Origin of the sequence: Chryseobacterium sp. GM_Chr_2, from assembly GCF_026540445.1 — a bacterium.
Taxonomy (GTDB): Bacteria; Bacteroidota; Bacteroidia; order Flavobacteriales; family Weeksellaceae; genus Chryseobacterium.
Genome location: NZ_JALNUD010000003.1, coordinates 1 through 451,439 on the forward strand (window position 1 = coordinate 1; position 451,439 = coordinate 451,439).

The following is a 451,439-nucleotide window of genomic DNA, read 5'->3' on the forward strand; positions in this document are numbered from 1 at the left end:
TCTATATCTATTTTTTTCTATTTGCAAACTTACCATAGAAATGGCATCCTTTTTTGTTGCGGCGGAGCGAAGCGGAGCCGTAACAAAAAAGATAAAATGGATAGCGGGAAAAAGCTCCTTATTAGGTTGGAGAGTTTGAGAATTGGAGAGTTTGAGGATTAAAAGAATCTCCATGACAAAGTAAAAATCATCCATTCTTTGGCTGCTGCTATTGCCACATCTTTGCAGTGTAAATAAAATTTTATGAAAAAAACAGCAATTATTATCCTTTCTGATCCAAAATCGGGTTCAGAAGAAGCAATGGGAAGAGTGTTCAACGCGTTGGCATCAGCTTACGAGTTTAAGCATGCGGGAGAAGAGGTGAAAATCATTTTTCAGGGAGCGGGAATCAGATGGCCAGAGCAACTTGAAAAGGCAGACCATCCTATTAATAGGCTTTACAGCGAGGTAAGAAATCACGTTCAGGGTCTTTCAAAAGGTTGTGTAGCGGTTTTCGGAACAGAGGTTTCGGGCTACGATCTTTTGAACGAAAATGAAGTACCTGGAACTCCGGGATTACCAAGCTTACTCAACCTTCGAAATGAAGGTTTTGATATTTTGATTTTCTAACAAAGCTCTCAACTGCTCTCCTGACTTTTAGGAGGGCAGTTTTAATGAAGAACAGTTTAAAAATATTAATTAAATTGCAGACATCATGTTGTCACAATCTGTATATACGCTTATCAATCAGCAAAATGGAAATCTTGCCTTCAAACTGTTTGAGTTTGATAACAATAGCTATTTTGATCATATTCAGCGTAATAATTATTTCACTTTAATATTAATTACTTCCGGTGAAGGAACTGCAACCGTTGATCTTTGTGATTTTCAGTTTCAGGAAAATACGATGTTTGCGTTTTATCCTTATCAGCCATTTATGCTGTGTTCTAAAAAACCAATTATGGGAATTTCTATACAGTTTCACCATGATTTTTTCTGTATTTATCGCCATCATAAGGAAATTGCATCAAACGGTATTTTGTTTAATAATGTTTACCAGCAACCTTTTATTTGCCTGAATGAATTCAGTAAAAGTTCTATTTTGAATCTCATCAACGGAATTGCAAATGAATTAAAAGCCGACGGTTTCCGAAAAGATGAAGTGTTGGTTTCTTATCTGAAAATTTTGCTCGTAACGGCAACGAGGATAAAGCTTGAACAACAATCGCTTCAGGATTCGCAGACAAAGAATATCAAGCAACAGTTTATTATTCAGAATCTTAAAAATGCTATTGAAGATAATTTCAGGATAAAACATTCGGCGAGTGATTATGCCGATCTTTTGAATCAAACTCCGGCTTCGCTGGCAAGAATTACGAAGAATCATTTTAATAAAACCCTTTCTGACCTGATTACCGAACGGATTATTATTGAAGCAAAAAGGGAATTGTACCTTACAGCTAAGACTATTAAAGAGATCGCCTATGAACTGGGATATGATGACGAATATTATTTCAGCAGGCTTTTTAAAAACAAGACCGATATTTCACCTCAAATTTATAGGAACACGATTGGTTTTAACAGAGGAAATGCCAATAATTAATATAACCTATTTTCTTTATTATCTGTAAAACATTAACAATGAACGACTACAATAATTATATGATTAAGTGTATTGAATTGGGCAAACAGGCATTAGAAAACGGAAATCCGCCCGTTGGTTCTTTATTGGTTTTTGAAGATAAAATTATCGGAAAAGGTATTGAATCTGGCAAATCTTCAGGAGATATTACACAACATGCAGAAATTTTAGCGGTAAAAGATGCTTTGGCAAATGGTTACAGAGACATTTTAAACCAAGCCATACTTTTCTCAACTCATGAACCTTGTATTATGTGTTCTTATTTCATCAGGCATTATCAAATTAAAAAAATAGTATTCGGTACTTCTGTTCCGCTTGTTGGCGGACAAACTTCTGAATTCAAAATTCTGGAAACGGAAACTATTCCGAAATGGGGCAAAAAACCAGAGATAGAATCAGGAATTCTTCAGCAGGAATGTGAAATGCTGAATGATCAATTTCAACAATATCTTGCTACTCAAAATAAATAAATTTTAAAATATTCTCTTTTTATGTAAAGCTGAAGATTTTTATTCAGTAACAATCTATTCAAACAAAAATTACACAAATCACGACTTTGAAATCATCATTTTTACAACAATGAACAATTAATGTTAGAGAATTGTTAATTTTTATTAAATAAAATTAAAATCTATTTGTTTAAACTGAGAAAATATATTTATTTTAGTGCTTTAAAAATTTCTCATGAAAAGATATAATTTATTGATTGTACTATTACTACTAATTTTTAACGTTACTACGGCTCAGAAGAAGTCTCCGGCAGCAGATTTGAGCATTTTGGGAGAAACGAAATCTAAAATAGAAAAAACGGTTCCGCTTGTTATTCAGCATTTGCAGACAATTGCATCTAAAGAAGGTGACAATAATATTGTTACCAACGGAAAATTTGCCTTAGGTAAAGAATATGGAATTATGGAATCTGAGTGGTTTTTGTACAGAAATAATATGAAAAACTGTATTCTGAACAACTCTTCGAAGAAGGCAAAAAAATGTATGCAATATCATAATGATATGTTTAGAGGTACAATGATCAATTACAACAATTATATTACAAACCTTACAAAAAAGAACGGATATTTAGGAGTTGAAGGCGATACGAAGTTTGATTTTAAACCTACTGAAATTTCTACTAAATTATCGGAAGCTTACTTCAATGCAAACGATGCTGCAGGAAGAATGAAAGGTCCTCAAAAAGTAGAATTTATGGATCAGTCGATGGCAGAAGGGAATAAGCTTACACCTTTCAACCAATTGGCGCAATAATTAAACAACAAAATAATATATAGAATCCTGCTTTTTAAGCGGGATTTTTTTTGATCTAAATTTTAATGTTAAACGGCTCTTTTTTTGATTTGAATTTACTATACCCAAAACATAATTTATCATGTTAAAAAAAGGAGACAGCGTAAAATGGCGGTTCAGCAATGGTGAAACCTACGGAATCATCATTAAAATTCATACCAAAGATTTCGTTTTTATGAATCGTCAACGCCGAGCATCAGAGGAAAATCCTCAGTATGAAGTTATGAGCGAAAAGACGGGAAAAACAGCCGTTCATAAAGCTTCAGCATTGAAAAAGAGATAAATTTTGCAGAGTGTCATTTTAAGCGAAACGGAGTGGAATCGAAAAATGTCAATTATCTGAATTTTAAAAGGTTCTTCATTTTTTAATGCTACACAAAATTTCATTTAGAATGACAAAGAAAGCTTTATATAAAATTTTAAACTGGTTCTAAATATTTGAAAATAAAAAAATCCCGAAGAAAAATCCTCGGGACTATATTTAAAAAGTTTTTGCTTTTAATTATTTCTGAACGGTAGGTAAATTTCCGTTGGCTTTCTGTACTTTTTTGTAAGTGTAGCCACACATCAAAATACTGAATTCGTACAGCAATAATAATGGGAATGCTGCCATCAACATGCTTAAAACGTCTGCCGGAGTAATAATTGCAGCAACAACCATAATTAAAACAATCGCGTGGCGACGGTACGTTCTCATGAACATAGGCGTTAAAATTCCTATCGATGTAAGGAAATAAATCAAGACAGGGAAAAGGAAAATTACTCCCATTCCTAAAACGACCTGTAAAAATAACGTCGTATAATCGCTCAAATCATATAACGGAACGATAATATCGGAAATTTTAAAGATAACTCCGAAATTAACTGCAAAAGGAAGAATTAAAAAATATCCGCATAAAACCCCGATCATGAACAACATCCAAACTGCATTGATGATAAAGATTGAATTTTTTCTTTCTTTCGGATGTAATGCCGGACTGATAAATCTCCATAGCTCCCAAACAATATAAGGAAATGCTGCAACCATTCCACCGAAGATGGAAACAGCCATCATCACATTAAATTGTTGGTATAATTTACTCGCACGCACCGGAAAATCTTTCGGAAGGTGAATACTTTCTTCGCCCAATACCATTTTTGAAAAGTGGTTGACCAATTCAAAAGTCGGAAAATCATTTCTCGTAGGACCAAAAAAGATGTGATCCATAATCCAGTTGATATTAAAGCCGACAATGAATGCAGCGACTACAATCGCAAGAATCGAGCGGATGAGGTGACCTCTTAGTTCTCCAATATGCCCAAGAAAGGACATGTCTTTACCTTCACTCACAGAATAAAATTTTTAAGGGTTCAAATTTATGAAAAAAGTTTCAGTAAAGCAGGAAGTTGGTCGTGGGAAGATGGAAGTTTAATTTTAATTTAAGATGCTTCCACCGCTTCAATATGATAATTCTTGTACCAACCGCTTTATTTAACAGTCAATTTGTAGTGTTGTCATGCTGAGCGAAGTCGAAGCATTTGAATGTCTTTACAATTTTCCAGCTTAATTTATTCCTTCATCCAACAACTTATGCAAATCGATGATTCCGAAATACTTTCCGTTTTCAGTAACAATCAGTTGCCCAATATTATTGTCCTTTAAAATTTTCATGGCTTCTTTGGCTAAAGCGGTTCTTTCTACCGTTTTTGGATTGGCAGACATAATATCTTTCGCCAAAACCTGAGCAATATCGTCGCCTTTCAACAACATTCTTCTTAAATCTCCATCAGTAATAACACCAATAATATTATCGTTTTCTGTAACCACCGTAATTCCGTGTCTTGAGCTGCTTATCGATATAATAACATCTTTTACCGTATCATTTTCTGTCACCTGAGGCTTTTGCGAAGAAAGGAAATCATCAACTTTTGAGATTAAATTTTTGCCTAAACTTCCGCCAGGATGAAATTTCGCGAAATCATTAGCTTTAAAATCATTCAGTTCCATTAAAGAAATGGCTAAAGCATCACCAAGTGCCATTTGTAAGGTTGTGGAACTTGTAGGAGCCAACTTGTTTGGGCAAGCTTCTTTATCAACATGCGTATCCAGAATAATATCAGAATATTCAGCGAGCTTGCTTGATTTATTTCCTGTCATTCCTATTAATGATGAAGAATAATCTTTTAAATAGGGAAGGAGGTTTACAATTTCAGGCGAATTTCCCGAAAGAGAAATGCATAAAACAACATCCTGCTTCTGAATCACGCCCAAATCTCCATGAATTGCCTCCGAAGCATGCAGGAATTGAGAAGGTGTTCCTGTAGAATTCAGCGTGGCAACGATTTTATTTCCAACGTGAGCCGATTTTCCGATTCCTACGACAATCAGTTTTCCTTTTGCCGAATGAATGGTTTCCACAGCTTTTACAAAATCATCATCAAGCCTGTTTTTAAGTTTTTCAAGTTCCGAAATCTCTATTTCTAAAGTCGTTTTCGCGATTGAAATGATGTTCGCTTTTTCCATTTTACTTTTATAGGTATACAATAAAATTCTTTATAACCGTTATATTTTAAAAAGAATATTTAATATAAATTTTATTTTTTATAAATTCGTTCGCTTTTATTTTAAGCAAAATTTTTATAACTTTGGGATACATGCAAATTTAGCAATAGAAAATTAGATGGGTGCAAAAAAAGCCAATTTATCAGGCGAATTGAAAAAATATTTCGGGTTTTCTACATTTAAAGGTCAACAAGAGCAAATTATAGAAAACCTGTTGGAAGGGAAGGATATATTTGTCTTAATGCCGACCGGAGGTGGTAAATCTTTATGTTATCAGCTTCCGGCACTTATTTCTGAGGGCACGGCAATTGTGGTTTCACCTTTAATTGCGTTGATGAAGAACCAGGTAGACGCTGTAAACGGTCTTTCATCAGAGGATGGGGTAGCCCATGTTTTGAATTCTTCATTGAACAAAACTCAGACCAAACAGGTTTTTGATGATATTAAAAGTGGCAGAACAAAACTCTTATATGTAGCTCCTGAATCATTAATTAAAGAAGATTATTTAGAGTTTTTAAAAGAAGTGAAAATTTCCTTCTTTGCTATTGACGAGGCGCACTGTATTTCAGAATGGGGACACGATTTCAGACCTGAGTATAGGAATTTAAAATCCATTATCGATAAAATTGCAGATGTTCCTGTGATTGCATTAACGGCAACGGCAACGCCTAAGGTTCAGGATGATATTCAGAAAACTTTAGGAATGATTAATGCTTTGGTTTTCAAGGAAAGTTTTAATAGACCGAATCTATATTACGAGGTACAGCCAAAAGTAAATGTAGATCGTGAAATTGTGAAATTTATCAATCAGCATAAAGGAAAATCAGGAATTGTTTATTGTTTAAGCCGAAGAAAGGTTGAAGAATTTGCTCAACTTTTACAGGTAAACGGGGTAAATGCATTACCTTACCACGCTGGTCTAGATCAAAAAGTAAGAGTAGCGAATCAGGATAAATTCTTGATGGAAGAGGTGGATGTGATTGTAGCAACCATCGCATTCGGAATGGGAATTGATAAACCGGATGTCCGTTTTGTTATTCATTATGATTTCCCAAAATCGTTGGAGAGTTATTATCAGGAAACCGGTCGTGCAGGTCGAGATGGTGGTGAAGGCCACTGTTTGGCATTCTATGATCCTAAAGACATTGAAAAATTAGAAAAATTCTTAGCTCAAAAACCTGTTTCCGAGAGAGAAATCGGATTACAGTTGTTGAATGAAGTAGTAGGTTACGCCGAAACTTCAATGAGCAGAAGACAATATATATTGTATTATTTTGGTGAAAACTTCGATCCAATTCATGGTGACGGCGCCAAAATGTGTGATAATTCATCGAATCCTCCAAAATTAAAGGATGCAACGGATGATTTGAAGAAAGCTTTAGAGCTAATTCGCGATACAGGTGAAAAATTTAAATCAAAAGATCTGATTTCTGTTATTGCAGGAAAAGAAAATGCGGTGACAAAATCATATAAATTGGAGCAGGCTTCGTATTTCGGATTTGGAAAAGAAGAAAAAGACAATCACTGGAAAACGATTTTAAGACAGGCAACGGTTCAGAATTTCCTTCAAAAGGATATTGAAACGTATGGTGTTTTAAAGATTACCGAAAAAGGAAGATTGGTTCTGGAAGGCAAACTTGAACATTCTTTCCTGATTGCTGAAGATCGAGAATTTGATTTAACACAAAGTAAGGCAGAAAGCGACCAGATTCAGCAGCAATCTGCAGGTGGATTAGATCAAAATTTATTCGCTTTATTAAAAGAATTAAGAAAGAAAGTTGCCAAAAAATACGGGATTCCGCCGTACACGGTTTTTATGGATCCGAGTTTGGAAGATATGACGGTTCAGTATCCGATTTCTGTTGAAGAAATTGCGAAAATTTATGGTGTTGGAGAAGGAAAAGCCAAAAAATACGGTAAAGAATTCGCAGATTTTATCAGTCAATATGTAGAAGAAAATAATATTGAACGTACTCAGGATATGGTGTTGAAACAGGTGGCAAATAAATCGAGCCATAAAGTTTTCATCATTCAAAGTACCGACAAAAAGATTGATCTTGAAGACATTGCAAGAGCGAAAAATCTTTCGATGGATGAATTGTTGAAGGAGATGGAACGTATTGTTTATCAGGGTACAAAATTAAATATTGATTATTATATCGAAGATAATTTTGATGAAGATATTGTAGACGGTTTCATGGAATTTATGAATGAATCTGAAAGCGACAGCATGAAAGTTTTATTGGATGAATTTGGCGATGAATTATCTGATGAAGAAGTACGAATGTTGAGGATAAAATTCATTAGCGACGTCGCGAACTAAAATGATGTTAAACGATAATGAAATAATATTAAAAGAAATTCTTCCTAGGAAGAATTTCTTTTTTATTTGAAATAAGTAAGACACTTTAACGTTTAGCTTGTCATTCCGTAGGAATCTAAGCTTGAATTTTCACATTTTATTTTTTCTAATACTATGTTTAGATTCCTACGGAATGACAAATTGGATTATAGAAAATTTTGAAGGTTATTTAATTTTAAGTTAAAAATCATTAATTACGGGTTGGGATTGATAGTTCCCAAAACTTTTTACTAATTTTACACTGATGAAAAAGATTTCTGTCATATTTATTCTGCCGGACCTTGAAACCGGAGGCGCAGAAAGGATCGTTACCACTATTGCGAATCATCTTTCCAGAGATCGATTTGAGCCTAAGATTATGCTTTTACGTAAGCAGGGCGGTTATCTGAATTTTTTAAAGGATGATGTGGATATTATTGATATTAATACCGAAAGGATTCGTCATTCTTTAAGACCAATTTTAAGGGAAATTTACAGAAGAAAACCGGATATTGTATTTTCAGGTTTTGGGGAAGTGAATGCTTATTTGTCTTTGTTTATCAAGCTTTTTCCGAGAACGAAATTTATTGCAAGAGAAACCAATGTGGTGACACAACATGTGACACGTAAAGAAATTAAATTTTTCTATAATTTTTATAATAACTATCAGAGAATCATTGCGCAAAGCGATGATATGCGGAAAGATCTGATCGATAATTTTAATATCAAGCAAGGGAAAATTGTGAAGATCAATAATCCTGTAGATTTTGATTTTATTGATGCTAAACTGGCAGTTTCCACAAAGCCTGAAAGTTTTAAATATAATTATAAAAATGTGGTGGCCATTGGTAATTTATCTGCCAGAAAAGGGTTTGATAATTTGCTGAAAGTATTTTCAAGATTAAAAAATGAAAATATTATTCTTCACATTTTAGGTGATGGTCACGACCGAGAAATTCTTCATCAGATGAAAGATTTTTTGGGATTAAAACAGGTTATTTTTCATGGTCGACAGGAAAATCCGTATCAATTTCTGAAGTATGCCGATTTGTTTATTCTTTCCTCAAGATATGAAGGTTTTCCCAATGTTTTATTGGAAGCCGGAGCTTGCGGAACCTATTCTTTAGCAAATAACTGTCCTGGTGGAATCAACGAAATTATTCAAGATAATACGAATGGCGAAATTGCAGATATTGAAAATCATGAGGATTTTTCCAGAAAAATACTTCAGATTCTTCACAGAGATCACGATAAAGATGCGATAAAAAATTCTATAAGATCCAGATTTTCAAAGAATATTATTTTAGATAAATATGAACAGGTCTTAATCGATCTCATGACCAAATAGTATTTATGGATACTTTCCGTACATTTGCGGCTGTTAATTTTATTTAAAATCAAGATTTCATCAATGAATAAAGTTCAGAAATTAGCCTGCGCGTGTGAAAAACCTACTTCAAATTATACGGAATACAGAACTTCTGAGTTGGGAACAGATCATACCCATGGAAGAAATGCAGAAGTAAGCATTCAGCAGTGTAAATTATGCCAAAGAATTTGGATTCATTATTCTATTAAATCCGAAAATTTACCGGAAACCGAAAAATGGTATAAAGGAATTGTTTCGAAAAAAGACCGTCCACAAATTACTCCCGAAAATGCAGTTGAATTTCTGGAAAGCCTTGAATGGTATGTTTTTGGGGGTTCTTATTTTGAAAATACTGTGGAATTTGGTCAGGGAAAATTGAATTTGGATTTTTAAAAATTAAAATTATTCCAATAAGAACAAATCACAATAATGAAAGATAAAAAAAGCGATTATGTCAAATGTAAATGCTGTGGTCTTCTTAAAGATAGATTGGATATTTCAATTTCTTTATCAATTTTAAAAAATAGAGATTTTGTAAAAAACTCTGATCACAAGTATGATTTGTTTGAATTGCTGATTGGCTCTGATTTTAAATGGGCATGTGACACGTGTATAAATGATCGAAGAGCTTTAATACCCAACTCTTTACAGCAAACTAATTTTTATACTCCCTATTTATCATATTACGACACGAATTTAAGATGTGAAAAATGCAAAAATGAATTTACTTTTACTAAAGATGAAAAGAAACTTTGGTATGAACAATTAAAGTTTCATATAAAGTCAATTCCATTGCATTGTCTTAAATGTCGAAAAGAAATAAGAAAATTAAAAATACAGAATAAAATACTTTCGCAACTTTTACAAAAAGATCAAAAAGATCTAACGATTGATGAACTTTCTCAAATTGTTCAGATTTACGATGAATGGAATATAAAAGATAAATTTAATTTTTACAAAAAAGTTATTCAAAAACGTATAAACTAAATTTAAGACAAATCTCACTTTCTCACGTGGTAATTAATCGTTAAATTTGTAAGAATTAAGATAGATAATAATAAACAAATTCATATAATAACATGAGTCAATTCGATGTTACCGTAATCGGTTCTGGTCCTGGTGGTTATGTTGCTGCAATTCGTGCTGCACAATTAGGTTTCACAGTAGCTATTATTGAAAAATATCCAACTTTAGGAGGAACTTGTCTTAACGTGGGATGTATTCCGTCAAAAGCGCTTTTAGACAGCTCTGAGCATTTTGAGAACGCAAAACACAATTTTGCAGGTCACGGAATCATTATCAACGAGCCTCAGGCAGATATCGCAAGAATGATCGAGCGTAAAAACGAGGTAATCAAACAAAATACAGACGGAATCAGCTATCTGATGAACAAAAACAAAATTACTGTTTTTGAAGGTGTTGGGAGCTTCGAATCTGCTACTCAGATCAAAGTAACGAAAAACGACGGTTCTACTGAAACGATCGATTCTAAATATACAATCATTGCAACGGGTTCTAAACCAACTTCTTTACCTTTCATTACTTTAGATAAAGAAAGAGTGATTACTTCTACGGAAGCTTTAAATCTTAAGGAAATTCCTAAGCATTTGGTAGTTATCGGTGGTGGAGTTATCGGTCTTGAGCTTGGTTCTGTTTATTTAAGATTAGGCGCTCAGGTAACTGTGGTTGAGTTTATGGATAAAATCATCCCTGGAATGGATGGAGCTTTAAGTAAAGAATTAACTAAAGTTCTTAAAAAACAAGGAATGAAGTTCATGCTTTCTACAGCGGTTTCTGCGGTTGAAAGAAATGGAGATACTGTAAAAATTACAGCTAAAGATAAAAAAGGAGAAGAGGTAGTTGTAGAAGGAGATTACTGTTTAGTTTCTGTAGGTAGAAAGCCTTACACAGACGGACTTGGATTGGAGAAAGCAGGTGTTGAGCTTGACGAAAGAGGAAGAGTAAAAACTAACGATCACCTTCAAACGAACGTTGCTAATATCTACGCAATCGGTGACGTTATCAAAGGAGCAATGTTGGCTCACAAAGCTGAAGAAGAAGGAGTTTTCGTTGCTGAAACATTGGCTGGACAAAAACCTCACGTTAATTATAACTTAATTCCTGGTGTTGTTTACACTTGGCCTGAAGTTGCCGGAGTTGGTAAAACTGAAGAGCAATTGAAGGAAGAAGGTGTTGCTTACAAAGTAGGATCTTTCCCAATGAGAGCATTAGGAAGAAGCCGTGCAAGTGGTGATGTTGATGGTTTGGTGAAAATTATCGCAGACGAAAAAACTGACGAAGTTTTGGGGATGCACATCGTAGGAGCAAGAGCTGCCGATTTGATCGCTGAAGGGGTAATTGCTATGGAATTCCGTGCAAGTGCTGAAGATATTGCAAGAAGTTCTCACGCTCACCCGACGTATGCAGAAGCTATTAAAGAAGCTGCATTGGATGCTACAGCTAAGAGACCGATTCATATGTAATATTTGATTAAAAGATTTAATCATTTTAAATATTTAAAAATTAAGGCTGTCAACAATATTATGACAGCCTTTTTTATGTTCAAACTAATTACTCTAAAAACCCTCAAATACTCTCACTCTCCAACTCTAGAACTCTAGAACTCTCCGACTCTAAAATTCCCTCACAAAAACTTGCCATTATTTTCCTTACCTTTGCAGACTAATTTTATCATACATGTTACTCGGAAAAACTCAAACTTTAAAAATTTCAGAAAAAATCAGCTCAGGATGGATTTTAACAGACGAATCCGGTGAAAAAGCCTTTTTGCCAAAAATCTTCATTCAGGATGAAAAAGAAATCGACGAAGAGGTGGATGTTTTTGTGTATCAGGATGATAATAAACTAAAAGCTACCACGGAAATTCCATTGGCTGAAGTTGGTGAATTTGCCGTGATGAGCTGTGTTCAAAGCCTTCCTAGTGGTGCTTTTATGGATTGGGGAATTATAAAAGATTTATTTATTCCTTACAAGCAACAGAAATCTAAAATTGTTGAAGGTAAAAGATATCTGGTTCATTTGTATGTAGATGATGAATTGGAATTAATTACGGGAACTACCAAATTCAAAAGAAATCCTCAATACCAGGATCTTCCTTTCCAAAAAGGGGATAAGGTAGGTTTGATTATGATGAATGAAAGTGAATTGGGCTGGAACGTCGTAATCAACAAAAAATACATCGGCTTGATCTATACTTCTGATGTTTTCAAGAAACTATATCCTTTGTCTGAAGAAAGCGGTTACATTAAAGAAATCCGTGAGGATGGAAAGATTGATGTTTCTCTGCAGCCACAAGGTTTTGAAAATATTGATGAGTTTAAAAAGAAAATTTTAGACAAATTAGAAGAAAATTACGGTTTGCTTTATCTTTCAGACAAATCTTCTCCTGAGGAAATTAAAGATGAGATCCAGATGAGTAAGAAGAATTTTAAGAAGGCAATTGGAGGGCTTTATAAGGATAAAATTATTGATATTTCAGACGATAAAATCAAATTATTATAAAAAAATATTATATAAAAAGCGGGTAGGAATTTATTTTCTACCCGCTTTTTTTATGCAATGAATTGAAATTGAACGTACATAACTGATGTATATCATACAATTTTGTTTAATTATTTTGTTTAACAATTTTGTCAAAAAATAAAATTGATTTAAATTTGCACAAATTTGTTTAACAAAAATGTCAAATCAAGCAAAAAAAGACCAAACACAGGAATTAATCAAAGAGACAGCAAAGAATTTATTCTTTGTGAAAGGGAAATTTGATGCTACAACGCAAGAAATTGCAGATGCAGCGGGAGTAAACAGAACGTTGATCAATTATTATTTTCGTTCCAGAGACAATCTTATTCAGATCATTTTTGATGAAGCGCAAAAGGTAGAACAGGATAAATCTAAAGTTATTCAAAACTCAGATCTTCCTTTTAAAGAGAAAATGGGGCAGTTTATTGAGCATAGTTTATCGACCAGCCTTAAATATCCATACTTAGAAACTTATATTGTTTCACAAATCAATAAAGGAAACTGTCATAAAAAAGACATCGAAGAAGATGAGCTTAAAAAGCTGTACAAAGACATCAAAAAAGAAATGGCTTTAGGAAATATCGAAACGATGGAACCTATTCAATTTGTGCTTAATATGGTTTCTTTATTGGTGTTCCCAAGTGCAATAAGACCATTATTAATGGAAAATTTAATGATTAGTGAGAAGAAATTCGACCAGATCATTGCGGCAAGAAAAGACATCATTCTGAATATTTTATTTAAAAATTAACAAAACTGTTAAAGTAATTTAAGAAATGATTCGTCCTTTAGAATTAAAAAATAGAGAAGACAAAGAAATTAAAAAAATAAACGAAGTATAAGATTATGAAAAGAAAACGTATAACTGCAAAAAAGCTAAAAATTGGGGTAGCTGCAGCATTTATGATTTTCGGTTTTTCATCAGTGTCTGCTCAACAGCAGGTTTCTTTACAGGAAGCGATAAAACAGGCACTTCAAAATAAAGCAGAAGCTAAAAAAGCTGCTTTACAGGTAAAAAAAGCCGAATATAAAATTGATGAAGCAAAAGCCGGAGCTTTACCACAAGTTACTGCTACAGCTGGTCTTACTTACAATCCCATTATTCAGGAGTCATTGCTTGAATTTGGTGGAGAGAAAATCAGAGCTCAGTTAGGGCAGCCGTGGAGTTCAACTGCTTCCGTTCAGCTTCAGCAGGCAATTTTTGACCAAAGAGTATTCACAGGGCTTAAGGCAGCGAAATCTACAAGAGAATTTTATGTGCTAAACGCTCAGTTAACCAATGAACAGATCATTGAAAATGTAGCAACAGCTTATTATCAGGTGTTTGTTCAGGAAGAAAACCTGAAAACGGTGGAGGCGAGCTATGCCAATACAGAAAAAACAAGAAATGTAATCAAAAGTTTGGTAGACAACGGTTTGGCAAAAGCTATTGATTTAGACAGAACGAATGTTCAGCTAACGAATATAGGCTCAAACAGACAGACTTTAATTAATTCTGTTCAGCTTTCGAAAAATGCTTTGAAGTTTTATATGGGAGTTCCGATTTCTACAGATATTGAATTGGAAGAAAAAACCATCGAGCCTAAACCTGAATTGATCGCAAGCAATGTAAATCTTGATGATCGTACAGAGATCAAAGTTTTAAATAAAAACAGAGAACTTTTAGTATTCAATAAAAAAGCAACGGAAGCTTATCTGTATCCAACGGTGAGTTTGGTTGCCAATTATGGTTGGGGTGCAACGGGAGCAAAGTTTCCTTTAACGAACGGTCTTCAAAACGGAGTACTTTGGAGTGATTATTCAGCGATTGGTTTAAATGTAAATATCCCGATTTTCACGGGAGGTGCTACAAAAGCAAAGATCAATGAGGCTGAAATCGACATTCAGGATCTTGATGTTGATATTGAAAATACACAGCTAAGCTTAAGTTTAGATTATAAAAATGCTATTACCAATATGGAAAATGCATTAATCAATATCGAAAGCATGAAAGATAATGTAGATTTGGCAGAAAGAGTTCAAAAAAATACGCAATCTAACTATCAATACGGCTTAGCAACATTAACGGAAGTTTTGGATGCTGAAAATGCACAAACTCAGGCTAAACAGAATTATGCCAATGCTTTATTGGATTATAAGCAAGCTGAAATAAAATTAATTAAAGCGAAAGGAGAGCTAAATACTTTACAAAACCCATAATAAACTATAATGAAAAAAACTTTAATATATATCATCGTAGCGGCTGTACTTATTGGTTTAGCAGCGTACAAGATTGCAGGTAACAAAGAGAAGCAGGAGACGGAAGTAAGAGAAGTTGCCAAGCAGGTAGACAAAATCAATGTGAACGTAATCACAGTAGCAAGAGAAAACATCAATACCGATTACTCAGCCAACGGAACTTTTATCCCGAAACAGGAATCTAATCAGTCTTCTGAAATTTCAGGACGCGTAGTAAGCGTTTTGGTGAAAGAAGGTTCAAAAGTAGGGGCTGGTCAGGTTTTAGCAACGATTAAAAAAGATGCGATTGAAGTAGACGTTACTCAGGCTCAGAACAACTTACAAAATGCAATTATCGATAATCAACGTTACGAAAATGCCTTCAAAACGGGAGGTGTTACTAAGCAACAGGTTGATAATTCAAGATTACAGCTGAAAAATGCTCAGGCAGCTGTAAAAGCTCAGGGAGTAAGAGTAAATGATGCAAGCATCAGAGCGGGAATCAGCGGAACGATCAACAAAAAAATGGTGGAACCGGGAATGGTGGTTGCTCCGGGAACTGCACTTTTCGAAATCGTAAATATCAATTCATTAAAACTTTCAGTTTTGGTGGATGAAAGCCAGATCGGAAAAATTGCATTAGGTCAGGAAGTGGCTATTAATGTAAATGTTTTACCAGACGATTCTTTCACAGGAAGAATTACATTTATTGCTCCTAAAAGTGATGCTTCTTTGAATTTCCCGGTTGAAGTTGAGGTTCAGAACAGAGGAAATCTAAAAGCAGGTATGTATGCAACCGCGACTTTCAAAACCAACAATGGTGCTGAAACTCAAAATATGCTGACAGTTCCTGCGGAAGCTTTCGTAAACGGAGTAAGCTCAGGACAATTATTTGTGGTAAGCAACGGAACAGCTAAATTAATTAAAGTTCAGACCGGAAAAGTTTACGGTGATAAAGTTCAGATCTTAAGCGGACTGAACGGTGGCGAACAGGTAATTACCAGCGGACAGATTAACCTTGATAACGGTTCAAAAATCAATATCGTAAAGTAAGAGAAGATGAAGTTAGCAGAAATATCCATTAAAAGACCGTCCTTGGTTATCGTATTATTTACGATACTTACGCTGGGTGGTTTATTAAGTTACTCCATGATGGGGTACGAGTTGATTCCGAAGTTTGAAACCAATATGGTAACCATTTCTACAGTATATCCGGGTGCTTCGCCTTCTGAGGTAGAAACATCGGTAACCCGAAAGATCGAGGATGCCGTGGGATCTTTGGAAAACGTAAAAAAAGTAGAATCTTCATCTTACGAAAGTTTATCGGTTATCATGGTTCAGTTGAATACAGGTGCCGATGTAAACTATGCATTGAATGATGCTCAGAGAAAGGTAAACGCTATTTTGGCAGACCTTCCGGACGATGCAGATCCGCCATCACTACAGAAATTCTCATTGGATGATTTACCGATCATGACGTTGAGTATTTCCAGTGATAAACTAAATAATAAAGAGCTTTACGATCTTTTAGATAAGAAAATTGAGCCTGTATTTTCCCGTGTAAACGGTGTGGCTCAGGTTGATCTTGTGGGTGGACAGGAGAGAGAAATTCAGGTAAATTTAGATGAAAAGAAATTGCAGGGGTACGGTCTTTCAATTGGAGACGTGCAACAGGCAATTCTTTCTTCCAACTTAGATTTCCCGACGGGAGCTTTGAAAACGAGAACTTCAAGATCTACGATCAGACTTTCAGGAAAATACAAAAGTGTTGCTGAAATGAACAATCTTGTGGTTTCCGATAAAAACGGTGCGCAGGTTCGTTTGTCAGACGTAGCAACGGTTTTTGACTCTCAGAAAGATGTTGAAAAAATTGCAAGATACAATCAGAATGCAACGATTTTACTTCAGGTAAAAAAACAGTCTGATGCCAATGCGGTAGCGGTTTCAGAATTAGTTCAGAAAACGATTGCTGATGTTCAGAATAATTATAAAACACAGGCGATTAAAATCAATATTGTAGATGATACAACAGATTTTACGCTTGAAGCAGCAGACCACGTAATCTTCGATTTATTCTTAGCGATTATTTTGGTGGCAGTGGTAATGTTATTATTCCTTCACAACATCAGAAACGCATTTATCGTAATGGTTTCGATCCCGATGTCTTTGATTGCAACAGTAATCGGAATGTATCTGATGGGATATACCCTAAACTTAATGAGTTTACTTGGACTTTCATTGGTAGTAGGTATTCTTGTGGATGACGCGATCGTAGTATTGGAAAACGTATACCGTCACATGGAGATGGGGAAAAGCAGAATTCGTGCAGCATACGACGGAGCTTCAGAAATCGGGTTTACGGTAACAGCTATTACGTTGGTAATTGTGGTGGTATTCTTACCTATTGCGATGAGTTCAGGTTTGGTATCTGATATCCTGGCACAGTTCTGTGTAACCGTGGTTATTGCGACAATGTTGTCGTTATTAGCTTCATTTACCATCATTCCTTGGTTATCTTCAAGATATGGTAAATTGGTACACCTTTCAGGTAAAAATGTTTTCGAAAGATTTATTCTTTGGTTTGAAAAGCAATTGGAGAAATTTACACACTGGATTACAGGAATCTTAGAATGGGCTTTGAAAACAACATTAAGAAGAATCATGACGGTAGTGATTACTTTCATCATTTTGATCTCTTCATTTATGTTGGTGGCATTCGGATTTATCGGAGGTGAATTCTTCCCTAAAATGGATAGAGGTCAGTTCCTTGTTCAGATGGAATTACCAAAAGATGCTTCGGTAGAAAAAACGAATCAGGTAACACTGGCAGTTGAAAAATACCTTAGAAACGATAAAGATGTAGTAGATATGATTACAACGGTTGGTCAGCAGTCATCAGGTTTTGGTGGGGCACAGGCAACGTTGTATCAATCAGAAATTCAGGTAATTTTGGTTGATAAATCTGAACGTAACGAAAGTACAGATATTAAATCTGCTAAAATCAAGAGAGCTTTAGAAGAGAAATTCACCGGAGTTGAGTTTAAAACCGCACCAATCGGATTAATGGGAGCAGATAATGCACCAATCGAAATGGTGGTAACGGCTCAAGATAACGAAACGGCAAATAAAGAAGCGAACAGAATTCTTGAATTGCTTAAAAAAGTTCCTGGATCTGTAGATGCTGAGTTATCAACCGATTCTGGAAACCCGGAAGTTCAGGTGAATATCGACAGAGATAAGATGGCAGCATTAGGTTTAAACCTTTCAAGTGTTGGACAAACGATGCAGACTGCATTCAGTGGAAATACAGACGGGAAGTTCAGAGCAGGAGAGTATGAATATGATATCAACATCCGTTTTGGAGATGCCAACAGACAATCTATTGATGATGTAAGAAACCTGATGTTTACGAATACTAAAGGAGAGCAGGTAAGATTGAGCCAGTTTGCTGACGTAAAAATGGGTTCAGGACCAAGTTTGCTTGAGCGTAGAGATAAAGCACCTTCGGTAAAAGTAAAATCTAAAGTGGTAGGTCGTCCGGTAGGAGACGTAGCAAGCGAATGGGCAGCAAAGTTCATGGATAACGAAAAAACAAAACCTGCAGGTGTAAGCTATATCTGGAGTGGTGATATGGAAAACCAAACCGAAGGTTTCGGTACGTTAGGAATCGCTTTATTAGCGGCTATCGTATTGGTTTATTTGGTAATGGTTTCATTATACGACTCGTTTGTTTATCCGTTTGTGGTATTATTCTCCATTCCGTTGGCATTGATCGGGGTAATGGTTATTTTGGCCATCACCGGAAATTCACTGAACATCTTTACGATGCTGGGGATGATCATGTTGATCGGTTTGGTAGCGAAAAACGCGATTATGATTGTCGATTTTGCTAATATGAGAAAAGCAGCGGGAGCAACAACACATGATGCTTTGATTCAGGCAAACCACGCGCGTCTTCGTCCGATCCTGATGACCACGATTGCGATGATATTCGGTATGATCCCGATTGCGATTGCAAAAGGTGCAGGAGCCGAGATGAACAACGGATTGGCTTGGGTAATCATCGGTGGTTTAACATCGTCATTATTCCTTACCTTGATTATCGTACCGGTAGTTTACTCTTTATTCGATTCAATTTTAAGGAGAATGGGTAAAGATGAAAAAATAGATTATGAAGCTGAAATGAAGGCTGATTACGATCATAGAGAACTAAGTGAAGACGGATTTACTCCGAAACACGTAGACTAATATAACAACCTTTAATTAACCAAAAACCGTATCAGCAATGATGCGGTTTTTTTCGTTATTGCGATAAGCAAAGCGAAGAAACAATCTCAAAAAATATCCATACAATTTGTCATCCTGTAAGGATCTAAACATAGTATTAGAAAGCAGTAAGAAAAGATTCGAGCTGCGACAAACTTTTATTCTTTGGGTTATAAAACAGTTAGTATTAGCACTGTCACGCTGAGGCTCTCGAAGCGCTTCCACAACAATAAAAAAAGCTTCCAGAATCTCTGAAAGCTTTTAATTATATCTAAAGTGACATACTATTCGCCAGCGGCAATTTTCTTGAATAATAAAGAATCCCCATAAAATAAAGTTAACAAACAAATCGATAAACAAGGCAATAAACCCGTTACAAAAGCCGTCGGAAATCCTACCGTAACAATTGCCAATACGATGTAAACTAAAAAGCCACTTCCAAATTTTAAAAGTCTTTGGGTTCTGCTTGTTTTTAAAGTGAAAAATACAATACAAATAGGAAGAAGAAAACTCAATAATAATCCTGCAAATCGGGAATTTAAATTAGCTTCAGAATCCAAGGTCATCCAACCAATAATTGCCATTAACGCAAGATTGATAATGATTAAAGAGAAATATTTAAAACCTATTTCAATAAAATTTAAAGGCTTTTCGACTGATGATGATTCAGCTTTCGGAATCGAAATTTCCAACGTATCGCAAATTAATTTCAGTGTATTTTCTCGTGGCATATTTTCGTTGTTTTCAATCCTTTGAATGGTTCTCAGATTTACTTTTGAAAGATCAGCAAGTTGCTCCTGAGTCAGGTTTTTATTCTTTCGGGATGCGATGATAATTTCGCCAATTGAGTTCATAGATTTTTTTTTCAAATGTAGTTTTTTATAAATAGTAATGATGAAAATTGATGCGACAAATGTACGACATTTGCTTTGTCAGGCTGTTTTATGAAATGTCAAGAAGTATTTTCAATAAAAAAGCTTCCGGAATTCCCGAAAGCTTTCAATATTTTTATAGATGAAAAATTAGTCTGCCATTGCCTCTCCGGACTTTCTGTAAACAAAACTTCCATAGATATGTCTTCTTGCAAAACGGCTCGGAGAATCTGCATTTACCATTTTAATATACGTATTTTTCGGAACCCCGATGTATTCGTACATATTTCCATTCAAGTGCTGAACCGTAAGAACCGATTTCTCCAGATAAAAATCCTGAATATTGGATTTGGTAATCGTTTCCGTATATTCTTCTTTGTATTTTTCCTGCGTTTCCGGATTAATGCTTACCAAAAAATGATAGGCTTCAATCACCGTCTTACTTTTTTCTTCTGCTTCCTGCTGTCCTGCTTCATCATTGATAAATTTATCAGGATGCGTATCTTTCATCACATTTCTGTAAATTGTTTTTAATTCCTTCAACGTAACGTTTTTATCTACTTCAAGAAGCTTTCTGTAATCGCCTATTTTTTTCATATATTCTAACCCTTATTTTCGGGGTGCAAAATTAAGGTTTTATTTTGGGATATTGTAAGTTTTTGAGTGTTAATTTGTTTTGATTTATTTCATGAAACTTAAAGTTAATTATCATCTTCCTCAAATATTTTAAAACTTTCTTGTGCGTTTCCAATACTTGCTGAGCCATCCAAGCCAAGTAAAATAGTGTATCGATTCCCTCGAAGCTTCCACATCATGAGTTCATAAAGTATATTAATAGGTTTTCTGGCTAATATTTGGTAAAACATTTTATTGCAGTTATTTCTAAAAGCAAATTATTCTTTAATTTTGAAAAACATAATCAAAAAAGAATATTATTCTGTGGAAAAGCTGGATGAAAAGGACTTGCAACTGCTAAGAATCCTTCAAAAAAATGCAAAACTGACCGTAAAAGAACTCGCAAAAGAGGTCAATCTATCTGCTTCTCCTGTTTTCGAACGAGTGAAAAGACTAGAACAGGAGGGGTATATCAAGCATTATGCTGCTGTTTTGGAAGCAGAAAAACTGAATCGTGGATTTACCATTTTTTGTCAGGTAAAGCTGAAAATTCACGATCGTTCTGTGGGAAACCAGTTTGTGAAAGATATTCTGCAAATCGATGAAGTGGCAGAATGTTATAATATCTCCGGTGATTTTGATTTCTTACTGAAAGTTCAGGTAAGAGATATGAAACATTATCAGGATTTTGTGTTCAATAAGTTAGGTTCTGTAGATTCTATCGGAAGTACACACAGTACTTTTGTAATGGCGGAAGTGAAAAATACCCATGGGGTGAGCATTTAGTATATTACCGCTAGTTTTGTCATGCTGAAAGCATCTAGATTCGAATTTTTCTAATACTGTGCTAAGATGCTTTAAGTACGACAAACTAAGTGTTTTCTATCAAGAGATTGCTTTACATCAATAATAATTACTCACCTCAATCAAATTTAAATCCGGATCTCGGAAATACACAGATTTTATTTTTCCTAAAGCTCCGGTTCTGTCAACAATTCCTTCGATAATTTCTATATTTTTATCTTGCAATTCTTTCAAAACCTCATGAATATCTGTTGTAGCAATAAAGCATAAATCGGCTGAACCTGATGTAGGATATTCAGCTTTGGGTTCAAATTCTTTTCCTTTTTGATGAAGATTGATTTTCTGATTTCCGAAAGTCAGCGCTTTTCGGTTATCTCCAAAAATTACGACTTCAAAACCCAGAATTTGAGTATAAAAGTCTATTGTTTTGTCGATATCCGCTACGGTTAAAACAAGATGGTCAATGTTTTGAATTTCCATAATTTTTTATTTGCTAATCAAATTTAGGAAGAAGTTTTCATTATGTAAAACATTTTTTTTTTTCGATGATACTGATCGGTTTATATAATGTGCCATTCAGAATATAGCGGAACGGCGTGAAGAATTTTAAATTATAGATTTCTCCTGCGTCGAAATGACAATAGGGCTAATTATAATTTTTCAAAAGGAATGATTTTATCTTTAATCAAAATCTTTTTTATTCGATCGGCATATTGATGGGCAAATTTTTCTTTCTCTACCTTTGGAAGGTTTATGTAATGATTATCTCTAGCTTCTTTCTCTTCATAATCTTCATCTTCGTTTCCTGGCCTTATCACAACTTCTAAATAATGAACATAATGTCCAAATTCATGTAGCAACGTTCTGTATAATTGAGTATTTCTTGAAGGTTCTAATTTTAATTCAGAAATAAATTCTCGCTTATTTTCAGTAAAAATATGTCCATCTTCTTTTAACCGGGCAAATTCTTTTTGATCTTCAATAGTTTGTTTTTTAGACCAAATTAATTTTTTATTCAAATCAATAGAATCTAAAATTATTGCAGGAAAATATTCGTTTTCAAAATCAAAACTATAAATTAATCTTCCCCAAACGGGAGAAATTATTTCTTCTTTTCTCTTAGGCTGGCGGAGAATAATAAATCTTAAATCACCATAATCGTCTTTAGGGATATGTTGAATTATCTTTGTTAAATCTTCTACAGAACAGGAATGAAAACAATTTTCTCGAGTTTCTTCAATAATAAATAAAAACTTATGATCGTTGATTACTTTAATTTCAGTCTGATATTTTTCAATTCTTTCGTAGAACGATTTTAATGTTCCGTAAGGCGTTGAAATCTTGAATTTATTATTTTGACCAAAACCTTGGTCTTCTGTTCCTATATTTTTATTTCGTCTGGTCGGATTATACATTTTATAACGTTGATTGTGTTAGTTTTTGAATTTTATTAGATATCATTATAATCAAACAGAAATTAATAAATACTAAATAAAATCCAATTTTAATCTGGCTAAAACTATCAATTGTATCTATTGCATAAAAAACGATCAAACAAATTATTAAAAGTGAAATATTAATTATTCCTAATGTTTTAACGAAATTAATTCGTTTGAAAAATGCTAAAATTAACATGAAAACGGTTGAGACAAATACAAGTAATAGACAGAGTAAAGGATAAAATGTAGAATCAGAAAATACAGAAGAATCTAATTCCTTACTATTATTTATAAACGTTTTGTCTAATAATTTATAAAAACTGAAAGTGTAATTTTCTTCGTACTGTTGAATATTTTTATTTCTCTCATCTAGCGCTTTTTGTAAAAGTGTTGAATCCACAGAACCTGCATTTTTAGAAAAAATTTCTTCTGGAACAGGGTTTTGTCTCTGTATCGATGCGTTGGAACACGTTCTCAAAAATGGCAAACAGAATAATAAAAAACTTATCGAAATTAAGGCTCTGAGTGTAAAAATACTTTCCATGGATGCTAGTTTTATAAAGAAATTTTTACAATTTCATAAAAAAATATTTCTACAAGATTAATCCAGTCTTTGTTGTTGCAAATACGTCAAACTCGCCCCTTTAATAAAGTCTTCCAACGAAGTATCTTTTGTTGCAGATTTATTGGTTAGTTCAATTAAATAAAGAATTGAATTATTTCCCAACTTGCTGTCCTTATAAAGAAATTTGAAAATCTTTGTTTTCGGATTTGAATTTTCAGAGGGAAATTCTGTTGTATTGCTTATGCTTACATTATTCACATCAAAACCGGCACGCGGATCTTTTTGCAGTTTAAGAAATCTTTTCTGAGTTTTATCCGTAGTTTCATCCAAAAATTTCTGCATTTGATAATCTGTTATCAACTGAGGATACAACAAACCCTCTTTTAATAATTCTGTGGTAAATTTATCAGATTTATTGTAGTAAAAAACTTTATCATCAAATTGCGCATGGCTGTCTGTGAGGGAGATTTTCCCTTCAAATTTTTTATAATTTTTTTTCTTATACTCATTTTTATACTGCTCAATCATGGCCTTTTCCTTCGGACCTAATTTTTCCGTTTTTTGCCCAAAAACACTGGCTGATAACAATAAAGAAAGACCGAACGTATATAATAATTTCATGAGATTTTTGTTTGATGATTTACTTTTCATTTTCCAGCAAAGCACTTGCCAATTCCTGATAAATAGATGGTTTTTAACAAAACTAATGAAAAATGATTGAAAAATTCATTATAAAATACCTTTTAAGCGAATATGTTGAATAAGCATAATTGTTTTTGCATCCTTTATTTCCCCAGAATCGATCATTTGTAAAGCAGTTTCAAAAGAGAATTCCAGCACTTCGATATTTTCACCCTCATGTTCCAGTCCGCCACCATCTGCCACTTTCATATCATTAGAATATTCAGCAATAAAAAAGTGAAGAATTTCCGTTACAGAACCTGGCGACATATAGGCTTCAAATACTTTTTCAACCTTAGAAATCTTATAACCTGTTTCTTCTTCGGTTTCTCTTTTGATGCAATCTTCGGGATTATCGTTATCTAAAAGTCCTGCACACGCTTCGATCAGCATTCCTGAGGGATTTCCGTTGAGGTAAGTAGGCATTCGGAATTGTCTCGTTAAAACTATATTTTTTGTAGTTGTGTTATACAACAAAATGACAGCACCATTCCCTCTGTCATAAGCTTCCCGGCTTTGAGTTTCGGTGGTCCCGTCTTTTCTTTGAATGTTGAAAGTTATTTTTTTCAACGTATACCAGTTGTCTGATAAAATTTCTGTCTTTTCAATATGTACGTTACTATTTTGCATCTATTTATTTTGTCTGAATTATAATTTCATGAATTCTTTTGTAATAAATTTTCCAAAGCCTTTTTCAAATCAGGAAATTTAAACTGAAAGCCGGCATCCTGAATTTTCTGTGATGAAGCTCTGGAACCTTCCAGCAAAGCATCGGCCAGTTCTCCGAAAATAAGTTTTAATACAAAGGTTGGAACATTCGGCATAAATAAAGGTTTATCTAATACTTCTGCAATTTTTTTGGTTAAATTTTCGTTAGTAGTATGCTGAGGTGAAGTCGCATTATAAGCTCCGTTAACATTTGAATTTTTTAAAGCAAATTCATAAATCGAGCAAATATCATCAATATGAATCCAGGGCATATACTGTTTTCCGCTTCCCAAAGGTGATCCTATATAATTTTTAATGGTGGGAGCCATTTTTTTCAACGCTCCATCTTGTTCTGAAAGTACCACCGCAGTGCGAACTTTCACAACTCTTTCCGCTAAATTCTGTTCTTTAAAATCATCGGCAGCTTTTTCCCACAAAACCACAACTTCACTTAGAAAATCATTTCCGGGATCATCTTCTTCTGTGAAAATTTTATCGGTTGTTTTTGTTCCGTAATAATTAATTCCAGAAGCAGAAATGAAAGATTTTAATTTGATTTTCTTTTTCTGTAAAGTGTTTAAAAGAAGTTGAGCAGAATCGACACGGCTGGAAATCAGCTCTTTTTTTCGTTCATCAGTCCAGCGTTTTTCAGAAATATTGGCTCCGGCCAAATGAATAATATGTGAAATATTATCGAATGCAGATTCATCAATTATTCCTTGCTTGATATCCCATTCATAATCGTTGTTTTGTCTTTTTTTTCGGGTTAAAAATCGAACCTCGTATTCGTTTTCAATTTTTTTTGCGAGTTCACGGGCTATCATTCCCCCAGCTCCGGTAATCAAAACAACTTCTTTCATATTGATAATTTTAAGTGTGATGGTGTTTTATAATTGATTTTTTACAATCAAAACAAAATCGTCTTCTAAAAGTTTATAGCCGTAATCGTAAATAAATTTGTATTCAGAACCGTTTTTATACACTTTAAGATTTGTGAAATAATCGAAATCAAAACCTAAGCCATCTAGCTTAGATTTTAGAATTTTTGCCTTTCCGTCAACATTTATTTCCTTCAGAATTCTGTAGTTTTTCCGAAGTTTATTATTGATATTCCGCATCAGATTGCTGGAATCCTTATTTTGCTTATTGTTGTAGGCGTTTCGGCAGGCATCATTACAGAATTTTTTATCTGATCTGCCAATAATTTTTTCGCCACATTCGAGACAATTCATAAATTTTTATTTTTTCATTTTGTGTGGATGTGCATGTTTCTTTTGTAATAATTTTTTAAACCGACTATGCGTTGGATAGCTTCTGTTTGGAGTAATATTATTAAAAAATAAGGCAATTAATAGTAAAATAATGCAGCCTGTAAGAACCGGAGAAACAACGTACCAATATCCTAATTCGGGGATTTTTCCTGTGGAACTTACCGCAATCAGTGCTGTAGCGCCTCCCGGCGGATGTAAAGTTTTCGTATATTGCATTAAAACAATTGAAAATGCAACGGCTAAGGGTGCAGAAAGCCAAATAATTTCTGGTACAAGTTTAAAAACTGTAACGCCGACCAATGCCGAAATAACATGTCCGCCAACCAAATTTCTCGGCTGAGCCAGCGGGCTTTGGATGGCTCCGTAAATCAAAACACTCGATGCTCCAAATGAACCAATCAAAAAAATATTTTCTGTAGCCGATATGCTGTGAGACTGTAGATATGCAATGATTCCTATCCCGAAAAAAGCACCTAAAAATGACCAAAAATGTTCTTTAAAATCAACCAGTGTTTCTTTATAAATTACATATTTGGATACTCTAAACGTCCTTTTTAAGGTCTTCTTCATTATGACTTTTATTTAATGCTAAAGGTACGTAATTATCCGTTTGCAAATGGCTTTTAGCATCAAATAAATCTTGTAAAAATCATCTCGATTGTTGTATCAAAATGATTGGTTACAAGGTGACCGGAATAATTTTTATCAATGTATAGTTTTTGATAAAACCACGTATTATTTTCATATATAATATTGTTTTTTGTAATAATAATTTTGTTTACATCAGCAAAAAAGCCTTTTCCTTCCGCTTTGATTAAAGACTCCTTTAATGTCCAGAAATCAAAGAATTTTTGAAAAGGGTTGGGTGAAGTATTAATTTTAAACCATTCTGACTGGCTCATAACATTTTCAAAATCATTAAAATCAACTGATTTTATTTCTTCAATATCAATTCCCAGCTTTATATTTTCGCCAATGGCGCAAAAAACATAATTTGCGGAATGGCTAATACTGAAATCGAGATTATTACACAAATATGGTTTAAGATAATTATTAAACTTCATATTTTCAAGAGAAATAGATTGGTGATTAGATTTTTTTAAGGCTTCTATTAGCAATAATTTTCCGAGTAAATTTCTTACTTTATCTTCCTTATTTATAAATTGATGATTGATATTCTGAAGCGCAATAGGAAGAAAAGACAGCCATTGATTTAAAATGACTGTCTCTTCACCGGAATTAAATCTGGTATAAAATATTTTAACTTTCATCTAGAGAATTCCTAAATATTTGCAGAACGCTTCTACGTTATTTTTATTGATTTTAGTATTGTCAATCTTGCTTCCACTAAGGAATTTTTTAGTATTACTAATATCAAAATCAGGTGTGTTCTGATGAATCTCAATAATCGCTTTATTGTCGTAAGCTTTAAATTTAAATAAATTCAGAAGAGGATATAATGGGCTGTTTTCATCATTTTCCCAAAGCTGCATCCATTCATGATACGGGATCGGTTTTAGCTCAAAATTCAATTCACTTCGTAAAAATTCAAAAAAATCCATAACTGTCATATTGTCTTCAGGTTCCGGACTTAGATGAAATATTTCGCCGATTGCTTGAGGGTTTCTTGAAATATAAGCAATAGATTTACTGACAAAATCTACCATTGTAAGCTCTTCTTTCTGGTCGATAAGGATTGGATAACATTTTAATTGAATGCAAGTTTTTATCAATGAACTCCACCACTGATATTTTGCAGTGGCTCCCGTTAAGCTATGACAAAAAACGTATCCTAACCTAAAAATAATAATAGGAACTCCCTGTTTTATAGCTTCTTTTGCAACCTGCTCCATCACCCACTTGCTTTGGATATAGCCCATATCTCGACTCAGATATTTTAACGCGGAAGTTGTATCTGTATTTTCTTTAATTAATGTAGGTTTTGTGAAATAATGTTCCCAGCTGAAAACGCCAACTGTTGATAAAAGAGACAATTGCTTTAATTTGTGAGTTGTTACAAAATTTATCATCGTGTGTAAAGCATCTACATTTGCAGATTTCATATAGGAGTAAGGCTGAATAAAATTTACAGAACTTCCCGCATGATAAACAATATCAATTTTTTGTGTGAGGATGGTGTAGATTCTTTGTTCTAAACCTAAATATGGTTTTGCCAAATCGCCCGCTAAAAATTTTACACGTTTCTCATCATAACTTGTTGAAATTATTTGATCTTCCATTGTTTCAAAGAGACGCCTTTTGGCATGGTTTTCATCTTCAGCGCGAATGAGCAAGTAAATATCAGCATCGTTTGATTGCAATAATTCCATTAATAAATTAACTCCAACAAAACCTGTAACGCCTGTTAAAAGAATAGCTTTTGGGTTTTCAAAGTCTCCTTTTTCTGTGACGTTAAATTGAAAGTAATTGGGATCTATAGTTGCATCTTTTTTTATTTCTTCAGTTAGAGAGTCGGCTCCCAAATCGTAATCTTGAATTTCAGGATTAAGATCTCTTTCCTGGATTAGTTGAGCTAATTTTCGGATGGAACTATTGATGTACAGTTCACTAAGAGAAAGTTTGTTGGGGAAATGCTTGTATAATCTATTATAAAGCTTTGTTAAAAGTAATGAATGACCTCCCAAATAGAAAAAATCATCTTCCATATTGGTGATATTGCGCTGAAGAACCTCAACCCAAACTTCTTTAATTATTCTTTCGTACTCATTGGCAGGCTCTTCCTGATTTTCCTGATTTTCCGATTTAAACTTTTCAGCAATCTCATTTAAAGATATAATATCTGTTTTACCATTTGATTTTAATGGAATATTTTCAGTGAAATATATTTCATTCGGAATCATATAGGATGGAAGTTTTTTACTTAGTTCATTTCTAATACTATTAATTTCAATATTACCAACAATAAAAGCACGTAAAGATTTTACAGATTCTGAATAGGAATGAACAAGAACAATAGCTTTTTCTACCCCTTTAATGTGGCAAATGGCATTTTCAACTTCTGAAAGCTCAATACGGTACCCTCTTATTTTTACCTGATGGTCTGCTCTTCCAACATATTCCAGCATGCCATCTGTAAGACTTCTGATTTGATCGCCAGTTTTATACATTTTGCTGAATATGCTGTTTTCATTATCAATAAAAGGGTTTTTAATGAATTTTTCTGCCGTTAATTCAGGTTCGTTTAAGTATCCTCTGGATAGCTGAATACCCGAAATATACAATTCACCAATCACTCCACTCGGAAGTTTTCGCTGATATTGATCTAAAACATATAATTGCATATTTTTTATGGCAGTTCCAATTGTATTTTCAGGATGAATATTATCAAAAATAAATTGATTTACTGCGACAGTACATTCTGTTGGTCCGTACATATTAATGAACTTTATTTTTGTTCTCCAATGGTTAATTACTTGTGTCGGGCATACTTCGGCTCCCGTTCCAATCGTTTTTAATGAAGGAAATTCTATGCATTGAGGAATGGTAGATAGTACAGAAGGAGATATAAAAGGGATCACTGATATTTCGTGTAACAAAAGAAAATCTGCCAAGTGCTTTCCCAATAATTTGTTGTTTGGATAAAGATGAACGGTCGATCCGTATGCTAGCGGAATCCAAAGGTCGATGACTGAACCATCAAAATTGTATGGTGAAAATTGCAATGTTCTATCTACTGTTGTAATGTTGATTAATTTACCGTATTCTGTTATGAAATTCCCTAAAGATTGATGTTCTATCAAAACTCCTTTGGGCGTTCCTGTGGTGCCCGAAGTATGAATAACATAAGCTAAATCATTTTCAGAATGGGTGTCTGAATAACTTTCGCGGATGTTTTCTAAAGATATTTTCATTAAGTCCTCAATAAATAAAACTGAAATATCTCCAGCAATTTCAGTGTTTTTAGATTTTTCCGAAGAGATAACTACTTTTGCTGCTGTATCATTTAAAATCGTATTGATTCTTTCGGACGGATAAGCAGTATCTAAGGGTATATAAGCCGCTCCTGCTTTTATAATTCCAAGCAAACTAATGATTCTTTCAATCGATTGATCCTGAAAGCATGCTACAAAGTCTCCTTTTTTTATTCCTTTTACGATCAGAATTTCTGCAATTTTGCTAGATTTTTCATTTAATTCATGATATGAAATTCCCATTCCTGAGAAAATTAAAGCGGTTTTGTCAGGATATTTTTTTACTTGATCTTCAAATAGCTGAATGAAGGTTTTGGGTGTTTCAAAAATCTCGATGAATTCATTTTTATCATTTTTGATAACAGAATAAATATCAATACTTCCAATATTTTGATCAGGAAATTCTGAGACGGATTCTAAAATATATTGAAAAGCTCTTGCCATCTCGGCAATTGTTTTTTGTTTAAATAAAACATCAGAATAGTCAATATTGAATATAAGCTTTTGATGAATTGGAAAGGCTTCAAATTGAAGATCAAATTTAGCTTTTCCATTAAAAATCCATTCAACCTCAGAAGAATTTATAGGATCTGAATTTTCTGTTTCTTCAACAGGATTTTGTAGCACAAAAACATGTTGAAATAACGGATTATGCCCTGTGAAACGATCTTTTACAACATGGCTGATAATCGTTTCCAAAGGAATGCTTTCATTTTGGAAAATATCGGAAATCATTTCTCTGTTCAGTTTTAATAAATCTAAAAATGTCGGATTTCCTTCAATTTTTAAACGAATCGGAAGCATATTGGCAAAATATCCGATGGTTTTATCAAACTGATGTGGGCGATTGGCGGAAGGACTGCCGATACAAATATCAGATTGGCCACTGTAATATTGTATTAGCAAACCAAAAGCAGAAAGTAGGGTAGTGTATAAAGTAGTTGAGTTTTCTGTTGAAATTTTTCGAAGTTTTGTTGTTAAATGTTCATCAAGTTCAAAACAAAACTGCTTTCCGGAATCTGAATGTGATTGTTGTTTTTTAAAATCTTGGGCAATCTGTAAAACCGGAACATTATCAAGATAATTTTTCCAAAAAATTATCCCGTTTTCTTGATTTTGCTGTGATTGCCATTGGATATATTTTTGATAATTTATAAGATTGAATGATTCACAGTTTTCTTGGCTTTGGCTGTAAATCGTATTTATTTCATCAATAATTAAAGGCATTGTCCAACCATCTGTAACGATATGATGAACTATTAAAAATAATGAGTGGGGCTGATTGTTTTCATAAATTACATAAGCCCGAAGCATATAATCTCTTCGCAGATCAAACGGAATCTGCAATATTTCCTGAAGATCTTCACTTTGATGAAGTGTTTGTAGCAGCCAGTTGTTTTCGCTAAGTTCAATAGTGGTTGGCTGAGGATTTTTATCATCAATAATAGTTCTTAAAACAACATGTTTTTTAAGAAGTTTCTGAATAGAAGATCCGAGTTTTGCTATATTGGTATGTTTGTTTAGCGGATATAATGCTCCTACATTGTAAGTTGTACTACCATGAAGTTGATCTAGAAACCAGAGGCTTTGCTGTTGGACTGAAAGTTGAGGTTGTTTGTCTTCCGAAAGGGAAAATTTTTCATTATTTGGAGTAAAATCATGATTGTGAATATAATTTTCTAGTTCATTAATTGTTGGATATAAAAAAAGGTCGGAAGTCTGTAAAGGGTACTGAAGCTCTTTTCTGATCTTTGAAATTAACTTATAAGCTAAAATAGAATTTCCTCCAAATTTGAAAAAATTATCATCAATTCCTATCACTTTCATTTTTAAAACTTCACTAAAAACAAGAGCTAATTGTTGTTGAGTTTCAGTTTTTGGTGCCGTGAAATTTTTTCGCTTTTCTTCTTGTATTTCTAAATTTTTTAAAATGTACTTATCTACTTTTCCGTTAGCAGTGAGCGGAAAATTATCAATTTCGATAAACTTTGATGGAATCATGTATGAAGGTAGTTTTTCAAACAAATAGCTTCGAAGATCTTCAGGAAACGTTTCTTTTTCTTTACTATTTTTATAAAAACAGATCATTTGTTTTTCATTACATTCTTCCTGAATAATTATCACACAGTTCTCAACGAGATAAGCGCGTTTTATAGTTTCCTCAATTTCTGCAGGCTCTACTCTAAATCCTCTTATTTTCACTTGCTGGTCGGCTCTTCCTACAAATTCTATGGTATCATCTTCCAGCCTTCGCACAAGATCTCCGGTTTTGTAAATTCTTGCAGGTTTGCCATCGGGATCTGTTGTTTGCAAAAACCTTTCTATTGTAAGTTCCGGTTGATTGTAGTATCCTCTGGAAACCTGAATTCCTCCGATATACAATTCACCAACTTCATTTACAGGTAAAATCTTCATTTCTTCATCTAAAACATAAAAATCTACGTTATTCAAAGGTTTTCCAATGGTATTTAAAGGGTGCTCTTCATCAAATTTAAAAGTGCAAGCTACAACCGTTGTTTCAGTAGGGCCATACATATTGATGAGTTCTACCTTTTTTTTCCAAGCTTCAATGACATTGGCAATTGGAGCTTCACCTCCCGTGAAAATTTTGCGTAGATTTCCGATAGATTGATCTGTAGGCAAAGTGGCCAAGATAGAAACAGGAAGATAGGGAAGAACAGAAATATTATTTTTTCGGATATAATCAAGAAGCGCTTCTCCCACAATTCTATTATCTGGATAGAGAAAGGTAGTAATTCCTAAAGATAAAGGAACCCATAGATCGAGAACGATTCCGTCAAAATTCGAAGAAGAAATATTCAGGGCGCTATCATTTTTTTGTGGAGCCAATATCTCGCCAAAATATCTCACAAAGTTTCCTAAGCCCTTATGTTCTGCCATTACCGCCTTAGGAATTCCGGTGCTTCCTGAGGTATATGCAAGATATGCCAGGCCATTGGAAATATCGGGATAAAAATTTTGGCTTGGCATTTTCTCAATTTCTTTTTGATGCTCATCGATAAGAATAATTTCGCCTTTATAAAATTTGAATTTTTCTGAATATTTTTTTGTGGTGATCAGAATGGGGCTGTCGGTATCATTCAAAATATGCTGCAATCGATGATCCGGATATAAAGGATCTATAGAAACGTAAGCTCCTCCGGCTTTCCAGATTGATAGCATGGCAATTACTCTGTCAATAGATTGATTCAGACAGAAACAAAGAGGAACATCTGTAAATACACCTCTCTTTTTCAAATAATTAGACAACTGATTAGATTTAATACCTAGCTGGGCGAATGTGATCGCTGAGTTTTCATACACTAATGCTGTTTTTTGGGGATTAAGTTCTACAGCATCCTCGATTAACGATAAAACGTCTGTGTCTTTTGTTAACATTTTGTTGCGATTTGGTTGGTTAGTTTTAAATTTTTTTAATGAAAGTAAATTTATATAAAAAAAATAATTAATTTCACATATTGTTGAATTTTTAGTATCAATAATTATTAATATGAAAAAACTACCGAAAAAACCAGAACTCTCATTTAAGATGTATGAATTGATCAGCGGCTATTGGATCGCCTGCTGTATTCATTCTGTTGCACAACTAGACATTGCTGAAAAATTACTTAGCGGTTCTAAAAGTTTAGAAGAATTGGCCAAGGAAACCAATTCTGATAAACAATCTCTTTACCGTTTGCTTCGTGCGGTTACCAGCGTCGGGATTTTTGAAGAAAAAAATGATGGTACTTTTGTACTGAATGATTTCGGGGGCACTTTACTGTCGGATGTCCCAGGATCAGTAAAACCTTGGGCACTCGCAAATTTAGGAGAGCATTACAAAGCTTTTGGAAATCTTACTTACGGTGTAAAAACCGGAAAGGTACCTTTTGACGATGCATATGGAATTCCGGTATGGGAATATTATAAGCAAAATCCTGAAGCTGGAGCTAATTTAGCAAAAGCAATGGCGGGAATGTCTGGTGCAGTTTTAAAAGCGATTATTGATGTTTATGATTTCAAGCCCCATAAGAAGATTACAGATATTGGCGGTGGAAATGGAGCGCTACTATTTGCCGTCTTGGACACAGCACCAGATAGCGTCGGGATTGTTTTTGATCAGCCTTATGTAGTGGAACAAACCGTTAATTTAATTCCACCCGACATAAAACACAGATGTAGGGTAATGGGAGGTAGTTTTTTCGAAGAACTTCCTGCTGATCAGGATCTTTATATGACAAAATGGGTAATACATGATTGGAACGATGAAGAATCAATCAGAATTTTAAAAAATATTTATAAAGCAATGCCTGTCGGAAGTAAATTATTAATCATAGATTCTGTAATTCCTGATGATTCTGAAAATAAACCTCATGCCGGTAAGTTGTTGGATATTAATATAATGGCTATGACAACCGGAAAAGAGAGAACTCTAAGTGAATTTAAATATCTTGTTGAGCAATCTGGGCTTACTTTTAAAAAGTTAATTCAAACTAATACAGAAATTTCTAGCATTGTAGAATGTGAAAAAGTATAGATATGTTTAAAATTACCATATTTTATCCTGTGAAACACAATGATTGGTTTGACATGGAATACTATACCGAAAAGCATTTAGCTTTATCAAAATCTGTTTTTGGAAATTATTTGAAAGGGATCGGAATTGAGAAATCCGAATCTTCCGATTCTGTTTACAAAGTTATTGGACATCTTTTTTTCGAAGAAATCGAGCATTTTTACAATTGTTTTTTGCCTAATAAAACAATCCTTGAAGAAGACGCTGTACACTATACGAATGTAAAAGCTGTCATTCAAATCAGTAAAGTAATAGTTTGGCAGAACTTCACTTAAATTTAAATTAACTTTATTACTCTAATGGCTTCTGAAATACAAATCTAAATATTTTCAGAAGCTATTTTTATTATTTCAGCTAAATTATGATCATTGATTTTTTATTCTCAGAAAAAAGCATCAACTTTGATCCCTCAATGGGGGGGTGCTTGTTTTAGCGGCTGAGATGATACCCGGGAACTGGCTTCCACACCTGATTCGGGTAATGCCGACGTAGGGATTTTGATTTATCATCTCATCATTTAATTTATATAAGTTAATTTGATGCAGGACATTTTACAACAAACAACCTGGGCAGAATGGTTCGGGGTTTTATTTTCGGTAGTGCAGGTTTTATTGGCTCGAAAAAACAATTCAAACAATTATCTTTTTGGGATCGCAGGAATTTTGCTGACACTTTATGTTATGATTGTGTCGAGATTGTATGCAGAATTTACTTTAAATCTCTATTACCTCGTAATGAGCATTTACGGATGGTTATATTGGAAATTTGGAAAACAGCATAAAGAAACTGCCATTTCCTCAACCACAAATTCGGAAAAACTGATTTCTGTAGGAATTGTAGTGGCAACTTTTGGAATTTTCTGGTTTTTTCTGACGCACTATACAGATTCTGATGTGCCGATTTGGGATTCATTAGTGAGCGCTTTTGCGTGGGCTGGAATGTGGCTGATGGCAAGACGAAAAATTGAAAACTGGATTTTACTGAATATCAGCAATATTATTTCAATTCCGTTGATGATTCACAAAGATTTGTATCTCTATGCGGTTTTGACGGCTTTTTTATTTATCGTCGCGGTTTCAGCTTATATGGAATGGAGAAAAATTTTAAATCAAAAGAAAGTTGATGCTTACAGTTAGTGAAATCAGAAGAGAAATGTTAGGAGTCACAAAAGTTTCGGATTCAATAATAAATTGTATCCACGAACAAAGGTTGCTTCAGGTTTGGGTTCCGAAAATATATGGCGGTTTAGGCTATCGTTTTGGGGAAGGTTTATCTTTATTATTTGAATGGGCAAAAACAGACGGAAGCTTAGGCTGGATGCTCACTTTATGCGCTGGAGCCAATTTTTTTTCAAGAAACTTAAAGCCAACTATTGCTAAAGAACTTTTCAGTAATTCTAAAACCTGCTTCGGAGGAAGCGGAATGATCGACGGAACCGCAGAAAAACAAGATGACGGAATTTATCTAATCAACGGACTTTGGCATTTTGCAACGGGCGCGCCACATTTAAGTCATTTTACTTTAAATGCAAAACTTACAGAAAACGGACAGTCAATTTTGGATGAAAATAGTGAAGAAATTATCCGATCATTTATTATTTCTAAAAATGATGCTGAAATTATTCCCACCTGGAAATCGATGGGGATGAAAGCTACCGGAACGTATTCTTTTAAGGTAAATAATGTGAAAGTTTCGGAAGAGTATAGTTTTATTTATGATGAATTTTTCACCAATGATGCTTTAGACAGGATTCCGTTTAGAATTTTTGCGGATCTTACTTTATTGGTTAATTATTTAGGTATAGCGTCACATTTTTTAGAAGAAGCGAATGTTATCAGACCAAATCTTAATTTAGATCCGTTTCATAATTTAATTAAAGAAAAACTACAGAAAACGTTGAATTTTGCTGATGATATTGAATTCACTTTAAACAATTCAGAGATAATTTCTTCTGAAAAGCAATCCGAAATTCATCAATTTGGAACTTTTGTAGTGGAAGATTTATCGCATAAAATTCTTCAAATCTATATTCAGTTAGGAATAAAAGCAACGCATACAGATTCTGCGATTTATCAGATTTTTAGTGATTTTTTTACCGCGACAATGCATTCTAATTTCAGACCTGCTTTGGAAGATGGTGAATTTCCTGTTTTAAACGGTTAAAAATTTACTTTTAATTCAGTAAAATTTATTCGACATATAATTTCAGTAAAAGCTTTCTATCAGGAAGCTTTTGTTATTTTGATGTGTTTTAAAATTCATTTACAAACGACTACAAATGGATTTAAATAGTTTACAACCGACTTTAATTTTACTGTTCAACAATCTTTGCATCAGAGATTTGAGAAAACGGTGAGCGTCTCTTATCTGAGTAATAATCTTAAAAAAACAGAAATTATGTCACTAAGAAATTCGGTATCCCTTATTGGGTTCACAGGTAAAGAAGTTGAAATGATCAGCTTTGAAAATGGTAATGTAAAGGCAAATGTATCTTTAGCAACCAACGATCATTATATCAATGCAAAAGGTGAAAAGGTTGAGGAAACGCAATGGCATTCGCTGGTTGCATTTGGTAAAACGGCGGAGATTTTTCAAAAATATGTCACAAAAGGAAAAGAAATTGCGATTGAAGGAAAATTGATGTATCGTTCATATGATGACAAAGATGGCGTAAAACGATATATAACAGAAATAAAAGTAGATGAAATTCTATTGTTAGGCGGAAAATAAAGGGTAAAAACACAAACCATGAAAGTACAAATTTTTAAAATTCGATTAGGTGAAGAATTTCTTCATCTTGATCAGAAAATGCTTGACGATTTTTTACAATCACACGAAATTCTGAATGTAGAAACAGCATTTGTAAATGATGAAAACTATTGGTCTGTAATTTTATACTTTGGAGAAACCAAATCACCTCAACATACGGTAAAAGATTCAAAAACAAATAAATACTCTGCCGAAAGTGAAGAATTGTCTTTTGATGAACTTAAAATTTTAGAAGCCTTAAAATCTTGGCGTTCAGATAGAGCGAAAGAGCAAAATTTGCCAATTTATTTTGTTGCAACCAATAAAGAGTTGATTTCCGTTGCAAAATATAAACCAGCCAAAAAAGAAGAATTATTAGATATAAAAGGATTTGGTAAACACAAAATAGAAAATTATGGTATGGAAATAATAAATATATTAGAAAATATTTGAATAGTTTAACAAAAATTAACTATATTCGTAAATATTTATAAAAACAACCAAGGACACAAGTGCTGAAAAACATACCGAAGCCATAGAATTAATTTTCTATGGTTTTTTTATTTAGATTAAAAGTCCTTTCAATTCACTATTTTTGCAGTCTTATCAATTATTAATTATCATTTATTACAATATAATGAAGCCAAGTTTAGCAAAAGGGACGAGAGATTTTACGGCATTAGAAGTTTCAAGAAGAAGATTTATTATCAATATTTTACAGAAAAATTTTGAACTATTCGGATTTCAACCATTAGAAACACCTAGTTTTGAAAATCTTTCAACATTAACAGGAAAATACGGAGAAGAAGGAGATCGATTGATCTTCAAAATCTTAAATTCAAGTATTAATGAAGCTAAAGAAGAGAAAAAAAATCAGATGCTCAATGATTTTCAAAAAGCTTTAGATAAGCCATTTAGCTCAGATAATTTAACAGATAAAGCTCTTCGTTACGACCTTACTGTGCCTTTTGCGAGGTTTGTGGCGATGAATCATGGTCAATTAACATTTCCATATAAACGTTATCAAATTCAACCGGTTTGGAGAGCAGATCGTCCTCAGAAAGGGAGATTCAGAGAGTTTTATCAATGTGATGCCGATGTTGTGGGTAGCGAAAGTCTTTTTCAGGAAATTGATTTGGTTCAGTTATATTTAAAATCATTTTCAGATTTAAAAGTTCCGGTTACGATTCATTTAAATAACAGAAAAATCCTTTCCGGATTGGCTGAATATGCTGGAATTACAGATAAATTAATTGATTTTACTGTTGCTCTTGACAAGCTTGATAAAATTGGCAAAGAAGGTGTTGTAAAAGAATTATTGGAAAGAGGGATTTCTCAGGATTCGATTGATAAGCTGGATTTCTTATTCACTCAGTCCAATGATGCGCTGGAAAATCTTCTTCAGTTGAAAGAGAAATTTGTTGGAAATGAAATTGGTTTAAAAGGCGTTGAAGAGCTTGAATTTGTTCTTACTCAATCATTAAATCTTGGAGTTGATATGAAAAATCTTGTTTTTGATATTACATTAGCAAGAGGTTTAGATTATTATACAGGTGCTATTTTCGAAGTGAAAGCAGATGAGGTTCAGATGGGATCTATCGGCGGTGGCGGAAGATATGATAACCTTACAGAAGTTTTCGGAGTGAAAAATATTCCGGGAATAGGTATTTCTTTCGGGCTTGACAGAATTTATCTTGTCATGGAAGAATTAGGACTTTTCCCTGAAGAAGCGACTTCTAAAATCGAATATTTGTTCGCTAATTTTGGAGGTGAAGAAACGGTGGAAGCTTTAAAATTAATCTTAAAATTAAGAGAAAAAGGAATTTCTGCAGAATTGTATCCTGAAAATGCAAAGCTTGGAAAACAATTTACGTATGCCGAGAAGAAAGGAATTAAGAATTTGGTTTTCTTAGGCGAAGAAGAATTGAAAAATAAAACGGTTACTTTTAAAAATCTGGAAGCTGGAGAACAGAAAACGGTTTCTTTAGAAGAGTTTCTGAAGTAATCTTTCATAAAATATAAAATTAAAAAGCATTATCTTCCCGATAGTGCTTTTTAGTTTAATTAAAAAAAATTATTAAATTGAGCACCAATTTGTATTAATAAAATACAGTATTAATTATTTAAACTAATAAAACATAAAAACCAGATGAGTACTATTTGTGCATTATGCGGAAATCCGTTAACGTCTATGGACACACTTTTGGGCGAAAACAAACTTTCCGATGGTCAGATTCTTTGTAATAAATGCCTTAACGAGGCTACGAATGTGAATAAAGAATTAATCAATAATCTAAGCGCCTACAACTTAGCGGAGATTAGGGGAATTCTTCTTCAGGGCAAATTAGGTATCTATGAAGAGCCCGAAGTTTCTCAGATTTCTTCTTTTCAACAAAATATAAATTTAGCTTCCAATTCAGGAGAAAGTGGTTATCAGTATAGGCCGGAAGCTCCTTCAAGATTGGATGAAATTAAAGATCAGATTGTAGGTTTAAATGCCCGATTAAGTATTTTTGTGAACAGTGAAGTTAAAGAACTGGTCAATATTTTAGATAAAGATGAAAGATTGATCGCTATTGCTGAAGGAAAATATTTGTATAACAATCTGGAAGGTGTGTTGGTTGCAACACAGCGAAGAGTGATTTTCTTTGATAAAAAATTCTTTGGTGGTGTTGATAAAAACGAATTTATCTTAGAAAGAATTTCATCTATTGACCATTCTTCAAGTTTGCTGACTTCAAGTTTAAAACTAAATGTTTCTGGTTCTGTAGCTGAATTTAAACTGTATAATAAAAGTGCTGCAAAAGATTTCGACGATGCGATAAGAAACGTTCGAAAGAAACCTCAAACACAAAATATACCACAAAATCAAGCTTCGGCAAATAGTTTTTATGGCACACAGAAATCACCTGAGCCACAAAGTTATCATAAACCTCAAACTGCTGCTTCAAATGTAAAAAAAGAATCTGCAGAAGTGATTTTCCAGCAATTGGAAAAGCTTGGCAAGCTAAGAGAAATGGGAGTTTTGACGGAAGAAGAATTTGCGGAACAGAAAAAGAAATTACTGGAAAGACTTTAATTTAAAACTAAAAACCAATGGAAAACTATCTCGAAATCAACAAAAATTCTTGGAATGCCAAAGTAGAGCCGCATTTGAAGTCTGATTTCTATTTTGTAGATGAATTTTTAAAAGGCAGAACTTCTCTAAATTCTATCGAGTTGGAGCTTTTGGGAGATATAAAAGGTAAAACAGTTCTTCATTTGCAATGCCATTTTGGTCAGGATTCTATTTCGCTATCGAGAATGGGAGCCAAAGTTACAGGAATTGATTTGTCTGATAAAGCTATTGAAACGGCAAAAGATTTAGCACAGAAAACTGGCAAAAATGTTGAATTTATCTGCACCGATTTGTACAATTTGCCAAATGTTTTAGATCAAAAGTTTGATATTGTATTCACAAGTTACGGAACAATTGGCTGGCTTCCGGATTTAGAAAAATGGGCGAAAATTATCAATCATTTTCTAAAACCTAACGGAAAATTTATAATGGCAGAATTTCATCCTGTCGTTTGGATGTTTGATGATGATTTCGAAGGTGTAAAGTATAATTATTTCAATGAAAAGGCTATTACAGAAACCTATGAAGGAACTTATGCAGATCAAAATGCCGATATTGTTCAGGATTATGTAATGTGGAATCATTCTTTGGCTGATGTAATTGATAATTTAATTCAAAATAATCTAGAAATAGAAAATTTTAAAGAATTTGACTGGTCACCCTATCCATGCTTCAAACATGTAAATGAATTCGAAAAAGGAAAATGGCGAATTCCTCAGTTTGGAAATAAAATTCCTTTAATATTTGCGATAAAAGCACAAAAAAAGTCATCGTAACTATAAAATTACGATGACTTTTAAATATATGAATGTTAAAATAAACTAGTCTTACCCGATGGTTTCCTGTGCTTTGTTCTTCACATCATCCACTTTATCCTGAACCTGGGAAGCAACGTTGTTAGCCTTATCCTTCAGATCATTTCCCCATTTGTTTAGATTGTCTTTTGCTGTATTTATTTTATCTTTTACAGCTTGTTTTTCTTCAGCAGAAGAGTTTTTATACTTCCAATATGCCAATGCTCCTAAACCTACTAGCGCTAATAAACCTTTTGTCTTGTTTCCCATGATTTCTATTTTTTTAAGTGATTAATATTAAAATTTGTTATTAGTAATCATGTAAAATGTGTGCCAAAAAATTAAATGGAATTATAAAATAATGTTAAAATTTACTGAATGCTTCAAAATTTACGAATTTAGAGAGATGAAAATTATGTATTCTTAAATTCATTATAATTGCTGTCGTTGGATCTTGCCCATTCGTTTTTTAGACTGTAATTTTCAAAGTTTTTATCGATAATTAATTTAAATTTAAAAATGTAACCTACTTTTACTCCGTAAAAATCGGCTGGTTGCCATTTGTCATATTCCTTACTTAAAACCATGTTTTTTACTTGCTTAAAAATCTTTTTATCAGCAGTCTTCTCAGAATAAAACTTAAGTATTTTTCCTTTTTTGTCGAGAACTAAGCAGAAAATATTTTCTCCAAATTTTGTTTTCGGCGAAATTTTCACATTTTCGATTAATTTATGTTTAAATCTACCCGTTATGCTATCAAATTTCGGATAATCAGCAATTCCACAAGATATAAAGGTGGAAGAAGTTCCGTTATTTAAGCTATTGATGCTGTCGCTTCTTCTTTGGGATTTTATAGCTTCAAAAGCTTTTTTTTTCTGAATTAAATAAGATTCTTTATTAAAAATAAATTTACCTCTTCCAATCACAAATTTGGTCTCAACTTTTTGGGCAAATAAAAGTGTGGTGAAAAGAAGTAAATAAAAACTGAAAATTTGGTTCATAAAATTATTCTTCCGTAAAAAAAGCATTAGAACTACCAATCCAAATTGCATCTTTTTTATTGAAATCTACATTTACCATAGCGGCTTTTGTCATTCTTGCGAGATTTTCCAATAGGATAGGACGTTCATCTTTTTCTTGCCAAATATACAACAAACGAACCTCGGCTTTTGAAAATTCACCGTTAATATCCTCGAATATTGGTTCGTAATTTACTTTTCTTTGTAAAATATAATTTTCTTTGTCTTCAATAGAATCTGTAATTTCTTTCGTCGGATTTAAATTTACTCCGCTTCCTGCAAATGAAAATAATGGTTTTAATACAAAATTTTCAAGATTTTCGGTTGCTGGAAATTCATGTAAAAAATAACTCTTAGGAACGTATTGATGATTCAATAAAGGCAAAAGATATTTTGAGATTTTAAAGAACCAGTTAGGATGCGTAATCCATTTTACATCAACATCTTCACGAAAATCGAATTCTAATTTTAAGTCAGGAATACGATCCAGTTCATCAAATATTACACGATTATAAATTCGTTTAATTTCTATTCGTTTTCCTTCATTTTCATAGAATAATTTCCTTCCTTCTTTCTGTACTTTTGTTAGACAAACAGTTTTGATACCCAATAATTTTTCAGTCAAAGCAAAATCAATCGCTGTTTTTTGTTTTTCGGGGTAAATTTCTAATAAAACTACGTTTTCAACATTTTCATTTCCTATAAAAACTTCTTGAAGATAGTTTTTAAACTCTTCATGAGGCATTTTATTCCTGATTTCAGACAGAAAAGGATATACTTCACAAAAGGTTTCTTCTAAAACTTTCTGAAAAGCATAAAGAGACGGAAATGCTTGTAATTCTATCAGTTGAGGAACAATTTCGCCTTCTTCATTTTTACAGATTCCAAAATCAATGGTGAAAAAATGAGGTTGTTTGGTGTCGTTGGGAACATAACAGTTTTCAGGAATCGCCTTTTGAAGGGTTTCTTCCGGCAAAGCCTTGATCTGATCAATAATGCTTTCACTCGCTTCTATCAGTTTATTTTTAAAATCATTTGAAAGAATCATGGGACTTTCTGAAATTCTAAAACCTGGCGGAATTCCACTTTTTTTATTTAAAATTTCTTTAAACTGTTCATATTTTTCCTGTGAAAATTCTTTATTAAACTGTTTTCTGTATTTTGAGATCATATTCTTTTTCTTTGTGATTTTAAAAAATCGGACAGTTTTTGCCCGATTCTGTGATTAATTATTTTTATGCTTCAACTACGCTCAGCATGATATTGCGATAATTTAATTCTAATAAAAACACTTAATATTAGTATTAGAAATATCATGCTGAACATGTCGAAGCATATATATTAATTTAAACTAAAGCTTCAGCTTGCTTCAACAAGTTTTTTTTACAAATTGCAAAAATCTTGGAAGAATTTGTGCCTGAGTTAAGACAATTTTGTCCTCGTCATCCATTCTGTCGACGGTTTCAAGATATTTTTCCATTCCGAAATTTTCGATCATGGCTTCTTTATTTTTCTCGTCTTTCAGGTTTTCAATCATACCTTCTGGATTAGCTTCCGGATGGAATTGTGTCCCGAAAATTTCTTCTGAAAAACGAACCGCCATAATAGCTCTTTCCAGATTAATATGCGGGCGTTCTTTCTCGATAGCAACGATTTTCATTCCTAATTCATCCATGCGCTCATGATCTGGTTCAATGAACTGAAATGCTCTTGAATCTACGGCATAGAAAGGATCTGGAAGATTTTTAAATAAAAATTCCTGTTCGCCTTCTTCAGTTTTATGAATCGGCATTACTCCGAAGGAATAAGATTTTCTCTTGCAGATATTTCCCAGTTTCCAGTGAATGCTCGCCAATTGAAACGAGTGACAAATCAAAAACAAATATTTTTTATCATCATGATTTTTATTGTGCTCAAAAACTGAATCTAAAAAATTAGCAAATTGATCTTCCCATTCAAGCCCTTCTCTGTGAGGATCTCCGGGACCTCCCGAAGAAATAAAGATATCAAAATCCTCAATATTGGGAATTTCATTCTTAAATCTTACATCAAAAGTTTTGATGCTTACATTTTCTTCAGAATTCTGCTGAAAAACTTCGGAAATTTCTCTTATATTTTTAAAGCCTTGATTGACCTGATTATTATTCATGTCTAGCAAAGCGATTCTAATATCATTCATACTGCTTCATATTTTCTGCAAAGTTACCAAAAAATTACGAAGCGGTTTCGCCATGTGTAATGCCATATTCTGTTTCAGAGATCATATAATCAACTACTTTCGTTAGATCGCCTGTCTCTCTGTAGATCTGAAGTTGTCTGTCGGCTCCCGTTCCATTTTCTAAAATTTTCCAGGCATATTCCACTTCCTCACGACATCCTAAATCATCCACAACATCATCGATAAACTCTAATAACTCTTTCAATAAATCAGGATAAGGCACAGATTCTTCTTTACCAAAATCGATCAAATGAGCTTCAATTCCGCTTTTGGAAGCACGCCATTTATTTTCATTCAATAATAATCTTCGGTAGCTTCTGAAACTTAAATTCTGCTGATGAAGTTTATAAATTTTAGCTACCAAAGCCTGCATAATCGCAGCCATACAAACAGTTTCATCGATTCTCAGCGGCATATCACAAATCCTGAATTCAATGGTAGGGTAGAACGGATGAACCCGCAAATCCCACCAGATTTTCTTGGCATTATCAATAGTTCCTGTTTTCACTAAAAGATCAACATAACTGTCGAATTCTGCTAATGAATTAAAGAAACTCGGAATCCCGGTTCTTGGAAATTTAACGAAAATTTCCTGTCTGTAAGATTTAAAACCAGTATTTCTTCCGATCCAAAATGGAGAATTCGTTGATAACGCATAAACGTGCGGCAGAAAATACCTCATCACATTCTGAATTCTTACCCCTTCTTCACGATTAGGAATCCCTATGTGAACGTGTAAGCCAAAAATAAGGTTTCCACGGGCAACATCGCCCATATCGTCTACGATTTTATTGTAACGTTCGCCGTTGGTAATGGTGTTGTGCTCCCAGTTTGAAAAAGGGTGTGTTCCGCCTCCGGAAACTCTAAGTCCTTGTTCGTGAGCAATTTTTATTAAATGCCTTCTTAAATTGGTGAGCTCCGCTCTTGCTTCCTGAATATTCTGGCAAATGCCTGTTTCCATTTCAATCATGGATTCGTGCATCTCGTGCTTTAAATTTTCACTTAAAACGGCTTTTCCCCCTTCAATTATTTTAGAAACATGAGATATTAAGTCTCTGCTTTCAACATCAATAATCTGATATTCTTCTTCGATTCCAATGGTAAATTGATGCATTTTCTTTGTGCTTTTATGTTTTTCTACGTTTTTATTTTTTTACGGAATCTTTTACAAAAGTTCCCCAAGAGATATTAGGTTTACCTTTTACATATTCCTTCGCTTTTTCAATCGCTAATTTTGCTGAATGTTCTACGATCCATGCGAAATTTTCTTCACCTACAGAGTTTCTGTCTGCATCAGGAGCTGGATTACAGAAGTCGATCGCATAAGGAATTCCGTCTCTTATGGCAAATTCAACCGTGTTGAAATCGTAACCAAGCGCCTTATTCATTTTAATCGTATAATCATGAATGGTCTTTAATAGCTTTTCCAATTCTTCACCTTGTGTCTGATGTGTTGTTGCATATCTCAAGTGGTGCGCATTTCTCGGTTCATAAGGCATGATATGAACGTATTTCTGACCTAAACAATATACTCTATAATAGTCATCAAACACGATTTCTTCCTGAACCATCATCACCAACTGGCCTGTTTCACTTAATTTGCTCCAAAGATCATCCGGACTTTCTACTCTGTAAACGTTTTTCCAACCACCGCCATCATGAGGCTTCATATAAGCAGGAAAGCCTACATATTCGAAAATATAATCCCAGTCATGCGGGAATTTTAAATTTCTGAAAGAAGTTTCTGAAGTGTCGGTAGGTCTTTCATGCGAAGGAAGCAAAACCGTTTTTGGAAGAGGGATTCCTAGTTTTGTCATTAAAGCATTGTTGAAGAACTTTTCGTCTGCACTCCACCAAAAAGGGTTGTTGATGACGTAAGTTCCGTTTAATGCTGCATTTTTAAGATAAGCTCTATAGAAAGGAACGTCCTGCGAAATTCTGTCGATAATTACTGCATACTCGTAATCTGCACCTTGCTCAAGCTTGTCGATGTTTACGGGTTCTGCGATGATTTCTCCTCCGCCTAATTCATTTACCTTGTCTATAAACGCCCAAGGAAATGTATCTTCCATACCGAATAGAATTCCAACTTTTTTTGCCATAATTGTATTTTTAAATGTTTTTATATTAATATTTGATTTTAATTAAAATTTTTAAGAGAAGAATGCTCCGATAAATGTTGGGAAAACCATTCTCCAAAGCGGCCAGTCATGATTGATCCACTTTCTTTCGTCATACCAGAAATCAATTCCTTTTGAACTTAAAATTTCTGCCATTTCGATATTTTTATCTTTACAAATATCCTGATCGGAAGTGCTTAAAACAATGTGCATGTGCTTATATTTCCAAGCTTCATCATTTTTCACAAATTCTCTGGGGCAGTTAAAATAAACCAGTTCGTCAGAATATCCATCCATAAAGTTTCTTATGCTGAATGCACCGGACAGGCAGAATAAATGCGAAACCACATCGGGAAATCTGAATGCAAAATTTGCCGCGTGATAACCGCCAAAACTAGCTCCAGCCACTGCCACACGGTGCACTTTATGAATTTTCTGAATGTAAGGAATAAACTCTTTGATCAAAAACTGAACATATTTTTCGTAATTTCTGATTCTTTGCTGTGGAGAAATATTGTCATCATAAAAACTCCAGCCGTCAATCGTTTGGATATTATAAAGTTTAACTTTTCCCTGTTCAACAAACCAATTGATGCTTCCATTTAAATGAAAATCATTGTTTTGGGTGTATTGACCTTGGGAAGTGGGAAACATAACAATTGGATAACCATAGTGTCCCGTAACCTCCACTTTAAGGCTTGTTCCTAATATATGTGAATAATAGTCTGTATGCTCTATGTGCGGCATTTTTCTTCTTATTTGGTTTTTAATTGATATTTTTTAACTCGTCGGTTTGCTTTTCGGAGGTAGAATATTCAGCATTTCAGCATGAATTTTTTCTGCTGCTTTATCTAATTTTTCCTGAACCACGGTAGAATCATTTGATTTGTAAACGATTCCAACATGGTAATCAATAGGTAAAAATTTTACGACTTCTTCGCTTTCAAACTCACTGTAATTAGGCTCTTTATCCTTAATTAAAGCAATAATTAATCCTGAATAATATTCTGTAGGTTTAGAAATTTCATAATTATTTCCTCTTAACAAAGCATCTTCTATTTTTGCCCATTCCCTCCAGATATTAATATTGCTTGAAGCTTCCACCAAATCAGGAATATGAGCGCCGCCAACTCGTGATGATGTTTCCAGAAAATAATATTTTCCATCTTCTTTGCTGCGGATAAACTCTGTGTGGGTTGCTCCGTTCATCAATCCGAAATTAGAAAGAACTTTTTCATTAGCATCTTCCAAAGCTTTAAATTCATCAGAATATCGTCCCAGCGTTTTGGTTCTGAAAACACCGCCTTCGTGCGAAACCTGCATCGGGGGAGCTAAATATTTTGAAGCAGAAGTAAAAACAATTTCTTTATTGAATGTTAAACTGTCAACATGATAAACATCGCCAGGTTTGAAGCTTTCCAAAAGGAACAAATGACGTTCTTCACCCAGCGCATTCAACGCTTCCCAAAGATCATATTTTGAGGTCAATTTTTTTATTCCTGATGCAGAAGCTTCCGAACGGGGTTTCAATACCCAAGGCGCGGGAACTTTTTCAACAAAATCATTAACCTCATCATTGTTAAATACGGCCGTAAATTCAGGAACATTAATACCCGAACTTTTTGCTTTCTGTCGCATGGCCAGTTTATCTCGGAAATATCTGTGCGTAGTTTGTCCCATCCCCGGAATTCTGAATGATTCGCGGATAAGAGCGGCTTTTTCCACATCGTAATCATCCAAAGCAATCACCGCATCAACCTTTCTGGTTTGCATTAAAAATGAAAATCCCTGAATAAGATGATCTAAATTCCAAACGGAAGGTTTTACCTCAGGCATGTAAAATACCTCATCAATGGCATGCCAAGGCCAGTCTTTTTCTTTAAGATTTTCGGATGTTACTAAGATTATTTTATTGCCAAGCTGCTTCATTTCGTCCATGAAGTCATAGCCCTTATAATAGCACGAAATACATACTATTGTTTTCTTCTCCATATAATGTTTTTTATGTTTTTATGAATTTTCAAAAATAAAATTAAATCTTTGTTAATTAGTTAATGTTAAAAACTTAATTATAATGTGTTTTTGAAAATTTCTATATCAATTATACAGAGAATTTTTGAAATAAACTAATTTTTAGTGATAATTTTCAATTAAATCTGCTAATAATTGCACTCCGAAGCCGGTTGCAGCCTTTTCTTTAGCATAACCCACACTTCCGAAAGCGACTCCCGCAATGTCCAAATGCGCCCATTTTGGATGATCTTCAATAAATTGTTCTAAAAATTTTGCAGCAACAATGCAATCTCCAATAGGTTTCATTGAAATATTTTTTAAATCAGCCACGTCCGATTGAATATCATTGCTCCAAACATCCCAAAGCGGAAGATTCCAAAGTCTTTGATTGGTCTTGTCGCCGGTTTTTATTAAAAGATTTTTTAATTCTTCATCATTCGAAAACATTGCACCACAAGTATCTCCGAACATTCTCACAGAACTTCCCGTTAAGGTTGCCAAGTCGATTATGAAATCTGTTTTGAAGTTTTTAGCCATATAAGAAAGCCCGTCTGCTAAGATCATTCTGCCCTCCGCATCGGTATTCAGAACTTCAATTGTTTTTCCGTTATAAGCTGTGATCACATCGCTTGGAAGAAAAGCGTTTTCAGAAATAGCATTATCCGTAATCGGCAAAATAGCGATAATATTTACCGGAAGTTCCATTTCTGCAGCATAAATTAAAGTTCCCAAAACAGCTGTTGCGCCACCCATATCCGATTTCATATAGTGCATATTATCAGGATTTTTCAATGAAATTCCGCCTGTGTCAAATAAAACACATTTTCCGACTAAGCCAAAAGTTTTAGCATTTTTTGCTGTTGTTTTATATTCTAAAATGGTGAAAGCCGCATCATAAGCACTTCCTTGATTTACCGATAGATAAGCTCCCAAGCCAAGTTCTTCGCATTTTTTTCTGTTGAAAGCAGTATATTTTAAATCGTATTTTTTAGCTAAATTTTTTAAATATAAGCTTAAAGTATCCGGCTTTTTAAGATTTGCTGGTTTGTTTAGCCATTCCTGACAGACAATTTGTCCATTGCTTAGCGCTTCAGCTTTTCGACTGATATTGTCTAATTTTTTCTGACTTAAATTCTCAAAATGAAGCTCAAATTTAGAATCCCAAACAGGATGATTTTTTTCAAAAGGGTAATGGTAAGTTCCAATCAACAAACCTTTTGCGAATTCTTCAAATTGTTTTTCATTCATAAAATCCGCAAAAAACAAAGTCGGAACCGCATGAATTTTTTCTTTTTGTGTTTGAGAAAATTTTACGGCAACCTGCTGAATTTCGAAATTTTGTAAAGTCGATTTTCCTAAACCTATAAAGTAAGTAATTCCTTCTTCATGGGCATTTACGAAAATTTCATGCTTTTTTCCCGTAAAGAAATTGGCAATGTTTTTATTGAAATTTTTACTTGTTTTTGACCACTCTTCTTCAGTAAAGATGTGAAAAACCTGAGTATAGTTTTTATTTTTTGTGTTAATTAGCTTCATAGTGTTAATTTTTAATGCTTTGTTGATGGGGTTTTACTTCTACAGGATTTTCTGTGTTGTTATAATACAGCCATTCGATGGCTCTTGGAAATTCCTGAGACCAGTAAAATTCGCTGTGTGTACCTTCCGGATTGATATTGGTTTTAAATTCAAAATCGAATAAATTTTTCTTTTCCCAACGTTTCAAATATTCTTCGAAAATATGAATTCTCTTTACCATTTTCGAGCCTTCCTGACCGCCTCCGTAAAGATAAATTTTTGTTTTGAATGGAACTCTGAAATTCATCATCGGGAAATTATTATTAGGCTCCACCCAAAGTGAAGGCGAAAAAATTAAGAGTTTGGAATAGACTTCAGGATACAAAAATCCACTATAAATGCTGATTAATGCACCTAATGAACTTCCGCCAATTCCTGTGTTATCCCTATCCCTTTTTGTGCGATAATTCTGATCTACGTAAGGTTTCAACGTGTCTGTGATAAAGCGAATGTATTTTTTGCCTTCAGAACCATTTGCAACGTTGTCATTATCAAATATATATTCCTTAATTCGTTCTTCGCTACCGTGTTCGATCGCGATGATAATTACGTCGCCACGACCATATTCGGAAAGAATGGACAGTTTTTTGTCGATTTCCCAATTTCCATAGCCACTTCCTTCGTTGAATAAATTTTGAGCGTCCTGAAGGTACAAAACAGGGTAGTTTTTATTGGAAACATAATAATCATAAGGCAAAAGAGCCCAAACTTTACGATAACGTTCCAACTGAGGAATGTAAAATTCCTCCGAAATAATTTCAGCGATCGGAAAATATTCATCTTTAAAAGGTCCCCAGTTAAACCTCCATTTCTCAACAATATCAGAAGTTATTCCCAGTGATTTTGCTGCTTTTTTGTTGGGGGTAATATTTCCGTATTTATCAAGTTCCACATTTTCCCAGCCGCCTTTTGTGAATTTATATTCAATAATTTCTGATAGAATCTGATCTTCAAGTTCTATAAAATAATGGTTGGGATCTGTTTGTGTAAGCTGAAATCTCCTGTCTTTCGGATTCCAACTATTGAAATTTCCTGTGATGTAGATTGTTCTCTCGTCACTTTCCTCGGTATAAAGTTCAAACCTCATCGTGTGTTTTTATTAATTTTCTAACTGATAAATTTATAAAAAATCTTTTATATCATTAATTTTAAAATCATAAAAAGGGGAATAAAAAATATCCTATATTTGATAGAACAAGCGATGGAAAGAGATTTGCATTATAATTATTCAACAATAGTTAACAGTTCTTGTTAATATTTTTTCGTAGTTTCAAAGAAAATAATAAATTAAATTAAAACCGTGATGAATTCGGTTAAAACGTATACACTTTTTACAGATCAGGATATTTATCTTTTTAAAGAAGGTAAACATTATAAGCTGTATGAGAAATTCGGTGCACATTCTGCAGAGAAAGATGGGGTAAAAGGTGTTTATTTTTCGGTTTGGGCTCCAAATGCGAAAAAAGTTTCAGTTATAGGTAACTTCAATAATTGGAATCATAAAGACCATATTTTATTTCCGCGCTGGGATGAATCCGGAATTTGGGAAGGATTTATTGCCGGTTTAACGTGGGGAACTTTATATAAATATGCCATTGAAACTCCCCGGGGAGAAATTTTGGAGAAAAGTGATCCTTATGCTTTAAGCTGGGAACAAAATATTCAGGCAGCGTCGATGGTTTCTACCAATTGGTATGAATGGAACGATAAAGAATGGCTTGAGAACCGTTGGAAAAAGAATAGCTTAAATGCTCCGATTTCTGTGTACGAAATGCATTTGGGCTCGTGGGTAAGGTATGAAAATGATCCCGACCGTTTTTTGAATTATCGGGATGTGGCAAAAAAACTGGTTCCTTATATAAAAGAGATGGGTTTTACGCACGTAGAATTTATGCCTTTGATGGAATACCCGTATGATCCGAGTTGGGGTTATCAGATCACAGGTTTTTTTGCGGCAAATTCACGTTTTGGATCGCCACAGGATTTAATGTTTCTGATTGATGAGCTTCACAGAAATGAAATTGGCGTTATTCTCGATTGGGTTCCGTCGCATTTTCCGGGTGACGCAAATGGTTTACATCGTTTCGACGGTTCTTATTTATATGAGCATGAAGATCCCAGAAAAGGTTTTCATCCCGATTGGAAGTCTTATATTTTCAATTACGGAAGAAATGAAGTGAAATCTTTCTTGATTTCAAACGCCATGTTTTGGCTGGAAAGGTATCATGCCGATGGATTGCGTGTAGATGCCGTAACTTCCATGTTGCACCTCGATTATTCAAGAAATGAAGGCGAGTGGGAACCAAATATTTATGGAGAAAATGTAAATCTGGAAGCCAAAGCTTTTTTACAGGATTTTAATACAGCGGTTTATAAAGAATTTGGGGATAATATCATAACGATTGCGGAAGAAAGTTCAGATTTTCCTATGTTAACGAAGCCTGTGCACGACGGTGGCGTGGGATTTGGTATGAAATGGATGATGGGCTGGATGCATGACACGTTGGATTATTTTAAAGAAGATCCCCTCAACAGAAAGTTTTTTCATCATAAGCTCACATTTGCTTCTATGTATATGTATAATGAAAATTATATGATGCCTTTGTCACACGATGAAGTGGTGCATGGAAAAGCGAGTTTAATTTATAAAATGCCGGGTGACGAATGGCAGAAATTTGCAAATCTTCGTGCTTTGTATGTCTATATGTTTACTCATCCGGGGGCAAAATTGCTGTTCATGGGTGATGAATTCGGGCAAACAGGCGAATGGAATTTTAAACAAAGTCTGGATTGGCATTTATTGCAGTATCCTGTTCATAAAGGTTTGCAGACTTTAGTGAAAGATTTAAATCATCTCTATCGTTATGAATCTGCTTTTTACGAAAATCAATTCAACAAAGATGGTTTTGAATGGGTAGAAGCAGACGATCTTGAAAATTCGATTTATGTGTATCTTAGAAAAGGGAAGAAGAAAGAAGATGTTTTTATGGTTGTTTTAAATCTTACGCCAAGAGTGATCGATTATAAAATAGGAGTGAATGCAGGCAGTCATTGGGAGATTATTTTTAATTCTGATGATGAAAGATATGCAGGAAGCGGAGTTCAGCCTGAAATTTTCAGCGAGCAGTTTGAAGATTATATGAGGCATCAGAAATCAATCAGTATAAAATTGCCTCCGCTTGCAGGAATTGTACTGAAAAGAAAAGACAAAAAGTACAAACAAAATAGATTCAAACAACACAAAAGATAAAAAGTAAAAATGGTAGTTTATCATCTCAGTACGGAGTGTTATCCGATAGCGAAAGTAGGAGGTTTGGCAGATGTAGTCGGCGCTTTACCGAAGTATCAGAACAAAATAAAAGGTGTTGATGCGAAAGTAGTTATGCCTTGGTACAACAAAAGTTTTGTTCACGAACATGAGTTTGACATAGTTTTTGATGGTTTCATTCACCAAGGGCCGAATATGCTTCAGGTTCAGGTTTTGAAAGAGAAAACCGATGTTTTGGGATTTGAACTTTTTATGGTGAAAATTCCCGGACTTTTAGATAGAGATAATCCTTACGGTTATCAGGATGAAAGTTTTCAGTTTTTGGCCTTTCAGCATGGCGTTTTGCATTGGCTGAGTGCGATGGAAATTCGTCCCAATATTCTGCATTGCCACGATTATCATACGGGCTTGGTTCCTTTTATGATCGAGAATTGTGATGAATTTTCGTTTTTGAGAGGTGTAAAGACTATCGGAACAATTCACAACGGTGAATATCAGGGAATGATGAGTTGGGAAATGGCAAACTATATGCCTTCTTTTGATTCTTATAAATGGGGATTGATGGACTGGAATGGTTTTATTAATCCTTTGGCAAGTATGATTAAATGCGCGACGGCTTTTACAACGGTTTCTCAAGGGTATCTTGAAGAACTTTTTGTGAGTTTCAGAGGGTTGGAAAGCTTGGTTCGCGATGAGTTTGGTAAAGCTTACGGAATTATCAACGGAATCGATTCTGATGTTTGGAATCCTGAAACCGATCCAATGCTTGATTTTAATTTTAATAGTAAAAATGCCATCGCTCAAAAGAAGAAGAATAAAGAAAAGCTTTGTAAAGAATATGGTTTAAAACCAGAACTTCCTTTGTTTGCTTTTATCGGAAGGTTTGCGACAGAAAAAGGAGCAGATTTCCTTCCGGATGTAGTCTGGAGAAGTATTAAACAAAGTTATGGTGCTTTAAATATCATGATTTTGGGCTCAGGAAATTCTTATATTGAAAATAAACTGAAAGAATATGATTATGTCTACAGCAATTTTGCGTTGGATTTAGGATATAAAGAACATCTTTCACATAAAATATATGCTTCGGCGGATTTTTTACTAATGCCTTCAAGGGTTGAACCTTGCGGTCTGAATCAAATGTATTCTATGCGATACGGAACAATTCCTATTGTGAGATATACAGGCGGTTTGAGAGATACCGTAGAAGATATTTCAACAGGCGGAGCGGGAATTAATTTTACATTTCCGGGAGTAGATGATATTATTCACGCGATAAACAGGGCTTTAAGTATTTATAATGAAAAGGAGGTGACGGAGAATTTAATCCATTCTAATATGAATTTTGATTTTTCATGGGAGAAATCCGCAGAGAAATACATAGCTTTATATAAAAACTAAAATATTGAAAAAGCTGTCTTTTTTATTTCTGTTGATAATGATGTTTTCTTGTAAGAAAAAGGAAGAAACTATGATACATGAAGATGGCTATTATCGAATTTTAAGTTTTGGCCTACCTAATTTTGATGTTGTAGAAGCAGAAGATGGAATAGCAGATAAATGGAAAATAAAACATGTTTCCGTGGCAGGATGTGTGGTAACTGAAAAACTGATGGACAGTATTAAAACTCAAAATCAAAAAACTTTTGCTGCAATCGAGAAAAAATATGGTCAAAACTGGAGACAAAAATACGACAAAGACATTGATGGCTTTATGATGAAGAAAGTAGATGTTATGGATGTTTTAATAACCAATAAATTATTCAGAGACGAACTAAAGAAATATTATATAGAAATTTACGACGTAGACAAAGAGGTAAAAGAGTTGGGAGATAATTTGTATAAAGTTGTAGTTTATAATCAAAATTTAAAAGCTGAAAATAAAGAATGTTTTTCAGTAAACGTGAACACCAAGGATAGAACAGTAAACTTAATAAAATAAAACGCAGATAATTTATGAATCACAATGTAATTTCCATTGTTTTAGGGGGAGGAAGAGGAACAAGACTTTTCCCGTTAACGTACACAAGATCAAAGCCGGCTGTACCCATCGCGGGGAAATACAGATTGGTAGATATTCCTATTTCAAATTGTTTAAACTCTGGATTGAATAAAATTTTGGTGTTGACTCAGTTTAATTCTGCTTCTTTGAATTCTCATATTAAAAACTCTTATCATTTTGATATTTTCAGCAAAGGTTTTGTTGATATTTTAGCAGCAGAACAAAATGTAGAAAACGAAAGTTGGTATCAGGGAACTGCCGATGCGGTTCGCCAGTCAATGAAACATTTAGAAAAGTATGATTATGAGTATATCTTGATTCTTTCCGGCGATCAGCTTTATCAGATGGATTTTAAGGAAATGCTGGATTTCCATATCGAAAAAGGAGGTGATGTAACGATTGCCACAATTCCGGTAAATGCCAAAGATGCCACAGGTTTCGGAATTTTAAGCTCAGACGATGAAGGAAATATTACTTCTTTCGTTGAAAAACCAACCAATGACCTGTTGGATGGTTTAAAATCTGAAGTTTCCGAAGAAAATAAACATGCGGGAAAAGAATATTTAGCTTCGATGGGAATTTATATTTTCACGAAAAGCATTCTTAAAAAAATGTTTGATGAAGGGGCAGGAGATGATTTCGGGAAAGATATCATTCCAAATTCCATCGGAAAATATACCACGTTGAGCTATCAATATGAAGGATATTGGACGGACATCGGAACCATCGAATCTTTTTACGAGGCTAACTTAGATCTTTGTCAGGATTTTCCTCAGTTTAATCTGTTTTCGTCATCGCCAATTTACACGAGAGCGAGAATGCTTCCACCATCGAAAATTAACGGCTCTTACGTAAGCAAAGCTGTTTTTGGAGACGGATGTATCATTATGGCTGATAAAATTGAAAATTCAGTGATAGGAAACAGAACCAGAATTGATAAAGGAAGTACCATTGTGAATTCGTATGTAATGGGTGCAGATTTCTATCAAAATACCACTGAAATTGTCATGAATGACAGAAGCGGTAAACCCAACATGGGAATAGGGAAATACTGCTATATTGAAAAAGCAATTTTGGATAAAAACTGCTACATTGGAGATAATGTAAGAATTATCGGTGGGAAACATCTTAAAGACGGTGATTTCGGAACACACTCCGTTCAGGACGGAATTGTTGTCGTGAAAAAAGGCGCCGTTTTACCTCCGGGAACTCATATAGGATAGAAGTAGGTAAGCAGGAAGTTTTGATGTTGAAAAAGATGAACTATTTAAATTTCATATATTAACTTCCATCATCCATTCCTCCAGCTTCCATCCAAAATAAAGAAACAAGAGTGATCAAGATATTGGTCACTTTTTTTATTTGTATTACTTTTGCGATATGCGTTTTTTCAAAGTCATAGCGGTATTTGTTATTTTACTAGCGGGAGCTTATGCAGCTTCTATGTATTATTTCGTGGATGAAAGCAAGAATTTTAAAATTGTAAAAGAGATCGATTATCCCGTGGATAAGGTTTTTTCGCAGTTCAATAATTTACAGCAGTTTACCCGTTGGAACAATTTCTTTACAAGCTCACCGACTATCGACATCGATTATTATACGCCATACGAAGGTCAGGGAAGCTCTATGAGCTATGTTGATAAGAAAAATGATACTGATGGTGAAATGTTCATCAGATATCAAAATATGAATAAAACTTTAAGATATCAGCTTTTTGAAGATGAAAATGAAAATCCGACTTTGGTTGATGTTAAATTTAAACCTGTTGCTCCCGAAAAAACACAGATTATATGGTATGTAAGTACGCCGAAATTATCCGTTTTCCGAAGAGTTGAAAATTTTTGGACTGAAGACCGTTTTGCTGAAAATATTGATAAAAGCATGACGAATCTGAAAAACGTTTTAGGCAACAAAGTAGAAAAGGATAACAAAATGGCTGCGATAAAATACGACAGCCTAATGGTGGAAAAAGAAGATTCGCAACTATTATTAGGAATCAACGTAAGTACATCTAATAAAAAAGATGCTTTATATAGGAATGTTGTGATGAATTATAATAAAGTTTATAATTACGTAACGATGGATCTTGGCAAAAAAGATGATGAATTCGGTTATCCGATGATGATTACAGATGCTGATAATTATAAAGATAAAGAAGTGTCTTATTTTATGGCTATTCCTTTGTCTAAAAAATTCGGGATTACAGATAATAACTTTAGTTTCAGAACGATAAATGCGACAGAGAATTACGTGATGTATTACAAAGGAACTTATGAAGGGAGAGTGAAAGCTATACAACAATTAATTCAGAAAGCCAAAAAAGACGAGATGCGTTTTGGTGATATATATCAGACTTTTGTAGAACGCCCAATGGAGGGGCAGGAGGTCAATATGAAGCTCTCATTATCAGTATTTAAGTAAATTTTTCAGAGATATTTATTTTATAGTTTTTTTAATACTTTAAAGGCTGTTTTAACTCGGTTTTTTTTATTAAATTTGAGGATTAATTCGACAAACAAATTTTAATAACAGATAAACTGTAATAATGGACAGATTTTCATTCCTAAACGCAGCTCATTCTCAGTTAATTGAGGATTTATACCAACAGTACTTAAAATACCCAGACTCTTTAGAACCATCATGGAAAGCCTTCTTTCAAGGCTTCGATTTTGCCTTGGAGACTTATGGTGACGACGAAAACATCCAATATATCCAGGTACCAGCCACTTCAGCTCCTGTGCAGCAAGCAACTCAGGCAGCAGCAAACGGTGAGGTTTCTGAGCACATTAAGAAAGAATTTAAGGTAGTCAACCTTATTGAAGCGTACAGGACAAGAGGGCATTTGTTTACCAAAACAAACCCTGTAAGAGAAAGAAGACATTATACGCCTACTTTAGACATTGAAAATTTCGGTCTTAGCAGTTCAGATTTAAATACAAAATTCAACGGTGCTGTAGAAATCGGGTTCAAAGAGCCTGCTACTTTAAAAGAAATCGTAACTCGTTTAGAAACTATTTACTGTGATTCTATCGGGGTTGAATACATGCACATCAACAATGTTGAAGAGAAAGATTTTATCAAAAGATGGTTACAGGTAAACGAAAACCATCCGAATCTTTCAGCAAACGAAAAAACAGAGATTTTATTAAAATTAAATCAGGCTGTTGCTTTTGAAAATTATCTTCACACAAAATTCGTAGGACAAAAAAGATTCTCACTGGAAGGTGGTGAAACTTTAATTCCGGCTTTAGATCAGTTGATCTCAAGATCTTCTCAATTGGGAGTAGACGAAGTGGTTTTGGGGATGGCTCACAGAGGTAGATTGAACGTGTTGACCAACATTTTCGGTAAATCTTATAAGCAGATTTTCTCGGAGTTTGAAGGAAAAGAATTTGAAGAAGATGTATTCTCTGGTGATGTTAAATATCACTTAGGCTCATCTAAAAAAATTAAAACAGCTTCAGGAGAAGAGGTTTCTATCAATTTGACTCCGAATCCATCTCACCTTGAAACGGTAGCTGCTCTTGTAGAAGGAATTTGCCGTGCAAAAGTAGATGATAAGTATAAAGATTATGCTAAAGTTTTGCCAATCATCATTCACGGTGACGGTGCAATTGCTGGACAAGGTATTGCTTACGAAGTGGCTCAGATGATGACTTTAGAGGGTTACAGAACGGGAGGTACAGTTCATATTGTGGTTAACAACCAGGTTTCGTTTACAACGAACTATATGGATGCAAGGTCTTCTACGTACTGTACAGACATTGCAAAAGTTACAGAATCTCCTGTAATGCACGTAAATGCTGACGATGCAGAAGCGGTAGTTCATGCGATTCACTTTGCTGCTGATTTCAGAGCTAAATTCGGAAAAGATGTTTACATCGATTTATTAGGATATAGAAAATATGGTCATAACGAAGGTGATGAACCAAGATTTACTCAGCCTAATTTATATAAATTAATTTCTAAGCATCCGAACCCAAGAGAGATTTATAAAGATAAATTGCTTAAGGACAGCATTACTTCAAACGACGTAATCGCTAAAATGGAGGCAGATTTCAAAGGTCTTTTAGATAAAGATTTTGATGCTTCTAAAGAAATTGAGAAAAACGTAATGGACGTTTTCATGGCGGAAGATTGGACGAACTATCCAATTGGAAAGAGAGGTGCCGTTCAGCAGCCTGTAGACACAACTTACGACTTGGCTAAGCTGAAAGAATTGGCTCTTAAAATGTCAACACTTCCTGCTGATAAAAAGTTCTTAAATAAAATTACAAGACTTTTCGAAAACAGAATTAAAGCGATCGAGGGTAACAATTTAGATTGGGCTCTTGGTGAGTGGTTGGCGTATGCTACACTTTTGGTGGAAGGTCATAATGTAAGAATTTCCGGTGAAGATGTAGAAAGAGGTACTTTCTCTCACAGACATGCGGTGGTAAAAACTGAAGATACGGAAGAAGAATATGTACCATTAAGAGAAGTTTCTGAAAGCAGATTTGATGTTTTCAACTCTCACCTTTCGGAGTACGGAGTTCTTGGTTTCGATTATGGTTATGCAATGGCATCTCCTAATACATTAACGATTTGGGAGGCTCAGTTTGGAGATTTCGTAAATGGTGCTCAGATTATCGTTGATCAATATTTGGCTGCTGCAGAAGAAAAATGGAAAATTCAGGACGGTTTGGTCATGTTATTGCCTCATGGTTCGGAAGGTCAGGGTGCAGAACACTCTTCAGCAAGATTGGAAAGATTCTTAACACTTTGTGCTAACGAAAATATGGTGGTTGCGAACATTACTTCGCCTGCAAACTATTTCCACTTGTTGAGAAGACAATTGAAATGGTCATTCAGAAAACCGTTAATCGTGATGAGTCCTAAATCATTGTTAAGACATCCAAGAGTGGTTTCTCCGCTTGAAGATTTCTCAAACAAAGGATTCCAGCCAATCTTAGACGATCCAACTGCTGATCCTAAAAAAGTTGAAAAATTAGTGCTTTGTTCAGGTAAATTATACTTCGAATTATTGGCTAAGAAAGAAGAATTAAATGCTGAAAATATTGCATTGGTAAGATTCGAACAGTTGTATCCGCTTCAAGTTGATGCAATCGACGCGATCTTCGAAAAATATTCAAACAGAAAAGAATTGGTATGGGCTCAGGAAGAACCTGAAAATATGGGCGCTTGGTCTTATATCTTGAGAAACTTCAGAGAAACGGGAATTCAGGTGATTTCTCCGGTACCAAGCGGTGCTCCGGCTCCAGGAAGCCACAAAATGTTTGAGAAAAACCAGAATGCAGTGATCAACAGAGTTTTCGACAGAGATGATGCTCCTGTAAAAAGACCTGTAACAGCTTAATTAAAAATAATAATCAATAAAAAAATAAAAAATACGATATGTCAGTTTTAGAAATGAAAGTTCCTTCACCGGGCGAATCAATTACAGAAGTTGAAATTGCAACTTGGCTTGTGAAAGATGGTGATTATGTAGAAAAAGATCAACCCATCGCTGAAGTAGATTCAGACAAAGCTACTCTTGAATTGCCTGCTGAGCAAAGTGGTGTTATTACTTTGAAAGCTGAAGAAGGTGACGTGGTACAAGTAGGACAAGTGGTTTGTTTAATCGATATGGATGCTGCTAAACCTGCGGGTAGCGCTGCTCCTGCTGCTGAAGCTCCAAAACAAGAGGAGGCTCCTAAAGCAGCTGAACCGGCTAAGCAAGAAGCTCCGAAACCTGCTGCTGCACCTCAAACGTATGCAACGGGAGCTCCATCTCCTGCGGCTAAGAAAATTCTTGACGAAAAAGGTATCGATGCTTCTCAGGTTTCAGGTTCCGGAAGAGACGGAAGAATCTCTAAATCTGATGCTGAATTGGCAGCTGTTCCTGCATTAGGAGGAAGCCCAATGACGGCTACAGGTTCAAGATCTACAACAACAACTAAACTTTCAGTTCTTAGAAGAAAAATCGCTCAGAGATTAGTTTCTGTAAAGAATGAAACAGCAATGTTAACGACTTTCAACGAAGTTGACATGTCTGAGATCTTTAGACTAAGAAAACAATATAAAGAAGAATTCGGTCAAAAGCACGGAGTAGGACTTGGTTTCATGTCTTTCTTCACAAAAGCGGTTACAAGAGCATTACAGATGTATCCGGATGTAAATGCATCTATCGACGGAGATTTCAAAGTAAACTATGATTTCTGCGATATTTCAATTGCAGTTTCTGGTCCTAAAGGATTAATGGTTCCTGTATTGAGAAATGCAGAAAACATGTCTTTTGCTAACGTTGAAGGAAATATCAAAGATCTTGCGATCAAAGTAAGAGACGGAAAAATCACAGTTGATGAAATGACTGGTGGTACTTTCACAATTACTAACGGTGGTACTTTCGGATCTATGCTTTCTACGCCGATCATTAACCCTCCTCAATCTGCAATCTTGGGGATGCACAACATTATCCAGAGACCGGTTGCTGTTGATGGGCAAGTTGTAATTCGTCCAATGATGTATGTTGCGATGTCTTATGACCACAGAATTATCGACGGTAAAGAATCTGTAGGATTCCTTGTTGCAGTAAAAGAAGGTATCGACAATCCTGTTGAAATCCTATTGGGTGGGGACGAAAGAAAAGGCCTTGGATTATAAGTTTTAATAAAATTATAATATATCTTTACAATCTCGCCTTAAAAAAGGCGAGATTTTTGTATATATTTAGAAAATACTTAAGATGATGTTTCAAAAAATAACTTCAAATATCAAAGTTTCAGTAATTCCTGAATATGATAGCAAGAATAGTTACCCATCTGAAAACCGTTATGTTTTCAAATACAATATTACGATCGAAAATGAGGGTGGTTTTCCTATCAAAGTTTTGAAAAGAAAATGGCTTATTTTTGATGTAGGTTTTGGGTATACAGAGATTATAGGAGATGGCGTAATAGGATTAACTCCTGAGATACAATCTGGCGAAAATTTTACTTATTTTTCGAATGTAATGCTTCGTTCCGGAGTAGGGAATATGAGCGGAAAATATCTGGTTAAAAACATGGAAACACAAGAAAATTTTGAAATAGATATTCCGAAATTTAATTTGTTATCTGAGGTTTTAAGTAATTGATTTAAAGAAAAAAGTTAAAAGTAAAAAGAGGCAAGTGTCGTATTGATCAAGAAACTAGAGCTTTTTAATCTTCAGTTTCATATATTCAGAAACCTCTTCATTGCTTGTGAGAAACAGCTTTTCAAAGGCTAAAAGAGATATTTTTGCACACACTTCAGCATCATCACCCGCTCTGTGATGGTTAAATTTTATTTGATGATAATCTGCCAATTGTTTTAGGCCATATTTAGGCAAATAATTCCAAGATTTTTTTGCTAATTGAATGCTACACAAATAATTTATGTTTGGTGTAAACATACCATAATGCTGTAAGCAACCACGCAATACTCCCGCATCAAAACCTGCATTATGGGCAATCATCAATGTTCCGTACATCATTTCCTGAACTTCATACCAAACTTCGTCGAATGTTGGAGCATCTTTTACATCTTCCGGACGAATGCCATGAACTTGAATATTAAATGGATTAAAATAAGGAAAACTAGGCGGTTTTATCAGCCATGTTTTAGTTTCCACAATCTTTGAATCCTGTACAATACAAACGCCAATTTCACACGCAGAACTTCTGTCGTGAGTCGCTGTTTCAAAATCTATTGCACAAAAATCCATTTAAATTATTTAAAGTTTAATGTTTAAAATTCAAAGCTAATTTCTAAATCCTATTTTATTTTTCGTCCCAAAAAATGCTTGAATATCAACCATTTTGTTTGATAAAAGTCTTCTTTCTGATGCTTTTGTCTACGTTTCCAAGTTCCGGAAGCCTGACCATAAAATGCGAAATGTGCTCTTGCCACTGCCCAAAGATGAGAAAATCCGTTTTTGAAAGCAAAATAAATAGAAGCAACTCCATCCAACCATAATCTGAAAAATATCAACCAAATGAGTTTCGGAAAAGGTAAATTTTTCAACATCATGGAAAGATTATTTCTGATGTTTAAATACGTTTTCTGAGCACTTTGTTTATTTAAAGTTCCTCCGCCAACGTGATATACTTTTGATTTTCCGGTATAAAAAATTTTCTTTCCGGAATTGACTAATCTCCAGCAAAGATCAATTTCTTCCTGATGGGCAAAAAATCTTTCGTCAAAACCTTTCTGTTCCCAAAAATCTTTAGAACGGATAAAAAAACAACATCCCGAAGCCCAGAAAATTTCTGTTTCATCATCGTATTGACCTTTATCTTCTTCTACATCATCAAAAACTCGTCCTCGACAATATGGATAACCCAGATTATCGATTAATCCACCAGCAGCTCCGGCAAATTCAAAATAATTTTTATTGTTGAATGATAAAATTTTAGGCTGAATAGCAGAAATCGATGAATCTTTTTCAAATAAATTTAAAACAGGTTCAATCCAGTTTTCGGTAACTTCGACATCGGAATTGAGTAAACAATAATATTCAGCTTCAATATGTTTTAAACCTTCATTATAACCTCCTGCAAAACCATAATTTTTATCGTTTTTAATAATTTTTACACTGGGAAAATTTGATTGTAAAAAATCAACTGAATCATCTGTTGAAAGATTATCAATCACATAAATATCAGCATTTTCAGAGTAGCGAATAACGCTTGGTATAAACTTTTCAAGCCAGCTTTTTCCATTCCAGTTTAATATGGCAACGGCAATTTTTTTTGACATTTACAGCTAAATTTTTTCAGAGTCATATTGTTTTATAGAATCCTGATATTTCCATTTTCGGTGTGACCAAAGATAATTATCAGGACGCTTGTGTAAAGTGTTTTCCAATAATTTATGAAATTTTTTCACCACTTCATGTTCCACGAATTTTTCACCGTCAGGATAAATTCTGTGATAGTTTACCTGATAAAATCCACGCTTCACCTTTTTCATTTCACAATAGATGAAAACAAGGTCAAGTCTGGTCGCCAATTTATCATATCCTAAAAAAACTGGGGTTCTTTGATTAAGAAACTCCAAACCATAGGTTACACTCGCTGAATGTGGAGTTTGGTCTGCCACAAACATATAGGCAGAACTCCCGTTGTTTTTGTTTCTCAAAATATTTCGGATGACTTCATTCGCTTCCAATGCTTCATTTCCGAATTTGTTTCGCACCTTCTTCATCTGATTTTCCCAAAAATCACTGTTTACTTTTCTGTAAACGGGATGACAATGATCCTGAGGGATAATTTTTGCAAAAGCATTGATCCACTCCCAGTTGAAAACATGGCCGGCAAGCATAATAATATTTTTACCTTCAGCTTTTGCTTCGTGAAAAACTTCTTGGTTAATATGTTGCATTCTTACCCTCGATTCCGTTTCAGAAATGCTAAAAGACTTCACGGTTTCCACTAAATAATCAGAGAAATTGCGATAGAATTTTTTCTTAATTTCTTCAAGTTCTTGTTCTGATTTTTCAGGAAAGGAATTTTTTAAATTTTGAGTGATTACATTTTTTCTGTAACCTACTAAGTAATAATTCAAAAAGAACATTATATCCGAAAAAATATATAATACTTTTAGCGGGAGCTTAGAGATTAGGTATAGTATTTTGATTAGGAAATTCATAAAACATGCAAATTTAGTGATAATAAAATTATGGTTCTATTTTTGCTTGTAATAAGTATTATTTTTTTACTTTTATGTTATGAAAAAATTGTCGTTGGTAGCTGTTTTGGCTCTAAGCACAATGGCTTGGGCTCAGACTACAAATAAACCTGCAGAAAGCAAAAATTCTGCGGATAAAGCATTATTGGTAAAATCGGATGCAGCAGAATTAGAAGCAAAGAAAAAATCTGCAGAAGAGAAGGCGAAATTACCAAAACCTTATGATCCGAAAGCAGATGCACAGGCAGATATTAAAAAGCTTGTTGTGCAGGCTCAAAAAGAAAATAAGAAAATTTTAATTCAAGCAGGTGGAAACTGGTGTATTTGGTGCTTGAGATTTAATAATTTTGTTCAGTCTACACCAGAATTAAAAGAAATTGTAGATAAAAATTATCTATATTATCATTTAAATTATTCTCCGGACAATAAAAATGAAAAGACTTTTGCTCAATATATCAATGTGAAAGAACAACAATTTTATCCTTTCTTTATTATATTGGATAAAAATGGAAAGAAGATTCATGTTCAACAAAGTGAAATTTTAGAAGAAGGGAAAGGATATAGTAAAGAAAAAGTAAAGGAGTTTTTACAGAATGGAAAAATTCTTTAAAAAATATCCGTTTGACATGTCAAACGGATATTTTTTTAGCTAAAGAAATCTTTTAATCCAGCTTAATTTTTTCTCAGAATAGGGAGGATATTTAATATTGGGTTCGCCCCAAGTTGCTCTATCAAGAATCGCTTTTTGATGTGAAAAGGTTTCAAAACCGAATTTACCGTGGTAATTTCCAATTCCTGAACTTCCAACACCTCCAAACGGAAGATTTTCATTTCCTAAATGCATCATGACATCATTGATACAACCTCCACCAAAAGAAATTTTCTGCTTGAAATTTTCTTTTTCTTCAGAGTTATTGGTGAATAAATAAGCGGCTAGAGGTTTTTCCAATTCTAAAATTTCATTTAAAATAGTATTAAAATTATTGAAGGAAATAACGGGCAAAATAGGTCCGAAAATCTCTTCCTGCATCACATCATCTTCCCAATTAATATTCATTAAAATGGTGGGTTCGATGAATAATTTTTCTCTATCAAAATTTCCTCCGAAGTAAATTTTATCTTTATTAATGAGCTTAGTAAGCCTTTCAAAATTCCTTTGATTGATAATTCTTGTGTAATGCTCTGAATTCGGTTCATATTTAAATTCCTGAATATATTTTCTCAGCATTTCCAAAAACTGCTCCTTAACGGATTCTTCAACTAATAAATAATCAGGAGCAACACAGGTTTGTCCGGCATTTAAAAATTTTCCCCAGACAATTCTTTTGGCAGCGACTTCAAGGTTTGCTTCTTTGGTAATAATTGCCGGAGATTTTCCACCTAATTCTAAAGTAACTGGAGTTAAATTTTTAGCAGCAGCTTCGTAAACGATTTTCCCGACCTTTGTACTTCCGGTGAAAAATATTTTGTCAAATTTAAGTTTTAATAATTCTGTGGTTTCATCAATTCCGCCTTCATAAGCATATAAATATTCAGGTGGGAAATTTTCACTGATGATTTTCACCATTGTTTTCATTGTATTTTCTGCAATTTCACTTGGTTTTAGAATACAGCAATTTCCGGCTGCTAATGCTGCAATAATAGGCGAAAGCGATAATTGATAAGGATAATTCCATGCTCCGATCACCAAGATATTTCCTAAAGGTTCGGAATGAATTCTGCTTTTTCCAATTTGGTTTACCAGATTAGTTCGTACTTTTTTAGGTTTTGAAAGTGACTTTAAATTTTTCAAATAATAGTTGATGTCATTTAAAATAAAGGAAATTTCAGTGGGGAAGGTATCAAATTTTGACTTCCCAAAATCTTTATAAATAGCTTCATATAAAAGATTTTCGTTTTGTAAAATCACATCCCGAAGTTTTTCAAGATACATTTTTCTGAACCGGATATTTTTCGTTTGCTGTGTTTTAAAAAAATCTTTTTGTTTTGATACAATTTCCTGAATTTCCATAAACCAAATTTCAGGAATTATAGCAAATTTTCTGCCTAAAACTTAGAGCCTGTTTAAAATCTTGGTTCAGTATTTATTTTAGATTATCATGATCTTTTTTTTAACGCAAAGATTGTATGTCTCTCTGCATATTTTTAGATAGCAAAGGCAAATGAATTTGCTTCGCGAAGCTTGAAAATACAGCTTCATCAAATCAACTTGTTGATTCTTCTTTGCTCACTAGAATATACCTTGCTGTATATTAAAACTTTGCGTAAGAAATAAGTTTTAGATAAAATCCTTATTAAAAGTAATAAAGGCAATACAAATAAAATTTAAACACGCTCTTACATAATATTTCTCACCGCAATTTTCACCGGATTATAAAGTAAGATCACCAATGCCGTAATTAACGCTAACCAGAATAATCCTGTGAAAATCTCCATATTAGAAAGCAAAATAGCCTGTGCATTGATTTTAGCTTTAAAAGCTCCAGCCGTCATCGATATCGATTCATTGATCGGAAGTTTAGCAATCTGACTTCCGAAAACCTGATTCCATTGTGAATAAAAAACTGGATTGGTATCTGTAAAATTTGAACTTATTGTATCCGAATGTTTCAACGTTAAAAATAACATTAAATTCTGCATCAAAGCATATCCAATGGCGGTTGTCCAGAATCTTGTTGCTGTTCCGACTGCCGTTGCGTTGGAGACGTATTGTTCCGGCATTCCTGCGATTAAAAAGAAAACCAAAGGGGTGAAAAGCAGTCCTTGTCCGACGCCCTGAAGAAACAGTGGCGGACAAATTGTTTGCAAAGTAGTGTCGGGATAAAAAGTGTAGGTAAACCAGGCACAATCAATCGCAAGAATCATAAATCCGGTAAAGAAAACCAACCGCGAAGATGCTCCTTTTGTAATACATAAAGCAGAAAGGAAAACTCCTAAAAGACTTCCCGCAACATTCCAGTACTGGATTTCTACGATATAATCCCACGGCCATTTCCAGACCGTTGCCATCACTGTATATACATTATTAATAGAGGCTCTCAGAATATAAAAAATAAAAAACAGAATCACTCCGGCAATCAGATTTTTTGAACTGAAAACTTCAAAATGAAAGAACGGGCGAGGCTGATTTCTCTGTTTTAACATAAATAAGCCTCCGAAAAGCAGAAAAATCAGGAAGCAGAAAATGATAATGTCAGATTCAAACCACATCAGTCTTTTCCCGTAAATTAAAGCATAACCGCCTGCCTGAAGACATCCCCAAAGCAAAAACCAGCTTGTAATATCCAGCTGATAGAGTGGTTTTTTAGGGAAAAATCTGTTTTTATTGAAGATCGCAAAAGCAATAATTAAAACAAATACATGAAAATAAACCATCATTAAAATCATGTGCTTAAAGTCATAATCTTCAATGCTCGATTTCATCAGAGAGGTCGTTAAAGTCCCACCAGTTAGAATAATCGTGTACATAAAAGTGTAGGCGATCTCTTTGGCATGCCTTGTTTTCAGCTCGGCGACAATCAGCGGAAGGAAAATGGCGCCTTCCATCACTCCGAAAACCCCTTCCAGAAAGCGGATCACCAAAATAATATGATAATCACTGGTAACCGAAAGTCCGTAGAGAATAAGAATGGAAACGGAAGACATGAGCAGCGTATAATATTTAACGCTGAAATACGCCATAAACCGCTGTATAACTAAAAGGGTAACCACAAATGTCCCGTACATCAAAATCATTAAGTATTGGATATCGTCTGAATCTACATCCATAAAAGAAGATGTGAAGGCGCTATTGGAATGCAAAAGCGACAACAACATCAAGTGGGGAAAAAGCGCCAAAATAAGAAGCGGCAGTTTCAGCCATTGTGGTACCCATTTATGATAAACTGTATTATGTTGCATGATTTTCTTTAAAAAGCGAATCTATGATGATTGCCAATGGTATTTTGTATTAAATCTGTTTAAATTTTTTAGGAGCTTTTTCCCGCTTTCCACTGTATCTTTTTTATTACGGGCTCCGCTTCGCTGCGCCCGCAACAAAAAAGGATGCCGTTTCAATCGGGGCTAGGGTTGTGGTCGTTTCTACCAATATTTATCATTAAAAAGAGCTTGTCATTCTACATAAATCTCGGCTTGAATCTTTCCGATAGAATTCAAATACAATGTTTAGATTCCTACGGAATGACAAACTTGCTGGAAATAGTTTCTTAAAAGTTTAAACTGAATCATTATAATAAAAAGCGAAAAGACAAAAAGGCAAGGTGTAAAAAAAGTAAAAGGTAAATGGCAAAAATGCAGAAGAAAAAATTTTGCAGATTCGCAATTTGCTATTTTGACTTTTCGCTAAAAAAATAATTTAATTTGAAAATTTGAAAATTCTTGGGTTGAAGATTACTCTAAAAACCTCCGACTCTCAAACTCTATATCTTCTTCGCACTCACCAGAACATTCATCCCGGAAAGTAGTTTTTCGTTGTTTTGGTTTTTATCAAGAAGAATTTTCACTGGAAATCTCTGCTCGATTTTTACAAAATTTCCTGTTGCATTATCAGGTTTTACCAATGAAAACTGTGAACCTGAAGCCGGAGAAACCGAAAGTATTTTTCCTTTAAATTCCACGTCTGGATAAGCGTCGGCGGTAATGATAACTTCTTTACTTTGGTCGATTTGTCCCAATTGCGTTTCTTTATAATTCGCAATAATCCATTTTTCTTTGCTCACGATCTGCACCAAAGCCTGACCTTCCTTGATCAACTGACCTTCCTGAATGGTTTTCTTACCAACCCAACCATCGTAAGGCGCGGTAACCACCGTATAAGAAAGAAAAAGTTTAGCATTATTCAGGCTTGCAGAACTTTGCTGAATCTGACTTTTTACAGGGGCAACTTTCGTTTCCTGTTCGTTCACACTTGCTCTCACTGCATTTTTTTGTTGTTCCAAAGCTAAAAGATTGGCTTTTGCCTGTTCATAAGATGCTTTTACATTTTCAAATTGTTGTTCGGTGGCAGCATCTTCGTCGACCAGGTTTCTGTATCTCTTAAAATCCTGTTCGGTTCTCCAGATATCAATCTTTGCTGAAGCAATTTTAGCATCAATAATCTTTGTATCGCTTGCTTTTGTATTTACACCGCTTTCAATAGTGCTGATATTTTCTGAATTGGCATGAAGATTTGCTTCGGCCATTTTTACCTGATTCACAAATTCGCGGTTGTCTATTACAATCAAAGTATCGCCTTTGTGAACAAACTGATTTTCGTTAAACTTAATGATTTTAATGAAACCTGAAACTTTACTTGAAACAGGCGTAATATATTGTTCGATCTGTGCGTCGTTGGTGGTTACATTTTTTCGGGAAAAAAGATAAAAGCTTACCATCCCTGTAATTCCGCTGATAATAAGGATCCACGCCAGTAAAGTAATCGTTTTGTTAATTCTTTTTTCTTTTCGTGTTAATTGCTTCTGTGCCATAGTTTTTATAAGTTTCCAATCGTGTATTGGAGTTGATAATATTTAAGTTGTCTGTTGATTTTTACGGAAATAAGATTAGATTGAGCTTCTAAATAAGCATTATCGGCATCGATCAGTTCGGTGATTAAGCTTAATTTGTTAGCGTATTTTGTTCTTACAATTCTATAGTTTTCTTTCGCTTGGGTAATCGCTTCTTCTGAAATTTTTACCTTTTGATCGGTTTCTTCAAACTTTTTGTAAGCTTCGTAAACATTGTGTCTAATATTTTCCTCATTTTCTTCGATCTGAAGTTTGGCTAGGTTAATATTTTCCTTTGATTCCTGCATTTTGTATTTATTTTTATACAAATTTTCGATAGGATAGGTAAGATTCACGCCTAACATTCCCAAACGGTAAGCATAAGGTTCGGGAGGGAAGAACATCATGTTTGGATATTTTAAAAAATATTCACCACCTGCGGTAATTTTCGGTAAATAATTCGCTTTTGTAATTTTCTGATCTAATTCTTTTAACGAAAGGTTTTTGTTTGCCATTTCAACCGATTCGTTTTTATGCAAGGCGGTTTCTGTTAATTCGTCTATATAAGGAATTTCTGCATTTTCTGAAATTAAATCTTCCGTATCCACGTGCATTTCCTGAGTTTCCGGAAGAGAAAGAATGGTTTTCAGTTTGTGTTCTGCGATTTGAATGTCATTATCCAGCTCTGTCCAGCTCATTTTATGATTGGAAAGCTGTAAAGATGTTCTCAACACTTCATTTACGGTTACCACACCGTTTGCTTTCAGTGATTTTACCTGTTTAATGTTGACCGAATCTTCTTTCATTTTATCATTAATTAAACTTTGTTGTTCTTTTAAATGATGAATCTGAAGGAAAGCGGTAATGATTTCCATTTTCAGCTGTCTTTCGTCTAAATGTGTTTTTAATGAAGAAATTTCAGTGTCAATGGCTGCTTTTTTCTCCGTATTTTTTATTTTCCCACCCATATAGACAGGAATTGAAGCTGATAGGGTGAAATCATACATCCCGTTGATGATGTTGTACTTTGTCGCTTTTGAAAAAACGCCGTCTTCATGCTGGAAAAGATTAGTAACCTGATTGTAGCTGGTATGAAATTCAATGTCCGGAAGTTTTTCCATTTTAAGATCTTTCTCTTTGGTTTCGGACATTTCGTTTTTTAAATGGCTTATTTTAATATTTTTATTATTCTTTAGGCCGATCTCTATAGCCTCTTGTAAGGCGAGATGCTGAAGATCTATCACTTGTGATTGTAAATTAAAGCTTATCAATAATAAGCACAACGCTATGCACTGATATTTGCATGCGTTAAATATCATATTCATAATTAAATTAAAGGTTTTTTGCTAAATTGATTTTGATAGTGCAAAGTTACGCGGTGTTATAGAAGACTCTATTTATTAAAACAGAAAAAGATTTTATCATTTACGCCAAAATGAAATTTTCTTATTATCTTTATTTTATGAATAACAGTCATTTTGGAGCCGTTGAAGAAGACGATGCCGAATTTTATATTTATAACGTCCTGAAAGGAGGGATTAAAACCGATGTTCATTATCACGGTTCTTCACAATTGGTGTATGCTGAAGGCGGCATTATCCATATTTTTACAGATTCCAAACACTGGTATCTGCCTGCCCGTTGCTTTATGTGGATTCCGGCACACACTCCTCATTATATTTTTTCTACCAGTCAGAACGTAGATCTTTTCAATTTATATTTTAAAGAAGAGGAATCTGAAGATGGCTTTTTTGATGAAATCAATATTTATTCGGTGAATCATCTTCTGAGGGAAATGATTTTACATACAAAAGACTGGGATGGGAAAATCACAAAGAATGATGTTAATAAATATTATTTTCTTAAAGCTTTAAAAGGAATTTTATTTGAAAAACGAGAAAAAAGAACCGCTTTTCCTGTGCAGCATCCTTTCCCAAAAGATGAAACTCTGTTAAAGATTGCCCAATACATTCATGCCAACTTAGAAAAGCCTCTAACAATCGAATCTACAGCGAAAGAGTTCGGTATGAGTACAAGAACGCTTTCAAGAAAGTTTAAAGAGATTTTAGGGATGAATTACGTTCGTTTTCTGCGTGCTTTGAGAATTACACGCTCTTTAGAATTGATGTTGGAAGGAAAATATAATATGTATGAAATTGCCATGATGGTGGGGTATAACAGCCTTTCATCCTTTAGTAATATCTTTAAAAAAGTGATTGGAATTCCGCCGACTGAGTATATGCATAAGCTGAAAGGGGAGGATTGAGTGGGTATGTTATAGGGTTGGAGTGGTTGAGAGTTTGAGGATTCTGTTTCTCTAAATGACACAAAAAAAACCACTTCAAACGAAGTGGTTTATATGTTGAGAAAATTCTCTTTTTGATTAAGCTTCTTCAGAAGACTCTTCAACTTTAGCAGCTTTAGGAGCAGCTGGTTTTGGAGCTTCTACCGGAGCGTCAGATACGATATCGAATTCGAAGTTATATTCAACGTTTCTGTGTAATCTGATGTTAGCAGTTACTTTACCAGTTCTCTTAATAGTGTTTCCTGGAATTTTGATGTATTTCTTCTCAACAGATACTCCAGCTTTTTCTAGAGCAGCAGAAAGATCTGCATTGTTGATAGATCCGAATAATTTGTCACCAGCACCTACTTTTGCAGGGATCGTAACAGAAGTTTTCTTCAATTTATCAACTACAGTGTTAGCAGCAGCGATTAATTTAGCTTCTTCTTCTTTTCTAGCTTCCAAAGTAGCTTCTAGAGCTGCAATGTTTTTAGGTGTAGCTAAAAGTGCAAATCCTTGAGGGATTAGGAAGTTTCTTGCATAACCAGGCTTTACGCTTACTGTGTCGAATTCAAGACCTAAGTTTTCTACGTCTTTTTTAAGAATAATGTTCATTGTTGTTGTCCGTTTTAAGATTGAAAAATTAAAAGATTGAAAAATTGAAAGATTAAGAAATTCCTAATCTAAAATCCAAAATTTAAAATCTCAATTCCGTTAGAATTTAATTATATATTCAGCAACAAAAAGCCAAAAGCATGAAGCTAATGGCTAATTGCAATTTTTTATTTCAATAAATCAGCTACGTATGGTAGTAAAGAAAGGTGTCTAGCTCTTTTGATTGCAGCAGAAACTTTTCTCTGATATTTCAAAGAAGTACCAGTGTATCTTCTTGGTAAGATTTTACCCTGCTCGTTTACGAACTGTAATAAGAAATCAGCATCTTTGTAATCAACGTGCTTAATTCCGTATTTTTTGAATCTACAATATTTCTTTTCAGATTTTGTATTGATATCAAGCGGAGTAAGGAATTTTACTTCTGATTCTCCTCCAGCTGAGGCTTGTTTAGCCATATCATCTATTGCCATGTCTTGTCTTTTTTAAAAATTGGGTTAATTAATTAAGCTTTAGCTGCTTTTACTTTAGCTCTTCTTGTTACAGCGTACTCTACAGCATGCTTGTCTAGTTTTGTAGTAAGGTAACGGATAACTCTCTCGTCACGCTTGAATGCTAATTCTAAATCAGCAACTACAGAACCTTCACCTTTAAATTCGATTAAAGTATAGAACCCATTCTTTTTCAATTGAATTGGGTACGCTAATTTTTTTAATCCCCAGTTTTCTTTAGCAACGATTTCGCAGTTCTTTTCTTTGATAAGATCTACATACTTGTTCACTGCTTCCTCCACCTGAGCTTCAGATAGAACGGGAGTTAAAATGAAAACAGTTTCGTAATTGTTCATAATGTTAAAAAATTTGTTAATTATTTCGAGGTGCAAAAGTAGAAAATATATTTGTAATATGCAATATGTCTGTGAAAATGATTAAACAAAAAAAGACCTGCAAAAGCAGATCTTTAAAAATTTTATGTTTAAAATGATTATTTTTTAATCACTTTTGCAGATTGCGAGCCGTTTTCTGTTTGCACCGTCACGATATATGATCCTGAAGTTAGTTTAGATAAATCTACATTAAATTTAGTCTGATTAATTTCAGAAGTCAATACATTTCTTCCTGTAGCATCAAACACGCTGATTGATTTTACTTTAGACTGAGACTCAATATTCAAAATATCAGTTACAGGATTTGGGTATACTTTTAATGAAGCATTTTTCTTAGCCAATTCATTGGTTGATAACGAAGATGCTACAACATTTACGGTGTAATCTTCTGCTTGCCCATAATCTCCTCCTAGACAAGGGTTTATGCCAGCAGGGCTTCCAACGCTGTTGTCGGTCTTTTTAACTCTCATTCTGGTATTTCCAGTTAAAGCATTTGCCGGAACTGCAATGGAGTGTACAGCTTGTAAAGCATCTAACCCTGTAGAGTTCTGAATGGTTTGTGTAACCTCATACACTTCACCTGGATCATTTAACGTTCCGTTTTGATTCCAGTCTATAAATACAACAAAAGAGTTTAGATAATTTCCTCCTGTATTTCCTTTTAATGTAATATTATAAGAATTTCCTTGTGTTACAGTTGCGATTTGGGATAAGAAATACTCATGGCTATTTCCTACATAAGCTTCGTCGGAAGATGGGTTATTGATACCTGCAAAATTTACGAGTGTTATCGGCTCATCACCATCAAATCCCCAATCAGAATCTGCAAAAGTTAATGGTCCACAATAATTGATTTGTTCTGTTGCTGTGCCTTCTACAGAAACGTCATCAAGGTACAATGCTGCTCCATCTGAACCTACATACTGAAATGCTATTTTTACATTTGGATTATTTTTATAGTTGCTTATATTTAAAGCAACAGAATTTAAACCAAACGAGGGAGCTATGGAGGGTAAATCTGTCTCTGTCCAAAGCTGCGTCCATGTTGCCCCGTTATCAGTAGAAATTTTCACAAAAACATCGTAATTGTTATTAGGAGTAATAGACCAGTATGCACTTAAACCAACTTTAAAGTTTAAATAATAATAGGTAGCATTACCTAAAGCAAAAGATGGAGAAACCAGCCATTCATTCTGTTGCCCCATATCTTCATCATAATCTACTGAAGCTGCGTTGGAGCCCGAGCTTAAAGATGTAATTCCCCAGGTTTCATTTACATTTGTTTGTTGTACAGTCCACGTCGACGGGAGTGTCGGAGCATCAAAGTTTTCACTTAAAACAACTTGTCCAAAGCCTAAAAACGGCAGGATCATTGCTCCTAGGTAGAGTAATTTTTTTCTCATGATTCTTAATATTTTCTGGTTTGAACCAAATATAATGAAAAAACATAGAAATATCAAATAATCAACACATTATATTTTTAATTTTAATCAAATTATAATGTTATTCTTACTCTTTTCTAATCTCGTTTAGAAAATTGACTTTTATTAAATCGTACAAAGAATGCCTGCTTACAAGAAGTGAAGCAATAGAAGAGACCATGCCGCCAAGCATCAAATGGAAAATTAAAGAATGCCTGTCCGTCATTTCCAAAACAATGATCGCGGATGTAAACGGAGCGCGTGTGATTCCTGTTAAAAAAGCAACCATTCCGGCTAAAACAACAACATTGGTTTCATTTTGAGTTAAATTGATAAACCCTGAAATTACAGAACCAATACTTGCCCCAGCCGTTAAAGCCGGTGCGAAAATTCCGCCTGCGCCACCAGAAGTAAAAGATAAGGCAGGACCCAACATTCTTAAAATAGGAACATACCATTCTTCGTGTTTATTTTTCGTGAAAAGTACGCGTTCCATAATCTCCTTTCCTGAACCCAAAATCTCCTGATTAATAAAATAAGCAATAGAAGCTATAATTAAAGCACTTACAATTAAAAAAGCGACATTTGCTTTATCGGTTTTAAGATTTCTTTTCTTCCAATCATTCATTTTCAGCATGGTTACGGAAAGCTGACTTGCCATAATTCCCGCAATTCCAGCCACTAAAATAATAGGAAACATTACCATTAGCGAAACGTCATTGGTTTTTGGATAACCTAAATATAAATATGAGCCCGCCAAAGTTTGTGCTGTTAAACCTGCAATAATAACCGCAGTAAACAATGCCGTTTTAAAGTAATTGATATGTGTTTTTGAAAGTTCTTCAACCGCAAATACAATTCCGCCTAAAGGAGTGTTGAAGGCTGCTGCCAATCCGGCTGCCGCACCCGTCATAATCATGTTTTTCTTAGATATTTTCGGCCACCATTCGGGAAGATATTCGTTTACTTTTCTGAAAACCGATCCTGCAATCTGAATGGTAGGTCCTTCACGACCCACCGCTCCTCCGCCAATCACTAAAACAACGGAAGAAATGATTTTAAAAACAATAATTTTTAAGCTTAATAAGCTTCGGATTTTTCTGTGTTCCTTCGGATTTGCCAATTCTACAGCCGCCATCACCTGCGGAATTCCGCTTCCTTTGGCGTTTGGGGCAAATTCTTTCACCAGCCACCACGAAAGCACGAAACCAATAGGAGCGATAATGAAAATCATCCATGCGTGCCAGTTTAAAATAAAATGTAACAGATTTTCGCCCCAAGCAAATATTTTAGCATACATCACGGCGACAAATCCTGTAATGACAGAACCGATCCAAAAAGGAATAGCCTGAAGCAAATTAAGCTTCAATTGTTCGTTGCGGATATTATCGAAGGATTTTTTAAGACTTCTTCGAATGAGGGTGAAAATTTTCAACATTTGCTAATTTTGAGGTGCGAAAATACGGTTAAATTATCAATCTTCTAATCTGTGTTCTGATTTATCATTCATCAAACTGATTTATAATTAGTTTAAAATTCAATTTTAAATATTCATCAGTTCTGTTTTAAAGATAAAATTATTTACTCAAAATCTGCAAATAAAAATCCCAACTTTTGTTGAGATTAATTTTATAGACTTTTTGAATTTTTTGGAAATCACAAAGACTCAAAGAAATAGTAAAAAGAATTGTTTTAAGGCATAAAGATTTTATCGAAGATAAAATTTTAAACTCCATATTTTGTAATAAACATTTAGTATTAGAAATGTCGCAATGAGCCTGGCGAAGTGCTTTAAACCTTTGTTTTCTAACAAAGCTTTAATTCTTTTTCATCAAATCCTGTATTTTAGTAATCATACTTGTCGCATTATTATTGTCAGGATTCAATTCTAAAGATTTTTTATAATTTTCTAACGCCAAATTATAGTTTTTGGTTGAAAAATAACCTTCACCCAAACTGTCAAAAGCGTTTGCCGATAGAGGATTTTCTTTAGTATTTAATGCAAAAACTTTTACCGCTTCATCAATTCTTGCATTCCTTAACAAGATATATCCGATGTTATTCAAAGTACCTTCAAAATTCCATTTTGGATCTTTTGATTTAATAGAGTAGTAATTCTTTTCTGCATTTGGATTGTTCGGTTTTGCAAATTCATTAATGATAGATTCTTCGGCTAAAGAATAATCATCGGTTAAATTTTTATTGATTATCGCCGCGATATGATTTACGATTTGATATTGCGCAGGGAAAAAATTATATCCGTTCGACATCATCACAATGGCCATATTATTTTGTGGAAAAATTCTGTAAGCGCTTACATTTCCGCCAGAAAAACCATAAGACGGAATATTATTCGCTTTGCTGATTTCCCAGCCGTATGCGAAAACATCTTTTTTATTTCCATATTCAAACGGTTGCCACATCATATCTTTTGTTTTTTGATTGAGGAAATCGTTTTTGCTTAAATGACTGCTCCATTTCAAAAATGCGGGTAGAGTAATGGCAATTCCGTTTCCCGGAAAAGCTTTTTTTCCTTCAACATCTTTAGATTTTTCATATTTTTTCGTTTCGGAATTGTAATTATACTTTATAACACGATTCGGAATTTTTTCAAGAGCATTTGATGAATAAACAACTTGATTTTTTGCATCAGAAAATTGATTATTTAGAATAAAATTTTCGAAAGATTGTCCCGTAATTTTTTCAATAATCATTGAAAGAAGCATATAATTCGTTTGATTATATCTGAATTCGTTTTCCGTTGTAAAATCCATTTTCTCTTTGCTCAAACGTTCAATGGTTTTAGAACTTGAATATTCAGGTAAAATATCATTGAAAGCCACAAAATCCGGCATTCCTGAAGAATGAGTCAGGAGATTCTTTACTTTCACATTTTGCCAGTCTTTTGGAAGATTTTCCACATACTTTGAAACATTGTCTTCTAAGGATAATTTTCCCTGTTCAATCAATTGAAAAATGCCAACATTAGTCATTAATTTTGAAGTAGAATAAATCCTAAACATTGAACTCTGACTTACTTTTTTGAAACCCTCCGAGTTTTCCGTTCCATAATATTGCTCAAAAATGATTTTGCCATCTTTTATAACGCCAATCGCCAAACCTGGAATTTGATTCGTTTTAATAGCTTCTTTCACATAATTATCAATTAATTTAAACTGATTGGTTTGTTGCGAAAAAGCAGTGGCAGAAATATGCAAAGCGAAAGCGGTAAGAAGAATTTGTTTCATATTTTGAGGATATTATTTCTTATTTTATTGTAAGACAGTTGAAAAACGTATTCTATTACATGGTTTGTTTGAATTTGGATAAAATGTTACAAATTTTTTCAAACAAAAAAAACCTCCGAAAAATTTCGAAGGTTTTGTATTGTAAAGATGTTTTGGCAAGCTCAACATGACAATTGTATCATTTATCGCTTATTATTCCATTCATCATTTATACAATCAGCAGTAAATAAAATTACTCATTGCTAATTAATTATTACTTATATTTCTGTGTTCAGATCCCAGTTTTCAAGGTAATCGTGAACGTGCTTCAACATCATTCCACCAAGAGAACCGTCTACCACTCTGTGATCGTAAGAGTGAGACATGAACATTAGGTTTCTGATCGCAATTACATCTCCGTCAGCTGTTTCAAGAACCGCCGGTTTTTTAACGATAGCTCCGATTGCTAAAATAGCAACCTGAGGTTGAGGAATAATCGGTGTTCCCATTAGGTTTCCGAAACTTCCTACGTTAGAAATTGTATATGTTGCACCCTGAGTATCTTCAGGTCTCAATTTTTTATTTCTTGCTCTGTATGCCAAATCGTTGATCGCTTTTGCCAATCCTGAAAGTGACAACTGATCTGCATTTTTAATTACAGGAACGATCAAATTTCCGTCTGGTAAAGCAGTTGCCATACCGATGTTGATATTTTTCTTTTTAATGATATTTTCTCCACTGATGGAAACATTAATCATTGGGAAATCTTGAATCGCTTTTACAACCGCTTTCACGAAAATAGGCATGAACGTTAGTTTTTCACCTTCACGTTTTTCAAAAACAGCTTTGTTTTTATTTCTCCATTTTACCACGTTGGTTACGTCTGTTTCAATGAAAGAAGTAACGTGCGGAGCAATTTGCTTAGCTTTCACCATGTTTTCAGCGATGATCTTTCTCATTCTGTCCATCGGAATGATCTCATCACCTGCAGCAGCGGTAATGGTAGCTGCCGGAGCCGAAGTAGCAACTGGTTTAGAAACTGCCGGAGCAGCTTGTGGAGCTGGCTGGTTTCCTCTGTTGCTTACGTAAGCTAAAATATCTTCTTTGGTAATTCTTCCTTCTAAACCGCTACCTTTGATAGATTTAAGTTCAGTTTCAGAAATATTTTCCTGTTGTGCGATTGATTTTACAAGCGGAGACAAATAAAGATCTCCCGAAAACTCTGTAGAAGCAGCAACTTGTAATGGCTGTTCAATTGTTTTCAATGTTTCAGCGTCTGGCGTAGTAACCGGAGTTTCAGCTTTTACTTCTTCTGTTGCTGTATTTCCACCTTCACCTTCAATTTCTAAAATAGCAATGGCTTCACCTACTTTTGCAACTTCGTCCTTCTGCTTCAAAATCTTTACAATTTTCCCCGAAACTGGTGTCGGAACGTCTGAATCTACCTTATCTGTTGCAATTTCTACTACGGAATCATCTTCCTTTACACTATCGCCTTCGTTGAACAACCAAGTGATAATTGTCGCTTCCATAACACCTTCTCCCATGGAAGGAAGCAATAATTTGTATTCTGCCATTTTTAATTTTTAGATTTTGACAAATATATAAAAAAAATCGATTTTTTTATGAAATATTAAATTTTACGAAAATTCAACGTAAATATTTTCTCCCACGTTCATTCCAAATAGAGATTTGGCGCCGTTCTTTTTACTTCCTTTATAGATCGTTAGCTCCAAAAGCTGACTGTCATTGAAGATTGCTGCCGATTGCCCGTGGAATTCGGTTTCCCGATCCCAATCTGAAACCACTTCGGTATGGCTAGAAAATACTTTTGAAACCGCCAGATTTCTAAATTTTATCGTGAAATTTTCATATCCTTTGTTTATTGTTTCAAAAAATTCTTTGCCAATATTTGATATTATATTTCCGAAATTATCAATATAAGTCACTTCCCCGATAATCATCTTTTCAGACTCATTATAAACGGGTTTAGGGAATAAAAGCTGTTTTGCGGAATCTATTTTTCTGCCGATCACTTCGGGAAGTCCGCCATTAGCCAAATGTACGGCAGCAGGTACGAAAACGTCCGTGGAAGTAAAGTTTACAATATCGTCGAATCTGTTGTTTAATGTAATTTCATAAATGGCTTCAGGTTTAATATCAAAAAAAATTAAACTTAAAAGTCCGTTGTCTGCCGAAATAAAGTAATGTCCGGCCGATTTATATACAATATTTTTCCTTGATTTATGTTGAAAACTATCAACGGAAAGGATATGAATGGTGCCTTTCGGAAAATGTTTATAGGCATTTCGTACGATGTACGACGTCTGTACAAGGTTGAAAGCCTGAATATCGTGAGTAATATCAACAATATTAACCTTCTGGTTTAGAGACAGAATGCTGCCCTTCAAAGCGGCCACTCTGTAGTCTAAATTTCCGAAATCTGAAGTAAGGGTAATAATTGACATTTGTAGTTTTAAGAATATTTAGAATAATCGAATACTGCAAATTTATCTAAAATAAAAAGAAAGCCCGAAATATTATGGAAAAGAATTTGATATAAATTTCAAAAAAAGCTTTAAATTTAAAATCTAAAAATAAAAATACTGCATGTTTGAATTAACATATGATTTGGAAGATATCGATGCGAAAATCTTCTATGGAGTTAATAACCAATATTTCAATTTAATAAAATCAAGCTTTCCGACGCTTAAAATTACCGGAAGAGATCACTACATCTTCGCGATGGGCAATCAGGAAGCTTTAGACATATTTAAAAATAAACTTGATGATATCGTAAAATTTATTTCTAAAAATAATTCTATCGACCTGAAAGACGTTGAAAATATTCTAAATCTTAAAGATGAGAATGAAAAACAGTTAGTTTTCGATCAGGATATTATCGTAAAAGGGGTAAATGGTAAAATTATTAAAGCTAAAACCACCAATCTTAAAAAATTAGTAAAAGAAACTGAGAAAAAAGATATGGTTTTTGCCATTGGACCTGCAGGAACGGGAAAAACATATACGAGTGTGGCATTGGCTGCAAAAGCTTTAAGGGACAAATCGGTAAAAAGGATTGTGCTTACCAGACCTGCGGTAGAAGCAGGGGAGAGTTTAGGATTTTTGCCGGGAGATTTGAAAGAGAAACTAGATCCGTATTTACAGCCTTTGTATGATGCGCTTCGTGATATGATTCCGCATGAAAAACTGGAAGGTTTTATCGAGAAAAAAGTAATTGAGGTAGCTCCGCTGGCTTTTATGAGAGGTAGAACCCTGGATGATGCTTTTGTAATTTTAGATGAAGCTCAAAATACGACACATTCTCAAATGAAAATGTTTTTAACGAGAATGGGAATGAATGCAAAATTTATCATTACGGGAGATCCAAGTCAGGTAGATTTACCGCCAAAACAACAATCCGGATTAAAAGAAGCGATGAGAATTTTGAAAGATGTAAAAGAGATAGGATTTGTTCACTTAACTGAAGAAGATGTTGTGAGACACCCTGTGGTAAGAAAAATTATTCTTGCTTACAACGATGAGGATAAGAGACAACGAAACGATTAGTAAATATACTTTTAACGAATAAAAAAACGGAATCAAATGATGTTTGATTCCGTTTTTGCTTTTATAGCGGTACTTTGAAGTGATAAATTAAATAAAATTAATTTTAACATTTTTATTTTGTTAAAATTTGTTAAATCTAAAATTAATGTTTAGATTTGCGCTCATTTTAATTAAAAACTAATACTATGAAGAAAATTTTACTAGTTGCAGCAGTTGCTGTTATGGGGATTTCGACACAGGCTCAGGAATTCAGATTCGGGCCAAAAGCTGGATATTCTTTTTCCACTTTAAAATATAAAGATACTGAAGACCCAATCAGCTCAGATCCAATGCATACTTTTTATGTTGGAGGTATGGCAGAATATAAAATCAGTGATAAATTCGGTGTTCAGGGAGAAGTTCTTTATTCGCCACTTGGAGGAAAGTCCAAATACAACGATGAGGAGGATTTCGGTGGTTTTAAAACAAAAACTACATTAGGAACAGTATTGGTTCCGGTTTCCGCAAAATATTTCATTACAGAAGGTTTTTCAATCTCTGCTGGTGCAAGTTTCGGTGTTATTTTGTCTGCTAAGGCAAAAGCTGTTTATGACGGTGGTTTAAACATTCCAGGTTTAGAATTGGAAGGTGATAATGATGAAGATGTGAAAGATCTTTATAAGAAACTGAATATCGCTCCATTTATCGGTGTAGAATATATGTTGGAAAACGGATTATTCTTCGACGCAAAATATAACTACGGTATTTCGGATCTTGCAAAAGAATCAGGATTTGGAAAAGTACACAATAGCTTTGCGCAAATTGGTGTAGGTTTCAAATTTGGTAATAACTAAAGTTTTACTGTTATAAAAAACATGAGCGAGGCAATATTTGCCTCGCTTTTTTATGAATCATATGAAAATTTTATATTAAGAAGAATTAATTTTAACATAATTTAAAGATAAAAGGCAATAGTTTTAACCAGAATTTAGCCTTAAATTAAGATTTAATAAAGTAAACGTTTTTCAACTACTGTTGAAAAATTGTAGTTTTTTTTATTAAAATATTGAGAAAAAGTCAAAGCGCTTTATTTAATACGCTTTATTGTCGAAAATTGCCAATATTCATCAATGATATTAATCACATTAACAAATTTTAATATTCGCGGGTACCACTGTAATTTTGTCCTCAGAAAGTATTAAAATTTTTTAAAAATGAAAAAAGTATTATTAGCGGGTGCTATTGCACTTTTCGGTTTATCAAACGCTCAAATCGCTAAAGGAACTACATATTTATCAGGTACTGTAAACTTTGCAGCTAGCGAAGATAACAATACAAACGTTAAAACAAACGATCTTAAATTAGTTCCTACTGTAGGATATTTCGTTGGTACTAACTTAGCAGTTGGTGTAGGTGTTGGTTATGCTTCTAATGTTGAAAAAACAGAAACAGCTATTGTAAACACTAAAAACACAATTTCTGCATTTGTAGTTGAGCCTTTCGTAAGAAAGTACTGGACTTTAGGTGAGAAATTCTACATCTTCGGTCAACTTTCTGTGCCTATGGCATTCGGAAGCGATAAAGGTGAGAACAATCTTACTAACACTTCAAACAAAGAAACTTTCAACTCTTTCGGAGTTTCTGTGAAGCCAGGTTTAGATTATTTCTTGAACAAAAACTGGACTCTTGAAGCTACTATCGGTGACTTCGGATACAGCAACTTCAAGTACAAAGATGCTAAAAGCGTAGATAACTATAACTTCGGTCTTGACTTAGCGTCAGTAGGAATTGGTGTTAAATATGTTTTTGCTAAATAATAAACAAAGCATATAAGCTGAAAAAGCTAAAAGTCCTGAGATTTTTTCTTGGGACTTTTCTCCATATAAAAACTAAATTTAAACCATGAAAATACATTTCTTATTATCTCACTTTTCTTGCTTTCGAAGATTCAAATTCACAGCGTTAAAATCTGTGTTTTCATAGAAAATTATCTATTTCATAGGTTGAAAATACGTTTTCGCTAAATAAATCAAAAAAAATACGAATGCTTTATTATTAAATTTTAAAGCATTCAATGACAAAAATATTTAAAACTAATACATGAAAAAGTTATTACTAGCAGGTGCTGTGGCATTGTTTGGTTTGTCAAACGCTCAGATCAACAGGGGAGCAGTTTATATTTCCGGACAGGTAAATTATTCTAAAAACGAAAATAAAAATACCAACGAAAGTACACAGGAATTTAAAGCATTACCAAGTGTAGGTGTTTTCGTAGCGCCTAATTTAGCTGTGGGGGCAAGCTGGGGATTTTCTCACAGTAAAAAAACATACAGTCAATTATATATGAATGGAAGCTATGTTTCAGAGTTTGAATTTATACGTAAAGAACCTGCTTTCACTATCGCTCCTTTTGTAAGAAAATACTGGACTTTATCTGATAAATTATATTTCTTCGGACAGTTGGAAATTCCTGTAAAATTGGGTAAAACAGAAATTGAGGCAAATTCTAAAACAACTGATGTGGCTTATGGTTATATGTATGAGGATACTCAGAATATGGAATATAAATTTGCTTCTGTCGGAGTGAATATCAAGCCTGGATTAGACTATTTTATCAATAAAAACTGGTCTATTGAAGCTACAATAGGAGAGTTTGGATATGATCGTTTTAAATATGAAGATTTTGATAACGCGACCAGCAATTATAAGTTCGGATTCAATCTTTCTTCAGTTTCTTTTGGGGTAAAATACATCATCAATAAAAAAGAAAATAAACAGTAAAATATAAACAAATTAATACTTTAAATTTTTTAACTATGAAAAAATTATTATTAGCTGGTGCTGTAGCGCTTTTCGGATTGTCAAACGCGCAAATGACTAAAGGAGATTGGGTAATCAGTGGAAACACAGGATTAGGATTTAATGCTCAAAGCTCTACAGTGAAAGCTAACGGAGAGTCTAATGATGGGCCTAAAATTTCTAACTTTTCTATTACGCCTTCTGTAGGGTATTTCGTAATCGACGGTTTGGCTGTAGGAATTGATTTAGGATTCAACAGTAATACAAACAAGTTCGACGGCGATAAATTAACAAATACTACATTTTCTGTAATGCCGACTGCAACGTATTATTTCAATACAGGAAGCAAACTTTTCCCATTCGTAGGAGCAGGTATCGGGTATGCTACTTATAAAGAAAAATACAGTCTTTCTTCTGGGGCTGCTTTTAATGCAGACTCTACAAACGATGGTTTAACGTGGAAGGCTAAAGCTGGTGTAACATATATGGCTACACAGTCTTTAGGAATCAATTTAGGACTTGGTTTTGATCAGTTCTACACTAAGAATACCGTTCTTAATACAGAGGTTAAAACAACAAGAAATAACTTCGGTGTAAACGTAGGTTTCTCTTATTTCATCAAAGCTAAAGCTCAGAAATCTGATAAATAATCTGATTATTTTAAAGATAAAAACGAAAAAACCGACTCAAAACTGAGTCGGTTTATTATTTTGAAATGACAATTAAATTAGCTTAAAACCATTCTTTTTGGTTTTGAACATAAGTTCTGTCGAATTCTTCATCAGATTTTGTTAAATAGATGATTCCTTCAATAAAGCCAACAATTCCGGCAGCTCCACACGTTACCACGCCTAGGATCAACTGAATAATTCCAGCTTTTGTGTAGCCAAGATAAAACTTGTGAATTGCTAGAGATCCTAATAAAATCCCTAAAATCCCTGCAGCCAACTTTTTTTCAGACCTGTAAGGCATTCCCTGATTATTGTTGTAATTGTAATTTTCCTGCTTCTCGTTAATTTCCATAGTGTAATATTTTAAAAATGTTTATTTGGTGTGTTGTGTTTGGGTTGCTTATTTGCCGAACATTCCGCCCATTCCAGGCATATTTGGCATTTTGCTCATCATTTGCATCATTTGTTTCCCTTGAGGGCCTTGCATCATCTTCATCATTTTACCCATCTGGTCGAATTGCTTCATCAATTGGTTTACGTCTTCAATTTTTCTTCCCGCACCTTTAGCAATTCTGTTTTTTCTTTGTGTATTGATAATCGAAGGTCTTCTTCTTTCATCCGGAGTCATAGAATGGATGATCGCTTCAATGTGTTTGAAGGCATCATCGCTGATTTCCACATCTTTAATGGCTTTTCCAACACCAGGAATCATTCCCATCAAATCCTTCATGTTACCCATCTTTTTGATTTGGTTGATTTGCTTTAAGAAATCATCAAAACCAAACTCGTTTTTAGCGATTTTCTTGTGAAGTTTTTTCGCTTCCTCTTCATCAAACTGCTCCTGAGCTCTTTCTACCAAGGAAACAACGTCTCCCATTCCCAAGATTCTGTCTGCCATTCTTTCAGGGTAGAAAAGGTCTAAAGCTTCCATTTTTTCCCCTGTAGAGATGAATTTAATTGGTTTTTCAACCACAGAACGAATCGTTAAAGCAGCTCCACCACGAGTATCACCGTCTAATTTCGTTAAAACAACCCCGTCAAAATTCAACGTATCATTGAACGCTTTTGCAGTATTCACCGCATCCTGTCCCGTCATTGAATCTACAACGAAAAGCGTTTCATTAGGCGTAATGACAGAGTGAACGGTTTTAATTTCCTTCATCATCTGCTCATCGATCGCCAAACGACCAGCTGTATCCACGATTACTACATCGTGACCGTTAGCTTTAGCAAAATTAATGGCATTTTGAGAGATGCTTGAAGGATCCATAGAACCTTCTTCTGTGAAAACAGGAACCCCGATTTGTCCACCCAAAACTTTTAGCTGATCGATCGCAGCCGGACGATAAACGTCACACGCTACTAAAAGAGGTTTTTTATTTCTTTTTGTCTTTAAATAATTCGCTAATTTTCCTGAGAAAGTAGTCTTACCAGAACCTTGAAGACCTGCAATTAAAATTACAGAAGGTTTTCCTGAAAGGTTGATTCCTTCCTGAGAACCACCCATTAAATCTACCAATTCGTCGTGAACGATTTTCGTCATCAACTGCCCTGGTGTAAGCGATGTAAGAACGTCTTGTCCTAATGCTTTATCCTGAACTCTTTTAGTAAGATCTTTGGCAACTTTATAGTTAACATCGGCGTCTACCAATGCTCTACGAATTTCTTTTACGGTTTCCGCAACGTTGATCTCGGTGATTTTTCCACGCCCGGAAATATTATGAAGTGCTTTGTCTAATTTATCCTGTAAACTATTAAACATACTATTATATATATTATATGGTTTGCAAAAGTAACAATTTTCTCTTTAATACGCCTAATGTGATTTGTTATTAAAAAGTTATATGTTAAAATAGTTGGAAGCAGGACGCTGGAGGCGGGAAGTTTTAGCATAGGTGAAATACTTCAAAGGTTGTAATTCTTCGATTTAATTACTGTAAAGGTTTTTTACCTCCATGAACCTACCGCTTTCAACCATCTCACACACTTGGCTCTTTTTACTTCTTACTTTTAATTTAAAATGCTTCCCCATTTTTATTTCCTACCATATATATAAGGATATTAATAAATTTTGGTAGTTTTGCAGCCAATGGAAAAGGCTACAATTGTTTTTAAAGGACTCGGATTATTTTTATTGTTGTCCGCGGTATTATTTGCTTCGCAATATCTGTTAATGGAGAATGGAATTTTAAATCTTAATTTCAAAATTCATTTTCTGATGTTTTTTATTACGTTCATCGGTTTGTTAACGATTTTAATCGTTTTTGCCCTAGAAAAAAAGAATATCATAGGATTTATTTTTCTTGGATTTGTTGTTTTTAAATTTTTTGCGATGGGATACATCGTACTTTTCCAGAAGGATTTTAGGCTAAATATCGTGCCCTACTTCATTATATACTGGATTTACCTTATAATAGAAGTTTTTTTTGTTCTTAGGCTGGTGAAAAAACAAGACTAATATCATGTCATAATAAATTAAAGAATTACTAATAATAGAATATAATTTTATATTTTTGCAAAAATTTTAGAAATAGAATCTAGTTATGAGTTTTAAAAAACTGTTAATCGTCCTGCATCTAATTGTTTTCTGCTTCGGCTTTGCGGAAACACATGAAGGAAGTACGGAAACCGTAAAAGAGGAAAAGTACAATCCTGTTCCATTTATTATGCACCATATTTCAGATGCACATAATTGGCATCTTTGGGGTGAAGGTCACAATTCTGTAGGAATTTCTTTGCCTGTCATTTTATGGGATAATGGGTTGAAAGTTTTCAGTTCAGAAAAATTCGGACACGAGGAGGAGAATGTTGCAGAAGTGGATGGTAAGTTTTACAAAGTATTCCACAACAAAATCTACTCGACAGATGCAAACGGAACGTTGGATATGCACGAAGGGCACCCAACAAATGATGTTCCTTTAGACTTCTCTATTACTAAAGTTGTTGCACAAATGTTATTGGCTGCAGTGATCTTATTAATTATTGGTCTTGCTTCAGCTTCAAGTTATAAAAAATCTCAGGTTCCTTCAGGAGTAGCTAAGTTTATCGAGCCGATCGTAGTTTTCGTAAGAGACGAGATTGCTCTTCAAAACATCGGATCTGTAAGATACCAGAAATATGTACCTTATTTGGTTACTTTATTTTTGTTCATCTGGGTTCTTAACATCTTAGGATTACTTCCAGGAGCAGCAAATACAACAGGTAATATTGCTTTCACAATGGTTTTAGCGGTATTCACTTTACTAATTGTGAATTTAAGCGGTAGAAAAACATATTGGATGCACATGTTTGATCCACTAGGGAGCAACATGCCTTTCGCAGGAAAGATCTTGGTTTACATTATCTTGGTTCCTGTAGAATTATTAGGAATTATTACTAAGCCTTTCGCATTGATGATTCGTCTTTTTGCTAACATGACGGCTGGGCACATCATCATCATGAGTTTGATCGCATTGATCTTCATCATGCAAACGTATGCTATTACTCCGGTATCATTAGGTTTATCATTATTCATCTATATATTAGAGGTATTGGTAGCAGCATTACAGGCTTATATCTTTACCATGTTAACAGCATTGTTTATCGGATCTGCGGTTGAGGAGCCTCACCACGATCACCACTAAAAAAGAGACAAAAAACAAATTAAGAAATAAAATAACTTTTTAAATATATAATATTATGACAGGTAGTATCGCAGCAATCGGAGCTGGTTTAGCAGTTCTTGGTGTAGGATTGGGAATTGGTAAAATTGGTGGTAGCGCAATGGAAGGTATTGCAAGACAACCAGAGCAATCAGGAAAAATCCAAACTGCAATGATTATCGCAGCGGCTCTTATCGAGGGTGCTGGTCTATTCGGTATCGTAGTAGCATTACTAGGAAACGGATAGTAAACAAACAGAATTCTACAAACGGTTGGTTTGTAGAATTCTTTTAAAAAAGTTAAAACAAATTAAAAATAATAATTGAATATAAAATGGACTTATTAACTCCTTCAATTGGTAATATTTTCTGGACAGCTGTAGTATTTTTATTACTAGTGGTTCTTCTTAAATCTTTAGCATGGAAGCCTATTCTTAGCGCTGTTAAAACAAGAGAAGACAATATTCAGGATGCTCTTAACCAGGCTAAATTGGCTAAAAAAGAAATGGAAGATCTTAAAGCTGACAACGAAAGAATTATGCGTGAGGCTAAGATCGAAAGAGATGCTATCCTAAAAGAAGCTAGAGAGATCAAAGACAGAATCGTAGGTGAAGCTAAAGATGCTGCAAAAGCTGAAGGAGAAAAATTGATCGAAGCGGCAAGACAATCTATCAATGCTGAGAAAAATGCTGCTATGGCAGACATCAAAACTACAATTGGTACTTTATCTGTAAACATCGCAGAATCTATCTTGAAGCAAAAGCTTGATAACAGCGAGGCTCAAAACGAATTAGTTCAAAATTATATAAACAAATCTAACCTTAACTAAGAATGCTTACATCTAAAGTAGCTAAAAGATACGCACAAGGTTTACTTGATTTTACAAACGAATCAGGGCAAACGGCTACTGTATTTTCTGAAATGAAAGATGTGGTGAAGATCATGAACGAATCTAAAGATTTGAACAGATTTTTTCTTACGCCTTACATCGATTCTAAAAAGAAAGTAGAAGTAGCAAACGAAATATTTAAAGGTTTATCTGTTTCTTCTCAGAATTTAATCACACTTGTTATTAAGCAAGGTCGTGAAAATCAACTGAAGAATATTGCTCAGGAATTCATCAATAAAGTGGAAGACATCAATGGTGTTAAAAGAATTACTTTAACAACTGCGACTGAACTGACAAAGGAGAATATCGAGCAGATTTTAAAATCTACTAGCTTAGTAAAAGCAGATGCTAATTTTGATCTTACAGTGAATGTAAACCCTTCGATTTTAGGAGGATACATTCTAAGAGTAGGAGACCAGCAGGTAGATGCTTCTGTGAAAGCGAAATTAAACCAAGTGAAAAAAGATTTTCAATTAAATTAAGAAAAAAACAACCATACAATGGCAGAAATAAATCCGGCAGAAGTATCTGCGATCTTAAAACAGCAATTGGCCAACTTCGATACTCAATCAAACGTTGAGGAAGTAGGTACAGTTTTAACCATCGGTGATGGTATTGCTCGTGTATACGGGTTAGAAAATGTACAATACGGTGAGTTGGTGAAGTTTGCTAGCGATGTAGAAGGTATTGTACTAAACCTTGAAGAAGACAACGTAGGTGTTGCTTTATTAGGTGAAAGTAAATTAGTAAAAGAAGGAGATACAGTAAGAAGAACAAACAGAATCTCTTCTATTAAAGTAGGAGAAGGAATGTTAGGTAGAGTAGTAGATACTCTTGGTAACCCTATCGATGGTAAAGGTCCTATTACTGGGGATTTATATGAAATGCCATTAGAAAGAAAAGCCCCCGGAGTTATCTTCAGACAACCTGTAACTGAACCTTTGCAAACAGGTATTGTTGCCATCGACGCGATGATTCCGGTAGGAAGAGGTCAGAGAGAGCTTATCATCGGTGACAGACAGACTGGTAAAACTACTGTTGCGATCGATACGATTATCAACCAGAAAGAATTCTTTGATGCAGGGAAGCCTGTATATTGTATATATGTTGCTATCGGTCAGAAGGCTTCTACTGTAGCACAAATCGTTAAAACGCTTTCTGATAAAGGAGCTTTGGCATATACTGTAATCGTTGCGGCTAACGCATCAGATCCAGTTCCAATGCAGGTATATTCTGCAATGGCAGGTGCTTCTATCGGTGAGTTCTTCAGAGACACTGGTAGACCAGCTTTGATCGTTTATGATGATTTATCTAAACAAGCGGTAGCTTACCGTGAGCTTTCTCTACTATTGAGAAGACCACCGGGACGTGAGGCTTATCCTGGAGACGTTTTCTATCTTCACTCAAGATTATTGGAAAGAGCGGCAAAAGTAATCGCTGATGATAAAATTGCTAGCCAAATGAATGATTTACCAGAATCTTTAAAGCCAATCGTAAAAGGTGGCGGTTCATTAACGGCACTTCCAATTATTGAAACTCAGGCGGGTGACGTTTCTGCGTATATCCCAACTAACGTAATCTCTATTACAGACGGACAGATATTCTTAGAGTCTGATCTATTCAACTCAGGGGTTCGTCCTGCGATCAACGTAGGTATCTCTGTATCGAGAGTAGGAGGTAATGCTCAGATCAAATCAATGAAAAAAGTATCTGGTACTCTTAAATTAGACCAGGCTCAGTATAAAGAACTAGAAGCGTTCGCGAAATTCGGTTCAGACCTTGATGCTTCTACTTTAGCAGTAATTTCTAAAGGAGAAAGAAACGTAGAAATCCTTAAGCAGCCGGTAAATGCACCACTTCCTGTAGACAGTCAGGTAGCAATGGTATATGCCGGAACAGAAAACTTAATGAGAAATGTTCCTATCAAAAAAGTAAAAGAATTCCAGGTAGAATATATCGAGTTCCTAAGATCTAAGCACCCAGAAACAATGGCTGCTATTAAAGCTGGAAAAATCGATAACGATATTACTAGCGTTCTTAAGCAGGCTGCTAACGATTTAGCTGCAAAATATAACTAAAAAATTCAATGTTTAAGGTTTAGAATTCAATGTTTTAAACCTTAAACTTTAGACCTTAAACCTTGAACCACAATTAATGGCAAACTTAAAAGAAATACGAGGTAGAATATCGTCAATTTCATCTACGATGCAGATTACACGTGCTATGAAAATGGTTTCCGCTGCGAAACTTAAAAAAGCACAGGATGCCATCGTCATGTTGAGACCTTATTCTGAAAAATTGCAGGAATTGATCGAGAATGTAAATTCTAGCTCAGATCCTGATCAGGTTTCTGTTTATGCTCAAAAAAGAGAGGTTAAAAGAGTACTTTTCATCGCTGTTACTTCAAACAGAGGTTTGGCGGGAGCTTTCAACTCATCGATTGTAAAAGAGCTTAATATCCAGTTTCAGAACAATGCTCAATACGAGGTAGAAGTTCTTCCAATTGGTAAAAAAGCTTTCGATGCAGTAAGAAAAACACGTACTGTATATGCTAACGCAAGTTCAGTTTTTGATAATTTGAACTTTGATGCAGTAGCACACGTTACAGAAGGTGTTATGAAAAGCTTTACTGAAGGTAAATTTGATGAAGTATATGTTATTTACAATAAATTCGTCAATGCTGCCACTCAGGAAGTAACTACAGAAAAACTTCTTCCTATTTCTATGGAAGAGGTAGATACTACAGAACCTCAAGTAGAGACAGATTATATTTTTGAGCCAAATAAAGCGGAAATCTTAGATAATTTGATTCCGAAATCTATTAAAACTCAGGTTTTCAAAGCGATCTTAGATTCAGTTGCATCTGAACACGGAGCGAGGATGACTGCAATGCACAAAGCAACAGACAACGCGCAGGCCTTGAAAAATGATCTTGTGATCTTCTACAACAAAGCAAGACAGGCTGCTATTACAAACGAGATCTTAGAGATCGTTTCCGGAGCAGAAGCCTTGAAAAATTCGTAAGAAATTACATTTTTAACAAAATATTAAAAGCATTGGGTATCTCAATGCTTTTTTTGTTATTTTTATTTTGTATATCTTTGTAAGAATAAATTATATAATTTCTAAATGGACTCGGACATAGTCAGGCTTTTGCTAGCCTTATTACTTGTTTTACTTAATGGCTTTTTCGTAGCCGCAGAATTTTCAATTGTTAAAGTTCGTTATTCTCAAATCCAATTAAAAGCAGCCGAAGGTAACTCTATGGCGAAGCAGGCAGAGCATATCATTAAGCATCTTGATGAATACCTGTCGGCAACGCAGTTGGGGATTACATTGGCTTCACTAGCCTTAGGTTGGGTAGGAGAAAGCGCCTTACACCACGTTGTGGAAAGTATTTTTCATTCTCTGAATGTAGAGATGGCTCAAACAACGATTACAACAATTTCAGTTGTTGTAAGTTTTGTATTAATTACAGTAATGCACATTGTTTTTGGGGAATTAATTCCAAAATCAATCGCAATCAGAAAATCAGAATCTACTACAATGGCTACAGCAGTGCCGTTGAGAGTTTTCTATACTGTTTTCAAACCATTTATCTGGTTGATGAACCTTATGTCGAACGGATTTTTAAGATTAATTAAAATTCACCCGGCTTCCGAACAGGAAATTCACTCTACTGAAGAATTGCAGTTGTTGGTAAAACAAAGTGCAGACAGTGGAGAAATTGAAGAGGAAAACTATGAGATCATTAAAAATGCCTTTGATTTTACGGATCATTCGGCAAAGCAGATCATGGTTCCTCGTCAGAATATTACGTCAATCGATTTTGAAGAAGATATCAACGAGATCATCAACAAAATCATGGAAAGTGGATATTCCCGTATTCCGGTATACGTAGATTCTATCGATAATGTGATTGGTATTTTATACACGAAAGAGATCATTAGAGAATTTGTAAAGAGAAAGGGTGAACTGAATCACGAAGATCTTAAAGAACTGATGCGTGATGCCTTTTTCGTAGTTGGAAGTAAAAAAATCTCGGATCTATTGAAGATTTTCCAGCAGAAGAAGCAGCATTTAGCGATTGTTATTGATGAATTTGGTGGAACGGAAGGGATCATTACTCTTGAAGATATTTTAGAGGAATTAGTAGGTGAAATTCAGGATGAAGAAGACGATGAAGAGAAAATTGTTGATAAGATTGCCGAAAATACCTATTGGGTGCAGGCAACTCAGCCTTTGGATGAGATCAACGAATTTTTACCTAAAAAATTACCGCTTTCAGAGGAAAGTGAGTACAATTCATTAGCCGGATTTATTCTTCACGCATTGGAAGATATTCCTGAAGAAAATCAGGAGTTTGACATGGAAAATTATCATTTCAAGATCTTGAAAATGAATAATAAAAGCGTTGAGCTTGTGGAATTGGTGTATGAAGCGCCAAATAATATCAATGATTTAGCCGAAAAAATAGGCGAAGTTTAAAAGAATTAAGAAAAATGATTTTTTATAACAGTATAAAAGATTACGACAATCCGAAACGTCAGTATGAAGAAGAAGTGTTGGTGCTTGACGATACGGATGAAGTGTATAAGTTGGTTTTGCATAATGATGATATTCATACTTTTGATTTTGTGATCGATTGTTTGATCGAAATTTGCAAGCATACATTAGAACAGGCCGAGCAATGTACCATGTTGGTGCATTACAAAGGCAAATGCACAGTAAAAACAGGCTCTTTAGATGTTTTGAAACCTATGCATGAAAGACTTATTTCAAGAGAATTAACAAGCGAAATAGTATAACAGAATCCGGCAGTAATGTCGGATTTTTTTATTAAAATTAAAATTTTTACCGTCTTTTATAAGTGAAACGGCTTAGTGAACCTAAAAAAATAATCATTTAAAACTCAGTAGACTTTGTGTTCAAAAAAATCATTGCTATCATTTGGTGAGCAAAGCGCCCTTGCGAACGAAAAATATTCACTGTGCTAAATGATTTTCTTAGCGATCTCAGCGTTAAAAAGAAAAATATAGGAGGCCTAACAGATGAAAATTTTAGTTTAAAAAAGTACGTATCTTACTGTATCCTTTTTCCAGCTTTTAAATAAAATAGTATATTTGTAAAAACTATAAAGAAACAAATAAGAATGCTTGTAATAGGAATTGCAGGAGGTACAGGATCCGGCAAAACTACGGTTGTTGACAAGATACTTCAACAGCTTGATATCGAAGGAATGAATATCCTTTCTCAGGATAATTATTATCATGATAATCATAATCTTACGCTTACAGAAAGAGAAGCTTTAAATTATGATCACCCAAAATCCATCGATTTTGATTTGTTGATACAGCATGTAAAAGCGTTGAAAAACAACGAACCCATTGAACAGCCTATTTACAGCTTTGTAACCCATGGTAGAACAGGAGATCACGTTACTGTAGAGCCAAGAAATGTATTGGTGGTAGAAGGAATTTTGGTTCTTACCAACAAAGAATTGCTAAAGGAATTTGATTTAAAAGTATTCGTACATGCCGATTCAGATGAGAGGTTAATCCGAAGGATCAGGCGAGATACACAAGACAGGGGAAGAGATTTGGGTGAAGTTTTACACCGTTATCAAACCACGTTGAAGCCTATGCATCAGGAATTTATCGAACCTTCTAAAAACGAAGCTGATTTAATTATTCCCAACATGCGACAAAATTCCGTAGCGATTGATTTTTTAACAACTGTTATTAAAAATTCGTTGAGAAAACATTAAAATGAAAGAAAACAAACTTATTAAAGACATCCAGCCAAAGTCTGAGACTTTCAAAATTATTCAGAAATACGTTTTGAATAAATACACCATTACTATCGGTATGTTTCTGGTCTGGATGATTTTCTTTGATAAAACTTCGTTTTTGGTAATCAATGAGCTGAATGGCGAGATTAACAAATACGAAGAACAACTTCAATATTATAAAACTGAATACGAAAAAAATGATACGTTTTATAAAAAATTGATGAACAATAAATCTGAAAAAGAAAAATACGCAAGAGAAAATTATTTCATGAAAAAGCCGGATGAGGAAATCTTTATTCTGGTAGTAGACAGTACGAAGGTGGCGAAAAAATAATTTGAAAGTGAAAAGTGAATAGTCAATTCGCTTCGCTTGTTAATTTTTTAAATGTAAATCATAAACGTAAAATGTCAATATTCAGTTAATTTAAAATTCACTTGTGAAACAAAATTGACGATTGACCATTCACATAATCCATATCCAATGTCAAATACAGCCTGGGAAAATCTAGTTAAAAAACAACTTAAAACTGATGATATTTATTCAGTTCTTTCAAAAGAAAATTTAGAAGGAATTGTAGTGAAACCTTTTTATGATTCGGTAGAAAAGCCTTTGGTAAACCTGCCAAAAATCGAAGAAAGCACGCATTTGGTGTCAAGATATCACGAAAGTTTAGAAGAGGATGTATTTGCCTTTATTTTGGATCAGAATGTAGAAAATCTTGAGCAGAAAACTATTTTCGTGAATAATATTGATTTGGCAGGACACATCAGCCCGAAAGAAGAAGATCAGTATTTTTCGTTAATTGATGTTTTTGATGAAGAAGAAGCTACAATTAATGATCAGTTGGTGAAAGAATTATTGGCAAAACAGTTTAGAAGAAACATTTGCGTAGATATTTCTCTTCATCAGAATGCCGGAGCAGCCATTTACCAACAATTAGGAATTGCTTTAGCAAAAACAAAAGAGCTGGTTGAAATGTATGGCTCTGAAATTTTAAATAAACTGATTTTTAGAATTGCTGTAGGAGGAAATTATTTCTTCGAAATGGCGAAATTGAGAGCGTTTAAAATAGTTTTCAATCAACTTTCAAAAGAATATAGCTTAGACGAAATTCCATACATTTTTGCAGAAACGTCTTTACGAAATAAAGCGGTTGCCGATAATGAAAATAACCTGATTCGTTCAACTTTAGAATTGGCTTCTGCCATGATTGGCGGAGCTGATGCGATTTTCAGTAATAATTATTTAGTTGATAGATCAACAGATAATTCGGAAGAAATTTCTTTCAAACAGCAGATTGTTTTGGCTTATGAAAGTATCATTAATGTCTTTGAAGATGCTTCGAACGGAAGTTATTATGTAGAAGATATTACGCAGCAAATTGCAGAAAAATCTTGGGCTTTATTTGTAGAAATGGAAAAAGCAGGAGGTTATCTTGAACTTTTAAAGCAAGGAATTATTCAAAAGAAAATCTATGATCATGCTGTTGAAGAGCAAAAATGGGTTGAAGAAGGCAAAATAAAGCTGATCGGAGTGAATTTATATCCAAAATTAGACATTAAAAAGTCTGCGGAAGAATTATACAACGAAAAGGAAATTAAGGCGGTTCGTTGGGCAGAGATGTTTGAATAATTTCTGTGAAAAAATAAAGATGCTTCGACTTCACTCAGCATGACATCGTTAAAAATTGATCTCTAATAAGACAGGTGGTATTAGAAGTGTCATGCTGAGCGACGTCGAAGCAATTTGCAATCGAGAAATCCGTGGGAAATAAAATACTAAATCAAGAAGTCCAAAAATACATCAATGCAAATCTAAGCACAGACTTGCACTCATTATTGTTAAAAAAATCCCCTTTTCCTGAAGTTTCCATGCAAGAAATCGTTCAGCAGATCAAAGGAAAGCAGGTGGCACAAAAAAAATTTCCGTTTTTATTAAAAGAAGGAATTATTTTCCCGCCACAATTAAGTTTAGAGCAATCTTCCTCCGAAAAAACAGCTTTGTACAAATCTGAACTTTTAAAAGGAGAGAAATTTATTGATTTAACCAGCGGTTTTGGGATTGATGCCTATTATTTATCCAAAAATTTCAGCAAAATAACTTTAGTTGAACAAAATCCTGAACTGTTAGAAATTGTTGAGCATAATTGGAATGTTTTAGAAAAAAAAGGAAAGTTTATCAATCAAAAACTGGAAGATTTTCTGACTCAAAATGAAGAAACTTTTGATGTAATTTACCTCGATCCGGCGCGAAGAGATAATAATAAAAATAAGGTTTTCCTTTTGGAAGATCTTTCTCCAAATATTCTTGAAATTCAGGAAAAATTGTTGTCGATTTCTAATCAAGTCGTGATAAAACTCTCGCCTTTAATCGATTTAAAATATTTGGTATCCGTTTTACCAGGCATTTTCAGGATTGATATTATTGCTTTGAAAAATGACGTAAAGGAAGTCGTTGTCTTTCTATCAAAGGAAAATTCAGGAGAAATTACCTGCAACTGCGTGAATCTTGAAAGTGAAGAATCTGTTTTTACCTTTAAGTTTGGAGAAGAGGAAAATGCCAAAGCAACATACGATGAACCTGAAAATTTGATCTATATCCCGAATAATTCAATACTAAAAGCCGGAGTTTTTAATTTAATTTCAGAAAAATTTGCCTTAAAAAAGCTTCACCCCAACACTCATATTTACACTTCTCATGAAAAAATAAATGATTTTCCGGGAAGAGTTTTGGAAGCTGAAGTTGTTGATGCTAAACAGATTAAAAAGAAAAGTCAGTTTAATATTATTTCAAAAAATTATCCTTTAAAACCCGAAGAAATCAAGAAAAAATATGGTTTAAAAGATGGTGGTGAAAATTACCTTATTTTTACACAATCCAAAAAAGGAAAAATAATCATAAAATCAGTATAAAAATGTTGCCGAAAAATGTAGGATTTCTTAATTTTGGGCAATCAAAAATTGAAATGGGAAATTGCCTGTGGTAAAGTTTAGCGAAACCGAAGCGATCCCGTAAAGACCTTTAAAAAATAAATTTTACATATGAAAAAATTAGTTCTATGTTTAGCCATCGCTACAGTTGCTGTTAGCTGCAAGAAAATTCAGGCGGGTGGAAATAAAAACATCATTAAGCTTGAAGAAGGCGCTGGAGCTGACAGATATTCTGAGGACGTACAAGGTGGCGGAGAAGGTCACGGTCATGAAGCTGCCGCTGCTCACAAAGAAGAGGCAACTTCAGAAAAACATGAGGCTGAGGCTCCAAAAGCTGACAGCGCAACGGCTGCAAAACCTGCTGAAGCAGAAGCTCCAAAAGCTGAACACTAATTATTAGTCAACAATATAAAGAATGTCCCGCAGATTTGTGGGACATTTTTTTTGAAGCTTATTCCCGCTTTCCACTATATCTTTTTGGTTACGGCTCCGCTTCGCTCCGCCGCAACCAAAAAGGATGTCGTTCCAATCGGGGCTAGGGACTTTCAGAGAAGGAAAATTTGTAATATTTATAACAATACAGGACAAACCCTTGCATCATAAAATCAAAGACATAACAAGCCTTCCATCTTCCAACTTCTAGCTTCCCTCCTCGTTGTAACTCAAAACCTGAGGAAAATTATACGTTTTTGTTTGTTGCTGCGAGTCAAATTTTTTAAATTTATCAAAATAAAATTTTAAAATGCAAGAGACATTAAATTACATCAACGAAAACAAACAGCGTTTCGTGGATGAATTATTTGAGTTACTGAGAATTCCTTCTATTTCTGCAGATCCGGCGTATAAAGATGATGTATTGAAGTGTGCAGACGTGGTGGCAGAACACCTTAAAAATGCAGGAGCAGATAATGTGGAAGTTTGCCAGACAAAAGGATATCCTATCGTTTTTGGAGAAAAAATTTTAAATAAAGACTTGCCGACAGTTTTGGTTTACGGACATTATGATGTTCAGCCAGCCGATCCTTTGGAATTATGGACAAGACCTCCTTTTGAACCTTATATCGAAAAAACAGAACTTCATCCTGATGGAGCAATCTTCGCAAGAGGTTCCGCGGATGATAAAGGACAGTTTTTCATGCATTTAAAAGCTTTTGAAGCGATGATGAAAACCAATGCTCTTCCTTGTAATGTTAAATTCATTTTAGAAGGTGAAGAAGAAGTTGGCTCTGTAAGCTTAGGCGATTTTGTAAATGAAAACAAAGAGAAATTATCTTGCGATTGTATCCTAATTTCTGACACACATATCTACAGCAACGAGCAACCGACGGTTACCACAGGTTTAAGAGGTTTAAGCTATGTAGAAGTTGAAATCGAAGGTCCAAACAGAGATTTGCACTCTGGGCTTTATGGAGGAGCGGTTCCCAACCCGATTCATGTACTTTCAAGAATGATTGCAAAGTTAATTGATGAAGACGGGCAGATCACTATTGATGGGTTCTACGATAATGTGGAAGATGTTTCAGACGAAGAAAGAGCTGAAATGAATAAATTGAAAGACAATCCTGAAGAATTCAAAAAATCAATCGGACTGAGCGGAGTAGAAGGCGAAGCAGGTTATACAACACTTGAAAGAACGTCTATCCGTCCGACTTTAGATTGCAACGGAATTTGGGGAGGTTACACAGGAGAAGGTGCTAAAACGGTGATTCCTTCTAAGGCTTATGCTAAAATTTCTATGCGTTTGGTTCCTTATCAGACTCCGGAAGAGATTACGGAAAAATTCACGAAATATTTCCACAAAATCGCTCCGGATAACGTAAAAGTAAAAGTTACGGCACACCACGGAGGAATGCCATATGTTTTACCAACGGATACGAAGGAATTTTTAGCAGCTAAAAAAGCAATGGAAGCATCATTTGGAAAAGAGGTTCTACCATTCAGAGGAGGAGGAAGTATTCCGATTACCTCAATGTTTGAGCAAGTTTTGGGTGCTAAATCTGTTTTAATGGGCTTTGGTTTGGATTCAGATGCAATTCACTCTCCAAACGAACATTACGGATTATTTAATTTCTATAAAGGAATTGAAAGTATTCCGTTGTTTTTTGAAAATTATGCTAAATAATAGCTGTTCATAAATCTATATCCCTGAGAATTTTCTTAGGGATATTTTATTTTTCATAATATTTAATTAAATGATTGAAAATAATTATTTTAATCAATTAATGGCGAATTTGTTTTTTATCAGGTAAAAAATATTTTTGAAAATCTATTGCAATATATTATTCCGCAATAGAATGATGATAAACAACATTTTTAATAAAAAAAACAGTTCATTATGAAAAAAACTTTACTATTGGCTTCTGCAATTTCAACGCGCAAACAACAATTTTTGAAGACAGTTTTGAAACGTACACCAATTTTGCAATTAGTGGAGTAGAAAGCTGGACACTAACAGATGTTGATTTGAAAACAACATATGGTTTTCAGCGGTAAGCTTTTTAAATAGCGGATCTGCAAAATCTTTTCAGGTTTTTAACTCAACAGCTACAACACGTCCTTTGACAAGTTCTGCTGATTCTAATTGGGAAGCTAAAACCGGAGCAAAAATGATGGTTGCTTTTGCCGCCACGTCCTCCCCTTGGAATAGCGATTGGATGATATCTCCACAAATACAATTACTGCAAACCGGAAATACACTTACTTTTTGGGCAAAATCTTGTGATTCTGATTATGGAGATGAAAAATTTACAGTGTATGTTTCAACAACCAATACGAATGTAAGTAGTTTTACGGCAATAAGTGCAACTCCTGTTTCTTCTCCCTCAGATTGAACTTGGCATCAGTATACCTATAATTTAAATGCTTATGCAGGACAAAATATTTATATTGCTATACGATGTACTTCACAAGCTCAGTTTGGTTTTGCTGTTGATGATTTTAAAGTGGTGGGAAATTCTGTATTATCCACAAATGATATTTCCTCGAGAGAAAAAACAATTTCATTATATCCAAATCCTACGACTGACTATTTAACAATTAATTCTGAAGAAAAGATTGATAAAGCTGATGTAAGAAACTTACAAAAAGAGGCTTATATTATTAATATTGAAACGAAAGCAGGAAAAACATCTAGCAAATTCATCAAGAAATAATTAAATTAACCATATTAGTTTAATAAAACGCTCCAATTGGTGCGTTTTTTTGTTTTTACAATATGCATTACAATATGCATTACAATATTTCGAAGCTAATTTAACATAATAAAAAAATAAAAATAGAAAAAGAGAGTGTTTTTTTGAGAATTATTGTAAATAAGAAGAAAAAAGAATTAAAATTTATTTTAAAGGTGTTTTTATTAAATAATATTTTATATTTTTAAAGGAATTATAAAAATGTTATAACTATGAAAAAGCTTTTACTCTCATGCCTCTTAGGGTTAGGATTAACCTTGAATGCTCAGTACTCTTATACAGGAAATTTCGAAAACCCTGGTTTTTCAACTACAATCTATAAGCAATTTGGTGGTGGTACCCAAGCTACAGCTGCTGCCTGCGCCGGAACTTATGGAGGGCAGCTTGCTATTAGTGCTACGTATGCTTCAACGGGGTATATGATTGATCTTAGTACAATAGGACAGACAGGAAATGGTCAAAAAGTTGACGTGTCCGTAAGCTATAAAAAAGGAGCTACCGTTGCTGGAACCTTAAACTTAGCCTATTTTGAATATGTTGCCGCTACCGATGCATGGAATATCACAACTTTCGGAACACCAACTACCTTATCTTCTGCTGCTACAACATCTTGTACTCCATTGAGCGGAACTATTCCTGCAGGAGCTATTCAACCTAATAAAATTTACGGAATAGGGGTATGGTTTGTAAGAAGTACAACGGGTTCAGGAAATATTTTTGTTGATGATATTGTAATTAATCAGGAGAATGTAACCACAATTCCAGCATGTACTACTATTTCCAGCCCAGCTAATGGAGCTACAGTATCTGCGGGAAATGTAGCGTTATCTTGGTCTAGTGTTGCTACTGCTGTAAACTATAAATTGAAAATTGGGACAACTTCAGGAGGTTCAGATGTCGTAAATTCTACTGTTGCAGGAACGAGTACAAATGTGAGTTTAGCACCAAGTACCACTTATTATGCTAGCGTTACACCTTCAAACTCAAATGGGGATGCTGTTGGATGTTCAGAAATAAGTTTCTCAACAAACAGTACAATAGGATATTGCGGACCATTAACGGCTACTTCTACAGTATATCCTATTTCTTCAGTTACCTTGAATGGAACGACTAAAACTTCTTCAGCAGCAACAGGATCTCCTGCCTATGAGGATAATACAGGTACAATAATAAATGTTTCAGCAGGTGATACTTATCCAATTACCATTGCGGGAACAGGGCTTTCTCCAAATAGATTTGGCGCTACTGTATTTATAGATTGGAATAACGATGGAGATTTTAACGACAGTGGAGAATCTTATTTTACAACATCAGGAAGCTATATTGGTGCGGCTCTTAATTCAAATGTTTTAACCGGAAATATTGTGGTTCCGACAGGAGTTACCAATGGAAACAAGAGAATGAGAGTGAAGTATAATTTTAATTCATCAACTACAGCATTAGGAACTGCTTTATCTGACCCTTGTGGAAATTTAACCAATGGTCAGGCTGAAGACTATACATTGCTTGTAGGATCAGTTTTAGCGGTGAATGACGTAAAAGCTAAAACGTTAGAATTCGCTGTATATCCAAATCCTGCGAAAGATTTCTTATCAATAAAATCTGATGTCAAAATCAATAAAGTAGAAGTTTATGATGCGGGAGGAAGAAAAATAAATGTAAACTTTACAGACAATAAAATAGATGTAAGAAACTTAGAAAAAGGAGCTTATATTGTTAGCTTTGAAACAAAAAATGGAAAAGCATCTAATAAGTTCATTAAAGAATAAGTAAACTGACAAATGTTAGCTTAATAAAAACGCTCCAATTGGGGCGTTTTTGTTATTTTTAGGAACTTTAATATTTAAATTATGATAAAAAATAAAGTAGCATATATAACAGGAGGAACAAAAGGTGTTGGTTTCGGAATTGCGAAAATTTTACTTGAAAATGGTGTTTCAGTAGCGTTTTCGGGAAGAAAACGAGATGATGTGGAAAAAGCCGAGCAAGATTTAAAACAATATTCAGAAAACGTTTTAGGAATTGTTTCAGACGTAAGAAGCCTTGAAAGTGAAGAGGAAGCTGTAAAATACATTACAGAGAAATTCGGAAGGTTAGATTTTGTCATCGCTAATGCAGGTTTAGGGATTTTCAAGCCAGTAGATCAGCTTTCTGCAGAAGAGTGGAATGACATGATCGAAACAAATTTAACTGGTGTTTTCTATACTTTAAAAGCTTCTGTGGAAGAACTAAAAAAGTCTGAAGGTTATTACATCACCATTTCAAGTTTAGCAGGCGCTAATTTCTTTGAAAATGGGACAGGATATAATGCTTCAAAATTTGGTGTGGTGGGCTTTACACAAGCTGCTATGATTGATTTGAGAAAATATAACATCAAATCAACGGTAATTATGCCAGGTTCTGTGGCAACAAATTTCAACGGAAATATTCCTTCAGAAAAAGACGCATGGAAGATTCAGCCTGAAGATATGGGGAATTTAGTTTTGGATATTCTTAAGATGAATCCGAGGGTTTTACCTAGCAAGATAGAGTTTAGAGCAACACAACCAGGCAAATAGAGACTTCTAATGCGCTGAATAATAAAATAATAAGTATTATGCATGCATAATATATTTTTTATTTATATTAGCAAAAATTAATTAAAACTAAAATCGCTTCCGAGATATTAAAAACAACGAAGCAAAACGAACAAATAAATAGTACACATGAAAATATTAGTTTGTATTAGTAGTGTTCCGGATACTACTTCCAAAATCAACTTTACAGCAGATAAGTCTGCATTCGACAAAAACGGAATCCAGTGGGTGATTAATCCTTTAGACGAATTTGCGCTAACAAAAGCTATCAAATTACAAGAGTCTCAAGGCGCTACTGTAACGGTAATCAACGTTGGTGATGCTGCTACAGAACCGGTAATCAGAAAAGCGTTGGCCATTGGTGCTAACGACGGAGTAAGAGTAAATCTTGATCCTAAAGACAGCTATTCTACAGCAAAAGAAATCGCTGCTGTTGCTCAAAACGGCGGTTATGATTTAATACTGTGTGGTAAAGAATCTATCGATTATAATGGTGGTTCTGTTCCGGGAATGGTTGCTCAGTTGTTGAATCAGCCTTTCGTAAACGCTTCTGTTGGTCTGGATGTAAACGGAAGTGAAGCTACTGCGGTAAGAGAAATTGAAGGCGGAAAAGAAACTATTTCTGTAAAATTACCTGCTGTAATCGCAGGTCAGAAAGGATTAGTAGACGAAAAAGATTTGATTATTCCAAACATGAGAGGGATTATGTCTGCAAGAACAAAACCTTTGCAGGTAGTAGAGCCTACTTCATCTGAAGTGAAAGTTCAGGGTGTTTCTTATGACAGTGTACCACCAAGAGCAGCAGTAAAATTGGTTTCTGCAGATAACTTGGACGAATTGGTAAGATTACTTCACGAAGAAGCGAAAGTGATCTAATATTGAGGCTGAGGCTAAGTTTAAGATTTAGATAATCTTAGCCTAAACCTAAACATTTAACCTTAAATAAAAAAATCATGGCAGTATTCGTATACGCAGAAAATATAAACGGAGTTTACAAAAAAGCGGCTTTTGAGGCAGTTTCTTATGCTAAAGCAGTGGCAGATCAGGCTGGAGATACAGTAACAGCAATCACAGTAAACCCTACAGATTCTTCAGATTTATTGTACAAATATGGAGCGTCTAATGTAATCAATATTAAAGACGAAGGTCTTAAGAATTTCTCGGCTAAAGCTTATGCCCAGGCTGTAAACGAGGTGGCAAACGGAAATATCATCGTTTTCCCTCACACAACAGATGCTTCTTCAGTAGCGCCAATGTTGGCAATAATGAACGGACATTCTTTAATTACAAACGTATTGGAGGCTCCTGAAAGTCTTTCTCCGTTCCAGGTGAAAAGAAAAGCATTCTCAGGAAAAGGTTTCATGCATGCAAAATCTGAAGGAGCAGCAGTTATTTTAACAGTTTCTCAAAATGCTTTCGGAGTTAAAGAAAATGCAGTTTCAGGTTCGGAAGAAGTAAAAAATCTTTCAGTTGCTAATGAAGATACTAAAGTGATTTCTCACGAGCAAAGTTCAGGAAAATTAGATTTGAAAGAAGCTGAGATCGTTGTTTCTGCAGGTAGAGGATTAAAAGGTCCTGAAAACTGGGGAATGATCGAAGATTTAGCAAACGTGTTAGGAGCAGCTACAGCTTGTTCTAAGCCGGTTTCAGATATCGGTTGGAGACCTCACAACGAGCACGTAGGGCAAACAGGTAAAGCAATTTCTCCAAATCTTTATATTGCGGTAGGTATTTCGGGAGCTATTCAGCATTTAGCTGGGGTTAACTCTTCTAAAACTATTGTGGTAATCAACAGTGATGCTGAAGCACCATTCTTCAAATCAGCAGATTACGGAGTGGTAGGAGATGCTTTCCAAATTATTCCTGCATTAACAGAGAAAATTAAAGCTCTTAAAGGATAAGATAAGTTAATTGTGAATCATCAATTCGCTGAGCTTGTCAATTTTAATTGAAAAAATTTACTTGTAAAGCAAAATTGATTTATAAAATAAATTCACAATTATCAATGGCACAATTCACATATAAAAGCCCTTTCCGGGCTTTTATTTTTGTTTAAAAAGTAAAAACTACTTTGAAAAATTAGTATATCTTTGTAGCTATGGATTATAAACAGCTAATCATTCGCGGAATATCGTACAGCCAGACCCAATCAGGGGCGTACGCATTGTTATTGGAACATGAAGAGACACATATAAAATTACCTGTTGTTATAGGAAACTTCGAGGCACAATCCATTTCTCTTGGTCTGGAGAAAGACATTCATCCGCCGCGTCCGCTTACTCACGACTTATTCACAAAATTTATAGTTTCTGCCAATTTCGAATTGGTTTCTGTTATCATTTATCAGATTGTAGATGGCGTTTTCTTTTCGAATATCAACTTCAAAAATAAAGCGACAGACGAAGAATTAATTCTTGATGCAAGAACTTCTGATGCTGTGGCAATGGCGGTGAGATTTGATGCTCCTATTTTCACAACTCAACAAGTACTAAACGAAGCAGGAATTCTTTTGGAATTGGAAGATGTGGCTAAAGAAGAGCAATCGTTTTCAGAAACAGTGCAGGCAGAAGATAGTTTAACTTCTATTTCTATGGAAGAGCTTCAGAAATTATTAGATGAAGCGGTGAAAGAAGAAGATTATGATACTGCTTTGGAAATTCAGGAAGAAATAAAAAGGAGAAAAAAGAAAATTGACTAAAAGAGATATTTTATACTAACTATGAATTTAAAACTACGACTTACCATCCTTAGTTTTCTTCAGTTTTTCGTTTGGGGAGCGTGGCTGATTACGATGGCTAATTTTTGGTTCGGTACAAAGCATTGGGACGGGGCTCAGTTTGGAGCCGTTTTCGGAACAATGGGAATTGCTTCCATTTTTATGCCAACCATCACTGGAATTATCGCTGACAGATGGGTGAATGCAGAACGAATTTTTGCAGCTTTACACGTTCTTTACGGAATTGTCCTTTTTATTTTACCAAATTCTGGCGAACCGGGTTCTTTCTTTACAGTGATGCTTATTGCGATGTGCTGCTATATGCCGACGATTGCGCTTTGTAACTCTATTTCTTACACGATTCTTAAAAACAGTAATCTGGATGTGGTGAAAGATTTCCCGCCGATTCGTGTTTGGGGAACCGTAGGATTTATCGTTGCGATGTGGATTACCAATCTTACAGGAAACAAAGCAACTGAAGGACAGTTTTATATTGCCGGAGCAGTAGCTGTTTGCTTAGGGATTTATGCTTTAACGTTGCCTAAATGTCCGCCACAAAAATTGATTGATAAAAGTGCGCCTTTATCAGAGCAATTAGGTTTAAATGCATTTAAACTATTCAAAGATTATAAAACGGCATTGTTCTTTTTATTCTCAATGCTTTTGGGAGCTGCATTACAGCTTACCAACGCTTACGGAGATGTATTTTTGAGTGAATTCGAGCATTTCCCAAAATACGCAGATTCTTTCGTAGTACAAAGATCAACGATCATCATGTCGATTTCTCAGGTTTCTGAAACATTATTTATTTTGGCGATTCCTTTCTTCTTAAAGAAATTCGGAATTAAGAAGGTAATGTTGATGTCTATGCTAGCTTGGGTTTTAAGATTCGGATTCTTCGCTTATGGAGTTCCTGATGGGTTTGGATTAAGCTTAATTATCCTTTCATGTATCGTTTACGGAATGGCTTTCGATTTCTTCAATATTTCGGGCTCGCTTTTCGTAGAAACTACTACTGACAAGAAAATTCGTTCTTCAGCACAAGGTTTATTTATGATGATGACCAACGGTTTTGGAGCAGTTTTCGGAAGTTATGCTGCGGGTTGGGCAATTGATAAATTCTTTACCCACACATTTACGACGGTAAATGATTTGTCTACCTATTTAGAGACAACTCCTAATAATCCAACTTTCCTGGAAATCCTTAAAAACGGATTCAATTCTGCGGTAAATCCAGACGGAACTTTATCACAAATTGTTCAGGTAAAAGACTGGCAAAATATATGGCTGACTTTCGCTGCCTATGCATTGGTCTTAGCTATTTTATTTGCTGTATTATTCAGACACAAACATAATCCTGAAGAGGTTTCTGCTGTAAAGCATTAATTGAGTTTCCTGATTAATAAAATATTAAGTTGCATTTTCGAAAGAAAGTGCAATTTTTTTATGTCTAAAAAGTAAAGATTTTCTTGAAAAAGATTAATTAAGATACAAAAATAGATTCCTAAAAAAGATTTTTCTTATTGCTTTAATTTTTAAATAAATGAATAAAAACGGTATTTATTATTAAATCATTAAATTAATATTAAATATTTTGAAACAAATAGATGTCGAAATGTATTTGAATTGATTTTGAAACACAATGATTACAGCTGTATTTTTTTTTGTATTTTGGCACTTTAAGAAATATGAAAAATATTCAGTTATTAGGTTTAGTATTGGTTGTTGTAGGCAGTTTTTTGCCGCTGGTTCACGTTCCTATTATCGGGAATTGGAATTACTGGAAACTCGACCATTATTTAGCAATCGCATGTTGGATTCTTTCTGCGTGTGCCTTATTCGGTATTGTGAATAATGGAAAAAATATCGTTCGCATTTTTGCTGCTTTATTAATCTTATTATTCATATTTACATTGGCTGCCGTTAAAATGCAGTCGATGCAGTATTTTAGCTTTTTACCCTTCAAATCATGGCAGGAAACCTTTGCCGGTGTTGTAAAACTAAGATGGGGTTGGTTCGTTGAATTTTTAGGAGCTTTTATTATGCTTTTGGTTACAAATAAAAATAAATAAACAGACACAGATATGAACATTTTTAAAGTATTCGCAGTTGCGGCATTGGTTTTAGGAACTACACAAATTAATGCTCAGAAAAAGAATAAAGAAAATACGCCTAAAAAAGAGGTGACACAACAGAAACCTTTAGATAATCCTGTGAAATGTAGCAATATCAAAGAAGGTACGTTTTTACGTATTAATTATCCTCAGAACCTTTGGTATATGACGATTAAAGATAATGTTCAGACAGAATATTACAACAACGGAAAAGATTATATAAAATCTACGATGGTTTTTGTAGACGATTGTAATTATAAGGTAATTGTATTAGAGAAAACTGAAAAGGAAAATCCTGTAAAAGTAGGAGATATTTATTCAAACAGAATATTTGCTACACAGGATAATTTTATAAGAATCGAAAGCGTATTGAACGGAGAAAAATACGATTTACCTTTAGAAAAGGTTGCAGAAATCAAAAAATAGAAAGAAAAATAAGCCCCAAAAGCTTACTACAAATAAAATTAAAATAGAATTATAAAAATGAAAGAAGTATTCATCGTTTCCGCAGTAAGAACTCCAATGGGAAGTTTCTTGGGAAGCTTATCAACCGTTCCGGCTACGAAGTTGGGTTCTGTTGCTGTAAAAGGAGCATTAGATAAAATTGGTTTAGACCCTAAAAACGTTCAGGAAATCTATATGGGAAACGTTCTACAGGCGGGTGAAGGACAAGCTCCGGCTCGTCAGGTTGCTTTAGGAGCAGGACTTTCCATCGAAACTCCATCTACTACGGTAAACAAAGTTTGTGCTTCAGGAATGAAAGCGGTTACTATGGCGGCACAGGCGATTAAAGCAGGTGATGCAGATGTAATTGTAGCTGGTGGTATGGAAAACATGTCTTCGGTTCCTCACTATTATAACGCAAGAAATGCGACCAAACTAGGCGATGTAAAAATGCAGGACGGAATGGTTTTAGACGGTCTTACAGACGTTTACAACAAAGTTCACATGGGAGTTTGTGCAGAAAAATGTGCTACAGACTATAATATTACAAGAGAAGATCAGGATAATTTTGCAATTGAATCTTACAAAAGATCAGCAAAAGCTTGGAGTGAAGGAAAATTCGCAGATGAGGTGATTCCTGTTTCAATTCCTCAGAGAAAAGGAGAACCTATTATTTTCGCTGAAGATGAAGAATATAAAGCGGTAAACTTCGACAGATTGCCGACATTACCAACTGTTTTCAAAAAAGAAGACGGAACGGTAACTGCTGCAAACGCTTCCACATTAAATGACGGTGCCTCTGCATTGATTCTTGTTTCTAAAGAAAAAATGGAAGAATTAGGATTAAAGCCATTAGCAAAAATCGTTTCTTATGCCGATGCCGCTCAGGAGCCTGAAAACTTCACAACAGCACCTGCAAAAGCGTTGCCTATCGCGCTTAAAAAAGCAAACTTAGAACTGTCAGACATCGATTTCTTCGAATTCAACGAGGCGTTTTCTGTGGTAGGTTTGGCAAATAACAAAATTTTAGAATTAGACGCTTCTAAAGTTAACGTGAACGGTGGAGCAGTTGCTCTTGGTCACCCGCTGGGAAGTTCAGGTTCAAGAATCATTGTTACTTTGATTAATGTATTGAAGCAAAACGGTGGAAAATATGGTGCAGCAGCAATCTGTAACGGCGGCGGTGGTGCATCTGCTATTGTTATTGAGAATATGTAATCGTTATTTCAAAATAATATATTAATCCGGAGGTTTTCACTTCCGGATTTTTTGTTTCACTTAAGATATAGTTAATTTTTTTGAGGAGCTTAATCCCGCTTTCCACTGTATCTTTTGGGTTACGGCTCCGCTTCGCTCCGCCGCAACCCAAAAGGATGCCGTTCCAATCGGGGCTAGTGAAGGCATCATTCAATTAAAACCTTGTCAATTTCAACAAAGAATTTCATAAAAAGACTTGCTTCTACAGCTCGGCAAGACCTATCTAATACTATGTATGTATAAAATTAATATACAATTTGTAAAATTTCAAAAGCAGTTAGTATTCGCAATGTCATGCTGAGCGAAGTCGAAGCATTTATATAAAGACCTATTGAAAATTTTATGAAAGATATATTTTAGATTATTATGATCTTTTTTTAAGGCAAATGAATTTGCTTCGCGAAGCTTGGAAATACAGCTTCATCAAATCAACTTGTTGATTCTTATTTGCTCACCTGAATATACCTTCCTTTTACATTAAAACTTTGCGTCAAAAAAAGTTTTAAATAAAATTCTTCTCAATCTCCAAAAATAGTTTCAAACCCATCAGAACTCCAGATGCTCGTACAAAAAAATTCCCAAAACCAAAAATACTTTAATCGTAATAACTTAGCTTTAAAGGACAAACTATAAGACTCATACCCCAAAGAAGGGGTTCAAGACCCGAATCCCGATCTTCATTAGTACGAATTTCCCGTTGCCAAGCCCGTGGATGAGGTTATTATACACCCTTTTCGAAGCTTCTTACTGCTCTGTCGGAGTTTTTAATAGCAACGGTGAGGTTATTCAACCTCTCTTTCGCGGTTTCAGAATGGTCTGTCGAAGTCTCAAAGGGGTCGCTCGGTATCTTAGACCGCATTTTCGGGGTTGGGAGACCCCAAAATCTACCCTCAGAACCCCGATCCCGACCTTAAAAACCACATACCCGCATTTCGAAACCTCACCATCGTAGTCTGTCAACCCCGATCTACCATTTCAACACCTCGACAGCGCATTTCAGAACGTGGAAAAGTCGGTCTTATAGTAGTTAGTATTTGTGATTTTATTCTGAGCTTAGTTTATTGAACTATCGAAGATTTTTCCAGTATAATAAATGCTTCGACTGCTTCGCGCTCAGCATGACACTGTGAGAATTATGCTGTTAATAAAAGCGGTTAGTAGTAGAAATATCATGCTGAACCTAACATTGTATTTATATAAGTTGGGTTTATGGTAACTATTTGGTATGTAGTGTTTTTTATTGCGGTGTCATGCTGAGCCTCGTCGAAGCATCAATGAAATTACACTATTATTTGATAATATAATAGTCCCTCGATAGTTCGCCAACTTACTATCAATTAAGCCGAAGAAGGCAATGCTACTCGAAGCATGTATTGAATTCACTTTGAGATCTTTTAGCATGACAAACTAAATGTAAAATAAGCATATATCCTTAGCTGAGTGAAACGCCTTTGCGAACAAAAAATCAGCAGTATAATTAGCAAAAAAAACTTCGTACCCTTTGCGTTTAAAACAAAAAAATCAACGACGAAAAGAGAAAAACGAAGTCTCAAACTTTAACCAAACAATAAAATTTAGCCGAAAGAAAATAAAAACCACCGAATATTCAATGGTTTTTATATTTTTGTGTATCTAATATTTATTTGAAATGTCTGAAATTGAGAATCAACAAACTCAACACATAAAGAATAATCCAAAAATCATGAAGGCATGGGCGGTTTACGACTGGGCCAACTCTGTGTATTCTTTGGTTATTACTTCTACTATTTTCCCGATTTACTATTCCATTCTTACTACAGCGTACGAGAAAAAAGAGTACGTGGAAGAAACAAAATCCTGGATTGATGTTCCGGTAAGACACCTGATCAAGATCTTCGGAAAAGAATATCAACCGGATGCGGTGTACGGATATTCATTAACCATTTCGTTCTTCATCGTGGTTTTATTATCGCCGTTTTTATCTTCGTTGGCAGATACCATCGGAAATAAAAAATCATTCTTACAGTTCTTCTGTTATTTAGGAGCAACTTCATGTATGGGATTGGCGATGTTTACAGGAATGCACAACGTTTTCTTAGGCTTATTATTCAGCATCACGGCAAGTGTCGGGTTCTGGGGTAGTTTGGTATTTTATAACTCTTTCTTACCAGATATTGCCACACGAGATAAGCAGGATGCACTTTCTGCAAAAGGATATGTTTACGGATATATCGGTTCTGTAGTTTTGGTGGTGATCTGTTTATTATTGATTCAGGTTTTCGCAAAAGGTGCGGCTCAACAGTTGTTGTTTACGAGAATAAGTTTCCTTTTAACAGGAGCTTGGTGGTTCGGATTTTCACAATATACGTTCAAACACCTTCCTCAATTTGGTGATGTGAAAGAAAAATTACCAAAAGATTTAGTATTATTAAACTATAAAAACATCTTCAAAAAGCACGAAGAACAAGGCGGATTTTTTGAAGTGTTGAAAGATAATTTAAGCTTCTATAAAGACATTGCGAAAGAAAGTTTTCACGAACTTTTCAGAGCAGGCAATTTATTATTTAAAGATAGAAATCTGAAGTTTTTCCTTTCGAGTTTCTTCTTTTACAGTGTGGGAATGCAGACTATTTTCCTGATGGCAACGTTATTCGGAAAAAGTGAGATCAATTTGGCTCAAGACAAATTAATTGGGACGCTTTTGGTGATTCAGATTGAAGCGATCATCGGAGCAGTTATTTTCTCAAGACTTTCAAGAAAAATAGGAAATAAAAATGTAATCTCCATCGCGATTGTTTTATGGATTGTTGCATGTTTATGGGCTTATTTCCTTAATAAAGAAAATCCAACAGTGGAATATCAATTCTACGGTGTGGCTGCGGTTGTCGGATTGGTAATGGGCGGGCTTCAAGCCATGTCGAGATCTACTTATTCCAAGCTTCTTCCAGAAAATTCTATGGAAAATACAACGTTTTTCAGTTTCTATGATGTGTTGGAAAAGATTGCTATTATTGTGGGAACATTCATTTTCGCAACATTAATCGAGCATTTCAATAATATGCGTTATGCCGCATTATCAATGACGATTTTCTTTGCAGTGGGGCTGGTTCTCATCCGATTTTTGAAAGTCAAAATATTGAAAGACAGAGATACTTTATAAATTAGAAGGCGTTAAGAAATTAACGTCTTTTTTATTTTCTGATTTTATGGGGATTCTAGGTAGTATTTAAATAAATTCAATAAAAATTGTAATGATTGCAGAGTGACTTACAAAAAAGAACGAAAATCATATTGTTTTGTCACAATTTGTTGATTTTTTTTGTTCTTTTGTAGATTGAAAATTTTAAATATGATAAAGAAAATTCTACTACTCTGTATCCTGCAATGTTCATTGTTAGGGTTTGCTCAACATTTGAGGCCTGTTGCCCAAAAAATTTCAGAATATCATAATCAGAAGAAAACTTTTACTCAATATGATTTGTTTGAAGTAAATAATGATGCTCAAAAGCTTGCTGAATTTAAAAGATCGGCTACAGATATTACAGTAATTAACTTAAAGTCTAAAGAATTAAAAAAACTGGTGTATGAAAAGCCAGATTTTTTGGAAGTATCTTTCCCTTTTGACGGAAAACAAATTACGGTTGAACTTTACAAAAATCAGATTTTCACAAACGAGTTTAAAGTGAAAACGAGCAAAGGAGAGACTGTAAATTATACTCCGGGAGTATATTACCAAGGAATTGTGAAAGGCGATGACAGTTCGATCGTTGCATTCAGTTTCTTTAATGATGATATTGTGGGAGTAGCTTCTACATTAGAATTAGGAAATATTGTATTGGGAAAGGCTAAAAATTCTGAGGATTTTGTAAGTTATTCAGACTCGAAATTAACAGGATTAAATCCATTCGTTTGTGGTGTTGATGAAATGAAGGAAAATCAAAAACAGAAGATATCTTTCGATCCTAACAGCAACGCTGCTAAAAAAGCAGCCACCCAAAATTGTGTAAGAATTTATTACGAAGTTTGCTATACGCCTTATACAAATAATGGCTCAAATACTACCACAACAACAAACTGGCTAACGGCAATTCATAATAATATTGCAACGCTGTATAATAATGATGAAGTAAGAGTTGCGCTTAATGAGATTTTTATCTGGACAGCTCAGGATCCTTATACAAGTACACCGAGTGCTAATCTTAATAGTTTTAGACAAAACAGACAAACATTCAACGGAGATTTAGCTCACCTGATCAATGCTCCGGCAACAACAAGTATTGCGTATTTAAATTCTCTGTGTTCAACTTTCAAACATGCGTATTCAGGAATTTCTCAAACGTATAATAATGTTCCGGTATATTCTTGGACGATTCAAGCGATGACGCACGAAATGGGGCACAGTTTGGGTTCTCCTCACACCCACGCGTGTGCTTGGAACGGAAATAATACAGCTATTGATGGTTGTGGTGCTCAGGCAGGATACAGCGAAGGTTGTACAGGGCCTATTCCTTCGAGTACTGTAAAAGGATCTATTATGAGCTATTGCCATTTGATTTCCGGTGTCGGAATTAGTTTTGCCAATGGTTTTGGTCCTCAGCCAGCTGCTTTAATCAGAAGTATAGTAGATTCTAAGCCTTGTTTAGGAATGAATTGTATTACAGCTTGTAATGAAACCATTACAGAAATGAATGTTTCTAACGTTACACAAAACTCTGCAAATGCAGCTTTTACAGATGCTACTTCAACATCTTGGAAGTATAAATTAGCGAAAATGGATGGCACGTTGGTGACATCAGGAAATACTACCAATACGAATTTTAGCTTTTCAAATCTTCAGCCGGCGACGTATTATTTATTATCTGTAGGTACAGATTGTTCTGCGGGTTATCAAAAAACACAGCTATTTATGACAGATGCAGATTGGTGTAGCGGAGTTTTATTTACAGATACAGGAGGTCAAACGGCTAATTATGGAGATAATGAAACGATTGTGAAAACATTTTATCCAAGCTCTGGAAACTCATTAACGATGTCGTTTACAGAATTTGCTTTGGAACAGGGGTATGACTTTATGTATATCTACAACGGGCCGTCTACAAGTTCACCATTGTTTGCCAACGGAAATAATTTAACAGGAACTACACTTCCGGGATCTTTCACTTCTACGAATCCTTCGGGAGCCATTACTGTGAAATTTGTTTCAGATCCGGCAGAAAACATGAGCGGCTGGAAGGCTAATTTTTCTTGTGCTGTTTTAGCTGTTGAAGATATCACCAAGAGTAATACAGTGGGGATTTATCCAAATCCTGCAAAAAATATGATTACTATTTCATCTAAAGAAAATTTAAAATCATATAAAATTTACGATGAAGCGGGAAGATTAATAAATTCAGTTTCTTCGTTAAAAGGAAGCAAGGTTGAGGTGAATATTTCATCGCTACAAACCGGAAATTATATGGTAACTGTTGAGACTGACAAACAAACGATCAACAAGAAACTAATTAAACAATAATTTTTGAATATATAATAATGAAAGCCTGATTTATTCAGGCTTTTTTGTTAACTTTAAAATAAGAAATGGTGTTTTTAAGATTTTATTAAAAGTTTTAAAAGCATAGAAGTTAAAATTTGTTAGAATTCGGCTTGAATTTTGCTTATATTCAGCGGAATAATTTTTAACTTTGCAAAAAGATTTATTAGTCAAATGACAAACCCTCTATTTTATGCTAAAATAATTCTGTTCGGAGAATACGGGATGATAGAAGACTCTCAGGGTCTTGTGGTTCCTTATAGCTTTTATAAAGGAACTTTAAAGTTTTCCGATTCCGACTCAGAATTCGAGAAAAAATCTAACGGACATTTGCAAAAATATTCGGATTTTCTGGCCAATTTAAATTTGCCTGAAGATTTTACTTTAGACGTACAAAAATTCAAACAGGATATTTCAGACGGACTTTTTTTTGATTCCAACATTCCGCAAGGATACGGGGTCGGAAGTTCTGGTGCTTTGGTAGCTGCAATTTTTGAAAAATATTCAGTAAAAAAACACAATCCTGAAGCTATTTCTAAAGATAATTTAAAGAATTTGAAGGCTGTTTTTGGCGAAATGGAAAGTTATTTCCATGGAAAAAGCTCAGGAATGGATCCCTTGATTTGTTATATGAACCTGCCGATTCTTATCGAAAACAGAGAAAATTTAGATAAGGTTTCAATTCCTGACGGTGAGGAAGGAAAAGGAGCAATTTTCCTGATCGATTCCGGAATTACAGGAGAAACAGGCCCGATGATTCAGATTTTCTTTGAAAAAATGAAGACAGAAGGTTTCAGAAAAACATTAAAAGAGGAATTTATCCGTTACAACAACGCGTGTATCGATGCTTTCCTTAAAAAAGATATGAATCCTTTCTTCAGAAACTTGAAAAAATTGTCTCACTGGGCGTACGAACATTTCAGTCCGATGATTCCTGAAAGTATTTTCAACATTTGGAAAAAAGGTCTGGATTCTAATGCTTATTATTTAAAACTTTGCGGAAGCGGAGGCGGAGGCTATATTTTAGGCTTTACCAAAGATTATGAAAAAGCTGAAAAAATGCTTGACGGCTTCCAAAAAGAGGTGATCTATAGATTCTAAACAAGCTGGAATGAATTCTGAAAAAGAAACCTTCCAACATAAAAATATTGCTAAAAAATCTCTATTTTACAGATTTTCACAATTTGTGGGCTTTCTTTTGGGAGCTCGCTTTTTCGTAGCAGCATTGCTAACTTTTGCGCTTTATGTTTCTACTTTTTTCCTGTTTAATCAGGAGGAAAGTTTAAGAAAATTTGTTTTCGATTTTAAAGTTCACGGGATTATTTTCTGCACCGTTTTAACCATTTTAGCGGGCGGAATTATCAATCAGTTTTATGATTTTGAGAAAGATCATATTATAAAACCTTTCAGAACGAGAATTCAAAGTTTTATTAAGCAGAAATATTTTCTTTATGCTTATGTGACGCTGAGTGTAATTTCATTAGGAGTGGCATGGTTTATTTCGCATAAAGTTTTTGTTTTCTTTGTTGTTTATCAGTTCTTTATGTGGTTTTACAGCCATAAACTAAGCCGAATTTTAATTCTGAATAATTTTACATTTGTTTGCCTTACCTTATATCCTTTTTTTGGAATGATGGTTTATTACGAAACATTTTCGTTAAAACTATTTTTAATGGCAATATTTCTTTTTTTAATTCTACTTTGTATTGATGTAGTGAAAGATACCTTAACAAGAAAAGTGGATGAAACTTTCGGATATACTACAATTCCCAATTTCTTTAGTAAAAAAACAACCAAGATCATCATTATTGCTTTATTGACCTTTACCATGGCAGTTTCGATGAAATTAATCCTTAGAACGGGGATTTCGGGATTCATGTCTTATTACTTTTCAGGTGGACTTTTTGTGATGGTACTTTGTATTTATTTACTTCTTAATTATTCAAGAAGGAGTAAGTTTTTGACGCTCAGTATTTTGAGGTTTTGGGTTTTCGTTGGAATTATCGCCATGCTTTTAAGTGGAATTGAAGGTAATTTGTAAAAAAAAATCTTTAAAAACCCTGAGGTTATTCTTACATTTGCGAAACCTAAATTTATATAAAAGTAATGCCCATTTTTAACGATACTAAAGTTGCATTCGCAGATAAATCTGATGCACAGTTAAAGAAAGCGTATTGGATGTTCAAAATGATCGAACAGCCTTCACTTACAAAAATTGGAACTTCTGTTCTTAATTTTACCGTTCATAATGATTTTCCTTTCGTTACAGGAATTGTAAAAAATACTTTGTTTGAACAGTTTTGCGGTGGCGAAACCCGTGAAGAAAGTATGAAAGTTGTTAAACAGCTTTTCAAAAGAGGAGTTGGAAGTATTTTCGACTATTCGATTGAAGGAAAGGAAGATGAAGCCACTTTTGATGCGGTTTGTAAAGAGATCAAAGATATCGTAAGATTTTCAGTGGGAAATCCTGCTATTCCGTTTATCGTTTTTAAACCTACAGCGTTTGGAAGAATTGATTTGTACGAAGCAGTTGGAAAGAATGCTGAACTTACTTCAAGCCAAAAAGAAGAGTGGGAAAGAGTGGTAAAAAGATTTGATGAGGTTTGCCAGCTTTGTCATGAAAATGATAAAAAAGTAATGGTAGATGCGGAAGAAACCTGGATGCAGGATGCGGCAGATCATCTTTGTGAAGTGATGATGGAGAAGTATAATCAGGAAAAACCTATTGTTTGGAACACCATCCAAATGTATAGAACTGGAAGATTGGAATATATGGAAGCGCATTTGCAGAGAGCCAGAGAAAAAGGGTATTTTATCGGCTACAAAATCGTTCGTGGTGCTTATATGGAAAAGGAACGTGCAAGAGCTACCGAAAAAGGATATGCAGATCCGATTCAGCCTAATAAAGATGCTTCGGATAAAAATTACAATGCAGGAATCGATTTTGTGATGAATCATTTAGACAAAGTGTCTGCCTTCTTCGGAACTCACAACGAGATCTCTTCTGAGCTGGTAATGGATAAAATGAAAGGTAAAAACCTTGAAAGTGGTAATCCTCATGTGTATTTCGGGCAGCTTTATGGGATGAGTGACAATATTACATTCTATTTGTCTGATAAAGGCTATAATGTGGCTAAATATCTTCCTTATGGGCCGGTAAAAGATGTTGTTCCTTATCTTACGAGAAGAGCGCAGGAAAATACTTCTGTGGCTGGGCAAACGGGTAGAGAATTAGGATTAATTAAAAAAGAATTGGAAAGAAGAAAATCTAATAGATAATTTTTCTTTCTTAAAAATATGGAGAGCCTTACAATTTTGTAAGGCTTTTTTCACGTTATAGCCCTAATAAATCACATGATATTGATAATATTTATTTAAATTATTAATTATGTTAATCATATATCAATAAAATGAAATTTATATTGCATAATTAATGTTAATTTTGTAATTTAGTTGTGTACCATGAAAGCAAATAGAATGAATATTCATTTTATATTAAATAGCTGAAAATAATAAAGCAATAGCTTTAGTTTTCTTCTCAAATATTTTTTGACCTGATCATTTTCCTTGATCAGGTTTTTTATGGCTCAAAACTCTCGAATTTTCCGTTTTCGTAAAAGAGTACGATACGTTTTATCTTATTTTGCTGATTTCCAATGGCTTGGCTAATAATTTCATCATTCGATTTTTCTAATCGCTGAGAATCTGATATTTTTTCCCGCGCTGTAGTTTGATGCGGTATAAACGATTCTCCAGTAGTCGATTTTGGAGCCTCAATTTCTGGCTGTTCCGCTCCGAAATCAAGATCGTTATTCATCATCGTAAAAAGATCGGGTAGAGAAGTGGTCTTCGTTTTTTCTGTTTCCGAAATTTCTTCAATCTCTTCTTTTATCGGAGTCGTTTCCGGTAATTCAGATTTCAACATTTCGCCTTCACCAGTAACGAGCCAATCCCAAAGCAGTTCGGGAAAGCGAGATTTTATTTTAATGATAAATTCCAAAGACGGTTTATTTCTTCCAGATGTAATATGAGAAATAGAAGATCGTTGTACATCAATCTCATCTGCAAATTCAGAAGGGGTGAGGTTAGAATACTCTATTACTTTTGAAATTCTCTCGTTTAGACTCATCTTGATAGGTTTTAAATCTTGTTACAAATGTAAATAATTTAATTTACAAATGCAAATCACGACAATAAACAAATGTAAACTAATATTAAATACAATTGTAAATTCAATATAATACTGATAAACAATTAATTATAAAGTAATAAACATTTGTTAATGATCTAAAATTCAGTTTTTACGGCTAAAATCATTAAAAAGTATATAAATTATGGATAAGTTTCTCACTAATCCACATTACTAATTAAATAATAGATTTATATTTGTCTTGTTAATTCCGTAAAGTTGTAAATAGCGGAAATTATTACTGATAAACCTCTATTTATAGGCGTTTGATAGGATTTACGTTTGTAAATAACCTCTAAATGGTTATTTTAAGAAGATATGCATCCTATTTGGATTAAATAAGATTAATGTTAATTTGAAATGATAATTAACTTGTTTACAAACTTAAATATTTAGATAAATTAGATATTTTTGATTATACAATAATTCAAATTAAACAAGATTTACAATTGTATATTGCTACTATCATGATAGTTTTCCACATCTAAAGTGTTTAATATTTTTATACCTAAATGCCTTAAAACAGTATATCTAGCACTTAAAGTAATCTTATGATATCTATTTAGATAAGTTTCATAATTATCTGATTTTATTTGCTTTATATAAAATTAAATAAATTATTATCAATCCACAATTTTATCAACAGACATTTTGGCAGTTCACAGTGTTTATGTGAGTTACAAATGTTAATTTTAATTTTTGATGAAAAATGGTTAAATTTGACTCTTGTAAACTATTACAGAATGAATTTTGAACAGCTTTATCAGCAAAATCCTGATTTCCCAAATCGCTATATTTCTCCTGAAAAATTATTTTCTTATCTACAGAACAATCTCAGCGATTACATTCAAGAGATCGGAAAATCGTATTTAGAAAAACCTATTTATAAATTAACAGTTGGAACTGGAGCGATACAAGTTCTAGCTTGGTCGCAAATGCACGGCAACGAATCGAACGCAACTCATGCGATGCTCGACTTGTTAATGACTTTAGATCAATCTCCGGAATTGAAGGAAGAGTTATTCAGCAAAATCAAACTTGATTTTATTTTTATGTTGAATCCGGATGGTTCAGAAAGATGGACGAGGCTGAATGCTTCCGATATTGATTTGAACAGAGATTTTCATAATGAAGCAAGTAAGGAGATTAAATTTCTTAAAAATATAGTCGCTTCTACAAAATATGATTATGCTCTGAACCTTCACGAGCAAAGAACGATTTTCACAACAGACGGAATTCATCCCGCTACTTTATCTTTTTTAGCACCTTCTGAAAATGTAGAGAGAACAGTAACTGAAAACCGTAAAAAATGTATGGCAGTTATTGCGAATATTTATCATCATTTAAAAGACTTAATTCCGAATCAGATTGGGAGATATTCCGATGAATTTTATCCGACTTCCACTGGGGATAATTTTATCAAAGCCGGAATGCCGACCATTTTATTTGAAGGCGGACATTTCGTAGACGACTATACAAGACAAGGCACAAGAAAATATTATACGATTGCTTTATATTATGCATTGAAGGCGATCAGTGAATTAAATTCAAATATCGACGGTTGGGAAATATATAATGATATTCCTGAAAATCAGGAAACGCATTATGATATTGTGTACCGAAATGTAAAGCTTAATACCGATCATGAATGTATTTTGGATATTGCCGTTCAGTATCGCGAAATAAAAGAAGATGGAAAAGACGAAATTTCTTTTATTCCTTTTGTGATGGAAGTAGGAGATGTGAAACAGAGAAAAGGCTGGATCGAAATCGACTGTACCAGAAAGAAATTTATTTCTGAAACCAAATATCCAAAATTGGATGCCGAAGTAAATTTTACAATAGAAGACTAAAATAGAAAAGCGGAACAATTTGTTCCGCTTTTCTATTTTATAATAGTTGTTTTTGTAAACTAAATTTAGTTCACAACTTTAATTCCGTTTGCTACAAATCTGATCTCCTCTTTCGGAGTTGTAATCGCATCGATTTCTGCTTGAGGTTTTTTAGCATCTTCAGCATAGTGCTTTTGTTCGTCGATAGAAGTCACTTTTCTTTCAGCAGTTCCATCTAAAACTACGTTTTTACCTTTCAAAGCGGTCGGAACGAAGAACGCATAATCTTTCATTTTCACAAAAAACTGAGAATTATCTTCAGTCTGGATCGTTAACCAACATCCTTTTTTCTCACAAACATCTGTTACTTTACCTTTTACCGCTACGTTTTCTACTTTCTTATTATCTTTTTTAAGCTTTTTGCTCAATTTATCTACAGATATTGCTTTCGACTCTACATTAGAAGCCACGCCGCCTCCATAAACGTCACCTACCAATGCATTTCCTGCCGGAGGTCCGAATTTCTTTGATTCCTGTGCAAAAGCTAAAGTAGAAACACTCACCGCTGCCGCGAATAATATTGCTTTGAATTTCATTTTTAATATTTTTTTCCAAAAGTACTAATAAAATTTTAATCATAAATCCTCAAAAACTTGATAAAAAACAGGTCGCCTCTTCCTCTCTTTACATTCATTTTAAATAATAAACGGTTTACATATTTTTATTTGAAGCTTTATCCCGCTTTCCATTGTATCTTTTTGGTTACGGCTTCCGCTTCGCTCCAGCCGCAACCAAAAAGGATGTCATTACAATCGGGGCTAGGTTGAAAGTCAACTACTTAAGTATAGGGAAATATTAACAAAATTTGTCATTCTGTAAGGATATTAGCATCCTAATTATAAAATAGTAAGGAAAAATTTGTTTGTAAATTCTTACGATAACAAACTCTATGTAAAAAATTCAGGAAAAAAGCAAAATCATTTATAACAATAAAACCTCGTAATCGTTGTATAAAAAATATCAAATACACTTTTGAATTTAATTTCAAACAAAATAAAAAACAAAACCTATATTTATTTATATTTGAAGCCTATATTTTAATATGCATAAAAAACTGAAACTTTGGGACGCCATTATGCTCGTGATGGGTTCTATGATTGGTAGCGGAATATTTATTGTAAGCGCCGATATGATGCGGAATCTGGGCTCAGGTTTCTGGATGATAGCCGTTTGGGTCATCACAGGAATCATGACAGTTGCGGCTGCGATCAGCTATGGAGAACTTTCGGCTTTATACCCAAAGGCCGGCGGACAATACACCTATCTCAAAGAGATCTTTGGCAAAAAAATGGGCTTTTTGTATGGTTGGGGATTGTTTACGGTAATTCAGACAGGTACGATTGCCGCAGTAGCGATGGCTTTTGGAAAGTTTACCGCTTATTTGGTTCCGGCATTAAACGATGCAGCGCCTATTATCCAAAGCGGAGAGTTTAAAATTACCTGGATCCAGATTTTAGCAATTGGAACCATTATTTTACTAACGTATTTAAATACCAGAGGAGTAGAAAGCGGAAAATTATTGCAAAATATTTTTACCGGTTCCAAAATCATTGCTTTATTGGGATTAATTGCTGCCGGATTTATTTTAGTTGATTTTTCACATTTGGCGGAAAATTTCAACTTTGGATATGATTCATTTAATAATCTTAAAAAAGATGCTTTAGGGAATTTCCTTAAAGAAGGCTGGCAACCCATCGGGGGAATGACCTTAATGGGAGGAATTGCCGCAGCGATGGTAGGTTCAGTATTCAGTTCTGTAGCTTGGGAAAGCGTAACTTTCATTTCAGGAGAAATTGAAAATCCGAAAAAAAATGTTGTAAAGTCGATGATCTACGGAACTTCTGCTGTAATGATCTTGTATATTGCTGTGAACTATGTTTATCTAAATGCGCTAGACAGAGACGCGATTGCCTTCGCGGAAAATGACAGGGTAGCGGTAGCAGCTTCTCATTTTATTTTCGGAAGTGCAGGAACGGTGATTATCGCTGTCTTGGTTATGATTTCGACATTTGGTTGTAATAATGGACTAATCCTTGCGGGTGCTAGGGTTTTCCAGACCATGGCAAAAGACGGAATGTTCTTCAAACAGGCAGAAAAGAACAATAAAAATGAGGTTCCTGCCAATGCACTCTGGATGCAGGGAGTCTGGGCTTCTCTTTTATGTCTGAGCGGGCAGTATGGAAACCTTTTAGACATGATTTCCTTTGTGATCGTATTATTTTACATGATTACCGTTTTTGGAGTTATCTATTTAAGATTCAAACAACCGGATTTAGAAAGACCTTATAAAACATGGCTGTATCCCATCACACCAATTATTTATTTATTGATCGGAACAGGATTTTGTATATTACTTCTAATTTACAAGCAACAATATACATGGCCGGGATTCCTAATGGTGTTGCTCGGTCTCCCCGTCTATTATTTTATTAATCGAAATAAAACAATTAAAGAATAAATTTCAAAAGCTGTTTGACCAAGTCGAGCAGCTTTTTTTTAAGTGTCATTGCGAGGAATGAAATGACGAAGCAATCTCTTTCTTTAAAACTGATATACTAATTTTCATAAATCGCTAATACTATATCTAGATTCCTCCGGAATGACAAATTTTGCGAAAATTGTTTCAAATGTTGAAAAGAATGACTTCCGCCTAGCCCCGATTGCCGCGGCATCCTTTTTTTGTAATGGAAAAAGCAAAGGTAAAAAAAGATAGAGCAGAAAGCGGGGAAAAGCTTCAAATAAAAAATAAAAACTGCTTTTCTATGTAATCAAAGCTTCTTAAAATAATTACATATTTGAACCAAAAGATTGCTTTATTCCTCGTAATGATAAAGCGGTACAAATTCCCCTCCATTGGAGGGGTGGCGAAAATTCAAAGAATTTTTGAAGGGGTGGTTAGAATGTGAATAGTAAATAGCCAATAAGTGAATTTTGCAGAAAGCTGGAAAAATTGACCATTCTCTATTGAATTTATATTATCCCGCAAATTTAAAATATTATCATATTCTATATTTCGTAGAAAATGTTTAATTTGGTATTCCTTTTCAAGTAAACGATAATTATGAAGTAAAAAATTAACGAAGTAGAATCATGGACACACCAAATTACAGAATGCCTTTTGTTCCATCAACATTAATGACGGAAGGGGGTAGCATAGACATCTGCGACATGGGGGAAAGCATTGCCCATAATATTATGTTGCTGATAACCACCAAAAAAGGCGAGAACAGATATGATGAAAATTACGGAAACGACGTTTGGAATCTGGAATTCGACAATGGCGTTACAAGTGCCGTCTGGGAAAACGTTTTCATTAAAAGTCTAAAAAAACAGATACAGGATTACGAACCCCGAATCGTGCAGCCCCAGATAGATGCGCACATCCTCATTGTAGAACACAGCTACGATACGAAAGAACATACGGAAATCAAAAAGAAAGTAAAAATTGCCATTAATGCAAAAATGGAAGAAACCGGAGAACGTTTCAGCTTTTCTACAGAACTTTTTCTGAGCCCGATGTCTATCGATTAACCGCCAACACCAAACACTATTTATGAATTTAGATCAAAATATATATTCCAAAGAGTCTGTAAAGGCAAGGATGCTTCAAAATGCCACGAAAGTATGGGGATTGAAAAGTCCACAATCTTTGGATCCTTTCGTTAAACTTTTGATTGATGCTTTCAGCACGGAAGTCTTTAAAGCTAACAACGAAATACAGACGGTAAATGCCCGAATTTTGGAAAGACTGGCAAAACTCCTCACACCGTCTATTTACACCCATCCGATTCCCGCTCATGCGATTGCCTTTACGCAGCCTTATGACTCGTCGGAAATTTTGCTGCAACATACTGAGTTTTTCTTTAGAAAACAGATGACTTCCACGATCAAATCAGAATCCGATAAACAGCTGAACATTCCTTTTACACCTATTGGCAATATAAGAATTAATAAAGCGCAGACTTCCATTATGTTTGTAGGAAATACATGCTACGGAATTGATGAGCGACTGAATAAAATTCCGATTGCCCGATTTTCGGGAAAGCCTGAAGATTACAGGAAAGTGACCATTGGAGTGGATGTTTCTAAATACGCTAACGAAAATTTTCCTAAATCCGTAAGTGTATTCTGCTCAAATCCTGCATTCGAACATCTGGATTATGTTTACAAGCTTTTGCCTTATATTACCGTTTCTAGCAACGGAAATCCTCTTTTTGTAAAGGAAGGAATTTCTTATCTTAAAAATAATCAGGCTGAAGGATATGAGCAGATGTTTCATGAGCAATCGATTCAGAATAAGATCATTGAAGATGTAAAAAGTATTTATCATCATAAATTCATTGAAATTTCAGGGCTTTCACGAAGTTTATTTTCTGAAGAAGGAAAACTTCCTCAAAATCTGGATTTCCTTGAAGGACGTGAAGAAATTGCAAAATACACAGATGGTAAACGTTATTTATGGCTGACGTTGGAATTTCCGCCACAGTTTACTGCTGAAATTCTGGATAATTTTTCCTTTGTGCTTAACGCATTTCCTATTTACAACCGAGGTTGGAAAAAAACGGAATACAGTTTAGATATTATGGGGAATAATATTCCGTTGGTGACTGATGATGGCGAACATTTTTTATATGTTGATGAGGTTCAGGATGGGGAAGGAAGAAGATACACGGAAATTCCTTTCACCCCGAATGATGATCTTAAAAAAGGGCTTTACACCGTACGAAAAGGCGGCATGGAACGTTTTAACAACCGTAATGCGGTAGATATGATCGCGAGCGTTTTGGAGCTCACAAGAGATGAAATTGCAGCATTTTCCCTCTTAAACAGAGACAATGTAAAAGGCGTACTGAGCGAAATGTCGGACAAAATGAAGTCGATGGTTCAGAAGGTAAATAATGCCAAAAGAAATATCAAACAGGAACTGAATTACGTGATCATGGAACCTGTGGAAAAAACGGATCATACGTATGCGTCATTCTGGGTTACCTACTGTACTTTGGCAAATCATATGCGTCCGGGAACGGAGCTTTCGAATCAGTTAAAGTCTCAGACTCTGGTTCTTTTAACGGAAACAATCGGCGGCGCGGAGGAACAGAAGGGAACCGACAGCATTCAGGCGTATAAATATGCTTTAACAACGAGAGATAAGATTATTTCTCTGGAAGATGTTAAAAATTATTGCCGAATGGTGCTGAAAGATGAACTTAAAGAAGTAAGGGTAACAAGAGGAACCATGATCAGCAATAAACCTAAAGAAGGTTTTGTAAGAACGGTTGAGGTAGAGATCATTCCGCAAAATTATGCTTTCTACGGAAGAGCGTATTGGGAAAATATGGCCAATATTCTTCGAAATCAAATTGTTTCTAAAGCAATCGACGGTATTGAATATCAGGTGAAAGTAACCAACGAAGACACTGAATTTTAATTAAATATATTCAACTTAAATATTAAAACTATGAAAAAAATTATTGTACTTGCAATGGCATTATCTTTAACCGTCGTCACGGTAAGCTGCAAAAAAGGAATTGAGAAGATTGGAAATGCAATGGCAAAGGGCGGACAGAACGGTGCGAATGCAATTATTGATTTTAATAATGATTTCCTAGATTCCTATAAAAGAACTTCAGATCGCATCGATAACATTCTGAAATATGCCGATGCCGCGGCTTCTAAGGCGAAAGGCGAAAATGTGAGCTATATTCCTTCTGTGATTGGAGGTACAGATTATTCTTTTTCTAAAATTAAAGGCGTTCCTTCCGGATTTGACAATAATCAGAAAGCCATTGAAGGTGATTTTCAGACTTATAAAGCTAAAAAGGAAAATATTGAAAAAAAGTTTGAGGAATTAAAATCATACATGCAGGCTGAAGATTTCAAAGATGATAAAGGTGTAAAAGCGGAAGCCATCAGAAAAGAAATTGAAACAGATGCGCAGGCACTTTTTGTAGCAGGAGAAGGGATTCTGGATAAAATAAAACCGGCAACCGATGCCGCGGAAGACGTAATTCTGAAAGATCACCCAATGAAAGAATTTATTATTTCTTCCAAGAATATGATGAATTCTTTAGATTCTGCTTACGGTGTATTGGGAAAACAATATGATGGAAAATTCAATGAAGCAGAAGCGCAGAAAAAATATGATGAATTTGCAAAAGCGGTTGAAACCAATTCAAAAATGGTATTTAACGTAAAAGATACACAGTATTCTTACAAAAAATCTCAGTTTGAAACGGTCAATAAAAACGCGAGCAGCTTCCTTGATGTTTTCAGAAAGCTAATCAGAGATTCAAAATCAACAGGACAAATTTCTGACAGCGATATTCAGCAAATTGACTCTGCTTACGATTCTGTGTTGAATTCTTACAATACATTTGTGAAGTAAACAATTAAAACAACTATAAAGAAAACCGATGAGAGTTTTTTTCGTCGGTTTTTTGTTGAATGATTTTAAAGTAGAAAGGCTGCGGCAGGCTCAGCCTGACAGTTACGGAATGACAATTATAATGTTAAATTTTAAGGGTATTTAAAGAAAGTAGAGTCGTAGAAGGCTGAAAAAGAATAGTGTTATTTTTTTATCCGAAAAAATCAGAAGGCTATCATCGATCCAATCAATAATTCCTAACACTTTTTAACATCAAAAATTCCTAAAAATTCCGTAATTTTGCACATCGTGATTTTCAGGTAAAGTCACCCCAAATTATGAGTAAATCAACAGAATATATAGAAGTTTACGGCGCACGTGAGCACAATCTTAAAAACATCAATGTAAAAATTCCACGCAACGAATTGGTCGTCATTACGGGGCTTTCGGGAAGCGGAAAATCGTCATTGGCTTTTGATACTATTTTTGCAGAAGGTCAGCGTCGTTATATCGAAACGTTTTCTGCGTATGCAAGACAGTTTTTGGGCGGTTTGGAACGTCCGGATGTCGATAAGATCGAAGGATTGTCCCCCGTAATTGCTATCGAGCAGAAAACAACCAATAAAAATCCACGTTCAACCGTCGGAACCGTTACAGAATTATACGATTTTCTTCGTCTTTTGTATGCAAGGGTTTCCGATGCCTATTCACAGACCACAGGGAAAAAATTGGTAAGTTACACCGAAGAGCAGATTCTTGAAACCATCAAAGAAAATTATAAAGGCGAAAAAATCATGTTGATGGCACCTGTGGTACGTTCTAGAAAAGGACATTATCACGAACTTTTCGTGCAGATGGCTAAAAAAGGGTACGGACAGGCAAGAATTGACGGCGAGCTGCAGGATATTGAATATGATCTGAAACTAGACCGTTACAAAACTCACGACATCGATATTGTAATCGACCGTTGGATTATTGGCGAAACTGCTTCCGAATCCAGAATGGAAAAATCGTTGCGTACCGCGATGGAAATGGGAGAGGGAATTATCGGAATTCAAAAATTAGGAAGCACGGAGATTGAATATTTCTCTAAAAATTTGATGGATGCTGAAACCGGTCATTCATTAGCTTTACCGGAACCGAATACGTTTTCTTTCAATTCACCAAAAGGAAGCTGCCCCAATTGTAAAGGGTTGGGAATGATCAAAAAGATCAACACCGATTATTTTGTTGAAAATCCGAAATTATCGATCAACCAAGGCGGTTTGTTACCTTTGGAAGATATCAAATCTAATAAATGGGTGCTTTCTCAGATCAAAAATATTTTAGAAATTTTCGGTTTGGGATTAACGACTCCTTTTCAGGACATTCCGGAAGAAGCATTGGATTATATCTACAACGGTTGTCATAAAGAGTTTAATAAAGATCTTAAATACGCAGGAATTACCAAAAAGATTAAAATCAGTTTTGATGGTTTGATTCCTTTTATGGAAGAGATTATCGAAGAAAGAGAATCGTACGAGGCGATTTTGTTGGAAAGACATTTTACCACAGAAGAAACCTGCCCAGAATGTAAAGGAACGCGTCTTCAGCCTTCAAGTTTAAGCTTTAAAATCGACGGTAAAAATATTGCTGAGGTTAACGGATTAAGTTTAATTGATCTTAAAGACTGGCTTCATGACGTTAAAGATAAATTTTCTGAGAAAAAATCAATCATTGCTCACGAAATTTTAAAGGAAATCGAAACCAGACTTCAGTTTTTGCTGGATGTTGGTTTGGATTATTTAAGTTTGAGCAGAAGTTCGAAAACGCTTTCAGGAGGAGAGTCTCAAAGAATTCGTCTTGCAACACAAATTGGTTCTCAGCTGGTAAATGTTTTGTATATTTTGGATGAACCAAGTATCGGATTGCACCAAAGAGATAATGAAAGGTTGATTAATTCTTTAAAAAATCTTCGAGACATCGGGAATTCTGTGTTGGTGGTAGAACATGATAAAGACATGATTCTGGAAGCCGATGAGGTGTTGGATATTGGCCCAAGAGCCGGAAAATTTGGGGGAGAAATTCTTTGGCAGGGAAAACCGAAAGATTTGTTGAAAGCCGATACGATCACCGCTCAATATATTAACGGGAAAAGAAAAATTGCCATTCCTGAAAAGAGAAGAGAAGGAAATGGCAAGCATATTATATTAAAAGGTGCAACAGGAAATAATCTTAAAAATGTTACCCTTGATATTCCTCTGGGAAAATTGGTCGTAGTTTCAGGAATTTCAGGAAGCGGAAAATCTTCTTTGATTAACGGAACTTTATATCCAATTCTGAATAAACATTTTTACAGAGCGGTTCAGGAGCCTTTGCCTTATAAAAAAATTGAAGGTCTTGAGCATATCGATAAAATTGTGGATGTAGATCAAACGCCAATCGGAAGAACACCGCGTTCGAATCCTGCAACCTATACGGCGATGTTTACGGACATCAGAAATCTTTTCTCAGAATTACCCGAAAGTAAAATTCGTGGTTATAAGCCGGGAAGATTCTCTTTCAACGTAAAAGGTGGAAGATGTGAAACTTGTCAGGGCGGTGGTTTGAAGGTTATTGAGATGAATTTTCTACCAGACGTTTACGTTCATTGTGAAACCTGCAACGGAAAACGTTTCAATAGAGAAACACTGGAAGTTCGCTACAAAGGAAAATCGATTTCCGATGTGTTGGATATGACGATTGATGAAGCGGTAGAATTTTTCCAGCCGATTCCTAAGATCTTTGCTAAAGTGAAAACTTTACAAGATGTTGGTTTGGGATATATCACGTTGGGACAGCAGTCGACAACACTTTCTGGAGGAGAAGCGCAGCGTATCAAGTTGGCAACGGAATTATCGAAAAGACAAACCGGAAACACCTTATACATTCTCGACGAACCAACAACCGGACTTCATTTTGAAGACGTGAAAATCCTGATGGATGCGATTAATCAATTGGTGGAATTAGGAAATTCGTTCATTATTATCGAACATAATATGGATGTGATAAAACTAGCCGATCATATTATCGATGTTGGTCCCGAAGGTGGAAAACACGGCGGACAGATCGTTGCGCAGGGAACGCCTGAGGAAATTGTGAAGTCGAAGAAGAGTTTGACGGGGAAGTTTTTAAAGAGGGAATTATAAAATTATACAGATATATTACGGGAAACCACAATGAAAATTGTGGTTTTTTTATTTATTTTTGGGAAAAACGAATATACATGAGCTTTAAACTTTTAGCGATTAGGCCTTTAGATGGTTGTAATCCGAAATTTCTTAAGAATTTAGAAGAAAGTAGAATTTATCAATTTTATAATGATTACAAATTTATTCAAGACAATGAAGGAAATATAAATTCTCTTGAATATAAAGAAACTGTACCTGAAGAGCTTTATTATCAAGAAGAAGGAGATTTCAAGACAAAAGTGAATATTTGTGCTATTGTAGGTAAAAATGGAAGTGGTAAAAGTGCTTTGGTTGAGTTGTTGGTGGCTTCTGTTGTAAAATTGTCTTTGGAAATAAAGAAAGATTTTGTTGAAGCTGAAAATCTGTACTATGATTCTAATGAAAATAGACAGAATGATTTGATTACCAAATTTAATAATAGCAAAATACAAGATTTGAAAGACATTAATGTTGAAATGTTTATTATACATAAAGCTGAACCATGTATAATTCATAATGAAGAGTTAAAATGTTTTGGAACTAACGCTAAAGAAAAAATTAGAAAAATTAGATTAGAAGACAATAAAATCACAATAACAGATTTTCAAAAAAGTAGTAATATATTTATAAAAGAAAATTTTGATATTTCGAAGGAAGTTTTAAAATCTGGGCAAGAAATAGAACATTTAAAAATTAGTCGTGAAGAACTACATTTTTTTCAAGATTTTTTCTATACTATGGTTATCAATTATTCACATTATGGATATAACGCTTTAGAATCAGGAGAGTGGTTAAAAGGTGTTTTTCATAAAAATGATGGTTATCAATTACCTGTGGTAATTAATCCTATGAGAGAAGAGGGAAATATCAACATCAATTCTGAAAAAGAACTTTCAAAATCAAGATTTTTAGTCAATATTTTACAAGAACCCTCTTTGCGTACAATTTCGCAAGGGAAAACGGTTACTCATGTGAGTATTGAGTTGAATGAGAATAAATTTATAGGTTTTAATCAAACCGTATCTGCAGAATGGCATGATTGGGATAAGGAAGAGAACCGTAATCAATGGTTAAATATTTCGGAAGAAGAAAAACAGGAAATTTTGAATTCGCTTTTTTCTATTTTCTATGAAAAAGAGACTATTGCAATAAGAACAAATCATTTTCTCTATCCTTTTGTTCGAGATTATATTATTTTTAAACTGATAAGAATGCGACATTATTCAGTTTATAAAGAGTTTTATGATTGTTTTGAAAGTAACGATATTGAAGTTCCATATTATGATTTTCCAATAACAAGAAGTAAATATTCTATTAAAAATAAAAAAAAATTAAAATACTATTTTAAAGCAATCAATCAGGATATTAGCCACAATACAGATAAACTTAGACAAGCTTTATTCTTTTTGAAATATTTATATTTAGATAAAAATGATTTATTTGAAAAAGATTCAAATGAAAAGCTTTTGGAAATTACAGAATTGTATGAAAAGATACATCACTCATGGAAACAATCAAGAATAGATTTACCTGCAATTTCACACTTTTCTAATGATGAATTTTCAATTAGAGAATCTTTACCCTCTATATTTAAGGTTAATTACTATTTTAATGAAGTACCATCTAATAATCATTTTGATAATTTTAGTTCAGGAGAGAAACAAAAATTATACAGTATTCATTCAGTAATCTATCATTTAAGAAATTTAAAATCAGTTCAAAATCATGATCAAGAAGATGAACATGGTGAAGAAAAAAGAAAGGAACTTATAAATTATAAAAATGTAAATATTATTTTCGATGAAATAGAATTATATGCACATCCTGAGTTCCAAAGAAAGTTTATTCATGATTTTTTGAAATCGTTGGAAGCGGTTTATAAAATATCGAGTACACACAATTTAAATATCATCTTTATCACCCATTCTCCTTTTATTCTATCAGATATACCAAGACAAAATGTTTTATTCTTAGAAGTTGATGAAGAAACAAAAAAATCTGTACCAAAAGTATATAAAGGAGATAACACTTTTGCCGAAAATATTCACGAAATGTTAACAGATGGTTTTTTTATAACAAGTACTAAAGGAGAATTTGCTATTTCGAAAATAAATGAATTTTTAAACGACTATAATGAATATTTATATTCTGAAGAAAAAAGTTTTGAAGAATTAAAAAATAAATTTATTAAAAGTAAAAGGGATTATACATTATTAATAAAAATGATAGGAGAGGAATATATTAGAAAGATTTTAGAAAGTCAGTTAGAGGAACTGAATCTGTATTTTCAAGCACCTCCATCAAAAGATGATTTAAAAAATCAAGAAATTTTATTAATAGAACAATTAAATTTAATCAGAAAACAGTTGAGAGATGAAGAAAATTAATTATTTATATAATAATGATAAGGAAAAAAAAGATTTTCATAATAAATTTTATAACATAATTCTAAAGGAAACTACGTTTGATGTAGATGCAATAAATGTAGAAATAGAGAAAATTGATAACGATTGGGATTATGAGAAACTTCTAACTTCTGGATTTTCAGATTTAGTAGATTTTTCAAAAAAAGCTGAATTGCAGAATACAGATGCTTTGAATGCAAACTTTAAATGGAAAAATACGAAAAATCAATATGAGTACTTTTATACTAAAGTCCAAAGAGACATTGCAGATTTTTTTATATCTAGCAAGTTGCCCATAAAAACCTGTCCATACTGTAGTATCGATTTTATAAATCCTTTTAACGTTTTTATTGAATATAAGACTGTTAAAGAGTTTATTGAAAACGCAACTTGCGAAGAATGGCAAGAATTGCTATCAAAAACTAAAGGGGATTTGGTTTATAACAAAATAAAAATCGAAAAACTTACTTCATTAAATAAAATCAAAGAAATTTTGGGAGTTGGTCCGAAAACTTGGCAAAAGATTACTATTAAAAATATTAATAGTATGAAAATGTTTAGAGATCATTTTACATTAGATCATTTTATCCCTAAAGGAGAGTTTCCATTTTTATCAATTTCACTATATAACCTTATCCCTTCTTGTTATTCTTGTAATTCAAAATTTAAAGGTCAAAAAGATTTTGATCTGTCTGATTTCATGAAATCTATTTCTCCTTCTTCAGAAAGTTTTTGTATAAATGATTATTTGAGTTTGAAACTTAACTTTGATACTAAAACAGATAAATTTGAGGAAAAATTACAAAACATAAAGCAGATTGAGGATTTGGAAGTCAAATTTAGAAATTTAAAATCTGAAAAAGATATTGATAAATATTTAGATATGTTCAAATTAAAAGGTAGATATGATTTTCATAAAAGTATTGGTTATGAACTCATAGAGAAAAGAAAAAGATATCCTGAAAAACAGATTGAAGCAATTATAAAATTATTCAGAGCCAATAAAATTACAGTGAGCAAAAGTGATCTTAAAAAAGATATTTTCGGTAAAGAATGTTTTGAGTCAAACAATGAACCTTTTGAAAAATATAAGCAAGATATTGCGAAACAATTAGGCATAATTTAGCTTCCAATATTAAATTTTCAATTATTTTAAAAATATATTCAATTGAAAATCAAATATTTAATCTTCAATGTTAACCCAATGTTAACTGTATGTGAATTTAATATGAATTATTTTAATTAACTTTGGTTAAGAGATACAAAAATAGTTTAGTATAATATTTTAAACCAGTGAGTTATGAGAAATAAAATTCAAATATTTGTGGCGTTACTTTTTGTGAGTGGTTTTTCAATGATAATGAATACTGCGAAAGCACAAACAACCAATGATAATATGATTGAAGAGATTCAGTTGAGTAAAAGTGAAACATTCAACGATATCAGAAGCCGACTGATGGAAAACTTTGATCTTACCAATACAGATTATAAGCAGGGAACTGTAAACTCCGTCGTGAAATTCGATATAGCAAAAAACGGAAAAATCGTGAATGTACATTCAAATGGTGATTGTAAAAGTGTAAGTAAAGAAATTGAAACGGTTCTAAGCGAATTAGATTATAAAGTAGACCGCAAAAAACTGAATGAAAATTTGGTTGCCTATACGTATGTAATGCCTGTGACCGTGGAAATCAACAATAGATAAACAGATAATTTTCATAAAATTTTTTTTAACGAAACCACGCAAATTTTGTGTGGTTTTGTTTTATAACTTTTTATGGCTGAGCTTGTTGAAGCTCTTAATAAATAGAAAGTTAATATGTAAATCGTAGAACGTTTGATTGTAAAATTGTAATATTTAAGAATAATTTTCGTTTTATATTTAATCCACAAAATTAAAACGATATGAAAAATTTAAAGAAACTAACAAAATCAGACTTAAAGTCAGTGTACGGAGGGCAACCGAAGCAATACTGTGTTTACTGCGAAAGATTAAACAAAACAGTTTGCAGCACCGTTCCTATTGCACAATGTCCTTAAAATTTTAAACCGCTTTTTATGAAGCGGTTTTTTTGTGCATCATATTATCAATTCAATCATAAAAATGTATACATTTGAGTATAAATAAATTCCTGTGAATCCGATTCTAGATGTGGTTGTCCGTTCCCTGTGTGTCTACCTTTTCATGGTGGTTGCCATACGTTTATTTGGTAAAAATCAGCTTTCTCAGTTGAATGCTGGAGACGTGGTTTTACTATTGTTGATCTCCAATGCGGTTCAGAATGCGATGGTAGGTCCGGATACTTCTCTTCAGGGCGGTTTGGTGGCTGCCTTGGTTCTTTTTGCAGCTAATTTTATTTTGAAAAGACTCATGTTTGCGAATCATAAATTTGAGAGCTTTATGGAGGAAGATCCTGTAATCTTGGTGAGAGATGGTAAAATTGATATAACTGCTTTAAACAAGGTGAAAATTACCAAAGATGAATTAGAGGAAGCGATTCGAGAACATGGAGTGGAAGGAATAGAAAATGTAAAACTGTCGATTTTGGAAGTAGACGGAAATATTAGCGTTATTTCTGAGGATGAAAAAAGTAAGCAGACACATTATTCCAGAATTAAAAGGAAAAATAAACGAAAATATCTTAGATAAATCATGAATTACGAACTGCGAGAAATGCTTCCCGGGGATGAGGTGAAGGTTTTAGAGATTTTCCGACAAGGCGTGGAAAGCGGAATCGCCACTTTTGAGACGACTATTCCCAGCGCCGAAGCCTGGAATATGGATTTTTATAACGACTGCCGCTGGGTGTTGGAGAATGAAACCAATGAAGTGATTGGCTGGTGCGCTTTGAAACCAATCAGTAAAAGAGAGAGTTTCAAAGGAGTTGCCGAAGTAAGCATTTATTTAGACAATAATCATCAGGGGTTAGGTCTAGGTTCAATTTTGCTTAAAAAGCTGATTTTGGATAGCGAAAGCCACGGATTCTGGACTTTACAGACCAATCTCTTCCCCGAAAATGTGAATGCATTAAAATTTCATCAGAAAAATGGTTTCCGAACAGTAGGCATTAGAAAAAAATTAGCCAAGATCAATGGCGAGTGGAAAGATGCAGTGATGCTGGAAAAGAGAAGCGATGCGATTGATTAATTTTGATAGTTGATAGTTGATAGTTGATAGTTGATAGTTGATAGTTAATGAGTCCTGAAAGGACGAATTACACCAGAATCGGATGCTAATCCGATTCGCAAACATACATGATGTAATTTCTAAATCCCCCAAATCTCCAAATTTTTAATCGATCAATAAAAATCTCAAAAACAACACTTTACATCAAATACTCATAAACACTTAAAACTCTCCAACCCATTTTGGCATTAACCTTGATATTTTTCATATCGAAATTTGAAAAAGAAAAATAATGAAAGGTTTGATTAAAATTGTCGGAGTTACGACAGTAATGTTGATGCTGACTTCATGCGTTGTTCATGAACACCACGGTAGAAGGGGAAGACCTCCTGGGCATGCAAGAAAAGTGTATATCTATGAGAAAAAAGGGCATGGGCACGGTCATGGACATCATAAAGGTCGCGGACGGGGACACCACAGATGATTCAATTGAGAAAAAATAAAAAAGCACTGAAATTTTTCAGTGCTTTTGCTTTTATAAAGAAAATGTAAATTTAATTACATTCTCGATTTCTTCGGATTCAGAAAAGTATTGAAGATCATCACTTCCTGTCCGAATTGTTTTTCCACTCGCTCGGCGATATTTTCTAGTTCGCTTTTTACGAAATCTTCTCGAAGATCATCATTATCAAAAATTAAAAGAAGGTTATAGTTTTTTCCTTCGTCGATATAGTCGCTGTGAACTTCCGAAAGAATATATTTATTGACATCCATTAAATTTTCTGTCATTAAAATCAATGTTTCATCAATATAATTTTCCCATTCTTCAAGATTATTTTTCGTGCAGTGGAAAGTTATACTCAATACGCTCATATTTTATGAATTTTTAAGATTTTTTGGATAAATTCTACCGCAAAAATCGGCAAATTTTTCGTAAATTAGCCCGTTAATAAAAATACAAAATAAATAATTTTCAAGCTCACAGCTAAAGGTTTGGAAATCATTATAATAAAATTTGTTTATGCAAAAAGAAGGAGAAAGACTAATTCCTATCAACATTGTTGATGAAATGAAGTCATCTTATATCGATTATTCGATGTCGGTTATCGTGTCAAGAGCGCTACCAGACGTAAGAGATGGCTTGAAACCCGTTCATAGAAGAGTGCTTTATGGTATGTATGGATTAGGGGTTTTTTCTAACAGAAAATATTTAAAATCTGCGAGAATTGTTGGAGACGTTTTAGGTAAGTATCACCCACACGGAGACTCTTCTGTATACGATGCAATGGTGAGAATGGCACAAGACTGGAGCTTGCGTTATCCTCAGGTAGACGGGCAGGGTAACTTTGGTTCAATGGATGGTGACCCGCCTGCAGCAATGCGTTATACCGAAGCTAGATTGAAAAAAATCTCTGATGAGGTTCTTTCAGACTTAGATAAAGAAACGGTAGATTTCCAGAATAACTTCGACGACAGCTTACAGGAACCAACAGTTTTGCCTTCAAAAATTCCTAACCTTTTGGTAAACGGAACTTCCGGTATCGCGGTAGGTATGGCAACCAACATGGCTCCTCATAATTTAACGGAATCTATCAACGCGATCTGTGCCTATATCGATAATAAAGAAATTACAATCGATGAATTAATGCAGCACATCATAGCGCCGGATTTCCCTACAGGAGGGATTATCTATGGTTATGACGGGGTAAGAGACGCTTTCCACACGGGTAGAGGTAGAGTTGTTTTAAGAGCTAAAGTTGCTTTTGAGGAAATCGGAAACAGAAATGCAATTATCGTAAACGAAGTTCCTTATCAAGTGAACAAAGCAGAGATGATCGCTAGAACTGCTGAATTGGTTAAAGATGAAAAAATTCCTGGAATTTACGAGATCAGAGACGAGTCCGACAGAAGAGGTCTTCGTATTGTTTATGAATTGAAACACGATGCGATTCCAAACGTTGTTTTAAACTTATTATATAAATATACGTCGCTTCAGACATCTTTCAGTGTTAATAATATTGCCTTGGTTCATGGTAGACCAGAGCAGTTAAACCTTAAAGATATCATCCACCATTTCGTTGAACACAGACATGAAGTAATTGTAAGAAGAACTCAGTACGAGCTTAGAAAAGCGAAGGAAAGAGCTCATATCTTAGAAGGTTTCATGAAAGTGATCGGTACCCAGGATGCTTTAGATAAAGCGATTTCAATTATCCGTCACTCTTCAAATCCACAGGCTGCGAAGGAAGGTTTGATTACAGAATTCGAACTTTCTGAAATTCAGGCTCAGGCGATTCTAGACCTACGTCTTGCTCGTTTGACGGGAATGGAGCTTGATAAGATCCGTGATGAATATGATGCAATTATGAAAGAAATTGCTGATTTGGAAGATATTTTGGCGAATGAACCAAGAAGATTCCAGATCATTAAGGATGAACTAGTTGAAATTAAAGAAAAATACGGCGACGAAAGAAGAACAGAAATCGATTATTCAGGAGGTGAAATGTCTATTGAAGATATTATACCGAACGAATCTGTGGTTCTTACAATTTCTCACGCAGGATATGTGAAGAGAACGTTGCTTTCGGAATATAAAATCCAAAGTAGAGGTGGTGTAGGAAACAAAGCAGCGACAACAAGAGATTCCGATTTCTTGGAGTACATTGTTTCGGCAACCAACCACCAATATATGTTGTTCTTTACAGAAAAAGGTAGATGTTATTGGTTAAGAGTATTTGAAATTCCTGAAGGGTCTAAAACGGCTAAAGGAAGAGCGGTACAGAACTTAATTAACATCGAACCGGACGATAAGATCAAAGCATATATCAGAACCAATAACTTGAAGGATGCCGAATATGTAAACCAAATGAGCGTTGTAATGGTAACCAAAAATGGTACGATTAAGAAAACGTCTCTTGAAGCATATTCAAGACCGAGAGTAAATGGTGTAAATGCTATTGAAATTAGAGATAATGACCAATTGTTAGGTGCTTATCTAACAAACGGAAGTTCTCAGATTATGATTGCTACCAAAAATGGTAAATGTATCCGTTTCCCTGAAGAAAAAGTAAGAGAGGTAGGTAGAGGTTCTATTGGGGTTCGTGGTATTGCGATGGAAGATAATGACGAAGCCATTGGTATGATTGTTGTGAATGATGTGGAGAACGAAACAGTGCTTGTGGTATCTGAAAAAGGATATGGTAAGAGAACTGCGGTAGAAGATTACAGAATTACCAACAGAGGAGGAAAAGGAGTTATTACCCTGAACATTACCGAAAAAACAGGAAATCTTATTGCAATCCAAAACGTTACAGACGAAGATGGTTTAATGATCATCAACAAGTCCGGAGTTGCTATTCGTATGAATATGGATGAGATGAGAGTAATGGGTAGAAATACGCAAGGGGTTAAAATGATTAACCTTAAAAAGAATGACGAAATTGCAGCCATTGCAAAAGTAGAAATGGATAAAGATGTAGAAGAGAATGAGGAAGAAGAAGGAGCGGAGGAAAATGGAGAAATTATAGGAACGCTATTTGATAACCAGGAAAACAATGCAGAAACACCTCAGGCAGAAAACGAAAACCCTGCGGAGGAAACTGAGAATTCTGATTCAGAAGAATAATATTGTACAATTAATATAAAATAGTGATTATGAAAAAGCTAATTTTAAGTTTGGCAATTGTAGCATCAGCTTTTGCTTTCGGACAAAAAGAGGATGTGAATGCTAAACTACAGAGCGCTAACAAAGCAGCTATGGATGCATATAATGCTAAAAACTACGCGGCATCGGCTCCTAAATTTGTAGAAGTTTATGACTTGCTAAAAGCAAACGGGCAGGATGACAAAACGTATATGTATTATGCTGGATTGAGTTATGCATTAGCTAACAACAGCGATGCTGCTATCAAAATTTATCAGGATTTAATTAATTCAGGATATACTGGGGTTCAGACAACGTATACAGCGAAAGACAAAGCTGGGAATGTTGCGACATACGATAAGCAAACTTGGGATCTTTTGAAGAAAAACTCTTCTAAAGACTATACAGATTTCAAAACTGAGCAAACGCCAAGCGTAGAGCCGGATTTGTATGAAACTTTATCTACTTTATTGCTAAATGCTAAAAAGAATGATGAAGCAGTAGCTCTTATCGAGAAAGGATTGGCTAAATTTCCAAACAATGCTAAGTTAAAAGAAGCTCAGGGAACTGCATTGTACGCTTCTGGTAACACAGAAAAATTCATGCAGAACTTAAAAGAGCAGTTGGCTAAAAACCCTAACGATGCTACCAATTGGTACAATTTAGGAGTTTTACAGGCTAAAGATCCTGCAAGTGTAGACGCTGCTATTGAGTCTTTCAAAAAAGCAACTGAACTGAAGCCAGATTTTGCAAACGCTTACCAAAACTTAGTATACACAACAATTGGTGACGATTCTAAAGCAGTTGAGGAAATCAATGCATTAAGAAAAACAAAGCCGGATGATGCGACTAAATTGATCGATGCAAGAAAAGCAAGATTTGAAAAGTCTTTACCTTTTGCTGAAAGTTGGTATAAAGCAATGCCTACAAGCTTAGAAGCAGTATCAACATTGAAAGATATTTACAGTATCACTAAAAATCAGGCTAAAGCTACTGAAATGAAAGCTAAAGAAGCTGAACTTCAGGCAAAACAGCCCGCTAAATAATTTTAACTATTTAGGATTAAATATAAAGCCGAAACATTTTTGTTTCGGCTTTTTTTTGTTCAATAGGAACGTTTTTTATTTTAGATTGTCATGCTCTTTTTTTAAACGCAAAGATTGTTTTGGCTCTCTGCTTATTTTTAGAAGGTAAAGGCAAATGAATTTGCTTCGTGAAGCTTGAAAATACAACTTCATCAAATCAACTTGTTGATTCTTCTTTGCTCACTCCAATATATTTTGCTTTTAAATTAAAACTTTGCGTCAAAAAAATAAGTTTTAGATAAAATCCTTTTCAAAATCAATCAATGCAACACTAATAAAATGGAAACAAGCTCTAAGTGAGATTAAAGGTTTGATGTAATCAAAAAGCTTTGTAAACTTTGCATTAAAATAATTTAAACATTAAAAATCGTCAATATTTATCTTAAAATTCACAACGATTATCATTAAAAATCAATGTTAAAATTCTCTCTAATTCCGTATCTTTGGGAAAAATTTTTACAAGATGATCGAGTGGAAAACCGTCAAAGAATACGATGATATTACTTACAAAAAATGTAACGGTGTAGCGAGAATCGCTTTCAACAGACCGGAAATTCGTAATGCCTTCAGACCAAAAACAACTTCAGAATTATACGATGCTTTTTATGATGCCTCAGAAGATCCTTCTATCGGGGTTGTTTTGCTTTCAGGAGAAGGGCCAAGTCCAAAAGACGGAGGTTGGGCTTTCTGCAGTGGTGGAGATCAAAAAGCAAGAGGTCATCAGGGATATGTTGGAGAAGACGGAAGACATCGTTTGAATATTTTGGAAGTTCAGCGTTTGATTCGTTTCATGCCTAAAGCGGTAATTGCCGTTGTTCCGGGATGGGCTGTTGGTGGAGGGCATTCTCTTCACGTGGTTTGCGATTTAACGTTGGCAAGTAAGGAGCACGCAATTTTCAAACAAACGGATGCTGATGTTACAAGTTTCGATGGTGGTTATGGTTCAGCTTATTTGGCTAAAATGGTCGGACAGAAAAAAGCTCGTGAAATTTTCTTTTTAGGGAGAAATTATTCAGCTCAGGAAGCTTTCGAAATGGGAATGGTAAATGCCGTAATTCCTCACGACGAATTAGAAGATACAGCTTACGAATGGGCTCAGGAAATTTTAGCAAAATCTCCGACATCAATCAGAATGCTGAAATTTGCGATGAACCTTACGGACGACGGAATGGTTGGTCAACAGGTTTTTGCAGGAGAAGCAACACGTTTGGCTTATATGACGGAAGAAGCAAAAGAAGGTAGAAATGCTTTCTTAGAAAAAAGAAAACCGGATTTCGGAAAAGATCAGTGGATATCATAACATAAGTAATTGATAATAAGTAATGAGCAATTTGAGCATTACTTATTACCCATTACTCATTACTTATAAACTATGAAAGATTGGATACAAGCCGCAAGGCTTAGAACATTACCGCTGTCCCTGAGCGGAATTATAATGGGAGCATTCATTGCAAAATGGAGGCTTTGGGGGGAAGGGGGAACCTGGGACTGGAAGATCTTTGCATTGGCATTGGTTGTTACGTTGTTGTATCAGGTTTTATCCAACTACGCGAACGATTATGGAGACGGGATAAAAGGAACGGATGCCAAAAGAGCAACAGAAGCTGAAGCGAGAGCAGTAGCATCTGGAAAAATTACAGCAAAGCAAATGAAAAATGCGGTGATTCTTTTTTCTGTTTTGTCTTTTGTGGCCACAATTGCGCTTTTATATGTCGCTTTTATTCCAAATTACGTAAATGAATTTTACATTTTTATAGGAATTGGAGTCGCAAGTATTTTAGCAGCTATTGGATATACTGTTGGTAAGAAACCGTATGGTTACATGGGGTTAGGTGATCTTTTTGTATTCGTGTTTTTCGGATTGGTTTCTGTTTGCGGAAGTTATTTTTTATTTACAAAAACTTTCAGCTGGGATATTTTATTACCGGGAACAGCCATCGGAATGATGAGTATGGCAGTATTGAACCTTAACAACATGAGAGATATTGAAAGCGATAAACTTTCAGGCAAAAATAGTTTTGCTTTAAGAATAGGATTTAAAAATGCAATGATCTACGAAATGATCCTTTTGCAATTACCTTTAATCTTAATTCTTATCTTTTTAGCGATGAACGGTTTCATTCAGACAAAAAATTATTATGTTTTTATCGTGATGATTCTTTTATTTCCGTTGGCAAAATTAAGAAGAAGCATCATGTCTGTAAAGCAACCGAAAGAATTAGATCCGTTTTTGAAGCAAGTCGGGATTATGACTTTCGTAATGGCGGTGCTTACGGCAATTGGACTTAATTTTTTTAATTAAAATATTTCTATCATAAATTCGAATGTTTACGTTGAAGCCCAAATGTTGATTAGAAAACCTATTAATGAGGTTTTTGAAGCATTCATCAATCCTGAAATTACCACGAATTTTTGGTTTACAAAATCAACCGGAAAATTAGAAGAAGGTAAAACAGTGACTTGGGAGTGGGGAATGTATGGCGTAAAGTCGGATGTGAAAGTTTTGCAGATCATTCAGAATCAATTAATAAAAATGGAGTGGGGAGAACCTTTAACCAACGTAGATTACGAATTCAAAGAAAAGGAAAAAAGGAACTTTAGTTGTCATTAAAAGTTACGGATATTCTCAAACTGGAGAAGATCTTTTAAAAGCAATTAATGATAATACAGGTGGTTTCACAACGGTTCTAGATGGTTGCAAAGCTTATCTTGAACACGGAATTAATTTGAGATTGATTGAGGATAAATTTCCAAAAAAATAATAATGATAAACGAAAAATTTCATAAAGTTATTTCTGGGATATCAGTAATCATAGCAATTAGCTTTTTTCTTTTATTGGCTAAAGAATTAATCTTTGAGGAATTATCTATACATGAAATTGCGATGACACCAATTGTTTTAGGAATAATTTTATTAATTGATTTTATTATTTCTTTTTCAATTTTAAAACAGAAAAGAAAGCCTCATTTTATCATTATAATATTTCAAATTTTAATAATTGTATTTTGTGTATACTTAATCTATTATTACAATAGTAGCATGTCGGTAAAGGTATAACGAACAAGTTATAAATCTATAAATAATTTTAAAATAAACTTACAATGAAAATACAATATTTAGGACAAAACTGTTTTTTGTTCACGTACAAAGACAAAACAATTTTAAGTGATCCTTTTTACAATTACAAAAAGGCAGAGTCGGGGTTTGATATTTCTGCTCAGAAAATCGATTATATCTTGCTGACTCACGCTCATGGAGATCACATTGCAGATGTAGAAGAAGTATTACAGTTTCACCCAGAAGCAACTATTATTGCGGTTCCTGAGATTTGCGGATATTTCAAAACTGCGAAAAATACAGACGATGTGAACTTAGGAGGATCGGCAAAAATCGATGATCTTAAGATTTCAATGGTTCCGGCTCACCACACGAGTTCATTCCCAGATGGAAGCTACGGAGGCGTTCCTGTAGGATATATTTTCAGACTTCCTGAAGGTAAAAACCTATACATGGCTGGAGATACGGGAGTAATGGCCGATATGGAGCTGTTTCCAAGGTTATACGGGCATTTAGACCTTTCTATCCTTCCGATAGGTAGCCATTATACAATGTGCCCTAGAAAGGCAGCTTTTGCGTCTGCGGAATTATTGAAGACTCCAAAAGTAATCGGATGTCACTTTGATACTTTCCCAGCAATTGAAATCAACCACGAAAGTGCATTGAAGCATTTTGCAGAAAAAAATGTAGAACTTGTTTTACCAAAATTAGGCGAGACGTTCGAATTTTAATAAAATTTGGAAAGGTAATTTGAAAATTAAAATAGAAATGTTGGAAAGTTTAGACATAAAAAAAGATAATCTTCAAATTACCTTACTTCACTTAAAACCAAAAAAAAATGGCAAGCTACCTAAATCACACCGCTACGACCGATTACCTTTGCTGCGTTCCCACCCTGGAGGATTCTCAGGAGCTGGTTGTTTAGGACTTGCCGTTGCAAAGGTAGGAAATAATTATAAACTTCAAAATAAAATTATAGAAAAATTACTCGAAAAATCCTTTATTAAAGCTAAATTGCTGAAATTTAGACCAATAATTTTTCAATTTTTTTATTAAAATTTAAATATGACGAAAAGTCCATCAACATTAGGAATTATACTTTTTATCGCTACAATGATTGTCTTTTTTGTAGTGTACACTTTTTTCTCAGGTATCAATTATTTTGATATTTCACTGAAAGCCAATGCTTTTGTGTTGCCGATTTTATATGCCCTTGGAGCATTTTGGTCGGTAAAATCGTATTGGAACAACCATAAAATGAATTTTAGAGAAGCTTTTAAAAGAGCTTTCGTTCCGATGTTCATTGGGGGAATACTTTCAGTTTTCAGTATTTATTTATTTTTAAATTTTGTAGATACAGATGCTAAAAAGTTGTTGAATTATCAATATGTGACAAGACAAAAAGCTGAATTAGACGCTGAATACACTTCTGCAAAGAAAATTTTAAAACATCAGAAAGATATTGATGAGCTGGAGCAGAAATATAAAGAAGGTCTTCAGAGATTTAATCCTGAGGCTATTAAAGGAAAAGATATGCTTACGGCAAGTCATTTTTCAGGATATTTCGCCGCAATTCTTATATTTTACGTAGTTTTGTCGGTGTTTTTCGGAGCGTTTTTCAGAACGAAAACCATTCATCCCGAATTAACAAATCAAGAATAATTTTATTAAAAATTAAATGAATTTATCTATAGTTATTCCGTTATTGAACGAAGAAGCCTCTTTGGAAGAGCTTTTTTCAAGGATTGATAATGTTTGTAAATCAAACAGTTTATCCTATGAAATCTGGTTTGTAGATGACGGAAGCACAGATTTATCGTGGAGTATTATTGAAAATCTGAAGGTTCAGCATCCTCAGATTCATGCAATTAAATTCTCAAAAAATTACGGAAAATCTCAGGCGCTTCATGCGGCTTTTGAAAGAACAAACGGAGATGTTATCATTACAATGGATGCTGATTTACAGGATTTTCCAGAAGAAATTCCGGAATTGTATGCGATGGTTGTGAATGAAAATTACGACATCGTTTCCGGTTGGAAAAAGAAGCGTTTTGATAATGTCATGACGAAAAATATTCCGTCAAAATTATTCAATGCCGCGGCTAGAAAAGTGTCCGGAGTAGAGCTTAATGATTTCAACTGCGGATTAAAAGCATATAAAAAGCAGGTCGTAAAATCGATTGATGTGTATGGAGATATGCACCGATATATTCCTGTTTTGGCTGCTAATGCGGGTTTCAGAAGAATTACGGAAAAAGAAGTTCAGCATCAGGCAAGACCTTACGGAACTTCAAAATTCGGAACCGAAAGATTTATCAGAGGTTTTCTGGATTTGGTAACGCTTTGGTTTGTAAGTCGTTTTGGCGGAAGACCAATGCATTTCTTCGGAGCTGTGGGAACCTTAATGTTTATCGTAGGTTTTCTTTCGGCGCTTTGGCTGGGAATTTCAAAATTAATTGATGTTGCCAGAGGAATTTACGGACATTTAATTACCAATAATCCGTGGTTTTATATTGCGTTAACGATGATGATTATGGGAACTTTGCTTTTTATAGCAGGATTTTTAGGCGAAATGATCATCAGAACGAATAGAGAACATAAGAATTATAATATTGATGAAGTGATTTAATGAAAAAGATTAATTTCACTATTATTTTTCTTTTATTATTAATTTTATCTTCATGTAAAACAAGAAAAATCATTGGTTCGTGGGAATTTATCGAGGTATATCAGGGGGTAACTATTACAAAAGTAGATTCATTAAAATCTAAGAAAAATACTTCTGTGAAAGGAGAGGGTATTTTAATTTTTAATGATGATTCTACCTTTAATTCTATGGATTCTAAAGGAAAATATAGAAGAAAGGGAATGATTTTGAAAATGAAATATCCCGAACTGAAAGATACAACTTCACTAAAAATTTCTTATATTGATAAAAATTATCTGCTGTTATCGGCGATAAAAAACGAACCTATGACTTGGTTTTATAAGAAAGTTAAAAAAGAGTAGAATGTGTTGATTAAGTTATGAATACAAAAAGTTGTTTGAACTGCGGTCATTCAATTTCCGGTGAGTATTGCTCTCATTGCGGACAGAAATCGGACACAGCAAGAATAACTCCACATTCATTAATCAAAAATGATATTCTAGGATCTATTTGGCACATTGAAGCTAAATTTTTCAAAACTTTAAAAAATATTTTATTCAGACCCGGAAAAACGGCAATGGATTATATTTCAGGAAAAAGAATCAGATACAACAATTTTATATCGTTGTTACTGATTCTTTTTAGTTTTAATCTAATTACGTATCATTTCTACGAAAAATATTCACCTGCGCAGATTCTTACCGATGATGTTGTGGAGATGAAAGATTTTTTCTCCAGATATTCTAAAACCATTTTATTTGTTATCATTCCGATGCTCGCGATCAATGCTTATTTTTTATTTAAAAGAATAAATTTGAATATTGCCGAGCATTTTATCATCGGAACAGTGAGTCTTTTAGGAATTTTAATCTTATTTTTGTTCGACGATATCGTAAGCTTGATTGGTTTGTGGAAACCGATTTCAAAGATTTTCGATTTCATCGACAAAATTATATCCGGTCTTTCTATTCTCTTCCCGGCAATTACTTATTGGAATGCTTTTAAAAATTCATACTCAAAACCAGGTTTATTATGGCGAGTATTGGTTTTTTATGGATTGATGGGAATAGAAATTACGATCATAAGTTTGATTTTATATGAAATATTTTAATTTAAATATGAAAAATATATTTTGCACATTCATGTTGGTGGCAGTGGTTTCGTGCGGAAAAATCTCTCCGGAAGGAAAAGATATCGAAACGAAAGATGTTGATGTTTCCGAATTTGTGAATCTTGATCTGAACGGAAAATTCAGAGTATTTTATGCAAGAGGTCCGAAAAACTTTGTTCAGATAGAAACATATCCGAATATTGCCGATAATCTTGATGTTGACGTAAAAGATAAAACACTTTCCATCAAAGAAAAACGCGGAACAAAAGGCGTTGATTTTTATAATGTAACGATTTATTCAAAATATAATCTTGAAAAAGTAGCGATTGCAGATTCTGTGGAAATGAATATTTCGAGCGAAATTAAGACCGATAATTTTAGGCTTAATTTAAAAAATAACGCTACATTTATGGGTTCGGTAAATACAAGAAGAGCAGAAGTTGAAATGCTGAACCGAAGCAGAGCCAACTTTTTAGGACAAACAAAAGATGCCGTAATAAAGATCTCTGATACAGCAAGTTTGATCTCTCCTTATTGGAAAATCGAAAATCTGAATATAGATTCTAAAAATGGAAATTACGCGGAAGTAAATGTAAAAGATTCATTAAAAGGACATATTCAGAATACAGCGAAATTTATTTACTATAATGACCCGATTCGTGCTTTTAAAATTGATAAAGATACAAGAGTAGAGAATAAAAAACTGGATTAAGAAAAGGCTGGATGCGGGAAGATGGAGGATGGAAGTTTAAATAGACACACAAACAAATGATGATAAAAGTATTAATTTATGAGTTTCAAATTTGAGAAACTGATTATTTGGCAGAAATCTATGGATTTTGGAGAAAGAATTTTTAAATTATCTCAAAACTTTCCAAAAGAGGAAGCCTTTAATTTAACTTCACAAATTAGAAGAGCTTCTGATTCTGTAGCACTCAATATTTCTGAAGGAAGTATTTTACAGTCAAGATTAGAGTTTAGAAAATTTTTAGGGTACTCAATTCGTTCTTTGGCTGAAGTGGTAACCTGTTTATATAAAGCAAAAAACAGAAAATATATTTCAGAAGAAGATTTTAATAAATTATATGATGAAAGTTATAGTCTTATGAATCAGATTATAGCATTTAGAAATCAAATAAAGGAATAATAAATTGGGCTGGAAGCCTGAAGCTGGAGGCTGGAAGATTCCAACAGCATTTAATCAAATAAGAAACTTAAAAAATAATAAGAAGTTTGGAGCGTAAAGGTGGAAACTTGCATCATTGATCTCCCCCGCTTCCAACCAACAAGTAAAGAAACTTAAAAAATAATAGGCAAGAAGCTAGGAGCATGAAGCTGGAAAACTTCCATCCTCGATCTCCCAACTTCCAGCCCAAGAATAACAAAATAGACACATATGACAACATTAGAAAAAGCGAAGCTTTGGTTAAGTGACACATTCGATAAGGAAACAAGAGATGCGGTTCAATTGTTAATTGATGGAAATTCTCCCGATTTGGAAGACTCTTTTTATAGAGAATTGGAGTTCGGAACAGGAGGAATGAGAGGAATTATGGGTGTCGGAACCAATCGTTTAAATAAATACACGTTAGGTCAAGCAACACAGGGACTTGCGAATTATATGTTAAAGCAATTTCAAGGTGAAGAAATCAGTGTAGCGATTGCTTATGACGTTAGAAATAATTCAAGAGAATTCGGAAAATTGGTGGCTGATGTTTTGACGGCAAACGGAATTAAAGTATTGCTTTTCAAGGATCACAGACCGACTCCGGAATTGTCTTTCACCGTTCGTGACAAAAAATGTAACGGAGGAATTGTGTTGACAGCTTCTCATAATCCGCCTGAATACAACGGTTACAAAGTATATTGGAATGACGGGGCGCAAATTGTTCCGCCACATGATGAAGCGATCATTAATGAAGTGTATTCTACAAAATTTGAAGATATCAAGTTCGATGGAAACGATGATTTAATCGAATGGATTGGAGAGGAGCAGGATGAAGTTTATATCGATGCTTGTATCGAAAACTCTACGTATCAGAATGTTGGAAAAGAAAATTTAAATATCGTTTTCACATCAATTCACGGAACAACGTATACAACAGTTCCTCAAGCCCTTAAAAAAGCTGGTTTCAAGAAAATCGATTTGGTTACAGAACAAATGATTCCTAGCGGAAATTTCCCAACCGTTGATTCTCCAAATCCGGAAGAACCTGCAGCGTTGGAAATGGCGATGGATTTGGCAAAAATTACCAATGCAGACATCGTTATCGGAACCGATCCGGATGGTGACAGATTAGGAATTGCTGTAAGAAATTTAGATGGAGAAATTCAATTATTGAATGGAAATCAGACGAATACAATTCTTACGTATTATATTTTAAATGAATGGAGAAAGCAAGAGAGAATCACAGGAAAAGAATTCATTGGTTCTACGATTGTAACTTCAGATATTTTCTTTGATATTGCTCAGAAATTTGGGGTTGACTGTAAAGTTGGCTTAACAGGCTTCAAATGGATTGGAAAAATGATTCGTGATTTTGAAGGACAGGAAAAATTTGTTTGTGGTGGCGAAGAAAGTTTTGGATTCATGACGGGAGATTTCGTTCGTGATAAAGATTCTTGCGGAAGTATCATCCTTGCTTGTGAAATTGCGGCTTGGTGTAAAGCGAACGGAAGAACAATGTATCAATATATGATCGAAATTTATCAGGAAACCGGAATGTATTACGAAGGTTTGGTGAATTTGGTGAGAAAAGGTAGAGACGGAGCCGAAGAGATTCAGAATATGATGAAGAATTTCCGTGAAAATCCTCCAAAAGAATTGGCTGGTTCATTGGTTGAAGAAGTGAAGGATTTCAAAGAACAAACCAATTTTGTTGTTTCTAAGAATGAAAAATTAGTAATGAACGACATTCCAAAATCGAATGTATTGATTTATTACACTCAGGACGGAACGAAAGTTTGCGTAAGACCTTCCGGAACAGAGCCCAAAATCAAATTCTATATTTCTGTAAAAGATTCAATTACTTCTGAAGCAGATTTCAGAGATAAACTGAAATCTTTGGATGAGAAAATTAATCAAGTTAAAAACGACTTACAATTAACTTAGAATAAATGTAACAATGTACCAGTCTAGTAATATACCAATATTGTTAAACTGGTACCTTGTTAAATTCTTACATTAAAATAATTAAATAAAAATAAAAGTGAAAGTTTCAAAATTAGCGGCGAACCTGATTGGTTCTGAAATTGTAAAAATTGGTAACGAAGTAAATGATTTAAAGGCAAAAGGAGCGGAGATTGCTAATCTTACGATTGGTGATTTAAATTCTAATATTTATCCGATTCCTGCAAAATTGAAGGAGGAAATTCAGAAGGCTTATCAGAATAATCTGACTAATTATCCGCCTGCTAACGGACTTTTATCTTTAAGAAAAGAGGTTTCTAAAGACCTTAAAACAAGATGGAATTTAGATTATTCTCCAAACGATATTTTGATAACAGCAGGTTCAAGACCATTGATCTATGCGGTTTATAAAACAATTGTTGACGAAGGTGATAAAGTAGTTTATCCAACACCTTCTTGGAACAACAATCACTATGCTTACCTTACTTCGGCTGATGCAATTGAAGTAAAAACAACACCGGAAAACAATTTCCTTCCAACTGCGGATGATTTAAGACCTCATTTGTCTGGAGCGGTTTTATTAGCGCTTTGTTCGCCTTTGAATCCAACAGGAACTATGTTCACTAAAGAGCAACTTTCTGAGATTTGTGAATTAATTTTAGAGGAAAACCAGAAAAGAGGTGAAGATGAAAAACCTTTATACTTAATGTATGACCAAATTTATTCTAACCTTACTTTTGGAGCAGAGCACGTAGATCCGGTATCTCTTTTCCCAGAAATGAGAGCGTATACAATTTATATTGACGGTATTTCAAAATGCCTTGCTGCAACGGGAGTTAGAGTAGGTTGGGGCTTCGGTCCGGCTCATATTTTGGATAAAATGAAGGCTCTTCTTACGCACGTTGGAGCTTGGGCACCAAAACCAGAGCAGGAAGCGACTGCAAAATATTACGAAAATCCGGAGGAAGTAAACGCTTTCGTGGAAGATTTCAAAAATAAATTAGAAGCTAGCTTAAAAGTTCTTCACGGTGGAATTCAGGATTTAAAAGGAAAAGGTCTTGCAGTTGACAGTATCGAACCGATGGGAGCTCTTTACCTTACCATTAAATTAGATTATATCGGAAAAACAAAACCGGATGGTTCTGTTATTGAAAATTCTTCTGATTTGGTATTTTATTTAATCAATGAAGCGGGTGTTGCTTTGGTTCCTTTCTCAGCGTTCGGAGAAGAAAAATCTGAGCCTTGGTTCAGAGCTTCTGTGGGTGGTTTGGCTACTGAAGAAATTGCTTCAATGATGCCAAAATTGGAGAATGCTTTGAATAATCTTAAATAATTTAACAATATATCAATCTAACAGTGTATCAATACCATGTTGCTGATTGTTACATGGATACATTGTTAGATTGTTACATTAATTTATTACTTATGAAAATAATCGCAGTCATTCCTGCACGTTACGAAGCGAGTCGTTTTCCTGCTAAATTAATGCAGATGTTAGGCGAGAAAACCGTTATCACAACAACGTATCAGAATGTTGTGGAAACAGGTTTATTTGAAGAAGTTTTTGTAGCGACAGATTCAGAAATTATTTTTGATGAAATTGTAAAAAATGGCGGAAAAGCAGTGATGACAGGTCAACATGAAACTGGAAGCGATCGAATTGCAGAAGCCGTACAAAATATTGATTGTGATATTGTTATAAACGTTCAGGGGGACGAACCATTTTTAAAATTAGAACCTTTAAAACAGCTTATTGAAGTTTTTCATAACGATGAAAAGCAAGAAATTTCTTTAGCTTCATTAAAAATAAAACTGACTGAAAAAGAAGAAGTTGAAAACCCTAATAACGTAAAAGTAATTACGGATAATAATGGTTTTGCTTTATATTTCAGTCGTTCTGTGATTCCTTTTCATAGAGAAATTTCTTTTGATGTTGAATATTTTAAACATATCGGAGTTTACGCTTTCAGAAAACATGCTTTAATTCAGTTTTCAAAATTGGAAATGAAACCGTTGGAAATTTCCGAAAAGATCGAATGCATCCGTTATTTGGAATATGGCATGAAAATCAAACTGATAGAAACCAATTTCGTCGGAGTTGGTATCGATACCCCGGAAGATTTAGAAAAAGCGAGGAAATTAATTTAAAATTTTTTAATTAAATATTTTGAAAATATGATGCTAACTTGTATTTTCAAATTACTGCATTCCAAATTTTCAAATTAAAAAAGCCTTATATTTGAATTTATAAATAAAATTAATGAAGAAGTTACTTTTAGTTTTCGTCCTGATATTTTCACAAACAATTTTTGCGCAGACTGCAAAAGAAATCATAGATAAAAACATCGAATTATCGGGAGGATTAACCAATTGGAAGTTGTTAAATTCAGTATTGCTGCAAGGAAAAGTAATTTTAGGAGTTAAAGACGAATATCCTATTAAAATATATCAGCAACGTCCGAATCTTACAAAAACTGTAATCACCATCGGCGGAAAAGATACTGCAATTGAAGGCTACGACGGAACGAAAGGATATGCAATGAACTATGCAACCAATAAACTTCAGGAATATGCTGAATATATCCCGGAAAGTTTTGATAATGACTTTATTGATTGGGAAAATAAGGGTTTTGAAGCTAAATATTTAGGCAAGGAAAAAGTAGGAGATATCTACTGTCATAAGGTTGAATTAACGAAAAATGTAAATAAAAACATGTACTATTTTGATACAAAAACATATATGCTTTTGAAGGAAGTTAAAAAAGAAGAAACTCTGATTTATTCTGATTATAAAAAAGTAGGAAACCTGTCAATGCCTTTCAGAATAGAATCTTCAAGTCCTAAAAAAGATGGCGATTATGTAATGCTTTTGAATAAAGTAGACATTAATAAAGTATTTCCAACGAATATTTTTAAATTTTAATTGAATAATTGCAGAAAATCTGCTTCTAAATAATCTTAAAAATGAAAAAGATTTTTTTACTGATGCTTTCATTTGTAGCGTTTTTACAAAGTTGCATGAATCAGAAAAGTGAAGTTTCTAAAGCTAAAACCAACGAACTTATGGGAAAATCAATATACGATTTCAAAGTGGAAAGCCTTGATGGGAAGGAAATTAACTTTGCAGATTTTAAAGGAAAGAAAATTCTTATTGTAAACACAGCGTCAGAATGTGGATTTACTCCGCAATATGCTGATCTTGAAAAGGTTTCTGAAGAGTATAAAGATAAAGTGGTTGTAGTAGGTTTCCCTGCCAACAATTTTGGAGGTCAGGAACCAGGAACAAATACCGAAATCGGAGCTTTCTGCCAAAAGAATTATGGCGTAACATTCCCTTTGGCTGCTAAAGTTTCTGTGAAAGGAGATGATACTGCGCCGATATTTAAATATTTAACTGAAAAAGATTTAAACGGAGTAAAAAATACAACCATCCTTTGGAATTTTACAAAATTCTTAGTTGATGAAAACGGAAAACTAATCGATTCTTTTGTAAGCACAACGAAGCCTACGAGCGACGCGATTACAAAGTATTTTAAATAAAAATAAAAAAATAATAACGCTTCGGCAGGCTCAGCGTGACATTTCTAATACTAACTTCTTTTTAAAAGAATAGTGGTAGCGATGTCACGCTGAGCTTGTCGAAGCGTTTATTCATTATGTAGCGTCAAATAGGGAAAAATTTACAGTTGACAATTCACCCTTCATTTTAAAATTACTCATTGCTTTTCTCCGCAAAACAAAAAATATTCCCCAGCTTAATACTGGAATATCCATTACTTTTTATCTTTGAAGAATTAATCATTGCTTTGGCCAAAACATCGGTTGGTAAAGGTTTTTGACTTTCCAATAAGCCCAATTTATTCGCAAATTTTATAATTCGGCTTCCCAAAACTTCTCCGGTTCTGTCGGAGTCTTTTCTTTCCAGCATTCCAGGTTTAAAAATGGTTATTTTATTGAAATGTAACTGTTTTACAGCTTCTTCCAATTCGCCTTTCATTTTAGAATAGAAAATTTTAGATTTTGGATTTGCTCCATAAGCAGAAACCAAAATATAATCTTCCACTTCATTTTCTTTGGCAGCTTTTGCAAATTCGTATTGATAATCATAATCGACTTTTCTTTGAGCTTCTTTGCTTCCCGCAGTTTTTAATGTAGTTCCAAGGCATGAAAAAGCGACATCACCTTTTACTTTATTTTTCCACTCATCAGGATTTTCAAAATTTACGATATGAGTTTTCAATTTATCATTTTGAATATCAACAAGTTTTCGTACAAAAATATGAACTTCCTCAAAATCTTTATCATTAAGTAACTGACTGACCAAATCTTTTCCTGTAGCGCCTGTAGCACCTATAACGAGAGCTTTCATATTATTTTTGATTTATGTTGATGATGTTTTCCTTCTTAAATTTACTAAATTTGGCGTAAATTTTAATATTTAAATTTAAGTATTGAAAAGAGGCTTCGGCTTTGCTCAGCATGACATCGCTGCAAATTAACTTCTAAAGCGTTAAGCTTATTATAAAATTAGTATTAGAAATGTCATGCTGAGCCTGTTGAAGCATCTGTAAATAATAAAAATTACTCATTACCCATTATTTATTACTTATAAAATCATGAATGCCAACGAAATTTTAGACTATTGCCTTGCGAAAAAAGGAGTTACAGAAAGTTTTCCTTTTGATAATGAAACATTGGTGATGAAAGTGGGAACCAAAATGTTTTTGCTGATGGCTCTTGAAAAACAACCTTTAAGTATCAATGTAAAAACAGATCCGGAATGGAGTGCAGAACTTCGTGAGCAATATCCGCAAATTACCGGAGCATTTCACATGAATAAAACACACTGGAATTCGGTAATGGCAGATGGTTTAAAAAGAGATTTGATATTTAAATTAATCGACCAGTCGTATGAGTTGGTATTTAAATCATTAACAAAGAAGGCTAAAGAGGAGATTTCAAGTTCTTAAAACTGAAACTCTTCAGTTAATCTTTTATCTTCATCCAACCTTTCAATTAATTTTTCCAGCCCTTCGAATTTTATTTCGTCGTGAAGGAAATCTCTGAACTTTACAGTAATTTTTTCGTCGTAAATATCTCCTTCAAAATCGAGAATGTAAACTTCAACGGTTAGCTTTTCTCCATTAACGGTCGGGTTTGTTCCAACACTTAGCATTCCTTTATATTGTTGACCTTTAACGAAAACTTCAACAATATAAGCACCTTTTTTAGGTAGAAGTTTAATGGTTTCTGTTTCGATATTAGCGGTAGGATAACCAATCGTTCTTCCGATTTTTTTGCCATGAACAATGGTTCCGGAAACAGAGTAGGAGTAGCCCAACATTTCATTGGCTTCTTTTATGTTTCCTGCTAAAAGAGCATTGCGAACTTTTGTGGAACTGATATTATTTTCATGAATATTGATGGCTTCCATTTGTTCGACTTCAAAATCCAATTCCTTTGAAAGTTTTTGAAGCAATTCAAAGTTTCCGCTTTTATTTTTTCCGAAAGAATGGTCATAACCGATAATTAAATACTTAACATTTAGCTTATCAATTAAAATCTGGCGAACAAATTCTTCTCCGGTAAGATTTCTGAATTCTTCATCAAACTCTTTTAAGAATAGATTGTCGATGCCATATTTTTCCATCAAAAATTTCTTCTCTTCCAGCGTATTAAGAAGTTTCAGATTTTCATTGGGGTTGAAAACAAATCTAGGATGTGGCCAAAAAGTAAGCACAGCAGTCTCCAAATGGTTTTCAGAACCAATGTTTAATAATTCATCGATAATACTTTTATGACCAAGATGTACCCCGTCGAACATTCCTAAAGACAATGCTAAAGGCTTCTGAGAAGAGTAATCTGTAAAATTCCTGAAAGCTTTCAAAACGGAAAAAAATTTGACTGCAAATATAAAGCCTTTAAAATTATCTGGTATTATATAATAAGAGTTATTTTCAATAGGACTGATTTAATTCAGTTTTAGAGTCAATGAATAAAGAAAAATTGAAAAATATTTTTAACTAAATACTAAAAAAACTGTTTATTATAAAAAGATATTTTAATGGATCGAAAAAATTACTTTTTCTCACATTTTCATCTACATCCTTCCTATTTGTTCATCTATGAAAGTGTCTTTACAATTGGAGTTTTTGCGAAATTTAACAAGAATTTCATGAATTTTTATCTTAACTAAAAAATATTTAAATTGAATTTTGATCATTAAATGTTTTTATTGTTTGGTGAATTATTAAAAATTGAAATATTAAAATAAAATATCTTTGTTTTATTATTCTAATTGTATTTAAATTCATAATCCTTTTTTGAGAAGAAAAAGCATGATAAAAATCTTTTTTTTACCAATTGCGGGTTTATGAAGAATCATTATATTTGCACCAAGAAAAAATTTAGCAATGGCAAACCAAATTAAAGGAAAAATTTCTCAAATTATTGGTCCGGTAATCGACGTAGTTTTTAATGATGTGGAGGCAGTTCCAAGCATTTATGACGCGTTGGAGATTACGAAAGAAAACGGTGAAAAAGTAGTCTTAGAGGTAGAACAACATATTGGTGAAGATACTGTAAGATGTATCGCAATGGATGCAACTGATGGTCTTAAAAGAGGTCAGGATGTAATCGGGTACGGAAATCCTATTGTAATGCCGATTGGTGAAGCTGTAAACGGAAGACTTTTCAACGTTGTTGGGGATGCTATCGACGGAATTCAGGAAATTTCTAAGGAAGGTGGTCTTCCAATTCACAGACCAGCTCCAAAATTTGATCAACTTTCAACTTCTGCAGAAGTTTTATTTACAGGTATTAAAGTAATCGACTTAGTTGAGCCTTACGCAAAAGGGGGTAAAATTGGTTTGTTCGGTGGTGCCGGTGTAGGTAAAACAGTATTGATCCAGGAGTTGATTAACAATATTGCAAAAGGACACGGAGGTCTTTCGGTTTTTGCCGGAGTAGGTGAAAGAACGAGAGAAGGAAATGACCTTTTGAGAGAGATGCTAGAATCAGGTATCATTAAGTATGGTGATGATTTCATGCACTCTATGGAAAACGGAGGTTGGGATCTTTCTAAAGTAGACCTAGAGGCTATGAAAGATTCTAAAGCTGCATTCGTTTTCGGACAGATGAACGAGCCACCTGGAGCAAGAGCGAGAGTAGCACTTTCTGGTCTTACATTAGCTGAGTATTACAGAGATGGAGGTGAAAGCGGACAAGGGAGAGACGTACTTTTCTTCGTAGACAACATTTTCCGTTTTACACAGGCTGGTTCTGAGGTATCTGCACTTCTTGGTCGTATGCCTTCTGCGGTAGGTTACCAACCAACGCTTGCTTCTGAAATGGGTGCGATGCAGGAAAGAATTACTTCAACTAAAAATGGTTCAATTACTTCAGTACAGGCGGTTTACGTACCTGCGGATGACTTAACTGACCCGGCTCCTGCAACTACGTTTGCTCACTTGGATGCAACTACGGTACTAGACAGAAAGATTGCTTCATTAGGTATCTATCCAGCGGTAGATCCATTGGCTTCTACTTCTAGAATCTTGGCTCCGGAAATCATCGGTGAAGAACATTATAACTGTGCTCAGAGAGTAAAAGAAATTCTTCAAAGATACAAAGCGCTTCAGGATATCATCGCGATCTTAGGTATGGAAGAACTTTCTGAAGAAGATAAATCAGTAGTTTACCGTGCTAGAAAAGTTCAGAGATTCCTTTCTCAGCCTTTCCACGTTGCAGAACAGTTTACAGGTATCCCAGGATCTTTGGTAGACATCAAAGATACCATCAAAGGATTTACTATGATTATGGATGGTGAATTAGATCACTTACCAGAAGCTGCTTTCAACTTGAAAGGAACTATCGAGGAGGCTATCGAAGCTGGACAAAAAATGTTAGCTGATAACGCATAATAATGCTAATTGCTGATAGCCAATAGCTATTAGCCAAAAGCCAAAAGCAATTAAAATGAATATAAAAATTTTAACACCAGAATACGTAGTTTTTGAAGGAGAAGTAGACTCTGTTCTTTTGCCTGGAAAAAATGGTGAATTTCACATCATGAAAAACCACGCAGGAATTGTTTCTTCTTTGGTAGGCGGCAAAGTAAAATTATTTGCTCAGTCTGTAGGTGAGGCATATGCTAAAAACCTTACTAAAGAAGGCGAAAACAACCAGGATTCTATTTTTTCATATATTATCAAAAGCGGTGTTGTAGAATTTAATAATAATAAAGGAATTATCCTTTGTGAATAATTAAATGAAAAGCTAAATATATTTTCAAGAAAGTGTAACTTTGGTTACACTTTTTTTATGCAATGTAGAAATCTGATTTTATGAAGAAAAGTTTAATCATTTTATTTACAATTTTAGGAGTTATCTTCAATGCCCAGCTCATCAAAACCAAAAGAGGAATTGTAAGTCTTGAAGGAATTCATGTGGCAAAAGTCTCTAATAAAGGCAATATTTACACCTTTATGGATTTGAAGGAAACGCCCATTTATACCATCGAATTTATTGATAAAAGCGTGGTAGATTCGGTAAGGGACAGCTATATAAAACTCAACAGGATCTATAATCAGGAGAAAACACTGGATTTGGATTATATCTCTCCGTCGGCATTTTCGGGAGATGAAAAATCGGCGGTTTATACCTGTATCAAAGGATTAAAGATCATTGATGAAAGAGGAATTAATGTTAAAAATTTAGATGATCTTTTTAAAGATATGCCTAAACGAAAATTGGATACAAAAACCAAAGAGGCATACACCACGAAAACTAAAATTGATAAACTGAATATTACCGTTAATAATGTAGGTGAAATATTAAGTAATGGTATTCCTGTCGGATATTTCACAAATTTACCGGTAAGCTTCGGTTCTGAAGATACAGTGAGTGATAAAACTTTTGTAGACATTGAAATTTACGACGCTAAAAGCAAATTCATAGGAAAGTATATCACAACAACCAAGCAGCTTAAAACAGCCGGAGGAAAGTCTTTTACGCTGTTCAGAGAAATGTCGGGAAGAGCTTCTATTTTAAAGTTTCCAACGTATAAAGCAATTGCGGAAAGAATGGCAATTATGGATCCTAATTTTATTAAAATTAAAGAAAAAGTAGAAGTGGGTGAAGTCGTAAAAGATGGTGTTCAAAAATAAATAACATTGCCTGCACTTTCAAAAAATGTGTTTTCTTGAAGATACAGGCAATGACCCTTTTATAAGGTTTTATTATTTGAATAAATTTTTTAAAATTTTTCTTAAACCATTACCACGAAGTTCATCTCCTGAGGCAATAATGGTTCCATTTTGTGTAATTAGAAACGTTGCAGGAATACTATTAACGCCATAAGAATTTGTTGAATTTCCTTTCATCCCTTTTACATCAACGAGATTGTACCAAGGGGTATTTTCTTTTTCTAAGGCTTTAAGCCAGCTTTTCATGGTATCATCTAGAGATACGGCATAGATCTCAAATCCTTTTTGATGATACTGTTCGTAAGCCTTTCGTTGATTAGGAAATTCTGCACGGCATGGCATGCACCAAGATGCCCAAAAATCCAGCATGGTATATTTATTTTTTTTGATAATTTCAGATAGTTTTATTTTTTTCCATCTGCTGTTATTGCCTCAATATCTTTAAAAGGATGGCCTTTGGATACTGATTTTGTATTTTTCTTCTGTTTTTGCTCGTCAAGATAGCGGTTTCGGATTTTTGTTATGCTTTCATCTTTTCCTATCTCTTTTTCATAAGTATCCAGTAAGGCAAGTCGGTTTTTGGTTGAATATTGTGCCGTAGTATCGTAATAGTTATTCAGAGTATATGCCTTTACTAGTGCGGGATAATCTTGGGTTAATATATTTTTCTGGTATTTATCCTGTATTGCAAACAGTTTATTTTGTATTTTTTTATAAAGTAATAAAACGGAGTCCTGCGATTTTTTCTTTTTTTTAGCTTCGAACATATCATATCGATCACCTAATTCTTTCATTTTCTTAAAATTTTCCTGAAAATCTTTTTCGTAAGTAAATCCATATACGATTTCATTCATTTTACCACCTTTTACCATAAATACCTGATCTCCAAGAATAGCTTCAAATGTTTCGTTTTCCAAAATAAGTTCCGCTCTGCTTTTCCCAGCCGATATTACAGCAATACAAGGATGATTTATATGCCCCTTAAATATGAATTTACCATTCTCAATATTGACACTATCCGCTGGCGCAGAGTCAATTTCATTGAAAAAATATACCTTTTTTGGTATTTCTTTCATTCCAATAATTTGTCCTTTTATAATGAATCCTTGTTTTTGCTTTTTACAGGAAATGACAAATAATAATAAAAGGGAAAATACTTTCCAAAAGCTCAATTTATTTTTCATTTTGTAAATATTTTTATTGAGTTATAGATGTAAGATCTTAGACAAACATACGGCTTTCTAGTCGCCATATTGAGATATTAATGACCAACGCTTTGATTTTGATGACAAAATGCCTTGGTCATTTCTTTTTGGCGTTAAAATTAAAATACTGTACTTTGTAACTGAAAAAAACGAGAATGAATGAAAAGATAAAATGGCAAATAGAAAAATACACCTATGAAATTGCTTTTTTCATCATGGTAGTATTACTGGTAGGTCTCTATGAATGGATTGCCTCAAACAGTTTTGGATATTTTTTCCCTTCTATATTCTTTTTTTTAATTATTTATTTGCAGGCTCAGCTGTATAAGTTTATCGTATTCCCTCTGTTTAAAAGCCATAAATACTTTCAAGTGATTACCATTACATTGGTTTATCTTACAATTTTGGTTTTGGTATTCTATATTCAGTATAGATTTTGGCTCAACCGTGAGTTTCATCTGGGCATAAGGAAATCAATCAAATTTATGATCTATCATGTGGCAACTTGCAGCATCACTACGATTATCCTCATGTGCCTTTCTCTTATTAAACAATTTTATCAGGAATTAGAAAAAAGAATCACAGCTCAGCAGCTGCTTGGAGAGATCAAAGTAAAATTACTTCATGCTCAGCTAAGCCCTCATTTTTTCTTTAATATGTTTAATAATTTGTACGGAGTGAGTCTTACAGATCCCAATAGAATCCCAAATTTAATATTAAAGCTCTCTAATTTAATGCGTTATCCACTTGAAAATGGTGATAAGCCGCTCGTCAGCATAAAAGAAGAAGTTGATTATATTGAGAGCTATATTGAGATGGAAAAAGTACGTATAGGAAGGTGTTGCCAAGTGATCGTAATTTTACCACAAAATAAAGAACTTTTTTCGCTCTATTATATTGCTCCGTTGATATTAATCACATTGGTTGAAAATGCTTTTAAACATAGCGCCGGAACAATAGGAAATTGTTTTATTAAGTTTCAGTTTGAGCTTAATGCAAAAGAATTTAGCTTAAAAATATGGAATTCGGTGCCAGAGACTATTGTTAATAAAGAATCTATGGGAATAGGGCTTTCAAATATCCGTAAGCGGCTAGACCTCCTGTATTTAGATAAGTATACTTTCGAAACCTTTCGATCTAAAAAAGTATTTAAAACGGAATTAACATTTAAATTAAATGCGCTATGACTCTTAGAAAACCTTTAAACTGTATCATTATTGATGATGAAGATGGCGCCCATCTTGTGATTGAATATCATCTGAAGGGATTGGAATGTCTGAAATTATGTGGTAATTTTTTTGGTGCAAAAGAAGCGATGGATTATATCTACAAAAATCCTGTAGATCTGATATTTTTAGACATCAATATGCCGGGAATCAGCGGTTTAGAAATGCTGGCAGCCATGACGCGACCGCCATTGGTAATTTTAACCACTGCTTATTGCGAGTTTGCCCTGGAAAGCTATGAATATCAGGTAGTAGATTATCTGGTGAAACCTATTGGGGTATCTAGATTTTTGGCTGCTATTGATAAGGTTATTGCGAGATTTCAACCTAAGGAAATTAATGCAGATGAAGAACTATTAACTTTAAAAGTTGAGGGTGAATATTTAAGAATAAATCCCCAAGATATTGATTATATACAAAGTTGGGGAAATTACGTTAAAGTATTTACGAAAGGGCATTTTGTTCTCGCTTCTACAAGCACGTGCGAATTAGAAAAAAAACTGGATCCTTCCAAATTTATCCGTATTCATAAGTCTTATATTGTTGCTTTAAATCACATTCAAAAAATAAAAGGCAGTCATGTGTATTTGTTAGACGAAATTATTCTTCCGATCGGTAATACACATCGCAAACAATTATTGGAAAGATTAAAATAATAATACTAAATTACAAACTCAAAATAACCCCATTTTCCTTCAACTGCTGTATAGGCTTCGAAAACCAGAATAATTCAAAATCATCAAAATGTTCTTCAAAATTGGTTTTTAATTGTTGAAGTGTAATTTTTTTAGCATTTTCTGTTGAATTTTCTTCCAACATTTTAACCAGCCATTCCGCCTGTTCCTGATCTAAATCTATTGAAACAATATTGGTCTTTAAATGAAAAGTAAGTCGGGTATACGAATAAGTTGCTTTCTTTTTAGTTTTTACACGATTCTCTGCGATTACATTTTTAGTTAAAAATACGATCCTGGAATTGCCCTTAAATGTAAAATTATCGTCATCCAATAAACAATCATGAATATAATCTGGATGGATCGTTGTTTTCGGAACTTTAAAATCAAACCATTCCTGAAGCGGAAGTTCAAAATTAATTCCGTGCATATAATTGAACAAGGATTTTTTTAATCCAAAACTGAATTTTCCGTGATCAATTCCTGTTTTGTCTGTAAAGTCAATGTCGTTATTGGCGAATAAAATGTCTTGCTTAACAGGTATTACGCCAAATTCTTCAGGAGCCATACCTACAGGCGAATGAGCAGTCATGGCAAACTGATGCCAAAAACCACTTTGCAGAATTCCCATTTCAAATAACTGACGAACCATTTCCAAGGAATCTACCGTTTCCTGAACGGTTTGAGTAGGGTAGCCGTACATCAAATAGGCATGAACCATAATTCCTGCTTCTGTAAAATTTCGGGTAACTTTTGCCACCTGATCTACTGAAACGCCTTTATCGATGAGTTTTAATAATCGGTCGCTTGCAACTTCTAATCCTCCGGAAACTGCCACGCAGCCTGAAAGTTTTAATAAAAAACAAAGATCTCGTGTGAAACTTTTTTCAAAACGAATATTCGTCCACCAGGTTACAACTAAGTTTCTTCTTAAAATCTCCAAAGCGACTTCCCGCATCAAGGCAGGTGGCGCAGCTTCGTCTACAAAATGGAAACCTGTTTCTCCCGTCGTTTGGATCAATTCTTCCATTCGGTCTACCAGAATTCTGGCGGAGACGGGTTCGTAAATTTTAATATAGTCTAAAGAAATATCGCAAAAAGTACATTTTCCCCAGTAGCAGCCGTGTGCCATGGTTAGTTTATTCCATCTTCCATCGCTCCACAAACTGTGCATCGGGTTGGCAATTTCAATAACAGATACATATTTATCCAGCTGCAAATCTGTATAATCGGGAGTTCCGACATCTACCTGCTTATAATCGTGCTTTTTAGCATTGTTTTTATAAACGACTTCTTGATTTTCAATTAAAAATGTTCTTTTAAACTGAAGTTCTTCCTCAGGATGCGGGTTGCATACATTTTCACACAGCAGTTCAAGAGGAACTTCTCCGTCGTCTAACGTGATAAAATCAAAAAAATCAAAAACTCTTTTATCTTTTACTTCTCTCAATTCAGTGTTGGGAAAACCTCCGCCCATTGCGGTTTTAATATGAGGATAATGCTTTTTAATGAATTGCGCACATCGAAATCCCGAGTATAAATTTCCAGGAAAAGGAACTGAAAAACAAACCAATTTCGGCTGAACTTTTTCTAGAGTTTCTTGAAGAATTTTTAAGGTAAAATCATCAATAAAAGTCTGTTCATCGGACAGTTTTGTGTGTAATTCATCAAAAGAATTGGCACTTTTTCCCAATCTCTCTGCATATCTGCTGAACCCAAAATCGGAATCTACATTTTCAACAATATAATCTGAAAGATCTTCTAAGTATAAAGTCGCCAAATGTTTGGCTTTATCCTGTAATCCCATATTACCGAAGGCAAATTCCATATCATCCAATTGATTGAATCGGGAAGCTTCCGGAAGAAAATTCATAGAGCAGATCTGTCTTGCCAACGTCGGGTTTTTACCCTGAAGAAAAGAAATTACCTGATCAATGGTCTTCAAATATTCCTGTCGTAAGGCAAAAATTCTTTGTGAATTTTCTGAAATAGTAGGAAGGTCAATTTCTTTATCAAAGACTTTCTGAAGTCCACTTTTTGAAAATAATTCTAAAATTACTTCAATTCCCAAATCGATTTGATAGCTTGAAATATTTTTGGTATTTAAAAAACCTTTAATATAAGCAGTCGCGGGATAAGGAGTATTCAGCTGGGTAAAAGGCGGTGTGATAAGAAGCAGATCTTTCAATAGAAAAATTTTTACAAATTTATTTTAAATAATTTAAATTTTTGTGAATTGGTATTTTTATAATATGCTATAAACTTTGGATTTGTCTTAATTTTCTACTGTCGGCAATAACATTTAAAATAACACCGATCAGAATTAAAGTAATTCCCCAGAAGAGATTGAGCGTAAACTTTTCATTAAAAATTAAAACACTGATCATTACTGCAATTACAGGTTCTAAAGCGCCTAAAATTGCTGCGGCTGTCGACCCAATCTCTTTAATGGAATACACTAAACATAAGCTGGAAATAACCGTTGTAAGAAAAGCAAATATTAAAAAATTGAAGAAAGTAGAAGTGGAAGGGATGGCAAATGAATGATGCCCAACCATCGCTTTGATCATAAAAAATCCTGCTGTAAAAAGCATAGAATAAAAAGAAAGCTTAAATCCTGAAACTTTTAAATTGGCTTTATTAACGATGATGATATAAAGTGCATAAAACAGTGAACTAAGCATAACAATTCCTAATCCGCTATAATTGATTTGTAAGCTGTTTCCTTTTAAACAAAGGATAATAACGCCTGCAAATGCTAAAAGCAATGATGAAACCGAAAGCTTTGTCAGCTTCTCTTTAAAAAAGAAAAACATCACTAAGGCCACAATAACAGGGTAAATGAATAAAACTGTTGATGCAATTCCCGGCGTGAGATAATCGTAACCTAAAAATAAAAATTCTGAGGAGAGTGCATAGCACATTCCGAGTATTGCAAATATTAATAATTCTTTTCTGTTGATAGAAAAACTTTCTTTAGAATAGAGTAAATATCCGCCAACCATTAAGGCAGAAAATAAAAACCTATAAAATAAAGTAACATCCAGTGAGAAATGCGCGTGCTTAATGGGCAAAATAAAAATGGGCAGTAACCCGTATGATACGGCTGATGTAATGCCCAACGCATAACCTTTCAATTTCATCTTTTCTTCAAACTAAAATTTTTATAGACCATTCATAAAAAACCACCGAATAAATTTCAGTGGTTTTTCAAATTTTATTATTAAATAGGTTTAAAGCTTAAACCTTGTTCCTGTAATAATTTTTGCTCCTGTTCTTTATAGTAGCCACTTACTAATTTGTCGTGAATGGCTTCAAACGCGGCAAGAGTTTCTGTAATTTCCGCATCGGTGTGTGATGCTGTCGGAATTAATCTTAATAAAATCATCCCTTTTGGAATCACAGGATAAACAACCACTGAGGTGAAAATTCCGTAGATCTCTCTTAAATCTTTTACCAAAAGAGTAGCTTCTACCGGAGTTCCCTGCATCATTACAGGCGTTACACAAGTATTGGTATCTCCGATATTGAATCCTCTTTCTTTAAGACCATTTTGTAGTTTATGAGTGTTTTCCCAAAGTTTAGCTTTGATCTCAGGTTTTGTTCTCAAAAGCTCCAATCTTTTCAAACCTCCGATTACCATTGGCATTGTTAAAGATTTAGCAAAGATTTGAGATCTTAAGTTAAACTTCAAATATCTGATAATTTCTTTATCCCCTGCGATGAAAGCTCCAAAACCAGCCATAGACTTGGCAAAAGTTGAGAAATAAACATCAATCTGATCTTGGCAACCTTGCTCTTCACCAGCTCCGGCACCTGTTTCCCCAAGTGTTCCGAACCCGTGAGCGTCATCTACTAATAATCTGAACTGATATTTAGACTTTAATTCACAAATTTCTTTCAGTTTACCTTGTTGTCCTCTCATTCCGAAAACCCCTTCAGTAATTACTAAAATACCGCCTCCTGTTTCTTCAGCTACTTTTGTTGCTCTCTGAAGATTTTTTTCAAGGCTTTCAATATTATTATGCTTATAGGTAAATCTTTTTCCAGCATGAAGTCTCACCCCGTCTACGATACAAGCATGAGAATCCATATCATAAACAATTACGTCATTTCTTCCTACCAAGGCATCGATGGTAGAAACCATCCCCTGATAACCGAAATTTAATAAATATGCAGATTCTTTCTGAACAAAATCAGCCAATTCTCTTTCCAACTGCAAGTGCTGTTCTGTTTCCCCCGACATTGCTCTTGCCCCCATCGGATAAAACATTCCGAATTCGGCAGCCGCTTTTGCATCCGCTTCTATTACTTCAGGATGGTTACACATTCCCAAATAATCATTAGCACTCCAGAAAATTACTTCTCTTCCCTGAAATTGCATTCTCGGGCCAATAGGGCCTTCCAATCTAGGGAAAATAAAATAACCTTCACCGTAATCTGCAAATTGTCCAAGAGGTCCTGGATTTTCTTTTATTCTTTCAAAAATATCCAACATTTTATATAGTACTTTTAAGAAAAAAAGCCTTTTGTAGTCTACAAAAAAGGCTTTATTTGTATCGTTATTTTTTTATTCTATTTAATGAATTCCGTTTTAAAAACTTCATCATAATTATGAACGCAGTTATTCACAAATCCTTGTTCAGCCATCCATTTATCACTGTATACTTTGGTGATATACCTTGAACCGTGATCAGGATAAATTAAAACAACCACATCATTTTCTGTAAATTCATGAGACTGAGCATACTGAATCAATCCCTGAGTAACAGCTCCTGTAGTGTAACCTCCCATAATAGCTTCTTTCAAAGCAATCTCGCGGGTTCTGTAGGCTGACATTTCGTCGTTTACTCTTACAAATTCATCTACTTTATCAAAAAGAAGGGCAGAAGGGATTAGATTTTTTCCCATTCCTTCGATTTGATAAGGGTGAACATCTTCTTTGTGAATTTCTCCTGTCTCGTGGTAACTTTTCAAGATAGAACCATCTGCATCTACACCGATGATCTTGATATCAGGATTTTGTTCCTTTAAAAATTTTGCTGATCCAGATAAAGTTCCACCAGTTCCAGTACATGCGAAAAGGTGAGTGATCTTTCCTTTCGTCTGCTCCCAAATTTCAGGACCCGTAGTCTGATAGTGCGCATCAATATTCAATTCATTGAAATACTGATTGATATACACTGAATTTGGTGTTTCTGCTGCTATTCTTTTTGCTACTTCGTAATAAGATCTGGGATCATCTGCCGCTACATTTGCCGGGCAAATATATACGGTTGCTCCCAATGCTTTAAGATAAGCTATTTTTTCTGGTTTTGTCTTGTCGCTCACGGCAAGAATACATTTATATCCTTTAATGATGCAAACCATTGCAATAGAGAATCCGGTGTTGCCGGACGTAGTTTCAACAACTACAGAGTCTTCTTTTAATAAACCTTTTTCTTCAGCGTTTTCTATAATATGAAGTGCAATTCTATCTTTAGTGGAATGTCCAGGATTATATGACTCTAACTTAGCATAAACGGTGGCAGGAATATCTTTTGTAACAGTATTTAGCTTCACCATAGGGGTATTTCCTATAAGGCCAAGTATATTATCGTAAACATTACTCATTAGTTCGTTATTTTTCAATAAAAATCTGACCGCAAAAATACAAAAAAATAAATAATTACTAAACTTTTGTTTGATTTCTAAGCAATGAGTAGATAAATTTTATTTTTTGGAGTGCGATCCAAAGATGAAAGTTTTCAAAAAACGCGCCAAATTCTTTAAATTTTGTTAAAAACAGTCTTAAATCATATAAAAGCCTTATTTTCGCGTAATTGATTTAATACTATGAAAAATTGGACTTTTAGGCAATGGAACACCGTCCTCGGATGGGTAGTTTTCGTCATTGCATTTTTCACGTACTTGTCCACCATAGAGCCCAATTTCAGTTTCTGGGATTGTGGAGAGTACATTTCCTCAGCAGTAAAATTAGAAGTAACGCACGCCCCCGGTGCTGCATTATTCCAGATTGTGGGTGCCGTGGCAGCCATTTTTGCTTTAGGAAAGGGCGAAAATTATTCTATCGTGATCAACGCGATGTCTGCATTGTTTAGTGCTTTTACGATTTTGTTTTTGTTCTGGACGATTACACATTTCGTAAGAAGACTTTTAAACAAAGACTTTGAAGACGTTACGAGACATCAGGAAATTTCTATTCTTTTTGCAGGTTTGGTAGGCGCTTTATGCTTTACCTTTTCAGATACGTTCTGGTTTTCTGCTGTGGAAGGAGAGGTTTATTCGATGGCTTCTATGTTTATCGCGCTTTTAGTATGGTTAATTACCAAATGGGAAAACGAATATCAGGCGGCAGACAGCGAAAGATGGATTATTCTTATTTTCTTCATTTTAGGACTTTCTGTAGGAGTTCACATGATGTGTATGTTGGCGATTCCTGCAATCTGTTTCGTGTATTATGCAAGAAACTATAAGTTTACGTGGAAGAACTTTTTGTGGGCAAACGTGATTACCTTAGTTATTTTAGCGATTGTTTTTAAAGGAATTTTCCCTTTCATCATGACGATGTTCGGAAAACTTGAAATTTTCTTTGTAAATGGTTTAGGCTTACCTTACCACTCAGGAACAATTGCCGGATTTGTTTTAACGGTTGCTATTTGCTATTTCATCATTAAATATGCAAAAAAAGCAAAGAAAAATATTTTTCAGACAGCAGCTTTATCAATTGTTTATATGATGATCGGGTTTTCTTGTTGGATGGTAATTCCTATTAGAGCGAATGCTAATCCTCCAATGAACCTTAACGATCCAGACAACGCGATCGGCATGTTAGATTATTATAACAGAGTACAGTATGGTGACTGGCCAACAGCTTATGGACAAAACTATACGGCATTTCTTGATGCGAACGGTATTCAGAAAAATGAAGACGGAAGTTTTAAAACTGAAAAAACCGGAGACATTTACGAAAAAGACGAAAAAACAGGAACCTACAGAAAAACCGGAGACCGTTTCAATTACGTTTTCAACAAGTCTCAGGTAAGCTTTATGCCGAGAATGTTCAACGAAGATAAAGATGTAATGGCGAATTACATTTCGATGTACGGAGCACCAGACTTTACCTTTAATTATGCCAATGAAGATGTGGCAGATAATCCTGAAGCAAAGCAGGTTTTCGATGAATTGAGAAAGAAATACGAAGATAAATCGATCACAGTTGCTGATTATTTAAAAGTAAAACCTTATAATTTAATTAATGTTCAGAGACCAACTTTCGGTCAGAATTTAGATTATTTCTTCACATTCCAGAACGGTTATTATTTTGTAAGATATCTGATGTGGAACTTCGTAGGAAGACAAAATGACCTTGAAGGAAACATGGAAAGTACAAAAGGAAACTGGATTTCCGGGATTCCTTTTATTGATAATGCATTGTGGGGAAATGCCGATAAAATGCCTTCAAAATTCAAAAATGAAAGTACGGTAAAATTCTTCTTCTTGCCTTTATTATTAGGATTGATAGGATTTTTCTTCCAAATGAATAGAGATTTCGGTAGATTTTATGCAATTCTTTCTTTATTCATCATTACAAGTGTCGGAATTATTTTCTACACAGGGGTGAAGCCTTTCGAACCGAGAGAAAGAGACTACGCAATGGTTGGCTCATTCTATGCTTTTGCGATTTGGATTGGTTTAGGTGCAGGTGCCATTCTTTGGTTCTTACAGTCTAAAGTAAAATCGAACGCTGCAAACATTGGTTTGGGAGTTGTTTTATTGGGTGTTCCTTTTATGATGGGCTTCCAGAACTACAACGTTCACGACAGAAGTGACAGATTTACAGCTTATGACTATGGATATTCTATTTTAAAAACATTACCGAAAAATGATATTTTATTTGTTTACGGTGATAATGATACGTATCCGGTTTGGGCAATTCAGGAAACTCAGCAGTTCAGAGATGATGTGAAAGTAGTTAACTTCACGCTTCTTTCAACACCTTGGAATATTGATCAGGTAAGAAGAAAAACTTATAATGCAGATGCGATACCTAGTGTATTAACGCATGATGATTACAGAGATGGCTCAAACGACCAGATTTATCTGATGAAGAAAAACGACTGGGAAGGAATTTTCGCTTCGTTAAAGGAACAAGGCGCTCCGGAAACAGAACTTCAGTCGTTCAGAAAATATTTAGTTCAGGATTCTATGACGTTGAAAGAAGCCGTAAACTTCATCAAACATAAATCTCCTGAAAAAGATGAAATCCTTAAAATGATCTTCGGTGAAGAGAAATATGAAAAGTATAATTTCTTACCGGTAAACAAATTTATTCTACCTGTAAATAAAGAGAATGCTTTGAAAGCAGGAATCATCAATCAGGCAGATCTTCCGAATACGGTAAACCAAATTATGGTTAAATATAGATCGAATACGCTGTATAAAAACAACTTAATGATGTTTGATATTTTAGCTAATTTCGATTGGAAAAGACCTATAAATTTCTCTTCTGGAGGGGTTTACGACAGCGAAAATATTTTCTATCTTGATGAATATCTTCAGTTTGACGGTTTCAGCTATCGATTAATTCCGATTCATACGCCACAAACTCCGGATGGTGAAATGGGAAGAGTAGATGCAAATTCTCTTTATAACACCGTGAAAAACTTCAAATGGGGGAACTTCAAAAACCTTAATAACCATTTTGATGAAACAGCTACTTCTAATATTATGAGCTACAGAAGTTCTGCAAGCAGAGCAGCGGCAGCATTAGCTATGAGCGGACAAAAAGCAAAAGCGCTTGAATTGTTAGATTTAGCAGCAAAAGAAATTCCGGCTCAGAAGTATAATGACCCTCGTTCTTTAAGCTCTTTGGTTTACGGATATATCGTTGCAGGACAAGAGAAAAAGGCGTTGGAACTGGCTGAAGTTCTTAAAAAAGGAATTTTTGAAGAATATGATTATTATGCAAGCCTTAAACCTTCTGAACAGAGATATTTAAGAAGAGCGATGGGAGTGAAGCCGATGGAATATTCGATGGTGGTGAAAGCTGTTACAGATGCTTATACTCAGATTGGTCAGAAAAATAAAGCGTATGATTATTTGGTAAGATCTATAGAGCCAATTGATAAGAAATTCAATACTTTTGTAGGTAATCTTAAAGAAATGGGTAAAGAAAAAGCCATAAAAGAATCTGAAAACGTGCAGAAAATAACGCCGTTCTATCAGTATTTATTCGATGTGATGGAGCCTTTTGATTCTACCTATTCTAAAGAAAAAGAAGAACAGATTACAACATCAATTATCAAAGCAACGCAATAACCAGAAACATTTTTTAAGATGATGAAATATTTAGGAAAAACTAATTTCCCTTTAAAAGTTTTTTCAATAGCCATTTTTATATGGATATTTTTAGCAGTAAGTATTTTTTTACTCAACAAATATGTGGTATTTACCGGGAACAATCTTGTATTTCCGTTCTCGGTAATCTATCCATCCTCATTTCTATTAGTAGGCAGTTTATTCTGCCTACTTTTTTTAGGTACGGGGCTCTTGGCTTTTTTACACTATGAAAAGCTGAATTTCTTTTGGATCTTCCTGATTTGTGTTGTATTAATTATTTTAGGGAATATGGGTCAGGGAAATGTAGATATAGCCTTTCTGCAGCCGTTTTATTACAAAGGAAGACAGTATTACACAGATGCTTTAAACATTACCGACTGGCAATTATGGATTCAGAATTTCAACAAAAATCTTGAATCTTTCCAGCTTCATACAAAAACGCATCCACCTTATACCACATTACTTCATTATGCGTTCATGGAATTGTTTAACGGTAGTATTTTAGGGATGAGCTTAGGCTTCTTAGCGATTTCTGTTTTAAGTTTTCCGTTGATGAATCTATTAATGAAAAATTTTAATATCGATGCTCAAAGAAGAAAATTATTACTACTTTTCTTCGCGGTAATTCCTTCGGTTAATATTTATCTTTTAGTTTCAATTGATGCTATTGTCCTTACTTCTATGTTACTTTTCCTTTGCGGAATTTCCCAGATTTATATTCAAAATAAACTAAATTTTGTTGGCGTTTTAATGGCTTCTGCCGGACTAATTATTACTAATATGCTTACTTTTTCAGGTTTATTTCTGCTTGCGTTTGTTGGAGTTTTATCGCTGATTACTTTGTATAAAAAGAATTTTGCCGTTTTCTTTGCTGCTGTTATCAGCTTTATTTTTACGGTCGGATTTTTTTATTTCAGCTACGAATATACAGGAAGCAATCATTTAACAACCTTTTTTGAAGCAAGCCATTCAGAAAACCCGAAAGGATTTATGCTATTGCATTCTCCGGTTATTTATTTCTTTACACGATTAGAAGACATTGGCGAAATATTGATTTTCCTTTCCTTCGCATATGTGGCTTATTTCTTTAGCTTTAAAAACAGAAATTTTTACCTCTTTAAAGACAAACAGGTGAATACTTTTTCTTTTTCAGGATTAATAGCGTTAGGATTAATGCTTTTAACCGGAGCTTACGGAACGGGCGAAACAGCAAGAGCTTGCTTGTATATCGTTCCGTTTTTTGTTTTGTTTTTAAAAGACTTGAGACAGGAAAAATTAAATGTTCTTTTCGTAATGTGTTTATTACAAACGTTTGGAATGCAGTTAATCGGAAATTATTATTGGTAAAAACTAGAAATTATGAAATATTGTGCATTTCTTCGCGGCGTAAATGTAAAAGGAACCAATATGAAAATGATAGATGTTTGTCAGGTTTTTAAAGAAGCCGGAATGAACGATGTTATTTCTATCTTAGCTTCCGGAAATATTATTTTTTCATCAGATAAAAAACCTGAAGATTTAAAGATCATCCTTGAAAAAGCCATGTCTGAACATTTTTCTTACGAAGCTTTTTTATTCATTAAATCTCATAAAGAAACAGAACATTTGTGGAACGGAAATCCGTTTCAAAAGAATAAAGATTTTCATACGTATGCTTTCGTAGGAATCGACGGAATTGAGAATATTTTGATGAATGAATTCGAATCTGCTGTAAAAACAGAAAATGAAGACGCAAAAATTGTAAATCATATTTTCTACTGGCAGGTTCCGAAAGGAAATACATTAGATTCGTCATTTGGAAAGGTGTTGGGCAAGAAAAGTTTAAAAGATCAATTCACCAGCCGAAACATCAATACATTTGAAAAAATTATAAAGAAAATGAACTAAGTCCTTTTTTAAGGGCTTTTTTTAATGAAAATTATCGCTGTGCTAGCTTTTTTCTTTTTAAATTCGCTTTCTGTTATAAAAAATTATTATTAATGATCTATTCAAAAGAATATACGGTAAAAGATGAACATATTGATGTTCAAGGCATTATGGACGGACTGTACTATCCGTTTTATATGGAATACTGCAGGCATGCTTTTATTGATGAAGTGTTGGGTTTTAACCTTGAAGAAGAAGCCCATAAAGGTAATAATATGGTGTTGTCCGAATATAAGATAAACTTTGTGAGATCTTTAAAAAAAGATGACACAATAAGCGTTACTTGTGAGTTGTATCGCGATAAAGACGGATTGCCAAGACTTCATTTTAAACAATCTATTATTTTAAACAAGAAAATTGTTACCAAGGCTGTTTTTACAGGAACCTGCGTTCCGGCAACCGGAGGAAGACCATTTATCCCTGAATCTCTGCAAGCGATTATAAAAAATGCTCCCGTTTTGGAATAAAATGGGATTTTTTTTGGGTTTAAAACTAAATTGAAAGATTTAAACTATATCTGGGATATCTATCAAACCTGCGAAATAATTTCTAATTCCCGAACTTTATCAGTATTTTTACTGAACTTTTTAATTAAAATAAAATGATTCAGTATTTAGATAATATTCAGCACAAAGATTCCAAAAACTTTTTCTTAATTGCAGGGCCGTGCATCATCGAAGGTGAAGATATGGCACTAAGAATCGCTGAGAAAGTCATTGAATTGACAAATAAATATAATATTCCCTACATTTTCAAAGGAAGTTTCAAAAAAGCTAATCGAAGCAGAGTAGATTCTTTTACGACCATTGGTGAAGAAAAATCTCTTGAAATCCTTAAAAAAGTAGGTGAAACATTCAATATTCCGACAACGACAGATATTCACGAAAATGAGCATGCAGCTTTGGCGGCTCAATATGTGGATGTTCTTCAGATTCCTGCATTTTTAGTGCGTCAAACAGACCTTTTGGTTGCTGCTGCGGAAACAGGAAAATGTGTTACCTTGAAAAAAGGACAGTTCCTTTCTCCGGAATCAATGAAATTTGCCGTTCAGAAAATTACAGATTCCAAAAATGAAAAAGTTGCCATCATTGAAAGAGGAAACTCTTTCGGATATACAGATTTAATTGTAGATTACAGAGGGATTCCGACTATGCAGCAATATGCACCTGTCATTCTGGATGTTACCCATTCTTTGCAACAGCCCAACCAGAGTTCTGGGGTTACGGGAGGACGTCCTGATCTTATAGAAACCGTAGCGAAAGCAGGTATTGCAGTGGGAGCAGACGGTATTTTTATCGAAACACATCCAACACCCGAAACGGCTTTATCAGACGGCGCCAATATGTTAAGATTAGACCTTTTGGAAGATCTTTTACAAAAATTAACCAGAGTAAGAGAAGCTATTTTATAATTCATCTTATTCATTTTTATTTGAAGCTTTTTCCCGCTTTCCGCACTCGCTATTTTTCAGTTTTGGTTTGTGCGGCTGGCCTTGCCAGCCGCACAAACCAAAACTGAAAAATGAGCTCAAACAAAGCTTCAATCGGGGCTAGGGAAGTTGTCATTTTAATAAATGTTAAAGAAAGTTTAAATAAGTTAAAATAAATTGTATATATTCACGTTTGAAATTTTAAAACATTTCTTTTGAAAAAACTAGTTTTACCGCTGAGCCTTATGGTTCCTGTATTAGTATTCTCTCAAACCAAGAAGAAGGATACGATGAAAACCACAGATATTGAGGAAGTCGTTTTCCAGAAAAAAGTAGCAGGAAATACGAAAGACATTACCAATGTGAAAATTTCCGCGAAAGATGCTAAAAATGTAGCCAGTATTTCCGGAGGTATTGAAGGGATTATCAAAACGTTACCTTCTGTTAACTCCAATACAGAACTTTCTTCACAATATATGGTTCGTGGTGGAAACTATGACGAAAACCTGATCTATATTAACGATATTGAAATCTACAGACCTTTCCTGATCAGAAATTCTCAGCAGGAAGGTTTAAGTATGATTAATCCCGACATGGTTTCTACCGTTAACTTCTCAGCCGGAGGTTTTGAAGCCAGATATGGTGATAAAATGTCTTCTGCGCTGAATATTTATTACAGAGAACCTCAAAAATTTGAACTTTCCGGAGAAGGAAGTTTAATGGGCGGAAGATTAACGGCTGGTTTTGCTTCAGGAAAAAAAGATGAAGACGGAAATAAAAAATTTACTGCTTTATTTTCAGGAAGATACAGGAATATGAATCTTATTCTTAATACGTTAAAAGAAGATACAGATTTCAATCCTGTCTATATGGATTTTCAGACGTATATGAATTACCATATCACTCCAAAATTATCATTGTCATTTATCGGATATTATTCTAAGAATGATTATGAAATGATCCCAAGAGAAAGGAGTGTAGATTTCGGAAGCTTACAGCGACCACTAAATCTTACCGTTTTCTACAATGGAAAGGAAGACGACAAGTATAAAAATATGATGGGAACGATTTCTGCGAACTATAAACCATCGGATAAGTGGAAATTTACTTTAGATGCATTTTCTTATCAAAACAGAGAAAGAGAATATTATTCTATTGGTTCTTCTTATATTTTACAGACATTCGATCCTGTGACGGGTGATCCGATCACCTCTTATGATGCGGGCGGACAAATAGAACATGCTCGAAATGATTTATTTGTAAGAACTTACGGTACACAGTTCAGGGCTCGTTTTTCACCCAATGTGAATACCGATTTTGAGGTTGGATTTAAATATGAAAAAGAAAACCTTAAAGATTTAACCAATGAATGGAAATTGATAGATTCTGCGGGATACAGCATGCCAAGACCTATTGATGATCCTAGAATTGGTGATTATTCTGATCTTGAACTGGCTTATAGAATTGCAGGAAATAATCATATCGAACCGACAAGAATGTCTGCTTACGCACAGTATTCTCAGAAATTTTTCTGGGGAGCAAGCAAAGTTTTCATCAATGCCGGGGCTAGAGTTTCCAACTGGAGCTTCAATAAAGAAACTATTTTCTCACCAAGAGTTCAGTTTGCCATCAAACCCGATTGGGATTCTGATATGTTGTTTAAACTTTCCGGAGGTATTTATTATCAGTCGCCTTTTTATAAGGAAATCAAGGATTTAGATGGGAATTTTAACAGCAATATCAAATCTCAACGTTCGATCCAGGCAATTTTAGCGAATGATTATGAATTTTATATGTATGACAGACCGTTTAAACTAACAACGGAAGCATATTATAAGAAAATGAATAACCTGATTCCTTATTATATGGATAATGTTAGGATTCGTTATTCGGGGCAAAACAATGCAACGGGTTATGCTTATGGTATTGATACCCGCTTATATGGAGAATTTGTTCCTGGAGTAGATTCTTGGTTATCCGCAAGTTACGCGAGAGTTTATGAAAATATAGACGGAAGAGGAGATATTCCGAGACCAACCGATCAAAGATTCAGGTTTGCCATGTTCTATCAGGATTATATGCCGCAGTTTCCGAAAATGAAAGTGAATCTGACGTTGACTTACGCCATGGGATTACCCACAGGAGCACCTGTTTTTACAGATCCTTACAGCTATCAGAAAACGTTGCCAGCCTATAAAAGAGTGGATTTAGGACTTTCTTATGCTTTCATAGAGCCTAAAGAAAAGAAATCAGCGTATGGATTTTGGGGAAATTTTGAAGAATTAACTTTAGGAGTTCAGGTCTTTAATGCCTTTAACATTAGAAATACGGTGGCTAATCAATGGATTTCGGATTCAGCGACAAATATGGCATATCCGGTTCCTGTACGCTTAACAGGACGTTTCTTTAATGTAAAGCTTGAATTTAAGATTAAATAAATTGTAGGAATTAGGGCATAGGATTTAGTAAAAAACTATCCTTAATCATCTGCGAAATCAAAAATAAAAAACCTCTTGAAATCTTCAGGAGGTTTTGTTTTTACCAAATTTTATAACAACAATACATAATTTTATAACATCAATCTCAAAGATATTTTTACCTTTGCTCTGTAATGAAAAAGATTCTTGCCATATTATTCTCTGTTTTCTACTTTGGATTCTCTTCCGGGGCAGTTTTCAGCGTTCATTATTGCATGAATGAATTGGCTTCTGTCAATAAGAAAGTTGACGATATTTGCAGCAAATGTGGGGTTAAAACAAAGAAAGACTGTTGTAAAACAGAAATTAAATTATTAAAAGTTGATGATTCTCAAAAATCAGATTTCTTAAAAATTGACTTTTTAAAACAAATTTCAGAGCTTCCAAAAAATGAATTTTTCTTTGTAGATCAATCTTTTTCAACTACAAAATTTACTCAGATTCAGATCAATGCGCCGCCGAAAAGTCGGTCGGTTCCGATCTTTATTCATCATTGTAATTTCAGAATTTAGAATTCGTCAGTCGTTTGATTTTAAAATCGTTACGAACGACAGGCTTTCTTGCTTTATGAGCAATACAATTAATAATTCTATCTTAACATTTGATTGTCTCAAAATAATTCATAACAAGAGTTATCTTCTTGGCTGGGTGAAACGCCTTTGCGAACAAAAATATTTTCAAACATTCAAGAAAATTATTGCGCTCTTTGTGTTAAAATTAAGACAATCAATACAATTAATTCTAAAATTTAAAACAATGAAAAAACATATCATCACAGCAGTATTCTCTTTATTTTCAGTTATTTCAATTGCGGCACAATCTAAAAAAGATGTGCAGGTTACTAAGCTTTATCAAAACTACATTGCGATAAAATCAGCTTTAGCTTCAGATGATGCAGACAAAACGTCAAAAGCGGCGACCGAATTCATCAAAACTGCTTCTGCAATCGATGTTAAGCAGGTTTCAGAAGGAAATTTAAATATTCTTCGAAAAGATGCAACAGCAATCTCAGAAGCAAGAACAATCAACACTCAAAGAGAAACGTTTATGAATCTTTCAGACAATATGATTGCTTTGGCAAAGGAATTTAAAGTTTCAGAAAATCCGGTGTATGTTCAGTATTGTCCAATGGCCGACGGAAGCTGGTTGAGCGATGAATCTAAAATCATAAATCCTTACTACGGAAAATCCATGCTTTCTTGTGGAAACGTGAAAACTACAATTAAATAATAATTGTATCTTATTTTAAAATAATGAGTTGTATAGCTTAAATTAAAATTTACTTTATATAAATTATTCAACAGATTCTTCACAAACTTTGAGATCTTATTTAAGTGAAACGCCTTTGCTAACTTAAAAATATTCTCAATAATCTAAAGAAAATCTTTGCGACCTTTGCGTTAAAAACTCAGAAGTATTAGGTAAATCAGTTAAACAATTGTTTTCAAAGTTTGTCATCCTGAAAGGATCTTGACATAGTATTAGAAAATAGAGTGAAAAGATTCTTGGTTAGATCCACTCAGGATGACACCTTAATGTATATTTCAAACGTTCAAGTAAATTCAATATTTAAAGTATTAAAATTCAAACTATACAACTTCAAAAAACTTCGAAATATTATGAAAAAACTCATACTATTTCTGATGCTTCTATTCTCCGTTTTCAGTTTTTCACAAACAACAAAGACCTATTTTACCTGTCCGATGGATCCCGAAGTTGTTTCTTCAAAACCGGGTGACTGCCCAAAATGTGGAATGACTTTAAGGAAAAAAACAGTTATCATAAAACCTAAAGTTGTTGCAAAACCAGAAGTGAAATCTGTACCGAAAACGAATATAAAATCAACAGAAATTAACAATAAAGTTAAAGCTAAGATTGAGAAAAAGAATGATGTGAAAAAGGTGAAGGATGTAAATATTTCTAAGCCTGTTTTAAACTCTAAAAATAAAAATTTAGCGCAATCAAAATCTCAACCTAAACTTCAATCTCAAAATCATTTCCAATCTCAAAAATATACTTGTCCAATGCACCCGGAAGTAATTTCCGATAATCCCGGAAAATGCCCAAAATGTGGAATGGATTTAGTAGAAATTGAAAAAAATTCTTCACATCAAGCTGAATCTGAGCAAGAGTCTCATAATTTTGTTTTAAAAAGAAATTCAGAAAATGGGAAAGTAAGTTTTGGAGGAAAAACGGTTCGTTATGATTTATATGTAAAAGATACGATCGTCAATTTTACAGGAAAAACCCGTCGCGCAATTGCTGTAAACGGAAAACTACAGGCTCCAACTTTATATTTTACAGAAGGCGATACCGCGGAAATTTATCTTCACAATATGCTGAAAGAAAACACAGGTTTTCACTGGCATGGCGTGATTTTGCCAAATGAACATGATGGAGTTCCATATTTAACGACAAAACCTGTAAAACCTGGCGAAACGCATTTATACAAGTTTAAAGTTTCCCAAAATGGAACCTATTGGTATCATTCTCACGAAGGTTTGCAGGAGCAGATCGGAATGAACGGAATTCTGGTTTTCAACAAAAGAGAAGGTGAACCAAAAGTGAATTATACCAAAGAAATTCCTGTATTGTTAGGAGATTGGAGTGATGAAGATCCGATGCAGATTGCAAGACGGCTTCACATGGCAAATACAGATTGGTATGCGATTAAGAAAAATGCGGTTCAAAGTTATTGGGAAGCTATAAAATCTGGAAATTTCGGAACAAAGGCGCTGAATGAATGGAAAAGAATGGAAGCAATGGACGTAAGTGATGTGTATTATGATAAATTCCTCATCAATGGACAGCCAAGTTCTGAATATTCTCAATTAAAAGCGGGAGATAAAGTTCGGTTGAGAATCGCAAATGGGGGTTCATCCACCTATTTCTGGTTGAATTTCGGCGGTGGAAAAATAAAAGTGGTTGGAAATGATGGAAACGATGTCGTTCCTGTAGAAGTCGATCGTTTGATTGTCGGAGTTTCGGAAACTTACGATATTGAAGTTACGATTCCTGAAAATAAAAGTTTTGAATTTCGAGCAACTTCGGAAGATAGAATTGGTCATGCTTCGCTTTGGTTGGGTTCGGGTGAGAAAGTAGAAGCTCCGAATTTACCAAGACTCAAGCTTTTCGAAGGCATGAAAATGATGAACGGAATGATGGAAATGAGCGGAAATATGAAACCGATGAACATGACGATGAGCAATCAAATGATGGATATGAATGAAGTGATGTATCCTGAACTTTCTGAAAGTCAGCGAAAAATGACGATGAAACATATAAACGAAATGATGGGAATTAAGACGAAGGAAAACGAAGATCATTCCAATCATTCAGAAATGAATATGCTGGAAGAAAAATCGATTAAAAGGCTATCTTACAATCTATTGAAGTCTCCAGAGAAAACAATTCTTCCTTCAGAAAATGTTCGAGAATTAAACTTCAGATTAGAAGGAAATATGAACCATTATCTGTGGACGTTGGATAATAAAACCGTCACAGAAACGGATAAAATTCTGGTTAAAAAAGGGGAGATTCTTAGAATTACGATGTATAATAATTCGATGATGCGCCATCCAATGCACCTTCATGGCCATGATTTTAGGTTGATTAATTCCAAAGGGGAATATTCCCCCATGAAAAATGTGGTTGATATCATGCCAATGGAAACCAATACAATTGAATTTGCTGCAAACCAAGATGGAGACTGGTTTTTTCATTGTCATATTTTGTACCACATGATGGCAGGAATGGGAAGGATTTTCAGTTATGAAAATTCAAAACCGAATCCTCAGCTTCCGAACAGAAAATTGGCTTGGAGAGATTTTATGAAGGATAATAGGATGGTAAGTTCGATGGCGATGGTTGATATTCAGTCAAATAAATTACATGCAGAAACAATGACGATGTTTGGACCGAGATGGGCGAACCTGAATGAATTTCATTCTAATTGGGATTTTAATCATTTTGACGGAAATTTTAAAGTCGGAAGATTTTTAGGAAAATTCCAATGGGCATTGCCTTATGCAGGTTTCAGAATTCAAAAAAATCATGAAATTATGGAACGGCAAATGGCGGAAGATATGGGAATGGATTTTCATGGAAAGAAAACCTGGTTCGGACAGCAAAAAGCATCAAAAACGAAAGCTGCTTTTATTGTCGGGATGCAATATGTTTTGCCCATGCTGATTACAGCAGATGCAAGTGTAGATCATAATGGAAAGGTTTTATTGGAATTGAGTAGGGAAGATATTCCGCTTTCGAGAAGATTGAGAGGAAATTTTACCGTTAATTCTGATGGAGAATTTAGTACAGGATTACGATATATTCTACAAAAATATATATCTGTTTCCGGAAATTATGATAATGAAATGGGCTGGGGAGCCGGAATAACTTTAACCTATTAAATAAAAAAACTGTTCCAATTTTGAAGCAGTTTTTTTTATTTTCTCCCACAGATTTCACAGATGATTGCGCATATTTTTGTAAAAATTAAAATAAACATCTGTGAACATCTGTGAAATCTGTGGGGAAATAAATCACATTTCCAATTGTATAACTTTCTCGACCATTTTCTGATTTACACTTTCAGGAACTAATCTTATCATTAAATTTCGCAAACGAGTTCCTTTTTCCCATTGAGAAAATTTTCCTAGTTTCCAGCTTGTATTCACAACATGATTAACTTTTTTTCTTCTAATTTGCTGGAATTGTTCGAAAATCACATTAAAATCTTTATTTTTTTCTAGTAATTTCCCGATAACGTAAGCATCTTCAATTGCCTGACAAGCTCCTTGTCCCAAATTGGGAGTGGTTGCATGTGCTGCATCGCCGATTAAACAAAGATTTTCAGCATGCCATTTGGGAATAGGATCTAAGTCGATGATATCATTAAGAATAATATTTTCCTGTAGTGTGGAATCAATAATTTCAATAATTAATGGATGAAAACCGTAGAAATTTTCAGATAAACTATGATAGCGTTTATGTTTTCCTTTATTAATGACCGCATACCAATATATTTTTCTATCAGTCATTCTTACGAAGCCAAAACGTTTTCCTTTTCCCCATGTTTCGATTGCTTCCTGATGAAATTCTTCAGGCAGATCAAACTCAACCAATCCACGCCAACACATTTGCTGTGTATTACGAATTTTACCCGTTTTAAAAATTTGATTTCTAATTTTTGAATGAATTCCGTCTGCTCCAAAAATGATTTTACTTTTAACTTCGATTCCATTTTCAAAATTTAAAAGATAATTTTCCTGTTTCTGAATTTCGTTTAAAGAATGATTTAATTTGATGTTTTCAAAACTAATATTTTCAGCTAGAATCCTTTGTAGATCAGCTCTGTGAATGGCTACATTACAAGAATTGTATTTCTTTTCCAACTCAAGAACATTTGTTTTTGAAATAAGTTTAAGATTTTCATCAGTAATCGAAATTCCATGAATTTTATTTCCAGCTTTTTCAATTTTTGCTTTTAAGTCTAATGCATCAAAAATCTGCATCGCATTGATGGCCATCATAATTCCTGAACCTACGGGTTTTATTTCAGGTGCAGATTCGTAAATTGTAAAATCAAGATTATTTTGCTTTAAAATATTTCCCAATGTTAAACCTCCGATTCCTGCTCCGATGATTGAAATTGAATTCATTATTTTAAATTTTTCAGTTCGTTCAATAACTGATTTTGCTTTTTGATAAAACTTTCTAAACTATCTGTGTCCAATGGATGAGAATCCTGATAATTTTCAATTTCAGGAAGGGTTTTTTTGATTTTATATGCGTCATAAAATGAAGAAAGCTGTATAAAATTAAGGTTAATCTGTACTTTCAACTCATTCAATTTATTAAGTTTAACATCATATTTCTCGGAACTGTTCTTTAAAAGATTCAGAACTTCTTTTTGTAATGCCGAATCCCTAATATTTTTTGCTCTTCTTTCTGCATCAGCATAATAATCTTCAGATGATTTTATCACATTATCATAAAGATCTTTCATAATTCTGCTGTCATTTTGAATTGCCTGAAATCTTTTATCTAATTCTAAAAGTTTGGAATCATCCTTAATTTTTTCAGAATAAATTCCATCCATAATTGATTGCGATTTGCTTAATCTCTTTATTGGGAAGCTAGATTCAGTATTTTCAGCTGCTTTTTCTACAATATTTCTATCTGTGTTGTTATTTTCTTTACATGAAATTATCAATAAAAATAGAGCAGAAGAGAGAAGTATTTTTTTCATGGTTTATTTTATTATTGTGGAAATCCTTTACTTTTTTTAGATGTCAAATATAACAGTCAATTCGTTTTAATGAGTTGAAGATAATTCAAAATTAGTTACAAAAAAAGCGGAACCTGAAAATCAAGTTCCGCCTATACATTATTCGTTAAAATTATTTACCTAAATAAGATTTCAAAATCTTACTTCTGGTATTGTGTTTCAATCTCTTGATCGCTTTTTCTTTGATCTGACGAACTCTCTCTCTCGTAAGATCGAAAGTTTCACCGATTTCTTCAAGAGTCATCGGATGTTTTCCGTTCAATCCGAAGTATAATCTTACCAAATCAGCCTCTCTTGGAGTCAAAGTATTTAATGCTCTTTCGATCTCGATTTGTAGAGATTCAAGCATCAAATCTTTATCAGGGCTTGGAGATTCTCCGGAACGCAATACGTCATAAAGATTAGAATCTTCACCTTCTACCAAAGGCGCATCCATAGACAAGTGTCTACCGGAGTTTTTCATCGATTCTTTGATATCTTCCTCGCTCATGTCAAGAACTTCAGCCAATTCTTCCGGAGAAGGTGGTCTTTCATTTTCCTGCTCAAGGTGAGCGTAAGCTTTGTTGATTTTGTTGATGGAACCGATTTTGTTCAATGGTAATCTTACAATTCTCGACTGTTCAGCCAATGCCTGTAAAATTGATTGACGAATCCACCATACCGCGTAAGAGATAAATTTGAAACCTCTTGTTTCATCATACCTTTTTGCTGCTTTCATCAGTCCCAAGTTACCTTCATTAATTAAATCGGGTAAAGAAAGACCTTGATTTTGGTACTGTTTAGATACTGAAACTACAAAACGAAGGTTGGCTTTAATTAATTTCTCAAGTGCTGCTCTGTCGCCCGCACGTATTCTCTGTGCCAAATCTACTTCCTCGTCTGCTGTAATTAGTTCTACTTTACCAATTTCCTGCAAATACTTGTCTAATGAAGCAGTTTCCCTGTTGGTTACCTGCTTAGTGATTTTTAATTGTCTCATCTATTTTTTCCTCAAAAAAGAGTTTGTATATATTATACGTTTGAGAAAGTAAAAAGGTTACACTTAGTGCAATTATTTTTTATTTATTTAAATTAAATCTGAAAAAATAGTTGTAAATTATGGCTCTCACGCCACACAACAGTGATTTTTAAATTTTATCAGCTTAAATTAGTTTTTGAAAAAATCGTATTGAGACGAATTTTATCTGTAATATTTTCTCAGGAGCTTAATCCCGCTTTCCACTGTATCTTTTGGGTTACGGCTCCGCTTCGCTCCGCCGCAACCCAAAAGGATGTCGTTCCAATCGGGGCTATGGTGGAAGTTATCCCTTTAAACATTTAGAAAATATCCGCAAAGTTTTTCATCCAGTCAAAGATTTAAATGTAGAATTAGAAATAATTATATAAATCTTTGAGTTTAGATGCTTTCAGCATGACAAAATGCAAAGAAAATTATAACTCATTTCAAAAAACAAAAAAGCGAAACCCAAAGGCTCCGCTTGTATTATAGTAAGATGTGATTAACGATCAACTAAAAACCGTCAACCATTAACCAAATTAAAACAAATCATTCAACAATTTCGCCAGTCTCAGACCTCCATAAAGAAGCTGTCTTTCCAAAGTATCATTAAATTTATACTGATAGTCGTAAGATAATTTAGAATCATTTGGAGTCTGTGCGTAGATTTTATTCGCAATTTTGTGAGAATCGTACAACCAGTCTTCCAAAGTTCCTGTCTGGATTTGTTTTACTTCATCATTAGATTTAATATCCAATAATTTAGCATATTCAGTATAGCTGTATTTTTGAGAATCTACTAATTTTCCATCCCAAACTGAGTGTAAATTTGTTTTATCTCCAAAATAAGTAACGTTAATTTTGTTTCCACCTAAATCTTCAGATCTTCCTACATGTAAAGGTTGCGCCAAATCTCCCATAATATGAATAAGGAAAATCAATGCAATTTTTCTATCTTTTTCAGATGTTTTAGGATCTTTAATTTGGCTCGATAAAGTTTTAACCTGTGTATACAAACTCGGACCAGCCTGAGCTTCCAGATTTTTCTCAAAAGCTTTAAAATCAGTTTGAGGATCGATATTTACATAATGCCAAGCCGAAGCTTGCTTCCAAACGCCTGTAGTGTCCGATTTGATGAAATCCGGCCAGTTTGCCCAATAAGCAAGACGCTCTTTCCCCATAATTTTCTTGATCTCTCTTCTTGCCTTTCCGGAAAGGTGGTTTTCTGCAATCTCTGCAATAACTCTGTGTCCCGTTAATCCCCACGCATAAGAATAAAGTGAAGATGCCATGAATGCTAAAACCAGCACTTTAGAATAAATACTTTTCATGATAAAAATAACATTTTCTGGATGCAAAGATACAGTTAATTTAAGGTTTAGATTAATATCAAAATAAGGATTTATAAATTTAACTAAATATTAAAATTAGATTTAAATATATCATTTCATGAGTTTTAAGCCGAAGTTCATATCTAAATTTCCGTATTTTTACGGATATTGATGAAAATTATTCTTTTTAATGCTGATAAATTAGTATTTTTAGAATAAAATTAATTGAAAAAATATTTTTTTCAATCATTTGAGATATATTATTTTTACAAGCCCAAAATCACAGCAAACACTATGTATGAGAATAATATTGTAGACATGCATTACAATAAGCTGCAGACAGACTTCAAAGCTGAAGCTGTAGCCGTAAACCTTTTAAAGTACCATCGTGCGGTAAGCAATATATTCATTGAAAGAATTGGCATCAACGATCGTGCTTATTTAAAGGATATCAAAAGTATTTCCAGTAATTATCTAGGTTTTGATGAAGAAGTTTTTACGCTAGAAACGTATCGAGAAGGTATTTACGATTATCTTCCGGAAGGGCTTTTCCATCCGCCATCATTAGGAACATCGCGGAAAAATGTGGAAACGGTTGTTCGTGAAATCCGTAAACAGAAAAAAGTAGAAGAAGACGCAAGAAAGTTTTTCAAGCCGTTTGAACTAGAAATATTTTTCACCGAAATTAGCGCTTTGCTTAAAGAATTTGATTTTGATATTGCCAGCGATACCGATGCTTTGCTGGAAACGGTAAGTGAACTTTGGCCTTTGGTTGATATGCTGGATAAACAGAATGCCTATATTTTTATCCATATTTTACCTTTTTTTCATCAGATAAGAGGTGATAAAAGATGGTTTGAAAGATGTATGGGCGCTTTTTTACAGGTTCCTGTAGAAGTTACTTTCGCTCCGAATGTGATTGATAATATTGAAGAGGAAGACGATTCTATGTTATTGGGAAATTCAAGATTGGGAGTAACCTATATTCCAAGTGGAAGACACATGGACGGACAAAGAAATTGGGTCGTGAATATAGGGCCGATTCCGTATCATGAAATGAAAAAATATATTCACGGAAACCCGTTCAGAAAAGTTTTACAAACTTTATATGATTATTTTTTACCCGTAAGTGTAGATGTGGAGGAAAATTTCATCACCGAAAAGCAAGAATATTCATTTGCATTAGAAGATGATGAAAGAAACGCCAACCGCCTTGGATACTCTACATTTCTGTAAAATATTTTAGTATATTTACAATCACCAACAAAATATTAATTTGAAAAGAAACAAATGGAAATTTCTTCAGTAAAAGGAATCTTTTTTAGGTATATTTTAATGCCTTTATTTGCAGTAATCATGATGGTAATTTTAGGAATTATCAGAAGAAATAAGCCTGCCATTAAAATTAAAACCATTATCATCTATTTTCTGCTTTGCAGTTTATGTTTGGCTATTCCCGGAATTTTTGGTTTTGCCGGTAATCTTTTTAATCCTTATTGGTATCTCATTTCGCAGATTATTTACCTTATTTTGGGGATTATTCATGTTAATTTATTGCATCGGTTTTTCAGAAAACATATTGATTCTCTGGGAATGAGTATTTTGTTTGAATCGATCCTTTCCATAACCTGTATTGCTTTCGGAGGCTATCTTTTCTACCTTATTTTTGAATGGATGAGCAGAGGAATGGGATATCCGATCATGGCAGCAACAAGCATGCTGATTTTTCTGGTTCCGATGTTTTTTTACTATTGCTATATTCAGTTTATCAGCATTCCGTTTGATATTTACAAAACTTGGAGATATTCTCCGGATCAGAAATTGCCCGATTTTGAAGGGGCAGATTTCGACCGTTTAATGGTTTTGAATGTTGAATTAAGCAAAAACCTTGAAGATGCAAACCGATTCAGAATTAAAGCCAAAACATTACCGACAGGCGTTACGTTCGGAGATTGGTTTTACAGAGTGGTAGACGATTATAATCATAAAAACCCCAATTCGGTAATTCATCTGTCTGATCAGGAAAGAGAACCCTATTACTGGATTTTTTATACCAAAAAATCATTTTTCAGCTTTAGGAAATATATAGATTTCGACCAGGATATTTCAACAAACGGCATTTCAGAAAATGAAGTGGTGATTTGTAAAAGAGTGATCCAGCACGAAGAAGAAGGAGTAAGAAAACCATAAAATCACACAACAAAAAATATTTACTATGATACAGCCCATTAAACATTTTGCCATCAATTGGGTAGACGGGATGAAGGTTTCCCAGCGACACCTGAACGATCAGGATAATTTTTTAATTGATACCATCAGAGATTCTAATTCATTAGGAATTACCACATACAATTACGGACTTTTACCTATTTCGCAAGAGTTTACAGATCGAACCATTTTTGATGTTCATAATACTGCAACCAATGATGTTCAGCTCGTTATAAAGCATTGCAGCGCAGTTACTCTGGCAGGGTACAGAATTGAACTGAACGATAGGAGAGTGAGTGTAAAGTCTTTGGCTAAATCGATGCATGAAGAACAGGCCGACGGGGATTATTATATTTTAATTTCGGTCAATCCGTTTGATAAAGTGCCTTTCGGAGATATCGATCCTGAAGAAATTCCGCCACGTCATCCGAATGCTCAGCCCAATCATCATATTGAATTGCTTCCCGTAACTTCTCTGAACAGCAGTTATTCTGGAGGTAATTATCTGATTATCGGAAAAGTAGATTTAAAAGGCAATATTGCTCAGGTAGATTCAAATTTTATTCCGCCGTGTACTTCGATTCAGAGCCATCCGGCATTGCTTGATTATTACAATAATTTTGCTAAATCGATTGGAAATTTACAGCAATATGCATTTAAAATCATTCAGAAGGCTTCGCATAAGAATCAGAATACGGCTTTGGCACAAAACGTTAAGTTTTTGTGTAATACATTGGTGACGACTTTTGGAGATATGTATTTCCAGTTCAGAAATATTACGCCTTATCAACCGCCTGTATTTTTGATCGAATCTTTTGCCAAACTGGCACTTCGTTTATACAATTCCACTCAAGTTTTGGTTCCCGCAGAATTGGAAGAAATGTTAAATTATAGTTTAGAATGGAGCGAGATTGCACCTCATACGTTACTGAATCAGCTTTCTATTGTCGCTGAAACCAATTACGATCATCATAATTGTGGCGAGCCACTTTTATATATTCAGCAGATGTTGAGAAGTTTAGAAATCATTTTCTCTAAACTGAGCGAATTGGATTATATCGGTCAGCGAAAAGAAAATATCATTGTTAATGAACAGGAAGTTTCAAACAATAACAATCCTAAGAGAGGTTGGAGTGTTTTAGACTAAAAAATAATTTTTGAAAAATATAAATCCCGATACAAAATATTCGGGATTTTTTGTATAAAATTGTTCGATTAAATTTTAATGCAAAAATGAACTTAGATAAAATAAGACAAGACATCAGAGGGTTGGAAGACGGGAAAATATTTCTAAACAATGCGGGTTCTTCATTAATGCCGAAAGTTGTGGTCGATTCAATGATTGATTATTTACAGCAGGAAGAGCAAACAGGAGGATATATTGTTGCGGCAAAAAACGAAGCCCTTTTAGAAGAGTTTTATGAAGAAACAGCAAAACTGATCAATGCTAAATCTTCAAATATTGCTTTTGCAACAAGCGCTACGGATGCTTATGCAAAGGCTTTGTCGAGCATCATTTTCAACGAAGGAGATGTTATTATTACTACTGTTGATGATTATATTTCTAACCAAATCACATTTATTTCTCTTCAGAAAAAATTAAATGTAAAAATCGTCAGAACGAAAAATCTTTCAGATAATGAACTGGATTTGGAAGATCTTGAAAATTTAATTAAAAAACATCAACCTACATTAGTCGCTGTTACACATATTCCTACCAATTCCGGATTGATTCAGAATGTGGAAGCGGTCGGGAAAATCTGTAAGCAATATGATATTTTATATTTGGTTGATGCTTGCCAATCTGTTGGTCAGATATTGGTTGACGTCGAAAAAATAGGCTGTGATTTCCTTACAGCAACTGGCCGAAAATTTATGAGAGGTCCTAGAGGAACGGGATTTTTATATGTTTCAGACAAAGTTTTGGAGCAAAATTATGCCCCTTTATTATTGGATATGAGAGGTGCTCATTGGTCAGAATTTGATGATTATGAATTGTTTAAAACTGCAAAAAGATTTGAACATTGGGAAATATCTTACGCTTCACTGTTTGGTTTTACGCAGGCGATAAAGTATGCAAACCAAATTGGTTTAGAACACATTGAAAATTATAATAAAAATCTATCCGGAATATTAAGAAATAACCTTAAAGAAAGTGGTTTCCAGATTTGGGATCAGGGAAATCATTTAAGCAGTATTATTACTTTTTCTGGACCCGACGGAAATTTAGAAAACATCCAAAAAGTGTTGAAAGAAAATAATATATTCTTTTCGGTAACTAATAAAAATTCTGCGTTAATTGATTTTACCAATAAAAATATTAATGGAATCGTACGATTGTCTCCACATTATTTTAATACGATAGACGAGATTGAAAAAGTTTCCGAAATTTTGAAGAATAGTTTAAAATAATTTAGATTAAACCATTAAGATTTGATTAAGAGATTAAGGCTATGATTCCAACTTAATATTTTTAATTTCTAAATCTTAATGGTTAAAAATTCATTTTTTTACCAATATTTTTTCTGTCGCTTTTTTGCTTAAAACTTCCTGTTTTCCATCAACTTCCACCGTAATAGATTTGTCGAAGTTTTCTATTTTAACGATTGTAATTTTCTTATTCAGCAGTAAATTTCTTTCCGTTAAATAATTTAAAAAAGCATCATCAGACAGCGTGACAGAAGCAAAAATAACGGTTTCATTCATTTCACAGGAACTTAATTTTTGAAGATCCTGGGCAATAATATTTCCATCTTTATCAGGAATAGGTTCGCCATGAGGGTCAAATTTCGGATGATCAAGAATTTCATCCATCTTATCAAAGAAAATAGTGGAGTGCACGTGTTCCAGTTGTTCCGCAATTTCATGTACATTTTCCCAGCCGAAATTCATTTTTTTCACCAAAAACATCTCGGTTAATCGGTGTTTTCTTACAACCAAAGCTGCTTCTCGCCTTCCTTTTTCGGTGACAATCAGAGGTTTATAGGTTTCGTAAACCACCCAGCCTTTGTCTGCAAATTTCTTCATCATATTATTAACGCTCGGCATTTTTACGGATAAAAATTTACTGAGTTCGTTAATTGTTACCTTACTTTCATTGTCTACCAAATGAAACAGAGCCTTAAGATAGTTTTCTTCTGTTAATGTTGTTTTCAAAATGTTAGATGATTTTCATTACAAATCTAACAAAATAATATGAATTATCTGCTCTTGTTATTTTAAGTTTTTTTAATTTTACAGTATGAAATTTTCATTCAAAAACGACTATTCAGAAGGTTGTCATCCAAATGTTTTACAGGCACTTTTGCAGCACAATCTTGATCAGCAGGCAGGTTACGGAGAAGATGAATATTCTCTAAAGGCTAAAGATTTGATCAAAGAAAAAATGAAAAACCCTCATTCTGAAATTTATTTTGTTTCAGGCGGAACTCAGGCTAATTTAATTGTAATTTCTTCTATCTTAAGACCTTATCAATGTGCAATTTCTGCGGCTACCGGACATATTTTGAATAATGAGACTGGAGCTATTGAAGCAACCGGGCATAAAATTTTAGGGATAGAAAAAGAAGACGGAAAACTAACTCCCGACGATATTATTCCCGTTTTGGAAAATCATCGAAATGTTCCTCATCAGGTAATGCCTAAACTGGTCTATATTTCTAATTCTACGGAGTTGGGAACAATTTATACTTTGAAAGAATTAGAAAAACTTTCTGCTTTTTGTAAAGAAAATAAGTTGTATTTATTTATGGATGGCGCGAGATTGGGACATGGTTTAAAGGCAGAAATCAGCGATCTTACCTTAGAAAAAGTAGCAGAACTTACGGATGTTTTCTATTTAGGCGGAACGAAAAACGGAGCATTGATCGGAGAAGCAATTATCATTAATAATCAGGTACTTCAACAGGATTTTGCTTTTAATATCAAACAAAAGGGAGCGCTTTTGGCAAAAGGAAGATTACTAGGAATTCAATTTTTAGAATTGATGAAAAATGATCTTTACTTCGATCTAGCAAAACATGCAAATCAGCAGGCCATGAAAATTAAAAATGCAATGAGGGAAAAAGGAATTCAGTTTCTTTCCGATACGTATACCAACCAGATTTTTCCGATTTTAAGTAATGATTTAATTCAAAAATTATCCGAAAAATTTGAATTTTATATTTGGAAAAAAATAGATTCAGAATTTTCAGCTATTCGTTTAATAACTTCCTGGAATACAGGTGATGAACCTATTAATGATTTTATTGAAATTATTAAAAATGAATTATAATAAATTAAAAAACAGCCTAAAAATAGGCTGTTTTTCTTTTTGAATATTTTAATTTTCCTGAAGAATTTTCTTAATTCCTTCAATCACTTCATTTTCAAATTTCTTTATTTTTTCCTTCTTCATGTACATATAAAGTCCAACCGGAAAACAAAAGATGAGATAAAGAATAGCAGAGTTCAGAGCGGTCTCTGTGCTCACTTTGCCAATTTCGGGAACTGTATTTAATTTCACATTTCCTGTTAAGGTAAATCCGCTGGTACGAACTTGAAGCGCGCCAAAGCTTGTTTGAATTTTATACTGTGGAAATGTTTTCCTTAGTTCTTCGATAAATTCATTCTTTGAAAATGGTTTAAAATTTAAAATTTGCATAGTTCTTAATAATATTTGTTATTGATAAGTGTGGAAACCTATTGCAACAAATATCATGCAAAATATATCTATATTTAGAGAATAATTTAAATTTTATTTTAATGCTTTTGCAACTATTTTGCAATCAGCTGATTTTAAATTATTTCCTCCGGCATATCTTATCTTTTTCTCGCTCACATATTTCGTTCCTGTTTCAGTATCTCTTTGTCCGATTCCTTCAACCAAACCGTCTTTTGTCTGAAGAAAATAGATGTCATTTTTATTTCCTGTAGTTCCTTCTGCTGCAAATTCGTAACTCAACTTGAGCGTATCGCCAGATTTAAATCCTGACAAATCGCCCTTATTGCTGTCTTTTTCACTATTTTTTGTTGCCATTTTTCCTGTAATTGTTCCTAGATTATCATCAATACTTACAAAAACAGTATCTTTTCCGGTTACTCCCATATAGCAGAAAGATTTTGCACCTAATGTATCAACCACTTTTTCAGTGGTTTCGCTGGTATCTGTGGATGGTGTTTCAGCCACTGGGACTTCCGGTTTTTTATTGCAGTTAAGCAATAACACAGAAAAAGAACTTAATAAGATCAGTTTTTTCATATCTAATTGTTATGTTAAATCATATTTCATTTGCTAAAATAATGAATGTATTTATATATGAAGATAAATTAATGTAAATAAAAATAATTTTTAAAATAAAATAAATTGTGACTTTAAATTTTAAAGAAAAAGTTTGTTTTTTAATAAAATTTTCTAATCGCTGAGAATCGCTTAAAAAATTTCTCCCCGAATATTTTCCAGTACAGCGGAAAAATAAAATGGGCATGAAAAATGATGGTAAGTAGTAAAAAGAGCAATTATGAAAAGAATATTGAAAGTTAGTGTTTTCATCCTTCTAATTTTAGGATTAAATTTTTCTAAAGCGCAAACTCCACAAAATTACATTTACACTTCATCCGGAGATTTGCAAAAAATAGAAAAGATGATCACAAGAAAAGATATTGGCGGAGTACAAATTGTTTACAACTGGCGAGCATTGGAAACCGCGAAAGATGTTTATGATTTTTCAAGAATTGAAAAAGATTTAGAATATTTAACTAAACTTAATAGAAAATTATTCATTCAACTACAAGATCGGTTTTTTGAACCAAAAGCGAGATATCTTCCTGACTATATATTAAATGATAAAGAATATGGAGGAGGACTGGTTGCCCAATATGATAATCCTGGAGAAAATAAACCAATCGGAAATGGTTGGGTAACAATACAATGGAATTCTGCTGTTCGACAAAGATATCAAAAATTAATAGGAGAGTTGGCAAAAAAGTTTGACGGGAAAATTCAAGGAATTAATTTACCAGAAACTGCAATTGATATTGACATGAAGCGAGACAAGACAGGTTTTAGCTGTGATAAATATTTTCAGGCTGAACTTGATAATTTGAAGTTTGCAAGAAATGCTTTTAAAAAATCTTATGTTTTACAATATGTGAATTTTTTTCCATGTGAATGGGAAAATGATCATCAATATATGTCAAGATTATTTGATTTTGCGAACAAAAATAATGTCGGATTAGGAGGGCCCGATATTGTTCCAAATAAAAATGCTCAGATGAAAAACTCTTATCCTTTCTTTAATAAATATAAAGGAAAATTATCTTTGGTAGCAATGGCCGTTCAGGAGCCAACTTTAACTTATAAAAATCCAAAAACGAAAATGCCTTTCACAAAAGAAGAATTTGTAAATTATGCTGAAAACTATCTTGGAGTTAACATCATATTTTGGAGTGTAGAATCTCCCTGGTTGAAAAATACTAAATAGAAGAAAAGTGAGTTACGAGTTTTTTTCGTAACTCCACATTTATAGTTTATAACTTTTTACACTTTCAAACATCCACGAAAACCGCGTGCTGCATAATAAGAATCAGCGCCATTGTGATAAGTGAAAACGGTATTGTAACGACGATCACAGAAAATTGCCCCACCTAATTCTCGGATATTTTCTGGAGTTTTTATCCAACTTGATGTTTTTAAATCAAACTTTCCTAATTCCTGAAGTCGGCGGTATTGTTCTTCATTTAAAATTTCAATGCCCATTTCAGATGCTTTGTCGATGGCATTACTTTCCGGTTTATTTGCCTTTCTGGCTTCCCATGCGGGATAATCGTAACATAAACTTCTACGTTTCGGACTTTCTGGAGAACAGTCGAAGAACAAATATTCATCTGTTTTTTTATCATGGGCTACAATATCAGGTTCGCCTTCGGTTTCTTCCATTTGAAATAATGACCAAAGTTTTTCCGGATTGTTTTCTAATTTTGATTGAATTTTTTTCCAATCTAAGTCTTTATGGCGATTTATATTTTTTTCAAAACGAGTTTTTAAAATTTTTAAAAGTTCTTCGGTTTGCTCTGAAGTTAGTTTCTTTTTCATAATGAATTTTGCAGAATGCTTGGAAGTAAATTTAATAATTTTCTATATATAAAAGTTTCCACAGATTCAAAATTTATAAGAATCTGTGGAATTTTTTATTTCTTTCTAATTGAAATCAAAGTCTGTAAAATAACAGAAGCTATTATAAATGAGAGCCCTATATAAAATGAAATATTTACTTCTTTACTTTCATTAAAGAATAAAAATGCCATAATAATCGCATAAATCGGTTCCAGATTAAATGTTAAATTTACAGTAAATGCCGGAATTTTTTTTAGTACTTCAGCGAATATAACATAAAGACCCACCGTGCAAAACGATGCCAGAAAAATTAAATAGCCAATATCTTTCACACTCGGAATAACAGTCTGAACAGGGAAGAAGTAAAGGTAAATCGGCATGAAAAGCCCAAGAACAATTGTTCCAGCGATCATTTGATAATAATTGATGACTTTAGAATCGAAATGTTGAACCAAACGGTTATTATAAATTGTGTACAATGCTCCCAACGCTGATGAAATAATTCCTAAACCGATTCCTAATTGATAAAAAGCATCAAAATGAAAAATCAAACTGATTCCTAAAAGGGTCAGTGCACTAAGAAATAATTCTGAAATTTTAAATTTTTCTTTGTCAATTAAAGGTTTAAATATTGCGGTAAAAAAACTGGTCAGGCAATAACAAACTACACCGATGGAAATATTTGAATATTTGATGCTTGCGTAAAAAAAGATCCAATGTAAGGTAATTAATAATCCAACTTTTGAAATTTGAATTTTTTCCTGAGTTGAAATTTTTGCTGAAATTTTCAACAATTTCAAAATAATAAATAAAATAATTGAAGAAAATAAAAGTCGGTACCAAACCAAAAGACCTTCATTAAGAGAAATCAGTTTTCCGAATACGCCCGTGAATCCGGCCAAGATCACGGCCAGATGCAATAATAAATATGATTTTTTCATTAGAAAATGAACTGTTTGTAAAAGTGAATAATTAATATTTTAGACTAATTTGAAGCGTAAAATATCTATTGACTAGAATTATTCTATCAACAAAAATACTTCAAATTGAACTTGAAAATATTAGATCACTGGAGGAGGCAAACAGCTTATACTATTCATATTTATTTTTTGAATATGACAAAAGTATGAAAAATTAAAATAAAAAATACCGCCTCAACTATTGAGGCGGCATTTTCTTTATGCATTCTGCTTTATTCTTTTTGCAGACATATTTAAAAATCGTTTGACGAGCATCACTGCAGAAACTGTTAATCCTAATCCTAGCGCAATCCACATTCCGAAAGCTCCCATTTTCAAGGTTACACAAAGGAAATAACCTAATGGAATTGTGATTATCCAATACGCGATAAAGGTATAAATAGAAGGGATTTTTACATCCTGCAAACCTCTCAGCATTCCCAAGGCTGTTACCTGAATTCCGTCTGAAAGCTGGAATAAAGCAGCGATAATCATTAACTTTGAAGCTAATGTAATTACTTCTACTTCCTCTTTTTTAGTAAAGAAAGTCGGAAGGATATTTCTTCCTAAAATAAATATGATACCACAAATACACATGAAAATGAATGCAATTTTCAAGTTGTTGATTCCTATTTGTCTTAGTTCGATGAAGTTTTGTTCGCCTAGTTTTCTTCCGATCATTACAGTTGATGCCACACTGAAACCAATACATAAATTAAAGGTGAATGAAGCCATACTCAACGCTATCTGGTGAGAAGCAATATCGTGCGCGGAAATTAAACCACAGATGAAAGCGGCTCCTGCAAATGCGGTTACTTCAAAGAACATCTGTAAAGCAGTTGGTAATCCCAATCTCAGCATTTTATCAAACATTTTTTTTGAAAAAACTTCCATTTTTAGAGAAAAATCTTTGATGTACTGCTTTGTTTTTTTTTCATTTAATAAAACAAAATATAGGAATATCACCATGAAAACTCTAGAAATCAAACTCGCCAAGGCAGAACCTTTTACACCCATTTCAGGGAAGATCCAAAGTCCTTTGATAAACACATAGTTTAAAACAATGTTGATGACATTCGCAATAATGGTTGCTTTTGTAACCCCGATCGTATACGATAATCCTTCGGAAACTTCTCGCAACGTCTGAAATGCCATGAAAGGCACTATGCTAATCAACATAATAGTTAGGAAATCTACTGTATCCGGGATGATCTTTGCCGGCTGCCCGGAATGATAGAGTAGTGGAATTGCCAATAATAATAACCCCATCAGTAAAATCCCGACCGACATATTGATGATAAATCCGTGGCCGAAAACAGAGTTAATCGTTTTATGATCATTCTGAGAGTGCGCCTGAGAAACCAATGGCGGAATGGCAAAAGAGAATCCCAATGCCAATACAAACACGGAGAAAAACACCGCGTTCCCCAACGAAACAGACGCCAGCGCATCTGCACCTAATAATTGTCCGACAATAATATTGTCGAATAAATTCACCGAGACTTGCCCCACCTGTGTTAACATCACAGGAAGAGCCAAAGTAAGGCATTCTTTTGTATATTTTTTATTTAAAAAGTTCATAATCGTTTATTCATATATAGTTTAGATCAAAAAAAAATTTGCAGTAATGTTACTGCAAATTTTTATAATTTATTTTAAATAATAATTAAATTATTTCCTTACAAAACTTGCAACGTCTTCGGCGGATACAGTGCTTCCCCCTAAAATAATTAACCTTTCTACAACGTTTCTCAATTCCCTGATATTTCCAGTCCACGACAATGCTTTTAATGCATCAATAGCCTTATCATCAAATTTTTTCGATGCATTACCATGCTCGTCAGCGATCATTCCTGAGAAATGCTCTACCAATAACTGAATGTCTTCTTTTCTGTCATCCAATGGCGGAACGTAGATCTCGATTACAGAAAGTCTGTGATAAAGATCTTCTCTGAATCTCCCTGCTTCAATTTCTTTCTGCATATTCTTGTTGGTTGCCGCAAGCACTCTTACATCAACTTTTATTTCCTTATCGCTTCCCACAGGTGAAACCTTGCTTTCCTGTAATGCTCTCAAAACCTTTGCCTGAGCGATTAAGCTCATATCTCCGATCTCATCTAAGAAAATAGTACCTCCGTTAGCCTGCTCAAATTTTCCCTGCTTATCTTTAATAGCTCCCGTAAACGATCCTTTTACGTGACCGAAAAGTTCAGACTCAATAAGCTCAGACGGAATAGCCGCACAGTTTACCTCTACCATTGGGCCTCTTGCTCTTTCACTCTGATTGTGAATTGCGTGTGCTACCAATTCTTTTCCGGCTCCGTTAGGTCCCGTGATCAAAACTCTGGCGTCAGAAGCAGCTACTTTTTCGATCATATCCTGAATTTTCTGTAATTCAGAAGACTGACCGATCATCTGGTATTTTTTATTGACTTTTTTCTTTAATGTTTTGTTTTCAGTCTGAAGATTTTTGTTTTCTTTCTTCAAAGTTTCCTTTGCCAAAGCATTTTTTACGCTTGTAATCAAACGGTTGATGTCAATAGGCTTGGAAATGAAATCATAAGCGCCTTCTTTCAAGCAAGAAACTGCAGAGTCAATATCTGCGTGTCCTGAAATCATAATAAAAGTGGTTTCAGGTTTTAAAGCCATGCTTTGCTTTAAAAGTTCGGTACCCGAAAGTTTAGGCATTTTAATATCAGAAATTACCAACGCGAAGTCTTCTTTTTCAATATGTTTGTAGCCTTCCAGCCCGTCTTCGGCGATTACAAATTCATAATCACTCAGTTCGTCTGAAAGAATACTGTGAAGTACTCCCGAGATTGCTTTTTCGTCTTCTACAATAAGGATTTTTTGCATAGGTGCAAATTTAGATTTTTTTGATTGAATTATTAGCAAAAACTATACCTAAATCTTTTATTTTGAATAATCTCTTCTACCAAAAATTGCCGAACCTACACGAACGGAATTAGCGCCCGCTTCAATGGCAATCGGGAAATCCTCACTCATTCCCATTGATAATGTTTGTAAAGATTTTAGTTGATTTAATTCATCAAAAATTCTTTTTAGTATTAAAAATTCCTTTTTAACCTGGTTTTTATCGTCTGTAAAGGTTGCCATTCCCATTAAACCTGTGATTTCCACATTTGAAAATTGTCCGTTGATGTATTTTTGAAACAAATTTCTCGCCTCTTCAATCTCCAAACCGAATTTTGTATCTTCTTCAGCAATTTTTACCTGAAGCAATACTTTAATCGTTCGGCTATGTTTTCCGGCTTCTTTATTAATTTCCAACAGCAATTTCTCAGAATCTACACTTTGGATAGTATCTACAAACTCCGCAATATATTTCACTTTATTCGTTTGTAAATGCCCAATCAGATGCCATTGAATATCTTTGGGAAGAAACGGATATTTTTCCACAACTTCCTGAACTTTATTTTCACCAAACACTCTTTGTCCAAGATCATACACTTCCTGAATCGCCGAAACCGGATGTGTTTTTGAAACCGCAACCAACTGAACATCGGAAGGAAGTTGGCTTTTTATATCGTTGTAATTTTCCTGAATACTCATAATTGCAAATTTCTGAATTTTAAAAGCAAAAAACGAATGAAATGTGAATTTAGTTGATGGTTTATGGTTCTTAGTTGTTTGATTATAGGATTTCACTAAAAAAAATGCTTCGATAAAGCCAGTAAGACATTGCTCTAAATTTTCCGCTAAAATATAACGGATAGTATTAGAAATGTCATGCTGGAGCAAAGTCGAAGCATCTGTATTTTAAATCAAGAAATTAATTTAAAATTTCATTAATCTCAGGATATTTTGAAATTTTTCTAAAGACAAATCGGTTGGTTTTCTGCAACTTTTCAATAAATAGGTCTAATTCATTAATAGAATCAGCATCGGTTAAATATTGATCGTGGGTAAGAAAAACAAGATGTCTTGATGTTTTTTCCAGATCATTGAAAAATATACTGTCGACCTTTTTTAGCATGGCTTCATGACTACCTTTTAAAGCCATTTTATTGGTAGGTTTCCATTCCAAATCCCAACCCACTACTTTGTATCCAGCTTGTTTTAATCTGTTGGCAGCCTGTGTTGAACTTTTAATATCGGTAACGTTAATATTTTTCAGTCTCCAGATATTTCTTCCGGGCGTTCTTGCAATTTTATCATACAGCTTTAAACTGTCTCTTGCTGCATCAAAATCTCGGACAACAGCTTCATAATTTTGATAAAAATCGCTGTATTTGTTGTGTGCGTGTGTAAAGCTATGATTAGCCAATTCGATCAATGGATCCTTCTTTAAAAGTTCCATATCGTCTTTTTGCTTTTTACTGCCATAAGCATGCTGTCCGACTACGAAAGCAGTGGCAACAACATTTCTTTTATTAAGGATTTTGAGAAGGTTTTCTGTTCCCTGATTTGGACCGTCATCAAATGTAAGATAAATCACTCTTTTATCAGTAACTACACTTTCATCATCAGCATTGGGGACAATTTTTGCGTCGGGATAATTATTTGAAATCAGGCTTTCTGAATCTTTTTTGTCGATTTGTCGGTTACAACCGTTAAGTATAATTGAAGTTGCACTCATCAATGCAATCATCCCAAGAAAAGTCTTGTTTCTAGACTTTTCCGCAAAAGTTTTTCTCATAAAATTTGAAAGGAATTTGTGTTGTTAAAATCTGTTAAATTTCCTGCTGAATTTTGATCAAATTATATGCCATGTTTTCATTAATTTTCACTTTTTAAGGATATTTTAATAACTTTATTTTGAGTGGTTTTTACCTGAAAAATGATTATGATTTATATAAACATTTTATGATTAAAAATTGATAAAAAGATCTTTAATAAAATGTTAAAAAAAAATCAAAATACCAGTTTATGATAATTGATTTGTAAAGGGTTTTATTTTAAAATTTTAATTTCTTTACTTTATCTAAAGGAGTTTGATTCGTATATTTGAGTCATTAGAAAATATTCAGATCCTGATGAGTGCAGAACTGCGAAAACATTTTGAAGAAATAGTACCTCTTACCGATGAAGAATTTGAATATGTAAATTCTTTTTTCAAGTTTAAAAAGCTTAAAAAACATCAATATTTAATACAGGAAAATGAACAGGTAACTCATATTTATTTTGTCATCAAAGGTCTTTTGAAAGCTTCTTTCATCGATCAGGAAGGCAAAGAGCATATTGCTCAGTTTGCGATGGAGGATTGGTGGGTTTCAGATTTTAATTCATTTTATAATAATATGCCGTCTGTAATGACGATTGATTGTCTAGAAGATGTGGAATTGGTTTATATTTCAAAAGAAAATTTAGAGAAAATATGTGCTGAAAATCATAAGATAGAGCATTTCTTCAGGCTAAAAAATAGTTTTGGTTATGTCGCGTTGCAGCAGAGAATTTTATCATTGCTTACCACTAATGCTAAAGAACGTTTTGAGCAGTTTTCTCTTCAGTATCCGCAGCTTCTTCAAAGAATTTCTAAAACGATTATTGCTTCTTATTTGGGTGTTTCAAGGGAAACTTTAAGTAGAATTTCGAATAAATTGTGACATTCATCACAGAAAATATGTGACTTTTGTCCTGTTTTAAATTCACGAATAGCACCAACTTTGTACTATTAATTAATAAAAATAGTAAAATGAACAAAAAAGTTTTATTTGTGCTTACGAGCCACGACGAATTAGGAAATACAGGATTAAAAACAGGATTTTGGACGGAAGAACTTGCCGCCCCTTATTATGCTTTATCAGACAAAGGCGTAGAAATTACGATTGCTTCTCCAAAAGGAGGTCTGCCGCCTATCGATCCTAAAAGTGAAGATCCTGCCTCTCAGACAGATGCTACGCGAAGAATGGATAATGATGCCGTTTTGAAGAATAAATTAGAAAACACGCTTGTGCTTTCCAGCGTTGACAGTAAAGATTATGATGCTGTATTTTATCCCGGAGGTCACGGGCCGTTATGGGATTTGGCTGAAGATCAGTTTTCTCAACAGTTAATCGTAGATTTTTACACGAGCAATAAACCTGTTGGATTTGTATGTCACGCTCCGGGTGTTCTGAAAGATGTAAAAATCGATGGAGAATATTTGGTGAAAGGTAAAAATGTAACCGGATTTACCAATACAGAGGAAGATGCTGTTCAATTGACGGATATTGTTCCTTTTTTGGTGGAAGATATGTTGAAAAATAATGGAGGAAATTATAGCAAAATAGCAGACTGGAATCCTTATGCTGTAGTAGACGGAACATTGGTGACAGGGCAAAATCCTGCTTCTTCAGAGAAAGTTGCAGAAGAATTATTAAAGCTTTTGTAATAACAAGAACATATTAAAAAAATTCCCCGAAAATTATCTTTCGGGGAATTTTTTGTATTTAATTTTTTACATTTAAATCTACAGAATTGAGTCGTAAAGAATTTAGAATCACAGATAAAGAACTGCAACTCATCGCCGCCGCGGCAATCATTGGTGATAAAAGAATTCCGAAGAAAGGATATAATAATCCTGCCGCAATCGGAACGCCTAAAATATTATAAATAAAAGCAAAAAACAGATTTTCCTTTATATTTTTCAGAAGTTTTTCGCTTAGTAACTTCGCTTTCGCAACACCTAAAATATCACCTTTTAGTAAAGTAATTTCGGCACTTTCAATAGCAACATCGGTTCCAGTTCCCATCGCGATTCCAATATTGGCTTGTGCAAGGGCAGGAGAGTCATTGATGCCATCGCCGGTCATTGCAACGATTTTTCCTTGTTGTTGCAGTTTTTTAACTTCATTTAATTTATCTTCGGGATGACAATTGGCTTTAAAATGTTTGATTCCCAACTCGTCTGCCACAGCTTTCGCGGTATGTTCATTATCTCCGGTCATCATGATTACATCGATTCCTTCGCTTAATAGTTGCTGAACCGCTTTTTTAGAACTTCCTTTGATTTTATCCGTAAAACTAATAAACCCCAACACTTCATTTTCCTTAGCAACATAAGAAATTGTATGTGCTTTTTCTTGAACTTTAATTGCCTTTTGCTTTAAATTTTCGGGAATTGTAATTTGATGAGAAGTCAATAAACTTTCGTTTCCAAGATAAACAGTTTTTCCATGTATATTTCCTTTTACGCCTTTTCCAGAAATATTTTCAAATTGCTCAACTTTTTCTGCTGAAATATTTTCGTCTTGAGCCTTTTTAATCACCGCATTTGACAACGGATGTTCTGAATTTTGATTTAAAGAATAGGCTAATTTTAAGATTGAATTCTGATCATTATTAATCATTTCAATATGTTCTACAGAAGGTTTTCCTTCCGTTAAAGTTCCTGTTTTATCGGTAATCAGAACATTCACTTTATTCATTTGTTCGAGAGCTTCGGCATTTTTAATTAAAATACCATTTTTTGCGCCTTTACCAATTCCGACCATCAAAGACATCGGCGTTGCCAAACCTAAAGCACACGGACAAGCCACAATTAAAACAGCCACGGCATTAATAAATGCAAATAATGTTTTTTGACCTTCGGGACCGAAAAATTGCCATAAAATAAAGGTAAGAATAGCAATTAAAATAACAGTGGGAACAAAAACTTTTGCCACTTTATCCGTCAGTTTCTGAATCGGCGCTTTGCTTCGGCTGGCTTCGTTTACCATTTTTATGATTTGTGAAAGTAAGGTTTCATCACCTACTTTTTCAGCTTTCATAATAAAAACCTGATTTCCGTTGATAGTTCCGGAAGAAACTTTATCGTCAATACTTTTCTCAACAGGAATCGGTTCGCCCGTGATCATGCTTTCGTCAACATAAGAATTTCCTTCTGTAATTTTTCCGTCAACCGGAATTTTTTCGCCGGGTTTTACTTTTAATAAATCACCAATTTTAACCTGGGAAAGCAATACTTTTTTTTCTTCTCCATTAATGATAAGATTAGCTTCATCGGGAGATAAATTCATCAGTTCACGAATGGCATTCCCTGTTTTCTTATGCGCAGCAGCTTCCATCAACTGACCTAAAATCACCAATGTTAAAATCACACAAACAGCTTCAAAATACAAAGGAATTTCATGATTATGACCACGAATTTCATGCGGAATAATATCTGGAAAAGCCAAAGCAACAATGCTGAAAATGAACGCGGCGGCAACTCCCAAAACAATTAAACTGAACATATTTAAGTTCCAAGTTTTGAAGGAAATCCAGCCTCTTTTCATCAAAAACCAACCTGAATAAAATAGAATAGGAAGTGTTAAAATCAATTCAAAAATTCCCTGAACTTGATAAGAAAAAGGAAAGTTAATAAACATTCCGCCCATCGAAAGAATGAAAACGGGAATGGTGAAACCTAAAGAAATGAAGAATTTTTTCTTTAAAATATTGTACGTTTCGTCCTCTTCATTGTCCTTGTCAGGCATTCTGACTAAATCCATCCCACAAATTGGGCAATCGCCTGGTTCATACTGAACAATTTCCGGATGCATTGGACAAGTGTATTTTGCAATTTTTTTCTCAGGATATTTCACCAAATCCATTCCGCAAACAGGGCATCCAACATTGCTGTCGTACACTTTGTCTCCTTCACAATACATCGGACAATAATACTTTCCTGCCATTTCATCCGTTACTTTTGATGCTTCGTGATGATGGTGACTATGATCACGAGAATGATTGTGTGAATGAGTTTCTGCATTTTTAACCAAATCTTCGGTTATTTCCTCTAAATGCATATGACAAACGGGGCAGCCCACATTGCTGTCGTAAACTTTATCGCTTTCACAAAACATCGGACAGTAATATTTTCCGATATTATCTTTAAAATTTTCGGGAAGATTTGTTTTAGAATAGGTAGGTTTAAAATTGGGGTCTTTGGCTAATTTTTCCTCAATCGGAACCAAAAACATATTACAGGTCGGACATCTTTTTCCTTGTTGAAAGTACACTTTATCGCCTTCACATTCCATCGGACAATAATAAACCGAAGAAGGTGAAACCCTGTCTTGTGGCTTGATGAAAGCTTTATCTGGATTATTCGGATCTTCTAATTTATAATTTCCGATTTCTTCTAACGCTTTATTTAAAGTATTTAATTCAAATTCTTTCTCGGAAGAAATGGTTGCGGTGTTGCTTTCCAAATTAATTTCCGCTTTTATACCTTCAATGCTGTTCAGTTTTTCAGAAATCTTTTTCTGACAACCAGAACAGGTCATTCCGAGGATTTTATATTGTTTGTTCATGATCCTTTTAATTTATACTACAAATTTCCAACATGCAAATGGAAACGTGTTATAAATATAAGGAATAAGTTTACAGAATTTTGTTTAGGCTTTGTGTGGGAGTGCTTTTAGGGTATTAGAATATGAGAGTTTGCGTGTATCTGGGTTAACTCAAAAACTCTAAAACCCTACAACACTCAAACTCAATTAAACTTGGTCAAGTGGTTTTCTATTGTGTACTTTAAGTTTTTTAAACTCAGTAGGAGTGAAGCCTGTGCTATTTCGGAATTGAGAAGATAAGTGCTGAACGCTTTTATAACCCAATTTTCCTGCGATTTCTGTTAAAGTGAATTCATTATAAAGAAGCAACTCTTTTACCTTTTCAATTTTTTGAAGAATAAAAAACTGCTCTAAAGTAATATTTTCGTTTTGTGAAAATGTTTTGGAAAGCGAACTGTAATCTTTGTGAAGTTTTGAACTTAAAAACTCGGATAAAAGAAAATTTTCATCAATATCCAATTCGCTGATTTTTACAATAATCAGATTTTTAATTTTCTCAATAAGTTGATGAGCAGAGTCTTTTATTCTTTCAAAACCACTTTTCTGTAAGCATTTTTCTAACACTTGCAAGTTCGTTTCTGAAATTTCTGACTCTGTTTCAACTTCACCAAGATTAATATTTTTAACCTTAATATTATTATCATTAAAAATATTTTCAACAGCAGAAATACATCTGCCGCAGACCATATTTTTTATAAAGATTTTCATATAGAATCTTTGTTGCTTAATCGGTCTTTCACAAATTCTACCTGTGTTTTTCCGTGTGGTGCCGGATTTCCATCCTGATCAAGATTTACCATTACAATTCTGTCGACCGTGATAATAGTCTGGTGTGTCATTTTATTTCGTACTTCACAAGCCAAAGTAAGCGATGTGGAACCGAATTTTGTCACTTCAATTCCGATTTCGATAATATCGCCTTGTTTTGCTGAACTTACAAAGTTGATTTCCGAAATAAATTTTGTTACCACTTTTTTATTTTCAAGCTGAATCACGGCATATAAAGCCGCTTCTTCATCAATCCATTGTAATAATCTTCCTCCAAAAAGTGATTGGTTTGGGTTTAAATCTTCTGGTTTTACCCATTTTCTAGTGTGATAGTTCATAATTTGAATTTTTCTGCTGCAAATTTAGCTTTAAAAACTGGCTTTATCAAAGGATTTGTATTTAGTTATTAAAAGAAAGTGATTTATTTTCTCAATGAGTTTTATTTTAACTAAAACCTGAACTAAAATACCATGAAAACTAGGTAAAAAGGATTTTTATTTAAATAAATATAGGAGAGAATTATTATAATTATATGCTGATTATTGATTTTTTAACGAATATTCATAAATATTTATTGATAAATTAATACTATTTAACAAAATAAAAAATAAGCTGAAAATTATATTGAAATTATTTTTAAAAATGTTTTGATTTGAAATTAATAATTGTATCTTGCAGCTGTTTATATTTGGAATCAATATTTGTTCATTAATTTATGTTGTTTTTCTTTTATATACCAAATTATTATTAATTATTTAATTTTTTTTTAAAATGAACATTTTTGTTTCAAACATCAATTACGCAACAAAAGAATATGAGTTGCACGATTTATTTGCAGAATTTGGCGATGTAGCATCAGCTAAAATTGTATTAGACAGAGAAACTGGTCGCTCAAGAGGATTTGGTTTTGTTGAAATGGGTGATGAAGAAGGAGCACAAGCTATTGACGCTCTTAACCAGAAAGAATTTAACGGAAAAACACTTAACGTATCTGAGGCTAAGCCAAGAGAAGAGAAGCCAAGAAGAAGTTTCGATAACAACAGAGGTGGTGGTTATGGAAACAACAGAGGCGGAAACGGAGGTGGAAGCTATGGCGGTGGAAACCGTGGTGGCGGAAACAACGGCGGAGGAAAACGTTGGTAAAAAATAGAAGCGGTCTTTTAAGATCGCTTTTTTAATTATTAAGAAGTTGTAGGTTTCTGCAGCTTCTTTTTGTATAATTCAAAAATGAGAAAATTTAATTCTACTAATAATCATTTAATTAATAATTAATTCTTGATACGTTATTATTTTTGGCATACTTTTAGAAAACTTTTGAGTTATAAAAAATTTATAAAATGAGAAAATATATATTTACGGCATTCTTTATGTCTTTAGGATTTTTTCTTAATGCACAAAGTATTTACAGAGGACAGAATATTGATCAAAATAGAAAATATTGGGCTGATGATAAGAGATCTTACCTAATTTTTCAAAATGATGGAAATTTAGTTTTTTATAATAGAGTTGGAAAAGCAATCTGGGATTCTAAAACGACGAACAGAGGTGCTAAAGCTGTATTCCAGGATGATGGAAACTTAGTAGTTTATACGAATCGAAATGGTGTGGCATTCTCATCGAATACTGGAGGAAGAAATGCAGATCGATTAGCGATACAAGATGATGGTAATCTTGTAATTTATAATAGAAATAACCCTTTATGGGCTTCTAATACCAATAAAAATAGTAATGGAAATGGTAACAAATGGGGTTTTAGGGGAGAAAGTGGAAGTGTAAATCCGGGATATGAGTTCAGAAGAAATAATAAAGTATATTCTTCTAATCGTAATTTTTATCTGGTATTCCAGAATGATGGAAATTTAGTATTGTCAAGAAATAACGGACAAGCGATTTGGTCTACACAGACAACGAATAAGGCAAGCAAAGCAGAATTTCAAGATGATGGAAATCTTGTAGTGTATGATTCTTATAATAAAGCCGTTTGGAGCTCCAATTCATCAAGACGAGGTGCCACTAGATTAGATATTCAGAATGATGGAAATTTAGTTATTTATCAAAACTCTTCTCCAATTTGGAGCTCAGGAACCGGTAGATAAGTTAATATACAAAACGCATTACAAAAAGTAATGCGTTTTTCTATTTTAAATCTTTTTTCTTCTTTTTCTTTTTGTCTTTATCTTTTTCCTTCTTTTTATCTTTTTTAGGATTTAAGATTTCGTTGGCGAATTCGAATTCAGGTTCTTTTGCTTTAACTTTTACAGGTTTTATCTCTATTTTAAGATCAAAGTACCCTTTAAGATCTTCCTGAGAAATCATTTTTTCATTAAATAAAAATTCCAAGATCTCTTTACCTGAATCATTAAAGAAATTTAGGGAAAGTTCTTTAATTAAGAATTTTTTATACTCTTCGAAAGGCACAACTACAGAATATTTGAAGATTCTTCCTTGTTTTTCAGTTGATAAATATCCCTTTTCAACCAATATTTTCACATAAGTAGAAACGGTATTTTGATGCGGTTTCGGCTCCGGATGCTGTTCCATAACGTCCTTTAAATAAAAGGAATCCAGCTTCCAAAGCAATTTCATTAAGTTTTCTTCCGCCGCTGTTAGATGATTTATTTTCATGTTAAATTCTTAATGTTGAAACTGTATATTGCAATAAAGGTAAAGAAAAGATACCATAAAAGCAATTGCAGCGCCCATAAATACTTCTTTCGGAGTGTGTCTTTTTAAAATAATTCGTGTAATGCCAACCAAAGCAGCAATTCCCAACCAGGCAGTTCCAAATGTTGTATTTAATGAAAAAAACAAAGCCGCAACAAATATATTAAAAGCTGTATGCATAGAGCTTTTGATGAAATAATTACTGATCTGTAATGCTAAAAGAAGTATTAAAATAAATAACATTACTAGATCAATGAGCCCGTTTTTAAAATAATTAAAGCCAATGTAAGCGATTACACAAATTCCTATAAAAATATACAGTGTCTTTCTCTGAACCCGATTAGAAACATCCATATTCGTGTATCTTCCTGTTTTTACATTCCACACCAACCAAACAATTACCGGAACAATAATCATCAGTAAAATTGGAAGAAAATAGGTGAGAGAATTGTGAAATGATGAATTTCTAAGGCTCGAATACAAGAAAAATATAAACAATGAAACCAAAGGATTGAAAAAATCTGAAATAATTTTTGAAATTTTATGTACTGCTGAAGGCTGTTTTTCTTCCATATTTAAGTTTGATGATGTAAATATAACACTATAAGCAAAAAAACAATTGGTATGTATACAATAAAAACAAAGTTTTTTTTATAATTTTGCTCTACTATTTCATAATAAATAAGCAAGAGCTCAACACATGAAAGAATTTTCTAAAGAGGTATACCTGAAGTGGTATGAAGATATGACAATGTGGAGAAGGTTTGAAGACAAATGCCGTTCTCTTTATCTAAAGCAAAAAATCAGAGGTTTTTTACATTTGTATAACGGTCAGGAGGCTATCCCTGCTGGTTTCGCGCATGCAATGGATTTAACTAAAGACAGTATGATCACTGCTTACAGATGCCACATTCACCCGATGGCAATGGGAGTAGATCCTAAAAGAATCATGGCAGAACTTTGTGGCAAGGCTACAGGTACGTCAGGAGGTATGGGGGGATCTATGCACATTTTCAGCAAGGAGCACCGTTTTTACGGAGGTCATGGTATTGTAGGAGGTCAGATTCCTTTGGGAGCAGGTATTGCTTTCGCAGATAAATATTATGACAGAAAAGCAGTAAACATCTGTTTCTTCGGAGACGGAGCTGCTAGACAGGGATCATTACATGAAACGTTTAACATGGCGATGAACTGGAAGCTTCCGGTAATCTTCGTTGTAGAAAACAACCAATATGCAATGGGAACTTCTGTAAAAAGAACAGCTAATCACGAAGATATCTACAAATTAGGATTAGGATACGAAATGCCTTGTCTTGCTGTAGATGCTATGGATCCTGAAAAAGTAGCTGAAGCTGCTTACGAAGCTATCGAAAGAGCGAGAAGAGGAGATGGGCCAACTTTCATCGAGGCTAGAACGTACCGTTATAGAGGTCACTCAATGTCCGATGCAGAGCCTTACAGATCTAAAGAAGAAGTGGCAGTTCATAAAAATGATGACCCTATCGAATTGATTAAACAAAGAATTTTATCAAACGGATGGGCTACTGAAGCAGAATTGGATACTACAGAAAATAAATCCAGAGATTTTGTTGAAGAGTGTGTAGAATTTATGGAAAATTCTCCTTACCCGGATGCAGAGAAAGTATATGAATATGTATACGCTCAGGAAGATTATCCATTCTTAGATAAATTTGAAAATCAATAATAATTTGCTGATACGATGATATGATAGGTTACAACAATCTTTCACTTTTCTTATCATCACATCATCCACATTAACAAATTAATACATATTAAATTATGGCAGAAGTTATTACAATGCCACGTCTTTCCGATACAATGACGGAAGGAAAAGTGGCTAAATGGCATAAAAAAGTAGGAGACAAGGTAAAGGAAGGAGATATTTTAGCTGAAATTGAAACGGATAAAGCGGTTCAGGATTTCGAATCTGAAGTTGAAGGAACTCTTTTATACGTTGGTGTAGAAGAAGGTAACGCGGCTGTTGTAGATTCAGTTTTAGCGATTATCGGTAAAGAAGGAGAAGATATTTCAGGATTAACAGGTGGTGCTGCTGCTCCCAGTGCTTCTGAAGATAAAAAAGAAGAGCCTAAAGCAGAAACTGCTGTTGCTGCTCCGGAAGCTTCGGCTGAAGTTCCTGCAGGAGTAGAAGTTATTACCATGCCAAGACTTTCTGATACTATGACAGAAGGTAAAGTGGCTAAATGGCACAAAAACGTTGGCGATACAGTAAAAGAAGGTGATCTTCTTGCTGAGATCGAAACAGATAAAGCGGTTCAGGATTTCGAATCTGAATTCAATGGAGTATTATTAAAGCAAGGTGTTGAAGAAGGAGGAGCTGCTCCTGTAGATTCAGTATTGGCAATTATCGGCCCTGCAGGAACAGATGTTTCTGGTGTACGGGCTGCAAAACCGGCTGCTGCTTCATCAGAGAAACCAGCTGAACAAAAAACGGAAGCTAAAGCAGAAGAAAAAGCGGCTCCGGCTGCAAGTGCGTCATCTTCAGACAGAGTTGCAATTTCTCCATTAGCGAAGAAAATGGCTCAGGATAAAGGTGTTGACATTAATTCTGTACAAGGTTCTGGTGAAAACGGAAGAATCGTTAAAAAAGATATTGAAAATTATCAGCCATCTGCGAAAACAGCGGCTTCAGCTCCGGCGGCAAGTGCTGCTGCTCAGGTTGCGGTAAGCTTCGTTCAGGGTGAAGATACAGAATCTCAGAATTCACAAGTAAGAAATATTATCGCTAAGCGTCTTTCTGAAAGTAAATTCTCTGCACCTCACTATTATCTGATGGTTGAAATCAATATGGATAAAGCGATTGAGGCTAGAAAAGAGATCAACTCTTTACCGGATACTAAAATTTCTTTCAACGATATGATTATTAAAGCGACTGCTGTTGCTTTAAGAAAACACCCGCAGGTAAATTCAAGCTGGGCAGGTGATAAGATCATTCACAGAGGAAATATCAACATCGGTGTAGCGGTTGCAATTCCTGACGGACTGGTAGTTCCTGTTCTTAAGAATACAGACCAGATGACTTATACTCAGATTTCAGCTGCTGTAAAAGATATGGCTGGAAGAGCGAAGAACAAAGGTCTTAAAGCTAACGAAATGGAAGGTTCTACATTCTCAATCTCAAACTTGGGTATGTTCGGAATTGAAACTTTCACAAGTATCATCAACCAACCGAATGCTGCTATCCTTTCAGTAGGAGCAATTATCGAGAAGCCTGTTGTGAAAAACGGACAAATCGTAGTTGGAAACATCATGAAGCTTTCATTAGCTTGTGACCACAGAGTGGTAGACGGTGCTACTGGTGCTCAGTTCTTACAAACTTTAAAAACATATTTAGAAAGCCCTTTAACTTTGTTACTGTAATTTCTAAAGTTTTAAATAATAGTAAAACGCTTCTCTTTTTGAGGAGCGTTTTTTCTTGTAAAGTGGTTGTTGATTTGCCTAAAAATTAAAATCTCTATAAAAATGATATTTCATAGAGGTTTATTAAGTTGATATTTAATTATAACTAAATTTTCAGAAGCTCTATCGTTCTTTCAGGGCTTTCAGAGGAGAAAACAGCATTTCCGGCTACTAAAACATCAGCTCCGGCATCGAATAGTTTTCCGGCATTGTCGATATTTACGCCACCATCTACTTCAATTAATGCCGTTGAATTATTGCTCACGATTAAATCTTTGGTTTCAGCAATTTTCTTGTACGTATTCTCAATAAATTTCTGGCCTCCAAAACCTGGATTTACACTCATTAATAATACCAAATCTACATCTGCAATAATATCTTCCAACATCAGAACGGGAGTAGAAGGATTCAAAACAACACCAGCTTTTGCACCTTTACTCTGAATGAGGTGAATCGTTTTGTGAAGGTGAGTGCAAGCTTCGTAATGAACAGAAACCAAGTCTGCACCGTGATCGATAAATTCTTCAACATATTTTTCGGGCTCAACAATCATTAAGTGAACATCAACAAACTTTTTAGCATGTTGCTGCACCGTTTTCATAACAGGAAATCCAAATGAAATGTTAGGGACAAATCTTCCGTCCATCACATCCACATGGAACCAGTCAGCCTGAGAATTATTCAGCATCTCGATATCTCTTTGCAGGTTCCCAAAGTCTGCGGATAAAAGGGAAGGAGCAATAAGCTTCGTTTTCATTTTTACTTTTTATACTTTTAACTTGTCTCTTTTTACTTTATTAATGATACTTTAGTTTCATTTCTGGCTTTATCTTCAGAAGTGTTTCGTAGATTAATTTAATTACATTTCCTACATCTTCTTTAGAAACCATTTCTACCGTTGTATGCATATAACGTAATGGAAGTGAGATTAATGCACTCGGAACTCCACCGTTAGAATGTGCAAAAGCATCTGTGTCGGTTCCTGTAGCTCTGCTCGCCGCTGCTCTCTGGAAAGGAATTTCTTTCTTTTTAGCTGTATCAATGATTAATTCTCGAATGGTATGATGAATACTTGGAGCAAAGAAAACCACTGGCCCGTCACCACATTTTTGGTCGCCTTCTTTTTTCTTTTCGATCATCGGCGTTGTGGTGTCGTGAGTAACGTCTGTAACGATGGCAATATTCGGTTTAATGGTATCTGCAATCATATCCGCTCCATACAAACCAACTTCTTCCTGAACGGAATTTGTAATATACAATCCGAACGGAAGCGTTTTTTTGTTCTCTTTTAACAATCTTGCTACTTCAGCGATCATAAATCCTCCGATTCTGTTATCTAAAGCTCTGCAAACGAAGTATCTGTCATTCATTTCAAAGAATTCATCAGGATAAGTTATCATGCATCCTACATAAATTCCCAGTTCTTCTACTTCTTTTTTTGAGGTTGCTCCACAATCGATGAAAATATTTTCAATCTTGGGAGTCGGTTCGTTTTGATTTCCTCTTGTGTGAATAGCTGGCCATCCGAAAACTCCTTTTACAATTCCTTTCTCACCATGAATGTGAACCACTTTCGATGGAGCGATTGTTTGGTCTGAACCTCCGTTTCGGATAACATAGATTAAGCCATCATCGGTAATGTAATTTACGTACCATGAAATTTCATCGGCGTGGGCTTCAATAACCACTTTAAATTCCGCTTCAGGATTGATGATTCCATAGCAGGTTCCATAATGATCTATTTCGATTTTATCAACATACGGTCTGATATAATCCATCCAGACTTCCTGCCCTTTATGCTCATAACCAGTCGGTGAAGATGTATTTAGATATTTTTCTAAAAATTTTAAAGATTTCTTTTCAAATTTCATAAAAAGGAATGATTTTTGCGTTCAATTTTTGTTCTAATACGCGTAAAAATAATGAATTTTAGTAAGATTATTTGTCTTTTTCTCTTCTTTTTTGGAGTCAGTATTTTTGGTCAGACAGATTCGGTTATTGCCAAACCGTTGAGCCAATATCCTCCTGAGCTTCTAAAAGTAGATGAATTTGGGAAAAAATATTATTACGACGAAAGGCAGAAGATGAGGGTGTATGATATTAATGGGGAGACTGTAGTTGTAATGGATGAGTTGGTTTTGGTGAACAGGCCAAAGTTTAACAATCAGTTGGATAGAAACTATTATTATTTCCTCAATAAAAAATTATACCGAGTATATCCTCTCTTTGTAACTGCTTTGCAACAATATCGGGATATACAGAAAGATATGAATGATCTTGACAGTAAAGCAAAAAGAAAATACGTTCGTGAAAGACAGAATATGTTGGCTGAGCAATACGAAAAGCAATTGAGAGACCTTACAACAACAGAAGGACAGGTTTTTGCTAAGCTAATGAACAGAGCTACCGGAAAAAACGTATATGAAATTATAAAAGAGTTAAGAGGCGGATTTAGTGCGTTTTGGTGGAATTTAAAAGGTAAAATGGCGGATATTAATTTAAAAGATGAATATAATCCGCATAAAAACAGAACCGATGAGTTCTTAGAATCATTGCTTCAATCCAACTGGAATTCCGGTTATCTTCAGCCTTATCCCGGGGCTAATCAATTCAGAGTATCGAGATAATGATCTATCATAAAAAAAATTCCTGTATATTTTACAGGAATTTTTCTTTTAATTTATCAAAAACAATTTTGTCTATAGGAAGTACAAAAGGATTATTAGGTCTGTCGATTTCTATCCATTCCGTTCTTTCGATACAAGGATCCAAAATCAGGAAATCTTCTTCATTCACAATATTTACAATATAATATATAGTAAGCAACTGTTCATTCTCTTTGAAACGCGATACCAGAAAATCTTCCTGAGTATAAAAATGTTCCACGATATCTACTTTCACATTCAGTTCCTCATCAAACTCCCGATGTAAGCATTCTAACAGTCCTTCTCCATATTCAAGTCCGCCGCCGGGAAATTTCATTAAAGCTTCACCAGCATACTCTTCAAATAATGTTAAAACTCTTTTATCCTTTACAGCGCATGCATAAACCCTAATGTTTATCTTATCTATCATATATAATAATTTGTAAAGCTAATGTAGGGAAAATTTGCGGGATGAAGGGAGCTGAATGTTGGAAGTTTTACTACAACCTACTTTTTATCATTAAATTTTTTTAAGATCCGCCCACCTTAATATATATTTATAGCATTACATAAAAAAACAAAACTAATCAACAGTTAGTAATAAACTTCCATCACCTATCCTCCAGCTTCCAGCCTACAACCTATAACTTCACCGCATTAATCATCTCTCTTTTTCCGGGAGGTCCCTGTTTCTTTTCTACTTTAAAATCGAGCTCCTGAAGAATTCTTCTTACACTTCCTTTAGAAGAGTAGGTTGTTAATAATGCATTAACTGCCATTTTGTCGGAAACTAGCTCAAATAAAGGCTTTTCCCAAAGATCGGGCTGCACTCTCGCTCCGAAGCAATCAAAATAAACAAGGTTAATTTTAGGTAAATCTATCGTATTCAGGTCGAAAAAGTCACATTTTATCTTTTTAAGATTAAAATTACTAACAATTTCTACTGACTTTTCCCACTCTGCCAGATGAATTTTTTGATAAATATTTTTAAATTCCGGGTTATCAAAAAGTTCAAAATATGCCAAATCGTTCATTTCCGATTCATTTATCGGATATTTTTCGAGCGTAAAATAGTTGATGACATGATTTTTGTCAGTTTCTAAATGTTCATTAATTGTCACCAAAACGTTTAAACCTGTTCCAAAACCAAGCTCTAAAATGTTGATTTCGTAATCATTTATTAAATTTAGTCCATTTTTGATAAACACATGTTCTGCTTCCTGAAGGGCACCATGATGCGAATGATAGTTTTCATTTAAATCATTGATAAACAATGTTTTACTTCCGTCGTTTGTGGTTTTAATTTCTCTTTTCAAGCTATTTTTTTACAAATTTACTTCAAAATTTTTATATTTAGAAAATTATGTTAAATTTGTAGAACATCATAAAAAATTTTAGAAATGATAATTCAAAAAACTGAAAACTCCAGAATTTCTACATTCGACCCAAACAATTTTTCATTCGGAAATACTTTTATTGATCACATGATCATTTGTGAGTACGAAGATGGAAAGTGGGGTGATGTGAAATTAGTTCCTTACGGTCCTATTCCTTTTACACCTGCCATGATGGGAGTAAATTACGGACAAGCTTGTTTTGAAGGTATGAAAGCCTATAAAGACAAAGACGGGCAGGTTTTCCTTTTCAGGCCTGAAAAGAATTTTGAACGTATCAATAAGTCTGCAAAACGTCTTGCAATGCCTGAGGTAACGGAAGAAATGTTTTTGGAAGGATTAAAAGCATTGGTAGACATCGATAGAGACTGGATTCCTCAAGGAGAAGGGATGTCTTTATACATCAGACCTTTGATCTTCGCTACAGAAGAAGCTTTGAAAGCTAGAGTTTCTAATAAATATATGTTTGCTATCGTAGCAACACCTGCAAAAATGTATTATACAGAGCCTGTTTCTGTAAAAATTTCTGATCATTATTCAAGAGCAGCAAGCGGTGGTGTAGGTTCTGCAAAAGCTGCAGGTAACTATGCGGCATCTTTCTACCCAACTCAGTTGGCGATTGAAGAAGGATATGAGCAAATTATCTGGACAGATGATGCTACTCACGAATATTTCGAGGAAAGTGGAACAATGAACGTATTTGTAAGAATCAACGATACGATTTTCACGCCTCCAACTTCTGAGAAAATTCTTGACGGTGTTACAAGAGACAGCTTTATTCAATTGGCTAAGAAAAGAGGAATTGAAGTAAAAGTCGAGCCAATAAAAGTAGCCGATGTAGTTGAAGCGCAGAAAAACGGAACTTTAAAAGAAGTTTGGGGAGTTGGAACTGCTGTGGTAACAACAGTATTCCAAGCTTTGGGTCACAATGGTGAAAAATTAGAATTGCCTAAACTTTCTGACGAAGAAAGTTATGCGGTAATCCTTAAAAATGATTTGGTTGATCTTCAAACTAACCTTTCTGAAGATTCATTCGGATGGAGAGTTTTGGTAGACCACGTTTTGGAAACAGTTTAATTTTAAACTTAAAAATACTATAGAAAGTCGGAAATTTTTTCCGGCTTTTTTGTTTTTAGTGTCCCGTCCTAAAATAAGTTGATACAAAATAGTATTACGTGATGTAATATTTATTACTTGTTTTTCTTTGCTTGCTGTATCAATTTTTGGATTCTCGCATCCAATCCTTCGCTGGAAAGCGTTTGTCTTAAGCTGTCCACTTTTATCGGAAAGCTCAATGGAGTAAACGTATTGGCAAATTTCAAAATAATTTTTGATTTTTCAATTCGTTTAAACGCTTCAACTAGTCTTTGTTCCTGCAGTTGAGCGTTAAAAACCTCTGTATACGCCTGCCGTACCAAAAAATGATTAGGATCATAATTTTCCAACACTTTAAAAATCAATCCGGCAGAACTTTGTAAAGATTTATTAGAACGTTGTTTTCCGGCATAGTTTTGAATCACCATTCCGGAAATTACAGCAATATCCCTAAATTTTCTTCGTGCCATTTCAGCAGCATTAATACTTGAAATAACATCAATCATCAGGTTTTCTCTAGTTAAAATTTTGCTTAGATTTTCTTCATTTAACGGAATTTCTTTATCGCTGAATAATTCAAAACCATAATCATTCATCGCCATAGAAAAGGAAATAGGAGCGAGCTTTGAAATACGGTAAGCAATTAAAGCTGCCATTACTTCATGCACTAGTCGACCTTCAAACGGGTACATAAATAAATGGTAACCTTCTCGGTTTTTAATCAGTTCAACCAAAAATTCATCGTCTTTTGGAATATGTGAACGTTCTTCCTGATTAATTAATAATGGATGTAAAAATTTCAGTTCCTTTTCCGATGATTTAGAATTTAAAGCTCCTGATAATTTTTCCCTTAAAAAATGTCCTAAATTGGAACTCAACGGTAACCTTCCGCCTAGATAACTCGGTGCAAATGCTTTTCCTTTTGAAGCTCTCACAAAAACGGTCATATCTTTGATCATAGCGACTTCCAAAACTCTTCCAGCTAATATAAATTTTTCTTCCTTTTTCAGTTTTGAAATAAAATATTCTTCTACCATTCCGATATAGCCTCCTGAAATAAATTTCACTTTCAACATTGCATCGCTGACGATAACGCCCATATTCATTCGGTGAAGCATTGCAATTTTTCGTGAAGTGACTTTATATAATCCATCTTCCATAATGACAATTTTATGGAATTCCTCATAGCTTTTTAAAACACTTCCACCAATAGTGAGAAAATCGAGAATATTTTTCCATTCATCATCGGTCATTTCTTGAAAGGCATATACTTTTTTAATCCTTTCATACAATTCGTCAGGATAAAATCCGTCACCAATAGCTAACGTCATTAAAAACTGAACCAAAACATCAAAGCATAAAACCTGTGGCTCACGAGGTTCAATGACTTTCTGTTTTACTGCTTCTTTCAAAGCTGCAACTTCAATAAGTTCCAGAGAATGGGTGGGAACACAATAAATTTTTGATGTTTCAAAAGGCGAGTGGCCGCTTCTTCCTGCACGTTGTAAAAATCTTGCAACTCCTTTGGCTGAACCAATTTGTATGACAGTATCAACAGGTTTAAAATCAATTCCCAAATCAAGAGACGAAGTAGAAACCACTGCTTTTAATTTTCCAGAACTTAGGTTTTCTTCGATCCAAATTCGTAAATGAGCATCAATAGAACTGTGATGAATAGCGATTTGCCCTGCAAAATCTGGATAAGCATTCAATAATAATTGATACCACATTTCGCTCTGACTTCGGGTATTTGTAAAAACAATCGTAGATTTTGACTCTAAAATGATCGGAACTACTTTGTCAGCCAGTTTTTGTCCAAGATGTCCAGCCCACGGTAAAATTTCAACTTCATCAGGGAAAACCGGAAGAATTTCTATCTTTTTCTGTTCTTTTGCGGTAATTTTTGTTTTTTTGATGTCATAAGGAATCAAAACTTCCATGGCTTCATCAAGGTTTCCAATGGTTGCTGTAATTCCCCATATTTTTATTTTAGGAACATATTTTGTCAGTTGAGAAATGCCTAATTCTACCATGACGCCACGTTTTGAACCTAATAATTCATGCCATTCATCAACGACAATTGTTTTTAATTCTTTAAAAAATCTTTCGTGATTTTTCTGTGCTAAAAGCAAATGCAAACTTTCAGGTGTAACTACAAGAATTTCAGGCATATTTCTCACCTGCTGCTGACGAATTTTAGGGTCTGTATCTCCATTTCGTACACCAACCACCCAATCTAAGCCTATTTCGTCAATCGCTTCCTGCATTGCTTTGGCAATATCTTTTGAAAGGGAACGAAGTGGAGTGATCCAGATCATTTGTAATCCCTTTTTATAATTTTCGGGATGGTTTAAAAAATTCGTCAGTAAAGCTAGAAATACGGAAAATGTTTTTCCAAAACCCGTTGGAGCTACCACCATTCCGCTATAACCGTTTTCAAATTTCTGCCAGGTATCAATTTGAAATTTAAAAGGGGAAATACCTTTATCGGCCATCCATTGTTGAATGACTGTGAATCCGTTGGTATTTTCAAAAGTCGCCAAATTATTTTGTTTTTGATTTTTAACGCTAAGTTCACAAGGATATTTTTAACATATTCTCTGTATATTCTAACCGCAAAGGCGTTCCATTCAGCCAAGGCTTATTGTTATCATTTGCTGAACGAAGTGCCTTTGCGATCGAAAAATAATTTCAAAGTGTTAAAATAAACCTCTGAGAACTTAGCGTTTATATAATTTATTGTATTAATTTTTTAATTTCTTCAATATCATCAATTTCGTCTACCGTTTTATCTTTTCGCCAACGTACAATTCTGGGAAACCGCAATGCGACACCACTTTTATGACGGTTGCTAAAACCAATGCCTTCAAAGGCAATTTCAAAAACAAGTTCCGCTTTTACAGTTCGAACAGGTCCAAATTTTTCAATTGCATTTTTGTTAACAAACTTGCTGACTTCCATAATTTCTTTGTCTGTAAGTCCGGAATAGGCTTTTGCGATGGTTACCAGTTTGTCATCTTTTTTCACCGCAAAAGTATAATCTGTATAGTAGGCACTTCTTCGTCCACTTCCTTTTTGAGCGTAAATTAGCACAGCATCAATGGTTAAAGGATTGATTTTCCATTTCCACCAATCACCTTTTTTCCTGCCAGAATGATAGGGGGAATTTTTTTGTTTTAACATTAAACCTTCGCTGTTAATTTCTCTCGAATTCTCTCTGATTTGATTTAAATCTTCCCAGTTTTCAAACTCGATAACCGGAGAAATTTTTATGTTTTCGGGATTTTCATTTAACAATAATTCTTCCAACATTGCCCGTCTAGAAGCTATGGACTTCTCCCGAAGATCATTATTTTCAAGTTCCAAAAGATCATAAGTGAAAACTTCAATTGGTATTTCGGAAAGCATTTTTTTAGTTAATGTTTTTCTGTTTAATCTCTTTTGTAATTCATTAAAATTTAAAACCTTACCATCCTTTACCGCAAGTATTTCTCCATCTACAACAAAATTACCTTTCATGTTCTGAACCGTTTCTTTGATTTCAGGAAATTGCTCTGTGATCAATTCTTCGCCTCTTGACCAGATAAAAACTTCGTCGTTTCTGCGAATAATCTGCCCGCGAATGCCATCCCATTTGTATTCGATTTGCCATTCTTCAGGAGTTCCCAGTTCGTTTAATTCTTTTTCTAAAGGATAAGCCAAACAAAAAGGATACGGTTTTGAATTGTCTGGATTAATTTTTTCCGCTGAAATCAATTCTTTAAATGAAATTTCGTCAGGTTGCCATTTCCCCATTAGACTATGCGTCAGAGCACTGGATTCCTGTCCTGAAAATTTGGTTAATGCGTTAATTAATGTTTTATCTGAAACTCCAATTCTGAAACTTCCACCAAGTAATTTATTGAAAATCAATCGTTCTGTATAATCTAAACCATTCCACGAATTCAATACGAATTCTTTTTTCTCAACATCTGTTTTATTTTTTAGATCAATAATATCATTCATCCATTCGGATAGTGATTTTTCAATTTTTTCCGTTGGAGGTGGTAAAATCAATGAAAGCGTTTCACCCAGATCTCCAACAGAAGAATAGCTTTCTTGAAACAGCCAAAATGGTAATTTTGTGATTTCTAGCGCCCATTCTTTCATATAGTTTGTATTCACATTTCGCTTCGGTCTTTTGCCTGTAAATAAAGCAATAAACCATAGTTTATCCTCATCTGGAGCTCGTTCCAGATAGTCAATAATCGCATCAATTTTGGCATTGGTTTTATTGGTGCTTTCCAAAGCGTTGATCAGTTCAGCAAAATGTTTCATTTGTTTATTTTTTTGTTTTGGTCAGCTTTACCGTTTGAATTTATCTTGAGCCTGTCGAAGGGCTCCGTTCAAGCTGGGCTGTGTGCCATTCGACATTTTAATTATTAACAGGTCGCTCCTACGGAGCTCCGCTTCATTCTTATTTCTTTTCTATTAGCATAAACTCCTACGGAGCTTTTCAAACTAATAAATCTTTAAGATTCTAAAAAAATAACTATTTAATTTTCAGTGATTTCCTTTTCTTTTTCTTCCTCATCATCATCTCCATACAAGGTTTCTACTACGTCCGATTTTATTCCGATTTCATTTAAATATTTTGAAAAAACTTCTGTTTGTCCGTGTGTTACATGAACGATTTCTGCTTCTGTAGCTTTTATAGCTTGTAATAATCCTTTCCAATCGGCATGATCACTCATGGGAAATCCTGCATCTGCGCTTCGCCATCTTCTGGCACCGCGAACCTGCATCCAGCCTGAACAAATAGCTGTTGCCGCATTGGGAATTTTTTTGATAATATTACTGTCGAGCAAAGCAGGCGGAACAATCACAATTTCATTCTGCAAATGCTTTACACTTTCTCTAAAATCAGGAATTTCATAGTCAGGAAGATCAATACCGACCGTTTCAAATGCTTCGTTTAATTTTCCAATCGAGTAGTGAACGTGAATTTTCCCCAGACCTTCAACGGCTTTCATAATTCTTTGTGCTTTGCCTAAGGAATATCCTATAAAAACGGATGTTTTTTGATTTTCTTTATTTCTTAACACCCAATTTTGCATTTTTTTATTGAGATCTTCTACTTCCAGCCAGTTGTAAATGGGAAGTCCAAAAGTACTTTCAGTAACGAATTCATTACACTTTACGACTTCAAAAGGAGTGCTCAAACCGTCATCCTGAACTTTGTAATCCCCAGAAATTACGCTTACATATCCTTTATATTCTAACCGGATCTGGGCAGAACCGATAATATGACCAGCCGGATGCAATGATAATTTTACCCCATTGATATTGAGAACTTCGCCATATTCTATACTCTGACATTCAATATCTTCACTGATCCTTTTATGTAAAATAGGCTTTGTAAAATGATGACAGAGATATTTTTTCATTCCCCAACGTGCGTGATCAGCATGACCATGGGTAATGACAGCCAGATCAACAGGTCGCCAAGGATCGATATAAAATTTTCCCTGCGGACAGTAAATTCCTTTATTTGTAAATGTGATTAACTTCAATGGAGTGGCGTAATTTGGTTTAAATTTACTAACCAAAAAGCCGACCAAATTAATTTTTGTATTGAAAAAGAATTGTTTTTAGAGAACTTTTATATTATTTTGAAATACTTTTCTGCAAATCGCTCCATGCGCCTCCATTATAAACATGATTAAACCCTTTTTCCTTTAAAATATTCTCAACTTTTACACTTCGAAGGCCGTGAGAACAAACGGTAATATAGGTTTTATTTGGATTCAGTTCTGTATATCTTTCTCTGATTGTTCCTAAAGAAATATTTACAGATCCGGAAATATGCCCCATTTCATATTCTTTTTCAGTTCTTACATCGAGAATAATGGCTCCGTTTTTTATTAAAGTATCCAAACCATTATCAAGTGTTTGGTATTTGTATATTCTGTAAGCAATATAAATGGTCAGAGTGACTCCGCAAAAAATTAATATATTTTTCATAGTTTGCTTAAAATTTTTCTGTCAATATAAAATGTTCCAAATGGAATAATACACGCCAAAAGCACTTTCCAGGTTATTTCTTTAAATTTCCACTGTTGCTCAACACCAACACTTAATGTATTGAATAAAAAAAGAAGAAATAATGATCCGTGAATAGGACCCATCATTTTAACCAATGAAGGATTATCAAGTCCATATTTTAACGGAACAGCGATGAATACTAATGTTAAGAGTGAAATCCCTTCAAGAATGGCAATAATTCTTAATCTTCCAACTTTTGTTTTAAATAAATTGATCATAATTATCTGAAATAAGGTCTGTTAGCAAGTGGTGAAAATGGCCATGGGATGGCAATAAAAATAATAAGTAAAGCAATAAAAAAATAAATCAGCATTGTTTTAAACTTCTCTTTATCAGTTGGTTTTCTTTTTGAAACGGCAGAGCCAATAGTAATTAAAACTATAGCAAGAAGCATTAAAGAAATATGTATTAATCCAAAAAATAAAAGATCTAAAGATTGTTTTGCATCACTAAAATTCTTCCAAAAGTATTTGATAATCGGGCTTTGAGAATAGAAAATAATTCCTAAAATCAACTGAACATGGGCTATTGTTGCCGTCCAATGTCTTACGGTATTATCTGTTTTTGAAAATTCTTTATTTGAAAAGTATCCTTTGTAGGCGCAAAAAATTGCATACAAAAGACTCAACAAAACCAGCCAGCGAAAAGTAGAATGCAGAAATGTTAACGTTTGATACATTATCAAATTTTTAAGATTTGACAAAGTTAAAATAAAAACATACTAATTAGTATGTTTTTTGATAAAAAATTATTTTAACGTATTAAAATACAATTTAAGTTGTTGTAAATAAGATATATATATCGATTTATTGTTCTCTAGTTTTCCCAAATTTCGTATTCCCCAATATCCGGAAAGTACAAAAATGGCAATTCCTTTTGCATTTAAACCGGTCTTTATTGTACCATTTTCCATCCCTTTTTCAAGAGAAAAAATCATTGTATTTTCCCATTGCTTAGATAATTCGTTTAATGCTTTTGTAAACTCAATATTCCACGGAGCCATTTCCTGAGTAAAATTAGAAGCAGGACAACCGTATTCAACCTTCAAAAATTCATTATTGATCAACAAATGATACATCATATTGTAAATATTATCTAAAGGATTTTCATCATTTCGTAATGGTTGGATAAAATTATTCTTAAAGTTTGGAATCATTAATTCATTAATAATTGCCAAACCCATTTCGTCTTTTGTTTTGAAATGATAATAGAAAGCCCCTTTTGTCACCTGAGTGGTCGCAATAATTTCATCGACACTAGTTGTCTGATAACCTTTGGTATAAATCAGTTCAAATGCTTTCTGAAGAATATTTAATCGTGTAGCTTCGGACTTTTTCATAAAAAACGAATGATATTTTACAAAGAAACGACATTTAAAATAAAAAAGAAAAGGAGTCGCAAAAGCAACTCCTTTATGAAATGAAATTTACGGAATCAGCTTTTCTGCTTTCAATTTTTCAAATAAATCAATGAATGATTGCTCTGTATTTTGATATTCTGTAAAGCCAAATTTTCTGCTGGTTGACATATCGGTCATTACTTCCAAAGGTCTTCCCAAATCAAGGTCGGTATGCCAGGCAGAAGATAATTTATTAAGGTTTTCTTCTTTTAAACCATATTTTTGAGCTATTTCTTTCCAGATTTCTGTATAATTTTCCATTTCTTTTTCTAATGGTTTAATGGAGTTTTCAAATCCTACCGCTTCAATTCCGAACCAATCTGCCAATCTTTTCCAAAGCCATTTCCAACGGAATATATCACCATTTGCAATATTAAAAGCTTGATTTTTTGCTGCTTCTGTTGATGAAGCCCAAACCAGTTGCTTCGCTAAAATTCGGGCATCCGTCACGTCTGAAATTCCGTTCCATTGCTCCAAAGAGCCTGGCCAGATAAATTTACGCCCTGTTTCTTTACAAATACTTGCGTATACCGCCAAAGTGGTTCCCATATTCATCAGATTGCCAACTGCATAACCGATTACGGTGTGCGGTCTGTGGATGCTCCATGTAAATCCGTCTCTTTCTGAAGCTTTATACACTTCATCTTCCTGAGCATAATAAAAATTGGGAAGCGGCAAACGAGGATGCTCCTCTCTCACAGGAGTTTCGGGTAAAGTACCTTCTTTTGCGTAGGCTTCAAACGGTCCTAAATAATGTTTTAAACCCGTAACCAAAGCCACATGCTGTATTGATTTTTTAGGAGAAAGAACATCTAATAAATTTCTCACTAACGCACTGTTTATGCGAATATTTTCCTCTTCTGTATCATTTCGCATCCAAGTGGTGAAATAAACATGAGTGGGAGCGATATTTTCCAACGCTTTTTCCAGGCTTTCAATAGTCAGAAGATCGGCTTGTATACGAATCAAATCTTCAATAGAATGGTTAGGATTTCTTGATAATCCGTAAGTTGTCCAACCCTTAGCAATAAGCTCTTGTGCGAGATTGCTGCCTGTAATTCCTGTAGCACCTACAACCAGTGCAATATTTTTGTTTTCCATAATTCTAAAATTATGTTACAAAATTATGGAGCACTAAGATTAAAAAAATTGACATGGATCAGCGATTTTTATTGATCCAGATCAAGTGTTATTTAAAGGAAATCTTCTTACGGATTCTGCTTACCGTCTCCGGAGCCAAACCGAGATAGGAAGCAATAAGATTGTGAGGAACTCTCTGAATAATATCTGGATTTTTCTGTGCAAACTGTGTATATTTTTCTTCTGCGGTAAATGAGTTGAACACCATGAGGCGGTAATCTTTGGTTACCAGACTGTTTTGGTATAAAATTCTAAAATAACGATCCATTATAGGAATTTTTACCATCAAATTTTCATATTCTTCACGGGTAATCGTCAACAATTCTGTTTCTTCTATGGCATCAATATTTAAGAGAGCTTTTTCCTGATTGATAAAACTGTTGAAATCTGAGATCCACCAACCTTCAAAAGCGAACATGCTGATGTGTTCGCTTCCTTTTTCGTCCAGCATATAAGATTTTAGCAATCCTTTACTTACGAAAGAAAGATTTTTGCAAACGTCTCCTTCCTGAAGCAGATATTGTTTTTTACGGAGTTTTTTACAGGTGAAAAACTGCTGGAGTTCACTTTTATCCTTTTCAGTTAAATCAACCTTATCTTCAATATGCGAAAGCAAAACATCAAACATCAGAAAAATATTTTATGAATTTAAAATACAAATATGCTTAAAATATTATTGCTTTTCAAAATCATAAAAATTCAGACCGACATCTTCATTTTTTACTTTGATCACTTTGGTATTTAATAGATAGAAAATAAACTCGGCCGCCCCAAGTATTTTGGCATCCAATAAATGACCAAAGCAGTTAACGCTTTTTTAGTTTCTTCAATTTTATCTTGTTTTGCGATACTTTTCGCGATTACGTGTAACATTTTTTATTTGTTTAAATAGTTAATAATTCCGATAACATCGTCTTTTCCAAACCCTTCATTGTGAGCCGACTGATAAGTTTCAATTAATGTTTTAGATAAAGGGAAATCTGCACCTGCATTTTTTGCCAGCAGGATATCTTTTAGCATAAGATCTAGGGCAAATGCAGGTTCATAATTATTTTCCGTTAAAAGTGGTGTTTTCACTTTTGTAGCACCGCTTCCGCTGGCACTTTCGTTAATAATTTCAAGCATATCCTGACGATCAATGCCTAATTTATCCGAAAATAAAATGGTTTCTGCCAAACCCTGATAAATAGTGGATAGAAAATAGTTAACGGATAATTTTGCGGCAATTCCTTTTCCGTTTTCGCCTAAATGTTTGATATTTTTTCCTAGTTTTTGCAGAAAAGGTTCAGCACGCTGAACATCTTTTTCTTCACCACCAACCATGATAATCAACGTACCTTCTGCAGCGGGTTTTGTACTTCCGGCAACGGGCGCATCGATGAATGAGCCTTCTTTTATTTTTACGGCTGATGAAATTTCATTGCTTTTTTCAGGAGAAATCGTACTCATGTCGATGAATAGTTTCCCGGTGATATTTTGAGCTAAAACTTCTTCATATACGGCTTTTACTGCTGCATCATTTGTCAGCATCGTGAAAATGATGTCATTATTGGTGACAAGCTCCGAAACTGTTTTGTAAACCGTAGATTTTTCTTGAAATTCTTCAGCTTTTTCAATCGTTCTATTGTAAACGGATAATTGAAATCCTGCTTTTTCTAAATTTTTTGCCATCGGATGTCCCATATTGCCGAGACCGATGAATCCTATTTTTTCTGTACTCATTGTTTTCTATTTAATTCATTAAGAATGCTTACGTCTATTGGAAAAACACAAAGGCGCAAGGTTAAATACAAATTGTCTGTTTTTTAAGACACAAAGGGAAAATTAAAGATTTTCTTTTACAATGTTGATGATCTATTTTATCATTGATAAAATCCTTGTGCCTTAAAACGTATTAACCACAAAAAAGACAAATAGCCTCTTTTGCGGTTAGAATATTATTTTAAATGACTGTAAAAATCCGGCGTCGGGTTCAGACTTTTATTTTGCCATTGATGCCAATACGGATAAATAGGAGGGATTTCACTTGCTTTGTCCAGTTTTTCAACCTGTTCGCGAGTAAGATTCCAGCCGACGGCTTCAAGATTTTGCTTTAACTGCTCTTCGTTTCTGGCTCCGATAATGATGCTGGAAACCGTAGGACGCTGCAATAACCAGTTTAAAGCAACCTGAGCTACATTTTTTCCCACTTCAGCAGCAACTTTTTCTAATACATCAATCGTGTTATAGAAAATTTCTTGTTGAACTACAGTTTCGGGAACCGGACTGCCGCCCTGAGCAATTCTGCCTTCCTGAGGCACCGGTTTATTTCTGCCGTATTTTCCACTCAAACGACCTGAGGAAAGGGGAGACCAAACAATAGCTCCCACATTTTGATCCAGCCCCAAAGGCATCAGTTCCCATTCATATTCGCGGTTTGCCAACGAATAATAAACCTGATGCGCAATGTATTTGCTCCAACCATATTTTTCTGAAACTCCGATGGATTTCATCAAATTCCAGCCTGAGAAATTGGAAGCCGCAATATAGCGAACCTTTCCACTGGTTACCAAGTCATCCAACACCTTCAATGTTTCTTCAACAGGTGTATTTCCGTCAAAACCGTGCATGTGATAAATGTCGATATAATCTGTCCCGAGACGTTTCAGGCTTCCTTCTACCTGCTTCAGAATGTGAAGACGGGAAGAGCCTTGGTTATTCGGATTTTCACCAAAAGTGAAGGTTGATTTTGTTGATAATAACAGTTGATCCCTGGAAATTCCTTCAATAGCCTTTCCCAAGACTTCTTCTGATTTACCATCAGAATAAATATCAGCTGTATCAAACAGATTCACGCCTGCATCCATGCAGATATTGACTAATTTTTTAGCTTCGTCAACCTGTGTGTTTCCCCAAGCTTTAAAAAAATCGCCTTCACCACCGAAAGTTGCGGTTCCAAAGCTTAAAACAGGAACTTTTAATCCTGATTTTCCTAAAAATCTATATTCCATTGTTAATTTTCTGAATTGATTACATTTATTTTCAATTTTACTGGCTTTTTAGTTTTTTCATAAACTCCATAATTGCTGGTCTTAATTCTTCAAACAGAGGATGTTGTTTATTTTTAATCATAACTTCGGTGAAAAGTTTTAATCCTAATGCAAACTCTTGTGCTGTTTGTTCATTGTCAAATATATTTTTTGATTGTATGACATCGAAAATATGAAATAGATTATCATGATTGTCGAAATCAAATGTCAGTATTTTTTCACCTTCCGAACTATCTTTTAAGGTTAATTCTTTAAGGGTAAGTTGATAGGTGTTGTTTCTTTTTTCCATTGTTTATAATGAATTTTTTTGTAAGCTTATTGACTCTTTTAAGGAGCTTTTTCCCGCTTTCCACTGTATCTTTTGCTCCGTTTTACTACGCAAAAGGATGCCGTTGCAATCGGGGCTAGGAAATTTGTCCTTAGTTTAAAGCTTGTCATGCTGAAAGCATCTCAATATTATACGTTTAGAATTGCTTAGATTCTTGCAGAATGACAAACTTTGAAATAATTAATAAAATATCTGTTGTGCATTTTGATTTGTTTTCGTCACTTCGAATAGATTTTTGAAAAAAAATCGTATCGAGAAGTTTGCAATTTTGAAGATGAATCTGTTCTCGATACATTTTTTCTCCACTTTGTTACGAAAAAACACTCGAACCGACGAATCTAATACCAAAATTTTGCAAAATGCACAACGGGTAATAAAATATAAAAGTTTAAACAAATTTGTTAATTAAACTGATTAACCAAATCATCAATTGTGGTTAATTCTTCTTTGCTCAAATTGATCTCAATTGCTTTTGCATTTTGAACGGCCTGTTCTGCATTTCTGGCTCCGGCCAACGCGATGGTAATTCCGGCTCTTTCAATCGTCCAGCTAAGAACCAATTGCCCCAAACTTGCATTGTGTTGATCTGCAATGGGTTTTATTTTATCTAAAAGCTGATTGGTTTTTTCAATAAAATCCGGTTGAAAATGTTTGTGACCTGCCCTGTGATCACCTTCCTGAAATTGGTAACCGTTATGAATTTTACCTGTCAGCAAACCTCTTTCCAAAGGGCTATACGCTAAAATTGATTTATTGTTTTCGATACAATAAGGCACAGTTTCTTCTTCAATTCCGCGATTGACCATACTAAACGGAATCTGGTTGGATACTAAATTCAATGTTTTTTCAGCTTCTGCTATTTGCTGAACGTTATAGTTGCAAACTCCCGCATGACGAACTTTTCCCTGCTCAATTAATCTTGAAACGGCCTCAAAAGTTTCATCTATGGGTGTTGTAGAATCTGGCCAGTGAATTTGGTATAAATCGATATAGTCTGTTCCTAGTCTTTTTAAACTTTGTTCGCATTCATAAATAATGCTGTCTTTTCCTGCAAATTTATAAACGTCGATAGCATTTCCGCTATTGTCTTTGCTGTGCATGGCAAAATCTCCTTTTGCCAAATCCCAACGCATTCCAAACTTTGTAAGAATCTGAACTTTATCACGGGAAATTCCTTTAATCGCTTCCCCAACAATTTCCTCACTGGTTCCTTGTCCGTAAATCGGAGCCGTGTCGATAGAAGTTACGCCAACATCATACGATGCTTTGATGGCTTCAATAGCTTCATTTCTGTCTGTGCTTCCCCACATCCAACCTCCGGCAGCCCAAGCTCCAAAAGTGATTGCTGAAACTTCTAATTCACTATTTCCTAATTTTCTGTATTCCATTTTTATAATTTAAATATTACTTTTTATTCACTTTTAATTTTCACCACCAGATAAGGCGGTTTTCTTAAGTCTTTTCCGTTATTAAATCCGGGCAAACGATTCCACTGACCTAACGTAACATAAACATATCCGTTTCGATAGGCCAAACCATCTGGCCAAACATAATTTTCTTTATCATGAGAAATCAATTGATATTCTCCATCCGGTTTTCTTTTAACAATAGATTGTTGCTCAAAGGCTCCGAAATAGATATTTCCTTTTTCATCTTCAGCCAATCCGTCACACGCCGGTCTTTCGCCTTCAAACTGTACAGCTTTTTCAATTGCTTGTTCAGAAGTATTAAAATTACTGATAAGATTAGTAGAAATACTGTATAATTTTCTTCCAGTAATAGCCGTCCAGTATAATTTTTTCTGATCTGGACCTAATGCAATGCCATCTGCTCCGCCACTGGGAAAAGTTTGTTTATTAAAATCATAAACGAGAGGTTTCCCTTCAAGAAATCCCATAAATCCGGGTTCGGGTGAAGTGGAATTATGATGTAATAAAACCTCTCTCGCCTTTCCAGTGGCAATATCCAGCACCACTAATGAATACCGTTCTCCAAAGCCTGAATTGGCTATATACACGGTTCCTTTTTCACCATGAGATAAATCTACCCGAAGATCGTTATAATGTGAATCATCAGACAAAACAGGTTTTGGAATAATGATTGAATGCAGAATTTTTTTAGAATGAATATCAATTCCCACTACTTTTGCGGCTCCTAAAGGAATCTCCTTGATACCTGATCTTTTACCATCATCTAACACCCATAAAACATCATTTTTATCCATATAAATTCCATGCGGAGAAACCAGCCAGTCCTGATAAGGCTTTGTACTTGGATACACAAAATCTGTATTGGGAAAAGGGATTAATTTCCCATTAACTAATTCTGCCAAAGCAAATTCCTTATGATTATCGGCATGACGAGGAAATCCAAGAAAAACTCTGTTTTTTGAACTTACTGCGATTCCGGAAGGATCCGGATTGGGTGGATATATTTTTGAAATGACTTCAACATTTGACTGTGCATTTACGATTATAAAGTTGGTAATAAAAGCTAACCTAACAAAAAATCTCTTCATTATTTACTTATTTAAAACTCCTTTAGAAACTTCTTTTCCGGCTTTATACACTGAAACTATTTTTCGGGTATCCTGAATGTTTTTCGCCGGATTTCCATCAACAATAATAAAATCTGCCGTTTTCCCAGCTTCAATAGTCCCGAAATCTTGATCGATTTTTAATGTTTTTGCTGAATTTTTTGTAGCGACGGTTAATGCCTGTAAAGGAGTCAATCCTGCTTCCGTCATTAATTGTAATTCTAAATGTTCCGAAAAGCCTTGTGCACGAAGAGGCATCGCGCCGCTATCTGTTCCCATAGCTACCAGAATACCTGCATCATATACTTTTTTAAGATTTTGTTTGGCAACTTCAAAGGCTTTCATATTTAATTTGAAGTTCGGAGCATTTTTAAGATCATTTTGATATTTTTCAGAAGTAATCATTTCATAAACGCCAGGTTCCAAAGATTTTTTGAAGAACTGATCATTAATCCATTCAGGTTTTTTTGCATATACAAAAGCATACTCGTCCAAAGAAAGAGTAGGAATATAAACAACGCCTTTTGCTTTCATTTGCGTCAATGTCGCATCATCAATCACTTCACTTCTGATGCTGTGACCAATCACGTCAATTCCATCGGCGAGTAATTTTTTCAAATCTGAAAGATAATACACATGAGCAGCTACTCTCATATTTCTTTTGTGTGCCTCAGAAATAATTGCTTTATAAATTTCAGGACTTACTTTTGCTTTAAATTTTCCGTTAAAATCATCCACCCAAATTTTCACCAATTCGGCATTTATTTTTTTGAGACTGTCGAGCTCTGCCGGAATTTCTTTCACAGAAGTGGGTCTATATACTTTATCCATCGCAAAATCGAGTGGCGGAGCACCATTGGGAGCCCCAAAACCATATCCTGCAGAATGAATTCTTGCGCCATCAATTTCTCCTTTAGCTGATCGATCTCTTAAACCACTTTCAAACAGAAAAGGACGATCTGTACCCATTGACATGACATTCAATACCCCATAATCCCGATATTTTTTGAGTTGTGAAAGAATGTTTTCTTCAGTATAATTTTCAGGTTTTGTGGTGGTTCCTTTTAAGGTTCCCACATGTGAATGTGCAGAAATAAGAGCAGGAATGATTGTTTTTCCTTTTAAATCAATACTTTTTGCCTCTTTATCGGAAATATTATTTCCAATTTGAACAATTTTACCATCTTTAACCAAAACTTTGGTGTTTTCAATAGGATTTCCTCCATTTCCGTCGATTAAACGAACATTTTCAAGCAATAATGACTCGTTGGATGCGGTAGAATTTTCTTTATTTTTTTGATTACACGAAAGAAGTAAAAGACTTCCCAATACAATTCCTGATATTCTTTTTAATATTTTCATAAATAATAATTTGTCGATTGATTTAAAATTCAAAAGAGACAGAGATGAAACTTTGTCTGAGTATCTTAATGTTATCTTTCAAGGTCTATACAAATTTTGTTAAAAAAAATGATTTTCAGGTTGTAAAAATCGTTTAACAAATTGTAATTTTAAGACATGAAAAGAAAACAGTTTGAACCTCTGGAAATTGATACCTTTGAAGCATCTGTTTATCCGTTTCCCAAACACAGCCATACGTATTATGAAATGATTTATATTTTCAAAGGCTGTGGCGATCATCATATCAACGGCATTGTAATTCCTTATAAAGCAGGCGATTTTTATCTTATTTCTCCAGATGATGAACATTTTTTTGACATCAAAAAACCGACCAAATTCTGTTTTATTAAATTCAATGACAGTTATTTTGACCAGAATAAACATCTTTCACCGGATAATCTTGCAACAGCTTCTCCCACAGATATTATGCGAAATGCGTTGCTGAAAGAAGAAAAACTAACCTTTGATGAACCCTGTAAAACGATTTTAAAAAAAACGGTGGAAAATATTATTGACTATAATAGATTCAACAAAGTTTCAGAGTCACCCATTATGTTTTTTCAGGTTTTATCGTTATTTGGTTTAATTCGTGAGGCTTCCGCTAAGTTTTTACATGTGAAAGTAGATAAAGATGCTCCCAAAAAAGATGATTTGATATCTTACATTCATCAAAATATTTATCAGCCCGAACTCATTAGAATAACGGCTATTGCCAAGCATTTCAATATTTCGGAAACTTATTTTGGATCTTATTTTAAAAGAAATTTTGAAATTTCTTACCGAAAATATATTACAGATTATAAGTTAAAACTCATTGAAAGAAGGATTCAGTCAGGGCAAATGACCATGAAGCAAATCGCTTTTGAGTTTGGTTTTACGGATGAGAGCCATTTAACCAATTATTTTAAAAAGTTAATGAAAGTAAGTCCATCGGATTATAAATTTCAGTATGCTTTATAGTTCCAATTAAAATTAAACTTTACGATTAAATTTCATATTCCAAAAGTTTTTAAAACCGAAAATCTTATGGAAATTTGCAAAAAATAAATCAATGAAGGTAATAGATATTGAAAGCTGGAACAGAAAGGAACATTTTGAATTTTTTTCTAAAATGAAAAGTCCTTATTTCGGTTTTACAACGGAGGTGGATTGCACAAAAGCGTATGAAAAAGCAAAAGAAAACGGAATTTCGTTTTTTGCCTATTATCTTTACAAATCTATGGTGGCGATCAATTCTGTTCATGAATTGAAATTACGAATTGTAGACGGTGAGGTTATTCAGTTTGATGAAGTTCATGTCGGAAGTACGATTGGAAGAGAAGACGGAACTTTTGGGTTTTCATTTTTTCATTATTCTGAAGATTTTGAAACGTTTAATGAGAGATTGCAGGATCAAATAAAAACAGTTCAGAATTCAATTGGCCTAGGAATTAGTAACGATGTTTTGCCGATCAATCATATCAGACACACCACGATTCCCTGGAGTTCGTTTACCACAATTTTACATCCTACCAATTTTGATCCTAAAGAATGTATTCCGAAAATTGCATTTGGAAAATTCAGTATTAAAGATGGCAAAAAGATGATGCCGGTTTCTATAGAAGCACATCACGGTTTAGCAGATGGCCTTCATTTGGCAAAATATTTTGAAGCTTTTCAGAAAGAATTAGATCAATAGTTTGAAATATGTAGAAGATTGCTTTATCAAATTAAATTGGTAAAGCAATTTTTTGTAATTACCAGTTACTCAAACCATTTTCAAGCGCCTTAGCATAATTTTCTTCATCAAAAGAATACAAATCCGGAGCTTTGTGAGCGCCGCCAGTTCTTCGCTCGTCTAATTTTTTTAGAATTCCTAAATTTTTAATTTTTCGATAAAAATTTCCTCTGTTAAGTTCTTTTCCGAGAATAACTTCGTATAATTTTTGCAATTCAGAAAGTGTAAATTTTTCAGGTAATAAATTGAATCCGATAGGTTTATGAGAAATTTTTTCTCTTAAAGTTAATAACGCTTTTTCAATAATCTCACGGTGATCCATCGCTAATTCGATATTGGGAAGCTCGCTTAAATAAATCCATTCACAACTTTCACTGAATTCATCAGCAATCAGATTAAAACGATCCGGATTGTAAAGAGCATAATATCCAATAGTTACGAATCTCTGTTTGTGAAAAAGAGTTTCATCAAAATCTTCAAAATAAAATTCACTTCTGTTTTTCTTTCCAAAAACGGCAAATTCTTCCAGATAAACTTCTGTAATTCCGGCTCTGTCTTTTAAAATTCTCACCACCGCGTCATCTAAATCTTCATCCTTTCGCACATAACCGCCCGGCAAAAACCATTGCTTTCTGTAATTCATCTTTAAAAGCAAAACTTTCAGCTCGTTTTGATCGAAACCAAAAATTACAGGATCGGCAGAAAGATGAGGGATAAAAATTTCTTTTGCCTCAATCGATTTTTTTAAAAGTTGTTCTTTAGAATCCATTATTAGAAGTGAGAAAAATGTGTATTTACAAATTTAGTGATAAAAAATTGGAGTAGACACCAAAATTGATGCCTTGAGGTACTTTTTGGGGAAATTTTAACGTGATTTTAATCATTGTTTCACTAAGAATCAATGAAAAATATTTTATTATTCTAAATTTATTTAAATGTAAAACAGTTAGTTATATTAAATATTAAGAAAATTTAATATTTTTTTTGGTGAATCCGATGAAACAATGTAGTATTGTAATGTTTCATATTGAAGCAATGAAAATGAACACTTTTTTGAATCTGAATTTATTCGAATCGTACTCTTTCCAGAGAGTATATTTTGGTTGAAAATCATTAAAGATCATTCAATTAAAATAAAGATATTGCTTGAAGCTGATAAGGTTTCTCCCAATATCAATGTAATGATGATACAATGCTGCTGATAAACCGGCTTTAGAAAAACAATCAATCCGGTGCTGATGAAAAAATAAAGTCCATCCAATGATTTTTTGGATGCAGGATATTCCTATGCCTTTATTTAAAACAAAAACAACAACTTAAGAAACAACAAAGAAGAAATTATACTAACTAACTGTACGATGAGAAAATCAACTTTAAAAATTTCAGCATTAGGGCTAATGCTTTCTTTTGCCGTAGCTTTTGGGCAGGAAACAGACAGCCTTGCGGTGAAAAACGCTTTGAAAGAAGCTTCAAAAACTGAAGAAGGCGTAAAGACCGTTACGACTTCATCCAAAGAAGACAACAACCGAAATGTGATGCTTAACGCAGCCAACAACACGAGCCCAAGAGATGTAAATATCGGTTTGCCGGCGACGGTTGGAGGAATCACCATCCTTGAAAATGATCTTCCTGCCGTTTACTTTTTCTGGCCCGAGCTTCCAAGCAAAACATGGAGACAAAGCGTAGGTTTAGAAAGAACGGGGCTTTTAAAAATGGATCAGCTAGCCAATACCATGGGCGATCTTGGTTTCGCGGTAAACTCTTATTCTCAGACGGGAACGAAAGATTTTAAACTAAAAGGGAAGTTTACCACAAGTACTTTTGGATGGCTGCAAGGCGATGTAAATGTATCCGGACCGATTACTAAAAACGGTTGGACTTACACGGTTGGTGCTTTTGCCAATTATGATCCAAGTACTTTTAAACTTGGCTTTGCCAGAAATGTTGATGAAACAAAAATTTTCAGAGCGGGTGCTACGAAATATTTTAAAGATGACAGAGGGCAGATTTCATTTTTATATAAATATTCAGACTCTTATAATGTAGGAAATTATGCGGTTTTCCAATATGGCGAAAACGGTAAAGTAACTGAGCTTGATAACTTTAAAATCGGTAGAGATTCTTACGTTGTAAATGACGGACAGATCAGAATGAAAGATATTCTGACAGGGCAGGATTATTGGGCAGGAATGAGCGGTAATGACAACAGTTCTAAAGCTCATAATATCGATATTTTAGGTAATTATTTATTAAACAACGGCTGGAATTTTAAATTTTCAACAAGAGCACACTTCGCGAATGTGAAGATGGCGAATATCATCCCTTTGAGTATTTTCAATGCAGATTCTTCGGCGGGTTATACGCTGGCTTCAAACGGTCAGGCATATTCCGGTGCTGTGGGAACGCAATTGGCAATGTATACTCCTAAAACACCGATCACGAATATTGCAGGTCGTTTTTCATTAAATAAGCAAATCGGCAATCACAATGTAACAGTTGGAATTTTAGAACAGTTTTATAATATTGATAAATTCACATCCAACAGATCATTTTTCTTCCAAACGGTTGGTGCCCAGCCTGAAAGATTAATTGGTCCGTCAACCGATGCAAACGGTTTCTACAATTATAATGTCGGAGGAGAATTTCACAGTGGAACTGAAAATAAACTATCCGTTTACGCTTCTGATGATTGGAAGGTATCTGATAATTTTAACCTAAGCTACGGGCTTCATTTAAGAAATCATATCATTGATGGTGAGTTTTCTATGACGCCGAGATCACCTAATTTTGTTTTTGGAGTGAATGATTTCCAAAACATCAATGAAAGCTGGTTTCATGTTGGCGGAAGCGTAAATGCTACCTATAATATCAGCAAAAATTTCGGTGTTTTGGCAAACTTCCTTTATACCGAAGAAAACAGAAGACTGGAGAGTTATTCTCAGCCATTTACTCCGGATATGAAGAAAATCAGAAGTCCTTTGGGGGCGATCGGAGTTTTCTGGAATACAGATTTTATTCAATTGATTTCTCAGGCAACTTGGTTAACAAAAAATGGATATTTAGGAAGATACAATCTTGTAAACCCGAACAATAGCACACAGGTTGAAGTGGCGAGTGTAGATTATAGCATCCAGACTTTGGGTTGGACAACGGATTTTGTTTTGAAACCTTTCAAAGGGTTTAACTTCCATTATTTAATTACATTCCAGAATCCGGTGTACAAAGATTTTGCTTTCAGTGCATTTGGCGAAAATTATAATTATGCTGATAAAAATGTATTGGGTGTTTCTAAAGTTTTAATGGAGATAGATCCAAGTTATACCATTGATAAATGGAGATTTTGGGCTAGCTTCAGATATTTCTCAAAACAATACGCGAATTTGACCAATGCTTTATACTTCGCGCCAAGATGGGAAACTTTCGGTGGGGTAAGCTATACGGTTAATAAAAATATCAATGTTGGTGCAACTGTAATTAACTTCTTAAACCAAAGAGGAGCCAGCGGAACCATCAACGGTGCTGAATTGATTACCGATGCAAGTCCATTCTACGGAAAATTGTTGACGGGAACGTACATTATGCCATTAACAGGTCAATTCTCAGTAAGCTTTAATTTCTAAAATGTAAACAATGAAAAGAAAGGTTTTAAATGTTGCTGCATTATTTTTAGGAGTAACAGCATTTTCGCAAAACATTCAGACAGTTACGAATTCTAAAGGTCCTGTTTTGGGATATTCTACAGATTCAGGTGTGAAAATCTTAACTGTTGGTGGAAATAAATTTAAAGATTTAAATAGAAACGGAAAACTCGATAAATATGAAGATTGGAGACTTCCTGTTGACGAAAGAGCCAAAGATTTAGCTTCAAAAATGTCTATCGAACAGATTGCAGGTTTGATGTTATACAGCGGTCATCAATCCGTTCCCGCTCCTGCAGATGGTTTCAGAGCAGGAAAATATAACGGAATGTTATACAAAGAAAGTGGCGCAAAAGCTTCTGATTTAACAGACCAACAAAAGAAATTTTTAAAGGAAGACAATCTTCGTCACGTTTTGGTAACGGCGGTTGAATCTCCTGCAATTGCAGCGCAATGGAGTAATAATATTCAGGCTTATATTGAAGGTTTAGGATTGGGAATTCCTGCGAATAACAGTACAGACCCGAGACATTCTGCAACTGTAACGGCTGAATTTAATGAAGGAGCAGGCGGACAAATTTCTCTTTGGCCGGATGGTTTGGCAATGGGAGCAACTTTCGACCCTGAATTGGTTAGAAAATTTGGAAATATCGCTGCTCAGGAATACAGAGCCTTGGGAATTTCAACAGCTTTATCACCACAAATCGACTTGGGAACAGAACCTCGTTGGTACAGAATCGCTTACGTTTTCTCTGAAAGTCCGGAATTAACGGCGGATTTAGGAAGAGGTTACATCGATGGTTTCCAAACCACTTCTGGCCGCAAAAACGGTTGGGGAAACAAAAGTGTGAATGCAATGGTAAAACACTGGCCGGGAGGTGGACCTGAAGAAGGCGGTCGCGACGGTCACTGGGCAATGGGAAAATTTGCAGTTTATCCGGGAAATAATTTCCAAAATCACGTAAAACCATTTACGGAAGGCGCTTTTAAATTAGCTGGTGGAACCAAAGAAGCTTCTGCGGTAATGCCTTATTATACGATTAGTTTTAATCAGGATACTAAGAACGGCGAAAACGTTGGAAACGGTTACAGCAAATATTTAATCACAGATTTACTTCGTGGAAAATACAAATATGACGGTGTAGTTTGTACCGACTGGTTGATTACAGCTGACGAACCAAAAACGCCGGGTGGATTTGCCGGAAAACCTTGGGGTGCTGAAAAATTATCAATCGCGGAGCGTCATTATAAAGTGTTGGAAGCAGGTGTTGACCAATTCGGAGGAAATAATGATAAAGGACCGGTTTTGGAAGCGTATCAAATGGGAGTAAAAGAACACGGCGAAAAAGCTTACCGTGCTAAATTTGAGCAGTCTGCAGTTCGTTTGTTGAGAAATTTCTTTAGAACTGGATTGTTTGAAAATCCTTACGTGAACGTTGAAGAAACCAAGAAAATCGTTGGTAATCCTGAGTTTATGAAAGCGGGTTACGAAGCTCAGGTAAAATCTATCGTGCTATTGAAAAACAAAGCGAATATTCTTCCCATCAAAGAAAGAAAAACGGTTTACATTCCGAAAAGATATTCTCCGGCAACGTTTAACTGGTGGGGAATTTACACGGCTCCGTCTTTGGATTTCCCAGTTGATATTAATCAAATTAAAAAACATTTCGATGTAACCGAAGACCCGACAAAAGCGGATTTCGCATTGGTTTTTGTGAAAAGCCCACACAGTGAAGAAGGCGGTTACAGCGATATCGATGCTGCAGAAGGAGGAAACGGTTACTTGCCAATTTCTCTTCAATATCAGACTTATACAGCGACAGAAGCTCGTGAAAAAAGTATCGCAGCAGGCGACCCTGTTGTTGCACCAAATGTACACGACAGAACTTTCAAAAATAAAACTTCAACGGTTACCAATTTCACAGATTTGTTGACCATTGAAAACACATACAAAGCAATGAACGGAAAACCTGTGATTGTTTCTGTAACGGCTTCAAAACCGATGATTTTCAACGAATTTGAAGGTCACGCTGATGCGATTCTGATGAATTTCAATGTATCCAATCAAGCGGTAGTTGATATCGTAACAGGAAAATACGAACCTTCAGGATTGCTTCCGCTTCAGATGCCTGCAAATATGGCGACTGTTGAAAAGCAGCAAGAAGACGTGCCTTACGATATGGAAACGCACAAGGATTCCGAAGGTCATAACTATGATTTCGGATACGGAATGAACTGGTCTGGTGTGATTAAAGACGCAAGAACAGAGAAATATAAAAAGTAATTGAAAAGATTCTGAGTCTGTTTTGTACGGGCTCAGAATTTTATCTTTTATCTAAAAAGAAAAACAATGAAAATTAATTTCAAGACCTATAAAAAAGTTCAGAATCTGGCGGTTGGTTTCCTGATGATGAGCTCAGTTTTCGGACAGTCTCAAACCGTTTCCAATCAGGAAAGATCAAGAATTATCATCACAGCAGACCCGGAATTGGATGACAGCAATTCGATGATTCGTTTTTTGTTGTATAGCTCAGATTTGGATATTGACGGATTGGTTTATGCAAGCAGCGCATTTCACTGGAAAGGCGACGGAAAGGGTACAAAATGGTTTGTTCCGAGCAGAGAATATTCAAGATTTGGAACGGGAATTTGTCCTTGTGAATCCTGGAGATGGGGAGAAGATGAAAAATTCATTCACGATGCGGTGGATGCGTATGCTAAATCTTATTCCAATTTAAAAGTTCATAACCCGAATTATCCTTCTCCGGAAGTGTTAAAATCAAAAATTAAATACGGAAATATTGAGTTTGATGGCGATATTTCTAAAGATTCCGAAGGTTCAAATTTAATTAAAGCAGCCATTCTCGATAACAAACCAGGAAAATTGTACGTCACCGCTTGGGGCGGATTGAGCACGATTGCAAGAGCTTTGAAATCCATTCAGGAAGAGTTTGAAAATACAACAGATTGGGAAAAAATTCAGACTAAGGTTGCCAGAAAATTAGTCATTTTACCTTCTGGCGACCAAGATGATACGTATGCTTCTTACATCAAACCCAATTGGCCAAAACTGGATTACAGAGAATTTGTGGACGGACCAAATTACGGTTACACTGCTCCTTTGAAAGCCACTCCGGAAAATGCAAAATATTTCTCCGCCGATTGGATGAAGAAAAATATCTCTAATAAAGGCACTTTTGGCGAATTGTACAGAGTTTGGGGCGACGGAAAACAGATGGTAAAAAATGACATCGTAGATTTCTTTGGATTTTCAGGCGTAACAGCTGAAGAGCTGAAAAAGCAGGGCTATAAAGTTTGGATGCCGTTACAGCCGAAAGGTTCTTTCTTAAGTGAAGGCGACAATTTTACCTTTATGAATATGCTCGGAAACGGATTGCGTGCTTACGAATACGGTTCTTATGGCGGTTGGGGCGGAATTGAACCTGCATCAAAAGCCAGTTCCAATATGTTTTTCGATAATGCAGCGGACGGAAATAACAGCGCAGAAGCAATGGCCAATTCGATGGCTTCCAAAGAGAAATCGGAGAAAGAATTGGCTTTCCCAAACTTTTTACCACAAGCGATGAATGATTTTGCAGCAAGATTAACCTGGTCGGTTACACCAACATTTTCCAAAGCTAATCACGAACCGATTGTAAAAATTTCAGGTCCAACAAATATCCGTTCTTCGGCAGGTGAAAAAGTTCCCTTGTACGGTTCTGTAACCGATCCGGACGGAAATAAAGTGACGATAAAATGGTGGCAGTTCAAGCAAGCAGGAACCTATAATGGTGATGTTGAAATTTCAAAATCAGACAGTTTAAATCCCGAAATCATTGTTCCAAAAACAGCAAAAAGCGGACAAACCATTCACCTGATTTTAGAAGCCACAGACAACGGAATTCCTGCATTGACGAGATATCAACGTGTCATCATCATGGTAAGATAATTTAAAAATGATTCATAATTGATACTAATGAATGTCTTAAAACCGGACTAAAAATGTCCGGTTTTAACGAAACTTATTTTTCTTAATGAAAATAAACAAAGTTTATTCTTAAAATATTTCAACATTAAGGATTTAAGAAAGACTACAATTATTAAAAATAAAGAAATCAATAAATTGATTTTCATTAAGATACATTAAGTAAAAACTCTTTAAAACTTAATTTCTTAATGTTTAAAATTTAAATACACACAATTAAAATATGAAAATCAAATACACAATCTATTCATTAATGCTTAGTTCATTAATGTTTGCTCAGGAAAGTCTTGATTTCAGCGGAAAGAAAAACTTAATTTCTCCCGAAATCAATGGTCAGAATGTGACCTTTCGTCTGCTTGCTCCCAATGCGAACAGCGTAAAACTGCAGGGAAACTGGTTTCCGTCCAAAGGAATGGAGCCCGGTTCCGTCGATTTACAGAAAGATAAGGACGGTGTTTGGTCGTTCGCAAAAAATGATTTCAATCCCGATATTTATACCTACTCATTCGTTGTTGATGGCGTAAAAGCCAACGACTCAAACAATTCTTACCAGGTGCGTGATGTTTCGTCGGTGATGAGTATGATTTTGATTGACGGAAAACAATCCGAAAATTACAAAGTTCAAAATGTCCCGCACGGAACAGTTTCCAAAAGATGGTACAGATCAAACGGACTGAAAGAAGACCGTAGATTAACCGTTTACACACCTCCTGGTTACGAAAATTCAAAAGAAAAATTCCCTGTTTTGTATTTGCTTCACGGAATGGGTGGCGACGAAGAGGCGTGGATGACTTTGGGAAGAGCATCGCAGATTTTAGATAATTTGATTGCCCAAGGAAAAGCAAAACCAATGATTGTAGTGATGCCAAATGGTCACACCAGCAATTCCGCTGCACCAGGCGAATCGTCGAAAGGTTTTTACAAAATTGATATGAGAACGCCAGATATTTTCTCAGGCGATATGGAAACGTATTTCAAAGAAATTATGGATTTCACAGAGTCAAATTACCGAACAAAGGCCGATGCTAAAAACCGTGCAGTTGCCGGACTTTCGATGGGTGGTTTCCATTCGTTGTACATCTCTGCCAATCAGCCGAAAACCTTCGATTATGTAGGGTTATTTTCTCCAGCGATTCTTCCGCCTGACGAAAAGAAAAGTCCGATTTACCAGAATTTAGATTCAAAACTGAAAACTCAGCAAACTAATGCTTATAAACTGTATTGGATTGCGATTGGAAAGACAGATTTTCTCTACAAAAACGTCACAGAATACCGTCAGAAGCTCGACAAAATGAACTTTAAATATCAATATGTAGAATCTGAGGGAGGTCACACTTGGAGCAATTGGAGAACTTATTTGAACGAGTTTGTTCCGCAATTATTCGAGTAAAATATTAATTATTAGGGCAGCTATTTCCGCCTGTAGTTTATCCTGAGCTTGTCGAAGGGCTCCCAATCTTTTTTGCAGACAATATCAGTTAAATAGAACTCGAAGACCAAGCAAAAAAGGATTTTCGCTCAAATCGGGCTGCGTGAGATTTGCGGTTAAGAATTAGCAGAATGTTTGTCATTCAGAGCGAAACGAAGTGGAGCGTGGAATCTAAAAATTCAATTCGTGCAGAGATTCCTACGGAATGACAAACTAACTGTCAGTTTAATGCGGTCTTCGCTGAGTGAAACGCCTTTGCGAACGAAAAATATACAGAATAATTAAAAAAAATCTTTGCGCTCTTTGCGTTTAAAATAATAGAAATCAATGAAAAAATTAATTATAGCAAGTTTATTCCTTTTCGGTTTAAACAGCATGAATGCTCAAAAATCAATTCCATTATACAAAGGAAAAGCGCCGGGAACAGAAAACTGGACGCAGAAAGAAGCACAGCAATTCAATGAATTGTTTAAAACAGAAGTTGTTTTCAACGTTACCCAACCTTCAATTTTAGTTTTCGAAGCCGATAAATCAAAAGCAAACGGAGCTGTTGTCGTTGTTGCTCCGGGTGGAGGTTTTCAAAGTTTATCAATCAACCGCGAAGGAATTGATATGGCAAAAAAACTCGCAGAAAACGGAATTACTGCAGTGGTTTTAAAATACAGATTATTGGAAACAAAATCCAATAACCCCGCCAAAGAAATGATGGAAAACATCAAAGACAGACCGGCTTTCGACAAGAGAACTGCACCGATTAAAGTAATGGCAGGAGAAGATATTAAAACAGCGATTTCTTATGTAAGAACTCACGCAAAAGAATTGAACATCAATCCTGAAAAATTAGGTATAATCGGATTTTCGGCAGGAGCAAGTGTAATTTTAGAAAGCATTCTTCACAGCAGAGATGCTTCAACCTTACCCAATTTCGCAGCTTCAATCTACGGCGGACCAAGTCAGGAAATTTTAGATACAGAAATTCCGAAATCTCCACTTCCATTATTCATTTGTGCAGCAAGTGATGACCAGTTGAAATTAGCTCCAAAGTCAGTTTTACTTTACAATAAATGGTTGGAAGCAGGACAACCAACCGAACTTCATATCTATGAAAAAGGAGGTCACGGTTTCGGAATGGGAAAACAAAATCTTCCTGTTGATAAATGGTCTGATGTTTATCTTGACTGGTTGAGATTCCACAAATTTTTATAATATTTTAATTAAATCATAAAGAATGTATTGATTAAAATCTCATGTAGATTGAACAAATTTTTCAGATAAGTAAAATTAAAATCTGCTCCATCTGCATAATCAGCGAGAGATTTATAAAATCCTACCAGAAAATCATCGACACTTTTTTGTTAAAAAATAAAAAATGAAATCAATTTTTAATATAGTTTCTTTTTTTACGGCAATGGCTGTGTCCGCACAGTCTACTGCCGTGATTTCGGAAATGGATAAATACGTAAAACCGCGCTACCGCGTTATTGTCGATAATGATTTTGGTGGCGATCCGGATGGATTATTTCAATTAGTGCATCAGATCTTATCACCTTCCACAGAAATTCGTGGAATTATCGGTTCGCATTTGAAACCCGGAGATCCGTTTGATTCATCAAAAATTACTGCCGAAAATGCAGTAAAAAAAGTGAGTGAAACACTTGATGTGATGAATTTGAAAAATCAATTTAAAGTTTTTCAAGGTTCAAATGATCAGTTGAAAGATCTCAAAACACCAAACATTTCCGAAGGTGCAAAAGCAATCGTTGCCGAAGCAATGAAAGCTGATGAGAAAAATCCTCTGTTTATAGTTTGTGGTGCCGGTTTAACAGAAGTGGCAAGCGCTTATCTGATGGAACCAAAAATCGCCGACAAAATCGTTGTGGTTTGGATTGGCGGTCCCGAATATTCAGATTTAGCCACTCCGCCGCCTGGTTATACGCCTTTGGAATATAATTTAGGAATTGATATAAAAGCGGCTCAGGTGGTTTTCAATCAATCTAATTTAAATATTTGGCAAGTTCCAAGAAATACGTATCGACAGACTTTAATGTCTTATGCCGAATTACTGAGTAAAGTGAAACCTGAAGGAAAAACGGGAGCTTATTTAACGCAAAAAATTGAAGATTTGATGCTTAAAACGCAAAAATTCAATTTACTGGTTGGCGAAACGTATATCATGGGCGACAGTCCGTTGGTTTTATTAACGGCGCTTCAGTCTTCTTTTGAAGCAGACCCATCATCAAGCAGTTATGTCTTAAAAAATGCTCCGAAAATTAATGATAATGGAGCTTACGAATACAATTCCAACGGTAGAAATATAAGAGTTTACACCCATCTTGATACAAGATTGATGTTTGAAGATTTCTATGTAAAACTAAAAATGTTTAATTCTAAAAAATAAAATATGAAGAAGAATGTATCCACATTAATCAAGCTTTCTCAAAAAGCAAAATACTCAGGATTATTCTTGGCTTTATTGGCTGCATCGCCTTTTGCAAAGGCACAGAATACTCCAACGCTAAGTGTTGACGGAAAAACGTTTAAAGATTTAAACAAAAACGGAAAATTAGACACTTGGGAAGATACGCGTCTTTCGGTTGACAAAAGAATTGATGCCATCATCAAGCAAATGACCAACGAAGAAAAAGTAAATCTTCTTATCGGAACAGGAATGCCCGGAATTGAAGTTCTGACAGGTCCTGTTGGAGATTCAAAACAAGGTTTGGTTCCTGGAGCCGCTGGTGGAACAGATTCTTTTGACAGATTCGGGATTCCTGCGACGATTGTTGCCGATGGCCCTGCAGGTTTGAGAATTCAGCCAACGAGAGAAAATGATTCAAAAACGTATTATGCAACGGCATTTCCTGTAGGAACGGCTTTGGCTTCAACTTGGAATAAAACGCTTCTGGAACAGGTTGGAAAAGCAATGGGAAATGAAGTGAAAGAATATGGTGTTGATGTACTTTTAGCGCCTGCTTTGAATATTCAGAGAAACCCATTGAACGGAAGAAATTTTGAATATTATTCTGAAGATCCTTTGATTTCTGGTAAAACGGCTGCGGCAATTGTGAACGGAATTCAGTCTCAAGGCGTGGGAACTTCTATCAAACATTTTGCTGCTAATAATGAAGAAACTAATCGATTAACCATCAATGCACATGTTTCGGAAAGAGCGATGAGAGAATTGTATCTGAGAAATTTCGAAATTGCCGTAAAAGAATCTCAGCCATGGACGGTAATGTCTTCTTATAACAAGCTGAATGGTGTTTATACTTCAGACAGTCATGATCTTTTAACTCAGGTTTTGAGAAAAGAATGGGGTTTTAAAGGAATTGTAATGACCGACTGGTTCGGAGGGTTCCCGGGGTTTGAATCGATTAAAGATGGCGGAATTTCCGACGTGGTAAAACAGATGAATGCAGGAAATGACTTGTTGATGCCTGGAATTCCAGCGCAGAAAAAAGTGTTACTGGAAGCTTTGAATTCAGGAAAATTATCCAAGGAAGTTGCCAATCTGAATGTGAAAAGAATTTTAGAGTATATCTTCAAAACACCAACTTTTGCACAATATAAATACAGCGATCAACCTGATCTGACCCAACATGCGCAGGTAACAAGAAATGCAGCGGCAGAAGGAATGATTTTGCTTAAAAATGAAGGAAATGCATTACCTTTTGCAGACAAGCAAAAAGAGGTTTCGTTATTCGGAGTGACTTCTTACGCTTGGATTACTGGTGGAACAGGAAGCGGAAGCGTGAACAACAAGCACACCGTATCTCTTTTGGAAGGTTTGAATGCTGCAGGATACAAATTAGACAAAGAACTGGTTGATTTATACAAGCCCCACGCAGAAAAAGAAGCTGCTGCAGAATTGGTTGAAAGAAAGAAAAAGGGAATTCTTGGACTTCCGGGAAGATTGTCTGAAATGAAATTAGATGATGCTTTCTATGCCAAAAAAGCAGAAACTTCTGAAATTGCTTTTGTAACGCTGGGCAGAAACTCCGGAGAAGGCGGAGATAGAGTAGTGAATGAAGATTTTAACTTAGCAACAGAAGAAACAGAAATGTTGGATAAAATCTCCAAAGCTTTCCATGCAAAAGGTAAAAAAGTGGTGGTAATTCTAAACATTGGAGGAGTAATTGAAACTGCTTCGTGGAAAGATAAAGTAGATGGAATTCTTTTGGCTTGGCAACCTGGTCAGGAAGGTGGACACTCTGTTGCTGATGTAGTGTCAGGGAAGATCAATCCTTCAGGAAAACTGACGATGACTTTCCCTGTGAAATATTCAGACACGCCTTCAGCAAAGAATTTCCCTGGAGTTCCTGCTGAAAATCCTAAAGAGGTAACGTATGAAGAAGGAGTGTACGTGGGTTATCGTTATTTCGATACATTCAATGTAAAACCGTCGTACGAGTTTGGCTACGGAAAATCTTACACGAATTTCGATTATTCTAATGTAAAGATCAGTTCGCCAACTTTCAATAATAAAGTTGAAGTAAGCATTGATGTGAAAAATACAGGAAAAGTAGCTGGAAAAGAGGTTGTTCAGCTCTATTTATCAGCTCCTCATCAATCAATTGACAAACCAAAGGCTGAATTGAAAGCTTATGCAAAAACAAAAGAATTGCAGCCAAACGAAATTCAGACTATTACTTTAAGTTTAAGTCCGAAAGATTTAGCATCATTTATCACCGCTAAAAGTGCATGGGTTGCTGAACAAGGTAAATATAAAGTTTCAATCGGAGCTTCTTCGCAGGATATTAAACAAAATGTAGAATTTTCGCTACCTAAAGAATTGGTAGTAGAAAAAGTGCAGCATGTTTTTCCTTCGGATAAACAGTTTACAGATTTAAAACCGTAAAAAATTGAATTATGAGAGGTTGCTGAGGCAGCCTCTTTTTTTTATGATACTAATAGTTTTCACCTATCAATTTTCATTTTACATATAAAGTGAAAGAATTAAATTTGGTTCGTAAAATTTAAACAATGAAAATAGAAGTTTGGTCAGACGTGATGTGTCCGTTTTGTTATATAGGAAAACATAATTTTGAGCAGGCACTCGAAAAATTACCTTTTAAAGATAAAGTAGAAGTAGAGTGGAAGAGCTTTCAGCTGGATCCTACATTGGAATCTGGAAAAGCCATCAGCACTTCGCAATATTTTAAAGAAAAGAAAGGTTTTCCAGAATCTCAGGCTCAGCAAATGATGAATCATGTTTCTGAAGTTGGAAAAGCTGCCGATTTGGAATTTAATTTTAGTAAAGCTTTAATCACAAATACTTTTTCAGCGCATAAAATTCTTCATTTGGCTAAAAAATATAATAAGGCAAATGAAATGGAAGAACTTTTGTTTAAAGCTCATTTTACAGATGGAAAAGATGTTTCTGATGTTTATGTTTTAAGTTCTTTAGCTTCAGAATTAGGAATTAATGAAGAAGAAACTAAAAAAGTACTAAGCTCTGATGAATTTGATTATGAAGTAAATCAGGATATTTTGGAAGCCAGAAATCATGGGATTAGTAGCGTTCCGTTTTTTGTATTAAATGAAAAGTATGCTGTTTCTGGAGCGCAACCTGTGAATGTTTTTGAAGATGCTTTAAGACAGACCTTTAAAGAAACGGAATCACCGTTTATAAATTTATCAGATCAAGGAAATTCTTGTGATGATGATGGATGTACGATTTAGGATAAAAACCTGTCGTTATCATTATTAAAATAAATAACCTGAGTATTTAAGGGGTGGAGGAAAAATTCACCCTTATTTAATATCTTAGCATCCAAAAGATCGCCTGCCATAGCATGATGTTCTTCATCAAAAGTTACATTGAGTTCTAAAATGGGGCTTTCATCAATATTACAGACACTTCCTGATATATTGGCGGTCATATTTTTAGCATTAAATTTCACATTAAAATGCTTTTTAGTCCCTGGATTTTTAAAACGAAGCAGAACATCTTTTATTGAGCCAACCCCAACTATTTTTCCGGTTGTTATTTTTTGACTTATAATAAAATCGGTAAGGGCATCTTTTAAGCTTGATTTTTCTTTTATACTAATGAGATAACTGTTTTCAATCTTTCTAGCCGACCAAAAGTCGCCTCTAAAACTATTTGCATCCATAAAGCGTATATAATTAAGTGGTAATAACTCTATAATTTTCAATTATTTAAAGATAAACTTGTTAAAGTAATATTGTTCTGTTTCCTAATACATTCTCTATGCCATATTCGTACAAAAAACTCTAATACAATAGATTTTAGTATTAAATAATTTAGAATCATTATTCATAACATATCATTTTAATAAGAATTTGAAAACTTGCTTTTATTAAAAATTTTAGTTAAAAAATATTGATTTGAGAATATTTTTCAAATATCAAAGAAATGATAGATTAATCTATAAATAGTGATAAAAAATACCACAGAGATACCATGAAACTTTGTGATATCACCCATAAACAATGGTTTAAAGCTATTTTGATGTCTAAACACAAAATGCTTGATTGTAATCATAAATTTATAAGACGATAATATTCTACTTTTGACCCCAAGATTTAACTAACAGATATTTGATGAGGAAAAAAAATGATAAATATTAGCAAAATTGCGATCCGCGTGGTATGTATGTGGTATTGCAATTCAGTGAAAATTTAATCATTTTTTATTTCTTTGCTCTTACCTTAAAATTATATGAATACCTAGGTGTTTATAATTTTAAACAAAATATCAAAAATAATGAAAATAATATATCAAAAAGACGAATTTTATTTATTTTTTTGAGAAATAGTAAATTAAAGTTTAAGAGTGGAATAGAGCCTTTGCATTTAAGCATCGGAATTGAGTAGAGATGAGAAAGAATAGTATGAAAAACGACAAAGCGGAAATAAATTTAGACGATTTAAACCAAAAAATTTTGGCACAGGATGAGATTATAACATTAGCGAAAGAAAACTCGCCTCGTCTTTTGAACAAATCCCGATTGGTTTATCCCGATTTTTTTGATAAAATATTCGCTATACAGCCCAATCTGAAGAATTCGGAGCTTATTTTTTGTATTTATTTAAAACTTAATCTATCAACTAAAGAGATTGCCACTTACACTTTTGTTACCCCAAAAGCCATTCAAAATCGTAAAAACAGATTAAGAAAAAAACTGAATATTGCTTCTGAAGTAGATATCTATAAGTGGTTCAATCAATTATAATTATTAAAATTCCAAAATAGCCTTTTCAAGATCGTGATATAAAAGAACTTTCCAATGGTTTTCTTCAGCCTGCTGTTGCCAAAGTTGTCTTAGTTCCATTGCTTTTCTCCCGTCATAATCGCTTTTATATGCCAAATGATATTTCAGATAAGACTCTTGTGGAAGGTTATCTGCACCATAAAAGATGGTTTTTCCTGCTTCATCAATCCAAAAAACCTGCATAAAAGGAGTATGGCCTCCGGTAACTTCAAATGAAATTTCATTGTTGATTTTTCCGATATTGTCATACATCCAAATAATATGAGGCAACTGAATAATTTTCTCCAAAGTATCAAAATCAAAGGAATAATTTCCTGTGTTTTGCAGAGCGAAATCTAGTTCTCTTTTCTGAATATAAATTTTAGCATTTGGAAAATTAGATTCAAAACCACTGTCTGTAGATTTTAAAATTCCTTCAATGTGATCTTTATGAAGATGAGAAAGTAATACTTTTGTTATTTGCTCCGGATTGATATTATTTTCTTTCAATTTTTCTAGTATAATTAATTCTCCTGCATTATTTTTCCAGCCAATACCAGCATCTAAAAGGATGTAATCATTTTTTGTAATAACTAAAAACGGCTGAACCGACATTTTAATACCTTTAATTTCATCAAAATTTTCATCAGTTAATAAAGTAAAATCTTTCGTTTTATTGGTTGAGAAATTACCTTCTTTCAGTGGAATTATTTTCATTAGAAAAGTGTAAATATAAAATGCAAATTTCCCTATAATTATTAATTTATAAAAACACTTTTTTTTCGATCATTATTATCGCTAAAACCGATTGTTATTGGTCTGTTTTTTGGATTTGATAAAATAAATAATTTTCTATGTTCTCTTTATTTTTATTAAATTTTAATTGGAAAGAATTATTGATGGGTCATGAAGAGTGGTCATTTCTTCTGGAAATTATTCTTCGTACAGCAATTATGTTTATTGCAATTATTATTGGCTTACGAATTTTAGGAAAAAGAGGGGTGAAGCAATTGTCTATTTTTGAACTTGTTGTAATTATTGGCTTAGGTTCTGCAGCAGGAGATCCTATGTTTAATAAAGACGTGGGAATAATTTCCTCAATAATAGTATTTATAGTGATAATTATTCTTTACAGCATTGTTACTTTTTTTATAAGTAAAAATAAAAAATTCGAGACATTAGTTGAAGGGAAATCAATTTGCCTGATTAAAAATGGTGAATTTGCTATTCAAAATTTCAAGAAAGAAAACTTAGGTAGTGATGAATTTTTTTCCGAATTAAGATTAAAGGGTATTTCACAACTTGGCCAAATAGAAATGGCTATTGAAGAAGTTTCTGGAGAAATCAGTGTTTTCTTTTTTGACGAGGAAAATGTGAAATATGGTTTACCTATTTTACCTCATTCTTTAGATAAATCATCAGAACAGATTATTAAAAAAGGTCATTATGCATGTACTTTTTGCGGACATACAGAAGAGAAAAATATAGGAAAAGGAGGTCATTGCATTATATGTAAAAAAATAAATTGGATACCCGCTAGTAATAAAAGGAGGATTACCTAAAAAATATTAATGAAAAAACAAAAAGCCCCTAAAAAGATAGGGGCCTAAAAAAACACAAATGATGAAAAAAAATTATTTCGTGCTTCAAATATAATGAATTTATCAATACTTTGTATAATTTTTAATAAAAAATAAATCCTAATTTAGATTCAAGAACAGAATGATGAAATATTTTTTCACTTATTTATATTATAAACTCTTAATATTAAATAAATTAATTAGTAAACTTTAAATTACTTTACGAGGTTTACATTTTTTGAAAAAATAAGAATACTTTTTTCCATTTCATCGAAATTTAGATTTCCAAAACCTAAGCGCATTGCTGTAAGATTTTTATTTTGATACAGTAATGTTTTTGGGATAAAAAGATGATCATCTGCACAAGCTCTGCTTAGCTGCATTAGATTAATTGGAGTTTTCCATTCTGCCCAAATGGCCAATCCGCCTGAAGGTTTCTGAAAATCAATACATTCTCCTAAATATTCATTCAATAATAAAGAAAAATAATCACGTCTTTCCTGATAAATTTTCAAAGATTTCTTTAAATATCGATTGATTTCACCTTCTGCAATCATTTCGCCCAAAACATGTTCCATCAAAACATCTCCTTGTCTGTCGATAATTCCGAGGTATTTTCGCATTTCAATCATCAGATTTTCAGGAGCAACGATAAACCCTGTACGAAAACCTGGTGCTAAAGATTTTCCGAAAGATCCGATGTAAACAACCATTCCGTTGGTGTCGGCACTTGCAAGAGGAAGAATCGGACTTTTATCGTAGTGAAAATCGTAATCATAATCATCTTCTAAAATGATAAAACCGAATTCGTTGGCAAGATTTAAAAGTTCTAATCGCCTTTGAGCACTCAAAGTAACAGTGGTCGGATAATGGTGATGTGGCGTAAGATACAGCATTCTAATCTTCTGTTTTTCGCAGATTTTACGGACTTCCTCTACGTTGAGTCCGTCATCATCAATCGGAATGGACTGAATTTTCACTCCAGCTTTTTGGAAAATCATATTGACAGAAAAATAACTCAATTCTCCGACTAAAACCGTATCTCCTTGAGATAAAAGAATTTCAGAAACAATATAAATGCTCATTTCGGTACTTCTTGTAATCAAAAGATTACTCTTTGAAATTGGTAATCCTCTTGATAAATTTAGATATTTTGAAAGATTTTGCTTGAAAAATTCACTCCCATCCTGATTGTATTGTCCGATTTTATGGGCTTTCCTTTTTAAAATAGAGCTGTAAATTCTGGAATGCTGATCGATTTGGGTTAAACGAATATCAGGAATTCCGTCGTTGAAAATATATTCACAATTTGAATATTCGAAAGGATTATCCAAAATATTGGACATTTTGAACAAAAATCCAGTCGTTTTTGGATAATTTTCGAGGTGTCTTTTCTCAAAATTTTTAATTTCTAAAGGCTTGTCCTGATCTTTTCCAATAACGAAAGTTCCTTTATTGGGAAGGCTTTCTACCCAACCTTGAGCAAATAATTCATCATAAACAGAAACGATTGTATTTCTGTGAACCTCCAAAATCTGGCTTAAAGCTCTCGTTCCCGGAAGTTTCGTTCCGAAAGGCAAAAAACCACGTTGTATTGCATTAATCAACTGATTTGAAATTTGCATGTAAATAGAAACCTCAGAATTTCTATCGATTTTAATGAAACTTTGGTAAGGAATTTCAACCGGACTATCCATAATCTTAAAACTGGCACCATTTAACCATCCGGCAATATACTACTTTTGAACCAAAACAAAAAAGAATGGATTTTTACAATCTTTTAGACAGAATTGTTCATCACAATAAAACTCATGCAAAATGGCTGAATACACTTTCATTCATGGAAAATGCAGGAGCGAGAAAAATTTCTGCTTGCGAGCATCCAACGAAAGTTAGTTTAATTCAATTAAAACATGCAACGGAAGAACATCGCCATGCTTTTTATCTGAAAAAACAAATCGGAAAAATTGATTCTAAATTATGCAAAACTTACGAAAGTAATGAACTATTGGCTTCCATTGCAACGCGACAATATCTTCATTCTCTTGACATTAAAGCTTGTAAATATCTTCAACAACATTTTAAATTAAATAAAGAAGAATTAAAATTTGCAGCTTATCTTTTTGTCACTTATGCAATTGAAGTTCGTGCCGATGAATTGTATCCGGTGTATCAGGATATTTTGACAAAAACTTCGTCAAAAATTATGGTTAAGTCAATTATTTTGGAAGAAGAAGGACATTTGGAGGAAATGATTAATCAATTAGATGAATTTTCGAAAGATTGGAAAATTCATGCTGAAGTTATTTTAAATATTGAAAAAGGACTTCATGAACAATGGATCAATGCGATTTCAGAAGAAGTTTTGCAATTAAATTATGCAGAATAAATTTCATCATTTTAAGGAAGCTTTAGAAAAAAGAGAAAAAAACGGAACGTTAAGAATTTTAAGGCAAAAGTATAAAGGAATAGATTTTTATTCTAATGATTATTTGGGATTAGCAAGAAATAAAGATTTTCAAGACTTATTATTAAAAAAAATCACAGAAAATCCTGAATTACTAAAAGGAAGTACAGGTTCAAGATTGATAAGCGGAAATAGCTCTGTTGTAATTAAAACTGAAGAACTTATTGCTAAAGAGCACCAATATGAATCGGCATTGCTTTTTCCTTCTGGTTATAATGCAAATTTAGCTTTGTTTTCGACACTTCCGGCTCGTCATAATACGATTATTGTTGATGAACAAATTCATCGTTCTGTGCATGATGCATGTAAAATGTCGAATGCTAAAAAATTAAAATTCAGACATAACGATGTTGAGGATTTAGAAAGGATTTTAAAAAAGCAAGACGGACTTTGTTCTGTTTCCATTGAAAGTCTCTATTCAATGGATGGAGATGTTGCTCCCATTAATGAAATTGCTGAAATCGTAGAAAAATATAATGCCAATTTAATTGTTGACGAAGCTCATGCTTTTGGCGTTTTTGGATATGGTTTAGTTGATAAATTTCAACTTCAAAATAAAGTTTTAGCGACAGTTATTACGTATGGAAAAGCTTTGGGAACTCATGGTGCAGCGATTTTAACGAATAATTTAATTAAATCTTATCTCATCAATTTTGCATCACCTTTTATCTATTCAACTTCGGCGCATGATTTTCTTTGGATGAGTATTAAAGAAGGATATATTTTTCTAAATGTGAATAATGAATTATCAATTAAACTTCAGGAAAATATTAAAATTTTTCGTGATCAAAATTTGGAAAGTCCTTCTTCGGAAAACAGTCCGATTCAGGCGATTATTATTCCTGATAATCATCAATTAAGAACTTTAAAAGAGGTTTTATTTGAAAATGGATTTTTGACTTATGCTGTTTTTAGCCCAACGGTTAAGAAAGGAACGGAAAGGTTGAGAATTTGTCTGCATAGTTTTAATACAGAAGAAGAAATTATACAATTAACGAATATCATTAAAGAATTTACATGCAATTATTTGTAACCGGAATTGGAACAGAAGTAGGAAAAACCGTTTGTTCGGCAGTTTTAACGAAATATTTTAATGCAGATTATTGGAAACCTGTTCAATCTGGAGATCTGGATTTTTCTGATAGTATGAAAATCAAAAGCTGGGTTGGAGAAAATACAGTTTGCCATCCTGAAACTTATCGTTTTCACTTGGCTGCCTCTCCACATCAATCAGCTAAAGAAGAAGGAATTACTATTGATTTAAATGAATTTAAACTTCCTGAAACTCAAAATAATTTAATTATAGAAGGAGCTGGAGGATTGATGGTTCCTTTGAATGATAGAGATTTTATTATTGATTTAATTGAAAAATTAAACATTCCTGTTGCATTGGTTGTCCGAAATTATTTAGGATGCATAAATCACACTTTGCTATCCATTTTAGTTTTAAAACAAAAAAATATAAAACTGGAATATCTCATTCTTAACGGAAATTTTCCTTTTGATACAGAAAGAATTATTTGTGAAAATATTCAATCAGAAACGGAAATTATAAGAATTCCGAATATCGAAAACATAACAAAAGAAAATATAGAAAGTATTACAAAACAATTAGAAAATAGATGAGAGATAAAACAAAATTGAGAAATGATTGGACGAAAGAAGAAATCGAAGATATCTACAATCTTCCGCTTCTTGAATTGATATATAAAGCCGCAACCGTACACCGTGAATGGCATAATCCTGAGGAAGTTCAGATGTCTACTTTGCTTTCCATAAAGACCGGAGGTTGTCCCGAAGATTGTTCGTATTGCGGACAAGCGGCTCGTTATCATACCAATATCAAAGTTCAGGCTTTGCTTCCTACTGAGCAGGTTATTGCCCATGCTCAAAAGGCAAAAGATAATGGTTCGTCGCGTTTTTGCATGGCTGCAGCTTGGCGAGAAGTTCGTAACAATCGTGATTTTGACCGAGTTATCGATATGGTAAAAGGGGTAAATGACCTTGGAATGGAGGTTTGTTGTACGTTGGGAATGTTGACGGAAGAACAGGCAATTCGCCTTCAGGAAGCTGGTTTGTACGCTTACAATCACAATTTAGATACTTCGGAGCAATATTATGAAGAGATTATTTCGACAAGAACTTTTGATAATAGAATTAATACCATCAATAATGTAAGAAAAGCTGGAATTACCGTTTGTTCAGGCGGAATTATCGGTCTTGGAGAAACTCACGGAGACAGAATTTCCATGCTTTTAACATTATCAACAATGCCAAAACATCCGGAATCCGTTCCAATTAACGCATTGGCCAGAGTAGAAGGAACGCCACTTCAAGACAACGAAAAAATAAACACTTGGGAAATGGTGAGAATGATCGCAACAGCAAGAATTATCATGCCTTCATCGATGGTTCGTTTGAGCGCAGGAAGAATTGAAATGACTGAATTTGAGCAAGGTTGGTGTTTCATGGCAGGAGCAAATTCGATATTCACGGGAGAAAGAGAAACCCTTTTGGTGACGCCAAATCCAGGAGTTTCGGAAGATATGCAAATGCTGCAGACTTTAGGATTGAAACCGATGAAAAGAGAAAAAACAATGTGCTAAAAAGGTGAATTGTGAATTTTTAAAATTGACGAGCAAAGCGAATTGACTATTCACAATTGACACAAATAATACTATCATTTATGACTTTACAAGAGCGCGACAGAGCCGTCAACTGGCATCCTTACACACAAATGAAAACAGCAGAAGATGCAATCCCGATTGTGAAAGGAAAGGGAATTTATCTTTTTGATGAGAACGGAAAACAATATATTGATGCGGTTTCTTCGTGGTGGGTGACGCTTCACGGACACGCAAATCCTTACATTGCACAAAGGGTTTCGGAGCAGTTGAATACGTTGGAACAGGTTATTTTTGCGGGTTTTACACACGAACCTGCCATTCAGCTTTCGGAAAATCTGTTGAAATTTTTGCCTGATAATCAAAAGAAGGTTTTCTATTCCGATAATGGTTCCACAGCAGTTGAAGTTGCTTTGAAAATGTGCATTCAATTTTGGCATAATCAAGGGAAAGAGAAGATGAAAATTCTGGCTTTTAAAGATGCTTATCACGGAGATACTTTTGGAGCGATGTCTGTGAGCGGGAGAAGTGTCTGGACAAAACCTTTTGGCGAAATGCTTTTTGAAGTGATTTTCATTGATACACCGACTTCGGAAAATCTTGATAATTTAAAATCAATTATTAAAAACCATTCTGAGGAAATTGCATGTTTTATTTATGAACCTTTAATTCAGGGAGCTGCGGGAATGTTAATGCATCAAGCAGAAGATTTATCAGAATTAATGAAGTTTTGTAAGGAAGAAAATATTTTAATGATTCAGGACGAGGTTTTTACAGGCTTTGGAAGAACGGGGAAATTATTTGCAGCCAATTATCTATCAGAAAATCCTGATATTATGTGTTTTTCGAAAGGTTTAACAGGCGGAACGATGCCAATGGGAATTACAACTTCAACTCATCAGATTTTCGAAGCTTTTTTGTCGGATGATAAGTATAAAACGTTATTTCACGGGCATTCTTTTACTGCAAATCCTTTGGCTTGTACGGCAGCTTTGGCGAGCATGGAACTTTTGTTGAAAGAAGAAACTTTAAATAATATTAATCTCATCAGTGAAAAAAATTTAATTTTTTCTAAAGCTTTACAACAGCATTCAAAAGTTGAAAATGTAAGACAGACAGGTACAATTTTAGCGTGGGAAATAAAAAATGATAAACAAACTTCTTATTTTAATGAAATTGGAAAAATTATATACAATGAATTCTTAAAAAGAGGAATTATCATGCGTCCTTTGGGAAATGTAATGTATCTTGTTCCGCCATATTGCATTACGTCGGAAGAATTGGATTTTGTTTATCGAAATATTTTGGAGGTTTTAGATCAATTCAAAGTTTAAGATTCTTAGTTTAAAGTTTGATGAATAACCCTATTTTTGTTTTGAATTAAATTAAAATCATGCAGCTTTTTACAGAAAGATTACTTTTAAGAGATATTACAATAGATGATAAACAGGCCATTTTCGATTATCGTTCAGATGCCGAAGCCAACAAATTTCAAAGCTGGATTCCTGAAACGTTAGAAAATGTTGAGAGTTTTATTGAAAGAAATAATAAAGAATTCAATCAACCGGAAAGTTGGTATCAGATTTTAATTACGGACAAAGAAACAAAAGCAGTCATCGGAGATATCGGAATTCATTTTTTCGGAGATGAAAATTTACAAGTAGAATTGGGAATTACATTAAATAAATTCTTTTACGGTAAAGGTTATGCTTCCGAAGCTTTAAAAAGTGTTATTGATTTTCTTTTTAATGATTTAAATAAACATAGAATTATGGCTTCCATCGATCCGGATAATGGTGATTCTATGAAGTTAATGGAAAGAATCGGACTCAGAAAAGAAGGACACTTTAAGAAAAGTCTGTTTTGGAAAGGTAAGTGGGTTGATGATGTAATTTATGCTGTTCTAAAAGAAGAATGGATTAAAAAATAAATAAAAACCGTCTCCATCGAGGCGGTTTTATTATTTAAACCAAATATCAATCTTCAACGAATTTATTTCCTGCCGCTTTTATTCCAAAATAAAGCATAACTATTACGGCAAAAGAAAGGAAATAGAAAGAAGTTTTCCAGGTCGGATCCCAATCGTGAAGTTTTCCAAAAACCGGCGGGCCAAAAGCGGCAATTAAATACCCTACAGACTGCGCCATCCCTGAGATTTTGATCGCATTGGCGCTCGATTTTGTTCTTAACGAAAAAAACAAGATCGCAAGACTGAATGACAAACCATTTGATAATCCTATGAATGCTGCATTTACATAAATCCATTCTGATTTCAGGAAAGCAAACATTAAGGTGCTTATCAGCATCAAACTGCGGATAAAAACGATCATGGCCTTTTGGTTTTTCATCTTTTGAGCAATTATCGGAGCTCCAAAAGTGATAGGAAGCATCGTAATCTGAATGACAAACAAAACCCAGCCGGAAGACTCGGCATTCATCTGATGATCCGTGAGAAATGCCGGAAGCCAGGCTATAATGCAGTAATAAAATAGTGATTGTAATCCCATGAAAATGCTGATATTCCAGGCTTGGGAAGATCTAAACATATTAAAATCTGAACTGCTGATCGACGATTTTACTTCCTGCAATTTATTTTTATTAAAAATCATTTCGATGATGACTACAATTATTGCCAATAATGAAATAACAAGCTATACTCCTAACGAACCTCGCCATCCAAAGCCTGTCCATTTTCCGATATTGATGCTAAATCCTGAAGCCAATGCTGCACTGATATTCATGGAAACAGCAAAAATCCCTGTCATCAGTCCGATCTGTTTAGGAAAATTATTTTTAACATAGCCTGGCGTAACCACATTTCCGATACAAATTCCCAAGCCGATAAAAACCGAGCCTAAAAATAAGGTTAAAAGAGAACCCATAACTCTTAAAAATAATCCGAAACTTAAAATGATTAATGAATAAAGCAGCAATCTGTTTATGCTCAGCTTATGAGAAAGTCGGCTTACCAATACCGAACAGGTGGCAAACATAAAAAGTGGAATAGAGGTGAGCATGCTGATTTGTAAACTGCTAAGCCCCAGTGCGGTTTTTATGTCGCTTAAAACCGGAGAAACAGAAATAATTGGTGAGCGTAAATTACTGGATACCAGTACCACAATTAAAACATTTACCAAAAGTAAATGTAGGAAATATTTGTTTTTGTTTCGTTTTTTGTCATATTTTAAAATTTCTACAGCAAAATTAGCTTTGTGATTTTATTTAAATTTGTCAAAACATTAACCTAAAACGACATTGTTTTGAATAATGATAATATAATTGATGAATTAAAAAAGCCCTATTTTGTTTGGTTTGAAGATGATTGGAAGCACGATGATATTCTTCATTCTCATAAAAAAGGACAGCTAGTGTATGTTGAAAGCGGCTTTCAGTATTTAACGATTGAAGAGAAAATTTATCTGCTTCCTCAAAATCATGCAGCGTGGATTCCGCCTAATGCAGTGCATAAAACCAATGCACATTCAGAAAAAATTAAACTGATGATTATGTTTTCGGATATCGACAGTAATGAAGATTTTTACCATCAGGAGAAAATTTTCTCCGTTCCGCCTGTTTTAAAGGAAATGATTAAATATTCCGAAAAGTGGTCTAAAAGTTTAGAAAATAATTCGGATGAATCTACTTTTTTAAAGGCTCTTTTTAATGAACTTCCTCACTTTGTAGCCAATTCTTTACAATTACATCTCACGCTACCAAAAGATAAGCGGCTCTCTAAAGTAATGGAATATCTTCACAATCGTTATAATCAGGATTTTAAAATGGAAGACCTCAGTGATCTTGCTATGCTTTCATTGAGAACTTTGGAACGTATTTTTAAAACTGAAACCGGGATTACCCTCAATAAATATCAACAGATGCTGCGCATTATCAAAAGTCTGGAATTTCTGAGTTCAGAAGATCTTACGATTTCAGAGATTGCATTTGAGGTAGGATATAAAAGTGTGCAGGCCTACACGAGAAGTTTTCTTTCAGTGATGCACTGCAGACCGAGTGACTTTGCGAAAAGTATTCAGTAAAATAATTATCTTTGAAAGTATGGAAAAATCGTGCTTTTGGTTAAGGAAAAATGCTGCAAATATCATTTTTTTCTTCTTTTTTTTCCTATTGTTAGTGAACAAAGATATAAAAACATGGGTAATGAAACAGATTGTTTCAACAGGATTATTGAATTCAAAGATTGAAGATAAAGCAGATTCATTTACTGTTACGGATTTTAATATGAAGGATATAGATGGTAAAAGTATTTCAACTCATGATTTCAGAGGTAAAGTTGTTTTCATTAATTTCTGGGCATCGTGGTGTCCTCCATGCAGAGCAGAATTTCCGTCTATTCAGAAAATGTATGAAAAATATAAAGATAACCAGAATGTAGAATTCCTAACCATAAATCTTGATGATGATGTAAATGCCGGAAAAAAATTCTTAGAAAAGAATAAATATAGCATTCCATTTTGGGTTTCAAATGGAAATATTCCTCAAGAAATTTACAACGGTTCGCTTCCGACAACTGTAATTCTTGATAAAAATGGTAAAATTAGACTTAAACATACCGGAATGGCAGATTACAGTAAAAACTCTTTTTATCAGCAACTTGAAGAATTGATCAAAGAATAAAATCATATTTAATGGCAATTTAACAATAGATTTTTCTTTCAAAAAAAATTTAAGCCCTATCTTTGCGGCCATGTTGAGATGGTTTTCCATAGTATGTTCAATGATTTATGTGCTTGCAACAACCAATGTTGGTGAAGTGTTGAAAGTGCCTTTATTTGTAGAGCATTTAATGGAATATCAGGGAACTGTTTCTGAATTTTTGGTGGAACATTATGATAATCACAAGAAAGATGCAGATTGGGATACCGATCAAAAGCTTCCTTTTATCAATCCGCCGGTTGTTTTGATGGTTCACGCTCAACTTCCCGTAATTATTTTTCACATCGAAAAAATAAAAGAGATTATCATATCTCAAAAACCAACTGTTTATCAGGAAAAAGACTTTTCCAGCAGTTATCTTTCCCGTATTTTTCAGCCACCGCGCTTTTGTTAATTGATTTTTAACTTAAATATCAATGTTTTAGGATTTTTTTCTAAAGCAGTTGATTTCTATTTAATTCAATTAATAAATTTTTATGTTAAATAAAATTATTGAGTTTTCTGTAAAGAATAAACTCATTATCGGTCTTTTTACCATAGGACTGATTCTTTTTGGAATTTATGAAACCACAAAACTTCCCATCGATGCACAGCCTGATATCACAAGTACACAAGTTCAGGTAATTACTGTTGCGCCTTCATACGGAGCTGCGGACATCGAACGTCTCGTAACTTTTCCTATCGAACAGGCAACCAGCAATATCAGCGGAATTACTCAAATCCGCAGTTTTTCACGTTTCGGATTGTCGTTGATAACGATTGTTTTTGATGATGATACTGATGTATATTGGGCTCGTCAACAAGTTCAGGAACGACTGCAATTGGTTCAGGAAAATATTCCAGCAGGCATTGGAAAACCTGAATTAGGTCCCATTTCATCAGGTTTAGGTGAGATTTTTCAATATGTTGTTCGGGCTAAAAAAGGTTACGAACATATTTATGATGAAACTGAATTGAGAACCATCCAGGATTGGGTGATTCGCCGACAATTATTGGGAACAAAAGGTATTGCCGATGTCAGCAGTTTCGGAGGTAAATTAAAACAGTACGAAATTGCCATCAATCCCAATCAGCTTCAAGCTTTTAACATCACCATAAATGATGTTTTTGATGCGCTTGAAAAAAACAATCAAAACACAGGTGGAGCGTATATCGAAAAGAAAGAAACCGTTCTTTTCATCCGAAGTGAAGGACTTTTAGGAAGTGCAGAAGACATTGGAAATATTCAGGTTTCGAATACAAAAGAAGGAATTCCTGTTCATATTAAAGATGTGGCTCGGGTGAAAATAGGTTTTGCAACTCGTTACGGAGCAATGACTTATAATGACAAAGGCGAAGTTTCTGGAGCGATTGTCATGATGCTGAAAGACGAAAATGCCAATGAAGTTGTTGGAAACATCAAGCAAACTTTAGATAAAATTCAGGAATCTTTGCCGGAAGGTGTTGTAATTGAGCCGTTTTTAGATAGAGCTAAAATGGTGAATAACACGATTAGTACTGTAAAAACCAATTTAATGGAAGGCGCGTTAATCGTCGTTTTCATCTTGGTTTTATTCCTTGGAAATTTCAGAGCGGGTTTATTGGTCGCTTCAGTCATTCCTTTGGCGATGCTTTTTGCTATTATCATGATGAATATTTTCGGAGTCGGAGGAAATTTAATGAGTCTCGGAGCTTTGGATTTTGGATTGATTGTTGACGGAGCAGTGATTATTGTTGAGGCAGTTCTACATCAATTAGCCCACAAAAAACATTTCGGAAAAGACAATATGCTTTCAAAAGCTGAAATGGATGGTCAGGTTTCAAGTTCCGCAACAAAAATGGTGAACAGTGCCGTTTTCGGACAAATCATTATTTTAATTGTTTACTTACCAATTTTTACGCTTCAGGGGATTGAAGGAAAAATGTTCAAACCAATGGCACAAACCGTTGCTTTTGCTTTGATTGGTGCATTTTTATTGTCATTAACTTACATTCCAATGATGAGTTCTTTGGTATTGAGCCGAAAGAAAAAAACAAAAGATAATGTTTCCGACAGAGTGATGGCAAAAGTGGAAATCGGTCATCAGAAATTATTGATTAAAGCTCTAAAATTCAGAAAAACAATCATTGCAACCGTTATTGTTTTGTTTGCAGGAGCAGTTTTCGTGCTTTCAAAAATGGGTGGAGAATTTATTCCGTCTTTGGAAGAAGGTGATTTTGCAGTGGAGATGAGAATTCTTCAGGGAAGTAATATCGAAGAAACGAAAAAAGCGACAACACAAGCCGCTAAGATTTTGTTAAAGCAATTTCCGGAAGTTGAGAAAGTCGTGATGAAAATCGGAAGTGGAGAAATTCCAACCGACCCAATGCCGATGGACGGTGGTGATATGATTGTTGTTTTAAAACCGAAAAAAGAATGGACTTCTGCACATTCGTTCCCTGAACTTTCAGATAAAATGAACGAAGCCTTACAGGTCATTCCCGGACTTACCGCTAGTTTCCAGTTTCCGGTTCAGATGCGTTTCAATGAATTGATGACGGGAGCAAAACAGGATGTGGTTTGTAAAATTTATGGCGAAGATTTAGACAGTTTGGCGACTTATGCTAAAAAATTAGGCGGAATTATTTCAACCGTTAATGGTGCTCAGGATTTATATTTAGAACCTGTTGTCGGTGCTCCGCAAGTTGTGATTGATTATAATCGTGCAGAACTTTCGCGTTACAATATTTCCGTTGCAGAAATCAACAGAGTCATCAATATGGCTTTTGCAGGGCAAACCGCAGGTGCTTTGTATGAAGGCGAAAGAAAGTTTGATGTCGTAGTAAGAATGGATAATGAACATAAAAAAGACATTTCAAGTATTCAAAATCTTTTGATTCCGACCCCGAATGGTGAACAAATTCCGTTGTCGCAATTGGCAAAAGTGGAATTAAAAGAAAGTCCAAATCAGATTCAGAGAGAAAATACAAAACGTAGGATTGTCATTGGTTTCAATGTTCGTGGAAGAGACGTTCAGAGTATTGTAGAAGAGCTTCAGCAAAAGGTTAACAAAGATTTAAAATTATCTGCAGGTTACACTATTTCTTACGGAGGCGCTTTTGAGAATTTAAATCAAGCCAAAGCCAGATTAGGAATTGCCGTTCCGATTTCTTTAGTAATGATTTTCTTATTGCTGTTCTTCGCTTTCGGTTCTGTAAAACATAGTTTGTTGATTTACACGGCGATTCCGTTGTCTGCAATTGGTGGAATTTACTTTTTAGCATTACGAGGAATGCCTTTCAGCATTAGTGCAGGAGTTGGATTTATCGCCCTTTTTGGAGTTGCCGTTTTAAATGGAATTGTATTGATTTCAGAATTCAACCGACTGAAAAAAGATGGTGTTACAAATTTAAGCCGAATTGTTTTAATGGGAACAAGAATCCGTCTTCGTCCGGTTTTAATGACGGCTTTCGTGGCTTCTTTAGGATTTTTACCAATGGCAATCAGTAACGGAGCAGGTGCGGAAGTTCAGCGACCTTTGGCAACCGTGGTTATTGGAGGTTTGATGTTGGCAACACTTTTAACATTGTTCGTTTTACCGATTCTTTACGTCTTATTTGAACGAATCAGTAAAAAGAAAAAGTTCAAAAGAAACTAAATCTTGGCTGAGTGAAACGCCTTTGCGAACGAAAAATAAAAAGTCTCAATTAAAAAAATCTTAGCGCTCATTGCGTTAAAAATAAATATAATGAAATTTTCAAATAATCATAAAAAACTGACTGCATTATTATTTCTGATGTCTTTCGGAATAATGAATGCTCAGGAAAACATTACCTACGAACAGGCTTTGAAAAAAGCTTTTCAGCAAAATGGAACTTTAAAAAACTCAAAATTAATTTCTGAATATCAGGAAAAATTAAAGACAAGTTATCTTGATATTCCACAAACGGAAGTCAGTGCGCAAATCGGACAAATTAATGGAATTGAAACTGATAATTCTTTCTCCATTTCTCAGCGTTTCAGTTTTCCGACGGTTTATACCAGAAGAAAACAAATGCTGGATGCAGAATGGAATGCAAGTGTCATCAATCAAAACCTGACGAAAGCACAATTAACAAAGGAAGTTTCCTATGTTTTTTACCGAATTCTGACGCTTCAGGAAAAGAAAAAAGTGATTGAATATATCAGCAAACTGTACAGCAGTTTTGCAGAAAAAGCGAGTTTGAGACTAAAAAAAGGAGAAACTAATATTCTGGAGGAATCGACGGCAGAAATTCAGAATGAACAAGCAAAAACGCAATTGGATATGCTTGAAAATGATTTGAATATTGCCAAACTTCAGCTTCAGTTATTGCTTCAGTCGGAAGAAAAATTTCAACCTGTTTCGGACAAACCGATTATGAATGTTAATCTTCAGGTTTCGGAAGAAATGATTCGGCAACATCCTGAATTGCAATATTTAAATCAGCAGATTAAAATCAATGATGCAGAAGCTCAGCTCGAAAAATCTAAATTATTACCGGATTTATTGGTTGGATATACAAATCAAAGTATGAAAAACCTTAGTAACAATCGTTTTAATGCGGTTCAAGTCGGTGTTGGAATTCCTTTGTTTACGAAAGGTCAGAGAGCTTTGGCAAAAGCTACGAAAGCGAAAGTGGTGATTTCAGAAAATCAATATCAATTAAAAGAAATTGAACTGAAAAACAGATTCGGACAGCAAATTAATAATTACACCAATCAACTGAAAATCGTTGATAATTATGAGCAAAAACAGCTTCCAAAGTCTGAAACCATTTTAAAAACGGTTCAAAAACAATTAGAAGTCGGCGAAATCGATTATCTGAACTGGGTAATCCTGACGAATCAGGCAGTGAAAACAAAGGTTGATTACATTGATAATCTCGAAAGACTCAACCAAATCGGTGCAGAACTTAATTTTTTACTATCAAAATAAAAGCGAAATGTATCTTAAAAATATCTCAATCTTCAGTTTAAGTGTAATTCTGATTTTATCTTCCTGTTCAGGAAAAAAAGAGGAAGAAAAAACGGTGTATGAAAACACAAAATTCAAGGAAAAAAACCAGAATACGGTTCAAATGTCGGATAAGCAATTGGAATCGATTGGTTTAACGACAACAACCATTCAGGAAAAAACAATGCAAAAACGGGTTCGCCTGAATGGTAAAGTGGAAATTGCGCCGTCTCATATCAGTTCGGTTTCCAGCATTATGGGCGGTCATATCAAATCGATTAATGTGAGTAACGGAAGTCATTTCAGCAAAGGACAGGTTTTAGCTGTTGTAGAAGATCCGCAATTTATTCAGTTGCAACAGGATTATTTGGTGACGAAAGCGCAGTTGGAATCTGCAAGATTGAATTTAAGCCGTCAAAAAGATTTGAATATCACCAAAGCGACCAGTGATAAAACTTTGCAAACCGCTCAGGCAGATTATTCAACATTGAATGCAACGTTGAGAGGTTTGGAGGAAAAATTAAGAATTATCGGAATTAATGCAAAAGGTTTAAATTCATCCAATATCAGAAGTAGAATTAATGTTTATGCACCTTTCAGTGGTTTTGTGAGCAAAATTCTGGTGAATAATGGACAATATATTAATCCTTCTGATACTTTGTTTGAATTGATTAATCCAACCGGATTATTGCTTGAATTAAAAGTATTTGAAAACGATGTAAATGACGTGAAAATCGGACAGGAAATTTTAGTTTACAACAATCAAAATCCTGATAAAAAATCGACGGCAAAAATTGCAAGCATTGTTCCAAGTATTGAAAATGGAGGTTCATCGATTGCTGTGGCGAAACTTTCAACATCAAATCCGGATTTTATCAAAGGAATGTACATCAATGCAGAAGTGACGATAAACAGTAGATTTACCATTGGTTTACCGAATGAATCTGTGGTTTCTTTTGAAAGTAAAAATTATGTTTTTGAAGATTTAGGGAACAAGAAATATAAGATGATTCCTGTAAACGTAGGGATTTCTGATGATCAATTCACCGAAATTTTAAAAGCTGACAATTTGAAAGATAAAAAAATTGTTCAGAAAGGAGCTTATGGACTTTTGATGGCGCTGAAAAATAAAGCAGAATAAAAAAGCGAATAAAAAGACTGACGTTAAGGTCAGTCTTTTATTTTTAACAAAAAATCCTTTCTCAAAACGAGAAAGGATTCTCACCAAATATTAATATCACTATACAATAAACAAAGATGCTATGGTTTGAGCATCGCTTCCTGTTAAAATTTCATCAAACGCGGCAGAACCTGCTGCAGCTCCAAAAGCCGTTGCAGTATTGAATCCTGCCTGATTAGTCACATCTTCACCCGCATATACGGCATTTGTTGCAGGAGGCATACTTCCGCCGTCTGCAAGTTCTATCCAGCCTTTGTTAGCACGCATTCTTCGCACCTGAGAGGCATGTCTTGCTTCCACAGAATGAATTTGTAATGCAGCCTGCAAAACAGCTTTGTTAGACATCACATTTCCTGCCTGACCTTTATAAGCCCTAACTCCAGTATCTTCAAAAGCCTGAGCCAGAACCAAAAACTGACTATAATCTGTGAAAGGGGAGAAGCTGCCGTTTGCTGTAAAATCAAAAGTAGGTTTTGCTCCCGGAGTCGTTCCTAAAGAAGTTAAAGTACTTTTTAAGAAATTGACGTGGGCTGCTTCATGTTTTGAAATTTGCATAAAAACTGCTCGGTCTCCATTGGGAATTAATGTTCCTGCAGCCAATCCCATAGCGTAATATTCATTTTCAAGATATTCAAGGACTAAAGCCAATTGAAGGGCATCCGTTAATGCATTTTTAAATAAGCTAGAATCTGTAGTGGTTACCGTTTCTGCTTTAGCAGAAGTTGTCATTAATGCTCCCAATCCAAAAGGGATGGATGCTACAGCAGCTTTTTTACCAGCTGAAGAAAGATTCGTAATCGTTTCTAATCGTGAAGTTTCTGTAGTGAAAAATTTATCGTTAGAAAGCTTATCCAGTAATTTTAGAATATTCATAATAATAGATTTAATGGTGAATAATTTAGCCGATTCCTTGTTCTTTCCAAGTAAAAGGAGTTTTGAAAAATCCTCCTGCCGCGGCAACAATATCTTTTGGTTCTTTGGCAAGATCCAGTCCGTTAGCATCTACCACGTCATCTCCTGAGAAAGCTGCTGTTCCTGGATTTATTAGGTTTCTGATTGCTGAAGCATGCCTAGCTTCCACAGAAACTATTTTTCCGGCAATCACCAGATAAGTAGGGTTTGTTATGTATTTTCCGGCTCCGTTATAGGCCGCAACGCCAGTATCTTCCAATGCTTTTGCAGTAGCCAGTACAGAATTTTTGTCATTGAAATTTACATTCGGATATTGAAACTCAAGCTTGGGTAGTACATTTGAAGTGGCTCCGCTGATAGTCGCTTTGAAAAAATCTCTGTGAATTACCTCATGATGGTACAAATCTGTGAATAATTCCTTTTCAATACTCGAAATGCCACTGTAAAAATTATTAACCACTTTGGTGTAAAAATCGGCTTCCAACTGTTCAAGGGCATAGGCGTAATTCAGTATACCTACATCTCCCGATCCCAGATCAAAAACATCATTATCCATAAAGTTAAAATCGTCATTATCATCGCATCCAATAAGGGTGAGTCCGGCAATAGCCAATCCAACACCACTTAGTTTTAAGAAATTTCGTCTTCCTGTATCAAGTGTTGCTCCTTGATTAGAAACCTGAATTGTTGTTCTTTTCATAATATTATTTTTTAAGTGTTTGATTATTGATGAAGAAAAGAACAGCATATTATTTTATGCTGTTCAAACAACTAATAAGCCCTAAGGCATTAAAACAGTGTCGATCACGTGAATCACACCATTTGACTGATTTACATCTGCAATAGTAACTTTAGCATCATTTCCTTTCGCGTCTCTCACATAAAGGTCTTTGCCTTTGGTCCAGAAAGTAAGTTCTTCGCCTTCTACTGTTTTCATCATGCTTTTTCCGTTTCCGGCTTTCACGGCTGCCCAAATTTCTTTAGCATTGAATTTTCCAGGAAGCACATGATAAGTAAGGATTTTTGTAAGCGTAGCTTTGTTTTCAGGTTTTACCAGATTTTCTACCGTTCCTTTTGGTAATTTAGCAAAAGCCGCATCCGTTGGAGCCAATACCGTAAAAGGACCTTTTCCCTGTAAAGTTTCAACCAAACCTGCTGCTTTTACTGCTGCAACCAATGTTTTATGGTCTTTTGAATTAACAGCATTTTCAATAATGTTTTTTGAAGGATACATCGCTGCTCCGCCAACCATTACTGTTTTTTCTTTCATCGTTTGTGCAGTTAAATTTCCACTGAAAGCGAATGATAAAACCATCATTCCTGCTACCGCGATTTTTGATCTTGTGTTCATTGTATTAAATTTTAAGTGTTGTTTAAATTTTTCGTTGTTAATGTCATTTACGAGCCTGGTTTTAATTCAGATTTAAAAAAGATTAAATTATTTTATAACCCACTAATAATCAGGTCGATAAATTTTGTTTTTCCATGAAATTTTATTTAAAAATTAATAAATAATTAAAAATTAAATCTTTAAACAGAGAAATTGTAAACGTGTGTTTAATTTTGTTGAAGAATTGAGATTTGGTTTAAATATTGTTTGTTATTTGTAATATTTCATTACATTTGGAACGAAAAATATTCGCTATTAAAACAAACTATTCGGAAGAGGAGCTCATCGTTTTACTGAAACAGAGAAACGAATCTGGTTTTCATTACTTGTATGACCATTATTCTGGTGCGCTGTATGGCGTTATTCTCCGAATCGTTCAGTCAAAAGAATATACTGAAGAAATTATTCAGGATGTTTTTGTTAAAATCTGGAATTCCATTCAACAATACGATTCATCAAAAGGAAGGTTTTATACCTGGATGATTAATATTGCAAGAAATACCGCTATCGATTATTTAAAATCTAAAGGTTTTCAGAATGAGCTTAAAAACCAATCGCTTCCGGATTTCGTATATAACTCTGCAGAGCTTTCGACAACAAATAATTCTTCTGATTTTATCGGATTTAATAAAGTAATTGAAGGACTGGAAGTCGATAAACAGGAGTTGATTGATTTGGCATATTATCAGGGATATACCCAACACGAGATATCTGAAAAACTGAAGATACCGCTGGGAACTGTAAAGACCAAAATGAGAAATGCACTGATGAAATTAAAGGATTTGTTAAAAGACTATCAATAAATTGAACACTAAAGAATACATATCATCCGGAATTATAGAATCTTATATTCTAGGCCACGCTTCACCTGAAGAGGCGGGGATTTTGGAGTGTGTGATGAAGAACAATGCTGAAGTAAGAGAAGCTTTTGAAGAAGCGCAGAAAACTTTAGAAGATTTGGCTACAGCTCAGTCTGTGACACCTCCAATCGATTTAAAATCAAAGATTTGGAATAAAATTCAACAGGAACAGATTGTTGAAGAAGTGAAACCTGCAGTTTCGGCAGATATTCCGTCTGCAAAACCACAAGAAGAGATTAAAATTCAGGGGAATAATAATTGGAAAACCTTTGCTATTGCTGCTTCTGTACTATTTTTAGTAAGCGTGGGAGGGAATATGTTTTGGATGAGCAATCAATCTAAAATGAAAACCGAGATTGCGGATATGCACAATCGTAAGAAATCTCAGGATTTGGAGATGCAGAAAATGAATCGTAAGATGGATATGGCAACTGATCCGAATATGGAAATGGTGATGTTAAAAGGTGTTGAAAAACATGCCGATTCTAAAGCCATGGTTTTCTGGAATAAAAAGACCAAAGATGTTTATCTTAATGCTGAAAGTCTTCCAAAAGCACCTGATGGTATGCAATATCAACTTTGGGCTATCGAAGATGGAAAACCTGTAAATGCAGGAATGTACACACATGAAAAAGACAGCGAAATTGCTTTAGCGAATATTTCTAATGCTCAGGCCTTTGCGATCACTTTAGAAAAGCAGGGCGGAAGTACCATCCCAACCATGGAAAATATGTACGTGATGGGGGAGATTTAATGACAATCAACAATTATAAAATAGAAAGACCAGCTTGAAAAGTTGGTCTTTTTTCATTGACAAAAAAAATGAGTTGTATAGAGAGATTAAACCATTAATCAAAAATATTATTCGCTACCTTTAAGCTATTCAATAAATAATTCTTTAATCTTAATCATTCTCATGGAAAAAAGAAAAATAAAAAATACTGATCTGTCAATTGCACCAGTAAATTTTGGAGGAAACGTGTTCGGATGGACACTTGATGAAAAACAATCTTTTGATATTCTGGATCAATTTATCGCGGGAGGTTTTAACTTTGTAGATACGGCTGATACTTACTCTTGGTGGGTGAACGGAAAAGGCGGTCAGTCTGAAGAAATTATCGGAAAATGGATGAAAAGCCGTGATAACAGGCACGGTTTGGTCATTGCAACAAAAGTAGGCTCTGAAACTAAAGAGCATGGTTTTGATATCAGTAAAAAACATATTTTAAAATCTGTGGATGAATCTTTGCAAAGACTTCAGACCGATTATATTGATATTTATTACACGCATTTCGACGATAATAAAACGCCAGTTGAGGAAACTTTGTCAGCATATGATGAAATTGTAAAAGCTGGAAAAGTACGCTACATTGCAGCTTCAAACGTTTCTCCGGAAAGATTGAAAGAATCTTTTGAAGTAGCTGAGAAAAATAATTTCCCGAAATATGTTGCGCTTCAACCTCATTATAATTTGTTGGAAAGAGAAGGTTTTGAAACGAATTATGCTCCATTGGTCGATCAATTTGGTTTAAGTGTATTCCCGTATTGGTCTTTAGCAGCCGGATTTTTAACCGGAAAATACCGTGATGAAGCCGATTTATCGAAAAGTCAAAGAGGTGAGGGTGTAAGAAAATATCTTAATCCTAAAGGTTTGGAAGTTTTAAAAGCTTTGGATGAAATCAGTTCTCAACATAATACAACGCAAGGTGCTGTGGCATTGGCTTGGTTATTGGCAAACCCATTGATTACGGCTCCGATTGTGAGCGCAACCAGCGAATCTCAATTGGAAACTTTATTTGCTGCTCCTAATATTCAATTAAACAGCGATGAGGTAGAACTTTTGAACAAAGTAAGCCAATAATAAATACTTTAAAGTAAATTATTTTTTTAGATAAAAAAGCCGTTCAATGTTATGATTGAACGGCTTTTGGTTTTTATGAAATAGATCTTAATCTGAATATTCTTTTAACAATTGCCTGTAACTCGTTAAAATTTTTGACTTAGAAATAAATCCGATAAATTTATTTTCGTTATTTACAACAGGTAAATTCCACATCCCCGTATCATCAAAAGTCTGGAGGATATCCAAAGGTTTATCTTCAGGATGAATAATGGCAGGCGGAGCTTTCATAATTTGAATTATCGTTGCCGAAATTTCATCGTTTGAAAAAAGATAGGGTCTTACATCATCTAAAGTAAGTATGCCTTTCAAAGATTTATTTTCATCAATAACAGCGAAAATATTTTTATCTCCGTTTTTTATCAGTTTAAATAATTCTGTAATTGGTGCATTTTGGTTAATGGCTTGAGAATATCTATCAATAAAATCTTCTGTTTTTAATGAAAATAATAAATTTTTATCATGCTTATTTGTGAAAATTTTTCCTTGATCGGCTAATGATTTCAGTTCGGGAGAAATAGGAGAGAACCATTTTGCAATTAAATAAGACATAATAGAAACAATCATTAACGGAATAAATAAGTCGTATCCAAAACTAGATTCTGCAATCAGGAAAATAGCTGTTAAGGGGGCATACATCACACCACTCATCGCTCCCGCCATTCCTACCAATACCAAGTTGGTAACCGGAACATCTGTAAAACCGATCTGCTGACAAACAATGGCAAATAGATATCCCACCGTTCCTCCTGCAAAAAGAGACGGTGCAAAATTTCCTCCATTTCCTCCGCTGAAAATGGTGAAAGACGTGGCAAAAGCTTTAAGTAAAAGAACTAAGATCAGAAAGATGATAATGGTAAAATCTTTAATTTCAAAATATCTGAATAAGCTATTTTCGATAATTAAGTGGGTGTCTCCGTTGGTAAATGCTTTTACAGTTTCATATCCTTCACCAAATAACGGCGGAAAAAGAACACATAACAAGGATAGCACAGCACCCCCAAACATTGCTTTTCGAAGACGAGACATTTTCAGTCCTTTAATAAAATGCTCAACTTTTTGAGAAATAATAACAAAATATCTGGCGTACAAACCCGTTACAACCCCTAATAAAAGATAGTAAGGAACGTTTTTATAATTAAAAGCTTCTCTTGTATAAAACCTGAAAAGTACATCTTCCTGCAATAAAATTCTTGACAGTAAACTACCACAAACCGCAGCAACAACCAAAGGAATAAAATCTGTGAAAACAACCCCCGTTAATAAAATCTCGAAAGCAAACATAATTCCTGCAATCGGAGCATTAAAAGCGGAAGCTATACCGGCCGTAGCACCCGCAGCAAGCAAAAGTGTACGTTCTTTATAACTTAAACGATAGGTTTGGGCAAAATTGGAACCAATGGCAGCTCCCGTTACAGCAATAGGACTTTCCAATCCGGCAGAGCCTCCAAGACCTACCGTAATAGCACTTTGTACGATTTGAGAATACATTTTTACAGATGAAACGATACTTGAATTTTGAGCAATTTCATATAAAATAGCGCCAATTCCTTTCCTGTCTTGTCCTTTAAAAATCGTTAAAACGATACTTGTCGTCAAAACAATTCCTAAAAAAGGAAAGACAACATAAAAAAGAATCTGATACTCAAAATGAACTTTTGTCGTAATAAAATGGTGAATATTATGCACCAGCGTTTTAAGGATAACCCCTGCCAAACCCGCCGAGCATCCTACAAGAATTCCGGAAAGTACAAGAAACTGATTTCGGCTTAACCTGTTGTTCAGCCAATGAAGAATGAGCTCATAACTTCGTGCTTTTTCAAGCCCATACTTTTGAAAATCTCTCTTAAACTTCAGAAAGCTGAGAAATTTTCTTCTATTATGAATTTTCACTTAAATAAAGATTTTATTCCATAACCGAATTGTTATAGTTGCGTAAATTTACGTAATATATTAGGAATGCTCAAATTCTGCTTCTTTTCCAGTGTTTCTTTTTGGTCGTAGAATTAATCTGATGGAAGGGTTATTGGTGATGAATAATCTCAGCCAATCCATTGCCAGACGTATTTTACTTCTAAAACTAACCAGCGGAATAATATGAATAAAAAGCCAAGTAAGCCATGCAGTAAAACCTTTAAATGAAAACTTCGGTAAATCTACCACCGCATTGAATTTTGATATGATCGCCATACTCCCTTTATCATTATATTCGAAAGTATGGAGTATTTTTTCGTCTTCAATTCTTTTAAAATTTTGTCCTAAATTTTTCCCTTGCTGAATGGCAACCTGTGCTAATTGCGGATGCCCATTAGGAAATTTTTTATCCGAAAATTGAAGACTGATGTCTCCTAAGGCATAAATATTTTCTGTGCCATTTACTTTATTATAAGCATCAACGAGAATTCTTCGCCCTTTTCCTATGCTTTCTTCAGGTAACCCTTTCACTTCACGACCGATCACGCCGGAAGTCCAGATTAACGTTTCTGTTTCGATAGATTTTCCATCCGCTAAAATTACTTTTCCATCGGTGTAATCTTTTACCGCTACATTCAGAATAATTTTCACTCCCAAACTGTTAAGTTTGTCATAAGCAGCCTGTTGCGCCATTCTACTCATCGGCGAAAGTAATGTTGGCAACGCATCAATTAAATAGATATTCGATAAAGCTGATTTTATTTCTGGATATTCTTTTTTAGCAATATAGCTTCCCATTTCGGCAATCATTCCTGCTAATTCTACACCAGTGGGGCCACCGCCTGCAATTACGATATTTTGTAACTTTTGAGCTTCTTTTATATCTTTATTTCGAGCCGCTTCTTCCAATGTTAAAAGCATATAATTTCGTAAATATAATGCTTCATCAATGGTTTTCATCGGCAAGGCGCAATTTTGAACGTTTTCCATTCCAAAGAAATTCGATTCTGTCCCTAGTGCTAAAACAAGATAATCGTAGGTGATTTCTCCAGTTTCCGTTTGGATGGTTTTGGTTTCAGGCAAAACATTCAGAAGGCCTCCCATGTGAAATTTTACGTTCTTGTATTTGGAAAACATCTTTCGGAAAGGGTAGCTGATATTGGATGCTTCAATAAATGAAGTGGCCACCTGATAAATTAAAGGTGGAAAAAAGTGATAATTATTCTTGTCAACAAGTGTTATTTTGAATCTTGTATCGTTTACCAAAGATTTTATAAGATTTATTCCGGCAAATCCTCCGCCTACAATGACGATATGCTTTTTCATATTTTTGATGTTGAAGTGTATTATTTTAACTTCAATAATAAAGCCAAATGAAGTTTTATACGATAACAATTGATTCTTATCAATATGAATATAATGGGTTGACTAATTATTGAGTTAATGCCAACCAAAGATCAAAACTTTCGATGAAAATAAATCTCTTTTTGATATTTCATTTTTAATCTTTATAAAAATTAAAAATATTATGGTTTGAAAACCCATGTCTGCACGGTGTTTGTATCCTTTACACCAACCAAAACACTTAAATATTATCATATGAAAACAGATGTTTTAAATGAAAAACACAAATTGGGATTGGGTGGAGTAGCCATAGGAACTGCATTCGAGCCATTAACAGACGAAGATTCTTACAAAGTTCTACAGAAAGCATGGGATCTGGGAATTCGATATTTCGATTCTTCTCCATGGTACGGACTTACGAAAAGTGAGAGAAGGTTTGGAAGTTTTTTACAAAATCAGAAGAGAGATAAATTTGTATTCTCAACAAAAGTCGGAAGGCTGTTTACAGAAGTTCCAGAAGATAAGGTTCCCCCAACCATGTGGAAAGCGCCCCTAAATTACGATTTTGAGCATAACTACACAGCAGATGCCATTAAAAAAAGCATTGAGGAAAGTTTGAGAAGAACAGGATTAAATCATATTGATATTGTGTACGTTCACGATTTATCTGAAGATCAGGTGGGCGATCGTTATCCTTATTTTTTGAAACAGGCAAGGGAAGGAGCTTTCAAAGTTTTATCTGATTTGCGGGATCAGAGGATTATTAAAGCCTGGGGTATGGGTGTCAATAAAATTGAACCTATTTTAGATTGTATTGAATCTGCCGATCCTGATATCTGCCTTTCCGCTACACAATATTCTATTCTTGAGCACGAAGATGCTGTTGATCGTCTGCTTCCTGCCGTGAAAAAAGCTGGTATAAAGCTGGTTTCCGGTGCGGGATACAATTCTGGGTTTATCAATGGAAGACCACGATATAATTATAAAGATGTAATTCCTAAAGGTATGACGGAAAAACGTGATAAAATAGCTGAAATCGCGAAAAAATATAACCTCAGTCTTGTAGATGCAGCCCTTCATTTTGTGTTGGCGGCAGATGAATTTTCAGCAATAATTCCTGGGGCAAGTAAGACTGAACAGGTGCAGGGAAATATAAATGCATTGAATGCAGAAATTCCTGTTGATTTTTGGAAAGAATTAAAAAGTGAAGGTCTGATTTACGAAAAAGCACAAGTTCCCATTTGATCTTTTTAGAATGAAGATAATGTATTAATCAAAAATATAAAGGTTTTGTTTTAAGCTATTTTTAAGGAATTATTATTTGTGGGTTAATACGTTTTGAATCTCAAGAAAATACTTTTGTATAGCATAAAATTAGTCTTTCATTTTTTACTTAATATTATTTAGAAGTCCGAGGTTTTTTGGGCTTCTTTTCTGTTATTATCACTAGAGATGTAGTTATATTTATTATATTTGTCCTCTTTTTAAAAACAAACAATTAAAATAATTTTAAAAATCAACAATAACATGAAAAAGTTAATCACTGTATTTTCTGTAGCAGCGGGATTATTTCTTACATCAAACCTTGCCCAAGCGCAACAAAAAATCGGTCATGTAAACTCTGATGATGTTTTCAATAATCTTTCTGAAGCTAAAACTGCAGAAGCGAGTTTGGATACTTTTACCAAAACAAAACAAGGAGAAATTGAGAAGCTGATCACAAGCTACCAAACGAAGCTAAAAGCGGCTCAGGATAAAGAAAAAACAATCAGTGAAGCAAATAAAGAATCTGTAATTAAGGAACTTACAGCAGCTCAGACTGAACTTCAGCAATTAGGAAAAACGATTGAAGAAACGCGTACAAAAGCAGCTCAGGATATTTCTCAAAAGCAAAACGAATTGTTTGCTCCGATTCAGAAAAAAGTGGCAAGCATGATTTCTACTGTGGCTAAAGAAAAAGGATTGGCATACGTTTTTGATGTGGCAACTTCTCAGGGAAACAGCCAGATTGCTTATTTGGATGGAGGTGAAGATATTACTCCGGATGTAAAATCTAAACTAGGCGCTACTACAGCAGCTCCTGCAAAAGCAAAAAAATAATTTTCTATAAATAAGAATAAAAGCGGAATTTGATGTATTTCAGATTCCGCTTTTTAATTAAAAAATCCTTAACAAAATTTGTCAAGGATCAATATTTTAAAGTTTACTAAATTAATAGAATAGTTTCAATTTGAAGAAATCTATTAATCGAGAGGTTTTCGACCTGTAATAATATTATATAAAACTACAATAATGGCGATTACCAATAAAACATGTACTAAATAACCTGTGCTCATACCCGGCACAACTCCTAACATTCCTAGTAGCCAAACGACAATGCAAATGACCGCTACTAGCCATAATAAACTTCTCATAACTAAATATTTTTAAGTGATTTAATTAGTTATATACACATACTGTGCCTTTTTTATTAAATCAGTTTAAAAACAAATACCACATATTTAATTAGGCTTAAAAATGTTTAGCTATGAGATATAAAATTAAAGTAGTCCAAAATGTTTTAAAGCGAGTTCAACTCCATGATTGTCAACCTCTTCAGTAACGTAATCCGAGATTTCTTTTACATTTTCATTTGCATTTCCCATGGCAACGCCAATTTTTACAAATTTTAGCATAGAAATATCATTCCCTCCGTCTCCAAAAGCCATAGTTTCAGCAAAATCGATTCCGAAATGTTTACAGAAATATTCTATTCCGTTTTGTTTGGTAATTCCACCGGGATTAACGTCCGCAAAAAGGGGAGTCCATCTGGAAGCCACAGAATTCGGCATTACCTTTTCCATAAAAACCTTTTCTTCATCAGGACCAAGAAAAATATTTGCCTGCAGAACATTTTCAACATCCACATTATCTTTATCATGTAAAGGCGGTACGGGAAGATTGAGATGGGCGTACATGCCAACCACTTCAGGATTTACATCATTTATTTCAACTTTATTTTCATACATTAATGAAAAGCTTAAAGGAGATTTTTCAGAATAATTAATTAAATTTTTTATATCTTCAGCGTTAATGGCTTTTTTAAACATGATATTGCCATCCGTCGTCATGCAGTAGCCGCCATTAAATGTGATAAATCCGTCGAAATCAATGTGTTTAATATGATCTAAAGAATTAATGGATCGTCCGGTTGCTACAATGACTTTTATCCCTTTTTCGCGAAGTTTTTTTATGGCTTCTTGTGTAGATTCCGGAATTTTATTGGTTTTAAAACTTATTAAAGTGCCGTCAACATCGAAAAATACAGCTTTAATATTTGGATTTTGATTAGAATTCATAGTAAATTTATTGTGAAAAATTGTTTAATGTATCATTACAAAAATACGAACAAAAATGGTATGATTAATGGTTTAAGCATTTTATATAATTATTAAACTTATTGTTGAAATTTATTATTTTGGAAGAACTTATAAAACAAATAAATACTTATTACCCGCTTTCTGATGAAAGTATTTCTCTTTTGCTAAACATCTGCTCTGAAGAAAAATTCGAAAAAAATACATTGTTGTTGGAAGAAGGCATGATGTCGAGATATTATTATTTTTTAAAATCTGGGCTGATTGGCTATTATAATACGGATGAAAATGGCAATACAGCCTATAAAATATTTTTTGAAGAGAACAGTTTTGTTGCTTCCACTTCGGCAGTTATTACGCATGAACCCAGTAAATTCAGCATGATTGCTTTGGAAGATTGTGAAGTTATTAAATATCCTGTAAATGCTTACAGAGAGCTCTTTCATCAACATTTAGACATTGCATTATTTCAAATTCACTACTTGGAAAAAAATTGGGTAGTGAAAAAAGAGCCGTTGGAAATTTCATTAAAGTATGAAACCGCAAAAACCCGATATCTAGCTTTAATGGAGAATCAATCTTTATTTAAAAGGTTGAAACAGCATCATATTGCTTCCTATTTAGGAGTAACCCCCACGCAATTAAGCAGAATAAGAAAAGAATTAAATCAATAGAAACGTCAACATATGTTGATGTTTTTTGGTTTTATAGTTTGCAATTTTGTAGAACGAAAAAGCTTTATTTTAATGATAAAGCCATTATTAATTAAAATTTTAAATTATGAAAAAGTCAATAAACCTTATATTGGTTTTCATCACTTTTAGTCAGTTGTATTCACAGAAAATTATTCGTCAGGAAGTTTTTAGCCCTAAAATGAATAAGAAAATAAAGGTAATTGTTGTCACTCCAAACCTTGAAGCAAAAAAAGCATATAACTCAGTTTATATTTTGCATGGTTTCAGCGGAAATCCCGAAAGAATTATTAAAGAAGATATTCCAGGCTTAGCTGAAAAATCTCAAAAATATGGAACTATTTATATTTTGCCAGACGGGAATTTCAGCAGTTGGTATGTAGATAGTCCGATTGTTAAAGATTCTCAATATCAAACTTTTATAGGAAAAGAATTGGTGGAGTTTATTGATAAAAATTATCCTGTTAAAAAAGAAAAAGCACAAAGAGGAATTTTGGGATGGAGCATGGGTGGCTATGGCGCTACCAATATTGGAGTGACCTATCACGATACTTTTGGCGTTGTCGGCAGTTCTTGCGGCGCGTTGGATTTCAGAGTTTTTGGTGAGAATTATAATAAATATCAGGTAGATAAAGTTTTAGGACCGTTTGAATCATTAAAGAGTAATTACCTTACAGACAGTAAAATTAATCAGATGGAAACCGCTCAGCAACATTATATTTTTGATTGTGGAACGGAAGATGTGCAGATGATTGAGCAAAACAGAAAGTTTCACCAAGCTTTAACCCAGAAGAAAATTCAGCATTTGTATATCGAATCTTTGGGAGCCCATGACACAAAATATTGGAGTATTTCTTTAACCAATCAGTTAGCTTTATTTGAAAAATATTTCGGTAAATAAAATTCATCATTTTTTAAACTACTCATTCATATTTTTGCCTTGTTACAAGCTCTTCAATTTTAATTAGTTGAAGAGCTGTTTATTTTATTAATTTTAATTCATCTTATTGAAGCTTGCATGCATATAGAATTTGAACCACCGAAGGAATTGCGCGATACCATTACCTGTTTTTGGTATAACGACACAGATTTTGGAAATGAACAAACCAATTTTGAAGTGATTCCTGATGGTTTTGTTGAGGTGATTTTTTATTTCGGTGAGGAACTTCAGATCCTTCAAAATGGAAATTTACAATCGTTACCATCTCCATTTTTGGTAGGTTTGCTTAATCATCCTGCTCATTTTTATACAAGAAAAAGGTTGCAAATTCTTGCTATAAGATGCTTTCCGTGGACGGTTTTTGATTTGCTTAATTTAGATTCTAACAAAAACGGAGTCGATACATTTGAACATGCTATTGCAAAACTTCAACCTTCGTTGCAGAATTTCATTAATAAAAATCAGATTCAGAAAGCAATAGATCTTATTAAAGCCTATTTTTTAAATCTTGAAATGTCAACCGATAGTCTTATTTATAAAGCAGGAATAGCAATGAGAAAGGCGAATGGAAGTATTCCTGTAAGTAAAATTGCCGATTCAGCACATACGACAATTCGTACATTAGAAAGAAAGTTCAAGCAATCTTCCGGATATACAGTGAAAGATGTTTCCGGATTGATTCGTTTTGAGAAAGCTAGAAATATCTTGTGGAGCCAGCCAGATTCTAATCTTGCAGAATTAGCTATTGAGTTAGGATACACCGATCAGGCACATTTAAATCGGGAATTTAAAAAATACAGCGGAACAACACCCGGTGCATTCGCCAGAAAAGCAAAGATTGAAAAAATTCCAAACCGTGAATTTGTCGTATTTATACAATCCTAAAGCAGCTGTTTTTCAGAATTTTGTTTTCAAATTTTAAAAGATGAACAATATACTGAAAGATAAAAAAGTAGCCATCATTGGAGCCGGACCAGTGGGATTAACAGTGGCAAGATTATTACAGCAAAAGGGAACAGATGTAACTGTTTTTGAACGAGATATAAATGCGGAAACCCGAATTTGGGGCGGAACGTTAGATTTGCATAAAGATTCAGGGCAGATTGCAATGAAAAAAGCTGGTTTGCTTGAAAAATATTATGAAATTGCTTTGCCAATGGGCATTAATATGGCAGACGAACAAGGCAATATTTTGTCAACTATTGAAGTTGCCGTTGAAAATCAATTTGATAATCCTGAAATTAACAGGAGCGATCTGAGAATGATTTTATTGAATAGTTTAAATGAAGGAACGGTAATTTGGGATAGAAAATTAATTGATATTCAACCCATTAATAATAAATGGCAATTAGAATTTGAACATAATAAAACTGAATTAACTGATTTTGTGATTGTTGCTAACGGCGGAATGTCAAAAGTCAGAAATTATGTTACCAATGCGCAAGTGGAAGAAACAGGAACGATTATTATTCAGGGAGATGTGGAGCGACCAGAAATCAACTGCCCGGAATTTTTCAAATTATGTGATAGTAAACGATTAATGGCTGCCCATAAAGGAGTATTAATTGTTGCGAATCCTCTTAATAATGGTTCTTTAACGTATGGCATTATTTTTAAAAAGCCTGAAATAGAACTTGATTTTCAAAATTCACAGGAAATAACAGCCTTTTTGCTAAATAAATTTTCAGATTGGAATGAGATTTATAAAAATTTAATTCGCTCAACTCATTTTTTTGTAGGGCTGCCAACAAGAAAACTTCCATTAGAAACTTCGTGGAAACAGAATCGTGCTTTACCTATAACTTTAATTGGTGATGCCGCACATTTAATGCCTCCATTTGCCGGACAAGGCGTGAATACAGGATTGTTAGATGCTTTAATTTTATCTGAAAATTTAAAGAGTGATAATTTTAAAACCATTGATGAAGCGATTCAAAACTATGAACAGCAAATGTTTGTATATGCTTCTGAAGCTCAAAAAGCTTCCAGCGAAAATGAAATTGAAATGCGTCAGCCTGATTTTTCTTTTATGAAATTGATGAAGGAGTAGAGGTACAGTTATTGCAAGCTTTTTCCTACACCTACAAAAAAATTATATTATGGAAAATCACAAAGAAATTTCTGTACTGAACGATTTATTGCATATTACCAACGACCGTATCCTAGGATTTGCAAAAGTTGAAGGGAAAATTTGGGAAAATTACCCCGATGTAAAACCGGAGTATGCTAAAATGAATTCCCTTGCAACCATTATGAAAAACGAACTGATCAATCTGATTACCGAAAATGGCGGCGAAGCAAATGATTCATCATCTGTTGCTGGAACTTTGCACAGAACTTGGATCGATATTAAAAACTCATTTACCATCGGAAACACAGAAGAATCTACGCTTGAAAATGTAGTTTTTGGAGAAAAAGCAGCGATTGATGCATATCAGAATTCAATTGATAGTGGTGATCTTAGTGAAAAAAGTTTACCAATTGTCTCTGAACAGTTGAAAAATATTAAAGATTCTTATCATCAGTTTAAAGGTATGATTCAGTATAAAAATAATAACGAAGAACCTTTCGTTTAAAAATTTCCCGGACATTAAAAATTGTCCGGGATTTTTCTACTCCGTAATCTCCACCCAGTTTCCTTCAGGATCTTCCACAATACTTTCATAAAATCCATCACCGGTTACGCGAGGTGCACCAATAATTTTATAGCCATCACTTCTTAAAGAATTTGTTAAAATATCGACATTATTTTTGTTGCCTACAGATATTGCCAAATGGCAAAATCCCATCAAATTGCCTCGTATAAAAGAATTTTCAATAATATCCGGACGTTTCATTAGTTCTATTTTTACAGAATCACTTGCATTAAAACTCAAAAAATAAGATTCAAAATTCTTCACAGGATTGATGTATTTTTCATTGCTTGACATATCGAAATATTTCATGTAAAATTCTTTCATCTTTTCCAAATCATTACACCATACAGCGACGTGTTCAATTTTTATTTTCATAAAATTTTAAATTTTTTAGTTTAAATATATTGCAAATTAATGCAATATTGCATTAATTTGCAATATTAAAATTATGAAGTATGATTACAAAGAAAATAATTGATGCAAAAAGAGCAACTCAACTTATATTTTTAGTCTGCGGATTAGGAATTGCAAGTTGGGCTCCAATGGTTCCTTTAGCAAAAGACAGATTAGGATTAAATGAAGCAGATCTTGGATTATTGTTACTTTTATTGGGCGGCGGTGCATTGGTGATGATGCCAATATCAGGAATCTTAATCAGTAAAATAGGTTCAAGGAAAGTTATTTTAGGAAGTGTGTTGGCAGCCGCTTTTATATTACCTAGCTTATTGGTGATTTCAAATATTTATCTGATGGGATTAGCGCTCTTTGCCTTCGGATGCAGCATCGGAACAGTAGATGTAACCATGAATGCACACGGAATTCAGGTTCAGAATATTTACGAAAAGCCAATCATGTCATCTTTACACGGCTTATTCAGTGTTGGTGGTCTATTTGGTTCGTTAGGATTGGGCTTTTTAATCAAATTAGGTTTAAATCCAATTTATGCAGCCATCACAATTTCTGCTTTGTTGATATTTCTGCTGACCATCCAGTTTAAACATTTATTTAATTATCAAACAGAAAAGGAAATTATTCTAAAATTTTCAAATGTTGATGAAGAGAAGGTTGCTAAAAGCCGTTTTCAGTGGTTTAATTCAACTGTTCTATTATTAGGTCTGATGTGTTTTATCGTTTTCTTATCTGAAGGCGCGATGCTGGACTGGAGCGCTATCTTTTTAAGAGATAACAAAAATGTGGAGCCTGAATTTTCAGGAATAGGATATGCTGCATTCTCCGTAGCAATGGCTGTTATGAGATTGGCAGGCGATTCTTTAATTAGTAAACTGAACAGCAAAATTGTAGTCATCGGAGGAAGTATTATCGCTTCAGCAGGCATTGTAATTCTTATTTTCAGTCCATGGATTACCGTATCTTTGATAGGGTTTATTTTACTTGGGATCGGTGCTGCGAATATTGTTCCAGTTTTCTTCAGTGAAGGCGGAAAAATTTCAGGATTATCGCCTACCGTAAGTATTCCCGTAATCACAACGATGGGTTATGCAGGGCAGTTAGCGGGGCCAGCTTTATTAGGTTTTATTGCGCATCATTTTTCTTTGACGGTTGCCTTTGAAATAATAGCTTTGCTGTTTATTGTAGTAGCTTTAATTTATAAAATCCGAAAAAAATCATCATCATGCTAAAAGAGGAACGTTTCGAAATCATTCTAAAGGAGTTGAACGAAAAGAAAAAAGTAAAGTTTGAAGATCTTGCTTTGCTTTTACAGGTTTCCGAAGATACCATTCGACGGGATATCGATATTCTGCATCGCAACGGATTATTATCTAAAGCTCGTGGTGGCGCTATTCTTCGGGAAAAAGATCCGCTGACTTTTCATGACCGACAGTCTTTTCTCACCAAAGAAAAAGATATTATTGCCTTAAAAGTTCAGTCTTTTTTAAAGGATGGAATGACTGTTTTTATGGATGGAGGAACCACGATTTGCGCCGTAGTAAACTGTATGCCTTTAGATATAAAATTGAGAATTATCACCAACAATTTTTCTGTCATTCCCTTGATTGATAAATTTAAAAATATTGAATTAATCATGCTTGGAGGCAATTACGAAGTCGATTTGGCAGTTACTTCCGGTGTTACCACCTGCAACGAAGTTTCAAAATATATTGCTGATCTTTTCATTATGGGAACCTGCGCGATTGATTCCGGTTTCGGTGTTTCGGCAGTTTCCGTTACCGATGGCGAAACGAAAAAGGTAATGGTAGAATCTTCAAAAAAAATTCTTGTCTTAGCCAGTCAGAACAAATTAGGAAGGGCAGAAGCTTTCAAGGTATGCTCTATAGAGAATATTGACAGTTTGATCACCGATTTGGATTCAAATAATTCGGAATTAGATTCATTCAGAAATTTAAATATTCAGATTGTTTAATTAGTCGTAAAAAATCTGGATGAATTTAAGGTTCTTGCGAGCCCTGAAAGGGCGAGTTAAAACAGGACAGGATGCAATCCTATTAAATTAAAACCCAACAAAACAAAAAAATAGGACTGGAAAAACCAATCCTACCCAACATGATTAAGTTTAAATTAAGCCCTTACAGGCTGAACAAGGAATTTTTTTTAATGTACAAAAGATTTTTATTGATTCTTAATCTATGTTACTCATAAAAACTGAAAACTTTAATATACTCTCGTCGCAATATTTGCAACCATAAAATTATCATTAAATCAATGCTTTTTATTAAAAAAATAAAGTGATCTGGATAAATAGAAGGATGAAGCGTAATTTTTGTAAAGTGAAACGTTTTTCTTTTAATCGAAAATATCAAAACATAGCAAACATTCTAACCTTTCTAATCAACGGTTCAACCGCTGTTTTCTCCGTCTGACTTTTAAAACCGTTTTTTTCTTTAATTCAATATTTATCTTTACATTCATAAAACCACTTCGTAATTGTATGAACAGTAAAAAGAAAAACTTTTTAGACGGATTAAAAAAAAGGATAGTCATTTGGATTATTGCCTTTCTATTTTCCTACATATTCATTTATCTTATTGATCCTTTTTCGTACAAAGAGCTTCTTCACAAACCTTTTTTATATATCATTGAAGATATTTTTTGGATCTTTTTATTCTCAATCATCATTGCAGAAGTCAGTCTTTTTATAGATTATTGTTTAGATAAGAAAATTTCTTGGCATACAAAAAGCAGTAAGAGGTTGATTACACAAACATTACTTCAAATCGTCGGAAGTATCGTGATTGTTATCATTATCAATTTTATATTTTTTGAAGGTTGCGATAATCTGGGAAATATCGATTACAGAAAAGAAATTACGTTAATGTCTCAATGGATTGCGACCAACATTATTGTTTCTTTATTGATAAGTGCCATTAATACAGGAACTTTCCTTTTGGAAAACTGGAAAAAAACAGCTTTGGAAGCAACTCAACACAAATTAAAAGCTTCGGAACATAAAAGAGCAGCAATGGCGGCCGAACTTCAGGCTTTGAAATTACAGATTGATCCGCATTTTATATTCAACAATTTAAGTGTTTTGTCTGAACTTATTCTTGAAGATCAACAACTTGGCTATGAATATTCTGAAAGTTTTGCGAAAGTTTATCGCTACTTATTGGTTAATTCTAAAAAAGATACAATCACTTTAGAGGAAGAGTTAAAATTTTTAAATTCCTATATTTATTTAACAACAAAAAGAATTGGTGAAGGTGTACATTTTGATATTTCGGTAAATAATGAGCTGAAACAGTTTTTACTTCCTCCGTTGGCGCTTCAGTTTTTGGTTGAAAATGCTTTGAAGCATAATCAAACCTCAAAATCCAATCCTTTGCAAATTAAAATTTATACAACGAGTGATCAATATCTTGTAGTACATAATTCGCTGTCACCACTCATCAATAAAACAGAATCTGCCGGATTGGGAATAAAAAATATCATCAATCGTTTTGAGTTTTTAGGCAACAAAAAACCTATTATTCTGAAAACCGAAAAAGATTTCATTGCTAAAATTCCTTTATATGAAGATAAATAAAATTTTAATCGTTGAAGATGAAAAACCGAATGCCGATCGGTTGAAAAGGTTATTGTTAAAGTTAAGACCCAACATCGAAATTCTTTCCGTGGAAGATTCTATTTCCTCTACGGTAGAATGGCTCAACAATAACAATACTCCCGACATGATTATGCTGGATGTTCGTCTGGCAGACGGTTTAAGCTTTGAGATCTTCAATAAATGTGAAGTCAAAAGTCCGGTTATTTTCACCACGGCGTATGATGAATATGCGGTAAAAGCGTTTAAATATAACAGCGTCGATTATTTGCTAAAACCTATTGAAGAGGAAGAATTGGATGCGGCTTTACGAACGTATGAAAACTTCATGGAAAACATTCCATATCTCGGAAATGCGATTGAAGGTTTGCTCAATTATATTCAGCCTAAAGATTACAGGAAACGTTTTCTGTTGGCGCATCGTGACGGTTATAAAACGGTTTTGGCAGAAGATATTCTGTATTTTTATACAGAACACAGCATCAGCAAAGCAATGTTGAATACAGGAACTACTGAAACCGTTCCACAGACCTTGGAAGAACTTGATAAACAATTAGATCCGAAATCATTTTTCAGGGCAAATAGGCAATTTATTATTCATATCGATGCTGTGAAGCAGGTTTTTAATCATTTTAACGGAAAACTGAAACTCGAACTCATCAAAAATCCTGAAATGGAAGTAATTGTAAGTCGGGAAAAAGCTTCTGCTTTCAAATCGTGGATGGATTATTAAACTTAAAAAACTTATGAAAAATTATATATTTCTGGCTTGTGCTATTCTTTTAGAATCGTTAGCCACTTCATTTTTAAAGGCTTCTGAAAACTTTACCAAGCCTTTACAAACCATAATTTTTGTGGTTGCCATGTCGGCATCATTTTATCTTTTAACCCACGCCATCAAAGTAATCCCGATTGGAATTGCCTATGCGATCTGGTCGGCGGTTGGGATTGTTCTGATCTCTTTAATCGGCTATTTCGTTTATAAACAGACGCTCGACATTCCTGCAATCATCGGAATTCTTTTAATTGTAATGGGTGTCGTAGTGATTAATGTCTTTTCAAAATCGGCAACGCATTAAATAAAGTAAAAAGGGGAAAGTAGAAAGAGCCAAGTGGATGAAGTGAAAATTGAAAATCTATAAAACAAAAAACCAAAGCAAAAACGTTTTTGCTTTGGTTTAATTAAATTATTTTTAACCTATAATCTGTATCGAATTTTTAGGACGAGACATAATAGACCGTCCTGTTTTGGCAACCGTGATTTCCCTTATCATAGTGATTTTGGGAATTATCGGACTGAATCAGCTGGCGGTAACACGTTTTCCCGATATTTCGCCGCCCACGATTACTGTTTCGGGCTCCTATCCGGGAGGAAACAGTGAAACCGTGATCCGTTCGGTGGTAACTTCGCTGGAAGAACAGATCAACGGGGTGGAAGATATGGAATATATAAAGTCGAATGCCAGTAACGATGGTTCTTTCTCGATCTCGATTATATTCAAGCAGGGAGTAAATGCAGATCAAGCGGCGGTAAATGTTCAGAACAGAGTACAGCAGGCAACTCCAATTTTGCCGCAGGAAGTGGTGAGAATGGGTTTAACAACTTCCAAGCAGCAGAACAGTATGGTGATGATCTCAGATCGACGATTATCCCTGCGGTGGCAGTTCCTGTCGCGATTGTTGGAACTTTCATTTTCTTAGGAAGTGGATATTTGGGGAAAAGCTAAAATGCAGAAGGAATCGGCAGCGGCAGAGTATTTTGCACAGAAAGAAAACTTTAATGCTATAAAAAGCAGAATTATTGTTCAGGTAGCGCAGGCCTACTATAATCTGATGAGCCTCGATGAACAGTTAAAAATTGCTAAAGAGAATATTGAGCTGAGCGAGAAAACCCTGCAGATGATGAAGCTTCAATACACGGCAGGGCAAATTAATTCATTAGCAATTCAGCAATCGGAGGCGCAAAAGAAAACGGCAGAACTTATTGTGCCTTTAGCAAGGCAGAATATTTCCGTGCAGGAAAATGCATTGAGCATTCTTTGTGGAGAATATCCTAAGTCGGTCGAAAGATCAGAAGGTTTACATACAATGATCTCTGAAAATCCTTTAACAGCCGAAGTTCCTGCTCAATTATTAAGTCGAAGACCAGATTTGAAAGCAGCGGAATTCAACGTCATCAGCTTGAATGCTAAAACGGGTTTAGCCAAAGCGGCCATGTATCCTAGTATAAGTTTGTCGCCACAGGTTGGAGTCAATTCTTTTAAAGTAAATACGTGGTTTGATCTTCCGGGTTCTATTACGAAAACATTGGCTGCCAATTTAGCAATGCCTCTTTTACAGAAAAGACAATTGAAAACGGCTTATGAAACAGCCATTATAGAACAGGAAAAGGCAGTGATTACCTTTAAACAAACAATGATGACAGCTGTTGGTGAAGTTTCCGATGCGATGGCAAAATCCAAAGGCAGTACAGAAAGACTAGCTTTATTGCATGAAAGAACTCTGATTCTTGAAAAAGGAATCAGCGATGCTTTAAAATTGTATAAAAGCGGAATGGCCACTTACCTTGAAGTGATCACCGCACAAAACAATAAACTTCAAAATGATTTGGAACAAAACACCGTAATTTTAGAAAAATTGAATGCCGAAGTTGATCTTTTTCGAACGTTAGGAGGCGGTGTTGAATAAAAATACGACGAAACTCATTATATTTTTCAACAAAATCAATCTGAAAAAGTCCGTTTTTAATTGAAAAACGGGCTTTTGTTTAAAAAAAATTAACTTTGAAAAACAAATCACAAAATTTAGAATTATTATTTTTAACATAAACAAAATCAAATAAATAAGCTAGGGAATGATTTCCACAAAAAATTCCGTTTATATTAATGAAATATTAAATTATAAGTTAATTTTAATATTTTTTTGAAAATAATATCATCGTATTACAATTATTCCTATCTTAGTGATGTATTAATCACATAAAAAAAGATTCATGAAAAACTTCAAAAAACTAGACAGAAACGAGTTAAAAACTATTTCAGGTAACGGACTACTTGACAACATCGGAGGATTAGTAGGTGGCCTTGTAGGGGCTATCGGTGGTGCTGTTGGCGGTGTTGGCGGTGTTGTAGGTGGCGTTGTAGGTGGCGTTGGTGGTGTTATTGGTGGTGCTGTTGGCGGCATCGGAGCAGTAGGAGGAAACGCGTTGTGTCAAGTACAGTGCGCTGTAGGAGGAGTGGTTGAAATTAAACTGCTTGCTTGCGGATCTACTTGCTAATTAAAAAAACAAGTAAAGTAAAAGTGTAACCGCTCTTTTTTAGAGCGGTTTTTTATTTTATAATATATATAAATTGTTATTTATGTTAATGAATAATTAAATTATAAATCTTTTTAACTATTTTATATAAAACATTTTTATAATATTGTAATTATTCATAACTTAGTGATGTATTAATCATTTAAATAAATAAGTCATGAAAAATTTCAAAAAATTAGACAGAAATGAGTTAAAAACTATTACCGGTAATGGATTACTTGATAACATCGGAGGGGTTGTAGGAGGAGTAGTTGGTGTTGTCGGAAGCACTGCTTCAGGGATAGGTGATGTTTTATCAGAAATTGGAACATTAGCAGAAGAAAATTTGTGTAAAATGCAATGCGTTGTGAATGAAGTAGTTGAAATCGAGCTGCTTGCTTGCGGATCTATTTGCTAGTAAAAAAACATGTAAATCAAAGGTTTAACCGCTCTCAAGAGAGCGGCTTTTTTTATTTTTTAATATGTATAAATTATTATTTATATTAATGAATAATTAGATAATAAGTGTTTTTAGTTATTTTATCGAAAATATTTTTATCATATTATAATTATTCATATATTAGTGATGTATTAATCATTTAAATAAATAAGTCATGAAAAATTTCAAAAAATTAGACAGAGACCAGTTAAAAACAATTTCAGGAGACGGACTTCTTGATGGCCTTGGTGGATTAATCGGCGGTATTGGCGGCGCAGTCGGTGGTGCTATTGGAGGTATTGGTGGCGTTGTAGGCGGTGTTGTAGGTGGTGTAGGTACAATCGTTGGTGGTGTTGTAATTGGTGTTGGAGGAGTTGTGGAAGGTACTTTATGCAACGTACAATGTGTAGTAAGCGGAGTAATCGAAATCAAACTTCTTGCTTGCGGAGCACCTTGCTAATAGAAAAATAAAAAAATAGTAGCCGCTTTTCTGAAGCGGCTATTTTATTGATGATTAATTTAAAATTTCATTCATCTGAGTGAGAATAACGGGTTTCCCGTCTGTTATCAAAATGGTGTGCTCATGCTGTGCCATGTAACCACCTTTGTTTCCAACCATCGTCCAGCCGTCATTGAGCTCTACAGCAATGGTCGAATCGGTGGAAATAAATGTTTCAATAGCAACAACCGAATTTCTCTTAAACCTTCTGTTATCAAATCTATTTCTGTAATTCAGCAATTCATCGGGTTCTTCGTGCAAACTTCTTCCCACACCATGTCCACCGAGATTTTTAATTACTTTAAAACCTCTCTTTTTAGCTTCCGTTTCCATAAGATGACCGATATCTGCAATTCTTACACCGCCTTTTATATTATTGATAGCTTTCTGTAAAATATCTTTAGAAGCATCTACCAATTTTTGATGACGATTAATATCTTTTCCTACTACAAAAGAACTTCCGTTGTCGGCCCAATATCCGTTGAGCTCTGCAGAAACATCAATATTAAGCAAATCGCCATCCTTTAAAATCCTTTTATCTGAAGGAATTCCGTGGCAAAATTCATTGTCAAGACTTATGCAAGCGTAACCGGGAAATCCATAGGTAAGATAAGGTGCAGAGTTCGCTCCGAAATCAGAAAGAATTTTGGCTCCAAATTCATCAATCTCTTTTGTCGTCATGCCGGGTTTGGCATAATTCACCATTTCCTTCAGTGTATAAGCAACGGCTTCACTTACTTTTTGCATTCCGATTAACTCACTTTCGTTGGTTATTGACATATTGAAGATATTTAAAATTTAAATGTATTCAAAGATAATTAATTAAACTTTCCCGTTTTCTATATTTAAAAATCTTCAGGAAAAATGCCTGAAGCATATTGCCAAACTTCAAGAATTTCTTCCAATGGAATATCATAAGGATCATAAAATGAATTATCTGCAGCTACTGTAATAGCATGAATTTTTCTTGTTTTAAACCTTTTATAAGTAATTCCATCGTTAGAAGTTACAAAAACATAGGTTTTATTTTCCTTCAGTTCATTTAGGCTTTCAACATATTTTCCAACGATAAAAGATCCGTCTTTAAAAGGTGGCATAGAATCTCCATTGGCAGGAAAAGCTCTAAACTTACCATTTTTAAGAAACGGCAGAGAAATTCTCTGCAGACTTTCGATATATTCAGGATCGCTATAACCGGTTAAATATCCCATAGAAGCTTTCTGCGGAACAATTTCAATCGTTTCATTTCCTTCATGATCTACTACCACAGGCAATACAATACGGTTGTCTGGCAGCTTCAACATATCTTCCAAAGGATGTTTTGTAAGGTCTACAGACAATAGAAGGTCGATACTTACATGAAAATGTTTAGACATCCTGATCATCACATCTACAGGAGGTTTTGATCTTGCATTTTCATAGGAAATATATCGTGAACGGGAAATTTCTAAATGATCGGCTGTTTCGCGTTGAGTTTTCCCATGTTTAGCTCTCAACAACCTTATATTATCTGAAAAAATTGACATTCGTAAAAATTAGAACAACAAAAATACGATTGTTTAAAAACATCAGCAATTTTATAGCGCATTAAGTTTGCCTAAAACCGATTAAAACTGCATAATTGTGTCTAATCCTCTTTTCAAACCTTTAAAAGTTTCTATATTTTGAATCGCTAAAAGTACACCTTTCACATAAGGCTCGGCACTTTCGGTAGAATCATGGCGAAGGGTAAGTTTTTCACCTTTTAGTCCGAAAATAGTTTCAACGCTTATAATATGACCCGGTAATCTTACAGAATGTACCTGAATGCCATTGATAGTTGCCCCGCGTGTCGCTTTATTGCCAATAGTTTCTTCAATCGGAACCGCAATATTAGGCTGCTGAACTTTTGAAAGTCGGTATGCCAGTTCTGCCACAGTGCCGCTCGGCGCATCAATTTTTGATTCATCGGCATAATCTATAATTTCATAATTGGGAATATATTGGGCTGCCATTTCTGCAAATTTTTGCAATAAAACCATCGTAATGGCGAAATTTCCTGCGGCAAGAGCCGATGTATTATTTTCCAAAGCTATCTTTTCGATTTCTTCATAATCTTCATCTGAAAGACCTGAAGTTCCCACGATCACTTTTTTACCTTTTTTTAATGCAGATATAATATTATGCTTTGCAATCTGGGGCTTGGTAAATTCAACCAGAATATCAAAATCAACATGCTCCATGGCATTTTCAATCGTGTCGAATAGCGGAACAGTCTGATCATTTTCTAACGGTAAAACTTCCGCAAGATTGTTACCATTGTGAGCTCGTGAAAGTCCGCCTGTAAGCGTCATTTCACTATTTTCCAGAATAGCTTTGCTAATTTCAGAACCTGCCCATCCGGTGGCTCCGGCTACCAATACTTTTTTCATATTATTTTTATTTTAAGATTATTCTACTTCAAAAATCGCCTGTATTTCCACGGGAGAATTTCCCGGCACAGAATAGGCTCCTAGAGTTGCTCTCGCATGTTTTCCTTTTTCACCGAATATCTCTCCGGCAAGATCTGATGCAGCATTCATTAATTCTGCATGCTTGCTGTAATTTTCGGTAGTATTAAAAATTCCGGTTAACTGCACGCATTGTTTTACGCGGTTTAAGTCTCCGTCAACGGCTTGATTCAACACAGATAAAACATTCAGCATAGTAACTTTTGCTGCCTCTTTTACCTGATCTTCGGTAACATCTTTACCAACTTTTCCAGGATTTAAAATTTTTCCGTCTTTTAAAGCATATTGATTAATAAAAATCAAATTTCCGGAACGTACAAAAGGCTGATAATTTCCTGCCGGTTTCGGAACTTGGTGCAAAACAATATTTTTTTCTTTTAAAATGAGATTTACATCACGCTTATTTTGATTGATTGAAGCCGATGCCGTTTTATTTTTAATAAATGTTCCTTTTAAAGCCAATGTTACTTTTGCAAAATTTTTTCCTTGCAATTCAGCAAGATAACGTTCACTTTGGGTAGGTCTTTCAACGTTTTTTAAAGATGCTAAACTTGTCGTTCCCAATACACTGTTTCCCTGAGGTATATTTTTATCTATATTTTCATTACCTCTTATTCCATTGGGCACCATTATCATTCCGTGAACAGCCAAGCTATTCCAAAAAGATTGTAATGCAAGATCCCGACCGGCGCCGCTTCCCGCAGACATAAATACTGTTGCTGGCATTCCTTCCAAGGCATGTTGAGTCCATAAATTGGTCGTTTTAGACAAAAATTCACTCATTGCTGTACTGATATTTCCAAAATAAATTGGCGAGCCAAAAGCAATTCCGTCATAAGAATTAAGCTCATCCACCGAAGCTACCGGAAGATTTTTCAGCGTTGAATTAGACGATTCTTTAACCTGTTTTATCACAGCTTTTACATTTTTTTCACTTTCAATGCCCTTGGCGACTTCTTTTGCCAGTTCATACGTTCCGCCGTTATCTGAATGAATTAATACCAAAACATTTGCCGAGCGTTCCTGAGCCGTAAAAAAACTGATTGAAAAGAGTAAAACTCCTGAAAAAAAAGTGGTTAAGTTTTTCATATCATTAAAAATTTATTCATTTACAAAATTAAAACATACGTTTTTATTAAATTTGCCAAAATTATTATACAAAACGCCATTTTATGAAGTGCGGATTAATCGAGAGAAGGAGAGGAGTCTTTGATGATGAAAGTAAAATTGATGCTTTTATCTGGTATGAAAAGAACTGGATACATGATGATTACGACCATATTCATCAACGATATCAGCTTACGTATGTGGAAGAAGGCTATCAATATCTGCATATTGAAAATAAAATTTATCTGGTTCCTCAGAATCATCTGATCTGGATTCCTTCTGGTGTAAAACATCGTACAGAAACTGAAGCAAAAACCGTAAATCTTATGGTGGTTTTATTCAAAACTGTGTTTGATAACGATTTTTATAAAAATATTCACGTATTTTCTGCGCCGCCGGTTTTAAAAGAAATGCTGCAATATGCTGCGAAATGGAATCAGCAGATGACAGAAAATGAAGAGCAAAGTTATTTCCTGAAAGCTTTGCTGAACAGCTTGCCCCATTTTTGTAAGGAAAAAGAATGTCTTCATATCCCGATTCCGAATGATCAACGGTTGCTGCCGGTTTGCAATTATATCAATACAAATTATGCTGAAAATTTTAGCATAGAAAGTCTTGCAGATCTTTCAACGATGTCTGTACGCAGCCTGCAACGTATTTTCAAACAGGAAACAGGAATTACCCTTCAAAAGTATGCACAGCTCATCAGAATTCTGAAAAGTATTGAACTGATTAATACAAAGCAATATACATTAAGCCAAATCGCTTATAAAGTAGGCTACAAAAGCTTGGCAGCCTTTACAACTTCTTATTTTTCTGTGATGAAAGAAAAAGTGAATATAAAATAAATGGAGATCGAAATTTGAGCTTTACAGAAAGGTTTTAAATAGTATTAATTAATATTTTTGTTCTATATAATATGTAAAACATTTTATGATGGAGCCAACAGAAGCCTTAAAAACCATAAGCTATTCCGGTATTTTTCTTTCCTGTTTTTCTGAAGAAAGCACGAAATGCATTCATTCTACGCCGGAGCATGTTTTGGTGTATCTATATTCCGGAGAGCAAATTATCGAAGACCGCAACAAAACCATCATTTTAAAAGCAGGAGAGTGCGCGCTTGTTCGCAGAGATCATCGGCTTAAAATGTATAAAAACGGAACCGGTGACGATCTTTACAAAGGAATTTCACTTACATTTAAACGAAGTATTTTACGCGAATTTTACAGCAATTTAAACAAAGCAGACATTCCAGCGAAAGTAGAAATTTCGGATCAGAATGTTTTTAAAATTGAGCCCGATGCTGCTATTACAAGTCTTTTTCAGTCATTAACACCTTATTTTGACGGAAATGTGAAGCCAACGGAAAGCATTACACATCTTAAATTATTGGAAGGAATTTATGCTTTGCTGAATAATAATGAAGCATTTTATCCTGTTCTTTTCGATTTTGCTGAACCTTGGAAAGTAGACATTCTGGAATTCCTTAATGATAATTATATGGATGATCTTTCGATGGATCAAATAGCCTCTTTTACAGGCAGAAGTCTGGCTACTTTTAAAAGAGATTTTAAAAAGGTAAGTAATCTGACTCCACAAAAATGGCTTTACAAAAAACGTCTCGAAATGGCTTATATTAAGCTGAAAGAAGAAAATAAAAAAGTGCATGATGTCTATATGGAAGTAGGATTTAAAAATCCCTCACATTTTTCAACAGCTTTTAAAAAGCAATACGGAATTTCTCCCACAGAAATTTAAAGGTTATTTAAGAAAATGAGCTTTACAGAAAACTAATTTGAGCCTCGCAGAAAGATTACTGCGGGGCTTTCTTTTTAATTTTGTATTAAGATTTTAAAAGATATGAATTCTACAATATTAAATACCAATGACATTTTTAAAAGATTATTAAACGGCGAAACTATTTTACCGAATGATCCTGAAATGGAAGTATTGTTAAAAGAATCTTATGAAACGAAGAAAGTATTAATTGAGATCAATAATGCTGCTGATCCGAAATACATTCTTGAGAAATTGAGCCAGATTTTAGATAAAAAACTGAAAAATGTAGCTGTTTTTACTCCAATTTACATCAATTATGGAAAAAATATCAATATCGGCGAAAACGTGTTTATTAATTTCGATTGTACATTTTTAGCACTTGGCGGAATTACAATTGAGGATGATGTTTTGATTGGTCCAAAAGTAAGTTTAATTACAGAAAACCATCCTTTAGATCCGAAACTGAGAAAAGGATTAACAGCCAAACCCATTCACATTAAGAAAAATGCATGGATCGGAGCAAATGCCACCATTTTACCGGGTATCACCATTGGAGAAAATGCTGTGGTTGCGGCAGGCGCAGTAGTTTCTAAAGATGTACCGGATCATGCAGTTGTAGGAGGAGTTCCTGCAAAAATTATCAAAAAAATTTAGATATTAATTTAAAATGATTATACAAAGTTTAACTCGTGTTGCATCTATTAGTGTTTTATTTTTTTCGCTGATAGATTGCAACTCATTAAAAAGTCAAAATAAAATGAATATAGAAGTTCCTAAAATAAGCGATTTTCCTACAGGAAAAGAAAATACGACGTATGCACAATATTTCACAGGAAAATCATGGCTGGCGCCTTTAACAGAAAATAAAGAGCTTAACGTTCCTTTGTCTAACGTCACCTTCGAACCGGGAAGTCGAAACAACTGGCATAGTCATACTGGCGGTCAGTTGTTAATTGTTGTTGGCGGCGAAGGGCTTTATCAGGAAAGAGGAAAGCCAGCAAGACATCTCAAATCAGGTGATATTGTAGAAATAGCACCGAATGTAGAGCATTGGCATGGCGCAACGGCTACCAGTTGGTTTTCGCATCTGGCAACAACCGGAAATCCTCAAACCAATGAAAATAAATGGCTTGAACCCGTGACCGACGAAATTTATAATGAAGCTAATCTTCAGATTAAAAAATAATGAATACAAATTTTAAGATCTTACTTTTTGTATTTGCTTTAATTACTTCATCTATGAATGCACAGGATAAAATAAATTTAATGGTTTCGCAGGAAAGTTTAGTTAAAATTTCATCATTAACTGCTACAGGAAACATTAATCAGTTGAAAATTGAACTGAATGAAGGTTTGAATAACGGTCTTACCGTGAACGAAATCAAAGAAGCATTGGTTCAGCTGTATGCGTATTGCGGTTTTCCAAGAAGTTTGAATGCTATTAATACATTTAAAGCAGTTTTGGATGAAAGAAAATCGAATGGAATTGCAGATGTGGAAGGTAAAGAAATTAGTGTTGAAAATAACCTGCCTGACAAATATGAACAGGGAAGGAAAGTACTGGAAATCTTAACAAAAACTCCACAAACTAAGCCTGCAAAAGGGTTTGGTGAATTTGCCCCAAGAATTGATGCTTTTCTGAAAGAACATTTATTCGCAGACATTTTTGCAAGTGATGTTTTGACTTATCAACAAAGAGAATTAATAACCATTTCGGCCTTGGCATCGATAGAAGGATTAGAATCACAGTTAAAAGCACATATTGGAATTGGAAAAAATACGGGAATTGCAGATCATCAGTTAATTCAGTCGGCAGAATTGATATCGAAAACAGTTAATCCGTCTCAGGCAGAGATATTTAGAAAAATTATTAATGAAAATTCTTTAAAATAAATGAAAAATATAAAATTATTATCAATGGTTGCAATGCTTATTTTGAGTTCAAAATCATTCAGCCAAAAAAAATCTAACACGATGAATATAACAGACCATTATACATTTACATTAAGTGAAAAAGTGAGCCGTCAGAAAGTTACCTTTAAAAACAGATACGGAATCACGCTGTCTGGCGATCTTTATTTACCAAAAAATACAGGAAATGAAAAACTGCCAGCATTGGCTATCAGCGGGCCTTTTGGTGCCGTGAAAGAACAATCTTCGGGTTTGTATGCCAATCAGATGGCTGAAAGAGGTTTTGCGGTCGTGGCTTTCGATCCGTCTTTTACAGGAGAAAGTGGAGGAGAAGTGCGTAATGTGGCTTCCTCAGATATTAATACAGAAGATTTCAGCGCAGCAGTAGATTTTTTAGGACTACAGAAAAACGTAGATCGAAATAAAATCGGAATTATAGGAATTTGCGGTTTCGGAGGTTTTGCACTAAATGCGACAGCAGTAGATAAACGTGTAAAAGCAGTTGCTACAACGAGTATGTACGATATCCCAAGAGTGGCTTCCAGAGGATATTATGATAAGGTGACGTTGGAAGAGCGCACAAAAACATTAGAACAAATGAGCCAACAACGCTGGAAAGATGCAGAATCTGGTAAAGCAGCGCCAGGACCACGCTCTAATGCAGAAAAATTAAAAGGCGACGAACCACAATTTATTAAAGATTACTTTGATTATTACAGAACACCGAGAGGTTTTCATGAGCGATCTATAAACTCTAACGGTGCTTGGGCAGCGACAAGTGGTTTTTCTTTGATGAATATGCCGATTCTTACTTATTTAAAAGAAATTTCGCCAAGACCTGTTTTAATTATCGCCGGAGAAAACGCGCATTCAAGATATTTTAGTGAAGATATTTATAAAATGGCTGCAGAACCCAAAGAATTAATGATTATTCCTAATGCAGTGCATGTTGATCTGTATGATAAAGTAGATATTATCCCGTTTAATAAGCTGGAACAGTTTTTTAAGGATAATTTAAAATAGGATATAAACAAAAGGTATAAACCACTGACAATAGAGTATTTAGTATAATCATTGTCAGTGGTTTGCTGTTTTTTTGAGTTTTTAGAAATAATTACAATTTAACTAATACACTGTGTAAAATGATTAAGAAATAAAATAAAAATAACACGATTAATCATTATTATTAAAAAATTATATATATTTATATAGTTTTATACACAATAACGTGATATAAAATATTTTATTATGTAAAAAATTAAGGATTATAAATGTTTTATTGATTAGGTAGGGACTTGAAATTTACCAAAAAAATCTGACAATTAATTTAATTAGTTTTGAGTTTTATATTATTCATTTGTCAGACTATAATGCGTTAAAATTTGTACTCTAAATGTATTTACAAAAATATATCCATCCAAAATGGATCATGCTGATTAAAAAACCAAAATAAATAATAACATGAATATCAAAACAATTCTAAAGGAACGTTTCAATTATCCATTTTCCGATTTAATTAGTCCATTTGGTCAACAATTACAAGAAATCACCAATAGAGAGTGGATTGATGGAGAATTAAAAGATTTACTACCTTTCTCAACAAGAGAAAAATACAAACGAACTAATACCGGAATAATGTCTGCACGTTGGTGGGCTACAACTGAAAGTTTTGAAAGGATGATACCTTTAAGCCGATTTATGCTTTGGGCGATGTATAATGACGACATGTACGAAATGTCAACCCCCGAAGAAGTTCAGAGAGCACAAAAACTTTCTATCGCTGTTCTAAAAGGTAAAATATCGCCTGCAGAAGCCGATATACCTCTTGCTTATCAGTTGGCATTGATAAGAGAGGGATTCAAAAATTTTATTCCTTTGACTTCTATCGACCGTTTTGCTAATACATTAAATCAATATTTTGATGGCTTGGAAATGGAGGTTATATATCAGCAGCATAAAATATTTCCATCAGTTGGTAACCTACTTAATATAAGAGTAAGAACATTGATGATTTGTGCTTTTGTAGAAACTATTGAAATTCAAACAGGATCTACATTGCCAGATTATATTTATAACCACCCGGTTATTAAAAGACTTTATCATCTTACAAGCAGTATTATAGGATATTTTAATGATGTACAATCTTTATATAAGGATGAAGCGAGTGGACGTTTGTACTTTAATTTGGTAGCAGTGCTACAGCATCATTATCAAATATCAAGGGAAGATGCAATAGAAGAAACGATACGTTTACATAATTTGGATCTCGAAGAATTTCTTTTATTACAGTCTGAACTTCCTGATTTTGGAGAATGGAATAAGGAGGTTATCGAAATGGTAAATTGTATGGCTCTTTGTATAAAAGGTTGGCAGACTATTTCTTTGCTGGAAACAGAGCGGTATAATAATAATGGTTTTCCAAAAACAGAAGAATTGCCCCAAATATAACATCGCAGATTAGACAGAAGAATTTTAAAATTTTTATTATATAAATTGTAAAAAGGCATACATTAAAAGCCCTGGTTATCAGGGCTTCTATTTGATTATAGTTTTTTGAAGACCTTTTTCAGAGAGGCTTAAAATGTCATTTTTTCAATATATTAAATTTAAATACCTTATGAATATGAATAAAATCAAACACAATATACAATTTAACATAATATAAATTATAGGACTTTTTATAATCATTTAAAATAAATCAGCGATACAAAAAATATCGCTGATTTTCGAATAAAATATATTAATATGAAGTTTTTATAAAATTACGGTCTGTATAGAATGTGCCGGTGCAGATAATTTAGCAGACATGCCTTCAATCCACAGATTTGTATCAATATCATCATCTGTATCATTCATAATAACGGTAACCAATTGTCCGTTTTCATTCATAAATGTTGTAGATGTTAAAGCGATTCTGTTGGAAGAACTTCCGATTCGCTGAGCATTGGGCTTAATGAATTTTGAAACGTGACCTACATAATAATATTCATAAGTATAATGAACTTCTCCGGTTTTTGTGTCTGCAATAATTGGTGCAAAACAGAAATTCCCAACATGGTTCGGACCGCCGGTTTCATCCAGAAGTACATTCCAGTCTGTCCAAAGTGCAGTTCCTTTATTAAAATCGTTGATCATATTTCTGCCGTACAATTCGCCTAACTTTACATCGTAAATTTTAGTCAGATCAAATTGTTCTTTACAACCTTCCGTAAATGCTAAAAATTTATCAGGAAAAGCTCTTTGAGTTTCTGCTAAATTGTCAAAAAGCTGCGTTTTATTATTCCACGTTTCATACCAGTGATAACCAATTCCGGCAGCATATTTTGAAGTTTCAGGATCGCTGAGCGTTGTGGTTGCTCTTTGATAAATCAGGTCACGATTATGATCCCAAATCATTACTTTTTTGTCTTTATAACCATTTTTCCAAAGTGTCGGGCCTAAATTATTCCTTAAGAAATCGCCTTCTTCATCCGCCGTATAAATACATGATTCCCAGGTTTGTGTAGCCATTGGCTCGTTCTGAACGGTTAATCCCCAAACATTAATTCCTCTTTTTTCGTATTCTTTGATGAATTTAACATAATAATCGGCCCATGTCTGATAGAAAACATTTTCTAATCTTCCACCTTTCAGCATACTTTTATTCGATTTCATCCATGCTGGCGGACTCCACGGAGAAAAATAAAATGTAAAATCTTTTCCGATTGCATTTTGAGCCGCTTTAATCATAGGGATTTTATATTTCTCATCATGAGCTACATTAAATGACTTTAAAGAATTATCATTTTCCTGAACATACGTGTAAGAATCGCTTGAAAAATCGCAAGAATTCATATTGGTACGCACCACCGTGTATCCCAGCCCGTTTTTACCGTAATAAGCTTCCAGAATTTCCTTTTGCTTAGCTTTCGGCATTTTGTAAAAAGTTTCTGCTGAGGCATCTGTAATGGCGCCTCCAATTCCGATCAGCTTTTGATATTTAAAATCCGGATCTACAAAAATGCAGGCATCGGTTTCTTTAGGCTGACCAAATTTTTCAAACTTTACCGTTCCTTTATCCACCATTTTTTCGTTGGTTTTAGAATTGGTAAGAAAAATTTTTGCTGTTTTTCCTGTGTTTTTTTTCCAGTAGTTTTGTGCATTGGCATTAAAAGCCAGTCCAATAACAAAACAACTTACGATTAATTTCTTCATAATTTCCTTTCTTTACTATATTAGCCACTACTCTTTTCAAAGTGTTAAAATTTTATTTGTTCTGATAAACCCTTACATAATCGATTTCATATTTTTGTGGAAAAATACGATCATCAATCCCCTCTTTTCCGCCCCAAAATCCACCAACGGCAAGATTTAGGATGATAAAATAAGGCTGATCAAAAGGCCACGCTTCATACGTTTTCTCTTTATTTTCGTAAGTGAAAAATTTTTGATCGTCGATATACACGTCAATTTTTTCAGGTGTCCAGTCTGCTTTATATACATGAAACTTTTCGCTTACATCTTTTACCATGAGCGTATCTGTTTTCTGAGTTCCGATTTTGTGATTATATTTTTGGGTATGCACCGAAGCGTGAATATACCCCTGATTAAACCCTACATGCTCCATAATATCCAGTTCGCCATCATCCGGCCATTTCTTCATATTTTCGCTCATCATCCAGATAGCAGGCCATGTACCACGACCTTTAGGAAGTTTCGCCCTTACTTCAATGGTTCCGTATTGAAAGGAGAACTTTCCTTTCGTTAATAATCTTGCCGATGTATACTTATTCTTTTCCCAATTTTCTTTTCGGGCTTCAATAATAAGCTTTCCATTCTCAATTCTCGCATTTTCTAAGCGGTTTTTTGTGTAAAACTGAGATTCGTCATTCCCATAACCGTCGCCGCCCACATCATAATTCCATTTTGTAGCATCCGGCAGTCCTTTTCCGTTAAATTCATCATTCCAAATCAATTTTCTGCTGGAATCGGGTTTGTTTGAAACACAATGTAATGATGAAAAAACTAAAGTTCCTCCTACGATTAAATTAAAAATATGCTGAAATTTTATTTTCAAAGTTTACAGTGTTAGTTTTATATTTAACGCAAAGATTTATTTTAATTAAACAAAACATTTAGTGAGCAAAGGTGGCGACAAGTAGCTGATGAAGCATTATTTAAACGTTAGCTTCATCAAATCAACTTTGTTGATTATTCTTTGCCTCCTTAAAATCAAGATTTCTTTAAATAAATCTTTGCGTCTAAAATTTAATTATGATCAAAATGAATTATTCTTTTATTCTCAAAATTTGTCACGCTGAAAGCATCTCTACAAAGTTTATTCAGATTCTTTCAAAATGACAATTACCATACTTGATTTTATATAAAAATTAATGTCTTCTGCCGCCAAAAGCGGGTATTATCCCGCTCCTGACTGTAAAAACTTATATTTATTTTGACCAGTTAATTCTTTTTGTCTGAACATTTTGAGAATCGGTTCCCACCATGATGTCGAAATCTCCCGCTTCCCAGTCATAATTCAGATTATCATCATAAAATTTCAGATTTTCAGGAGTTAAAGTGAAATTGATTGTTTTCGTTTCACCTTTTTTAATGAAAACTTTTTCAAAACCTTTCAATTCTTTTACAGGTCTCACCACTTTTCCGAAAAGATCTCTGATATACAATTGTACCACTTCTTCCCCATCATAATTTCCGATGTTGGTAACATTTACACTAATATTTAAACTTTGATTTCCTTTAAGATTTGTTGAGCTTAAATTCATATCAGAATATTTAAATTGAGTATAACTTAAACCATAGCCAAACGGAAATTTCGGGTCATTATCCAAATCGATGTAAGCCGAAACGTAGTTTCTGTCGGTATTATTTTTTGCTGGTCTTCCCGTGTTGTAATGATTGTAATAAACAGGGATTTGCCCTTCATTTCTAGGGAAAGTCATTGGAAGTTTCCCGCCAGGATTTACCGTTCCGAAAAGAACATCCGCGATAGAATTTCCTGCTTCCGTTCCCAACCACCAAGTGTAGACGATCGTCGGAATATGGTCTGCTGCCCAATCAAAAACCAAAGGTCTGCCTGCATTGATCATTAAGACAATCGGTTTTCCTGTCTTAGCAATTTCTTTCAATAAATCTTCCTGAACACCTGTAAAATGTAGATTGCTTCTGCTTTTCGCTTCACCGCTTATTGCTGAACCTTCGCCTAAAGTCATGATCACAACGACTGCTTTTTTAGCTGTTTCCACTGCTTCTGCAAACATAGATTTATCCTGATCATCAACATTTGCACCTTTTGCGTACAACAATGTTGAGTTTTTATCTAATTGATTTTTAATTCCGTCAAATTGAGTAATGATTCTTTGATTATCATCTTTAAATGCAATCGACCAGAATCCGTGATTGGCAGAAGTTTCTTTTCCGAAAGGGCCAATTAAAGCAACCGTTTTCGTCGATCTTGAAAGAGGTAAGATATTCTTTTGATTTTTAAGCAAAACAATAGATTTTGAACCAAATTCTCTTCCGAATTTTCTGTTTTCCTGATTGTTTAACTGCTCTTTCTGTCTCTTTTCGTTGCTAAATCTATAAGGATCATCGAATAATCCCATTTCAAATTTTTTAACCAAAATTCTTCTTGCCGCATCATCAATAAACTTGGGATCAACCTTTCCTTCCTGAACCAATTTTGGAAGTTCAGCCATGTAAGCACGGCTTTCCATATCCATGTCGCTTCCTGCATTGATGGCCCTTTCCGCCGCTTCTTTATTGTCTTTGGCATAACCGTGAGGAACCATTTCGCCGATACTTCCCCAATCCGAAACCACAAAACCCTGGTAGTTCCATTTTCCTTTTAATAAATCTCTTAAAATGTATTGGTTTGCCGTCGCCGGAATCCCATTAATATCGTTAAAAGAGTTCATAAAAGTCGCAACTCCAGCTTCTGCAGCCGCTTTGAAAGGAGGTAAATACGTTTCGTTTAATTGTCTTAAACTCATATCGACGGAATTGTAATCTCTTCCGCCAACAGCCGCTCCGTATGCTGCGAAATGTTTTGCACAAGCCATAATTGCATCCAGATTTCCGAGACCTTTTCCCTGAAAACCTTTGATTCTTGCCAAGCCAATCTGCGTGCCCAAATACGTATCTTCACCAGAACCTTCCATTACTCTTCCCCATCTCGGATCTCTCGCAACATCGACCATCGGTGCAAATGTCCAGTGAATTCCGTACGCTGAAGCTTCTGTTGCTGCAATTCTTTCTGATTTTTCAATTAATTTTAAATCCCAACTTGCAGCCTGACCTAAATTCACGGGAAATGTTGTTCTGTAACCATGAATCACGTCCTGACCGAACAACAAAGGAATTCTCAGCCTAGATTTTAAAGCTAATTCCTGAAATTTTCTTGTTTCCTCTGCTCCCGCTACATTCAGCATGGAACCGACTTTACCTTGTTTTATTTCATTTAAAACATTTGCAGAATTGGAATTTTTAGGACCTGTTGCATATTCAAAACCACTGTATTGAACCAACTGCCCTACTTTTTCTTCTAACGTCATTTTCGACAATAGTTCAGAAACTTTCTGATCTATTGTTTTTTGTCCGAATGCATTCATCCCAAATGCTGTAATTGCTAATAAGAAATAAACTCTTTTCATTTTTACTTTAATAATTTGTTTAGCTAATTAATTTTAACGCAAAGTTCACAAAGTTTTTTTTTAAAATACTCTGTTAATTTTAAGTTCGCAAAGGCGTTTCACTTAAATAAGATCACAAAGATTTTTAATAAAATTATTTAATGTAAGACTCTTTAATTTAAAATACGTAGGTTGCGGTAGAGCTTCCTGAAATCGTTACTGGAGCTGTTTTCTGATCGTATTTAATATTAAATGATTTGTCTGTAGTATTGCTATTCTGAACGATTAAAACCGTTTTTCCTTCAGGAGTTTTGAAAGCAACGGTTGAAAGATTTCCGCCTTGTGTAGACGCAATTCTCTGAGAATTTGCAGGAACAAATTTTGAAGCATGGGCAATAATATAATAAGCAACATTTTTTTCGTAATCAGAAGCTCCATTCACCGTAATTGCCCCTTTACACTGTGTACAACCGCCTGGCGTATGAGGTCCGAAGGATGCGTTGTTTGCAACATTCCATTCTAGTGCTGTTTTGCTCCAGTTTCTCATGGATCCGATGATGACATTTTTTATATGCCAATCTAAATCTCCTGAAAAACCTCCCGTAGAGCTTGTCCACTGCTCTGTAAAGTATACATTTTTAGATGGAAATAAATTGTGAACCGTGCTCAAAGCCGAAATATCTCCCGCGTATAAATGAAATGCTGATCCATCAACATAAGGATTTGCCGCAGGATCATTTAAAATAGCCAAAGGATACGTCGGATCGTCACAATTGTGATCGTAAGCAATAATTTTAGCGGTGATATTGGCTGCCTGAAACGCGGGACCTAAATTATTTTTAATAAAAGTAGCCTGATTTCCTGCCGTCATGTACATACTTGGATTATTTCCGGGATGTAAGGGCTCATTTTGTGGCGTAACGGCATCAATTTTAATCCCTCGTGCTTTCATCGCCTGAATATATTTTACAAAATATTGAGCGTATACTCCGTAATATTCAGGTTTTAGACTTCCTCCTTTACTGTTTCCGTTGTCTTTCATCCAAACCGGCGCAGACCAAGGGGTGGCAAGAATTTTAATATTAGGATTAATTACTAAAATATCCTTTAGCATTTGAATCAAAGCCTGATCTTTAGTTAAACTAAATTGTGCAAGCATAGGATCTGTTTGCCCTGCCGGAATATCATCATAAGTGAAAACTTCGCTGTTCAAGTCTGAAGCACCGATGCTTATTCTTAAATAATTTACCCCAATTCCTGAACTGCTGAAAAGATCATTCAGTAATTCCTGTTTTTTGGCAGCACTTAATTGGTTGATTACTTCTACACTTCCCCCCGTTAAGGTATATCCAAAACCATCGATTGTCTGGAAAACCTGGGAAGGATCAATTTCAATAGTTGAATAATTATTGATAGCTGATGAGAAATAAACTGTGTTTTGTTGTTGTAGTTTTATCGACTGGTCTCCTTTTGTAAGCCAAACATTTACCGGATCGCCTGTAGAATTTCCGTTTCCGGAATTATCATTATTGGCAAGATCTGAAGAGGTGCTGCTGCAGTTTAAAAAAGAAAGAAGCGCTACACCGCAAAGTGCAGCACTTCTAAGTACGAAACTATATGAATGTGAAATCATATCATTTTGTTTGTGAAGGTTAAGTAGTTTTTCTTAGTTCAACTTTGTCAACGCTAAGGCTGCTTACCTTTTTGCCTCCACATTTAATAAATAAGTAGACTGTTCCTGTAGTTGTTGCAGTATAAATACCTTTATTTTTGTCACTATTACAACCTACACTTGAAACTTTTCCTCCGAATGCCGCTTTACCACAACCATCCCAAGTATTAATGTTTCTGTAAACCGTACCACTTACATCACTTCCTGGCGCTGGCACACTGTCTAACATATAAACTTCAAACCATGCATCTTCTAAAGCTGTTGCTGAAGAGGCTACCATATCGATAGAGTATTTTTGTCCTGCTTCAACATGTACCGCTTGATAAAAAGCTTGCTGACTTCCTTCTGCAGCAACAATAGTGGCATAACCATTGCCATTTCCGTCATTACTAAATACCCATTGTGCCTTCGTCGGGCTAATAGGATGTATTGTCCATTTTGCCACTTCAGCGGGAGTATCAAATCTTCCTCCCTGAATAATATTTCCAGCAACTGGATCTGAAGTAGGCACAACAATAGTCTGACTTGCTGTACCACCAACCTGGCCACCAATACCTACCGTATTACGCTGAACAACATAGGTTCCTGCGTCTGGCAAAAAAATATCTAATTCATTCTTTCCATTATTAAACCCATCATAATCAATATTCCATTGAGAATTAATAAAGTTTACATAATTATCATTTACGGCTTTTAAGTGATACCTGTTTTCGCTTGTTTTGGTTACAGTAAAAGAAGCATCTACAGCAGGTTGAGTAAGACCGTTTCCTTCAACTTCAAGATTATCCGGAGAGCAACTTGCTAGGAAAAGAACTGCAGAACTTAATAATAAGCCTTTGTTAATATATTTAGTTATCATGTTTAAGTTTTAATTATTAGTAATTTGGATTTTGTTTCAAGGCAGTGTTTGTCAGTTCATTAAAAGGAATTGGTAAAATTTCATTTTTACCTGCAGTAAATCCTCTTGCACCTAATTTTGCCGGAGCATCCCCCCATCTTACCAAGTCGAACCATCTGTGCCCTTCACCTGCCAGCTCTCTTCTTCTTTCGTCTTTAATTGCCTGCATAGAAACCGGAACCGAAGCCAATCCTACTCTTGCTCTTACTGCATCTAATAATGCCTGAGCTCTTGCTCCTGAACCGCCCAATGCTTCTGCTTCCATTAAATACGTATCCGCTAATCTGATTGCTATATAATTCTGACGGAAATTCAGTTCTACTGCTCCTGGTAAAGTAGTCTCATCGGTAGTTCTTGGTAAATATTTATTTAAGAAATATCCTGTATCTCTAAATCCAGGAGAATAGGTTACTTTTCCTTCCTGCACTAATGCTTTAGCATTGAAAATCGTAGCATTCAAACGGGGATCTCCCTGCATGAAATTAAATAAATCATTAGTTACAGGGTTGAATCCCCATCCTTTATGGATACTTGGTGCATCATTTACTGCATTATCTGGCAATGTTACTTTACCATAAGAAATAATAGCGACCATTTGGTTAATAGAATTTCCTTCATCTTTTCCTGTTCCCCAAAAGCCCCAGTCTGCATTACTTGCGTTGGTGTGCATTACTTCCAAAATAGATTCTGTGCTGAATTTGGTATCAACCTTCCACAAATCTTCAAACTTATCTAATAAATGATAACCGTATTGGCTGGTTCCTCCCGGAGTACCGTTCACCATCTGAAACTGGTCTGCAGCCTGACTGTATTTTTTATCATATAAATAAATTTTACCTAAAATAGCACGTGCTGAACCTTGGGTAATTCTTCCAATTTCACCTTTATTCGCAGAATTGATAGTTGCTGGAAGATCATTGATCGAAGCTAAAATATCACCTTCGATCTGAGTATAAACATCTTCTGGTTTTGCCTGAGGAATGTTATAATAATCATCCGAAACTAAAATAGGCTTTAGAATCAAAGGAATATTTTTGAACGTTCGTAGCAATTCAAAATAATATAATGATCTCAATACTTTTGCTTCTGCAATGAATCTGTTTCTTGTCTGATCATTCATATTGGCAGCAGGAATTCTGTCTAATAATAAATTGGCTTTAGCAATTCCCTGATAATAATCCTTCCAATAGCTCGCAGGCATGATAACAGGATTTATTGAATAATTTGAAAAGCCCTGAATACCAGCGCCGTCTGAAGAATTTCCTCCTCCTGAATAAAAATCATCTGAAGCGCCATTGAAAAATGTTACCATATTTTCAAATCCTCCTGAATATTTTCTCAGCATATCATAAGTAGCAACCAAACCAGAGTAAGACTGCTCTTCATTTTGGAAATAATTGTTGGAATCAAAGGTTCCTGTATTTTTTACATCTTCGAGATTACTGTCATTACAAGATATTGCTCCGAAACCAACTCCGGCAAGCATTAAAACAGCAACACTTTTATATATGAATCTTTTATTTTTCATTTTTCTTTTAATTAAAATTGAACGTTAGCACCAAAAAGGAAAGTTCTTGCCTGCGGATAGAAAGCTCTGTCTATACCAAAAGTATCTGCTCCTGCAATTTCCGGATCATAACCTGTGTATTTTGTGAAAGTGAACAGATTTTCTCCCGTTACATAAAATCTGATTTTCGAAGCTCCGATAGTTTTTGCCACATCTTTAGAAAGCGTATAACCAATCTGAACGAGTTTAATTCTCAGATAATCACCTTTTTGAAGATAATAATCAGACATTCTGGTGTAGTTTTGATTTGGGTCGTCTTTTGTTACTCTCGCCATTGTATTCGTACTACCTTCACCTGTCCAACGATCAAGAATTGCTGTTTGATAGTTAGCTTCCGGAATATCAAGTCTTCTCAGACCTTGGAAAATCTTGTTTCCAGCCTGTCCTTGAGCAAATACCATCAAATCAAAATTCTTATAGTTCATGTTTAATGTGAAACCAAAAGTATACTTCGGTACAGAATTACCAAGATTGATATAATCGTTCTCATCAATTTTACCATCTCCGTTTGCATCTAATCTTTTGAAATCTCCAGGCTTAGCATTTGGTTGAATTAAAGCTCCGTTTGAATTTTTGTATGCATCAATTTCCGCTTGATTTTGGAAAACACCTAAATTTTGGAAACCATAGAAAGAACCGTAAGACTGGCCAACCTGTAATCTAGAAACTGTACCTAAAGTTTGGAAAGAAGCAAAGTTTACATACTCTTTTCCTCCTTCAAGACGTGTAATTTCGTTCTTTAAATAGCCGAAATTACCATTCGCTGACAAGCCAAAATCGCCCCAATTCTTTTTATATCCAAGGCTTACTTCGATACCATCATTGTTCATATCCCCGATATTTCTCCACGGATTATTTATTAACCCTAAATATCCAGGAACTTCCACTTGTCTTAAGATATCTGTACTTTTCTTTCTGTAAACATCTACGCTTAAGTCAAAATTTTTAAAGATCTTAAGGTCTGCTGCAATGTTAAACTGAGAAGTTCTTTCCCATTTCAAATCCGGATTTTCTAATGTACTTGGCGCATAACCTACACGGATAATATTGTCTCCGAAAGTATAATTACTTCCTGAAACTAAGAAGTTGGCATATTGAAAATCAGCAATCGCATCATTTCCTAAAACCCCGTATCCTCCTCTTAATTTAAAACTGTTTACAACATTATTTTCTGGCCAGAAGCTTTCATTAGACACATTCCAACCCAAGGACATTGCCGGGAAATTTCCCCAGTGATTGTTTTTACCAAACTTTGAAGAACCATCTCTACGCACTGTACCTGTAAAAAGGTATCTGTTATCATAATCATATACAACTCTCGCAAAATAAGAAGCTTTGTGCGTCTCTTTTCCGTCCCAAGCGTTTGAAGATTTATCAGATGCTGCAATATCAAAGTTGAAAGAAGCTTCCCTCCAGTCGTTGGTAGGAAGATTTTTGTACGTTGTATTCTGTCCGTAAGAAATGTTGTATTCGTAATATCCCTGACCTAATAAAACACTTAAATTATGTTTATCAAATCTATTCTGATAGGTAAGTGTATTTTCTGTATTCCATTCAAATTTTTTCTGAATTTCTCGGAATAAGCTATTTGTATTGTTTGAATTAGCAGAACTTAAATAAGATTGAGGAGTAAATGCCTGATTTCCCCAGTAAGACAATTTTCCGTTTACACTCGATTTAAAGCTTAAATGTTTATTGATTTTTAAATCTCCAAAAACATTTGCTACAATATCATCCGACCATCTGTATCTTCCTCTCTGTGTTTCCTGGAAAGCCAAAGGATTGCTCATCTCTTTACTTACCCAGTGAGAAATTCCGTAAGGATTACCGTTGGGATCTCTAATAATGTTCGCATTGTTGGTATAATCACTCGGGAACGGCTGGCTTGCGATATCTGTCACCACAAGCGGAGTTGTCGGATCAAGGTTGATAGCAGAACTTAATGGCCCACCAAATTCATTATTATCATTAATTCCCTGTGCTTTTACGTGTGTGTAAGCAAAAGTTTGCCCAATCGTTAAAAAGTCGAAAACCTTATGAGTTGAATTAAATCTTGCATTAATTCTTTTATAATTTGAAATATCTCTTAAAACGATACCCTGCTGATCGTAATATCCGAATGAAGTATAGAATGTAGATTTATCATTTCCCCCATTAATGCTGAATTCATGAGACTGTCTCTGGGCACTGTTGAAAATCTGTTTTTGCCAGTCTGTTCCTGTTCCCAAAGAACTCGGATTTGCAAATGTTGGAGCGTGGCCGTCATTTACGTTGGCTTCATTCATGATCGTTGCATATTGTGATGCATTCAGAAGATCAAGCTTTCTTGAAGCATTTCCTACCCCGAAGAATCCGCTGTAAGAAAGGTTCATTCTTCCTTTAGCTCCTTTTTTAGTAGTGATCAAGATTACTCCTTTTGCAGCAGAAACCCCATAAATAGCAGCAGAAGCACCATCTTTCAGAATTTCCATTCCTTCGATGTCAGATTGGTTCAACCATCCGATGTTATCTACCACAATACCGTCTACTACCCAAAGCGGATTATTACTTCCGGCACCAAAACTGGTAATACCACGAACACGTACAGTAGGTTCAGCACCCGGCTGCCCAGAGTTGGATACTACGGATACACCCGCTGCCCTTCCCTGAAGAACCTGCTCTGGTCTACCTGCTACCGGAGCATTTTCAATATCACTAGCCTTGATGCTGGAAATTGCTCCCGTTACATTACTCTTCTTTTGGGTACCGTAACCAATCATTACAACTTCCTCAATTTTTTGCTCTTTTGGAAGCGTGTCGTTGGCAGTTTTCTGGGCATTAAAATTGGCTGTAAAATAGAGCACAGCAACAAGCCCTAAACTTCTAGATATTCTTACATTCATATACAGTTAGTTTTTTAATTCTCAAATTGAGACAATAAAAATATATTTTTTTTCAAATAATTAACATTATATTAATAAATATTTTACTTTTTCGTTTATTTTTGGGGGTTTAAAGGCATAAATTTGTTGTCATAATTCATTAAAAATCGTAAAAATTCAATAAAATATTTCCCCAAAATGACGAGCAAGCTCACCAAAATATCCCTTCCGCTTAAGTTAACCTTCTTGATTTTTTCGATGGTGCTAAACTGCATGGGCATTATCATTCTTCAACTTTCGGAGGCAAAAATCACCTATGAAAAGTTGGGTTTTTTAGAATCTTTTAAAGATCTTCCAATTGCATTTATTTCACTTTTTGCAGTGAATTTTATCAGTAAAACCGGAACAAAAAAATCATTGATTTTGGCATTAACAATTGTTGGGATTTGCTCCTGCATTTTACCTTTTGTTGAAGTTTTTTGGTTTTACAAATTATGGTTTGCCATTATCGGGACATGTTTTGCTTTGGGAAAGATTTGTGTTTTCGGAATTATTCGTAACAATATTTCAGAGGAAAAATCTTTAGCAAAAACGATGAATAATGTGGAAGCTTCCTTTATGATCGGGATTTTTGTGGTCAATACAGGGTTTGGTTGGCTCATCTCCAGCGAATATTCAGAATACTGGAAATTTGGCTTTTTAGGAATTTCAGTTATTTCATTCATTACCATTATTTTATTTTCAAGATTACAGATCTCAGAACCTCAAAAAACGGAAAATAAAGGAATCATTTCAGACCTTTTAAAAGTCGTTAACAAAACCGTTTTATTATTTTTAGGGGTTATATTCTGTATTGTTTTTGTAGAGCAAAGCTTCAATTCATGGCTGCCTTCCTTTTATAAAAATCATTTAAAGGTTAATTCATTTTTTGCACTTCAGGCCACTTCATTTTTAGCCTTATTTTCCTATACCGGAAGAACAATTACCGCCAATATCATTCATAAATTTTCATTATCAAGATATTACAAAACCTCTTTGGTACTGATCGTTATTGTTTTAGGGGTCATTTTAGGAATACAGTTTTTACACTCAAAAGATTCGGGAGTCTTATTGTTTTTATTTCCTGTGATTGGGTTATTTTTATCACCACTCTACCCGGTAGTTAATTCCAAAATGATTGCATTGGTCGATAAAGAAAAAATTAATCTTTTTACTTCATTAATTGTCATTTTCTCGTCGTTGGGAAGCTCGGTTAGTTCCATCATCATGTCTATTTTGTTCGGAAAAGGGCTTTTAGACTACTATTCACTATACATCTTATTCGCTGTCATTCTGCTTTTTACAATCAGTTTGATATATTTTAACACTGTTAAGAAAAATATTTAGAAAATAATTTTATTTTTACTGCCATGAAAATCAAGAACGAAAAAAACAAAGAAACCCTTCAGGAACTTATTGATACAAAAGACTTTGTAGCACATGTGTCTGTAGACTGCACCATATTTGGTTTTCATGACAATATTTTGAAGGTTTTGCTGCTGAAGTATCATGATCTTAATTTATGGTCACTTCCCGGAGGTTTTGTCTTTAATGATGAAGATTTAAGAGAAGCTGCCGAACGCGTTTTATATGAAAGAACACATTTGAAAGATATTTTCTTAAAACAGTTTCATACATTCGGCAGAATCGACAGAACCGAGAATAATGTTCATCAAATATTATTAAACAACAAAGGAATTGAAGTTCCTAAAGATCACTGGATTTTCCAGAGATTTATTACCGTGGGCTATTGCAGCTTGATCGATTTTTCCCTTACCAATACTTTTCCGGACAACTTCAATGAGACCTGTGAGTGGTTTGAAGTTGATAATCTTCCTCAGATGGCTTTCGATCACGACAGAATTATAAGAGATGGGCTGGAATATCTCAGAATGAACATCAATACGGAGGTTGCCGCGAGTAATCTTCTTCCTGAAAAGTTCACCATGAAAGATCTTCAATGTTTGTATGAAACCATTTTAGGACAAAAATTCAGAAGAAACAATTTTCAGCGAAAAATTTTAAGTTTAAATATTTTAGACCGACTGGAAAAACTTTATGATGGTTCCGCCAACAAAGCGCCTTATTTGTATAAGTTTAAAAATAAAGTTCATAATTCCACCAGTCAATATCCTATTTCGAATGACGAAGAAGAGGCTTAACTGTTTATATTTGAATAACAAGCTTAAAACATTCTGATTTTCAATCGATAAAAGCATTTAAAAAAAAATTTCGCAAACATCGCGAAAAGTATTACTTTTAGTCAAATCAAAAAATCATGTCATATTATCCTCTTACAAGCATCCCCGATTATTACGGAATTGATGCTTTACTTACCGAAGAACACAAGCTTATCCGCCAATCGATCAGAGAATGGGTAGAAAGTTTTGTAATGCCGAAGATCGATCAGGCCGCACAAGATCATACAGATATTCCTAATTTAATGAGAGAATTGGGGAAAGCTGGAGCGCTTGGTCCTTATATTCCGGTTGAGTATGGAGGTTCAGGGCTGGATCAAATCTCTTATGGTTTGATTATGCAGGAGCTGGAAAGAGGCGATTCTGCCGTACGTTCTGCCGCTTCCGTGCAAAGTTCTTTGGTGATGTTTCCTATTAACGAGTTCGGTTCGGAAGAACAGAAGAAAAAATATTTACCACAATTAGCTTCCGGTGAAATGATCGGGTCTTTTGGGTTAACAGAGCCTAATCACGGTTCAGATCCGGGATCTATGGAAACTTATTTTAAAGATATGGGCGACCATTATCTTTTAAATGGTGCTAAAATGTGGATCACCAATTCACCACTTTGCCATATCGCTGTGGTTTGGGCTAAAAATGAAGAAGGAAAAGTTCAGGGATTGATCGTTGAAAGAGGTATGGAGGGCTTTACAACTCCTGAGACGCATAATAAATGGAGCTTAAGAGCTTCGAAAACAGGAGAATTGGTATTTAATGATGTAAAAGTTCCTAAAGAAAATCTTCTTCCGGGCGTTACAGGATTAAAAGGACCATTATCTTGTTTAAATTCAGCACGATACGGAATTTCATGGGGTGTAATCGGAGCAGCGATTGATTGCTATTGCACTGCTGTTCAGTATTCTAAAGAAAGAAAACAGTTCGGCAAACCAATCGGTTCTTATCAGTTGCAACAGAAAAAATTAGCAGAATTTTTAACGGAAATCACTAAAGCTCAGCTCCTTTGCTTACAATTAGGAAATCTTAAAAATGCTCATACCGCAACGCCTGCACAAATTTCTATGGCTAAAAGAAATAACGTAAAAATGGCCATTGATATCGCAAGAGAATCACGCCAGATCCTTGGAGGAATGGGCATTATGGGAGAATTCCCGATGATGCGCCACGCGGCCAATCTAGAATCTGTAATCACTTACGAAGGAACGCACGATGTACACTTATTAATCACAGGAATGGATATTACAGGCATTAACGCTTTTTAATTTTAAAACGAAAATATTTATATAGAAAAAAGTCTGGTCATATTGATCAGGCTTTTTTTTAGTTTGAAAAAGATTTAATTTTTTCTATGAAATTGATATCAGGGTTTAAAATTTCCAGAATTAAACTTTTAACAGATTCCATGGCATTGTCAATCGTTCCTTTTTCAAATTGTAATGATACAACGCCTTTTCTCGCTTCTGCAAAACTCCAGATTCCTGTTTCTACCGGCAATCCCCAAAATTCTGGTAAACTTTGAATCACATACTGATAAATACACAACTGCAAAGCCTGTTTCCGATCGCTGTTATGGAAATATTCCGCTTCATTTTCAGCATCAATTTTTACGATAAGATTTTTAATTTTTGCCGTTTTATAATCAATGATTCGTACGGTTCCGTTCAATTTATCAATTCTGTCAATATATCCTAAAAACGAAACTTTATCTTTTGTAGATTCATCCAGATAAAAATCTACATTTTCAAACTTTCTTTCAATATCAATGATCTCTAATTTGTTTCCGCTTTTCACCAGTTCGAGGTCATGATTAAGAATGTTTTCAATAACCTTTTTTGCGATGGCTTTATGAATAAAATTCATTCCTTTTTCATAGAATTCAGGCTGATGTTTCAGCTTTTCTATAGCAATATCAATGTATTTATTGATTGCTTTAATTGAATTTTGTAAATCACTTTCTTTTAATACCTTACCTTTTATTTCTTCATATATTTCTTGAAGTGAATAATGAACAAGATTTCCATAATTTCTTACAGATAATTCCTCTTCAATTTCATCTGTTTCAGAAGTCTTTAAGATTTTTGAGAGATAAAAATCAATCGGATTATAAAGGTAGCTTGTAAGGTGTGAGGCCGACACTTTTTCTTTCCATTTTGTCAATCGTTCAAGAACAATATTTGTCTTGGAAATTTCGATCGGTTGTGTGATAATTGGCTCGGAAGAATTTTCAATGATCAAATGTTCGATCTCATGAGAACTTTCCATTTCTATTTGGGTAATAAATCTACTTTTTTCACCCGTATTTACTCCGGAGCTTAACGCATTAAATAAAAGATGAACATTCTTCGCATCCTGAATCAATCGATAAAAATGGTAGGCATAAATACTGTCGTTTTCCAAAAACGTATGAAGGTCAAAAAATCGACGAATGTCAAAAGGAATATACGTGTTCTGCGAATTTCCGAGCGGTAATTTACCTTCATTTACAGAAAGTAAAATTACATTTTCAAAATTTAGAAGACGCGTTTCCAGCAATCCCATGATTTGTAAACCTCTCAAGGGTTCCCCTTGAAAATCAATACTTTCAGAATTAATATGCTGATTGATCAGAATTTCCAGCGTTTCCATTTTTATTTCAAAACGATAAGGCGAAAGCTGATTTTTAATAATTCTAAAAGCATTTTCAAAATGTGAAACGTTTTCGTACTGAATATCATCAATCTCCAACCATTTGATTTTCTGACAAAAAGCTATCAATAAGTCTAAATATTCACTTGTAGAAATCGCTTTTTGTAACAAATCATAATAAGACAATTTTCCCAACAATTCCTGAAGAAGTTTTCTTGAAATATAAACGATATTTCTTTCTTCAATTTTTGTTTTAAAATCATTGATAATCAATTCATCTTCAGCTGATTTCGGAAGTTCTTCCAAAATAGGAAACAGATCTCGGTAATAATAAGAAGATCTATTTTTCTCTAATTGTTTCTGAAGATAGAACAATTGTTTTACAGCATTTGAAAAAGAAAGGTTTTTCAATGGAAAACCCATTGTAATATTCAAATTTTCAACGGTATGCATTACATCGAGACTTGCGGGAAGCAAATTCTCATCGAGCAAAACCAATGCTGTATTCGAAAAAGTTTTATTTTCTATTTGTTTAAAGATTTCCGGTAAAATTTTCGTTTGGGTAATATTTCCGGAAACTTCATATATTTTTATATTTTTAGGTTGATTGAAATCATCTTCAATCCAGTTAAATTCACGTGTATCCGTAAATTCTTTCCACATTTTATGGTTTCTTAAAAACTTACCAGCTTCTTGCCTTTCATCATCAAAATAATAACGGTCTGCCTGAAAAAAGCATTGACCTTTATTATATTGCAAAAGACTTCTCACTAACTTTTCCTCAACAGGTGTAAAAGCATTAAAGCCACAGAAAACAAATTGTTCAGAAGTATTTTTAGCAAAACCATCAATTCTTGCCTTTGCCGTTTCGTGAATCATTCCTGAAGTTGCCCAATTTCTTTCGTTCAGTTTTTGCTTCAGCGAAGGAAGAAAAATATTCATATTCTGCCAGAAATTAAGAAACTTTTTTCTCGGCACATCATCATCTTCCCCCAAATCCTGCGCCCACTCTTTAATACGCTCTTCATCAAACATATATTGAAGAACCGCCTGGTCGCTGTCGGAAAATTTTAAAATATCATCCCAATCTTTTTGTAAAGTAGGAAACCATTTTAGAAAATCGGCAAAGTCATCATTGGGAATAAGATTCAGACTTTTATAAACATCAAAAGCGAAAAGCCATAAAGAAATCCCCTGAATAGGCTGTTTATCTGCAATTTTATCAATCAGTTCTTCAATGGTGAAAAAATTAGGTAAAAACCCTGAATAATTATTTTTTTCTAAGATCTCTCGAATGAAAACAATCGGTCTTTTTCCGGGTAAGACAATGTTGAACGCAGAAAGATCTGTGTTTTGAGAGAGAAGCTCATGAATGATTTTATTGAGGAATTTCAAGAGGTTTTAAAGCTGTTTAAATTTTCTAATTCGTCTGAAATAATTTGGTTGTATTGTGCTTGTTTTTCTTTATTTACACCGTGTTGGGTTTCTTTATCGTAATTGATCTGAAAATTTTGGTAATCTTTTAACGTTTTGAGATAAATTGCCTGAAAATATTTATTGAATTCTCCAGAAGTTCTCACTCTTTCTGAAACTTGCTTTCTCAGTTTTCTGGCAAAAACTTCAGCAATATCAAAGTGCTTCTGCTCATGAACCAAAACATAATCTGTAATACGTTTTGCATCTTTCCAAGATTTTTCTTCGTTAAAAACAGCTTGAATCGTCAATTTCACAGGCACTTTCAGATCAGAAGACTTGACAACTTCATATTGAATTCCGCAATTGGTATAGGCAACTACATCTGCTCCACCACGACGATTAACCGTACTTTTAAAATTATCCCAAACTAATTTTTGATTTTCATTCCAAGGAATTTTTTGACAAAAAACTTGAGCTGAAATAAGTAAAAACGCTAAAAATTTTAATCTCATTAAGGTTTAACAATAATTGTTTTTGTAAGCCATGTATCTCCGCCAGTCCAAAATTTAAAGGTGTAAGTTCCTGCTTCCTGCGGACTGAAATTAATTTGTCCAGACGCAGCATGATTAGTTGTGCTGCAAACTCCGTCTGTAATATATTTATAAGAAGTTACCGTTCTTGTTAAATTTTCACCGCTTACATAATCATATCCATAAAATCCTTCACACATAGATGTATATGTCGAAAATGTTTTTATAGCCTGCACACCAAGTACCTGCATCGTATCCTGAGTGATATTTACACTGTCTATTTTTATTTTTTCTACCGCTTTAATGGTTTGATAATTTTCGTCATCATCATTACACGAGATAAAAATTACCCCTAAAATTACAGTAGAAAAACCAATATTGAGAAACTTTTTCATAATATAAACACTTTAAATCTTTGATAATTACTTTTAGCAAAAATTATTCCTTATTTATGTTAAATTAAGAATTAAAATTACCTTTTGATAAATAAACTACTTTTTTAGTATCGTAAAATTCTTCATCAAAATAACTTTTTAGATTAAAAATTTCACATTTTAATCCGGCAAGTTCTTCAGCCAAATCACCACCTTTTAAGTACAAAATACCGTTATGTTTTGGATTAATTTGTTCTTTTTCAAACTTTCCCTTCAACCATCTCAAAAATTCAGGCATTTGCGTAACGGCACGACTTACTACAAAATGGAATTTTTCCTTTAATTTTTCCGCTCTTCCGTGAATCGCTGTTACGTTGGTTAATCCCACACCTTCAGCTACTGCATTTACGACTGTAATTTTCTTTCCAATAGAATCAATTAAAGTAAATTGAGCTTCAGGAAATAAAATAGCCAAAGGAATTCCCGGAAATCCGCCGCCCGTTCCAATGTCTAAAACCTTTGTTCCCGGTGCAAATTCCATCACTTTTGCAATCCCTAATGAATGCAGAATATGCTTTTCGTACAGAGATTCCATATCTTTTCTGGAAATCACATTAATTTTTTCATTCCATTCATTATATAAAGTTTCCAGCTTTGCAAATTGCTCAATCTGTTTCTCTGTAAGATCGGGAAAGTATTTTAGTAGTAACGTTGTAGACATCTGAATTATTATAAAACGCAAAAATAAGTTTTTATTAGCGTTATTCAAACTGTAAATCCGTAAATAAAAAAGACTGCCCGAAGACAGCCTTGTAATTTATTCAATCTCCTTCTCAATAGGATTGTTTGTCCTCTGGAGTTTTTTTGCCACCGCAGCATCAAAATCTTTTGATTTTTTTAATTCATTTAGGTCTAATGTAGAAATATATCCGTCTTTCAAATGAACTCCCATCGTTCCATTTTTAGAATTTATATTCATTGCTTCAATATTATCATTGATATTTCCGGAATCATTCTTCAGATATTTCACATATTCACTTGAGGTAATCGATTTACCATTTTTAGGAACCAAAGTGAAAATATTCTTTACTTTTTTGATTTGAATTAAATTAAATTCATGATCAGCATCTGCGTCTTTCATTTTAACAATCAATCCGGGAAGACCTGTAAATTTGTAAGGCCCGTCACTAATTGGGTACTCTTTGCTAAACCACGCTTCCCAATTTCTTCCTTTATAAAAGGTTGTGGCTTTTTGACATTTTAAAGTATTAATTGTGGTGAATTCATTTTCTATTTTCCATTTTGGTATTTCAGAATCAGGAATAATCAACTGAACACTTTTATATTTATCATAAAACTTCATTGCTTTTTTAGCATAATCTTTCTCGATAAGATAGCCTAAATTTCTATCATACTTTTTTGAAGTGAGCAATTGACCATAATTTTGATCTTTTCTATAAGTAGAATCCCGCTCATATTTTACCACATTATAGAAAAAAGATTTTTTCCCGTTGGTGTCTAAATTCATATAGTCTATGATTAGAGAATCTTTTTTATTGACGTCAGGTTTCATTTTGTATTCGTACAAAAAACGATAATTCTGAGCTGAAAAAAATGACGCAAAAAGTAAAAATAGTAGTTTATACATCGGATGTTAATAATTATTAGTTGTTTTTCAAAAATAGGAATAAGAATTTTCCTGAACAACCCCGAATAATACCCAATATTATACTAAAATTGACGTTTTTATCATATATTTGTTCGAAAAGCAAAAAAAGTAGATATATAATGAATAAACTTTCAGACAGAGTAAATAGATTGGGTTACTCACAAACCTTCGTAATGTCTAACAAAGCAAGAGAAATGAAAGCTAAAGGCATCAATGTGATCAGTTTAACATTGGGTGAGCCAGATTTCGATGTTCCTGATAATATTAAACAGGCTGCTTTTGATGCCATTAACGAAAACTACAGTCACTACTCTCCTGTTCCCGGATTTTTAGAACTTCGCGAAGCGATTTCAAATAAATTGAAAAGAGACAATAACTTAGAGTACAAGCCATCTCAAATTTGTGTTGCGAACGGGGCTAAACAGTCTATTATTAATGTTTTGGCAGCGCTTGTGAATGACGGTGACGAAGTTATTCTTCCAAATCCTTATTGGGTAAGCTATGACGAAATGGTGAAAATGATGGGTGGAAATTCTGTCATGCTTCCAACTTCTTATGTTACAGATTTTAAAGTAACGGCAGAGCAACTGGAAGAAGTGATTACTGATAAAACTAAGGCAATCCTTTTCAGTTCTCCATGTAACCCTTCTGGTGGTTATTATACCTATGACGAATTAAAATCGATCGCTAAAGTTGTTGCTAAATATCCTCACGTTACTATTATCTCAGACGAGATCTACGAATATATCAATTACGAGACAAAAACGACTTCTATTGCACAGTTTCCGGAAGTGTATGAACAAACCGCTGTAATCAACGGAATGTCTAAAGCATTTGCGATGACAGGCTGGAGAATCGGATATTCTGCGTGCCCGGAATGGTTGGCAAAAGCTTGTGAAAAAGTTCAGGGACAAATGACGAGCGGTGCCAATACCGTTGCTCAAAGAGCTTCTATCGTAGCCTTAAATACAGATCCTTCAGAGTATAAATACATGATTGATGCTTTCAAAGTAAGAAGAGATCTTGTGTATGATTTGATGAAAGAAATCCCAGGATTTAAAGTTCTTTTACCAAAAGCAGCGTTCTATTTCTTCCCGGATATTTCTCATTACATCGGAAAAACGTTGGATGGAGTTGAAATTAAAGATTCTGATGATTTCGCCATGTTCCTTCTAGAGCACGCTCACGTTGGTTGCGTAGGTGGTGTTTCTTTTGGTAGCCCGGAATGTATCAGATTCTCTTATGCCGCTTCAGAAGAGGAATTGAGAGAAGCGATGAGAAGAATTAAAGAGTTGTTGGATAAATTTAACTAAACAATAATTAAAACTCAACAGTAATTAAACAATGAACTTTTTAAAGAAACTCACCATTGCCACAAGCATCGCTGCAGCAAGCTATTGCGGGTATGCTTACGGGCAGGACTTCCAGTGGAAAGAAGCACAATCTAACGGTTATACTTATAAATACGTAACCAACGACCCTACTTCAGCGAGATATTATATCCTGAAAAATGGTTTAACGGTTATTTTAAGTCCGACAAAAAAAGAACCTAGAATTCAGACTTTTATTGCGACAAAAGCAGGAAGCAAGACCGATCCGTCAGATCACACCGGTTTGGCGCATTATCTTGAACACATGCTTTTTAAGGGAACTGATAAATTTGGTTCTAAAGACTGGGCTAAAGAAAAACCTCTTTTAGATAAAATCGATGGTCTTTACGAGAAGTACAACTCTACAAAAGACGAAGCGAAGAGAAAAGAGATTTATAAGGAAATTGATAAAGTTTCAGGAGAAGCTGCAAAATATGCCATCGCCAATGAGTATGACAAAATGTTGACAGGAATGGGCGCGGATGGTACGAATGCATTTACTTCTTTCGAACAGACGGTGTATACAGAAGACATTCCTGCGAATGCAACGGATAAATTTCTAACCGTTCAGGCAGAACGTTTCAGACAACCTATTTTAAGGCTTTTCCATACCGAATTAGAAGCTGTTTATGAAGAAAAAAACAGAGGTTTGGATGATGACAGAAGAAAAGTAATCGAATCGATGTTTGAAGCGATTTTCCCAAATAATAATTACGGAAAACAAACCACGATCGGAACGATTGAACATTTGAAAAACCCTTCTCTAAAAGCGATCAGAGAATATTTCAATAACTATTATGTTCCCAACAATATGGGAATTATCATGTCGGGAGACTTCAATCCTGATGAGATGATTGCAAAAATCGACAAGTCTTTCTCTTACATGAAAAACAAGGCCGTTCCTGAATATAAAGTTGGTCAGGAAAGTGCAATTACATCGCCTGTTACAAGAGAAGTTTTTGGCCCGAATCCGGATAATATAATGCTTGGATTCAGATTTCCGGGAGCTACAACAAAAGATGCAAGATTGCTGAATTTTGTGGGAAGTATGCTAACGAACGGACAAGCTGGTTTAATTGATCTTGATCTTGTTAAGAAGCAAAAATTATTGGGAGCCTATGCTTTTCCTTATGTTTTGAAGGATTATTCGGTTCTTTTATTGCAGGGAAATCCTACGGAAGGACAATCTTTGGATGAAGTAAAAACTTTATTGCTTCAGGAAATTGATAAATTAAGAAAAGGTGAATTTTCTGATGATCTTATTCAGTCGATTGTAAACAACGAGAAGAAAAATGTAATTCAGAAGTATGAAAAATATACTTCGAGAGCAGAATCTTTGATGGATGAGTTTACGTCTGAAGTAGATCACAAAACTCAGCTGGAATATATTGAGGAAATCTCAAAACTAACTAAAAAAGACATCATGGATTTCGCTACAAAATATCTTAAGGATAATAATTATGTAGCGGTTTACAAGAGAAAAGGTGAAGATAAAAACATTGCAAAGGTTGATAAACCAACGATTACGCCGGTTTCTGTGAACAGAGACGATCAGTCGACTTTCCTAAAAAAAGTGGAAGCAATGCCGGAAGCTACAATTTCTCCGGTTTGGCTGAATTTTGATAAAGATATTGCTAAAAATAAATTATCCGGTGTAGATGTACTTTCTGTAAAAAATACAGATAATGCGCTATTCAGATTATATTATCATTTCGATTCTGGAAAATGGAATAATAAAATTCTTCCTTTAGCTGCGGAATATTTAGAATATCTAGGAACAAAAAATAAATCTTCAGAAGACATCAGTAAAGAATTTTACAAATTGGCTTCAAGCTTTAATGTAAGTGCCGGAAACGAAGAAACGTATGTAACTTTAGAAGGTTTAAATGAAAATTTCGATAAAACAGCCGCATTATTTGAAGATTTAATTAAAAACTGTCAGCCGGATCAAGAAGCTTTAGATTCTTACAAAGCAAGATTGAAAAAATCAAGAACAAATGCTAAGCAGAATAAATCAACTATAATGAATGGCTTAAGAAGCTATGCTCAGTATGGTGCTCAGAATCCGTTTAATAATGTGTTAAGCGATGCTGAATTAGACGCGTTGAAAGCAGAAGATTTAATTAATGTACTTCATGATTTATTTAATTTTAAGCATAAAGTACTTTATTACGGTCCAAAATCCGGAAATGAAGTTACGGCTTCTTTAACGCCGATTCATAAAGTATCCAACTCGTTGAAAGAAATGCCGAAGTCTAAAACTTTCGCACAAGTTCCGACGGATAAGAACAAGGTTTTGTTTGCGCATTACGATATGGTTCAGGCTGAAATTTTCTGGATCAGAAATGCAGATCAGTACAATGCTGCGATCACTCCGACGGTAAGTTTATTTAATAATTATTTCGGCGGTGGCATGGGATCTATTGTATTCCAGACGATTAGAGAATCTAAGGCATTGGCTTATTCTACGTATTCCTATTTCTCTTTACCTTCAAAAAAAGATGATAAAGATATGATTATGGCGTATGTAGGAACTCAGGCAGATAAATTCAGTGAGTCTACAACGGCAATGAACGAGCTTTTAACCAATCTTCCAAAATCTGAGCAACTTTTCGAAACGGCAAAAAGTGGTTTAAAGAAATCAATTGCTGCGGAAAGAATTACTCAGGACGGAATTATTTTCTCTTATCTGAAAGCTCAAAAGCTTGGAAATAATTTTGATATCAGAAAAAACACCTACGAGCAGGCTCCGAAATTAACGTTTGCAGACATCAACAGTTTCCATGATAAAGAGATGAAAGGTAAAAATTTCACATATTGTCTTGTAGCATCACAAGATAAGGTACAAGAAGCCGATATGCAGAAGCTTGGAGAAGTAAAAAAACTCAACTTAACCGAAATATTCGGATATTAAGATACATTATTTAAAGACTGTCCTAAAAAGACAGTCTTTTTTATGCATAAAATTATTGTTAAATAAATTTTAATCACTAAATTTAGAATTAATTAAAACTATCTACATTATGAAAAACTTAAAGAAGTTAACGAGAAAAGAATTAAAAGTATTTCAAGGAGGAACAAGATATGCTTGTTTCTGTGGTAACGGAAAAACAGTAACCATTGTATCAGACACTCTTCAGGGTGCTATAGATTCTATCAGCAGCGAATGTGGCAATTCAAATGGAAGCTGTGCCACAGTTCCCAATACAGATATTAATTAATTCATTTTAAAAATATTAAATTAAAACCTAAGTTAACGCTTAGGTTTTCTTTTTGAATATCATAGATATAAACTTAAATCAGAAAAGAAAATTCATTAATTAATATAATGAAAAACACGATTTTAAGGACATTTTATTCTATTTTACATCAAAAACAATTATAGATTTTATTTATCAATATTGATTTGTTCGATAGATGAAATGTTTTTATATTTGTACCAGAAAATTTAAATATAAAAACGAGAAAATTATGTCTTTAGTAGGAAAAAAATTCCCGAATGTAACGGTAGACGCAATGTCTGAAATGGGTGACGATTTAAGAATCAACATCTTTGAAGAAGCAACAGCAAACCAACAAAAAGTTATTTTGTTCTGGTATCCAAAAGATTTCACTTTCGTATGTCCTACTGAGCTTCACGCTTTCCAGGAGGCTTTGGGTGAATTCGAGAAAAGAAACACTAAAGTAATCGGTGCTTCTTGCGATACCAATGAAGTACACTTTGCGTGGTTGAACGTTTCAAAAGATAACGGAGGTATTGAAGGGGTTACTTACCCACTTTTAGCTGATACACACAGACAATTGGCTAACCTTTTAGGAATTGTAGATCAGGATTTCGAATACAATGAAGAAGGTGAAGAAGTTTTCACTGGTTCTAACGTAACGTACAGAGCAACGTATTTGATCGACGAAACTGGAAAAATCTTCCATGAGTCTGTAAACGATATGCCTCTAGGAAGAAACGTAAAAGAATATTTAAGACTAATCGACGCTTATACTCACGTACAAAAGCATGGTGAAGTTTGCCCTGCAAACTGGGAAGAAGGTAAAGAAGCTATGAAAGCGGACAGAACTTCTACTGCTGAGTATTTAGCAAAAAATTAATACCTTAATTTTTAATATAACAATGTAGCAATTTAACAGTTTAACAATTTTAAAAGTGATTTTCTTATTGTTAGATTGGTAAATTATTAGATTGCTACATTGTTTATTTTTTATTCTAAAAAATAAACTTATGTATACAGAATTAACAGAAGATACCCTTCAAAATATAGTAAGCGATAACGAAAAAGTAGTTGTACAATATGGTGCTACATGGTGCGGAAACTGCAGAATCATGAAGCCTAAATTCAAAAAATTAGCATCTGAAAATGATAGCATTCCTTTCCTTTATGTAGATGCAGAAAAATTACCGGAAAGCAGAAAATTGGCTAAAGTGGATAACTTACCTACTTTTGCGATCTTCAAAAATGGTGAATTGGTGAATCAGGTGCAGTCTAATCAGGCGGAAAGTTTAATTAATTTATTTAACGAATTATAAGATGAAGTTACCCGTAATCAGACAATTTTTCCAGAATCAGACTCCTGAAAACCTTGAAAAAACATTGGAAGTTTTAGAAAGCTTTACAGAGTTCAGAGGAACAACAGAAGAAGATATGAACGTTGCAGGAGAGTTAATTACAAACATCTGCGGAGCTTTGGAAGTTCACGCCAACGTACAAAACGGAATGAGCGAAAAGGATGCTTTAAACTCATTTGCTCAAAAGGTTCTTGGATCGATTGACAAATAAATTTTTGATTAAAAAATTAAAAGATTTAATAATTAAAAATTCTTTACCCATATAAAAAATAAAATCCCGATGAAAAGACATCAGGATTTTTTGGGTTTATAAAAATGAATGATAAAATTCTGTTTAAACTCAAAACTTATAACTCATAACTTTTCGATCAGCTTCTTCTGCTCATCAAAATTCTTAAAATATACCAAAACAGCAACATAATAGAAGCAAAAAGCTGTAAAGAAGCACCAACATATTGATCTGTTGTGTAAGCATCTTTCAGTTTACTTGTTTGATATAAAATGGTTGCAGAGGCTAAAATTACCATTCCTACAGAGAACCAAAGTCCAAGGTTGAATCCGAAAATCATTCCTCCTACAATTAATCCTAGAGCAATAAATCCTCCAATTACAATAATGTTTCTAAGAAAAGAAAAATCTCTTTTAGAGGTAAAAGCAACTACAGAAATCCCTGCAAACATTGCAATTGTTAACATTGCAGCCTGATAAATCACTACTCCACCAGCTTGAAAAACAGCAATGTAAATTAGTGGAAGGAAAATAATAGCTTCAATGAAAACATAGGCTCCTAACCCTAAATACTGAGTCGATCTGCTTTGTGACAGAGACCATTTATTTGCCAGAATAGACGCCAGCCAAAAAGCACCAATGATTAGTAACCACGTGTATTTCTGAGCAAACATCAATCCGATAATTTCTGGTGGTACAGTGTTTATCAAAACTGTTTCCACGGCAATAAATGCAAGAATTGCTAAAGCAACATGCAAATAGGTTTTCTTGTAAAAATCCGCCTTTTCTACATCTTTGGCGTGCGCGACCAAAACATTTGTCATCATAGTTTTATTGTTTTTAATTATTTTACTTTATTCGTTTTTGCAGGTTTTATTCCTAATATTTTTCCGTCTTCTTCAAAAACTGCGGTAACAATTTCACTCGGCGTTTTCGCTTTATCATCAGCATATTTATATTGAATCATCGGATAGCTGCTTCCGTCTTTTAAAATCTTATAACCTGACTTATAGATTTCCAGTTTCTTATTAAATTTAATATCTGCTGAAAGTTTTTTATACACATTATCCGTTACAACCATTCTTGCTTTTTCCGACAACAAAGCATCGGAAGTTTTTCGGTCGGAAGCTTTCAAAGCAGTAATAAATTTTGAAAAATTAGCATCAAAAGAAGTGATTTTCTCTTTGCTTAATGCATCAAATTTCATTTCTTTGGCTTCTCCGCTTTCAATTTTAATGCTTTTCACGGTTTGCGAGAAAGCCAATTCCGCAATGAAAACGCTTAGAATTAGAAATAATTTTTTCATATGATTTTGGTGATTTGGTGAAATATTTTGTTGAAGATACAAAGAATTAAATTATTTCTAAAAATTTCATGGTGTCAACATTATCAGCGTAAGTGTCCAATCCCGGATTTTGTGCTTCGCCTAATTCAATAGACTCTAATCCTAATTCATTTTTAGCCACGACACATTGAATATTTTCTTCATTTTCGGCAAGAAAGTTTTTCACTTCATCCAAAGAAGAATATCTGCTGAAATTAATTACCGAAAGCGGACTGAACAATTTATCATCTTCCTTCAGCATCACAAAATTATTATCCCAGAATTTTTCCTGGTTTAAAAGATAAACCGCTCTGTTATAATCATAGTTGTTAGCATATTTATTATGATTGATGATCTCCTGAAAATCTAAAAAATTTTCGAATAACCTGTCTATTACAAAATCCTGAGGAATAAATAATCTGGTTACGTTTCTACAACCTAAACCATAATATTGGAAAATATCTTTCGCTAATAATCTTAACTCATCATCAGATTCATCACCTTTTAAAACCGCAACAGAAGTTCTGTTTTTTCGGATGATATTCAAAAGGTCTTTAAAATAATATTCAAGGTAACGCGCTGTATTGTTACTTCCTGTAGCGATTACGGCATCAAAGTTTTCCAGTTTTTCAACAAATTCAAACTCAACGCTACCTTCAGAAAATTCGTTCCACTTTCTTAATAAAAACGGAATCATATAGCGATCTTTTGAGGATAATTTAATAACAGGAATATGATTGCTCAACACCACAGAAATAACATCATGAAGACCAACCAACGGAATATTTCCTGCTAAAATAAGTCCTACTCTTTTAGAAATTTTCGATATTGAGTATTTCGAGATCCAGTTTTTAACATTTTTTTCCGTTAAAAGATCTGCCCATTGCTGTAGGGCAAACTTTTGACTATCAATAGTAAACCATTGATTTTCTACTTTAGACTTTTGTAAAAGCAGTTCAAAATCAGCATCATTTTCGTTATAATCGGCTTCATTTTTCGCTAAAAAGTCTTTAATATAATGGCTAAGCCTCGTAAGTCCTAAAACTTGATTTTCAATATTCATAATTACTTTTAAATTGGGGAATATTTTGTAATTTTGTGCAAATTTAAAAAAAATTAGCGATGGCTATTAAAATAACTGATGAATGCATTAATTGCGGAGCCTGTGAACCGGAATGCCCAAACAATGCAATTTATGAAGGAGCGGTAGATTGGAAAGCTTCAGAGGGTACCGAACTTTCAGGTACTGTAACATTGCCTTCAGGCCTTACCGTGGATGCAGATGCACCACAGGAGCCGGTGAGTGATGATGTTTATTTCATTGTAACAGATAAATGTACGGAGTGTAAAGGCTTCCATGAAGAGCCACAGTGTGCGGCCGTTTGCCCGGTAGACTGCTGTGTTCCGGATGAAGACCATGTAGAATCTGATGAAGTGCTGCTAAATAAAAAAGCGTTTTTACACGGAGAATAAAAAACTGCCGTCTCATACAATTATGAGACGGTTTTTTGTATATAAAAGTCATAAATTTCAAATAAGAATCTAAAAATGAAGCTGTAAGGGCAAAATGTTTTTACAGAAAATCCAAAAAAATAAAAATATGAGCAAAAAGCACAACTTTAGCGCGGGACCATGTATTTTACCTCAAGAAGTATTCGAAAAATCGGCTGAGGCAATCTTAGATTTCAACGGAATCGGTTTATCTCTTCTTGAAATTTCTCACAGAAGTAAGGATTTTGTAGCCGTAATGGACGAAGCACGCGCGATTGTGAAAAGATTGATGAATCTTGGAGATGATTACGAAGTTTTATATTTAGGAGGTGGTGCTAGCTTGCAGTTTGCGATGGTTCCTTACAATTTGATGAAAGTTGGCGGAAAAGCGGCTTATCTAGATACAGGAACTTGGGCTGCCGGAGCGATTAAAGAAGCTAAAAAAGTAGGAACGGTAGATGTTGTAGGTTCTTCAAAAGAAGAAAATTATTCTTTCATTCCAAAAGATTATACGGTAGGTGCAGCATACGATTATTTCCACTGTACTTCAAATAATACGATCTACGGAACTCAAATGAAATCTTTCCCGGAAGTTGATACTTTAATGGTTTGCGATATGAGTTCTGATATTTTCTCAAGACAATTAGATTTCTCTAAATTTGATTTGATCTACGCCGGAGCTCAAAAAAATATGGGGCCTGCTGGAGTAACTTTAGTGGTTATTAAAAAAGAAATTTTAGGAAAAACAGGAAGAGAAAATATGTTCTCAATCTTAGATTATTCTCAGCATATTGCTAAAGAATCTATGTACAATACGCCACCGGTTTTCCCTGTTTATGCGTCTTTATTGACTTTACAACATTTAGAAAACAACGGAGGAATTGCTGCTGCCGAAGCTAGAAACGAAGCAAAAGCAAAACTTTTATACGATGAGATCGACAGCAATCCTTTATTCGAAACGTTCTGTGTGGAAGAAGATCGTTCTTTAATGAATCTTTCTTTCAAACTGACTGACGAAAGCAAAAAAGAAGCCTTCGACAATGCGTGGAAAGCAGCTAATATAAGCGGTTTGAACGGTCACAGAAGTTTAGGAGGATACAGAGCCAGCTTGTATAATGCGTTACCAATCGAAAGCGTACAGGTATTGGTAGATGTAATGAAATCACTTAAATAATTAAACATTTAATATTCATACACTTAAAGATTATTGGGTGTTATTTTAAAATTTCTTAATTTGCGCAACTGTTTAATTTTTTAAAATAACTCAATCTTTAAAAATTTAAATTAAATAAAAGTACCATGAGAGTTTTAGCTAACGACGGAATTTCGAAAGCAGGAGAACAGGCATTGAGAGATGCGGGAATTGAAGTGTTGGACAACAGAGTTGCTCAGGATCACGTAATCAATTTCATCAACGAAAACAATGTAGATGTTCTTTTGGTAAGAAGTGCTACGAAAGTAAAGCAAAACCTGATTGATGCCTGCCCCAACCTGAAGATTATCGGAAGAGGCGGCATCGGAATGGATAATATAGATGTTGAACATGCTATTGAAAAAGGTAAATATGTGATCAATACGCCGACTGCTTCCTCAAAATCGGTTGCAGAATTGGTTTTCGGGCATTTCTTTTCTCTGGCTAGATTTCTTCACGAATCAAACAGATTAATGCCTTTGGAAGGGGAAACCCATTTCAATGCAATGAAGAAATCGTTCAGCAATGCTTATGAACTTTCAGGGAAAACCTTAGGAGTTATTGGCTTTGGGAGTATCGGGCAGGAAGTAATAAAGATAGGAATTTCTTTGGGTATGAAGGTAAAAGTTTTAACCAGAAAACCCAGAACAGAAGTTCTTACATTGAGTTTCTTCGACGGACAGTCGATTAATTTTGAAATCACTTCTACCAATGATACAGATGCATTTTTAAAAGATGCAGATTTTATAAGCATTAATACTCCTCAGACGAATGAGTATGTAATAGACACGCCTCAGTTTGAAAAAATGAAAGACGGAGTCTACATAGTAAATACTGCAAGAGGCGGTGTGATGAACGAAGTTGCTCTGATTGATTTTATTGAGTCAGGAAAAGTGGCAGGAGCCGCTCTGGATGTTTTTGAAAACGAGCCGAATCCGGAGCTTCCATTGCTAATGAACCCTGCGCTGTCGCTTTCTCCGCACATTGGAGGAAATACAGTAGATGCTCAGGACAAAATCGGAGTTGAACTTGCAGAACAAATTATTAAGTTAAAAGAAACTATAAACTAAAATATGCCTGTTTTTAAACCTTTTCGTGGAATAAGACCTCATAAAGATCATGAGAGCACCTTCCCTACTCACCCTTTGGATAATTTTACCCAAGAGCAGATAGCGGAGAAAGCTCAAGTGGAAAATACTTACATTAATATGATAAAGCCTTATGTTGTAAGTAAATCTAAAGATATTGATAGGAATTTAAGAAAAATCCGTTCTACATTTGAAGAATTAATGGAAGAGAAAAAGCTCGTCCAGGACAGTTCTGCTTACTATCTCTATGAGCAAATATACCCGAATAAACAGGTTTTCAGAGGCCTTTTAGGATTAGCAAGCATCGAAGATTTCTGGAACGGGAAGATCAAGAGACACGAAAGCACCATTCCTCAAAGAAAGGAAAAGCTGGCGCATTATCTTGAAAAGGTAAACCTTCAGGCAGATCCTGTGTTGCTTACCTACCCTTCCAATTCTAAGATCGAATTGCTGATGAACCATGAGGAGAAAAACGTTCCTATTTTCAATCATGTAGACAGCATCGGCATCAGACATAAAATCTGGAGAATTGATAACCGTCTGAAACTTCAGCAGTTTAAAGAAGTTATTGATCAGATCGATTCTTTCTACATTGCCGACGGACACCACAGAATTGGTTCTACCGCATTGAATGCAAAACATCAGAAAGATAAAAATAAGCGACATAACGGAACCGAACTTTACAACTTTGTATACAGTTTCATCGTTTCCAACCAATCGATAAAAATTCATGATTATAACAGAATTGTAAGTGATATCAACGGGTTGTCGACGGAAGAATTTTTGAAGGAATTGGAACAGTATTTCCTGATTCACGAAAAAGATCAGACCCCTTATTATCCATCTCAGAAGTTTCACATTTCAATGTATCTGGATGGCAAATTCTATTCGCTTCACGTGAAGCACGACCTTCGTTCTGCAGAAATGTCTTTGGATAATGTAGATCATCATCTTTTGGATAAATATATCTTTAAGAATATTTTGAAAATTGAAGATTCCGACAGTTCAGACAAAATTTCTTATGTAAAAGGTACTTCAAATATTGAAGGAATCAACCTTTTGAAAGAAAAAATAGATGCAGGTGAAGGAAAAGTAGGATTCGGAGTTTTTCCGGTAAGTTTTAACGATATGATTAAAATTTCAGATCTAAAACTAAGCATGCCTCCAAAATGCACATTCATTGAGCCTAAATTGGTTACAGCATTGTTAATGTACGATATGAAACCTTAAAATATTCCTTTATTTTCGCTATTTTTATCAGCGGAAAAAGAAAAGGTTATAAAAAATGAAAAAAGTCTTCATTATAATTCCACTCTTTTTGGGTGGAATTTTATTTTCTCAAAAAAAACCTCAGAAAAAAAATCCTATCAAAAAAACAACCGTTGTAAAATTCAACTATCACGATGAGTTTAAAAGGATCTCTGATGAGATTATGACCAACGGAACGGCATACGATAATCTTGGAGAACTCACAAAAGGCGTGGGGTCACGTTTCAGCGGAACTCCGGGATATGAAAAAGCGGCGCAATGGGCTGAAAAAAAGCTGAAAGATATTGGCATTGAAATGATTTGGAGACAAGAAGCCAGAGTTCCTGTTTGGGTACGGGGACGAGAATCTCTGCAGATAAAAGCCGCCAATGGAGACTGGAAAAATATAAAGATGCTCTCTTTCGGAAACTCTGAAGGAACCAGCGGAAAAGATCTTATCGGAGAAATCATTCTCATTAATTCAACTGCTGAGCTTAATGCACTATCGATTGGAAAGTTGAAAGATAAAATTGTTTTCGTGAATGTTCCGATGGATCCGAAAATCATTAATACGAGTGACTCTTATTTAAGTACGGCAAAATCAAAATTAATTTCAGCTTCTGTTATTGCTAAAACAGGTGCAAAAGCTTTAATCATAAGATCATTAACGACAGCAAATGATGATACACCTCATGCTAAAATGATCTATTATGAGGCTGATGATAAAGTGAAAATTCCGGCATTATCTATTGGTGTTCGTTCAGCCGATGAACTTGAAAATTTATTAAAAAAGCAAAAAGTAACGGCTAAGATCAATATGTCTGCTGAATCCAAAGGTGAAACCACAAACCCGAATATCATCGCTGAAATTGGCGGTAAAAAAGATTCTAAAGTTATTGTTTTAGGCGCTCAGCTTGATTCCTGGGATTTTGCTGAAGGCGCACATGATGACGGAACCGGGGTTGCCCAATGCATTGAAGTTTTAAGAACATTAAAAGCGTTAGGTTATGAAAATAATCATACAATACGAGTGGTTTTATATGCTAACAGTGAAAATGGCGGACAAGGAAGGGAGACCTACGCGGCTTATGTAAAAAAGAAAGAAGAAAAACACGTTTTTGCTTTAGGAACTGATGCCGGAGGATATTCTCCAAGAGGATTTTCTTTAGATATGTCGCCACAAAGAAGAAGACAGGTTTTTGAATGGAAAAATTATTTCCTTCCGTATGGGGTTTATGATTTTGACCAGACCGATGCCATTCAGGATATTTCCCCGTTGAAAAAACTGGATATTCCGTTGGCAGAACTGGTGGTAGATACCCAACGATATTTTGATTATCACCATTCCGAACAGGATACTTTTGATAAAGTAAATAAAAGAGAGCTCCTTCTGGGAGCGGTTGCCCTTACACAAATGATTCTTATGATTGATAAAAATTGGTAAAATGAAAAAGATATTAGAAACTTCATTATTGCTTCTCAGCTTAGCCGTTTTCGGGCAGGCGAAAGAAGATTCAATACAGTTCAGCAAAATTTCAATTGAAATATTAAATAAAGGAAAAGCATACACCGAGTTAAGAGATTTAACGAAAAACATTGGTCACCGCTTAAGCGGTTCCGCGGCTTATGAAAAATCGGTGCAATGGGCAGCGCAAAAACTTCGTGATGCAGGGGCAGACAAAGTTTGGCTTCAGGAAGTAATGGTTCCGGTTTGGGAAAGAGGAAAAGAATCTTTACAGATAAAAACCGCCAATGGAAAATGGAAAAGTCTGAAAATGCTTTCCTTAGGAAACTCTGAAGGAACGGGCGGCAATGATGTTTCCGGAGAAATCATCATGGTAAAATCTATGGAAGAATATGAAAAACTTTCTGCAGAAAAAGTAAAAGGCAAAATTGTTTTCTTCAACTACCCTTTTAGCCAGTCTTTTGTTCAGACTTTTAACGGTTATGGCGATGCAGCAAAATACAGAGTCAACGCTGCGGCATTAACCGCTAAAAAAGGTGGAAAATTTGCAATCATTCGTTCGCTTTCTTCGGCTTTTGATGATGTGCCTCACACGGGAGCTATGCGTTATGAAGAAAAAGTAGATAAAATTCCTGCTGTTGCCGTCGGAAATACCACTGCTGATGAGTTGGAAAATATGTTACAAAAGCAAACCGTAACCGTGAAGTTAAATTCTAACTGCGGCATGAAGGGCGAGAAACTCTCCCACTCTGTTATTGGTGAGCTGACGGGTAAAAAAGATCAAAGCGTCATCGTTGTTGGTGGACATTTGGATTCTTGGGATGTAGGTGAAGGTGCGCATGATGACGGAGCCGGAATCGTTCAGAGCATTGAGGTTTTAAGAACATTTAAAAACTTAGGTATTCAAAATAATCATACCATACGTGTGGTTTGTTTCGCCAATGAAGAAAATGGCGTGAAAGGTGGTATTGAGTACGGAAAAATAGCCAAAGAAAAAAAGGAAAGACATCTTTTTGCAATAGAATCTGATGCCGGAGGTTTTTCGCCGCGAGGTGTTGCATTAAACATGGAAGATTTAAGAAGAAAAGAAATCCAAAGTTGGAAGCATCTTTTTATACCGTATGGAGCATATGATTTTGATGAAAAATATTCGGGAACAGATATTTATCCTCTTCATGACATGGGTGTTCCGACTGCCGAATTGATGCCTGATTCTCAGCGATATTTTGATATTCACCACACGGAAGAAGATACTTTTGAAAAGGTGAACCGAAGAGAACTATTACTCGGAGCTACAATTATGACTCAGCTTATTTATATGATTGATAAGAATTGGTAAGCATAAAGAAACCGCCTTTGTAAGGGCGGTTTTTGTTTATCTTTTAAGTTTATTTCTATTTTTAAAATTATGAATCAATTCTTTTAAATGATGATCTAAACTTCCTGATTCCCAATTTACATCAAACTTTTTAAAATCATCTCGATAATATATAGGTAGAGATAATTTAGAATGCAGCATCGGAGAATTATCTTTTACTCTTACTAAAAAATTAGCATCGAGATTTGATTTTCTAAAATATCGAATGTCTACAATCGTGATCTTCTTTTTAGATTTAAAAATATATAAATTAACATCATATAAATCGGAAAATTCATCTCTTAAAAATTCAATTGCTTTTTCAAAATCAATGGGAATCTTTTTGTTATTAATTCTATTTTGTAATCTTCTTTTTTCACTTTCTGAAAGCTCTTCTTTTATTTCATTAATATCTGAAAGAATATACTGAATATTCGCAGAAACTTTATTCCAACAATGAAGCTCGACTATTTTGAATAAGTTCAAAACCGCTTCCTGAATTTCTGATGATAGGTTTTCCTTTTCCATATTACTATTACAGCATACTTACTTTCCTCTTCAAAAATAGTATTTTAATAAATCTATTCTACCAATTAATAGAAATATTGTTATGTTTATTGAGCTTCTGTACTAAAAAATATGCATGGCGTCACTTCGAGTAGCGAAGCGTATCGAGAAGTGATTTTTAAAAACATACGTCAAAGAGTTTTGTATATAAATAAAATCTTTCATTCAAAAACTTCTCGATACGCTTCGCTGCGTTACTCGAAGTGACGAGGGCACAAGTTAATGAAATAACTTACCTGCCTATAAAATAAGCTAAATAACTTGCTCAAAATCAATAATAATATTTTATACTTAAAGATTACTATTAAACATAAAAAAGCTCCCTGTAAAAGAGAGCTTAATCCATTTCAAGAGGGAACTTTTATGGTAATAAATTGTATTTTATAAACTTTTTAATTAGCAAAATAGGTTACATCTACAGAATTTAAGAATGTTCTGCTGTAGTTAATAGCCTCCACATTCAATGTATTGACTGTCGGATCAACAAATCTCGTTAAAATAATTACCTTCTGTCCTGCGGTCATATATAGAAGTCCGCTTACGTGTAATGGCATTGGTGTAGCACTATCAACATTATACGTATGCATTGATAAAAATGCAATCGTAGAATTGGCTGCAGTAGTTGGTTTTGCTCCTGTATAAGGTCTTGAAACTCCGAACCTTGCCGTGTTATTGTATGGTCCTCTCGGAACAAGATTTACCTGAAAATTATAATATCCGGTTTTATTGGCTATAAGTTCATTTGTTGTAGTATCATAGGACATTATAGATGATTGCAGTTTCACATCATCATACAGTACCTGCCTAATACTTGAAGATAAATCTGGTCCTAAATAAGTTGTATCATTTCCTGTTGCTTTAAAACCCAATATACAGGCTACACTAGGAATACTTAAACCAGCCAAAGAGTTTTGATCTACCATGAGCTCCCATCTGTTATTTGTCGTACTGTATTTATAATAGCTATTGGCAACGACTTGATTAGGAGACGTTCCTGCATTAGCGGTATTATAAATCAATAAACCATTTGCGGGAGAAGGAATTGTAACAACGTCTGTAGCACTAGTAAGAGCTACCTGAGGAAGAAGTAATCCTTTTTTGCCGTTGGCTGGCAAATTAGCTACATTCACATCTAAAATTGCTGAATTGTTAGGATTGTTTGTACCAATACCTACTTGCGCCGAGACAATTGTGCACACGAATATACACGTCGATAATAACATTTTTTTCATTTCAATAAGGTTTTATAAACTGAGGCAAATATAATTAAAAATTCATACTTTGATCAATTTTTTTAAAAAAATTAACAATTAAATAACCGATTTTGTGATAATTTTTCAACGCTATTTCATACTCCTAACACTTTGTATCACAGGAAAACTTTATATTTATTTTTATACTATATACATTAACATTTTTTGGCACTTATTAGTTTTTCATATAAAATGTGATCTATAATTATTCAGTTAAGTAATTTTTTCTGATTATTTTCAAATCTTGAGTTTTTATAAAACATTTGTAAGAAATATTGGTTTGTTTCGTCTGAACTTCAGAATACTTCAATCTATTTCTGTTTTTATCGTCTGAGAACAAAACTTGTTTAAACCAATGATGGTTCTCCCCGTCTGAGATTCAGAAAGCCTTAACCTATTTTAGTTTTAGTCGTCTGATTCTCAGAAATGCTCATCAAATAGTAATTCTGCCTGTCTGAAGTTCAGACGGAAAATTATTTTTCTTTATAAGATAAACAATATTACTCTTTAAATTTAATTAAGCTAATTAACTCACTCATAATTAACATTAAATACTATACTTTGGCATGATAATGGCTGTTAAAAAAGTTTAAAATTAAAAACACAATAAACTCGATGAAAAAACTCGTATCCTTGGATCTTCCGAGGCTCCATCACGCCGAATTCGGCCAACTCATCGTACGATTTTTTGAAGACTTAGATGGTTCTTCTGTAAATACAGGTACAGACGCGGATTTCAAAAGAATGCTTGATGCAATTCAGGCTCAAATCCCAACATACAATGGTGCTCTCGATCAAATAAGAGCCAATGAAGAATCTGCTAAAATAGCTGAATTAGACGCGATTCGTGATGCCGATCTGCAAGCGCTGAGAGATTCTCTTAAGCCTTACAAGAACGCTAAAACGCAGACTGAAAAAGATGCGTATGTTTCTGTAAAAATCCTTTTGGATCAGTACAAAAAAGTGCAACATGCTTCTTATGAAGAAGAAACCAACCGTGTAAATACACTTGTTGAAAAATTGTTGTCTTCGGATTACAGTTCTCAGGTTTCAGTATTGGGAATCATAAAGTTTGCGAATCATTTGTCTGATTCTAACAACGATTTCAACAGAACATTTGGGATACGATCTTTTCAGCAATCGAAGAAAACCAATTTTGATGTGAAAGAGCTGAGAAAATTGCTCACTCAAGATTATAAACAAATGGCAAGCTACATCCTGACCTTAGCCAACGTAAAAGATGATACTTTTTACCAAGATGTACTTGCAGCCCTGAATAACGGAAGAACTTACTTCTCCTCTGTTGTTCTCTCCAGACGTACTGGAAATAAAAAAGATGTTTAACAACCAAAAAAGTTTAATTATGATGAAGTATTTTGAAAGATTGAAAACTCAGGAAGTTTCTGCAACAATGACTATTTGGAGCATTGTACTGTTGATTGGCTTTGCGCTTTTCTCGGTATTAATCTACATGTCTAAAATAAATGTAAGCAACTTGATGATATATCTAATCGCCTTCGGGGCATATATTGGCTTCAGCCTTGTATTTATAAGCTCTTTAAGAGAGACCAACCACCCGATGCAAATAAAAAAGAGACTTGACAGACACACATAACTCTTTTATTTAATTTTACTAAAAAACCCGTCCAATTTTTGAACGGGTTTTGATTTTTAATACATTAAATTTAATCAACCGGAGTTGAGAAAAAATAGTTTTCTATCAAACTAACTCCTTTAAATGATGATTGATTGTTAAACGTATAAACACTTCGGCTGATGTTATTGCTATCAGATTGAAGTACAAAATATAACGTTACGTTTGAGTTGGTTAAGTTATTATAAACAAACGACTGATTCATTTCAAAATCTCTACCTCTTAATGGTTGAAAGTCTGTGCTTCCTAAAATTGGAGTATCCTGCGGATTTGCATTGTTTGTTCCTACGTTTTTCGTTCCGATATAGGTTCTTACGTATCCTGTGTTTGCGCTGTTTAAGATATGTATTTTGGTATAGATCATGTGCGTTCCGGGAGTAATCGTAAGAGTGGCAATTCTGTTCCAGTTTGTATTAACAATTTCTGTATTAGCTGCCCAGGTAAAATTTCCTACAATATTAGTTCCTGTGAATATAGAAAGTTCTTTCCATGTTCCTACTCCATTTGTATCGCTGTACAAAACTTTGTTAGCATCTTGATTACCATCTGCAAGCTTAAAGCCATAAACAGGATTTGTAGAAGTTCCTGCTGTTTTAATATCAAGTTTCACAGAAGGTGAATGGTGCCCTATCGCCATATCTCCTGCTTTCGTAATAACCACATCATTACTCGGATTGTTATCGGTTGCACTAACGCCTCCATTTACATGAAATAATCCCTGTGGGGAAGCAGTGCTAATACCAACCTGACCATACATCATCATAGCACTTCCTAAAAAGGCTACACCCATAATTTTTTTCATACTTTTTTTTGCAAAGGTAGTATGTTTTTAATTTTTTCGCACCAAAACCACCTTAATCAATAAATTACAGATAATTTTTAAAATAAAAAATTAGTTAATTCGTAAATTTAATTTTTAAAAATTCACACATTATAGAGATTGATATATTTTTATAAATAAATACATTGATTTGACATAATCATTTTATTTAACTAATGTAAGTTTAGATTATTTCAATAACAAAAAAAGCTATCCAAGGATAGCTTTCAGTATAAAGTTTTTGTTTATTAATAATTATCTAACAGAAAATTTTCCGGAAATAGTTCCAGTACTACTCTTCGCTTTATAGAAATATATTCCGCTTCTCATATTTGATGTAGATATTGTTACTTTTCCTGAAATCAACATTTTAGAAATAGGTAAACCTTCTGCATTTACAATAATTAATTCATAATTACCTTTATTCTCAGGTAAATTAATATAAAGATTTTCACCTTGCTTCACAGGATTAGGATAAACAGTTGCCGCTGGTAATGTATCTGTAGAAATATCTGTATTTGCACTTACTTTTGCAGCACTTGCAGTCACTTTTTCAAGAACCCATTGATGATTTATTCCTGCTGATCCGTTTATATCCTGATCCCAGATATTGATATTCGCTCCCTGAGCTTGAGTATTGGCTGGTAAATCCATAGATTTCATATTAGATACAGCAGTTCCTATAATATATCTGTTGGATTCATAAGATTTCATTACCCATTGCTGATTATTCCCGCCTAACTTATTATACAGATTCAAATTTGTACCATTGGTCGTATTGGAATAAGGCAGATCGATTACCAAACCTGATGCACGATTAACAATAATATAATTATTTCCTTTTTTCTCAAACTTCCACTGCTGAGCCGGATTAGAATTAAAAGGATACTGTACAATTTTCGTGTTGGCTGAAGTGCTGTAATTAGCCGGAGTAATATATTGATTACTTCCAACCGATTTAATTCTGTAATAAGCATTAGTGTCAATAACCGTCGGAATACTGCTTATCGTAAGATTATTATATCCAAAATTTGAACCTTGTTTAAAAATATCTTCTAAAACTACACTTACATAATATTTCCCCGGTTGAGAATTAGCAGGAAGTGGCACAGACGCACTTCTTTGATCTGGCCTAATACCCGAAACAGAAGTTATCGGGGTATAACCATTAGCCCAACTTGCCTCTGTATAGAGTGATACTTTATAAGACAATTGAGGACTGGTAGTTTCAGAATTAGCCCATGTTACATTCACTGACGAAGTAGAAGAATTGTATGTGGGAGTAACTGTTGTTACAATAATAGGTGCAGCTGTGCTTGGTTTCGTGCCAGGCTGGCTGATATTTGTGAAATTTATGATACTTCCCGTTGGTGCAGGAGCAGTTCCACAAGATGATACTTTAATTGCTGTATTATTAAAGGCAGATGTTGCACCCCAAGACCCAGTTCCTGCCTCTGCTTTATATTTTGAAGGTTTAGACCAATTGCCTTGTGCATTCATACTCCAGAAGTTTCTGAAGTATCCGTAGCGGGTATCTTTATTTAAACTTGCTGCCCAGTTTTCAACAAAACCACCTAAACTATTTCCAGTAAACTTCGCATCATTTTCTGGTGTGACGATAGTTACATAATGCTTCCATTTTTTAGTTCCGTAGTCATACATAAAAAAACCAATTCTGGTTTTTCCATCACCTACCGACCATCTTCTTACTACCGTGGCATACCATACTCCTGCGGTCCAAGGCATAGGATTGCTGGTATGAAGCCCTGTTCCCTCACCTCCAAAGCCATTTACAAAAGTATTGGGTGCCGTATATTCTGTCGTACACTGCGGAATGTTAGTATCCTGCAAATCCCACATCGAAAAGATATTATTATTATCGTTTGATTTGTACTGAATACCTGCATATCCGCCTCTTGATCCTAAGTAAAAACCAAGTGTAGAATAATAGGTATTAATTTTTTTTCCGGCGTCATCTGCCATTACTTCGGAGTACCAAAGCTCTCCGGAATTTGTCATTTCAAGCCCTGATATATACGGACCCCAACTTGGGCATGTTTTTACTTGAGCCTTTGATGTACAGAACAATGCTGTAGATGCCAACGCAAAAAGCGAAGCAAATCTTTTAAATTTTTTATTCATTCCTTGTATTATTATGGAAGGGCAATATACAAGTATTTATGATTAAATCATTTTTCACAACCAACATTTCAATAAATCATTTATGCTTCATTCATTTTTTTATCATATATTAAAGAAGTTACAATTACTATTCGCAGCATAATTAATTTTATAGAATAAAAATTTGACCCAAAATGAAGATTTCAGATTTTAGAATAATTCTTAATCCCCAAATTTATTGCGTAGATTCATTTTACGAATTATTCATTTGACAGAAAAAAGCCATCCTTTCGGATAGCTTTTCTGTTTATCTCAAAATATTTTTAAATCTTATCTAAAATTTTCTTGGGTAGAATTTTCACCAATTGGGGTTTATATTCTTTTTCAGCAATAATAAATTTCCAAGCTTTTTTATCTTTTGAAATTGCTAAAGCTTTCATATTGGCATTGATGAGATATGAATTTTCGTTTGCTAAATATTTCACATTATTTTTTCCATATTTCGACATTAAAGCTGTGCTTATTTTCTTTTTCATGTCGTCATTTAAAGAACTGACATCACATTTTAATTTAAATAGATAATTTGTAATGGAAAAATATTCACCATTAATCAATTCCGGTTTTTCTACATTCCCGAATTGAAGATTTTGTACCTCAATTTTTAAAAATGGATTATTATATGTCATTTCTAAAATCTGAGTCATTTGCTCTTTAGAAATAATGGTAAAATATTTTGGGTAAATGCAGTTTACTGCCTGCTCTATTTTTTTAGCTTTGATGCTGTTAACGAAATATGTGAATGATCTTTTTATCGCCGTATCGTCCGGATTTGATTTTGTTTGAGCAAAAGATATGAATGACAGTAAAATAAATAGAAATAAAAGGGATTTGGTTCTCATGATGATTAAATATAAATTGTAACTAAATCTGTCGCATGATTTAGACCAATCGTTACAACTCAAGCAAACAAAAAAGCCATCCTTTCGGACAGCTTTTCAGTATATTTTTAAGGTTCAATTATTTTACTTTTACAAGCTCAACATCGAAAACCAACCATGCATTTGGCGGAATAACTCCTCCTGCACCTCTTTCTCCGTAACCCAATGCTGGCGGAATCAATAAAGTAGCAGTTTCGCCTTCTTTCAATAAAATGATACCTTCGTCCCAACCTTTGATTACTCTTCCCATCCCGATAGGAATTTCGATAGGTTCGTTTCTGTCGAATGAAGAATCAAATTTAGTTCCGTCAACTAACTTTCCAGCGTAGTGTACAGATACGTTATCACCTGCTTTAGGTGCTTTACCGTCAGTTGTTTTAGTAATTTTATAATAAAGACCAGATTCAGTTACCTGCATTCCAGCTTTTAAATCATCAACCATTTTCAACTGATTTGCTTTAAACTCCTCTTCTTTCTTCTTTTTTTCAGCCTCTTCTTTAGCAATAAAAGCTTTGTTATTTTCAGCGATTTTAGCTTTTCCTTCGTTGAAAGTTTTAGCTGCATCGTAGTTTTTGTACTCATCACCTTTGCTGAAAATTCCTACTTTTTCAAGAACGATATCAGTTTTAGGCTTATCCTGAGCACCTTTTTCTACATTTGCAATGGCATCAATTACATCTTCACCTTTTACAACTTTTCCGAAGATCGTGTGTCTTCCGTCTAACCAAGGTGTAGCAACTTCTGTAATGAAGAACTGAGAACCGTTTGTATTTGGGCCAGAATTCGCCATAGAAAGAATACCTTTTCCTGTGTGTTTAAGGTCGTTTCTTTCGTCTTCAAATTTATATCCAGGATCTCCCATTCCTGTTCCCTGTGGATCTCCCCCTTGGATCATGAAATCTTTAATTACCCTGTGGAAAATTGTTCCGTCATAATAAGGAACTCCTTTAGCTTTCGCCTTGTTATCGATTTTACCTTCTGCAAGACCGATAAAGTTTGCTACCGTTACCGGTGCTTTTTTGTCTTCAAACTGTACAATTAAGTTACCTTTTGTAGTTTGAATATTAGCATAAAGTCCGTCTTTAAGCCCTTCGTAAGTTTCTTTGTCTACGTTCATTTTTTTATAAATTGGTGTACAACTCATCAGCGAAACACTTGCCGCTGCCAGAATTATATTCTTGTTAAACAATTTCATTAGTTATAATGCTTTTAATTTTATGATTAAAGGTACGTCGTTATCTATTTTCTTCTCGTCACCAAACGTTCCGTAGGCAAGAGAAGATGGAACCAAAAGCGTAACTTCCTCACCATCATGTATAAAACGCAAAGCATCTTCTACAGCTTTTATTTCATCAAAATGTCCGAATTTGGCATCTCTTATTTCTATCGGCTGATCGTAAATTTTTGTCTGATCAAAATCATACAGATCATAAGAATAAGAAATCAGCGTATTATCCTGTCTTCTTTCTCTTTGGCTAAAATTTTCTGTGCTCACCCAATAATTCAAAGGCATCTGATAATATTTTACAGACTGCCCGTCTATCCAGTGTTGCATATGGATTCTCTCAACATCGTTCAGATTTCTCATTCGCTGTTTCGAAACATCCAGATCATTTTGGCTTAAAACACCACCCACCGGAGGGTGTGCTTGTTGAGTATTTCTATTGCAGCTCAGCAATCCCAATACCGATATGAAGAGTAATTTTTTCATAAACTTTTGCGAAAATACGCATTTCGGGAATTAATTACAAAACTTGATGGGTTTATTGGTTGAGATTTTTGATGGATTACAATTTTTACTTAGTTAATTCAAATATAATCAGTTTTTGATTACCACAAACTAGCATTTTCAGCCGTTTAATATAATTTTTACTTTTCCATATCTTTGTTTTAGTCAATAGAATAATCATATCTAAATACTGTCTTACTAACAAAAATGAACATATCAACAAAAAATATAAAAATCCAAAACGAAATTTTCACCTTAACCAATCAACGCGCAGTTTTTTGGAAGAAAGAAAAAGCATTGATTCTATCAGACTTACATATCGGAAAAACAGCTCATTTCCGAAAAAATGGTATTGCATTGGCTAATCATATTATGAAAAGTGATTTGGAAAAATTATCAATTTTAATTGAATATTTTCAACCTGAAAAGTTTATTGTTGTTGGTGATTTACTTCATGCTGGTGATAACTCGGATGTTGACGATTTCTGTATTTGGAGAAGTCAATATCCTGATTTACAATTTTATTTGATTGAAGGAAATCACGATAAAATTTCTAAAAAATTGGAATCTAAATTATGTCTAAATTTTAAATCTGAAACATTAGAAATAGAGAATTTTATTTTCATTCACGATTTTGAAAAAAAACAACCAAAATTTCAGATTACGGGGCATATCCATCCCGGATTTGTTATTAATTCTCCGGTAAAAAAAATAAAACTGCCTTGCTTTGTGGCAACGGAAAATCAATTATTACTTCCCGCTTTTAGTGAATTTACAGGATTGGATACTAAAAATCTTCCTAAAAAAGGAAGATTCTATGTTTTTACAGATACTGAAATCTATGAAATTTAAGATTTATTCTAAAACTTTTTTCATCATCAGATCAGTCTGTTCATCATTCCCTAACCTAAAAATATGTTGAGCAAATTCTATAAAACCATTTTTCTTGTAAAAATTAACTGCTCTTAGATTTTCTTCCCAAACGCCTAACCAAAGGTATTTTTTATTTTCATTTAAAGCAATTTCCAAAGCTTTATCATATAAAAGCTGACCAACCTTTTTTCCATGATGCGAGCTTTTTACATAAATTCTTTCAATTTCCAGAGAAGATTTATCCTGAAGTTCAGTTTGCGCTTTTCCTGAATTTACTTTCAGATAACCGATGGGTTCTTCTTTTTCATAAGCAATAAAAAATTGAGAATCAGGATTATTTAACTCGTTATTTATTTTTTCTGAAGTAAAACTTTCTTCAAGATATTCTTGAATATGTTCTTCAGAATTATGTGGCGCGAAAGTTTCGTAAAAGGTCTCCCTTCCAAGCTTTTGAATGATTTCCAACTCTGCAGTGGAAGCTTTTTTTATTGTAATCAACGTCATTTTTCTTGATTTATTCTTCTAATTTAGTGATAAGATTTTGCATTTCAGTTTCAGAAATTTCCGTTTTGATTTTATTTTTTAGAGTTTCTTTCAAAGCTAAACTGTAAGCTACTTTAAGAGCATTTTCAGTCTTTACCGTTTCATCAGGAATAACCCCAACATGTTCCCAGTTTTTTCCTGAAAAAGTAGACGTTATTTTTCCGGTCGGAACCAGCAAAAGATATTTATTCTGAATGAAAAAATGATCAACAGGGTTAGCAGCACCACCTGTCTTTTCACCAACTACTTTTGCTATTTTTCTTTCCTGTAAAAAATACGCCAAAGCTTCTCCTGCGGAGAATGTTTTTTCGCTCGTCAGGAAATAAATATTTTTGTTAAGATATTTTTCTCCTCTCACTTTTGATTTGGTTCTATTATCAACCGTTTTACCTGAATTTCTAAAATAGGTTTGATATAAATTGCTTTTATCTTTAAAAAAATAACTACAAAATAAGATCAACATATTATTGTCACCGCCTCCATTTTCTCTTAAATCAAAAATTAACGAATTCGTATTAGAGACAAAATTCATCACAGCTTCTAAAGATTTTTGACTCGATTTTTTTTCGGCAAATCCCTTATAATTAATGTATCCAATATTTCCTTTTAATCGATCTACTTTTTCAAAACCGAAATTTTCCAGACTATTATGATAATTATCTAATCTTTGTTGCTCTGTATCATTAATACTTTTTTGAGATGTATAATTTTCTAAATATTTGATGAAAAAATGTTTATCCTTAGCAACAAATCTTAATTTTCGGGTTAAATCTTCTGTAAATTCTTTTTCGTTTAAAGCATTAAAATTTTTTGACTTAATTTCACTTTGAAATAATGAATCAATACTTTTTAAAACATTTTCATTAATGTAATTTTCTTTGATTTTTACTGAAATTTCTTTTAACAATTCGGTTCTGTCTGTTTGCGCAAAGAGTGTTGAATAGAATAATGTAAGAATCACAAAACTTATTTTTTTCATTGAATACTATTTTATTTTAAGCAAAATTATTTCAATGAAAATGATTAAAATTGTAAAAATGGAAACTAAATAAAAAGCCAAATATTTTTCTGTTCTGTATTCACTTTTTCGAAAAATTTTCTCGGTTGAATTTTCGTTAAATCCTTAAAATCTTTAATGAAATGCGATTGATCATAGAAAAGATTTTCATAAGAAAGTTCTGTTAAATTTTTAACATTTTTATTCTGATTTACTGAATTTCTAAAACGTTGGATTTTTCTAAATTCTGAAGCTGGTTTTCCCAAATACTTTGTAGAGATTTTATTTAAATACTGACGGGAAATTTGATGCTTTTTTGCTATTTTTTCAATATTTAAATCAGAATCTAAATCTTCTATAATTTTTTCAATTTTTTCTAAATCTTTTTCCTGAAATTTTGAGAGCCAGTAATTTTCCAATTTTTCAATTTGAATTTTCTGATCAGTTTCATTTAAAATATTTTTCATGAATTCTTCAAAATCAGAAGAAATTATTTCATTCTGTAAAAACTGAGTCTCATTCGCTTCAAAAAAATGATAAATTCCCAACGGTTTAAAATAAACAGTTACTTCATTAATTGATTTTTTATAATGAACTTCCACAGGCAAATTGCAACGGGAAACAAAGTCTATAATGAGATTTTCTTCTTCAGAACAATCAATTTCAATAGTATTATTTTCTCGGGAGAAAGTAATATTCTGACAAGCCGAAATAATGAAGTAATTATCGGGAAAAGTACAATATTTCAAAGGTTCATCATTATCATCTTTTGCCATGAAGTAATATCCTTCGATATACTTTTTCAAGATGGGATGATTAGGCTTATAAAAATTGATTTTCATTAAAAATTTTCTCTAAAACATTTAAATACAAGATAATAATAACAAAAATAAGATCTGAAGAAAATTCTCCAGATCTTATGAATTTATGAAAATAAAATTTTATTAAAAGCTTCTGATGCCAAATGAACCTGAACAGACCAATCGTCTGCCGCCTCACTTCCTGCATCATCCGAAATATACTTTAAACAAAGAAAAGGAATCTCTTCTTTCATTGCAATCAAAGCTAATGGATAAGCTTCCATATCAACAATATTATAGGCAGTTTCAGAATGATTCATTTCAAAGCTATCACCGCTACCACAGATACCTTCAGGAAGGTTTTCTTTTTGTAAACCATATTCTAAAACAGGTGGAATTCCAGATAGCGGAGTTTCATACAAACTGAATCCTAATCCTCTTACATCCATATCCCGCTGAATGAATTTTGTACAGCAAACTACGTCTCCTTTATGAAAATTTTTACTTCCTGCCGAACCTAAATTAACAATTAATTTTGGCTTTTTACGGTGAATTTCTTTCGTTAATTCCATCGCAGCATTTACTTTTCCGATACCTGTGACCAATTTATTTTTATCATCAAACACTTTTCCCGCTTCTGAGTCTAAAGCGAAAACAAAAAGGGTTTCTGAAATCTCAAACTGCTGTCCTTCGTTTACAATTATCATATATAATTTAAGATTAAAATTTAATCAACTTTATTGCTGAAATCTGCTGTCAAAGGTAGTGATTTAACAATATATTTTATTCTCTACAAACCAATATTCTGCTTTCTTTTTTCTCGTAAAAACTTCTTAGCATCATCATTAAAAAAGCCAAAATACCAAACACGAAGCCAATCCACGGATTGTATTCAACCCCATTAGTTACGATCATCCAGCCGCCTAAAGTGGTTCCTAATGTTACCCCTAAATTCCCGAATGAAGTTGCCAAACTGTTTGCAAATTCAAGAGAATCGGGTGCGCATGAGATCATGTAAGTAGAAGCATTCAGGAAGCTTGGTGAGTACATGAAACCCCAAATTCCGATGACCACAATGGTCGATAATAAATTTCCATTTGAAAAATACAGTAAAACAGGAATAATTAATGTTCCCGAAAGAAAAAAGGCTGTGGTTCTAGTTACATTTTTATTAAGCATTTTTCCAGCTAACCAAGTCGAGATAACTCCGATAATTCCAAAAATAAATAGCATATAACTTACCATTGTTTCATTCATTCCCTTCGCTTTATTCAGATAATCAGCAAAATAACTATACGTTGAAAACCACGCAGTAATCATGAAAAAATTGGCTGCCGTACTTAAAATAAAAGTAGGCTGACTAAGAATTTTTAATTGGGTTCCGTATGATTTCTTTTCTTTTACAGGCATTGAAGGAAGCATAAAATAAATCACGATTAATGCAATAAAGCTTACAACAGTTTGAATCATAAATGAATATTCCCAAGACCACAAACTTGAGATCCAGGTAGCAAAAGGAACCGTGGTAACCATTGCTACAGTTACTCCACTGAAAACAATGCTCATCAGTTCATTTTTCTTACTTTCTTCAGCATTAGAAACGGCAACTGACAAGGCTGTTGCGATATAAACGGGCTGTAAAAAAGCGGGAAGAATCCGAACCAGCATTAAAACCCAAAACGGAGGTGAAAACGAGGAAACAAACCCCGTAATCAGGAATATGGCAATGGAAGTAAACATAATTTTTTTCCTGTTGAATCCCGAAGTAAATAAAGTCATAAAAGGACCTGTAAGTGCGATTACCAAAGCAAAAGCGCTTAATAAATAGCCCGCTTTATCGATGCTAATTTTGTAATGTTCGGCAATTTGTGGTAAAATTCCAATGACTCCAAATTCTGTGGTAATAACGGCTAGAAATCCTAAAAAGCCAATGTATGCGTATTTTTTCATGTAAAATTCTCTGAAATTATTTTAACTTTTCTTTCGTAAATGTTGCGATTTCCTGCACTGCTTCTTTAGTTTCTCTTAAAACAGCCCCCATGTGCATAAAACCATGAACCATCTCTTTGTAAACCACTGTTTCGACCTCAATTCCGGAAGCTTTCATATTTTCTGCTAATTGTTGCCCTTCATCACGCAGCGGATCGTGTTCAGCCAATAAAACGAAAGTTGGTGGCGTATTTTTAAAGTCTTTAATTAATGATGGAATGGCTAATGGATTTTTTTGATCGGAAGGATTGTTCAAATACCATTTCCAGGCTCTTATCCCCTCTTCTTTATTGATAATCGGTCCATTTTCGTAAACGCTCCACGATGGTGTATTCAACTTATTATCAGTGGCAGGATAAATCAATACCTGAAATTTTAATTGACCTCCCAACTGCGTAGAAACACTTGTAGCCAAGGCTCCTCCGGAACTGTCACCAATAATTCCGATCTTGTTTTTATCTAAATTTAATTTTTCGGCATTATTAATAATCCATTCTGTGGCGAATTGAGCATCATCAAAGCCTCCAGGAAAAGGATGTTCGGGTGCCAAACGATAATCAACAAAGACAATGGCAGAGCCTGTAGTATTTGCAAGTTGACGGACAATAGCATCATGGGTTTCAAAGCTTCCGGAAATAAACCAACCGCCATGAAGATAAATAATAGCTGATGATTTCTCATTTTCACTTTCGTTTGGTCTGTAAATCCTGATGGGAGTTTCGTTGTTATTTTGATAAATTTTAAATTCTTCAATTACTTTAACAGCCTCTTTCTTACCGCCAAGTTGAAGAGCCATCGTTTCATATCCTTTCCTGCTCATATCCAAAATATCTTTTCCGTCAAAAACATGAATTTTTTGCAGATTTTCGATAATTTTAGTTATTTCCGGATTGAGTTGTACTGTATTCATTTTATAATTGTTTATTGTTTTACAGGATATTAATCCCATTATCATTAGAATTCCTATCAGTTTTTTCATATTGAATTAAAAGTTGAATGCAAAATTAAATAGAAGTCATACATTTGCACAGTACACAGCTAATTGTATGGTACGAACAAATTTGTAAGTAATGGGAAAAAGAAAGGAAAATTCGACAAATAGCATCAACGAACAATATATTATTGAATGTGATCTTACCTACGCGGTTTGCAAAATCGGAGGAAGATGGAAACTTCTGATTTTATGCAAATTGGAACACGGAAAATTACGTTTCAGTGAACTTAGAGACAGAATTACCGGCATTACAGAAAGGATGCTGACGCTTCAGCTTCGTGAGCTTGAAAAAGAAGGATTGGTAACGAGAACGGTTCATGCAGAAGTTCCGCCAAGAGTAGATTATGAAATGACGGAAATCGCTAAAGAATTGATCCCCATTTGGAAACAATTGAGCCAATGGGGAAATAAACATAAAGGTTTAATTCAGGAAGAAAATCTTGTTGAAAATTAATGAAATATTGAATTCTTAATGATGAAGCTATTTCCAGCTCTTCGCACTCGCTATTTTTATAGTTTCGGCGCGATGGCTTTGCCATCGCGCCGAAACTATAAAAATGAGCTCAAACAAATGCTTCGATCTGGGTTAGGGATGCAGTCATTTATATAAATATTTGTGAAATTTCCACAACATTTGTCATCCAGATTTCCACAAAAAATATTATTTAGCCGCGTTTACCTTTTTATTAAACAGCAAATGAGCAATTAATGCCAGAACACCCATCGTTGCACCTACAGTACAAACACCAGCCCATTGTGACTGTTGCCACGCCAAAGAAGCCGTCCATGTTCCCAATGAACCGCCAATGAAGTAAGAAACCATGTAAACCGTATTCAATCTGTTTACCGCATTCGATTTAATCATGAAATAATTGGTCTGGTTCATAATATGACTGGATTGAACGCCAAGATCTACCAGAATGACACCAACAATAAGTCCCCAATACGTTTCTCCAGCAAAATAAGTGAATGCCCAGCTTCCCAAAACAATCAGCAAAGAATAAAAAATAATGCGATTGATATCAAGATATTTTTGAAGCTTTCCCACTTTTGCCGCAGCCAAAGCACCTACTGCTCCCGCCAATCCGAAACTTCCTACCACCGAGGCTCCTGCATTGAAAGGCGGCTTTTCCATGTGAAAAACCAAAGTTGTGAACAAGGCACACATCGATCCAAAAGCCATCGCCCCACGGAACGAAGCCAATTGTAAAACAGGCTGTGTTCTTGCCAGGTTAGCTACAGATTGCATTAATTCTTTATAAGTTCCTTTGAAATTCGGCTGAATTTCAGGCAACATCTTATATACCGCAAACCAGACTAAAATCATGAGTCCGGCCGCAATTCCGAACATGGCTCTCCATCCCCAAAGTTCTCCGACAATTCCGCCGACGAAACGTGATAATAGAATTCCCAATAATAATCCAGACATCACCAAGCCTATATTACCGGATCTTTCTTCATCCGATGAAAGTTCTGCTGCAATTGGTACAAATAATTGAGGAATCACAGAAGTGGTTCCGATCAATAAACTGGCAACATACAGCATCCATAATTCTGTAGCAAAAGTCATCCATAATAAAGATCCAAAAACCAATAGTAAATCGATTAAGATTAATTTTTTACGTAAAAACTTATCGCCTAAAGGAACGATTAACAATAATCCGGCAGCATATCCCAACTGAGTTAAAACAGAAATTTTTCCTGCTGCACTTTCAGTGATATTTAAATCTTTTGAAATAAGTCCTAATAAAGGTTGATTGTAGTAATTATTAGCCACTACGAGTCCGGAAATAATTGACATTAGCCAAATAACCGTACGCGAAATACGGGAAGTAGAATCAATCTGCATGTACCTGAAAATTTAATTGAGTCACGAAATTACTGCAAAATATTAGGATTTTCAGATTAAGTTTATTTAAATCTCTTTTATTTGGCATTCAAACAATCTATCAGTAAACCCCGACAGTTTTACGAAAAAAGCAAAACTGACGGGGCTTATAGTTAAATATAAAATGAAACAAATTATTTCGTTATGCCATTCCGCCGTTTACACCGATGTTTTGAGCATTGATCCATTTGGCTTCATCACTTGCCAGAAAGACTACTACATTTGCAATATCATCCGTTTCTGCAATTCTTCCGAAAGGGTTTAGCGAAGCTAATCTGTCAATTGTTTCCTGCGATTTTCCGTTTAAAAACAATGCTGTTGCCGTAGGACCAGGAGAAACAGAATTTACATTAATTCCTCTGTGACCGATTTCTTTTGAAAAAACTCTAGTAAGTTGCTCAACAGCAGATTTTGTAGCAACGTATGTTGCATAGCCCGGAAGCATTAATCTATTCACCGAAGTCGAAAAATTAATGATACTTCCATTATCTGCTAATTTTGTAGAAGCCTCACGAAGGGTATTGAAAACACCTTTTACATTGATATTAAAATGACGATCAAATTCCTCATCCGTAGTTTCCTGAATAGTTTTAGTGATCATAATTCCAGCATTATTTACCAGAACATCTATCCTTCCAAAATGCTGAATAGATTGATCAAAAAGGTTTTTCACATCTTCAGCCTTACTTACATCTGCCTGAACTGCAATGGCTTCACTGCCTTTATTTTTTATTTCTTCAACCACATTATCGGCATCTGCTTTACTTCCTGAATAATTTACAATTAATTTAGCGCCTGCTTCCGCCAATTTTTTTGCTACTTCAGCACCGATACCTTTAGAAGCGCCTGTTACAAGAATTACTTTGTTTGATAAATTGTTCATATATTGTGTATTTTAAGTTACATAGCAAAGGTAGAATAACTTTCAATTTTAAGTGTTGTAAATTCTAAATCATTATTTGCAAAATTCAAATCACGTTCGCTCTCTTTATCAATAGTAAATATTTTTTTAACACTTTAAAATTTTCATTTGGTAACATATTTGAATAATAACTAGAAATCAAAATTGATTTTAAATAAATTTTACATCAAATCACTTAAAATACAATATTATGTCAACAGAAAATCTTAATCACATTGAAGCGATTCAAAAAATCAAAGAACTTTCAGAAAAAGCTAAAATCTGTATGTTTTGTACAGAGTTAGATACGCTTCCTATCAATTCTCGCCCAATGGGTTTACAGGAAACCGATGATGAAGGAAATCTTTGGTTTATCAGCAGCGAAGCCAGCAACAAAAATTTTGAAATAAAAGAAGACAAAAGAGTTCAGTTATTCTTTATGAACAACAGCAATTCTCAATATCTTTCTATATATGGTGAAGCCTCGATTTACAAAGATAAATCTACCATCGAAGACAAATGGTCGCCCATGGCGAATGCGTGGTTCGACGGAAAAGATGATCCCAATGTTTCAATAATCCGTGTACAACCTAAAGACACATATTACTGGGATACCAAAGCAGGAAAATTGGTAAGTCTATTTACTTTTGTTGCTGCAGCGATTACCGGAAAAGAAACGGATAATTCTGATGGTGTGGAAGGAAACGCCAATGTTTAAAAAGTTTATTTATTATTTTATCGGAGGCGGTCTATTTTTATATTATAGATCGCTTCTTTATTTATCAATTCTTTCAAAGCGCCCATCAAATAAGAATATTTTCTATCTTTGCTTTCCTTAAAAACTATAAAATCAGAAACTAAAGAATGAGAAAAATAATGCTTCTGCTGGGTTTATGTATTGCCTCTTTTTACCAATCACAAACCAACAGATTCACATATGAGTTACAATACAGAAGAGATGCTTCTGAAGAATATCGAAAAGATTTAATGAATCTCGATATCAATCCAGAATCTGTAAAATTTTATGATAAAAAATTCGCGGAGTACGATTCTGTCAACAAAAGTCTTCAAGAAGCAGTTTCCAGATACAGTACAAAGACCGATCAGGTGCTTAGCCGCAAACTAAATTCTTCAAAAAACAATCAGTATCGTGATTTCTTTGAATATTTTGTTATAAAATCCGATGATGATATTAAATGGAATTTATCTTCTGAAACTCAGGAATACAATGGTTACAAACTACAAAAAGCGACTGCTGATTTTGGCGGCAGAAGCTGGATCGCCTGGTTCTCGAATGATATTAACATCAAAGAAGGTCCTTACAAATTCCGCGGACTTCCAGGATTGATCTTTCTTGTAGAGGATACCGACAAAAACTTCATTTACAAGCTCATCAACAACACAAAACTTCCTCAGACTTACGACACTTCTAATTTTGTTGAAACTCATTATGGGAAACCCGCTTTAGCGACTACTCATGCTAAATTCAATACTTTTATAGAAGATTTTTATGCCAATCCCACCAAAGATTTGGCTGAAGGGATAAAAAAAGGAGATAAACCATCTTTTAAAAATGAAACCATAGAAAGTATTGCGGAGCTTAATCGCAAAAAAGGAATGCTTCAGAAAGCAATTAAAAACAGATATATCTATATAGAAAAGGACAAAGCTCCAATATTTAAGGATAAATAACAGATAAAGGCTTATAAAGATCTACAATAAAAAGATCCGTTTGAAAATATACTTTCAGACGGATCTTTTTGAGTTACTTACTTTAAGGGAGAGTGAGTGTATTTAAAAATCATTTTGTAGAATGATTCTTTTCACTTAATCAATTCTCTTTCCTAAAATTTTCAATGTTCGTTCTACTCCATCAAGAACGGCCACATTTGGAAGTATTCCCCAATCTTCGAATCCAAAATATTGGAAAAGTTTTATACTTGGTTCGTTATGAAGAAATATAAAACCTAATAAAGTTTTTACCCCGAATTTTCCGGCATGATCTATACAATATTGCAAGGTCTTTTTACCGTAGCCTTTTCCTCTGAAATTTTCATCCATATAAATGCTGATTTCCACCGTTCCATCATAAGCTGGTCTGCCATAAAAAGACGAAAAGCTCACCCATCCCACCATATTTTTTTCAGGATCTTCGATTACCCAAAGTGGTCTTTTTTCAGGATTATGCTCACTAAACCATTGTTGTCTGCTTTCCACAGAAACCTCTTCGGTATCTGCCGTTACCATTCTAGATTCTATGGTAGAATTGTAGATTTCAACGATTCTTCTCAGATCTTCTGATTTTGCATTCCTGAATGTAAGTTCTTCCATTTTTTATGACAGCATATTTCTGCAAAGATACATGAAGATTTTCGTTCTATATAAACGAATTATTCAGCTTCTTCATTTTCTTTAAGCTCCTTCAGGGCACGATTCAAACTTCTCACCGTAATTCCAAGATAAGCTGCCATATCTTCTTTTGAAATTTCCATTTCTTTGGATTTCACTTCCAAAAGTTGAGACAAAGTATGCTCTGTAGTATGCAATTGCTGATAAGATGCTCTGCTTGAAGTATTAACGATACGTTCAGCAAAAACATCAAGCAACAAATTATTGAGAGTAAGATCACTTTTAATCAAAGACCGGAAATAAGGAATCGTCATAGAATATACTATGACCTCAGTAATCGCCTCAATGCTGCAAAGACACGAAACATTCTTCAACATCTCAATTTCGCCAATGATCTCTCCTTTTCCCAAGAATTCTACGATATATTCTTTATCATTTTCTTCAACGAAAAAGCATTTGGTAATTCCGCTCTTTACGAGCATTATTTTTGTTGAAACTTCATTCTGTGTGAGCAGTTTCTCTCCTTTCTCATAAGACTTTAAAACAATATTATCTTTATGCTGCTGATTCGTAAAAAGTGAATCTAAATAATCTAAAAATGGCTGATTGGTTCTTAACATAATTTTATCCGGGACAAATGTCCTTTCGCGGGTTATTATTTATTCTGAATTTTGTCGGCAGAAAAATACAAAAACTAAAGTGAATATAATATGAATAATTCAATTACTACGATTGCTTTTGATGCCGATGATACACTTTGGATCAATGAGCCTTATTTTCACGAAGCGGAACAACAATTTTGTAGTTTGCTGGAAGATTATTTGCCGCAACATTCTGTTTCTCAAGAGTTATTTAAAACTGAAATGCAAAATCTTGAATTGTATGGCTATGGCGTAAAAGGATTTATGTTGTGCATGGTAGAAACGGTTTGTCGCGTTTCTAACAATATGGCATCGCTGAACCTCATCAATAAAACTATTGAAATCGGTCATGAGTTGCTGCAAAAACCAATCGAATTGTTAGACGGCGTCCATGAAACACTGGAAAATTTAAAAGGAAAATACAGATTAATTGTTGCGACAAAAGGCGACTTACTGGATCAGGAACGTAAATTAAAAAACTCCGGATTACAGGATTATTTTCATCATATCGAGATCATGAGTGATAAAAAAGAAAGCGATTATCGAAAACTGCTGAAACATTTGGATTGCCAACCTGAAAATTTTTTGATGTTGGGAAATTCTATTAAATCTGATATTTTACCTGTCTTAGAAATTGGCGGATTTGCTGCGCATATTCCTTACCATGTCACTTGGAGCCACGAGCAATATGAAAAGAATCTGGAGCATAAACGTTTTATGGAGTTTAAAAGTATTAAGGATGTTTTGGAGTATGTGTAGTTTAAATTTTAAGTTCTTATTAATAAATAGATAAAGTTTGTCATTCCGCAGGAATCTAAGCATCATAATTCATGTAGAGATTCTTTCAGAATGACAAACTTTTGGTGATTAGTTCTAATTGCAAATAAAATATCTTCATAAAAAAACTCGTTCTTATGGAACGAGTTTTTACTATTTTATTTCTTCAAACATTTTTCTAAGAACTGATCCTGTTCCCAAAGCAAATGCAGGATATTTTCTTTTGCTGCATATCCGTGAGCTTCTTTTGGTAAAAGTACCATTTTAACAGGAGCTCCAAGGTTTTTCAATGCCTGGAAATATCTTTCCGTCTGCAATGTAAATGTTCCCGGATTATTGTCTGCATCACCGTGCACCAATAACATTGGGGTTTTCATTTTGTCGGCATTCATAAACGGAGACATCGTATTGTAGATTTCCGGAACATCCCAGTAATTTCTCTGCTCGCTCTGGAATCCAAATGGCGTCAATGTTCTGTTGTAAGCACCACTTCTTGCAATTCCGCACGCGTAGTCTTTAGAATGTGTTAAAAGGTTAGCCGTCATAAACGCACCATACGAGTGACCTCCCACCGCAACTTTGGTTCTATCTATATATCCTAATTGATCTACCGCATCAATAGCCGCTCTTCCGTTGGCCACCAGCTGCGTAATGAAAGTATCATTCGGCTCTGTTTTTCCTTCCCCGATGATTGGGAAAGAAGCATCATCAAGCACTGCATACCCTTTCGTCGTCCAGTACACAAATGATCCGTAATACGGGAATGTGAAGTCATTCGGATTTTGGGTGTTCTGTCCTGCGGTATTTTTATCTTTATATTCTGTAGGATACGCCCAAATTAGCAAAGGAAGTTTTTCTTTCTTCGCTTTTCTGTCATAGTTTGCCGGAAGATAAAGAGTGCCTGTTAAAGTAACTCCGTCATTTCTTTTATACGTGATTACTTCTTTGTATACATCTTTGATGCTTTCAAAAGGGTTGGCAAAATTGGTAACGGCTTCGGCTTTATTAGATTTAATACTTTTCTTGAAATAGTTTGGATACTGACTTGCCGATTGTTGTGTCGTTAAGATCTCCCCTTTTGATGGGTTTAAAATATCAATAATCTCCTCTTTGGTGTTTTTTACATTTGAAGTATATAGTCTTTTTTTCTTCAACGTTTTCATATCCATTTCATCGATGAAAGGATGCTGACCGTCTTTTGTGAAACCATCACCGATAAGATAAGATTTTCCACCTTTGATATCTACCACATATCTTCCGTATTGGTTTTTAGTAGTATTAAAATTTCCCGGATCGCTGTAAACATCCTGATAATTTCTGTCATCAATTACTTTTGATTCATTATTATTCAGATCAATCAGGAAAGATTTTATATTTCTTGTATCGTACCAACTTTCTGAAACAATCGCGTAATGATCATTCGTCCAGCTTACATCGCCATATCTTTGTTTTGTTTTAAAGAATGATTTCGGAGCATTATTGAATGGTGCTTCCCAAGTGAAAATCTCATCTCTGAAATCTGCCGTTTTAGACTGATCTCCACCATCTAATGCTTCAGCATATACTAATGTTGAAGGTGCATCGCTTCTCCATCCCATATCTCTTTTCCCTTGTCTTACAGAAGAGAACCCTTTAGGCATAATTTCGTTCAGCGGAACTTCATTTACCACTTTTACCACATTTCCATTAGCATCGTAAACGGTAGTCGTCATCGGGAATCTGTACAAAGGAACGATGTATGAAAACGGCTTCTTAATCGTTGTTGCCATTAGGTAATTCCCGTCTGGAGAAAAGCTTACACTTGAATACAAGTCCTTATCTTTTACTTTCGTTAAACCTCCGTTAAAATCAACTTTATAAATATCAGAAGACGTAAGAATTTCAAAATTCTTTTCATCCTGAGGATTCTTCAGCAAATCCTGATAGGTTCTGTTTTGCGAAACTTTTCCGTCAGCCGTTGAAACAATTGGACCCGTTGGCAAATCTTTACTTGCATCGATCAATGCTTCTCTGTTTTGCGGAAGTGTTTTAATTAAAAAGCTTTGAGAATCTTTATACCAAACATAAGGAACTCCTAAATTGGCATTCAGATTATCTGCTGTCACTTTTTTAGCGGTTGCCGTCTCCAGATCTACGATCCAAAGTTCTACCCCTTTGCTTGTGGTATTGGTAAAGGCAAGCTTTTTCTCATCCGGAGAGAATGAAGTGTACGTGATTTTAGGGTTTGCAGGTAAATTTTTCACCTGAACTTCATTTTTGTCACTCATTTTTCTAATCTTCAGATTATTCAAATAAGTAACCGTGCTTGAAATATTGGTTACAGGGTTGATCCTTAAACCTCCCAACTTCATTTCCTGCTGGCTAAGATCCTCCAACGTTTTGTAGGTGGGACGGTAGGTAAACACGATCCAGTCTTTTTTACTGTTCATCAGAACGCTTGGCGGTCTTTCATAATCTGCTAATTTTAAAATCTCGGCAGATGGCTTTTGATAAGCAATATTTTCTTGTGCGTCATAAAAATTAAGAAACGCAAGAAGGCAAATAGTCAGCTTTATCTTCATAATATTTCATTTTTTACGAAAATAAGCATTTTCTGTGCATAAAAAAAGAGACTGTTTGTAACAGCCTCTTTTGTATGGTTAAATTTTAATTTCTTACCAGTCGTTTGCTCTTTTACGCTTCTCGATCATATAATCTACGGAGATTTTCCCTGCTCCGAAGGTCATTAGCAATAAATACACCGATAAATAAATTAAACTTAATTCTCTTTTTTCAAAAGGATCTGCGCCATGAACTACAAATCCGGCGATCACCATTGTAAAGATTAGGAAACCTAAAGCAACTCTTGAAAATAATCCTAAAATAAGGAATATCGAACAAACAAATTCACCAAAAATCGTTAAAATCAACGTAATTTTCGGACCTAAACCCAAGAAATCGAAAAACTGAATTTGTCCATCATTAAACAACATCTGCAGTTTAGAAAACCCGTGTGAAATCATCGCATACCCAATAAATAATCTTACAATAAATAAAATGATATCTATATAAATCGGGTTGGATTTTGAATTTGAATAGTTCATTTCGTGTATAATTTAAATTTAAAGATAATAAAAATCTTTTAATACAACGATGAATATTGACTTTTTAGTCTATCTGTATCCGAAATTCTTCAAATCTCTGTCATTTTTTCGCCAGTCTTTTTTCACTTTTACAAATAAGTTTAAGTGAATTTTTTTGGCAAAAAACTTTTCAAGATCTATTCTTGATTCTGTTCCTACTTTCTTGATAGCTTCTCCTTTATGACCGATCAAAATACCTTTCTGGGTATCTCTTTCTACATAAATAATAGAATCGATGAAAATAATTCCTTCCTTTTCTTTGAACTGTTCTGTTACAACCTCTACTGAATAAGGGATTTCTTTATCATAGTTTAAAAGGATTTTTTCGCGAATCGCTTCATTTACGAAAAATCTTTCAGGCTTATCCGTATACATATCTTTATCATAATATGCTGGACTTTCCGGCAATAAAGATTTCAGTTTTGGCAAAATGATTTCTGTATTGAAAGCGTTTAACGCAGAAATAGGAAGAATTTCCGCCTTTGGAATTCTGTTGTGCCAATCGTTGACCAATTTTTCCAATCCTTCCTGATTCGTTTGATCTACTTTATTCAATAATAATAAAACCGGTACCGGAATTTTATTCAGCTTGTCAATTAAAAATTCTGAAGGTTCCGCCTTATCGGTAACATCTACAATAAAAAGAAAAACGTCTGCATCCTGCAAAGAATCCTTCACAAAATCCATCATTTTTTCCTGCAAGCCGTACTTCGGATCCAATACTCCCGGAGTATCCGAAAATACGATCTGAAGGTCTTCTTCATTATAAATTCCAAAAATTCTGTGTCTTGTTGTTTGCGCCTTTTGGGTAACAATCGCCAACTTCTCTCCCATCAACTGGTTAAGAAGTGTAGATTTTCCCGCATTCGGCTTTCCAACTATATTTACAAATCCTGCTTTATGCATAAAAACTATTTTACGAAATGCAAAGTTACTAAAACAAAATCGGTCTTTCCTGCTTAAACCGAAAACTTATCAAGAAACATTTATTTTTAACCTCAAAAAGTGAAGTTATTTTAAAAGAAAAGCCTCCCGAAAAGATTCGAAAGGCTTCAGAATATAATAAAGTTAGAAATAATTCTTCATAAATTGTAAACTTTTTATGGCCAGTTCTTCGGCTTCGTATGGAGATTTCTGCCAAAGTGAAACCATCTGCTGCATTCCGGGAATTGATGATGAAAAGTTTTCCAAAACTAAGTTTCCTTCAAAATCGATTTCTTTTAAAGCTTTAAACAATTCATTCCAATTTACGGTTCCTTCGCCCAGCATTCCACGGTGTGATTCTGTGATGTGAATATGCTTTAATTTTTTACCTGCAGCAATAATTGGATCATAAAAATTATTCTCCTCAATATTCATGTGGAAAGTATCTAAATGAACAAACAAATTATCTTTTCCGGTTTTTGAAATTAAATCTAAAACATTTTGAGCCGTATTACAGACATAACTTTCATATCTGTTGATGGGTTCAATCGCTATATTTACTCCTTTTTCTTTCGCATAATCTGCGACATTGCTCCAGACTTCCACAATAACTTCCGCTTCATTTTCCGTTAAAGGATTTCCTGAAAAAGCTCCGATTCCGCCATGCAGAACCCCTCCCAACAAATTTGTTTCAAGCTGAGATGTTTTATCAATCGCTTGTTTAATTAAATTTTCAGCAACCTTCGGATAAAAGGCAATATGCGCTTCTTTTGGTAAGTTTAAAGAACAAACGACCTCTAAATGGTTTGCATTCAATTGCTTTTTAACTTCCATAGAATTAAAATCCATTGATGTCGGAAGAAGAATTTCAATAAGATCAAATCCTGATTGTGCTGTTTTCTCAATGGCATATTTTCCCGCTTCAGGTGTCCAGACAGGCGTAATCCACGAAAGAAGTGATGTCCCAAATTTTATATTCATTGTAAATTTTAGTTGTATTTAATTAAAATATCCACCATTCCGTTCTCACTCCTAAATACGTTCCGAATCTTTTAGCGCCAGATTGCTGTAGAAATGGAGAATAAAGTGAATTCATTGCCTGATCATTATATCTTGATAGTTCGGCAATAAACCTGATGTGTGGCCTTGCCCAAACGCTTCTTTCTGCTGTAGGAACAATTGTGGGTGCCAACACCAGTTTCATCATCGATGCCGGATCTTGTATTCCGTCTTTTCGAATTGCATAGTGTAATTCTGATAAAATATGAAACCAATTATTGAAATAATACGTTGCCCTTACACCGGTATTAAACTCAGATTTTTTATTGAAAATATCTCTTTTATAATAATCAACGGCTTTATTATTACTGTCGGAACCTCCTTTACTTTGTGTATAAACGGCATACGCATTTAATGACCATCTGTTTGAAAGATTTAACAAAATATGTTCAACCGCTGTTAAGGAATATGCACCGTTGTATTTTCCTGTTTGTTCATCCGGTGCTCCATAAGTTCTCCAAGTTTGGGTATTTCCGGCATCTCCACCATTGGCAATCCCGCTTCCATAACGTAATGAAATCTGATTGAAAGATCCTGGAAGTTTCGTTTTCAAACCTGTATTCAATTTGGCACCCAATACCCAACCACGATCAGCAGGATATTGCTCTACAGAATTTTTGCCGGATTTATCAACGGTATGAAATTCTGCTAAAAATTTCAAAGCATTATTTTTAAAAGGAATCGTATGTTCTAATACAAAAACTTCCCGTTGTCTGTAAATTAAATTCTTTGCCCCACTGATGATATTTGTATAAGAATAAGGCGTAGAATTGCTTGCAGCAGTATCTATAACAGCAGGAAAAAACATGGAAAATCTTGTATTTTTATGCCTAACTCCCCAACCTGTCGCCGAGTGATCATCAAAATAAAAATAATCTGCAATATGCACATCATCATATCTCAACCATCGAGATCCTGCCCAAACATCCCAATCGCTTCCCATAATATTTCTTGCTTCCACAAAGGCTTCCGGCAAAGCGATAATCATCCCTCGGTTAGATTTTGTATCTACATTTCCTAGAAAAGTACCTCCCGAATAAAAGCTCAATCTTGCCTGCATATCAATCTTTGTACTTTTCGTACTGTCACCACCCACCACGGGCGTAAAATGAAAAGCGGGTAAAAAATCTACATAATCCCCCTGATCCATCCTTCCTCCCAAAGATCCCTGATTATCGAGATTCAATTGCCTACCTGTACGCCCGTCTGCGTTGGGAGAATACCCAACACCAATTCTGCCTGTTGTTCCGAATGAAAATTTCTTATTCGTAATCTGGATTTGGGCATAGCTCACCTGGCTGATTAGAATAAATATCCAAAAACAGCCTTTCAGAACTTTATTTTTCATTGCTTATTTGGAAGTTTTAGGTTTATAGAACTTTAAGGCAAATAAAACGATAATTACATAACAGATAATTGGCAACAGATAAGAATGAGCCACATCTTTTTCAGCAATTACTCCCATGATCGGTGTGAAAAATGCCCCACCAAACATCGCCATTACCAAGAATGAAGAAGCCTGTGCCACTTTTCCGCCTAACTTTTTCAATCCTAAACTGAAAATTGTAGGATACATTACACTTAAGAAAAGGTTTAGCAAAATCAAACTGATGAATGAAACCCAACCGAAGCTTTGTGAAATAATTAAACAAAGAACAATATTACATGCTGTAAAAATCGCTAATACTTTATTAGGAGCAATATATTTCATTAAAAGCGTTCCGATAAATCTTCCGATCATCATCATCGCCATACTCAACGAGAAATAATATGAAGCCTCTGTTTCCTGGAAATGCATCTTTTCAACTCCGTAATTAATGAAAAATGCCCACGTTCCTCCTTGCGCTGCTACATTGAAAAACTGTGCAACCACAGCCCATACAAAATGTTTCTGTTTCCAAAGTGGCGCGCTAGAATCAACTGCTGTTTCATGATTTTCACCAGCGGCGTGTTCAGCCAATTCAATTTCTTCGGCATGGGGATCTTTTAATTCAGGAACTTTGATAAAGAAAAAAATGATGGCTAAAACCAAGACAATCACCCCAATCCAAGTATACAAACTTTTAACAGAATCTAAAGAACTGTCTTCGCCAGAACCTCCAAAAATGAAGATTCCGCCCAACAAAGGCCCCATAATAGCACCTAAACCATTGAAAGATTGAGCAAAATTTACCCTTTGATCACTTGTTCTCTCATCTCCCAACGCCGCAACAAAAGGATGCGCTACCGTTTCCAAAGTTGCCATTCCTAAAGCTAGGATGAATAAAGCAACTCTAAAAAATGTAAAAGATGAATTATCTGCCGCAGGAACAAATAAAAATGCTCCGCTGGCAAATAGAACCAGTCCTAAAATAACTCCTTTTTTGTACCCGAATTTTTTCATAAAAAGTCCGGCAGGGATTCCCATCAGGGCATATGCTCCAAAAATAGAAAGCTGCACGAGCCCCGATTTTGCTTTAGAAATATGTAAAACATTTTGAAAATGCTTGTTCAAAACATCTCCCATCGTTAAAGCAATTGCCCAAAAAAAGAACAATGAAGTAACGAAAGATAAAACAATGATATACTTCTTTTCTGTAAACTTCGCTGAATTCATTATATTTTTCTAAGTTATTTTAAGTTTAAATAAAATTTTTCGATTTGAAAACTTCAAATTCTTTTCGGTCATAATCCGGACACGCACCTGCTTTTGAAGTTATAAAAGCTCCCAAAGAAATAGCTTCTGTCATGATTTCTTCAGCATTTTTATTCTGAATTCTTTTAGAGATAAAACCTGAAAGAAAAGCATCGCCACTACCCACTGTATCTACAACCGTGATAGGAACTGCCGTGAATCCGTAGTTATGATTTTCCACAAAATATCTCGCGCCCTTACTCCCTTTGGTCAATACGATTTCTCTGATTCCGAAATGATTTTGAATATACGCCGCACTTTCGTCCTCGCTTTTATATTCTTCGCTCAAAAACTGCATGATCTGCTTCATTTCAGCCTTATTCATTTTCACGATATCCGCTTTATGAAGAAGCTCTTTAATCAAATCGATATCGATGAATGGTGGTCGGAAATTCACATCAAATATTTTCAGTTTGGCGAATTCTAATAATTTGAAAAGAGTTTGCTTCGTCTTTTCATTTCTTGCCGATAAACTACCGAAAACAAAAGCCTCCGCGTTGGAAATAAGTTCTTCATGCTCAGGCAAAAATTCGATATAATCCCAAGCTACATGATTTACAATATCATAAGTTGCTTCATTATGCTCATCGATTTTCGCAATAACGGTGCTTGTAGGATGCTTATCATCAATCTGGATATAATCTGTAGTAATTCCCCACCCTTTTATCTGTTCCAACAATTTTTCGCCTAATTCATCATTCCCGATTCTGCTGAGCATTTTAACATCGGTTCCGGACTTGTAAATATTATATGCAGCATTGAAAGGCGCACCTCCCGCTTTTGAACCCTGTGGAAAAATATCCCAAAGAACTTCACCAAAACTTACTACATAAGGATTTTCATTTATCATAGGTTAAACGTTTAATTAATTAACTAAATTTTTTATTTTACTGAATTTTTATTGACTAATTTTGCCGAAAAGGAAACTTTTTTTCCATCCGGAATATATTTACCGATCTGTGCATCAAGAAGTTTCACAGATTCCTGCGCCATCTCTACCAAAGGTTGCTGCACGTAATCGATTTCTGTAGGGAAAAGTTTGTAAGCTTCCGTTTCATCAAATGCAATTACGGAAACATCCTGAGGAACTTTGATATTATTTTTGTTTAAATAGCTTAAACCTGCAACCGCAAGTTTGTTACTTGAAAAATAAATAGCCGTTTTCTTCTGAATATCTTTTAAATTTTCAGAAAGTTCATGATGAATATCTTCTGTGATATTATGAATTCCGATTAAAACTTTTTTGTATTTAACCAAAGAAGATGAAATTTGCTTATCAAATCCTTCCTGTCTGTCAAGTAGATGTGGGAGTTTGGTATCATAACCCACATAAATAATCTCTTCAAAGCTTTTCTCAATCAGATATTCACAGATGTATTCTGAAATCTCGGAATTATTAATCATTACTCCGGGAATCGCCACATTTTTTAAGTATCGGTCGATGGTTACCACCGGATATTCTTCTTTAATTAACTTTTTAATCGCATCATCCGAATCTACAACAGGCGCTACAATCATCCCATCAACCTGTTGTTCGGAAAAAAGTTCTGTCAGTTTTTTAAACTTTTCAGGATTTTCATCAGAACTTCCGATAAGAAGCGTATAGCCCATTTTCATTGCTTCATCTTCAATATTTCTGGCGATATTTGAATAAAAATCATTTGAAATATCGGCAACGATAAGTCCAATTAGTTTACTCTTATTGGTCTTTAAACTTTTGGCTATTTTATTAGGCGTATAGTTAATCGTTTCAGCTACATCAAGGATTTTTTTCTTTGTTGCTTCGCTGATTCTGCTTCCTTCTTTTCGGTTTAAAACATAGGAAACAGTTGCCACAGATACTCCGGCAATTTTCGCAATGTCTTTAATGGAAGCTCTTTTCATAGAAACTATTTTACGATACAAAAGTATTCTATAAAACAGTTACAATACAATACCCTCTTTTTTTTGGTCAGTTAAAAAATTATTGTATTTTCGCGACTTTTTGAAAAACAGCAAGAACAAAAAACAAAACACTGATAATCAATATATTAATTTTACATAGTTTACTTACTATTAATTTAATGTTAAGCAAATGTAAACTGTCAGATTGTATTTAAGCTAAATCTGGTTAAACGTTTATTCAAATAAAATGTAAAAAAAATTCAAACTTATCCTTATTCTATGTTTTAAAGTATCAAAAAACTGATAATTTTGATTCAACTATAATTAATTTAATGGAGATAAACGAAATTCTTGATTCTATTTATAAACTACCTGCTTCGTCAAAAGAAAATCTGCAGCAATATATTACTGAAGTTTCTCATCCCAAATCATTTTGCCTGATGGAAGCTGAAAAGGTAGTTCCTTATGTTTACTTTATTAAAAAAGGAATTGTACGGGCGTATGCATCGCGAGAAGAAAACGATATCACGTTTTGGTTTGGCAATGAAGGTGAAACTGTTGTTTCGATGAAAAGTTATGTGGAAAATAAACCAGGATATGAAAATATTGAACTTTTGGAAGATTGTGATCTTTACAAATTGGAAACCGAAAATTTGCGAAAATTATTCAACGAAGATATTCATATTGCCAATTGGGGAAGAAAATTTGCTGAAAGAGAACTGGTAAAAACGGAAGAATTGATTATTTCAAGACAGTTCAAAACCTCTTTAGAGCGATATAAAGATTTGATGCGCGATAAGCCAAGCCTTTTGAGAAGAGTTCAGTTAGGTCATATTGCTTCTTATTTGGGAATAACGCAGGTGAGCTTGAGCAGAATTCGGGCGGAGATTAAGTGAGTTTTGTGTGTTCGAGAGTATGAGAGTTTTAGAGTTGGAGTGTGTTTTTCTGCAAAAAAATAATTCATTTTTTAACAATTGTAAAATTTTCTACGCTCCTAAAGTCGGAACTTTGCGCGAGAAAATTATAAAAAATGAATTGGATTATCTTAATTATCGCAGGATTATTTGAAGTGGCATTTGCCTCATGTTTAGGAAAAGTAAAGGAAACTTCTGGAAACATTATGTATTTATGGTTTGCGGGGTTTCTTGTTTCTTTAACGGTAAGTATGTTATTGTTAATCAAAGCGACACAAACTTTACCTATCGGAACCGCTTATGCAGTCTGGACCGGGATTGGCGCCGTCGGAACCGTTTTAATGGGCATTTTTTTCTTTAAAGACCCGGTAAATTTCTGGAGAATATTTTTCATTATAACATTAGTAGGATCTGTAATTGGATTAAAATTTGTTTCTCACTAAGTAAAGAATTATTAATTTTTCATATCTTAGTGAAAATTTTTAAGTTATGAAAAAAGCTTTATTATTACTACTAACGGGAGGTTTATTATCTGCACAAACCTCAGATTTGCTCTCTTACAATTGGTACATGACCAAAATGGTAACTAACAGCGGACAGACAACGAATGCACCTGCTAAAGATGGCCCGATTCCAGCCTCGACTTTTGTAGCAAACGGAGGTACAAGTTTCACTTTTAGTTCAAATTATGTGAACACTTCTACCTTGGGTTTCAATACCATGTCTGGAAGTACTTACATCACCAAATCTTCGGGAGGCTGTACATCAACAGTTTATAACGGTACAAATGCAACTGCGGTAATTGATTATGATCAAAAAAACTGTAATCTTTACAATGATGGAACCAATGGAGCATTTTACCATTATGAAATTCAAACGAATGGAAATACAAAGACATTGATTATGACAGCTCCTTTAGGTGATAAGTTTTATTATGATGGCGTTGCAATTGGTGTATTGGGAACAAGCGAAACGGCTTCTAAAAACAAAACTTTCTCAGCTTATCCTAATCCTGTAAAAGAGGAATTAACCATTGATAATATTTCTAAAAACTTATCTGTAAAAATCTATGATTTCTCAGGGAAATTAGTTCAGGAAGGTAAAACGACTGATGGTAAAACTAAAATTAACACCAATGATTTACCAAAAGGGCAATATATTTTGTCTGTAGAAAATCATAAAGGGCAAACTTTTATTAAAAATTAAAACTTCTATCAAATTAATAAAAAACACGTCTTCCGAATTGGAGACGTGTTTTTATTTTATTTCTTAAAAACAACGGGAAGGATTTCATTGGTTCTTAGTCCGTATTTTTTGATTTCCTCTGTGGAGAATTTTTGTGAATAAAAGTTAGGTTCTGTTTCAAAGCCTGCTTTTCTTAAACGATCGAAATAATCCATTCCGTACCAGCGAACGTGATCGTACTGCCCAAAATGTTTCTGTCTTTCCTTCGGATCTTTTATGCTAAAATCTTCATAGGTTTTTTCCAATGAATTTTTCATCGGAACCTGAAGAATTCCCCAGCCGCCTTTACGCATCACTCTGTACAATTCACTCATCGCTTTTGCATCGTCTTCAATGTGCTCTAAAACGTGATTACAGAAAACAATATCAAAACTTTCATCTTCAAATGGAAGATCCAGAATGTCTGCTTTTACGTCAACAATCGGAGAAAATAAATCGGCGGAAATATAATCCAAGTTTTTCATTCTTTTAAACTTTCTCAAAAATTCCTGTTCTGGAGCAATATGAAGAACTTTATAGTTTTTAATGAAAAAGTCTGTTTCGTTTTGAAGATAGAGCCACATTTGGCGATGTCTTTCTAAGCTTAACGTTCCGGGAGAAAGTGCGTTCTCCCGCTGATTTCCGTATCCATAAGGAAGAAATTTTCGATAATATCTACCATCAATAGGATCCTGAAATTTATCACCTTTAAAAAACTGATAAATAAGAGGTCGCGCCCAAATGCTCATTTTAATCAGCATCGGACGTGGAATTTTATTTAATAAAAGTTTAGTGACTTTTTTCATTAAAAATCCAATTGGAAAGCTTTTTCTTCTTCACTTACAATTCCTAGCGCTTCATAAACATATTGGAATGTAGAAAGCAATACCGGCTTACCGTTGATTACCGCTACATCGTGCTCGAAGTGCGCAGAAGGTTTGTTATCTAAAGTAGTCACCGTCCAACCATCATCATGGAATTTCACTTTTTCAGTTCCAAGGTTAATCATCGGTTCGATCGCAATTGCCAAACCATCTTTGATTACTTTACCACTTCCCTGTCTTCCATAGTTCGGAACCTGAGGATCTTCGTGCATTTTTCTACCAACGCCATGACCTACAAGCTCTCTAACCACTCCATATCCTTCTTTTTCACAGTGAGCCTGGATCGCGTGAGAAATATCTCCGATTCTCTTTCCTCTTACACATTGTTCGATCCCTTTATAAAGAGATTCTTTCGCAACTTTTAAAAGTTTTTTAGTTTCAGGAGCCACTTCACCGATTTCAAAAGTGTAAGCGTGATCTCCTACAAAACCATTCAAAATAACTCCACAATCAACAGAAAGTACATCACCTTCTTTCACGATATCTTTATTCGGAAAACCGTGAACCACCTGATCGTTTGGAGAAATACATAAAGAATTCGGGAAACCACCGTATCCTAAAAATGCAGGTTCAGCACCGTGATCTTTAATAAAATCGTGTGCTAATTTATCTAAATGCAAAGTATTGATACCCGGTTTGATCTCTTTCGCCAACATTCCTAATGTTTTTGAAACCAATCGAGCACTTTCCTTCATAAGACGTAATTCGTCTATTGTTTTTAATTGAATCATGTTCTAATTTATAAATGTAACAATATAACAGTGTATCAGTGTAACAATGATGTGCCTATGCTGATTGGTAGATTGTTATATTGCTAAATTGCTACATCGGATATTCTACCAGAATAACCCTTTTTTCTTTTCTTTTTTAAGCTTTGAATAGGCTAAAACTTCTTTACCTTCTACACGGAATTCTATTCTTTCCTGAATAATATTGTAGATCTCACCCCAACCAGGAAATCCTCCTAAATTTCTATCATCAATAAACCAATCTGCATCTAATTTTCTTGATTGATTAGCCGAGTCAAAAACTTCTCCTTCAAAACTTGAATTAACCGCATAGAACTCAATTCCGTTTTGTTTGCAGAATTCTACTGCTTCGTCTAGCGTTTTCCCGTGTCTGTAAGTCCAAAGAATTAATCGAAACCCTTCTGCCTGAAGTCTTTTTAATGTTTCGAACGCGAATATTTTAGCTTTCCCAATTGCCGGATATGCATCATCAACAATAGTTCCGTCAAAATCCACCGCAATTTTTTTATTATTTAACATTTTGTCTTTTTTTAGCTTTGCAAAGATAAGAAATAAAAAGAGTGCCAAAAAACTCTAGCACTCCTCTTTTATAATTTAATGATAATATGGAACTAATCTTTCACCCAATTGAACTGAAACTGAAGATCCGGAGTAGAAATTCTATCTGTGATTTTCTGTAATCTTCCCGGTAGTTTCATTAGATATTCCTGAGCTTTTTCTGCCTTTTCATTAAGCCCTTTTATGTGCTCAATCTTCCATTCATCCAATAGATCTTTCATAATATTAATATAATCCTGACCTGTGTATACCATACATCTTTGTGCAGCATCTGAGAAATGCTCCCAAAGTTCACCAGCTTTTTGTCCTGATTGTCTCATCATATGAGCCGGCATTACGATTTTCTTTCGCATCATGTCTTCAAAAGCGATAATCATTTCTGAAGGATCAATTTCAAGAATTCTAGATACGAAATATTTATATGCTTTAGCATGTCTGGCCTCGTCTGCAGCAATTACGCCACACATTTTAGCCAATTTTCCATTTCCTGTTTGTTTAGCTAATGTTCCTACTCTTCTGTGAGAAATGTTAGTTGCTGTTTCCTGAAAACTTGTATACACAAAATTTCGGTAAGGATCCATACTGGTACCGATATCAAAACCATCACTAATAAGGTATTGAGTCGTGATTTCCATCTGTCTCATATTTACCCTTCCACATAAATAAAGATACTTACCTAGAAGATCTCCGTGTCTGTTTTCTTCAGCCGTCCAAGATCTTATCCAGCTTGCCCATCCTACAGCATTTTCTTCCTGATCAATACCTTCTACACCCATTAACCAAGATTCATAAGAAGGCAAAGCTTCTTCTGTAATACAGTCACCAATAAGTGTGACGAAAAGATCATAAGGCATTTCGCGTGCAAAAGTCTGAATTTCTTCTAAATCATATTTAAAATCATCACTTGATGGATCTGGAAGATAATCGGATGGTTGCCATATTTTTTCAATTGGTGTTAAAAACTTATCTAGAAAAGAACCAACTTCTTTCCCTAAAATACCCATTACTTCTTTCCTTACTAGGTTCTGATACATCGTACAATTTTGATTTCAATTTACAAAGTTAAAAATTTATTTATTATTTATGCCATAATATTATGTTAATTCTGTCTGATATTAATCATAAAAAAATGCCGCTATACAAATTATAACGGCATTTTTTCTTTAATATTATTCAATTTTAGCTAACTAAAATGATTTTTAATTTTAAATTGAATTTGAACGCAAAGCTCGCAAAGTTTTTTTTAAAACTACTATACTTTTTTAAGTTCACAAAGGCGTTTTCATTTAACTAAGATCTCAAAGGTTTCATTCTTTAAACTTTTATTTTTCAAAGTTGTCATCCTAGAAGGATCTAAGCTCGAATATTTCCAGTTTGTTTTCTAATACTATGCCTAGATCCTTTCAGGATGACAAACTTTATGGATATTTTCGAATATTTTAATGAACGGCTGAAAACCTAGCCCCGATTGCAACGGCATCCTTTTTCTGAAATGCTTGAAAAAAGCACTGGCGAAAAAGATATAGTGGAAAGCGGGAAAAAGCTTCAAATAAAAAATTAAAAGCAGCTTTTCGATGTAATCAAATAGCTTTAAAAAAAAATAAATTCGGTTAGCTCACTAAAATATCTCCAGTCATAATTTCCGGAATTTCAACTCCCATTACATTTAGAATGGTTGGAGCAACGTCTCCTAATTTTCCAGGTTTTAAATTCCAAGTGTGCTCTTTATCCATCACGATAAAAGGGACTAAATTGGTTGAATGCTGAGTGTTTGGTGTGCCGTCAGGATTAATCATTACATCTGAGTTTCCGTGGTCTGCCAAAATGAAAACCGCATATCCGTTTTCATAAGCTGCTGTTGCTACTTTTTCGATACAACTGTCAACAACCTCTGCCGCTTTTACTGCCGCTGAAAAAACGCCTGTGTGACCAACCATATCGGTATTGGCGAAATTTAAGCAAACAAAATCTGCAGTTCCATTTTCTAATTCAGGAACGATAGCGTTGGTGATATCGTAAGCTGACATTTCAGGCTTCAAATCGTAAGTCGGAACATCTTTCGGGCTCGGACAAAGCAATCTTTTCTCTCCATTAAATTCTTCTTCTCTACCTCCGGAAAAGAAAAACGTTACGTGAGGATATTTTTCTGTTTCAGCGATTCTGATTTGGGTTTTGTTGTGTCTTTCCAACACCTCTCCCATGGTTTCTTCTAATACATTTTCGTCAAAAACTACATGTACATTTTGGAATGTTTTATCGTAATTCGTTAATGTAATATAATAAAGGTTGAGTTTTCTCATGAAATAATCAGGGAAATCTTGCTGAGAAAGCACTTCTGTAATTTCACGACCTCTGTCTGTACGGAAATTGAAACTTATTACCACGTCATTATCAACAATTTTAGCCACAGGAACAACGTTTCCTGTTTCTGTTGTGTTCACTAAAATGATTGGTTTTAAGAACTCATCTGTCACATTTTGATCGTAAGACGATTTAATAGCAGCCAATGCATCTGTTGTTTCAACTCCAACGCCTTCTACCATCGCATCATACGCCAATTTTACACGCTCCCATCTCTTGTCTCTGTCCATCGCGTAGTAACGACCGATAACGGTGGCCAGTTTTCCGACAGATTTTTCCATGTGATTCTGAAGGTCTTCGATGAAACCTAATCCTGAGTGCGGATCACAGTCGCGGCCGTCTGTAAAAGCGTGAACGAAAACATTTTCATCCAAGCCAGACTCGTGAGCAGCCGTTAAAAGGCCTTTTAAATGGTTGATATGTGAATGCACCCCCCCGTTTGAAACCAAACCGATAAAGTGTACTTTTTTGTTTTCTCTTTTAGCATATTCAAAGGCATCCTGAATTACTTTTTCCTGTCCAAGAGTACCGCTTTCTACGGCCATATTCAGTTTTACCAAGTTTTGGTAAACTACTCTTCCAGCGCCAAGATTCATGTGTCCTACTTCAGAATTTCCCATTTGTCCGGCAGGAAGACCTACCGCCAAACCACTTGCTTCAAGCGTTGTGTGCGGAAAATTTTTAAGACAGCTATCTATAAAAGGTGTGTTTGCTTTATCTAGTGCAGAAACGTCCGGATTCATACCCAATCCCCATCCGTCAAGGATCGCTAATATTGCTTTTTTCGACATTATGTAAACTTTTGTAATACAAATTTATTTAATTTATAATGAAATTAATAATTTGAAACGTTTTAATTTTTATTAACAGCGGATATTGCAGTGATTTTACATTTTTGATTTAATAGTTCATACGGTTTGTCATCCTCGAAGGAATCTATGTGTAGTATCCGAAAATCATATGAAGAAATTGTTGCTTAGATCCTTACAGGATGACAAGCTTTGTGTATTTCTTCTTTAGATCGTAAGATATATTACAAGTTCAAACCTAACGGGTTTTAAAAACCCGTTAGGTTTAATAATCATGGAAAAATTTTTGCTTAGATCGTTCCAGAATGACAAGCTTTGTGCGTATTTCTTCTTTAGATAGTAAGATATATTACAAATTCAAACCTCATAGGTTTCAAAAACCTATGAGGTTTAGAAATACTGCTTTTCGATGAAATCAAATAACTCCAAAAAAAAGTTTCCTTCAAAAATTCAATTATTCTTTTTGTTTTCTTCTCAAGTAAATAATTATTATTTTTGCTTTATGGATTTAAGAGATCAATTAAAAAATCTTTTTCCTGAGCATGAAGAGCAGGATTTTGAGATGCCTGAAGAGCAATTCAAGCAGAAAGAGCCTTTGGTATGCAAGTTTGAGAAAAAAGGAAGAAACGGAAAGCCTGTAACGATTGTTGAAGGTTGGGAAGGAAGTGAGGAAGAGCTGAAAAATATCTCAAAAAAAATAAAAACCACCTTAGGAATCGGCGGTTCTGAAAAGGATGGAACGATTATTATTCAAGGCGATAATCGTGATAAAATAATGAATATCCTTAAAGAAATGGGGTATAAAACCAAAAGAGTTGGCGGATAAATTAATGTCAGCTCAATCCTAATTATTTTATTTTTAGAAGTAAAAAGGCAAAGGTAAAAAGAGTCAAGTGCGTGAAAGTTAGATTGAATTTAGATCAATTAAATATTGTTAAATATATGTTGATTTAGAAATAAATTTTTGTTTCCGGCATCATTGCTTTTAGTTTTTCAATGGTTGTTTTTGCCATTGGATTCCCCGTTAATATTAATGTTTTAAGATTTTTCAATTGTGAAAATTCGGTTGGAAGATCTTTTAAATCATTATTTGCCAAATTCATACTTACAACTCCTTTCAGCCCTTTTATTTTTGTGGAAATCTGTTTGATATTGTTATTGCTTACATTTAAATATTCAAGATTTTTAACATCGAAAAGACCGTCGGGAAGTTTCGCAATTGAATTCTGCTGTAATTCCAGATATTTTAGTTGTTTTGGAAACGATAAATCGCCTAAATCATTGATTTGATTAGCTGAAAGATTTAGTGATTTCAGATTTGAAATATCATCTAAATGATTCGAAATAAAACTGATCTGGTTTCCCTGCAGGTTAATTTCTTCCAAAGACGAAATTTTTGTGAGCGCTTCCGGAAAAACATTCAAATTATTGGCATCCAAATGAATGAATTTTAATTTTTGAAGTTTAGCAAGATTCTGGTTGATGCTTGTTAAGCTATTCAAACTCATTGAAAAACTTTCCAATTTTTGAAGTTCGCCAATTTCATCTGGAATAAATTTGATGCTGTTTTCACTTACATTTAAAATCGTAAGTTCCTTTAGTTTAAAAATAGATTCATCCATTTTTTCAAACTTATTTTCCATCAGATTCAGAAAAAAAATGGAACTCAATTTTTGAATTTCAGTCGGAAGATTAAACATTGTTTTCCCTCTAAAACTCATGCTGTAAATAGTTTGATTACTTTTTAAAGCATCATCGATATTGGTGTAGGTTGGATATTTTACAGGATCAATCTGTGCTTTTGCTGAGAAAAGTGATAAAACGGCTGCGAATACTAAAAGTTTTTTCATAAAAAAGAAAAATTGGCCGCCGATAACAATTACCGGCAGCCAAAAAATTATTAATAACTATTTCTTTACAAGTTTTACGGTTTTCTGGAAACCTCCTTCTGCTTCGATATTTAATACTAAAATACGAGAAGCTTCTAGCTGAGATGTGAAATCCAGATCTAAAACTTTATTTGTTCCTGAGAATTTTTTCGTAAAAACAATTTTACCGTCCATGCTGTAAGCAGTTACTGAAATATCTTTCAATCCTTTTGCAGAATTGATTTTCACCAATCCAGAAGTCGGGTTTGGCGCCACTGTTACTGTATTTTCTGTAGCGTGATTGTCAATTGTTCCTAATACGCTTTCTGTTCCTAAATTATTTTTCAGAGCAATTACCATTGTTGCAGATTTTCCTTTGTAATCAATAGTGTTTCCTGTAGCGTCAATATCTGTAGAGATCGTCGAGTTCGGGTGCTGAACAGAGAAAAATCCGAATTTATGATCTGGCGTGAACGTTAAACCTGTTGGTTCAGAACCTGCCGGCATAGAAGCGAATAATTTCACTTTAGGGTTTGCAGCTGTATGATCCGGAGCAATTACCCAGATGTAGTTTTTACCACCATCCTGCAATACCCAAAGGTTTCCAAGCTCATCAAATGTAAGGTTATCGTTTCCGTCGCCCCAAGCTTCCGTTTTCACTCCCTGAGCAGTATCGAAAGAATATGTTGTAGAAGCTCCACCTACGAAAGTTTCAACCTGAGAAGCTGTAGTTCCGTTATCCTGTAAACGATAAACTCTGTCTAAACCTTTTGCTGTGAAATAAATCTTCCCGTCGATCGGGCTGATATCAACATCTTCTACTCCATTGAATCTTGTTCCACCTACCGTTTGAGCTGCTGAGGCTGTATTATTTTGATCGGCTTTCAGTTTATTAGGAACCTGAAGCCAGGTTGCTGTTGTTCCCACAGGATCGCCCGCTGTTGTTAATCCCTGATCTAATTTTAATACATAAAGATCTCCTGAAGAAAGGTCATTTGGCGTATCTGCAACAAATTTATAAACCATGTGAGTTCCGCCGTCTTCACCGTAATAAGCGATAGTTCCGGCATTGTTGATTACCACATTTTCATGGTTCATTATTCCCATTTGCCAAAGCTTACCTTTAGTTCCGTCTGCATTTTTAGAAATAACCTGAGCTGTCGCAGGATCTATCTCTACCAACCAACCGTAATCTTTCATTCCATCTCCGTTTACATCGGCTGAAGTAGTTTGCTCTTCAGCTGTAATGATGGTTCCCCAAGGTGTAATACCTCCCGAACAGTTTCTGATGGTTTGAACCAAACTAGGATCTGAGAAACTTACGGCTCTTGATCTCGACAATTGCCAAAGTTTTGAAGTTGGATTATAATTAATCTCAGCCATCGTAACCCCACCAGGATTGGTTTCGTGATTTACAGAAAGATAACCGTTGGTACTGCTTCCGTTTTTAGCAACATACGCTGTAAAGTCGTTTTGTCCACCTACTAGACCTCCGCCTTCTGTATAATTATCACCTTCTTTCAGGATCATTTGATACTTGTGTTCAGCAGGAATAATTAATTTTCCCGTCTGAGCCGTAGGAACAATAGACGTAAAACAGCTGATGTGAGCCGCATTACACGTTGAAGGGTTCACCACAACAGGTCCCGTTGTTTTAAGATACGCATCGATTCTTAAATCTGAACTCGTAGCACCTCTGTTGTGCAATTCGATAGAAATTCTGTTAGTTCCGTTTACGAATTTAGCCTTTGGAATGGTAAAAAGATTGTATGCATTTTCTGCAGCACCATCGATTGTTGTGCTAGACCAGGTATTGAAATCGATAGCTCCCGTCGGCATATTATCTCTGATAATTTCTTCACCGTTAAGGTAAACCACAATACCATCATCTCTCATGATTCCCATTTCCATATTATCGGTAAGATCGGCAAGATTTACCGTAATATCCTTTGCAAAATAAGCCGTGATAAGTCCGGTTGCAGTTTGTGTAGTAACAGGATCGCCATATCCTAACGGTCCGTTTCCTGAAGACCAAGTAGAAATATCATACGTTTTGTCTTTCCACTGAGAAGGCTGTGCCTGATTGTTGTCTTTGTAGCTCCAAGAAGAATTTTTGTTGAAGATGAAAGTCTGAGCCTGAAACGCAGAACTCGTCATCACAGCCAGAGCTGCAATCGTGAATAGTTTTCTGTTCATTTTTTACTTAATTTTATTAGACTATGCAAAACTATTTTATTAGTTCGAACCCTCTATTAATAGGATTTTAAATAAAATATGGAGAATATTAATTAATCAATAAGCCAATGTTAAGGGAGTTAAATAATTGTTAAGAATGCAACTTTTGAAAAATTAAGACACTTTTTGGTGTGCAAAATTCATTTTAAATAAAAAAAGAATGACCAAATTGAATTGATCATTCTTTACAGCAAAGTCGTCTCGACTTTTATTTAAATAACTAAAACTATATTTTTATCTCAGAAAAATCCTTCGATTGTTTCGAGTTCAATGATTGTTGATTACTTTCTGCTCACATCCGTTAAAGAATTCAGGAAAGCGATAATCTGTTTCATTTCTGTTTCACTTAAATCTAATTTATCCGGCGGCAACGTTTGATTTTTCATTTTTAAGCCTAAACCTTCTCCTCCACCTTCATTATAAAAATCCAGAACTTCTTCCAGCGTATCGAATGCTCCGTTGTGGAAATATGGTTTCGTTAAAGCAATATTTCTCACCGTTACTGTTTTAAAAGAATTTTCATAAATCCAAGAATTCTCTTTTTTCACCGGACTTTTAAATCTTCCTTTATCATCATCCAATTCAATCGGCAATTGCTTGATCGGTTTTTTCGTAACACCTAATACTTCAGATTCATTTTCATTAAAAAACGGCGGAACCAATCCTGAAAAATGTGGTGCAAAATGGCAAGTCGCGCAATTCGCTTTTCCCATAAATAAATTATATCCTTTTTTTGCATCTTCAGAAATTTCCTTTTCATTTCTCATGAATTTATCAAAATCACTTTCAAAAGAATACAATGACGCAACATAAGAGCTCAACGCCTTTGAAAAGTTCTCTTTACTAACTTTTCCGTCTTTGAAGGCTTTGGCAAATGCTTTTTTATACTGAGGTTTTGTTTTTAACTTTTTGATGATACTTTCATAGCTTGTATTAAACTCATCTTCGTTATAAATTACGTGCTCTGCCTGTTGTTCGAGATAAAAAGCTCTCAAATCATAGAAAAATCGCTTGGCAAAAACTGCATTATACAACGATGGTGAATTTCTAAGAACTGTTTTTCCTTCCACATTGCTTTGAGATTTTGTTTTCAAATCTGTAAAAGCATTTTCAGGCAAATGGCAGGTTGCGCAGCTCATTTTTCCGTTGTCACTTAACTTTTGATCATAGAAAATTTCTTTTCCTAAATTTTTCAAATCAACATTATCTTCGGAAGATTTCAGTAAAGTATAAAAATAAGGATCCAGAAAATCGCTGCCGAAAAAGTTTTTGCTGTTGACATTCCAACCTGAAAATTCTTTCAGATCATCTGCTCTCCCATCCCATTTTCCAAATTCTTCGTATAAAGGCTGAATATATTTTTTGTAAAATTCAATTCTATCAAACTTTTCAAAATCTGTATTTTTTGAAAGATAATCAAGAGCGCCGGTTAAAATGGTATTGGCTTGCTGAACATTGTAATTTTTAAAATAAAGATCGTCATTAATATATTTTTTGATTCCCAACATCGCGTGAGAAGCTTCTTCAGAAATATTTAAAGATCCCGGCGTATCAAAACCTGTTACACCCAATGTATAAATTCTGATCAGCTCGATTCTAAGCGGAAGCGTTTTATTATTTCCTTTGCTTAGACCGTTTTTCACCGAACTTAAATAAAAACTAGCATAGCTGTTATACAAAAAATCGCTGATCGTTTTAATTTCTTCTTTGTTTTCGCTTGCTTCATCAGAAAAAATCAATTCATCTAAAACCTGCAAACCTTCCGGAGGCAAAGTATAAGCTGAAGTTCCGGCTGCTTCAATATGAAATAACGGTGCGGCGTTCAAATGTGTTTTTGTAAATTCAGGATAATGATAAGCGATATAAAATTCTATTTCTTTGAAAGAATTTCTCGTATTTCTCAATGATTCCCGAAGTTTCTCTAATGAAATCCTATCTTCAGAAAAATCATAAACATCTGATTTTAATTGATTTAATTTCGTTTTAAAATCACTTAATCCTTTATTTACTACGGTATTTTCACTTTCGACTCCCTTGTAAGTCGGGTTAAAAGACATCACGGCAAAGCCGATCAAAAGGACAATAATAGCTAAAGGATAGGATCTCATTAATTTTTTAGCGCAAAACTATCATTTGCCATTTACGAGTGTTTTAACTTTATATTAAATAATGTTTACATTTTATGGAAGGATGCCCGTAATTCACTCAAACGTATTTCATTTTACATTAAAACCATTATGCTTAAATATAAAATAGATGCAAATCAGCTTAAATTTCATATTAATTAATGAAAGAATTTAATGAATATAGCATATTAATCATCTTTACGATTGAGGTAAAGGAATTTTTATTAATTTTAAACCCCGAAACTAATTCATTAAAAAGGCAAAGAATTCTAGCAAAGCCTGTTTTAAAATAATGAGGAAGGAATATTGGGGAGGATTTTAAAATTGAACTAATCAAACTAAAATATTGTTATGAAAACAAAACTATTATTGGCTTTTGTAGGAAGTCTTTTTTCCGTTTTTTCATTGGCGCAAGGCAAAAAAGAAATGGCGGTATACGCAGAAAAACGTGGCGAAGATTATTATTTGCTTCGACTTCCGAAAGGTAAAGATGTTCCTAACGTATACGTTTATTCAAAAGGAACAACAAAGCCTTACAAAAACTATACTTCCATTCTTGAAGTGGCCAGAGATTTCCCTAAAATGATGGAAGCCAACACCACTTCTACCAAAGAAGAACTGGTTTCGATACTGAAAAAAGACGATCATTTTTATGAGATAACGCAACAGCGAAAAGATCCTAAAAACTTTGAGAAAACAACCTTTACGGTTTATGAAGTCTTTAACGGACAAAAAAGAATTGTAGAAGAATATGGTTCTATCATGGAATTTCTACCGACCCCTTACAAAGAGGCGATTTTTATAAACTAAACTAAAAAAACATATTTTATGCTAAACAAACTTGCAGCTTCAGAGCTGGTACTGAACGATGACGGAAGTGTATATCACTTAAACCTTTTGCCGGAAGATATTGCCGATAAGATTGTACTTGTAGGAGATCCTGACCGTGTGGCAAAAGTTTCTGCTTTTTTTGATAAAGTAGAGATTAAAAAGAATAAAAGAGAATTTTATACGCATACAGGAACGCTTCGTGGTGAAAGAATTACTGTAATGTCTACCGGAATTGGTACAGAAAACATTGATATCGTGATGAACGAGCTTGATGCTTTGGTAAATATCGATCTTAAAAATAAAGAATTTAAAACGGAACACAAATCGCTGGAGCTTTTCAGAATGGGAACTTGCGGAAGCGTGAATCCAGATATTCAGGTTGATAATATGCTGGTAACTAAAAATGTGGTGGGTCTTGACGGATTGATGCATTTTTATCAGGATTACAGCTTTGAGAATGAGTTTTCTAAGAATTTTTTAGAAAAATTTCCTTACGAAAAAATCAAGCCGATGCTTTATTTTGCAGATTGGGCTGAAGATATTGCTGATTATTATAAAGATGCAAAATACCACGGAAACACAGCAACTTTCCCGGGATTCTATGCGCCACAGGGAAGACAGCTTCGTTTGAAGGCTTTGGATGATAAATTCCTTGAAACATTGAACGAACTTGGAGTAACCAATTTCGAAATGGAAACATCTGCCATTTATGCGCTTTCAAAATTATTAGGCCATAAAGCTATTACTGTGAACAACGTAATCGCAAACAGAAGACGTGGAGAATTCTCTGCAGATCACCATGCTTCTGAGAAAAACCTGATTACTTGGGTATTGGATAGAATTATTAAATAGTCTTTTTTAAAGATATATTTACCTATAATAAAAGCCCCGGATTTCCATTGAAGTCCGGGGCTTTTTGAAGATTATTAACACAAATTAAAAAAAAAGGATCTCAGGAATTCTGAAATCCTCCTAACCAAATCAAATCAATATATATAAATTCTATATCTTAAAATTCATTCACCGTCACATAAAAATGACTTGAATACAAGCTTTCTGCATTCCCAGAAATATTATTTAAATTGATTGTAATATTTGAGCTTGAAGTCATTCTCGGGTTTGAGATTGCAAAAGTTGAATTTCCTGCAAAATCACCCGCCGGAGTAACCGTGATGGTAGCCCTTGTAGAAGCCAATTGTAGTGCCTGAGGAATGGCAATATTCAATGTTGTAGATTTCCCAGCCGCAAGATTGTTAATAGAAACACTTGGCCAAACCTCAAAACTTACCTGATTTTTCTGAATCGTCCCTTTGTCTCCGAATTTATATGTTCCGTTTACATCTAATTTTGCTGCGGTATTCGGTGTAGAAGTACCAATACCTACGTTAGCATTATTATCACCAATTACGATGGCGTTTGCCTGGGTTGTTGAGGCATTATATCCTACTGCTGTTGAAAAATGTCCTGTTGCCGAAGCTCCTGAGCCTAATGCTGTAGAATTTTCATTATTTGTTACTGTATTGTATCCTAAAGCAGTTTCACTGTTATTATTTGTTTTTGCATTAAAGCCTAATGCTATGGATTGAAATCCACCCGCTAGTGAATTGTTTCCAATAGCTGTTGATTCATTCTTTGTTGTTTTAGAGTTGAAACCAATTGCTGTAGACTGGAAACCTGAAGCTGTAGAATTATTCCCTACTGCTGTTGCTTCATTTACTGTTACATTAGCATTATAACCAACTGCTGTCGCCTTGAAACCAGAAATATTAGTATTTTCTCCCACTGCAACCGATTGGTTTTGAGTTACTTTCGCATTAACACCAATCGCAATCCCTTGATAAGCACTGCTAGAATTTCCTAAAGCAATTCCGTTTTGTGAAGCATTCGCGCCATTTCCAAAACTTACAGAATTATAAACTCCCAATCTTCCCATTACCGTAGAATTCACTTTGAAAACCAAATCATCCAACGTATTTGTTCCTAAAGACAATGCGGTATTTTCAGCAGCGTAAGTTCCGCTGTTTGTTCCTGTCGTATTCCAACCTGTAGAACTACCAGATCCTCCTCCATTTATTCCGTTTCCGCTTCCTCCTGTATTTACAGAAAGCATATTCCATTTAGCCTGACTCCAGTAATAGAAACCTGTTTGCGTTAATCCTCCCGTTCCGTTATTCCAAACCATAAGACCTTCTGTAGGTGAAGGAATTGTAGCATTATCTGTTAATGAAGTTAATGATATACTTGGTAAAAGAACTCCTTTATTTTTTGAACTGATTTGTAACATTGCTGAAGCATCCGGATTAGGCGTACCTATCCCTATTTGAGCAAAGGCAAAAGTATTACATAAAAAAAGTATAAGAGCGGATTGAAGGATTGATTTTTTTTCCATTGCTGAATTCCTAATTATTTATTACTTGACACTGCAAATATAAGAATTTTCAATAAAAAGGCTAATTTTTTACATATTTTTCAACAAAAACACTTATAGGTGAGTAAACGGTTATTTAATCACTGTTTAATGAATGAAATTGTTATATTAATTATATATTAAACCTGCATTAAATCTACTTAAAACGCAGGTTTTAATTCTTTTTAAAGTGTATTAAAATTACATTTTTAATAAAAAATATCACATAAAAATGATTAAAATTAAATTTATCACTATTTATTGAAAGCAAATCAGCCAAAAAACTTTATCATTTACGCCAACAAAATGTCGAGCAAACGTAAAAAATTTTCAAAAATGTTGAGTTATTTAAAAATCATCAACTAAATATGTCTGAATTATAGGCAATAAGAATACTATTCAAAGCATATTATTAATATGGTGAATTTTCCAGTTATTCTATATTATATAATAAGTGAATAAAAAACTTTAGGAAAATTTTAACAACTAATGAAAATTTTAGGAATGGTTCTTGTTTATTCTATCACAACACACAATAAAATATTTACTATTATGAACAATTCTGAATACAACAAAGCAGAAAATACAGTTGATAACACGAAAAACACTTTAGAAGACGCAGCAAACAATGCAAAATGGAAAATTGAAGAACTTGCTGACAGAGCTAAAGACTATATTAATGAAAAAAGAATAAATGATGAAGAAGCGCAACAGGAAGATTGGTTCGACAGAGTAAAGAATAATGCTTCAGATGCCTGGGATGACATCAAGGATAAAGCTAATGATGCTTGGGAAAAAACCAAAGATGCAGCAGAGGATGTGAAGGCTGAATGGAACAAAAAAACGAATTAAAATTTCAGTCATATAAATATTTTCAAGAAAAACGGAGTCTTTTTACAGAAGGCTCCGTTTTTTATTATGCTCTAAACACAAATTATTGCTACATTTGTAATATTAATAAACATTAAAAAATTATGTCATACGGTTTACTTAAAGGCAAAAAGGGAATTATTTTTGGAGCCCTTAATGAACAATCAATCGCATGGAAAGTTGCAGAAAGATGTCATGAAGAAGGTGCTGAATTTATTTTGTCTAATGCTCCTATCGCTTTGAGAATGGGAGAACTTAATGGTTTAGCCGAAAAAACTGGTTCAGAAGTTATTGGTGCAGATGCTACTTCTATTGAAGATCTTGAAAAGCTTTTTGATGCAGCTGTTGCAAAATTTGGAAAAATCGACTTCATCCTTCACTCTATCGGGATGTCTATCAACGTAAGAAAAGGAAAACATTATACAGAAATGAATTACGATTGGTTGGAAAAAGGTTGGGATATCTCAGCAGTTTCTTTCCACAAAGTAATGCGAGTGGCTTATGAAAAAGACTGTATGAATGAATGGGGAAGCATCTTGGCGCTTACTTACATTGCTGCACAAAGAACGTTCCCTGATTATAATGATATGTCTGATAACAAAGCTTATCTAGAAAGTATCGCTAGAACTTTCGGAAACTATTGGGGCGAAAGAAAAGTACGTGTAAATACAGTTTCTCAGTCTCCAACTCCAACTACTGCAGGTAGCGGCGTGAAAGGTTTCGGAGGTTTCTTGGGCTATGCTGAAGATATGTCTCCTCTTGGAAACGCAACTGCCCTAGAATGTGCAGATTACTGTGTAACTTTATTCTCTGATCTTACGAAAAAAGTAACGATGCAGAATCTTTTCCATGATGGTGGATTCAGCAGCTCTGGTGTTACTCAGAAAGTAATCAGTAAATATGATACTGAATAATTCTAGAATTATTTAAATAAAATGAAACCGAAGCAGATTTGTTTCGGTTTTTTTATTGATATCAAAAAAAGCAGTGAAAAACTTTCACTGCCCTCGTCAAATTACCATTTGTTAAGTCCAAGTAATTTTTTTCCCAATTCCGAAAGTTCAGCAATCGGATAATTTTTTTCACGTTGCAAAGGATCTCCTGGGAACCCGTCACCATCCGGACAAATTCTGTCATGCCACGAATTTAATCTCCATTGACGAAGTTCTTCGTTCTCTTCATCCGCCGGAACCATTGAAATATACTGTGCCACTCTTACTTTATCACTGTTATTCGCTCGGATACCATGAGGTTCTGAACTGTTGAAAATCAACAAATCTCCAGCTTCCATTTTTACTTTTGTGGGTGTAAATCCTGTTGTATCAGGAATGAACCTGTTTCTATCTTCAGGCTGTGTTAATTTCCAAGTATCATATTCCCTGAAAAGTTCTGGAATACATTGGAAACCTCCCATATTTTCATCAGTCTGATCTGCCAATGCCAAAACACCTTGCACGTACTGAGGTTTCGTCTCCGGATCGTAATCCCAATGGATGAATCCTTTATACTCAAACCCCGGACGAATTGGGAAGTTCAAATTGGCTCTGTCAATGCTTACCCAAAGATTTTCAGTTCCCCAAATATCTGCAAATGCCTGATGAACTCTCGGTGCCTGACGATTTTCCCATAAAATCGGAGTATTATAAACTTCCACCATTCCGGCATTATTCAATTCTTTCATTTTATGCGCCGTTTGTGGCGTGGTGTACCATGTCTCTTTATCATCTGCCTTTTTCCCTTCATATTCCCAAAGAAATGCTGCACTTTTTGCCGCTTGCTCTTTCGAAATTGCATTCTTAATAACGATATATCCGTTTTCAATCCAGAATTTCCAATCTTCTTCAGATAAAACTCTTAATGGTTCATTATTTTTTCGTTTAAAAAGCTGAGGATTATTTTTCGTTAAATTAGATGGATTTCCCGGATCTGCTTGTTTTCCGCCCATCATATTCATCATTGGTGCTGTTTCTGCTAATTTTTCCATGATTTCTGTATTTTAATTTGTTAATGAAGCAAAGTTGTGCAATAAAATTTTGAGTGAATTAATCGTAAATGCTAAATTATTGCTCTCCATTGACTTTTTTTTAGTTAATTTGTTCTTAAAATGAAAAACACACAACAAGATGAAAATTGAAAAAGAATTGATTTCGTTTGAAAAAGAACAATCGTTTAAGATACATACGCCAAGTTTCAGAAATTATTTTTTCTGGCATTATCATCCTGAAATTGAGTTGGTTTATGTAGAAGCCATCAACGGAATCAGCCATGTCGGGAAACATATTTCTGGCTTTGTAGGAAGTTATTTGGTATTAATTGGACCAAATATTCCCCATCTTAATTTTGATTATGGAATTGAAACGGAATACCAACAAATTGTCGTTCAGCTTCACGAAAACTTTCCTGAAAATACCATTATTTCCACACCTGAGTTTGAAAATATTAAAAATCTGCTCGAACGTTCTCATCTCGGATTTTCATTTCACGGAAAAACAAAAGAAAAAGCCGTTGAAAAGCTGAAAATAATACAAAATTTAAAATCTTTCGACCGATTATTAGGATTGATTGATATTTTAAATATTCTCGCCAATTCGGATGAATTTGAGAAATTAAATAACGAAGATACAAGAGTAAAATTTTTCCTGAATGATAAAGTACGAATAGGAACCGTTTACAATTATATTCATGAAAATTATGATAAAAATCCAGATGTAAACGCGGTTGCAGAAATGGTTCATCTCAGCACTTCTGCATTTTGCCGTTACTTTAAAAAACAGACCAATATGACGTTTACCGATTTTGTAAATCAATACAGAATCAATCAGGCGAAAACATTATTGTTATGTGATGTAAGCGTTGCCGAAATAGCTTACAATGTTGGATTTGAAAGTATTTCTTATTTTAATAAATTGTTTAAAAATTTGGTAGGAGAAACCCCAACTGAGTTTAAAAAGAAAAATAAGGTTAATTGATTTGAAGATGAAAAAATTTCACCCTAAAAATCATTTAACCTCATCTTTAAAAATTATAATCAAAAATAATTTAGATTTCAAACTTTGTAAGCGCTCCGTTTTTATAGCAATAAAATTCATAGGTAGGTTCATTTTGAATGGTAAATACTTTTTCGAGATGAATATTGTCGTAATGCGGTCGTAAAGAATCATATTTATGTTTAAGATGAGAAGGTAATTCATCTGGTTTTATAGGTCTTTCAACTTCAAAACCATCATCAAAAGCAAATTCTATCACAAAATCTGTGTTTCTCCAGGAAATAACAGATTCGGACTCCTTACTTTGATGTGTTGTTGAAAATGAAATTTTATCCTGCTGAATAATTTTCTCTGAAGTTCCTGCCAAAAGCATGATTCCGGAAATTACCATCGCCCCATACCCTATTTTTTTAAACAAAAATTCGCTTAAATACGGAAGGATATATTTTACGGTATATGATGAAATAATTGTTGCTACAGCAATCGCTAATCCCAACCAAAGCGCTGGTTTTGAATAAAGCCCAAGCGATATGTAAATAATCAGTTTAATTAAATGTAAAAACACTTCATTAATCGCTCTCGTAGCAACAATTTCTTCTTTTTTCAAGCCAAATCTTAAATAAAAACGGTTAAAAAGAAGTCCGATTGCACCAGTAATTCCTGAAATAAAACCTGCGCAAAATCCAATAATAATCAATAGAAATTTGGGGTAAGGCTTTGGGTTTTCCGGTTCTTTCTTTTTCGATTTAAATAATTCAGGAACATTGGCAATAAGGAAAAAACCTACAATAAGCTGAAGATAATTGGGATTAACAAATTTAATCAGCCATGCGCCCAGCAAAACAGCCGGAATAGAAAACGGGACAAACCAAAAGAAAATTTGCCATTTGATGTGTTTCTTAAACACTGCAATTCTTGATACCGAGCTCGTAAAAGTGCCGATTGTTAAAGAAAAAGGAACTACAGAACCCGGAAGCAGCAAATTTAAAATAGGAATTAAAATAAGACTCGCCCCGCCACCACAAATTGCGCTGATCCAAAAGGCAAAAATAGTTCCGAGAAATAGTATGATGATATTGAATGTCATAATGTTTTGTTTAAAAATTTTTCACAAATCCTATTCCTGCATTTCCTTTTTGATAATAAGGCATCAGCATCGTTTGAGATTTTTCTTTTTTACCGCCTAATAGATTATTAATTTTCGGATAAAGCCAATATGCCAGTTCGGTTGATAAAATCCCGAATCCTGCACCGCCTACCACATCGCCAAACCAATGCTTATCATTCAACATTCTGTAAATGCCTGTGAAAACAGCGCAGGAATAACCTGAAATTCCTAGTAAAAAATTCGTGTCTTTGTATTCCCTAAACATAAATTGGGCAGATGCAAACGCAATCGCCGTATGCCCTGAAGGAAAAGATAAATTATTCGATTGATCCGGCCTTTCTTCTTTGGCAATATGCTTCAAAGGAACCACAATGGCAGAAGTAATCAACATTGAAGTACCATAAATGATCGTTCGTTCCTTGAAATTATGTTTTCCTTTTACACCCAGCGCATTTAATCCGTAGACCAAAGCGGCAGGCGCAAACTGTGAGTAATTATCAAGCTTAATATGATCCGGCTGATGTTCGTTGATTTCCGTTCTGGTGGAAAAATTGAGTTCTTTAAGGCTGTTTATTCCCAAACTTGCAACTCCATAAGTAATGAAAGTAGCGGGAACAATCAGCTTTTTATAGGTAAACTGATGAGTTTTATCTTCAGAATGCAAAGCCGGAATAGATTGGCTTTGATGAATACTGTCAACAGCAAGGCTGTCCTGAGCATAAATAACGGGACCGACAATCATCATTGTCAGACTTAGAAATAGACTTCTCATAAGTGAATTCTGTGTCTTTTATATTAATTATTGACACAAAGTTCAGACTCAATTTTGAAGAAATTTTGAATTTTAGAAGGTGATGGTAAAAAAGTGAAAGTTATTTTCAAAATGATAACTGATTTTCCACTTCTGACGGTTGCAGATTTCTTTAATAATAGCCAATCCCAAACCACTTCCGTTACTGTCTGGTGAAGATTTTGAAAATCGTTTAAAAAGTTGATCAGGAGATAAAGAAACTTTTCCCGAATTGGAAATTTCTAAGCTATTTTTGGTAAGACTAACAGATACTCTAGCATCTGTCGGCGTATGACGGATTGCATTTACAAATAAATTATTGAGAAGTGTTTCCGTTAAATTTTTATTAGCAAAAACTTTAATCTCATCATCAATATTTTGTTGAATACTGATACTTTTCTGCTCAAAATGTTCACTGAAAATATTAATACTTTGCTCAAGCATTTCATTCAAAAAAATTATTTCATTCTGTGCAAACTGTTGATTTTCAATTTTAGCCAGCAACAGAAGATTTTTATTAATTCTGGAACTTCTGGCTAATGTAGAATGTAATTCTTCGATAATACTGTACTGTCTTTCGGTTATATTCTCATCCTGAAGAAGAATATCCAGCTTGTTTTGCAGAATAGCGAGAGGAGTCTGCAATTCATGAGAAGCATTTTCTGTAAACTCTTTCTGGGTTTTATATACAGAAATATTGTGATCGATCAATTTAGACAAAGCATTGTTTAGCTCTTCAAATTCTTTGATATCGGTTCTTTCGAAAGAAATATTCGTCTGATCGTTCAGATTAAAGGATTTTAATTTATTCAAGGTGTCGTTAAAAGGTTTCCAAACCGTGTTGGAAAGTCTTCGGTTTAAAATTAATAACCCGATGACAATGATTAAAAAGAAAGAAATGGTAGTTACTGCCAACATAATTACAGTCTCCTTAGTTTCCTCAACATTGGTTTCTACGGTAAAAAGATAAGGTTTGTTTTTAATGTAAACCACCGTCTGCAGACAACGAAAACGTTCCGCTTCTTTATCCTGATTATTCAGTTTTCTTTCAACTGTATATTTTTTATCGGCTTTTAAATGATTAAAAGGAATTTTTTCAATATCTGTTCCCGGCTGAATTTTATTCCAAAGAGCAATGCTGTTTTCAAGCTCAGCTTCAGAAACATTTAATTTATTTAACTCGGAAGCAGATTTTTCAGCAATTAATTCATTATGCTCATCCAGTTCATCTAGCCAAATGGTATCCACAACTACATAATACACGGGAATGCTTATCACAAAAACGATAAGTACGTAAATAAGAAACGGTGTGGTAGTTTTGGTTAAAAGATTCTTCATGGTATTAATTAGCGATCCATTTATATCCTGTTCCGTATACCGTTTTCAGATAATTATCATATCCTGCGTCGCTCAGTTTTTTCTTTAAATTTTTAATATGAGCATATACAAAATCATGATTATCGAGCATATCTGCAAAATCTCCTGAAAGATGTTCAGCTAAAGCACTTTTTGAGATGACTTTATTTTTATTTCCAAGAAAATACAAAAGCAGATCAAATTCTTTTTTTGTGAGAATAACCGGAATATTATTCACCAAAACGGTTTTAGAAAGCAGATCAACCTTTAATTCATTCTGAAAGATAATATTAGTGCTGTTAAATTGTTTTCTACGAATTACCGAATAAATTCTTGCCGAAAGTTCCGATAAATGGAAAGGTTTGGTTAAATAATCATCCGCGCCAATCTGAAGCCCTTTAATTTTATCATCCAAGGCATTTTTAGCAGAAATAATAATGACGCCATCCTGTTTGTTTTCTTTTTTAAGCTCTTCAAGAATTTTCATTCCGTTTCCGTCGGGCAAAGAAATATCAAGCAGAATACAATCGTATATAAAGCTTTTGGTTTTTTCAAAAGCCTGATGAAAAGTGGTGGCAAATTCGCACAGATAATTTTCACCGGAAAGATATTCTGCGATGCTTTTTGCCAGTTCGGGTTCGTCTTCTACAATTAAGATTTTCATTCTGTAAATCTATCCTTCAATTTTGAAGAAATTTTGAATTAAAATTACAGAATATTACCAAAGCTCGCCTTATCTTTAAGTTTATTTTTTTAGCGCAAAGTTTTAATTTAAATACCAAAATATTGTGAGCAAAGAAGAATCAACAAGTTGATTTTATGAAGCGTGTTTTCAAACTTCGAGAAGCAAATTTATTTGCCTTTGCTTCTAAATATTAGCGGAAAGAAATAAAAATCTTTGCGTCAAAAAAACAATCAAATTTCTATAATTAAAAGGCTCAAAAAAATAAGGCATATTGCTATGCCTCATTCTATGTTTAACCGTTAATAATTAATCCGCCGTTGGGATGAAGCACTTGCCCAGTAATCTGTGCGGCATCTTCACTCGCGAGAAATAGAAAGCTGGTGGCTATTTCTTCGGGACTGGCATTTCTTTCAAATGGTGGTTTGTTCGGGTCTTCCTCTTCTTCATCAAATGTTTCTTTGGTTAAAGGAGTCGCAACTGGTCCCGGAGCGACGGCATTTACACGAATTCCTTTGGGTTTTGCCTGAAGAGCCAAAGAACGCGTAAAAGAAACAATAGCTCCTTTTGTTGCAGAATAATCAAGTAATTCCGGATGCCCCTGATAAGCTGCCGCTGAGGTGGTGTTGATGATGCTTGCTCCTTGTTTTAGATATGGAAAAACTACTTTCGTTAAAAGAATCATTCCGATAATATTAGAATCAAATGTTTTGCGGATATTTTCTTCTTCCAGATCTTCAATATTCTCACAAGGAAACTGCGTTCCTGCATTGTTGATCAGAATATCAATACCGCCAAATTCTTCAACTACATTTTTAGCAGTTTGCTTACAGAATTCAGCATCATTAATGTCTCCTGAAAAAGTAATACATTTTCGTCCTAAAGCTATAATTTCATTTTTTGTTTTTTCGGCACTTTCATGATCTTCATGATATAAAATGGCAATATTGGCTCCTTCCCTGGCAAAAAGTAAAGCCGTTGCCTTTCCTATTCCGCTGTCTGCGCCTGTGATAAGAACTGATTTATTATTTAATTTTAAATTCATCATATTTTGTTTCTATTTTACCATTACGACTTTATTCAACTCACTCTTGAAACATCCGAGAATAAACTCTGTATAATAAAGCTGAGCATTCAACGACTGCGTTTTCGGATGAAGCTCAAGCATTTTGGTGAGAACGATTTCTCCTTTATATGAAAAAGAAAAATAAGCAAATATTTTGTAAGCCGAATTTCTGATCGGTGTACAATATCCGGTTGTAGAAATCGACCAGTCTGATTCGTATAATTTAGCAACATTCAATGCCATGGTTTCAGCGATATTCTCTGAAACACAGTCACAGTTTTCTGCTTCTGCCCGATCTACGTTCAGCAATCGTACTTTTTCAGGAAGCGTATAAGCTGTCATCCCACCTTTATAAAAAAATGAAGCATTAGGCATTTGTGAGAAGGCCAATTGTAAACATCCTGAAGTTACGCTTTCTACAACAGAAATTGTTTCTCCTGTAGTTATTAACGTTTGACTAATATATTCTAAAAGATTTCTTTGAAATTCCATAACATTGTATATTTAAAGTGATTTGATAAAAATTAAAAATCTATACTTTTCCAAGGATCAAGAACAACTTTTACGCAGCCGTCTTGCTTTTTGTCGAAAATATCATATCCCTTGGAAACCTCATCAAGAGACAGCCTGTGGGTGATAATATCATCGAGCTGTACTCTTCCACTCTGAACATGATCCATCAGTGTATCAATAATAGGATGAACGTTACATTGTCCGGCCTTTATCGTAATACCTTTATCAAAAATCTGCCCAAGCTTAAAATTATCATAATTCACAGGATAAACTCCCAGAATGGATACAATTCCTCCACGTCTTGCCGCGCTCATGCATGCTTCCAAAACTTTTATGGAACCCTTTTCAAAATTAAGAACAGCTTTCGCCTTATCCAATAAATTTCGTTCAGGTTCAAAGCCCACTGCATCAATACAAAGGTCTGCACCTCTGCCAGAGGTCATATCACGAATTTTAGCAACTGTGCTGTCAGCATCTTCCCAGAGAATGGTTTCGCAGCCCGTGAGCATTTTAATCTGATCTAATCTGTACTGAAGTGTATCAACCACTATTACTTTTTTAGCATTATGAAGAATGGCGCTTTTCACAGACATTGAGCCTACCGGTCCTGCTCCAAAAACAGCTACTGTTTCTCCGCCCTTCAGGTCTCCCCACATCACGCCAGTATACCCTGTCGGAAAGATATCTGTAAGGAAAAGAACTTGCTCATCCGTAAGATTGTCAGGAACTTTTCTGGGACCAAAATGAGCATAGGGAACACGAACGTATTGTGCCTGACCCCCATCATAGCCTCCGTACAAATCGGAATATCCAAATAAAGCTCCTCCTTTTTCTGTTAAAATACCGCCTTCCGGCCCATAATGATCGGGGTTGCTGTGTTCACATGCCGTAGGAAGCTCATGCTGACAGAAAAAACAGGAACCACATGCTACCGGAAATGGAACTACTACACGGTCGCCTATTTTCAGATTGGTGATATTTTTTCCTTTCTCTTCTACAATTCCCATGAACTCGTGTCCCATTACCATGGGTCTTGCCTGAGGGATTCCTCCGGAATACATATGAAGATCACTTCCACAGATCGCTGTGGAAGTTACTCTTAAAATAATATCATTTTCGTCCTTAATAACAGGATCGGGTACTGTATCGCAAGATATTTTGCCTGGAGCGTGAAATACTGCTGCTTTCATAATTTTATATTTTAGTGTATGTGTGGTGTAAAGGGTGTATTGTCAGTTAAGCGTTTCTTTCGGTTTCCAGATCCCAGACTCTGTGTTTTGCAATGGCATCAATAAATTTTTTGTCTTGATGTGCATCTTCTGCAGTAACGATAGCTGGATCGTCATGTGTCTTATCTGCCACATTGCTTTTATTATATATATTTTCCGTTTCGGAACCGAAATAAATAGCTTTACAGTGTTTGTACGCTTCATTTACGAAATGCAAAGTCAAATGTTTATTTTCCGGAGCCAACAGCTCTTTTTCGGATGCTTTTCCGTCACCTATAAACAAAGCATCAAAACAAACGCTGGCGATACTTGTTAAAGAATGTTTGGGTATAATAACAGAATCATCATCACCTTTTACAGGAGCTAGCGTTGGTGCAATAATCTCTACAACCGCCTCTTCACTTTCCAGTTTTGTTTTTAAGGAATTAATTGCTTTTGCATCAAATCCATTTCCGATAATGAACCCAATTTTTCTGCTTTTAATTGTATTTTTAACTGTATCAGCCATGCTTAGAGCATCTGAACTTTTTGTTTTTGGTTCTCTTTCTTCACTTTGAAGATCATCCGGATTGCTATCGGCAGGTAAACTTTGATTCGGAACATCTAAAGGTTTTACCTCAACGCCAATTTTGGAAGCTACTTTTTGAGCCAAATCTTTATTGATGAAATTCAACTGTCCCACCACTCTTTCTCTGATTTCAGGAATCGTCACTTTTGATAATTCGAAAACCAAAGCTTTCTGAAGATGCGTTTTTTCAGGATTCGACTGGCTGTTATAAAACATTTTTGCCTGAGAATAATGATCCACGAAACTTTTGCTTCGCTCTCTGATTTTTGTTCCCGAAACTCTCTCCTGATGCGAAGTAAAGCCACCATCTTTCATCATCGCCTGAAACGGACAGCCGCCGCCGATAGAATTAGGCTCATAACTTACTTTTCCTTTCACAATCTGCTGTCTCATGTGACCATCGCGTTGGTTGTTATGAACTTCATTGACGGATCTGTTAATCGGGATTTCATGGAAATTCGGAGAACCCAATCTTGACAGCTGAGTATCTGTATAAGAAAACAATCTTCCTTGCAACAGCGGATCGTTGCTGAAATCGATACCTGGAACCAAATGTCCGGGATGAAACGCCACCTGCTCGGTTTCTGCAAAAAAGTTATCCGGATTTTTGTTTAATGTAAAAATTCCGATAATTTCCACGGGAACCAATTCTTCAGGAATCAACTTTGTAGGATCTAAAAGATCAAAATCAAATTTATGTTCGTCTTCTTCAGGAATTAGCTGCACTCCGAAGTCCCATTCCGGAAATGCTCCGCTTTCAATAGATTCCCAAAGATCTCTTTTATGAAAATCAGGATCTACTCCGGAAATTCTCTGCGCTTCGTCCCAAGCAACAGAATGAACGCCCAATTTGGGTTTAAAATGAAACTTCACAAAGTGACTTTTCCCTTCTTCATTAATTAGTTTAAACGAATGAACTCCGAAACCTTCCATCATTCTTAAACTTCTCGGAATTGCTCTGTCGCTCATCAGCCACATGATCATGTGCATACTTTCCGGCATTAATGAAATAAAATCCCAAAAAGTATCATGAGCAGAAGCCGCCTGCGGGATTTCATTGTCGGGTTCAGGTTTTACAGCATGTACCAAATCCGGAAACTTCATCGCATCCTGAATAAAAAATACAGGTATATTGTTTCCTACCAGATCATAATTTCCTTCTTCGGTATAAAATTTAATCGCAAAACCTCTTACATCTCTTGCTAAATCTGTACTTCCTTTGCTTCCCGCAACCGTTGAAAAACGAACAAAAATGGGAGTTTCTTTCCCTTTTTCGGTTAAAAATTTAGCTTTGGTATATTTTGAAAGACTTTTATTTAAGGTAAAAACGCCGTGAGCTCCTGACCCTCGTGCATGAACAATTCTCTCCGGAATTCTTTCATGATCGAAATGCGTTATTTTTTCTCTTAAAATAAAATCTTCCAATAAAGTTGGTCCGCGGTCTCCGGCTTTCAAAGAATCCTGATTATTGTTTACTTTAAGTCCTTGATTGGTCGTGAGTTTTTGCTCTTCATTTGAAGTACTGTGCAGTTCCAGCTGTTCTAATTTCTGGTTGTTTAGTTCATTCTTTTCCATAATAAAATTGGGTAATTGGTGATTAACTGAGTGTATGAAATAATTCTTCTCAAAATGTGTTTTTTTGTTTTATTTCTTAAAATATTTAAACTTTAATCTGTTGTCTCAAATATTTTTTGAAATAATGTAAATCCTCTTTTTCTTGAATAGAAAGATAAAACATGATTTGGGTGGGCTCTTTTATTCCGATGTTACTGAAACATTCAAAATGAGCAATCAACGCTTTAATATGTTCAACTTCAACATCTTTTAGCATTACAAAAATTAGGTAGATGTTATCTTTTATTTCTTTAGCGTAGATCGTAGCACCGCTTTCAAACCATTCTCCTTTATTGATAATCTTCGTAAAACTTTTAGATTTTAGCGATCGTATTACCGTTTGATGATTCATCATATATTTGAATATCTTGGGTTGAAAAAGCCATACAGATACACCATATGGCTTATTAGCAAAAATGAATTACCCTTCCTGCTCTGCATCAAAATTGATGTAAGTTTCTGCAATTTCAGTAAGGTCGTAATCTGTATCTTCTTCTTCCTGAAGTGTTTTTTCCAGCAAGTCGGCAACTTTATCGTGCCCCATGGTAATGGCCAATTGGGCAAGACCGCCGTATGTGGCAATTTCGTAATGTTCTACTTTTTGTGCTGCAATAATCAACGCTGCATCACGTGTCATAGAACCTTCTTTTGTTGTTTTAATGATTTCTTCGCCTTCTTTTATGATTCCTTTAATGGCTTCACACTCTTTTTTCTGAGGCTCCTCATCCAGTAATTTGAAAACTTTTTCAAGACGGCTTACATGCTTTTTGGTTTGAAGCTGGTGATCTTCAAAAGCTTCTTTCAACTCTTCTGTGGTTGCTGCTTCCTGCATTTTGTCTAAAGCGTCTATAATTGCATTTTCAGCGAAATAAATGTCTTTAAGAGCATCCACAAAGAATTTATGTAAAGGCGCATTTTTCATTTCGTCTTTCTTCACAGTAGCATTATCTACTTTCATTTTTTCGTCAGTAGCAGTCTCTGTTTTTGAATTGGTATCTGTAGTTGTTTGTGATGTTTTTGTTGCCATGATTGATTTGGTGTTTAGTGAAAATTTTAAAAGATTACCCCTTTAAATAGATAAAGAGGCAATCAATGGAAAAAGAATTATGAATTATTACGTCTGCCTCCAAAGCCGGATCTACCGGAAGAACGTCCGCCTCCATGAGATGCCTGCCCGCCCATACGAGCGATTCTTGTACGTTCTTCTTTGCTCATAGATGCAAAACCTCTTCGTGATGATCCTGATCCTGAATTGGAACCACGACCTGAACTGCTGTTACTGTTTGATCTGTTACCGGAATTCGTGCTTCTTGAATTTCCGCTGTTATTAGAACTTGACCTTCCTGAGTTTGAGTTTGAAGATCTTGAGCTTGATCCAGAATTAGATCCAGACCTTCCGCCGCTGTTTCTGCTGCCTTTTGGTCTTCCCGGATTATCATGTCTGTGATCATAATTATCGTTGTCGGATGAATTTCTTGAAGATCTGGAACCCGAATTAGAATTGGATCTACCAGACGAGCTTGAATTTGATCGCCCTCTCGATCCACCTCTGTTTCCGCTACTTCCTGAAGTAAATCTGCCCTGGTTATCTCTTTGCTGATTTCCGTTTCCGCTATTTCCACGACTTCGTCCCCTTCCTCTACCGCTGTTATCATCATCGTCGTCATCATCTTCATCATCGTAATCGCTGTCATAGTCATCATCATCGTAGTCGTCGTCATCGTAACTATTTTCATAGTCATCGTCGTCATCGTAATCTTCTTCAAAATAATCTTCATATTCTGAGAAGTCATCATCATAATCTTCCTCATTTTGAGCATCGTTATAACCATGGTCATAACCTAGCTGATAAATTTCTTCAAGATTACTTGATGAATTGGAGTTTCCTCTCGAACTACGGTTGTTTGATTTTCTAGTGTTCATAACTGTTTTGTTTTGTGTAATTAATATTTTAGTGATGTTGCCATTGCCCATGACTAGTATAGGGCAATAACTTTTTTGGTTTTGCTTGTAAATTTAAATCTAAAAACTATTGCTTAAATCTTTTCTTAAATTGACTTATATAAAAGTCTTTGAAATAATGAATTAAATATATATCAAATATAAATGAAATATATTATCTTCTTTATGATTTGAATCACACTTTAGTATAAAATTCGCTTATTATCTATTTTAATGGTCTTACTTTCAGACATTTTCTTCAATGTCCGAATAACGGTCTCCACTCGAAGACCTGTAAGATCTGCTATTTGTTGTCTTGTTAACTGAACATGGAAAGAATAAAGATCTTCTTCATGATGGAAACTTTTAAGATAATCCATCAAGCCTAAAATTCTCGCTGTCGGATTGGTAGATGATAAGCTCTGCATCATCAGGAGATTAAAGTATAATTGTTGCGAAAAACAAGAGTTTAATTCACAGTTTAATTCGGGATTTTCTTTCAACAGTCGAAAGAAACTTTTTCTGGGTAATTTAATAATAGTACACGGTGTAAGCGTGATGGCATTCATGGGATAATTTTTTTTCAGAAACAACATAGAATCTCCGAAACTCTGCTCATCACTCAGAATATTATGAATGAATTCTTTTCCGTTTTCATCATAATGATTCAACTTCACTGTTCCTTTTTTAATCTGAAAATAATACAGGGGAGCATCTCCGTCCTGGAAAATAAATTGTTTAGCCCGATAATCTATAATTTCAGCATCAAAAGAGTGTAACATTTCTTCATCGATCTTCATACAGCTTACGGTTTTCATACTATTTAATAGGTGTTTAGGGTTTAAATTTGTTTAATATAAAATTTTTCTATTTTCAATCTGCACTCTGTTATCTTTTTCCATTTTTTTAAGCGATCGTATCACGGTTTCAACACAAAGCCCTGTGATGCTTGCCATCTGCTGTCTCGTGAGCGGAACCTGAAATGAATACGGGCTCTGTTCTTCTTCGGAGCTCTTCAGATAATCCATTAATGAAATAAGTTTGTGTGCCGGATTTTGTGTACACAGATTTTGTGCCATAATGAGTTTAAAATAAAGCCGCTGAGAAATAGATTCGAATAAATCGAAACAAATTTCAGGATACAACTTTAAGATTTCCAGAAAAGTAAACTTCGGAAGCTTGAGAATTTCACAGGAAATTATCGCAACAGCATTTACGGGATAAACTTTATTGATAAAAAGTAGTGACTCTTCAATGCTTTGCCCTTTCCCCATAAGCCCCTGGATAATCTCTTTTCCTTCTTCATTGTAATTATTAAGCTTTACCTCCCCTTTTACAATCTGATAATAATAATTTGGCAAATCTCCTTCTGTGAAAATATTTTCTGAAGGTCTGTAGGATTTGATAACGGCACCCATAGAGTGCAATATATCTTCATCAATAACCATAATTGTTTGTTTTTTAATGTTTCTTTAAGATCATCAGCTTTAGTAAAAATTCAATTGGCATTTTAAGAGCATCAATTCTTAAGCCGACATGATACAATATTTCGTTAAATAATGTTAAAATTTAAATTATTTAAATTGAAAATTAATTTTTAATAAATTATTTATTCAACAAAACATTTATTGCTTTGAAATTCACAATAACATATAACAAAAATTACCCTCCTCGTAAAATGAATAAAAAACTATCCATTTCCAAGGTGGGTAATTCATTAAAAATCTTAGTGATGATTTAAAGTTGAGGCTATATTCGCCTAAAAAAGAATTATTTTCTGGTCTTTACCGTATCCATAGATCCAGAAGTTCCGGTGGTGGTGGAAGCACTGTCTACAGGAGGTATAATAGTAACGGTGTCTGTAGGCATGGTATCTACCACGGTATCCGACATTACAGTATCTGTATTAGTAGTTGTGGTAGTTGTTTCTTTTTTACAGCTTACCACTAAAAATCCTGCGACAAGCGCTAATGCTACGATTGATTTCATATTATTTTGTTTTGGTGTAGTTCAAATGTAGACAAACAATGTCCTAAAACTATATGATTTCAATCATAGGAGTGAATTATTTAGCGAATTTTTTGGTTCCTGCCACACAAAGAATCACTCCAACGGTAATCCCCAGCATTCCCGCGCTTACCTGTTCGTGAAGAAAATAGGCAGCCAATCCTAATCCGAAAAAAGGTTGTAAAAGCTGCAACTGACCCACTGTTGCAATCCCACCTTGCGCCAAACCTTTATACCAAAAGATAAAACCAATGAACATACTGAAAATTGAAATATATCCTAAACCAAACCATCCGTTAAAGCTTACTTCTCTCACATTTGCAGGAAAATAAATAAAAAATAAAGGAATCATAATGGGTAAAGCTAAGATCAACGCCCAGGAAATCACCTGCCATCCGCCTAAGGTTTTTGATAATTTAGCCCCTTCCGCATAGCCTAAGCCACACAAAACAACCGCTGCAAACATTAAAATATCTCCCATCGGGTTTGCTGAAATACCCTGAAATACCGCAAAACCAACAACCAAAGCACTTCCTATAATCGAGAAAAGCCAGAATACAGGATGAGGTCTTTCTCCGCCGCGCATCACTCCGAAAATAGCCGTCATCATCGGTAACATTCCTAAAAATACAATCGAATGCGCAGAAGTAATATATTGTACAGCCAAAGCTGAAAGTAAAGGAAAACCAATCACACAACCTATTGAGACAAGCAGTAATGAAAAAATCTGATCTTTTGCGGGACGCTTTTCTTTATTGATTAAAATAACAGATAATGCTAAAATGCCCGCAATTCCGGCTCTTGCAATCGTTACAAAAAGCGGACTCATCTCCATGACAGCCAATTTGGTTGCCGGCATTCCGCCACTGAAGATCAACACGCCGATGAAACCGTTGATCCATCCGTTGATGCTTTGGTCTTTTGATATTGTATTTGTTACCATTGAAATCTAATTTATTGGTCGGTTCAAAATTAAAAAGGAAAAATAAATAAACACAGTCTCAGTTTTGTATATTTGCATGAGCACAGTTTAATATGAACAAAGAATTTTTATATACAGAAATTGCAGGCGGTATTGCTTCACAAATCAGAAACGGAGTTTTAAAATCAGGAGATAAATTACCTTCTGTACGAAGGCTTTGCCACGAACATCAAATCAGCATGAACACGGCAAAACGTGTTTTCCTGGAACTGGAATCGCAATCTTTGATTGAATCTAAACCTCAATCGGGATATTTTGTCAGCAAATTATTATCGGTAAAACTTCCACTTCCCGAAATCAGCCGCCCGTCTCTAATTGCCAATAATGTAGAGCCCGACGAACTCATCAGTAAGGTATATGAAAATATTGGTAAAAAAGACATGACCATATTTTCCATCGGAATTCCCTCAGGAGACCTTCTTCCTCAGGCTAAACTTAAAAAAGAGATCATCAACGCCACTAGGGAGCTTAAAGAAGGCGGAACTGAATTTGAAGAGCTTCAGGGCAATTTAAAATTGAGAAGAATGATCGCGGTTCGTTCGCTAACATGGGGCGGAAACCTCAGCGAAAATGATCTGGTAACCACCAACGGCGGAATGAATGCTCTATCTTTTTGTCTGATGGCTTTAGGAAAACCCGGCGACACGATTGCCATCGAAAGCCCTTGTTATCCGGGAATTTTACAGCTGGCAAACGGTTTGGGCTTACAAGTTTTAGAATTGCCGACACACCCCATTACCGGAATTGAAATTGAAGCATTGAAAAAAGCAATTCCGAAGATCGATCTGTGTCTTTTAATTCCGAATTATAATGCGCCGTTGGGAAGTTTAATGTCGGACGAAAATAAAAAAGAAGTAGTAAAACTGTTGTCGGAAAATAATATTCCGCTGATTGAAGATGATGTTTACGGAGACCTTTATTTTGGTTCGAATCGTCCTAAATGCTGTAAATCTTTTGATAAGGAAGGAAATGTTTTGTATTGTAGTTCAATTTCCAAAACATTGGCTCCGGGCTATCGGGTTGGATGGATTGCACCCGGAAAATACAAAGATAAGATACTGAAAATGAAATTGCTTCATGCAACCTCATCCATCACCATTGTGAATGAAGCGGTTGCCAATTTTTTAAAATCCGGGAAATATGAAAAACATTTGCATCAGATTCGCAAAACGTTACAGAATAATTATCAGAATTACGTTCAAACCATCGCTGAACATTTTCCGAAAGGTACAAAAACGAGCCGTCCACAAGGCGGACTTTCACTTTGGGTAGAGTTTGATCAGAATATTAAAACCAATGAATTATACGATTTAGCCATTAAGCAAAACATCAGTATTGCACCGGGAAGAATGTTTACGCTTCAGGAGCAATTCGACAATTGTATGCGCCTTTGCATCGGGCTTCCGTGGAATGAAAATACAGAATCCAGTTTAATAAAAGTCGGAAAACTCGCTAAATTGATTCAATAAACGCTAATCAGCGGATTGCTCATTAGCCTTGAATATTTTAAGCTATTTATTATCCGGAACGAAATTTTTTCGTGCTAGTTCTTTTCTTACACGACTCAGACTTTCAGGCGTGATTCCTAAATAGGAAGCAATCATCCATTGAGGAACTCTCAACAATAAATCCGGATACATTTTGATGAATTTCATGTATCGTTCTTCAGCGGTTTCGCCTAATAAAGAGTTGATTCTGTCCTGAAGACTTTTGATATGTTTCTGAACCAAAATATCACTCTTTTCCAGACTGTTAGGGAATTCTCCGACCAATTTACTGATGAAATCGGGATGCAGTAAAAGCACCTCAGAATCTTCAACCGCTTCTATATAATAAATTGATTTTTCGTTGAAATACAAGCTGCTTCGGTCGGAAGTCAGCCAGCTTTCAGGGGCAAACTGAATAATATGTTCTTTCCCGTTCTTATCGATAGAATACATTTTAAGCAATCCTTTTTCCACGAAATAAATATGTCTGCAAACCTCGCCATACTGTAGAAGGAATTGGTTTTTAGAAACTTTTTTTACTTCGTAGTGCAGACTGCACATATTCACTTTTTCTAAGGGAACATTTAATACTTTTGCCAGATAATTATTAATATTTTTCATGTGTTTACAGAAGCTGACTTAGAGATATATCCTGATGAGAAGCATTGTTAACTGCTACTCCGTTTTCTATAACGATAAATTGAGGGCTTTCATGGCGAATTCCCAGATCTTCAGCAATTTTATTAGACAAAGCTCTATGAGCCAATAAATCGAGATAATAGAGTTCTTGACCAAACTCATTTTGATTTTCGACTTCTTTTTCAAAATTTCTCAAGACTGTTTTGCTGATAAAACAACTAGTAGAATGTTTGAAAATTCCAATTTTATAGGCATAAGAATTTTCAATCGCTACTTTTAAATCTGCTTCATCTTCTATCTTTTTCCAGAAAGATTTCTGTTCCGAAGCCTCACTTTTGCCGCCAAATATTTTATCAAAAAAACTCATACGTTAAACTGTTTTAAATGATGATCGAGGTGTTTGTACTCCAAAAATCCCCAATCTGTCTCTTTCATTTCTCCGAAAAGCCGATGACTACTTGGTAAATTATGTTTTTGATACACTTCCCAATATTCATCCAGCGTCTTTAGCAGGTTTTTCCTGCCTTCATCGAAATTACATTCAAAATTAACGATTAGTTTTTGAAAAGTTGGCATATTTCGGGGAATTCCGTTATTGAAAATCTGCATTTCTTTTTTAGTTAAAATTCCGATGGCTTTAAAAAAGGGATTAATCTCCGGAATTTCAATTTTCCGAAGCGGAATTTGCAGCACCAAATGGCAATGACAAAGCATTTGAGAAACATCCATAGTTCCCCATTTCCGTTGAGAATTTTTGCTAAGATTTGAAATTCTCTCTATAATTTCGTTAAAATAAATTCGATTGTGAAGACTTTTCTTTACCAACCTTTTTCTTTCTTGAGATTATCAATATGTGCAAAATGATGATTGCAGTGCCAAACATACATCGCCAGGCAGTTTCTTAAATCATAATCTACGTTTTGCTCCGGATGATGAAAAGTTCTCGAAAACTGCTCATGAGAAAGCTGTTTCAGTAAAGCAGCCCATCTTTGGTGAGTTCCTTTTAGCATTCCTAAAGCAGGTTTTATAGGCATTGAAAGGCTGTCTGGAAGTTCTGCCCATTTTGCCTCATCATAAGGTTTAATCGTTGGATTATCCTCTGTTAAAGCCAATTTAAAACGGGTAAAACTATTGATATGGCTGTCTGCCAAGTGATTTACAAGCTGTCTCACCGTCCAGCCGCCTTCTCGATAAGGAGTATCCAGCTGCTCATCCGACCAACCTTCAACAACTTTTTTTATTCTCTTTGGAAAATCTTCGATCACATTAATATAATCTGATATATCTGCATCGCTAATATATTCAGGTTGCTGAAACTGACCGATCGGAAATTTCTTTTGTTCTAAGTTGCTCATCTTTAATTATAGTTTTTAATACGCTAAACAGAATAACAGCGTCTTTATCTTTTAAATAATACAACATCTTATTTTTATAATTATCATTTCGAGAGAAAATCATAAAATGATGGTGATATTGTTTCAATTCTAGATCGTTAAAAAGAATTTCTTTTTTATCAAATCTAATTCTATCTTCTACAATTTCAATTCCAGAAACGTTGAATTTTTCGTTGTTTTTGAACTTTAAATAATAATCATAACAAATATTACCAATGATTTTATCCCACAATTCATCAATAATATCACAATACAATTGATGTTTTTCGTCTAATTTTCTTCTGTAGAAAAGTTTAAAGAATATTTTAAGTTCTTTGTTTGATTTATCTCTGATGAAAAATTGATATTCTCTTCCAATGGTAAATCTGTATCCATCGATAAAATGAATTCCGTAGCGAATTCCGGCAATATCTTCTTTGTTTAGAATGGTAAAAAGATCTTTGTTCTGATCTTTGTTTTCAAATTTTATAAAATTTTCGTCAATGATTAATGACCGTTTTCTGGTATCAAATAATCCGCGGACGATAGTAAATTCCTTCATAAAATATCAATGTGTCTGATATATATTACAGACGGTTTTTGAGTATTAGTTTTTGTAAATGTATCAAAATTTTAAGAATATTATTGATGAAAGAAAAATGAATGATTAAAGATGAATGATTTTAGTAAAATCAAATATAAAAAAAGCCTCAATTCTAAAATTGAAGCTCTATATTTTAATTAATAACCGTGTAGATTAATATCCTCGGTTCTCTGCAAAGTCACCTTTTTTCCCATTTTCTTTTGAATTACTCTGAAATGCTGCAATTCATCGTCTGTCAGAATGTTTATTGCGGTTCCTTTTTCATTCGCACGCCCCGTTCTACCGATTCTGTGAATATAATCTAACGGAGATCGCGGCAATTCGTAATTGATGACATAAGGCAAAGATTCGATATGAATTCCCCGACCAATCAAGTCTGTCGCTACCAAAATCTGAGCTCCACTCGATTTAAATTCTTCCAGATTATTTCTTCTTGCACGCTGCGATTTCTGACTGTGAATTGCAACCGCCTTAATTTTATTTTTCTTTAATTTTTCAACCAAATTATCGGCAGATCTTGTAGAAGAAACAAATATCAAAGCTTTTTCAATATTTTTTTCTTTAATTAAATATCTCAAAAATGGACCTTTGTTTTCCGGAGAAACGTGGTAAGCCAGTTGTTCAATATTATCAATTTCCACTTCCTCTTTTTTGATCTCGATCATCACAGGATTGATCGATAAACGCTCTTTCATTTCTGAAACTTTGTCATTTAAAGTCGCTGAAAATAAAGTCGTTTGTTTAGCGACAGGCATCATGGCAAAAAGTTTATTCATTTCTTCACCAAAACCTAACTGAAACATTTTATCAGCTTCATCAATCACCAAATGTTTTATTCTTGAGATACTTACCGCTTTATGTTCTATCAAATCCAACAAACGACCGGGAGTTGCGATGATAACTTCTACACCAAACATTCCCTTCATCTGCGGATTAATGGAAACTCCACCATAGACAGCCATCGTACGGATTTCACGCTTTAAATTATCTGTAAAAGCTCTGAAAACCTCATCGATCTGAATCGCCAATTCTCTTGTAGGAACCAATATCAAAACTTCTACATTACGATCTTTTTTAACCTCAGCATTTTGCAGTTTCTCCAAAATAGGCATGACGAAACAAGCCGTTTTTCCGGAACCTGTCTGTGCAATTCCCATCAGGTCTTTGCCCTGCAAAATAACAGGAACCGCCTGCTCCTGAATAGGAAATGGCTTCAAATAGCCTAATTTATTGACTGATCGAATGATATTGTGTGATAATCCTAAAGATTCAAATGACATAAAAAAACTTATTTCCTGCAAAGGTAAGCTATTGGCAGCTCTTTACCGATTGAAACCTACTTCTGTTGCAATTATTTTTACTTCTAATTTTAATTTTTATTAATAAAATGCCGATTTGTCCGATAAATAAAAATTGGAAAGTTTTTTGAGCAGTAGATTTTTGTAAATTTATCAAAAAAATTCAAGGATTTTAAATATGAAAAAAGCATTAATAATAGTAGATGTACAGAATGATTTTTGTGAAGGTGGCGCATTAGCCGTTCCGGGAGCAAATGAAGTGATTCCTTATATCAACCTTCTGATGGAGGAAAATGAATATGATCAAATTATCCTTACACAAGACTGGCATCCGGCAAATCATAAAAGTTTTGCAAGCAATAATGGCAGAAAGGTAGGCGAAAGCATTATCTTAAATGGTGTTCCGCAGTTTATGTGGCCAGATCACTGTATTCAGGATACTTTTGGGGCAGATTTCCATAAAGATTTAAATAAAGATAAAGTAACGCATATCGTTCAAAAGGGAAAAAATACTGAAATTGATGCGTACAGCGGTTTTCAGGATAACAACCATTTTATGAAAACAGGACTGGATGATTTCTTAAAATATCACGAAATTCAATTGGTTGAAATTGTAGGTTTAGCAATGGATTACTGTGTGAAATTCACTTGTACAGATGCGGTTGCTAACGGGTATGTAACCTGCCTACACTTCAACGGAACGCGTGCTGTAAATGTAAAACCGGATAATGGCAGAGATGCGATTTATGAAATGATTCAAAAAGGCGTGACTGTTTTAGGGTAATGCTCAAAAATAACAAAAAAGACGTTGAAAAATATTCAACGTCTTTCTATTTTTTAAACTTAAAATTAACTTGATTAAAGCATTTTAAGATTATTTACTTCCTGTTCTGAAAGAATTCTCCAGTGTCCGCGTTTGATGTTTTTCTTTGTTAATCCTGCGAACATTACTCTGTCTAGCGCTTCTACCTCGTATCCTAATCTTTGGAAAATTCTTCTGATGACACGGTTCCATCCGATGTGGATCTCGATCCCAACTTCATTTTTAGGCTTACCTTCAATGAAAGAAATTTGATCTACTTCTGCAACACCTTCATCCAAACGAATTCCTTCAGCGATCAATTTCATGTCTTCATGGGTTAATTTCTTATCCAATGTTACATGGTAAATTTTCTTCGCATCAAAAGAAGGGTGCGTTAATTTTTTCGTCATGTGACCGTCATTCGTTAACAAAATAACTCCGGTTGTAGAACGATCTAATCTTCCGACAGGAAAAACACGGTAAGGAGAAGCATTTGCTACCAAATCCATTACTGTTTTTCTTGCTTTGTCGTCTTTTGTAGTAGAAATATAACCTTTTGGCTTATTTAATAGTACATAAACTGGCTTTTCCGGCGTAATGCTTTGGCCGTCGAAAACCACTTTATCCGTTTTCTGAACCTGATAGCCCATTTCAGTTACTACTTTTCCGTTTACTTCTACCAAACCTTGAGTAATCAGCTCATCGGCCTCTCTTCTGCTGCAAATTCCTGAGTTTGCAATAAATTTATTAAGACGGATGGTATCTTTATGAACATCCTTTTCTATTTTATTCAGTCTTCTTTTTTGTACGAAAGATTTTGCGCCGTCTTTATTTCTATCATCACCACTTCCCGGTCTTCTTCCGTATTTTAAGCTACCTCTTTCATACTTATCTCTGGTGTCGAAAGTATTTGCAGGTCTGCTTCCACCTCTTTTCGGTGCAGATTTTCCAAAAGTTTTTCTCTCTTCACTCGAATTGGTAATAAAGTCTGTTTGTTCAATTTTTCCAAATTTCCTATCCATTCTATCCTGGTAGCTTGTGCCACCCGTCTTTCTTGAATCAGAATTTCTCTCTCCAGCCTTTGGAAATGATTTTTTGAAAGGTTTTGATCCAGAAGAATTTCCAGATCTTGAAGCACGAGAGTCATCAGAATTATTTCTTGTTGAACTTCTTGGTTTCTTTGGTCTTCCTGAATTATTGTCTCTGCTCATGCTAAAATATTTTTGCAAAGATAGTAATTTAGTTACGAGTTAAAAATTAAGAATCATAACTTTGCATAATAGTTTATTTTTAACTTGATATAAAATTCAAAAATGATAACAATAGTAGATGATAATTTTTCTCAATTAAACGACTTTCTTCACGAAAAATCTTTCAGCAAAATCTTTATTTTAGTTGATGAAAATACACATGAATATTGTCTTCCTACTCTTTTGGGAAATATGGAGACTGATTTGGGATTTGAAATTCTGGAGATCGAAGCAGGTGAAGAAATGAAAAATATTCAGACAGCGAACCAGCTTTGGGAAATTTTGACAGAAATGCAGGCGGACAGAAAAGCATTGGTTATCAATCTTGGAGGCGGTGTGATTACGGATATGGGCGGTTTTGTAGCTTCTACTTATAAAAGAGGGATTCAGTTCATTAATATTCCCACTACCCTTTTATCCATGTGTGATGCTTCTATTGGCGGGAAAACTGGGATCGATCTGATGCATTATAAAAACATGGTCGGAACTTTTACATTTCCAGAAAAGATTTTTGTTTATCCTAAATTTTTAGAAACTCTTCCTTTTAAAGAATTAAGAAGCGGATTTGCAGAAATGCTGAAACACGGATTAATTGCTGATAAAGCACATTGGGAAAGTTTAACTCAAATTCATAAATTAGATATTGAAGGTATCATTCCTCACATTCAAACGTCGATGGATATTAAACAAAATGTTGTGGAAGCAGATTTTCACGAAAAAAACATCAGAAAGACATTAAATTTCGGTCATACGATTGGTCATGCGATCGAAAGTTTATGTTTAAGCCAGGGAAATCCTATTCTTCACGGAGAAGCTGTGGCAATGGGAATGATTTCTGAAGCGCATTTGTCTTATTTGGAAGGTTTAATTTCTGAAGAAGATTCAACAACGATTATTGAAAACATTCAGAGATACTATCCTTATTTAGATATCAGCGATTTTAAAGATGAAGATATTTTTAGCTTATTATTGAATGATAAAAAGAATGCAGACAGTAAAATTAATTTCTCTTTGCTTACGGGAATTGGTTCTTGCAACTTCGATCACCAATGTAGTCAGAAAAATATTCATCAATCTTTAGACTTTTATAGAAAATTAATTCAGCCTGAATTGTAATTTTTTACTTTTTTGTTAAAATTAAGTTTGAGATTCAGATAATAAATAATTCTTCAAAAAATATTTAAACAAACATTTAATTAAATTTAATCGTCTGAATTTCAATTAAATAACATTAAAAACCGTTCTTCATCGAGCGGTTTTTTCATTGATTTTAATCATAAAAATATTTTTTGGCAAGCAATTTGAAAGATACTCTGCGTCACACGGTAAAACGGAGACAGTAGTAAAATTTAAAATTAGAAATAGTAAAATATTAAAAAATTAAAGTTATGAAAAAGTTAATTTTAGGATTAGCAGTAACTGCAAGTTCATTGGCATTCGCTCAGCAGACTCCAACAACATCTACTAACCCGGTAACATTCGGTATTAAAGGTGGGATGAACGTTTCTTCACTAAGTAAAGGTGCAGATCTTGATGATTCAAAATCTAAAATCGGTTTCAACGCAGGTGTGTTTGCAAACATTCCGGTAGCAACTAATTTCAGTATTCAGCCAGAGGTTATTTATAACGATCTAGGTTCAAAATCTACTAGAAAAACTAATTTCTTAGGAAATGAATACAGATCAGATTATTCTACTAACTTAGGATATGTAGCTGTACCGGTAATGTTCCAGTATAATGTTATTCCAAACCTTTATTTAGAAGCAGGTCCGGAATTTGGTTTCTTGGTAAGTGCTAAAGATAAATTAAAAACTTCTACTAACGGAAATACAGATGCTACCTCAACATCTACTTTGAATAAAGATGATTTCCAAACCTTTAACTTCGGTATCGGTATTGGTGCAGGATATTATTTCACAGATAATTTGGGGCTTACAGCAAGATATACCGCTGGGGTAACAGATATCTTTAAAAACAACTCTGGTGATGCTGTGAGAAACAACGTTTTCCAAGTTGGTTTAGCTTTCAAATTTAAATAATCGAAAGTTTCTTCATATAACAAATTTAATATATTCAATAGAAAGTCAGACTTAGGTCTGACTTTTTTCTTTTTAATAACCAACACTTTAAGATTTCATTAAGCTAAAATTTGGTTTTATTTAACTTTTGGCAAGTTATTTGATAAATACCACTCAGGAAGTAATTAATATAATAAAGAAATAGTAAATAATTATGAAAAAATTATTATTAGGTTTAGCAATCGTTGGAAGTTCATTTGCCTTCGCTCAAACATTAGGTTTGAAAGCAGGTTTGAATGTATCTACTATTACAGCTGATGATTCTAATGCTAAGGCAGGATTTTATGGCGGTGCATTTGTAAATGTGCCTGTTGGTAAAGACTTTAGTGTGCAACCCGAAGTATTATTCAATGGCCTAGGAGCAAAATATGATGGAAACTCTGATTTAAGAATTAATTTAAGTTATATTTCAGTTCCGGTAATGTTCCAATATAATGCTCTTCCCAATCTTTATTTAGAAGCTGGGCCTCAATTTAGTTTCTTGATTGATTCTAAATTTAAGTACCAAAATGTATCTGTAAAAGCTAATGACCAATTGAAAAGTTTTGATTTCGGAATTGGTTTGGGTGCAGGATATTATGTAACTAAAAATATAGGAATTACCGCAAGATATGTAGCGGGATTAACCGATATAGCAAAAGAAGTACAAGGTGTAGATTCAGAGGGGAAAAACAATGTATTCCAAATTGGTTTAGCTTATAAGTTTAAATAACAAATTTTTGATTTCAATAGAAAAGGCCAGGCTTAAATAAATAAACCTGGCCTTTTCATGTTTTTTATATTTATTTAAATCAATTATTTGAAATTTAATACAACCTACAATTAAAGACATTTCAATTTTATTTTTTCTGATATTTTTAGTTGTAATCTTACAAAACACACTTCATTTTTCCTAAAACTAAGTTTATAATTAGCCTTGATTTTTTATTTCAAAATTATTTCTAACTACAAATTTTAGATAATTTGATTAAAAATAAATTACAAAAACTCTCTACAAGTTGATAAATTTTAACATAAAATGAGAAAAATAGACTATTTTAAACTGTTAAATACAGCACATACAACACTGTAAATTAACAACATAACAGTTTGGCAAGCTATTTGCAAAGTAAAACAATGTCTGATTAAACGATTAGGCGAAAATTTAAATAGTAAAATTAAAAAACAAAATTATGAATAAGTTATTTCTAGGACTAGCATTAGTCGCTGGTACTTTATCTTTCGCTCAAGAAACTACAGAAGCAAAACCAGTAACTCCAATCAACAAAGAAAAAGAGCCGGTAAGATTCGGTATTAAAGGTGGGGCTAACGCAACACAGTTCAGCGAACAGAAATTGAGTGCTAAAAACCAGAAAATAGGATTTAATGCCGGGGTTTTTGTTAATATTCCTTTATCTCAGAAATTTGCCATCCAGCCAGAGGTTTTATACAACCAAATGGGAGCAAAGAGCGTAGTAGCTTCTTCTGAAGTAACAACCGGGAGTACAACCGTAAAAACTGAAAAAGACTTCACAACCTCTTTAAACTATATTTCCGTTCCATTAATGTTACAAATGAAGCCTGCTGATAATTTTTATGTTGAAGCCGGACCTGAATTCAGCTATTTCTTAGACGGGAAAAATAAAGGGGATACAAAAGTTACAACAACTACAGGAGGCAGCACAACAACGCAAACTCAGTCGAACTCTGAAAGCATTGATAAAGATGATATCAGAAAATTCAATGTAGGAATGGGTCTTGGTTTAGGATACTACTTCACAAAGAATTTGGGTGTTAACGCGAGATATGTAACTAGCTTTACTCACCTTGCTAATAATTCAGGGGTTGCTGAGGCTAATAAAAATATCAACACCAACCAAGTTTTCCAATTAGGATTAAACTATAAATTCTAGTACGTTTTAACATACATATATAACCAATTTTAATTTCAAATGAAAAGGTCAGACTTAATTGTCTGACCTTTCGTTTTTTTATTTAAACTGAAATTAATTAAATAATTCCACCTCTTCTCCTTTTCCTACAGGATATTCTTCTGTAAAACATCCAAAGCAGTGGTTGGATGACCCTAAAATTACTTTTAAGTTCTCTGTGCTTAAAAATTCTAAAGAGTCAACTCCCAAGTAATCTCTAAGCTCTTCTGTTGTCATATTTGCAGAGATCAAATCGTCTTTCGAAGGTGTATCGATTCCTAAATAACAAGGTGCAATAATTGGCGGAGAAACACTTCTAAAGTGAATTTCCTTTACACCAGCTTCTTTAAGGATTTTTACCAATCTCTTAGACGTTGTTCCACGAACGATAGAGTCGTCAATAATCACTACCCTTTTGTCTTTGATCTCAGAAATGATCGGGTTCAGCTTCAAATTAACAATTCTCTCTCTCATTTCCTGAGTCGGAACGATAAAAGATCTTCCGATGTATCTGTTTTTAATCAAAACCGGACGGAAAGGAATTCCCGAGGCCTTAGAAAAACCAATCGCAGCAGGCACTCCGGAATCCGGAACTCCAATTACGACATCTGCTTCCACAGGAGCCTGTTCCCAGATTTTCTCCCCAGATTTTTCTCTGATTTCGTAAACGTTGATATTTTCTAAAGATGAGTCAGGTCTTGCAAAATAAATGTACTCGAAAGAACAGATTCTTTGTTTTGCCTTTTTCTCATCAACCATGATCGAGTGAAGTTTTCCAGGCTCGTTTTCATTCGTATAAATGATCTCTCCCGGTAAAATATCACGAACATACTGAGCGCCAACAGCATCCAAAGCCACAGACTCTGAAGCTACAACGTAAGAATTTTCGTTGATTGCTCCCAAAACCAAAGGTCTGATTCCGTTGAAATCTCTGAATGCAAAGAATTTATTTCTCGTCATTCCCACAACTGAATAGGCACCTTCAATTTTCTCCATCGTCGCTTTGATTGCTCCACGAAGTCCAAGGTCAAGATTTTTTTGAATTAATCTTAAAATAACCTCAGAATCGGAAGTCGCTCTGAAAACAACGCCTTCAGCTTCCAACTGAGCTTTCAATTCTTTCGCATTGGTTAAATTACCATTGTGCGCGATAGAAAGTATAATCTGGTCATATTCGTTTTTCGCGAAAAATGGCTGAAAATTATACTTCTTTTTATCTCCCGCAGTCGTATAACGTGTGTGTCCGATTGCAGAATTTCCCATAAAAGTTTCAGGATCCGGGATCTCTTTATAAACATCCAAAACCAACCCTTCATCTTTCATATTGGTGATTTTTCCGTCTTTAAGAACAGAAATACCACAAGCTTCCTGACCTCTGTGCTGAAGCGCAAAAAGCCCGAACTGTGAAAGTGAAAACGTATCCAGATCATTATCAGAATACATTCCGAAGATACCACACTCCTCATTCGGAGCATCTAATCTTTCTTCTTCCTGCGTTCTGAAAAGATTTCTTCCGTAGGTTTGGGTTTCAAACTGTTTTAAATATTCACTTTTATGAATGTCTAAACTTTTCATTTCTATTTTTTCTAAATTTTGATGATGGAAGCTGGGAGCCTGAAGTCTGAAGTTTACAACTAAACTTTCTATTTTACCGATAAACTTCCAGCCTCCAACTTCTGGCTTCTGGCCTAATAATTATTTAGCAAGTACAGTTTTCAATCTGTTATAGATCTCAACGTAAGCTTCAGTAACTTCACCAAGATCTCTTCTGAATCTGTCTTTATCCAACTTCTTCATAGTATCTTTATCCCAAAGTCTGCAAGTATCAGGAGAAATTTCGTCTGCTAGGATGATTTCACCATCAGCAGTTTTTCCTAATTCGATTTTGAAGTCTACCAGGATGATATTCATTTTGTCGAAAAGATCGATTAAGATTTCGTTGATGTCTGAAGTTAATTCATACATTTCGTCAAGCTCTTCATACGTTGCAGCTCCTAAAAAAACAGCGTGATGATCGTTGATAAGCGGATCTCCCAACTCGTCTTTTTTATAGCAGATATCGAAGATCGTTACCGGAGATTTAATTCCTTCTTCAACTCCTAATCTTTGAGCCATGCTTCCTGCAGAATAGTTTCTAACCACCATTTCTAAAGGAATAATTGATACTTTCTTTACCAATTGCTCTCTTTCGTCTAATTGTTTAATGAAATGAGTTTTAATCCCTTTTTCATTTAAATATTCAAAAATAAGAGTCGTGATAGCGTTGTTCATTTCGCCTTTCAAATCAACAGATCCTCTTTTCTGAGCATTAAATGCAGTAGCATCGTCTTTGAAACGTACAACTACTTCATTAGGATTATCGGTAGCAAATACTTGTTTTGCTTTACCTTCGTACAACATTTCTAACTTTTCCATTTTCAAAAATTACTTTTTATTAGATTTATATTTATTTAATTAAAATTCCTGTTAAAACAGCCATTCCAAAACTCAAAAGTGTCCCGATTAAAACATATTCAGTCAACTTTCTTTGCTTGGCCTGTGCCAGATCGCTAAACCTGAAAACAGATTTCGCTGCGATCATAAAACCTACGCCCTCCCAGTGATTCACCATGATAAAAGTGAAAACAAGCAAGCGTTCTAAAATCCCTATATATTTACCGGCACTCGATAAAGATTCGGTTTCTACATTATTTTCAGTCTCCGGAGCGGGCGTCCATGAAGACAATAATATTTTAATAAAAATAGAAGCAGGCGTTGTTAAAAACAAAGCTGCCATCAAAATTTTCAGAAAGTTCTGATCTTTAAAAAATTCAATATTAAATTCATTAAAAAAGAAAGAAAAACTTCCAATTACGGCAATATGCAAAGCCTGATCGATAAAAAACCAGATCTTTTTATTATGAATTGTTTGAAAATTCAGTTTTGCAGCATCAATAATAAAATGCGAAATTCCTACCAAAATGGCGATCCACCAAAGTTGTATATTCCAAAGAAAAATAAAACTTAAAACGGTGTGAATCAACACATGGATGTATAAAAATTTGCTTTTCAGTTTGCGATTTTCTTTGTCTGCAACCCATGAATTTGGCTGAAGAATAGAGTCTCCGAGTAGATGTGCCAATATGAGTTGAGTGAAAACCATCCCTACAATTCTGAAATTTTCTTTCTAAAATACTGATTAGTTTCTACGATAAGCTCGTAATTTGCGCGCTTCAGTCTCTGGCTGATGGAGGATTGAGAGATATTGAATCTCTTCGCCAAATCTTCCTGAGTAATATCTTTATTCATAATCATTTCATGAATAATTTCCGCGGTTGCCATCGTCCAGTTATCAAAATCTTTGGAAGACCATTTTAGCAAAATATTTAGGTCTCTGTCCACAGAAGTGCTGGAAGTTTTGATGGAAACGGTGTGTCCGTCGCTTTTCAGGTCGTTCAGTAACCTTCCGGAATGCACGTATGCCGTTCCGTTGGATTCTGTAATTTTTTCAGACGAAAAATTTTCTTCACCGATCCCGATGGCAATTCTTACATCTAAATTTTCCTGACTTTTTATAAGTGATTTTATGGCTAAGAAACGCCAAAAAACATCGTCTATATTGCACTTGAACTGAAATTCGTCTCCTCTGTAGATTTCCCATGTGCTAGGAGCGCTTCCCCAATTGTCGAGAAGATTTTTAAGCTTGGTAATCCAAACTTCAGTGTCGGCGTGCTGTGAATTTATAATATCTCCGGTAATGACCGCTATCATTTTGCAAATATAAGCATAATTACTTATAAATAAAAAATATAAGCAGAAACACTTATAGATATTAATTATTAGTGAATCTGCTTATATCGATTTTATAATAAAGAGCCTTATTTTAGGCTTTTATATGAACTATTTTTTAATAAATTGATACGTCTTGTCATCAAGTTTCAACAAATAAGAACCTGTTGACAGACTTTGAACCGAAATATTTTTCTTGTTTTTGAATGGTAAATTTTCAGAATAAATAACTTTTCCGGAGAAATCAAGTACTTGAGCATTCTTTATATTTTCTACTTTTCCGCTTACAAAAATGTTTTCATTAACTGGATTTGGATAAATTTTAACCTCATCATTTTTAGCCACAGCAATATCCGATGTGGAAAGAACTCCTAAATTCTGGCAGTAATTAATTCCGTAAGAATCCCACTCGCTACTTGTAAATGTTGTATTGGGCTGTGAAACTGTATTTTTTCTGTAAAGAGAAATATCTCCGTTGGCATTACTCGTCGCTTTAGCTCCAATCGCATCAACTGTTGAAGATTTATAAGCTAAGTCAACATATTGAGTTCCGGAATACGTTAAAGCATCCCCAGCTGTCAAAAATTTAGCTTCATTATTTGTATAACATGACAATGTAGATTTTGGATTTAGCACTACAAAACTTTCATTGTTAGGGATTTTACCTTCCAATTCATAGCTATTTCCGTAGTAATAAGAATTATAGGTACTGTTATAATATTGTACTCTTATTGTATAATTGTTTAAATCTACTTCATGACCCGTTTTGTTTACAATTTCTAAAGCTTTGTTATTGCCTGTTCCCTCGATATATTTAACAATAAAAAGATCTTTTGAATTTTCGTCTGATGCTAACGTATTAACCGTAGCCGTATTACTATCAACAGACTGCAAATATCCCTGATCGTACGCTTTCACCGTAAAAGAATAAGATGTGGAAGGCGTTAAATGATCAATAATAATAGATGTAGATTTTGTTGTGTTTACCAAAACACCATTCTGATAAATATTATATCCTAAAACATCTGTGCTTGTACTTGGTGACCAAGATAAATTTGTATAATAGGCTCCGGACTGAGTTGAAGTTAAATTTAATGGAGATTCCGGAGCAACAGCATCAGGAGTCTGTGTCCAAATTGCATTTACCCATTGAGGATTGTCTATAAAAGGATTTCTATTATTTTGAATAGCATATACCGCATTATTTCTATCTGTTTCCCTTGGAGAAACAGGATCCTGATTATGCCACTGAAGAAGCATGGCAATATAAGCAGGTTCAAATGCTCTTTCTGCCGTACCATCTAGCGCAGAACGATCCAAAGCAGGATTAGCATTTGTAGAGTGATTAAATGAAGGTAATTTATTCTCATATCTCACTGCAAAATACAATAACATTCTGGCAATATCTCCTTTAAATTCATCGATAGGCTCATAAACCCTGTTCGTGTAAACATAATTAGGAATCGCACTATTGGCTATTCTGGAAGTATTTGTAAAAGTATAATGAACCGTAGAATTTCCAATACCGTAAGGATAATTATTTCTTAACTGATTAATCCTTGCATCCGTAGGAATCACAAAATGAAGATCCGAATACATAGGATAATTGCTGTTAAAAGTACTCTGAGGAACAGCATGCTCCCTATTATATCCTAATCCTTCTGCATTTGAGGTGCTGATTAAATCTGCAGCCGTATATTCATATGCATCAGCCTCCAAAGGTTTCTCGGAATAAATATCTAATAAAATAGTAGTATTGGAAGATCCGTGATCGTAATATTTATCAAGATCTGTCTGATTATAATAATTCGGAAGATCACCATAGTTCCAATTGATATTTTTTGTCGAAATAATATCGTGAAGTTTCGATTTTAAGGCGTACCCAGACAATCCTGTTGTTCCATCATAGTATCCTGCAGGTGCCTGAGCTGTAAAATACGATGAAATAAGGATTATTGGAAGTAGAAGTTTTTTCATGCTTTAAAAATTGGGAGGCTAAAATAGTAAATTAATCTACTTAAAGTTCAGTAATTTTTATTAAAAAATCATTAATTTTTAAAATATAAAAAATTGAAAATTAAAGTTTTGCGAATAAAATATTATGGCGTCAATAATTTTTTTGGACGTTTCGGCAATTTGGTTATCTTTGGGAACTAACTATTATCTATATGAATACAGAGACAATTGACAACATCAAAATGATTGCGGAAACAGCAAAAGAATTTGCTGAGAAAAATATTAGACCTAATATTATGGAGTGGGACGAAAGTCAAACGTTTCCAAAAGATCTGTTTCATCAATTAGGAGAAATGGGCTTCATGGGAATCGTAATTCCTGAGCAATATGGTGGTTCTGGTCTTGGTTATCATGAGTACGTTACAATTTTAGATGAAATTTCACAAGTTGATCCTTCAATCGGCCTTTCAGTAGCTGCACACAATTCACTTTGTACCAACCATATTTATGAGTTTGGAAACGAAGAACAAAGACACAGATGGCTTCCTCAGCTAGCTTCCGGAAAAGTAATCGGAGCATGGGGATTAACGGAGCACAATACAGGTTCAGATTCAGGAGGAATGTCTACTACAGCGGTAAAAGACGGCGATGAATGGATCATCAACGGAGCTAAAAACTTCATCACTCACGCAATTTCTGGAGATATTGCTGTTGTAATGACAAGAACGGGAGAAATTGGTGCTAAAAATAATTCAACCGCTTTTGTGTTGGAAAAAGGAATGGCTGGTTTCACTTCTGGTAAAAAAGAAAACAAGCTTGGAATGAGAGCTTCTGAAACGGCAGAATTAATTTTCGACAACGTTCGTGTTTCTGATGCTAACAGATTAGGTGAAGTTGGAGAAGGTTTCAAACAAGCCATGAAAATTTTGGATGGCGGTAGAATTTCTATCGCGGCTTTAAGTTTAGGAACAGCAAGAGGTGCTTACAAAGCAGCTTTGAAATATGCTAAAGAAAGACACCAGTTCGGAAAATCTATTTCAGAATTCCAGGCTATCAACTTTATGTTAGCAGATATGGCAACAGAAATCGATGCTTCTGAATTATTAATCCAAAGAGCTGCAACATTGAAAAATGCTAAGCAAAAAATGACTAAAGAAGGAGCTATGGCAAAACTATACGCCTCTGAAGCTTGTGTAAGAATTTCAAATAACGCCGTTCAAATCTTCGGAGGGTACGGATATACAAAAGACTTTCCTGCTGAAAAATTCTACAGAGATTCAAAACTTTGCACCATTGGTGAAGGTACTTCTGAGATCCAAAGGCTGGTAATTGGAAGAGATATCACTAAATAATTTATCGTAAGAAAAATTTAGAATTATATTATTAAAACTGAATAACACTCGTATTTTACGGGTGTTATTTTTTTTACATAAAATATTTACGCATAACATTAATTCAATGTATTGCATAATTATTTAGATTGATTGTCTAAAATTTTCTTAAAAAATTTAGTTTTTCGTAATTAAAATTTATTAGCTTTGATACACCATAATCAAATAATATTTTTATATGAAAAAACAATTATCGATGATTGGAATGCTCTTGATCACAGGCATTTCTTTCGCGCAGACAGACCGTCTTTGGACTGAAGGTAACAGAAAAACCTCTTCAGAAATCTTTGAAAACAAGACGAGCATCAATAATCCTAAAGTTTACAGCCTTGATATTAATGGTTTAAAAAGTGTTTTATCAAGAGCCCCTAAAAGATTGGCGGTAGGTGAAAAATCTGAAATCATCATTTCTTTCCCTAATTCTGAAGGAAAAATGGAAAACTTTAAAGTAAGAGAAAATTCTAATTTTGATCCTCAACTGGCGGCTAAATTTCCAGATATCAAATCGTATGTTGGTGAAGGTTTAAATGACCCAAATTCTACAGTTTATTTCAGCGTTTCGCCATTAGGTTTATCATCAATGGAAATTTACGGTGACAAATCTGCGGTTTTTATAGAACCTTATACAAAAGATCTTTCGAGCTATGTGGTTTATAAAAAATCAGACAAAAAAGATGATCTAAATAAATTTGAATGTACCGTAATTGATGTTGCGCAAAAAGGCGTGGCAAATGCAAGCAATATTGCAGCAAGACCCAATGCAGATGATGCCAAACTGAGAACATTCAGACTAGCGCTTTCCAGCACTGGAGAATACACAGCCTATTTCGGAGGAACAAAAGCCAACGCTTTAGCCGCAATGAACAACACCATGACCCGCGTAAACGGAGTTTTCGAAAAAGATTTCTCTGCAAGAATGGTTTTAATTGCCAATAACGACGCGGTAATTTATACCAATGCTTCAACAGACCCTTATTCTTCTGCTTCAGGAATGAGCAGCTGGAATTCTCAGTTACAATCAACTTTAACTTCAGTAATTGGTGAAGCAAATTACGACATCGGTCACCTATTCGGCGCTTCAGGCGGCGGCGGAAATGCAGGCTGCATCGGTTGTGTTTGTACAAACGGCTCAAAAGGAAGCGGATATACTTCTCCGGCAGATGCAATTCCATCTGGTGATAATTTCGACATCGACTATGTTGCTCACGAAATGGGGCATCAATTCGGAGGAAATCACACTTTTTCTCATGGAAATGAAGGCACAGGTGTAAATATGGAACCTGGTTCCGGATCTACGATCATGGGCTATGCAGGAATTACGAGTCAGGATATTCAGGCGCATTCAGATTCATTTTTCCACGCGGTCAGCATTCAGCAAATCACCAATAATATTAAAGCTAAAACTTGCCCGGTAAGTACCAATACAGGAAATTCTATTCCGACAGCAAACGCAGGTTTAGATTATACCATTCCGAAAGGAACTCCATTCATGTTAACCGGAACCGGAACCGATGCCAACGGAGATTCTTTAACCTATATCTGGGAGCAAATGGATAACGCTTCTTCCTCTCAAACGGGAGCAAGTTCTGCGGCAAGTGCTACAAAAGCATCTGGACCAACTTTCAGATCGTGGACTCCACAAACAACACCGGTAAGATATTTCCCAAGAATGGCTTCTATTTTAGCAGGCGCAACCACCACGGCAGGTTCCGAAATTACCGTAGAAGCGCTGTCGAATGTAGCAAGATCATATAACTTTAGATTTACAGTTCGCGATAACCGAGCTGGCGGTTCTGGAAACAATTCAGATGATGCAGTTATTACAGTAAACGGAACTGCTGGCCCGTTCTCTGTAAGTTCCCAAAATTCAGCAACAACTTACGCAGGAGGAAGCTCTCAAACAATAACATGGAACGTGGCAGGCACTACTGCAAACGGTGTAAATGCAGCGAATGTAGATATTCTTTGGTCTACCAATTCCGGCACAACATGGACTACTTTATTGGCAGGAACTCCAAATGACGGATCTCAAACCGTAACCATTCCGAATGTTTCTACAACAACGGGAAGAATTATGGTAAAAGGTTCAAATCACATCTTTTTTGATGTAAATAACGCTAATATTACTGTAAATGCAGGATCAGGAACATCAGACACCACAGCTCCAACAGCACCTACCCTTGCTGCTTCAGGAACAACTTCCACAAGCACCAATCTTTCATGGTCTGGCTCAACAGATAACGTTGGCGTTACAGGTTATGACGTATACCAAGGTTCATCATTGATTGGATCAACAGCATCAACATCTTACACCGTAACCAGCTTAAGCCCTTCAACCACTTATAATTTCACCGTAAGAGCAAAAGATGCAGCAGGAAATACTTCCGTTTCCAGCAATTCAGTAAGCGTTACAACCCTTGCGGGAAGCACCGTTTCTTACTGTTCTGCGACTTCTACCAATACAGCTGATGAAAGAATCGGAAACGTGACTTTCGGATCGATTAATAACACTTCTACAGGAACAGCAGGATACGAAAACTTTACTTCTCTTTCAACAAATGTTACGAGAGGAAATTCTTACACGATTTCTGTAACTCCTATTTGGACTTCTACTAAATATAATGAAGCTTACGCAGTTTACATTGATTATAATGGCGACGGCGACTTTACAGATAGTGGAGAATTAGCCTGGACAAGAACAGGATCAACAGTAAGTCCGGTTACGGGAACAATCGCAATTCCTTCAACTGCAACGCTTGGAAACACAAGAATGAGAGTGATGATGCAGTACAGCTCTGTTCCATCATCTTCTTGTGGATCTTACACTTACGGACAAGTTGAAGATTACACCTTAAATATTATTTCTTCAGGAAGAGGTGATTTACCAAGTACAAAAGATTTATTGACTGAAATTAAATTATATCCAAATCCGGTAAAAGATATTTTAAACATTTCAAATACGACGAATGAAGATTACAACATCTTCGATATGGGTGGAAAACTAATTAACTCAGGAAAGCTCGACAGAGGTTCCGTAAATGTAGCCAACCTTCCAAAAGGTGCTTACATGATTCAAATCGGAGAAGTCTCTAAGAGATTCATTAAAAACTAAAACTTTAAATTAAACACTAAGCGAAAGGCTGTTCGGAAACGGGCAGTCTTTTTTCATGAGAAATAAGTAAAAGGCAATGAGCAATATTTATCAATCTTTATAAAAAACAAAACAATAAAAAACAAAACAATAAAAACCTAAGCCCTAATTCTTAATATCTAAAACCTAATTTTTATCTTTGCTTCAAATAAAAAATATTCATGGATAAAATTGATAGTCTGAACCAGGTAGCAGAATTCCACACAACCTTTAAAGCCCCTATTTTAGATACTCCCCAAATTCCTTCTGCGGAAAGATGCAATCTTAGAGTTGAACTTTTACAGGAAGAATTAAACGAATTGAAACAAGCCATTGCAGATAATAATATCGTAGAAATTGCTGATGCTTTGTGCGATTTACAATATGTTTTGAGTGGCGCTGTGCTAGAATTCGGACTTGGCAACAAATTTGTAGAGTTGTTCAACGAAGTTCAGCGTTCGAATATGTCTAAAGCCTGCGACAATGAAGAACAGGCAGAAGAAACGGTTGAATTTTATAAAGCGAAAGATGTAGAATCTTTTTATGAAAAATCTGGTGAAAAATTTAATGTTTACAGAACTGCAGACCATAAAGTATTAAAAAATAAATATTACTCTCCTGCCGATCTGAAAATGATTATCGAAAAATAGTATGAAAAAATTTATTACAAATATTGTTACTGTTTCCGCGTTATTTCTGGCAACACAACAGGTAAGCGCTCAAAAAGTAGTGGTAAACCGCGAAGTAGAAACTACCAACGATGGTAAAATGCTTTTAGGAAATCAGCTTAAGTCTCAATTTTCTAAAGAACCGTATTCTGAGTGGTACACAAAAGAGCACGACGAATATGCTTTAGATCAAAAAGCAATTGCTGAACTAAAAAAGGCAAAATTTAATTCTTACGATGTTGTGGTTTTCATGGGAACATGGTGTGAAGACAGCCACAGAGATTTTCCTAGACTAATGAGAATTCTGGATGAATTAAGATATCCTGAAAATAAATTAACGATCATTGCTGTAAATCGCAAAAAAGAATCTCCATCGGGCGAAGAAGGTCTTTACAATATTCAGAAAGTACCTACAATTATTGTAAAAAAATACAATAAAGAGATTGGAAGAATTATAGAAAGGCCTACAACCGAATATATCGAAAGAGATTTGGTTGAGATCATGAAAAAGGACGATTCATCGGTAATTAAAGAAATATTTAAACTGTAAATATTGAGAAATTATAAAATCATAGCATCATTTTTTGCAGGCGCAGGTATTGTTCTGCTTTTATTTTTTGGAGTGAAATCATGCTTTAATCTTGGCGGGAAAAGCGAAAAGTCGGATTATTATATTTTGACAAACCAGATTTCCAAAATGAATAAGCTGGTAGTTATCGAGCAGAATACCTCTTCTATGCAAAAAACCAAAATGGGACTGGAGTTTTTCGGAAAAGAAGTGACAAGCAACAGCATTATCACGTACACAAAAACGAACGCTCAGGTTTCTTATGATTTAAATAAAATGAAAATTGAGGTTGATTCTATCAATAAAAAATTGATTATCACAGAATTACCCAATGCCGATATCAGAATCACGCCGAGTGTTGAAATTCAATCTATGGACGATTCTTTTATCAACAGAATTTCTGAGAAAGACATTAAAAATGTAACGCAAAAAGCCAAAACAGCTGCCATTAACTCTATCGATCAAAATAAATTAAGAGACGAAGGCCATAAACAATTACTGGAAAATCTTAATAATATTTTCGTTTTGGCAAAGGCTTTAAATTACAAGATTGAAGATCAGACAGGAAAAATAGGAATCTTAGGGCTTTAAAAATTTTCGTTTTGGCAAACACTTTGAATAACTTAAAGCATAAAATGTAAAGTTATGAACATCAAAGGAAATGACAAAAAGAAAGAATCTGCAAACAGCGCAGAAACAAAAAAGCAGAATCAGGATTTTCAGAACATTCCCTCATCATCAGAAAAAACAAATCCGCCGGATGTAGAAAAGAAGGACGTTCAGAAATCTTCGAAAAACAAGTCGGGAAAAACCGACAATACAGAAGAATAAATAACAAAATAAAAAGGTTCGGTTTCGTTGAAGCTGAACCTTTTTATTAGAAAAATATACAAATAAAAGTCAACCAAAATTGGGAAAAGTGAATGATCATCAATTCGCTTCGCTCGTGATCTATCTATGGACTATCTAATTAACTAACTTACTCACGAAGCAAAATTGACAATTCACTTTTTATTAAACGATCGTGGATTTTCCGAGCTTTACATTTTCAAAATTGTAATATGATTTTTCGGAATATCTAATATAATCTGCGATAAAACTTCCCACCTCACTCGTAGAATAAGGTTGTTGGGAATTCAGATCCACGGTAACATATTTATTTTCGATCGCATGCTCTACAGACGCTCTTAATTTTTCTGCAGCATGATCTAGTTTTAAATAATCAAGCATCATTGCGGTGCTCAAAATAGAAGCAATAGGATTGGCAATTCCCTTTCCTTTTGCCTGCGGATAAGAACCATGAATAGGCTCAAACATCGCATTTTCATTTCCAATCGAAGCGGAAGGGAGCAACCCAATCGAACCTCCAATTACACTCGCTTCGTCGGAAATAATATCTCCAAACATATTTTCAGTAACAATTACATCAAACTGTTTAGGATTTAAGATCAGCTGCATCGCTGCATTATCTACAAACATAAAATCCAGCTCAACATCAGGATATTCCGTGGCAATTTCTTTGCACACTTTTCTCCATAATCTTGAAGTATCCAAAACGTTGGCTTTATCGATTAATGTTAATTTTTTTCTTCTTTTTTGCGCTTCCTGAAAAGCCATGTGAACGATAGGCGCAATTTCATCACGGTTGTATTTACAAATATCATAAGCATAGCCTGCCTCTTCGTCTGTAAATTTTTCACCAAAATAAATTCCACTCACCAATTCCCTGAAAATCTGAATATCTGTTCCTTCAATAATTTCTCTTTTTAAAGGACTTTTTTCAATCAAAGAATTAAAAGTTTTCAAAGGTCTGATGTTAGCAAAAAGCCCCAATTCTTTACGAAGTTTCAACAAACCTTGTTCAGGACGCACTTTCGCATCCGGATTGTTATCAAAAGACGGATCACCAATTGCACCAAAAAGCACCGCATCAGATTCTTTACAGATCGCTAAGGTTTCATCCGGCAAAGGATTTCCTGTCTTAAAAATCGCTTCTGCACCCACCAAACCATATTTAAATTCAAATTTATAATGAAATGCTTCCGCAATTGCATCTAAAATTTTAATGCTTTCATTTACTACTTCGGGTCCGATTCCGTCTCCTGCAAGAACCGCAATTTTAAAATCAGTTTTCATATACTTTTTGTGTCTTTAGTTCAAATTCCTGGATCGCCTGTTTTTTGCTGATTAAAAAGTCAATATCGTCGTAACCATTTATCAGACATATTTTTTTATAAGAATCAATTTCAAAACTTTCGGTTTTATCATTGAAGGTAATTGTTTGTTTCTCAACATCTACTAAAATTTCTTTTTCAGGATTTTCGGTAATATCATTTAAAATTTCTTTCAAAAATTCTTCAGAAACTTTTACAGGTAACAAACCGTTATTCAAAGCATTCCCTTTAAAAATATCTGCAAAGAAACTGGAAACTACGACTCTGAATCCATAATCCGTCAACGACCAAGCCGCGTGTTCACGGCTACTTCCGCAACCGAAATTATTTCCGGCAACTAAAATTTCACCGCTGTATTTTGGATTATTTAAAACAAAATCAGAGTTCGGCTCATTTGTATGAACATTGTATCTCCAATCTCTGAAAAGATTGTCTCCAAAGCCATTTTTATCAATACTTTTTAAAAATCTGGCAGGGATAATCTGGTCTGTATCTATATTTTCAACCGGCAAAGGAATTGCTCGGGATTTTATAATGACTAATTTTTGCATTTTTTTAGATCTATTAAGATGTGAATGGTGAATTTTGCTTTGCAAGTCAATGGTGAATCTCTTTAACAATTTTAAATTAACAATTGACTTTTCACTTATGAAATAAAATTCACTTTTAAATTTAATTTTCCAAAACTGAAATCTTCCCTTCAATCGCTACTTTTGCAGCCGTTAACGGACTTGCGAGAATCGTTCTTGCACCTTGCCCTTGTCTTCCTTCAAAATTCCTGTTCGAAGTCGAAACACAATATTCACCTTCCGGAATTTTATCATCATTCATCGCCAGACACGCCGAACATCCCGGTTGTCTGATCTGAAAACCTGCTTCATTGAAAATTTTATCTAAACCTTCTTCTAAAATCTGCTTTACGACCTGCTGAGAACCCGGAACAATCAAAGCCTGAACATGTTGCGATTTTGTTTTACCTTTAATATAATTCGCCGCAGAACGGAAATCTTCAATTCTTGCATTCGTACAACTTCCAATGAAAACATAATTAACTTTAATATCAGAAAGTGCTTGCCCAGCTTGTAAACCCATGTATTTCAAAGCCTTTTCCTCAGATTCATTCTGCGGACTCGGAATATTCTGATGAATTGAAATTCCCATTCCAGGGTTTGTACCGTAAGTAATCATTGGATAAATTTCGGAAGCATCGAAAGAAAATTCAGCATCGAACACAGCTTCTTCGTCTGTTTTCAACGTTTTCCAATATTCTAATTTTTCTTCCCACTCCTCACCTTTTGGAGCGAAAGTTCTGCCTTTAACATAGTTGAAAGTTGTTTCATCAGGAGCAATCATTCCACCACGAGCGCCCATTTCGATGCTCATATTACAAACGGTCATTCTTCCTTCCATCGACATTTCTTCGAAAACATTTCCAGCATATTCGCAGAAATAACCTGTTCCGCCATCGGTCCCGACTTTTGAAATGATGTATAAAATCACATCTTTTGGCTGAACATTTTTATTTAATTGACCATTTACGGTAATTCTCATCGACTTTGGCTTGTTCAGCAACAAGCACTGACTTGCAAAAACTTGCGCCACCTGACTCGTTCCAATTCCAAAAGCAATAGAACCGAAGGCACCATGTGTAGAGGTATGACTGTCACCGCAAACAATGCTCATACCAGGTTGTGTAACACCTAATTCAGGAGCAATAATGTGGACAATCCCTTGGTATTGATGTCCTAAACCATACAATTCGATATTATTTTTCTTGCAATTTTCTGTTAGCTGCTCAACCTGATTTCTTGAAGAATCGTCACGAATCGGTTGATCCTGATCCAACGTCGGAACATTGTGATCAGCTGTCGCAACAATTTGTTTCGGTCTGAAAATTTCAAGATTTCTGGATTCTAATTCTGCAAAAGCCTGTGGGCTCGTCACTTCGTGAATCAGATGTTTGTCGATATATATAATTTGAGGCCCGTCTGGGATTGTTTCCACAACATGTGCGTCCCAAACTTTATCAAAAAGTGTTTTTTTAGTACTTTCCATATTAATTTTAATTGAAAATCAATCCTTCTATCCTATTTTTCTCGTCACTTTATCAATGATTATACTTAAATCATCATTGTTTACTTCTTTTTTACTGTCTGCGATTTTCAAAAACTCCTGATATAAGAAGTCCAATTCGTTTTTAGTCACCTCAAAACCAATATGTTTGAATCTATAAGCCAGTGCAGAACGCCCGCTTCTTGCCGTCAACACAATTGTTGAAGCATTTACGCCCACTTCTGCCGGATCAATAATTTCGTATGTTTCTCTGTTTTTGATAACTCCATCCTGATGAATTCCAGAACTGTGCGCAAAAGCATTGGCTCCCACAATTGCCTTATTAGGCTGAACAGCCATTCCCATCAGATCAGAAACCAAAATACTCATGGGGTTGAGCATTTTGGATTGTACATCAGTATGTAATTTTAAATGTGGATGCTGTTTTAAAATCATCACAACCTCTTCCAAAGCTGTATTTCCGGCTCTTTCGCCAAGTCCGTTGATGGTACATTCGATTTGCCTTGCCCCGTTAATCACACCGGCAATAGAATTAGCAGTTGCCATTCCCAAATCGTTATGACAGTGACAAGACAAGATTGCCTTGTCAATGCCAGTTACATTTTCTCTCAAATATTTAATTTTTGCTCCATATTCTTCGGGCAGGCAATATCCCGTAGTATCCGGAATATTTAAAACAGTAGCCCCTGCCTTAATAACAGCTTCACAAACTTTTGCTAAATAATCATTATCGGTTCTTCCGGCATCTTCAGCGTAAAATTCTACATCTTCAACAAAAGTTTTAGCATATTTTACAGCCTGAACTGCTCTTTCGATAATATCTTCTCTATTGGAATTGAATTTAAATTTAATATGAGAATCTGAAGTTCCGATTCCTGTATGAATTCTAGGTCTTTTGGCAAATCTTAGAGCTTCTGCTGCGGTATCAATATCTTTTTGATTGGCTCTCGTTAAACCGCAAACCTTTGCATTTTTTACTAATTTTGAAATTTCCGAAACGGAATGAAAATCTCCGGGACTCGAAATCGGGAAACCTGCTTCGATTACATCTACCCCCAGCTCATCAAGTTTTTCGGCAATAATTAATTTTTGTTCTGTATTTAATTTACAACCTGGAACTTGCTCTCCATCACGTAACGTGGTATCAAAAATTTCGACTTTTTCGGAATTCATAATGAAGTTTTTTACTTAATTTTGATTCAAAACTAGAAAGATGAAATGTTTTTTCATTTTTCACTTTTATAAAAATTACAATACTCAAAATATTGAAAATTCACTACAAAAAACTGATTAACAGTATTTTAAATTACATAAATTTACAATGGCAGAATTGCATAAAGATTTTTTATTTGTATTAATTAAGTCGTTAACGACCTCCGAAAAAAGACAATTCAAGCTGTATGTAAACCGTCTTGGAATAAATGTAGATGCCAAATTTCTACTCTTATTTTCCGAGCTTGATAAAATGAAGGAATATGATGAAAATATCATCATAGACAAGAAGATTTCTACCAAACAACAATTATCAAACCTGAAAGCTCATCTTTATAAACAGATTCTGGTGAGTTTAAGAATGAATCCGAGTCATCAGAATTATAGAATACAATTGCGCGAACAGCTTGATTTTGCGAATATTCTATATCAAAAAGGGCTTTATAAGCAGGCTTTAAAAATTTTAGATAAAACCAAACAGGCTGCTTTAGAATTAGACGAAAAAACGATTGTTTCCGAAATCATTGATTTAGAAAAAGTAATTGAATCACAATTCATTACACGAAGCATCGAAGGTCGTGCCGAGGAATTGATTAAACAATCCACGGAAATCAGCAAACAGAATCATTATACTACAGAATTGTCTAACCTTTCATTAAAATTATATAGTGAAATGCTGACACACGGTTATGTAAAAAATGATGAAGATCGTGCTGATATCATGGAAATTTTTAATGATCAAATTCAAAAAATTAATTTTAAAAAGCTAAATTTCACAGAGAAATTATGGTATTTCAAGGCTCATGTTTGGAAAAACCAGTTGCTTCAAGAATATAAATATACGCTGAAGTACGCTTTTCAATGGGTTGATTTATTTCACAAAAATCCGGAAATGATCGTAAGTCATCCCGTTTGGTACATTAAAGGCAATACTTATCTTTTAAAAATTCTTTTTTTATATGGAAATATCGACATTTTAGAAAATAGTTTTAAGGATTTCAATGAAGTTGTTTACTCTTCAAGCTTTGCTCAAAATGAAAATTTACAATCACTTGTTTTTCTGACACATTACAATACTTTAATGAATATTCACTTTGTGAAGGGTGAATTCTTTTCCGGTTCAAAACTGATTCCCGAAATCGAGCTAAAAATGGAAAGACTTCGAGATAAAATCGATGAGCATCATTTTATGATTTTGTACTTAAAAATGGCGGCGATGTTTTTTGGCAGTAAGAAGTTTAAGGAGTCGATAAAATATTCATTAAAAGTAATTGAGTCCAAAGGAAATGTGCAGGAAGATCTATTGTTCCACACAAGGATTTTGATTTTAATGGCAAAATATGAGTCCGGAAATGACGAAGATTATGATGAATTTATTAAAGCTACTTTAAAGTTTGCTAAAAAAATGAAAAAGCCAGATGATTTTCACTTTGAAAGCATTCAATTCTTTAAAAATTTAAACAATTTACTTCCCAATAAGCAGCTGGAAGCCTTTAAGGAATTTGATAAAAAGCTTGAGATTTTCTCTGAAAACGAATACTACAGAAGATCATTATTTTATATTGATATCCACGGGTGGGTAAAATCTAAAGTGAGAAATGTGGATGTAATTGAAATTATTAAGGAAAAAGTAAGGTATAAAAGAAAGCATTAACCTAATTTTAACTTATTCATAATTAGACCGTTGATTATTTCCCAATTTTTAAAAACGTTTTAATTCAATTTTTAGTATTAAATATCGCTTCAAATAGACATGAATGTAGTATTTTAAATAAAAATTCCGTATTTTTGCATCTTAAAATTTCTTAGTAAACAATGATAAAAATTACACTTCCAGACAGTAGTGTCAAAGAATTCGAGGCGGGAGTTACTCCGCTAGATGTGGCAAAATCTATAAGCGAGGGATTGGCTAGAAACACCATTTCCGCAGTTGTTAATGACAAACAAGTAGAGACGACCACGCCTATAACCACGGATTCTACGGTACAATTGTTAACATGGAATGATGATCTTGGAAAGAAAGCCTTTTGGCATTCTTCAGCCCACCTTTTGGCGCAGGCGATCCTTGAGTTTTATCCTAATGCTAAGTTAACCATTGGTCCTGCAATCGAAAAAGGATTCTATTATGACGTAGATTTCGGTGACGAAAGCTTATCTGATAAAGATTTCGAAAAGATTGAAAAAAAGGTTTTAGAAAACGCTAAAAAAGGTTCTACATTCTCTTTATATCCGGTTTCTAAAGAAGAAGCTTTAAAAGTGTATGCAGACAATCCTTATAAAGTTGAATTGATTTCTAATCTTAATGATGGAGAAATCACTTTCGTTACACACGATGATTTCACAGATCTTTGTCGTGGAGGGCACATTCCGAACACGAGTATTGTAAAGGCAATGAAGATTTTGAATGCTGCCGGAGCATACTGGAGAGGAAACGAAAAAAATCCTCAATTAACAAGAGTTTACGGTATTTCTTTCCCAAAACAGAAAGATTTAACAGAATATCTTGAGCTTTTAGAAGAAGCTAAAAAAAGAGATCACAGAAAACTAGGTAAAGAACTTGGAATTTTTGCTTTCTCTGAAAAAGTAGGGCAGGGTTTACCTTTATGGTTACCAAAGGGAGCTGCTTTAAGAAAAAAATTAGAGAACTTCCTTTCTGAAGCTCAGAAAAAAGCAGGTTACGAGTTTGTAATTTCTCCGCATATTGGTGCAAAGGAATTGTATGTAACTTCCGGTCACTGGGATAAATATGGCGCAGACAGCTTCCAGCCGATTAAAACTCCAAATGAAGGAGAAGAATTTATGCTGAAGCCAATGAACTGTCCGCATCACTGTGAAATTTATAAAACTTCACAATGGAGCTACAGAGATTTGCCGAAAAGATATGCAGAATTTGGTACAGTTTACAGATATGAGCAAAGTGGTGAGCTTCACGGTTTAACGAGAGTTCGTGGATTTACTCAGGATGATGCGCATTTATTCTGTACTCCGGATCAGTTGATGGATGAATTTAAGAAAACGATCGATTTGGTTCTTTATGTTTTCGGTTCATTAGGTTTTGCGGATTTTACAGCTCAGATTTCATTAAGAGATCCTGAAAATAAAGAAAAATACATCGGAACTGATGAAAACTGGGAGAAAGCAGAAAACGCAATCGTAACTGCTGCAACTGAAAAAGGTTTAAATACAGTAACTGAATACGGCGAAGCTGCATTCTACGGACCTAAACTAGATTTCATGGTAAAAGATGCTTTGGGTAGAAAATGGCAGCTTGGAACAATTCAGGTTGACTATAACTTGCCTGAAAGATTTGATCTTTGGTACACAGGAAGCGATGGTGAAAAGCACAGACCGGTAATGATTCACAGAGCGCCGTTTGGTTCTATGGAAAGATTCATTGCGATTCTTATCGAGAATACAGCGGGAGATTTCCCATTGTGGCTGGCTCCGGATCAGTTTATCATCTTGCCAATCAGTGAGAAATATGTAGATTATGCTAAAAAAGTTTCTCAATTATTGGAAAATCACGATATTAGCGGATTAATTGACGACAGAAACGAAAAGACGGGTAAAAAGATCCGTGATGCAGAATTGAAGAAAATTCCATTTATGATTGTAGTGGGAGAAAATGAAGAAAACGATGGCACAATTTCTGTAAGAAGACGTGGAGAAGGTGATTTAGGAGTGATGAAAATTGAAGATTTTGTTACTTATTTTAAAGAACAGTCAAAAACAGGATTTGAGTTTAATGCTTAAATCTGAAAAAAATATCATTATGAATACATTTTAAAGATAAATTTTTATTCAGAATGATTGATAAAAAATAGAAAGTTAACCAATAAAATTATAATACAATAGCACAAAGATTTAACAACAGGGGCCCACAAAGACGTCCTGTACAGGAGGACTTACACTTGATCAACGATAAAATTCGTGTGAGAGAGCTTCGTTTGGTGGGCGATAACGTAGAGCCGGGAATTTACCCAATCGACAAAGCAAGACAAATTGCTGCGGAACAAGAACTTGATTTGGTAGTAATTTCTGATAAGGCTGAACCTTTTATTGCAAGAGTATTGGAATACAAAAAATTCTTGTATGAGCAAAAGAAAAAGCAGAAGGAACTAAAAGCTAAGCAGGTAAAAGTAGTCGTAAAAGAAATTCGTTTTGGTCCTCAGACAGATGATCACGATTATGAATTCAAGAAGAAGCATGCTGAAAAATTCCTTGAAGAAGGTTCAAAATTAAAGACCTACGTATTTTTTAAAGGGCGTTCGATTATCTTTAAAGACCAAGGAGAAATCTTACTTCTAAAACTGGCTCAGGAACTAGAGCACGTTGGAAAAGTAGATCAGCTTCCTAAGCTTGAAGGAAAGAGAATGATTATGATGATGAGTCCTAAAAAACCAGCTAAATAAGCATAATGGCGGTGTTCCCGTCAACTTTACAATATTAAACCTCAAAGTAATTTGAGGTTTTTTGTTTTTAAGAGTAGCATAAAATTTTAGAAGCTATTTCCAGCTATCCACTCATACTCCTCGCTCAATGCTTTTGCCATTGCCTGCTGCGGGGTATCCGTTTCTATCTGGGCTAGGATTTTGTTTGTAAATTCACTTTAGCTTCCACTTTTTTTGTTATTTTGCATGAAATTCCAATGCACAGGAAAATCCAAAAGTAAAAAACTACATCATGAAGATAGGATATCGATCCTTTTTTGTTCTCGCATCCATCATATTTTTTATTTGTTGTTACTATTATTATCCTTTCCTATCAGATGATAGTCTTATTTCATTAAGATATGTTCAACGCTTTTTAGAAGGAAAAGGCTTAAGCTGGAATGATGGACATCCGGTGGAAGGTTACTCTAATTTGCTTTGGGTTTTAGCAACTTCTGCTTTGGGAAAACTCGGTTTAGATCTTATTTTTTCAGTAAGACTATTGGGAATACTTTGCTCTTTAGGTACTATCGGAGTAATTTTAAATCATTTTAGAACTCAAAATATAAAGAGAGAATACGTTTTTATAGCCATTATTCTGCTCATTACAACACCGTGTTTTGCTGTATGGGGAATTGGCGGGCTCGAACAACCATTGTATGCCTTTCTTTTTACCCTTGTTTTAGCAGAAGTTTCATTTATTCTAAAGAATAATAACCTAAAAAGAATTGGCTGGCTTTCAATTTGGTTAGGATTATTAGCCATTACAAGACCAGATGGGTTTTTATTTACTATTTTGGCTTCAATATTTCTATTGTTCATTCATCGTAGAAAAAGAGGAGATCTTATTAAAATAGGCTTCACTGTATTACTTATTCCTACTCTATTTCTTTTGTCACAAATTGCTTTCAGATATAGTTATTACGGAGAATTAGTTCCCAATACCGCACTGGTAAAGGCGAAAATAACAATACATTATATTCTTAGAGGCGGATTTTATAATCTGAGAGCTTTTTTAGGAACATTATTGCTTTCCGGATCCGGAGTCTATTTTCTTTATATTTTGGTCATAAAAAAAAGAAATCTGTTTGGGGTTTATTTATTGTTAAACCTAGCCGCATGGCTGTCATATACAACGCTTGTTGGTGGAGATATTTTCCCTGCTTTTAGACATTATTATATTGTATTGGTATTGTTTACTTTTGCGATTATTTTCGGATTAAAAAGTGTAAAAGAAATTCAATTCAACAATAATAAAAAAATCATCATCATTATTTTATTAGCTGTAAATGCCTATTCTCAAACGTTTTTTACAGACAATGAAAATACCATGATTGAGCGATGGGAATTCAGAGGAATGCGATTGGGAAAAACATTAAAAAACACTTTTTCTGACCAAACTTTATTAGCAGTTACAGTTGCAGGATGCATTCCTTATTCGTCTGAATTACCGACAATTGACATGCTTGGCTTAAATGATTACTACATCCCACGGCATCCACCAAAAAATTTCGGAACAGGAACTTTAGCTCACGAATTGGGTGACGGAGATTATATTATGCGAAGAAATCCTGATATTATTGTTTTTCATACTGGGTTTGATTTTAAAATTGATTTAAATGTCGGAGATCAATTAAAAGCAAATAAAATCTTTATTAGTAATTATCTTCCTATTATTGCTGAATCAAAAAATGAAAAGTACGTGTTGTACTTCAATAAAAATGGTAAAAGTGTTGGAATAAAAAAAGGTAACAATTCATTAAAAATTCCGGGATATTTTTTTAAAAATTCTTCTGATAATATCAGCCTTTTCTTAAATAATAAATTATTAAAAAAGATGGAAGCTGGTAAAACGTATCATATTACAATTGATAATATTCCCACTGGAAATTGGGAAATTAAAGAGTCAGCAGGAGAGAATATTAATTTTCAAAGTAAAGTTTCACAGAAAAACAATCAGCTTTATCTTTTAATTACTCCTAAAAATAAAATGTTTTTAGAAACTCTTGAATTAGAAAGAAAAGATTGAGATTTTTTTCGTAATTTTGCAAACTATTATTCCCTAAGTATATTTGGGAAACCAATACAGATATTGATAACAAAACATAAAAAGCAAAACAATGCCAAAATTAAAAACGAAATCAGGTGCTAAAAAGCGTTTTGCTCTTACTGGAACAGGTAAGATCAAAAGAAAAAATGCTTACAAAAGCCACATCTTAACTAAAAAAGAAACTAAGCAGAAGAGAAATCTTACTAGCACTTCTTATGTAGCTAAAGTGGATGAGAAAAGCGTTCAACGTCAATTAGCAATTAAGTAGTTTTTATAAATCTATATTCGGTTTATAAGAATTCAAACAAATTCAACAATTTAACCCTGAAATGGAGCCTCTAAGAGTAATGAAACAATTACCGCACATTTCAAAAAAACAATTTAAATTATGCCAAGATCAGTAAATGCCGTAGCTTCAAGAGCTCGCAGAAAGAAAGTTTTAAAGCAAGCTAAAGGTTTTTTCGGTAGAAGAAAGAACGTTTGGACTGTAGCTAAAAACGCGGTAGAAAAAGCAATGCAATATGCTTACCGTGGTAGAAAAGAGAAGAAAAGAAACTTCAGATCACTTTGGATCACTCGTATCAACGCGGGAGCTAGAGTACACGGAATGTCTTACTCTCAATTTATGGGAGCTCTTAAAAAGAATAACATCGAACTTAACAGAAAAGTTTTAGCAGATTTAGCAATGAATCACCCTGAAGCTTTTAAAGCTGTTGTAGATCAAGTAAAATAATGTAGAATTTTTGTTATCAATATAGTCCCGAGTTTTTTGCTCGGGATTTTTTTATTATCTACATTTGTTGGAATTATAGGATACATAAAACTTTCTTTAAAAGTGAAAAAATTAACTACTCTTCTACTCTTTTCATTAATAAATTATGGCTTAGAGGCGCAAACTCTTGTTCCGGCTTATCAAAACAGAGCCAATCAGGTTTCACAAGCAAACATCACCAATAATCTTCAGACTTTTGGAGATTTTGGAGTAAAAACTACGGGTTCTACAGCCAATACGAATGCTTTAAACTGGTTAAAAGAAAAATATACAGCGATGGGATATTCAGCAAATCAAATGCAGGAAGATCCTTTTAGCTTTATTTATATGGGGCAGACCGTGAATACAAAAAATTTAGTTATTACCAAACAAGGAACTGTTTATCCAAATACGTATGTTATTATTTGTGCACACTACGACACCATTACAGGACGTGGCGTAAATGATAATGGAAGCGGAACTTCTATCCTTTTGGAAGCTGCCAGAATTTTAAAAGATATTCCGACAGAGTATTCGGTTAAATTCATTCATTTTTCAGGTGAAGAACAGGGATTGTACGGAAGTTATCACTATGCTGATAATGTGGCTTTCCAAAACGGAAACCGTGTAATGAATATCCGATTGGTGTTTAATATTGATCAAGTTGGCGGGAAAATAGGCAATCTTAATGATAAAATAAAATGTGAAAGTGATCAAGGCGGTCAATCATCAAACAATGCAGCTTCACTTTCTTTTACTCAGCAATTAGCAACTTATACTACTTTATATTCTCCGCTTCAAACGGTAATGTCGCATGCTTATTCATCAGATTATATGCCTTTTGAAGAAAATGGTGATATTATTACAGGATTTTACGAAAATACTGAAAGTAATACAGAGCATACGGTAAATGATACTTTTGCAAATGTAGATCCTACGTATGTTTACAATGTAGGAAAAGCGGCTGTCGGAGCATTACAGCATTTTGCAGTAGCAACTACAAGCCTTTTAGGAGTGAATGAAACAGCTACAAAATCATTAGAAACTGTAAAAATTTATCCTAATCCAGCTAAAGATATGATTAATATTGATTTACCTAATCATGTAAATACATTTAGTTTTGAATTAACCGATATGTCAGGACGTTCTCTTTTACAGTCTGAAAACCAAACCAAAGTGAGTCTTTCGGGTTTATCAACAGGAACTTTTCTAGCGACGATTAAAACAAAAGACTCAAGTGTAACTAAAAAATTGATTATTGAAAAATAAATTACTATTAATTAAATAATATAATGAATTAAAATCCTAAGTGTTTGCTTAGGATTTTTTTATCACTACATTTGCGGAATTATTGAAAATTTAATAAAAATATAACGTGAAAAAGATCATTGCTTCATTATTTGTTTCTTTGTCGATATTGGGTTTAAAAGGTCAAAACTTAATACAAGCCTATAAAGACAGAGCAAATTTGGTTTCACAAACAAATATCACAACAAATTTACAGGAATTCAGCAACTTAGGCATAAAAACAACAGGCTCACAAGCCAATACAAATGCGCTGAATTGGCTTAAAGACAAATATATTTCTTACGGATATAATGTTAGCCAAATTGTTGAAGATCCTTTTACTTACGGAAATACGAGTTCTAAAAATTTAGTTATTACCAAAACAGGAACGGTTTATCCTAATAAATATGTGATTATTTGTGGACATTTCGACAGCATTAACGGCCCCGGAGTGAACGATAACGGAAGCGGAACATCTATTATTCTTGAAGCAGCACGAATTATGAAAGATGTACCTACCGAATATTCGATTAAATTTATTCACTTTTCCGGTGAAGAGCAAGGATTGAGAGGAAGTACCCATTACGCGAATACCGTTGCTTATAATGGAAATAATCGTGTTTTAGATATTAAGTTGGTTTTCAATCTCGATCAGGTGGGCGGAAAAATGGGCAATAATAACAATACAATTTATTGCGATAAAGATATGGGCGGAAATTCCAGTAACGATATAGCTTCTGCCGCTGCTAATCAGGAATTGATCAATTGTACGCATCTATATTCAACTATTTTAACGGATATTGACGAAGCTGAAGATACCGATTATATGCCTTTTGAAGCAAAAGGTGAGGTGATTACAGGCTATTTTGAAAAAATTCGAAGCAACTATCCTCATACTGCCAATGATACTTTTGCCAACACAGACCCTACATATATTTTTAATGTTGGAAAGGCCTCTTTGGGCGCTTTGCAACATTTTGCAGTGGCTTCTTCAACATTTTTAGGAACTAAAGAAAATTCACTGCATAAATTGGAAGCATTAAAAATTTACCCGAATCCTGCAAAAGATGTTATCAATATAGAAATTCCGGATTCAGCAGTTAAAAATTTTCAATTTGAAATTACAGATCTTTCCGGACGTGTAATTCTTCAAAAAAATAACGAAACAAAAATTAATGTTTTAGGTTTACAGAAAGGTGCTTATTTAGGTATTTTGAAAGCAAATGATGAAAGAGTTGTGAGAAAAGTTTTGATTGAATAATCCTAATATATACAAAGCCAATTGACTATCAATTGGCTTTTATTTTATCTTCCTCTAGTTCCACTTTTTCAGTTGCTAAAGGATTTTTTGGTTTTTCAACCTCTTTTTTAGGCAATTGTGATTCTTCATCCTTTTTTGGTTCTTCTTTTTCTTGCATTGTGATTTGTTTTTAGTAAATATAAACTTATCATTTTTTTAGTTATATAATTCTAGATCCAAATTACTTTTTTACAGAATTATACTGTTGTTGTGTAATTATTTTTTTATCCAACATTTTATTTAGCCACTCTAAAGCTGTCCTTCTAGGTTGTATGGGCAATTTAGATAAATTTATTTTATTGAAATTTGAATAATCTATGTATAGACTGTACTTTTCACAAAAAGCTTTGAAATAATCATAGTATGCTTTTTCATTACTATATTTCTCTGCCATTATTTTGGAATAATACATTACTGTATCTGTTCTATCTTCTTTATTTGAATCCATTAAAAAATAATATAATTCATCATATGCAACAATATCACCCTTATTTTTTACAAGATTAGTAATACTATCATAATTTGAAATATTACTCATTGTGACAACTTCATTCTGATTTATCGGTTTATCAAATATTTTCTTTTCTCGACATGAATTCAATATAATGATTAATATTAAAATAGTAATTGCTTTCATAAAATTAATTAAACTGAGTTAAATATTTAGCTTATGTATTATTTAGATTTGACAAACAGGCATGAGTTGGAATTGTTTTTACCAAGTATTTTATTTGATGAATAGCATTATGCATTTCTTAAAGTCTAAAGCCTTTAAGGTAAGGGATTTAAACTAGTAGATCGATTATTAAATATTCTATCCCATGTACTTCGTTGGTCTGTTCCTTGAGGCTTAGTACTACCTGATTGCTTATTCGTTTGTTGTCCGTTTTTAAAAGAATTCCAGCTTCCAAATTGACCCGTTCGTTTTCCGTGCTCACTTCTTGGTGTGTTTGGAAGATATTCCCCATTCTTATCAGTGTGTTTAGCAGATTGTGGTCCTATTTCAATTCCATTACCACTACCATTAAAAAAATCTCTTTCATCAGGAGCAATAATAGTTACACCTTTCATTTCTTTTGAATCGGAAATTTTTTCTGCTACAGATTCCGTAAGATTTCCTTTTTCATCAACAGTAGTTCTCCCAGTTCTACAAGAATGCAATATTACAGTAAATCCTTCTTTACTTTCAGAATTTTTCCATAAATCACTGCTTTTGTTTAGAACATCATTTAAAAGTGCTCCTGAATTAATTGTTGTTTCTCCTGGTTTCCCATATTCATTGTAGAATTCCTGAGGATTGCCGTGTGCGAAAACATGAACAGTTTTTGTATTTGCATTATCTGTATATTGACCATTATTAGCTGTCTTAACTATTGAATGATTTGCTTTTGTGTCTTTTATTAGTACTGCTTCTAATCCTTCCAACTCTCTTGCATCAATAACTCTATTTTCAGAAAATGCATAAGTGCTATTATAGGTATATTTCTCAGCAAGCGGATCTACATTAAAGAACCTTCCCACATCAGGCATATAACTCCTCCACTTAAATGAGTAGAAACCAGTCTCTTGTAGCTCTTGTCCTTGGTACTTATAATTCTTATACGAACTCTGCCCAAACATCGCAGTCCCACTCTTCAGATGATTCATCCCGAAAGGATAATAATCATTCACATCGGTGATTTCTAGGGTCTGGGTATTAACTTACCCTTACATTTCCTAAATGATCTTTATACTGATAAATGTACTGATCTTTCTGATAATCATAAAATCCTTCAGAAGGAGGAAGAACTGTAAATAAAGTCAATTAACTGAATTATTTTTAAGATAAAATCCCCTTGCATGTACAAGGGGTTGTTATTACTCACGGATTATAAATCCGCGAGATCAGGATTTTTTCAAAAATAATGCAATCTAATTCTTACAAATTATCTAATCATAAATTTCTTTATACCATCCGTTTTTTAAAGAAATACTTTTTGCAAATATCTTTTTTCTATATTCTTCTGAAATAAACTTCCCTATGCCTGGAGAGTATTCATCAGCAGAAGGTTTAACATATACATTACCTAAACTATCTACTTTTAAATAATAAATATTCATATCAACAAAGTCTGCTGTGAGTTTTTTCAGTTGATTATCAACATTAATTTTTAAGTTCTCTTTTAAAGAATCTTTTGGATAACTCTCTTCTACATCAATAATACTCTTAGACTCTTTATTATAATTTATCGTAAGTCGTACAAAATTATTATTCTTGATACTTTCTAAAAATATTATTGGTAAATTTCTAGAAGAAAACCCTCTTACGTAAATCTCACTCCCTTGATAATTTGAAAAATTATAATTCGAATATCTGTTAATAAATTCTTTTTCATAATTACTTTTACAAGATATTATAAACAATAGACATAAATAATAAATAAATTTTTTCATTTGATTTAAATTTTATGGTGTATTAGCTGGTGTAGGAGTTCCCACAGTTACTTGAATTTGCATGTCTCCATAATTGTACTTATCTGAAAAAAGCACACCACTAGATATAGAAAGTTGATCATCAGAAGAATCTAACTGACTACTATAACCATTGGTGCTAGAATTAACTACACTATTATAATGTGCTCCTAACGATAATTCAGCTCCTGTGAATTGCATAGCACGACCTGATGCGCCAAATAAAAAATTCCCAAAATTGTTTTGATTATGAGCCAAACCTTCAACTAAAAATATTGTATTTGATGTATTGGTCGTAGGGTTACTTGGTTTTGCATTTGGAAACATTTTAGGTACTTGCGTATAAGCAAAATCCATTTTTCCTCCGCCTATTCCTTCTTTTTTTATATAATCATATCTTTCAGAAAGACTCCTATTACTCGCTTTATTTTTAGGATCAAATGCTCCTGACCATCTAACTAATGTACGGACTTGTTTTTCTGTAACAAATTCAAGTTTATTTATTTTACCTGATTGTATATCAGCAACATCATTTTTAGGATCAGCAAATCTAAATTTCTGCTGTGTACTTCCATCACTTTTTACGACTCTTCCCTTACTTCCATTCCATAAGTTATGCCACCAATTATCCTTTGTAGTACCAGTATAGTTTCCATTTTCGTCAAAATTAATAAATTTTCTTCCATCTGGATCTATATACCTTATAGGGTTATCGCCTGCATAAGTGTAAGGGCTAAATCTTCTCATTTTCTCCGCCAACGGATCTACCACCCCCCATCTACCAATATCCGGCATATAAAATCTTGCCCCATAATCGTACATTCCTGTCTCTTGTAATTCCTTGCCATTGTACTTGTAATTCTGATATTTCCCAGTTCCAAACATCGCCGTTCCCGATTTCAGATGATTCATCCCGAAAGGATAATAATCATTCACATCGGTGATTTCTAGGGTTTGGGTCTGAGGATTTTTACCAAAACTTACCCTTACATTTCCTAAATGATCTTTATACTGGTAAATATACTGATCTTTCTGATAATCATAAAATCCTTCTGCTGTCGGGAAAAACTGTAAATTAGGAGTGTGAGACGGTGGAAGAACCTTCTTTTCTTCAGGAGAAAACGCCTGGATTTCCATTGCTCGGGATGATTTTAAAGATAATGATCGCATTTCAGCGCTCCCCCCACCTGTATTACTTGTCGTACGGGTAAAGTACTGAAAGCCGTCCAGATAATCCGTAGTCTCTAATATGAGCGTATTACAATCTATAATTCCACATTCAATAGTGGGGTTCACTTTTTGAAGCTTAATCCCATCAGCATTGTATTTATACTCTAAATTAGTCCCTGCACGTTCTATTCTGCTCGGAAGATTAAGGAAATTATAATCGATATTTGAGATATACTTATCTGGCATCGTTTTCATATTTCCGTTCAGATCGTAGGTTATCGTCTGCCCACCACCTTCATATCCTGTAGAGTTATCGGTGTCGTCGGTAATAGTATTGACCCTATTTCCTATATAAGTATAAGTAAGATTATCAATAGTAGTCGGCGTAATGCTATTCGTATTTTCAAATACCGATGTTCTAAAAAGGTTCATAATATTTCCGTTCAAATCATACGCTAAAGATTCTAGATTTTCAGCACTGGAAGGGTTGTTCGGGTTTTGATAATATCCGGCCGTCAGCCTGTTTAAACCATCATAAACGTAGCCATACCTTTTCGGAGTGGTGGAAGGATTATTGCCGATATTTTCAACCGATCGCCAGTCTACCTCGGCAATATTTCCGTTGTATTTCGGCTTAACTTCTTTTGCTGAAAATTGAGAAGTCGGGTAACTAATTCCTTCTTTCCGATTGTATTTAATTTTATAGGCAAACAGTTTTCCATTTAAATCAGGAACCGACATTTGCCCAGGATTAATACCCGTCATCCAGCCTCGAATATTGTAAGCATAATCAATACTCTGAAGATTATTTCCCACCTTTTTATTGCTCAGCTGCGAAAGCTCGTTATAGCTATTATCGGCCAACAATTCTTCCGGTTTACTGTCTACCTGATGATAATGCTGCAGCAATCTGTTCTGTTGATCATATACAAAACGTTCTTTCACCATAATTCCCGCCTCTCCCGTTTTTCGGATATGCTGAGTTTCTGTTTTTTGCGGAACTCCCGAAAAATCAAGCTTGGAATAAGATCGGGTATATCCTCCCAAATGATTGATGGAATACGACCCAATCGCTCTTCCTC

The 451,439-nt window shown here is 34.4% G+C and carries 425 protein-coding genes, 1 other RNA gene, 2 pseudogenes and 1 riboswitch; of the genes and pseudogenes, 233 read left to right on the forward strand and 195 right to left on the reverse strand.

Translation table 11 applies throughout. The annotated features are described in order from the left end of the window. On the reverse strand, positions 1-195 hold a 195-nt coding region (locus OXQ85_RS05540), incomplete at its 3' end, for a hypothetical protein (protein ID WP_267402826.1). 48 nt (positions 196-243) lie between these two features. Between OXQ85_RS05540 and OXQ85_RS05545 the strand changes: the two genes are divergently transcribed. The 5 genes from OXQ85_RS05545 to OXQ85_RS05565 all read left to right on the forward strand — a co-directional run bounded on the left by OXQ85_RS05545 (position 244) and on the right by OXQ85_RS05565 (position 3,206). After that, on the forward strand, positions 244-609 hold the full coding sequence (locus tag OXQ85_RS05545; RefSeq protein ID WP_267402827.1) for a DsrE family protein: 366 nt from the start codon (positions 244-246) through the stop codon (positions 607-609). A gap of 85 nt (positions 610-694) precedes the next feature. Continuing rightward, positions 695-1,582 carry a helix-turn-helix transcriptional regulator gene (locus OXQ85_RS05550; RefSeq protein ID WP_267402828.1) on the forward strand — a complete coding sequence of 296 codons (888 nt, stop codon included), beginning with the start codon at positions 695-697 and terminating at the stop codon, positions 1,580-1,582. 38 nt (positions 1,583-1,620) lie between these two features. Continuing rightward, positions 1,621-2,091: a nucleoside deaminase gene (locus OXQ85_RS05555; RefSeq protein WP_267402829.1), complete on the forward strand. Its 471-nt coding sequence runs from the start codon at positions 1,621-1,623 to the stop codon at positions 2,089-2,091. Between the two features lie 214 nt (positions 2,092-2,305). Beyond that, entirely contained in the window at positions 2,306-2,884 is a 579-nt protein-coding gene (locus OXQ85_RS05560) for a hypothetical protein (protein WP_267402830.1), read from the forward strand. 121 nt (positions 2,885-3,005) lie between these two features. Further along, on the forward strand, positions 3,006-3,206 hold the full coding sequence (locus tag OXQ85_RS05565; RefSeq protein ID WP_267402831.1) for a DUF2945 domain-containing protein: 201 nt from the start codon (positions 3,006-3,008) through the stop codon (positions 3,204-3,206). A 219-nt stretch (positions 3,207-3,425) separates the two neighbouring features. Here the strand turns inward: OXQ85_RS05565 and tatC are convergent, their stop codons facing one another. Next, positions 3,426-4,253, reverse strand: a complete 828-nt coding sequence (gene tatC / locus OXQ85_RS05570; RefSeq protein WP_267402832.1) for a twin-arginine translocase subunit TatC — start codon at positions 4,251-4,253, stop codon at positions 3,426-3,428. A 213-nt stretch (positions 4,254-4,466) separates the two neighbouring features. Then, positions 4,467-5,426: a KpsF/GutQ family sugar-phosphate isomerase gene (locus OXQ85_RS05575; protein WP_267402833.1), complete on the reverse strand. Its 960-nt coding sequence runs from the start codon at positions 5,424-5,426 to the stop codon at positions 4,467-4,469. Positions 5,427-5,583: 157 nt separating this feature from the next. Between OXQ85_RS05575 and recQ the strand changes: the two genes are divergently transcribed. From recQ to OXQ85_RS05625, 10 genes are all read left to right on the forward strand, one after another. Further along, positions 5,584-7,788, forward strand: coding sequence for a DNA helicase RecQ (recQ, locus tag OXQ85_RS05580; RefSeq protein ID WP_267402834.1), 2,205 nt, complete (start codon positions 5,584-5,586; stop codon positions 7,786-7,788). A gap of 283 nt (positions 7,789-8,071) precedes the next feature. Next, entirely contained in the window at positions 8,072-9,154 is a 1,083-nt protein-coding gene (locus tag OXQ85_RS05585; RefSeq protein WP_267402835.1) for a glycosyltransferase, read from the forward strand. Positions 9,155-9,217: 63 nt separating this feature from the next. Next, a complete protein-coding gene (locus OXQ85_RS05590; protein WP_267402836.1) occupies positions 9,218-9,568 on the forward strand; it encodes a hypothetical protein in 351 nt (116 codons plus the stop codon). A 36-nt stretch (positions 9,569-9,604) separates the two neighbouring features. Further along, positions 9,605-10,162 (forward strand): zinc-ribbon domain containing protein, encoded by a 558-nt coding sequence (locus tag OXQ85_RS05595; protein ID WP_267402837.1) that lies wholly within the window; start codon positions 9,605-9,607, stop codon positions 10,160-10,162. A 92-nt stretch (positions 10,163-10,254) separates the two neighbouring features. Beyond that, on the forward strand, positions 10,255-11,658 hold the full coding sequence (gene lpdA, locus OXQ85_RS05600) for a dihydrolipoyl dehydrogenase (RefSeq protein ID WP_267402838.1): 1,404 nt from the start codon (positions 10,255-10,257) through the stop codon (positions 11,656-11,658). A 214-nt stretch (positions 11,659-11,872) separates the two neighbouring features. Next, the gene (locus OXQ85_RS05605; protein ID WP_267402839.1) at positions 11,873-12,697 is read left to right on the forward strand and encodes a S1-like domain-containing RNA-binding protein; all 825 of its coding nucleotides are present in this window, start codon (positions 11,873-11,875) and stop codon (positions 12,695-12,697) included. Between the two features lie 178 nt (positions 12,698-12,875). Next, positions 12,876-13,469, forward strand: a complete 594-nt coding sequence (locus OXQ85_RS05610; RefSeq protein WP_267402840.1) for a TetR/AcrR family transcriptional regulator — start codon at positions 12,876-12,878, stop codon at positions 13,467-13,469. Positions 13,470-13,564: 95 nt separating this feature from the next. Continuing rightward, on the forward strand, positions 13,565-14,917 hold the full coding sequence (locus OXQ85_RS05615) for a TolC family protein (RefSeq protein ID WP_267402841.1): 1,353 nt from the start codon (positions 13,565-13,567) through the stop codon (positions 14,915-14,917). Positions 14,918-14,926: 9 nt separating this feature from the next. Continuing rightward, complete coding sequence (locus tag OXQ85_RS05620; RefSeq protein ID WP_267402842.1) at positions 14,927-15,988, forward strand: efflux RND transporter periplasmic adaptor subunit; 1,062 nt, start codon at positions 14,927-14,929, stop codon at positions 15,986-15,988. Between the two features lie 6 nt (positions 15,989-15,994). Next, entirely contained in the window at positions 15,995-19,183 is a 3,189-nt protein-coding gene (locus tag OXQ85_RS05625) for an efflux RND transporter permease subunit (RefSeq protein WP_267402843.1), read from the forward strand. Positions 19,184-19,485: 302 nt separating this feature from the next. Here the strand turns inward: OXQ85_RS05625 and OXQ85_RS05630 are convergent, their stop codons facing one another. Together OXQ85_RS05630 and OXQ85_RS05635 are read right to left on the reverse strand one after the other, a co-directional pair. Beyond that, positions 19,486-20,055, reverse strand: coding sequence for a helix-turn-helix transcriptional regulator (locus tag OXQ85_RS05630; RefSeq protein WP_267402844.1), 570 nt, complete (start codon positions 20,053-20,055; stop codon positions 19,486-19,488). Positions 20,056-20,223: 168 nt separating this feature from the next. Continuing rightward, on the reverse strand, positions 20,224-20,670 hold the full coding sequence (locus OXQ85_RS05635) for a KTSC domain-containing protein (protein ID WP_267402845.1): 447 nt from the start codon (positions 20,668-20,670) through the stop codon (positions 20,224-20,226). A 342-nt stretch (positions 20,671-21,012) separates the two neighbouring features. Between OXQ85_RS05635 and OXQ85_RS05640 the strand changes: the two genes are divergently transcribed. After that, on the forward strand, positions 21,013-21,474 hold the full coding sequence (locus tag OXQ85_RS05640) for an Lrp/AsnC family transcriptional regulator (protein ID WP_267403246.1): 462 nt from the start codon (positions 21,013-21,015) through the stop codon (positions 21,472-21,474). A gap of 117 nt (positions 21,475-21,591) precedes the next feature. Here the strand turns inward: OXQ85_RS05640 and OXQ85_RS05645 are convergent, their stop codons facing one another. The 10 genes from OXQ85_RS05645 to OXQ85_RS05690 form a co-directional block, all read right to left on the reverse strand. Next, a complete protein-coding gene (locus OXQ85_RS05645; RefSeq protein ID WP_267402846.1) occupies positions 21,592-21,972 on the reverse strand; it encodes a VOC family protein in 381 nt (126 codons plus the stop codon). Positions 21,973-22,142: 170 nt separating this feature from the next. Further along, positions 22,143-22,907, reverse strand: coding sequence for a hypothetical protein (locus OXQ85_RS05650; RefSeq protein ID WP_267402847.1), 765 nt, complete (start codon positions 22,905-22,907; stop codon positions 22,143-22,145). 1 nt (position 22,908) lies between these two features. Beyond that, the gene (locus OXQ85_RS05655) at positions 22,909-23,475 is read right to left on the reverse strand and encodes a hypothetical protein (RefSeq protein ID WP_267402848.1); all 567 of its coding nucleotides are present in this window, start codon (positions 23,473-23,475) and stop codon (positions 22,909-22,911) included. A 57-nt stretch (positions 23,476-23,532) separates the two neighbouring features. After that, a complete protein-coding gene (locus OXQ85_RS05660; protein ID WP_267402849.1) occupies positions 23,533-24,117 on the reverse strand; it encodes a hypothetical protein in 585 nt (194 codons plus the stop codon). A 108-nt stretch (positions 24,118-24,225) separates the two neighbouring features. Then, positions 24,226-24,807: a GDP-mannose pyrophosphatase NudK gene (gene nudK / locus OXQ85_RS05665; RefSeq protein WP_267402850.1), complete on the reverse strand. Its 582-nt coding sequence runs from the start codon at positions 24,805-24,807 to the stop codon at positions 24,226-24,228. 26 nt (positions 24,808-24,833) lie between these two features. Beyond that, on the reverse strand, positions 24,834-25,745 hold the full coding sequence (locus OXQ85_RS05670; protein WP_267402851.1) for a TIGR01777 family oxidoreductase: 912 nt from the start codon (positions 25,743-25,745) through the stop codon (positions 24,834-24,836). Between the two features lie 27 nt (positions 25,746-25,772). Next, positions 25,773-26,117 (reverse strand): hypothetical protein, encoded by a 345-nt coding sequence (locus OXQ85_RS05675; protein WP_267402852.1) that lies wholly within the window; start codon positions 26,115-26,117, stop codon positions 25,773-25,775. Positions 26,118-26,123: 6 nt separating this feature from the next. Further along, positions 26,124-26,726 carry an HPP family protein gene (locus tag OXQ85_RS05680; RefSeq protein WP_267402853.1) on the reverse strand — a complete coding sequence of 201 codons (603 nt, stop codon included), beginning with the start codon at positions 26,724-26,726 and terminating at the stop codon, positions 26,124-26,126. Between the two features lie 59 nt (positions 26,727-26,785). Beyond that, positions 26,786-27,427 carry a 4'-phosphopantetheinyl transferase superfamily protein gene (locus OXQ85_RS05685; protein ID WP_267402854.1) on the reverse strand — a complete coding sequence of 214 codons (642 nt, stop codon included), beginning with the start codon at positions 27,425-27,427 and terminating at the stop codon, positions 26,786-26,788. Continuing rightward, on the reverse strand, positions 27,428-33,487 hold the full coding sequence (locus OXQ85_RS05690) for a non-ribosomal peptide synthetase (protein ID WP_267402855.1): 6,060 nt from the start codon (positions 33,485-33,487) through the stop codon (positions 27,428-27,430). A 112-nt stretch (positions 33,488-33,599) separates the two neighbouring features. Between OXQ85_RS05690 and OXQ85_RS05695 the strand changes: the two genes are divergently transcribed. The 9 genes from OXQ85_RS05695 (at position 33,600) to OXQ85_RS05735 (ending at position 41,306) form a co-directional block, all read left to right on the forward strand. Next, positions 33,600-34,625, forward strand: a complete 1,026-nt coding sequence (locus tag OXQ85_RS05695) for a methyltransferase (RefSeq protein ID WP_267402856.1) — start codon at positions 33,600-33,602, stop codon at positions 34,623-34,625. 2 nt (positions 34,626-34,627) lie between these two features. Then, complete coding sequence (locus tag OXQ85_RS05700) at positions 34,628-34,939, forward strand: EthD family reductase (protein ID WP_267402857.1); 312 nt, start codon at positions 34,628-34,630, stop codon at positions 34,937-34,939. A 130-nt stretch (positions 34,940-35,069) separates the two neighbouring features. Continuing rightward, a riboswitch (TPP riboswitch) is annotated at positions 35,070-35,176 on the forward strand. 24 nt (positions 35,177-35,200) lie between these two features. Then, entirely contained in the window at positions 35,201-35,800 is a 600-nt protein-coding gene (gene pnuC / locus OXQ85_RS05705; protein ID WP_267402858.1) for a nicotinamide riboside transporter PnuC, read from the forward strand. Beyond that, positions 35,787-36,827 (forward strand): hypothetical protein, encoded by a 1,041-nt coding sequence (locus OXQ85_RS05710; RefSeq protein ID WP_267402859.1) that lies wholly within the window; start codon positions 35,787-35,789, stop codon positions 36,825-36,827. The genes pnuC and OXQ85_RS05710 overlap by 14 nt, the downstream gene beginning before the upstream one ends. A gap of 234 nt (positions 36,828-37,061) precedes the next feature. Further along, entirely contained in the window at positions 37,062-37,394 is a 333-nt protein-coding gene (ssb, locus tag OXQ85_RS05715) for a single-stranded DNA-binding protein (RefSeq protein WP_267402860.1), read from the forward strand. 18 nt (positions 37,395-37,412) lie between these two features. Next, entirely contained in the window at positions 37,413-37,865 is a 453-nt protein-coding gene (locus OXQ85_RS05720) for an HRDC domain-containing protein (RefSeq protein WP_267402861.1), read from the forward strand. A 184-nt stretch (positions 37,866-38,049) separates the two neighbouring features. Then, entirely contained in the window at positions 38,050-39,417 is a 1,368-nt protein-coding gene (hisS, locus tag OXQ85_RS05725; protein ID WP_267402862.1) for a histidine--tRNA ligase, read from the forward strand. A 144-nt stretch (positions 39,418-39,561) separates the two neighbouring features. Beyond that, positions 39,562-40,491: a PH domain-containing protein gene (locus OXQ85_RS05730; RefSeq protein WP_267402863.1), complete on the forward strand. Its 930-nt coding sequence runs from the start codon at positions 39,562-39,564 to the stop codon at positions 40,489-40,491. A gap of 17 nt (positions 40,492-40,508) precedes the next feature. Beyond that, the gene (locus tag OXQ85_RS05735; protein WP_267402864.1) at positions 40,509-41,306 is read left to right on the forward strand and encodes a class I SAM-dependent methyltransferase; all 798 of its coding nucleotides are present in this window, start codon (positions 40,509-40,511) and stop codon (positions 41,304-41,306) included. A 51-nt stretch (positions 41,307-41,357) separates the two neighbouring features. On the opposite strand, the gene OXQ85_RS05740 is transcribed toward OXQ85_RS05735, so the two are convergent. The 10 genes from OXQ85_RS05740 to OXQ85_RS05785 form a co-directional block, all read right to left on the reverse strand. Beyond that, positions 41,358-41,594, reverse strand: coding sequence for a YtxH domain-containing protein (locus OXQ85_RS05740; RefSeq protein ID WP_267402865.1), 237 nt, complete (start codon positions 41,592-41,594; stop codon positions 41,358-41,360). A 143-nt stretch (positions 41,595-41,737) separates the two neighbouring features. Further along, positions 41,738-42,325: a hypothetical protein gene (locus OXQ85_RS05745; RefSeq protein WP_267402866.1), complete on the reverse strand. Its 588-nt coding sequence runs from the start codon at positions 42,323-42,325 to the stop codon at positions 41,738-41,740. A gap of 4 nt (positions 42,326-42,329) precedes the next feature. Next, complete coding sequence (locus OXQ85_RS05750) at positions 42,330-43,514, reverse strand: hypothetical protein (RefSeq protein WP_267402867.1); 1,185 nt, start codon at positions 43,512-43,514, stop codon at positions 42,330-42,332. 198 nt (positions 43,515-43,712) lie between these two features. After that, positions 43,713-44,522 (reverse strand): GMP synthase, encoded by an 810-nt coding sequence (locus OXQ85_RS05755; protein WP_267402868.1) that lies wholly within the window; start codon positions 44,520-44,522, stop codon positions 43,713-43,715. A gap of 34 nt (positions 44,523-44,556) precedes the next feature. Continuing rightward, positions 44,557-45,675: a carboxylate-amine ligase gene (locus OXQ85_RS05760; RefSeq protein WP_267402869.1), complete on the reverse strand. Its 1,119-nt coding sequence runs from the start codon at positions 45,673-45,675 to the stop codon at positions 44,557-44,559. A gap of 31 nt (positions 45,676-45,706) precedes the next feature. Beyond that, complete coding sequence (locus tag OXQ85_RS05765) at positions 45,707-46,663, reverse strand: hypothetical protein (protein ID WP_267402870.1); 957 nt, start codon at positions 46,661-46,663, stop codon at positions 45,707-45,709. A gap of 51 nt (positions 46,664-46,714) precedes the next feature. After that, complete coding sequence (locus OXQ85_RS05770; protein WP_267402871.1) at positions 46,715-47,428, reverse strand: alpha/beta hydrolase-fold protein; 714 nt, start codon at positions 47,426-47,428, stop codon at positions 46,715-46,717. A gap of 33 nt (positions 47,429-47,461) precedes the next feature. After that, a complete protein-coding gene (locus OXQ85_RS05775) occupies positions 47,462-48,673 on the reverse strand; it encodes an ATPase (RefSeq protein WP_267402872.1) in 1,212 nt (403 codons plus the stop codon). A gap of 141 nt (positions 48,674-48,814) precedes the next feature. Continuing rightward, positions 48,815-50,230 (reverse strand): leucyl aminopeptidase family protein, encoded by a 1,416-nt coding sequence (locus OXQ85_RS05780; protein ID WP_267402873.1) that lies wholly within the window; start codon positions 50,228-50,230, stop codon positions 48,815-48,817. A 4-nt stretch (positions 50,231-50,234) separates the two neighbouring features. Then, positions 50,235-51,356, reverse strand: coding sequence for an alpha/beta hydrolase-fold protein (locus tag OXQ85_RS05785; protein WP_267402874.1), 1,122 nt, complete (start codon positions 51,354-51,356; stop codon positions 50,235-50,237). A 216-nt stretch (positions 51,357-51,572) separates the two neighbouring features. Here OXQ85_RS05785 and glgB point away from each other — a divergent pair, with 216 nt between their 5' ends. From glgB to apaG, 8 genes are all read left to right on the forward strand, one after another. Continuing rightward, complete coding sequence (gene glgB / locus OXQ85_RS05790; protein ID WP_267402875.1) at positions 51,573-53,519, forward strand: 1,4-alpha-glucan branching protein GlgB; 1,947 nt, start codon at positions 51,573-51,575, stop codon at positions 53,517-53,519. Between the two features lie 9 nt (positions 53,520-53,528). Beyond that, positions 53,529-54,935 carry a glycogen/starch synthase gene (locus tag OXQ85_RS05795; RefSeq protein WP_267402876.1) on the forward strand — a complete coding sequence of 469 codons (1,407 nt, stop codon included), beginning with the start codon at positions 53,529-53,531 and terminating at the stop codon, positions 54,933-54,935. A gap of 70 nt (positions 54,936-55,005) precedes the next feature. Then, positions 55,006-55,476: a hypothetical protein gene (locus OXQ85_RS05800; RefSeq protein ID WP_267402877.1), complete on the forward strand. Its 471-nt coding sequence runs from the start codon at positions 55,006-55,008 to the stop codon at positions 55,474-55,476. 14 nt (positions 55,477-55,490) lie between these two features. After that, a complete protein-coding gene (locus tag OXQ85_RS05805; RefSeq protein WP_267402878.1) occupies positions 55,491-56,759 on the forward strand; it encodes a glucose-1-phosphate adenylyltransferase in 1,269 nt (422 codons plus the stop codon). 157 nt (positions 56,760-56,916) lie between these two features. Beyond that, positions 56,917-57,957, forward strand: a complete 1,041-nt coding sequence (locus OXQ85_RS05810) for an SRPBCC domain-containing protein (RefSeq protein WP_267402879.1) — start codon at positions 56,917-56,919, stop codon at positions 57,955-57,957. A gap of 124 nt (positions 57,958-58,081) precedes the next feature. Beyond that, positions 58,082-60,892, forward strand: coding sequence for a 2-oxoglutarate dehydrogenase E1 component (locus tag OXQ85_RS05815; RefSeq protein ID WP_267402880.1), 2,811 nt, complete (start codon positions 58,082-58,084; stop codon positions 60,890-60,892). 38 nt (positions 60,893-60,930) lie between these two features. Then, the gene (gene odhB / locus OXQ85_RS05820; protein WP_267402881.1) at positions 60,931-62,178 is read left to right on the forward strand and encodes a 2-oxoglutarate dehydrogenase complex dihydrolipoyllysine-residue succinyltransferase; all 1,248 of its coding nucleotides are present in this window, start codon (positions 60,931-60,933) and stop codon (positions 62,176-62,178) included. A gap of 82 nt (positions 62,179-62,260) precedes the next feature. Further along, a complete protein-coding gene (gene apaG / locus OXQ85_RS05825; protein WP_267402882.1) occupies positions 62,261-62,650 on the forward strand; it encodes a Co2+/Mg2+ efflux protein ApaG in 390 nt (129 codons plus the stop codon). 54 nt (positions 62,651-62,704) lie between these two features. Here apaG and OXQ85_RS05830 read toward each other — a convergent pair whose 3' ends face one another. Genes OXQ85_RS05830 through OXQ85_RS05840 form a run of 3 tightly spaced genes read right to left on the reverse strand, consistent with a single transcriptional unit; the run spans position 62,705 to position 65,184 of the window. Then, a complete protein-coding gene (locus OXQ85_RS05830) occupies positions 62,705-63,259 on the reverse strand; it encodes a 3'-5' exonuclease (protein ID WP_267402883.1) in 555 nt (184 codons plus the stop codon). A gap of 50 nt (positions 63,260-63,309) precedes the next feature. After that, positions 63,310-64,293, reverse strand: a complete 984-nt coding sequence (locus tag OXQ85_RS05835) for a glycosyltransferase family 2 protein (protein WP_267402884.1) — start codon at positions 64,291-64,293, stop codon at positions 63,310-63,312. 6 nt (positions 64,294-64,299) lie between these two features. Beyond that, positions 64,300-65,184 carry a lysophospholipid acyltransferase family protein gene (locus OXQ85_RS05840; RefSeq protein WP_267402885.1) on the reverse strand — a complete coding sequence of 295 codons (885 nt, stop codon included), beginning with the start codon at positions 65,182-65,184 and terminating at the stop codon, positions 64,300-64,302. 79 nt (positions 65,185-65,263) lie between these two features. On the opposite strand from OXQ85_RS05840, the gene OXQ85_RS05845 reads away from it, so the two are divergent. Continuing rightward, positions 65,264-65,833 (forward strand): thioredoxin family protein, encoded by a 570-nt coding sequence (locus OXQ85_RS05845; RefSeq protein ID WP_267402886.1) that lies wholly within the window; start codon positions 65,264-65,266, stop codon positions 65,831-65,833. 39 nt (positions 65,834-65,872) lie between these two features. Here OXQ85_RS05845 and OXQ85_RS05850 read toward each other — a convergent pair whose 3' ends face one another. From OXQ85_RS05850 to OXQ85_RS05865, 4 genes are all read right to left on the reverse strand, one after another. Beyond that, positions 65,873-67,252, reverse strand: a complete 1,380-nt coding sequence (locus tag OXQ85_RS05850; RefSeq protein ID WP_267403247.1) for an aldehyde dehydrogenase — start codon at positions 67,250-67,252, stop codon at positions 65,873-65,875. Positions 67,253-67,560: 308 nt separating this feature from the next. Further along, positions 67,561-69,123 carry a hypothetical protein gene (locus OXQ85_RS05855; protein ID WP_267402887.1) on the reverse strand — a complete coding sequence of 521 codons (1,563 nt, stop codon included), beginning with the start codon at positions 69,121-69,123 and terminating at the stop codon, positions 67,561-67,563. 518 nt (positions 69,124-69,641) lie between these two features. Further along, positions 69,642-70,688 (reverse strand): HlyD family secretion protein, encoded by a 1,047-nt coding sequence (locus OXQ85_RS05860; protein WP_267402888.1) that lies wholly within the window; start codon positions 70,686-70,688, stop codon positions 69,642-69,644. A gap of 5 nt (positions 70,689-70,693) precedes the next feature. After that, positions 70,694-71,950 carry a TolC family protein gene (locus OXQ85_RS05865; RefSeq protein ID WP_267402889.1) on the reverse strand — a complete coding sequence of 419 codons (1,257 nt, stop codon included), beginning with the start codon at positions 71,948-71,950 and terminating at the stop codon, positions 70,694-70,696. 191 nt (positions 71,951-72,141) lie between these two features. Between OXQ85_RS05865 and OXQ85_RS05870 the strand changes: the two genes are divergently transcribed. Next, entirely contained in the window at positions 72,142-72,972 is an 831-nt protein-coding gene (locus OXQ85_RS05870; RefSeq protein ID WP_267402890.1) for an AraC family transcriptional regulator, read from the forward strand. A 117-nt stretch (positions 72,973-73,089) separates the two neighbouring features. On the opposite strand, the gene rplI is transcribed toward OXQ85_RS05870, so the two are convergent. The 8 genes from rplI to OXQ85_RS05910 form a co-directional block, all read right to left on the reverse strand. After that, on the reverse strand, positions 73,090-73,605 hold the full coding sequence (gene rplI / locus OXQ85_RS05875) for a 50S ribosomal protein L9 (protein ID WP_267402891.1): 516 nt from the start codon (positions 73,603-73,605) through the stop codon (positions 73,090-73,092). 167 nt (positions 73,606-73,772) lie between these two features. Beyond that, positions 73,773-74,075 carry a 30S ribosomal protein S18 gene (gene rpsR / locus OXQ85_RS05880; RefSeq protein WP_267402892.1) on the reverse strand — a complete coding sequence of 101 codons (303 nt, stop codon included), beginning with the start codon at positions 74,073-74,075 and terminating at the stop codon, positions 73,773-73,775. Positions 74,076-74,107: 32 nt separating this feature from the next. Then, positions 74,108-74,449 carry a 30S ribosomal protein S6 gene (gene rpsF, locus OXQ85_RS05885; RefSeq protein WP_267402893.1) on the reverse strand — a complete coding sequence of 114 codons (342 nt, stop codon included), beginning with the start codon at positions 74,447-74,449 and terminating at the stop codon, positions 74,108-74,110. A 137-nt stretch (positions 74,450-74,586) separates the two neighbouring features. After that, the gene (locus OXQ85_RS05890; RefSeq protein WP_267402894.1) at positions 74,587-75,891 is read right to left on the reverse strand and encodes a GEVED domain-containing protein; all 1,305 of its coding nucleotides are present in this window, start codon (positions 75,889-75,891) and stop codon (positions 74,587-74,589) included. Between the two features lie 106 nt (positions 75,892-75,997). Beyond that, on the reverse strand, positions 75,998-77,347 hold the full coding sequence (locus OXQ85_RS05895; protein WP_267402895.1) for a chloride channel protein: 1,350 nt from the start codon (positions 77,345-77,347) through the stop codon (positions 75,998-76,000). A 379-nt stretch (positions 77,348-77,726) separates the two neighbouring features. After that, entirely contained in the window at positions 77,727-79,157 is a 1,431-nt protein-coding gene (locus tag OXQ85_RS05900; protein ID WP_267402896.1) for a beta-lactamase family protein, read from the reverse strand. A gap of 257 nt (positions 79,158-79,414) precedes the next feature. After that, positions 79,415-80,713: a dihydrolipoamide acetyltransferase family protein gene (locus OXQ85_RS05905; RefSeq protein ID WP_267402897.1), complete on the reverse strand. Its 1,299-nt coding sequence runs from the start codon at positions 80,711-80,713 to the stop codon at positions 79,415-79,417. A gap of 63 nt (positions 80,714-80,776) precedes the next feature. After that, a complete protein-coding gene (locus tag OXQ85_RS05910) occupies positions 80,777-81,604 on the reverse strand; it encodes an SAM-dependent chlorinase/fluorinase (RefSeq protein WP_267402898.1) in 828 nt (275 codons plus the stop codon). A 142-nt stretch (positions 81,605-81,746) separates the two neighbouring features. Between OXQ85_RS05910 and OXQ85_RS05915 the strand changes: the two genes are divergently transcribed. The 5 genes from OXQ85_RS05915 to OXQ85_RS05935 all read left to right on the forward strand — a co-directional run bounded on the left by OXQ85_RS05915 (position 81,747) and on the right by OXQ85_RS05935 (position 86,134). Further along, positions 81,747-82,706, forward strand: coding sequence for a PhoH family protein (locus tag OXQ85_RS05915; protein WP_267402899.1), 960 nt, complete (start codon positions 81,747-81,749; stop codon positions 82,704-82,706). Positions 82,707-82,891: 185 nt separating this feature from the next. Continuing rightward, on the forward strand, positions 82,892-83,539 hold the full coding sequence (locus OXQ85_RS05920) for a porin family protein (RefSeq protein ID WP_267402900.1): 648 nt from the start codon (positions 82,892-82,894) through the stop codon (positions 83,537-83,539). 360 nt (positions 83,540-83,899) lie between these two features. After that, positions 83,900-84,502 carry an outer membrane beta-barrel protein gene (locus OXQ85_RS05925; RefSeq protein WP_267402901.1) on the forward strand — a complete coding sequence of 201 codons (603 nt, stop codon included), beginning with the start codon at positions 83,900-83,902 and terminating at the stop codon, positions 84,500-84,502. 283 nt (positions 84,503-84,785) lie between these two features. Next, positions 84,786-85,466, forward strand: a complete 681-nt coding sequence (locus OXQ85_RS05930) for a DUF3575 domain-containing protein (protein WP_267402902.1) — start codon at positions 84,786-84,788, stop codon at positions 85,464-85,466. A 35-nt stretch (positions 85,467-85,501) separates the two neighbouring features. Further along, entirely contained in the window at positions 85,502-86,134 is a 633-nt protein-coding gene (locus tag OXQ85_RS05935; RefSeq protein ID WP_267402903.1) for an OmpW family outer membrane protein, read from the forward strand. Positions 86,135-86,216: 82 nt separating this feature from the next. On the opposite strand, the gene OXQ85_RS05940 is transcribed toward OXQ85_RS05935, so the two are convergent. Further along, positions 86,217-86,456, reverse strand: a complete 240-nt coding sequence (locus OXQ85_RS05940; protein ID WP_267403248.1) for a TM2 domain-containing protein — start codon at positions 86,454-86,456, stop codon at positions 86,217-86,219. A gap of 99 nt (positions 86,457-86,555) precedes the next feature. After that, on the reverse strand, positions 86,556-87,917 hold the full coding sequence (gene ffh, locus OXQ85_RS05945; protein WP_267402904.1) for a signal recognition particle protein: 1,362 nt from the start codon (positions 87,915-87,917) through the stop codon (positions 86,556-86,558). Between the two features lie 781 nt (positions 87,918-88,698). On the opposite strand from ffh, the gene atpB reads away from it, so the two are divergent. The 25 genes from atpB (at position 88,699) to OXQ85_RS06070 (ending at position 111,665) form a co-directional block, all read left to right on the forward strand. Beyond that, positions 88,699-89,778, forward strand: a complete 1,080-nt coding sequence (gene atpB, locus OXQ85_RS05950) for a F0F1 ATP synthase subunit A (RefSeq protein ID WP_267402905.1) — start codon at positions 88,699-88,701, stop codon at positions 89,776-89,778. 55 nt (positions 89,779-89,833) lie between these two features. Beyond that, positions 89,834-90,043, forward strand: a complete 210-nt coding sequence (gene atpE / locus OXQ85_RS05955) for an ATP synthase F0 subunit C (protein WP_034675836.1) — start codon at positions 89,834-89,836, stop codon at positions 90,041-90,043. An 86-nt stretch (positions 90,044-90,129) separates the two neighbouring features. Beyond that, positions 90,130-90,624, forward strand: a complete 495-nt coding sequence (locus tag OXQ85_RS05960) for a F0F1 ATP synthase subunit B (protein ID WP_267402906.1) — start codon at positions 90,130-90,132, stop codon at positions 90,622-90,624. A gap of 2 nt (positions 90,625-90,626) precedes the next feature. Beyond that, positions 90,627-91,166: an ATP synthase F1 subunit delta gene (gene atpH / locus OXQ85_RS05965; RefSeq protein WP_267402907.1), complete on the forward strand. Its 540-nt coding sequence runs from the start codon at positions 90,627-90,629 to the stop codon at positions 91,164-91,166. A gap of 18 nt (positions 91,167-91,184) precedes the next feature. Continuing rightward, positions 91,185-92,762 (forward strand): F0F1 ATP synthase subunit alpha, encoded by a 1,578-nt coding sequence (gene atpA / locus OXQ85_RS05970; RefSeq protein WP_267402908.1) that lies wholly within the window; start codon positions 91,185-91,187, stop codon positions 92,760-92,762. A gap of 76 nt (positions 92,763-92,838) precedes the next feature. After that, the gene (gene atpG, locus OXQ85_RS05975) at positions 92,839-93,708 is read left to right on the forward strand and encodes an ATP synthase F1 subunit gamma (protein ID WP_267402909.1); all 870 of its coding nucleotides are present in this window, start codon (positions 92,839-92,841) and stop codon (positions 93,706-93,708) included. A 105-nt stretch (positions 93,709-93,813) separates the two neighbouring features. Then, on the forward strand, positions 93,814-95,172 hold the full coding sequence (locus tag OXQ85_RS05980) for a hemolysin family protein (protein ID WP_267402910.1): 1,359 nt from the start codon (positions 93,814-93,816) through the stop codon (positions 95,170-95,172). A gap of 14 nt (positions 95,173-95,186) precedes the next feature. Beyond that, the gene (locus OXQ85_RS05985) at positions 95,187-95,492 is read left to right on the forward strand and encodes an ATP-dependent Clp protease adaptor ClpS (protein WP_267402911.1); all 306 of its coding nucleotides are present in this window, start codon (positions 95,187-95,189) and stop codon (positions 95,490-95,492) included. Between the two features lie 344 nt (positions 95,493-95,836). Beyond that, positions 95,837-96,451 (forward strand): uridine kinase, encoded by a 615-nt coding sequence (gene udk / locus OXQ85_RS05990; protein ID WP_267402912.1) that lies wholly within the window; start codon positions 95,837-95,839, stop codon positions 96,449-96,451. Position 96,452: 1 nt separating this feature from the next. Further along, complete coding sequence (locus OXQ85_RS05995) at positions 96,453-96,809, forward strand: septum formation initiator family protein (RefSeq protein WP_267402913.1); 357 nt, start codon at positions 96,453-96,455, stop codon at positions 96,807-96,809. A 147-nt stretch (positions 96,810-96,956) separates the two neighbouring features. After that, entirely contained in the window at positions 96,957-98,108 is a 1,152-nt protein-coding gene (locus tag OXQ85_RS06000; RefSeq protein ID WP_267402914.1) for a methylmalonyl-CoA mutase family protein, read from the forward strand. Between the two features lie 131 nt (positions 98,109-98,239). After that, positions 98,240-99,388 (forward strand): class I SAM-dependent methyltransferase, encoded by a 1,149-nt coding sequence (locus tag OXQ85_RS06005; protein WP_267402915.1) that lies wholly within the window; start codon positions 98,240-98,242, stop codon positions 99,386-99,388. A gap of 129 nt (positions 99,389-99,517) precedes the next feature. After that, positions 99,518-99,799, forward strand: a complete 282-nt coding sequence (locus OXQ85_RS06010) for a hypothetical protein (protein WP_267402916.1) — start codon at positions 99,518-99,520, stop codon at positions 99,797-99,799. 349 nt (positions 99,800-100,148) lie between these two features. After that, positions 100,149-101,528, forward strand: a complete 1,380-nt coding sequence (locus OXQ85_RS06015; protein ID WP_267402917.1) for a dipeptidase — start codon at positions 100,149-100,151, stop codon at positions 101,526-101,528. 352 nt (positions 101,529-101,880) lie between these two features. After that, complete coding sequence (locus OXQ85_RS06020) at positions 101,881-102,237, forward strand: choice-of-anchor J domain-containing protein (protein WP_267403249.1); 357 nt, start codon at positions 101,881-101,883, stop codon at positions 102,235-102,237. A gap of 114 nt (positions 102,238-102,351) precedes the next feature. After that, a complete protein-coding gene (locus OXQ85_RS06025) occupies positions 102,352-102,558 on the forward strand; it encodes a hypothetical protein (protein ID WP_267402918.1) in 207 nt (68 codons plus the stop codon). Between the two features lie 251 nt (positions 102,559-102,809). Then, complete coding sequence (locus OXQ85_RS06030) at positions 102,810-104,366, forward strand: GEVED domain-containing protein (RefSeq protein ID WP_267402919.1); 1,557 nt, start codon at positions 102,810-102,812, stop codon at positions 104,364-104,366. 81 nt (positions 104,367-104,447) lie between these two features. After that, the gene (locus tag OXQ85_RS06035) at positions 104,448-105,155 is read left to right on the forward strand and encodes an SDR family oxidoreductase (protein WP_267402920.1); all 708 of its coding nucleotides are present in this window, start codon (positions 104,448-104,450) and stop codon (positions 105,153-105,155) included. A gap of 147 nt (positions 105,156-105,302) precedes the next feature. After that, positions 105,303-106,049, forward strand: a complete 747-nt coding sequence (locus tag OXQ85_RS06040; RefSeq protein ID WP_267402921.1) for an electron transfer flavoprotein subunit beta/FixA family protein — start codon at positions 105,303-105,305, stop codon at positions 106,047-106,049. Between the two features lie 77 nt (positions 106,050-106,126). Next, on the forward strand, positions 106,127-107,074 hold the full coding sequence (locus tag OXQ85_RS06045; protein WP_267402922.1) for an electron transfer flavoprotein subunit alpha/FixB family protein: 948 nt from the start codon (positions 106,127-106,129) through the stop codon (positions 107,072-107,074). A gap of 197 nt (positions 107,075-107,271) precedes the next feature. Continuing rightward, positions 107,272-107,871, forward strand: a complete 600-nt coding sequence (locus tag OXQ85_RS06050) for a bifunctional nuclease family protein (RefSeq protein ID WP_267402923.1) — start codon at positions 107,272-107,274, stop codon at positions 107,869-107,871. Positions 107,872-107,892: 21 nt separating this feature from the next. Further along, on the forward strand, positions 107,893-109,275 hold the full coding sequence (locus OXQ85_RS06055; protein WP_267402924.1) for a nucleoside permease: 1,383 nt from the start codon (positions 107,893-107,895) through the stop codon (positions 109,273-109,275). A gap of 302 nt (positions 109,276-109,577) precedes the next feature. After that, positions 109,578-109,961 (forward strand): hypothetical protein, encoded by a 384-nt coding sequence (locus OXQ85_RS06060; protein WP_267402925.1) that lies wholly within the window; start codon positions 109,578-109,580, stop codon positions 109,959-109,961. A gap of 12 nt (positions 109,962-109,973) precedes the next feature. After that, a complete protein-coding gene (locus tag OXQ85_RS06065; protein WP_267402926.1) occupies positions 109,974-110,429 on the forward strand; it encodes a hypothetical protein in 456 nt (151 codons plus the stop codon). 57 nt (positions 110,430-110,486) lie between these two features. After that, positions 110,487-111,665, forward strand: a complete 1,179-nt coding sequence (locus OXQ85_RS06070) for an acetyl-CoA C-acyltransferase (RefSeq protein ID WP_267402927.1) — start codon at positions 110,487-110,489, stop codon at positions 111,663-111,665. A gap of 760 nt (positions 111,666-112,425) precedes the next feature. Here OXQ85_RS06070 and OXQ85_RS06075 read toward each other — a convergent pair. Further along, positions 112,426-112,563, reverse strand: coding sequence for a hypothetical protein (locus OXQ85_RS06075; RefSeq protein ID WP_267402928.1), 138 nt, complete (start codon positions 112,561-112,563; stop codon positions 112,426-112,428). 789 nt (positions 112,564-113,352) lie between these two features. Between OXQ85_RS06075 and OXQ85_RS06080 the strand changes: the two genes are divergently transcribed. The 5 genes from OXQ85_RS06080 (at position 113,353) to OXQ85_RS06100 (ending at position 120,492) form a co-directional block, all read left to right on the forward strand. After that, entirely contained in the window at positions 113,353-114,843 is a 1,491-nt protein-coding gene (locus tag OXQ85_RS06080) for an MFS transporter (protein WP_267402929.1), read from the forward strand. Between the two features lie 189 nt (positions 114,844-115,032). Beyond that, positions 115,033-117,195, forward strand: coding sequence for a T9SS type A sorting domain-containing protein (locus OXQ85_RS06085; protein ID WP_267402930.1), 2,163 nt, complete (start codon positions 115,033-115,035; stop codon positions 117,193-117,195). 192 nt (positions 117,196-117,387) lie between these two features. After that, positions 117,388-118,314, forward strand: coding sequence for a mevalonate kinase (locus OXQ85_RS06090; protein WP_267402931.1), 927 nt, complete (start codon positions 117,388-117,390; stop codon positions 118,312-118,314). A gap of 10 nt (positions 118,315-118,324) precedes the next feature. Further along, positions 118,325-119,254 (forward strand): UbiA family prenyltransferase, encoded by a 930-nt coding sequence (locus OXQ85_RS06095; protein ID WP_267402932.1) that lies wholly within the window; start codon positions 118,325-118,327, stop codon positions 119,252-119,254. A 65-nt stretch (positions 119,255-119,319) separates the two neighbouring features. After that, positions 119,320-120,492 (forward strand): proline dehydrogenase family protein, encoded by a 1,173-nt coding sequence (locus OXQ85_RS06100; RefSeq protein ID WP_267402933.1) that lies wholly within the window; start codon positions 119,320-119,322, stop codon positions 120,490-120,492. Positions 120,493-120,793: 301 nt separating this feature from the next. Here OXQ85_RS06100 and OXQ85_RS06105 read toward each other — a convergent pair whose 3' ends face one another. Beyond that, on the reverse strand, positions 120,794-121,342 hold the full coding sequence (locus OXQ85_RS06105; RefSeq protein ID WP_267402934.1) for a helix-turn-helix transcriptional regulator: 549 nt from the start codon (positions 121,340-121,342) through the stop codon (positions 120,794-120,796). An 803-nt stretch (positions 121,343-122,145) separates the two neighbouring features. Between OXQ85_RS06105 and OXQ85_RS06110 the strand changes: the two genes are divergently transcribed. Next, complete coding sequence (locus OXQ85_RS06110) at positions 122,146-123,255, forward strand: M14 family zinc carboxypeptidase (RefSeq protein WP_267402935.1); 1,110 nt, start codon at positions 122,146-122,148, stop codon at positions 123,253-123,255. 65 nt (positions 123,256-123,320) lie between these two features. On the opposite strand, the gene OXQ85_RS06115 is transcribed toward OXQ85_RS06110, so the two are convergent. Next, positions 123,321-123,830: a DUF4920 domain-containing protein gene (locus tag OXQ85_RS06115; RefSeq protein WP_267402936.1), complete on the reverse strand. Its 510-nt coding sequence runs from the start codon at positions 123,828-123,830 to the stop codon at positions 123,321-123,323. 506 nt (positions 123,831-124,336) lie between these two features. Here OXQ85_RS06115 and OXQ85_RS06120 point away from each other — a divergent pair. The 12 genes from OXQ85_RS06120 (at position 124,337) to OXQ85_RS06175 (ending at position 138,862) form a co-directional block, all read left to right on the forward strand. Further along, positions 124,337-125,752 carry an amino acid permease gene (locus tag OXQ85_RS06120; RefSeq protein WP_267402937.1) on the forward strand — a complete coding sequence of 472 codons (1,416 nt, stop codon included), beginning with the start codon at positions 124,337-124,339 and terminating at the stop codon, positions 125,750-125,752. Positions 125,753-126,384: 632 nt separating this feature from the next. Then, positions 126,385-126,825 carry a GPW/gp25 family protein gene (locus OXQ85_RS06125; RefSeq protein ID WP_267402938.1) on the forward strand — a complete coding sequence of 147 codons (441 nt, stop codon included), beginning with the start codon at positions 126,385-126,387 and terminating at the stop codon, positions 126,823-126,825. Between the two features lie 22 nt (positions 126,826-126,847). Next, positions 126,848-128,722: a type VI secretion system baseplate subunit TssF gene (locus OXQ85_RS06130; RefSeq protein WP_267402939.1), complete on the forward strand. Its 1,875-nt coding sequence runs from the start codon at positions 126,848-126,850 to the stop codon at positions 128,720-128,722. Positions 128,723-128,752: 30 nt separating this feature from the next. Then, positions 128,753-129,679 carry a DUF3829 domain-containing protein gene (locus tag OXQ85_RS06135; protein ID WP_267402940.1) on the forward strand — a complete coding sequence of 309 codons (927 nt, stop codon included), beginning with the start codon at positions 128,753-128,755 and terminating at the stop codon, positions 129,677-129,679. A gap of 317 nt (positions 129,680-129,996) precedes the next feature. Beyond that, positions 129,997-132,825, forward strand: a complete 2,829-nt coding sequence (gene uvrA / locus OXQ85_RS06140) for an excinuclease ABC subunit UvrA (protein ID WP_267402941.1) — start codon at positions 129,997-129,999, stop codon at positions 132,823-132,825. Positions 132,826-132,902: 77 nt separating this feature from the next. Further along, a complete protein-coding gene (locus tag OXQ85_RS06145; RefSeq protein ID WP_267402942.1) occupies positions 132,903-135,233 on the forward strand; it encodes a hypothetical protein in 2,331 nt (776 codons plus the stop codon). After that, on the forward strand, positions 135,220-136,377 hold the full coding sequence (locus OXQ85_RS06150) for a hypothetical protein (RefSeq protein ID WP_267402943.1): 1,158 nt from the start codon (positions 135,220-135,222) through the stop codon (positions 136,375-136,377). The genes OXQ85_RS06145 and OXQ85_RS06150 overlap by 14 nt, the downstream gene beginning before the upstream one ends. Before the next feature lie 174 nt (positions 136,378-136,551). Continuing rightward, on the forward strand, positions 136,552-136,956 hold the full coding sequence (locus OXQ85_RS06155; RefSeq protein ID WP_267402944.1) for a hypothetical protein: 405 nt from the start codon (positions 136,552-136,554) through the stop codon (positions 136,954-136,956). Positions 136,957-137,156: 200 nt separating this feature from the next. Continuing rightward, entirely contained in the window at positions 137,157-137,291 is a 135-nt protein-coding gene (locus OXQ85_RS06160) for a protein with bacteriocin-type signal sequence (RefSeq protein WP_267402945.1), read from the forward strand. A 94-nt stretch (positions 137,292-137,385) separates the two neighbouring features. Beyond that, positions 137,386-137,901 (forward strand): YetF domain-containing protein, encoded by a 516-nt coding sequence (locus OXQ85_RS06165; RefSeq protein WP_267402946.1) that lies wholly within the window; start codon positions 137,386-137,388, stop codon positions 137,899-137,901. A 3-nt stretch (positions 137,902-137,904) separates the two neighbouring features. Continuing rightward, positions 137,905-138,399 (forward strand): GNAT family N-acetyltransferase, encoded by a 495-nt coding sequence (locus OXQ85_RS06170; protein WP_267402947.1) that lies wholly within the window; start codon positions 137,905-137,907, stop codon positions 138,397-138,399. Between the two features lie 271 nt (positions 138,400-138,670). Beyond that, the gene (locus tag OXQ85_RS06175; protein WP_267402948.1) at positions 138,671-138,862 is read left to right on the forward strand and encodes a hypothetical protein; all 192 of its coding nucleotides are present in this window, start codon (positions 138,671-138,673) and stop codon (positions 138,860-138,862) included. A 74-nt stretch (positions 138,863-138,936) separates the two neighbouring features. On the opposite strand, the gene OXQ85_RS06180 is transcribed toward OXQ85_RS06175, so the two are convergent. Further along, a complete protein-coding gene (locus tag OXQ85_RS06180) occupies positions 138,937-139,251 on the reverse strand; it encodes a DUF4286 family protein (protein WP_267402949.1) in 315 nt (104 codons plus the stop codon). A gap of 148 nt (positions 139,252-139,399) precedes the next feature. Here OXQ85_RS06180 and gyrA point away from each other — a divergent pair, with 148 nt between their 5' ends. From gyrA to OXQ85_RS06215, 7 genes are all read left to right on the forward strand, one after another. Then, a complete protein-coding gene (gene gyrA, locus OXQ85_RS06185; RefSeq protein WP_267402950.1) occupies positions 139,400-142,003 on the forward strand; it encodes a DNA gyrase subunit A in 2,604 nt (867 codons plus the stop codon). Between the two features lie 29 nt (positions 142,004-142,032). Continuing rightward, a complete protein-coding gene (locus OXQ85_RS06190; protein ID WP_267402951.1) occupies positions 142,033-143,067 on the forward strand; it encodes a tetratricopeptide repeat protein in 1,035 nt (344 codons plus the stop codon). Positions 143,068-143,569: 502 nt separating this feature from the next. Then, complete coding sequence (locus OXQ85_RS06195; RefSeq protein WP_039372493.1) at positions 143,570-144,406, forward strand: 1,4-dihydroxy-2-naphthoyl-CoA synthase; 837 nt, start codon at positions 143,570-143,572, stop codon at positions 144,404-144,406. A 72-nt stretch (positions 144,407-144,478) separates the two neighbouring features. Further along, positions 144,479-145,408, forward strand: a complete 930-nt coding sequence (gene menA / locus OXQ85_RS06200) for a 1,4-dihydroxy-2-naphthoate octaprenyltransferase (protein WP_267402952.1) — start codon at positions 144,479-144,481, stop codon at positions 145,406-145,408. A 42-nt stretch (positions 145,409-145,450) separates the two neighbouring features. Next, positions 145,451-145,717, forward strand: a complete 267-nt coding sequence (locus OXQ85_RS06205) for an SRPBCC domain-containing protein (RefSeq protein ID WP_267402953.1) — start codon at positions 145,451-145,453, stop codon at positions 145,715-145,717. Positions 145,718-145,870: 153 nt separating this feature from the next. Continuing rightward, a complete protein-coding gene (locus tag OXQ85_RS06210; RefSeq protein ID WP_267402954.1) occupies positions 145,871-146,164 on the forward strand; it encodes a hypothetical protein in 294 nt (97 codons plus the stop codon). A 44-nt stretch (positions 146,165-146,208) separates the two neighbouring features. Next, a complete protein-coding gene (locus OXQ85_RS06215) occupies positions 146,209-146,895 on the forward strand; it encodes a metal-dependent hydrolase (protein ID WP_267402955.1) in 687 nt (228 codons plus the stop codon). 105 nt (positions 146,896-147,000) lie between these two features. Here OXQ85_RS06215 and ffs read toward each other — a convergent pair. Beyond that, an RNA gene (ffs, locus tag OXQ85_RS06220) (signal recognition particle sRNA small type) lies at positions 147,001-147,098 on the reverse strand. A 131-nt stretch (positions 147,099-147,229) separates the two neighbouring features. Here ffs and OXQ85_RS06225 point away from each other — a divergent pair. The 11 genes from OXQ85_RS06225 to OXQ85_RS06275 all read left to right on the forward strand — a co-directional run bounded on the left by OXQ85_RS06225 (position 147,230) and on the right by OXQ85_RS06275 (position 156,592). Then, on the forward strand, positions 147,230-147,826 hold the full coding sequence (locus OXQ85_RS06225) for a DUF4199 domain-containing protein (RefSeq protein ID WP_267402956.1): 597 nt from the start codon (positions 147,230-147,232) through the stop codon (positions 147,824-147,826). A gap of 16 nt (positions 147,827-147,842) precedes the next feature. Continuing rightward, a complete protein-coding gene (locus OXQ85_RS06230) occupies positions 147,843-148,793 on the forward strand; it encodes a glycosyltransferase family 2 protein (RefSeq protein WP_267402957.1) in 951 nt (316 codons plus the stop codon). Then, positions 148,793-149,173 (forward strand): hypothetical protein, encoded by a 381-nt coding sequence (locus OXQ85_RS06235; protein ID WP_267402958.1) that lies wholly within the window; start codon positions 148,793-148,795, stop codon positions 149,171-149,173. The genes OXQ85_RS06230 and OXQ85_RS06235 overlap by 1 nt, the downstream gene beginning before the upstream one ends. 17 nt (positions 149,174-149,190) lie before the next feature. Continuing rightward, complete coding sequence (locus OXQ85_RS06240; RefSeq protein WP_267402959.1) at positions 149,191-149,922, forward strand: DUF3667 domain-containing protein; 732 nt, start codon at positions 149,191-149,193, stop codon at positions 149,920-149,922. Positions 149,923-149,929: 7 nt separating this feature from the next. Beyond that, the gene (locus OXQ85_RS06245; protein ID WP_267402960.1) at positions 149,930-150,634 is read left to right on the forward strand and encodes a DUF2807 domain-containing protein; all 705 of its coding nucleotides are present in this window, start codon (positions 149,930-149,932) and stop codon (positions 150,632-150,634) included. A 78-nt stretch (positions 150,635-150,712) separates the two neighbouring features. Then, entirely contained in the window at positions 150,713-151,069 is a 357-nt protein-coding gene (locus tag OXQ85_RS06250; protein WP_267402961.1) for a four helix bundle protein, read from the forward strand. A gap of 249 nt (positions 151,070-151,318) precedes the next feature. Next, positions 151,319-153,034 carry a phospho-sugar mutase gene (locus tag OXQ85_RS06255; RefSeq protein ID WP_267402962.1) on the forward strand — a complete coding sequence of 572 codons (1,716 nt, stop codon included), beginning with the start codon at positions 151,319-151,321 and terminating at the stop codon, positions 153,032-153,034. 97 nt (positions 153,035-153,131) lie between these two features. Further along, positions 153,132-154,385, forward strand: coding sequence for an aminotransferase class I/II-fold pyridoxal phosphate-dependent enzyme (locus OXQ85_RS06260; RefSeq protein ID WP_267402963.1), 1,254 nt, complete (start codon positions 153,132-153,134; stop codon positions 154,383-154,385). A gap of 92 nt (positions 154,386-154,477) precedes the next feature. Next, positions 154,478-155,200, forward strand: coding sequence for a 3-deoxy-manno-octulosonate cytidylyltransferase (gene kdsB, locus OXQ85_RS06265; RefSeq protein WP_267402964.1), 723 nt, complete (start codon positions 154,478-154,480; stop codon positions 155,198-155,200). Positions 155,201-155,312: 112 nt separating this feature from the next. Then, positions 155,313-155,975, forward strand: coding sequence for a histidine kinase (locus OXQ85_RS06270; protein WP_267402965.1), 663 nt, complete (start codon positions 155,313-155,315; stop codon positions 155,973-155,975). Positions 155,976-156,016: 41 nt separating this feature from the next. Next, the gene (locus tag OXQ85_RS06275; RefSeq protein WP_267402966.1) at positions 156,017-156,592 is read left to right on the forward strand and encodes a glutathione peroxidase; all 576 of its coding nucleotides are present in this window, start codon (positions 156,017-156,019) and stop codon (positions 156,590-156,592) included. A 172-nt stretch (positions 156,593-156,764) separates the two neighbouring features. Here OXQ85_RS06275 and OXQ85_RS06280 read toward each other — a convergent pair whose 3' ends face one another. Further along, entirely contained in the window at positions 156,765-157,421 is a 657-nt protein-coding gene (locus OXQ85_RS06280; RefSeq protein ID WP_267402967.1) for an NAD(P)H-binding protein, read from the reverse strand. Positions 157,422-157,668: 247 nt separating this feature from the next. Between OXQ85_RS06280 and OXQ85_RS06285 the strand changes: the two genes are divergently transcribed. Beyond that, the gene (locus OXQ85_RS06285; protein WP_267402968.1) at positions 157,669-158,022 is read left to right on the forward strand and encodes an MmcQ/YjbR family DNA-binding protein; all 354 of its coding nucleotides are present in this window, start codon (positions 157,669-157,671) and stop codon (positions 158,020-158,022) included. On the opposite strand, the gene OXQ85_RS06290 is transcribed toward OXQ85_RS06285, so the two are convergent. Next, complete coding sequence (locus tag OXQ85_RS06290; protein ID WP_267402969.1) at positions 158,019-158,939, reverse strand: bifunctional riboflavin kinase/FAD synthetase; 921 nt, start codon at positions 158,937-158,939, stop codon at positions 158,019-158,021. The two genes, OXQ85_RS06285 and OXQ85_RS06290, sit on opposite strands and share 4 nt — an antisense overlap. Before the next feature lie 526 nt (positions 158,940-159,465). Here OXQ85_RS06290 and atpD point away from each other — a divergent pair. The 3 genes from atpD (at position 159,466) to OXQ85_RS06305 (ending at position 162,219) form a co-directional block, all read left to right on the forward strand. After that, on the forward strand, positions 159,466-160,974 hold the full coding sequence (gene atpD / locus OXQ85_RS06295; RefSeq protein ID WP_267402970.1) for a F0F1 ATP synthase subunit beta: 1,509 nt from the start codon (positions 159,466-159,468) through the stop codon (positions 160,972-160,974). A gap of 55 nt (positions 160,975-161,029) precedes the next feature. Then, entirely contained in the window at positions 161,030-161,317 is a 288-nt protein-coding gene (locus tag OXQ85_RS06300; RefSeq protein ID WP_267402971.1) for a F0F1 ATP synthase subunit epsilon, read from the forward strand. 80 nt (positions 161,318-161,397) lie between these two features. After that, positions 161,398-162,219, forward strand: coding sequence for a hypothetical protein (locus tag OXQ85_RS06305; protein ID WP_267402972.1), 822 nt, complete (start codon positions 161,398-161,400; stop codon positions 162,217-162,219). A 72-nt stretch (positions 162,220-162,291) separates the two neighbouring features. On the opposite strand, the gene OXQ85_RS06310 is transcribed toward OXQ85_RS06305, so the two are convergent. Both OXQ85_RS06310 and OXQ85_RS06315 read right to left on the reverse strand, forming a co-directional pair. Beyond that, positions 162,292-162,666, reverse strand: coding sequence for a TlpA disulfide reductase family protein (locus OXQ85_RS06310; RefSeq protein ID WP_346659710.1), 375 nt, complete (start codon positions 162,664-162,666; stop codon positions 162,292-162,294). After that, positions 162,663-163,442, reverse strand: coding sequence for a DUF4369 domain-containing protein (locus OXQ85_RS06315; protein ID WP_267402973.1), 780 nt, complete (start codon positions 163,440-163,442; stop codon positions 162,663-162,665). Before OXQ85_RS06315 ends, OXQ85_RS06310 begins: the two co-directional genes overlap by 4 nt. Positions 163,443-163,618: 176 nt before the next feature. On the opposite strand from OXQ85_RS06315, the gene OXQ85_RS06320 reads away from it, so the two are divergent. Further along, on the forward strand, positions 163,619-164,650 hold the full coding sequence (locus OXQ85_RS06320; RefSeq protein ID WP_267402974.1) for a histidine kinase: 1,032 nt from the start codon (positions 163,619-163,621) through the stop codon (positions 164,648-164,650). Further along, complete coding sequence (locus tag OXQ85_RS06325; RefSeq protein WP_267402975.1) at positions 164,647-165,345, forward strand: LytTR family DNA-binding domain-containing protein; 699 nt, start codon at positions 164,647-164,649, stop codon at positions 165,343-165,345. Before OXQ85_RS06320 ends, OXQ85_RS06325 begins: the two co-directional genes overlap by 4 nt. A gap of 10 nt (positions 165,346-165,355) precedes the next feature. Here OXQ85_RS06325 and OXQ85_RS06330 read toward each other — a convergent pair whose 3' ends face one another. The 4 genes from OXQ85_RS06330 to OXQ85_RS06345 all read right to left on the reverse strand — a co-directional run bounded on the left by OXQ85_RS06330 (position 165,356) and on the right by OXQ85_RS06345 (position 170,976). After that, positions 165,356-167,551, reverse strand: a complete 2,196-nt coding sequence (locus tag OXQ85_RS06330) for a radical SAM protein (protein ID WP_267402976.1) — start codon at positions 167,549-167,551, stop codon at positions 165,356-165,358. Between the two features lie 67 nt (positions 167,552-167,618). Then, on the reverse strand, positions 167,619-168,506 hold the full coding sequence (locus OXQ85_RS06335) for a DMT family transporter (protein WP_267402977.1): 888 nt from the start codon (positions 168,504-168,506) through the stop codon (positions 167,619-167,621). A gap of 80 nt (positions 168,507-168,586) precedes the next feature. Beyond that, a complete protein-coding gene (locus OXQ85_RS06340) occupies positions 168,587-169,858 on the reverse strand; it encodes an aminotransferase class I/II-fold pyridoxal phosphate-dependent enzyme (RefSeq protein ID WP_267403253.1) in 1,272 nt (423 codons plus the stop codon). A gap of 80 nt (positions 169,859-169,938) precedes the next feature. Next, entirely contained in the window at positions 169,939-170,976 is a 1,038-nt protein-coding gene (locus OXQ85_RS06345) for a cysteine synthase family protein (RefSeq protein WP_267402978.1), read from the reverse strand. A 222-nt stretch (positions 170,977-171,198) separates the two neighbouring features. Between OXQ85_RS06345 and OXQ85_RS06350 the strand changes: the two genes are divergently transcribed. The 9 genes from OXQ85_RS06350 to OXQ85_RS06390 all read left to right on the forward strand — a co-directional run bounded on the left by OXQ85_RS06350 (position 171,199) and on the right by OXQ85_RS06390 (position 184,946). Then, positions 171,199-174,684 (forward strand): DUF2723 domain-containing protein, encoded by a 3,486-nt coding sequence (locus tag OXQ85_RS06350; RefSeq protein ID WP_267402979.1) that lies wholly within the window; start codon positions 171,199-171,201, stop codon positions 174,682-174,684. A gap of 18 nt (positions 174,685-174,702) precedes the next feature. Then, entirely contained in the window at positions 174,703-176,052 is a 1,350-nt protein-coding gene (locus OXQ85_RS06355; RefSeq protein WP_267402980.1) for a hypothetical protein, read from the forward strand. Positions 176,053-176,064: 12 nt separating this feature from the next. Beyond that, entirely contained in the window at positions 176,065-176,592 is a 528-nt protein-coding gene (locus OXQ85_RS06360; protein ID WP_267402981.1) for a DUF1697 domain-containing protein, read from the forward strand. Between the two features lie 92 nt (positions 176,593-176,684). Further along, positions 176,685-177,098, forward strand: a complete 414-nt coding sequence (locus tag OXQ85_RS06365) for a thioesterase family protein (RefSeq protein ID WP_267402982.1) — start codon at positions 176,685-176,687, stop codon at positions 177,096-177,098. A 134-nt stretch (positions 177,099-177,232) separates the two neighbouring features. Next, the gene (gene kdsA, locus OXQ85_RS06370; protein ID WP_267402983.1) at positions 177,233-178,042 is read left to right on the forward strand and encodes a 3-deoxy-8-phosphooctulonate synthase; all 810 of its coding nucleotides are present in this window, start codon (positions 177,233-177,235) and stop codon (positions 178,040-178,042) included. A gap of 233 nt (positions 178,043-178,275) precedes the next feature. Next, complete coding sequence (locus OXQ85_RS06375) at positions 178,276-180,498, forward strand: TonB-dependent receptor (RefSeq protein WP_267402984.1); 2,223 nt, start codon at positions 178,276-178,278, stop codon at positions 180,496-180,498. A gap of 173 nt (positions 180,499-180,671) precedes the next feature. Continuing rightward, entirely contained in the window at positions 180,672-181,049 is a 378-nt protein-coding gene (locus tag OXQ85_RS06380; protein ID WP_267402985.1) for a hypothetical protein, read from the forward strand. Positions 181,050-181,293: 244 nt separating this feature from the next. Then, positions 181,294-181,767 carry a DUF3347 domain-containing protein gene (locus tag OXQ85_RS06385; protein WP_267402986.1) on the forward strand — a complete coding sequence of 158 codons (474 nt, stop codon included), beginning with the start codon at positions 181,294-181,296 and terminating at the stop codon, positions 181,765-181,767. Between the two features lie 389 nt (positions 181,768-182,156). Then, entirely contained in the window at positions 182,157-184,946 is a 2,790-nt protein-coding gene (locus OXQ85_RS06390; protein WP_267402987.1) for a multicopper oxidase domain-containing protein, read from the forward strand. A gap of 132 nt (positions 184,947-185,078) precedes the next feature. Here OXQ85_RS06390 and OXQ85_RS06395 read toward each other — a convergent pair whose 3' ends face one another. The 3 genes from OXQ85_RS06395 to OXQ85_RS06405 form a co-directional block, all read right to left on the reverse strand. Continuing rightward, a complete protein-coding gene (locus OXQ85_RS06395) occupies positions 185,079-186,197 on the reverse strand; it encodes an FAD-dependent monooxygenase (RefSeq protein WP_267402988.1) in 1,119 nt (372 codons plus the stop codon). Next, positions 186,197-186,787, reverse strand: coding sequence for a hypothetical protein (locus tag OXQ85_RS06400; protein WP_267402989.1), 591 nt, complete (start codon positions 186,785-186,787; stop codon positions 186,197-186,199). Before OXQ85_RS06400 ends, OXQ85_RS06395 begins: the two co-directional genes overlap by 1 nt. A 151-nt stretch (positions 186,788-186,938) precedes the next feature. Beyond that, positions 186,939-187,805 (reverse strand): RNA polymerase sigma factor RpoD/SigA, encoded by an 867-nt coding sequence (locus tag OXQ85_RS06405; protein ID WP_027385416.1) that lies wholly within the window; start codon positions 187,803-187,805, stop codon positions 186,939-186,941. Positions 187,806-187,994: 189 nt separating this feature from the next. On the opposite strand from OXQ85_RS06405, the gene OXQ85_RS06410 reads away from it, so the two are divergent. After that, positions 187,995-188,147, forward strand: a complete 153-nt coding sequence (locus tag OXQ85_RS06410; RefSeq protein WP_267402990.1) for a hypothetical protein — start codon at positions 187,995-187,997, stop codon at positions 188,145-188,147. Positions 188,148-188,362: 215 nt separating this feature from the next. On the opposite strand, the gene OXQ85_RS06415 is transcribed toward OXQ85_RS06410, so the two are convergent. Then, positions 188,363-189,154, reverse strand: a complete 792-nt coding sequence (locus OXQ85_RS06415; protein ID WP_267402991.1) for a S1/P1 nuclease — start codon at positions 189,152-189,154, stop codon at positions 188,363-188,365. Positions 189,155-189,448: 294 nt separating this feature from the next. Between OXQ85_RS06415 and OXQ85_RS06420 the strand changes: the two genes are divergently transcribed. The 4 genes from OXQ85_RS06420 (at position 189,449) to OXQ85_RS06435 (ending at position 193,774) form a co-directional block, all read left to right on the forward strand. Continuing rightward, a complete protein-coding gene (locus OXQ85_RS06420; RefSeq protein ID WP_267402992.1) occupies positions 189,449-190,390 on the forward strand; it encodes a type VI secretion system baseplate subunit TssG in 942 nt (313 codons plus the stop codon). Between the two features lie 54 nt (positions 190,391-190,444). After that, positions 190,445-191,344 carry a TssN family type VI secretion system protein gene (locus OXQ85_RS06425; RefSeq protein WP_267402993.1) on the forward strand — a complete coding sequence of 300 codons (900 nt, stop codon included), beginning with the start codon at positions 190,445-190,447 and terminating at the stop codon, positions 191,342-191,344. A gap of 25 nt (positions 191,345-191,369) precedes the next feature. Further along, entirely contained in the window at positions 191,370-192,509 is a 1,140-nt protein-coding gene (locus OXQ85_RS06430) for a hypothetical protein (protein WP_267402994.1), read from the forward strand. Between the two features lie 86 nt (positions 192,510-192,595). Beyond that, the gene (locus OXQ85_RS06435) at positions 192,596-193,774 is read left to right on the forward strand and encodes an aminotransferase class V-fold PLP-dependent enzyme (RefSeq protein ID WP_267402995.1); all 1,179 of its coding nucleotides are present in this window, start codon (positions 192,596-192,598) and stop codon (positions 193,772-193,774) included. A 90-nt stretch (positions 193,775-193,864) separates the two neighbouring features. On the opposite strand, the gene OXQ85_RS06440 is transcribed toward OXQ85_RS06435, so the two are convergent. Then, on the reverse strand, positions 193,865-194,518 hold the full coding sequence (locus tag OXQ85_RS06440; RefSeq protein WP_267402996.1) for a metal-dependent transcriptional regulator: 654 nt from the start codon (positions 194,516-194,518) through the stop codon (positions 193,865-193,867). Positions 194,519-194,603: 85 nt separating this feature from the next. On the opposite strand from OXQ85_RS06440, the gene OXQ85_RS06445 reads away from it, so the two are divergent. After that, entirely contained in the window at positions 194,604-195,635 is a 1,032-nt protein-coding gene (locus tag OXQ85_RS06445; protein ID WP_267402997.1) for an aminotransferase class I/II-fold pyridoxal phosphate-dependent enzyme, read from the forward strand. Between the two features lie 48 nt (positions 195,636-195,683). Here OXQ85_RS06445 and OXQ85_RS06450 read toward each other — a convergent pair whose 3' ends face one another. Further along, positions 195,684-196,004 carry a hypothetical protein gene (locus tag OXQ85_RS06450; protein ID WP_267402998.1) on the reverse strand — a complete coding sequence of 107 codons (321 nt, stop codon included), beginning with the start codon at positions 196,002-196,004 and terminating at the stop codon, positions 195,684-195,686. A 93-nt stretch (positions 196,005-196,097) separates the two neighbouring features. Beyond that, positions 196,098-196,601 (reverse strand): hypothetical protein, encoded by a 504-nt coding sequence (locus tag OXQ85_RS06455; RefSeq protein ID WP_267402999.1) that lies wholly within the window; start codon positions 196,599-196,601, stop codon positions 196,098-196,100. A 259-nt stretch (positions 196,602-196,860) separates the two neighbouring features. Here OXQ85_RS06455 and OXQ85_RS06460 point away from each other — a divergent pair, with 259 nt between their 5' ends. Beyond that, a complete protein-coding gene (locus OXQ85_RS06460; RefSeq protein ID WP_267403000.1) occupies positions 196,861-197,823 on the forward strand; it encodes a hypothetical protein in 963 nt (320 codons plus the stop codon). A 56-nt stretch (positions 197,824-197,879) separates the two neighbouring features. Here OXQ85_RS06460 and OXQ85_RS06465 read toward each other — a convergent pair whose 3' ends face one another. The 6 genes from OXQ85_RS06465 to OXQ85_RS06490 form a co-directional block, all read right to left on the reverse strand. Beyond that, positions 197,880-198,434 (reverse strand): DUF4256 domain-containing protein, encoded by a 555-nt coding sequence (locus tag OXQ85_RS06465; RefSeq protein ID WP_267403001.1) that lies wholly within the window; start codon positions 198,432-198,434, stop codon positions 197,880-197,882. A 95-nt stretch (positions 198,435-198,529) separates the two neighbouring features. Further along, positions 198,530-199,396 (reverse strand): DMT family transporter, encoded by an 867-nt coding sequence (locus tag OXQ85_RS06470; RefSeq protein WP_267403002.1) that lies wholly within the window; start codon positions 199,394-199,396, stop codon positions 198,530-198,532. A 237-nt stretch (positions 199,397-199,633) separates the two neighbouring features. Then, positions 199,634-200,995 (reverse strand): MATE family efflux transporter, encoded by a 1,362-nt coding sequence (locus OXQ85_RS06475; protein WP_267403003.1) that lies wholly within the window; start codon positions 200,993-200,995, stop codon positions 199,634-199,636. A gap of 90 nt (positions 200,996-201,085) precedes the next feature. Beyond that, on the reverse strand, positions 201,086-202,270 hold the full coding sequence (locus OXQ85_RS06480) for a sigma-54 dependent transcriptional regulator (RefSeq protein WP_267403004.1): 1,185 nt from the start codon (positions 202,268-202,270) through the stop codon (positions 201,086-201,088). 57 nt (positions 202,271-202,327) lie between these two features. Then, positions 202,328-202,987 carry a YggS family pyridoxal phosphate-dependent enzyme gene (locus tag OXQ85_RS06485; RefSeq protein ID WP_267403005.1) on the reverse strand — a complete coding sequence of 220 codons (660 nt, stop codon included), beginning with the start codon at positions 202,985-202,987 and terminating at the stop codon, positions 202,328-202,330. Between the two features lie 220 nt (positions 202,988-203,207). Beyond that, the gene (locus OXQ85_RS06490) at positions 203,208-204,074 is read right to left on the reverse strand and encodes a polysaccharide deacetylase family protein (protein WP_267403006.1); all 867 of its coding nucleotides are present in this window, start codon (positions 204,072-204,074) and stop codon (positions 203,208-203,210) included. Between the two features lie 337 nt (positions 204,075-204,411). Between OXQ85_RS06490 and OXQ85_RS06495 the strand changes: the two genes are divergently transcribed. Both OXQ85_RS06495 and OXQ85_RS06500 read left to right on the forward strand, forming a co-directional pair. Further along, positions 204,412-204,981 (forward strand): Crp/Fnr family transcriptional regulator, encoded by a 570-nt coding sequence (locus OXQ85_RS06495; protein WP_267403007.1) that lies wholly within the window; start codon positions 204,412-204,414, stop codon positions 204,979-204,981. Positions 204,982-205,070: 89 nt separating this feature from the next. After that, on the forward strand, positions 205,071-205,748 hold the full coding sequence (locus tag OXQ85_RS06500; RefSeq protein WP_267403008.1) for a type 1 glutamine amidotransferase domain-containing protein: 678 nt from the start codon (positions 205,071-205,073) through the stop codon (positions 205,746-205,748). A 58-nt stretch (positions 205,749-205,806) separates the two neighbouring features. On the opposite strand, the gene OXQ85_RS06505 is transcribed toward OXQ85_RS06500, so the two are convergent. From OXQ85_RS06505 to OXQ85_RS06515, 3 genes are all read right to left on the reverse strand, one after another. Further along, positions 205,807-208,653 carry a heavy metal translocating P-type ATPase gene (locus tag OXQ85_RS06505; RefSeq protein ID WP_267403009.1) on the reverse strand — a complete coding sequence of 949 codons (2,847 nt, stop codon included), beginning with the start codon at positions 208,651-208,653 and terminating at the stop codon, positions 205,807-205,809. 186 nt (positions 208,654-208,839) lie between these two features. Continuing rightward, positions 208,840-209,400, reverse strand: coding sequence for an AraC family transcriptional regulator (locus OXQ85_RS06510; protein ID WP_267403010.1), 561 nt, complete (start codon positions 209,398-209,400; stop codon positions 208,840-208,842). Continuing rightward, positions 209,397-209,798: a hotdog domain-containing protein gene (locus tag OXQ85_RS06515; RefSeq protein ID WP_267403011.1), complete on the reverse strand. Its 402-nt coding sequence runs from the start codon at positions 209,796-209,798 to the stop codon at positions 209,397-209,399. Before OXQ85_RS06515 ends, OXQ85_RS06510 begins: the two co-directional genes overlap by 4 nt. Positions 209,799-210,231: 433 nt before the next feature. On the opposite strand from OXQ85_RS06515, the gene OXQ85_RS06520 reads away from it, so the two are divergent. Both OXQ85_RS06520 and OXQ85_RS06525 read left to right on the forward strand, forming a co-directional pair. Further along, positions 210,232-210,603 (forward strand): RNA-binding protein, encoded by a 372-nt coding sequence (locus OXQ85_RS06520; RefSeq protein ID WP_267403012.1) that lies wholly within the window; start codon positions 210,232-210,234, stop codon positions 210,601-210,603. A 194-nt stretch (positions 210,604-210,797) separates the two neighbouring features. Then, a complete protein-coding gene (locus OXQ85_RS06525) occupies positions 210,798-211,556 on the forward strand; it encodes a bulb-type lectin domain-containing protein (RefSeq protein ID WP_267403013.1) in 759 nt (252 codons plus the stop codon). Between the two features lie 40 nt (positions 211,557-211,596). Here the strand turns inward: OXQ85_RS06525 and OXQ85_RS06530 are convergent, their stop codons facing one another. Continuing rightward, positions 211,597-212,085, reverse strand: a complete 489-nt coding sequence (locus tag OXQ85_RS06530; protein ID WP_267403014.1) for a BlaI/MecI/CopY family transcriptional regulator — start codon at positions 212,083-212,085, stop codon at positions 211,597-211,599. 9 nt (positions 212,086-212,094) lie between these two features. Beyond that, a complete protein-coding gene (locus OXQ85_RS06535) occupies positions 212,095-212,697 on the reverse strand; it encodes an ABC transporter permease (RefSeq protein ID WP_267403015.1) in 603 nt (200 codons plus the stop codon). A 127-nt stretch (positions 212,698-212,824) separates the two neighbouring features. On the opposite strand from OXQ85_RS06535, the gene pdhA reads away from it, so the two are divergent. Beyond that, entirely contained in the window at positions 212,825-213,829 is a 1,005-nt protein-coding gene (pdhA, locus tag OXQ85_RS06540; protein WP_267403017.1) for a pyruvate dehydrogenase (acetyl-transferring) E1 component subunit alpha, read from the forward strand. Positions 213,830-213,924: 95 nt separating this feature from the next. Continuing rightward, entirely contained in the window at positions 213,925-215,523 is a 1,599-nt protein-coding gene (locus OXQ85_RS06545; RefSeq protein ID WP_267403018.1) for a pyruvate dehydrogenase complex dihydrolipoamide acetyltransferase, read from the forward strand. A gap of 145 nt (positions 215,524-215,668) precedes the next feature. Here OXQ85_RS06545 and rpe read toward each other — a convergent pair whose 3' ends face one another. Together rpe and OXQ85_RS06555 are read right to left on the reverse strand one after the other, a co-directional pair. Then, complete coding sequence (rpe, locus tag OXQ85_RS06550; protein WP_267403019.1) at positions 215,669-216,319, reverse strand: ribulose-phosphate 3-epimerase; 651 nt, start codon at positions 216,317-216,319, stop codon at positions 215,669-215,671. Positions 216,320-216,359: 40 nt separating this feature from the next. After that, positions 216,360-217,433, reverse strand: coding sequence for a M42 family peptidase (locus OXQ85_RS06555; RefSeq protein WP_267403020.1), 1,074 nt, complete (start codon positions 217,431-217,433; stop codon positions 216,360-216,362). Between the two features lie 51 nt (positions 217,434-217,484). On the opposite strand from OXQ85_RS06555, the gene OXQ85_RS06560 reads away from it, so the two are divergent. Next, the gene (locus tag OXQ85_RS06560) at positions 217,485-218,189 is read left to right on the forward strand and encodes a DUF4294 domain-containing protein (RefSeq protein ID WP_267403021.1); all 705 of its coding nucleotides are present in this window, start codon (positions 217,485-217,487) and stop codon (positions 218,187-218,189) included. A gap of 31 nt (positions 218,190-218,220) precedes the next feature. Here the strand turns inward: OXQ85_RS06560 and OXQ85_RS06565 are convergent, their stop codons facing one another. Then, positions 218,221-218,637, reverse strand: a complete 417-nt coding sequence (locus tag OXQ85_RS06565) for an NUDIX domain-containing protein (protein WP_267403022.1) — start codon at positions 218,635-218,637, stop codon at positions 218,221-218,223. Positions 218,638-218,848: 211 nt separating this feature from the next. Further along, positions 218,849-219,523 carry a tRNA (5-methylaminomethyl-2-thiouridine)(34)-methyltransferase MnmD gene (gene mnmD, locus OXQ85_RS06570; protein ID WP_267403023.1) on the reverse strand — a complete coding sequence of 225 codons (675 nt, stop codon included), beginning with the start codon at positions 219,521-219,523 and terminating at the stop codon, positions 218,849-218,851. Positions 219,524-219,607: 84 nt separating this feature from the next. On the opposite strand from mnmD, the gene OXQ85_RS06575 reads away from it, so the two are divergent. Then, positions 219,608-220,678: a branched-chain amino acid aminotransferase gene (locus OXQ85_RS06575; RefSeq protein WP_267403024.1), complete on the forward strand. Its 1,071-nt coding sequence runs from the start codon at positions 219,608-219,610 to the stop codon at positions 220,676-220,678. A gap of 113 nt (positions 220,679-220,791) precedes the next feature. Here OXQ85_RS06575 and OXQ85_RS06580 read toward each other — a convergent pair whose 3' ends face one another. The 15 genes from OXQ85_RS06580 to OXQ85_RS06650 all read right to left on the reverse strand — a co-directional run bounded on the left by OXQ85_RS06580 (position 220,792) and on the right by OXQ85_RS06650 (position 236,574). Then, positions 220,792-223,191 carry a ligase-associated DNA damage response DEXH box helicase gene (locus OXQ85_RS06580; protein ID WP_267403255.1) on the reverse strand — a complete coding sequence of 800 codons (2,400 nt, stop codon included), beginning with the start codon at positions 223,189-223,191 and terminating at the stop codon, positions 220,792-220,794. 241 nt (positions 223,192-223,432) lie between these two features. Next, positions 223,433-225,013, reverse strand: coding sequence for an ATP-dependent DNA ligase (locus tag OXQ85_RS06585; protein WP_267403025.1), 1,581 nt, complete (start codon positions 225,011-225,013; stop codon positions 223,433-223,435). A gap of 218 nt (positions 225,014-225,231) precedes the next feature. Next, positions 225,232-226,248: a ligase-associated DNA damage response exonuclease gene (locus OXQ85_RS06590; protein ID WP_267403026.1), complete on the reverse strand. Its 1,017-nt coding sequence runs from the start codon at positions 226,246-226,248 to the stop codon at positions 225,232-225,234. Positions 226,249-226,342: 94 nt separating this feature from the next. Beyond that, positions 226,343-226,699, reverse strand: coding sequence for a rhodanese-like domain-containing protein (locus OXQ85_RS06595; protein ID WP_267403027.1), 357 nt, complete (start codon positions 226,697-226,699; stop codon positions 226,343-226,345). Next, entirely contained in the window at positions 226,696-226,998 is a 303-nt protein-coding gene (locus tag OXQ85_RS06600) for a DUF3817 domain-containing protein (protein ID WP_267403028.1), read from the reverse strand. Before OXQ85_RS06600 ends, OXQ85_RS06595 begins: the two co-directional genes overlap by 4 nt. Positions 226,999-227,000: 2 nt before the next feature. Then, positions 227,001-227,459: a hypothetical protein gene (locus OXQ85_RS06605; protein WP_267403030.1), complete on the reverse strand. Its 459-nt coding sequence runs from the start codon at positions 227,457-227,459 to the stop codon at positions 227,001-227,003. A gap of 69 nt (positions 227,460-227,528) precedes the next feature. Beyond that, positions 227,529-228,119 (reverse strand): TetR/AcrR family transcriptional regulator, encoded by a 591-nt coding sequence (locus OXQ85_RS06610; protein WP_267403031.1) that lies wholly within the window; start codon positions 228,117-228,119, stop codon positions 227,529-227,531. Between the two features lie 87 nt (positions 228,120-228,206). Next, on the reverse strand, positions 228,207-229,280 hold the full coding sequence (locus OXQ85_RS06615; protein WP_267403032.1) for an SDR family oxidoreductase: 1,074 nt from the start codon (positions 229,278-229,280) through the stop codon (positions 228,207-228,209). A gap of 88 nt (positions 229,281-229,368) precedes the next feature. Then, complete coding sequence (locus OXQ85_RS06620; protein ID WP_267403033.1) at positions 229,369-229,947, reverse strand: Crp/Fnr family transcriptional regulator; 579 nt, start codon at positions 229,945-229,947, stop codon at positions 229,369-229,371. 248 nt (positions 229,948-230,195) lie between these two features. Further along, a complete protein-coding gene (locus OXQ85_RS06625; protein ID WP_267403034.1) occupies positions 230,196-231,041 on the reverse strand; it encodes an NAD(P)-dependent oxidoreductase in 846 nt (281 codons plus the stop codon). Positions 231,042-231,256: 215 nt separating this feature from the next. After that, positions 231,257-232,309, reverse strand: a complete 1,053-nt coding sequence (locus OXQ85_RS06630) for an aldo/keto reductase (protein WP_267403035.1) — start codon at positions 232,307-232,309, stop codon at positions 231,257-231,259. Positions 232,310-232,346: 37 nt separating this feature from the next. Beyond that, positions 232,347-232,637, reverse strand: coding sequence for a DUF3861 domain-containing protein (locus tag OXQ85_RS06635; protein WP_267403036.1), 291 nt, complete (start codon positions 232,635-232,637; stop codon positions 232,347-232,349). A 440-nt stretch (positions 232,638-233,077) separates the two neighbouring features. After that, a complete protein-coding gene (locus tag OXQ85_RS06640) occupies positions 233,078-234,064 on the reverse strand; it encodes an aldo/keto reductase (protein ID WP_267403038.1) in 987 nt (328 codons plus the stop codon). Positions 234,065-234,087: 23 nt separating this feature from the next. Continuing rightward, positions 234,088-235,194: an L-dopachrome tautomerase-related protein gene (locus OXQ85_RS06645; RefSeq protein ID WP_267403039.1), complete on the reverse strand. Its 1,107-nt coding sequence runs from the start codon at positions 235,192-235,194 to the stop codon at positions 234,088-234,090. Between the two features lie 3 nt (positions 235,195-235,197). Further along, positions 235,198-236,574, reverse strand: coding sequence for an amidohydrolase family protein (locus OXQ85_RS06650; RefSeq protein WP_267403040.1), 1,377 nt, complete (start codon positions 236,572-236,574; stop codon positions 235,198-235,200). Positions 236,575-236,730: 156 nt separating this feature from the next. On the opposite strand from OXQ85_RS06650, the gene OXQ85_RS06655 reads away from it, so the two are divergent. Both OXQ85_RS06655 and OXQ85_RS06660 read left to right on the forward strand, forming a co-directional pair. Next, the gene (locus OXQ85_RS06655) at positions 236,731-237,573 is read left to right on the forward strand and encodes an AraC family transcriptional regulator (RefSeq protein ID WP_267403041.1); all 843 of its coding nucleotides are present in this window, start codon (positions 236,731-236,733) and stop codon (positions 237,571-237,573) included. 91 nt (positions 237,574-237,664) lie between these two features. Next, positions 237,665-238,291: a chloramphenicol acetyltransferase gene (locus OXQ85_RS06660; RefSeq protein ID WP_267403042.1), complete on the forward strand. Its 627-nt coding sequence runs from the start codon at positions 237,665-237,667 to the stop codon at positions 238,289-238,291. A gap of 58 nt (positions 238,292-238,349) precedes the next feature. On the opposite strand, the gene OXQ85_RS06665 is transcribed toward OXQ85_RS06660, so the two are convergent. Then, positions 238,350-239,099: an NUDIX domain-containing protein gene (locus OXQ85_RS06665; RefSeq protein ID WP_267403043.1), complete on the reverse strand. Its 750-nt coding sequence runs from the start codon at positions 239,097-239,099 to the stop codon at positions 238,350-238,352. A gap of 589 nt (positions 239,100-239,688) precedes the next feature. Here OXQ85_RS06665 and OXQ85_RS06670 point away from each other — a divergent pair. From OXQ85_RS06670 to OXQ85_RS06705, 8 genes are all read left to right on the forward strand, one after another. Continuing rightward, complete coding sequence (locus OXQ85_RS06670; RefSeq protein WP_267403044.1) at positions 239,689-241,950, forward strand: TonB-dependent receptor; 2,262 nt, start codon at positions 239,689-239,691, stop codon at positions 241,948-241,950. Positions 241,951-241,960: 10 nt separating this feature from the next. Continuing rightward, entirely contained in the window at positions 241,961-244,252 is a 2,292-nt protein-coding gene (locus OXQ85_RS06675; protein WP_267403045.1) for a glycoside hydrolase family 3 N-terminal domain-containing protein, read from the forward strand. A gap of 66 nt (positions 244,253-244,318) precedes the next feature. Further along, a complete protein-coding gene (locus OXQ85_RS06680) occupies positions 244,319-245,917 on the forward strand; it encodes a nucleoside hydrolase-like domain-containing protein (protein WP_267403046.1) in 1,599 nt (532 codons plus the stop codon). 259 nt (positions 245,918-246,176) lie between these two features. Beyond that, positions 246,177-247,343, forward strand: coding sequence for an esterase (locus OXQ85_RS06685; protein ID WP_267403047.1), 1,167 nt, complete (start codon positions 246,177-246,179; stop codon positions 247,341-247,343). 366 nt (positions 247,344-247,709) lie between these two features. Next, positions 247,710-248,588, forward strand: coding sequence for an alpha/beta hydrolase (locus OXQ85_RS06690; protein ID WP_267403048.1), 879 nt, complete (start codon positions 247,710-247,712; stop codon positions 248,586-248,588). Positions 248,589-248,751: 163 nt separating this feature from the next. Continuing rightward, the gene (locus OXQ85_RS06695; RefSeq protein ID WP_267403049.1) at positions 248,752-249,780 is read left to right on the forward strand and encodes a nucleoside hydrolase; all 1,029 of its coding nucleotides are present in this window, start codon (positions 248,752-248,754) and stop codon (positions 249,778-249,780) included. A gap of 3 nt (positions 249,781-249,783) precedes the next feature. Continuing rightward, on the forward strand, positions 249,784-252,240 hold the full coding sequence (locus OXQ85_RS06700) for a glycoside hydrolase family 3 N-terminal domain-containing protein (protein WP_267403050.1): 2,457 nt from the start codon (positions 249,784-249,786) through the stop codon (positions 252,238-252,240). A 125-nt stretch (positions 252,241-252,365) separates the two neighbouring features. Beyond that, positions 252,366-253,064: a DsbA family oxidoreductase gene (locus tag OXQ85_RS06705; RefSeq protein ID WP_267403051.1), complete on the forward strand. Its 699-nt coding sequence runs from the start codon at positions 252,366-252,368 to the stop codon at positions 253,062-253,064. On the opposite strand, the gene OXQ85_RS06710 is transcribed toward OXQ85_RS06705, so the two are convergent. Next, on the reverse strand, positions 253,061-253,540 hold the full coding sequence (locus OXQ85_RS06710; protein WP_267403052.1) for a DUF296 domain-containing protein: 480 nt from the start codon (positions 253,538-253,540) through the stop codon (positions 253,061-253,063). The genes OXQ85_RS06705 and OXQ85_RS06710 overlap by 4 nt on opposite strands. Positions 253,541-254,239: 699 nt before the next feature. Here OXQ85_RS06710 and OXQ85_RS06715 point away from each other — a divergent pair. Next, positions 254,240-254,581, forward strand: a complete 342-nt coding sequence (locus OXQ85_RS06715; protein ID WP_267403053.1) for a hypothetical protein — start codon at positions 254,240-254,242, stop codon at positions 254,579-254,581. Between the two features lie 3 nt (positions 254,582-254,584). On the opposite strand, the gene OXQ85_RS06720 is transcribed toward OXQ85_RS06715, so the two are convergent. Next, positions 254,585-255,316, reverse strand: coding sequence for an MBL fold metallo-hydrolase (locus OXQ85_RS06720; RefSeq protein WP_267403054.1), 732 nt, complete (start codon positions 255,314-255,316; stop codon positions 254,585-254,587). Positions 255,317-255,453: 137 nt separating this feature from the next. On the opposite strand from OXQ85_RS06720, the gene OXQ85_RS06725 reads away from it, so the two are divergent. Beyond that, positions 255,454-256,161, forward strand: a complete 708-nt coding sequence (locus OXQ85_RS06725; RefSeq protein WP_267403055.1) for a YetF domain-containing protein — start codon at positions 255,454-255,456, stop codon at positions 256,159-256,161. A 233-nt stretch (positions 256,162-256,394) separates the two neighbouring features. On the opposite strand, the gene OXQ85_RS06730 is transcribed toward OXQ85_RS06725, so the two are convergent. Next, positions 256,395-257,876: a PLP-dependent aminotransferase family protein gene (locus OXQ85_RS06730; protein ID WP_267403056.1), complete on the reverse strand. Its 1,482-nt coding sequence runs from the start codon at positions 257,874-257,876 to the stop codon at positions 256,395-256,397. Positions 257,877-257,941: 65 nt separating this feature from the next. Between OXQ85_RS06730 and OXQ85_RS06735 the strand changes: the two genes are divergently transcribed. From OXQ85_RS06735 to OXQ85_RS06760, 6 genes are all read left to right on the forward strand, one after another. After that, the gene (locus tag OXQ85_RS06735) at positions 257,942-258,568 is read left to right on the forward strand and encodes a hypothetical protein (RefSeq protein WP_267403057.1); all 627 of its coding nucleotides are present in this window, start codon (positions 257,942-257,944) and stop codon (positions 258,566-258,568) included. Continuing rightward, positions 258,558-259,679, forward strand: coding sequence for a pyridoxal phosphate-dependent aminotransferase family protein (locus OXQ85_RS06740; protein ID WP_267403059.1), 1,122 nt, complete (start codon positions 258,558-258,560; stop codon positions 259,677-259,679). Before OXQ85_RS06735 ends, OXQ85_RS06740 begins: the two co-directional genes overlap by 11 nt. After that, positions 259,664-260,272 (forward strand): dethiobiotin synthase, encoded by a 609-nt coding sequence (gene bioD / locus OXQ85_RS06745; protein ID WP_267403060.1) that lies wholly within the window; start codon positions 259,664-259,666, stop codon positions 260,270-260,272. Before OXQ85_RS06740 ends, bioD begins: the two co-directional genes overlap by 16 nt. Further along, positions 260,269-261,252, forward strand: a complete 984-nt coding sequence (gene bioB, locus OXQ85_RS06750) for a biotin synthase BioB (RefSeq protein ID WP_267403061.1) — start codon at positions 260,269-260,271, stop codon at positions 261,250-261,252. The genes bioD and bioB overlap by 4 nt, the downstream gene beginning before the upstream one ends. Before the next feature lie 80 nt (positions 261,253-261,332). Next, on the forward strand, positions 261,333-262,604 hold the full coding sequence (gene bioA / locus OXQ85_RS06755; RefSeq protein ID WP_267403062.1) for an adenosylmethionine--8-amino-7-oxononanoate transaminase: 1,272 nt from the start codon (positions 261,333-261,335) through the stop codon (positions 262,602-262,604). Between the two features lie 59 nt (positions 262,605-262,663). Next, positions 262,664-263,200, forward strand: coding sequence for a GNAT family protein (locus OXQ85_RS06760; RefSeq protein WP_267403063.1), 537 nt, complete (start codon positions 262,664-262,666; stop codon positions 263,198-263,200). Positions 263,201-263,246: 46 nt separating this feature from the next. On the opposite strand, the pseudogene OXQ85_RS20685 reads toward OXQ85_RS06760, so the two are convergent. Next, positions 263,247-264,287, reverse strand: a pseudogene (locus OXQ85_RS20685) (MFS transporter). A 243-nt stretch (positions 264,288-264,530) separates the two neighbouring features. Between OXQ85_RS20685 and OXQ85_RS06775 the strand changes: the two are divergent. The 6 genes from OXQ85_RS06775 (at position 264,531) to OXQ85_RS06800 (ending at position 272,019) form a co-directional block, all read left to right on the forward strand. After that, positions 264,531-265,307, forward strand: coding sequence for an AraC family transcriptional regulator (locus OXQ85_RS06775; RefSeq protein WP_267403066.1), 777 nt, complete (start codon positions 264,531-264,533; stop codon positions 265,305-265,307). A gap of 121 nt (positions 265,308-265,428) precedes the next feature. Continuing rightward, positions 265,429-265,905, forward strand: a complete 477-nt coding sequence (locus OXQ85_RS06780; RefSeq protein WP_267403067.1) for a TlpA disulfide reductase family protein — start codon at positions 265,429-265,431, stop codon at positions 265,903-265,905. A gap of 100 nt (positions 265,906-266,005) precedes the next feature. Beyond that, on the forward strand, positions 266,006-266,338 hold the full coding sequence (locus OXQ85_RS06785; RefSeq protein ID WP_267403068.1) for a hypothetical protein: 333 nt from the start codon (positions 266,006-266,008) through the stop codon (positions 266,336-266,338). A gap of 82 nt (positions 266,339-266,420) precedes the next feature. Beyond that, positions 266,421-269,561, forward strand: coding sequence for a CusA/CzcA family heavy metal efflux RND transporter (locus tag OXQ85_RS06790; protein ID WP_267403069.1), 3,141 nt, complete (start codon positions 266,421-266,423; stop codon positions 269,559-269,561). 90 nt (positions 269,562-269,651) lie between these two features. Beyond that, a complete protein-coding gene (locus OXQ85_RS06795; protein WP_267403070.1) occupies positions 269,652-270,860 on the forward strand; it encodes a TolC family protein in 1,209 nt (402 codons plus the stop codon). Between the two features lie 7 nt (positions 270,861-270,867). Further along, complete coding sequence (locus OXQ85_RS06800; protein ID WP_267403071.1) at positions 270,868-272,019, forward strand: efflux RND transporter periplasmic adaptor subunit; 1,152 nt, start codon at positions 270,868-270,870, stop codon at positions 272,017-272,019. A gap of 99 nt (positions 272,020-272,118) precedes the next feature. Here OXQ85_RS06800 and OXQ85_RS06805 read toward each other — a convergent pair whose 3' ends face one another. From OXQ85_RS06805 to OXQ85_RS06815, 3 genes are all read right to left on the reverse strand, one after another. Beyond that, positions 272,119-272,931 (reverse strand): ferritin-like domain-containing protein, encoded by an 813-nt coding sequence (locus OXQ85_RS06805; RefSeq protein ID WP_267403072.1) that lies wholly within the window; start codon positions 272,929-272,931, stop codon positions 272,119-272,121. Between the two features lie 25 nt (positions 272,932-272,956). After that, a complete protein-coding gene (locus OXQ85_RS06810; RefSeq protein WP_267403073.1) occupies positions 272,957-273,670 on the reverse strand; it encodes a ferritin-like domain-containing protein in 714 nt (237 codons plus the stop codon). An 81-nt stretch (positions 273,671-273,751) separates the two neighbouring features. After that, complete coding sequence (locus OXQ85_RS06815; RefSeq protein WP_267403074.1) at positions 273,752-274,321, reverse strand: fasciclin domain-containing protein; 570 nt, start codon at positions 274,319-274,321, stop codon at positions 273,752-273,754. 272 nt (positions 274,322-274,593) lie between these two features. On the opposite strand from OXQ85_RS06815, the gene OXQ85_RS06820 reads away from it, so the two are divergent. The 3 genes from OXQ85_RS06820 to OXQ85_RS06830 all read left to right on the forward strand — a co-directional run bounded on the left by OXQ85_RS06820 (position 274,594) and on the right by OXQ85_RS06830 (position 277,081). After that, entirely contained in the window at positions 274,594-275,163 is a 570-nt protein-coding gene (locus OXQ85_RS06820; RefSeq protein WP_267403075.1) for a sigma-70 family RNA polymerase sigma factor, read from the forward strand. 1 nt (position 275,164) lies between these two features. After that, positions 275,165-275,974, forward strand: coding sequence for an anti-sigma factor (locus OXQ85_RS06825; protein ID WP_267403076.1), 810 nt, complete (start codon positions 275,165-275,167; stop codon positions 275,972-275,974). Positions 275,975-276,136: 162 nt separating this feature from the next. Further along, positions 276,137-277,081: an aldo/keto reductase gene (locus tag OXQ85_RS06830; RefSeq protein WP_267403077.1), complete on the forward strand. Its 945-nt coding sequence runs from the start codon at positions 276,137-276,139 to the stop codon at positions 277,079-277,081. Positions 277,082-277,168: 87 nt separating this feature from the next. Here the strand turns inward: OXQ85_RS06830 and OXQ85_RS06835 are convergent, their stop codons facing one another. Both OXQ85_RS06835 and OXQ85_RS06840 read right to left on the reverse strand, forming a co-directional pair. Next, positions 277,169-279,013, reverse strand: a complete 1,845-nt coding sequence (locus tag OXQ85_RS06835) for a chloride channel protein (RefSeq protein WP_267403078.1) — start codon at positions 279,011-279,013, stop codon at positions 277,169-277,171. 60 nt (positions 279,014-279,073) lie between these two features. Next, the gene (locus OXQ85_RS06840) at positions 279,074-280,360 is read right to left on the reverse strand and encodes an NAD(P)/FAD-dependent oxidoreductase (RefSeq protein ID WP_267403079.1); all 1,287 of its coding nucleotides are present in this window, start codon (positions 280,358-280,360) and stop codon (positions 279,074-279,076) included. A 273-nt stretch (positions 280,361-280,633) separates the two neighbouring features. Here OXQ85_RS06840 and OXQ85_RS06845 point away from each other — a divergent pair, with 273 nt between their 5' ends. Beyond that, the gene (locus OXQ85_RS06845) at positions 280,634-281,623 is read left to right on the forward strand and encodes an aldo/keto reductase (protein WP_267403081.1); all 990 of its coding nucleotides are present in this window, start codon (positions 280,634-280,636) and stop codon (positions 281,621-281,623) included. A 282-nt stretch (positions 281,624-281,905) separates the two neighbouring features. Continuing rightward, entirely contained in the window at positions 281,906-282,478 is a 573-nt protein-coding gene (locus tag OXQ85_RS06850; protein WP_267403082.1) for an OmpH family outer membrane protein, read from the forward strand. 143 nt (positions 282,479-282,621) lie between these two features. Here OXQ85_RS06850 and OXQ85_RS06855 read toward each other — a convergent pair whose 3' ends face one another. Continuing rightward, positions 282,622-282,792: a lmo0937 family membrane protein gene (locus OXQ85_RS06855; protein WP_267403083.1), complete on the reverse strand. Its 171-nt coding sequence runs from the start codon at positions 282,790-282,792 to the stop codon at positions 282,622-282,624. Between the two features lie 126 nt (positions 282,793-282,918). Beyond that, positions 282,919-283,716, reverse strand: a complete 798-nt coding sequence (locus OXQ85_RS06860) for a Cof-type HAD-IIB family hydrolase (RefSeq protein ID WP_267403084.1) — start codon at positions 283,714-283,716, stop codon at positions 282,919-282,921. A 119-nt stretch (positions 283,717-283,835) separates the two neighbouring features. Between OXQ85_RS06860 and OXQ85_RS06865 the strand changes: the two genes are divergently transcribed. The 5 genes from OXQ85_RS06865 to OXQ85_RS06885 all read left to right on the forward strand — a co-directional run bounded on the left by OXQ85_RS06865 (position 283,836) and on the right by OXQ85_RS06885 (position 287,942). Beyond that, entirely contained in the window at positions 283,836-284,408 is a 573-nt protein-coding gene (locus OXQ85_RS06865; RefSeq protein ID WP_267403085.1) for a Crp/Fnr family transcriptional regulator, read from the forward strand. A gap of 106 nt (positions 284,409-284,514) precedes the next feature. Further along, entirely contained in the window at positions 284,515-285,327 is an 813-nt protein-coding gene (locus OXQ85_RS06870) for an alpha/beta hydrolase-fold protein (RefSeq protein WP_267403086.1), read from the forward strand. Between the two features lie 117 nt (positions 285,328-285,444). Beyond that, positions 285,445-286,251 carry a helix-turn-helix domain-containing protein gene (locus OXQ85_RS06875; protein WP_267403087.1) on the forward strand — a complete coding sequence of 269 codons (807 nt, stop codon included), beginning with the start codon at positions 285,445-285,447 and terminating at the stop codon, positions 286,249-286,251. 40 nt (positions 286,252-286,291) lie between these two features. Continuing rightward, positions 286,292-287,416: an NAD(P)/FAD-dependent oxidoreductase gene (locus OXQ85_RS06880; protein ID WP_267403088.1), complete on the forward strand. Its 1,125-nt coding sequence runs from the start codon at positions 286,292-286,294 to the stop codon at positions 287,414-287,416. A 49-nt stretch (positions 287,417-287,465) separates the two neighbouring features. Further along, positions 287,466-287,942: a PA2169 family four-helix-bundle protein gene (locus OXQ85_RS06885; RefSeq protein ID WP_267403089.1), complete on the forward strand. Its 477-nt coding sequence runs from the start codon at positions 287,466-287,468 to the stop codon at positions 287,940-287,942. 36 nt (positions 287,943-287,978) lie between these two features. Here the strand turns inward: OXQ85_RS06885 and OXQ85_RS06890 are convergent, their stop codons facing one another. Continuing rightward, positions 287,979-288,377, reverse strand: coding sequence for a VOC family protein (locus OXQ85_RS06890; RefSeq protein ID WP_267403090.1), 399 nt, complete (start codon positions 288,375-288,377; stop codon positions 287,979-287,981). A gap of 80 nt (positions 288,378-288,457) precedes the next feature. On the opposite strand from OXQ85_RS06890, the gene OXQ85_RS06895 reads away from it, so the two are divergent. From OXQ85_RS06895 to OXQ85_RS06940, 10 genes and pseudogenes are all read left to right on the forward strand, one after another. Beyond that, on the forward strand, positions 288,458-289,642 hold the full coding sequence (locus tag OXQ85_RS06895; RefSeq protein WP_267403091.1) for an MFS transporter: 1,185 nt from the start codon (positions 288,458-288,460) through the stop codon (positions 289,640-289,642). After that, positions 289,636-290,385 carry a DeoR/GlpR family DNA-binding transcription regulator gene (locus tag OXQ85_RS06900; RefSeq protein ID WP_267403092.1) on the forward strand — a complete coding sequence of 250 codons (750 nt, stop codon included), beginning with the start codon at positions 289,636-289,638 and terminating at the stop codon, positions 290,383-290,385. Before OXQ85_RS06895 ends, OXQ85_RS06900 begins: the two co-directional genes overlap by 7 nt. A gap of 525 nt (positions 290,386-290,910) precedes the next feature. Further along, positions 290,911-292,005 (forward strand): histidine kinase, encoded by a 1,095-nt coding sequence (locus OXQ85_RS06905; protein ID WP_267403093.1) that lies wholly within the window; start codon positions 290,911-290,913, stop codon positions 292,003-292,005. Further along, a complete protein-coding gene (locus OXQ85_RS06910) occupies positions 291,992-292,756 on the forward strand; it encodes a LytTR family DNA-binding domain-containing protein (protein ID WP_267403094.1) in 765 nt (254 codons plus the stop codon). Before OXQ85_RS06905 ends, OXQ85_RS06910 begins: the two co-directional genes overlap by 14 nt. 13 nt (positions 292,757-292,769) lie before the next feature. Further along, positions 292,770-293,102, forward strand: coding sequence for an SMR family transporter (locus tag OXQ85_RS06915; RefSeq protein ID WP_267403095.1), 333 nt, complete (start codon positions 292,770-292,772; stop codon positions 293,100-293,102). A 130-nt stretch (positions 293,103-293,232) separates the two neighbouring features. Continuing rightward, positions 293,233-293,658: pseudogene (locus OXQ85_RS06920) on the forward strand (efflux RND transporter permease subunit); the annotation flags it as partial. A 69-nt stretch (positions 293,659-293,727) separates the two neighbouring features. Next, positions 293,728-294,711: a TolC family protein gene (locus OXQ85_RS20690; RefSeq protein WP_267403096.1), complete on the forward strand. Its 984-nt coding sequence runs from the start codon at positions 293,728-293,730 to the stop codon at positions 294,709-294,711. A gap of 304 nt (positions 294,712-295,015) precedes the next feature. Next, positions 295,016-295,300 (forward strand): hypothetical protein, encoded by a 285-nt coding sequence (locus OXQ85_RS06930; protein ID WP_267403097.1) that lies wholly within the window; start codon positions 295,016-295,018, stop codon positions 295,298-295,300. 196 nt (positions 295,301-295,496) lie between these two features. Next, positions 295,497-295,736, forward strand: a complete 240-nt coding sequence (locus tag OXQ85_RS06935; RefSeq protein WP_267403098.1) for a hypothetical protein — start codon at positions 295,497-295,499, stop codon at positions 295,734-295,736. Between the two features lie 196 nt (positions 295,737-295,932). Continuing rightward, a complete protein-coding gene (locus OXQ85_RS06940) occupies positions 295,933-296,217 on the forward strand; it encodes a hypothetical protein (protein ID WP_267403099.1) in 285 nt (94 codons plus the stop codon). Positions 296,218-296,271: 54 nt separating this feature from the next. Here OXQ85_RS06940 and map (OXQ85_RS06945) read toward each other — a convergent pair whose 3' ends face one another. The 4 genes from map (OXQ85_RS06945) to OXQ85_RS06960 form a co-directional block, all read right to left on the reverse strand. Continuing rightward, a complete protein-coding gene (gene map, locus OXQ85_RS06945; RefSeq protein ID WP_267403100.1) occupies positions 296,272-297,036 on the reverse strand; it encodes a type I methionyl aminopeptidase in 765 nt (254 codons plus the stop codon). Between the two features lie 65 nt (positions 297,037-297,101). Next, positions 297,102-297,782 (reverse strand): LexA family transcriptional regulator, encoded by a 681-nt coding sequence (locus OXQ85_RS06950; RefSeq protein ID WP_267403101.1) that lies wholly within the window; start codon positions 297,780-297,782, stop codon positions 297,102-297,104. 81 nt (positions 297,783-297,863) lie between these two features. Then, positions 297,864-298,667 carry a 4-hydroxy-tetrahydrodipicolinate reductase gene (gene dapB, locus OXQ85_RS06955; RefSeq protein ID WP_267403102.1) on the reverse strand — a complete coding sequence of 268 codons (804 nt, stop codon included), beginning with the start codon at positions 298,665-298,667 and terminating at the stop codon, positions 297,864-297,866. A gap of 18 nt (positions 298,668-298,685) precedes the next feature. Beyond that, positions 298,686-299,834: an Atu1372/SO_1960 family protein gene (locus tag OXQ85_RS06960; protein ID WP_267403103.1), complete on the reverse strand. Its 1,149-nt coding sequence runs from the start codon at positions 299,832-299,834 to the stop codon at positions 298,686-298,688. An 83-nt stretch (positions 299,835-299,917) separates the two neighbouring features. Between OXQ85_RS06960 and OXQ85_RS06965 the strand changes: the two genes are divergently transcribed. From OXQ85_RS06965 to OXQ85_RS06995, 7 genes are all read left to right on the forward strand, one after another. Beyond that, the gene (locus tag OXQ85_RS06965) at positions 299,918-300,700 is read left to right on the forward strand and encodes a helix-turn-helix domain-containing protein (RefSeq protein WP_267403104.1); all 783 of its coding nucleotides are present in this window, start codon (positions 299,918-299,920) and stop codon (positions 300,698-300,700) included. A gap of 85 nt (positions 300,701-300,785) precedes the next feature. Beyond that, positions 300,786-301,610, forward strand: coding sequence for an AraC family transcriptional regulator (locus tag OXQ85_RS06970; protein WP_267403105.1), 825 nt, complete (start codon positions 300,786-300,788; stop codon positions 301,608-301,610). Positions 301,611-301,712: 102 nt separating this feature from the next. After that, positions 301,713-302,285 carry a DapH/DapD/GlmU-related protein gene (locus OXQ85_RS06975; protein ID WP_267403106.1) on the forward strand — a complete coding sequence of 191 codons (573 nt, stop codon included), beginning with the start codon at positions 301,713-301,715 and terminating at the stop codon, positions 302,283-302,285. A 103-nt stretch (positions 302,286-302,388) separates the two neighbouring features. Beyond that, positions 302,389-302,817 (forward strand): cupin domain-containing protein, encoded by a 429-nt coding sequence (locus tag OXQ85_RS06980; protein WP_267403107.1) that lies wholly within the window; start codon positions 302,389-302,391, stop codon positions 302,815-302,817. Then, on the forward strand, positions 302,817-303,524 hold the full coding sequence (locus tag OXQ85_RS06985) for a carboxymuconolactone decarboxylase family protein (protein WP_267403108.1): 708 nt from the start codon (positions 302,817-302,819) through the stop codon (positions 303,522-303,524). Before OXQ85_RS06980 ends, OXQ85_RS06985 begins: the two co-directional genes overlap by 1 nt. Before the next feature lie 81 nt (positions 303,525-303,605). Further along, on the forward strand, positions 303,606-304,565 hold the full coding sequence (locus tag OXQ85_RS06990; protein WP_267403109.1) for an alpha/beta hydrolase: 960 nt from the start codon (positions 303,606-303,608) through the stop codon (positions 304,563-304,565). 438 nt (positions 304,566-305,003) lie between these two features. After that, on the forward strand, positions 305,004-305,990 hold the full coding sequence (locus OXQ85_RS06995; protein WP_267403110.1) for a terpene synthase family protein: 987 nt from the start codon (positions 305,004-305,006) through the stop codon (positions 305,988-305,990). Positions 305,991-306,296: 306 nt separating this feature from the next. On the opposite strand, the gene OXQ85_RS07000 is transcribed toward OXQ85_RS06995, so the two are convergent. The 7 genes from OXQ85_RS07000 to OXQ85_RS07030 all read right to left on the reverse strand — a co-directional run bounded on the left by OXQ85_RS07000 (position 306,297) and on the right by OXQ85_RS07030 (position 318,192). Then, a complete protein-coding gene (locus OXQ85_RS07000; protein WP_267403112.1) occupies positions 306,297-307,736 on the reverse strand; it encodes a glycoside hydrolase family 30 beta sandwich domain-containing protein in 1,440 nt (479 codons plus the stop codon). Between the two features lie 52 nt (positions 307,737-307,788). After that, positions 307,789-308,598 (reverse strand): glycoside hydrolase family 16 protein, encoded by an 810-nt coding sequence (locus tag OXQ85_RS07005; RefSeq protein ID WP_267403113.1) that lies wholly within the window; start codon positions 308,596-308,598, stop codon positions 307,789-307,791. A gap of 373 nt (positions 308,599-308,971) precedes the next feature. Continuing rightward, entirely contained in the window at positions 308,972-311,194 is a 2,223-nt protein-coding gene (gene bglX / locus OXQ85_RS07010; RefSeq protein WP_267403114.1) for a beta-glucosidase BglX, read from the reverse strand. A gap of 157 nt (positions 311,195-311,351) precedes the next feature. Beyond that, on the reverse strand, positions 311,352-312,806 hold the full coding sequence (locus OXQ85_RS07015) for a glycoside hydrolase family 30 beta sandwich domain-containing protein (RefSeq protein ID WP_267403115.1): 1,455 nt from the start codon (positions 312,804-312,806) through the stop codon (positions 311,352-311,354). A gap of 19 nt (positions 312,807-312,825) precedes the next feature. Next, positions 312,826-313,704 (reverse strand): hypothetical protein, encoded by an 879-nt coding sequence (locus OXQ85_RS07020; RefSeq protein WP_267403116.1) that lies wholly within the window; start codon positions 313,702-313,704, stop codon positions 312,826-312,828. A 16-nt stretch (positions 313,705-313,720) separates the two neighbouring features. Then, on the reverse strand, positions 313,721-315,271 hold the full coding sequence (locus OXQ85_RS07025) for a RagB/SusD family nutrient uptake outer membrane protein (protein ID WP_267403117.1): 1,551 nt from the start codon (positions 315,269-315,271) through the stop codon (positions 313,721-313,723). Between the two features lie 11 nt (positions 315,272-315,282). Then, the gene (locus tag OXQ85_RS07030) at positions 315,283-318,192 is read right to left on the reverse strand and encodes a TonB-dependent receptor (protein WP_267403118.1); all 2,910 of its coding nucleotides are present in this window, start codon (positions 318,190-318,192) and stop codon (positions 315,283-315,285) included. Between the two features lie 177 nt (positions 318,193-318,369). Between OXQ85_RS07030 and OXQ85_RS07035 the strand changes: the two genes are divergently transcribed. The 3 genes from OXQ85_RS07035 (at position 318,370) to OXQ85_RS07045 (ending at position 321,667) form a co-directional block, all read left to right on the forward strand. Further along, positions 318,370-319,557 (forward strand): MFS transporter, encoded by a 1,188-nt coding sequence (locus tag OXQ85_RS07035; protein WP_267403119.1) that lies wholly within the window; start codon positions 318,370-318,372, stop codon positions 319,555-319,557. 23 nt (positions 319,558-319,580) lie between these two features. Continuing rightward, complete coding sequence (locus OXQ85_RS07040; protein ID WP_267403120.1) at positions 319,581-320,372, forward strand: NUDIX domain-containing protein; 792 nt, start codon at positions 319,581-319,583, stop codon at positions 320,370-320,372. Between the two features lie 116 nt (positions 320,373-320,488). After that, entirely contained in the window at positions 320,489-321,667 is a 1,179-nt protein-coding gene (locus OXQ85_RS07045) for an acyl-CoA dehydrogenase family protein (protein WP_267403121.1), read from the forward strand. Between the two features lie 58 nt (positions 321,668-321,725). Here OXQ85_RS07045 and OXQ85_RS07050 read toward each other — a convergent pair whose 3' ends face one another. The 5 genes from OXQ85_RS07050 to OXQ85_RS07070 form a co-directional block, all read right to left on the reverse strand. Beyond that, complete coding sequence (locus OXQ85_RS07050; protein ID WP_267403122.1) at positions 321,726-324,425, reverse strand: PD-(D/E)XK nuclease family protein; 2,700 nt, start codon at positions 324,423-324,425, stop codon at positions 321,726-321,728. Further along, the gene (locus tag OXQ85_RS07055; protein ID WP_267403123.1) at positions 324,422-324,958 is read right to left on the reverse strand and encodes a DUF922 domain-containing protein; all 537 of its coding nucleotides are present in this window, start codon (positions 324,956-324,958) and stop codon (positions 324,422-324,424) included. Before OXQ85_RS07055 ends, OXQ85_RS07050 begins: the two co-directional genes overlap by 4 nt. Next, positions 324,958-325,371, reverse strand: a complete 414-nt coding sequence (locus tag OXQ85_RS07060) for a hypothetical protein (RefSeq protein WP_267403124.1) — start codon at positions 325,369-325,371, stop codon at positions 324,958-324,960. Before OXQ85_RS07060 ends, OXQ85_RS07055 begins: the two co-directional genes overlap by 1 nt. 64 nt (positions 325,372-325,435) lie before the next feature. Beyond that, positions 325,436-326,071, reverse strand: a complete 636-nt coding sequence (rsmG, locus tag OXQ85_RS07065) for a 16S rRNA (guanine(527)-N(7))-methyltransferase RsmG (RefSeq protein ID WP_267403125.1) — start codon at positions 326,069-326,071, stop codon at positions 325,436-325,438. Positions 326,072-326,167: 96 nt separating this feature from the next. After that, positions 326,168-326,998, reverse strand: coding sequence for a GLPGLI family protein (locus OXQ85_RS07070; RefSeq protein ID WP_267403126.1), 831 nt, complete (start codon positions 326,996-326,998; stop codon positions 326,168-326,170). Between the two features lie 140 nt (positions 326,999-327,138). Here OXQ85_RS07070 and OXQ85_RS07075 point away from each other — a divergent pair, with 140 nt between their 5' ends. The 6 genes from OXQ85_RS07075 to OXQ85_RS07100 all read left to right on the forward strand — a co-directional run bounded on the left by OXQ85_RS07075 (position 327,139) and on the right by OXQ85_RS07100 (position 333,179). Continuing rightward, positions 327,139-328,332 carry a pyridoxal phosphate-dependent aminotransferase gene (locus tag OXQ85_RS07075; RefSeq protein ID WP_267403127.1) on the forward strand — a complete coding sequence of 398 codons (1,194 nt, stop codon included), beginning with the start codon at positions 327,139-327,141 and terminating at the stop codon, positions 328,330-328,332. A gap of 31 nt (positions 328,333-328,363) precedes the next feature. Continuing rightward, positions 328,364-331,303, forward strand: a complete 2,940-nt coding sequence (locus OXQ85_RS07080; protein WP_267403128.1) for a M16 family metallopeptidase — start codon at positions 328,364-328,366, stop codon at positions 331,301-331,303. 109 nt (positions 331,304-331,412) lie between these two features. Then, positions 331,413-331,610: a hypothetical protein gene (locus tag OXQ85_RS07085; protein ID WP_267403129.1), complete on the forward strand. Its 198-nt coding sequence runs from the start codon at positions 331,413-331,415 to the stop codon at positions 331,608-331,610. 250 nt (positions 331,611-331,860) lie between these two features. Next, positions 331,861-332,493 (forward strand): peroxiredoxin, encoded by a 633-nt coding sequence (locus OXQ85_RS07090; protein WP_267403130.1) that lies wholly within the window; start codon positions 331,861-331,863, stop codon positions 332,491-332,493. Positions 332,494-332,623: 130 nt separating this feature from the next. Beyond that, positions 332,624-332,929 (forward strand): thioredoxin family protein, encoded by a 306-nt coding sequence (locus OXQ85_RS07095; RefSeq protein ID WP_047402181.1) that lies wholly within the window; start codon positions 332,624-332,626, stop codon positions 332,927-332,929. A gap of 1 nt (position 332,930) precedes the next feature. Next, positions 332,931-333,179, forward strand: coding sequence for a hypothetical protein (locus tag OXQ85_RS07100; protein ID WP_072959348.1), 249 nt, complete (start codon positions 332,931-332,933; stop codon positions 333,177-333,179). A gap of 157 nt (positions 333,180-333,336) precedes the next feature. Here the strand turns inward: OXQ85_RS07100 and OXQ85_RS07105 are convergent, their stop codons facing one another. From OXQ85_RS07105 to OXQ85_RS07115, 3 genes are read right to left on the reverse strand one after another with little or no spacing between them, the layout of a single operon-like run. Then, positions 333,337-334,023, reverse strand: a complete 687-nt coding sequence (locus OXQ85_RS07105; RefSeq protein ID WP_267403131.1) for a Bax inhibitor-1 family protein — start codon at positions 334,021-334,023, stop codon at positions 333,337-333,339. Between the two features lie 17 nt (positions 334,024-334,040). Then, a complete protein-coding gene (locus tag OXQ85_RS07110) occupies positions 334,041-334,502 on the reverse strand; it encodes a peptidylprolyl isomerase (RefSeq protein ID WP_267403132.1) in 462 nt (153 codons plus the stop codon). Positions 334,503-334,548: 46 nt separating this feature from the next. After that, positions 334,549-335,583: an acyl-CoA reductase gene (locus OXQ85_RS07115; RefSeq protein WP_267403133.1), complete on the reverse strand. Its 1,035-nt coding sequence runs from the start codon at positions 335,581-335,583 to the stop codon at positions 334,549-334,551. Positions 335,584-335,642: 59 nt separating this feature from the next. On the opposite strand from OXQ85_RS07115, the gene OXQ85_RS07120 reads away from it, so the two are divergent. The 6 genes from OXQ85_RS07120 (at position 335,643) to OXQ85_RS07145 (ending at position 342,343) form a co-directional block, all read left to right on the forward strand. Beyond that, a complete protein-coding gene (locus OXQ85_RS07120) occupies positions 335,643-335,993 on the forward strand; it encodes a 4Fe-4S dicluster domain-containing protein (RefSeq protein ID WP_267403134.1) in 351 nt (116 codons plus the stop codon). Between the two features lie 127 nt (positions 335,994-336,120). Next, on the forward strand, positions 336,121-337,185 hold the full coding sequence (serC, locus tag OXQ85_RS07125; RefSeq protein WP_267403135.1) for a 3-phosphoserine/phosphohydroxythreonine transaminase: 1,065 nt from the start codon (positions 336,121-336,123) through the stop codon (positions 337,183-337,185). A gap of 125 nt (positions 337,186-337,310) precedes the next feature. Further along, positions 337,311-338,273, forward strand: a complete 963-nt coding sequence (locus OXQ85_RS07130; RefSeq protein ID WP_267403136.1) for a D-2-hydroxyacid dehydrogenase — start codon at positions 337,311-337,313, stop codon at positions 338,271-338,273. Positions 338,274-338,276: 3 nt separating this feature from the next. Continuing rightward, positions 338,277-339,521, forward strand: a complete 1,245-nt coding sequence (locus tag OXQ85_RS07135; RefSeq protein ID WP_267403137.1) for a DUF1015 domain-containing protein — start codon at positions 338,277-338,279, stop codon at positions 339,519-339,521. A 55-nt stretch (positions 339,522-339,576) separates the two neighbouring features. Further along, positions 339,577-340,983, forward strand: a complete 1,407-nt coding sequence (locus OXQ85_RS07140) for a M28 family peptidase (protein ID WP_267403138.1) — start codon at positions 339,577-339,579, stop codon at positions 340,981-340,983. Between the two features lies 1 nt (position 340,984). Then, entirely contained in the window at positions 340,985-342,343 is a 1,359-nt protein-coding gene (locus OXQ85_RS07145; protein ID WP_267403139.1) for a M20/M25/M40 family metallo-hydrolase, read from the forward strand. A 36-nt stretch (positions 342,344-342,379) separates the two neighbouring features. Here the strand turns inward: OXQ85_RS07145 and OXQ85_RS07150 are convergent, their stop codons facing one another. Continuing rightward, positions 342,380-342,889, reverse strand: a complete 510-nt coding sequence (locus tag OXQ85_RS07150) for a hypothetical protein (protein WP_267403140.1) — start codon at positions 342,887-342,889, stop codon at positions 342,380-342,382. A gap of 431 nt (positions 342,890-343,320) precedes the next feature. After that, a complete protein-coding gene (locus OXQ85_RS07155; protein ID WP_267403141.1) occupies positions 343,321-344,160 on the reverse strand; it encodes a hypothetical protein in 840 nt (279 codons plus the stop codon). Positions 344,161-344,796: 636 nt separating this feature from the next. Between OXQ85_RS07155 and OXQ85_RS07160 the strand changes: the two genes are divergently transcribed. Next, on the forward strand, positions 344,797-345,525 hold the full coding sequence (locus OXQ85_RS07160; RefSeq protein ID WP_267403142.1) for a DUF6261 family protein: 729 nt from the start codon (positions 344,797-344,799) through the stop codon (positions 345,523-345,525). Beyond that, positions 345,518-345,796, forward strand: a complete 279-nt coding sequence (locus OXQ85_RS07165; RefSeq protein WP_267403143.1) for a hypothetical protein — start codon at positions 345,518-345,520, stop codon at positions 345,794-345,796. Before OXQ85_RS07160 ends, OXQ85_RS07165 begins: the two co-directional genes overlap by 8 nt. Positions 345,797-345,866: 70 nt before the next feature. Here the strand turns inward: OXQ85_RS07165 and OXQ85_RS07170 are convergent, their stop codons facing one another. From OXQ85_RS07170 to OXQ85_RS07190, 5 genes are all read right to left on the reverse strand, one after another. Continuing rightward, complete coding sequence (locus OXQ85_RS07170) at positions 345,867-346,637, reverse strand: hypothetical protein (protein WP_267403144.1); 771 nt, start codon at positions 346,635-346,637, stop codon at positions 345,867-345,869. Positions 346,638-346,910: 273 nt separating this feature from the next. Beyond that, entirely contained in the window at positions 346,911-348,797 is a 1,887-nt protein-coding gene (locus tag OXQ85_RS07175) for an RICIN domain-containing protein (protein ID WP_267403145.1), read from the reverse strand. Between the two features lie 302 nt (positions 348,798-349,099). Beyond that, complete coding sequence (locus tag OXQ85_RS07180; protein ID WP_267403146.1) at positions 349,100-349,675, reverse strand: hypothetical protein; 576 nt, start codon at positions 349,673-349,675, stop codon at positions 349,100-349,102. 118 nt (positions 349,676-349,793) lie between these two features. Next, positions 349,794-350,831: a peptidylprolyl isomerase gene (locus OXQ85_RS07185; protein WP_267403257.1), complete on the reverse strand. Its 1,038-nt coding sequence runs from the start codon at positions 350,829-350,831 to the stop codon at positions 349,794-349,796. Positions 350,832-350,912: 81 nt separating this feature from the next. Then, entirely contained in the window at positions 350,913-351,425 is a 513-nt protein-coding gene (locus tag OXQ85_RS07190; RefSeq protein ID WP_267403147.1) for an FKBP-type peptidyl-prolyl cis-trans isomerase, read from the reverse strand. A 225-nt stretch (positions 351,426-351,650) separates the two neighbouring features. Here OXQ85_RS07190 and pdeM point away from each other — a divergent pair, with 225 nt between their 5' ends. Further along, the gene (gene pdeM / locus OXQ85_RS07195; RefSeq protein ID WP_267403148.1) at positions 351,651-352,295 is read left to right on the forward strand and encodes a ligase-associated DNA damage response endonuclease PdeM; all 645 of its coding nucleotides are present in this window, start codon (positions 351,651-351,653) and stop codon (positions 352,293-352,295) included. Positions 352,296-352,298: 3 nt separating this feature from the next. On the opposite strand, the gene OXQ85_RS07200 is transcribed toward pdeM, so the two are convergent. From OXQ85_RS07200 to OXQ85_RS07225, 6 genes are all read right to left on the reverse strand, one after another. Beyond that, positions 352,299-352,820, reverse strand: a complete 522-nt coding sequence (locus tag OXQ85_RS07200) for a GNAT family N-acetyltransferase (protein ID WP_267403149.1) — start codon at positions 352,818-352,820, stop codon at positions 352,299-352,301. A 10-nt stretch (positions 352,821-352,830) separates the two neighbouring features. Next, entirely contained in the window at positions 352,831-353,838 is a 1,008-nt protein-coding gene (locus OXQ85_RS07205) for a S41 family peptidase (RefSeq protein WP_267403150.1), read from the reverse strand. A gap of 65 nt (positions 353,839-353,903) precedes the next feature. Continuing rightward, complete coding sequence (locus OXQ85_RS07210; RefSeq protein WP_267403151.1) at positions 353,904-354,698, reverse strand: helix-turn-helix domain-containing protein; 795 nt, start codon at positions 354,696-354,698, stop codon at positions 353,904-353,906. An 83-nt stretch (positions 354,699-354,781) separates the two neighbouring features. Continuing rightward, positions 354,782-355,363 (reverse strand): 5'-methylthioadenosine/S-adenosylhomocysteine nucleosidase, encoded by a 582-nt coding sequence (locus tag OXQ85_RS07215; protein ID WP_267403152.1) that lies wholly within the window; start codon positions 355,361-355,363, stop codon positions 354,782-354,784. Positions 355,364-355,439: 76 nt separating this feature from the next. After that, positions 355,440-356,606 carry an MFS transporter gene (locus OXQ85_RS07220; RefSeq protein ID WP_267403153.1) on the reverse strand — a complete coding sequence of 389 codons (1,167 nt, stop codon included), beginning with the start codon at positions 356,604-356,606 and terminating at the stop codon, positions 355,440-355,442. A 16-nt stretch (positions 356,607-356,622) separates the two neighbouring features. Beyond that, a complete protein-coding gene (locus OXQ85_RS07225) occupies positions 356,623-357,555 on the reverse strand; it encodes an alpha/beta hydrolase (RefSeq protein ID WP_267403154.1) in 933 nt (310 codons plus the stop codon). 160 nt (positions 357,556-357,715) lie between these two features. On the opposite strand from OXQ85_RS07225, the gene OXQ85_RS07230 reads away from it, so the two are divergent. Then, on the forward strand, positions 357,716-358,093 hold the full coding sequence (locus tag OXQ85_RS07230) for a helix-turn-helix domain-containing protein (protein ID WP_267403155.1): 378 nt from the start codon (positions 357,716-357,718) through the stop codon (positions 358,091-358,093). A gap of 207 nt (positions 358,094-358,300) precedes the next feature. Here the strand turns inward: OXQ85_RS07230 and OXQ85_RS07235 are convergent, their stop codons facing one another. After that, positions 358,301-359,488 (reverse strand): MFS transporter, encoded by a 1,188-nt coding sequence (locus OXQ85_RS07235; protein ID WP_267403156.1) that lies wholly within the window; start codon positions 359,486-359,488, stop codon positions 358,301-358,303. A gap of 181 nt (positions 359,489-359,669) precedes the next feature. Continuing rightward, on the reverse strand, positions 359,670-360,410 hold the full coding sequence (locus tag OXQ85_RS07240) for an SDR family oxidoreductase (RefSeq protein WP_267403157.1): 741 nt from the start codon (positions 360,408-360,410) through the stop codon (positions 359,670-359,672). Positions 360,411-360,639: 229 nt separating this feature from the next. Here OXQ85_RS07240 and OXQ85_RS07245 point away from each other — a divergent pair, with 229 nt between their 5' ends. After that, positions 360,640-361,146, forward strand: a complete 507-nt coding sequence (locus tag OXQ85_RS07245; protein ID WP_267403158.1) for a pyridoxamine 5'-phosphate oxidase family protein — start codon at positions 360,640-360,642, stop codon at positions 361,144-361,146. Between the two features lie 146 nt (positions 361,147-361,292). Further along, on the forward strand, positions 361,293-362,120 hold the full coding sequence (locus OXQ85_RS07250; RefSeq protein WP_267403159.1) for a GLPGLI family protein: 828 nt from the start codon (positions 361,293-361,295) through the stop codon (positions 362,118-362,120). Positions 362,121-362,255: 135 nt separating this feature from the next. Here OXQ85_RS07250 and OXQ85_RS07255 read toward each other — a convergent pair whose 3' ends face one another. Both OXQ85_RS07255 and OXQ85_RS07260 read right to left on the reverse strand, forming a co-directional pair. Continuing rightward, positions 362,256-362,759, reverse strand: coding sequence for a GNAT family N-acetyltransferase (locus tag OXQ85_RS07255; RefSeq protein WP_267403160.1), 504 nt, complete (start codon positions 362,757-362,759; stop codon positions 362,256-362,258). 59 nt (positions 362,760-362,818) lie between these two features. Further along, the gene (locus OXQ85_RS07260) at positions 362,819-363,397 is read right to left on the reverse strand and encodes a Crp/Fnr family transcriptional regulator (RefSeq protein WP_267403161.1); all 579 of its coding nucleotides are present in this window, start codon (positions 363,395-363,397) and stop codon (positions 362,819-362,821) included. A 90-nt stretch (positions 363,398-363,487) separates the two neighbouring features. Here OXQ85_RS07260 and OXQ85_RS07265 point away from each other — a divergent pair, with 90 nt between their 5' ends. Next, positions 363,488-364,177, forward strand: coding sequence for an HAD family hydrolase (locus tag OXQ85_RS07265; protein WP_267403162.1), 690 nt, complete (start codon positions 363,488-363,490; stop codon positions 364,175-364,177). 176 nt (positions 364,178-364,353) lie between these two features. Here OXQ85_RS07265 and OXQ85_RS07270 read toward each other — a convergent pair whose 3' ends face one another. The 8 genes from OXQ85_RS07270 to OXQ85_RS07305 all read right to left on the reverse strand — a co-directional run bounded on the left by OXQ85_RS07270 (position 364,354) and on the right by OXQ85_RS07305 (position 373,858). Continuing rightward, on the reverse strand, positions 364,354-366,756 hold the full coding sequence (locus OXQ85_RS07270; RefSeq protein WP_267403163.1) for a prolyl oligopeptidase family serine peptidase: 2,403 nt from the start codon (positions 366,754-366,756) through the stop codon (positions 364,354-364,356). A 93-nt stretch (positions 366,757-366,849) separates the two neighbouring features. Continuing rightward, a complete protein-coding gene (locus OXQ85_RS07275) occupies positions 366,850-367,278 on the reverse strand; it encodes a DoxX family protein (protein ID WP_267403164.1) in 429 nt (142 codons plus the stop codon). Positions 367,279-367,347: 69 nt separating this feature from the next. Next, on the reverse strand, positions 367,348-368,223 hold the full coding sequence (gene era / locus OXQ85_RS07280) for a GTPase Era (protein WP_267403165.1): 876 nt from the start codon (positions 368,221-368,223) through the stop codon (positions 367,348-367,350). Between the two features lie 162 nt (positions 368,224-368,385). After that, positions 368,386-369,222, reverse strand: coding sequence for a sugar phosphate isomerase/epimerase family protein (locus OXQ85_RS07285; RefSeq protein WP_267403166.1), 837 nt, complete (start codon positions 369,220-369,222; stop codon positions 368,386-368,388). Between the two features lie 22 nt (positions 369,223-369,244). After that, on the reverse strand, positions 369,245-370,648 hold the full coding sequence (locus OXQ85_RS07290; RefSeq protein WP_267403167.1) for a carbohydrate porin: 1,404 nt from the start codon (positions 370,646-370,648) through the stop codon (positions 369,245-369,247). Between the two features lie 3 nt (positions 370,649-370,651). After that, the gene (gene fucP, locus OXQ85_RS07295) at positions 370,652-371,896 is read right to left on the reverse strand and encodes an L-fucose:H+ symporter permease (protein WP_267403168.1); all 1,245 of its coding nucleotides are present in this window, start codon (positions 371,894-371,896) and stop codon (positions 370,652-370,654) included. 25 nt (positions 371,897-371,921) lie between these two features. Continuing rightward, the gene (locus OXQ85_RS07300) at positions 371,922-372,824 is read right to left on the reverse strand and encodes a carbohydrate kinase (RefSeq protein WP_267403169.1); all 903 of its coding nucleotides are present in this window, start codon (positions 372,822-372,824) and stop codon (positions 371,922-371,924) included. A gap of 32 nt (positions 372,825-372,856) precedes the next feature. Beyond that, entirely contained in the window at positions 372,857-373,858 is a 1,002-nt protein-coding gene (locus tag OXQ85_RS07305; RefSeq protein ID WP_267403170.1) for a LacI family DNA-binding transcriptional regulator, read from the reverse strand. 332 nt (positions 373,859-374,190) lie between these two features. On the opposite strand from OXQ85_RS07305, the gene OXQ85_RS07310 reads away from it, so the two are divergent. The 3 genes from OXQ85_RS07310 to OXQ85_RS07320 all read left to right on the forward strand — a co-directional run bounded on the left by OXQ85_RS07310 (position 374,191) and on the right by OXQ85_RS07320 (position 375,978). Continuing rightward, positions 374,191-374,754 carry a Crp/Fnr family transcriptional regulator gene (locus OXQ85_RS07310; RefSeq protein WP_267403171.1) on the forward strand — a complete coding sequence of 188 codons (564 nt, stop codon included), beginning with the start codon at positions 374,191-374,193 and terminating at the stop codon, positions 374,752-374,754. Positions 374,755-374,888: 134 nt separating this feature from the next. Further along, positions 374,889-375,215: a multidrug efflux SMR transporter gene (locus OXQ85_RS07315; RefSeq protein WP_267403172.1), complete on the forward strand. Its 327-nt coding sequence runs from the start codon at positions 374,889-374,891 to the stop codon at positions 375,213-375,215. A 46-nt stretch (positions 375,216-375,261) separates the two neighbouring features. Continuing rightward, positions 375,262-375,978 (forward strand): T9SS type A sorting domain-containing protein, encoded by a 717-nt coding sequence (locus tag OXQ85_RS07320; protein ID WP_267403173.1) that lies wholly within the window; start codon positions 375,262-375,264, stop codon positions 375,976-375,978. Positions 375,979-376,034: 56 nt separating this feature from the next. On the opposite strand, the gene OXQ85_RS07325 is transcribed toward OXQ85_RS07320, so the two are convergent. From OXQ85_RS07325 to gpmI, 5 genes are all read right to left on the reverse strand, one after another. Further along, positions 376,035-376,802, reverse strand: coding sequence for a class I SAM-dependent methyltransferase (locus OXQ85_RS07325; protein ID WP_267403174.1), 768 nt, complete (start codon positions 376,800-376,802; stop codon positions 376,035-376,037). After that, complete coding sequence (gene map / locus OXQ85_RS07330) at positions 376,802-377,611, reverse strand: type I methionyl aminopeptidase (RefSeq protein WP_267403175.1); 810 nt, start codon at positions 377,609-377,611, stop codon at positions 376,802-376,804. Before map (OXQ85_RS07330) ends, OXQ85_RS07325 begins: the two co-directional genes overlap by 1 nt. A gap of 105 nt (positions 377,612-377,716) precedes the next feature. After that, positions 377,717-378,148, reverse strand: a complete 432-nt coding sequence (locus OXQ85_RS07335) for a hypothetical protein (RefSeq protein ID WP_267403176.1) — start codon at positions 378,146-378,148, stop codon at positions 377,717-377,719. Positions 378,149-378,240: 92 nt separating this feature from the next. Next, complete coding sequence (locus OXQ85_RS07340) at positions 378,241-379,221, reverse strand: acyl-ACP desaturase (protein WP_267403177.1); 981 nt, start codon at positions 379,219-379,221, stop codon at positions 378,241-378,243. Between the two features lie 576 nt (positions 379,222-379,797). Beyond that, positions 379,798-381,339: a 2,3-bisphosphoglycerate-independent phosphoglycerate mutase gene (gpmI, locus tag OXQ85_RS07345; protein ID WP_267403178.1), complete on the reverse strand. Its 1,542-nt coding sequence runs from the start codon at positions 381,337-381,339 to the stop codon at positions 379,798-379,800. Between the two features lie 520 nt (positions 381,340-381,859). On the opposite strand from gpmI, the gene OXQ85_RS07350 reads away from it, so the two are divergent. Continuing rightward, positions 381,860-382,183, forward strand: a complete 324-nt coding sequence (locus OXQ85_RS07350) for a translation initiation factor (protein ID WP_267403179.1) — start codon at positions 381,860-381,862, stop codon at positions 382,181-382,183. 124 nt (positions 382,184-382,307) lie between these two features. Here the strand turns inward: OXQ85_RS07350 and OXQ85_RS07355 are convergent, their stop codons facing one another. The 3 genes from OXQ85_RS07355 to OXQ85_RS07365 form a co-directional block, all read right to left on the reverse strand. Continuing rightward, a complete protein-coding gene (locus tag OXQ85_RS07355; protein WP_267403180.1) occupies positions 382,308-383,207 on the reverse strand; it encodes a leucine-rich repeat domain-containing protein in 900 nt (299 codons plus the stop codon). A gap of 57 nt (positions 383,208-383,264) precedes the next feature. Beyond that, positions 383,265-385,421 (reverse strand): alkaline phosphatase PhoX, encoded by a 2,157-nt coding sequence (locus OXQ85_RS07360; RefSeq protein WP_267403181.1) that lies wholly within the window; start codon positions 385,419-385,421, stop codon positions 383,265-383,267. Positions 385,422-385,741: 320 nt separating this feature from the next. Beyond that, positions 385,742-387,568: a cytochrome c peroxidase gene (locus OXQ85_RS07365; protein WP_267403182.1), complete on the reverse strand. Its 1,827-nt coding sequence runs from the start codon at positions 387,566-387,568 to the stop codon at positions 385,742-385,744. Between the two features lie 369 nt (positions 387,569-387,937). Between OXQ85_RS07365 and OXQ85_RS07370 the strand changes: the two genes are divergently transcribed. Further along, a complete protein-coding gene (locus tag OXQ85_RS07370) occupies positions 387,938-388,396 on the forward strand; it encodes a hypothetical protein (RefSeq protein WP_267403183.1) in 459 nt (152 codons plus the stop codon). Positions 388,397-388,414: 18 nt separating this feature from the next. Next, positions 388,415-389,269, forward strand: coding sequence for a nucleoside phosphorylase (locus OXQ85_RS07375; RefSeq protein WP_267403184.1), 855 nt, complete (start codon positions 388,415-388,417; stop codon positions 389,267-389,269). A 157-nt stretch (positions 389,270-389,426) separates the two neighbouring features. On the opposite strand, the gene OXQ85_RS07380 is transcribed toward OXQ85_RS07375, so the two are convergent. Continuing rightward, positions 389,427-390,806, reverse strand: a complete 1,380-nt coding sequence (locus tag OXQ85_RS07380; RefSeq protein WP_267403185.1) for a hypothetical protein — start codon at positions 390,804-390,806, stop codon at positions 389,427-389,429. A 507-nt stretch (positions 390,807-391,313) separates the two neighbouring features. Between OXQ85_RS07380 and OXQ85_RS07385 the strand changes: the two genes are divergently transcribed. Then, the gene (locus OXQ85_RS07385) at positions 391,314-391,676 is read left to right on the forward strand and encodes a hypothetical protein (protein WP_267403186.1); all 363 of its coding nucleotides are present in this window, start codon (positions 391,314-391,316) and stop codon (positions 391,674-391,676) included. Between the two features lie 122 nt (positions 391,677-391,798). Beyond that, on the forward strand, positions 391,799-392,608 hold the full coding sequence (locus tag OXQ85_RS07390) for an SDR family oxidoreductase (protein WP_267403187.1): 810 nt from the start codon (positions 391,799-391,801) through the stop codon (positions 392,606-392,608). 101 nt (positions 392,609-392,709) lie between these two features. On the opposite strand, the gene OXQ85_RS07395 is transcribed toward OXQ85_RS07390, so the two are convergent. Beyond that, positions 392,710-393,678 carry a phytanoyl-CoA dioxygenase family protein gene (locus tag OXQ85_RS07395; protein ID WP_267403188.1) on the reverse strand — a complete coding sequence of 323 codons (969 nt, stop codon included), beginning with the start codon at positions 393,676-393,678 and terminating at the stop codon, positions 392,710-392,712. 139 nt (positions 393,679-393,817) lie between these two features. Between OXQ85_RS07395 and OXQ85_RS07400 the strand changes: the two genes are divergently transcribed. After that, positions 393,818-394,663 (forward strand): AraC family transcriptional regulator, encoded by an 846-nt coding sequence (locus OXQ85_RS07400; RefSeq protein WP_267403189.1) that lies wholly within the window; start codon positions 393,818-393,820, stop codon positions 394,661-394,663. 70 nt (positions 394,664-394,733) lie between these two features. On the opposite strand, the gene OXQ85_RS07405 is transcribed toward OXQ85_RS07400, so the two are convergent. The 15 genes from OXQ85_RS07405 to OXQ85_RS07475 form a co-directional block, all read right to left on the reverse strand. Continuing rightward, positions 394,734-395,768 (reverse strand): sulfite exporter TauE/SafE family protein, encoded by a 1,035-nt coding sequence (locus tag OXQ85_RS07405; RefSeq protein WP_267403190.1) that lies wholly within the window; start codon positions 395,766-395,768, stop codon positions 394,734-394,736. Between the two features lie 10 nt (positions 395,769-395,778). After that, positions 395,779-396,561: a phosphatase PAP2 family protein gene (locus tag OXQ85_RS07410; protein WP_267403191.1), complete on the reverse strand. Its 783-nt coding sequence runs from the start codon at positions 396,559-396,561 to the stop codon at positions 395,779-395,781. A 72-nt stretch (positions 396,562-396,633) separates the two neighbouring features. Beyond that, positions 396,634-397,917, reverse strand: coding sequence for a HAMP domain-containing sensor histidine kinase (locus OXQ85_RS07415; RefSeq protein ID WP_267403192.1), 1,284 nt, complete (start codon positions 397,915-397,917; stop codon positions 396,634-396,636). A gap of 4 nt (positions 397,918-397,921) precedes the next feature. Next, the gene (locus OXQ85_RS07420) at positions 397,922-398,599 is read right to left on the reverse strand and encodes a response regulator transcription factor (protein WP_267403193.1); all 678 of its coding nucleotides are present in this window, start codon (positions 398,597-398,599) and stop codon (positions 397,922-397,924) included. A 313-nt stretch (positions 398,600-398,912) separates the two neighbouring features. Beyond that, positions 398,913-399,665, reverse strand: a complete 753-nt coding sequence (locus tag OXQ85_RS07425; protein ID WP_267403194.1) for an SDR family oxidoreductase — start codon at positions 399,663-399,665, stop codon at positions 398,913-398,915. A 9-nt stretch (positions 399,666-399,674) separates the two neighbouring features. Then, complete coding sequence (locus tag OXQ85_RS07430) at positions 399,675-400,175, reverse strand: CinA family protein (protein ID WP_267403195.1); 501 nt, start codon at positions 400,173-400,175, stop codon at positions 399,675-399,677. 32 nt (positions 400,176-400,207) lie between these two features. Next, positions 400,208-401,386 (reverse strand): zinc-dependent alcohol dehydrogenase, encoded by a 1,179-nt coding sequence (locus OXQ85_RS07435; protein ID WP_267403196.1) that lies wholly within the window; start codon positions 401,384-401,386, stop codon positions 400,208-400,210. A gap of 46 nt (positions 401,387-401,432) precedes the next feature. Continuing rightward, entirely contained in the window at positions 401,433-403,568 is a 2,136-nt protein-coding gene (locus OXQ85_RS07440) for a catalase (protein ID WP_267403198.1), read from the reverse strand. Between the two features lie 85 nt (positions 403,569-403,653). Further along, a complete protein-coding gene (locus OXQ85_RS07445; protein WP_267403199.1) occupies positions 403,654-403,962 on the reverse strand; it encodes a hypothetical protein in 309 nt (102 codons plus the stop codon). A gap of 66 nt (positions 403,963-404,028) precedes the next feature. After that, positions 404,029-404,634, reverse strand: a complete 606-nt coding sequence (locus OXQ85_RS07450) for a ferritin-like domain-containing protein (RefSeq protein WP_267403200.1) — start codon at positions 404,632-404,634, stop codon at positions 404,029-404,031. A 77-nt stretch (positions 404,635-404,711) separates the two neighbouring features. Continuing rightward, complete coding sequence (locus OXQ85_RS07455; protein ID WP_267403201.1) at positions 404,712-405,530, reverse strand: KGG domain-containing protein; 819 nt, start codon at positions 405,528-405,530, stop codon at positions 404,712-404,714. Between the two features lie 221 nt (positions 405,531-405,751). Next, positions 405,752-406,366 (reverse strand): Crp/Fnr family transcriptional regulator, encoded by a 615-nt coding sequence (locus OXQ85_RS07460; RefSeq protein WP_267403202.1) that lies wholly within the window; start codon positions 406,364-406,366, stop codon positions 405,752-405,754. Positions 406,367-406,399: 33 nt separating this feature from the next. After that, a complete protein-coding gene (locus tag OXQ85_RS07465) occupies positions 406,400-406,996 on the reverse strand; it encodes a Crp/Fnr family transcriptional regulator (RefSeq protein ID WP_267403203.1) in 597 nt (198 codons plus the stop codon). Positions 406,997-407,318: 322 nt separating this feature from the next. Further along, positions 407,319-407,537: a hypothetical protein gene (locus OXQ85_RS07470; RefSeq protein WP_267403204.1), complete on the reverse strand. Its 219-nt coding sequence runs from the start codon at positions 407,535-407,537 to the stop codon at positions 407,319-407,321. 76 nt (positions 407,538-407,613) lie between these two features. After that, complete coding sequence (locus tag OXQ85_RS07475) at positions 407,614-408,498, reverse strand: DMT family transporter (protein ID WP_267403205.1); 885 nt, start codon at positions 408,496-408,498, stop codon at positions 407,614-407,616. A gap of 92 nt (positions 408,499-408,590) precedes the next feature. On the opposite strand from OXQ85_RS07475, the gene OXQ85_RS07480 reads away from it, so the two are divergent. Next, positions 408,591-410,006 carry a PLP-dependent aminotransferase family protein gene (locus tag OXQ85_RS07480; RefSeq protein WP_267403206.1) on the forward strand — a complete coding sequence of 472 codons (1,416 nt, stop codon included), beginning with the start codon at positions 408,591-408,593 and terminating at the stop codon, positions 410,004-410,006. A gap of 42 nt (positions 410,007-410,048) precedes the next feature. On the opposite strand, the gene OXQ85_RS07485 is transcribed toward OXQ85_RS07480, so the two are convergent. The 6 genes from OXQ85_RS07485 to OXQ85_RS07510 form a co-directional block, all read right to left on the reverse strand. Then, on the reverse strand, positions 410,049-410,645 hold the full coding sequence (locus OXQ85_RS07485; protein ID WP_267403207.1) for a Crp/Fnr family transcriptional regulator: 597 nt from the start codon (positions 410,643-410,645) through the stop codon (positions 410,049-410,051). Positions 410,646-410,649: 4 nt separating this feature from the next. Beyond that, on the reverse strand, positions 410,650-411,030 hold the full coding sequence (gene ytxJ, locus OXQ85_RS07490; RefSeq protein WP_267403208.1) for a bacillithiol system redox-active protein YtxJ: 381 nt from the start codon (positions 411,028-411,030) through the stop codon (positions 410,650-410,652). Continuing rightward, entirely contained in the window at positions 411,027-411,488 is a 462-nt protein-coding gene (locus tag OXQ85_RS07495; protein WP_267403209.1) for a DUF1569 domain-containing protein, read from the reverse strand. The genes ytxJ and OXQ85_RS07495 overlap by 4 nt, the downstream gene beginning before the upstream one ends. Next, positions 411,482-412,018, reverse strand: coding sequence for a YfiT family bacillithiol transferase (locus OXQ85_RS07500; protein WP_267403210.1), 537 nt, complete (start codon positions 412,016-412,018; stop codon positions 411,482-411,484). The genes OXQ85_RS07495 and OXQ85_RS07500 overlap by 7 nt, the downstream gene beginning before the upstream one ends. Beyond that, positions 411,966-412,598: a hypothetical protein gene (locus OXQ85_RS07505; RefSeq protein ID WP_267403211.1), complete on the reverse strand. Its 633-nt coding sequence runs from the start codon at positions 412,596-412,598 to the stop codon at positions 411,966-411,968. Before OXQ85_RS07505 ends, OXQ85_RS07500 begins: the two co-directional genes overlap by 53 nt. Positions 412,599-412,777: 179 nt before the next feature. Beyond that, positions 412,778-413,920, reverse strand: coding sequence for a DEAD/DEAH box helicase (locus tag OXQ85_RS07510; RefSeq protein ID WP_267403212.1), 1,143 nt, complete (start codon positions 413,918-413,920; stop codon positions 412,778-412,780). Between the two features lie 196 nt (positions 413,921-414,116). Here OXQ85_RS07510 and pncA point away from each other — a divergent pair, with 196 nt between their 5' ends. Further along, positions 414,117-414,722 (forward strand): bifunctional nicotinamidase/pyrazinamidase, encoded by a 606-nt coding sequence (pncA, locus tag OXQ85_RS07515; protein WP_267403213.1) that lies wholly within the window; start codon positions 414,117-414,119, stop codon positions 414,720-414,722. A 74-nt stretch (positions 414,723-414,796) separates the two neighbouring features. Here pncA and OXQ85_RS07520 read toward each other — a convergent pair whose 3' ends face one another. After that, the gene (locus OXQ85_RS07520) at positions 414,797-415,951 is read right to left on the reverse strand and encodes a pseudouridine synthase (protein ID WP_267403214.1); all 1,155 of its coding nucleotides are present in this window, start codon (positions 415,949-415,951) and stop codon (positions 414,797-414,799) included. Between the two features lie 102 nt (positions 415,952-416,053). Between OXQ85_RS07520 and aroB the strand changes: the two genes are divergently transcribed. From aroB to OXQ85_RS07540, 4 genes are all read left to right on the forward strand, one after another. Next, positions 416,054-417,106, forward strand: a complete 1,053-nt coding sequence (gene aroB / locus OXQ85_RS07525; protein ID WP_267403215.1) for a 3-dehydroquinate synthase — start codon at positions 416,054-416,056, stop codon at positions 417,104-417,106. A gap of 272 nt (positions 417,107-417,378) precedes the next feature. Next, positions 417,379-418,029: a porin family protein gene (locus tag OXQ85_RS07530; protein WP_267403216.1), complete on the forward strand. Its 651-nt coding sequence runs from the start codon at positions 417,379-417,381 to the stop codon at positions 418,027-418,029. A gap of 193 nt (positions 418,030-418,222) precedes the next feature. Continuing rightward, a complete protein-coding gene (locus OXQ85_RS07535) occupies positions 418,223-418,780 on the forward strand; it encodes a porin family protein (RefSeq protein WP_267403217.1) in 558 nt (185 codons plus the stop codon). A gap of 460 nt (positions 418,781-419,240) precedes the next feature. Beyond that, a complete protein-coding gene (locus OXQ85_RS07540) occupies positions 419,241-419,960 on the forward strand; it encodes a porin family protein (RefSeq protein WP_267403218.1) in 720 nt (239 codons plus the stop codon). A gap of 93 nt (positions 419,961-420,053) precedes the next feature. On the opposite strand, the gene purF is transcribed toward OXQ85_RS07540, so the two are convergent. The 5 genes from purF to OXQ85_RS07565 all read right to left on the reverse strand — a co-directional run bounded on the left by purF (position 420,054) and on the right by OXQ85_RS07565 (position 425,723). Then, the gene (gene purF, locus OXQ85_RS07545) at positions 420,054-421,553 is read right to left on the reverse strand and encodes an amidophosphoribosyltransferase (RefSeq protein ID WP_267403219.1); all 1,500 of its coding nucleotides are present in this window, start codon (positions 421,551-421,553) and stop codon (positions 420,054-420,056) included. A gap of 120 nt (positions 421,554-421,673) precedes the next feature. Then, the gene (gene purC, locus OXQ85_RS07550) at positions 421,674-422,393 is read right to left on the reverse strand and encodes a phosphoribosylaminoimidazolesuccinocarboxamide synthase (RefSeq protein ID WP_267403220.1); all 720 of its coding nucleotides are present in this window, start codon (positions 422,391-422,393) and stop codon (positions 421,674-421,676) included. A 31-nt stretch (positions 422,394-422,424) separates the two neighbouring features. After that, entirely contained in the window at positions 422,425-423,120 is a 696-nt protein-coding gene (locus OXQ85_RS07555) for a DUF3307 domain-containing protein (protein WP_267403221.1), read from the reverse strand. Between the two features lie 2 nt (positions 423,121-423,122). Further along, a complete protein-coding gene (locus OXQ85_RS07560; protein WP_267403222.1) occupies positions 423,123-423,728 on the reverse strand; it encodes a SatD family protein in 606 nt (201 codons plus the stop codon). Positions 423,729-423,857: 129 nt separating this feature from the next. Continuing rightward, positions 423,858-425,723, reverse strand: a complete 1,866-nt coding sequence (locus OXQ85_RS07565) for an endonuclease (RefSeq protein WP_267403223.1) — start codon at positions 425,721-425,723, stop codon at positions 423,858-423,860. 191 nt (positions 425,724-425,914) lie between these two features. Here OXQ85_RS07565 and OXQ85_RS07570 point away from each other — a divergent pair, with 191 nt between their 5' ends. The 6 genes from OXQ85_RS07570 to OXQ85_RS07595 all read left to right on the forward strand — a co-directional run bounded on the left by OXQ85_RS07570 (position 425,915) and on the right by OXQ85_RS07595 (position 432,290). Next, positions 425,915-427,054 (forward strand): acyl-CoA dehydrogenase family protein, encoded by a 1,140-nt coding sequence (locus OXQ85_RS07570; protein ID WP_267403224.1) that lies wholly within the window; start codon positions 425,915-425,917, stop codon positions 427,052-427,054. Positions 427,055-427,271: 217 nt separating this feature from the next. Further along, complete coding sequence (locus OXQ85_RS07575) at positions 427,272-430,205, forward strand: reprolysin-like metallopeptidase (RefSeq protein ID WP_267403225.1); 2,934 nt, start codon at positions 427,272-427,274, stop codon at positions 430,203-430,205. 200 nt (positions 430,206-430,405) lie between these two features. Then, positions 430,406-430,873, forward strand: coding sequence for a nucleoside triphosphate pyrophosphohydrolase family protein (locus OXQ85_RS07580; protein WP_267403226.1), 468 nt, complete (start codon positions 430,406-430,408; stop codon positions 430,871-430,873). A 1-nt stretch (position 430,874) separates the two neighbouring features. Further along, positions 430,875-431,441 (forward strand): thioredoxin family protein, encoded by a 567-nt coding sequence (locus tag OXQ85_RS07585; RefSeq protein WP_267403227.1) that lies wholly within the window; start codon positions 430,875-430,877, stop codon positions 431,439-431,441. 3 nt (positions 431,442-431,444) lie between these two features. After that, positions 431,445-432,050 carry a DUF4230 domain-containing protein gene (locus tag OXQ85_RS07590; RefSeq protein ID WP_267403228.1) on the forward strand — a complete coding sequence of 202 codons (606 nt, stop codon included), beginning with the start codon at positions 431,445-431,447 and terminating at the stop codon, positions 432,048-432,050. A gap of 54 nt (positions 432,051-432,104) precedes the next feature. After that, on the forward strand, positions 432,105-432,290 hold the full coding sequence (locus OXQ85_RS07595) for a hypothetical protein (RefSeq protein ID WP_267403229.1): 186 nt from the start codon (positions 432,105-432,107) through the stop codon (positions 432,288-432,290). Positions 432,291-432,473: 183 nt separating this feature from the next. On the opposite strand, the gene leuB is transcribed toward OXQ85_RS07595, so the two are convergent. The 4 genes from leuB to OXQ85_RS07615 all read right to left on the reverse strand — a co-directional run bounded on the left by leuB (position 432,474) and on the right by OXQ85_RS07615 (position 436,879). Further along, entirely contained in the window at positions 432,474-433,595 is a 1,122-nt protein-coding gene (gene leuB, locus OXQ85_RS07600; protein ID WP_267403230.1) for a 3-isopropylmalate dehydrogenase, read from the reverse strand. Next, the gene (gene leuD, locus OXQ85_RS07605; RefSeq protein WP_267403231.1) at positions 433,585-434,184 is read right to left on the reverse strand and encodes a 3-isopropylmalate dehydratase small subunit; all 600 of its coding nucleotides are present in this window, start codon (positions 434,182-434,184) and stop codon (positions 433,585-433,587) included. The genes leuB and leuD overlap by 11 nt, the downstream gene beginning before the upstream one ends. 121 nt (positions 434,185-434,305) lie before the next feature. Then, positions 434,306-435,688, reverse strand: a complete 1,383-nt coding sequence (gene leuC / locus OXQ85_RS07610) for a 3-isopropylmalate dehydratase large subunit (protein WP_267403232.1) — start codon at positions 435,686-435,688, stop codon at positions 434,306-434,308. A gap of 27 nt (positions 435,689-435,715) precedes the next feature. After that, entirely contained in the window at positions 435,716-436,879 is a 1,164-nt protein-coding gene (locus OXQ85_RS07615) for a 2-isopropylmalate synthase (protein ID WP_267403233.1), read from the reverse strand. A gap of 148 nt (positions 436,880-437,027) precedes the next feature. Between OXQ85_RS07615 and OXQ85_RS07620 the strand changes: the two genes are divergently transcribed. From OXQ85_RS07620 to OXQ85_RS07655, 8 genes are all read left to right on the forward strand, one after another. Continuing rightward, on the forward strand, positions 437,028-438,572 hold the full coding sequence (locus OXQ85_RS07620; RefSeq protein WP_267403234.1) for a hypothetical protein: 1,545 nt from the start codon (positions 437,028-437,030) through the stop codon (positions 438,570-438,572). A 161-nt stretch (positions 438,573-438,733) separates the two neighbouring features. Next, positions 438,734-440,671 (forward strand): threonine--tRNA ligase, encoded by a 1,938-nt coding sequence (thrS, locus tag OXQ85_RS07625; RefSeq protein ID WP_267403235.1) that lies wholly within the window; start codon positions 438,734-438,736, stop codon positions 440,669-440,671. A gap of 158 nt (positions 440,672-440,829) precedes the next feature. Further along, complete coding sequence (gene infC, locus OXQ85_RS07630; protein ID WP_027372223.1) at positions 440,830-441,330, forward strand: translation initiation factor IF-3; 501 nt, start codon at positions 440,830-440,832, stop codon at positions 441,328-441,330. Between the two features lie 271 nt (positions 441,331-441,601). Beyond that, positions 441,602-443,377: a hypothetical protein gene (locus OXQ85_RS07635; RefSeq protein WP_267403237.1), complete on the forward strand. Its 1,776-nt coding sequence runs from the start codon at positions 441,602-441,604 to the stop codon at positions 443,375-443,377. A 91-nt stretch (positions 443,378-443,468) separates the two neighbouring features. Then, entirely contained in the window at positions 443,469-443,666 is a 198-nt protein-coding gene (gene rpmI / locus OXQ85_RS07640) for a 50S ribosomal protein L35 (RefSeq protein WP_034694453.1), read from the forward strand. A gap of 120 nt (positions 443,667-443,786) precedes the next feature. Then, entirely contained in the window at positions 443,787-444,131 is a 345-nt protein-coding gene (gene rplT, locus OXQ85_RS07645; RefSeq protein WP_267403238.1) for a 50S ribosomal protein L20, read from the forward strand. Positions 444,132-444,233: 102 nt separating this feature from the next. Beyond that, positions 444,234-445,418 (forward strand): M28 family peptidase, encoded by a 1,185-nt coding sequence (locus OXQ85_RS07650; protein ID WP_267403239.1) that lies wholly within the window; start codon positions 444,234-444,236, stop codon positions 445,416-445,418. 106 nt (positions 445,419-445,524) lie between these two features. Beyond that, on the forward strand, positions 445,525-446,697 hold the full coding sequence (locus OXQ85_RS07655; protein ID WP_267403240.1) for a M28 family peptidase: 1,173 nt from the start codon (positions 445,525-445,527) through the stop codon (positions 446,695-446,697). Positions 446,698-446,725: 28 nt separating this feature from the next. Here OXQ85_RS07655 and OXQ85_RS07660 read toward each other — a convergent pair whose 3' ends face one another. The 5 genes from OXQ85_RS07660 to OXQ85_RS07680 all read right to left on the reverse strand — a co-directional run. After that, positions 446,726-446,854 carry a hypothetical protein gene (locus OXQ85_RS07660; RefSeq protein ID WP_267403241.1) on the reverse strand — a complete coding sequence of 43 codons (129 nt, stop codon included), beginning with the start codon at positions 446,852-446,854 and terminating at the stop codon, positions 446,726-446,728. Positions 446,855-446,917: 63 nt separating this feature from the next. Beyond that, on the reverse strand, positions 446,918-447,373 hold the full coding sequence (locus OXQ85_RS07665) for a hypothetical protein (protein ID WP_267403242.1): 456 nt from the start codon (positions 447,371-447,373) through the stop codon (positions 446,918-446,920). 134 nt (positions 447,374-447,507) lie between these two features. Next, positions 447,508-448,407, reverse strand: a complete 900-nt coding sequence (locus OXQ85_RS07670) for an RHS repeat-associated core domain-containing protein (RefSeq protein ID WP_267403243.1) — start codon at positions 448,405-448,407, stop codon at positions 447,508-447,510. A 258-nt stretch (positions 448,408-448,665) separates the two neighbouring features. Next, complete coding sequence (locus OXQ85_RS07675) at positions 448,666-449,169, reverse strand: hypothetical protein (protein WP_267403244.1); 504 nt, start codon at positions 449,167-449,169, stop codon at positions 448,666-448,668. Between the two features lie 12 nt (positions 449,170-449,181). Continuing rightward, on the reverse strand, positions 449,182-451,439 hold a 2,258-nt coding region (locus tag OXQ85_RS07680), incomplete at its 5' end, for an RHS repeat-associated core domain-containing protein (RefSeq protein ID WP_267403245.1).

Coding starts and splice junctions, on each gene's coding strand:
- OXQ85_RS07560 (WP_267403222.1), bottom strand. CDS start 423,728: ATGATAGCGGTCATTACCGGAGATATTATAAATTCACAGCACGCCGAC.
- OXQ85_RS07170 (WP_267403144.1), bottom strand. CDS start 346,637: ATGAAAAAAATTATGGGTGTAGCCTTTTTAGGAAGTGCTATGATGATG.
- OXQ85_RS05710 (WP_267402859.1), top strand. CDS start 35,787: ATGCTTACAGTTAGTGAAATCAGAAGAGAAATGTTAGGAGTCACAAAA.
- OXQ85_RS06530 (WP_267403014.1), bottom strand. CDS start 212,085: ATGAAAATAAATCATCTAACAGCGGCGGAAGAAAACTTAATGAAATTG.
- OXQ85_RS06455 (WP_267402999.1), bottom strand. CDS start 196,601: ATGAAAAAACTGATCTTATTAAGTTCTTTTTCTGTGTTATTGCTTAAC.
- OXQ85_RS06105 (WP_267402934.1), bottom strand. CDS start 121,342: ATGAGTCTAAACGAGAGAATTTCAAAAGTAATAGAGTATTCTAACCTC.
- OXQ85_RS07335 (WP_267403176.1), bottom strand. CDS start 378,148: ATGTTAAATAATAAAAAAATTGCGGTGGATTTTGACGGAACTATTGTT.
- OXQ85_RS07275 (WP_267403164.1), bottom strand. CDS start 367,278: ATGAACTATTCAAATTCAAAATCCAACCCGATTTATATAGATATCATT.
- OXQ85_RS07130 (WP_267403136.1), top strand. CDS start 337,311: ATGAGAGTTTTAGCTAACGACGGAATTTCGAAAGCAGGAGAACAGGCA.
- era (WP_267403165.1), bottom strand. CDS start 368,223: ATGCATAAAGCAGGATTTGTAAATATAGTTGGAAAGCCGAATGCGGGA.
- OXQ85_RS05700 (WP_267402857.1), top strand. CDS start 34,628: ATGTTTAAAATTACCATATTTTATCCTGTGAAACACAATGATTGGTTT.
- OXQ85_RS07025 (WP_267403117.1), bottom strand. CDS start 315,271: ATGAAAAATAAAAGATTCATATATAAAAGTGTTGCTGTTTTAATGCTT.
- OXQ85_RS07405 (WP_267403190.1), bottom strand. CDS start 395,768: ATGACATTCAATATCATCATACTATTTCTCGGAACTATTTTTGCCTTT.
- OXQ85_RS05890 (WP_267402894.1), bottom strand. CDS start 75,891: ATGAGAAAAAAATTACTCTACCTAGGAGCAATGATCCTGCCGTTTTTA.
- OXQ85_RS07570 (WP_267403224.1), top strand. CDS start 425,915: ATGAATACAGAGACAATTGACAACATCAAAATGATTGCGGAAACAGCA.
- OXQ85_RS07180 (WP_267403146.1), bottom strand. CDS start 349,675: ATGAGAACCAAATCCCTTTTATTTCTATTTATTTTACTGTCATTCATA.
- OXQ85_RS07320 (WP_267403173.1), top strand. CDS start 375,262: ATGAAAAAAGCTTTATTATTACTACTAACGGGAGGTTTATTATCTGCA.
- OXQ85_RS06730 (WP_267403056.1), bottom strand. CDS start 257,876: ATGGATAGTCCGGTTGAAATTCCTTACCAAAGTTTCATTAAAATCGAT.
- OXQ85_RS05815 (WP_267402880.1), top strand. CDS start 58,082: ATGGACAGATTTTCATTCCTAAACGCAGCTCATTCTCAGTTAATTGAG.
- OXQ85_RS07300 (WP_267403169.1), bottom strand. CDS start 372,824: ATGATAAATGAAAATCCTTATGTAGTAAGTTTTGGTGAAGTTCTTTGG.
- OXQ85_RS07080 (WP_267403128.1), top strand. CDS start 328,364: ATGAACTTTTTAAAGAAACTCACCATTGCCACAAGCATCGCTGCAGCA.
- OXQ85_RS06675 (WP_267403045.1), top strand. CDS start 241,961: ATGAAAAGAAAGGTTTTAAATGTTGCTGCATTATTTTTAGGAGTAACA.
- OXQ85_RS05845 (WP_267402886.1), top strand. CDS start 65,264: ATGAAAAAATTGTCGTTGGTAGCTGTTTTGGCTCTAAGCACAATGGCT.
- OXQ85_RS05670 (WP_267402851.1), bottom strand. CDS start 25,745: ATGAAAGAAGTTGTTTTGATTACCGGAGCTGGGGGAATGATAGCCCGT.
- OXQ85_RS06435 (WP_267402995.1), top strand. CDS start 192,596: ATGAACTTAGATAAAATAAGACAAGACATCAGAGGGTTGGAAGACGGG.
- OXQ85_RS06070 (WP_267402927.1), top strand. CDS start 110,487: ATGAAAGAAGTATTCATCGTTTCCGCAGTAAGAACTCCAATGGGAAGT.
- OXQ85_RS05920 (WP_267402900.1), top strand. CDS start 82,892: ATGAAGAAAATTTTACTAGTTGCAGCAGTTGCTGTTATGGGGATTTCG.
- OXQ85_RS07660 (WP_267403241.1), bottom strand. CDS start 446,854: ATGCAAGAAAAAGAAGAACCAAAAAAGGATGAAGAATCACAATTGCCT.
- atpE (WP_034675836.1), top strand. CDS start 89,834: ATGACAGGTAGTATCGCAGCAATCGGAGCTGGTTTAGCAGTTCTTGGT.
- OXQ85_RS07485 (WP_267403207.1), bottom strand. CDS start 410,645: ATGAAAAATATTAATAATTATCTGGCAAAAGTATTAAATGTTCCCTTA.
- OXQ85_RS06275 (WP_267402966.1), top strand. CDS start 156,017: ATGAAAAAGATTTTTTTACTGATGCTTTCATTTGTAGCGTTTTTACAA.
- OXQ85_RS06360 (WP_267402981.1), top strand. CDS start 176,065: ATGAAATATTGTGCATTTCTTCGCGGCGTAAATGTAAAAGGAACCAAT.
- OXQ85_RS06895 (WP_267403091.1), top strand. CDS start 288,458: ATGATTACAAAGAAAATAATTGATGCAAAAAGAGCAACTCAACTTATA.
- OXQ85_RS06390 (WP_267402987.1), top strand. CDS start 182,157: ATGAAAAAACTCATACTATTTCTGATGCTTCTATTCTCCGTTTTCAGT.
- OXQ85_RS07595 (WP_267403229.1), top strand. CDS start 432,105: ATGAACATCAAAGGAAATGACAAAAAGAAAGAATCTGCAAACAGCGCA.
- OXQ85_RS07350 (WP_267403179.1), top strand. CDS start 381,860: ATGGATTTAAGAGATCAATTAAAAAATCTTTTTCCTGAGCATGAAGAG.
- OXQ85_RS05575 (WP_267402833.1), bottom strand. CDS start 5,426: ATGGAAAAAGCGAACATCATTTCAATCGCGAAAACGACTTTAGAAATA.
- OXQ85_RS06240 (WP_267402959.1), top strand. CDS start 149,191: ATGAATACAAAAAGTTGTTTGAACTGCGGTCATTCAATTTCCGGTGAG.
- OXQ85_RS07250 (WP_267403159.1), top strand. CDS start 361,293: ATGAGAAAAATAATGCTTCTGCTGGGTTTATGTATTGCCTCTTTTTAC.
- OXQ85_RS06470 (WP_267403002.1), bottom strand. CDS start 199,396: ATGAAAAAATCATATTTATTATTGCATCTGGCCGTGATCTTGGCCGGA.
- OXQ85_RS06635 (WP_267403036.1), bottom strand. CDS start 232,637: ATGGAAAAAAGAAACAACACCTATCAACTTACCCTTAAAGAATTAACC.
- OXQ85_RS07235 (WP_267403156.1), bottom strand. CDS start 359,488: ATGCAGATTGATTCTACTTCCCGTATTTCGCGTACGGTTATTTGGCTA.
- OXQ85_RS07260 (WP_267403161.1), bottom strand. CDS start 363,397: ATGTTAAGAACCAATCAGCCATTTTTAGATTATTTAGATTCACTTTTT.
- OXQ85_RS06055 (WP_267402924.1), top strand. CDS start 107,893: ATGAATTTAAAACTACGACTTACCATCCTTAGTTTTCTTCAGTTTTTC.
- OXQ85_RS07370 (WP_267403183.1), top strand. CDS start 387,938: ATGAAAACAAAACTATTATTGGCTTTTGTAGGAAGTCTTTTTTCCGTT.
- OXQ85_RS05565 (WP_267402831.1), top strand. CDS start 3,006: ATGTTAAAAAAAGGAGACAGCGTAAAATGGCGGTTCAGCAATGGTGAA.
- OXQ85_RS06465 (WP_267403001.1), bottom strand. CDS start 198,434: ATGAAAAAGAAACTAACTTCAGAGCAAACCGAAGAACTTTTAAAAATT.
- ssb (WP_267402860.1), top strand. CDS start 37,062: ATGTCACTAAGAAATTCGGTATCCCTTATTGGGTTCACAGGTAAAGAA.
- OXQ85_RS07265 (WP_267403162.1), top strand. CDS start 363,488: ATGAATAATTCAATTACTACGATTGCTTTTGATGCCGATGATACACTT.
- bioA (WP_267403062.1), top strand. CDS start 261,333: ATGACTTTACAAGAGCGCGACAGAGCCGTCAACTGGCATCCTTACACA.
- OXQ85_RS06980 (WP_267403107.1), top strand. CDS start 302,389: ATGAATATAGAAGTTCCTAAAATAAGCGATTTTCCTACAGGAAAAGAA.
- OXQ85_RS06195 (WP_039372493.1), top strand. CDS start 143,570: ATGATCGAGTGGAAAACCGTCAAAGAATACGATGATATTACTTACAAA.
- OXQ85_RS07575 (WP_267403225.1), top strand. CDS start 427,272: ATGAAAAAACAATTATCGATGATTGGAATGCTCTTGATCACAGGCATT.
- OXQ85_RS06175 (WP_267402948.1), top strand. CDS start 138,671: ATGAAAGGTTTGATTAAAATTGTCGGAGTTACGACAGTAATGTTGATG.
- OXQ85_RS06505 (WP_267403009.1), bottom strand. CDS start 208,653: ATGAACAAACAATATAAAATCCTCGGAATGACCTGTTCTGGTTGTCAG.
- OXQ85_RS06910 (WP_267403094.1), top strand. CDS start 291,992: ATGAAGATAAATAAAATTTTAATCGTTGAAGATGAAAAACCGAATGCC.
- menA (WP_267402952.1), top strand. CDS start 144,479: ATGAAAGATTGGATACAAGCCGCAAGGCTTAGAACATTACCGCTGTCC.
- OXQ85_RS07505 (WP_267403211.1), bottom strand. CDS start 412,598: ATGAAGGAATTTACTATCGTCCGCGGATTATTTGATACCAGAAAACGG.
- OXQ85_RS05675 (WP_267402852.1), bottom strand. CDS start 26,117: ATGAATTGTCTCGAATGTGGCGAAAAAATTATTGGCAGATCAGATAAA.
- OXQ85_RS06065 (WP_267402926.1), top strand. CDS start 109,974: ATGAACATTTTTAAAGTATTCGCAGTTGCGGCATTGGTTTTAGGAACT.
- OXQ85_RS05915 (WP_267402899.1), top strand. CDS start 81,747: ATGTTTGAATTAACATATGATTTGGAAGATATCGATGCGAAAATCTTC.
- OXQ85_RS07665 (WP_267403242.1), bottom strand. CDS start 447,373: ATGAAAGCAATTACTATTTTAATATTAATCATTATATTGAATTCATGT.
- OXQ85_RS06480 (WP_267403004.1), bottom strand. CDS start 202,270: ATGCAAAAAATCCTTATTGTAGAAGACGAAAAAGCAATCTCGGGAGTA.
- OXQ85_RS07415 (WP_267403192.1), bottom strand. CDS start 397,917: ATGAAGAATCTTTTAACCAAAACTACCACACCGTTTCTTATTTACGTA.
- OXQ85_RS07355 (WP_267403180.1), bottom strand. CDS start 383,207: ATGAAAAAACTTTTAGTATTCGCAGCCGTTTTATCACTTTTCTCAGCA.
- OXQ85_RS06610 (WP_267403031.1), bottom strand. CDS start 228,119: ATGAAAAAGTCCGAAGCTACACGATTAAATATTCTTCAGAAAGCATTT.
- OXQ85_RS07120 (WP_267403134.1), top strand. CDS start 335,643: ATGGCTATTAAAATAACTGATGAATGCATTAATTGCGGAGCCTGTGAA.
- OXQ85_RS06225 (WP_267402956.1), top strand. CDS start 147,230: ATGACGAAAAGTCCATCAACATTAGGAATTATACTTTTTATCGCTACA.
- OXQ85_RS07185 (WP_267403257.1), bottom strand. CDS start 350,831: ATGAACGTAGACAAAGAAACTTACGAAGGGCTTAAAGACGGACTTTAT.
- rpsF (WP_267402893.1), bottom strand. CDS start 74,449: ATGAACAATTACGAAACTGTTTTCATTTTAACTCCCGTTCTATCTGAA.
- OXQ85_RS06095 (WP_267402932.1), top strand. CDS start 118,325: ATGAATTCTGAAAAAGAAACCTTCCAACATAAAAATATTGCTAAAAAA.
- OXQ85_RS06690 (WP_267403048.1), top strand. CDS start 247,710: ATGAAAAAATTAATTATAGCAAGTTTATTCCTTTTCGGTTTAAACAGC.
- OXQ85_RS05745 (WP_267402866.1), bottom strand. CDS start 42,325: ATGAACCAAATTTTCAGTTTTTATTTACTTCTTTTCACCACACTTTTA.
- OXQ85_RS06280 (WP_267402967.1), bottom strand. CDS start 157,421: ATGAAAGCTCTCGTTATAGGTGCTACAGGCGCTACAGGAAAAGATTTG.
- OXQ85_RS06350 (WP_267402979.1), top strand. CDS start 171,199: ATGAAAAATTGGACTTTTAGGCAATGGAACACCGTCCTCGGATGGGTA.
- OXQ85_RS06400 (WP_267402989.1), bottom strand. CDS start 186,787: ATGAAAAAAATACTTCTCTCTTCTGCTCTATTTTTATTGATAATTTCA.
- OXQ85_RS06085 (WP_267402930.1), top strand. CDS start 115,033: ATGATAAAGAAAATTCTACTACTCTGTATCCTGCAATGTTCATTGTTA.
- OXQ85_RS06655 (WP_267403041.1), top strand. CDS start 236,731: ATGAAAAGAAAACAGTTTGAACCTCTGGAAATTGATACCTTTGAAGCA.
- OXQ85_RS06960 (WP_267403103.1), bottom strand. CDS start 299,834: ATGAAAAACTTAACCACTTTTTTTTCAGGAGTTTTACTCTTTTCAATC.
- OXQ85_RS07450 (WP_267403200.1), bottom strand. CDS start 404,634: ATGGCAACAAAAACATCACAAACAACTACAGATACCAATTCAAAAACA.
- OXQ85_RS07165 (WP_267403143.1), top strand. CDS start 345,518: ATGTTTAACAACCAAAAAAGTTTAATTATGATGAAGTATTTTGAAAGA.
- OXQ85_RS07390 (WP_267403187.1), top strand. CDS start 391,799: ATGTCATACGGTTTACTTAAAGGCAAAAAGGGAATTATTTTTGGAGCC.
- OXQ85_RS05775 (WP_267402872.1), bottom strand. CDS start 48,673: ATGGAGAAGAAAACAATAGTATGTATTTCGTGCTATTATAAGGGCTAT.
- OXQ85_RS05995 (WP_267402913.1), top strand. CDS start 96,453: ATGAAAGAAAACAAACTTATTAAAGACATCCAGCCAAAGTCTGAGACT.
- OXQ85_RS05735 (WP_267402864.1), top strand. CDS start 40,509: ATGGAAAACTATCTCGAAATCAACAAAAATTCTTGGAATGCCAAAGTA.
- OXQ85_RS05855 (WP_267402887.1), bottom strand. CDS start 69,123: ATGCAACATAATACAGTTTATCATAAATGGGTACCACAATGGCTGAAA.
- OXQ85_RS06965 (WP_267403104.1), top strand. CDS start 299,918: ATGAAGTGCGGATTAATCGAGAGAAGGAGAGGAGTCTTTGATGATGAA.
- rpe (WP_267403019.1), bottom strand. CDS start 216,319: ATGAAAACGAAGCTTATTGCTCCTTCCCTTTTATCCGCAGACTTTGGG.
- OXQ85_RS06575 (WP_267403024.1), top strand. CDS start 219,608: ATGATAATTCAAAAAACTGAAAACTCCAGAATTTCTACATTCGACCCA.
- uvrA (WP_267402941.1), top strand. CDS start 129,997: ATGAGTAAATCAACAGAATATATAGAAGTTTACGGCGCACGTGAGCAC.
- odhB (WP_267402881.1), top strand. CDS start 60,931: ATGTCAGTTTTAGAAATGAAAGTTCCTTCACCGGGCGAATCAATTACA.
- gyrA (WP_267402950.1), top strand. CDS start 139,400: ATGCAAAAAGAAGGAGAAAGACTAATTCCTATCAACATTGTTGATGAA.
- OXQ85_RS05780 (WP_267402873.1), bottom strand. CDS start 50,230: ATGAAGCTAATTAACACAAAAAATAAAAACTATACTCAGGTTTTTCAC.
- atpB (WP_267402905.1), top strand. CDS start 88,699: ATGAGTTTTAAAAAACTGTTAATCGTCCTGCATCTAATTGTTTTCTGC.
- OXQ85_RS06090 (WP_267402931.1), top strand. CDS start 117,388: ATGACAAACCCTCTATTTTATGCTAAAATAATTCTGTTCGGAGAATAC.
- OXQ85_RS06395 (WP_267402988.1), bottom strand. CDS start 186,197: ATGAATTCAATTTCAATCATCGGAGCAGGAATCGGAGGTTTAACATTG.
- OXQ85_RS07310 (WP_267403171.1), top strand. CDS start 374,191: ATGGAGATAAACGAAATTCTTGATTCTATTTATAAACTACCTGCTTCG.
- rpsR (WP_267402892.1), bottom strand. CDS start 74,075: ATGGCAATAGATGATATGGCTAAACAAGCCTCAGCTGGAGGAGAATCA.
- purF (WP_267403219.1), bottom strand. CDS start 421,553: ATGAAAAGTTTAGACATTCATAAAAGTGAATATTTAAAACAGTTTGAA.
- OXQ85_RS05680 (WP_267402853.1), bottom strand. CDS start 26,726: ATGAAGAAGACCTTAAAAAGGACGTTTAGAGTATCCAAATATGTAATT.
- OXQ85_RS06695 (WP_267403049.1), top strand. CDS start 248,752: ATGAAATCAATTTTTAATATAGTTTCTTTTTTTACGGCAATGGCTGTG.
- OXQ85_RS07240 (WP_267403157.1), bottom strand. CDS start 360,410: ATGAACAATTTATCAAACAAAGTAATTCTTGTAACAGGCGCTTCTAAA.
- OXQ85_RS06780 (WP_267403067.1), top strand. CDS start 265,429: ATGAAACAGATTGTTTCAACAGGATTATTGAATTCAAAGATTGAAGAT.
- OXQ85_RS06035 (WP_267402920.1), top strand. CDS start 104,448: ATGATAAAAAATAAAGTAGCATATATAACAGGAGGAACAAAAGGTGTT.
- OXQ85_RS07445 (WP_267403199.1), bottom strand. CDS start 403,962: ATGATGAATCATCAAACGGTAATACGATCGCTAAAATCTAAAAGTTTT.
- thrS (WP_267403235.1), top strand. CDS start 438,734: ATGATAAAAATTACACTTCCAGACAGTAGTGTCAAAGAATTCGAGGCG.
- OXQ85_RS05595 (WP_267402837.1), top strand. CDS start 9,605: ATGAAAGATAAAAAAAGCGATTATGTCAAATGTAAATGCTGTGGTCTT.
- OXQ85_RS06915 (WP_267403095.1), top strand. CDS start 292,770: ATGAAAAATTATATATTTCTGGCTTGTGCTATTCTTTTAGAATCGTTA.
- OXQ85_RS06300 (WP_267402971.1), top strand. CDS start 161,030: ATGAATATAAAAATTTTAACACCAGAATACGTAGTTTTTGAAGGAGAA.
- OXQ85_RS06430 (WP_267402994.1), top strand. CDS start 191,370: ATGATACAGCCCATTAAACATTTTGCCATCAATTGGGTAGACGGGATG.
- OXQ85_RS05590 (WP_267402836.1), top strand. CDS start 9,218: ATGAATAAAGTTCAGAAATTAGCCTGCGCGTGTGAAAAACCTACTTCA.
- OXQ85_RS06600 (WP_267403028.1), bottom strand. CDS start 226,998: ATGATCAATTTATTTAAAACAAAAGTTGGAAGATTAAGAATTATTGCC.
- OXQ85_RS05615 (WP_267402841.1), top strand. CDS start 13,565: ATGAAAAGAAAACGTATAACTGCAAAAAAGCTAAAAATTGGGGTAGCT.
- OXQ85_RS05610 (WP_267402840.1), top strand. CDS start 12,876: ATGTCAAATCAAGCAAAAAAAGACCAAACACAGGAATTAATCAAAGAG.
- OXQ85_RS06705 (WP_267403051.1), top strand. CDS start 252,366: ATGAAAATAGAAGTTTGGTCAGACGTGATGTGTCCGTTTTGTTATATA.
- nudK (WP_267402850.1), bottom strand. CDS start 24,807: ATGCAAAATAGTAACGTACATATTGAAAAGACAGAAATTTTATCAGAC.
- OXQ85_RS05645 (WP_267402846.1), bottom strand. CDS start 21,972: ATGGAAATTCAAAACATTGACCATCTTGTTTTAACCGTAGCGGATATC.
- aroB (WP_267403215.1), top strand. CDS start 416,054: ATGATAACAATAGTAGATGATAATTTTTCTCAATTAAACGACTTTCTT.
- OXQ85_RS06100 (WP_267402933.1), top strand. CDS start 119,320: ATGCCCATTTTTAACGATACTAAAGTTGCATTCGCAGATAAATCTGAT.
- OXQ85_RS07420 (WP_267403193.1), bottom strand. CDS start 398,599: ATGAAAATCTTAATTGTAGAAGACGAACCCGAACTGGCAAAAAGCATC.
- OXQ85_RS05650 (WP_267402847.1), bottom strand. CDS start 22,907: ATGTATAATCCGACCAGACGAAATAAAAATATAGGAACAGAAGACCAA.
- OXQ85_RS05655 (WP_267402848.1), bottom strand. CDS start 23,475: ATGGAAAGTATTTTTACACTCAGAGCCTTAATTTCGATAAGTTTTTTA.
- OXQ85_RS07085 (WP_267403129.1), top strand. CDS start 331,413: ATGAAAAACTTAAAGAAGTTAACGAGAAAAGAATTAAAAGTATTTCAA.
- OXQ85_RS07340 (WP_267403177.1), bottom strand. CDS start 379,221: ATGTATCAGAACCTAGTAAGGAAAGAAGTAATGGGTATTTTAGGGAAA.
- OXQ85_RS06875 (WP_267403087.1), top strand. CDS start 285,445: ATGCATATAGAATTTGAACCACCGAAGGAATTGCGCGATACCATTACC.
- OXQ85_RS06605 (WP_267403030.1), bottom strand. CDS start 227,459: ATGTATCAAACGTTAACATTTCTGCATTCTACTTTTCGCTGGCTGGTT.
- OXQ85_RS05785 (WP_267402874.1), bottom strand. CDS start 51,356: ATGAGGTTTGAACTTTATACCGAGGAAAGTGACGAGAGAACAATCTAC.
- OXQ85_RS06885 (WP_267403089.1), top strand. CDS start 287,466: ATGGAAAATCACAAAGAAATTTCTGTACTGAACGATTTATTGCATATT.
- OXQ85_RS06425 (WP_267402993.1), top strand. CDS start 190,445: ATGGAAATTTCTTCAGTAAAAGGAATCTTTTTTAGGTATATTTTAATG.
- OXQ85_RS07270 (WP_267403163.1), bottom strand. CDS start 366,756: ATGAAGATAAAGCTGACTATTTGCCTTCTTGCGTTTCTTAATTTTTAT.
- OXQ85_RS06625 (WP_267403034.1), bottom strand. CDS start 231,041: ATGAGTACAGAAAAAATAGGATTCATCGGTCTCGGCAATATGGGACAT.
- OXQ85_RS06270 (WP_267402965.1), top strand. CDS start 155,313: ATGAAGAAGTTACTTTTAGTTTTCGTCCTGATATTTTCACAAACAATT.
- OXQ85_RS07400 (WP_267403189.1), top strand. CDS start 393,818: ATGAAAATTGAAAAAGAATTGATTTCGTTTGAAAAAGAACAATCGTTT.
- OXQ85_RS06830 (WP_267403077.1), top strand. CDS start 276,137: ATGGAAAAAAGAAAAATAAAAAATACTGATCTGTCAATTGCACCAGTA.
- OXQ85_RS07040 (WP_267403120.1), top strand. CDS start 319,581: ATGAAAATCAAGAACGAAAAAAACAAAGAAACCCTTCAGGAACTTATT.
- OXQ85_RS07360 (WP_267403181.1), bottom strand. CDS start 385,421: ATGAACAGAAAACTATTCACGATTGCAGCTCTGGCTGTGATGACGAGT.
- OXQ85_RS07380 (WP_267403185.1), bottom strand. CDS start 390,806: ATGGAAAAAAAATCAATCCTTCAATCCGCTCTTATACTTTTTTTATGT.
- OXQ85_RS05605 (WP_267402839.1), top strand. CDS start 11,873: ATGTTACTCGGAAAAACTCAAACTTTAAAAATTTCAGAAAAAATCAGC.
- OXQ85_RS06935 (WP_267403098.1), top strand. CDS start 295,497: ATGAAAAATTTCAAAAAATTAGACAGAAATGAGTTAAAAACTATTACC.
- OXQ85_RS06870 (WP_267403086.1), top strand. CDS start 284,515: ATGAAAAAGTCAATAAACCTTATATTGGTTTTCATCACTTTTAGTCAG.
- OXQ85_RS06320 (WP_267402974.1), top strand. CDS start 163,619: ATGAATGAAAAGATAAAATGGCAAATAGAAAAATACACCTATGAAATT.
- OXQ85_RS06990 (WP_267403109.1), top strand. CDS start 303,606: ATGAATATAACAGACCATTATACATTTACATTAAGTGAAAAAGTGAGC.
- OXQ85_RS07245 (WP_267403158.1), top strand. CDS start 360,640: ATGTCAACAGAAAATCTTAATCACATTGAAGCGATTCAAAAAATCAAA.
- OXQ85_RS06660 (WP_267403042.1), top strand. CDS start 237,665: ATGAAGGTAATAGATATTGAAAGCTGGAACAGAAAGGAACATTTTGAA.
- pdhA (WP_267403017.1), top strand. CDS start 212,825: ATGAAAGAATTTTCTAAAGAGGTATACCTGAAGTGGTATGAAGATATG.
- OXQ85_RS06245 (WP_267402960.1), top strand. CDS start 149,930: ATGAAAAATATATTTTGCACATTCATGTTGGTGGCAGTGGTTTCGTGC.
- OXQ85_RS05860 (WP_267402888.1), bottom strand. CDS start 70,688: ATGGCACAGAAGCAATTAACACGAAAAGAAAAAAGAATTAACAAAACG.
- OXQ85_RS05985 (WP_267402911.1), top strand. CDS start 95,187: ATGATTTTTTATAACAGTATAAAAGATTACGACAATCCGAAACGTCAG.
- rpmI (WP_034694453.1), top strand. CDS start 443,469: ATGCCAAAATTAAAAACGAAATCAGGTGCTAAAAAGCGTTTTGCTCTT.
- OXQ85_RS06500 (WP_267403008.1), top strand. CDS start 205,071: ATGAACAAAAAAGTTTTATTTGTGCTTACGAGCCACGACGAATTAGGA.
- rsmG (WP_267403125.1), bottom strand. CDS start 326,071: ATGTCTACAACGTTACTACTAAAATACTTTCCCGATCTTACAGAGAAA.
- OXQ85_RS05795 (WP_267402876.1), top strand. CDS start 53,529: ATGGTAGTTTATCATCTCAGTACGGAGTGTTATCCGATAGCGAAAGTA.
- OXQ85_RS07615 (WP_267403233.1), bottom strand. CDS start 436,879: ATGAATTCCGAAAAAGTCGAAATTTTTGATACCACGTTACGTGATGGA.
- OXQ85_RS06740 (WP_267403059.1), top strand. CDS start 258,558: ATGCAGAATAAATTTCATCATTTTAAGGAAGCTTTAGAAAAAAGAGAA.
- OXQ85_RS06940 (WP_267403099.1), top strand. CDS start 295,933: ATGAAAAATTTCAAAAAATTAGACAGAGACCAGTTAAAAACAATTTCA.
- OXQ85_RS06475 (WP_267403003.1), bottom strand. CDS start 200,995: ATGAACTTTTTAAATAAAAAATATACAAAAGAATGCCTTACTTTGGCT.
- OXQ85_RS06805 (WP_267403072.1), bottom strand. CDS start 272,931: ATGAATATTCTAAAATTACTGGATAAGCTTTCTAACGATAAATTTTTC.
- OXQ85_RS06255 (WP_267402962.1), top strand. CDS start 151,319: ATGACAACATTAGAAAAAGCGAAGCTTTGGTTAAGTGACACATTCGAT.
- OXQ85_RS06305 (WP_267402972.1), top strand. CDS start 161,398: ATGAAGAAAAGTTTAATCATTTTATTTACAATTTTAGGAGTTATCTTC.
- OXQ85_RS05905 (WP_267402897.1), bottom strand. CDS start 80,713: ATGGCAGAATACAAATTATTGCTTCCTTCCATGGGAGAAGGTGTTATG.
- OXQ85_RS06190 (WP_267402951.1), top strand. CDS start 142,033: ATGAAAAAGCTAATTTTAAGTTTGGCAATTGTAGCATCAGCTTTTGCT.
- OXQ85_RS06555 (WP_267403020.1), bottom strand. CDS start 217,433: ATGAAATTTGAAAAGAAATCTTTAAAATTTTTAGAAAAATATCTAAAT.
- OXQ85_RS05625 (WP_267402843.1), top strand. CDS start 15,995: ATGAAGTTAGCAGAAATATCCATTAAAAGACCGTCCTTGGTTATCGTA.
- OXQ85_RS05900 (WP_267402896.1), bottom strand. CDS start 79,157: ATGAAACAAATTCTTCTTACCGCTTTCGCTTTGCATATTTCTGCCACT.
- OXQ85_RS05935 (WP_267402903.1), top strand. CDS start 85,502: ATGAAAAAATTATTATTAGCTGGTGCTGTAGCGCTTTTCGGATTGTCA.
- pncA (WP_267403213.1), top strand. CDS start 414,117: ATGAAAAAAGCATTAATAATAGTAGATGTACAGAATGATTTTTGTGAA.
- OXQ85_RS06930 (WP_267403097.1), top strand. CDS start 295,016: ATGAAAAACTTCAAAAAACTAGACAGAAACGAGTTAAAAACTATTTCA.
- OXQ85_RS06795 (WP_267403070.1), top strand. CDS start 269,652: ATGAAATTTTCAAATAATCATAAAAAACTGACTGCATTATTATTTCTG.
- OXQ85_RS06230 (WP_267402957.1), top strand. CDS start 147,843: ATGAATTTATCTATAGTTATTCCGTTATTGAACGAAGAAGCCTCTTTG.
- OXQ85_RS06110 (WP_267402935.1), top strand. CDS start 122,146: ATGAATTTTGAACAGCTTTATCAGCAAAATCCTGATTTCCCAAATCGC.
- OXQ85_RS07475 (WP_267403205.1), bottom strand. CDS start 408,498: ATGGTAACAAATACAATATCAAAAGACCAAAGCATCAACGGATGGATC.
- OXQ85_RS07115 (WP_267403133.1), bottom strand. CDS start 335,583: ATGAATATTGAAAATCAAGTTTTAGGACTTACGAGGCTTAGCCATTAT.
- OXQ85_RS07255 (WP_267403160.1), bottom strand. CDS start 362,759: ATGGAAGAACTTACATTCAGGAATGCAAAATCAGAAGATCTGAGAAGA.
- OXQ85_RS07460 (WP_267403202.1), bottom strand. CDS start 406,366: ATGAAAACCGTAAGCTGTATGAAGATCGATGAAGAAATGTTACACTCT.
- OXQ85_RS06415 (WP_267402991.1), bottom strand. CDS start 189,154: ATGAAAAGTATTTATTCTAAAGTGCTGGTTTTAGCATTCATGGCATCT.
- OXQ85_RS07030 (WP_267403118.1), bottom strand. CDS start 318,192: ATGAATGTAAGAATATCTAGAAGTTTAGGGCTTGTTGCTGTGCTCTAT.
- OXQ85_RS06420 (WP_267402992.1), top strand. CDS start 189,449: ATGTATGAGAATAATATTGTAGACATGCATTACAATAAGCTGCAGACA.
- OXQ85_RS06180 (WP_267402949.1), bottom strand. CDS start 139,251: ATGAGCGTATTGAGTATAACTTTCCACTGCACGAAAAATAATCTTGAA.
- OXQ85_RS06815 (WP_267403074.1), bottom strand. CDS start 274,321: ATGAACACAAGATCAAAAATCGCGGTAGCAGGAATGATGGTTTTATCA.
- OXQ85_RS06595 (WP_267403027.1), bottom strand. CDS start 226,699: ATGAAAAATATATTAATTTTTTGCGGAGTCACTCTGACCATTTATATT.
- OXQ85_RS07285 (WP_267403166.1), bottom strand. CDS start 369,222: ATGAATATAAAATTTGGGACATCACTTCTTTCGTGGATTACGCCTGTC.
- OXQ85_RS07465 (WP_267403203.1), bottom strand. CDS start 406,996: ATGGTTATTGATGAAGATATATTGCACTCTATGGGTGCCGTTATCAAA.
- OXQ85_RS06130 (WP_267402939.1), top strand. CDS start 126,848: ATGAATTTAGATCAAAATATATATTCCAAAGAGTCTGTAAAGGCAAGG.
- OXQ85_RS05685 (WP_267402854.1), bottom strand. CDS start 27,427: ATGAAAGTTAAAATATTTTATACCAGATTTAATTCCGGTGAAGAGACA.
- OXQ85_RS07530 (WP_267403216.1), top strand. CDS start 417,379: ATGAAAAAGTTAATTTTAGGATTAGCAGTAACTGCAAGTTCATTGGCA.
- OXQ85_RS06080 (WP_267402929.1), top strand. CDS start 113,353: ATGTCTGAAATTGAGAATCAACAAACTCAACACATAAAGAATAATCCA.
- purC (WP_267403220.1), bottom strand. CDS start 422,393: ATGGAAAAGTTAGAAATGTTGTACGAAGGTAAAGCAAAACAAGTATTT.
- OXQ85_RS05980 (WP_267402910.1), top strand. CDS start 93,814: ATGGACTCGGACATAGTCAGGCTTTTGCTAGCCTTATTACTTGTTTTA.
- OXQ85_RS06030 (WP_267402919.1), top strand. CDS start 102,810: ATGAAAAAGCTTTTACTCTCATGCCTCTTAGGGTTAGGATTAACCTTG.
- udk (WP_267402912.1), top strand. CDS start 95,837: ATGCTTGTAATAGGAATTGCAGGAGGTACAGGATCCGGCAAAACTACG.
- OXQ85_RS07155 (WP_267403141.1), bottom strand. CDS start 344,160: ATGAAAAAAATGTTATTATCGACGTGTATATTCGTGTGCACAATTGTC.
- OXQ85_RS06855 (WP_267403083.1), bottom strand. CDS start 282,792: ATGAGAAGTTTATTATGGCTAGTAGCGGTCATTTGCATTGTCGTTTGG.
- OXQ85_RS06510 (WP_267403010.1), bottom strand. CDS start 209,400: ATGAAAATCTTTATAAAAAATATGGTCTGCGGCAGATGTATTTCTGCT.
- OXQ85_RS06450 (WP_267402998.1), bottom strand. CDS start 196,004: ATGCAAATTTTAAATTTTAAACCATTTTCAAAGAATGAATTTATCGAA.
- OXQ85_RS05690 (WP_267402855.1), bottom strand. CDS start 33,487: ATGTTAACAAAAGACACAGACGTTTTATCGTTAATCGAGGATGCTGTA.
- rplI (WP_267402891.1), bottom strand. CDS start 73,605: ATGAACATTATTCTTAAAAAAGACGTAGAAAACTTAGGTCTTGAATTC.
- OXQ85_RS07620 (WP_267403234.1), top strand. CDS start 437,028: ATGGCAGAATTGCATAAAGATTTTTTATTTGTATTAATTAAGTCGTTA.
- dapB (WP_267403102.1), bottom strand. CDS start 298,667: ATGAAAAAAGTATTGGTAGCCGGAGCCACCGGATGGGCAGGTTCTGAA.
- OXQ85_RS05635 (WP_267402845.1), bottom strand. CDS start 20,670: ATGAAAAAAATAGGCGATTACAGAAAGCTTCTTGAAGTAGATAAAAAC.
- OXQ85_RS07540 (WP_267403218.1), top strand. CDS start 419,241: ATGAATAAGTTATTTCTAGGACTAGCATTAGTCGCTGGTACTTTATCT.
- OXQ85_RS06135 (WP_267402940.1), top strand. CDS start 128,753: ATGAAAAAAATTATTGTACTTGCAATGGCATTATCTTTAACCGTCGTC.
- OXQ85_RS06215 (WP_267402955.1), top strand. CDS start 146,209: ATGAAAATACAATATTTAGGACAAAACTGTTTTTTGTTCACGTACAAA.
- OXQ85_RS07580 (WP_267403226.1), top strand. CDS start 430,406: ATGGATAAAATTGATAGTCTGAACCAGGTAGCAGAATTCCACACAACC.
- OXQ85_RS07175 (WP_267403145.1), bottom strand. CDS start 348,797: ATGAATAAAAAATTTAAAAGATTTGCTTCGCTTTTTGCGTTGGCATCT.
- OXQ85_RS06325 (WP_267402975.1), top strand. CDS start 164,647: ATGACTCTTAGAAAACCTTTAAACTGTATCATTATTGATGATGAAGAT.
- OXQ85_RS06520 (WP_267403012.1), top strand. CDS start 210,232: ATGAACATTTTTGTTTCAAACATCAATTACGCAACAAAAGAATATGAG.
- OXQ85_RS06700 (WP_267403050.1), top strand. CDS start 249,784: ATGAAGAAGAATGTATCCACATTAATCAAGCTTTCTCAAAAAGCAAAA.
- OXQ85_RS07090 (WP_267403130.1), top strand. CDS start 331,861: ATGTCTTTAGTAGGAAAAAAATTCCCGAATGTAACGGTAGACGCAATG.
- OXQ85_RS05895 (WP_267402895.1), bottom strand. CDS start 77,347: ATGTTGAAAATTTTCACCCTCATTCGAAGAAGTCTTAAAAAATCCTTC.
- OXQ85_RS06365 (WP_267402982.1), top strand. CDS start 176,685: ATGATCTATTCAAAAGAATATACGGTAAAAGATGAACATATTGATGTT.
- OXQ85_RS06285 (WP_267402968.1), top strand. CDS start 157,669: ATGAATGCCAACGAAATTTTAGACTATTGCCTTGCGAAAAAAGGAGTT.
- OXQ85_RS06015 (WP_267402917.1), top strand. CDS start 100,149: ATGCAAGAGACATTAAATTACATCAACGAAAACAAACAGCGTTTCGTG.
- OXQ85_RS06250 (WP_267402961.1), top strand. CDS start 150,713: ATGAGTTTCAAATTTGAGAAACTGATTATTTGGCAGAAATCTATGGAT.
- OXQ85_RS07100 (WP_072959348.1), top strand. CDS start 332,931: ATGAAGTTACCCGTAATCAGACAATTTTTCCAGAATCAGACTCCTGAA.
- OXQ85_RS07215 (WP_267403152.1), bottom strand. CDS start 355,363: ATGATAATTGTAAACGAAGGACAGCAGTTTGAGATTTCAGAAACCCTT.
- OXQ85_RS06760 (WP_267403063.1), top strand. CDS start 262,664: ATGCAGCTTTTTACAGAAAGATTACTTTTAAGAGATATTACAATAGAT.
- OXQ85_RS06345 (WP_267402978.1), bottom strand. CDS start 170,976: ATGAGTAATGTTTACGATAATATACTTGGCCTTATAGGAAATACCCCT.
- map (WP_267403100.1), bottom strand. CDS start 297,036: ATGTCAATAACCAACGAAAGTGAGTTAATCGGAATGCAAAAAGTAAGT.
- OXQ85_RS05765 (WP_267402870.1), bottom strand. CDS start 46,663: ATGGCAAAAAAAGTTGGAATTCTATTCGGTATGGAAGATACATTTCCT.
- OXQ85_RS07565 (WP_267403223.1), bottom strand. CDS start 425,723: ATGAAAAAACTTCTACTTCCAATAATCCTTATTTCATCGTATTTTACA.
- OXQ85_RS07325 (WP_267403174.1), bottom strand. CDS start 376,802: ATGAAAAAAGTCACTAAACTTTTATTAAATAAAATTCCACGTCCGATG.
- OXQ85_RS05755 (WP_267402868.1), bottom strand. CDS start 44,522: ATGAATGATATTAGAATCGCTTTGCTAGACATGAATAATAATCAGGTC.
- OXQ85_RS05910 (WP_267402898.1), bottom strand. CDS start 81,604: ATGTCAATTATTACCCTTACTTCAGATTTCGGAAATTTAGACTACAGA.
- OXQ85_RS06535 (WP_267403015.1), bottom strand. CDS start 212,697: ATGGAAGAAAAACAGCCTTCAGCAGTACATAAAATTTCAAAAATTATT.
- OXQ85_RS06495 (WP_267403007.1), top strand. CDS start 204,412: ATGAGTGCAGAACTGCGAAAACATTTTGAAGAAATAGTACCTCTTACC.
- OXQ85_RS06995 (WP_267403110.1), top strand. CDS start 305,004: ATGAATATCAAAACAATTCTAAAGGAACGTTTCAATTATCCATTTTCC.
- OXQ85_RS06125 (WP_267402938.1), top strand. CDS start 126,385: ATGGACACACCAAATTACAGAATGCCTTTTGTTCCATCAACATTAATG.
- OXQ85_RS05750 (WP_267402867.1), bottom strand. CDS start 43,514: ATGATCTCAAAATACAGAAAACAGTTTAATAAAGAATTTTCACAGGAA.
- OXQ85_RS06205 (WP_267402953.1), top strand. CDS start 145,451: ATGTTGATTAGAAAACCTATTAATGAGGTTTTTGAAGCATTCATCAAT.
- OXQ85_RS07425 (WP_267403194.1), bottom strand. CDS start 399,665: ATGATGAATTTAAAATTAAATAATAAATCAGTTCTTATCACAGGCGCA.
- OXQ85_RS06050 (WP_267402923.1), top strand. CDS start 107,272: ATGGATTATAAACAGCTAATCATTCGCGGAATATCGTACAGCCAGACC.
- OXQ85_RS07585 (WP_267403227.1), top strand. CDS start 430,875: ATGAAAAAATTTATTACAAATATTGTTACTGTTTCCGCGTTATTTCTG.
- OXQ85_RS06905 (WP_267403093.1), top strand. CDS start 290,911: ATGAACAGTAAAAAGAAAAACTTTTTAGACGGATTAAAAAAAAGGATA.
- recQ (WP_267402834.1), top strand. CDS start 5,584: ATGGGTGCAAAAAAAGCCAATTTATCAGGCGAATTGAAAAAATATTTC.
- atpH (WP_267402907.1), top strand. CDS start 90,627: ATGCTTACATCTAAAGTAGCTAAAAGATACGCACAAGGTTTACTTGAT.
- OXQ85_RS07520 (WP_267403214.1), bottom strand. CDS start 415,951: ATGAGCAGAGACAATAATTCAGGAAGACCAAAGAAACCAAGAAGTTCA.
- OXQ85_RS05660 (WP_267402849.1), bottom strand. CDS start 24,117: ATGAAATTATTATATACGTTCGGTCTTTCTTTATTGTTATCAGCCAGT.
- OXQ85_RS07315 (WP_267403172.1), top strand. CDS start 374,889: ATGAATTGGATTATCTTAATTATCGCAGGATTATTTGAAGTGGCATTT.
- OXQ85_RS06115 (WP_267402936.1), bottom strand. CDS start 123,830: ATGAAATTCAAAGCAATATTATTCGCGGCAGCGGTGAGTGTTTCTACT.
- OXQ85_RS06810 (WP_267403073.1), bottom strand. CDS start 273,670: ATGAAAAGAACAACAATTCAGGTTTCTAATCAAGGAGCAACACTTGAT.
- OXQ85_RS06490 (WP_267403006.1), bottom strand. CDS start 204,074: ATGAGAAAAACTTTTGCGGAAAAGTCTAGAAACAAGACTTTTCTTGGG.
- OXQ85_RS07635 (WP_267403237.1), top strand. CDS start 441,602: ATGAAGATAGGATATCGATCCTTTTTTGTTCTCGCATCCATCATATTT.
- OXQ85_RS05630 (WP_267402844.1), bottom strand. CDS start 20,055: ATGAACTCAATTGGCGAAATTATCATCGCATCCCGAAAGAATAAAAAC.
- OXQ85_RS05870 (WP_267402890.1), top strand. CDS start 72,142: ATGAAATTTTCTTATTATCTTTATTTTATGAATAACAGTCATTTTGGA.
- OXQ85_RS06380 (WP_267402985.1), top strand. CDS start 180,672: ATGAAAAAGATTCTTGCCATATTATTCTCTGTTTTCTACTTTGGATTC.
- OXQ85_RS06715 (WP_267403053.1), top strand. CDS start 254,240: ATGAAAAACGACAAAGCGGAAATAAATTTAGACGATTTAAACCAAAAA.
- ytxJ (WP_267403208.1), bottom strand. CDS start 411,030: ATGAGTTTTTTTGATAAAATATTTGGCGGCAAAAGTGAGGCTTCGGAA.
- OXQ85_RS05940 (WP_267403248.1), bottom strand. CDS start 86,456: ATGCCTTACAGGTCTGAAAAAAAGTTGGCTGCAGGGATTTTAGGGATT.
- OXQ85_RS05740 (WP_267402865.1), bottom strand. CDS start 41,594: ATGGGAAACAAGACAAAAGGTTTATTAGCGCTAGTAGGTTTAGGAGCA.
- OXQ85_RS06880 (WP_267403088.1), top strand. CDS start 286,292: ATGAACAATATACTGAAAGATAAAAAAGTAGCCATCATTGGAGCCGGA.
- OXQ85_RS06160 (WP_267402945.1), top strand. CDS start 137,157: ATGAAAAATTTAAAGAAACTAACAAAATCAGACTTAAAGTCAGTGTAC.
- OXQ85_RS07290 (WP_267403167.1), bottom strand. CDS start 370,648: ATGAAAAATAAAGTTCTGAAAGGCTGTTTTTGGATATTTATTCTAATC.
- kdsA (WP_267402983.1), top strand. CDS start 177,233: ATGATTCAGTATTTAGATAATATTCAGCACAAAGATTCCAAAAACTTT.
- serC (WP_267403135.1), top strand. CDS start 336,121: ATGAGCAAAAAGCACAACTTTAGCGCGGGACCATGTATTTTACCTCAA.
- OXQ85_RS06565 (WP_267403022.1), bottom strand. CDS start 218,637: ATGATAGATAAGATAAACATTAGGGTTTATGCATGCGCTGTAAAGGAT.
- OXQ85_RS07555 (WP_267403221.1), bottom strand. CDS start 423,120: ATGGTTTTCACTCAACTCATATTGGCACATCTACTCGGAGACTCTATT.
- OXQ85_RS05760 (WP_267402869.1), bottom strand. CDS start 45,675: ATGCATCAATTTACCATTGGAATCGAAGAAGAATATCAGATTATTGAT.
- OXQ85_RS07045 (WP_267403121.1), top strand. CDS start 320,489: ATGTCATATTATCCTCTTACAAGCATCCCCGATTATTACGGAATTGAT.
- OXQ85_RS06145 (WP_267402942.1), top strand. CDS start 132,903: ATGAGCTTTAAACTTTTAGCGATTAGGCCTTTAGATGGTTGTAATCCG.
- OXQ85_RS07190 (WP_267403147.1), bottom strand. CDS start 351,425: ATGAAAAAATTACTCTTCATATCGGTATTGGGATTGCTGAGCTGCAAT.
- OXQ85_RS06685 (WP_267403047.1), top strand. CDS start 246,177: ATGAAAATCAAATACACAATCTATTCATTAATGCTTAGTTCATTAATG.
- hisS (WP_267402862.1), top strand. CDS start 38,050: ATGAAGCCAAGTTTAGCAAAAGGGACGAGAGATTTTACGGCATTAGAA.
- OXQ85_RS07430 (WP_267403195.1), bottom strand. CDS start 400,175: ATGGAATTTCAAAGAAATCTTTTAGAATATATTAGTCAAACGTTAATA.
- OXQ85_RS06735 (WP_267403057.1), top strand. CDS start 257,942: ATGGATTTTTACAATCTTTTAGACAGAATTGTTCATCACAATAAAACT.
- OXQ85_RS06335 (WP_267402977.1), bottom strand. CDS start 168,506: ATGAAATTGAAAGGTTATGCGTTGGGCATTACATCAGCCGTATCATAC.
- OXQ85_RS06315 (WP_267402973.1), bottom strand. CDS start 163,442: ATGAAAAATAAATTGAGCTTTTGGAAAGTATTTTCCCTTTTATTATTA.
- OXQ85_RS06560 (WP_267403021.1), top strand. CDS start 217,485: ATGAATTTTAGTAAGATTATTTGTCTTTTTCTCTTCTTTTTTGGAGTC.
- OXQ85_RS06845 (WP_267403081.1), top strand. CDS start 280,634: ATGAAAACAGATGTTTTAAATGAAAAACACAAATTGGGATTGGGTGGA.
- apaG (WP_267402882.1), top strand. CDS start 62,261: ATGATGTTTCAAAAAATAACTTCAAATATCAAAGTTTCAGTAATTCCT.
- OXQ85_RS06045 (WP_267402922.1), top strand. CDS start 106,127: ATGGCAGTATTCGTATACGCAGAAAATATAAACGGAGTTTACAAAAAA.
- OXQ85_RS06620 (WP_267403033.1), bottom strand. CDS start 229,947: ATGTTTGATGTTTTGCTTTCGCATATTGAAGATAAGGTTGATTTAACT.
- atpA (WP_267402908.1), top strand. CDS start 91,185: ATGGCAGAAATAAATCCGGCAGAAGTATCTGCGATCTTAAAACAGCAA.
- OXQ85_RS05585 (WP_267402835.1), top strand. CDS start 8,072: ATGAAAAAGATTTCTGTCATATTTATTCTGCCGGACCTTGAAACCGGA.
- leuC (WP_267403232.1), bottom strand. CDS start 435,688: ATGGAAAGTACTAAAAAAACACTTTTTGATAAAGTTTGGGACGCACAT.
- OXQ85_RS07385 (WP_267403186.1), top strand. CDS start 391,314: ATGAAAATTTTAGGAATGGTTCTTGTTTATTCTATCACAACACACAAT.
- OXQ85_RS07095 (WP_047402181.1), top strand. CDS start 332,624: ATGTATACAGAATTAACAGAAGATACCCTTCAAAATATAGTAAGCGAT.
- OXQ85_RS07675 (WP_267403244.1), bottom strand. CDS start 449,169: ATGAAAAAATTTATTTATTATTTATGTCTATTGTTTATAATATCTTGT.
- OXQ85_RS06860 (WP_267403084.1), bottom strand. CDS start 283,716: ATGAATTCTAATCAAAATCCAAATATTAAAGCTGTATTTTTCGATGTT.
- pdeM (WP_267403148.1), top strand. CDS start 351,651: ATGAACATATCAACAAAAAATATAAAAATCCAAAACGAAATTTTCACC.
- OXQ85_RS05560 (WP_267402830.1), top strand. CDS start 2,306: ATGAAAAGATATAATTTATTGATTGTACTATTACTACTAATTTTTAAC.
- lpdA (WP_267402838.1), top strand. CDS start 10,255: ATGAGTCAATTCGATGTTACCGTAATCGGTTCTGGTCCTGGTGGTTAT.
- OXQ85_RS06785 (WP_267403068.1), top strand. CDS start 266,006: ATGATTTATGTGCTTGCAACAACCAATGTTGGTGAAGTGTTGAAAGTG.
- gpmI (WP_267403178.1), bottom strand. CDS start 381,339: ATGTCGAAAAAAGCAATATTAGCGATCCTTGACGGATGGGGATTGGGT.
- OXQ85_RS05720 (WP_267402861.1), top strand. CDS start 37,413: ATGAAAGTACAAATTTTTAAAATTCGATTAGGTGAAGAATTTCTTCAT.
- leuD (WP_267403231.1), bottom strand. CDS start 434,184: ATGCAAAAATTAGTCATTATAAAATCCCGAGCAATTCCTTTGCCGGTT.
- OXQ85_RS05620 (WP_267402842.1), top strand. CDS start 14,927: ATGAAAAAAACTTTAATATATATCATCGTAGCGGCTGTACTTATTGGT.
- OXQ85_RS06970 (WP_267403105.1), top strand. CDS start 300,786: ATGATGGAGCCAACAGAAGCCTTAAAAACCATAAGCTATTCCGGTATT.
- OXQ85_RS06485 (WP_267403005.1), bottom strand. CDS start 202,987: ATGAGTATTCAGGAAAATTACAACGATATAAAAAGCCAACTTCCTTCC.
- bioB (WP_267403061.1), top strand. CDS start 260,269: ATGAGAGATAAAACAAAATTGAGAAATGATTGGACGAAAGAAGAAATC.
- OXQ85_RS06060 (WP_267402925.1), top strand. CDS start 109,578: ATGAAAAATATTCAGTTATTAGGTTTAGTATTGGTTGTTGTAGGCAGT.
- OXQ85_RS06515 (WP_267403011.1), bottom strand. CDS start 209,798: ATGAACTATCACACTAGAAAATGGGTAAAACCAGAAGATTTAAACCCA.
- OXQ85_RS07535 (WP_267403217.1), top strand. CDS start 418,223: ATGAAAAAATTATTATTAGGTTTAGCAATCGTTGGAAGTTCATTTGCC.
- OXQ85_RS06155 (WP_267402944.1), top strand. CDS start 136,552: ATGAGAAATAAAATTCAAATATTTGTGGCGTTACTTTTTGTGAGTGGT.
- OXQ85_RS07140 (WP_267403138.1), top strand. CDS start 339,577: ATGAAAAAAGTCTTCATTATAATTCCACTCTTTTTGGGTGGAATTTTA.
- OXQ85_RS07145 (WP_267403139.1), top strand. CDS start 340,985: ATGAAAAAGATATTAGAAACTTCATTATTGCTTCTCAGCTTAGCCGTT.
- OXQ85_RS05960 (WP_267402906.1), top strand. CDS start 90,130: ATGGACTTATTAACTCCTTCAATTGGTAATATTTTCTGGACAGCTGTA.
- OXQ85_RS06890 (WP_267403090.1), bottom strand. CDS start 288,377: ATGAAAATAAAAATTGAACACGTCGCTGTATGGTGTAATGATTTGGAA.
- OXQ85_RS07410 (WP_267403191.1), bottom strand. CDS start 396,561: ATGAGAAGTCTATTTCTAAGTCTGACAATGATGATTGTCGGTCCCGTT.
- OXQ85_RS06640 (WP_267403038.1), bottom strand. CDS start 234,064: ATGGAATACAGAAAATTAGGAAATAGTGAATTAGAAGTTTCAGCAATC.
- OXQ85_RS06445 (WP_267402997.1), top strand. CDS start 194,604: ATGAAATTTTCATTCAAAAACGACTATTCAGAAGGTTGTCATCCAAAT.
- OXQ85_RS07000 (WP_267403112.1), bottom strand. CDS start 307,736: ATGAAGAAATTAATCGTAAGTTGTTTTGTTATTGGACTGGCTTTTAAT.
- kdsB (WP_267402964.1), top strand. CDS start 154,478: ATGAAAATAATCGCAGTCATTCCTGCACGTTACGAAGCGAGTCGTTTT.
- OXQ85_RS06150 (WP_267402943.1), top strand. CDS start 135,220: ATGAAGAAAATTAATTATTTATATAATAATGATAAGGAAAAAAAAGAT.
- OXQ85_RS07075 (WP_267403127.1), top strand. CDS start 327,139: ATGAATAAACTTTCAGACAGAGTAAATAGATTGGGTTACTCACAAACC.
- OXQ85_RS07020 (WP_267403116.1), bottom strand. CDS start 313,704: ATGATAACTAAATATATTAACAAAGGCTTATTATTAAGTTCTGCAGTT.
- fucP (WP_267403168.1), bottom strand. CDS start 371,896: ATGAATTCAGCGAAGTTTACAGAAAAGAAGTATATCATTGTTTTATCT.
- OXQ85_RS06170 (WP_267402947.1), top strand. CDS start 137,905: ATGAATTACGAACTGCGAGAAATGCTTCCCGGGGATGAGGTGAAGGTT.
- OXQ85_RS06460 (WP_267403000.1), top strand. CDS start 196,861: ATGAAAAGAATATTGAAAGTTAGTGTTTTCATCCTTCTAATTTTAGGA.
- atpG (WP_267402909.1), top strand. CDS start 92,839: ATGGCAAACTTAAAAGAAATACGAGGTAGAATATCGTCAATTTCATCT.
- OXQ85_RS06010 (WP_267402916.1), top strand. CDS start 99,518: ATGAAAAAATTAGTTCTATGTTTAGCCATCGCTACAGTTGCTGTTAGC.
- OXQ85_RS07455 (WP_267403201.1), bottom strand. CDS start 405,530: ATGAACACTAGAAAATCAAACAACCGTAGTTCGAGAGGAAACTCCAAT.
- OXQ85_RS07500 (WP_267403210.1), bottom strand. CDS start 412,018: ATGAGCAACTTAGAACAAAAGAAATTTCCGATCGGTCAGTTTCAGCAA.
- OXQ85_RS06720 (WP_267403054.1), bottom strand. CDS start 255,316: ATGAAAATAATTCCACTGAAAGAAGGTAATTTCTCAACCAATAAAACG.
- OXQ85_RS06355 (WP_267402980.1), top strand. CDS start 174,703: ATGATGAAATATTTAGGAAAAACTAATTTCCCTTTAAAAGTTTTTTCA.
- OXQ85_RS06665 (WP_267403043.1), bottom strand. CDS start 239,099: ATGGATTCTAAAGAACAACTTTTAAAAAAATCGATTGAGGCAAAAGAA.
- OXQ85_RS05835 (WP_267402884.1), bottom strand. CDS start 64,293: ATGTCAAAAAAAATTGCCGTTGCCATATTAAACTGGAATGGAAAAAGC.
- OXQ85_RS05555 (WP_267402829.1), top strand. CDS start 1,621: ATGAACGACTACAATAATTATATGATTAAGTGTATTGAATTGGGCAAA.
- OXQ85_RS06950 (WP_267403101.1), bottom strand. CDS start 297,782: ATGTCAATTTTTTCAGATAATATAAGGTTGTTGAGAGCTAAACATGGG.
- map (WP_267403175.1), bottom strand. CDS start 377,611: ATGATTCAATTAAAAACAATAGACGAATTACGTCTTATGAAGGAAAGT.
- OXQ85_RS06385 (WP_267402986.1), top strand. CDS start 181,294: ATGAAAAAACATATCATCACAGCAGTATTCTCTTTATTTTCAGTTATT.
- OXQ85_RS05805 (WP_267402878.1), top strand. CDS start 55,491: ATGAATCACAATGTAATTTCCATTGTTTTAGGGGGAGGAAGAGGAACA.
- OXQ85_RS07395 (WP_267403188.1), bottom strand. CDS start 393,678: ATGGAAAAATTAGCAGAAACAGCACCAATGATGAATATGATGGGCGGA.
- OXQ85_RS07135 (WP_267403137.1), top strand. CDS start 338,277: ATGCCTGTTTTTAAACCTTTTCGTGGAATAAGACCTCATAAAGATCAT.
- OXQ85_RS07220 (WP_267403153.1), bottom strand. CDS start 356,606: ATGAAAAAATACGCATACATTGGCTTTTTAGGATTTCTAGCCGTTATT.
- OXQ85_RS07210 (WP_267403151.1), bottom strand. CDS start 354,698: ATGAAAATCAATTTTTATAAGCCTAATCATCCCATCTTGAAAAAGTAT.
- OXQ85_RS06075 (WP_267402928.1), bottom strand. CDS start 112,563: ATGCGGTCTAAGATACCGAGCGACCCCTTTGAGACTTCGACAGACCAT.
- OXQ85_RS06800 (WP_267403071.1), top strand. CDS start 270,868: ATGTATCTTAAAAATATCTCAATCTTCAGTTTAAGTGTAATTCTGATT.
- OXQ85_RS06650 (WP_267403040.1), bottom strand. CDS start 236,574: ATGAAAATATTAAAAAGAATATCAGGAATTGTATTGGGAAGTCTTTTA.
- OXQ85_RS05925 (WP_267402901.1), top strand. CDS start 83,900: ATGAAAAAAGTATTATTAGCGGGTGCTATTGCACTTTTCGGTTTATCA.
- OXQ85_RS05545 (WP_267402827.1), top strand. CDS start 244: ATGAAAAAAACAGCAATTATTATCCTTTCTGATCCAAAATCGGGTTCA.
- OXQ85_RS06850 (WP_267403082.1), top strand. CDS start 281,906: ATGAAAAAGTTAATCACTGTATTTTCTGTAGCAGCGGGATTATTTCTT.
- glgB (WP_267402875.1), top strand. CDS start 51,573: ATGAATTCGGTTAAAACGTATACACTTTTTACAGATCAGGATATTTAT.
- OXQ85_RS07055 (WP_267403123.1), bottom strand. CDS start 324,958: ATGAGATTAAAATTTTTAGCGTTTTTACTTATTTCAGCTCAAGTTTTT.
- OXQ85_RS06840 (WP_267403079.1), bottom strand. CDS start 280,360: ATGAAAAAGCATATCGTCATTGTAGGCGGAGGATTTGCCGGAATAAAT.
- bioD (WP_267403060.1), top strand. CDS start 259,664: ATGCAATTATTTGTAACCGGAATTGGAACAGAAGTAGGAAAAACCGTT.
- OXQ85_RS06525 (WP_267403013.1), top strand. CDS start 210,798: ATGAGAAAATATATATTTACGGCATTCTTTATGTCTTTAGGATTTTTT.
- leuB (WP_267403230.1), bottom strand. CDS start 433,595: ATGAAAACTGATTTTAAAATTGCGGTTCTTGCAGGAGACGGAATCGGA.
- OXQ85_RS05800 (WP_267402877.1), top strand. CDS start 55,006: ATGATACATGAAGATGGCTATTATCGAATTTTAAGTTTTGGCCTACCT.
- OXQ85_RS07375 (WP_267403184.1), top strand. CDS start 388,415: ATGCTAAACAAACTTGCAGCTTCAGAGCTGGTACTGAACGATGACGGA.
- OXQ85_RS07480 (WP_267403206.1), top strand. CDS start 408,591: ATGAACAAAGAATTTTTATATACAGAAATTGCAGGCGGTATTGCTTCA.
- OXQ85_RS06975 (WP_267403106.1), top strand. CDS start 301,713: ATGAATTCTACAATATTAAATACCAATGACATTTTTAAAAGATTATTA.
- OXQ85_RS05830 (WP_267402883.1), bottom strand. CDS start 63,259: ATGGATTTTTGTGCAATAGATTTTGAAACAGCGACTCACGACAGAAGT.
- bglX (WP_267403114.1), bottom strand. CDS start 311,194: ATGAAAAGAGTTTATTTCTTATTAGCAATTACAGCATTTGGGATGAAT.
- OXQ85_RS07225 (WP_267403154.1), bottom strand. CDS start 357,555: ATGAATACAGTACAACTCAATCCGGAAATAACTAAAATTATCGAAAAT.
- OXQ85_RS05930 (WP_267402902.1), top strand. CDS start 84,786: ATGAAAAAGTTATTACTAGCAGGTGCTGTGGCATTGTTTGGTTTGTCA.
- ffh (WP_267402904.1), bottom strand. CDS start 87,917: ATGTTTAATAGTTTACAGGATAAATTAGACAAAGCACTTCATAATATT.
- OXQ85_RS06645 (WP_267403039.1), bottom strand. CDS start 235,194: ATGAAGAGATTTTTTGTTAGGTTAGCTTTTATTACCAACTTTATAATC.
- OXQ85_RS06040 (WP_267402921.1), top strand. CDS start 105,303: ATGAAAATATTAGTTTGTATTAGTAGTGTTCCGGATACTACTTCCAAA.
- OXQ85_RS07160 (WP_267403142.1), top strand. CDS start 344,797: ATGAAAAAACTCGTATCCTTGGATCTTCCGAGGCTCCATCACGCCGAA.
- OXQ85_RS06615 (WP_267403032.1), bottom strand. CDS start 229,280: ATGGAAAACAAAAATATTGCACTGGTTGTAGGTGCTACAGGAATTACA.
- OXQ85_RS07365 (WP_267403182.1), bottom strand. CDS start 387,568: ATGAGATCCTATCCTTTAGCTATTATTGTCCTTTTGATCGGCTTTGCC.
- OXQ85_RS06580 (WP_267403255.1), bottom strand. CDS start 223,191: ATGGCCGATAAAGGTATTTCCCCTTTTAAATTTCAAATTGATACCTGG.
- OXQ85_RS07105 (WP_267403131.1), bottom strand. CDS start 334,023: ATGATGACAAATGTTTTGGTCGCGCACGCCAAAGATGTAGAAAAGGCG.
- OXQ85_RS05840 (WP_267402885.1), bottom strand. CDS start 65,184: ATGAATTTCCTAATCAAAATACTATACCTAATCTCTAAGCTCCCGCTA.
- OXQ85_RS07305 (WP_267403170.1), bottom strand. CDS start 373,858: ATGAAAAGAGCTTCCATTAAAGACATTGCGAAAATTGCCGGAGTATCT.
- OXQ85_RS05695 (WP_267402856.1), top strand. CDS start 33,600: ATGAAAAAACTACCGAAAAAACCAGAACTCTCATTTAAGATGTATGAA.
- OXQ85_RS07435 (WP_267403196.1), bottom strand. CDS start 401,386: ATGAAAGCAGCAGTATTTCACGCTCCAGGCAAAATATCTTGCGATACA.
- OXQ85_RS07440 (WP_267403198.1), bottom strand. CDS start 403,568: ATGGAAAAGAATGAACTAAACAACCAGAAATTAGAACAGCTGGAACTG.
- OXQ85_RS06585 (WP_267403025.1), bottom strand. CDS start 225,013: ATGAAACATTTTGCTGAACTGATCAACGCTTTGGAAAGCACCAATAAA.
- OXQ85_RS06670 (WP_267403044.1), top strand. CDS start 239,689: ATGAGAAAATCAACTTTAAAAATTTCAGCATTAGGGCTAATGCTTTCT.
- OXQ85_RS06680 (WP_267403046.1), top strand. CDS start 244,319: ATGAAAATTAATTTCAAGACCTATAAAAAAGTTCAGAATCTGGCGGTT.
- OXQ85_RS07110 (WP_267403132.1), bottom strand. CDS start 334,502: ATGAAAAAATTATTTCTAATTCTAAGCGTTTTCATTGCGGAATTGGCT.
- OXQ85_RS06405 (WP_027385416.1), bottom strand. CDS start 187,805: ATGAGACAATTAAAAATCACTAAGCAGGTAACCAACAGGGAAACTGCT.
- OXQ85_RS06210 (WP_267402954.1), top strand. CDS start 145,871: ATGATAAACGAAAAATTTCATAAAGTTATTTCTGGGATATCAGTAATC.
- OXQ85_RS07015 (WP_267403115.1), bottom strand. CDS start 312,806: ATGATTTCACATTCATATAGTTTCGTACTTAGAAGTGCTGCACTTTGC.
- OXQ85_RS07510 (WP_267403212.1), bottom strand. CDS start 413,920: ATGTCATTTGAATCTTTAGGATTATCACACAATATCATTCGATCAGTC.
- OXQ85_RS06985 (WP_267403108.1), top strand. CDS start 302,817: ATGAATACAAATTTTAAGATCTTACTTTTTGTATTTGCTTTAATTACT.
- OXQ85_RS07205 (WP_267403150.1), bottom strand. CDS start 353,838: ATGAAAAAAATAAGTTTTGTGATTCTTACATTATTCTATTCAACACTC.
- OXQ85_RS07470 (WP_267403204.1), bottom strand. CDS start 407,537: ATGAAATCAATCGTAGCATTAGCGCTTGTCGCAGGATTTTTAGTGGTA.
- atpD (WP_267402970.1), top strand. CDS start 159,466: ATGGCAAACCAAATTAAAGGAAAAATTTCTCAAATTATTGGTCCGGTA.
- OXQ85_RS05550 (WP_267402828.1), top strand. CDS start 695: ATGTTGTCACAATCTGTATATACGCTTATCAATCAGCAAAATGGAAAT.
- rplT (WP_267403238.1), top strand. CDS start 443,787: ATGCCAAGATCAGTAAATGCCGTAGCTTCAAGAGCTCGCAGAAAGAAA.
- OXQ85_RS07035 (WP_267403119.1), top strand. CDS start 318,370: ATGACGAGCAAGCTCACCAAAATATCCCTTCCGCTTAAGTTAACCTTC.
- OXQ85_RS06235 (WP_267402958.1), top strand. CDS start 148,793: ATGAAAAAGATTAATTTCACTATTATTTTTCTTTTATTATTAATTTTA.
- OXQ85_RS06900 (WP_267403092.1), top strand. CDS start 289,636: ATGCTAAAAGAGGAACGTTTCGAAATCATTCTAAAGGAGTTGAACGAA.
- OXQ85_RS06120 (WP_267402937.1), top strand. CDS start 124,337: ATGCATAAAAAACTGAAACTTTGGGACGCCATTATGCTCGTGATGGGT.
- OXQ85_RS05810 (WP_267402879.1), top strand. CDS start 56,917: ATGCGTTTTTTCAAAGTCATAGCGGTATTTGTTATTTTACTAGCGGGA.
- OXQ85_RS07200 (WP_267403149.1), bottom strand. CDS start 352,820: ATGACGTTGATTACAATAAAAAAAGCTTCCACTGCAGAGTTGGAAATC.
- OXQ85_RS07230 (WP_267403155.1), top strand. CDS start 357,716: ATGGGAAAAAGAAAGGAAAATTCGACAAATAGCATCAACGAACAATAT.
- OXQ85_RS06630 (WP_267403035.1), bottom strand. CDS start 232,309: ATGGAATATAGATTTTTAGGAAAATCAGGATTAAAAGTTCCTGTTTTA.
- OXQ85_RS07060 (WP_267403124.1), bottom strand. CDS start 325,371: ATGAAAAAGTTTCTCAATATTGGTTTTTCTACTGTAATTTTAGGGGTA.
- OXQ85_RS06725 (WP_267403055.1), top strand. CDS start 255,454: ATGTTCTCTTTATTTTTATTAAATTTTAATTGGAAAGAATTATTGATG.
- OXQ85_RS06000 (WP_267402914.1), top strand. CDS start 96,957: ATGTCAAATACAGCCTGGGAAAATCTAGTTAAAAAACAACTTAAAACT.
- OXQ85_RS06790 (WP_267403069.1), top strand. CDS start 266,421: ATGTTAAATAAAATTATTGAGTTTTCTGTAAAGAATAAACTCATTATC.
- OXQ85_RS07070 (WP_267403126.1), bottom strand. CDS start 326,998: ATGTATAAACTACTATTTTTACTTTTTGCGTCATTTTTTTCAGCTCAG.
- OXQ85_RS05730 (WP_267402863.1), top strand. CDS start 39,562: ATGAGTACTATTTGTGCATTATGCGGAAATCCGTTAACGTCTATGGAC.
- OXQ85_RS06545 (WP_267403018.1), top strand. CDS start 213,925: ATGGCAGAAGTTATTACAATGCCACGTCTTTCCGATACAATGACGGAA.
- OXQ85_RS07150 (WP_267403140.1), bottom strand. CDS start 342,889: ATGGAAAAGGAAAACCTATCATCAGAAATTCAGGAAGCGGTTTTGAAC.
- OXQ85_RS05770 (WP_267402871.1), bottom strand. CDS start 47,428: ATGCCGCACATAGAGCATACAGACTATTATTCACATATATTAGGAACA.